The following is a 461373-nucleotide window of genomic DNA, read 5'->3' on the forward strand; positions in this document are numbered from 1 at the left end:
ACCGGAAGTTTTCGAGGTAAACATTAATTGGTAGCTGCCGCCATTATTGATAATAGAGGCGGTCACACCATAATCGCCGCTGTTAATGGTTTTTTGCAAACCTTCCAGGGTGTTATTACTGGCATCAACAACGATAGAACCGACCGCTGCGCCACCTACCGAAATATCTAAGGTTCCGCTGGTAATCGTATCCGAAGGCGAAGTATAGGCCACATTGGACACCAAGGTATGAGACTGAGCCAACTGAACGGATTCCACCTGATAAGAGCCCACGGCTGCACTATCTGTAGCAGATACACTCAATACAGAATCATTTGATGAACTGGCTAGACGACTGGCGAATAGATCAGGAGAAGCCAAGTCTGTTACGTAGGTTTGAAACGCCTGAAGATTACCCTGCAAATACTTTAAAGCATCTAATTCAGTCGTTACCTTTTCAACATTACGCTGCAAAATGGCCTTTGGCCCCGCTACTTGAGCTTCTGCAATGACCTTTGCCATATTGGTAATATCGAATGAACTGTTCGTCAGACTGGTAACCAGTCTGGAACCGATATCACTAGTGGTACTCATAATCTTTTTCTCCTGATCGAGAGTGCAGCTCTTGATACGAATCTAAATAGTATTCAATACTAGCTCACACCGTGCCAAACTTTAATAAAAGTTTTTATTTTTTTATATTTGTCACCTTATAAATCGGCGAAGATAAGTAAAACTTTAGCGTGAAAATAAAAAAACCGCCCATAAGGGCGGCTAAAACACACAAGGGAAAACGTTAGACGCCCGTCTTACGCCATTTGATCCGTCAATAATCCAACCGGTGGCAGCGTGTCTCTTGATGATTGGTTTACCATTTCCAGATAATCTGTAATATTTTTGGAAATAGTCAGTAATTCTTGTGAGGGTACTTGTCTAAGCACCTCGTCAGTTTCGGTATTTTTGATAAAAAACACCATTTTCTCTGTATCTTCATCCTTTTCAAACAATAAATAACTTTGCAATGTCTGCAACTGCTCATTGAGTGAGCTCATAACATTATCGACATCAGAATCACTTAATGGTTGTGATGAATCATTAACAGTGGAAGTCGCATCAGGCTGACGCTCTAAAACTGCCTGATTAGCAGAATAGACCTGTTCAACTTGACGCGCCTTGTCCTTGGAATCATTGACCGAAGTACTCGATCTTTCAGATGGGTTTGCCGTGTTCACAGGTTGCAATGAATTTAACGCATCCATAATAACCCCTTATCAAACTTCACTATAGCTTGTTACTATATGATTTCATTTAATAAAGAACCTGTCAAACCTTCTTTACTAGAGACTCCACGTTCATTTGCCGAATCCAGATAGTTTTGGATATTTTTAATAATCCGTAACGAATCCTCACTCGGGAACTGCTTTATTACCTCGTCGGTATCTTTATCGATCAACTTTAAGACAGAAGAATTGGTATCCTGGTCTAAACTGAACTGAACACCACGCTCCTGCTGAGCAAAACGCTTATTGAGAGCCTCAATAACTTTTTCCGCTTGCTCTGCCGGAACTTTTTCTACCGCTTTTGCTGGAGAAGAATCCACCGACTTTTGTTGTGGCTGCCTCTCAAGTGCAACCGATGACTTCTGAGCTTGCGCTGCAGCATCCGTTGACTTGAGTTCGGCAGTAGATATTTTTGTAGAAAAATTCACATCCATATCTACTCCTCCCTTATCCAGTTATTGAATAAAGCTTATCTCAATAGAGAAAGTACATTCTGAGATGTAGCATTCGCTTGAGAAAGCATACTCATACCGGCTTGCTGTAGAACCTGTGTTCGAGCTAGCTCGGCACTTTCTTTCGCAAAGTCTGCATCTTGAATCTGAGAGCGCGCACCAGATAGGTTTTCACTCACGTTCTGAAGGTTGGATACCGTTGACTCCAAACGGTTTTGCAACGCACCCCAACCGGCACGCTCAGTACTTAGTACAGATAAAGCACCATCAATGTGCTGAACCGCTACCGAAGCACCAGCCGCTGTGGCGATAGTGTTTGCCGAGAATGCCGCACTGACAACTGAACCTGTGATATTGGTATAACGACCCAATACACCACCAGCACCCGCTGCTGTACCTGCACCCGAAGCACCGATACGGAATGATTGTAGAGAAACGGTTACCTTGTTCGCACTACCTGCATAGGCACCAACGTGTAGACCAACTGCTGAAGGTGAACCTGAAACCAGTGCACCAGAAGTCGATACTTTACCCATAATGTCAGTTCCGTTGAACTGAGTAGTGTGAGCGATACGGTTAATTTCTTCTTCTAACTGAGAGTACTCTTCATCCATCTGAGCACGGTTAGAAGCACCATAGGTACCGTTCAATGACTGGATAGCCAATTCACGCATACGCTGTAACGCATTCACAACCTCTTCAGAAGCACCATCAAGTGTCTGCAGAAGAGAAATACCGTCAGAAGCGTTACGAACCGCTTGGTCAGTACCCATAATCTGAGAAGTCATACTTGTTGTGATTGCAAGACCCGCCGCGTCATCCGCCGCTGAGTTGATGCGTAGACCACTTGTTAGACGCTCCATACTTGTATTCATCTCACGTCCTGTACCATCAAGAACACGAGTCGCGTTTAGAGCAGCTGTATTTGTGTTAATTACCATTGCCATGATAAATCTCCTTTTGTTTTTAATAGAATGCCAGGCTGATTGCCTTATATCTTGGGTATGGGCATTTTTTGCCTTCTATAATTCACCCGAGAAACATTGTTAACATTCCCTCAAAACTATGTAACGACCCATTTCTGAAAATCTTTAAGCTTTTTTTTATTTTTTTTAAACTTTTTTCTCAAGTCATAAAAAAATCAATCACTTAGAAACAAAAAAAGCCGCTAAAAAGCGGCTAAACACAAGGGAATCTGTTTTAAAGTCGCTTTAATCAGGACTCTAAGTCAATAAATTAGAGTCCTAATAAAACAACCTTGCTATGAAATATTATCTTAATAAAGACATTACATTTTGCGAGGTCTGGTTAGCTTGAGCCAACATACTCATACCGGCTTGCTGTAGAACCTGTGTTCGAGCTAGCTCGGCACTTTCTTTCGCAAAGTCTGCATCCAGGATCTGAGAGCGCGCACCAGATAGGTTTTCACTCACGTTCTGAAGGTTGGATACCGTTGATTCCAAACGGTTTTGCAACGCACCCCAACCCGCACGAGAAGTACTTAGTACAGATAAAGCACCATCAATGTGCTGAACCGCTACCGAAGCACCAGCCGCCGTGGCGATAGTGTTTGCCGAGAATGCCGCACTGACAACTGAACCTGTGATATTGGTATAACGACCCAATACACCACCAGCACCAGCTGCTGTACCTGCACCCGAAGCACCGATACGGAATGATTGTAGAGAAACGGTTACCTTGTTCGCACTACCTGCATAGGCACCAACGTGTAGACCAACCGCTGAAGGTGAACCTGAAACCAGCGCACCAGAAGCCGATACTTTACCCATAATGTCAGTTCCATTGAACTGAGTAGTATGAGCGATACGGTTAATTTCTTCTTCTAACTGAGAGTACTCTTCATCCATCTGAGCACGGTTAGAATCACCATAGGTACCGTTCAATGACTGGATAGCCAATTCACGCATACGCTGTAACGCATTCACAACCTCTTCTGAAGCTCCATCAAGAGTCTGAAGAAGCGAAATACCATCTGTCGCATTTCGAACCGCTTGGTCAGTACCCATAATCTGAGCAGTCATACTTGTTGTGATTGCAAGACCTGCCGCGTCATCCGCCGCAGAGTTGATGCGTAGACCACTTGTTAGTCGCTCCATACTTGTATTCAAGTCGCGTCCTGTACCATCAAGAACACGGGTCGCGTTTAGAGCTGCTACGTTTGTATTAATTACCATTGCCATGATAAATCTCCTTTTTTGCCCTTTGTATGTTTTACGCTTTTTTAAGGAAAGCGCGAAAACCTAAATCTTTTTCATACTTCAGACAGAGCAAATACATTACTGAAGTAACTGCATGACATTCTGAGTAGACTGGTTAGCCTGAGCTAACATACTCATACCTGCCTGCTGTAGAACCTGTGTTCGAGCCAGTTCCGCACTCTCTTTCGCAAAGTCTGCATCTAAGATCGCCGAACGTGCACCGTTCATGTTTTCATTCATATTCTGCAAGTTAGACATGGTCGACTCTAAACGGTTTTGTAGAGCACCCCATGCCGCACGCTGGTTACCCACCAGTGACAGAGCACCGTCAATATGCTGGATCGCCACCGATGCACCGGCCTGGGTGGTCAGAGTGTTTGCAGAAAAAGACGCACTCACCACAGAACCGGTAATATTGGTATAACGCCCCAAAATCCCCGAGGCACCAGAAGCGGCGATTCGGAAACTGGCGGTAGATACCGTAATCTTATTCGCACTACCTGCTTGCCAACCTACATGCACATCTACCGGGGTAGGTGTACCTGAAACCAGCGGACCAGAAACACTGACATTACCCATCAAGTTGATCTGGTTGAACTTGGTTGTGTGTGCAATACGGTTAATCTCTTCTTCCAGCTGAGAGAACTCAGAATCCATCTGTGCACGGTTAGCATCGCCATAAGTACCGTTCAAAGACTGTACGGCAAGTTCACGCATACGCTGCAAGGCGTTGACAACCTCTTCCGAAGCGCCGTCCATTGTCTGTACTAAAGAAATCCCGTCACTGACGTTTTTGATCGCTTGGTCTGTACCACGAATCTGAGATGTCATGCTTGTGGTGATCGCTAGACCCGCTGCATCATCCGCTGCTGAGTTAATGCGTAGACCACTTGTTAAGCGTTCCATTGAAGTACTAAGTTCACGACTTGTCAGATCCAAGGTACGGACCGCGTTCAATGAACCCATATTTGTATTGATTACCATTGCCATGATAATGCTCCCTTGTTGTGTTTTGTGTTTGTATTTTTTTATATCTTGAGGCTGTATATTCAGCCTTCAATTACTTTATCGACCAAGATAGATTTTCTTTAGCAAAAAACTTTATTCTTTTCTTAAAAAAATCTTTTTTTTCAAAAAGTTATATAAATAATGCGCACACAAGAGATATCGACAATTTCGACTTTTTCAGGGTGCAAAAAACCGGACTCAAGCCAATCAGAGTCTTAGCCAAATTAATTACAAATCAAGTGAAAGAATTTAAAGATGTGACGATCATTTTTTAACAGCGACCGTCACATTTGATAACGAGGAATTACTGAAGTAACTGCATGACATTCTGAGTAGACTGGTTAGCCTGAGCTAACATACTCATACCTGCCTGCTGTAGAACCTGTGTTCGAGCCAGTTCCGCACTCTCTTTCGCAAAGTCTGCATCTAAGATCGCCGAACGTGCACCGTTCATGTTTTCATTCATATTCTGCAAGTTAGACATGGTCGACTCTAAACGGTTTTGTAGAGCACCCCATGCCGCACGCTGGTTACCCACCAGTGACAGAGCACCGTCAATATGCTGGATCGCCACCGATGCACCGGCCTGGGTGGTCAGAGTGTTTGCAGAAAAAGACGCACTCACCACAGAACCGGTAATATTGGTATAACGCCCCAAAATCCCCGAGGCACCAGAAGCGGCGATTCGGAAACTGGCGGTAGATACCGTAATCTTATTCGCACTACCTGCTTGCCAACCTACATGCACATCTACCGGGGTAGGTGTACCTGAAACCAGCGGACCAGAAACACTGACATTACCCATCAAGTTGATCTGGTTGAACTTGGTTGTGTGTGCAATACGGTTAATCTCTTCTTCCAGCTGAGAGAACTCAGAATCCATCTGTGCACGGTTAGCATCGCCATAAGTACCGTTCAAAGACTGTACGGCAAGTTCACGCATACGCTGCAAGGCGTTGACAACCTCTTCCGAAGCGCCGTCCATTGTCTGTACTAAAGAAATCCCGTCACTGACGTTTTTGATCGCTTGGTCTGTACCACGAATCTGAGATGTCATGCTTGTGGTGATCGCTAGACCCGCTGCATCATCCGCTGCTGAGTTAATGCGTAGACCACTTGTTAAGCGTTCCATTGAAGTACTAAGTTCACGACTTGTCAGATCCAAGGTACGGACCGCGTTCAATGAACCCATATTTGTATTGATTACCATTGCCATGATAATGCTCCCTTGTTGTGTTTTGTGTTTGTATTTTTTTTATATCTTGAGGCTGTATATTCAGCCTTCAATTACCTTATCGACAGAAATAGCTTTTCTTTAACACTGAATACGTAATTTTTTATTCCAAATACAAAAAACCCGCTATTTAAGCGGGTTTCAGTTTATAAATCACAACACAAGATTTTAGCTTTGAAGTTCATTTAAGGTCATAAGTAAGCTTTTATCATCTCGTTTTCCGGATCATATTCAATCACTTGTTCGGCAATTTGCTTGGCTCTTTGCGGATCAACTTCATGGGTAAACTGAATCAGTTTCGCCCAAGCGTCGAAGTCTTGCGATTGCGCTTGTACGTAAATTTCTAAAATTTGAATGGCAGACGGCAATTGACCGATTGTCTTTAAAAAATCGGCATAAGGAATCATGTAATTTAGCGACACACTACATAGGGCCTCTAAGGTCTGCAATGAACATTGATGATTACGAGCCTGCATACAGATAGACAAACACTTTAACAGCGCTTTCTCTTTGATAATATTATCCTCAGCCTGCTTTAAAACAGCTATTGCCTCTTCAGCATTACCATCAATATCCGCCAACAGGCCTTGAACATAAAAAATCAGCGATTTAACCGCGGCGTCTTCTTGCAAAGACTGCAAGTGTTCAAGCAGTTCTACTAGAGTTTGACGGTTATGCTGTTCTTTTGCTTGTTCAATACGACTGATCAATGACGGCAAATCACGACTTTTCTTTTCTAGACTCTCAACCAGTCTTGTCTGAGTATTACTCAACTCATCATAAAAATTCTGCTGCAATGCTTCGATTTTTTCAGCATGAACCTGAAGCGCTTCAGGGTGCCACTTAACAAAGTTGAATACCCTACCGATAGCGTCATATTTCTGCCAACGCTCAGATAGAGCGTCAAAGTCTCGGTTTTTAAGTTCGTCTTCGGTCAATTTGGCATAATGAATGGCAAGCTCCAACTGCTTTGAGAACATTTCGGCGGAACGGTTTACCCCCTTGAAAAAAGAGGTCAACTGCGACTCGATATCCTCTTGTTCCATATTCTGCTCGTCCATTGGACGGAAGTTTTCCTTGAAAGCCACCGAGTCATATCTGAATAGCATATCGCCGTCATCGCCGATAATCTGACTGATTTTACTGTGCGCTTTCATCGATTTTTTTACCGACTTATCATCTTGCTGACCATTCTTATACAGTGTCTTGACAAACTTCAGGCCATCTTTAGATAAACTGACAATCGATTTAAAACGCTTCAGTTGCGATTGCAACTCCTTAACCGAAGATTCAACTCGCTGCGTTCGTTCTGACAAGCTCATTTCAAGAGACTGCTTCAAACTCGCCACTTGCTGCTTTTTACTGACCAGATCGATTTTCTGCTCAATCTTTTCAGGCGCGACATATTCGACATTTTCCATCGCTGCAGAATATAGCCCTGTATTGATAAAGTTCAAATGCGGATATTCCTGTAAATAGATTTTCACCTGCAATTCCAGCCCCTGACGAGCATTGGCATAAGCTGGCTGTGTTTCAGCCAGCTCACCACGGTTATCCTTTACGGTACTCACGCCTTTAAAGGTAAAACGCCCACCAACTTTGGCTTCATCACTACTTGATTCGTAGGCTTTACCTAATGGAAAACACAAATCGACACCGGAAAAGATAATTTGCGAACATCCAAGCTCCACCGCGGCATTAACCGCGGTATTAATCACATTCGGCCCTGGGGCGGCAATATTTTTTTCCATTTTCCCGTCTTTTTCATGCCACGGATATTTGGTCGACATATAGCTGCTGGCACCACTCCACTGCGCCAAAATTTTAGGCGAAATATGGTTACCGTTAAGCAGGATAGAATCTTCGACAAAATGGAACATTCCTTTGGAGTTATCAAAACTGATATCGTAAGGGTCAACCGAGACAAAAAAGTCCGGTGAAATACCTTCAGCTAATAAACGTCTGGCGATGCGTCCCGCAGAAAAAATGACCAGCTTTTCTCGCACCTGTTTAATCCACGGTAATGCCTCATCCAAAGAAGGACCTCCACCGAGAATCAATGCGGTTCCACCTTGCAAAGCATCACTATGATTAATCAGCGGCTCAAGGTTATGGCTGGCATTCAACAACATCGCATCGATAAACGGGCGTGAGTCCAAGGCGTTTTTTTCAACCACCAAGAACTGCTGGAAGCTTTCCTGATAATGGTGCCAAAGCTGAGCATAGGGTTCATCTCGCTTGGCATCGAGTACGGCAATGGAACGGAACAGCTCTATTTTACCGGTAACCAAATAACTGGAATAAAGTTGCCCCAATAAAGCCAGATCAAAACTTTCCTTGAAGACATTAATCCGTTCATATTTTTTCGCATCGAACTGTTCTTTAATCTCTGTCAAAACATTGTCAAAATCGATAAAAACAAAACGTGAATTTTTCAACTCATCGTAATACTGCTGAACATACTTCAGCAACAGCCCGGAATCTGTACCGACAATGACATAAAGTGTTTCATCATTATCAAAAGCCTTGGCAAAGTGTTTGGCAAATAATTGCTTAGACAACTGACGCTGAAAAGCGCTTTTATTGACTTCTTTAAGGTAATGCTCACCAAACGGGCTTTCTTGCCAAGTTAATTGTTCTATCGTTTCCATAAATCTTTTCTGTTTTGAGTTTATTGCTGCGAGGCCATTTTCAGGTAAGCTTCCACTTGGAAAATATCAGCTAATTCATCGACATCAGTACCCTTGATGGAACTGATTTCATAGAGTTCGGTAAGCCCTTCTACAACGAAGTTACGTTTTTCGCGAAGAAAACTTGGCGTCACCACATATAGGGCGCCATTGATCGCAAAATAATCGTTTTTATAATCTTGACGGCGTGAAACATAACTTGCCGGTTTGGCTAAAAATTCCCAGCCATCGTCTTTAACCTGCATGCATTTATAAGGGTGCTCAAGCATCTTGTGAACGCTGACTAGCGAATCACAACCACTTTCTAAAAACTGTTCGATGGCACCGTCAATTTCATATTCGGTTCTAAGAGGAGAAGTTGGCTGTAACAAAATAAGCAGATCCGGCAATTCGCCGATCTCTTCGAGCCAATCTAACGCATGAAGCACAACATCGATCGTTGTGGCTGAGTCGGTAGCCAACTCATCGGGGCGCTTATAACGCGTATCAACTCCCCAGATATTGGCAAAGTTCATAATATCGCTGTCTTCGGTCGACATCATGACATCGGTGATAAAACGGCTTTTTTTCACAGCTTCAAAACTGTACTGTAATAAGGGCTTGCCCATAATTGGATAAAGATTTTTTTTAGGAATTCCCTTCGAACCACCGCGAGCCGGAATTAAGCCTAATACCTTCTTAGCTTGCAATCTAACCTACCTCATCCAAATGATTAAAATATACTTCGTAGTCCATTTGAGCCTGTTCAAAATCCGGCATCTGTCCAATGTCCATCCAATATTCGGTAATCGGGAAACCGCCTACTTTTTCTTTATCCGAAAGAATTTCAGCAATCAGCGTAGGCATATCGTAAAACTCGTTTTGCGGAACCAACTGCAAGGTTTCCGGTGATAAACAATAGATACCGGCATTAACAAAATAGCGGTAACTCGGTTTTTCCACCATCTGAGAGACGTAGCTTCCGTCCAGCTCAACCACACCATACGGCACTTGTTGTGTGTATTCTCTAACGCAGGCGGTGACTTTGTTGTCATGCTCTTTATGGAATTTGATCAACGAGCACAAATTGATTTTCGTTAGCAGATCACCGTTCATCACAATAAACGGCTCTTTCGGTAACAACGGTAGCAGGCTTAACGCGCCGGCTGTTCCCATGGCGGCATTTTCCTGAATATAGGTGATATTGATCCCCCATTTTTCACCATTGCCGAAATGCTTACGAATCTGTTCACCCAAGTAATTGATACAAAAATAGAACTCGGTGAACCCCTGCTCGGCGATATGCTTGACGATGGTTTCCAGAATCGGTTGATTGCCCACCATCAACATAGGTTTAGGAACCGTTTCCGTTAATGGACGCAAACGCATTCCTTGACCACCCAACATCAATACAATCGGGTTTTTGCGAACTTCCGTCACCTGCCCTTTTTGATAATACAGGCCAATGACTTTGTTATTCTCATCGGCAATCGGTAAATGACGTAAAGACTTACGCAACATCTTTTGATGCCAAACCACTTCGGTCTCGTTATTCAATCCGATTGTCGGCGACCGGTTCATCGCCGAAGATACTTCACTGTTCAAAGTTTCACCGCGAAGCAAGGCGCGACGCACATCACCGTCTGTGACTGTGCCGACCAGCGCCTGATTGTCATCAACAACCAAAACAATCTGTAACGACTGTTGATCCAGAACCGTTAAGGCTTCCCTTATAGAGTCCGACGGAGATATTGCAATGGAATGCCAATCAAATAGTTGCATGCTTAGACCCTAAATAGTCATTATTCTATAATCAATATTTTGACAGCTGTGAAGATGATAAGCGTGGTTCGTGCCAGTTTTGCCAGTCTTCGATAATTGTCTGTATCACTTTATGAACTGAAACACTTGGATCAGGCAGGTGCAATTTGGCATTTTGCCGCAATCTTTGCTGAATATCCTGATCTAAACCTTGCTCAAAAACTTCAAGGAGCTTTTCTTCTTTATCGACCATTAACAACAAATCTTCAGTTTTCAGTGGCATCTCAGTTAAACCACTGTAGTCCTGCCACCACTTTATCAAATCGGCGTTGAACCACAAATAAATACTGCTGTTAAAGCCATGAGGAGCCATTTCGTTCAAATAAAGGTTATCAAATCCGCAGGTAGAAAACGCACTGACCACTAAATCGCAAGCCGCGAGGCTTTTCACCAAATGATCGCTATCATCTCGCTGCACTCTGTCGGCAAACGCAGCGCTGAAAAGCTGCCAAGTTTTACTCTGCAACTCATCTGATTCCTTAGGATGTGGACGATAAATCAATTTGAACGGTTTCTGCCAAGCTTTGAGCTGCTCGACCATCGATTCGATCGTGGCAAAATAGCCTTTTACCTCAAGGATCGGCTGGCCATAAAAGCCGACCAATACCGCTCCGTCCTCTGACGAGTTCAACCAAGCCTTCCTCTGCTCAGCACGCAAAGCCAAACTATCAAATTCTTTGAAATTTTGATGTTTAATGGAACCAATCGGAATCGAACGAATACTCGGATAACGTTTGGCAGTAAGATGTGCCGCTTCATCATCCAAGACAAAGGCGGTATGCGGTAAAGCGCCCGTTGCCTGGTTGATGTCGCCCCAAAAATTCTGTAAAGCGTAACTGGGAATATTCAATTGTTCAGCGACTTTCAATAAGGCTTCATCAACGCCTATATCCGGACCGGAAATACCAGTCAGCACCGCATCAGGAGAAAAATCCGCTACCACGGTACTTACCGCTTTGATTTTTTCTTGCAGATTATTTCTCGGAGTAAAGGATTCCAAGCTGACATGGCTCGCACCTGACTGAGCAAGCGCCTCATGGATAATAGAGTAAGCCGGTTCCTGCATCAGCAATTTAACACTAAAGGCCGGGTTTTGAAGAAGAGAAGGAATCAGTAGCTGAAAAGACAGTGCTGTTGCCGGATCTCGAGCTGAGATTAGTAATTTGATCTGGTCATTTAACTGAGTCGGCGACAACGCTTTAATACCTATCTGTAGAAAACGTATTTCTAATTATGTACAAATTCAAACCAGCTTAAACAATAATTAAAGGAATTTCCACTTAAAGCGCGCTAAATTAAGCGCAATAGCAAAGCATTGACTATTAATGAAGGCATCCAAACAAAAAATAGACAAGATTTTGTTGATATTTGAGATTAGGTCAGGCAAATATTTTTTGTAACAGCGCTCTGTTTTGCAAAGGCCAATTATAAAGATATAAGAATTTTTCCATCTCAGCATCACACTCAATTGCATTCTGTTTACTCACTTCCATCAGCAGCAAAAGCGCGCGTACCGCAAGCGCTTGTAGAATATCTTCAATATGGCTCGCATCCCTTAGCTTCAGATTGGTTTGCTCTTGGTAGCTCTGCAACAAAGCTTGCGCCAACTCAACGGTTTTGCCCTGCTCTGACTCTTGCAACAAAACAAAACGTTCCAAAGCAAAAACCAAATCCATAAACGGGCTGAACCATGCGGTTAAAGCGTCCTCGAAATCAAGAAACACCAACCGTTCATCGGACGCTAACCAAATATTGCCGACATTGGTATCGCCATGAACACACTGTGCCTTCTCGATTAACACATCTAGCTTTGTTGGCGGATAATGTTGAAAAACCGCCATTAAAGCCTCTGCCAAAACACGATTTTGCAAATCAATCTGCTGAGTATCCATTAACTGCTCAAGCAAGTCCTTGAGATGCTGGTGGCGCTTTAATCCGTGACTTTTTACTTGCTGCTGAGGGTATGACTTCAATTCCGCATGCAGTTCTGCCAAAGCCTTACCTAAGCGTTGCATATCCTGCAATGTTGGCTGTAAAAAACGCCCATCGATATAGCCATAAGCCAAAACTGAAACTTCTGCCGTTACCTGCTGCGGAAAACCGGTCAATAACACACTGGTCGCAAAACTGTTTTTTAGCTGTTTTGCTCTGCGATCTGCAAGAAAAGTTACAACTTGATTGGCCTTAGCTTGCCTTTTTGCCTGGTGATGATTGACCACCTTGATAAACCAAGGCTGAGTCTCATCAGTTGCACCAAAGCTGAGACGATAAAAACCAAAAGGAAAATCGTGCTCGGTTTGCAGACGTTCAATTTGAATCGGTTCACTTGGTAATGGAATTTGTTTAAGAATTAAAGATTCAAACTGGTCGGCTTGAGCAGCCTCTAAGCAAAGCCAATTATGCGGCTTAGGTTTGAATCCTGAATAAGCGGGTGTATCAGGCAACCAAGGAGACGCTGATTGACGGCTATTGACGTGATTTTCACGACTCATTAGCAATTAACCCGCTGTATTGTCGGTACGGACATCATCCCAATTGATGACTTGGCCCGCTTTGACTGGTTTTGCGAACACTTTAGCATTCACTTCCGACCAATATTCACAACCAATACCCAGTGCCGGAAAAGCGAAACCTATATTGTTTAAATCCAGTCTATCGCCCGCTTTAATGTCGGTTTTGGCAATCAACCCCATACGAGAAATGTACTTATCTCGCTCTCGTGGCAAATGGCGCACCCCATCACCCATTGCCGTAGCAATGGCCTGGATTTTAGCGAATACGGTTTTCACCTGAGAGATTGGCAAAGCGTGACCACCATCCTGCTCATCTCCCATATTATTTGGGCAGACGCCTTTCTCAAGCACCGTCGCACCCATTGCCGTGGCGGCATAGAGCATTTCATCATCAAAATAGTGATCAGACAAACCGTAGGCCACGCCAAAACTGTTGCCCAAAGTCTGCATAAAACGCAGGTTATGAGTCTCTACCGGATTTGGCGGCCCTAAAGGACTATGCTCCAGCAACAGATTCTCACTTCGCCCACCAGCATCCAACATCCAGTTAACGGCACGAGCAATCTCTTCAAAAGAGGAGTGGCCTGTATCGATAATTATCGGCAGTGCAAGCTCGGCAACAAATTCAATCAAAGGCTGGTGGGTGATATTGGACGAAGCGATTTTAATCGCCTTAACGCCAATCTTCTGAGCGAACAAAGCACCTTCAAAATCATAGACCGAAACGATAATATCGCAACCCTGTGCCTTAGCATATTCAAACAGCTCTTGATAGGCCTCTAACGAAACCACCTTACGCTCAATTAGCTGGCGATAGTTTTCCTGTTTTTTCTGCTGGGATTGGTGCCCCCAATAGGTTTCATTTCCGCTTAACGAAGCATTCAGACAGATATCGGCATTTTGCAGGATTTCCCCCTTAATGGTTTTGACTCCGGCTTTCACCAACTCATCGACCAAAGACTTGGCCTGCGCCATATCCTGATTGAAATAGGTACCGATATCCGGCAAAAACAACGGTTGTCCAGTGTTCTGGATTTGTTGCCAATAACTTAAATTTGTTTCTGCTGATTGCATAAAAAACGCCAATTAAATCTGAAGGAATGACTCAATAATCTTGAGCCCCATTTCACCGGATTTTTCCGGATGGAACTGACAACCAATAATATTGTCTTTTTGCAATGCCGCGCTAATCGCGTGACCGCCAAAATCGAATACCGCCAATTGGTCTTTAGCATCGGCGACATCAGCATAAAACGAATGCACAAAATAAAACGCATTATTGGCATCAATATCCGCCAGTAAAGAACCTTGCCATTGCACCTGATTAGGATGAATCTGCGACCAGCCCATATGCGGAATGGTCATCGGCTGACCATCAATCGAGGTGCTTGGCAATTGTTTGACTTGCCCGGCAATCAAACCCAAACCTTGGGTCAGTTCAAATTCGTCGGATTGATCCAATAGCATCTGCATACCCAGACAAATGCCCAGAAACGGTTTATTGTTGGCTGCTTCTTTAATCGTATCGACCAGGTTTTGTTTTTGCAATTGCGCCATCGCTTGAGGAAATGCGCCAACCCCCGGGAACACCAATCTATCGGCAGTTAAAATTTGCTCCGGCGTGGTGGCGATATTGACCTCGGCACCACAATGCTCAAATGCACGCTGCACATTCAGCAGATTACCGGCGCCATAATCGATTAAGGTGATTTTACTCATGCGCTCACCTCCAAAATCGCCGACTGCGGACGTACATCCAAACCATTATCAGCACAGACCTCACGAATACCGGAAACCGTATCACGCTCATAATGCAGAATATCGGCCATGGCAATCGCACTGGCACCGGATTTAACCGCATCTACACCATGTTCAGCCTCCCCCATACCGCCAGAGGCAATAACCGGTACAGAGACTTCCTTACAAACCGCATTAATCAAATCCAGATCATAACCTTTACGACCACCTTCACGGTCAACCGAGGTCAATAAGACTTCGCCTGCTCCTAAGTCGACGGCTTTTTTCACCCATTCAACCACATCCAAACCGGTATGCTCACGACCGTTATCGGTGAAAGCCAGCCATTTGCCGTCGGCCTGTTTGATTGCTTCGACCGACAACACCACGCACTGCGAACCAAAGGCTTGCGCCATTTCAGCAATCAGTTCCGGACGTTGCACCGCTGCGGTATTGATCGCCACCTTATCGGCACCGCAACGCAAGATTTCACGCGCATCGTCCACCGAGCGGATACCGCCACCGACGGTAATCGGAATAAACACCGATTTCACCGTTTCCTTAACGATATCGGTCAGACTGTTTCGGCCATAAAGTGATGCCACTGCATCCATATACAACAGCTCATCGGCACCCTGCTCATAGTATTTACGGGCATAATCATTCGGATTGCCGATTTTACGCAACCCTTCCAGCTTCACCCCTTTAATCAGGTGGGAAGATTTAATATCAAGACGGGGAATTAAGCGAATCATACTTCTCCCATTTTTATGTTATTGAACATAAATCTCAAAAGAGCTTCGCCACGAATGTAACCTGAATAAAATTTATATATATCTGAAATTAAAAATAATGAAATTCTTAAAAGAACAAAATACAAAACAATGCCTACACTACCTTCAATGATATTAAATTTTAACTCTTCAGAACTCTGAGTTTGAGATAAGTTAATTCCTTGGTAAGCCATATATAACCCCACAATTCCGATTAAAAGCTCCCAAGAAAGCAATTTAGATAAGTTGTATTTTGTCTGATTAAACTTCTCCTCATGCTTTTCTTTATAAAAATCATAAGCAAGTTTGAAATCAATACCTTTAGTTTGACAAAAAGGCATTAATTTATCCTGTAAAGTATTATCAACCGCTTTCGAAGTTATATAAGTATTTAGAAAAAGACTTCTACCATCAGAAAACTTCACAATACCTTCAATTATTAACAATCCCAATATCGAAATAAATACAGAGCCAATCAACAATAACTGGTATTCATCACTGCTGGATAACCATTTGATGGTTATACCAACCAACGCCGGTAAATAAAGAATACCCACCCACAAATTAAAATATGCTAATGCCCCTTGCTCCACAAGTACGTCTTTATTTGGAGATAAACTAACTTTACTCTCTAATTCCGTAAAAAATTGCTTCATCTGAAAACCTTTATTACTGCCAAACCGTATAACGCTGTTTCCATTCTCCGTTTTCGTCTTTTTTCCACAAATGTGGTGAGCGGAAGGTATCGGTTAGCGTATCGAAATAGGCTCTGTCCATAATCGGCTGCTCAAACATTTTCGAGGCTATCGGGAATTCTTTTTCCGGAATACTTAGATACTCAAAAATCTCTTCGGCAAAACGCTCCGGGAATTCCATATCGAAACGTTTGACCAAGGCGACACCTTCTTCACGGTCGATATCGCCGGAACGGATTTCCTGTGCCGCATCGTAGGTGGCGCGACCGATACCGAATTTGACCCCGGTGGTGTAGTAATGGAAATCGTCGATCTTGTCATCAATCGAGTTGTATTTTGAATAGGTGCCCGGTGTACGTTCCGGCGAGGCTTCAAAACCGCCATGCTCATGCGCATAGTAATAACAGCTCTGCGGATGCCATTTCAGGTAGTAACCCAGATAATGCACTTCGACACCGGTTTCTTTCAACTTTTCCGGATCGGCCGGCATATAAGGATCAAGATCGGCCTTGGTCAAACCAAAGTCTTCTTTAAGCGATTTGATCGATACGCCACCAATATTGATTTCAGCTTCATCGGTCATAGTGAAATACTGCCAGTCACGTTGCGCCTTATCGGTATCGCCTTTAGGATTACCATATTCGGCTTCGTTCTCACCGAAGAACACCAACGGAATATTCATCATCGCCGCCATTTTCGGAGCCAAGGCTTTTTGGCCGATCATAAACGCTTGGAACGGATGGAACAGTTTTTCCACCGATAGACGAGTCAATAGACGATGCACACGACCATTTGGTGTCATCAGCTGGTTATCGAAACCGGCATGAATCCAACGTTGGAAGTTACGCCAACCCCATTCGGTATACATATGCGGCGCCCAAGTAACGGTAAACGGGTGCATACCATATTTTTCTTTGAGGATATGCGAGGCATAAAAACTGTCTTTACCGCCGGAACCCGGTAATAGGCAATCATAAGAGCCGTCTGTAGAGCGGTGTTTATCGCATAGCGCTTTTAGCTCTTCTTCACGCATGCCCCAATCGATGGTGAATTCTTTCTCTTCGGCAACACGGCAGGCATCACAAACACCCTCTTCATCAAAATTAATGGTGGCTTTTTTCGAGTCTTTGGTGTGTTTGTATTCAACCGCAGAGTTGGGACGCTGGTTGGAAATCGTACATTTTTTACAGAATGCGACGTCTTTCGGCAGGCCGTATTTGGTATCCAGTTGCTCTTCAGGTAATTCAAACTGTGTTAAATCAATCGGGGTAGGTTTTGGAATTAAAAAGCTCATTGATTCCTCTTTGCGTGTTATCTGCCAGCGATCTTGCTGAATCGTATTTTTATGTTTTTCTATAGAGTCTTAACGGCAAAACTCATAAAAAAATTAGTGTTATATCGCATTAATATCACCATCCAGGTCATAAAAGCGCTTTGTTTTAAGTTGATCAAAGTTGGTTTTCGATAAAATCTGTAGCATTTTTTTTGCCGAATCACCTTGTCCATAAAGCGAAAGCTCCGGTCTACATAAAGCCTTATGCTCGGTTGATAATGCCTTGTTGAGGGCATTGCAGATATCATGGACATTTTCATGACAATCAATGATTGACGGGGCTTTCAAACGACCCTGTTGACGGCTGCCGATATTGATTGTTGCCGCACCGCAAGCCGGCGCCTCGATAATGCCACTGGACGAGTTGCCAACGACCACATCCGCTATTTTCAGCAAACTCAAATATCGTTGCGAACCCAAAGAACAGACAAAACGAGCATTAGCTTTTTGCTCGACCCAATTCTTTACCTGCTGGTTGATTTGCTCACCGGATTCATCCGTATTCGCGGCAGTCCAGATAATGGATGCTTGGGGAAACTCATCCAAGGCATTGAATAACGCTTGTAACGCTTGCAGGCCATGGTTGTCTCCCCAGGTAACCGGGTGGTAAGTGACCATAAACACAGGCTTATTCAATGCTAACTGGAGAAAGCCCTCCAATTGTTCAAGCGCAATCGGTTGCAGTTGACTGATGACATCTAACCCCGGAGCCCCGACATTAAAAACTCGATCCGGTTGCTCTCCCATCTGTATCAGACGTTTGGCATAGGGTTTTGCCGCAGCAAAATGCAAACTGGCCATTTTAGTCACTGCATGACGTATCGCTTCATCCATGGCACCTTCAGTGGTTTCCCCGCCGTGGATATGCACAATCGGTGTATGGGTCAGCAAAGCCGCCGAAGCGATACCCATCAATTCGTAACGATCGCCCAAAAGCACGACCGCATCCGGTTGAAAGGTTTGAAACACTTTGGCGAAAGCAGACAAGGCCTTGGCGGCAACCTGGGCGATATCGACAGGTTGTTTGTCATGATCAATAATCTCGATCTCTGCACTAATCGGCACCGAGTTTTTACGAATATCGTTAACGGTCATACCTTGGGATGGGAGAAGATGTGCGCCGGTGACAAACAACTGCAGTTCAAACTCGTCAGATCCATGCAACAAACCAATGAGTCTTGATAACAAGCCATATTCAGCACGTGTTGCTGTAACCACGGCAATTTTTTTACCCTGTACCATGCCGTTACTCAATGCCCTCTCCCTCGGCAAAATTCTGGTTAGCGGTTTGACCAATGACGTTATCCCAATCGGAAGCATATGCCCCTTGACCGGAACGTTTTAAGGTGACATTTTGCTCGCTGAATTGTTCGCCTTTTTGAATTGCAGATTTGGCGACAATACGTTTTCTGGCCACCGAGATATTGGCCTTTTCAGAAACTGAGCTCTGTTTTTTGCCATCGCCTAAAGCTTGCTCAATATGACGAACCGAAATTACCATCTGCTTTAACTCTTGAGGTTCTAGACTGGCTTTATGATCCGGTCCGGGCAGAGTTCTGTCTAGGGTAAAATGCTTTTCAATGACTTGCGCACCCATTGCCACCGCGGCAATCGGCACCTCAATGCCTAAAGAGTGATCAGACAAGCCCACCGAGACATCAAACTCCGCTTCAATAGTTTGCATCGCTCTTAAATTAACATCACTGTAGGGCGTTGGATAAGCGGTATTGGCATGTAAAACAATTAAATTCTGTTTCGACAAACCGGCATCAAGCAAGGTTGTTATCGCCAGATTGACCTCACCCAAATCCCCCATACCTGTTGATAAGATTGTCGGCTGGTTAAAACGCGCGATCTGTCTTAAATATGGAATTGATAACAATTCACCGGATGGAATTTTCCAGCGTTTCATGCCTAGCTGATGTAAAAACTCAACGCTATCGCTATCAAAGGCGGTCGAGATAAATTCGATATTTTTCTGCTGACAATAGGCAAATAATTGTTGATGCGCCTCGACACTCAACTCAAGCCGTTTGAGCATGGCGAACTGACTCTCTTTTACACCGGTATTTGCTGCTTGGTAATCAGCCTGCTTGGCATCTTCGGTCACCAGATTTTCAGTATTAAAGGTTTGGAATTTGACCGCATCGGCACCGGCATCGACCGCGGCATCGATTAATGCCATCGCTTTATCTAAATCGCCATTATGGTTTACGCCGGCTTCGGCGATAATAAAGGTATGCATCAGGCATTGCCTCTTAACATAGCCGGGGAGCCGAAATAAGTTCCCGATTCTTGAGTAGATTGATGCACATAACTTGCCGCACCGATTACCGTCTCAGAACTGATCGCCACACCTTGTTTTATGGTCGCGCTGGAACCGATAAAACAGTTGTTGCCAATATCACAATCGCCGTTAATCACCGCTGCGGTGGCAATATGACAAAAATCGCCGATTTTCGTGTGATGCTCCACCAAAGCCTTTGAATTGACAATACAGTTTCTGCCAATGACAGCACCGCTGTTGACCAAAGCATGATGCATAATCACCGTGCCTTCACCAATACAAGCCGACTCGGCGATATGAGCTAATGGAGAACTGATGACAGGCAAAATCCCTCCTAGGGATTTCACTTTTGCAAATAAGTTCTGACGCACAGAATCCAATCCGACCTGACCAATGGTAACAACGCAATTCCGAGTAGTTTTAATCAGTGCCGGTAAATCTTTGTCTCGACCGATTACCGGAATACCGTTAACTTCGGCAATGTTTGAATCGTCCGACTCGACGATGCCGACAATATGGAAGTGATTGTTTTTTTTAATGACATCAATCACGGATTCACAGTGACCGCCGCCACCGATTAACAACAAAGGTATTTTCGAATCGATATGAACTGACATCTAACTATCCTACCCACAAACCCTTAAGCATTGCATACCACGCCACTTGGAATATTGACCAAACGTGCGGCGAGCCATTCGGTATTTTTCATTCCATAACAAAGCTCATCGCGATAAATGTCTTGCTGATGTAACGGTGTCCACAATGGACGAGCTTGAATGCCTTGATCATTCAACAACGCCAACAATTGGTCACGTTGTTCAGCCGGGCATAGAATCGCGTTCAACCAATGATTTGCTTCGCTGGCTCCAAGAGGTTCAACCCAACTGAAGGCATCCAAGGTTCCTATAAAGGCTTTGTATTTTTCTGCCAACTGCTTTTTCTGTTCTAAAAATGCCGGTAATTTTTGCATCTGCGCCACACCCAAAGCGGCATTGATATTCGGCATTCTCAGATTGTAACCAATTTGATCATGCTCAAATAGCCAAGCGTGAGCAACCTTGGCGGTGGTACTCAGGTGTTTTGCCTGTTTGGCCAGTTCGCTATTATTGGTAATCAGCATACCGCCACCGCCGGTGGTGATAACCTTATTGCCGTTGAAGCTGAAAACACCTAAATCGCCAAAACGACCGGTATGTTTCGATTGATAATAAGAACCCAAACTTTCCGCGGCATCTTCAACCACTTTGATATGGTATTGATGACAAAGCAGAACAATTTCTTCAATTTCGCTGCTAAAGCCCAAGGTATGCATCGGCACACATGCCGAAATTCTTTTACCTGATGCTTTATGGAAGCACTGTCCCTGTTTGACTTCGGTTTCTTTAGCAAGAAAGGTTTCCAGCTCTTTTGCACTCAAGCCCAACGAAGATTGATCAACATCCAAAAACAACGGTGACGCACCAAGCATCTTGATGGCATTGGCGGTAGCGACAAATGTCAGCGATTGGGTGATGACCAGATCATGTTCCTCTACCCCGACAACTCTTAGCGCCAAAAACAGCCCCATGGTGCCATTGACGACCGCGACCGCATGTTTGGCTCCGGTAAACTCAGCAACCTGCTGTTCAAACTCATCGACATAACGCCCCACAGATGAAACAAAAGTCGAGTCGATACAATCATTCAACAGCCGTTTTTCCTGACTATCGAAACATGGGGCATGCAGAGGAATAAATTCTTCACTGTTTTCAACTTGATAATGCTGACGTATAAAACCGGCTAGTGACTGCGCTTGTTGCTTGAACTGTTCAGCACTGTTAGACATTATAAATTCCAGCTTTATAGTGCTTAAGATTATCGCTATTGCTAAACCATGCAATGGTCTGCTCCAAGCCGGCGCGAATATCGTATTGTGGTTCAAAACCGGTTAATTCATGAATCAGACGGTTATCACACCAAAGCCTAAAGACTTCCGAATCCTTTGGTCGTAAACGCTGTTCATCCTGAATAAACTCGACATCACTGGCCATAATCTCTTTAATCAGTTCCAGTGTATCCTGTACTGAAATCTCGAAATTCGAACCGATATTAATGGTTTCACCGATGGTTTGTGCTGACTGGGCGATCAACATCATCCCTCGACAGGTATCGGCAACATAGTTGAAGTCACGTGTTGGTGAAGTATCACCCAACTTGATCTGCTCCATGCCACTGGCAATTTGCGAAATAATAGTAGGAATCACGGCTCTTGCCGATTGTCTTGGGCCATAGGTGTTAAAAGGACGCGCGATAGATACCGGCATTTCGAATGCATTGTAATAGGACATCGCCATCGCATCGGCACCGATTTTACTCGCGCTATATGGCGACTGCGGTTGCGGCGGATGATTTTCGTCGATAGGTACGTATTGCGCCGTGCCGTAGATTTCTGAAGTGGACGTATGCATAAAGCGCTCTACGCCATTTTCCAGACAGGCCTGAGCCATATTCAAAGTACCGTTAACATTGGTTTCCACATAAGAATTGGGCGCGATATAAGAATAAGGAATGGCAATTAAAGCCGCTAGATGGAAAACGGTATGACAATCCTGAGTGATTTTTTTACATAAGAAAGGGTCGCGCACATCACCACTGACAACTTCGATTTCTGACAGTAATTCTGAGCTGTCCAGCCACCCCCAGCTATTGAAGGAATTATAAAGAGTCAGGGCACGAACCTGTGCCCCAGCCTTAACCAAAGCTTCCGTTAAATGAGAACCGATAAAACCATCTGCTCCCGTTACCAGTACCTGTTTGCCCTGCCAATAATTTGTATCCATACCCTTCGCTTTATCGAATAATTTTTATAGTGCTAAATTACGCCAATCGAGCTCATCAAGCAACCTCTTAAGCGGCTGCTTGCAGTAGTTTTTGGTATTTTTTACGCTTTGCCATCACTTTTTCAATATATTGACGGGTTTCATTGGATTCATGCTTTTGTCTCAAAATCCAATAAATACGTTCCGCCGATAATCGGTTAATTCGCGCAACAGACTGTTCTGGCGTTTTACCGAATAATTTGAAGACGGTATTCAGGCCACCGTTATAAGAAGCCACAGCAAGCAACTCTTTTTTAGTTTTGTCTTTCACGTCTTTAAAATACATTTGCTTTAACAGGCTTAAATAAGCGACACCGATACGAATATTATCTTTAGGGTTGAACAGTGCCTGCTCCGATGGCTGTCCCGCTTGATTATCGACGTATTTAAAGACATCTCGTCCGGCGCTGCCAGGTTTAATCTGCATTAAACCCAGCGCTTTTGAACGGCTTACCGCTCTGGGATTAAACGCGCTCTCGACTTCCATAATGGCATATACCAAATCATTATCAACAGCATATTCACGACTAAACTGCTCAACCAAATTCTGATAGGATTTCGCCTTATCGGGTAACTCAAATGTCTTTAACGGAATGGTAACAATCTGCCATTGCTCATTATTTTCAACCACCGTTTGACTAAAGTTGGCAAGCAGGTATTCGGCATATCTATAGGCTTGTGCCGGATAGCGCACCGACTGTTGGAACTGATTTTCTATGCGCGGGTAATAATGAGGTCTTTCACGAGTGTCTATCGACTGTTTATTCAGCAAAGATTCTATTTGTTGAGGATTATGCAAAACCATCAAGCGCGATAAGGCACGCTGGACTTCATAAGAGGAATAGTGCGAGGAAAATTCGACAATCAGCTCATTATCAAGCTCTATTAAAACCGGTAAAGGCTTTCTATTGGCGGTTACAACCTCAGTAGTAGTCGTCAATGTTTGAGAGGCATGCCCTAGAGTATTTTCTGGCAAATATGGGCTTTGGTGATTTTGCTGCGCTTTAGGCTGAGCAAACTCGCTCGAGTTAGTTAGCGCAGGCGGATCAATTTGTTGCGCTATTTTTTCTGTGCCAATAATTTGACGAATACCGCCAGAGCTTTGGGAAAAACCTTGATAAGACGATGAACTCATTCTATCTTGATGATAATTAAGGCTTAACCACTGTTGAAATGACGTCAGGTAGCCTGAGATAAATATCAATATCCCCGCCATAAACAGTAGAATCATTGTGTTTTTTAAAGATTGGTTCACAAAAAAGCCTCCATATAGGAGGCTATAGCAAGTCAGAGACCAAAAATATAATGACTAACGCAAATAATTGAAAAGAGACATATCTTTCAATTGACTGAACACTTGTTGAGCCATCTGCAAAGCACTTTGATACTTGGTCAGATTCGATATTTCAGTCACCACATCGGTCTCTTCCAAATTGACACGATGCTCCTCAAGCGCAATTTTGAACGACTGACCCGCGTCATACTGAGTTTCGATACGCGTCATTCGCCCACCGATTTCAGCACGAACCAGAGTCATACCGTTAATCGAGTCATTCAATTGGTCTGCAATATCATCAAGGGTGGGTACCGCATTAACAGGATCACCGTTTTCAACAGCCATTTGAGTTAAGTCGGCTTCACCTTTCAAAACCTTACTGAAGCTGACCAAGACATTAAGAATGTTGTTATCCACCCCTGTTGTAGGATCTATATTCGCATTATCCATATTGCGGTCGGCAGCAAATACCTTGGCACCATTATCGGTAATACGCACCCGGCTCGCATCCCCTTTATCATCAGGAGACAATTCATTATCATCATCAAAACCGATCTGCACATGACGGGCACCATACAGCGCTTGAGGTTCATACTCCGGCGCGGTATTGGCATTCGGACTACCTATATAAGTGTAGTACCCTGGGTAATTCGGATCTTCAATGTAGGCTCTTTCAGCCAAGACCACGTTCCCGGCAAACAACTGCTCACCTTCAGAAGTCTCATAGTTCATCATATTACGCACCTGCAAAATAATCTGATCAATTTCTTCTGCGGTGGCGACTCTATCGTTTTGGTTGTAAGTTCCGTTCAACATCTGAATGGACAGTTCACGCGCACGTTGCAACGATTCAACGGTATTGGAAATCGATGTTTCTTCCAAAACCAGTTGAGCTTGAGCAAATTCACCATTACGAGCATTCTGCTCGATAATACTGATGGTACGTTTAATACTGTGTGCCTGGTTCATCGCTACCGGATCATCACTCGGCACATTGATTCTTTTACCTGTACTCAACTTCAACTGAGAGTCAAGAATCGCTTCTTGATGCTTCTGAATCGAGTTAATTCCCTGATTATGGAATAAGTTGGTAGAAATTCTCATATTCTTATCCTCGTGTTAAACCGATCAGGGTTTGGAATATCTGCTGATAGGTTGCAATAATTTGTGCCGAGGCTTCATAGGCTTGCTGATAGCGTACCAAATTTGAAGCCTCTTCATCCAAACTCACCCCGGAAATTGATTCTCTTTGTTGCATTACCTGAGCATGAACATTAGTCTGAGCCTGTAACTGAATATCTGTACTTCTGACAAAGGTACCCACATTGGTTGCCATTTGTGAATACCCCCCCATCAAGCTTTCCGATGGCACACCATTACTATTGGAGAACATGATTTTTTTACTTTGCAAAGACGCCATATTGGCAACGTTTACGTTATCCCCTTCTGCCGCAGCATCTGGAACTTCATCATCAAGTCCGGCAACGCCAGTATCAACAGGAGACTGTCCTCGTGTGGCAAGGCCATCCGGGTTTTCGATCACACTTTTGAACTGAGTCAAAATCTGTTGATGAGGCTTAATAATAAATGTATCGCCAGCAGTGTAAGCACCGCCATCGGCTTCAAAGTTGAGACCATCAATCGTCACCGAACCAGCCGGCGCGTTTGGCAAGGAGCCTAAAAGTGTTGTCTTGCCTCGTTCGTAAATATCAAATGATGATGTCGTCGAGTTATACTTCATCTCATACTCTCTAGGCTCCATCTCACCGATAGTCGCAAGAGCAATATCCAAGTCGGCTTTCTTATCACCATAGGTAGCCGGTTCATTGGCTGCGGTATATGGAGGCAAGTTGGCATCGGTATAGGAATACGGAGGCGCTGCAGCATCCGTACTTAGGCCTGTCGGTCTAAACGTTACGGTTATACCGTTAGAAGAACTTGGGTCGTTGTTGATACTTGCGATAGAGTTGGCAATCATGGGTTCAAACACGCTCTGCCCATGATTACCATCAGCATCATAACCCTGATAATGCTGCCAGTTAATCGCCGCAGTCATTGAGTTAAGCATAATACCCAAGTCTTTCTGTGCTTTATCGAGCATGTCGCTACGGAATTCTAATACGCCACCTAACTGACCACCGTTAATAAAATCGGAGGCTTGTATACGTTGATCACCAATCGACATATAAACTTCAGTCCGATTTTCCGAAGCAAATTCACTCTGCCCCGATTCGAGGTGATTAACGTAATTCCCATTGATCAAGGGTAAACGTCCATTACCGGCATATAAGCTTAAACGTCCTTCTTCATTGTAATAAGCTTTAACATCAATATATTGACTAATTTCCAAGACCGCTTGATCACGCTGGTCAAGCAAATCATTTGGTGGATTACTGGTATTGTTATAGGAATACTCAACCTGTTGGTTCAACTCTCTAATATGATCCAGACGCGAGTTGATCTCGGTGGTAATATCTTCAATCTGTTCATTAGTTTGTTGTTGGATGTCGCTTAAGATATTGGTCAAGTTACCGATATGACTATCAAGATTGCCGGCTTCATCCACCACCATTTGACGGCTGGTTGCAGAAGTCGGGTTATCCGCAAGGTTCTGTAAAGAGTCGAAGAAGCGCTGCAGGAATTGCTGAACCCCCTCATCGTTACTCGCGATAATGCCTTCCACTTCACTGGCCAGGCCTAATTGAGCCTCGTATTTTTCGACACCGTTATTGGTATGGTAAAGCTGCTCTTGAATATACTGAGCATAGGAGCGCTGCACACTTTCGACCATGACACCAGAACCTTGATAGCTGCCCGCTGCCACCAATGTAGGCGCCCCACTAGCAAACTCAACGCGCTGGCGGGAATAACCCTCGGTTCCAACATTAGCCACGTTATGACTGGTGACTTCCAACGCTTTTTTGTATGCGTTGGTTGATAAAGTGGCGATCGTTAACATATCAGCCATAGAAATTTCCTCATTCTGGTCAGAATAACAACTTGCGCTTCTTGAACATTACCGAATTGCTTTTAAAGCCAGTACCGATTCTGTGCTCGGTATTTTATCCTTTTCTGCCGCTAACTTAATGTCAACCGGAGCTGTCGGATTTTCCTTATGCGTCGCTTTATTATCTACAATATTTTTATTTTCTAGATTGGTAATGCTTGGCGCGAGCTGCTCAACTATCTTATCGGCAAAACCGAGAGTTCCTTTAGCCGCCAGATCTTGCGCCAACTGTTTGTCGTGCCAATCTTTATAAAAATCACCTTGATTACCGTCGAGCCAACCATCATCCAAACTGACTTTACGTGACTCTTTGAACACCTGCTCAACAAACAGGGCTTCAAATTGTTGAGCCACCGGCATCAAAGCCGATTTCTGGTCTTCTCGCGCTTGCTGCTTCAATTTGTCCAAGCCTTGGATATTGACATAGTTTTGCGCTTCCGAATTAGCTGTTTGACCAACCATCGGCGATTTAAGAGCATCCATATTCATCATTCTACTCCTAAAAACCTAGATAATCATCAAGTCTGCTTTTAAGGCGCCCGCTTGCTTCAAGGCTTCCAAAATCGCGACCAGATCCCCCGGAGCCACGCCTACTTTATTGACCGCTTGGACAATATCATTCAAAGAAACGCCTTCCGGAAATTTAAACATACGCCCATCACCTTGCTGACTGACATCAAATGCCGTCTCAGGAGTCACCGCGGTTTGCCCTCCGGCCAGGGCACCCGGCTGACTGACATTCAATGCTTCGGTGATTTTTACCGACAAGCCGCCATGAGTGACCGCCGCGGGGCTGACGCGAACATTCTGGCCAATAACCACAGTACCGGTTCTTGAATTGACAATAATTTTGGCCGCGCTTTCTCCCGGCTGGACATCAATATTTTCCAGAATTGACAAGAAAGCAACGCGCTGGTTTGGTAGACGAGGCGCCATCACCTCTACCGTCTCGGCATCCAAAGCGGTTGCCGTACCGGCACCTAACTTATCATTAATCGCATTAACCAGATTGGTCGCGGTAGTGAAGTCGGCATCTTTTAAATTCAATGAAATCGTATTGCCCAACTCAAAACCGGTCTTTACAGTTCTTTCCACCATCCCACCGTCAGGAATGCGACCAACACTCGGCACATTGATAGTAATCCTTGAGCCGTCTGCCCCACTGGCATCCAGACCACCTACGACCAAATTCCCCTGGGCCAGGGCATACACATTGCCGTCTACCGCTTTCAAAGGGGTTAACAGCAAAGTCCCACCGCGCAAGCTTTTGGCATTACCCAAGGATGAAACCGTGACATCAATTTTTTGCCCTGATTTCGAAAAAGCCGGCAATTCGGCATGAACCGCGACAGCGGCAATATTTTTTGAATTGGTTTTGACACCGGCAGGGACTTTGATACCGAACTTATTCAGCATACTCAGCAAACTTTGTTCGGCAAAAGGTGTTTTATCACCCGAACCGTTCAAACCTACGACCAAACCATAACCGACCAGCTGGTTGGAACGCACCCCTCCAACTTCGGCGATATCTTTGACACGCTCGGCTTGAGCAAATGTCGTAACGGTCAACATCACTGTCAAAACTATGGCATTTTTTAACAGATTCATAATCTTCCCCTGCCTATTAGGCTACTTCAAATCGCTAACGTCATTTTTCAATACAATATAAGCGAATGATTTATTAGCATTTTTCTGTTTCTGGTAAATATATTTTTTAATTTTATGTGTACAGCGAATTAGACAATTCAAAAGGCTAAACCACTATCATCAATAGATTAAGCATAGCTTATGCCATTTGTTAAAGTTATTGAAAAAATGGCCGATAAAATTGGGTTAACGCCATTTTAGAAATAGAGCCTTAATGAAAAAGGGCAAGGCACCAAGAAAGAAAAAAGATGTGTCATCGAAAATAAAAAACCGACCTGTAAAAAGGAGATTTAAAAACAGGTCGGTAAAACAAGTTTGTCACATCATCAATATGCACTTGCGAACATAAATGACGGACTTTTCATCAACTTGGCTATTTTATCCAAGTCTTAGAAATAAGCCAAGCAAATCAATAATATGTATCAAACACTATTACAGCGGCCAATACTTTGACAACCACTCGGTCCCGAATCCGGCACGAGCCGTATCACCGGCAATCCCTACATCTTTATAAACGAGACGCACATCCGCCACCTTAGAAGAAGCAATGGTATTATCCGGCTGAATATCTTCCGGACGAATAATGCCGGCAAACTGCACCACCTCATCACCATCATGAATGGTGATCCACTTCTCACCACGGATAACGAGATTACCATTAGGAATGACTTCGACTACTGTTACCGCAATCGCACCGCTCAAGCTGGAGTTCTGCTTAACATCACTCTTACCGGAGAAAGAGCCTTCCGAACCATAACCAAATCCGAGCCCACTCACCGGAGCGGTAACCGCCTTAACCGCATCACCAACAATATTATTCGGCGTATTTACCGAAAACGGAGTGGTAATACCGTAATCCTGACTATTGGATTTATCATATTTGGCTTCATCTTTTTTATTGGCCGACATATTCTCACTCAACTGAATGGTGATAATGTCGCCAACGCGGTGTGCTCTCACATCATTAAAAAGATTCATCGCTCCGGGTTGATACAAAGAGCCATTATTTGGCTGCTCAGTTTGTGGGATATTTAATGGATAATTCGGCGCATAACTAATATGCTGCAAGCGCTCGGGAGTTGACGAACACCCGGCTAAACCGGCGATACCAGCTAAAACAGCTAGACTGCTCAATGTTTTTATTATTTTTTTCATCTCGATTCCCCTGTTTCCAGCTTTTCACTTAAGATGAAAAGCGGCACTCAAGTCTTATATTCAACGGGTCTAAATCAGCACAGCGTTAAATTAAGTATTGTTATTCAGGTACTGCATCATACCGTCAGCGGCGGAGATGGCTTTTGAATTCATCTCATAAGTACGCTGTGCCTCAATCATACCGATGAGTTCTTCTACCGTATTCACGTTAGACGCTTCCAAAGCCCCCTGCTGAATGGCTCCGGCTTCGGCGGTTTGCGGATTATTGATATTCGGCACACCGCTGGCAGTGGTTTCGGCAAAGAAGTTATGGCCAAGGTTTTCCAAACCGGCCGGGTTAATAAAGCTAGCCAATTCAATCTGCCCTACCTGGTTTTGTTCAATAACACCGGGCTGAGATACCGATACCACACCATCACGTGAAATAGACACTTCTGTAGCATCCTGAGGAATATTAATATTCGGCTCTAATAAATAACCCGATGAAGTCACCACATCCCCGTTCTGGTTAACTTGAAAGGAACCATCACGGGTATACATCAAGTTACCGTCCTGATCTAGAACCTGGAAAAAACCTTTACCTTCAACCGCCAAGTCGAGTTGATTATCGGTAATCATCAGATTCCCTTGAGTATGAATTTTTTGCACACCAATCGCTTTAACACCGGTACCCAGTTGCAAACCTGAAGGCAAGGTATTAACTTCATCCTGCGACGCTTGAGCCCCCGGCTGGCGGACATTCTGATACAACAAATCATCAAACTCTGCACGCCCGGTCTTATAACCGTAAGTATTGGCGTTGGCCAAGTTATTGGAGATAGCGGCTAAACGAAACTGTTGAGCCTCTAAACCGGTTTTTGCTACATATAAAGCTCTATTCATCAGTCACTCCTTTAACGAATTGACAACAGTGAGTCAGATTTTTGTGCATGACTTTTGGTCGTTGCCATCATTTTGATCTGTAACTCATACTTACGGGATAATTCAATCATGTTCACCAAAGCTTCGGCGGTATTGACATTGCTGCTTTCCAAAGCACCGCTAACCACGACAACATTTTCCTGCAATGCTTCTGGTGCACCTTCTTTAAGGCGTGCATAACCATCCAAACCTTTTTCCAGGTCACCAGCCGCAGGCTTGGCCAACCGCAATCTATCGAGAATGACCAATTGGTTACTTGGTGAATCGGCCGGCACAATCGAAATGGTGCCATCATCGCCAATCGTAATCGACTTGGTTGGTGGAATATTAATTGGCGTACCCGATTCATTTAAAACCGGGTTACCTTTGACGTCGACTAGATCACCGTTTTCCAGGACCTGCATACTGGCTGTGCGCACAAAAGCTTCACTGCCATCAGGCGCTTGAATGCCGATATAGCCGTCTTCTTTAGTCACCACATCCAATTCACGACCCGTCACCTTAATGGCACCTGCACTGAAGTCTGTCGCCGGACGTTCATCCATTGAATAGGCACGAGACTCCCAGCCCGGGCCTTCAACATGCTGAGCACGAAACACGTTAAAGTCTTTTTTAAACCCATCCGTGTTTGCATTCGCCAAGTTGTTTGCATTGTTGGCCTGAGAGAGCATTACCTCTTTCGCGCCACTCATTGCAATATAGAGCATCCGATCCATTGTCTGACTCCAACGTAATTATTTAACTGGTCGTAAATTGGGGTGATCGCAAAATGCTCAACACCCCGTTTTTTATTTTGAACCCTATTATTAATTTGGGTCTACGCCCGATTAGGTTCCCTTGTGTGCCAGTATTTTGACAATACTTGCTTTTCAATAGTTAACTAGCATAGTGCGTGCCAAAAAATAAAATCTTTTGTTCTAAAGTATTTAGAAAGCAGTCGATAAGCTTATATAGAGAGGTGTAGATAGAAAAAAGCCGGCAAGATAATGCCGGCAAGACCAGAAAAAAATCGTTAAATAATTTAACTAAATTATAAATTTAGAATTGTCTGCGTCAGAGTCTGAGAGGTTGAGATTACCTGAGCCGATGCCTGATAAGTTCTCTGGGTCTGAATCATATTGACCAGCTCACCAGCAACATCGACATTGGAATATTCAAGTGAACCCGCTTGAATCGTACCAAACCCGTTATTCTGTGGTGTACCCAATTGAACAGTACCAGAAGTGAAGTTTTCCGCATACATTTGCCCACCTAACTTCTCCATACCATTTTTATCTGAGAAGTTGGCCAGACCAAGCTGAGCGACCGGGATAGAACGTCCATTTGAATAACGCGCCTCGATCACCCCGTCCAAACCGGTTGTTAAACCAACCAAGTCACCGATTTTGAAACCGTTCTGAGTCACACCACGAAGGTTGTTAGAACCTGAGAACTGAGTCATATCATCAAACGATAAATCGATTTCAAAATTACCGGCTGTTGCTGTCTCACCACCTAATGGATCTGTCGCACCGGTTAAAGGAGTATCAATAACAAAGTGTAACTTCGGCTGGTTAGCTGTCTTAGTCCAGTTCAAGTTTGACGCCGCAAGCGCAGTATCAACATCGGAACCGGCTACCCCAACGATACCCGCACCGTTATTGGTAATATCATAGTTACCCGCACCATCATCAGGCTGATAAACACCCATTAACTCACCACTGGTGTTAAAACGCATTTCATACACTTGCCCTGAGGCTCCAGCACCAGTCGCAGCATAATTTGGAATGGTTCCATCAGGCAAAGACACATGCCCACTATTTTCCCACTGCCCCGTATCATCGTTGTAATCCTGCATCGTGTACTGCACCAGCCATGAAGTATATTTCACTTGGGTACCAGCCGCTGCTGGAACAACACCGTTAGCATCGGTATTCGAAATAGCATTCCCCGCGCCATCATCAGCAGGAACAACATCACGCTTATAGAAGTTAATCGTCAAACGGTGCTCTCCACCTAAAGAGTCATACACATCTTTGGTTGTGGAGAAATCAGGAAAACCTGTATAGGCACCACTCGCGCCATCAGGCTGGAATAATTTATCCAGGTTAGTCGTCGAACCAATGGAGTCATCTGTTGCAGCGACACCGGTGTTGGTACCTTGTGGATCGACGTTAAACGGTAGCTCACCATTTAAGTTGATATCAAATGTCATCTCATCCGTAGCACGCGGCTCACGGTTCAATGCATCCAAATCAATGGAACTCAATGTCGTATCAAAGACCGGGTTTGCTTCCGTAGACAAGGTTTCATTCAAACGGTATCCCTGAACTCGGTTACCCTCTTGCGAGGTCAAATAACCATCTTTATCGAGTTTAAAAGAACCGTTACGAGTATAAACATTATCATAACGGCCGGTTTTGTCTTCTAGAATAAAGAAGCCTTCGCCATCGACCGCCATATCCAGCTCTCGACCGGTACCGTTAATCGTCCCTTGACCGAAGTCTTGAGTGATTGCAGCAACACGCACCCCACTACCAGGTGAATTTTGCGCACCTGAAAACAGGTCTGCAAACTCAGCACGAGAACCCTTAAAACCAACAGATTGCGCGTTTGCCAAGTTATTGGAAATAACGCCTAAACCGTTAGACGCTGCGTTAATACCACTAAGGGCATTTAAGTCATATGATCCACCCATAATGTGTCTCCTTGTGTTGCCCCGTTTCCGGGTTATATATAACTTTAATTTTTTTAAAATATTCTATTGATTGATTAACCGCTGATTTCTCGAACCGCATCCATACCCAGTTTTTCACCGGTTGCCAAACCTAATGTCATAGAACCATCGGCATTGATCGATACATTATTGACTCGAGAACCGACAATCGTGTCTATCCCGACCAGCTCGCCATTTTCATCCGTCCCGTAAGCGGTCAATGAATAGACTCCTGAAGCTCTGGAGACATCCGACTCATCTAAACCATTCCACGCTACCAAAGCTTCTCCAGGATTCAAGTCGTCCATAAAAATCTCTTGCACAGGCCCACTGTCATCAGTAATCACAATAGTGACATCGCTCAATGGCTGTTCAACATTCAACTTAAAGTTGGACTCCTGATCTTGAGTATGGGAAAAGTCTTCACCATTAACCTGGACATTTTTACCAATCAGAGAAGCCGCCTGTGAAGTTTGCATATTCTGGAAACTGGTCGTAAGCGCTACAATTGAACTATTCATTTGTGTTGTCGCTTCCAACTGACTCATTTGTGTCAAATCGGTAACAAAGCTGGTGGGATCCATCGGCTTCGACGGATCTTGGTTTTGCAACTGAGTGGTCAGCAATCTTAAAAAATCCGCCTGCCCCATCTGATTCTTCGGAGCACCGCTTTTAGGGTTTACCGCCTGCTGCATGGCTTCCACATAGCTGGCGCCGTTATTATTGACATCAGGAACTGTAATTGGCATAACTTACTCCTTACTTCCCTAGCTGGATGGTACGCATCAATATCTGCTTGGAAGTGTTCATTACTTCGATATTGGTCTCATAGGATCTTGAGGCCGACATCATATTCGCCATCTCTTCGACCACATTGACATTAGGTCGATAGATATAGCCCTTATCATCCGCTAGAGGATGGCCTGGGTTATATTCCATTTTTGCAGGCTTCTGATCTTCAACAATCTCTTTGACGCGCACACCCCCGGTAGGTTCCTGCAGATTACCTTCCAAAATCGTTTGAAAAACCGGCTGTTTGGAACGGTAAATTTCATCTTTATTAGAGCTGATCGAATCCACGTTAGCCATATTCGAAGCCACGGTATTCAAACGGACTGTTTGCGCATGCAACCCGGTTGCGGAAATATCCAGAATTCTAAACATTGACATGATTTAGACCTCTCATTTTCAGTGTATTACGACCAACCAGGATTATTCACCGCGCAAAGCGCCACGAATACCAGTGATACGGCTATTTAAAAATTCCAATGTTGCTTGGTGCTGCATGGCGTTTTCCATAAATTGAGATTTCTCAATATGGGTTTCTACCGTGTTACCATCAAGGGAAGGCTGTGTCGGCTGACGATACATGACATATTGCGATGTAGACATAAAGCCTTCAGATTGAATGTGACGGGAATTTGTCACTTTCATCTGAGAATCAAACGGCGATTGCTCACCGGCGGCATCCTGCATCGCTTTACGGAAATCCAAATCTTGCGCTTTGAAATTAGGCGTATCGGCATTTGCCAAATTATTGGCTAAAAGGTTGGCACGCTCATTACGTACTCTTAATGCCTGCTCATGTATGCCAAAAATTGATTCTGCCATAACTGTTCCCTTTTCTGGTGTTTGATTATTGAGTGTTTCTTTGACACTATTTCTATTTCTAACCAGGTATTAGCAACAGCAATGCCAAAAATTAGTTTTTTTGTTTTTTTTATTAAAGTTTAGCAAAAACGGGCGTTATCGGCCGCAATCGCAAAAACTTTAGCCTTTAACTGGCAAAAAGGCGGAAAAAATTGCCATCCGCAAAACCACTCAATTTTTCACTTTAAATAACAGCAGCTTACACACCCAAAAGCAAAACATTGAGACATAAAAAAACCCGCGAAAGCGGGCTTATCAAGGTTTTCTCAGACTCTTCTAACAATCAATTACCAAGCTTTGACAATATCACCGACTTGTACGACTCCTTTTTTTGCCGTCAATTCTGCTACGGCAAATCTTGACATCACTCGAGTGATTTTCAAAAATGCACCGGGCTGAGTATCCAAACCAAGGTCGGCACCGCCAAACCTGACCGGCCTGCCCGTTTTATGATAAACCGCCAAGTCATCACCGGCTTTAGCACCTGAATCGCCGGACAGTAAAATAATATATTGATCATCGCGAACATCAATCACCTCTGATTGAAACGGCTTACAATGCAGATAATCCATCGCATCATTGACTTCCTTATCAAGCAACGCATGGAAAACCTTTCCGGTATTGGTGGCAAAAAAAGCATTCGAACCGAAAGGTCGATCGCGCCCTACCCAAACATCACCCTTGACATCAAACCCACCACGACTCTGATAAACCAGTTCATTATTGAGAAGGTCGACAACATACCAGTCAGCTTCGACGTAACGACTGTCAGCCGGCACTTCTAGATTATAGTAACGCTTGATATGGGTTTTAATCCCGCGATCTTCAACATGAGAAGACATAGAACGCAAAACGGTCAACAGTACATATTGCGCAGCGGTCTGCTCTCTAACATTTCTCAAGACCTCGGGATTAATATTTGGGGTGACCTGACGATTAGGCTGAATATCGATCGAAGTCTGCAGCTTAACCAAATTTTGGTAACCTTCATTACGCAAACGACGCTCTAGCTCCAACTGATAACCACTCAATAGATTAGCAATATCGTTCGCTTGCGCCGCATGCTCAAACACCACCGGCGCAATTGCCAAACGGGTTTGATATTGATTGCCCATCAAATTGGTACAGACACCGCGCTCTTCGGTTAGACAGGCTTCAACGGTGACCTCATAATTCAAAGGTCCTTTTTTAGCTTGACCGTACAGGTCTTCTGCGTCTTCAAAACCTTCTTCAAGCACCGAAAAACTCTTCACTTTACTGTGCGAGGTGAAGCGCGTGCTATTTAATGTTAATTGATAATTTTCGACTGACTGGTCACTTTTAATGGAGACATTGTTTTTCAGACTGGCTTGCTCGAGCGCATCACGAATTGCCATTTTACGGGCAAAGGACTGATCAACATCCTTGGTAGGCGCGCTGCCTTTGACGACAACACAACTTTCCACTTGCGCCTTATTTGTCGGTACAGGATTAGGCGCTGGCGCATTATTCTGCAATGCTACCACCTGTTGTTCCTGTGGACAATTCGCCTCATCGCAAAACAGATCTTGCCAAGCCGCCTGCGCAGCAAAACCATAAAAAACAGCACACAAACCAATTGTCTGAATCAGTCTCATCATTGAGTTAGGCCTGTTTTTGTCTTTGCGCATTGACTTCTTCAATACGTTTAACGATGACCGTTGCCAATTCATCGGAATGCCATTTGGACAAGAATACATTGGCGCCAACCTTATTGGTCAGCGTCTCATTGAATCCACCGCTCAAAGACGAGTTAAGCACCACATAAAGATCTCTTAGACGCTCGTCCTTGCGAATACTTGAGGTTAAGGTATAACCGTCCATTTCAGGCATCTCGATATCGGAAATCACCATTAAAATTCGATCCGAAACAGCCGGTGCTATGCCTTTATCGGCATCGTCCGCCCACTTTCTGAGAAAATCCAACGCCAACTTACCGTTATTAACGATTTTATTGGCAATCCCCATGCGATCAAGAATGCTCTTCAGCTGCGAACGGGCAACCGTCGAGTCATCGGCACCCAAGACAAAGAAATCATGGTCTTTGGTTTTAGCGATGTGTTTGCTAATGAACTCGTCCGACATGTCATCATCTAGCCCGGAAACTTCAGCCAACACTTTTTCCACATCGACAATCTGTACAATCTGTTCTTGCGCGCGAGTGATCCCGGTCAAATAATTAACGTTCTGCAACGAATCCGGTGGTGGCAGAATATCTTCCCAACGCAGGTGAACAATGCGATCGACATCTTCCACCAAAAAGCCCTGAACCGAACTATTGAACTCGGTCACAATGGTAAGACTGTCACCATAATTTTCCGGTTGAATCGGTTGCAGATCAAGCGCTTTGGCAAGATCGATCATCGGCATGGTCTGACCACGAATATCGGCCACCCCAACAATACGCGAATCGGACTTAGGCACGCCTGAAATTTTAGGTGTACGAATTACTTCACGCACCTTAAATACGTTAATTCCAAACAGCTGCTTACCTTTAATAGTGAACAGCAACAACTCCATTCGGTTCATACCTGCCAAGGAGGTGCGTTGATCAACGCCTTTTAAGAAGCTAGACATTTTTGAGCCACCTTACTTAAGTTGAATAAACATTACACTGCCATCTTTTGCCGAATGTCCAATTATGGATTTATTATGACACCGGACTGGACCGCTTTATCTATGAATAACCATCATGTTAAACTGAGCCAATGAAAAAAACTATGCGTTTATTTATCTTTAGCTCCATTTTGACATTATTCAGCGGTCAAATTCTGGCTAATCAACACCCTGCTGCCAATGCTGATTCCAAACAGCCTCAGGAGCCGTATCAATCTATCGAAGCAATACATCAGAGTGTTCTGCAACACGTAAAGCAGAAACTAGGCCAAAAATTATTTGAGCCCAGCATAGATATCCGCAGACTGTCTCCTGAACTGAAACTCAGAAACTGCCAAAGTGACCTGCAGATTCAGGATAACAACCTGGATGATTATGCCGGGCGCATGACCATTAGCGTGCATTGCTTAGAGCCGAAATGGCGAGTATTTGTACCGGTGAATGTTGATGGCAAACTGCCGGTGGTAAAAACCACTAAAGGAATTATCAAAAAGGCCGTTATACAAGCCGACGAAATTACTATTGATTACATTCCCTATCGCCAAGTGCCGAATGGCGCCATGATCGATATAGAAAAAGCGGTTGGCATGCGCGCCAAACGATCGATTGGCGCCAATGACATTCTTAAAATACGCGACTTACAACCCCCTTACTGGGTATTCAAGGGGCATGGTGTCAATATTGTGACACGTATTTCAGGGATTGAAGTAAGAACACGTGGTACGGCTCTAAAAAACGCTGTGGAAGGCCAGCAGGTTGACGTTGAAAACAATAGTTCTAAAAAAATCGTCAAAGGCATAGTAATTGCTCCAAGTACCGTGCTAGTACCTTGAATGCAAAAAGTTATTTAAATTTTAAAATTAATACTAAAGCTTTCTCGCTACTGCCGATACAAATAGTGTAAACACTAGAATTAGTGATAGAATACCTATAACTCCATGTGAGGCTGGAAAAATGGATATTAAAAATCTAACCAATAATATCGGTGCAAATCGTGCAAACGACAGTTTGAAGTCACCGACTAAGGAAGGCGGTTCTCAAGCCAGTGGCACCCAAACCGGTGCAACCGATCGAGTAACCCTAACAGATGTTTTATCTCAGGTGCGTGAATTAGAATCACGTTCTAAAGAGGTTAGCGTTGATAACAGCGAACGCATCGCGCAAATCAAAGCCGCCATCAATAATGGCAGCTACAATGTGGATGCGGAAAAAATCGCGCAAAAGCTAATCCAAACCGAAGCACTCTTTAGCAAGGTTTAATTTTTCTTATGAGCGAAGCAGATAACACGCGTTTTGACAAAGACTTATTCGCCTCACACATCGATAAGTTAAAAACCTTTTTATCTGCATTCAGTGACACACTATCCACTGAATCGCAAGCAATCCGCAATGCCGACACCGCAGGTATTGAAAAAATCGTGGCTGAAAAACAGAGCCTTTCTGTCGAAATAGAACAACTTTCAGCGGCAATCGAAGCTCTATTAGAACCCCTTCAGGCGAATATCTTCAGCTTTACAGAACACCCTGCCTTTGAAGAACTTAGCGATAAAGATCAACAGCTACTGATCGAAACCCTACAATGGGTTCAACAGTGTCATGATCAAAACCTGGCCAATGGCATGGCAATCCAAACCTTAAGCAATATTAATCGTCACGCCTTGGACATCCTTAGCGGTAAAACCGAAAAAGACGTTAAGCTATACAGTGCGAGCGGTGAAAAGACCTCGAGCAAACCTAGAAAATCTTTAGGCAAAGCCTAAGCCCTACCCTTCTTCAAAATGATTAAGCCAACTCGATTAAATTTGGCGTAATTACTGCTTATTTAAGCTATAGAATTTTACCTTGAGCCATTGTCATTTAAAGAGTAAACATCGACATCAAGCCGGAATTTTTCTGCTTTTAGCGATAAAAAACGTCTAAAATGAACTGACTCGAACAATCAACCTTAAGCAAAAGAGAATAATCTATGCGCCAAGATAAACGCTCATTCTATCGTATTGACGTGGTTATGCCTTGCAGCTACAGAATAGTATCTGATGAAGAAGCAGAAGCGAACCCTTTACCGAGTTCTCCGGATTCAAAATTCATCGAAGAATACTTCATGAAAAATCTGAACGAGCTGGATGAGCAAATCAATGAAGTCATCTCCCAGATCAATCAAAAGAGCTCTTTATTGGCAAGCGCTTTGACCGCGATGAATAGCAAGATTAACTTTCTTATGCAAACCATCGACGAAACACAACTGACTCGAGCAATTCCACAACGTTTAGTCAACTTAAGCGGTGGCGGCTTGGCAATAGATATTGAAGATGAAGTCACGCTAACTGACAAGGTCGACCTGCTGATCAAGCCACTGGCTAATGAGTCGCCTATTCTACTGCGTTGCGATATTGTCAATATCAAACCGCTTACCGATGCAGAGGGCAGCACCATCGCTTTATCGTTCAACAATATCGATGAGGAAAGTCGTCGCAAACTGGTCTTCTTTATCCAAACCAAAGAGATTGAGTTTGCTCAAAAGCATCGCAATATCTCTTAAGCATGACAAAGCGCCAGAAGTTTCAAAGGCCAATAAAAAAGCCGCTATTGATTTTCAATAGCGGCTTTTTTATTTTGAGTAAGTTTTGAGTAAAGCCATCTTCTGCCTTAAGGAAAAGCGTAACGCTTATCCGTTTTGGGCTTTTGCTCTTTTTTCTGCTCTTCAAGCATCGCATTGAGCCTTTTCTCTAAAGCTTGCACCTTAGACAGACTCTTATCGGCTTTCGCCTCACTCTGCTTTTGCGAAGAATACGCTTCTTTGATCTTTTTATCCTGTTTGTAAACCTTGCTTTCCAGCACTCTAACACGCGAACTGATACTGGCAGCTTCAGCCACCCCCTGCAGAACAAATAAAGATACAAAACCTGTTATAAACAGTTTTTTCAACATAGTCGAGCCTCCATCAACACGAGACTATCTCCCAGGTAATATTGCCTACCAATTAATAACTGCTTACTTTATAAACCGAATCAGGGTCATTGGCGATATTTTGCGTACCCGTGTAGATAAACGCTTCTTCAAAGAATTTTTTATCGACATAGACTTCTAATACTGTCTCATAGTTATTGTCGGCCATAGGTGTAACACTAACCACTCTGGCACCACGCACCACTGCGTTTACACGAGCTCGGAAGCTATCGTTTTTAGCCGTCAGAGTGGCAACCGATGTATTACTGTCGATACGGATACCATATAGTTGCTCAGCCAAGGCACGGTAAGCATCAAGCTTAGCTGAACGAATGGCCATTAATCGGCGCTGCCCAGGCGTATAAGCGGCAAAAGTACTTTCAGCACCATAACCGATACCGGTAATCTTCATTAATTCAGGTGCTTTCTTCTCTTCCGTTGCCGCTTCGGTTTTAGCTTCTTCAGGTTGATGAAGGGTCTGATAAATCACCTGATGCACCGCATCCGCTTGTGGCTGACCGGCTTCATTAGCTGGCTTGTCACAACATGGTTTAGTTTGTATACAACCACTTAAAACCAAGGCACTCGCCAAAGTTGTCATTAGAAATGTTGTTTTTTTCATGGTTTTACTCCACTCTTTACTCAAAACTTATACTCGATAATGATTAATTAATAAACCTTGTCTGATTTTATTTAAGACAACGATTACTCTCTGATTCACAATCTAAATGCTCGATCTCATAAACCCTGCCAAGCTCATAATCGTCCTGAATCGGCCGGGTCGAATAATAGCTTGGCTTCTGCATCGTATTGGGGCGGTCTTTTATACCCATAAACTGGGTGGTTTCGTTATAAACAACCTCGACACCATGCACAAACTGTCTTTCGGTACAGCCGCTTAACAACATCAGCAAACTGAATAAGAACACGCTCTTTAGCCGGTAATCCATAAACACCCCGCAAAACACTTTAATCCGTCGCTATGGATAAGAATCCAGCACAGACTGATCATAGAAGCCACCATCCGGTGCACTATATTGATAGTTGTTGTTCTGCTGCTGCGACTTAAGCTTGGCTGCTTCTTCCGCTTTTTCTTTCTGCTCTACCAACACCTGCTTTTCAACAATCCTCACACTATGCATAATCGAAGCATATTGCGACTGCATCTTTTTAATTCGCTTATTCACTTCATTCAGACTACGCTGCGCTCTAATCAACTTAGAATTCATTAAAGCCATCTTCTTGGTCACTTCGGGATCGACTGCCATTGTCATATTCGGTTGCACAGCAACAGGAGCAACTTTTGCCACCTCGGCAGTTTTTGCAGCCTGCTCATTCATGGTCTTATCAGCAACCGGCAACTCAATCACTTCAGCAGGTTTGCTACTTTGCGCCAAACTGGTTAGATCTTCATTCAACTGGGTAATCTGGAAATTGATTGCATCCAGTTTTTTCTCAACCTCTTGAACTGTTTTACGGCTATCTCCAATCAAAGCGTTATTGCGTTCAGAGTTCACTTGAATCGCCTCAATTAAGGTTTTGGTCTCTTCATCCATTCCGGCTGCCGAGGCCGACAAAGCGCTCCAGATTCCAATCCCGATTCCGGTCAGTGCCAACACCAACAAAACCGAACCAAAAATAACGATTAACTTTTTGATTGAGTCCATATCATCCGCCGATATATTTGAATTTTGAGCCGCCTGTGCAGAGGCGCGCTTTGCTAAAAAGTCATCTGTATTATCTACAGCTGTTTTCGTTTGAGGGCTACTCTCATTACCTTGTGCAGCCAAATTATTCTGAGCCGTTGCATTATTGGCCTGAACCGCCGTATTTAAGGGGGGCGCCTCATCTTCTACCTGGGGTTCTGAAACCGCTACCACTTCTGATTCAGAATCGCTCAACTCAGGAACGACATCTGCCACGCCTTCTTCTACTTCGGGCACATCATTAAGCGTATCAAGCAATTCCTCGGAATCCGCCATATCGACTTCCGCATCGCCAATATCGAGTTCGTCCAGACTTTCCAATTCCACAGCGCTATCCACCGTGTCCTCGGCATCAGCACCGCCCAAATCGTCTGCCGCCTCTAACTCTGCTTCATCCAGCAAAGCATCAATGCTCTCCAAATCATTCGGATCAAATTTTTCGTCCGCTTCCGCCACCTAAGTATTCCTTAACCTTCTGAACCCCGCTATGAACGGTCCCAGATATTTATCAAGCTTAACGTGATAACGCTGATAATCTCTGTATTGAGGCTTGGTCAGCCCAATACACCATCGGCAATAAATGAAACTGTCCCTGAGCATTTCGCACATAACTGCCAAACTCGGTATTAACAAGGCTGTCCACCGAACTTGAGAGATCAGACTTTTTGACAATTTCTGTCGCCACCCTTCCCAAAGCATAAAACAGGCCAATTTTTAACTCCTGTTCGCTATGCTGTTGTTTAAGCACTCGGTTTTCCGCTAAATAGAAAGGCAATATCGCTAAGGTTTGTGACATGGCGTCCAAATTATTCAGCAGATAATTCAGGTTAGGCATCTGACTCGGATACCAGACATGGGTGTACATTGCTGGTATCGGTAGATAATTCAGATAAGGCGATACCTGAATGGCTTGGTGTTGATCGACAAAAGAGACCACCAGGTCAATGTCCCGACGAGCACGTTTTTCAAAACTCAGATGACGATTCAAGCTATGCTCGACCCACAAAGCCCTGTCTTTCGAAGCTTGCATGTCAAAGGCTTTATCCAGCGTCCGCCCCACATTGCCGTCAATGGTATGGCTTTCCAGATAGAAAGGCCTATTTAGGTCTTTCCAAGCCTGTGCGAAACTGTTTTTCAGCAATTGTGCCTGATCGGACTTATCGCTGATCACCATCACATGCTGGTAAGCGTTGTCATTAATGATCTGAAACAGCTGCTCCAAACCAACCAGTTTTGACGGTGCCAACGCGAATTCTTTACTGCCTAACCTTAACACCTCATTAAAATAAAACGTCGTGACACCGGTATCTAATAACTGCCAGTTTGCCACCATTTCTTTTTGCAAAGGACCAAAAATAAAGGACGGTTCATAATATTTAAGCGTATTCCAAATATCATAGACCGAATCATAAAGCTCACTATCGATTGACACCAACTTGCCAGTAAAACCGGCCTCTGTCAGCCCTTCTTGAATCGCTCTTTGTAAAGGTTCTCCTGCACTGGCATAAGCCCCGGATAAAGGTAGCACAATAGCCACCACCGCATTGCGATCATGCAAAGGCAGACTTGGCGTGTCGCTGACACCAAAAAAAGACAGGATTTTGTCGAGCGGTGACTGTTCAGGCTTAAAGTGTTTGAGTTGCTCGACCCGAGGGGCAAATTCCGGCAGGATGGGCTGTTTTTCCAGAATCGAAAGGTAGTGCTTTAACTGCGGCCACTCGCCGCGTCTTTTTGCCATTTCAGCACGCAGAATCAAAATCTCTTGATCAAGACGATTAACATGCTGGGGGCTACGATGGATTTGCCCCGCTTGTGCCAACTGCATCGGCTGCGCAAGATCAGCAAAAACCTGAGCCTTGACCGGAATGGCCATGAATACTATAGCCGAGAATATGCCGATAACAGATAACCAGGCTACAAAAGAACGATGCGCAACTTCTAATTGAGCACGTCTGGGTAAATTTTCACCTGTTACAACTCTGTTATTCACGACATACCCGGTTAGTTATCTGACTTGAGCAAAAGCCGAAATTCAACAAACCACCCTAAACTCTCAGTGATTTACTGGCGATTTCATAAACATCTTTAGAAAGCGACTCTTGTGCCAAGATCATTTCTAAAGCCTGCTTCATCATTTGTTGTCTTTGCCCATCATAGCGCTGCCAATGGGTAAAAGGTCCAACCATACGAGCCGCCACCTGAGGGTTAAGCGCATCCAATTTAATGACTTGCTCGGCGAGAAATTGATACCCTTTGCCATCCGCACGATGCAGTCCCAACAGGTTCAAGCGTCCAAACACCCCCAAAACACTTCGCACCCTATTCGGGTTGGTGTAGACGAAATCTTTGTGTTCAACCAGCTGTTTAACATGCTCCAAAGCGTGGATATGATGGGAAGCCGCCTGCAATGCAAACCATTTGTCCAATACCAAAGTGTCGTCTTGCCATTTGTCATAAAAATCACCCAGCGCACGTTTTCGTGCTGCTGTATCGGTATGACTCAGACACTGCAGCGAAGCCAGAGCATCAGTCATATTATCCGCATGATCGAATTGCGCTTCAGCCAGCTCGATATAGTCATCCAGCTGGGTGAGATATTGCAGGCATACGGTTTTTAATTTTCTCTGCGCGATATCGTCTTTATGGTATCGGTATTCTGTCGACTGATTAAGCTCGCTGTAGAGCTTTAACCATTGCTCGATATTCTGTTGCGCAAGCTGCTGCTGCAAAAATTTTCGCGCATGATAAATCGCATCCGGATTGATCACCTCATACTGCTCGCCTATATAGGTTAAATCAGGCAGGCTCAAGGCCAGTGCTTTGAGCGCCTTATCCATTTTTTCATCCTTCACCAACGCTGAAAAAGCATTGGTGAACGCTTCTGATACCATCCAGTTGGTTTTCTCGGCATAACTATCGACTAAACGCTTGATTTCTCGTAACGCCAAGGTCTGAATAGATTCCCAACAGACAAAACTGTCTGTATCGCATTGCGCCAATAAGGCCAATTCTTGATTGGATTGATCAAACTCGACAATGACCGGTGCGGAAAAACCTCTGAATAGCGAGACCAATGGCTGAGCAGAGACCTCGGTGAATGTCAGGCTCTGCTGCGGTTTATTAAACTCAAACAATCCTTCATGATTTTGGTCGGCATAAAGCTTTAATTGCGGATCCTTGCTTTTTAATACCAACGCCTGTCCTGAATGGTCAAATAAAGCCAAGCGCACCGGGATCAATAACGGTTTGAAATCTTCATTGCCGGTGTTTAGTCGTTGACGGAAATTAAGCGTCAAGGTTTGCTCGGAAGCATTGTAGTGCGATTCAACCGAAACAACCGGAGTGCCTGACTGTATATACCAGTTATGCATCTGCGACAGATCAACATGATTGGCATCGGCCATCGCATTACGGAAATCCTGTACCGTCACCGCATCGCCGTCATGGCGTTGAAAATAAAGATCCATTCCCTGTCTGAAGCCTTGCTCACCCAATAAGGTGTGATACAGCCTGACCACCTCGGCACCTTTTTCATAGACGGTCATGGTATAGAAGTTATTCATCTCAATATAGGACTGCGGCTGTATCGGATGAGACATAGGGCCGGCATCTTCCGGGAATTGGTTATTGCGTAACGCCTTTACATCTTCAATACGCTTCACCGCTGGGGACAACATATCTGCGGTAAATTCTTGATCACGAAATACCGTCAGACCTTCTTTTAAGGTTAATTGAAACCAATCACGGCAAGTGACGCGGTTACCGGTCCAGTTATGGAAATACTCATGGGCAATGACCGCTTCGATACCTTCATAGTCAACATCGGTTGCGGTATCCGGTTTGGCGAGAACAAACTTGGAGTTAAAGACATTCAAACCTTTATTTTCCATCGCCCCCATGTTGAAATCATCCACTGCGACAATCATATAGATATCCAAGTCATAAACTAGGCCAAAGCGTTGTTCATCCCATTGCATGGACCTTATCAACGATTGCATCGCATGTTCGCATTTATCGATATTTTTTGGTTCTACATAGATTCTTAAATCGATTTCTCGGCCATCGGCGGCAATAAAACGGTCCTGGTGACAAGCCAAATCACCGGCAACCAGGGCAAACAAGTAACACGGTTTTTTGAACGGGTCTTGCCAAACGGCAAAATGTCTATTGCCGTCCAAATCACCCGAGTCGATTAAATTTCCATTGGAAAGCAAGACCGCATTGGCAGATTTATCTGCGATGATTTTGGTGGTAAACAAGCTCAGGCAATCTGGGCGATCAAAGAAATAAGTGATTTTTCTAAAGCCTTCGGCCTCACACTGGGTGCAATAATTGCCACTACTGCGATACAAACCTTCCAAAGCAGTATTATCTTGCGGTGAAATCCGCGTACGAATCAATAAGACAAACTCTTTTTTCCCCGCCGTAGGCACGCTCATTCCCGCTTCGCTCACCTCACAAGAGGCGGTGATATCCTCACCATCGAGTTCCACCGATAACAACTCTAGCTGCTCGCCATCAAGCCAAAGCTGTGTTGCCGCTTGCAACGCCCGCATCTGCATTTTATTACTTACTAAAGTGGCTGTCGGTTGCAGCTCAAACGTTAGAAAAACGTCATCAATCGCAAAGCTTAAAGGCTGATAATCGGATAAAAAATGTTCTACTGGGGATTGCGTCGTCATGCTCTTCTCTATGAAATCTTGAATATAAAACTCATCACAAAACAGTCTATAAACTTTAAACCGCTTTGTGATAAAAATAAAAAAAGCCTTGCCATCTAAGATGGAAAGGCTTTTGAGAATATAGCTTTATTTGCCTAAAAGTTCAATTTCAAGCAAACCTCCAACAGGATTAATAGCTAAATTCAGCGCGACGGTTTTTAGACCATGCCTCTTCATTATGACCATCAGCTACAGGACTGTCTTCACCGAAGCTGATCACTTCGATACGGCTTGGGCTGACACCCTCAGCAATCAAAGCATTTTTAACCGCATTCGCACGACGCTCACCTAAGGCAAGGTTGTACTCACGTGTACCACGCTCATCACAGTGACCTTTGATGGTGACTTTTGCAGACGTCTCAAGAGCCATGAAATCCGCATTGGCTTTAATGATGTCATAGAACTCAGAACGAATCTCTGAACGGTCAAAGTCGAAATAAACCACTTTACCGGCAATTTTCGCTTTTAACTCAGCTTTCTTAGCCGCCAATTCTTCAGCAGCTTTCGCTTCAGCTGCTGCTTTAGCCGCTTCGATATCCGCATCCACTTGCTCAGTCGCTTGTGCTTTATTATCCACTTCATCAGTTTTTGGCGTTGAACTACAACCAACTAGAGCAAAACCTAGAAAGCCAACTAGAAAAAGTTGTGAAAGACTTTTTACAGACATTTTGATTCCTCACTTAAAATTAAAAATTACCAATCATTAAAAACTAATATAACCTATTCTACAGCAGAAATCTAAGGGGTTTGGGCGTTTTATTTGAAAAAGTATGACGGAACATTAAAGGCAAAAGTAACTACCAATAGAGGGCACGAGAAAATGCAATTCTGCAACAAAAAAACCCGACTAGAGTCGGGTAAGCGGGCTACATTATGAAAAACGCAATCTAAACAACGTTTCCACACTTTTATTAGACCATAGCCCTGCTTTTAGAAAGTTGATTGAAATCAACAAATAGATTTACCCTTACAAATTAGAGGGTTTTTGATTATCTTATGCGAACTCCTGACAAACTTCCGCTTCTGAAAAGCCTGCCAGCTGCTTTAATTTAGCCTCATCAAAAATCATCACCTGTTTCTTTTTCCAGCTGACGATATTATCGGCATTTAATTTGGATAAAATACGTGACACGGTCTCCGGGGTTAACCCCAAATAGACCGCGACATCTCTATGCAGGATATTAAGACGAAATTCCTCATAAAAGTAACCACGCTGTTTGAAACGGTCAGCCATATGCCAAATGAAGTGTGCGACACGCTGATCGGCATTGCGCTTAATCAATAGCTCAGAATGCAAACGATTAAACTGCAGCTTCTTACTCATGACCGCGATGATTTGCTGATTAAGGCTCGGGATCTGTTGCGATAAATCACTTAATTTGTCATAGGGCAGATTACACACCGAAGTACTGTCCAATGCCTGCATATTGAACTGATAACTTTCATCCAATAAACCATCAAAACCCACCACATCACCGGGTAGATAAAAACCGTGGATAATTTCTTCACCACTGTCGGAATAGGCATACATTTTCAGAACACCTGAACGTACCGCAAATATAGAAGTGAATTTTTCGCCAGCATGATAGAGGTGCTGGCCTTTTTTTATTGGCGATTTTCTTTCGACAATATTATCTAACAGATCAATGTCCGTTTTCATTAAACCCGTCGGAAAACAGACTTTTTGCAAACCGCAACTTAAGCAACTGGCATTGAAGGTAGATTTATGTGTTGTCATAGTGAGCCAAAAAAAGATGATTTTATTATTAATGTTTTCGATTGTATCGTGTTATTTTTTTTTGTCATCCATTGCGATGATTTTTATCAAAAAAAAAACCATTGGTATGATCAAAACAGCCTCTTTTACTGATTGGTAAAAAAACTTACCAACCCTCCATCTTCCTTAGTGCTTATTTTTTAAGCAATCTAACAATTTGCACCGGTTTTAAAGAACTTAAGCCACTTTTAATATTTTTTTACACAAAGTTATCCACAGCTTTTGTGGAAAAGAAATCGGTTACCTCAAGTTCAAATATTACCCTCATAAGTAATACATATATACCTTATATTTCATAAATTTAAACCATAGTGTTAATTTTTAATTTAAATATAAAAAATTAAGTTATCGAATAGGATTGTCAAGATTTTTTTATTTTTATTCACTTAAAATCGCTGCGGACAAGAGCCAACAGGTTTTTACCAACTATGTTAAAATTACAGCCTTTGATTATATTAATTTTTTAAATATATCATCATCATAAACACTAATTACCCTCATTTTTTTGGAGCCCTAAATGGCAAAAATTTTAGGTATCGGTAACGCCGTTCTGGACACAATCCTAACCGTTGAGCATCATCCTGAAGCCAATGAAGAGATGCGCGCATTAGATAAACATACCGCGACAGGCGGAAATGTAAATAATTCACTGTATGTACTCAATCAACTTGGTCATGAAACTTCGATCTGCACAACTTTCGCTGCCGACGCTGAAGCCAAGCAATTACAGACAGATTTACATAAACGCGGCATTTCCACTGAGCATACTCAAACCTTTATCAAAGGTCGCACACCAAGCTCCTATATCACGCTCAACGTTCAAAATGGCGACCGGACTATCGTTCACTATCGAGACCTACCGGAAGTCAGTTTTGATTTTTTTGCCAAAATCGAAATCGAAGACTATGACTGGTTGCATTTTGAGGGTAGAAATTTGACTCATCTACCGGGCATGCTCAATATCAGTAAAACGTTTTTAACCCATCAACCGATCTCACTGGAAGTAGAAAAACCGCGTGATGGCATTGAAGCGCTGTTTGCTCAGGCTAACCTTATTATTTTCTCTCACCACTACGCCAAAGCGAAAGGCTTTGATAATGGCGCCGACTTATTGGCCAGTCTAAACCTCGCACAAACCAATCTGGTCTGTACTTGGGGAGAGCAAGGAGTCTGGTATCAACAGGCTGGTGGTAGTACAGAACACCTTGCTGCTGTGAAAGTGAGTACAGTGATAGATACGCTTGGCGCCGGTGACACCTTTAACGCGGGGCTTATCCATGCATTACTGGAAAAACAACCTCTTGCTGATGCGGTGCGCTATGCCAATGAACTGGCGGCAAAGAAAATTCAACAACCGGGATTGGATAACCTGCTTGCCGAAAACCAAAACAAACCACTAATCAATATTAAACAACTTACCAATACTCGCACCACGGTTATCGATGATCAAAACGGTCGCTCACTGGTATTGATCAAATATGAAGAAGGGGTACGCTGCTATATCAATAACTGTCCGCATCAAGATGTGCCGCTAAACGAAGCCTATAAAATAGATGTGAACCCATTTGAAAAAACACTGAAATGTTCGGTACATGATGCCTTTTTCAACATTGATGACGGCGTTTGCATCGATGGTCCGTGTTGGGATGAAGCACTGCAAAGCGTTGCGGTGAAAATTGATGAGCAAGGTGATATCTACCTAGCCTAGGATAAGTCAGAAGCGCAAAATAAAAAACCTGGCAACGTCAGGTTTTTTATTTTAAAGAGTCCGTGAATTCAGCTCTATACCTATCGGTTACGCTGACGATAGGCCTCATAAACGGCAATACCGGTTGCCACCGAAACATTAAGGCTTTCCACCACGCCAACCATTGGAATCGCCGCAAGATGATCACAAGCCTCTTTGGTTAAACGGCGAAGCCCACTGCCTTCGGTTCCCATCACGATACCGATAGATCCGGTTAAATCGTGATCATAGATTGTCTGGTCGGTTTCACCCGCCAAACCGATCATCCACATACCCGCCTTTTGCATATCTTTAATGGTACGCACCAAGTTAGAGACAACAATCAGCTTCACATTATCGGCGGCACCTGATGCCACCTTACGTACCGTTGCATTCATGCCTACCGAGTTGTGCTTGGGAATAATCACCGCGTCGGCACCTACCGCATCGGCAGTACGCAGGATAGCACCAAGGTTATGTGGATCTTGGACTTCATCCAAAAAGATAAACAGGGGGTTAGCAGCCTGTTCAACAATTTTGTTCAGGTCGCTTTCTGTCAGATCCGCTTGCTTGGCAACATTCGCCATCACCCCCTGGTGATTGCCGTCAATCGAATTAAAAGCCGACTTGGCAACCTGCTGAACATTCAAGCCTAAAGAACGCGCTTGATCGAACAACGATTGCTGACGCTTATTCAAATGCCCTTTTAAAAAGCTGATGCTATAAACAGACTGCGGCGACTGTTTAATAAACTTTTCCACCGCATGCAGGCCGTAAATTACCTCTTGTTTCATCGCAACCTCTATTTATCGGTTTTAGAACGCGAGCGTTTCTTTTTGCGGTAATTACGTTTCTTTTTCGGTTTTTCGGCTTGCTGCTCGGCAACAGACTCTTCACCGGCAAACTCTTCCGATGAATCGCTCAAACTTTCGATAAAACGTAAGTCGACCTTGCGATCATCGAGGTTCACCTGAGCGACTTGGACCTTAATACGATCTCCTAGACGATAAACCTTTCCAGTACGCTCACCTTTCAGACAATGGCGCGCGTTATCGTAATGGAAGTAGTCTTCACCCAACTCGGTGATATGCACAAGACCTTCAACAAACAACGGCTGCAGTTCGACAAACAGACCAAAGTTGGTTGCTGCAGAAACCACTGCTTCATATTCACCACCAATGTGGTGTGATAGATATTCACATTTCAAGAAGGTAACGGCATCACGTGTCGCTTCATCGGCACGACGCTCTGTATCTGAACAGTGCTGGCCGAACTCAACCATCTGGCTGTCATTATAAGTAAAGGTTTCCGCACCGTCTTTAGTCCATGCATGACGAATCGCACGATGAATCAATAAATCAGGATAACGACGGATTGGCGATGTGAAGTGAGCATAATGCTCATAGTTCAAACCGAAGTGACCTTTGTTCTCAGGTTGGTAAACCGCCTGATTCATACTTCTTAACAACACCGTTTGCACAAGATGCTCGTATGGCTGACCTTCGATCTTCTCTGCGACTGCCGCGTAATCGTGCGCTGTCGGCTCATCCCCTCCCTCAAGTGTCAGACTGAAATCCGCCAAGAAAGTACGTAAGTTTTTCAGACGCTCTTCCATCGGCTTTTCATGGACACGATATAGCATCGGCATTTTGTGCCACTTCAGATAACGGGCTGTCGCCACGTTAGCCATCAACATACACTCTTCGATAATCTTATGGGCATCATTACGGACAACCGGCACAATCTCTTCGATCTTACGTTCAGCATCAAACACAATACGTGTTTCAGTGGTATCGAATTCCAAAGCGCCCCGTTCTTCACGCGCTTTTTGCAATACCTTATACAGGCTATAAAGCTCTTCCAGATGAGGAACCTGCTGCTTGAACTCTTTACGGTATTGCGAATCCTTATTGGTCAGAATATCGAATACCTGATTATAGGTCAGACGCGCCTTAGAGTTCATTACCGCTTGATAGAACTGGCTCTTTTCCAACTTACCGTCTTCACTGATATAAAGGTCGGCAACCATACACAGTCGGTCAACCTTAGGGTTCAATGAACAAAGTCCATCAGACAATTTTGACGGCAGCATCGGCACAACACGCTGCGGGAAATATACCGAGTTACCGCGGTTATAAGCTTCCTTGTCGAGCTCGGTTCCCGGCTTAACATAATGAGAAACATCGGCAATCGCGACCACTAGACGCCAACCGTTTTTACGACGTTTGGCAAAAACCGCATCATCGAAGTCTTTGGTGTCTGCGCCATCGATGGTCACCAACTGCATAGAACGCAAATCTTTACGTCCTTCCATATCGGCTTCGGTGACTTCATCACCGATCTGATCCAACTCGGTCTGAAGTTCGTCAGACCAGCTATTTGGAATGCCGAATGCATGAATCGCCGAATCGATCTCCATACCTGGAGCCATATAGTCACCGACAACCTCGATGATTTTACCGATCGGGCCCGAACGAGCGGATGGCTGGTGAATGATCTCGACCAACACAATCTGCTCTTCTTTGGCTCCCATCAGGCCATCTTGCGGGATAAAAACATCCTGGGTAATACGGTTATTATTGGGACGTACCCAAGCCAGACCGTCTTCAAAATTCAAACGCCCCAGCACCTGTTGAGTACAGTGCTCGCTTATCTCGATAATTACGCCTTCCTGACGACCACGACGATCTTCCCCCACTACCGAGGCAATAACGCGATCACCATGCAAAACCTTATGCATCTCTTTTTCAGATAAGAATAGGTCTTTGCCGTCCGAATCAGGAACCAAAAAACCGTAGCCGTCAGGATGCCCTAAAACGCGACCTTTAATCAGGTCCATTTTCTTTAACAAACCAAAGGCACCACGGCGGTTACGAATTAATTGACCATCGCGCACCATGGCTTTTAAACGGCGTGACAGAGCTTCAAAGCGCTCTTCATCATCTTCGGAAACATCCAATAACTGTGCGACTTGAAATTGACGTAGAGGTTTTTGAGCTTCTTCAAGCTGTTCCAGAATGAACTCACGACTAGGAATGGGGTTGTCGTACTTATCCGCCTCACGGGCTGCATGTGGGTCTGAACCCATAGAATTTTCTTTATTCACAATACCAACTAAAGATTCTGTACAAAGCGGACTGGCGAACATTTAGATTCCACCTGTTTGACCATTCCGATTTGTTATTAAAAATTGACGCTATTATAGCAAAACGTTAGTTAACAGATTACTAACCACTGTCGTAATTATTTAAATTACCTAATATTTTCCAAGTTTACGACAGCTTCACGGCATCACACTTAATCGATATAGATCAATCCCCTCAATCATGAGCTTAATAATTTTGTGCCGCAAAAATTCCATGCGCACCTTATCCAGCTTACTATGCGAACTCCAACTTTAATATCAATAAGTTAACCATATTCGCAGACAGAGCATTGAGACTTAATACAGATTAACTTCTGCATTCATCTTTTATACCAATTTTTAGATCGATTTTTTCAATCGTGGCAAACCATAACAACTTTTAGGGGTAAAAACAAATTTATTGATATACGACTACAATGCAAAACACGCTAAGCAACAAGCGCAATATTGACTAGAGACCTTAATTTATAAGCGAAATTAAGTTGTTGCAACATCGGCCAACTTTAATAGAATAGAACCAACTTAATTGATATTGAGATATCTCTTTGCTGAACTTGCACTTAAAAAGCCAAGACAAACCTTTTTCGCCCCCCTTGCAAAAAAAACTGTCTATTGGGCTCGTACTTATCGGTGGTGCCTTACTTTGTTTCAGCCACAGCTTCGCTGCCAGTATTGACAACAACAACGCTTTTCCGAAAACGGTCAGCGATCGGATCTACCAACCCTTCAAAGGTGATCTGGCCGATATTAGGGAACGCCGTATCTTGCGCGTTTTGGTCAGTTACAACAAAACCAACTTCTTCCATACCAAACGCGGCAACCGAGGGATAGAACACGACCTGATTAAAGCTTACGAAAAGTACCTCAATCGTGGCCCTCGTAAAACCCGCTATAAAACCCATATCGTGTTCTTGGCTCGACCATTTGAAAAGCTTTTACCAGACCTGCTTGCCGGTAATGGCGATATGGTCGCCTCTGGATTGACCATTACGCCTGAACGCCAGAGCTTTATTGATTTTACCGAACCTTATATCGAAAACGTTGATGAAATCCTAGTTTCCAACAATGAAAATCCGGCGCCCACGAAACTCGAAGAACTTGCCGGCAAGCAAGTCATAGTGGTTGCCAACAGCAGTTACATTATCCACTTGGAAAAGGCCAACCAATCTTTAGGCTTGCTTGGCTTGGCGCCGATTGAAATCGTCAAAGCCGATTCACTTTTGGAGGCTGAAGATTTATTGGAAATGGTCAATGCCGGCCTGTTTGACTATACCGTGGTGGACAATCATATTGCTGAAATCTATAGCAAAATCTTCAAGAACCTGCGCCTACAAAATGAGTTTGTCTTCCATCATGGCGGCAAGATTGGCTGGGCGTTAAATAAAAATCTCCCTGACTTAAAAGAATCACTTAATCATTTTATTAATGATTATGCACGACCAGGAAAACTGCTCGGCAACAGCCTGTACAAAAAATATTTTAAAAACCCGTTTTGGATCAAACAGCCTCTGAGCTTAAATGCGCTCACCGAAACGCCTTGTTTACAGTATTACTTTGAAAAATACGCTATTTTCTTTGATTTTGACTGGTATCTGATTGCTTCACAGGCCTATCAGGAGTCAGGCTTTAAACAGAACCTGAGAAGCTCTGCCAATGCCGTTGGCATTATGCAGATTAAACCCTCCACAGCCGCATCGAAAATCGTCAATATTCCCAATATCTCAAAAATGGAAAACAACATTCTCGCCGGGGTGAAATATTTGGCATTTATCCGCGACTACTATTTCGATAAACCCGAATACAGCAACGAAGACAAAATCAATTTCTCTTTAGCTGCCTATAATGCCGGACCGGGCCGCATTCGCAAGCTTCAGCGCCTAGCCGAAAGCAAAGGACTAGACCCACATAAATGGCACTACAATGTTGAAGTGATCGCCCGCCAGGAAATCGGTCACGAAACGGTGGACTATGTCACCAAAATCCAAAAAACCAAAATCGCCTTAAAGCTTGCCAAAGAACTGGCGGAGAAAAAGCATTGGTTGAAAAACCAACGCATTGAAGAATTTCAGGAGGCTGAGCAGGAAAAGTCCGAGGCCCCCACCAATCAGGAAAGCCCAGCAAAAACCTTTATGCAAGCGGTCGATAAACCTTAACGTTGATAAAACCGGCATCACGTAAATACTGAGCATGCAATTGACTCATCACTCCCTTATCACAATAAAGCAGGTAAGTTTTTTGCTGATCCAGCGCTTTGAACTTTCGATTCAACTCATGAAATGGAATATTCAAAACCTCAGCATCAGCCGTTACGCTCAACGGCCTATGGTTCACTTCCGCTTCACGGCGAATATCGATAACGACTTCATCACCAATGTGATTGACCACCTCGACCGGCGCCTGCTGATTAACATCTTCAATGATCTTATCCACCGGCAGACTCACCGCCTGATCAACCGCTTTTTCCAACACACTATAATCAAAACGTTTGGCTTCCTTTGCCATACGCTCAAATGACGCGTTAGTCACAGGGTTTTTTGAAATCACGCCACAATACTCCGGCATATTCTCGGCAAACTCGCGGGTTCCGATCTTATCGGCAATCTCGACGATTTCCGGCTTATTCATTGTTGCCAGTGGTCTTAAAACCAATTTATTACTCACCTCATCAATCACCGCGAGGTTGCGTAATGTCTGGCTACTTACCTGGGCAACACTTTCCCCCGTCACCAAGGCATCAATTCCCATCGCATCGGCAACCTTTTCCGCCGCCATCAACATCAGGCGTTTCAATGTGACGCCCATATAACTCTCATGAGTTGCATTGAAAATCTCCGCCACCACTTCTTCAAAAGGCACCGAAACGAACTGCACTCGGTGTGAGGCACCGAACTGGCTCCATAAATACAAAGCCACCTGCTTAACGCCGACTTCGTGGGCCGCACCACCTAGATTAAAAAATATAAAATGGGTTTTCAGGCCACGTTTCATCGTCAAATAACTGGCAACCGTTGAATCGAATCCTCCAGACATCAGAGAAAGCACATCACCCTGCATTCCGATTGGAAAGCCTCCCAGTCCAGCCTGACGCTTGGTAATAACATTCAAAGTATGCTGGTGCAGCTCGAATTCGACTTTAACCTGAGCATTGTGCAGATCAACACCTGCGGGCTCACCCTTTTCATAAAGGTAAGCGCCGACAAAACGCTCCAGATCAAATGAACTGACATCATGAGTTCCGCTACGTTTGGCACGGACAACAAAGGTTTTACCGCTAATGCTTTGCAAATGATGCAAAGCCACCTTCTCACCGATTAACTCCAGGTCTTCGCCTGTCTGGTATTGCACCACTTCCAGATACTGCTCAACCCCGGGGGTTTTCTGCAAAGTATTGCGCACCGCATCAATAAAGACATCCTCACATTCGACTTCAATCTTATCCCAGAAACGCTTCACCACAATCTCGCCATCGATACGGTGCAACAGGGTTCGCAGGTTTTCATAAAGCATGGTAATCATGCGCTTTTTAACCGGCCCACCCTTAATCATAATTTCTGGAAATAACTTAACAATAAATCTCATGTTCTGACTCTTTAAGGCTGCTGTAATTCGCAGCGAATTAATTTTCTGTATGGGTTTTGTAGCGACTGACCTGAATGCCAAACCTGGTTTTAGCCAGGATCTTTAAATCTGCGCGATCAAACTATTGATAATGACACTTTTGCGCACTTCGTTGATTACCGACGACTCGATCATCAACACCTCTTGCGCATTCATCATCATTTCTTTGATTTCCGTGCCGATATAAGAACCGAAACTGACTTCACTGACAATGCCGTTGGCAAGCTGAATCAAAGCGACCAATAATCGTACCTTGTCATTTTCAATACTGTGCAGATCTTTTTGGTGATGCATCATCACCAATTGACAGATATCCGCATCCAAATTCCATTTTTTTGCCACCAACAGTCCAAACACGCCGTGGTTGACACGGAAAATCAACTCTTCTTTGTGCACACCACTGTAATAATTGGTTAAGGTATTGAAAAAGATCTTTTCGTACTTGGCAAAACGACTGGCAAGCATAATCGCACCGGAGTTATGAAACAAACCGGCCAGATAGGCTTTATCGGGGCGCACCTCAACAATATAGGTCGACAATTCACAAGCCACCCGAGCGACATCAAAGCTGTGTTCGATAAGCGTTTCAAAAGCCATGTTTTTGACAACGCTCTTAAACGCCAAACCAACCACCAGGTTTTGCAACTGGGTACTACCTAAACGGTCTACCGCAGCACGAATATTTTGCACCGGCTGTGCTCTTTTACCGACAAAACGCGGATCATTCGCTAGTTTTAGCAACTCACCGCTTAAAACGGTATTGCGCCCTATAATACGCGCGACTTCGCCGAAATCTGGAAACTCAGTTGATGCAAACAAGGCTTGTAACTCAAGCACTTCCGTGGGCATAGCTGGCAACGGGGTATCAGCAAGAATCTGCTGCGCTATCTCTAATTGTTGTTTGATATCCATAAATCGAATAAATCCAAAAGTTCCCGTCATTCAGCAAAAAAACTAGCATAAGGTTCTAAACAGAGTATTTTAACACCCTCCAAAACAGATAGCCTAATGAATAAAAAGCAAAACAGGCCAAACGTCATTATCTTAAACCCATAGAACCGATATATCTGACGCGCTATTTTCTTAAAACAAGCCGCTTTCCCTCTAGAAAAGGGCGGGATACAGAGATATTTTACAATGTAAAACCATTCAAGCAGATTGAATAAAACAGGTTAAACGTGTTAGAATTGATTGGTTTAGCAACTTAAATTAATACAGAGAGATTCTCGATGAAAAGATTAGATCAAGTACTAGCTAACGATGGCGTTGGCGCTGAGTTAGAACTAGTAATCAAAGACGTAATGGTCGCTTGTAAAGATATCGCTTACAAGTTGGCTCAAGGTGAACTAGCTGGTATCTTAGGTGCAACTGAAGATGAAAACGTTCAGGGTGAAACACAGAAGAAACTAGATGTTATCTCTAACGACCTTCTTAAAGACATCCTAATCGCTAACCCATACGTTCGTGGTATCGGTTCTGAAGAAGAAGATTACACTGTTGCCGGTAATGCCGGTGGTAAGTACCTAGTTACTTTCGATCCATTAGACGGTTCTTCGAACATCGATGTTAACCTTTCAGTTGGTACTATCTTCTCTGTACTTGAAGCTCAAGACGACCAGTCTGGCGACAACCAGGAAGTTTTCCTGCAAAACGGTCGCAAGCAAGTAGCAGCCGGTTACGTTCTTTACGGACCATCAGCACTTCTAGTTATGACAACTGGTAACGGTGTTAACTTCTTTACTCTAGACCGTAACATCGGTGAATTCGTATTGACCAAGTCAAATATCCAGATTCCTGAAGATACAGCTGAATTCGCAATCAACATGTCTAACCAGCGTTTCTGGGAACCAGAAATGAAGCAGTACATCGATGACTGTCTAGCTGGTGAAGAAGGTCCTCTAGGTAAGCGTTACAACATGCGCTGGGTTGCTTCAATGGTTGCGGAAGTTCACCGTATCCTAGTTCGTGGCGGTATTTTCATGTACCCATACGACAGCCGCGACCCATCAAAAGCTGGTAAACTTCGTCTAATGTACGAAGGTAACCCTATGTCTATGATCGTTGAACAAGCCGGCGGCGCTTCTTCAACTGGTCGCATCGACATTATGGATGTTGAGCCAAAAGGTATCCACGATCGTGTACCGGTTGTTCTTGGCTCTAAGAACGAAGTCGCTAAAGTAGTGGCTTACCACTCTAAATAAGCTGCAAACGCTTTTTTAGACTGAGAACACCCGCGCTCTGCGGGTGTTTTAGTTTATTAATTTGCCTAATTGATTAAGGAAACAATCATGGGATATTCAGCAGTTCCTGCCGGTAAAGATGTACCGAACGATGTAAACGTAATTATTGAAATTCCTGCGTTTGCACCACCAATTAAATACGAAGTGGATAAAGATACCGACCTAGTATGGGTTGACCGCTTACAGGGCGCAACCATGTCCTACCCAGCTAACTATGGCTATATCAACGATACCCTATCTGATGATGGTGACCCGGTTGACGTTTTGGTTGTGACACCACACCCTCTAATGGTTGGCTCGGTGATTCGTTGTCGTCCAATCGGCATTTTCAAAATGACCGATGACGGTGGTCAAGACGCCAAGGTGATCGCCGTACCGGTTGATAAACTATCGCCAATCTACTCCAAGATTGAAAAGGTAGAAGACATCCCTCTACTTAAAGAGCAAGTAGAACATTTCTTTAGCCACTATAAAGACCTTGAGCCTGGAAAATGGGTTAAAGTTGATGGCTGGGGTGATGTGGAAGAAGCTCGTCAAGAGATTCTTAACGGGGTTGCTCAATACAACAAATAAGCCGTTATTGACCTTCTATTAAAACCCTCATTATTGAGGGTTTTTTTTCGTCTCGCAAAAACAATCACGATAAAACTCAAAAATCACACATTGTTAAAAGGAATTCATCCACTATCTGGTTAATTTTAATCACTCTTTCTGATATAATTATCTACTAATTTGTGTTTAAAAACTGAGAGTAATAATGGCAGCCGAAATTCGTGATAAGCAATTAAGAGCACGCGTCAAACTTCTGGGAAATATTCTAGGGAAAGTCATCACCAATCAAGTCGGTGAAGACATTTTCAATGCGGTTGAGAAACTGCGTACCGGTTATATCAAACTACAGAAACAAGACGACCCTGAATTGCGTCAGGAACTGAAACAGTTTATCGAGTCACGTAAACCTGATGAACTGACCATGATTATTCGCGCTTTCAACCTTTATTTCAGCCTGGTAAACCTTGCCGAAGAGGAAAACCAGTACCATGAAAGACAAGGTCAGTTGAAATCGGACGGCCCTTTATGGACAGGTTCGGTGCTAAACACCATTGGTGAATTCAAAGAGCAAGGCATGAGTGCCGAGCAGGTGCAAACATTACTGGATAAACTGAACTATATTCCGGTATTCACCGCTCACCCTACCGAATCAAAACGCCGTTCGGTGATGGACAATCTACGCCGTATTTTCTTGGATATCGGTACGCTTAACGAAGCCGACACCTACAATAACGAATACGCTAAAGAAGCGCTCTATCAACAGCTTGAATCACAGATTCAAGTGCTTTGGCAAACCGACGAAGTGCGTCGCGTTAAACCAACCGTTGAAGATGAAATTCGTAACGGCATCTACTTCTTCCGCAAATCTTTATTTGATGCGGTACCGACCGTTTATCGCTATATGGAACGCGCTTTAGCCAAGCACTACCCAGATGACAACATCACACCAAACTTTTTTGACCTTCGGTTCCTGGATTGGTGGTGACCGTGACGGTAACCCGTTTGTCACACACGATACAACGGTAGGCGCTCTTTTATTGCAAAGCCGCGCGGTGATTTACGAATATCAGAAACGTGTTTTTGACCTTAGCTCAAAACTGACCCATTCACGCTTTTTGTGCAATATCTCGCAAGAGGTGATCAACCGCTCAACGATTGTCGATGCCGACCTTGTGCAGTTTGTCTTCAAAAAACGTCCAGAGCGTTTTAAAAACGAACCATACCGTCGCTTCCTGTATTTGATGGAAGGACGCCTTAAAAAGAATTTGGAATATATCGAAAACTGGCTTGAAGGAAATAAAACCGAGAAGAGCCCGTTTGCATACCAGTGTGAAAATGAACTGCTTGAAGACCTTGAGTTAATCTATGACTCACTTTGCGCGCACGGCGATAAAAATGTTGCCAATGCCGAACTGCAAGATGTCATCCGTTTGGTGAAAACTTTCGGTTTCTACCTAATGCGTCTGGATATTCGTCAAGAATCAAATGTCCATAGTGATGCGGTCGCCGATATGCTGAGTCACCTTGGTATTGACTATAATGCGCTATCTGAAAAAGAGCGTGTTGAAGTGCTGGCTGAACATGTGTCGGCAGCAACCATCATCGATACTCAACACCTTGATTTAGACGAGATGACGGTAGAAGTACTGGAAGTCTTCAATGTTATCCGTGAAATGCGTAAAGAAATCAGTCCAAAAGCCTTCAACAACTACGTTGTTTCCATGACTCATGAAGCCAGTCATGCGATGGAAGTTCTGTTCCTAGCGCATCAAGCGGGTCTTGCCGGCTACAATGCAGGGGAACCTTATTGCGATATCAATATTTCACCGCTATTCGAAACCATTGAAGATTTGGCACACATCGTTCCGGTTACCGAAGCCCTGTTCGCCAACCCGACCTATAAAGCCTTACTGGAAGCTTCAGGCAACCAGCAAGAGATTATGCTCGGTTATTCGGACTCGGCTAAGGACGGCGGTAACCTGTCATCGGCCTGGAGTCTTTACCAGGCACAAAAAGAGATCATGAAACTGGCCGACTCTTACGGCGTCGATTGTCGTTTGTTCCACGGTCGTGGTGGTACGGTTGGCCGTGGTGGCGGTCCAACACACCATGCTATCCTATCGCAGCCAACAGGCTCGGTTCGTGGTTCAATCAAATTTACCGAACAAGGTGAAGTACTGTCTTATAAATATAGCAACTCGGAAACGGCTAATTATGAGCTGTCTCTAGGAGTTACCGGTTTAATGAAGGCGAGTACGGGTCTGGTTCAAAGCGTGACCAAGGATAAACCGGAATATCTGGAAACCATGAAGCAACTGGCAAAAGACGGTGAGTTCAACTTCCGTGAATTGACCGATAACACCGAAGGTTTCTTTAACTTCTTCTACGAAGCGACGCCGGTAACCGAGATTGGCTTATTGAATATCGGTTCTCGTCCGTCACACCGTAAAAAAGGCAATCTATCGAAATCTTCAATTCGTGCGATTCCGTGGATTTTCGGTTGGGCGCAAGCCCGTTTGACCTTCCCTGCCTGGCAAGGTACCGGTTATGCGCTGGATAAATGGATTCAAGAGCACGGTGATGACAGACTTCAGGAAATGCATGAAAACTGGCCATTCTTCCGCGCGATGTTGAGCAATATCCAGATGGCGCTATTCAAAACCGATCTGTCGATTGGTCAAGAATACAGCAAACTCGGAAGTGATCAGCAGGTAGCTCAGACAGTTTATCAATTGATTGCCGACGAGCATACCCGCTCTGTACAGCGAATTCTGGAAATTACCGGTAACAGCTATCTGATGGAAGAAACACCAGCAATCGCATTATCGCTGAAACGCCGCAACCCTTATTTGGTACCGCTGAATAATATTCAGATTGTATTGCTGGAACGCTACAAAAACGAAAGCATTCCTGAACAGGAACGCGATATCTGGCTAACCCCGCTGCTAAACAGCATCAATGCGATTGCTGCGGGAATGCGCAATACAGGTTAACCCTTTGCAAAATGGGCGACTCTGATACGCGATTAATTCAATGCCTGGGCTTTAACTAGGCATTAGAATTTTATTAAAATAGCAGTATAATAGGCAGCCTTATAAAATTTCGCTATGCTTGGATCCATAAATCAAGATCCACGATATCTGAATGGAGATCCCATTCTGCGAACCAAGAGATTACTATGCAAGTTACGTTATTAAAATCTAAACTACATCGAGTTACTACCACTCATGCCGAACTGGATTATGAAGGTTCCTGTGCTATTGACGGTCACCTTTTAGACCTTGCCGGTATTCGTGAGTATGAACAGATTCAGATCTATAACGTCAATAATGGCGAGCGCTTTACCACCTATGCCATACGTGGTGAAGACCATAGCGGTATTATCTCGGTAAACGGTGCAGCGGCGCATAAAGCTTCTGTGGGTGATTTATTGATTATTGCCACCTATATCAGCATGAGCGAAGCCGAAGCGGATAACCATAAACCTAAACTGCTCTACTTTAATGACAAAAATGAGATTACTCATACCAAAAACACCATCCCAACGCAGATGAATGGTGTGTCAAAAGCGAGTTAATCTTTAGTTAACATCTTGAGCAATAAAAAACCGGGTACAAGCCCGGTTTTTTATTGTCCGCAGTTTTTTAATAGCTATGGCATAAAGCTGTCCGGAGTAATCAATATCTCTACACGACGGTTTTTGGCATAGGCTTGCGCTGTATCGGCTTTATCAACAGGTCTGGTATCCGCCAAACCGATTGCCTGAGCCTGATCAGGGCGAATCACATGATCAGCGATTAACTGTTCAATAACGCTTGCAGCACGCGCACTGGAAAGCTCCCAATTGGAGTGAAAACGTCCACCGTAAATAGGCTGACTATCGGTATGACCCAAGACCTGTAGAGCGATCTGCTGATCTCGAAAACGATACAGTTTTTGCAATAACTCAATAAAATGACTTTTTAATTCCGCACTACCTGAATCAAAAGCGATTTGCTCGGGAAACACCAGCTGAATACGGTTCTCTTCGGCATTATAGGAGATGCGAATTTCACTATTCTGATCAGCTTGTTGATAAAGCGACTGCAACTGCTCGTATAAAGGCTTCAAGCTCTGCTGCGCAATGTTATCGGTCTTTACCTGCTCGGTCTTAGGCTGGATTTTTTCAATGATTGCGATATCCGATTTTTCCAATGACTGGAAAAACTGTCGTTGCTCAGGTGTCAACTCGCTGCCATGACCCAACGCCTCGGTAAGCGACTCAACAATAGCCTTATACTTGGGTACATCGATAGTAGACATGGCAAACAACAATACGAACAATGCCATCAGCAACGACATTAAATCGGCAAATGTCGCTAGCCAAGGAGCCCCGCCAGAACCTTTATTGCGCTTCACCATACTGCTTAACTCCCTTCACACCTTGTAGATAAGGTGCCAATAGGCCTCGCATCACTGCCGGATTATGCTCTTTACCAATACTGTCAATCGCTTCAATAATTAACATCTGACGATAGCTGGTATTTTGCACCCATGATTCGATTTTATCCGCAGTCGGCAGCGCAAATAAATTAGCAATCATGGCACCATAAAGTGTTGTTAACATCGCCACCGCCATGGCTGGACCAATTGCCGCAGGATCGCTGAGATTGGATAACATCTGAATCAAACCCACCAAAGTACCAATCATTCCGAACGCCGGAGCCGCATCCCCTATTGAACGAAAGACACCGGCACTGGTTTCGGCTTTTTCAATTAACAGCTTGTTTTTCTCCTCCAAAGTCTGCCTCACCAGCTTTGGGTCATAACCATCCACCAACATGCGAATACCGGTCTGGTAAAAGGTGTTATTGATCTCATAACCGTCCAATGCCAGCTTACCCTTGGCTCGCATCAAGCGAAGCAACTCTTCGGTTAAATCGACCAACTCAGGGAGTTTTTTTGATTTCCGAGTCCACCTTCAAGACACAGAATGACATACCGATAGCTCTATAGCTGTCCTCTACCGAATAACGAATCATGGTTGCCGCGGCAGTTCCACCGACCACGATCATAATGCCCGGGACATTGATAAAAATCTCAATCGAAGAACCTAAGGACATCGCAACCAAAATGATTGCCATACCTAAAATCAAACCGATTAATGTCGTAAAGCTCATAAAACCTCTTTTGTTAAGGAACGAGCGTCATTTATGGAAAATTCCGCTTGTTGATAAGGCCATTAAGCGCCCAGAAAATCACTGATCAGCAGATTATCGAGCAATCGGGTATCGCCCAATCTGGCAACCGCCAAAATCACCAGTTCCTCGGTTGTGTTCGTCGCCGGCAAAAGGCTGTTCGCATCGCAGACCTGAATATAATCAACGACATCGAATCCATTCGCAATGAGCTGGCTTGATGCTGCCGCAGATAAGGATTCATAGTCATGATTACCGGAGGCAATCGCCTGCGCGATATCCAATAATGCGGCATGCAGTTTCGGCGCGATAGCTCTTTGTTCAGTATCCAAATACTGGTTTCTCGAACTCAAAGCCAAGCCATCTTGGTCACGGGCAATCGGTGCACCGATAATCTCGATCGGCATCGCCAGATCGCTAACCATCTGCTTGATCACCGCAAGCTGTTGAAAATCTTTCTGGCCAAAAACCGCCACATCGGGCTGCACCATATTAAACAGCTTGCTGACGACGGTACTGACGCCATCAAAATGTCCAGGACGACTGGCACCTTCCAACAAACCGGTTATCTGCGGCGGCACAACAACTTTGGATTGTTGCAATCCACCCGGATACATCTGTTCTACAGAGGGAAAATAAAGTGCATCGGTCTGCATGGTTTGCAAAGCTTGCTGATCCGCTGCAAAGGTACGCGGATATCGGTCAAAATCCTCATTTGGCCCGAACTGCATGGGGTTAACAAAAATACTCACAACCACTTTGTCACAGTGCTGCTGAGCTATTTTCACCAAACTCAGGTGTCCCTGATGCAAATTCCCCATGGTTGGTACGAAACCGACCCTATGGCCGTTGGCTTTCCACTGTTTGACCTGTTTACGCAAACCCTCTAATTGTTCAAAAACCTGCATGCTGTTTATTCACTCCAATCACGCTAAGCAAAACCGCTAAAGGCCACTAGGCCAACACATATTCATCTGCAGGAAATTGCTTTTGTCGCACTTCGGCGACATAGGCTGCAATTGCTTTTTGTACCGTACCCTGCTCGGCCAAATAATTTTTGGCAAACTTAGGCAATTTGCCAATGGTCACACCTAAAATATCATTCAAAACCAGAACCTGTCCGCTGGTATCAGCACCGGAACCGATCCCGATGACAGGAATGTCTAAGCACTCGGTAATCTGTTTCGCCAAGGCTTGAGGAACACATTCTAAAACCAACATATCCGCTCCGGCCTGTTGCAATGCCTGAGCATCATCCAATAAACGCTTAGCGGTTTGAGAATCTTTCCCTTGTATCTTATAGCCATGCTTTTCCACCGACTGCGGCAAAAGACCCAAGTGACCACAAACAGGCACCCCTAAGGACGAAAGCGCTTCGACAATAGGTAGCACACGCTGCCCACCTTCAAGCTTGACCATATTCGCCAAGCCCTGCTTCATCAATTGCGCCGCGGTTTGCAATGCGACCTCTAAACCGGCGTCACTCATAAACGGCATATCGGCAATACACCAGGCGTTTTCATTACCGCGCTGTACCATTCGCGTATGATAAATCATCTCCTCAACCGTGACCGGTAAGGTGGTTTGCTGACCTTGCACCACCATGCCCAGAGAGTCGCCGACAAGGATAACGTCCACTCCTGCTTGGCTGACCCAATGAGCATAGCCGGCATCGTAAGCGGTCAAGCAGACTATTTTTTGCTGCTGTTGATGCATTTTTTTAAGTTGTGAAAGCGTTATTGTCATATTAAATTCCTGGCCAGTTGGCGACAAAAGCGTCCTATCAATGTTCGGATAAAACAGTGGTAATTGAACTTTTCTCTAAAACTTTAGGGGTATTAAGTTATTAAGATTTCAGCGTTTTAATCTGCGGTATTATAGAGGTTTTAGACGGCTTTGACAGGCTATCTGAATGGTATTGCTGGCTATTTGATTAAATGGTGATCAGATAAGAAGTCGTCAGCTTATCAATCAACGCCGTTAGGCCACCTTTATTAGGAATCCGCACATCCTTATCAATTTCAGCCAAGGGTATTAGGACAAAATCGCGTTCTGTCATATAAGGATGCGGAATCACTAATTGATCGGTTTGCATAACCAGATCATCATAAAGCAGAATATCCAGATCAATACAGCGCTCACCCCAGTGACGTTTTTTCACCCTGCCGTGCTGCTGCTCGATGGATTGCAAAGCTTCCAGTAGTTGCTGCGGACTCAATTCGGTGCCAATCAGGCAAACCGCATTGACAAAGTCCGGCTGATCTTGCGGGCCTTGTGGCTTGGAAGCATAAAAAGAGGAGTTCGCCAATAAATCACAGCCCGGCAATTGAGCAATCTCATCCAACGCCTGTTGCAACTGCAACTTGGGGTTGTCCAAATTACTGCCCAAGCCGATATAACTATAATGTCTGCTCATGCCGCTAAAACCAGCGTTAGGAAGTTTTCTTATCGGCCGTCTGACTGCGCTTGCGATAGAAATTGCGATTGCGACGTACACGACGTTTATTACGTTTAGGCTTATCCACCGCATTGGCAAATGCGACCTGCTCTACCGGGTCTTTTTCCTGATAGGTTGTCCACCAGTCAAAGATTTCCGCCATATCGGTTTCCCCGGCAGCGACACGTACCCCAAGGAAATCATAAGCCGCTCTGAATCTCGGGTGTTCATTGAGTTTCTGTGCCCGCTCACCATGACGTTTCGGCAAACGGTATTGAAGGTTCCAGATATCACGAATCTGTGCGGTAAAACGTTTCGGAATTGCGGTACGGTGAACCTGCTGCTCAATCACATCATTGGCCGCGGCATAAAGCGCATCCTGATGAGTGAAACCTTCATCCATAAAATACTGTTTACGTTCCAGCATCGGATACCAAAGCATGGCGGCGAACAGGAATGACGGGTTGACCGTTTTACCTTGGCGAATACGTGCATCGGTACTTTTCAGCGCTTCGATCACCATCATACGAGGAAAATCATCTTGCTGGACCGACAAGGCCTGCTCGGTAAGCGGAAACAGGTGCTCAAACAGGTGATAATGGCGCAGCTTCTCAAAAACCTGAATGGCAACACCGCTATGGAACAGTTTCAACACCTCTTCAAACATGCGCGCATTAGAGACATCTCGCAAGCTCGGGGCTAATTTCTTGATTGGTTTTTCCGTATGTTTTTCAATACTAAAACCCAACTTGGCGGCAAAGCGAATTGCACGTATCAAACGTACCGGATCTTCCTGATAACGGGTAACCGGATCACCAATCAAACGCAACTGACCTTTTTTAATATCTTTCAAACCACCGGCATAATCGATAATAGAGAAGTCTTTGATATTGTAATACAGCGCATTAACGGTAAAGTCACGACGCCAAACATCTTCATCGATACTGCCGTAAACATTATCTCGAAGTAGTCTACCGCTATCGTCTACTTGACGTGCTGGCCCACTGACACGACCCTTATGACCAAAACGATCTTTACGACCATCGCCATCACCTTGACCGCGGAAAGTAGCCACCTCGATCACCATGCGACCAAAACGCACATGCGCAAGTCTAAAACGACGACCAATCAGACGACAACGCTGTTTAAAAACAGATTTAACCTGATCGGGTTCGGCATTGGTCACCACATCGAAATCTTTCGGCTCCAGTCCTAATAACAGATCTCGCACACAGCCACCTACCAAATAACTGTCGTATTTGGCTCGCTTTAAACCATAAAGTACGTCTAATGCAGATTTATCAATTTGTTGTCGGGAAATCTTATGTTTTTTGCGGGGAACAATGACGGGTTCGGTGTTTTTCCATTTGGCCGCACCTGAAGGTGCTTTGTTACGACTAAAGAAGTCGCTAATTTTACGAATGATTCGTTGCATAGATTCGCTACAGTTGTATGTCGATACGGTAATACTCAACCTCGGTTGCGTTTACTTTTATTTCAGTAAACAATCAAAGCGTTTGATGAAGCCAACTTCAAAAAACTGCCTATGTAACAAAGGCCAAATTAAGTTAAAACATTATAATTTCTTCATTTTAGCGTCTTTTGCCAAGACTGCAATGAATTGCCATCAATTAAACATTTTTTTGCCTACTTTAGCCTCAATATGACTACTTTTGGTTTAAAGATTAAGGTTTAATAAGTTTTCAATAGAATAGATAATTGCAATTAAAAATAGTTAAAAGTTGCCAGTATCAAGCCTAGCGCTGTCAAAAGGATTACAAAGCTTATGCAAAAATCTTCTCATAACTTAAAGCACCCATGGTTTTCTTACGCCTTAGTCATCGCTCAATTCACCTTAATCGCGCTCTTGCTATTAGCCCTGCCACTGAGTTTTGCCTGGCCGGTATTGGCTATTCAAGCCGTTGCATTACTGCTCGCTTTAAGCGCTTTTTGGGCAATGAGCCTGCATAACTTCAATATTATCCCTGATCCTAAAAAAGGAGCCTTATTGGTTAAACACGGCCCCTATCGCTGGATTCGTCATCCCATGTACAGCTCGATCATTATTTTTTTCCTGCCTTTGGTGATGCTCGACTTTACCGGTATCAACCTGATTCTGTTTGCCAATTTGATGATAGTGCTGCTAATTAAATTGCACTATGAGGAGTGGCTTCTGGAGCAGGTATTTAATAACTATCCCGACTATCAATTACAGACTAAAAAGCTGTTTCCTTGGATTTATTGAAAACCAAGAACCCCGTCCCGCATAAACGCCTTAAATCGGCTGTGAAAAACTAGTTATTCACAGCAGAAAATGCGAAAATAGCCGCCATCCGACTTTTAAGGGGTTGCGCCAGTTAGCATCTTTTTGCTTGGGCACAAATAACAGCTCCCCTAATTTCACTTAATAACGACGATTCAAAACGGTTAACGCATGACAACAAACAAGCCTACGCTACTAAGCGGCATTCAGCCATCCGGAGATTTAATGATTGGAAACTATATTGGTTCCATTAAGAACTGGGTGAAAATGCAGGATGACTACAACTGTCTATTTTCTTTGGTAAACATGCACGCCATTACCGTGGAACAAGATCCTAAAGAATTACATAAACGCAGCTTGGATTTTGTTGCCCTGTATTTGGCCTCCGGTATTGATCCGGATAAAAGTACCGTATTTATCCAATCACACGTTCCAGAACATGCGGAACTGGCTTGGATTTTAAACTGTTCAACCTACATGGGTGAACTGAACCGTATGACTCAATTCAAGGACAAGTCGCAAAAGCACGCACAAAACATCAATGTCGGTTTATTCGACTATCCGGTGCTGATGGCTGCTGATATTCTGCTCTACCAGGCTGAAAGCGTTCCGGTGGGCGCCGACCAAAAACAGCACCTTGAACTGACTCGCGACTTGGCAACACGTTATAACAACCGTTTTGAACGTGAAATCTTCAAGGTGCCTGAGCCGTTTATTCCACCGACCACATCCGGCGGTCGTATCATGAGCCTACAGGATCCGACCTCGAAGATGTCCAAATCGGATGAAAACAAAGGCAACTTCATTGGCCTGTTGGACGATCCTAAGACCATTATCAAGAAGTTTAAGAAAGCGACTACGGATTCCGGTTCCGACATTATCTATGATCTGGAAAACAAACCGGGCGTGTCCAACCTGATTACAATCTATTCGGTAATCAGCGGACTGAGCATTAGTGAAGTGGAGAAACATTTTGAAGGCAAGATGTATGGCCACCTTAAAGTTGAACTGGGTGAATTGGTTGCCGAATACCTTGATCCGATTCAACAGCGTTTCTATGAAATCCGCAATGACGAGACCCTGTTGAAAGGCATTCTTGCCAAGGGTGCCTTAAACGCGAGAGAGCAAGCCCAGAAAACCTTGCGTGACGTCCATGAAGCGATCGGTTTTGTTTTACCCTAATCGATCCAAGACTTATTAAGCCCGACAAGACTTAATAAAAAACCAGCCTCAATCAAAACGGCTGGTTTTTTTATTTCTACAATAAGCCAATCCACATTATTGATCCCCCTCTTTAAATAAACGGTAAGCGTTATCGTAGGCCAGCTTATTGGCCACTTCCGGCGGTAAATCATCAAGCCAATCATTAATATCACTAACGACCTGATCAAATGTCTGCCAGCGGTTGACGCTAAAGGTATCGACCGCAATCATAAACCGATCCTGGTAATCGATAAACAATTGCTGCCACGCTTCTGAAAGTTTGCCATTGGCTAACAACTGCTTATCTCTTACCGAGGTATCTATGTAAAGATTGTTTGGGTGTCGCTGTAAAACCTCTCGCAGATAATCCGGATCGGGCTGCGTACCCAAATGCGCCCATAAAACGGTAACATTCGGAGCCAAAGCGAACACTTCATCTAGGATTTCCGCATCACCGTGAATCTGCATAAACAGGCTCTGCTCTGCGGCGATTTCAACCAAACCTTTAAGCACCGGTGATTTGCGGTCCTTGGCAAAGATATGGATTTCTCCGATGCCGCGATAAAAGCCCTTCTCTAGGTTTTGTTTAACTTCCTCAAGAACATTCAGGTTATGCATCCAGTCACGTTTATCACTTAGTGAATGGTAAACCCCTAAAAACGGGATAATTCTGTTCGGACTATAACGATAGAGTTTTTCCGTACCGGAGTTAGGCGTACTCGAAATCAGCGCATATTTGACTCGATTTCGATCAAAGATCTGCATAACCTGCTGCTCACTGAAATGCGCCACATCTTCGTGACCGTAGTGCAAATGGCTATCAAACAATTCGCGTTTATTTTCTGCCCCAGCCGAATTTAACCAGAACGCCAAAACCAGCATAGAATAAGAAACTCGCTTAAGCGACCGGCTCTTATTTGAATAATGCATTATCTTTCTCCAATTTTTCCAACTAGCATTTAGCGTTTTTTTTGCAAAAAAAAAAGCACCGCTCAACGGTGCTTTTAATAGAAGACTAAACGTCTTTTTTACCACTCATCGAGACATGATAATGAGGGTCTTCCGAGACATTCACTTCAATTAGCTGACGTGCATCCTCTAATAACAGCTGACATTCCGGACTTAGATGCTGTAATACCAATTTTTTACCGGCCGCCAAATATTTTTTGGTCAGATTATCAATCGCTTCAACCCCGGTATGGTCGTAAACCCTCGAATGCTTAAAGTCGATCTTAACGCACTCCGGATCATTTTTAGGATCAAAACTATCGATAAAATTCTTCGCCGAGGCAAAGAACAGGGGGCCTTGCACTTTATAGACCTTAACCGTTTTACCGTCAATCTCTTCAATTGATTCTTGCAACATAATACGTTGCGCATGCTGCCAGGCAAACACCAATGCCGACACGATAACCCCGGCAATCACCGCTACGGCCAAATCAAACATAACCGTCAATACTGTGACCAGAACCATAACAAAAGCATCGGCCTTGCTCATTCCACGCATAATATTCCAGCTCGACCAGTTAAAAGTGGCAATCACCACAAAGAACATCAAGCCGACTAAAGCACCGATTGGCACCATCTCAATCCAAGACGAGGCGATCAATACAATCACCAATAAACCCAACGCGGCGGTGACACCAGATAAACGACCTGTTCCACCCGAGTTAACATTGATCATTGACTGACCAATCAAGGCACAACCACCCATGGTTCCAAAAGTCCCGGCGGTACAGTTCGCCGCACCCAAGGCGATACACTCTTGATTGGCCTTGCCACGTGTTTCAGTAATATCATCAATCAAGGTCATGGTTAATAGGGATTCAACCGAGCCGATAATCGTTAAGATAATGGCATAGGGCAACACAATCCAAAGCGTCTGCAAAGACCAGAAACCTTCCGGCAAGGTGGTAAACCAACTCAAACCTTGAAAACCACCTTCTACACCGTCACCAAAGATTAGAGATTCCAAAGTACCGGATACCGCCGCTCTATCGCCCACTGTAACCGCATTGATATCAAAACCTACCACCACTAAAGACACCAATACAATTGCTGCCAGTGCCGATGGTACTGCTTTGGTTAAGCGCGGTAACAGATAGATGATCGCCAAGGTCGCCGCAATAATCATTAACATGATATTCAAGCTGTTGCCAGTCAACCAAGCACCGGAAGAGTCTTTAAACTGGGTAAACTGCGCCACCAAAATGATCAAGGCCAGACCATTAACAAAGCCGAGCATTACCGAGCTAGGCACCATGCGGATAAAACGCCCCCACTTCATAATGCCGATAAATATCTGCAAAGCCCCCATCATAATAACGGCAAGGAACAAATAAGATGCGCCGTGCTCCATAACAAGGTGCATCATAACCACCGCTAAAGAACCGGCCGCCGCGGTGATCATTCCTGGACGCCCCCCAAATATGGCTGTAATCATACCGACGATAATCGCCGCATAGAGACCAACCAATGGATGAACCCCCGCAACAAAGGCAAAAGCGACCGCTTCCGGGACGAGTGCTAAAGCTACAGTGATACCGGATAGGGTATCGTTTTTATAACTGCGCCAATCAAATGGCTGAGATGCTTGGTTCATTCCAACTCCATATTCATTCTAAACTGCTGCAAATTCTAACAAAAACAGCATTAAGATTGTGCTTATTCGTGTTTATCAACCGGGCTTGTTACAATATTATTCATCGAACCTGAGAACTGACTTATGTGGATTGATTATCTTGGCGAAATTGCCATGCTATTTTTTGTATTGCTAATCGCCTTACATCTGGGCGTGCATTTTTGGTTTAAATGGCAAAAAAAGCGTAAACAGCGTGACAATCATGACTAAGCCATTAGTTTAATAAGGTTTTTGTGGATATTTTGTAGATTTATCCGTAAAATTATCAACCAGAAAAAAAACTAATCACCCTATCAGAATTTAAATAAACGGATCAATATAGGACACACCTTGCCAGATTCCACTTTTTACACTCAAGCCACCGTTTTGGTTTACGGCCTCCTCATTGCGATGTGGCTCTATATTGTGCTTTTCTATATTCTGCAATATAAAAAACGTACTAAAACCAATAAAGCCCTTACCTTATTGCTCATCATCCTCGGTATTGATGCCTTCCGAAGCCTGTTTGAAAGCAGTTACTTCGGTGTCTGGTATCTGTCCATTGCCGGCTGGCTCGATATGGATGTCTACACCCTTTTAATGGAACCGCAAAACGTTATCATTCCAAAGTTTGTTAACCTGCTGTCTACCTCGCTGGTAATTTTCTTTTTACATAAATATCTGCAGCGCGAGCGTTATAACTACCTTAATGCAATCAGTGACCCCTTAACCAAAGTCTACAATCGCCATTATTTTCATGAGGTGTTATTCAATCAACGCAAGCCGATCAGCAAAGACAAACAACTCAGCTATATGTTGATCGATATTGACGACTTCAAAACGATCAACGATGAATGCGGTCATGATGCCGGAGACAAAACCTTGATTGCAGTGGCCCATACGATAAAGTCACAACTAAGAAGTGAAGATCTGGTCGTACGCTGGGGGGGAGAGGAATTTCTTGTCGCCTTACCCGGAATGGATGTGCTGACTGCGAACAAATACGCCGAAAATATCAGACTCGCCGTGGAAAAAATCAAAGCATGTGATTCTAAAATGCCAATAACCATCACCTCATCGGTGATTGAAGTACAAGACGCGATCGCAGATCAAGAGCTATTTGAAAAGGCATTTAAAATCTTGGATAAGACACTTTACCAAGCTAAACAGCAGGGTAAAAACACGGTAAAGATTGCGACTTTCGGTGATGCTTGAACGACCTCTGGAGAGAGGTTGTTCAAACACTGTAAAGTAATTTCTAGCTAATAGTTAATGACTCATATTAAGCCGGAATATAGCTACAGCAGTAATCTGCGATCTCTTTTACCTTAATACCAAACTTAGAATTGGCAGGCACATCGAAACTGCTCCCATTAGGAATGGCGCGCCATTCAGTTTCGCCTGGCAACAATACCTCAACATCACCGGACAGCATTTCCATATTCTCAGCCATCTCAGTACCGAACTCATAATCACCCGGCATCATAATACCCAGTGTTTTACGCGAACCATCGGCAAACAAAACCGTACGGCTGGTAACCTTTCCATCAAAATACACCGATGCTTCTTTAAGCACGGTTACATTTTCAAATTTAGACATGATATTTCCTTTCTTTCACAGTGCCTAACAGCGTAAAACCAATGTCACTGTGCCCACTGGTTTTAAATCAAAAATAAACCTAAGCGCTAATCGGAACTGATCTGCGCGCTCATTTTGCCATGGCGTTTATGCATAAAATAAGTCGCCATAAAAATCTCCCGCAAAAACAACGTTAAACCCAGCATAAAGCTGAGCATAGCACTGATAAATAAAGCCGCTATGAGATCAGCGCTATTAAAATCAAAAAACGCGCTGGCAAAAAGAGTCATAATCACCGCCGCAACCAACAACCCTGTAGTGGTGCAAAACAAAATGGCGCGATTCATATTACGCGCCCTTCTTTCCAAATAGCGGCGCTGCAGCAAAAGATCTTGAGTTTGCGTATCACTAATCGAAATCGAATGATCGCCGCTCATATCGCCGGCCAGAATCAATTTAGAATTAATCTTTTCAATACGATCGGTAATTCGAGCAAGACGCTGCGAAAACGCACCCAGAATAGCACCGACACCGGCAATCAAAAATACCGGCGCTACCGCCAATTGGATAAGCGCGGAAACACTATCAACATCTGCCGCTTGATTAATCACTCTTTATTGCTCCAAACTTAACCGCGCTGATGGTCGGCACCGATAAACTCTATCTGATAACCATCCGGATCTTCGGCAAAAGCGATAATGGTGGTACCGGCGTTCATTGGGCCGGCTTCACGAATGATCTTGCCGCCATTTTCTTTTACCGCATCGGCAGCTTTGTAGACATCGTCGACTTCAACCGCAATATGACCATACCCTTCACCTAAGTCATAACTTTGTACACCCCAGTTGTAAGTCAATTCCAACACCGTGTTTTCTTCTTCATTGCCATAACCCAAAAACGCTAAGGTAAACTCGCCTTGCGGATACTCTTTTTGGCGCAGTAGCTGCATTCCCATAACCTTGGTATAAAACTCAATTGATTTTTCCAGATTACCGACACGTAACATTGTATGTAGCAAACGCATAATGACTCCTTAGCAAATCGTCTTTTAGTCTAAAAATTTCGTTATTTTATAAAAAAATGAATAACAGATATTTTGCCAGATTAAGCCATTAATCTGCGGATTTTTTCATGCTTATCGCAGCCAGCGCCAGGCGATCAAGGCCGAGAAAAAAACCGCTATCGCACTGATACTGTAGGCAAGTTCGGCACCGCCAAAACTCCAGGCGTAACCTGCGATAAACATACCGACTGCACCGCCTAAACCATGACTGCTGGCAGCATAAAGCGCTTGACCGCGGCCATGGGTCCGGCCGGTAAAAAATTCATCTACCAGATAAATCGCCGCCGCATGCAACAAACCGAAACTGAAGGCGTGCAGCAATTGTGCCATGACCAATACCAGCAGCTCATCGGCAACAAAGCCGATTGCCAGCCAACGAATGATCGTCAAGCCAATACCTAATAGAATCAAAGATTTCACGGCAAACTTTTTAAACAACGGCGCCATCCAGAAAAAAATACCGATTTCCGCCAGAACCCCTAAAGCCCAAAGCCAGGCAATCAATTCCTTGTCATAGCCCAGCTCGGACAACTGGATGGTATAAAAGGTGTAATAGACACCATGAGAAAACTGTACCAAAAAGCTGACCGCCAAAATCCCGAGGACTTCGGGGCGTTTCAACACCTTGAAAAAGCGTTGATCGAGCTGCTCTTCATGATGCGCCTTGCGCTCTCTGAATAAAAAGCCGCTTAACCAAACCAGCAACAGCAACAGCACGATATCGAACGGCACGACATCGATATCCACGCGTTCGATTTGCCAACCGACCAAGAGCGCCGAAACAATAAAACCGACCGACCCCCAAAGACGCAACAGCCCGTAACGATGTTTATTTTCCGCCAAACACCCCAGCGTATAGGATTCAAATTGCGGCAAGGAGGCATGCCAAAAAAAACTAAAGCCAAGCACGGTCAATAACACCGCCCAATAACTTTCCACAACCAATAACAGGCTCGCAATGCTAAAACTCATAAAAGTAGCCAAGCGCACCCAGAAAATAACACGACCGCTGCGGTCCGCCAACCAGCCCCAAATATTCGGCGCAATCACCTTGGTGATCAACATGGTCGCCAGAACATGGCCGATCTGTACCGGAGTAAAATCAAGCGATCTCAAATATAAGGCAAAGTAAGGCAAGAGAATGCCCAAGACGGCGAAATAGAAAAAATAGTGAATCGACAACCGTTTATAGGCGTTTTGATAAGTACAATCTTTCACCTTGGCTCCCGTAGATGCATCGAACCGGTGGACATGGCTGTCAGCAAGACGTTTGGACTGAAACCCTTAAGGTTTCAGCCTTGTCAATCTTGAATGGCGTTATAGTCCCGCGCTGGCAAGATCCATAATCGGCGCCTCAACATCGCCGTTTTGTGCGCGGTTGCGCATAAAATGATCCAACAACACAATCGCCATCTGCGCTTCGGCAATCGGGGTGGCGCGAATGCCGACACAAGGATCGTGACGCCCCTTGGTCACCATCTCAATGGCTTCACCGGAGGTATTGATACTTTTACCCGGAGTCATAATGCTTGAGGTCGGCTTCAAGGCGATATGGGCAACAATATCCTGCCCGGTTGAAATACCCCCTAAAATGCCGCCGGCATGGTTGGACATAAACCCTTGCGGGCTCATTTCATCACGATGATCCGTGCCGCGTTGCGCCGCGACGGCAAAGCCATCACCGATCTCCACACCTTTTACCGCGTTAATGCTCATTAAAGCGTGCGCCAAATCGGCATCCAAACGATCAAAAATCGGCTCACCCAAACCTACCGGAACGTTTTTCGCAATAATGGATATCTTCGCCCCGACAGAATCTTTTTGTTTGAGCAAGTTATCCATATACTGGCGAATCTCTTCACGTTTGGCTTCATCCGGACAGAAGTATTCATTATCGTTATCAAACGGCCAACTGACATTTTCAACCGTAATCGGCCCCAATTGAGACAGATACCCTTTGATCTCGACACCCAAACGCTCTTTCAGGTATTTTTTGGCAATTGCGCCGGCAGCCACTCGCATTGCGGTTTCACGTGCCGATGAACGCCCGCCACCGCGATAATCTCTAAAACCATACTTTTGTGTATAGGTGTAATCGGCGTGCGCCGGACGGAAAGTCTCGGCAACCTTTGAATAATCTTTGGATCGCTGGTCGGTGTTATGAATAATCATACCGATAGGCGTACCGGTGGTCTTACCTTCAAACACACCCGACAGGATTTGCACCTTATCGTCTTCACGACGTGCGGTCGCATGCTTTGAGGTGCCCGGCTTACGTCGATCCAATTCAAGCTGAATATCTTCTTCGCATAACTCCAAGCCTGGAGGACAACCATCCACAATACATCCCAAGGCAATTCCGTGGCTTTCGCCAAAAGTGGTCACTCTAAAGTTTTGTCCTAAAGTATTCCCAGACATAAATATTCATCTCGATAATTCGTTTATAATCGCTGTATTCTACTAGATTCAGGCGAAATTGCCTACAAAACAAGGTCATTCCCTGAGTCGTTTTCGCTTTCAATCCAAACCGGTAAACGCTATGAACTGGCAGCATGCAAAACCTTTTATCATCGAACACAAAGTCAATGCCGATGAAATCGATCATCTCAATCATGTCAACAATAAGGTCTACCTGCAATGGATGGAACATATCTCTTGGCAACATAGTCTGGCGGTGGGAATCGACTTTGATCTGATGCAGCAGCTGGGCAAGGTTATGGTCATAGCCCAGCATGAGATGAATTTCCGCGCCGGTTGTTATTTAGATGATGAATTATTGATCGGTTCCTGGGTAGAAGCGCCCAGTAGCGCCAAAAAACGTATGCGCTACTATCAAATCATTCGTAACAGCGACCAGAAAACCGTTTTCACCGGTCATACCCTATGGGTTTGCATGGATTTGGAAACACATAAATCCTGCCCTATTCCCAAGGAATTTATCGATGCCTATCAAGAGCAGTATTAAGCCAAGCAAAGCTCCCTGTTTAGCGATCCCCCCTATCGTCACGCATATATAAGTGTTTATTAATGAATTTGGTATTTAGCTCAAACTGTAATAGCATTTACAGCGTCTTGAAGGAATTTCCAGAACCTCTTAAATCCCTTTTAATTCGGGGCTTAAAACTATTTTCTTATGGATTGAGGACAACAAATTATGCCAACACGCATCGTATTTTATTGTTTGACAAGCCTTCTTTTTCTAGGCTTCAGCAATCAAGCTTTTGCTCAGACACTAGCCAAAGACGAAAATAGCCAGCCAATGCAAAACAAAACGGTAACCCTTTATATCTCTTCAGGATTTACCGCACCCATTTCAGATTACTACCAACGCATTCTTCAAGAAATTGACCGTCGCATGCCGCATATCAATATCGAATTTGAGGTACTTACCGCGGAAAGGTCCATCGACCTTGTCAATCGAGGCATCAACGATGGCGAATGTTGCCGAATTCCAGAGGTGGTAACCAAAAGCTATCAAAACCTAATCTCGGTAGAGGAGAGCTTTTTTGAGGCTACCTTTGCCGCATTCAGTAAAAAACCGGGATTGAAAATCAATAACTTCGAGGACTTAAAACCCTACTCTGTTGCCACCGTTGTGGGTTGGAAAATTCTGGTTAATAACTTAAACCGCGTCAATCCACGTGAAAAATATATCCTATCGTCTCCCGAGCAATTGATGAAAATGCTCAAAAAAGGCCGTATTGAAGTTGCACTACTTGGTTATGAAAGCGGCATCAAAGCGTTACAAGATGTCGGACTACCGAATGCTCATGCCTATCTCACACCGCCACTGGCCGTAAAAAAACTGTCGCTGATTCTGCACAAGAAGAACCAGGCTTATAGCAAACCGCTTGCAGAGACCATTAAAGCGATGAAAGCGGATGGAACTGTTGCTAAAATCTATTACCAAGTATTCAAAGTCGAACCGACATTTTAATTTTTAGGCCGCCAGCAGGATTATCTTTCAGTGCAAAACAGCAGCAACCACAATATATCTAAACAGCTGATTATCTATTTACTGCTTTTTAGCTCCCTGATTACTTTGGTGCTGACGGCCATCCAGTTGAACTTGAATTATCGCTACGACCTGGGATTGATTGACCAACGCTTCGAGCAAATTCAGCTCACCAATGTGCAGTCGATCACCCAAAAAGCTTGGACGGTAAATGAAAAAGGCCTGACAGATGAACTGCAGTCAATTCTCAAGCTACCTGATATCACCTATATCGAGTTCATCCCAAATGAAAGCTCGCGCAAATTGATTAGCTTCGGTGAAAAGGCAGAGCACCGCATTAATCATAATGTGGACATTATCTATCACTACCGCAACCGCGATATCAAGCTGGGCAACTTGAATATTTCGGCAAGCTTGTCCAATGTGTATCATCGCCTGATTGATACCGCCTTAATCATTCTGGTCACCCAAGCGATCAAAACCTTTGCGGTATCATTTTTTATCTTCTTTCTGTTTCAGCACTTGCTGACACGTCATTTGAGCAGAATCGCAGAGTTTCTCGAAGATAAGAATCTCATTAATAAAGCCAATCTACTTAAACTCGACCGTAACGAGAACAAGTGGACTCACAATGATGAGCTCGGCACTCTGACCCAATCAATCAACCAAATGATTGTCAACAGCCGTGAAACTATTCATTCCCTTGCCTTGACCGAACAAAGATTATCTCAGGCACAGGTGCTATCCAACAGCGGCCACTGGGAATACTATATTGATAAAAAAGAGTTTCACCTCAATCCGCAAATCAACTCTTTGCTTAAGCTTAATGAAGACCTTGAATCGCTCAACCTCAATGAATTTCTGAGTTTAATTATCACGAAACACCAGAATCTCTTTATCAATCAGCTCGAACTTGCTGAAATCAGCGACAGTAGCGAGGCTTTTGAGCTTTGTTTAAACAACAAGGGATCTGACGAGAGCTTCTGCTTTTTTGTCGATATCAAATTAATGCAAAATCAGACCGACGGCTCCTGGTTACTCGGTAGCATGCAAGACATCAGCCACCTGATTGAACAACGCAATCGCCTCGACTTCATGGCCAATACCGATCCTTTGACCGGGTTGGCAAACCGTAACCGCTTCCATATCGAGCTAGAGAGTTGCCTGAATCGTTTACGCAATATGCCAAATAAATCGGCTTCGGTCATCATTATTGATATTGACCGCTTTAAAGAGGTAAACGATGCATTAGGTCATTATGCAGGTGATGAACTGCTTAAAATGCTGAGCACGCGTTTGCAACAAGCGGTATCAAACCATGACCGCATTGCCCGACTCGGTGGCGACGAATTTGCTTTTTTGATTTCTGGTGGCGAAGTCCATGCGATTGCATTTATCGATGAGCTGTTCAAACTGACCACACAGCCCTTTGAAGTAAATGGCCTGCAGATCAATGTCGGCCTCAGTGCTGGTGTCGCGATTACACCGGAACACAGCAATAACAGCCATGAACTGCTCAGACAAGCAGATATCGCCATGTACAATGCCAAGCAAAAACATAGCGGCTATGAAATATATTCTGACTATAACGATATCAACAGCGTCAGACGTCTAGAACTGATTACTCAGCTCAGCTCGGCTATCGAAGCTTCCCAGTTCGAACTCTATTATCAGCCGAAAATGACGCTTACCGGTCAGGGTACCAATTTAACGGTGTTGAAGCCTTGATTCGCTGGAATCATCCAACCTACGGGCTGATTCCGCCCGATGAATTTATCGGCTTTGCCGAAATGAGCAATACCATTACCCCTCTGACGCTCTGGGTACTGAATTCGGCAATTGAAACCCATGCACAGCTTACAGCGTATGTTCCTGACAGCGTAATGTCGATTAATGTGTCTTCGAGAAATCTCTATGACAGAGGCTTCCCGGAACAGGTGGCGCAGCTAATCAAGGACAAAAAAGCCAACCCGAAACACTTTATTCTGGAAATCACCGAAAGTGCCATTATGGAAGAACCGCAGCAAGCGGCACAGACCATTCAAGCGCTATCAGAAATGGGCTTTGATATTTCCATTGATGATTTCGGTACCGGCTACTCTTCGCTCGCTTACTTGAAGAACCTGGCCGTCAACGAACTGAAGATCGACCGCACCTTTGTCAGTGACATGACGAGTGACGATAATGATTATAAGATCGTTAAATCAACCATCGATCTGGCGCACAACTTAGGACTCAGCGTCACCGCTGAGGGGGTCGAGACAGAGGAAATCGAACAAATTCTTCTGCAATTGAATTGTGACATTACCCAAGGTTACTATTACAGCAAACCCTTACCGTTTGCGGAGCTTATCGACTGGATAAAAGCACAAAGCCCTAATAAATAGGGCTTTGAACTTAAATAGTTTTAACGCTGTATATGTCAGTAGTATTCATACATAGGTGGTTCTTGCAGTTGACTATTGTCCGCCCAAGACTTCAAAACATTTCGCGCATTGAGTGGCTGAACCGGCCGATGATTATCACCCATAATCTCATTCATCTGCTGTAACTGCTCCACCGAAGCTTCAATCGGGTGTTTAAAGACCATCCAATACACCCCTTCACTGCAAGGTGGCGTGGTCAAGGAACCGCTGTAATTATAATATTCGGTATTCGCCGGCATAAACATGACCGGATTTAAAACCACATTTTTGAAAATCTGCTGCTTATCGATCTGTTTAGGCTGATTATCCAACACGGTTTGCAACGTCTCATTGAAAGCCCCTTCACGGAAAATCACCGCCATCACCGCAAAATTTCCTTGCCCGTCTTTATGCACCATGTGCACTTCCATCGGATAATTGAAGCCTTCTTTCTGATGTTCGCTCGGCGTATGGAAATGAAACTGCATCAATTCATAACGGTGTTCACCTACCTTTATATAACTGCCTAATGGATAACCGACCTGAAGCGTGTGGCCATTATTGGTGACCCGGTAAGGCACATCCTGATAAGAAATCGACAGTTCCGGCAGATTGGTCGTTCCAACCCCTTTGGCATCATTAAGATTGATGGGAGACTGGTTTTTCCCTTCTTTACAGGTAGCGAATTGCGAAGACATTTCTCCCCAAAAATTCGGCCCGGTTTCACCTCGATAACTCCAATGCGGATTGTCTTTTTTCTCAACGGCGTGTTTATCTTCGCTGTCGGCTTCAGTGGCGCTTGATTTGGCTTCTACCTTTTCTTCCGGCTTAGGCGGTTTAGGCGTTGTTTTTTCTCGATCCTCATAAGTCACCTTAGGCACACCACCGGTTTTGGCTTTCATCTCGGCACCCAAATCCACCAATGGCGGTTCGTTCTTGGTTACCGCCAAAGCATTCGTTGCACAAATCGCCGACACCGTCAGTGCCAGGGTTTTCAAACACAAGTGTTTCATATAGGCTCCCACCTAAACTTAATGGACTTAATGAATTCAGAGACCAAACCTGACCCTAAACACCATTGATAATTCGATATACTCTAGGCTTAGCAATAAGCCTGCCAGAAAAAAATTAACAATATTTTGACATAAAAAAACCGCCTCGAGGGCGGCTTTCAATTGAATGCACTTTCAACTAGATAACCTGCTCGTCCAAAAACTCCTGAAACAACTCCAGTTCCGATTTTTGAATGGCGAATACACCTTCTCCGCCATTATCGAATGCAAACCAATAAAGTGGTAATTCAGCATAAATCTGTTCGACAAAATATTGCGACACACCGACTTCAACAATCAAAACACCGTCATCTTTCAGGTGGGCCGCGGCCTGAGCAAGAATCTTGCGTACCAAGTCCAACCCATCATCACCGGCGGCAAGCCCTAAACTGGGCTCCTGCTTGTATTCTTCCGGTAAGGCATCCATCTCGATCTGGTCGACATAAGGCGGATTGGAGACAATCAGATCATACTTTTTGCCGGCTAGGTTACTGAACAAGTCTGATTCGATCGTATTCGCGACCCCCTGCAATCCATAGTGTTCGATATTCTGCTGCGCGACCTGAAGCGCATCACCCGAGATATCGACCAGATCGACATTCGCATTCGGAAATGCCTGCAATGAAGCGATACCGATACAGCCGCTACCAGTACACATATCCAAGACATCGGTAACCTCATCGGCATCAACCCAAGGCTGAAAACGCTCGGCAATCAATTCCGCAATCGGTGAACGCGGCACCAAAGTCGATTCATTAACAATAAAACGTAGCCCGGCAAACCAGGCTTCACCGGTAATATAGGCCGAAGGTTTGCGCGTTTCAATACGAATCTGAAACAGCTCCTTGACCTTTTCACGCTCCTGTAAAGTCAAGCGAGCTTGCCAGTAATTATCTGGAATTTGTTGCGGTAGATTGAGGACATGAAACACCAATACCTTGGCATCATCAAACGCGTTATCGGTTCCGTGACCAAAATACAGCTCGGCTTTACTAAACAGGGTTCCGCCCCAGCGGACAAAATCAATAACCGTTTCCAAACCTTCATATTGGTAACTAAAATTGCTCATATATTTTTCTCACTGGCAAATATTGTCATGGTGCCTATGGGCGAAAATAGCCTATTATGCACTCGGTTTTTTAGCGTGTTTAGGACGAAAACCTTTGACGAATTCATCATTGGTTTGCAAATAAGCGCCTTCAATCAGATCAATGCAATAAGGCACCGCCGGAAAAACCGCTTCCAGACATTCGGCAATCGCCGAGGGCTTACCCGGCAAGTTGATGATCAAGCAACTGCCACGGGTGCCGGCAATCTGACGAGAAAGGATCGCTGTCGGCACATATTGCAAAGAGACCGCGCGCATTTGCTCGGCGAAACCATCAAGAATTTTATCGCAAACAGTTTCCGTCGCTTCCGGTGTCACATCGCGTTTTGCAGGACCGGTCCCCCCCGTGGTCAAAATCAGGCTGCAACCTTGATTGTCGACCATGTCTTTCAGAGTGCTTTCGATTAAAGCTTGTTCATCTTCAATCACGGTTGCAACCGCTGTCCACGGGTTGGCCAATGCCTTGCCAATCCACTCTTGCATAGCCGGACCGCCCAAATCTTCGTATTCTCCGCGGCTCGCTCGATCCGATACGGTGACAAAACCGATTTTTATTTCATTATTTTGCATCGTTCTCTCTTGAATCCATGAATTTAAGTCCACATATAATACCGTATTCTCAATACGATTAAGTTAAAACCGCTAGGCAGCAATGAATGCATAACGGTGAATCGTAAAAACAAGACAACAGACTGTAAACAAGACTATGACCGAGAAAAATCTGAACAACGACGCTGAAATGGAAAATAACGACACTTCAGCCTCCGCTGATAAAGAAAGCAATCATGCGGATGAGGTTGCTGCACAGCCACAAGAAAGTCATGCCGCTGAAAACGATGACATTGACGAGCAGAAAATTCAAATCGAGGTCAATGAAGCTTTGGCCAAAAAACTGATCGAAACCGCTCATGCGGTGCTCGAAGGTGAACATATTGCCAGTGACGATGGCGAAGAAGGTTTCTTTGGCCACCTGGCACGTGCCGACCAGAACCTGCCGAACGACATTTATCTGCTTCCGGTCAAGGAACGCCCTTTCTTTCCCGGACAGCAACTGCCTATTCTGTTAAACCGTGATAGCTGGGATGAGACCTATGAGGCAATCCGCAAATCAAACAGCCAATATATCGGTATTATTTTTGTCGAGACCGAAAATCACGACAAGGCCGAACCAAGCGACTTCACCTCAATGGGAACGCTGGTCAAAATCGAAGACCCGAAAGTAAAAGCCGATTACATTCAACTTATCGCCGAAGGCGTTTGTCGTTTTGAAATTGAACGCTGGGTGTCGGGTAATGCTCCTTACCGAGCTAGAGTCAGCTACCCTGCCGATATCAATGACGGTTCTACCGAAGAGTTCAAAGCCTACAGTCTGGCGTTAATGAATGCGTTTCGTGAATTACTGCCATTAAACCCGCTCTATAGTGAAGAACTGAAATACTTCCTTAACCGCTATAGCACCAGTGAACCGTCGAAATTAGCCGACTTTGCCGCGGCCTTGACCACTGCGGAAAATGCCAAATTGCAGGATGTGTTGGAAACACTGACTCTAAGTGAACGTATGGAAAAGGTACTGGCTTTGATCAAGCAAGAAATCGAAGTCACCAAGCTGCAATTCAATATCCGCGAGCGCGTCGAGGAGAACTTAAGCGATCATCAACGCGAGTTTTTCTTACGCCAGCAACTGAATGAGATCCAAAAAGAACTCGGTATGGTCAAAGATGACCAAACGCTGGATAGCGACCGTTTCCGTGAACGCATTGAAAAGCTCGAACTTTCCGAAGAGGCCAATAAAAAAGCCGAAGAGGAGCTTTCCAAACTTCAGATGCTTGATCCGCAATCACCTGAATACAATGTCGCCCGCAACTGGCTTGACTGGTTGACCCAACTACCTTGGGGCATTCACAGCCAAGACCTGCTTGATCTAAAACGGGCGAAAAAGGTTTTGGATAAAGGTCATGACGGCCTGGAAGACGTCAAAGACCGTATTCTCGAGTTTCTTGCTGTCGGCGCTTTGAAAGGTGAGGTCTCCGGTTCCATTATCTGCCTGGTGGGGCCACCGGGAGTAGGGAAAACCTCCATCGGTAAGTCGATTGCCGAATCTTTGGGGCGCAAGTTCTATCGTTTCTCGGTCGGAGGCATGCGTGATGAAGCCGAAATTAAAGGCCATCGCCGAACTTATATCGGTGCCATGCCAGGTAAGTTCATTCAAGCGCTTAAGGATTGTGAAACCGCCAACCCTGTGATTATGCTCGATGAAATCGATAAAATCGGTGCCTCTTATCAAGGTGACCCGGCCTCGGCGTTACTTGAGGTATTAGACCCGGAACAGAACAATGAGTTTATGGATCACTATATGGATATCCGTTTTGATCTATCCAACGCTCTGTTTGTCTGTACCGCAAATACCCTTGATAGCATTCCGGGGCCACTGTTGGATCGTATGGAAGTGATTCGTTTGTCGGGTTATATCACCGAAGAGAAAGTCGAAATCGCCAAACACCACCTATGGCCAAGCTTGCTTAAAGAAGCCGGCTTAAGCAAACAGCAGGTACAAATCACCACGCCTGCGATTCGCCATGTGATTGAGGGCTATGCACGTGAAGCCGGTGTGCGTAATTTGAAAAAACAACTTGCCAAACTGATTCGCAAATTGGCATTGAAGTTTGTCACCACCGACTTGGAGAGCTTTAAAATCCATGTCAACGAACTTGAGGAGATGCTCGGACAACCGCGCTTCCAGCCGGAGAAAATGCAGCAACAGATTGGAACCGTAACCGGTCTGGCGTGGACCTCAATGGGTGGTGCGACCTTGAGCATCGAAGCCAATCGAGTACACACCTTAAATCGGGGCTTTAAACTCTCCGGCCAACTCGGTGATGTGATGCAGGAATCTGCCGGTATCGCCTACAGTTTTATCGCCTCCAACCTGCAAAAATACAAGGCCGACCCGGAATTTTTCGATAAAGCTTTTGTCCATTTGCATGTACCGGACGGCGCTACCCCGAAAGACGGACCGAGTGCCGGCGTTACCATGGCGACGGCACTGCTGTCATTGGCTCGTGATGAAGCGATTAAAACCCCGCTTGCGATGACCGGTGAACTGAGTCTGAACGGTTTGGTTCTGCCTGTCGGCGGCATTCGTGAAAAGGTCATCGCCGCGCGTCGTTTGGGTATTAAAGAACTGATTCTGCCGGAGGATAATCGCAAGGACTATTTGGAACTGCCGGATTATTTGAAAGAGGATATGAACACTCACTTCGCCAAACATTTTGACGATGTCGCCCGCCTGACCTTCAATATTCGCAGTAAGTCACAGGCGCTAAAAACCTATTTGGCACATAAGGTCGAAAATGCCGCAGAAGATAATGCGAGCACAATTTCCACTCAGCATTAAAAATCGCACGCAACAACGCTGGTAATATCGGCACTGTTGCGCGCTCATGCCTCGCAAGCCTGTCGAATCACTCGAAAACCTGTCAAAAAACTGCAATATTGCCAATCAACAAAAGCAGTAAACCCCACCCAACCCTTTGTTTTACATTGATTTTAAAATATGAACCTGTTCGCTAAAACAATCCGCACTCTTCATGTAAACGTCACATTGCCTAAATATAATTATTTCCTGATATAAAACAGAATTAAGACCGCAATCATTCAGGAATCGTCATGCTTGGATTACACAACTTATCAGTAAAACAACGCCTTTGGGGTATGTTTGCCATTGTTATTTTCTTTTTGGCCATTATTGGCTTTTTGGCTTATCAAGCCCTTATGACCGTCGATAAAAGCGCCCAAAAACTCTATCACGAACAGCAACAGCACGCCACGGTACTGTCGGAATTCCAAAACCAGTTCCTGCTCACCCAACAAAGTATGAATCGCTACACCCTCACCGCCAGTGCAGAAGACGGCAAACGTTTCAACCAACAAATTGAGCTATTGAAAGCACTCAATGAAAAGGTCCTGCAAAAAGACACCGCAGAGAAAAATTCAGCAACACGAATCTCTGAATCCCCTACTGCAAAAGTAAACGCCCAACACGCCACACAAAACCAAGCCGAAGCTAATCAAGCAGATAGTGATGAAAACAAAAGGGTCAACCAGTTAGATAGCATTTTGATGAATATCAAAAAATCGGTTAACTCCTTGGTTTTTCTAAAAAACCAGATTGGCGAAACCATTATTTATGGCATTGAACCTGCGGCCAAAAACCTCAATCAACTATTGACCAAATTCGCGGCCGATGAAGACCTGGATACATCCACTCACGAGCTGTTGGCTGACCTGAAAAAACGCCTGCATATTTCCCAGCAAGCGATGGTAAAAATGGTTTCCAGTGCCGATATCCAATACAAAGAGCAGTTTGATCAACAAGGTCTTGGCGATTCCGCAGCGCCCATCTTTAGCAACTTGGAGGAAATATTTTCCGGCGATTTTTCCCGCCAGGATGCGTTTTCCGAACTGCAAGAGGCGCGTGATGGCTACCAGGAATCTTTTAACGATCTAAAGGACTATTTCGCCACCACCGTGCAGAATAACCAGACCATCAGTGAATTGACCACACAAGCCAATAAGATCGTACAAACCGCGATGCTTGCCAATCGAGCGGTCACCAGTGGTCTTATTCAAGAGTTGACTTCAACCAGTCAACAGATGCTACAACAGATGCCAATAATCTTATTAATCGCCTTATTGATTATCAGCCTGTTTACACCGGCTATATTGGCCTCGATTACTAATCCGCTCAATGATATGCGCCAGCAAATGCAGACAATGGCCGAAAGCGGACAGTTTAATCGATGGCATACTCCCAAAGGTCGCAATGAATTTAACGATATAGGACAAACCATTGGCAAGGTTCTGGATTCGGTACGCCAAATCACACAGGAGCTCAGCCAAGTCAGCCAAAACCTTGCAAAAGGCGAGCTTAACAGCCAAATTCAAGGAAGCTACGACGGGGATTTATTGACCTTGAAAAACAGCGTTAACGAGTCGGTCAGCCAGGTGCAAAACACGCTATTGCAAATCGATAATGCCGCATCGAAACTGGCGCAAGGCGAACTCAATCTGCAAATCGATTTTAGTCAGTTTAAGGGCGAATATGCCCATGTCATGCACAATCTGCAAAATGCGGTAGCGGTGCAAAACAGTACTATTCAATCGGTAATCGAAGTCATGAAAGCGATGAGCCAAGGAAAATTCGACAGCCGTATTGAGGCTGAATTGCCTGGCGATTTCCAACAGCTGAAACACTATCTGAATAATTCTTTGGCGGCCTTATCGCACTCGATCGAAGTGACCAACACCATCTTGAACCAGTATCAACAAGGTCACTTCGATTACCAATCTGAGGAAACCTTTAGCGGTAAGCTACACGACTTGAAACAGAGTATGGATCTAATGGCGGAGAATATCAGCCAGATGTTCAGTGACGTCCAGCGGTCCACCCTACAGGCGATTAACGGTATCAATGAAATCAGCAGCGGCAACCATAATTTGAGTCATCGAGTACAGAATCAGGCAGCACAAGTACAGAGTACTACTCAACAAATGGAACAGATGACGCAAACGCTAACCGCGTCTTTACAACAGACCCAACAAGTTGAAAAACTGAGTCAGCAGGTCAGTCAGAAAATCCATCAAGGCAGTACGGTAATCGACAATATGAATCAGGCGATGGAAGAGATTGCCCAGGCCAGCCAACGCATTGCCGACATTACCGATGTGATTGACAGCATCGCTTTCCAGACCAACTTATTGGCGTTAAACGCTGCGGTGGAAGCGGCTCGTGCCGGTGAAGCCGGACGTGGATTTGCCGTGGTCGCGGGCGAAGTCCGTGCCCTGGCCGGAAAATCGGCGGAAGCCGCCAAACAGATCAGAGATGTCTCCGAACTGAGTTTGACTAAGGTCAAAACTGGCTTAGAGCTAACCGCCGAGACCACCGAGACCTTCAAACATAACGAACAGGCGGTAGAAGATGTTGCCGCCAATATCAGTCAAATGCATGACCAACTGCAAGAGCAAGTCAATGGTGTACAACATATCAGCCAGACATTTATTGCAATTGACGATGCCACCCAGCAGAATGCCGCGCTGGTAGAAGAGATCTCGTCAACCTCAAGTTCGATTATGGAACAAATGGATTATCTACAAAGTGCAGTCGCGCAATTCAATGTATTACAGGTCCATAAACCTCGAGCCGTTTTTTCAGACAAGCATGAAGAACTGCTGTTTGAAAGCCAGCGTTAAATCTCCATCAATGGAACTTTAATCGGCTTTAAGCAATGGTTTGATAAGTTGGTAAATTCGATCGGCTATTATCGGCTGCGCTTGCCTATTCGGATGCAGAGCATCGTCTTGCATTAAATCGGGATCAAGCGCCGCATCTTCAATAAAAAACGGGTCAAATAACAGCTTATGTTGTTGTGCTAATTGTTGATAGATCAATTGCAAATACTGATCATAAGCGGGCCCATAATTGGTTGGCAAACGAATCCCCAGCAACACCACCTGACATTTTTCTTGCTGCTCTAGGCATTGATTAATCATGCTTTGCAGGTTTTGTTTGCTGGTACTCAAATCCTGACCGCGCAGCGCATCATTCGCCCCCAATTCCAAGACCAAAACCTCGGGTTGATATTGTTGCATTAAAGCGCCCAAACGCTGCTTGCCTCCCGAGGTGGTTTCTCCGCTAATACTGGCATTGACCACCGGGATATCGCCTAGACGCTCGGCCAATAAAGCCACCCAGCCCTGACTGACATCAATACCATAGGCCGCACTTAAACTATCCCCCATAACCAGCCAAGGTCTTGCTGAGGCTTGCTTATCCGCAAACATTGAAACAGTCTGCTTTGCACTGTTTTGCAGTTGTTCAGCGGCTTGGCTTAGACTAATATGAAACAATAATAGCAACGACAAAATAGCCAATAAACAAGGGCGTAAACGCTGATGATTGAATTGAAAGATGTGCACTACCAGATTCCTTCGGATAACGAGACTTTAGATATCATAAAATCCTGTAACTTGAGTGTCCAGCCTGAAGAAATCGTTGCTATTGTCGGCCGTTCAGGTTCGGGTAAATCCACCCTGCTATCGCTTATGGCCGGTTTGGAAACGCCTACACAGGGAGAAATTCATCTTCTCGGTGAAAACATCACCCATTATAGTGAAGACCAAAGAGCCATTTTGCGCGCCCAACAGGTCGGCTTTATTTTTCAGAACTTTCAGCTTATGCCGAGTATGAGCGCGCTGGAAAACATTCTGATGCCTTTAGAGTTGTTTCAGGTGGAAAACGCCCAACAAAAAGCCTGGCATGCATTGCAACGTGTCGGCCTGGAAAACCGAGCCAAACACCGCCCTGCTGAACTCTCGGGCGGAGAACAGCAACGTGTCGCGATTGCCCGCGCCTTTGTCACCGAACCAAAAATCCTGTTTGCCGATGAACCTACCGGAAACCTTGACGAACAGACCGCCCAGCAAATTCAGCAATTATTGTTTGACCTGAATCGCTCGCAAAAAACCACCTTGGTTGTGGTCACCCACGACAATGGCTTTGCCAAACTCTGTCAAAAAACCTATCGTTTGACCGACGGTCATCTGGAGATGCACACCTATGCTTAAACGCTATGCACAGGAGGCCTTAACCGCATCAAAATGGTTCTACCGCAGCCTGCTCAAGGGAGACTGGCTCTGGTTAATCATTGCCGTGGTGATTGCCAGTGCAACCGTCACCGTGGTCAAGCAACTTGGCGAAACCGTGCAACAAAGCATGCTGTTAAAAGCCGCCGAATCACTCGGAGCGGATCTGGTTTTGGAAAGCTCAAGGCCTATCGATGAAAAATGGCCGCAAAAAGCCCAACAACTGGGTTTGAAAAGCAATCAATCTATTTCGACTGTCACCATGGCAATGGTGGAGAACAATGTGCAATCGGCACCCAAGTTTCAACTGGTACGTATTAACGGTATTTCTCAAGTCTCGCCCTTGCGTGGCAACTATCAAATCAACCGAGCCTTACCCTATCGTACTCTCGACAATGGCTTGATCTGGGTAGAACCGAAACTGATTGATTTACTGCAACTTACTAGCGACAGCCAGGTCACTTTGGGCAATCAAAAATTCAGCCTTGGCGGCAGTGTGCAAAGCGCTTCGTTGGTAACCCCGTTTAACAGCTTGGCACCGAATATTTATATGACGCTGGAGAATCTGCAACAAATCGGTTTGCTTGGTGTCGGCAGTCGGGCCAAGTATCGTCTTAACATTGCCGGAGACAATGCCGCTCTTGGCGAGTTTGCCCAATTACTCGAACAAAATAAAAAACCGCACTGGGAAATATTTTCAGCCTCAGCTCCCTCCGAAGATTTAGGGCGTTCTTTAGATACCGCTTGGCTGTTTTTGGACTTATCGGCACTTTCAGCCGTGCTGGTGGCAGGGTTATCGATTCTCATTGCCAGTCGCTTTTACCTGACGCGATGGCAAAACTCTATGGCATTGATGCGAGCCTTCGGCGCAAACAATGGACAAATGTACCGCCTTTTCAGCTGGCAACTAAGCTGGATCGCCTTATTTAGCAGTCTAATCGGCATTATGCTTGGCTATCTTATCTCATTAGCACTAGAACCGATTTTAAGCGATTATTTCACCCCCTTGGCTGAGGTTAACCCTATGACCGCGTTAATCAGCGGCTTTATCAGTGGTTTTCTGGTGCTCTGGACGTTTGCTTGGCAAGCTTTTCAGCAAGCCTTGAAGGTTGCGCCGATTCAAATTCTCAAAGCGGTGCCGTCAAGCCCTCATGCGATTCACTGGTTTATCAGTTTCGCACTACTGCTATTACTTATCAGTCTGATGTTGAATAGCGATCTCATCCACTGGATTGTACTTGGCGTGATGTTTACCGGTATCGGTTTCTGGCTGGTAGCCAAGCTGTTAATCAAATGGATGCAATGGCTGCAGTTATCAAGCCGCGGTTGGTTCCGTATCGCGCTGTCAAATCTCAATAAACAGCCCGGACTGGTCACTATCCAATTGATTTCGGTCGGCATGGTACTGTTTGTCTTGATGTTAATGACCTTTGTCCGTCAGGATCTGTTACAGAACTGGCAAGCGAGCCTGCCGCAAAATACACCCAATGCCTTTGTCATCAATATCCAGCCGGAACAAAAGGCTCAAGTGGATACAATTCTGAGCTCGGTTGCCGATAAAACCGAGGCACCAATGGTGCGTGCCCGCCTAATCAAGAAAAACCAGACAATATTGCAAGCCGATCAGATGCCGAGCGATCGCGCCCAACGACTATTACAGCGTGAAGCCAATATAGCCGTTCTCGAGGATATTCCAAGCCATAATGAAATCACTGCGCAAATTGATCGCAGCCAACTGCAATACCCGGGAGTCTCGGTGGAACAGGAGATCGCCGAATTATTCGATATCAAGCTCGGTGATATCCTCTACTTTAATATTTCCGGGCAACGGCTTGCTTATCAGGTCTGGTCATTCCGCCAAGTAACCTGGCAGAGTTTTCAGCTCAATTTCTTCTTTATTATCGAACCGGTTGCCGAACGCTTGTTACCCATCTCCTATCTGAGCAATTTTCATCTGTCAGACGCAGATACCAAAGTCTCAGCCACCACTTTGACTCAACAGCTGGCCGTACAAACCCCAGGAGTACTGTTGATTGATGTGCGTCAGGTGATGAAGCAGATTCAAGATATTATGGAACAGGCCAGCTGGGCGGTAAGCGGCCTGTATGGTTTTACTTTGCTGGCAAGTATTGCGGTGCTGTTTACAGCCACCTTGGCTTCACAGCAGTCTCGCCTGCAAACTTGGCTTTTGTTAAGAACGCTTGGCGCACAAAATCACATCATTATTAAAATCGGTTTGAGTGAGTTTGCTTTTCTAGGTGCTCTGACCGGCGTATTTGCGGCCACCTTTGCGCAAATCGCCAGTTTATTGATCAGTCAATTCCTGCTTAAAACCACGCCAACACTTGATCCATTATTGTGGTTATACAGTGTCTTATTTGGTGCTCTGCTGCTGTTGCTGATAGGCTTGATTACGCAGTGGAACTACCTGCATAAAAACCCGGTTAAGCTGAAACGCTTAATGCACTAAAGTCCGATTCGGCGAAACAGCTCCTTCTCTAACTTCATCCTTGACTCAATTTCTCAATTTATGCTGAAAGCCTTTAATTTAAAGGCTTTCAGAGACTAATCCCTGTTCATTTTCATGAGGGTTCTACCATAAAATAATTTAATAGGGATAGTAAGTGATTGTTTTTTCAGAAATAAATTTGACAACACGAGCATTTAGTAATATATTATTACTGAAAATAACAAAAAGAGGGCTTTAGTTATGAAAAATTCTAAACTAGATAAGAAGATTAGCAAGACTTGGAAAAAGCTCTTAAAAGCGAACGTACACCACGATGAAAGCCAAGCCAACTCTCTTATGAAAGAGATGATTATGCTGGAAATCGAACAAAAAAGACGTCGCCACTAATCTTATGATCATTTAACTAGCCACTTTGGTGGCTAGGCTATTTACCCCCTTTCCTCCCAAGCCAAGCAATCCAAAAACTCTTTGACAGTTAATCTTTCACAGATTATTTCAGCATAGTAAAATAGCCCCGAAAGCGTCTTATGGAGACTTCAGCTTGTCAGGCACTCAATACCACACCGATCGCTCCCTTATCAACGAGCTCAATTTGAACAGTAGAGATATTGCTCTGCATATGGCTTTGCATGTGCCTTTAAAGCAATTGTTTGAATTCAAATATCGCCAGCAAGACAATTTTAATGATGAAGACTTCAGCGCATTAAAGCCGATTGAAAAGGCTCTTATCGTCAATGCCTTGATCAGTTATCGCCTAAGCTGTATCGATCATCTACATTTTTTTGATGACCATAAGATCGATTTTATGCTCAATGAATTCATTCGTGCCTATGAAGACTTCCTTAAACTCAAGCACTTAGCCGTCGTCAATTATGTCGAAGAGATAAAAAGCCACTTTCCAAAAGCGGTTGAATGGATACAATTTATCGAACAGCAAGCGCGCGTCAACAAACACCTGTATACAACTCATAGCGGCTTATTTGGATGAAACAGATCAAGGAACGTCGTCGCTATTTCCGCGTTGCAGGCAAAATGCATCTGCACTTTATGCAGAGCTATGAGAACATCAACCCGAATAAAAGTTCCTTTATCGACTTTTTCAGTGATGATATCGAATACACCGCTTTCTGTTTTGAGGAGTTCGTCAAAAACGTCAGGATACCTTTAATGATGATATTCAAACCGTATTGACCGACAGAGAAGAACACCGCCAAATTGATCAGGCATTGCGCTGCCTGAACCAGAAAATCAAGCTGCTCGAAACGGCAATGACACAAGTCTCCAAAGGGCTGTCGCCTTACAATGATGATGAGTTTTTGGTGCTCTATGATGAACTGATTCAACCGATTCGCCTTGCGGTGATTGCCGGTAACGAGAGAACCAGTAGCATTATTCGTAATTTCGATGAAAAGGTTCTGCACTTTTTTGCCGTGGTCGACCGTGTGGTACAAAATTCCGGTTATGATGAAATCTACTCGGAAGAGTTTGTCCGTGATTTTGATATTGATGACGATATGATTTCATTGCGCCGCATTTACGGTTCAAACCATTCAAAGCTGGCTCGCCTGTTCATTTCACTCTATGAATATCTGGATGAGATTATTCGCGTCTTCAACGATGTGATCAACGGACGAACCATTATCGAACAACCCGATGTCTGGGCGATGCGTGATGTCAACATCTCCGCTGGCGGTATCGGTTTCACCACGCCCTATAAACTCCATGAAGGCATGATTCTGGATCTGTTCTTTAAGCTCGACAATGCGCTTGATTACAAAAACCAAGTCAAACAAATGCATATCAAAGCCAAGGTCATGCGTATGCAAGCCACTCCGAAACACTTCTATGTTGGCACCATGTTTTTAGGGGTAAAATCCAAAGAGATCGATTTACTCAATGCCTACGTATTCCATCAAGAAGTAAGCCAAGCGCAAGATTTCATTCAAAACCTATCTTCGCCAACACCGTCCAAAAAATAACGCTGGCGACGAAGACAATACATATCCACGACTCGAAATCCAAACAAAAAAAGCCAACTTACGCAATTGACTTAAAAAGAAACTGGTCGGAGTGACAGGATTTGAATCTGCGACCAAACTCACTACCCGCCTAGACTATCCCACATTATAAGGATTAACGACGTATAATACCTAGTTACAACCTAGTTACATAGAGCGTCTAAATGCCTAAACACCTCACCAAACAGTTCAACACATGGACATACAACCGCAGAGTTCCCAAAGAACTAAAAGACCACCCCCTATTTGAGGGCAAAGCGGTCATTCGCAAGTCTTTAAAAACGGACTCTCTTACTATAGCCCTGACTCTTAGAGACCAAGAAGATGCAAACTTGAGGCATTAATTTCGGGAGGCTTCATAGCCGAACATGATGCCGCCTTCAAGAGTTTAATCGAGAACGAAGGCCAACCTATTACTATCACAGATGAAAGACTCAGTGAGCTTGAAGCTGCCTTTAGGCAAATGGCTGAGAAGTATGAGATAGGCTATCACCACGATCCAGCGTACAAGCAAGACCCTGAATTAATGGCAATGCTCGACTTCATCAACAAGGCTAAGGGGAAGACACACACGATCTCTGTGACACTCACACAAGCAAAGCAACTAGCCAAAGAGAAGGCTTTAAAAGACGGTAAAGCCCAGCGTTACATCCAAAGCTTCGATAATGTTGTCTCAAAGTTCTTAGGCTTTCTTAACGCTCAGGACATCGAGTTAAAACGCGTAGACACCCTTACTGTTGATAACTACGTGGACTACAGAATTGATCAAGGAGTCACACCTAAGACGGCTAAAAACGACGTTACAACGCTATCGACCATCTTCAAGACAGCCCATAGAAAACAGTTAGTCAAAGGTAACAATCCATTCAGAGAGCCAAACTTAACCGCCAAGCCTACGAAACGAAGAAGCGCCTATGACGTAAGTGAAGTCAAACAGGTACTAAACGCTCTACCTGAGCGATTCAGGCTTTTCTGGAAGGTTGGCTACTATGCGGGAATGAGACGAAGTGAGTTGATTAGTCTTAACTCAGGAAGCATCGTTGAGCTTGAGTCTAAACACGGAACAGTAAAGTGCTTCTCAATAGCTCCTGACGGAGACGGTAAGACCGAAAACGCTACTCGATACATTCCCATTCATCCAGACTTAGAGGCAGACTTAGCAGGGTTCGAGGGCTTTGACTTTGCGGCTAATACCTTTGGCAATCACCGTCTGAAAGTAACGAGAGAACTATTCGGCGATGAATATGCTAAGACCCATGATCTACACAGTCTTAGACATACGTTCTCAACGACTCTGCACAACCACCTAACCGAACAGCCTAACATGGTCGATTGGCTCACAGGTCACTCTCGTACGAATTACTCAGAGAGCTATCGCACGTACTTCCATGGGTATGGTCTGGATAAGCTCTATGAAGCCGTTAAGGCCATCCCAAAGCTCTAAAAGACTAAACTGATTCTGCATATTTATAATCAAACAAATAAAACGCGCTAACGTTATTCATTCTCTTAAGCACAAAACTTGTTCTTTTAACAGGGGGATTCTTGTGAAAGATCACGGAATAAGTAGCTAATATCTTGAGCGTATTGACACTGAGCTGAGCTGTTAAGACTTTCCTTAGTAAAGAACCATCGTTAGGCAGCTCTACAGTATGATCTTCTACAAAATCGACCAACGTACTTAACAAGGAAAAATATGCCCCCAACTCTTCTACAAAGTTTTCTTTCAAATACTTCTTAAACGCTATAACCAGATTATGCTTAGCTTCATCTTCCAGTAATTCAAAAGCGGCAAAATAATCAATACTATAGCTCTTCGTTGGAAGACGAATATCTGGGGATAATTCTGCAAATAGTAACTCCTGATATTTTTTTTCTATTTGGGAATAGATGATTGTTAAAGCTGTTTCACCACCAACATTTTCATCTCTACTATTGCTCCATATCGTCACGCCGTCCTTTCTTTCGTTTAAAAGGTCTACCATGTGATAAAAAGAAGATTCTAAAGCAATCACTCTTTGTTGGCGCTGACTAGCAACTAATTCATTTCGATTTAACTCAAGATCTTCTCTTGTCTCTTTAAGAATTTTATCTTGAATAATTAAGGTCTGTCTGACTTGGAAAGCTGCATAACCAGCAAACAATGCGGTTAGCATTCCAAAGCTATCGCCAAATGCCCCTGTAATAGCAACTGAATGCGCAAAATCTTCGCCTCTTCCAACCACTAATTGAAAATAGAGGATGACGAACACAAATAGAAAGGGAATTAATAAAACCCACAAATATCTCATACAAACTTCCCAACAATAACTACTTTGAAACTATTCCTCGACATGCAGGATAACGCGAACACCCCCAAAATTCATTACCTGCGTTTTGCCCTCTCTTGGCTGTACGTAATGCCATAGCACTGCCACATTTAGGACAACTAGGCGTATCACTCATAGATTTACTCTTAAGACTCTTTACGTGCTCTCTAGTGGTCTGTAAAGAGCGTTCTAGGCGACCTGATTCAATTGCACCTATTAGTCGTTTTATTTCCCACTCTGAAAGTACGGGAACATTCTTAGACTTGATGAACCTAATGTATCCAAAACCGTACGTCACGTTTTCGGGCATGTCAGTCTTAAAGTCACTATCACCGATAAAAACGACAACGGAGTGAATCTCACTGTCATCCAGCTCAAGAAGCGATTGTAGAGTTTTTACGTGCTTGTAATTCTGATGCAGAGGGTTTTGGAACTTACTGGTATGTCTGTAGATTTTCTGAGTCCACAACTTCTGATGCTGACCACCGAATATCCAGCCTTTCATGTTTTTGGTTTCGACGACAAAGACACCATACGGGGAGACGATGATATGATCTATTTGGGTCGTTCCACCGTTCTCAGTGGGTAGTGTCACGTCTTTAATGAGGTGATAGGTGCGTTGATCAAGCCATAGCTTAGCTAAGGCATTAACTAAAAACTCTCCCAGATGCCCTTTAAACCATGAGCTTTTGAATAGCCCAACAAGTAAAACAGCTACAAAAAAGTAGGCAAAAGGGACTAATAAAGGACTTAGATCAACATTGCTAAGCATCACATAACTGGCTCTATGTCACCGAATAGCTGATAAACAGGCTTTGAGTAAATCGAGTTACTTCTTGCTCCTACAATGGAAACTTTCTTGTTTACCAAGTCTAAAGTAATCAACTCCATAACCGCCCACCCTTTATCAGAATTTGACTCTACTGCTGCAAACGATGCCGAGCCTTCAGCTGGAGAAGGGAAAGCCTCGTACTCCATACTTTGATATAGCAACTTTTCATTTCCTTTTGCATCTCTGAAATATGTAGCTTTAGTATCAGCTACTTTGTCTGAATTGCACCCGACTGGAGCCGTCGAGTAACATGACATTCCCTTTAGATTTGTAAACTTAAGAGACACCTCTTTCGCGCTTATGGCTTGACTAAAGATCATAGGTAACACAGCAAGAGAAAGTAGTAGCTTTTTCATCAAACATCCTTTGTTATCAATTAAGCATAAATACTACCACGACCACCGCCAACACGACACACCCTTTAACCCACTTTTTTGAATCGCCTTTAGATTTACCCCATGGGGGTTCTATTTTGGCCTAGGAGTCCCTAAGTTAATCGCTACATAACATACACAACGAACGTAGTTATTTGTTACACTTAGCGCACAACGAAGAGGAAGCCCCATGACAGACCCAATCAAGTACGTTACTTACTACCGTGTATCAACCAAGAAGCAAGGTGACTCAGGGCTTGGTCTTGATGCCCAGAGGCGAGACATTCAGCTGTTCTTGGACAACTACTCAGGCGTTCCTTATGAGGTCTTAGCGGAGTTCGTAGAGGTTGAGTCGGGAGCGAACGCTGAGCGCAAGGAACTGAGCGAGGCTATCGCACTAGCGAAGAAGGAAGCTGCTATTCTGCTTGTCGCTAAGTTAGACCGCCTGAGCCGTAAGGTCTCCTTCGTCTCTTCCCTAATGGATGACAAAGGGCTGAATCTCAAGGTTGCCCAGATGCCCAATGCCGATAAGTTCCAGTTGCATATCTATGCGGCTTTAGCTGAACAAGAGAGAGACTTCATATCGAAGAGAACCAAGGCCGCACTCGCTGAGGCCAAGGCTAGAGGTCAGAAGCTAGGTGGATTACGTGACAAGACCAACGAACGAAACAAGGCCAAGCGTAAGGTAGCGGATGACTTTGCGGCTAAATTCAGAGGCATCCTTAGCCCTATGGTCTCTGCTCAAATGAGCCTTGAGGCTATCGCTACGGCTCTCAATGAGGCTGGGCATAAGACGGCTCAAGGGAAGACCTTTAAGGCCATGACGGTTAAACGATTGCTCGATAGACTGAACCTCAAGGAATAAGGTTGGGGCTTGCTCAACGAAAGCCTTTTGAAGACCTTTGACTTTACACGGAAATCTAACCTTAGCTGCCCAAAGGAGACCATAACAACCATCCCCAAAGGGTCAACCATGTACAACTATCCTATTGATAATTAAGACTTTACTCAGCGCAAACCATGTGTATCATATCGCCTCCAATAAGCATAACTAAGCATCCATGGAGGATACATGACCGAGCATTTCTACTGCTTCGATACCCACAGCATTAAACAAGACCTACTAACTTCCGACTTCCTCAGTGATCTAGGAGCTATAATGCTCACCCCCATAGGCAAGCCCAATGCAGAGACCCTAGAGGCTATGGCCTATCAAGACAGAACAGCGGTTGAGCTTGGAAGTCTATTCTTTGAGCTTGGCAACGCATAGCAATGGCAGACATGAACAAAAATAATAAGGAGAGTGTCGAATGACTCAAGACACCACAAAGATTGACACCAAGGACATTGTTGCAGGCTTTAGGTTTGTAACTATTGAGGGTTGTGTGGCAGAGGTATTATCCGTTAGAAACTCCCGTGAAGTGGAAATACTGTTTATCAACACAGGCAATACAAAGGTTGTCGCAAAAGACCTTATTCAGAGACAAAGCATAAAGAACCCGATGCACCCTTCTATGTGTGGAGTTGGTTATTTAGGCATTGGCGAATACTCGACTAAAGGAAATAAGGCCGCTTATGACAAATGGCGCACAATGCTCAAACGTTGCTACGGTAACAGTGCTAAAGAGGCCTATAAGAATGTAACCGTGCGCGTTGAGTGGCATAACTTTCAGAATTTCGCCCATTGGTTTTATGAAGACAGTAACCACCAAGACGGATGGGAAATCGACAAGGATATTCTCGGCGATGGCTCTATGGAGTATGCGCCTGATAACTGCCTGTTTATTCCTAAAGACGCAAACACAGCCTATCAAAACGGAATAGATAGCATAGAGCTGCCCCCTAGTGAAATCAGCAAGAAAGACCCTGAACTTGCTAAAGCTATCATCGCGAGAAAGCAGCTAGGAGAACTTCCAATAGATGAAGCCTTGAGACTCAAGAAATTCATCAAGCTTAGAGCCACGCGCTACCTGTTAATTGAGCTTGAAGCAGACCACCCTCTAATCCTAAAGGCTATCGCTAAACTTGATGAAAAGGAGTTAGAGGTCAACCCAGAGGTTGTCCGAGTCTTCACTAACTCTGATGGAGAGACCTTCGTTAAACCGACAGGCCACAATGTCTAAATCACCCAGAGTAAAGAACACTACGGCAACCTATGACCGTATTGATGGCGATATATACTCAGGTCAGAATCAGGTGAGGGACTTCTCTGTTGATGGCGTACACCGTGGTAAAGAGCAGAACCTAAGCCGTAATCATATCGACAATCTTGTAGCTGTACTCAAGGACGGTCACTCATTGGATAGAGTTGATGTCTACCCTAACCCTGAGGGAGGCGCTGATTTTATTCTGATAGACGGACACCACAGACTACAAGCCTATCGGGAAGCCCATGAGCTTGGCTACCGTAACTCTAAGAGTCTGCCCGTAAAGGTTCACCTAGACGTTACACCTAAAGAAGCCCGATTGATGGCCTTCAATGCTAACAAGAAAGATAAGCTATCAATGTCTAAGGAACAGAAACCACAGGAGGCTTGGCTTACTCTGTGGAGACACTGGGATGACCTTAAAGACCTAGGCGGTGAGCGTATATCATCTTGGATGGGTGGAGTAATCAGAAAATCCCTAGCGGCTGACATGAAGAAAGTCATTAAGCGCATGATTGCTGAGGACACCATCTATTCAAAGCAGCTCAATAGCGATAACCCAGTGGTTGAACCTTGGAAGGTTGTCCGTAAGAAATACGATAGAGGCGGTCAAGTAGGAGACCTTGAGGAGAGAAGGCTTAAGGCTTATGTTGACCTTCAATCCAAGGTCTACCGCTTACAGGATTCTCCTGAATGGCAGATACTTGAGGAAGGCCAGCGGCTTCAACTTGCCAGCCTCTTAGTAGGTGAGTCTCTTATAACGAAGCAAGAAGAACAACTCTCAAATAAAGTGCCTTGGTAAACACAACAAAGACTTTTAAATAGCTTTAAATCCGTAGAGATAAAATAAAACAACTAACTCTTTAATAACTAAAGATTTTATAGAAATTCTCATTGTATAAACATTGTCCATAGTGGACACATAAGCGGAGTTAGCTTGCAAGACTCTTTAGCTTCACTCTCGACTTTTTTCACTCTCTGGAGCAAAAGCAGGTAACAACCTCAAGGCTTGGAAGATGGCAATATATGAGTGCGAGTGGATTAAAGCAAGATACAAATGAACTAAAGCAAACCCTATCACTACAACCGAACCAAGGTAGCTAAAATCTTTTGCATTAAATTGAATAAACAGAGTGACTAAGGCAAATGTCGATACTATAGCTATAGTAGCTATTGCCGTTCGCACCATATCTGAATTAACCAGTCTAGGAGGTAAGGCAAACGCGACTAATAATCCGTAGACGACAAAAAGGCTCTTTAAAACCCCAAAGGCTGCTAGGATATAAAGCGATATTATCGAATCAGCCGAAACGCTTCCGTTTAAACTGTGATCGATTGCACTCTCCATAATAGCAATCGGGTATACCATCAGGAGTGATGCTATAAATATCAGCGTTTTTTTCATTTTAATTGACATAATAAAATATCTCCTTTTGATTTAGCTTCAACTTTCTTTCAATCAGTAAAGAACGACTATCACTTATCTGACATAACACTTTTTATAAACTGAACTTTATTGGCAGTTTTCACTTGTACTTGCGACCTCTACGCATGTATAACAATAACAAATCAGAATTTAACCACTACAAGACTATTAAAAATGAATAATGAAATCATTTATCACTATACCGATATGAATGCATGTATGAGCATTTTAGAGAATCAAGAACTTTGGTTAACTGCCCACCCCTATATGAATGATGAACATGAGTTTTTACATGGTTTCGAGCTAATAGAGTCAACTCTTTCTAATGAACTCCAAAAAACAGATAATGAAGAAGTTAAAGCGTTTGTAGCAGTTTTTATGCAGCTTGTCTCAGAATCTTTAATGTTCTCAACATCCTTCTCCAAAGAAGGTGACCTACTATCTCAATGGCGAAGCTATTGCCCAAAAGAAGGCGGAATATCAATAGGATTTGACAGAGCCATCTTGGAAAAATCCTACAGTGGGTACAGTAGCAAAAGTAACAGAGTTAAGCTTGTGGATTGTTGCTATGATGACGATCACTCCAAAGAAATAGCAAATACCTTTTCAATCGTGCTAAGCAACACTGCTCCAAACGGTTATGCAAGAGAAAACCCTATACTGGACAGAGACCAAATACCTTCTACTTACTTAGGCATTATTGGTCATCTTGCTAGGACCAAAAACCCAAGCTTTCAAGAAGAAAAAGAAGTCCGTCTATATACCTATGGCAACATGGATAATGTCCCTTTTATCATTGATGGGGTTCCAAAACCTAACGACTCAGGGTATCTTCAAATGCCTATTACCGTAGTACATCAAAATGTTGTTGAGTTTAGATCAAGAAATGGAGTTCTAGTACCCTACATAACACAGAGCTTTCCTATCGAAGCAATAAAAGAAATAAGGTTAGCCCCATCGAAATACCAAGATTTAAATGTAGATAGCTTAAAAATGTACCTAAAATCCAAAAAACTACATCGCATTAAGATAGTAGCATCCAATATCCCATATAGAACTTTTTAGCCGTATTTTATGACATTGACACCGCAACAAACCTAGTTACAACCTAGTTACACTAAATAAAACATAAATAAGTAACATATTGATTTAATAGAATTAATTTATTATGATTGGTCGGAGTGACAGGATTTGAACCTGCGACCACCACACCCCCAGTGTGGTGCGCTACCAAACTGCGCTACACCCCGTTAGACAATAGGTTTTAGAAAAAAACCGATTGGAAAATTATAGGTTTTTTAGGCTTGAAAGCAAGCCCCTAAATGAACGGCTTACTGTTATTTCAGTCCCGCTTAAAGCATTATGGGTTAGCGCTCTGAGCAGAGTTCTGCCAGATGCCGCCTAAAGCCTTATAAAGATAAACCGCCGCGGTCTGATATTGCTGTTGAACGCTTACCAAATTCAATTCGGCATCCAGCAGACCTCGTTGTGTATCCAACACTTCCAGATAACTGGCATAACCGGCATCAAAACGAGCCTGAGCTAAATCAAATGCCTGTTTCAATTGCTCGATTTGCTGTTTTTGCAGATCGATCTGCTCACTGTAGTTCTGCAGTTGGATCAAACCATCAGAGACTTCTGCAAACGCTTGGGTGACAATTTGACGGTAATTGACCAGCATCATTCCATATTGCGCTTCACTGAACTCGACATCCGCTTGACGGCTACCGCCATCAAACAGCGATTGATCAACATTGGTCTGCGCGTTCCACGCAACCGAATCATCGCGCAATAACCGGCTTAAGGCTTCACTCTGAAAACCTAACAACCCAGTTAAACTCAAGCTTGGCAACAATGCGGCCTTGGCAACGCCTATATTGGCATTAGCCGCCTTTAAACGGGCCTCTGCGGCGATAATATCCGGACGACGTTGCATCACATCAGATGACAAAAAACTCGGTAGCTTAATGGTTTTCATACTCCAACCGGCATCTTCTGGCTGAAAATCATTTTTCAACAGCGCTTGCGGGCTATAACCTAGCAGTTGTGCCAGTGCATTGATTTGCAATCTATAAGCGGCGTTTAACTGCACCTTAACCATCTTGATTGCCGACAACTCGGCCTTAGCCTGATGCAGGCTCAAGGCACTGATACTGCCGTATTGCAGTTGCGATTCACGCAATTCCACATTCTGCTGACGCAAGGCCGCCGTTTTATCGGCAATCTTCAACTGCTGTTGTAAGGCCTGTAGGGAAAGATAAATCTCAGTGACCGCGGCCTTAACACTCAACTGCACAGCCTGCTGATCGGCTTGAGTCGCTTGATACAGGTTTAAGCTCGCCTGCTGGTTGGCTTCGTTTTTGCCCCAGATATCCAGTTCATAACTGACCAATCCCGCCAAACCTAATTGACCGAACTGGGCACCTTGGCCTTGCGGATAAGAGTTGTCACTGGTTTGATTCATGCCGGCATTCAGTTGCAAGCCTAACTGAGGCAGCAACTTGGCATCTGCCTGTTTTAGGTACGCCTCTGCCATTTGCAAATTCAACTTGGCTTTGGCTAAATCAAAGTTATACTGCACAGCTTGTAGCAACAACATCTGCAAAGTTTGATCCGCCGAGAATTGTTGCCAAAAATCGGCCTCATTCTTTAACTGATCGCTAATCGCAAGTCGTTCCGTCGAGATAATGTTTTCTTGCACATCCACTTGAGGTGGCTGGTATTGCGGCATTTGCGAACAACCGCTTAACAAAACACCGACTGCGAAAACGACAGGCAATCGACGCCATTGAACCTTCTTTATTTTCTTGGCATTCATTTGTTTCACCCTTTTATTTGTCGCTATGAGCAGAACTGGAAGCTTCAGCGGCTTGCGGTTTATCAAAACGTTCCGAAAACGCGGCAATCCAGCGGAAAAACATCGGTACAAACATTGGCGCAAAAACCGTTGCGGCAATCATACCGCCTACCAAACCGGTACCGACCGCTTCGCGGGCAGCCGCCCCGGCACCGGTACTCAACATTAGCGGCACGGCAGCGATGGTAAAGGCCAAGGATGTCATAACAATCGGACGGAAGCGTAATCTGGCGGCGTGCTCGGCCGCCTCCGCCAATGGCACACCTTCTTTATGTTTCTGTTTGGCAACCTCGACAATCAAAATGGCGTTCTTCGCCGACAAACCGATTAAGGTCAATAACCCCAGTTCAAAATAGATGTCATTATCCAAACCGCTTAACATCATCGCCACAGAGGCTCCCAATACCGCAAACGGTACTGCGGTCACCACCGCTAATGGAATCGACCAGCGCTCATATTGGGCGGCCAGAATCAAAAAGACAAATAACAAACCAAACAGGAACGCCTGATTACCGGCACTGGCCGACTGCTTCTGCTGATAGGCTTCACCGACCCAACCTAAAGAGTAAGTCTCCGGCAGGATTTCTTTGGCAACCTCTTCAAATGCAGCAATCGCCTGCCCGGAACTGTAGCCCGGTGCTGGCTCCCCCATCAGTTTCGCCGCCGGGAACAGGTTGAAACGGTCGACGACATCAGCGCCGGTCAAACGTTTGAATGTCACCAAAGCACTTAATGGAATCATTTCCCCGCTCTGCGAACGGACAAATACCTGCGCTAGGTCTTCCGGCTTTTCACGAAAATTGGCTTCGGACTGCAAATTCACCTTATAGGCACGGCCATAAAGGTTGAAATCATTGACATACAGACTGCCAAAAGTGGCCTGCATCGCAGAAAACACTTCTTGCGCCGATACCTGCATGCTTTCCGCTTTTTCACGATCAAGTGTTACCTCATATTGCGGCACCTTGGTTGAGAAGGTGGTACGTACAGACTGCAGTTCAGGTCTGGCGGACGCTTTGGCCACCAATTCATCAGTGACCTTGGCCAAAGCCAAAGAACCGTCACCACCACGGCTTTGCAGATAAGCCTCGAAACCACCGGTCATGCTCATACCCATAATGGTCGGCATACCGATGGGAATACTGAATGCATCAGGCACCGCCATCAACTGACCAAACAACTGTCCGACAATCGCTTGCGAACTCATATCGGCAGTCTCTCGTTCATCCCAATGCTTAAGCTTGACAAAAGACACACCTGAATCGGTTTTTTCGGTAAAGGTCTGTAAATCGAAACCGGCAAAACTGATCGCATGTTCTACCCCCGGATGAGCAAGCAAAGTTTCGCTGACGCCATCACGCACCTCTTCCATTCTTGACAAGGACGAAGCTGGTGGCAGATAACTCAAAACAAATAACGTACCCTTATCTTCCTGAGGCAATAGGCTTTTCGGCAAGCCGTTAACCGCCTGGTAGGTAATAAACAGCAAACCGGCAAACAACAACAGGCTTATCGCGCTGTAACGCATAATCGTACGTACGCTGGCGCTAAACCCATCAGTTATCCAGGCAAAGAAACGATTGAACCCGGCAAAAAAACCACTCGGTTTCAAGTGACCGTCTTTTAAGATATTGGCACACAACGCCGGGGTCAGCGTTAAGGCGACTATACCGGAGATGGTCACCGAAATAACGATGGTAATGGCAAACTGCTTATACATCTCTCCGGTCAGACCGCCGACAAAAGCGACCGGGATAAACACCGCGCCCAATACCAATACGATGGCGATAATCGGCCCGGTGATTTCATTCATCGCCTTAATGGTGGCTTCTCGTGCCGAGAGTTTATAGGTGCTCATAATGCGCTCGACATTCTCAACCACAATAATCGCATCATCAACCACGATACCTATGGCGAGAATCATACCGAACAGCGTCAGCTGGTTAATAGAAAAACCAAGCAGATACATACCGATAAAAGTACCGATGATCGAGACCGGAATGGCCAGTACCGGAATCAAGGTGGCACGGAAATTCTGTAAGAACAGATAGACAACCAATACCACCAGAATCAACGCTTCGATTAGGGTATAGATCACCTTTTCAATGGAAATTTCGACAAACTCAGAAGTATCGTAAGGAATGGCGTAAGACAAGCCTTTTGGAAAGCGCTGCGCCAGCTCTTCCAGTTTAGCGTCAATCAACGCTGATGCTTCCAGCGCATTTGCCCCAGGTTGCAAGAACACACCCATGGGCACGGTTGGCTGACCATCATAGGTAGCATTGAAGTTATAGGCTTGCGCTCCCAACTCAACACGAGCGACATCTTTCAGATGCAGAATCGAACCGTCGTTATTGGCACGCAGGATAATGTTTTCGAACTGTTTGGCATCGGTTAGACGACCGGCGGTAGTCACCGTATAGGTAAATGCTTGACCATTTTCCATCGGCTCCTGACCGAAACGCCCGGCGGCAAATTGCGAGTTCTGAGCCTTAATCGCCTTGGCGATATCGTTCGGCGTCAATTTGAATTGTGCCAGTTTATTGGGATCCAACCAAATACGCATCGAGTAATCTTTGGCACCGAACTGACGGACTTCACCGATTCCGGGAATACGCGCCAGCTCATCAACCACATTGATCAAACCGTAATTGGCGATAAAAACCGTGTCCAAACTGGCATTATCTGAATATAACGCGACCACTTTGAGGATGCTGGAAGAGCGTTTATTGACCTTAACACCGGTTTGCTGCACCTCGCTTGGCAGACGGCTCAATGCACTTTGCACACGGTTATTGACATTGATATTGGCTTTTTCCACATCGGTACCGATATCAAAGGTCACCGTTAGCGTCAAAGTACCGGACGATGAGGTGACACTATTGATATAGAGCATATCGTCGATACCGTTAATCGCTTGCTCCAAAGGCCCAGCCACGGTTTCGGAAATCGTTTCGGCACTCGCTCCCGGATACTGGGCGATCACCTGAACCTGAGGGGGAACAATTTGCGGATATTCGGCAATCGGTACCGATTTCATTCCAAGAAAGCCGGCAATAACGATAATCAGTGAAAACACACTGGCCATGACCGGACGATCAATAAAAAATTTTGACAACATAAGAGATTCCTTGGCTAATTTGACAGCATCAGCTGTTTACGGCTTAGACTTTGCTGCACTATTTTGCGTGGCGTTTGCTGGCGGCATATTCATCACTTTTACCGGTGATTTCGGTCTCAGGCGGATTAGATTATTGATAATCACCTGCTGTCCGGCTTTTAAGCCCTTATTAACCAGCCATTGATTTTCATAGGCACCGGCAAGGCCGACTGGAACCATTTCTGCAACCCCGTCATCGACGATATAGACAAAGGCTTGAGCGCCCATCTGTAAAACCGCTTTCTGCGGAATTTTATAAACCTGCTGATAATCACCGGCAACGACACGGATACGCACGAATTCACCAGGCATCAGCGTTCCCTGAGGATTGTCAAATACTGCTCGTGCAGCCACCTTACCGTTGGCAGCATCGATCTTGCTATCGATAAAATCGACATATCCGCTAACTAAGGCTTTTTTCTGAGCATTGAGCACTTCGGCGATCAATTTGGTATTGTCGTTATTGCGGAAAAAGCTGACATCCGAATCGGCAATCGAGAAATCGACATAAACCTTATCCATCTGAGTGACGCTGTTCAGAGTTCGGTTATTGTCGTTACTGCCAACCAGACTACCGATGTCTTGCTGCTTGGCACTGATGATTCCACTAATCGGCGCTCTAACGCTGGTGTAATCCAAATCGATCTGAGCATTTTCCAGATTGGCTTGCGCCGCCAATAAAGAAGCTCTTGCCAATTCCAGATTGGATTGCGCCTTATCCACTTCCTGCTGACTGACACCTTGTTTTTTATAGAGTCCGCTTAAGCGGCGATATTCACGCTCCGCCTGCGCGATTTGAGCCTTGGCGGTAACAACCTGAGCCTTGGCCTGCTGTACCAAAGCACGGTAACGGCGCTCATCGATCTTATAAAGTTTTTGACCTTTTGTAACGGCCTGACCTTCTGTATAAAAGCGTTGTTCCAATATACCGCTGACTCGGACAAACACATCCACTTGTTGCAGCGCTTTGATACGCCCGGGAAACTCAAAGGTGACCGGCACATTGACAGCTTCAGCACTCACCACGACAACCGGCATTGGCGGTTGCTGTGAATTGGCGATAGCACTACCGGCATAACTTAATGCCAGGGCCACTAGTGAGATCAACAGGGTTTGGACAGAACGGGCGGACTTCTGCATAGACATAGGATTCCCCAAAAATTACACAGCAGACTCCTCACATTGTTGAGAAATTGTGCCGTTATGATAGATAAAATGGATTTACTGATAAAAAGTGTAGCACACATTACACTTTTTGCTCAAATGATAAATTACAGGTATCATAGAACTCTATTTTCATAAAATTAGAACGACCCGATTCAACGCCGGTTTGTTCCAGCTTGTTTTAAGCTATAAAGTATAGAAGACCATGACCACAGCCCTATCAGCACAAGAACCGCAAAGCAAAAACCGACAGAGTAAGTCTTCTACCGCTGACACAACTCGTGGCAATAAAACGGTACAACCCAGCACCAAACGCGGTGTTGCCCGACAACAAAAAATTCTCGAGATCGCTGAGCAACAGTTTTTGCAATACGGTTATTCCGGCAGCAGCGTCAATGAAATCATGCGCTTATCAGGCGGCTCTTTAGGCACTTTATATCGTCAGTTCGGTAATAAACTAGGGTTGTTTGAAGCGGTATTCAAAAAGAAATCGAAAGAACTATTTCAGCCTTTCGAGACAGAAACCCATTGGCCTGAAGAATTTGGCGAAGGGCTCTATCATTTCGGCAAAACCATGCAAGACATCGCCTTATCGGCTGATGGTATCGCGATTTATCGTTTGGTCATCACCGAAAACAATATCGATCAAAGTAAAATCCAGAAAATTTTCTACCGTTACGGGCCGACCATTGCCATAGACGTTCTCGCCAAATATCTGGATAAACACATTGCAAACACTCGCCTGCCAGAGTTTAATTCTGAACTCTATGCACAGCAGTTTCTGGAAATGATCAAAGGACCGTTTTTATTGAAGGCTTTATTGGGTGAAGAGATTACCGATAAAGAAAGAGAGCTGGCGTTAAGCCAAGCGGTTGATCTATTCTGCAACAGTTTGCAGAAGCGATAAGATAAAGACTTTAAGGAAAATTAAAAACGCTGCTTAATGTAGTCGGCGAACTGTTTCAGTTCAGACTGCATTTTTTGCATCTGTTCGACAACGGTGGCCTGCTCGGAAGTCAGACTGGAATCTTCGATATCGATATCACGTTTTGATAAACGTGTTTTCGCGCCGGGAATGGTAAAACCTTGGTCATGCAGTAAGCTTTTGATTTCCAGCACCAGTAGCACATCGTTTTTCTGATAATAACGACGACCACGACGTTTACTAGGCTCAAGTTGTGGAAAAACCTGCTCCCAGTAACGCAATACATGCGATTTTAGCTGACATAAATCTGCCACTTCACCGATGGTGAAGTATTTTTTGTCCGGCAGATCTATCTCCAGCTGTTCAATCGGTAATGATAATTTTTTAGGCTTTGCCATAGTTATCGATTTGCGCACGTAATTTTTGACCAGGCTTAAATGTTACCACTCTTCGTGCTGAGATTGGAACATCTTCACCAGTTCTTGGATTACGACCAGGACGAGGTGCCTTGTCACGCAATTCAAAATTACCGAATCCCGATAATTTAATCTGTTCACCAGAGACCAACACTTCACCGATTTCGTTGTAAAACTGTTCAACCAAATCTTTTGATTCGCGCTTGTTAAAGCCGAATGTATCCGCTAAGTTCTGAGCAATATCCGCTTTTGTCAACGTCATATGTTTTCCCTATTACATATTTAATTGTTGTTTTTATGATTTGCCAAATTGCGCTTAACGCAATTCTGCATTCACAGCCTGTTTTGCAGCAGTTAAGATCTCTGCAACCAGGGCTTCAACTTCTTCATCCTGCAAGGTGCGATCTTGATGCTGTAGTGTCAAGGTAATCGCAACACTCTTATGCTCTTCAGCAACCCCTTGACCACGGTAGATATCAAATAGATCAACCGATTTAAGGATGTCTGATGTGACCGTATTGATCGCATCAATTAAGGCCTGAACGGTAACCGACTCTTGCACAACAAAAGCCAAATCACGCTGAACTTCAGGGAACTTAGAAATCGCAGACGCCTTAGGCACCTGCTTATTTAGAATAGCATCCTGACGAATCTGGAACATAAATACATTACCGTTTACGTCAAACGTTTTCACCAACTGCGGATGCAGCTGACCGATCACACCGACTTCTTTACCATCAAGCATAATCGCGGCTGATTGACCTGGGTGTAATGCCGGATTATTAGTTGGTTCATAACGTACATGCGCCTGAAGGTGACTCATCGTCAATAGACTTTCCAAATCACCTTTCAGGTCATAGAAATCGACGTTACGTGTCGTGCTATGCCATGAAGCATCCGCTACAGGACCTACAATCGCACCGGCCAACATTGGCACCTGCTCGGCACCGGTGGCATCGCTATCGTCCTTATAGAACACCAAACCGGCTTCAAACAGACGAACTCGAGACTGTTGACGGTTCTGGTTATAGGCAACACTCTGCAGCAGACCAGGGAACAAGGTAGTTCGCATCGCTTTCATATCTTCTGAAATCGGATTTTTCAGTAACACATATGGCAATTCAGGTGCGATCGCTTTTTGCTTGTCTTCGGCCACAAAGCTATAGGTGACCACTTCATTGAAACCACGCTGAACCAAAGTATTCTTCAAGGCAATCAATGACTGCTCGTCTTCCGGCAATTCGTTCAATGACATTGGCGCCAGCACAGGTGTTTCCGGTAGATTGTTATAACCGTAAACACGACCGATCTCTTCAATCAAATCCATTTCAATCGCCATATCAAAGCGGAAACTTGGCGCGGTGACCGACCAGCCTTGATCATTCGCGGCAATCTCAAAACCTAGCTTATTGAAGATATCCACTACCTGCGCATCAGCCACTTCAATACCCAAGCGGTTCAAAATAGTGTCACGGCGTAGATTGATTGTCGCAATCTGAGGTAGGTTTTCCGCACTCACTTCACTCACAAACTGACTTACGGTTCCGCCAGCAATTGAGGTAAATAAATCTAATGCACGGTTAAGCGCACGCTCCGGCAGCATTGGGTCAACACCACGCTCGAAACGCATTGAGGAATCGGTATGAAGACCGTAATTACGCGCTTTACCCGTAATCGCCAAACGTGCGAAATGTGCCGATTCAAAGAAAATTTTGCTGGTGTCATCGGTTACAGAAGTCGCTAAACCACCCATAATACCGGCCACGGCAATCGCACCGGAATCATCGGCAATCACTAAAGTATCGCCCTTCAATTGCAGCTCTTTCTCATCCAAGGTGACAATCCTTTCGCCATCATTGGCAAAACGAACTTGAATATCGCCTTGCAGCTTGTCGGCATCGAAAGCATGCATCGGCTGACCCAGTTCCATCAACACATAGTTGGTGATATCGACAACCAAACCTAATGAACGAACACCGCAACGATGTAGCTTCTGCACCATCCATACAGGGGTTTCGGCATTGGTATCAAATCCGCTAACCATCGCGCCTAGATATTTAGGGCAAGCCTGAGCCTCTTTTACCACAACCGCTTGTGAACAAGTCTCGGTACCGGCCATCTGCTTTTCTTCAAACGGTACGCTGAATTGTGCGCCACTGATTGCGTGAACATCGCGGGCAATCCCCAACACACTGAAACAGTCTGCACGGTTTGGTGTCAGATCAACGTCGATACAGCTATCGTCTAAATCGAAGTACTCACGTACATCGGTACCGATTGGCGCATCTTCCGGCAGAACATGAAGACCATCTATACCATCATCCGGCAAGCCAAGCTCATTCGTACTACACAACATACCGTTCGACGGCTGGCCACGCAGTTTGGCTTTTTTGATTTTGAAATCACCCGGTAGCACAGCTCCCACCTTGGCACAACAGACTTTCATACCTGCGACAACATTCGGTGCACCACAGACGATCTGTACCAGTTCACCATCTCCGGTATCAACCTGAGTAATGTTCAATTTGTCAGCATCAGGATGCTTTTCAACCGAAACCACCTGAGCGACAACCACATTGCTGAATGACGGAGCCGCAGGCTCAACATCATCGACTTCCAAGCCAGCTAAACTTAAGGATTCAGATAAGGTGTTGGTATCCCATTCAGGGCTAGTCCACTCTCTTAACCAATTTTCACTAAATTTCATATTCTTTTTTCTCGTCCGCTTTACTGGCTTTTATTATTTGAATTGCTGCAAGAAACGCATATCGTTCTCGAAGAACTGGCGTAGGTCATTGACGCCGTAACGCAACATCGCCAGACGCTCAACCCCCAAACCAAACGCCAAACCGGTATATTCATCCGGATCGATACCGACATTTTTCAATACATTCGGGTGCACCATACCGCAGCCCAATACTTCGATCCAACGTCCATCACCGAATAGATCCGTGGCGATATCCACCTCTGCCGAAGGCTCGGTAAACGGGAAATAGGATGGTCTGAAACGAGTCTGCAAGTTTTCGTCTTCGAAGAACTTACGTAGGAAATCGATAATCAATGCACGCAGCTGGGCAAAACTGGCGTTCTTCTCGATAATCAAACCTTCCACCTGATGGAACATCGGCGTATGCGTCTGGTCGGAGTCACAACGATACACTCGGCCTGGTGCGATAATACGCAAAGGCGGCTGCTTGTTTTCCATAGTACGGATCTGCACACCTGAGGTATGCGTACGTAACACCGTGTTCTCATTGATATAAAAGGTATCATGCATCGCACGCGCCGGATGGGTTTCCGGAATATTCAAGGCTTCGAAATTATGCCAATCGTCTTCGATTTCCGGACCTTGCTCGACATCGAAACCGGCATTGGAAAACAGTGTTTCGATACGCTGTAAAGTGCGCGTCACCGGGTGCAAGCTACCTAAATCGGCGTCGCGCCCCGGCAGGGTCACATCGATGGATTCTTCAGCCAGTTTTTGCGCTAGCTTAGCGTCATCCAATTCTTTCTTCTTAGCATTCAATAAGCCCTGCACAGTCTGCTTGGCTTCATTGATGATCTGTCCAGCTTTTGGTCGCTCTTCTGCGGACAACTTACCTAGGGTTTTCATCATCTCGGTCAATTGACCTTTTTTACCTAGATAGTGGACACGTAGTTCATCGAGTTTGCTGAGTTCATTAACTTCGCTTACCGCCGCTTGAGCTTGCGAAATGATGTCTTGCAGTTGTTGTTGCATGGAGCTTTGTTTCCCAAAACGAATAAATAGATATTAAATATGACCGTTGCTGTGCATGTTTTTCAGACACAAAACGACTGACAGCCATGTTTAATAGCCACTTCGCTCATTACTATAATTAAATAAAAAGCTTGTTGGATTCGATGAAAAAAATAGGGGACTGAAGTCCCCTATTTTTAAACTAGGTTGCCCTAGTCAGATGTATTATGCTAAAGCCGCTTTCGCTTTTTCAGCAATCGCTGTGAACGCAGCAGCGTCATGTACAGCGATATCAGCTAGAACCTTACGGTCAACCGCAACACCAGCTTTGTTAAGTCCGTTGATAAAACGGCTATATGTCATACCGTTCATACGCGCAGCGGCGTTGATACGTGCAATCCAAAGGCGACGGAAAGTACGCTTTTTGTTACGACGATCGCGATATGCATATTGACCCGCTTTAATAACGGCTTGCTTAGCAACGCGGAATACTTTGCGACGAGCGCCGTAATAACCTTTAGCTGCTTTTAATACTTTATTGTGTCGACGACGTGCGATGACACCTCTTTTAACTCTTGCCATGATCTAATCTCCTATTAAGCGAACGGTAACATACGACGAACCATTGCCACATCGTGGTCATGGATCATGCTGCCTGAACGAAGCTGACGCTTACGCTTAGTAGACTTCTTCGTCAAAATGTGACGAAGATGAGATTGTTTACATTTGAAACGACCTGAGCCAGTTTTTTTGAAGCGCTTTTTAGCACTACTGTTAGTTTTCATCTTTGGCATTGAATGAAACTCCGCATTTAAGCGTTCTCGATAAATATCCATTTACCGATCCACTTCAGTTTTATACAAAGCCTGGAATAGTTTCCAGACCTCACTCGGAACAACGAACAGCACTGAGGGAGCTGCACCGGAAACCGAATCTGAATAAATCCAAACCCCGTCCCAGCTGTTGTGGGCAGTATCGAATAGGCTAATGCCTAATCGTTACTATTTCTTCTTATTGGTTGGTGCCACCATCATTTGCATCTGACGGCCTTCCATTTTCGGCATTTGTTCAACAGTACCAAACTCTTCAACATCTACCTTAACGCGCTCCAACACCTTAAGACCCAGTTCCTTATGGGTAATCTCACGTCCACGGAACCAGATGGTTACCTTGACGCGATCTCCCTTTTCTAAGAATTTTATCAGGTTGCGTAGTTTGACCTGATAATCCCCTTCCTCAGTTCCTGGGCGAAACTTAACTTCTTTAACCTGGACTTGCTTCTGCTTTTTCTTCGCTTCGTGCTGCTTTTTCTGCTGCTGGTAAAGGTATTTACCATAGTCCATGATTTTACAAACTGGAGGGCTTGCTTTCGTTGCAACCTCAACCAAATCCAATCCCGCTTCTTGCGCCATCTCTAGTGCACGGTCAATTGAAACCACCCCGGCCTGTTCGCCATCTGCATCGACTAATCGAACTTCTGGTACATTAATGGCCTTGTTAATTCTGTCTTTAGGGGCTTCCGGTTGTTGTGGTCGACCTCGACCACCTCTTCTAATTGCGATAGCAATATCCTCCAGTTAGTTATAAATTCTTTGCGTAACAATCGGTTAGTTAATTTACGCTTCTACTACACGACCTAAATTGGAAATATCGTTGTTCAGCAAATCAATTAGCTGATCGAACGAGAACGAACCTAGGTTCTCACCACCGCGAGCACGTACATTGAAGGTTTCATTCTCCATTTCCTGATCACCTACGACCAGAATATACGGCACACGTTGCATTGTATGTTCGCGAATTTTAAACCCAACCTTCTCATTTCTCAAGTCCGATTCGGCTCTAAACCCATGTTTTTTCAATTTTTTAGCCATTTTGTCCACATATTCGTTGTGGACATCCGCAATTGACGCAATAACTAACTGGGTTGGTGCCAACCAAGTCGGGAACTTTCCTTCGTAATGTTCCACCAAGATTCCAACAAAACGTTCCAAGGAACCAAGAATCGCTCGGTGGATCATTACCGGGTGATGTTTTTCATTATCTTGACCGACATAAGTCGCATTCAAACGCTCTGCCTGAGTCATCGAGAAATCAAGTTGGATAGTACCGCACTGCCAAACACGACCGATGCAGTCTTTTAGCTGGAATTCGATCTTAGGGCCGTAGAAGGCGCCTTCACCCGGCTGTAACTTGTATTCCAGACCGGCTTCATCCAATGTCTGCTGTAGAGCCGCCTCAGCCAAGTCCCAAACTTCATCGGAACCAACACGCTGCTCTGGACGAGTCGACAGTTTCACCGCGATGTTATCGAAACCGAAATCGGCATAAGTCTGATAAACCAAGTCGATACAACCCTGCACCTCGGACTTGATCTGCTCTTCGGTACAGAAAATATGCGCATCATCCTGCGTGAATGAACGCACACGCATCAAACCATGAAGCGTACCAGACGGCTCGTTACGGTGAACGGTACCGAATTCGGCGATACGCACCGGCAGGTCACGGTAACTGGTCAAGTGACGGTTGAATACTTGAATATGCCCCGGACAGTTCATCGGCTTAACCGCGTAATCACGGTTATCGGTTTCTGTGGTGAACATATTGTCTTTAAATTTGTCCCAGTGACCCGACTTCTCCCATAAAGAGCGGTCCATAATCAATGGGGTACGAATCTCTTCATAGTCGTTGGCAACCAACTGATCGCGCATATATTGCTCCACCACGCGATACAAAGTGGTCCCTTTCGGATGCCAGAACGCCATACCCGGTGAAATGTCTTCGACATGGAACAGGTCAAGCGTTTTACCTAGTTTACGATGGTCGCGTTTTTCCGCTTCTTCCATCATCAACTGGTAGTCTTTCAATGCCTGCTTATCGGCAAAGGCGATACCGTAGATACGCTGCAACATTTTATTGTCAGAGTTACCACGCCAATAAGCACCGGCAACATGAGTTAAGGCAAACGCTTTGGTAAAGCCCATATTCGGAACATGAGGGCCGACACACATATCGACATATTCTTCGTGGAAATAGAAACCGAATTCGCTCTCATCCGGCAGATCACGGATCAATTCCAACTTGTACTCTTCACCACGCTCTTCAAAAGTTTTAATCGCTTCATCACGCGGCAGCATCTTCTTGATGACGGGATACTTGGTTTTCGCCAGCTCTTTCATGCGCTTTTCGATTTTCTTCAAATCGTCCGGCGTAATCTTGTACTCCATATCGATGTCATAGTAAAAACCGTTATCGATAACCGGGCCGATCGCCATCTTCACATCAGGATACAACTGCTTTAACGCATGCCCCAACAAGTGGGCGCAAGAATGACGCATGATATGCACGCCATCTTCATCTTTCATAGTGACGATTTCTAACGACGCATCTTCAGAGATCAAATCGCAAGCATCCTTTAACTGGCCGTTAACACGGCCGGCAACCGTTGCCTTGGCTAGACCCGTACCAATACTTTCCGCCACTTGCATGACTGAAACTGCTTCATCGAATTGTCTGGTAGACCCGTCTGGTAAAGTAATGATTGGCATTGATTTAATCTCTTCTTTAAAAAATGCGTCGTTCAAAAAGTAAGCCCGATATTCTAGCATTTATTACGCTGCCCTAGCCAGACTTTATACGCTTTTTTTTAGGCTTTTTCGTGGCCAATACAAATCCGTTGACCCCATGTCGGTTTTATGCTCGAACCGATAAACAAAAACCCTTGGCAGCAGAACTGCACAAGGGTTCCAGATAAACATTAACCTAATGTTTTACAAATAAATAAATAAATAAAAATATCACATACCCATCTTTTCAGCTTCTTCCAAAGCGCCATGCAGAACTTCGTCGTAGGCCTCCAATTCCAAACCAAAATACTGCAAAGCATTCAACAACGCTTCAGACGGCGCTTCTCTATCGGCATCATTCAGATCGGCAATACCGTTTTCAAAACCTAAACGAAACGCTCCCTGCTCGGCCAAAAAGGTTAGATAAGCAAACGCTTTGTATTGGTCGTCCGCCTTATCTGGCGTATGATGAAAAGCCACCCCCATAATGATTTCCTTGGGAAACTTCCACTGCTGTAAAAGACGCGCACTCATCAACGCATGATAAGTACCAAACACCTTATTTTCCGCGTGTGACAAACGGGCAATATCATAATCGGTCAGTTTAATAACCTCTAAATACTTTTCCCGACTTTCCACCGCCAACAGATAGATACCGATATCGCGCATCAAACCACATAAAAACGCTTCACCCGGACTGACATGCAACGCACGCCCCAAAGCCTGCCCGACAACGGCCGCAAGCATGGCGTGCTTCATAAAATGCTTTTCACTGAACGGCGGTTTGGTTTTAAACGATGATTTATAGTTAATCGCATGGGCCATCACACGAACATCTTTAATACCGATCCGGACAATCGCTTCTGATAAATCCGAAATTGGCATGCCCGTTGTGTATTTTGCGCTATTGACGACACCAATCAAACCCGCAGCCAAACGCGGGTCTTGTGCAATCAACTGAACCAAATCACCTATTTGAACGGTTTCATCGGTTGCCAGTGTCCGCTCCAGCTTAACCAGAGCATCGGGAAAATGCGGAAGGTCATCCAATGCCTTCAAACGATCCATAATCGTTTTACTTACATTGGGTTTGGCCGCTTCACTCATTCATAAACCTCATTTAGTCATTCTCTAAACGCCCAAACGACTTGGGCTTGGCATCTCATTGAAGAGATTAAAAATTTAATGATTTCAATTTTAACCAAATTTGCGCTACAATCCGCACGAATTTAAAAAAAATGCCAAATTTCATGGCACTTTTTTCGAAACCAACACGGTTTTGTACTCTAACTTAAGTACAATATTTTGACAGCCAGGGGCGGCAATTTGCCTGAGATCTCAATGTAAAAGAGAGCACCCTTCGAACCTGATCCAGTTAATACTGGCGTAGGGACGGCGTGATACAAGTAGTCGCTTTTGCCATAACAATTAACCCTATTATGCTTGACAGCAATACCGGTTAACGACCATTCAATATGGCCTTCCACAACTAACAGAACAAAAACCTCTGTTACCGCACTACCCACGCTTTCCTATTGCAGTCCGGCTTAGCATTAAAGGAAGCGATATGAACAGCAAACTGAACCCAATTACGATTGCCTTGCTTGGCGTAGTGTATAGCGCACAAAGCTTCGCAGAAACCAGCCTAAACGATATCACCATTGGCGCAGACTTATTTGAAAGTACTCAACAAGACATGCCTGCCAGTGTCGAAGTCCTGACTCAGGATGAACTGCAAGACCAAGGTGCCAACCACTTTGACGATGTTTTACTAAAGACCCCAAATGTAAACTTTTCTGGGCAAAGCTCACGTGCTCGTCATATACAAATTCGCGGCATGGGTGAACGAGATGAATATACCGGCGCACCGAACTCAAGCGTCGGTTTCGCCGTAGATGATATCGACTTTTCCGGAATCGGCATGACTGGAAATGTATTTGACACCAAACAAGTTGAGGTTTTACGCGGCCCGCAAAACACGCGTTATGGACAAAGTGCGATTGGCGGTCTGATTAATATCCAGACTAATGACCCGACGCCATATCGTGAGAGCATGATTGAAGCCAGCGCGGGTGATGATAGCCTGCGTGAATTCGGCTTAATGACCAGCGGCCCAATTAACAATGAAAAGGATGCGGCCCAATACCGTTTTGTTATGTTTAAGCATCAAAGCGACGGCTTCCGCCACAATGAAACTTTAGGTCGCAGCGACACTAACGGTCGAGATGAACTGACATTACGCGGTAAACTGCGCTTATTCCCAAACCAGCATACAACGGTCGATATCACCGCTTTGCATGCTGATTTAAACAATGGTTATGATGCCTGGGCACGTGATAACAGCTTTACCACGCTTACTAACCAACCAGGTGAAGACGACCAACTATCCAATGCCGCCTCTGTCAAAGTGGTTTCAACAGCTAACCCAAATTTTGTGCTGACCAGCAAAACCGCTATAGCCGGTTCTACAATGCGTTATAGCTATGATGAAGACTGGACTGCAGCATTAAGCGGCACCTACCTGAACGATAAAACACGTCAAACTTACAGCCAAGAACTGCGCTTCAGCTCAACCGAAACTTCTAAGATCGGCGGAAATACTGATTGGCTGGCAGGGCTTTATGCCTCAAAACTTGATGAAAAGAACCAAACAGAATATTGGGGAAGTTCATCAACTGATTTTTCTATCACCAAACTTTCCGGTTTTGGTCAACTTGATGTGGCTATCAACGATAAAACGACTGTCAGCACCAGCTTGCGAGTTGAAAACAACAACAACGCCTTTAGCAACAGTAATGGTGAATACTACGCGCCAAATGAAACGCTTTGGGGTGCAAGCCTAAGTTACAGCCACCGTTATAATGATAAATATAGCGCTTACACTAGCGTGACTCGTGGTTTTAAAGCCGGTGGTTTCAACCCAGGTCAGCCAAGCGGTACGCCAAGCCAATACTTGAGTTATGATGCAGAAACACTGATTAACTATGAAATCGGTTTAAAATCGCACTTCGCTGCTATCGGCTTAAACAGCAATATCACTGCATTCTATATGGATCGTCATAATCCGCAGATTGACGGTTATACCTATGATCCTAACTCCGGAACTAATTGGGTGTTCTATACCGAAAACTTTGACAGCGCATCCAGCTACGGAATTGAAGCCGACTTTAACTGGCAGGTAAGCGAACGCTTCACAACTTTCGGTTCAATGGGCTTGATGCAAACCGATGTCAACGGCACCCCATTAAACAGCGGATTTAGCATCAGTAATCGAGCATTGCCACATAGCCCGAATTATCAAATCAATTTAGGTGCTAAATATCGCAGCAGCCAAGGCTTCTACGCTCAGGCCGACATCACCGCTGTAGACAAGTTCTATTTTGACACCACACACAACGATCAATCTAATGCCTATAAAGTCGTTAATGCACGCATTGGTTATGAAGCAAATGATTATGAAGTTTATCTATGGGCGAAAAACCTGACGGATGAACGTTATGCAACACGTGGTTTCTATTTTGACTTTAACGCACCTTATACCAATCCATCAGAATATGAACGTTTAGGCGACCCTCGACAAATCGGCCTGACTGCGCGAGTATATTTCTAATTGAAGGCATCGGGGCTTTGATTGAAACCCCGCTCTTATAACTTATGCCACACTTTGCATTATTAAGATGTGGCAAACGACAAGGAATACATTATGAAAGTCTCTGTTGATATCAGTATGTATCCGTTGATTGACGACTATTGTCAGCCGATTATCGACTTTATTGATCGTTTCGAACAAAACCCTGCGGTCAATGTGCAGCGCAACAGTCTTTCCACTCATATTTACGGCGATTACAGCGATGTAATGGGCGCCTTGAACAGTGAAATATTAGCGGTAATCGAACAGGTTCCACAGACGGTGTTTGTGATTAAACTGGTCGGTAAAGATCGAGAAAAGGCGGTAATCAATGCTTGCGAATGAAACAAACCTGCTAACCGCCGTTATCGATGCTTTTATGGCGCAATCCGGCTGGGAATGGATTGCCGCGGCCTTGGGGACACTTTATGTGATTCTGGCGGCTCGTCAATCTGTCTGGTGCTGGCCGGCGGCTTTTATCAGTACGCTGATTTATACCATGCTGTTTTGGGAAGGCCAACTGCCGATGCAGGCGATTCTGAATTTTTATTATATGGCGATGGCAGTATACGGCTATCTGCTCTGGAAACAGGTTATCCGCATCAATAAGCAAAAAGATAAAGAAGAGTTACCGGTAACCACCCGTTCATGGCGCTTTCACGCCAGCTACATTACCAGTGGTCTGGCAATCAGCTTGGCGATCGGTTACTACCTTGAAAGCTTAGGCACCAACCTACCTTATCTGGATGCGGTCGTCACGGTATTCTCGGTAATGACCACGGTGCTAATGGCTCGCAAAGTGCTGGAAAACTGGCTCTATTGGATTGTTATCGACTCTTTGGCGATTGCGCTCTACTGGCAGAGTGGTTTCTATGTGACGATTGCCATGTTCACGGTTTACCTGGTATTGGCGGTATACGGTTACAGAAGCTGGCTTGCCGCGAACAATATCGAAACACTGAATGGAGATAACGATAGCGACAACCGCTCAACGGCTAACGCCTAAACTCAAGCAGTAACCGCATATAAATGACGAGTTAACACAGCAAAACTAGTCAAAAAAGTGCGGTTGCTGCATCCATCTCTGGTAATCCTCTTCACCCAGCACATTCATCAAATACAACACCGTACGATAAACCTGCCTGACATTTTTCAATGCTGGAACCGCCATATCCGATTTGGCGCTATAGACACTGATAAAACGCTCCAACTCGATTTTATCGAGCAAATACTCAAGAATGACGAAATCGAATTCAACCGGTGCGGCGACAAACGCATCCAAATCGTAAATACCGCTCAAACTGCCGTTATCCACCGCCAATTGATCCCAACGCAAATCCATCATCAACGGCACGACACGCTCGATAGCAATACTATCAAGCTGCTCAATCAAAGCCTGCTGGGTATCGATATCGATTGACTCGACATCCATCACATAAAACAGCTTCATTAATCTCATGCGCCAGTTCTGCTCACTAAACAGGGCAAGCGATCCAGCCGTTTCCTGCTGCAAACGCCCTACCTGAGCAAATTCATTTTGATGCAATAAGGCCAATAATTCGGCCAACTGTTCAATCATGAAAACATTTTTATTCTCAGCCACCTGCCCACCTAACTCGGCAAACAAGGCAAAAGCGTAGGCCTCATTTTCGGCGGTTTGGTGACAATGCGGAACCTCGATAGCGCTGGTTGCGGTAAATTCTTTAAGCAATTGTGAAAGCTCATCACTGCCGACAATCGCATCCGCCAGATGCTGTTCGAACAGATGCCCCATCACCTGCCAAAAAGGAGACGGCGACTCTTGTTTGGCGACACGCTTGATAAACAGTCGCTGGTCCGTTGGCGTATGCAGCACCGGCCAGATATCACAACTGCTATCGGCAAAACGCGGCACCAACTTTGGTTCGAGCTGCAGCTCGTCCAGTAACGGCCAATGCTCTGCTGAAATACCGATTTCACTGGTAACAGACGCTATCGTGTGTCTATCCGACTTAGACAAAATCACTCCTAATCACGGTTAAGGCATTTATAAAATTCATCTATTCAGTTATAATCAATCGGTTTGAGTTTTATGTTTGCCGCAAATTTCACTATGAAATTGAGCTTGGCAGTTTGTCAAACAACACTAGAGATTTTCAAGAGGCGTGAGCACATCGAATGATATCGATCCGCCCCTTTGATTTAGGTTATCGACTCAACCTTAGTCAGACCAATGATAAGAACATAACGAAAAGGATTATAACAATGAATTTAGATCAAGCGCGCTTTTACATGGTAGAACAGCAAATTCGCCCTTGGGACGTCTTAGACCCTAAAGTGCTAGATCTATTTATGGATATTCCTCGCCACGAGTTCGTCCAGCCGGGTCAAGAATCTTTGGCCTATATGGACATTGAACTGCCAATCGGTGAAAACCAGACCATGATGGCACCGAAAATCGAAGCCAAGATTCTCCAGGCTATCGACATCGCCGAAGATGAAAGCGTCCTGGAAATCGGTACCGGTTCAGGTTATCTGACCGCATTAATGGCGGCTCAGGCGAAATCGGTAGACACCGTGGAAATCAACCCGACCCTATCCGAACAAGCGCAAGCACGTTTGAAGAACTTCACGAATATCGATTTCCAAATCGGTGATGCCAGCCAAGCCTGGAACTCGGATAAAAGCTATGACGTCATTGTTTTGACCGGCTCGGTAAGCGATGTGCCGGAAAGCTATAAAATGCAGTTGAACTTAGGTGGTCGCCTAGCCTTGATCACCGGTCACGCACCGGCAATGACCGCGCAAGTCATCACTCGTGTCAGCGATCAGGAATGGGAAACAGAAACCCTTTTTGAAACCGAATTGACACCTCTGATCGACAGCTCAAAACAGGAAAGCTTCAGCTTCTAAAAAACGGTAAGCCGCTAACAAAAAAGCGCCTTAATGGCGCTTTTTTTATAACTCGAATAAGCTTTGCTTACATTTCACTGTGTCCTAGCTCTTCTTTGGTTTCCACCAAAGACGGCTTTTCCTTAATGGCCTTTTCGAGGTCTTTTAAGTAAGAATTAATCGCAGCCTCCATCATCTGGTTTTCTTTGGCATAGGCTTCGAATCCTTCTTTATAAGGATCTCGTTCGGCAGTTTCCGCAAAAGCCTGTGAGCTGAACGCGAATAACGCCGTTAATGCCGATGCAATTAAAATCGTTGGTTTACGCATAAGACCTCCAAAAAAATCGTTTTAAGATTAATGAGATAGAAAAGTAATGCTTGTACAGGATTCAATATAGGGGGCTTGGCAAAAAAATTCAACCTTAGACATCGATTCGATTGACGCACTACTGCCATAGCCAACTTAGCAAATCATGACAAATTCGGTAAAACTCATCCACAAGCCAAGCTTTATTGCCACGAGCTCAAACAGTCCGGCTCTCAGCAAACCCGATGTAGGCATAGCCTAATAGATGGATCATGACAACCTTCGCCGAACCCCAAGCAGCCCTTAATAGAACTATTCAAAGAAAAGCCCTATAATGACACTAGCTCATCTACTGAGGTACCGTCATGCATAGACAAGCCGAACCCAATACAAACTGTCTGACCTTTAGCCTTCTCTTGGCAAGTTTTCTGTCTCTGATGCCTACTTATGTTTTTTCCGATACGCTGCGGATCGCTACCGATGAATGGTGCCCTTACGATTGCATTCCAAGTCAAAATCAAGGCAAGGTCGGATACATTGGTGACTTATTGACAGAAACCATGAAAGCAAGAGGACACGAGGTCGAGTTCGTTGAAGTTTCTTATTCTCGCGGATTGCAACTGGTAAGGGAAGGTAAACTTGACGGCACCATGGCCTGCTTTCGTGAAGAAGCCCCGGATTTCGTATTTCCTGACCTTGCCTTAGGAAAAAGCAACAGTACGTTTTTCAGCCATAAAAATTCAAACTGGCGCTACACAGGTAAGGATTCGCTTGAACAGGCTAAAATGATTGGCATCATTAAGGGCTATGACTATGTGGACCCGACAGTGATGGATTATATCAATCAAAACCCCAAAAACGTTCTTGCGATCACTGGAGAAAAACCTTTAGAAAGGCTGCTTGAAATGCTTACCAATGGTCGCCTGACCGCGATTATCGAAGACAAAAGCGTACTCGAATACAAGGCCAAGCAAATAGGCAAGTCAGAGCAGGTAAAAGTCTCCGGCACTACCAATGTAGTCATAGATGTTTACAGCAGTTTTTCACCCAAGAACCCCAAGTCTGCCGAGTACGCCAAAATTTTATCTGAAGAAACTCAAAAAATGCGAAAAGACGGTCGTCTGAAAAAATTGCTGGACCGTTATGGCATCCAAGATTGGCAACCCCATAAACAATGATCTGTTAAATGCGAGCTTTATTTAACCGTTATCATCAATCTATCGCGTTGCACCTATTGCTCGTTATCTTCGGCTTTTATTTTTTGGTGGCGGTTCTTGTCACTGTAGTTCAGCTCTACAAAGAATACGAAAACACCAAAACAGAATTTTATGAAGAAATTCAAACCCTGCCTGCCACCTTTGGCAAAGGCATTTCCGATTCGGTTTGGACCTATAATCAAGAATTACTGGAGTCCATTCTGCAAGGCATGTACAACCTTCCCATCGTGGTAGGAGTAAAAATTCAATCTTCCGATCAGAAAATGGATTTACAAATCGGGGCGGTGCTTGATGAGCAAAACCAGGTCAAATATTACGACTCAAAAGGCCAACCTACAGAACAAAAACTATTCGGCTTGGGCTCTAAATCGCTTTTCAGTCACGAATTCCCTATACATTATCAAGGACCGGCGTTTAACAATGACATTTACCTGGGCAAGGTCATCATTTACTCAAATGACCAACTGGTGTTTGAGCGAGTCAAATATGGCTTCTTTCTTATCTTGATTAACTCCTTAATCAAAACTTTCGCGCTTTGGTTCATCATCTATTTTTTTATCAAAAAATATTTAGGACGACCGCTAGAAGAGTTTACCCATAAAATTCGCCAGCAAAACACACAATCCCCCCAACCGATCGATCTATCTGTTCACTGGACAGACAAAAATGAATTGCTCATTTTGAAAGACAGTTACAACCAAATGATTCAAAGATTAAAAGATCATCAGCACGAGTTGTTAGAACTCAATCAGGCTCTGGACGAAAAGGTTAAAGCGCGAACCCATGACTTAGAACTTGCCAAAGAAAGCGCTGAAAGATTGGCTTATAGCGACCCACTCACTCAACTTAATAACCGCCGTGCCTTTTTTGATTATGGACAACGGCTACTAAGCCTGACTTTGCGGCAACAAAATTCGCTGAGTTTAATTATGCTCGATATAGATAAGTTTAAAAAACTCAATGACACTTTTGGCCATGCTTTGGGAGACCAAGCTCTAAAAGCTCTTGCAGACACACTTAAAGAAAACCTTCGCTCAACAGACATAATCGGCCGTTTGGGTGGAGAGGAGTTTGCGGTACTTTTGCCCAATACAGGAGAAGTTGATGCGATCAAGATTGCGCAAAACCTGCGTGAAAAAATCAGTCAAATAGAGCTGAAACAAGGACAGTCGTCAATTAAGTTTACCGCCAGTTTGGGAGTAGTTGAAAGAACACGAGCAGACTCAAATATAGACTCATTGCTTGCCCAAGCCGACAAAGCGCTTTATGCTTCAAAAAACCAGGGGCGCAATCGAGTCACGTCGTATTCAGAAATCGCTACGAGCCCAACACAATAAAGCCCCCCTCGACAGTCAGCAGCTGTTCAAAGCAACTCTTTTTCTGGCTGATCTTGGCTTATCTAAAACCATTCTTAATAAGATCGTAATTGATACATTACGTATGGGGCAAGCAAAGCCCAAACCAATACAATAAGCCAAACACGGCCTTCAAAGACATTGTAGTCATGGAACAGCACAGACCATGCATTCCCCATCACGTAATGACCGAAAATGAACTCAAACATGACAGTCATCACCAACCAGATGCCGCCGATTAACAAAGCCTGCTGAGAAGAGTCCAGAGGAAATACCCCTGTTAAGATATAGATGTAAATGCCCATCAGAACTACCAATATCAAAGTCGATAACTGATGAGCCGTCAGCTCAGAGGTGAACTGGGCATAACCTTTGACACGAATCGTGCCATTCAAAATAGCCAAAACGACCAAACCAAACCAACTCAAAACATAAAAAAGCATTGTCTTCATTAGCTGACGGCTCCAATCATTATGGCTATGTTAATTGCGGCATCCTAGCGGCGATTAATAGACCAACACCTGATAACCGTCAGCCATCAGATCGGCAATGCTCGGCAAACCACTCGTACCCGGAAGCTGATTGCCTGTCAGCAATTCAAAGCCCGAAGCCTTAACATCGTCTGCGGCACCAAAGGCATCCGAACAAGCGCTTGAAGCCCCCTCGATCTTATCCTTTACACCTTCAAACAAATCATGAACAGGATGATCCGCCTTGCTCAACTCGGCAAGCCAGCGTGTTCCGGTACCGATAAACAAAACACGAACTTCTTGGTTTTTCTGCTTCAGATCATGCGCCACCGCCAAAGCATTAAAGACACGACCTAAAGCTTCTTCAGTACCCGTGCTTGGATCAGAGTGAATTAAAATAGCTGCTTTCATAATGTAAATCCCCCTTTGAAATTAAGGTGTTAGATTGGACACATTTCAGATGTGTTAAATAGCAGAATAGAAAACTAACGATTAATAGTCAAATATCAGGGACAGTTTATTGATTTAGCGGTTTTAGTAGAAAAAAAGAAGACGTATGCTCTAAACCAAATGATTTAGTTGGCAGGATCGATTAGAGAAGCCATCCACTCAGCTGCATCATTAATATGGGTGAAATGTTGATAGTCAGCGCCTTCAATTTCAGATTTCGATTTATGAATAAATGATTCAATTAGTTTTATGATTTCCTCATTATCGGAGACGATTGCTAGCCTTATATTAGGGTTGATAGGATTAGCACGAACAGCAAAGTCTTTTGTTATTTCTACGGCGCTTTCATCAAGAGTCGCACCTTTTATGTGAGTAAAATCAGAAATAATATATTTAACAGTCTCAATGCGTGAATTACCAATAAGCTCACTATTTGATTTAATCAGATCTTTCGTCGATAGGATATCTGAAAAGGTGATTACCACCCCTTGATCATTCCATTCCAATTTATAAGACATTTAAAAACTCATAGACCAATAAAACTTAATTTCAATAATAAGCGATTACAGTTTGAACAAAAAGCAGTTTCATCCCCATTTGGTAATAAATTTGAGACCACAAAAACCCAACTAAATCTTCACCTATAGACTCATTCCTCAGTAACCCTATTTGTGAACCTATCATTTACTGTGATAAATCGTAGTAAAATAGTGCTCATAACTTTTATTAAAATGCTATCAAGACAGCGTCGACACAAGGATTATTTATGTCTTTTGACACGATTCGAGAATTTTTAGGCTATATGCAGGGTAACGAAGAATTAAAACAGCGAGTGGTCGGCGCACAAACCGCAGATGACGTGGCACGCATTGCCAGCGAATATGGCTATGATTTTTCTGGCGATGCATTACTGCGCTTTTCCGGACAGAAAGTAGACAAGGTCACTGTAAACAAAAACAACCTACCCGGCGGCGACTACAACTAAAAAAGACACTCAAATAAAAAACCAGCGTTATGCTGGTTTTTTATGGCAATTTAGACACACTAAATCAATCGAGTCTGACCCCATTGGTTTTCAAATCCCCTGAAGCTCAATAAACGCTCTCATATCATTAATTGATGCTTGGAGCTGCTCATCCGTATATCTAGCATTATGAGTATTTTCCGGATGGTGTATCTGATGACGAATATACTCGCTAACAATTTTTTGCTCCGTCAATAAATCACCATTATGTTTAATTCTTATATATTCAATAGTACCCTTTCCATCTTTATAGTGAGCTAGGAGCTCTTCACTTTCAATAAAACCATATAGTTCATTGTGATATTCATCATTTGCCTCACCAAAAGCCAAAAAATTAACCTCATTCAATGATGGATACGGGAGCTCACTTCTCTCGACAGAAACAACCTCTTTTGAAGGTTCACTTTTTATAAGTTTTAGATGCTCAAATTCAAGCAGTTTAACAATCGAAGGGCTATGTGTAGTTAGTAGAACCTGAGTATTATCCGCTTTGGATAACTCAATAAATGCTTCAATTAATTTTCTCTGATGACTAGGATGTTGAGATGTTTCAGGCTCTTCGATAGCATAGATTATGTCAGGAACATTATTTTCACCCTTTCTTCTTTCAGCTTCTGCACGGAAGAAATTTAAAAGCACCAGTCTCTTTACACCACTCCCTCTTTTATTAATAGGAATGTCCTCGTCTCCAGTAATTGAAACACTCTTGAAGACATCAACCCATTTCAAGCTTTCTGGACTAGGTATAACAGGTGTTAAACTGTTTGCAATCTCTGGGTTCATTTCATTTAACTTGTCAAGCGTTTGATCTGCAACTTCTTTTAACTTTGTCTCCACCTCAACAGCAACCTGATTCAAACTATCCATTAATTTCTTATCTTTCAGAATTTCTTGAACAGCTAATTTCATTGGGTTCTGGATTTCACTATCTCCATCACTATTTTTCCTATCTGATTGAAAAAGTGAATACAGTGGTAAATATGTTTTTAGCTGTTCCCATGAGTTTTTTGAATCAATTTTGGAGAGTTCTATTTCAATTTCTTTTAACTCTAGATTTTCAGAATAAAAGTTCCAAATTGCCTTTCTAATTTCAGAATTTTTAGTTTTATCCTCACAAACCATTTCCTCAGTAAGCTGTTTTTTGAGATCAGGTTGTTTTTTTAATAGAAGTTCAGAACATGCCGCATTTGTAGGATGGTAAGCTTTAACAAAAACTTTTTCTTTTCCTGCATTAGGGTATTTTTTAATAATCGTAAGCTTACCATCCTGATTTAAAAGAAACTCTTCTTCCAATCTTGTTGGGTTTGTTGAATCAATTGTTAGCTCATGAGGCAAATCCCCAAAGACTATTTCTATTTTAATCTCATAATTACCTTCTTCTTTGGCCTGTTTATTAATATCGTCTTTATCCATCTTGATAATTCCTTTTCCTTCGTTAAAGAAAATATCTAAGGCTTCAAGAATTGTTGATTTTCCAATATCATTTTTTCCAACAAATACATTCAAATCATTAAAATCGATTGAAATTTCTTCTTTATAAGATCTAAAGTTTGAGAGGATAAGTTTTTCAATTTTCATTCTTTGACACTCCTTAGCAATGTGATGAACTTAGGACTTATAGCTTTTATTGGAAATCCTGGTTTAAATAAGAAAGAGTCGAAAATTCCTCTACACAACTCCAACAAATAAGTAAAATTACCATATCAATAATCATAAAAAAAGCCAAGCTAATTCCTTAACTTGGCTTTATAGAAACTTCAGGCAATAAAAAAGCCAGCATATAGCTGGCTTCTTATTTAGAACATTTTTAGGCGGCGCTTTGTTCAAGGTCAAGGCGCTTTATGGCGACGTGTACAATTAGTACACAAGCTATAAAGCAACGCAGAGATTGGACAAATAAGTCCCTAAAAACAAAAAACCGGCATAAAGCCGGTTCTTCGATAATCCAAAAAGGAGATAGTTTGTTCGAGTTCAAGGCTTTTGTTGGGGAAGTGTATAGCTAATACACGACCCAACAAATAACACAGAAATCGAGCAAACTAGACCTTTTTAAAATTAGTTTTTCTCTTGGTCAACGATCTTGTTGCTCGCAATCCAAGGCATCATCGCACGCAGTTTCTTACCAACGACTTCAATACCGTGCTCGGCATTGTTGCGACGCGCTGCAGTCATTGATGGGTAACCCGCCTGACCTTCAAGGATAAACTGCTTAGCGTATTCACCAGACTGGATGTTTTTCAGTGCTTGACGCATCGCTTCACGAGACTCGTCGTTGATAACGCGTGGACCAGTAACGTATTCACCGTACTCAGCGTTGTTTGAGATTGAGTAGTTCATATCGGCGATACCACCTTCGAACATTAGGTCTACGATCAGCTTCAACTCGTGTAGACATTCGAAGTAGGCCATTTCAGGCTCATAACCGGCTTCAACCAGTGTGTCGAAACCAGCTTTAACCAGCTCAACCGCACCACCACAAAGAACCGCTTGCTCACCGAACAGGTCAGTTTCACACTCGTCACGGAAAGTGGTTTCGATGATACCAGTACGACCACCACCTACACCAGAAGCGTAAGATAGCGCGATTGCCTTAGCGTTACCAGAAGCGTCCTGCTCAACCGCGATTAGGTCAGGAATACCGCCACCACGAACGAATTCAGAACGTACTGTGTGACCAGGCGCCTTTGGAGCGATCATGATTACGTCTAGATCTTTACGAGGCTGGATCTGGTTGTAGATGATAGCGAAACCGTGAGCGAAGGCTAGTGTTGCACCCTGCTTGATGTTTGGCTCGATTTCTTCTTTATATAGAACCGACTGGAATTCATCCGGAGTCAGGATCATAACAACGTCAGCACCGGCAACGGCAGTCGCAACGTCAGCAGTCTTTAGGCCGTAACCTTCCGCTTTTTTGATTGAAGAAGAACCAGGACGTAGACCAACCGTTACGTCTACACCAGAATCCTGAAGGTTCGCCGCATGAGCGTGACCCTGTGAACCGAAACCGATGATAGCAACTTTCTTGCTCTTGATGATTGATAGATCGCAGTCTTTATCGTAATAAACTTGCATGGTTATATCCTTATTAAGTACCGCTGTTTTAATGACATTTAGCGGTGATTGTTATTAATTTTTTTAAATTTTGTCTGCTAAAAAACGCTGTTTAGCAAAAGGTTACAGGCATTATCAATATTGTCTTTATACCTGTAAACACTTTTCTCCGCGCAGTACTCCCAGTGTTCCTGAACGGATGGTTTCCAGAATCAGTCCAGAATCGATCGCATCGATAAACGCATCCAGCTTTTTAGATTCTCCAACAAGCTGCACCGTGTAGGTGGTTGCGGTAACATCGATGACATCGCCACGGAAGATATCCGCCAAACGTTTATACTCTTCACGCATTTCGCCGGTAGCCGAAAGCTTGATTAACATCAGTTCACGCTCAATGTGCTCACCTTCTGTCAGATCAAGCACCTTGACCACATCGATCAAACGGTTAAGGTGCTTAACGATTTGTTCGATCTGCTGTTCAGTACCGCTGGTAACCAAAGTCAAACGCGATAACGACTCGTCTTCGGTCGGCGCTACCGTCAGCGCGTGGATATTGTAGCCACGAGCCGAGAATAGCCCTGAAACACGAGATAGCGCACCTGATTCGTTTTCAATTAGCATGGAAATAATATGTCTCATCGCTAACCCCTATACCAGAATCATTTCGTTAAGCCCTGCACCGGCAGGAATCATTGGGTAAACATTCTCTTGCTTGTCGATAATGATGTCGACAAAGACAAAACGGTCTTTCAACTCGTCAGAGAACACATAATCCAACTGCTCTTGCAATTTGGCTGGGTCTTCAATACGCACACCGACATGACCATAAGCTTCAGCCAGTTTGGTAAAGTCTGGAAGTGATTCCATATAGGACATCGAATAGCGGCTTTCATAGAAAAATTCCTGCCACTGGCGAACCATCCCAAGGAAACCGTTGTTTAAACAAATTACCTTGACCGGCAGACCGTACTGCAAACAGGTAGAAAGTTCCTGAATATTCATCTGAATCGAACCTTCACCTGTGACACAGATAACCGTTGCGTCTTTATGTGCCATCTGCACACCCATAGCTGCTGGAAGACCGAAGCCCATAGTTCCCAGACCACCGGAATTGATCCAGCGACGCGGCTTGTCAAACGGATAGTACTGTGCCGCATACATCTGGTGCTGACCAACATCGGAAGTCACAAAGGCATCACCTTTACTCGCTTTCCATGCTGCTTCAATCGCTGCTTGCGGTTTGATTTTCGGTCCATTGGTGTCATAACGCAGACACTTGGTGGCACGCCACTCTTCGATCTGCTCCCACCATTCGGCCAAAGCCTGTTCGTCAGATTTCTGACCGGTTTTATCCAAAATACGGTTCATTTCGGTTAAGACCTGCTTAACCGGTCCGACGATCGGAATATCGACGATCACGTTCTTGGAAATCGACGCCGGGTCGATATCGACATGGATAATTTTCGCATCCGGACAGAATTTTTCCAGATTACCGGTAACACGGTCATCGAAGCGAGCACCGATGGCGATAATCACATCGGAGTGATGCATCGACAGGTTGGCTTCGTAAGTACCGTGCATACCCAGCATACCCAGAGACTGCTTGTCGGACGCAGGGAATGCGCCCAAGCCCATTAGGGTTTGCGTAATCGGGAAGCCCAGTTTTCGCGTAAGCTCGGTTAGTTCGGCAGAAGCTTCGCCCAAGACGACACCACCACCGGTATAAAGGATCGGTCGTTTTGCTGAAAGCATCATTTCGACCGCCTTTTTGATTTGTCCACTATGCCCTTTTGTCACAGGTACGTAGGAGCGCATCTCAACTTCTTGTGGATACACATAGGAGCTTTTGGCGTTTTGAATATCTTTTGGAATATCGACCACAACAGGGCCAGGTCGGCCAGTTGTTGCTATGTAGAACGCTTTTTTGAGCGTATCAGCAAGTTCATCGACACTCTTAACTAAGAAGTTGTGTTTTACGATAGGTCTTGTAATCCCTACGGTATCGATTTCCTGGAAGGCGTCCAAACCGATTAACCCGGTTGGTACCTGTCCAGTGATACATACCATTGGAATCGAATCCGTAAAGGCGGTGGCAATACCGGTAACGGCATTGGTCGCACCCGGACCCGAAGTTACAAGGACCACTCCTGGTTTACCTGTAGAGCGTGCATAGGCGTCTGCCGCATGCACGGCAGCCTGTTCATGGCGCACAAGGATATGATTCAGTTCCTTGGCGTCGGTTTCTAGGGCATCATAAATCGGCAAGACTGCGCCGCCAGGATAACCCCAAATGTGCTCTACTCCCTCATCCTGAAGATAATTCACCAGGATTTGGGCACCAGTCATTTCCACAACATTGGTCCTCTTAGTATGAGGTTGCAAAACAGTCGCTAAACCTTGCTGACAAAGGTGATGTCGCGCTTCGGTATCCCGCCTGTTAAGCAACCATGAAAATAAGATAAAAACTACTTACCCGGGATTACGGGTAAGGAAAGGCAAAATTATAGCGGATTTATCCCCTATTTAGAACCAAAACAGGGGTTAATTTGCGAAAAAACCAGTAGATTAGTGAGACCTTGATAAAGGCGAATTGTTTCACCTTAAAAATGGCAGATAATTTCAACCAGTCATCTCATATTGAAATTTTATATCAAGATTCTGCAACACCTTGATAATCAGATACAAACAAATGGCGGCGATAGTGCTTTAATTCATCAATAGACTCCATAATATCGGCCAACGCCAGATGTGCGCCGCTCTTTTTATGCGATTGATACACTTCAGGCGCCCAACGACGCGACAGCTCTTTCAAGGTACTGACATCGAGGTTGCGATAATGGAAAAACGCTTCCAAAAGCGGCATCTGCTCGACCATAAAACGGCGGTCCTGACAGATGCTGTTACCACACATAGGCGATTTACCGGCCGGCACATAGGCTTGCAAAAACTCGATTGTCTGCTGTTCGGCTTGCGCCATGCTCACCGTGCTGTCTTTGACTCGCTGGGTCAATCCGGAATTGCCATGATGAGTGGTGCACCAGTCATCCATCAAATCCAAATCGGCCTGTTCGGTCTGCACCGCAATCACCGGGCCTTCGGCCAACACATTCAATTCACTGTCGGTAACCACTGTGGCAATTTCGATGATCTTGTGCGTTTTCGGCTCAAGACCGGTCATTTCCAAATCAATCCAGATCAAGTTATTTGCTGATTTCATCTACTACATCTCTTATGAATTTTTGACATCATTGACGGCGTTTTTCGGCTTTTAAACTATCGAATAACGTCCGCTTAACATACAATATTGAATTATTAATGAGACGATAACATAAAAATCGCTCAAAAAAAGAGACAATAAACACAAGATGGGCCTATGAACTGGATTAGCTTAGTTTTTCTGACAACCTTAGTCGCCAACCTGATTATCGAAGTTTGGCTAAATATCAAAAACCAATTCCATATCGGTGCCAACCGCGCCGAAGTTCCCGAAGAATTTGCCGAAGTGGTCAGCCTTGAGGCGCATCAAAAAGCCGCCGATTACAGTCGCGCCAAATTACAATTGGGTCGTTTGAGTCTATTTTATGATGCCGCGATTCTTTGGTTTATGACATTGGGGGGCGGTTTCCAGAGCATTTATAACCTGTGGTCACAAAGCTCATTGGAAACGCAATGGATCGAGGTGCTGTTTATCTTATCGACCCTGTGGGTATTGTCGATTCTGCATCTGCCGTTTGCTATTATGAGTACCTTTAAGATTGAGGCCGAATTCGGTTTCAATAAAACCACGGTCAAGACGTTCATCAGCGACCTGATCAAACAATGGTTATTGATTCTGGCTTTAGGCCTGCCGCTGATCTGGGTGGTGGTGTCGATCATGAGTGCTTATATTGATCAGGCCTGGTGGCTTTATACCTGGATTGTCTGGATGGCGTTCCAACTGATTATTATGTGGGCCTACCCGAAATGGATTGCGCCGCTATTCAATAAATTCACGCCTTTAGAAGACGAGACGATGAAAGCGCGCATCAACCAACTGTTGGAGCGCACCGGCTTTGAATCGAACGGCATTTTTGTAATGGACGGCTCTTCACGCTCCGGTCACGGTAACGCCTATTTCACCGGTTTTGGTAAAAACAAGCGCATCGTGTTTTTTGACACCTTGCTGGAAACCCTATCACCGGAAGAAGTCGAAGCCGTGCTGGCGCACGAACTGGGGCATTTTAAACACGGCCATATTAAAAAACGCTTGCTTGAAGCCAGTGTATTGAGCCTGATCGGTTTAGCCTTATTAGGTTGGCTGATTCAGTTACCGGAATTTTACAGTGGCTTGGGCATGAGCGATCAATCACCGGCGATAGCGCTGCTGCTGTTTATGACGGCGGTGCCGGTCATGTTTTTCTTTATGGGGCCGATTTCGGCACTGAAAAGCCGCAAACACGAATTCGAGGCCGATGCCTTTGCCGCTCAACATGTCGGTGCCGAACACCTGATTTCAGCGCTATTGAAAATGTATCGCGACAACGCCAGCACGCTAACACCCGATCCGCAATATTCCGCGTATCACGATAGCCATCCACCGGCAAAGATTCGTATTGAGCACTTAAAAGCCCTACAGAAAAGGGCAGACTAGGCTTGAAAAACAGGCTTTCAAGCCTTAGAAATGACAATCAGATTGATTGATCAGATTATTGACAAGAACTATTAACTCGAATCATTAAGATTCGCCGTTTTGGAGAGACTAATGAGCACAGCTTCACCGATGTTAGAAGAATTACTTTCACAGAAATGCGAGGATATCGCCAAAGGCAGCAAGCCGATTATCATCCCAACTATCGAAAGTAATCTCAGCGTGCTATCGGGCTGGGACACACCGCTAAACTATGCCCATATCCACAAGACTTTTCAGTTCAAGAACTATCATCAAACGGTAGCCTTTGTGAATGCGGTAACCTGGTTGGCACATAAAGAGGACCACCATCCGAAAATCTGCTTTGACTACAACAGCTGCGAAATTTCTTTGAGCACTCACAATGTCGGCGGTCTGACCATGAACGATATGATTATGGCCGCTAAAATCAACGCCCTGCTAGAAGACTGATTGCCGGTTTATGGCTAAACGCAAACTCACCCAACAGCAAAAACGCCGTGTCAGTGGACGCCGACAAGGTGGCAATAATGGCAAACAGACAACCGAAAGTGCCAACTCCCTATTGGGTGAAGAGCAACCGGGGTTGGTTATTACCAGCTTTGGTAAACGCGTATTGGTCGAAGATATCAATGGCGCAACCCATAGCTGTGCCATTCGTCAGCATCTAGGCAAACTGGTGGCCGGTGACAAGGTCATCTGGCAGAGCGATGTTGAAGCCAATACCGGTGTAGTGGTCAGTGTGATGCCGCGTAGCCATGAACTCAGCCGCCCGGGCTTTCGTGGCCAAACCCGCATGGTGGCGGCCAATATTGATTTTATTGGTATTGTCACTCCTGTGGTTCCGGGTATCCATCCGGATATGATCGACCGTTATCTGGTTGCCGCACAGCAACTCGATATTCCAGCGGTTATTATCATCAATAAGGTTGATCTGGTCGATTCGGAAGAACACTGGGATGCAATTGGTGATTTGCTCGCCCCTTATGTCGAACTGGGCATCGAACTGATTCCGGCCTCAACCGTTTCCAACCAAGGTTTGAATACGTTACTGGATTTTATGGCCGATAAGAATTCGGTATTTGTTGGCCCGTCCGGCGCCGGTAAATCCTCATTGATCAATGCCTTGATTCCGGATATTGATATTCGCGTCGGTCAACTCTCAGAAGCCACGGGTTTGGGTAAACACACCACCACCAACAGCATTCTCTATCACCTGCCGGCTTTGGATGACAAGCAAGGCGATCATCTCAATAGCGGCAATCTGATCGACTCACCCGGCGTGCGTCAATTTAGCCCTATGCCTTGCGAGTTGTCGGAGCTGGAAACTTATTATCCTGACTTCGCGCCGTTTTTAGGCGGTTGTAAATACAATAACTGCAGCCATACCATTGAGCCGAACTGTGCCATCAAACAGGCGGTAGAAGATGGCGAGATCGCTTACAGTCGTTATCAGAGTTTCCAGCGTTTACTGCAGGAATTCAAAGACAGCAATGAGCCACACTGATTTGTTTTAATTGGAGACAAACCAGACGGAAATCAAATACAGCAGCCCCATTGAACCGAAAATTGTGGCAATCCAGAACAGAAACACCAGCCCAATATGTACCGACTTTCTGACCAGTTTTAACACAAACCAGCTGATCAGCGTCAAAACCAAACTAATAACAAATAGTCGAATCAACATCATTTAGGGCATTCCTTTTTTACATAAATATTTTTTTCTGACGAATCTGGCAAAACATCGATAATTCTCCGCACAAAGCCGACTTTTTTATTTTCGAATTGGCGCAGGTATAAAGTCTGTATAACAAGATAACGAGTTTCGCTAAAACTGTGAAGCTAGGATATGATTTTACTCCACTATTAGCGACTATTTTAAGGTTTGCTCAAGGTTTATCAACTTGACTCAGCGCCTCTTTTCGCTTGTAATAGCGCCTAGGGATAAAACCCGAAACTTTTTTAAAAGTGCTTTAGGAGAGTACACTATGAAAAATACAGTAATTGCTCTAGCTGCGGCTGGGATGGTTTCTTTTGGTGCAGCTGCTCAAGCTGGTGACGCTACTGCTGGTCAAGCGGCTTACGCTACTTGTATCGGTTGTCACGGTGGTGCAGCTGAAGGTGGTGTTGGACCAAAACTAGCTGGTCAAGCTGCTGCTGATATCGTTGCTAAGCTTCAGAAATACAAAGCTGGTGAGCAAGTTGGTCCTATGACTTCAATGATGGCTCCAATGGCTGCTGGTCTTTCTGACGCAGATATGGAAAACATCGCAGCTTACGTTGCTGGCCTATAATTTTATAGACCTTTAACGTCGCGATAAAAACCGCCTTTGACTAATGTCTCTGGCGGTTTTTTTATGTCTGGATTTGGCGCTGTTTAAAGCATTAAAAGCATGGAACAGTATGCAATAGACTTGATTTAATTAACCGATAGCTTAAAATTGTTTGCAATCAAGACCTATAAATTCATTCTACTCAGAGAGAGAACTCGTTATGAAAAAATTAATCCTAGCAGCCCTAACCAGCGGGCTTATGGTTTCAGCTAACGCACAGGCTGAAATGCCGGCAACACCGGCGAAAGCGGCGATGTGTATCGGTTGTCACGGCGAAGCCGGTAACAGCGTTGTACCTAACTTCCCTAAACTGGCGGGTCAGCACGCTGCCTACACAGAAAAGCAGTTAAAGGATTTCCGTGAAGGTTACCGTAAGGATCCGGTAATGTCCGGTTTCGCCAAGGGTCTAACCGATGAAGAGATCAAAGAGCTGGCGGCTTACTACGCAGCTCAGACTCAGAAGTAATTACTGAGCAAAGACTTAATGCCGATGTGTTTATCGATATCGGCCAATAAAAAAGGCGCTTTAAGCGCCTTTTTTATTGTCTGGAACTCATCCGCAATGATTACAGCAGAACCTTTTCCACACCGTCTTTTTCCAGTAACTTGATAAAGTCGCCTTTCCAGTTATCACCCAAACGGGTTTTCGCCAGTTCGACAACGATATAGTCGGTTTTCAGACCGGTATCGCCTTCATAACGGTTTAGACCTTGCTGACAAGCAGGACATGAGGTCAATAGCTTAACCTCGTTCTGCTTCACCTTGGTCTCACCGGTCAACTCGACAATACCTTTGGTCAACTCTTCGGTTTTTCTAAAGCGCAACTGCTCGGCGATATCTGGACGAGAGGTCGCCATGGTACCGGCCTCACTACAACAACGGTCAGAGAACAAGACTTCTTCGGTTTTCAGCAGGTTCTTAGCCACCTCGGTACCATCACGCTTTTTCATCGGATCGTGACACGGCGCATGATAAAGATATTTGACACCGGTCGCAGACTCAACCGAAATACCTTTTTCTTCCAGATATTCATGGATATCCAATAGACGGCAACCCGGGAAAATCAACTCGAATTCATATTTCAGCAGCTGATCCATACAGGTACCACAAGACACCACCACGGTTTTGATATCCAGATAATTCAAAGTATTGGCAACACGGTGGAACAAAGCACGGTTCTCCGCCGTGATCTGCGCACCCTTATCTGCTTGACCGGCCGCTGTCTGTGGATAACCACAGCATAAGTAGCCCGGTGGCAATACCGTCTGCGCTCCAGCTTCAGACAACATGGCGATGGTTGCCAAACCTATATCGCTGAAGAGTCGCTCAGAACCACAACCAGGAAAATAGAAGACCGCATCAGAGTCATCGGTAACCTTATTAGGGTCACCGATAATCGGCACATAGTTCGACTCTTCCAAACCAAGCAATGCACGCATCGTCGCCTGGTTGGGCCCGGTATTCAATGGCTTGCGCACAAAGTTAATCACCTGCTGCTGGACCACCGGTGGCTTGGTTGATTGACTTGGAATATCCTTGGCGCGTCCCAATAGACCCAGGGCTTTAAACACCTTATGACCTAGGGTAATCATTGGCGCACTCCAGCCGATCATGGTCTTACGCAGTAATTTGATGGTCAACGGATTCTTCGCATTCAAGAAATACAATGCCGCTTTCACCATAAACGATGAACGTTTCTGCCCCATATTGGTCAGGATATTGCGCATACGGATCGACACATCACCAAAGTCGATATCGACCGGACATGGCGTTTCACACTTGTGACAAGTAGTACAATGATCGGCGACATCGTTCATCGCTTCGAAGTGCTGTAAAGACACACCACGACGGGTCTGCTCTTCATACAAAAATGCCTCGATGACCTGACCGGTCGCGAGGATCTTATTACGCGGAGAATACAGCAGATTCGCGCGTGGAATATGCGTTTGGCAAACCGGCTTACACTTACCGCAACGCAGACAATCTTTGATGTCTTTGTTGAGTTCGTCAAGCTCGTTAGCTTCAAGAATAATCGCCTCTTGCTCCACCAGGCTTAACGACGGTGTATAGGCATCATGCAGACCGGAACCCGGCATCAGTTTACCGCGGTTAAAGACGCCATTCGGATCGACCTGGTTTTTGTATTTGACAAAAGCTTCGATCTTCTGTTTTTCCAGATATTCGATTTTTGTCAAACCGATACCGTGCTCACCGGAAATAACCCCTCCCAACCTGTGCGCAATGGCCATAATGCGATCGACCACCTTCTCGGCCATCTGCACCATTTCGTAGTTACCCGAATGCACCGGGATATTGGTATGGATATTACCGTCACCGGCATGCATATGCAGGGCCACAAACAGACGGGCATTACGGGTTTTTGCGTGGACTTGGTCAAGATGCTTAAGCATCTTTTCAAAGTCATTACCCATAAAGTTATCAATTAGGAACTGCTTCACTTCATCACGGAAAGAGACCACGATTTCACGGCGTAAGAACAGGTCCAGCACCGTATCATCGGCCTGCATCAGGCTTTGATCATAATCTGGATACAGGGCAAGCTGACCTTGCGCCGACTCGTCCAGACATTCCAATAAAGACGCCCAACGTTGACGCACCTGCTGCAGGTGGTTTTGCGTTGCGCTGATTTTCTTATTGAGGAAATCCACCGGACCGGAGATATTTTCAAAATCCTCAAGCTGGTCAATATCGGCAATATCCTGTGAGAAGTAGTCTTCATACTTCTGCAAAATATCCAGTTTGTTTTTGATCGACAGCTCGATATTGATACTTTCGATTTCGCGGTTATAGTCGTTCAAACGCTCCAGCGGAATCACCACGTCTTCGTTGATCTTAAAGGCATTGGTATGCGAAGAGATCGCTGCGGTGCGTGAACGGTCCAACCAGAAGCGTTTACGCGCTTCTTCACTAACGGCAATAAAACCTTCCGCATCACGCTTATTTGCCAACTCGACAATCTCGGTACAGGTCTTGGCAACTTCAAAACCGTTTTCACCGCAGATATCGGCCAATAACATCATTTTCGGCAGTTCACGGCGATCCGCCTTGGTGTTGTATTTCACCGCGCGGATATAACGCTCATCCAAATGCTCCAGACCGGCAAGCAGAATGCCTTCTTTTTTCTTCGCTTCGACATAATCGATGATCTCGACAATCGCCGGCACCGCCGCGCTCAAATCATTACCGAAGAACTCAAGACATACGGTACGGGTATGGCTAGGCATACGGTGAACGATAAAGCGTGATGAAGTAATCAGACCATCACAACCTTCTTTTTGCACACCCGGCAGACCACTCAGGAACTTATCGGTAACATCCTTACCCAAACCGGCTTGACGGAAACTTGACCCCGGAATTTCCAGACGCTCGGTTTCACCGATCTGGGTGGTACCGTCTTTCTCGAAACGTTTGATATCGAAAATAACGGTCTGCTGATCCTGCAACTTACCTAAGTTATGGTTGATACGCTCGACTTCGAGCCATTTCGCATCCGGAGTCACCATACGCCATGAAGCCAGGTTATCCAGCGTGGTTCCCCACAATACGGCTTTTTTACCACCGGCATTCATCGAAATGTTTCCACCGATGGTTGAAGCGTCTTGCGAGGTCGGGTCCACCGCAAAGGTATAACCGAAACGCTCGGCCTGTTCGGAAACGCGACGAGTCACCACGCCGGCACCGGTGCGGATGGTCGGCACCTTTCCGATCATCGGCAGCTCGACCTGCTCGACCAAGCTCATGAATTCAAGTTTTTCGGTATTGATCACCACCGTATTGGCATGCAATGGAATCGCACCACCGGTATAACCGGTACCGCCACCACGCGGGATAATCACCAAGTCCAATTCGATACAGGCTTCGACCATCTCAATGGTTTCCGCTTCGGTATCAGGTGTTAGCACCACTAATGGCAGTTCAACACGCCAGTCGGTCGCATCGGTGGCATGAGAGACTCGTGCCAGTCCGCCGAAATCGATATTGTCTTCACGGGTGACTTTTTTCAGACGTTTATTGACCTTGCGGCGCAACTCAACCTGTTCCGGGAACCAGTCCGAAAAGTCCTTAACCGCTTTCACCGTTGAATCCAACAGCTCCTTGGCGGTTTCATTACCGTTGAGACGCTTTTGCACCTCTTTTAATCGGTGCTGCAATGCATCAATCAATGCTTGACGACGCTTTGGATTTTCAATCAGGTCATCTTGAATATAAGGGTTACGAGTCACCACCCAGATATCACCCAATACCTCAAACAGCATTCTCGCAGAACGCCCGGTATTTCGTGTTTCACGCAGGGATTCAATGGTTTGCCAACACGACTCGCCCAATAGACGACACACAATTTCCCTATCTGAGAAAGAGGTATAGTTATATGGAATTTCGCGAATACGTTTGGTCGGTTTTGGACTCATGGTATTTATCAAACTCTTTAAATAATCAAAATTAAAATTTACTGCTAAATAAATTCAAGCACCATGTGCAATCACACATGATGCTTTGAACAATGCATCTACATTGTTAAATTCGTTTTAACTGCGACGTTTTTTTGTGGTGGCGCGTTTTTTCTTCAGCTTGGCTTTCATCACAGATTTTTCCGCCTTCTGGCTCAGACGTGAATTCGGCTTGCTCTTACGACCTTCAAACGGGTTTTCGCTGGCCTTGTATTCAATCGTGACCGGCGTTCCCACCCATTTAAAAGCCTTACGGAATACATTGACCAGATACTTGGTATATGCATCCGGCAATTTATCGACCTGATTACCATGCACTATGACACGCGGAGGGTTCAAACCACCAAGGTGGGCATAACGCAATTTGACGCGGCGCCCGGCGATCAACGGTGGTTGATGATCCAATACCGCCTGTTCCAGCACTCGGTTAAGATCCGATGTCGAGACCCGTTTGAAAGCGGCCTGATGCACCGCATCAACCGTTTTGAACAGGTCTCCGACACCGGTTCCGTGCAATGCGGAAATCAAATGCTGTTTGGCATAATCGGCGAAACGCAAACGGAAGCTCAATTCGTTTTTCACCCATTCTCGCTGATCCGTACTCAGGTTATCCCATTTATTGACCGCCAATACCAAACCGCGACCCGATTCGATTGCCAGCCCTAACAAGGTCAGGTCTTGATCGGTCAGACCTTCCGAACCATCGATCACCAAAATCACGACGTGCGAATCATCCATCGCCTCAATCGCTTTAACGATACTGAATTTTTCGACTTTTTCTTTAATATTCTTGCGACGACGCACCCCGGCGGTATCAATCAATGTATAAGGCTTACCGTTTCTTTCAAAGGGTACAAAAATACTATCGCGGGTGGTTCCCGGCATATCGAATGCGACCACCCGCTCTTCACCGATCATGCGGTTAATCAGGGTAGATTTACCGACATTCGGGCGACCGATAACGGCAACTCGCACCCCTGGATGATCGTCCAAATCGAAGTCTTCTTCGATATGCGATTTATCCGGCATCAGCTCAAGTACCTTGTCGATGGCCGCGGCGACATTATCCCCATGCGCCGAAGAGATCGCCATCGGTTCGCCCAAACCTAAACGGAAGAACTCGGAATTGGCGATATCGTGGTCATAACCTTCGGCTTTGTTGACCAATAACTGAACCGGCTTATCGAATTGACGCACATAATTGGCGATGACTTCATCACCCGGAATCAGACCTTGGCGACCGTCCACCAAAAACAGCACCGCATCGGCTTCGTCCAAAGCCGCGCGAACCTGCCCCGCCATTAACGGATCAACACCATCGGTCTCGCCACTCAAACCACCTGTGTCGACAACAATATAAGGTTCTTTACCGACACGCCCGGTACCATACTGGCGATCACGAGTCAGGCCGGGATAGTCGGCGACAATCGCATCACGGGTACGCGTTAAGCGGTTAAATAAAGTCGATTTTCCCACATTGGGACGCCCAACTAGGGCGATAACAGGCTTACTCATGTATTCTCTTTAATCAAAGCTTCAATGACGCCGTTTAAAACGGCCATAAATCACTGAATTTAAATCCTGAACCGTTGCTGTCATCAGCAGCCAGTTCATTGCTTTCGCCGTGCTCGTCCTTAAACAGACGCAAATTAGACGGCTTCACGTTATAGCTGGTAATCACACCTTCATCATCCAAGAGATAGGTGCGTTTGTTTTCATTCATTACGCGCAGGATACGGTTACCGTCACCATAATCATTACTGTGCTTGGCGCGCCCGATTTCGATTCCCTGCACCTTATTCATCCAGTGCAAATACCCCCAGGCATCGACCGCCAGCAGTTTATCTTCAAATAATGACAGATCACCTACCAGGCGATTCTTGAAGGCTTCTTGTTTCCAAAGCTGGGCGCCGCTGATTTTATCGAAACCGTAAAGCACATCATTTTCATCGACCACATACAGGCCTTTGTCATCGACCACGAAATCACGGTAACCGGAGACTTCTTTTAGGAAGTAAAAGTTGCCGTTATCCGGATTGATCGCTGCCAGACGGCCGTGATAACCCAATGCATACAAGTAACCGTCGTTGAAGACCAGATTGGCTTGCACATCGACCATACGTTCCAGATCGGTTCTGCCGCGAGGCACCGCAATACGGGTTTCCCAGAGGCGTTCGCCCGACTTGGCCGACAACCCTTGAATGGAACCCGATTCCCAACCGATAAACAGCTTGCCGTCGTTATAGACTACTGCCGGAGCGCCACGCAGTGACAGGCTTGGCATCTGGTGTTCAATCACCCAGATATCATCGCCAGTTTTACTGTCCAGCGCATACAGCTTTCCGTCTACGGTACGGGTGAAGATCTTGCCTTCGGCGATCACCGCCTTACTCATCACTTCACTGGAAAGCTGTTTTTGCCATAGGTATTCACCGCTTTCGGCAGACAGTGCAATCATCTGACCTTTTGAGGTACCGACCAAAAGTTGCTCACCATGTAAAGTCGGACCAGATACAATCGGTGAATCCAATTGCGACTGCCAAATCACCTGATCAACCCAACGCGACTGATTGTCTTTCTTTAACGCCGCCAAATGACCGGTTTCGGTAGCGATAAATACCGCGGTATCGGTTTCACTGAATGCAATACCGCGTACATCGCGATTGGGTAGGCTATCAAGTTTGACCTGCCAGTTCTTATCAATGCTTACATCAGACTCCATTGGCGCCATATATGGCTCAACCAGCGGTTTAGGTGTTGAGCAACCGTTAAGTAAACCGGCTGTTGAAAATACCGCAACAAAATAAATTAGGGGCTTTTTCATACTAGGTACCAATCTTGTCCTTTTATTACAAAGTGAAACTGAGTGTTTATTTAATCAACCAAGCAAACCGAATTTGCTCTGTTCTAAAACGGCTAAACCCGCTAACAATGTAGCGGGCAAAGCGACAACAAATCTAATTAAACGCTGGATATTTGAAGCTTATTGCGCCAAGTCATCCAACTGGATTTGCGCAAGACCTAACAGGCTTTTTTCCGTTTCGCTATTATCCACCACCGCTTTAAATGCCTGTTGCGCTTTAGTGATATCGCCTTGCTGCAATGCCAATAAGCCGCTGACATAATCGTAATTGGCTTGCTGTACCGCAGTTAACTGTGTCGCCGGCATAGCTTTTAACTGTTCTGCGGCTTTATCAAACTGTTGATTATCCAGATAGATACGAGCGATACGTAGCTGAGCAATGCTTTTCAAACTGTTGTCGGTAGCGTTTTGGCTTACCCAGTTCAGATTATCGATCGCTTCGTCTTTTTCGCCTTTTTCAAAACTGTATTTGGCGTGCAACATAGCCGCTGCCGCTGCGTAAGGGCTGTCAGGCTGCTCTTGCATCAACTTCAAAGCTTCACGAGAGACTTCACCAAACTGACCTTGCTGTGAACGCATCTGTAACAGCTCATACATGGCCGAGGCATTCGCCGATTCAACATATTGCGTGTTGCTCCAATAACGCCAACCGGATACCGCAATGACCACCACTAAAATTGCTGACAATAACTGAGTACCGTTTTTGTTCCACCACTGTTTAAACGCTTCAACCTGTTCTTCTTCTGTCTGGTAACGACTCATGCTCTAACCCTGGTTTATTTTAATAACTGTTTTTACTGAAATTACTGTAGCAAAGATTATAGAGTAATTTATGCGAATTACGACCATTAAAGGCACGAAAAACGCATTCAATAACCTTTTCGCGGATTAACACCCGACTAGCTTGCAAACTTGCCTGTCAGAAAAGCGGTCAAATCAGACCAAGCGATGGTTTCTTGCTCGGCATCTTCGCGCAGTGGCTTAACCTGTGCCTGCTGCTGATTGACCTCTTCTTCACCGAGAACGATGGCAAAACGCGCGCCGGATTTATCGGCTTTTTTGAACTGGCTTTTAAAGCTTCCGCCGCCACAGTTCATTTGCACATTCAACTCCGGTAAGGCATCACGCAGCATTTCACCAATCACCATTCCCGGACGACTGGTCGTCTCACCCACGGTGACGATATAAAGATCCGCCTGTTGTTGCGCGCCAACCAATTGTTTGTCCATCAATAAAGCCACCAAGCGCTCGATACCCATCGCGAAACCGACCGCCGGCGTTGATTTACCGCCAATCTGTTCGACCAAACCATCATAACGACCACCGGCACAAACCGTACCCTGTGCGCCCAACTCGGTGGTCACCCACTCAAATACGGTACGGTTATAATAATCTAAGCCTCGTACAAGATTTGGGTTGACGACATAATCGATACCGATATCTTGCAGATAAGCCTTAACCTGTTCAAAGTGCTGTTTGGATTCTTCATCAAGATGGTCAATCAGCTTAGGTGCCTGCTCGACAATGGTCTTCATCTCCGGGTTTTTGCTATCCAGAATACGCAATGGATTACTGTGTAAACGACGCTTACTGTCTTCATCCAGCTGATCTTCGAACTGTGCGAGATAAGCAACCAAAATATCACGGTATTCGGCACGTGCCTGCTGTGAACCCAAAGAGTTGATTTGCAACTCCAAGCCGTCCAAACCGAGCTGTTCCCATAGGCGGGCAGTCAAGATAATCAACTCGGCATCGATATCGGCACTGGCCAACCCGAACACCTCTACACCAAACTGGTGGAACTGACGGTAGCGACCTTTTTGCGGACGTTCATAACGAAACATCGGCCCGGTGTAATACAGCTTTTGTACCTGATTATGCACCAAACCGTTTTGCACCACGGCACGTACACAACCTGCGGTGCCCTCCGGACGCAAGGTTAAGCTATCGTCATTACGGTCGGCAAAGGTATACATCTCTTTTTCAACGATATCGGTAACCTCACCGATAGAGCGGGCAAACAATTCGGTTTTTTCGACAATCGGCAAGCGGATCGAGTTGTAACCATATTGTTGTAGTACGCGTTCCGCGCTATTAATCAAATAATCAAATGCGTTGGCCTGATCGCCGTAAATATCATTCATGCCGCGAATAGCCGAAATCTGATTTGCCATGCTCTATTGTTCTCTTTCTTAACTGTTTAAGGGTTTAAAAATTGGGTTTAAATATCGTTTTATTGCAGCAGTTTATCTATGTCGCTAGCGGTAAAATGATTGGCAAACAAAATAAACAAACCGACAATCACCACAATAATCATCAGGTAGTAAAAACGTTTGCCCCACTTACTTTTACTGACCGGTGGCGGCATCTCATAACTGAAGCGTTCCATTGACTGTAATTGCGAACTGATTTGACTGCCGTCCGGAAACTGCTCTTCAAAAACACCGATATCGACTTCAAGAAAATGGGCGTAGTTACGCAAATAGCCGCGTTCGAAATTATTCAGTTTATCCAGCGCCAGATCATCCTGTTCAAACGCTTGTAACTTCGACTCCGACAGATTGAGCTTTGCCGCGACTTCATCCAACCCAAGCTTACGTTTCTCTCTGGCTTGCCTTAGCAGCGTTGCTAGCTCGATTCTCTTCGGTTGTTCAGTCTCTGTCATACGCCATCCTACCCGGTTATTTGCGATTACAAGTCTTGTCTACAGGCGATGAGCCCGCTGTTTACTGCTCACCTTGTGCAAACTCCACTCTATGTAGAGTTCGCTTTGTTCTATCCGCCACCTTACCGGCCAACTGCCCACAAGCGGCATCGATATCGTCACCACGCGTTTTGCGCACTGTGACATTGAGACCACCTTCTTCCAATATTGCTCTAAAACGATGGATGGCGTTATTTGAAGAACGTCGATAGTCGGTATTAGGAAATGGATTGAACGGAATCAGGTTCACCTTACAAGCCAAACCTTGTAGCAAATCCACCAGCTCATGAGCATGTTCAGGACGGTCATTGACCTTATCGATCATGACATACTCGACGGTAACGTGTTTTTTACTGTGGCCGCCTTCGACAAATCGATGCAAACTCGGCATAAGCACTTCTAGCGGATACTTCTGGTTAATTGGCACCAGTTCGTCACGCAACGGATTATTCGGCGCATGCAATGAAATCGCCAAACTGACATCCACTTCGGCCTTGATTTTATCAATCGCCGGCACCACGCCAGCGGTACTGATGGTGACGCGGCGCTTAGACAAACCATAAGCGAAATCATCCATCAGAATTCGTGCCGCCGGGAAGGTATGGGTAACGTTCAACAAAGGCTCGCCCATTCCCATAAACACCACATTACTGATGCGACGCTCTTCTTTCGGCTTACAGCCCAATGCTTTGTTGGCAACCCACATCTGCGCGATGATTTCCCAGTTTTCCAGGTTTCGGTTAAAACCTTGTTTACCGGTTGAGCAGAAACTGCAATCCAGCGCACAGCCTACCTGCGATGAAATACACAAGGTGCCGCGGTTTTTCTCGGGAATAAATACGGTTTCCACCGAGTTTTTATTATCCATCTCCAGCAACCATTTAATGGTGCCGTCATCTGAGTGTTGCTCAGCAACAATTCTCGGAGTGCGTACCTGAGCAACTTTCTTAAGCTTGTCACGCAAAGCCTTACTCAGATTAGTCATCTCATCGAATTCACTGACACCAAACTGATGAATCCATTTCATCACCTGCCCGGCACGGAAGGGTTTTTCGCCAATACTGGCAAAAAACGCTTGCATCGCATCACGATCCATTCCCAACAGGTCAGTCTTTTTCTCGACTTGGGGCGCGCTTAAATCATTCATCGCGTTGGCATCGTCTGCCTTATTGGATACTTGAGAACTCATAACCGTAATCAGTCTCGACAACAGATTTCATCATCGGCAAAAAAGAAGGCGATTTCACGCGCCGCACTTTCTTCAGAGTCAGAACCATGAACGGAGTTTTCACGCACGGATAAGGCGTAATCGGCGCGAATTGTATTCGGCTCGGCTTTGGCAGGGTCGGTCACCCCGATAATCTGGCGGTTTTTGGCAATCGCATCTTCGCCTTCCAGAACCTGAACCACAATCGGAGCTGACACCATATAAGCGATTAGCGGTTCATAAAAATCACGACCTTTGTGCTCGGCATAAAACGCCTCGGCTTGCTCAGTGCTCAAACGAACCATTTTGGCAGCAATGACACGCAGGTCATTGTCTTCAAATCTCTGCACAATCTTACCTATCAGGTTTCGTTTTACCGCATCGGGCTTGATTATTGAAAAAGTTCTTTGCATCACCAGCTTATCCTGTAATTTTTAACTGTGGATATTTTAACAAGTCTTGACCATCAGTGCAGAAAAACAAAACCCCGAGAGGTCTCGGGGCTTGTTGATTAGGAGAGTCTTTCTGTTTGGTCGCTTAAACGGTAAAGGATTCTCCACACCCACAACTGTCTTTGACATTAGGGTTTTTAAAATCAAAACCTTCATTAAGCAAACTCTCTCTGACATAATCGATTTCCATGCCGTCAATATTTGCCAAACTTTTATCATCAACAATCACTTGAGTACCAAAGCTTTCAAACACATGGTCGCCCGCCTTGACTTCATCGGCATAATCGACCACATAAGCAAAGCCGGCACAGCCACTCACCTTGGTGGAAACACGCAAACCAATACCATGACCTCGTTTTTCGATCATTGTTTTGACTCTGTCTGAAGCCGATTCAGTTAAAGTAACCGCCATTTAATTCCTTCCGTACTAATAATTTAGGCAAATGCCACAATTTTATGCTCTGCATGATTTCTCGTAACGATATCATGCAAGGTAATATTCTTTAAGAACGAATCGATTGTATCACTCAATTCGCTCCATAACTGGTGTGACAAACACTGGTTGCCACCGTGACAATTGGCTTTTCCGCCGCATTTACGGGCATCCACAGATTCGTCCACCGCGCGAATAATATCACTGATCGAGATCTCATTCGCCAAACGACCCAATCGATAACCGCCACCTGGACCACGGGCACTGGAGACCAGTTCGGCCTTTTTCAGTTTAGAAAACAACTGCTCAAGGTAGGACAATGAAATTCCCTGACGCTCGGAAATCAATGCCAGCGTAATTGCTCCTTTTTCCTGATTAAGCGCTATATCAATCATTGCCGTTACCGCGTAACGTCCCTTAGAAGTCAGTTTCATCTTTTGTTTCCCAAACTATCTAGTATTAGCGTTAATACTATAATAACCCAGTAAATAACTCAAGATTTATCGACACTGACAAGCTGAAGAAAAGCTGAATATCGACACCAAATCTAACGCCGAACCTTGGCCATTTAAAAGCGCTAAACAACCCACCCGGCATTATTTAGCTTTTCTTTTTCAAATGCGACACTTGCTCAGGGTCGCCTGGATCCAATACCACATCATCCAGTTCGGGCAATTTCATATCAATCGAATCGCCACCCAGTTTCGCCAATGAATCGGCCATTTTTTCGAGCTTTTCGTCCTGCACCTGAATATGATCCAATAAACTATAAATCGCTTTTTCCACCGGATCGGTCATATCCTGACTGACGCCATAGGCGTCAAAGCCGATTTTTTCTGCGATCTTGGCGCGGCGCTGCATCTTATCATCGCTTTTGGGATTGACGACTCGCCCCGGAATACCGACCACGGTCTGCCCTTGCGGCACCGGTTTCAGCACTACGGCATTGGAACCGATTCGTGCATTATCACCAATTTCAATCGGCCCAAGCACCTTGGCACCGGCACCGACAACCACACCATTACCCAAGGTTGGGTGGCGTTTACCGGCGCGCCATGATGTACCACCCAAGGTCACACCATGATAAAGGGTGCAGTCATTACCAATCTCAGCGGTTTCACCTATCACCACGCCCATCCCGTGGTCGATAAAGAAACGCTCGCCGATTTTGGCCGCCGGATGAATCTCAATACCGGTAAACCAACGGGCAAAACCGGAAATAAAACGCGCCAGCCACTTCAAACGCCAAAGCCACAATCGATGCGCCAGACGATACCACAAAATCGCATGAACTCCGGGATAGGTCGTCAGCACCTCAAAGGTATTGCGCGCTGCCGGATCTCGGTCGAATACACAATTAATATCAGAACGTAAACGTTTAAACACTAGCTGTCCTTACTATTTTCTTTAATTTTCCAGGCCAGTCGCTTAAATCGACTCAACCAACTAATACAAACACTTTACCAAATCAGGCAAAGTTATTCCGATTTCTCGCCCGACGCCTTACGCTGAGCCGCTGTCAAAATACCACGCAAGATATCGATCTCTTTGACATCCAACTGAGTACGGTTAAACAAACGGCGCATACGACGCATAAAGCGTGCGTTTTTCGAAGGGTCTAAAAATTCGATATCCTGCAAAGCCTGATAAAGGTGATCATAAAACCCTTCCAACTGATCCGCCGATGCCAACTTATGCTTATAGCCTTTACTGTGTACGGTTTCAATCTGGGTTGCCATCAAACACTCATAGGCAAACACCTGAACCGCCTGACTGATATTTAATGAACTGTAGGTCGGGTTACTGGGAATATGCGCCAGATAATGACACTTATCCATCTCGGCATTGCTTAATCCGGAGTCTTCACGACCGAACAGCAACGCCACTTCACCATCCTCTACCGTTTGTAGAGCCAGTTGCGCGGTTTCTCGAACATCCAACTGCGGCCATGACACCTTACGCAGGCGGGCACTGGCACCAACCACCAACTTTGCACCGACAATCGCTTCATCAATGGAATTAACCACTTTTGCCGAATCCAAAATATCACACGCACTGGAAGCTCGTGCCGAGGCCACTGAACTCGGAAATTCTTTCGGGTTAACCAGCACAAGCTGACTCAACCCCATATTTTTCATCGCTCGAGCAATTGCACCGATATTGCCGGGATGCGAGGTCTCAATCAGGACAATTCTGATTTTTGCCAGGTTGGGATCCAAACGGTAGTCTTCAATCATGGTTTATTTCCGTTATAATTCATGCAAATTAACTAGCTGTCATATTCAATACGATTTTCAGCTATGATAAAAAACAGATTATTTTAACCGTTCATTAACAATTAAACAGCTTTGCGCGCAAAAAACAGCATGGAATCTTCGTAATCGCACATTACTCAAGATTACACCCCCTTCCATAGCCTTGCTTGCCACTCAACTGTCCATCGCAGACAAAGGTAATTCTCATGCACCCTCTTTTAAATATCGCCACCGAAGCCGCACGTGCCGCCGGTAACCACATTATCAACAGCCTGGAAAAAATCGATCAGCTCAATATCGAACATAAAGGCAAAAACGACTATGTCAGCGAAGTGGACAAGCAAGCCGAAAGCATTATTATCAAAACCATTCGCAAATACCATAGCAACCACCAGATCCTGGCGGAAGAAAGCGGCCAAACCAGCAATCAATCCGATGTGCGCTGGATTATTGACCCGTTAGACGGCACCACTAACTTTTTGCATCAGTTTCCACAATTTGCGGTATCGATTGCGGTAGAGGTAAAGGGCAAAATCGAACACGCCGCCATTTATGACCCAACCCGTGATGAAATGTTCCAAGCGACACGTGGTAGTGGCGCTTTTTTAAATAATTTCCGTATTCGCGTCAGCGAACAAAAAACACTGGACAACTCACTACTGGCAACCGGATTCCCCTACCACGACTTTAGCTATATTGATGCCTACCTGAGCAGCCTTAAAACATTTATGACCAGCACCGCAGGAGTTCGCCGTGCCGGTTCTGCTGCGCTTGATCTTGCCTATGTCGCAGCCGGCCGCGTGGACGGCTTCTGGGAATTCAACCTAAAGCCATGGGACATTGCCGCTGGCGCTTTGATTGTTAAAGAAGCCGGCGGTTTGGCTACCGACTTCAATGGCGGAGAGAACTTCTTAAACAGCGGCAATATCATGTGCGCCAATACCAAACTTTATAAAGAGATGGCACAAGTGATTGGCAAGACCGTTCCGGCAGAGCTTCGTCGCTAAAGAGCGCTGATTGCCAATAAAAAAAGCCGGTTGAATTTTATCAACCGGCTTTTTTATACCACCAACTTACCGAACACCGAAACAATCAGTACGACTCGGTCCAACGATAGGACATTAACACCGCATCCTCACGATCTTCGCTAATCTGCTGCTCACTCTCATCCCATAACTTACAGCGATAGTAGTTCTTTCGCATCCCATCTTCGACAAATCCAAGACTTTGATAGAGCTTACGCGCCTTATGATTGGACTCCCTGACCTCAAGCAGAACCACAGAATAGCGACTCTGCAGTCTCTCAAGGATTTTCACCAAAGCCTGGCGCCCGATACCTTTACCCTGAACCCTTGGCGAAACGCATAGGTTTAACAGATGCGCTTCATCGAGCACCGTCAAAATACAGCAATAACCGATGATCTGTTCATCAAGATCACAAAAAACAAAATTAATGCCCTGTTCAAGACAACGCTCAAAACCTGCTTCTGTCCAAGGATAATCGTAAGCTTGCTGCTCAATCGCAGCGACATGACGCAAATCCCGGTCTTCCATGGTACGCATGTATTGAAATACATCAGAATGCTCGACTGCTTCAGCCACCACATTTTTCCTAATAGCAACCGCTGCTTAGCGGATGATTAATAAGCCAGTTCGGGCATTAACCCCAAAACGGTTTGATAAAACGTCTTTTTCGCAAAGGGGTCGGCAAACATATCTTCAAAATCTGGTACCGATACCACCTGCAAACCTTCGCTCAACTGCTCACTTAGCGGATGCTCGTCATCCATCGACAAAACCCATTCGCAACCGGAATCGATAATCTCTTCAATAGTGCCAAACACCATATCTTCAGAGACCATAAGACGGGTATCATAAAATTGCACGCCCGCTTCATCCCAGCCGAATACCTGCATAATATTCTGCCAAAGCTGCCATTCGACCGCTTCCTCATTCTGCCAATAACTTTCCAGATCCTGTCCGATAAGCACCACACCTTTTTGCACACCCCCCTCGGCTTGTAGCAACGGCTCTTCAATTGACTCCACAACCGTTTCAACTTGCTGTTCAGTGAAAGACTCCGCCTCATCCGCAAACAATGACGGATTGGCGTTTTTCTCTGTCTGCGCAACAAGCGATATGGGCTCATTACCCATGCCTGGATCAGACTGAGACTCAAGCGCCTGCTGCTGCACAACCTTAGGCTGCAAGCCTTGTTCATTAACTAAAGAGTCACCAGAACCCTGCTCTGTTGCAGACGGCAAAACACCTTCTCTGACTTGCCAGTGAGTACCGCCCAACTGTTCGAAAAGATCGGCTGAAAACTTTGTCTTCGACATATTCCGTAACAGACCCGCTCTTAAACCGGAGCCTGAGGATGGGCTTTTTGGGTCGAATCCATCAACTTATTCAATGCATTGATATAGGCCTTGGCCGATGAAGTGACGATATCGGTATCCGCACCCTGACCATTGACGATGCGCCCACCTTTTTCCAGACGCACAGCCGTATCCCCCATTGAGTCGGTTCCATCGGTGACATTACTTACCGAATACAACTGCAAAGTAGCCCCTGAATTCACCATAGACTCAATCGCTTTAAACGTGGCATCGACCACACCACTACCACTTGCCAGGGCACTGACTTCATCACCGTTGACCGACATAGTCACTTCCGCCTGTGGTGATTCGCCCGTTTCACTAGAAGCTTTTAACGACACCAACTGGTAAATTTCGTTTTCGACACGCTGTGTATTGTTATCGGTAACCAGTGCTTGAAGATCTTCATCATAGATTTCATGCTTGCGATCCGCCAAATCTTTAAAACGCATAAAGGCTTCATTAAGCTCTTGTTCGGTTTCAAACTCCATGCCCAATTCCTGCAAACGGGTCTTGAATGCATTGCGTCCGGAATGTTTACCCATAACCATCTTATTGGCATTCCAGCCAACATCTTCGGCACGCATGATTTCATAGGTTTCGCGATGCTTGAGTACGCCGTCCTGATGAATTCCGGATTCATGGGCAAACGCATTGGCGCCGACAATCGCTTTGTTCGGCTGTACCGCAAAACCGGTCACACTCGAAACCAAACGCGATGCAGCAAGGATTTCGCGAGTATTGACACGAGTATCAACATCAAAAATATCCTGACGGGTCTTAACTGCCATCACCACTTCTTCCAAAGCGGTATTACCGGCTCTTTCACCTAAACCGTTAATAGTACATTCGATCTGACGAGCACCGTTGCGCACCGCTGCCAGAGAGTTCGCCACCGCCAAACCAAGATCGTTATGACAGTGGGCTGAAAAAATAGCTTTATCGGAATTAGGAATCTTTTCCAATAGATTCTTGAACAATTGACCGAACTGGTGGGGCACGTTATAACCGACCGTATCTGGAATATTGATTGTTGTTGCACCGGCATCAATCACCGCCTCAATCACTCTGCATAAGAAATCCAGATCGGAGCGCCCAGCATCTTCCGGAGAGAATTCGACATTATCGGTAAAATCTCGAGCACGCTTAACCGCCCAAACGGCACGCTCAACCACTTCATCCGGCGACATACGCAGCTTCTTTTCCATATGAATTGGAGAAGTCGCGATAAAGGTATGGATCCTTCCCGAATTGGCGGCTTTAATGGCTTCACCGGCACGAACTATATCGTTTTCGACGGCACGCGCCAAACCACAGATAGTGCTATCTTTAACTACCGAAGCCACCGCCTGAACTGATTCGAAATCACCTTGACTGGCCGCCGGAAATCCGGCTTCAATCACATCGACCTGAAGCTTTTCCAGCTGCTTGGCAATGCGAATCTTCTCTTCTTTTGTCATTGAAGCGCCCGGGCTCTGCTCACCGTCACGCAAGGTAGTGTCAAATATCACCAAATGATCTTTCATATCATTCTCTCTTCTCGGTTATGACTATCGTGTTTTGTGTTTATTTTTCAGAAACCGGAGGCGACTTTGCCTCGATCTCATCATTGTCAGCTTGTGCAGCGCCTGACTCGGCATTGCTTTGTGATACCTGCGAACTCTTGTCGCTATCAACTACGCCAACATCATCCGACTCGGCTTTATGCATTTTGCGGTCGGCGCGTTTTTTTCTTAACAGCATCAATGTCATCACCGGACCTGAGAAAGCATAGACCAGGAAAAACAGAAACAGAATCATCGCCGGTTTCAATGTCACCACAACAAATACCAGCACCACCACCAACAAAGTAACAAAAGGCACCTTGTCTTTAAGTTTTAATTCCTTAAACGAACTGAAGCGGACATTACTCACCATCATAATGCCGGCAAACAAGGTTAAGCCCAACGCAACCAACGGCATAATCGCCAATTCAATCTGATTACTTTCCACCATCCAAATCAGGCCAGCCAACAAGGCCGCTGCCGCCGGACTCGGTAAACCTTGGAAATAACGTTTATCGGCAGTAGCCACCTGAGTATTGAAACGCGCCAAACGTAAAGCCGCACCCACCGTATAAATAAAGGCCACCAACCAGCCCAGCTTACCAAAATCCATCAGCGCCCACTGAAACACCAAAATTGCCGGTGCCAAACCGAATGAAACCATATCCGCCAAGCTATCGTATTCGGCCCCAAAAGCACTGCATGAATTGGTCATGCGGGCAATACGCCCATCCAAACCATCAAACACCATAGCGATAAAAATGGCGATTGCGCCCATCTCAAAATTGCCTTGAATACCGGCAATTACCGCGTAAAAACCGGCAAACAATGCTGCGGTGGTCATCAGATTTGGCAGCAGATAAATTCCTCGATCAAATGGTTTCATAAAGCTTTGTAGCCTCTATATTTATTATCCTAAGTCAATCAACAAAGCCGTTCAGACTCTAGGCTTGCTAATTATTCAATTCACATATTATGACACTAGTCAGTTCAGAAAGATTGAAATAGATACTGTTAAACAAATAAACTTTGCGTCTGTGGTGTCTGAGCAAAATAACTGGCTGCACCGGCAAAATCAACACCCGACATGAAATCCGCTTGCTGATAGCCCATCAATTCCATTGTCATTTGACAGACCGTCATTTTCACCCCCATCTCGACACAAACTTCACGAAGTTCATCTAGAGGCACCTGGCCTTGCTGCAGCATCTGCTTTTTAAAGCCCCAGGTTGCCAATTGCGCCATTCCCGGTAAGGTCCATAGCAATCCCGGCAACACTCTATTCAAGTCAACTTTACGCAACCAATCGGGTCCGACCGGGCTATGCATTACCATACCGGGATTACCCAATGGCGATACCTTTAACCCATCGGTCGACTTCAGTGCCGCCTTTAAACCGTAAAAGGTAAAAAACAGCTCGACATCCTTATCCATTGCCGCCGCAGTACTAGCCAAAATAAAAGTGGGGTAGGCCCAATCAAGCGAGCCCTTACTATGAATAATGCTTAATTGTGGTTGCTCGTTATCTGTCATACGCCCTCCTCAGAAACCTTTCTTGCCGATAACAACTAGATCAAGTCTCCACTTATCTTAAACTGCAATACATCGGCATCGGCCAGCAGCTCACAATGCAGACCTTTTTGTCGACAAAATGCCGGTAGATCTTTAATTGCACCACGATCAGAGAGCGAAACCGTCCAATCGATATGCTGCCCTTTATTTTCAGCAAACAACTTTTTCAAACGAATTACCGGCATTGGGCAAGCTAACCCGGTCAAGTCTATATTCATACTTGATTCCAAACTTTGAAAAAACAGATAGCTATAATAACAATTCAATTTCGCCTAAGGTAGCTAAAAGGCCTGGATTATCTATGAATTTTTCTCGCATTTTGCGATTTTCAGCAACCGCCGCAGTACAGAACACAAAAACCGTTCTGGCTAAAGCGCTTTCTATTCATGCTTTCGCCATCAGCACACTGATGCTGAGCACAGCCAGCCATGCGACCAACCTGCCGGATTTAGGCTCACCTGATCTGGTTGAATATGACCGCATCACCGAAAAAAAGCTTGGTCAGGCCTTCACCTATGCGCTGCACACCGAATATAAACTTTATCAAGACCCTGCAATCACCCAGTACATCAGAGATATTGGCCACCAGATAGCCGGTTTTAGCGGCACCAATCGTCATTACTCTTTTTATATTATTGACAACCCAGCGATCAACGCTTTTGCCGGACCGGACGGGGTTATCGGCATCCATACAGGACTGATTAAAGCGGTGCGCAATGAAGACGAATTGGCCGGTGTCATCGCCCATGAAATCTCTCATGTCACCCAAAATCATTTATCGCGTCGTTATGAATACTCCACCACCCAAGGCACGATTAACAGCTTGGCATCGTTTATTGCTGCAGTGTTAATTGGTTCGCAGGACCCTAATGCCGGAATGGCTGTCTTTATGGGAGGGATGGGGCTTAATATGCAAGAACAGCTGAAGAACTCACGACAACATGAATCTGAGGCAGACTCACTCGGTATAGACCTTTTATACAAGGCCGGCTACGACCCAAAAGCGATGGCGAGTTTTTTTGGGCACCTTAATGACCAATCACGCAGCAATAGCCAACAGGTACCGGAAATCCTGCGCACTCACCCAACCAGTGCTCACCGCCTAGCTGAAGCAAGCAACAGAGCCCAACAACTTGAATTTCAGCCAGATCCGCACAAGCAAAGCCGCTTAGATATTATTAAACTGAAGCTACAACAAACAATAGAATCAAACCCGCAACACAATGTATTGAGAACAGCATTCGATAACTGCTACAAACAAGCCCTAACAGGCAAAACCATTACCGACAAAACCTATGACTGCCTAACCGATAAAACACAAAACAGCGGGCTATTACGCCAAGCCAACTACCTGCTTTTACAACAGGCAGACAAACTGGACGACAAACAGAGAAAAGCGCTGCAACACTACAGCGAATATATGCTCGCGCTCTACCCAACAGACATTGCGCTGCATAATCTATACAGCAACTATCTGTCAGAAAACAACCAGATGTTGCAAGCAACACAATTGCTAGAAAACCTTGATAGCAAAACCTACCAATATGAAATCCAACAACACATAGCTAAGCTCTATAATCGTCAGAACAAGACTGCAAAGGCCTACTTAAACTTGGCAAAAGCATACATAGCCGTAGGGGATAAAGAGCGTGCAAAACACTATATAGAGCAGGCAAACACATTAGCAAAAGGCAATATAAATTTACAAAATGCCATTAAAAACTTTATTGAAGATCACGCTATAACACTGATAGAAAAGAATAATTCCTGATTTCATAAAACCGTCATAAAAAAATATTTACCCTCTATTAAATAATACTATCGAAATACAACATCAAAAACCTTGCGTTTAAAAAGTATCTGAGTAAGCTAACCGTCTAAAGAGCAATCTCTTTTGTTCAAAATAAGAAAATCCCAACATATAATGGGAACGTCGCAAGACACTTTAGGAGGAGAAGAATGATGAATTCTAAGATGAAGCAACTGTTGACTGCTTTAGCAATTTCAACAGCGGTAGTAGCTGCCCCTGTATCTTCGGTACAGGCAGCAGAAAAAGCAGCATCTACAGTTGAACAGGGCAAAAAATTGGCAACTAGCCGTTCGAAAGGGAACTGTCTAGCGTGTCACATGATGGGCGATGGCGCTATGCCAGGTAACATCGGTCCTGCTTTGATTGCGATGAAACTTCGCTACCCTGATAAGCAAAAGCTTTTTGACAAAGTATGGGGTACGCCTGAATCACAGACTGTGCCAAACAGCATGATGCCTCCATTTGGAGAACACGGCATCTTATCAGACGATGAAATCAGCAAAATTGTTGATTACATTTATACTCTATAATTTTTTATAAACCTTAACCGGGAGTTTAAAACCTTATGAAACGTAGATCTTTCCTTAAAGGTACTCTAGCAACTGGCGCAGCTGCTGTAGCTGTTAACGCTGGTCTATTAACACCAAGCACAGTATTGGCTGAGTGGAATGCAAAAGCATTCGCAGCTAAGACTACTGATGATGCGCTATCTAGCGTTTACGGTTCAGCAGCTACTGCTGATTCTGGCGACGTTCAACTTAAAGCACCTGCTATCGCTGAAAACGGTGCGGTAACTCCTGTTACTGTTGATGCTTCAGGAATCGATGGTGTTGAATCTATCTCTATCCTAGCTTCTAAAAACCCAATGCCTATGGTTTGTGAATACACATTCTCAGCGGGTGCTGTTGGTTACGTTTCTACACGTATCAAAATGGGTCAGACAATGAACGTTATTGCTATTGTTAAAGCTGGCGGTAAGCTACTTAAAGCTGAACAAGAAGTTAAAGTAACAATCGGTGGTTGTGGTGGTTAATCCCCACTGAAATTACTTAATTTCGATTAGCAAATAATTTATAGAAAGGAAATAACATGTCTATCAAAATCAGAATGCGTGGTAAGTCTGCTGGTGGTGTTGCTGAAGTTAAAGCACTAATCAAGCACGAAATGGAATCAGGTGCTCGTATGAACAAGAAAACTGGTAAGCCATATCCAGCTAAGTTCATCGACATGGTTGAAGTTTCAGTTAACGGTACTAAAGCTGTTGACGCTCAATGGTCTGGTGCAGTTTCTGCTAACCCATACATGGCTGTTAAAGTTAAAGCCAACAAGGGTGACGAAGTTACTGTATCTCTAAAAGACAATACTGGTGCTACTGGTACTGAGTCTATCAAGCTTAAGTAATTAAGTTTGCACTGACGTCGGCATCGCTGGCGTCAGTATAATCCCAAAAATATAATAACTAGAAATATACAGAGCTCTCGGACGGAGGATTGGAATGAAAAAGTCACTACTAATCGCCTTATCATTAGGTGTAGCAGTTAGTGCCGGTAGTCAATCGGCTTATGCTGTAGATCCAGAGACGGATCGTCAACAAATTGTTGATTTCTTCAAGGCAAAAAACCCTAAACTTGCCCCTGAAGAATATGTAAACGGTGCTTATATTTATAGCGCTGACAAGATGGCTCAATGGGAAGCCGCAGAAGAATTCCCTCCATATTTAGATGCAATCGATGCTGGTGAAGCAGCATGGAATAAAGACAAAGCAGTTTATGAAAAATGCTTTGGTTCGGATGTTTCAAAAATCCGCGCTCAGTACCCATACTTTGATGATAACGCTGGTCAAGTTGTAACACTTGAAGGTGCTATCAACAAATGTCGTACTGATGCTGGCCTGAAAGCGCTTAAGTGGAAAAAAGGTACTCTAGCTCAGATTAGTGGTTACCTAGCTTACAATGCGCGTGGTCAGAAAATCGACGTTAAAATCGAAAGCGAAGGTGCTAAAAAAGCATATAACGAAGGTCGTGCAATGTACCTAGCGGAAAAAGGTCAACTAAACCTTTCTTGTGCTAAGTGTCACACTTACAATGCTGGACGTAAAGCACGTTCTAACACACTTTCACCTGCTCTAGGTCACGTAACTCACTTCCCTGTGTTCCGTGCTAAGTGGCAGAACCTTGGTACACTTCACCGTCGTTATGGTGGTTGTCACAAGAATATGCGTGCTAAGCCATTCAAGGCTCAGAGCGCTGAATACCGTAACCTAGAATTCTTCCAGGCTTATATGTCTAACGGTTTGGAAATCAATGGTCCAGGTTACCGCGAGTAATTAAAACGACTCAAAAAAAAGCCCAGGCAACTGGGCTTTTTTTTGCTCTAATAAAAAACATTAATAAAAACTTATATTAGTTAATAACGATTCGATGTAGAGCTTAATAAATTCCTCCGATTGGTCTTTTTCTAAAGACAAAAAAACCGGCTATTATAGCCGGCCTTTTTTAAGTAAATGTCCTCGCGGAATTTAATCCAACTCGAGCATCTGTTCCCCTTCATAGACCCAGTCAAAACCTTGACGAACCCACTTCTCGATACGCATAATCAGACTGGCATCATTTAAGCCCATTTTCTGAGCAATTAAGAACACCTTATCCTGCTCTTCCTTACCGAAGTGACCATCTTTATAAGAAAGCTTGATCAACTCCTGTAAAGTGATAATACGAGACGCTTTAGTATCCAATACGGTCAACAGATCATCGTAGTTGATATCAACCTTATCCAGGTTGTATTCGATACCGTAGGCCTCACTAAAAGACTGTAAATAACCAATCTCCTCTTCGGAGACATCATTATCGGCCGCGGCCAAATTTGCCGCCAAGTCAAAAACAACCTGACGCTGCTCAGGGGTTAGTTTATTTGCAAACATCCGCACTCCGTCCTTTAATTACGTTCAACCTGTTCAATATTACGTACCGCACCAAACGCCGCACTCGTTGTCATCGCCGCATAAGCTCTTAAGGCGACACTGACGCGTCGCTCTCTAGGCTGCTCTGGCTTCCAAGCGTGTGCAGCGCCTTTTGATTCCATCGCATGACGACGCTCTTCAAACTCTTCATCACTTACTTTAGCATTGATGGTACGGTTTGGAATATCGATTTCAATAATATCACCATCCTCAACCAGACCGATATTACCGCCTTCGGCAGCTTCTGGAGAACAGTGACCGATTGACAGCCCTGAAGTACCACCCGAGAAACGTCCATCCGTTAACAAGGCACATTCCTTACCAAGCCCTTTTGACTTCAAATAACTGGTCGGATATAACATTTCCTGCATACCCGGACCACCTTTGGGGCCTTCATAACGAATCAACACCACATCACCGGCTTTGACTTCATCACCCAAAATTCCGGCTACCGCATCATCCTGACTTTCATAGATTTTCGCCTTTCCGGTAAACTTAAAGATCGACTCGTCAACACCGGCTGTTTTTACAATACAGCCATCCAGCGCGATATTACCTTTCAATACCGCTAAACCACCGTCTTGAGTATAGGCGTGTTCCATAGAACGGATACAGCCATTTTCATCATCAACATCAACGTCTTTCCAACGTTTGGACTGACTGAAGGCTTCGGTGGTACGAATATTACCCGGCGCCGCTCTAAAGAAGGTATGCACCTGTTCGTCTTCGGTACGCGAGATATCCCATAGATCAATCGCCGCGCCCATTGTTGAGGCATGCACCGTATGCACATCGGTATTGATCAAACCGCCGCGCTCCAACTCACCTAGGATTCGCATAATACCACCGGCTCTATGCACATCTTCCATATGATAGGTTTTCGAGTTCGGTGCCACTTTTACCAAACAAGGCACTTTACGAGAAATATCGTCCATATCCTGCATATTGAATTCAACCTTGGCTTCATGAGCGATAGCCAAGAGGTGCAGTACGGTATTGGTTGACCCCCCCATTGCCACATCCAACGCCATCGCATTCTGGAAAGCTTCATAAGTGGCGATACTACGTGGCAATACACGCTCGTCATCCTGTTCATAATACTGCTTGGTGATTTCAACAATACGACGTCCTGCTTCTATAAACAGGTTTTTACGATCCGCGTGAGTCGCCAAGGTAGTCCCGTTACCCGGTAAAGCCATACCCAGCGCTTCTGCCAAACAGTTCATCGAGTTAGCGGTGAACATCCCAGAACAGGAACCACAGGTCGGGCAAGCGGAACGTTCAACTTCTTCAACATCACTGTCTGAACAAGAGTCATCCGCTGCCATAACCATCGCATCAACCAGGTCAAGCTTAATGCCTTCACCACCTAAAACGGTTTTACCGGACTCCATCGGTCCACCGGTCACGAAAATCGTCGGGATATTCAAGCGCATCGCCGCCATCATCATTCCCGGAGTGATTTTGTCACAGTTAGAGATACAGACCAAGGCATCGGCACAGTGCGCATTACACATATACTCGACAGAGTCGGCGATCAAATCACGAGAAGGCAATGAATACAACATACCGTCGTGACCCATGGCAATACCATCATCAACCGCAATGGTATTAAACTCTTTGGCAACACCGCCAGATTCTTCAATCACCTTGGCAACCAGCTGCCCCATATCTTTCAAATGAACGTGACCGGGTACAAACTGGGTAAATGAATTGGCAACCGCAATAATAGGTTTACCAAAATCTCCGGTTTGCATTCCAGTGGCTCGCCATAAAGCACGGGCCCCTGCCATATTGCGACCATGCGTACTGGTTTTAGAACGATACTGCGGCATGAAAAACTCCTTTTGGGCACTCAATCGTAAAAGCCTTGTCGACTTTGCTAAAGAGGCTGTTATACTTACAAAAATTATTACTGTTATTTTCGCACATTCATGCAGCAATCTGAATTAGATTTTATTAATACACTACGACAATCGACTCGTTATATTGAACAACACAGGGGTAAAACCTGCGTTATCTATATTCCAGGCGAATTTATGGCTGAAAAACAGTCGGTTGCTCAACTGTGTCAGGATATCGGCCTGCTGCATAATCTCGGCCTCAAACTGGTATTGGCCATGGGTGCCAATCAGCAGTTGAATGAAGCCTTTGCGGCGGAGAATTTTGCTGAAATCTATCATCAGCAATTTCGCATTACCACCACCGAGATGATTCCTTGTTTCCAAAAGACCATTGGTCTGTTGCGCAGTCAATTCGAAGCCAGTTTCAGTCAAGCCAACTCTCATCAGCCAAACCCGCCTACTTTGGTGTCTGGCAACTGGGTGGTGGCACAACCTAAAGGGGTTGTTGAAGGCATCGATTTCCAACATACCGGCAAACTGCGCAAAATCCAACACAAGGCGATCAGCGACTGTTTGGAATCCGGTCAAGTTGCCCTGCTAACGCCTATTGCCTACTCTTTGACCGGTGAAGTCTTCAACCTAAATACGCTGGAGCAAGCTTGTCAGATTGCCGCCACCATCGAAGCGGATAAGTTAATGATTTACGGCTCTGAGTCGCAATTAAAAGGGCTTGCCAAACAGATGAGCCTGCCACAGCTAAAGCAGTTAAAAGCGGACAATATCGAGCAGCAGCAACTGATCGAACAGATCAGCGTGCTGCAGAACAAGGTCAAACGCATCCATTTGATTGCGCAAATCGATCCGAGCGCTTTACTGCTTGAGCTATTCACCAGAGACGGTGTCGGCAGCATGATATTCAGTGACCGTTATCATCAATTGCGTGCGGCGCAAATCGATGATGTCTGCGGCATTCTCAGCCTCATTGAGCCACTTGAACAATCAGGCGTTCTGGTAAAACGCTCGCGTGAACGTTTGGAACTGGAAATTGAAAACTTCTCCGTTATTCAACGCGACGATTTGATTATCGGCTGCGCCGCACTCTATGCATCCGGCAATGATATGGCGGAACTGGCTTGCTTAGCGGTCAGCAAAGAATACCAAGGCCAGGAACTGGGCTTTGAACTGCTCAAACACCTTGAACAGCAAGCCAAACAATTAGGCTATAAAACGCTGTTTCTATTAACGACTCACACTCATCACTGGTTCATCGAACATGGATTTGTCCTAGGTGATATCAGCATGCTTCCCGATGAAAAACAGAGTCTCTATAATTACCAAAGACAATCCAAAGTACTCGTCAAACCGCTGTCCTAACAGCTAAAGCTTGTTTTAATGAACTATGTAAATAAGATCAAAGACCGATTTCGTGGTTTTCTTCCTGTCGTTGTTGATGTGGAAACAGCCGGATTCAATGCCAAAACCGATGCGCTACTGGAAATGGCGGTAGTCACCTTGAAAATGGATGAATACGGTCAGCTTAAACGCGATAAGACCTTTGATCGCAATATCCTGCCGTTTCCAGGCGCCAATATCGAACAAAGCGCTCTTAAATTTATCGGCATGGAAGACCCCTTTCACCCTTTCCGCCAAGCGATTAACGAAAAACAGGCTTTAAAAGAACTGTTCGAACCAATCAAGCAACAGCTTAAAGAAACCGGCTGCAGCCGTGCAGTATTGGTCGGACATAACGCTTTTTTTGATTTGAATTTTGTTCTCGCCGCTGCCGAGCGCTGTCACCTGAAAGCACCGTTTCACCAGTTCAGCACTTTTGATACGGTCTCTTTATCAGGATTGGCCTACGGTCAGACCGTACTCGCTAAAGCGGCTATCTGTGCCGGGCTTGAATGGGATAATCAGCAAGCTCATTCAGCGGTTTACGATACCGAAAAGACAGCGGATTTATTCTGCAAAATCGTCAATCAATGGCCGCTAAGCATGCCGGATGATAACGACGACTAAACGCCTAACACTCAATCACCAGCTTGCCACACATATCCCCCTTGGCGATGCGTGCTAAAGCAATTTTCAAATTATTGGCATTAAGCCCTGTTAGCTGCTGGGAATCTATCGGCTGAAATTCCTGCTGATCAATAATGGTGGCGATTTTGGTTAAGATCTGCCCTTGTAAAAACCGATCCTTGGTCTGATACAGGCTTCGGCTGAACATAAACTCCCAATGAATCGAGACGCTTTTGTTTTTAAAGACGTTCAGATCGGTTTCCTTGCCCGTCGACACCAATAAACAAATTTCACCAAATGGCTTGATCGATTCGGCCATATTCTGCATATGTGTATCACTGTCGGCGGCACAAAGAATATAGTCCACTTCAGCTTGTATCGCTTTTTCCAACTGTGCTTTTAGAGGCTGATAATGATCAATCACCTTATCCGCCCCCATCGCCAAGCACCATTTTTTGGAGCTTTCACGGGAGGCCGTGGCAATCACTTGTAAACCGACACGCTTGGCCAATTGAATCGCTATGGAGCCGACACCACCGGCACCACCAATAATCAAAAGCGACTTATTACGGTTATCGACCCTATTTTCGCTAATCGACAACTTATCAAATAAGGCCTCGTAGGCAGTAATAGACACCAGAGGAAATGCGGCGGACTGAGTTAGGGATAATTTCGATGGCGCCTTACCGACCAATTGCCAATCAATTAACTGTTGATCGGCAAAGCTGCCGGAACGAGTCATATCACCAGCATAGAACACCTTGTCGCCGACCTGAAAACCATTGACCTGATCACCCATTGCAACCACTTCAGCAACGGCATCATAGCCGAGCACTTTGTTTTGCTGCGCTTGGTTGAGCGCGTTTTGATATAGCTTGGTGTCTACCGGATTAACCGCTACCGCCAAAGGCCTGACCAGTAAGTCATTGGCCGTCATGACATCTAATGCCAATGGCTCTACCTTAAAGTTAAAATCTTTATTTTCAATATCAACAACAAATTGCTGCATACAGCTTTCCTTTTGCGGTTTAACGAGGTTATTTCTTCATCAATGTCAGTCTTTGCTCGGTTCTAAACGCAAAAAGGCATCTGAAGAAACTCTACAGATGCCTTTTCAAACCGATTCATAACAATGAATTATGCTTCTGCGGCCGCCTCATGCTTGGCATTTGCGTCAGCCATCATTTTTTTCAATTCACCAGATTCAGCCAATTCAATAGTGATATCGCAACCACCTTGTAGTTCACCACCGATATAAAGCTGCGGGAAAGTCGGCCAATCCTGATACTTTGGCAAATGCTCAAAAATAGTCGCGTCCGCTAACACATTAACGAAGGCAAACTTTTCACCGGTATCCGCCAACGCCTGCGCAGCGCGACTTGAAAAACCGCAAGAAGGCATTTGTGGAGAACCTTTCATATAGATAACCACTGGATTATTTGTTACCTGGCTATGAATACGTTCTAAAGTTTCTTGAACGACTGGATCTTCGTGTTGCATATTTAATTCCTTAGTTTTAATTACCCGAGTATTTTACTAGGTTATTCATCAAAAAAACAGTGACCAATCTCAGTGGTTTATTACTTAACTGTTTAAATGGCGACAAAAAATGATTTTTCAAGTCAAGCCGTCGCATAATTCTTGATAAGAGCTATAGAACTTTATCGACATGTTTTTGTAACCAGAACTCAAGCAGCGCAGCATGCCAGAGCTTACTGCCCTGAATTGCGGTAAAAGCTTGCGGTGCTTCCGGGTCATCGAGTAACTGCTGAAGCTTTTCGGCATTAAAAATACCACGCTTTTGTGCCGCTTCTGAGGTTAACAACGCTTTCATAAATTCAAAGAACTCACCACGTACGTATTTCAACGCCGGCATAGGAAATGCCACTTTCGGACGATCAATAATCGCATCCGGCACCAAGCCGCGACCTATCGCTTTTAAAATCTGCTTACCATTTTGTTTTAATTCGGCCGGAGCGGCCATCGCCACTTCCACCAGTTTATGATCCAAAAACGGCACTCGCGCTTCCAATCCCCAAGCCATCGTCATATTGTCGACTCGCTTGACCGGATCATCGACAATCAAAGTGGTCACATCAAAACGCAATACCTGATCTAAAAACTCATCCGCCCCGACTTCGGTCAAATGGTCGCCGACATACTGCGCAGTGACATTTTCCAAATGGTATTTCTCATTAACCACCTCAAGCCATTCCTGATGTGATCTGTCGAAGTAATAAGGTGCAAAAGCTTGCAAGGCAACTTGCGGATCCGACAAATCCGCACCGGCGTCAACTAATTGTGCGGCCGCCTCGGCCATTTTGTCGTACCAGAAATAACCGCCGAAGACTTCATCGGCGCCCTGTCCGGACATGACAACTTTGACATCCTTTGATACCTGTTCGGAAAGCAGGTAAAAAGCGATCGCATCTTGGCCCACCATCGGCTCGGCCATTGCTTCAACCGCTTCATGCAAACGTGGCAATACCTCACTATTGGAAATCAAATATTGCTTATGGTCTGTCTGATAGCGCTTCACCACCATATCGGAAAAATCAAACTCATGCCCGCGCTCTTCCGGAGCGTCCTCAAAACCGATAGAGAAGGTTTTGATATCTTTCACCCCGGCTTCAGCCAACATGGCCACCAATAAACTCGAATCCAAACCGCCTGACAACAAGACACCCACCGGTACATCGGCGGCGGTTAACCGTTTATGCACAGCCCGCTTAAGCTCTTCATGGATTGCATCGACCCATTGTTGCTGAGTTTGTGGAGCCGGGTTGCCATTCAAGGTTGTCGGGCGCTTGGCTTCTAAATGCCAGAAGCGCTTTTTATACATTTGCCCGTCCGGATTAACGATTAACCAGTGACCCGGTTCCAGTTTTTTAATGCCTTTTAAAATGGTATGAGGGGCCGGAATCACCGCATGCAAGGTCAACTGAAAATGCAAACCTACCGGATCGATTTCGCTGTTGATATCGTCTTCGACCAATAAAGCTTGGGTATTTGAGGCAAAACGCACGCCGCCATCAACCGGTGCATAATAAAGTGGCTTGATACCCAAACGGTCACGTGCCAACAGCAACTGTTGCTGTTCATCGTCCCAAATAGAAAAAGCAAACATCCCCTCAAAACGTTGCACACATTCCATCCCCCACTGGCGATAGGCCTTGAGAATCACCTCGGTATCGGTATGAGATTGAAATCCATATCCCAGATCAATCAATTCAGCTCTCAGTGCTTGATAGTTATAGATACAGCCGTTGAATACCAGAGTTAAACTGCCATCAATCATCGGTTGGTGACCTGCGGAAGAAAGATCGATAATGGATAAACGTTTATGCCCCAGGCCAACATGCTGATCGACCCATACGCCTTCATCGTCCGGCCCGCGATTCTGCATCGCCGCTAACATCGGTTTTAAGCGTTGTTCACTGGCCTTTTTTCCATTCCAGTAAATTTCTCCACAAATACCGCACATAAATCTTTTCCTACCGCTTGTTTGTTTTCTATTGTTTATTTAAGTTGAGGTCTGTTGCTCGCTGTTAGAGCCCCCTGCAGCTAAATAAGTGCCCATTGTATAATTTTCAGGCCTTGCAGTCTGTTAAATAGCGTAAAAACAGAGTTTGGAACTGAACATTATCGGCAAATACTGTGTCCAATAAAAGCCAACAACAGGCAAGTACAACGCCACGATACACACATCAACAATTACTTATATATATGTTTTTTAATTTACCCTTCTGGTAATCTTTGCTACCCTTGAGCTATTAACTCATAATTGCTTGCTCCCTACCGACAGGGATTGAGCTATAAATCACCGATGAGAAGAGTTTATAAAACCTATGAGCATTTCTAGAGCCCGCAATATATTATTTGCTTTTGCATTGCTGTCCATAGGCATGAATTCGGCATGGTGCAAGACCGTCACTCAGCCTATAGAAGTACTTGGTGTTCCTGCCGATGCCGAATACATTAAAGGCAACACAGACAAGCCTGCGGTGATGATTGTCCACGGCTTTCTCACCACCAATAAATTTCACACCATCACCTCCATCAGCAAAGCTTTAAGCGATGAAGGTTATACGGTACTGGCCCCGACGCTGACTCTAGGCATCGCCAGTCGGCAGAGTCCACTGAAATGCAACTCGATTCATTCACATACCTTAGAAAATGATGTCGCCGAGATTGCCGACTGGCGTCAATGGTTGAAAGACCAAGGACATGAAGAAGTAGTGGTGGTAGGGCATTCCAGCGGCAGCCCTCTATTGCTGGAATACCTGACCCGGAACAGTCAGGCGAATATCAAAGCCGCCATTTTCACCAGTCTGTTCTTTTTGAATGCCAAAGAGTTAGGCAGCATAGAAACCGAAATTGAACATGCGCAACAGCAGCTCGCTGCAAATAGCAATAAACCCCACAAATACAGTTTCTTGTTTTGTCGCAATAATTATTTTGCCACCCCAGAAAGCTTTTTATCCTATATGAAGCTAACCCGTAAATATGTATTTGACCTATTGGCACAACTCAATATCCCGCACTACACTGTTATGGGTGGTGCCGATAAACGCCATATGCAAGTCGGCGGTGATTGGTACCAACAACTGAATGACAGTGAAACAAAGCTTGTGGTAATAGATGGCGCCAACCACTTCTTTTCAAGTGAGTATGAGTTTGACCTGCAAGATGAGATGATCAAAATTCTCAACCAGGTCAGTCAGCATTAAACGGAATTCTTATGCAAACACCTAAATTCCTGATCCGCTCGATTCGCTTTTATTATCTGGCTTTCTCCCTGATTGGCTTGTTTATTCTGCTGTTTGTTGACTACACGCTCTACTCACGTGGCCAGGACATTCAAAAAACCGTTGCCGAACAAACCCAGTTGGAAGCTCAAAAAGAGCTTGCTTTTGCGCTCGATAAAGCGATTCGTCTTTTGCAGATAGAAGCGCAGAATTTCGCCTTATGGGATGAGGTTCATCAACAGTTCAGCGACCCGACCTACTATTTTTTCTGGCGTGATGAGCGTTTGAAAGAGACCGATTACTATCAGTCCCACTATGATGGCGTCGAACTTTATGGCGCCGATAAGAAACTGTTGCAGAATGCCTATGTCAATCAACCCAACCACTTCTACTTGCCTGAACAGATCGATAAGACGGAAGCGCAGGTAATCTTTACCAAAAACACGGAAACACATTTGAACTACTTTTATCCGGTTCAAAAACGCAACAGCAAAGAGATTGTCGGTTATATCGGCATCACCATCGATTTTTTGCCTTACCTACTAAAAACCGTTAATTTTTATACCATTAACCCGACCAGCCTACGCCTTGACAACACCAATAACCTCAGCATTCCCTATACTAAATTGAGTGAACACATTCAATATCAGATAGCCAGAAATCCGGTTAACGATTACCTCTGGCAACTGATTCAAGAATTCATTATTGAACTGATTATTCTCATGCTTGCGGTAGGCCTGCTGGTGTTCCTTATTTTCAACTGGACCATCTATCGCCCCTTGAATGTGATTTCACAGTTTCTCGAGACCCTGCAAGCCAGCCCAAATAAAGTGCAGCCACTGCCAAATGAGAAGTTCTTTTTGCAAGAGTTTGAACAACTCAAGCACTCCATTCATGATTACCACAGTAATTTGCAGCAAGCTCAAAATGAGCTCGACCTGCAAAACCAAACCGTTTGGGAACAGGCGCGTCGTGATGTATTAACCAACATTTATAATCGCCGCGCCTTTGATGAAGCTTGGACGGAAACGGTGAAAAGCTTCCAGCAGAACCCTCATACCGTCTGTTTTATGCTGATCGACTGTGATTTTTTCAAAGCCCTCAACGATACCTACGGTCATGAAAGTGGAGATGAAGTCATTAAACTGACCGCAAGCGGCCTGCAGAAACACCTGCCAATCGATTGCCCTCCCTATCGAATCGGTGGCGATGAATTTGCCGTGATTTTACAAAACCGCTCCTTACAACAGGCAAAAGAGATTGCGCAAAAATGCCTGCATGAACTACTCAACCTCGAATTCAGTGAGCTTGGCATTCGTGAGAAAATGGCATTCAGTGTCGGCATGAGCCATACCGATGACGGCTTGGAAATCGATATTCAACACCTGCCTAAACAAGCCGACATTGCCATGTATAAAGCCAAGCAGTCACTTAAGGATAAAATTCAGGTTTATCATCAGACCATGGAAAAAGAGTCGCGTTCCTTGGTATCGAGCAATATTGCCAACACCATCGTCAATGCCATCGATAGCGGCGACAATATGGAACTCCACTTTCAGCCGATTGTCTCATTGAAAAATGACTCGGTCTATTACGAATCACTGGTGCGTATCCAAGGCGAAGATGGACTGATTTACCCGAACGATATCTTTCATGTGGTGGAACGCAGGCGTCTGGAAATGGAACTGGATTATCAGATTGTTCAACAAGTTAGAAAAAAGCTCGCCGATAAAACCATTCCGCGCGGTAGCGGTGTATCCATCAATATCTCGGCAAAAACTTTACTTGATAGCGGTTTCACCGAACTGTTCAAGGATATCAAGCCGTTTTTAACCGACTATAAAATCGTTATCGAAATCACGGAAACCAGCTTGATTGACCATATCTATTACGCCAATAAGGTGCTCAATATTATGCGTAATGACGGTTTTTTGATTGCACTGGATGACTTTGGCAGCGGTTACTCATCAATTCGCTACTTGGCGCACATGCCGGTTGATATTATCAAATTCGATATGACCATGACACAGGCTCTATTGAGCAAGGACAGCAAAACCCAGCAGATTATCCGAACCACAGCAGAGATGGTGTTACATACTGGCTACGATCTGGTCTTTGAAGGAATTGAAGACGCGCATATGCTTGATGTGGTTAAACAGCTCGGCGCCACCCACGTTCAGGGTTATCTACTAGGACGTCCGGCGGCGATACCGCCCCAAATCAGTTTCGATAAAGCGCTCAGTAGCGAGAGAGCAGTAATAAATGGCTAAGGTTATTGCGATTACCGGCGGCATTGGTTCAGGCAAAAGCACCCTGACCGATTTCTGCGAACAGCTCGGTTATCCAGTCATCGACAGTGACCAATTGGCTCGCCAGGCCGTTGCCCCCAATTCGACGGGGCTTTTACAGATTATCGAGCATTTCGGTGAAGAGTTAAGGCTTAGCAATGGCGAACTGGATCGTGCCAAGCTGCGTCAACAAATATTCAATAATCCGCAAGCCAAAAACTGGCTGGAAGAATTACTCCACCCGATTATCCGCGAACTGACACTGGAACAGATTGGTCATTTTCGCAAGCAACAATGTCACTGTATTTTTGTTGCCATCCCATTACTGATCGAAGGCATTGATAAAACGGGCAGCAAGCCTGATTTTATTGATGAAATTTGGGTAGTTGACTGTCCCGAATCATTGCAACTGGAACGCGCCAGTCAGCGTGACCAATACAGCAAAGCGGAAATCAAAAAAATTCTTGATCAACAAGTAGACCGTCAGCACCGTATCGCTTTTGCCGATCAGGTGCTAGATAACTCTGCCGACCCGGCACTGCTTAAACAGCAATTGATTACTTTATTGGCGGAATACTGTTAATAAGAGCTTAACTAAAGCCCTAATGCCGTTAAGATTTTTTGATTCGCTGCGGGAAATTGGTAATCAACCAAGCGCTCCATATCGACCCATTTGACCTGCTGACCTTCATTGCCGACCGGCTCTCCGCTAAACTCGTCACTTTGGTACACATGCAGATAAACCGAAACCTTTTGATAATGCCAAGGTATCTCGATCAAGGGTTGCCAATTATGCGTTACGATTGCCAACTCTTCGCTAAACTCTCTTTGCAAGGCCTGTTGTACGGTTTCACCGGCTTCGATTTTGCCTCCGGGAAACTCCCAGCAATCGGCGTGACTCTGATGTTTTTGTCGTAAACTTAAACAGACTTGATTAGCTTGTTTTAATACACCAACGGCAATATGGATAAATTCGTTCTTTGTTTGATTGTCTGTCATGCAAAACCCAAAGTTAATTTCGTAATTTTTAGCGATCCATCACTGTCATCTGATAACTGTGATGTGGATTTAAGGTAAAATACAGCATATATTTTTTTATGGTGCCTTGCACGTTTTAGCAAAAGAGTTTTTCTATGAGTCAGTTTTGGAGTGAGCTAGTTCACAATTTGGATCCTTATGTACCGGGTGAACAGCCTAAAGTTAATAACTTAATTAAACTTAACACGAATGAAAACCCCTATCCACCTGCTGATTCGGTGTTAGAGGCAATCCGCAATGCGACAGATGATAAATTGAAACTTTATCCTGATCCGAATGCCGACCTGTTAAAACAGCGTATTGCCGATTATTTTTCGGTTCAGCGTAATCAGGTATTTGTTGGCAATGGTTCGGATGAAGTGCTCGCCCATGCGTTTCAAGCGTTGCTGAAAAAGGATAAGCCGCTACTTTTTCCGGATATCACCTACAGTTTTTATCCGGTTTATTGCGGTCTTTACGGTATCGACTTTCAAACCATCCCACTGGATGAAGATTTTGCTATCAATGTCAATGACTATGGCGATCAGGGTGGAGCGATTATTTTTCCGAATCCTAATGCGCCAACCGGCCGATTGTTGACCTTGAAAGAAATTGAAAAGTTGTTAATCAACAACCAAGACAAGGTGGTTGTGGTGGATGAAGCCTATATCGATTTTGGTGGTCAGAGCGCGATCAGCCTGGTCAATCAATATCATAACCTACTGGTCATTCAAACCTTGTCTAAATCTCGCTCTCTGGCCGGGTTAAGAGTGGGTTATGCGATTGGTCATGCCGATTTGATTGATGGCCTTGAGCGCGTTAAGAACAGCTTTAACTCCTATCCTATGGACCGTTTGGCGATCTATGGTGCCGTCGCTTCTTTTGATAATGAAGAAGCCTTCCAGCAATCTTGTCGGGCGATCATCAATACCCGTGAAACCTTAACCGATAAGCTGCAATCTCTTGGCTTCAAGGTGATTCCTTCTACGGCCAACTTTGTTTTTGCCAGTCACCCTGATTTTAGCGCCGAACAAATTGCACAAAAACTTCGTGAGAAGGCGATTATTGTACGTTATTTCAATAAACCACGTATTAACGAGTTTCTGCGTATCACCATTGGTAACAACGACGAAAATGCAGCCTTATGCACGGCGCTTTCTGAAATTATCACGTCATAAAAAATACATATTTCAGTGAGCCCTGCAATCAAAAAAGCCCGCAATAGCGGGCTTTTTTATATCAATCGGATAACCGTTAAATCAGGTACGGTATTCGGCATTGATCTTAACATAGTCATAAGAGAAATCCGTTGTCCAGACAGTCTCTTCGGCATCACCACGATTCAGCTGAATGGTAATATCGATATCCGATTTCTGCATAACCGCACTTCCGGCTTCTTCGGTATAGCTTGCCGCACGCCCGCCGTTTTCGACAATACACACATCACCTAAATAGATTTTCAAGGCATCAATATCGAGACTATCGACTCCGGCACGCCCCACCGCCGCCAAAATACGACCCCAGTTGGCATCGGAAGCGAACAGCGCGGTTTTAACCAATGGAGATAAGGCCACAGTATTGGCAACCTGCAAACACTCTTGAGCATCCTTACCGCCTTCAACCTTGATGGCAACGAATTTGGTGGCACCTTCACCGTCACGAATAATCATCTGCGCCAGCTCAACCATCACCATTTCAATTTCTGCGGCGAATTGCTGGTAAGCAGTAGAGTTAATATCATCAATAGTCGCCATATCGGCTTGCTGGGTTGCCGTTAGGGTACAAGCATCGTTGGTTGAGGTATCGCCATCTACGGTAATTCTATTGAACGATTTATTCACCGCATCCAATAGAGCCTTATCCAGACACGGCTGCGAAATTTTCGCATCGGTCGCCACAAAACCTAGCATAGTCGCCATATTCGGATGAATCATCCCCGAGCCTTTCGCCATACCGGTGATGGTAATATCCGTACCTGCAATATTGATGATACGACTGACCGTTTTCGGTACCAAATCAGTGGTCATAATGCCGCGACTCGCCTTTTCCCAACCGGTTACCGTCAAATCGGACAGCGCTTGCGGAATACCGTTATGGATTTTTTCCATCGGCAGGTTTTGACCGATCACACCGGTCGAAAACGGCAGCACTTGATGCGCTTCACAACCCAACTCCTGAGCGACCCATGCACAACTCTGTACAGCATCAGCCATTCCTTGCTCACCGGTACCGGCATTGGCATTACCACTATTGATCAATAACGCTCTGGCCGGAGTCGCTTGCAGGTTTTTACGTGCTAAGGTAACCGGCGCGGCGCAAAACGCATTCTGGGTAAACGTTGCCGCGGTCAAAGCCTGCTCGCAGAACTTGATAACCACTAAATCAATTTTATCCGCCTTGCTGGTTGCTTTGATTCCTGCATGGCAACCACCTAAATAAACGCCTGCCACAGGATGCAGTTCGGCAGTTTGCTGACTCATATTTAATCCTCATAGACAAAAAACCCACCCTAGTCATACTAGGGCGGGCTTTCAAATTATTATGTTTTAAGAATACTGCGGATTACGTTAATTTTCCACAACATTGTTTGTATTTTTTACCTGAACCGCAAGGGCAAGGATCATTACGCCCCACCTTTGGCCGTGAACGAACGAAAGTGCTTTCCTGCTCTTCGTCATCGGCAGACTCATTGTGAATGCCTTGTGCACTTGGGTGCTCGGCATCCAGATGCTGTTGTTCACGTTCTTGCTGAGCTTGCTGCTCGAATTCAGAAACATCCTTGGCGCCTTCAATCTGAACCAAAGACAATACCTTAACGGTTTCAAACATGACTTCATTCAAGAAGCTTTTGAACATCTCGGCCGATTCACGACGATACTCCTGGAACGGATCCTTCTGTGCATAACCACGTAAATGGATACCACGGCGTAGATAATCCATTTCAGAAAGATGTTCACGCCATTGACGGTCGATAGTACGCAACAACACTTCTTTTTCAAAATGGTGTTTGGTTTTTGGATCAACCACCGATAGTTTTTCGTCATACAAGGCTTTCAGTTCAGCAACGATTTTTTCAATCAGCTTCTCTTCATATAAAGACTTATCTTCGGCCAACCAAGTCTGTAGCGGGAAATCCGCTCCCAACTCTTCCTGAATCGCTTTTTCGGCGCCCTGCACATCCCACTGCTCATCCAAAGAGCCTGGCGGAATATAGGTCGCAACAAGCTGCTCAACCACCTGCTCGCGCAGCCCATCAACCACATCGGTAACATCGTCGGCTTCCATCAACTCATTACGTTGCTGATAGACCACCTTGCGCTGTTCATTGGAGATATCATCAAATTTCAATAGGTTGGCACGTTCGTCCTGATGCATACGCTCAACCTGTTTCTGCGCGCGCTCAATTGATTTGGTGACCATACCATGTTCGATCGCTTCATCAGATGTCATACCTAAACGCTTCATCATCGACTTGACCTTTTCCGAAGCAAATCGGCGCATCAGATCGTCATCCAATGATAAATAGAAACGGGTTGTCCCGACATCACCCTGACGGCCGGAACGACCACGTAACTGGTTATCGATACGTCGAGATTCATGACGTTCGGAACCGATCACTTTTAAACCACCTAAAGCCAGTACTTCGCGATGGCGCTCACTCCATTCATGCTTAAGTTTTTCAATTTTTTCCGGCGTCGGATTTTTCAACCCTTCGATTTCCATTTCTAGGTTACCACCCAAAACGATATCGGTACCACGACCTGCCATATTGGTGGCGATAGTCACCGCACCAGGTATACCGGCATTGGCGATAATTTGTGCTTCTTTTTCATGCTGCTTGGCATTCAAGACATTGTGTGGAATTTTCGCCTGCTTTAAGAAGTGTGCCAGCGTTTCCGACATTTCAATCGAAGCAGTCCCCACCAAAACCGGTTGACCTGTCTTGTAAGTCTCAGCGATATCTTTAACGATCGCCTTGAATTTGCCCTGCATATCCAGATAAACCAAATCCGGTAAATCGATACGTTGCGGTTCTTTATTCGGCGGAATGACCACGACTTCCAAGCTATAGGTCGACAAGAACTCACCCGCTTCGGTGTCCGCAGTACCGGTCATACCGGACAACTTTTCATACTGACGGAAATAGTTCTGGAATGTAATCGATGCGAAAGTCTGGCTTTCCATCTGAATTTTGACATTCTCTTTTGCTTCCACCGCCTGGTGAAGCCCTTCACTCCAGCGACGTCCTGCCATTTTGCGACCGGTGAACTCATCGATAATGACAACTTCACCATCTTCGACAATGTAGTCTTTGTCTTTTTCAAACAAAAGGTTGGCACGTAACGCCGCATTGACATGAATCATCAAACCGATATGCGCAGCATCGTAAAGACTATCGCCTTCTTCCAACAAACCGGCTTCGGTCATCAACTCTTCAACCTTGGCATGACCGTCATCGGTCAGATAGATCTGACGTGCTTTTTCATCAATAATGAAATCACCGGATTGCTCTTTGGTTTCAGGGTCTTCTTCACCGCGCTCTAAATGCGCCACCATCGGGTTGATCTTTTTATACAGCTCGGCTTTATCTTCCGCCGGACCGGAAATGATTAACGGCGTACGCGCTTCATCGATTAAAATCGAATCGACCTCATCGATTACCGCAAAGTGCTGACCACGCATCACTTTCTCTTCAGCGAAAATCGCCATATTGTCGCGCAGATAATCAAAACCGAATTCATTGTTGGTGCCGTAGGTAATATCGCACGCATAGGCTTGCTGCTTCTCGGTTTGCGACTGTCCACTTAAAATAACGCCGGTTGTCAAACCAAGGAAACCATACAGCTGTCCCATCCATTCCGCATCACGCTTAGCCAGATAGTCGTTAACGGTAATAACGTGCACCCCCTGACCTTGCAACGCATTCAAATAGGTTGCCAGGGTGGCTACCAGAGTTTTACCTTCACCGGTACGCATCTCGGAAATACGGCCGTCATTCAATGCCATACCACCGATTAACTGAACATCATAATGGCGCATCCCAAATACGCGCTTACCGGCTTCACGAACTGTTGCGAATGCCTGAGGCAAAATATCGTCCAGCGTTTTGCCTTCAGCTAACTGCTGTTTTAGCTCGGCTGTTTTCTGCTGAATTTGTTCATCTGTTAAAGCCTCGAATTCAGGCTCTAAAGCGTTAATGACGTCAACCACTTTGCGATACTGCTTAAGCATGCGTTCATTGCGGCTACCAAAGATTTTTTTGAAGATATTAAAGGCCATCAAGTATGATTCCAATTTCGAATTTTGTCTGTAAACAGTGCTCTTTTATACACTAAAAAAGGTCGATTTTCAGGGTTAATTTCAGATTTTTTCTAGGCCTGAAGACATTCGTCAAACTGACGATTTTTTCACCCAGTGCAAGTCTCTTAAATCAACGTGTCAATCGACCTATCGATTAAGGTAAAATATCCAAGCATTTTAGCACAAAAGCCTACCAATTAGCGGAACAAAGCTGAAGATGAAACCCTTTTTAAATCAGGCACAAGGCGCTCTCAAACATTTATTGGAAGACGCCCAACTTTATCAAGCGCTACTTGAAGTGGGTCGTGATGTTTTGCCACGCAAGCTGCAACCGCATGTGTTGGGTATCAGCTTTGAAGAACAAAATTTATTGGTTCAAATCGATGAAGCGGTCTGGGCGACTCAGTTGCGTTTTCACGAGCCAGACCTACTGGGCATTTACCAACAGCATTTTCCCCACCTGATGTTGAATAGAGTCAAGGTTAAGGTTCTGCCGCAACCGCCAGCACCGAAACGTAAACCGAAAATCATGGTGCCGCCGACCAAGGAAGATGCCAAATCCATGCAGGAATTAAGTGAAGCGGTCGAATCCGAAGGTTTGAGAAATGCCTTGCAACGTTTGAGTCAACGTGCGAAAGACAGTTCCGGCAATTAAAACCGCACAAAGGTTTGGGCAAAAAAAACGCCTCAAAAGAGGCGTTTTTTATCAACTGGTTACAAAGATTTACAACAATACCTTACTGCTGCCATATTGAACAGGCGGACGTGTTTCACCGTAAGTGACCACCTCGTAGGCATCCGGTTGTGACATCAAGGCACGCAGTAACTGGTTGTTTAGGGCATGACCAGATTTATGCGCGGTAAACTCACCGATAATCGGATGGCCCAGCATATACAGATCACCAACCGCATCCAGAATCTTGTGACGCACAAACTCGTCTTTATTACGCAAACCTTCATCGTTCATCACGCCTTCGTCATCCAGACCGATAGCGTTTTTCAAGCTCGCACCCAAACCTAGGTTACGCGCTCTTAGGGTTTCCATATCCTTCATAAAACCGAAAGTACGGGCACGGCTAACCTCTTTGAAATAGGAGGTTGCGGAAAAATCCAAGGTCATTTTCTCAGCGGTCTGCTGGAATGCAGGATGCTCGAAATCGATCGAGAAGTTCAGACGGTAACCTTCATGCGGCGCGAACTCAGCCCAACCGCCCTTATCGTTTTCAACACGCACCTTATGCAGAATGCGCACAAACTTCTTAGGCGCGCCTTGAATCTTGACTCCGGCAGACTGCAATAAAAAGATAAAGTGTGACGAGCTGCCATCCATAATCGGCACCTCATCAGAAGAAATATCGATAAAGACATTATCGATACCGATTCCAGCCAAAGCCGACATCAAATGCTCAATGGTCGCGATTTTCACCGGCTTATCCGCCAATTTCTGCACAATCGTGGTACATAGGGTAGTTTCACCGACGATCTCTGGAGACACCTTGAATTCGATCTGCGGATCGCAATCAACGCGACGGAAAACAATGCCGGTATTCTCAGGAGCCGGACGCAAAGTCATAACAGATTCATGGCCGGTATGCAGCCCGATACCTTTGGCTTTGATTGGGTTGGATAAGGTTCTTTGGTTCAAGGGAAAACTCTTTTCTACTGAGCTCTGAGGCGAAATCTACAGGGAGGCTGGCCAACAAATGAGCGTTAAAATTTTATTGCCGATATTTTAACACTTTTTTGCCAGTCTATGTGACTGACAAAATCAACTAAAAACAACGATTAAAAGCTTTTATTAAACCAGGTTTTCATTCGTCCTAGCAAGCTACCAGCGCTGACACCGGGACCTTGTGGTTGAGAAAGTTCGCTAATCGCATCACCCAAGTGTTCACGAGCATGCATCAACAAGCCGACCGTTGTCGCATAAGATGGGCTGTTAACCTCATCCTTAAGCCCTTCAACTCCTTGCGGGTAACCTAAACGTACCGGCATATGGAAGACTTCTTCGGCTAATTCCACCGCACCTTCGACCAAAGAACTGCCACCGGTCAAGACAATACCGGCCGCCAATGACTCTTCAAAACCGGCACTACGCAGCTCGGCTTGGATCAACTGGAACAGCTCTTCATAACGCGGCTCAATCACTTCAACCAGAGTACGGCGAGACAGACAACGCGCCGGGCGATCACCGACACTCGGCACTTCAATTTCTTCATCTTTGTCAATCAACTGCGGCAAAGCACAGGCGTGATTACGCTTAATCGCTTCGGCGGCCTGTGTTGGTGTACGCAAAGCCACGGCGATATCATTAGTGACTTGATCTCCAGCCACCGAAATCACCGCAGTATGGCGAATCGCACCGTTATGGAAAACCGCGATATCGGTAGTACCGCCCCCGATATCGACAAGACAGACACCAAGCTCTTTTTCATCTTCGGACAATACCGATTCGCTCGATGCCAACTGCTCAAGAATAATATCGGCAACACCTAAACCGCAACGCTCGACACATTTAGTAATGTTTTGCGCCGCACTCACCGAACCGGTGACCATATGCACTTTGGCTTCTAGACGCACACCGGACATACCGATCGGCTCACGAATACCGCCTTGATTGTCGATAATGTATTCCTGAGACAGGATATGCAAGACACGCTGATCGCCGGGAATGGCGATGGTTTGCGCCGCATCCATAACGCGTTCGATATCTTCATGCTGAACGTCCTGGTTACGGATAGCCACCATTCCCATCGAATTGAAACTTTTGATATGACTGCCGGCAATACCGACATAAACTGACTGGGCTTCGAAACCGGCCATACGCTCGGCTTCGTCTATGGCGCGCTGAATAGATTCAACGGTAGAGTCGATATTAACAACCACCCCTTTCTTTAAGCCTCTTGAAGGATGAGTTCCCATCCCTACTACCTCAATGCTGCCATCCGCTTTGATCTTACCGATAATAGCCGCAATTTTTGAAGTTCCAATATCCAGTCCGACGACCATATTAGAAGAGTGCTGTTTTCGCGCCATATTGTGCTTTACCTTTTCCCAATTGAAATTTCCAAGTCCGCCTGTAGGCGTAGCGGCAGACCGGTTTCGCTAGTGTATAACCCATGCCTTTTGAGCGTGATTTAATTTTGCGCCACTATAAAACCATTACTATAGCGTAAATCGTAAGTCTGTGCTGAGTTTCTCATTTCAGCACTGAGCTGTGGATAAGCCTTGATAAAACGTTCGATTTTATTGGCGTAATTCAGCTCGTCGACTTTAATGACTGCACCGCCAAGCAACTGGATTTGCCAAACATTATCTACTGAAAAACGCATTTCAGCAATCACCAAATCTAGACCGGCAAACCACTGCCGTGTCTGCATAAATTCAGTTAACACTTTTTCCGACTGATCAAGGCGCCCCTGTAGACGCACCAGATTTTCAAAACCTGCAATGCTACGCGGGAAAAACACTTCGCCATGGCGGTTGATCAATCCGGATTCACCCCAACGTGCTACCGGTTGCTGTTCACTAATGGAGATATAGAGCAGATCGGGCCACTTGCGGCGTATTTGTGCCGAATGCACCCAATCCAGACGAACGATACTGGCTTGAATTTTCTGCAACGGCAACTGCCAGAACGACTCCCCCAGATAGGGAGAAACGGCATCGGACAACTCGACATCACTCACCTGATGTAAAGGCGTCAGTAGCTCATAATGTGACACCGGTTTATAAAATGGTGATTGTTTGGCAAGCAACAGCCACACCGCCGCCACTATAAAAAATAGCAGCGCAAACAATAAGGAAAATTGCCCAATGCGTCTCATTGCCAGTCTGATTAATCCAAAGTAGTTTTTAAGATTTCGACCACAAGTTGCTCGAAACTCAAACCTTTCGCCCTGGCCGCCATCGGCACCAAACTATGGTCGGTCATCCCCGGTACGGAGTTCAGTTCGATCAACCAAGGCTGTTCGTCTTCATCCAACATCACATCAACTCGTCCCCAGGCTTTGGCACCAACGACATCGAATGCTTCCAATACCAGGTTCTGAATATCGGCAGTCAGTTCATCGTCCAGCGCACATGGGCAAATATATTGTGTGTCATTGGCCTTATACTTTGCATCAAAATCATAAAAATCGTGCGTTGTCTTTAACTCGATCAACGGCAACGCCTCATCATTCAATACTGCCGCGGTGAATTCACGACCGGTAATCCACTGTTCGATCAGAATTTCACTGTCATACTGTTGGGCGAATGAAACGGCTTCAACCAGTTGCGGCTTATCATAGACTTTGCGCATGCCGATACTGGAACCTTCATGACAAGGTTTAACAATGACAGGAAACGGCAGATCAAAACTATCCATATCAAGCGGCATGTTTTTGGAAACCCAGACAAAACCTGGAGTCGGCAGCCCGGCTCCCATCCAAAGCCATTTGGTGCGCAGCTTATCCATGGCAATAGCCGAAGCGGCCATATCACTGCCGGTATAAGGCAGGCCCAAATCGCTCAATACCGATTGCACACCACCGTCTTCACCCCAGCGACCGTGCAGAGCGATAAAGGCACGATCATAATCTTGCGCAATACGGCACAGATCGGCAACACTATCGACATCTTCGGATACGGCATCAATCCCTTGATCCAATAAGGCTTGAGTGACCGCCTGTCCGCTTCTTAGAGAGACTTCTCGTTCGGCGGCTTTACCGCCCATTAATACTGCAACCTTGCCAAAATCCATCAATCTCTCCAATCCTAATTTGTCTCGGTCAAAGCCTTGGATTCACTCCATTGTCTGGCCAATTGACCGACATCACCAGCCCCCATAACCAAGACAACATCATCATCCTGTAAAACATCCGTCGCCAATTGTTCTAATTGCGCGAAATCTTCGGCAAAGAAACCATGCCCACCACGGACACGCAACGCCTGTAACAGGGCTTTCGAATCAAAGCTCGGCAGATGTGGCTCCCCCGCGGCATAGACTTCCAATAACACCACCATGTCCGGCCCGGTCAAGGACTGAACAAACTCATCGAACAGATCGCGGGTACGCGTGTAACGGTGCGGCTGGAAGACTAAAATCAGGCGCTTGTTCGGGAACGCTTCCTTAGCGGTTGCAATCGTTGCCTGTAATTCGGTTGGGTGATGACCGTAATCATCTACCATGGTGACATTATGACCGGCTATTTGCCTGTTGTCATAAACCTCGAAACGACGGCCAACACCGCCAAACTCTTTCAATGCCTGCTGAATCGCGGCAATCGGCACATCCAATTGCAAGCCGACCGCAATCGCTGCCAAGGCATTTTGCACATTATGCTTACCTGGCAAGTTTAACTCTACGGCAAAACTCTTATCGCGCCCGACTAAAACCTGAAACTGCATTTTCAAGCCTTTTGCCTGAACATCAATGGCACGGATATCGGCGTTTTCAGAGAAACCGTAAGTCGTGGTTTTACGTGTCAATTTAGGCAAAATGTGACACACATTGTCATCGTCTATACACATAATCGCCATACCGTAAAACGGCAAACGGTTAATAAATTCAATAAAGGTGTTTTCCAATATCTGATAATCGCCTTGATAAGTATCCATATGATCTTCATCAATATTGGTTACTACCGACATCATTGGCGACAAATGCAGGAAGGAAGCATCCGATTCATCGGCTTCGGCCACCAGATAGTTACTGGATCCCAAACGGGCGTTGGTGCCCACTTGATTGAGCTTTCCGCCAATCACAAACGTCGGATCAAGCTCACCATGAGTCAATACCGCCGCGGTTAGACTGGTAGTCGTAGTTTTACCGTGAGTACCGGCGATGGCGATACCAAAACGCATACGCATCAATTCGGCCAACATTTCCGCTCTTGGAATGACCGGAACCCGCGCTTCGCGTGCCCAGTTGACCTCGGGATTGTCTTTACCGATTGCGGTGGAAACCACCACCACATCGGTATTTTTCACATGTTCGGCATTATGACCTAGCTGAATCAAAGCACCAAGCGATTCAAGGCGGGCAACCGTAGGGTTATGCTTGATATCCGAACCGCTTACGGTATACCCCAAGTTCAGACAGACTTCAGCGATACCGGCCATACCTACACCACCGATACCGACAAAATGGATTTGTTTTACCTGTTCTTTCATTAAATTCTAGCTTTCTGCTATTAAGACATGACAACTGAAGGGATCAGTTGATTTGATTAATTGGTTTCAATACGTTTTGCTACTTTCAGCATCGATTATGATTAACCATATCATACAACGAAACCTGTTTTAGGTTAGCGCCAATTATCGACTCTATGTAACAAATTCATTGCTTACTAGGCTAGCATCGATTCGGCTCAGCTAAGTTGAGAAACCCTTGCAGATTACTGCAGTGAAACGGGCTCTTGCTTATGCTCTTCATTTTCTTCAATTTTTTCAAAAGGTTCCTTGACCGGTCTTGGCACCACCCAGAAAAACTGCGCCAGAATTGCCGCCAGTTCCGTGGTCTTTTTCAAGGGTTCGGTAATTTCAATACTTGAACCCAACTGGCTTTCAACATGTCCGGTTTGCTTGGCCTGCTCAATCATCTGCCAAATCACCTCATCCGCTCCTTCCAGCAAGCCTTCATCCGGATTCCACCAGGCCATCATCGTGTCAAAGCGATCTTCAAAGTTAGCCAATGGAATCAATTCCAACTGAATCCAGTGCAAAGGTGTTTTCTCTTCACTCATTACCCTATCCTTTTTCTCTGCATTTAAACTATCTCATACAGCCCGGGGCAACTCAATGCGATTGGCGATTAATTTTTTATGCTGATACACAAAACCGCTTAAATAAAAAAAGCGACCGAAGTCGCTTTTATCCAATTTACCGCGGCTGGCTTTAGCGCAATTAAAGCAGCATATCTTTCGCTTCTTCAATCGCACTGACTAAACGGTCAATGTCCGCTTTATTATTGTAAACCCCTAAAGAGGCTCGCACCGTGGCAGGCACATTGAAATGCTGCATGACCGGCATCGCGCAGTGATGACTGGCGCGCACCGCAATGCCGTCCTGATCCATCAAAGTCGCCATATCATGCGGATGAACGCCTTCAATAATAAAGGAGATGACCCCGCCTTTATTTTTAGCCTGGCCGATAATCTGCAAACCGTCGATCCGACTCAAGCTCTCCGTTGCATAAGCTAACAGCTCATGTTCGAAACCAGCAACCTGCTCCATACCAATAGCCGTTAAAAAATCGATTGCGGCCCCAAGCCCGATGGCTCCGGAAATATTTGGCGTACCTGCCTCAAACTTATAAGGCAAGACATTATATTCGGTCTTTTCAAAGGTCACCGAATAGATCATGTCTCCACCGCCTTGATAAGGCGGCATTGCTTCCAATAAGGTTTCTTTGGCATAAAGCACACCAATACCGGTTGGACCATACATCTTATGCCCGGAAAGTGCATAAAAATCACAACCAATATCGGCAACATCTATCGCCATGTGGGCACACGCTTGTGCACCGTCAACCAACATTTTCGCACCTACCGAATGGGCGATTTCCGTCATTTCCTTGACCGGGTTAATGGTTCCCAGTGCATTCGACATATGGGTTGCGGCAACCAGTTTGGTTTTTTCCGAAACCATACCTTGCAGAGCACCTAAACAGATCTCGCCCTGATTGTTCATGCGCAACACATTCAAACGAATACCGAGCTGATCACGCAACAACTGCCAAGGCACAATATTGGAATGATGTTCCATTTCGGTGACAATAATTTCATCACCTTCTTTTAGATTTTCACGCGCCCAACTCTGTGCCACTAAGTTAATCGCCTCGGTGGTGCCGCGAACAAACACCACCTCTTTGGTCGAGGCGGCATTTATGAATTGACGCACCTTTTCACGAGCACCTTCATATTTCTCGGTGGCGCGTTCACTCAGACCATAAACACCGCGATGTACATTGGCGTTTTCTTGACGGTAATAACGTGCTAAAGCATCAATCACCATCTGCGGTTTTTGCGAAGTCGCACCATTATCCAAATAGACTAATGGGTGCCCATTTTCCTGCTGGTTGAGAATCGGGAATTGTGCTCGGATATCAGCAAAATTTTGCGTTGCAGCCATGTTTATATCAGTCCAATTAAAACGCTATTAAGCTTGTTGCACGGAATTTAATGCTTTTGACAGACACTCGGTCGCCCAAAAACGAATCGCATCATTGGCAATGGTTTCACATGGTTCCAATAAGAACGCATGGGTAATCATATTGATCGCATCTTGGCGACGAATACCACGTGCCTGCAGATAGAAAATCTGATTTTCATCAATCTGACCGGAAGCCGAACCATGAGAACACTTCACATCATCAGCGTAGATTTCCAACTGAGGCTTGGTATCCATTTTTGCACTATCAGACAATAACAAGTTTTTGTTATCCATCTGACCATCGGTCTTCTGTGCTTTTTGGTCAACACGGATCATACCGTTAAAGACACCTGTTGCCTTGCCCGACAACACATATTTATGCAACTGGCGGCTAATGCCATTTGTATCGTTATGTTCGGTATTGGTACGTGAGTCAACAGTTTGACTGGCCGTTGCCAGACAAGCACTGTTCTGATTGTTTTCGATGTGATCGCCATTCATAGTCAAATAGTTCTGCTGACGAGAAATCGCAGATCCCACTGAGGCAAAGAAACTATTGAACTGGCTACCTGCCTGCTGATCGATGAACTGGTTATTGAAGTAATAACTGGCTTCACTTTGATCCTGCAAAATCACTTGATGCACTCTGGCATACTTGGCAACGAAAATTTCTGTCAACACATTGGTACAGGCACTGTCATCGACGTTGTCTAATAGGCTTACAAAGCGCTCAACCACAGTCACTTCGGCATTTTCACCGACTTCTATTCGATTACGGATATTGCCCAGATTATTGTTCGCCGTCTGCACATTCATAATGTAAAACGGCATGGTAATCTGGGTATTGGCATCAACATTGAGCGCAAAACCATCGGCCAGCAATGCGCTATTCAACAGACCAAACGGCTCTTTATTGATTTTTTCCTGATTGGTAAACAACTTATCCGCATTGCTGTTTAACTCTTCCCCGTCTCTAAACAGCTCAAATTGAACCCCATCAGGTAAAGCTTGCAGATTATCCGACAAGGCCTCATTGAACCAGCCATCAACAAACACCAAGACAATCGCCGCAAAGCTAGGCATAAACGGACGAATATCATCGCTAGTCAAAGGTTGAGCCGGCTTTAATTCAAAGTGCTTCTGAACAAAACCGGTCAAACGTGTATATTGCCAGTCTTCATCACGCTGCGTCGGGAAACCTTGCTTTGCAAACAGTTGACTCGCTTGCTCTCGAATTTGTACAACTTGTGGATTACTGCAACTGGCGTTCAATTGTTTCGCTTGATTCAAATAATGATCAACGGCTTTCTGTGCGACAGGTGAAATTTTTCTTTGCATCTAATAGTTCGCTTCTATCGATTAGGATGAATTTGTTTCTTAGTCAAACACGTCTATGATTAAGAGTGTGCTTGAATAATCTCGTCATAGCCGTTTTCTTCCAGCTCATGAACCAGTTCAAAACCACCTGATTTGACGATTTTTCCGTTGTACAACACATGCACATGATCAGGCTTGATGTAATCCAATAAACGCTGGTAGTGAGTGACCACTATAAAGCTACGCTTATCGTCACGTAAGGCATTAACCCCATTGGCGACGACTTTAAGTGCATCGATATCCAAACCGGAATCGGTCTCATCCAAAATGCATAGTTTCGGTTCAAGTAGAGCCATCTGGAAAATATCATTACGTTTTTTCTCACCACCGGAGAAGCCGACATTAACCGAACGCTCAAGAAGGTCGGCACGCATATTTAGCAGTTCGATCTTGCTTTGTGCAAACTCATCAAAATCAAACATATCCAAGGCCGGTTCGCCACGTTCTTCACGAATCGCATTGACCGCAGTCTGCATAAACAGTTTGTTGCTCACACCTGGAATCTCAACCGGATATTGAAATGCCAAGAACAGACCTTTACGGGCACGATCCTCAGGATCCATATCCAGCAGATCTTCACCATCAAAGGTGACAGTTCCCTCGGTTACTTCATAGTCATCTCGTCCAGACAAAACATTCGCCAAGGTACTTTTACCCGCTCCGTTTGGTCCCATAATGGCGTGAACTTCGCCAGGATTGACTTCGATATTCAATCCTTTGAGGATCTGTTTATCATCAATTTCTGCTTGTAGATTATCGACTTTAAGTAACATGGTTTTCTTTCACTAATAAGGTTGCAATATTTAATTTGGACTCTGGTTGATTCGGTTTTAACCTACCGAACCTTCCAGACTGATGGCTAACAGCTCTTCGGCTTCTTGAGCAAATTCAAGAGGCAGCTCACTGAACACCTCTTTACAGAAACCATTTACAATCATTGAAATGGCGTCCTGCTCACTGATTCCGCGTTGCTGACAGTAGAACAACTGATCTTCACCGATACGGGAAGTGGTCGCCTCATGCTCAACTTGAGCAGTTGGATTCTCCACTTCGATATATGGGAATGTATGGGCTCCGCACTGATCGCCAATCAACATGGAGTCACACTGGGTAAAGTTTCGTGCACCTTCGGCGGTTGGCAGGATTTTTACCAGACCGCGATAGGTGTTATCACTTTTACCTGCCGAAAGACCTTTGGAGATAATGGTACTGCGCGTGTTTTTACCGATATGAATCATTTTGGTACCCGTATCGGCCTGCTGACGACGATTAGTCAAAGCAACCGAATAGAATTCACCAATCGAGTTATCACCCTTTAACACACAACTTGGGTATTTCCAGGTGATCGCTGATCCGGTTTCGGCCTGAGTCCATGACAATTTCGAATTACGCCCTTCGCAGACACCACGTTTGGTAACGAAGTTTAAGATACCGCCTTCACAGTCATCATCACCCGGGTACCAGTTTTGTACGGTTGAGTATTTTACCTCGGCATCATCCAAAACGATGACCTCAACTACCGCTGCATGCAACTGGTAACTGTCACGAACCGGTGCAGAACAGCCTTCGATATAACTGACATAGCTGTTTTTATCGGCAATCAGAATGGTACGCTCGAACTGGCCGGTCTTCGCTTCATTAATACGGAAGTAAGTAGATAGGTCAATCGGGCAACGCACGCCTTCGGGGATATAAACAAAGGTACCGTCCGATGCCACTGCCGAGTTCAATGCGGCAAAGTAGTTGTCATGGTAAGGCACAACAGTACCCAGATATTTTTGCACCAATTCAGGATAATCCTGAACGGCTTCCGAGAACGAACAGAAAATAATACCTAGCTTAGACAGGTCTTCACGTTTAGTGGTTGAGATAGAAACCGAGTCAAAGATGGCATCGACCGCGATATTCGCTTCATCTCCTGCAATCGGTACCCCCAGACTGGCAAAAGCCTTGGCTACTTCTGGATCGATTTGCTCTTCAACACCTGAGTCTGTTTCACAACTTCCGGCGCAAGAACCGCACTCAGGTGCGGAATAATAACTATAGTCCTGATAGTCCAGAGGCGTATATTCGGCTTTGGCCCAATGGGGCTCTTCCATGGTCTGCCAATGCTTGAATGCTTTTAAACGAAACTCAAGCATCCATTCAGGTTCGTTCTTTTTCGCCGAAATGGCGCGCACGACATCCTCGTTCAATCCACGTTCAAATGTCTCAACCGAGGTAGTGGTAACAAAACCTTCTTTATAGTGTTTGTTTTTCGCCAGAAGGCTGTCAATTTCTTCGTATTGACTTGTCTGCATCGCGCCTTCAGGAACCAATTCTGTAATTTTTGCTGCTTCAGCCATCTTGATAAAATTGCCTAATATTAATATCTGAGTATTTTAGTTGGTTATTCAAAAAAAGTCCATGCGGATCACATAAAAATCCTAATGCCGACCACGACAAAAAATTACATTAAGTAGAATTATCACCTCAATAACGCGCGGCCTTAATCAATTGCTCGAACCACTCATCATTAAGCTCAAACCCATAGATTTTTAGATAATTCTCTGGTTCCGTTTGATCCGCCGCAAAACTATCCAAGCGACAAGCACTGCCTTCTAAACGTACACGATTGGCGTACTCCAAAGTATTAAGATTCGCAGTGACACGCAATATCGGCATGGTCAAACTATGGCGTGAATTATCCAAAGCCATCAGCAAGTGGTCGAACACCATCTGAGAAACATCAAACCGCAAACACTGCAGTTGCTGCCCAACCCAAGGGTGGCTTAACTGCTTTTGAGCGTTTTGCTTTTTACTAAAAGTCGTCAAGATATCCTGCGGCCACTGCTGGTTCATCACCCTAACAATCGGTAGAGCATTCAGGCCATGTTTTTTTAGCCATGAGCTCCACTCTGCCTGCAATGTCAGATCGCTTTGTTCTGTGAAGTTGAAGACGATACTATCGGCTCCCTGCAGCTGGGCAAGCAGCAAGCTTTCCAAACCTGGCAACCAGCATAACGCCTGCGGCGAGCTGCGCACATCGATCACACAGGCATGGTGCACATCGTCCTGTACAACAGGGAAATCGACGATACCATTGTCAACAAAAGACCAGCTATAAAGCCCCGGCTTATCTACTGATTCCGCGAGCTGCAAAGAAGCCGTTGGCATATCGACAAACTGTAGCTGCCAGGTCGATAATAACCTCGATATTCCGCAACCGGGCAAACCGGTCAATACCACTTTTAAATTACCTGCGTTTTGCATAGCTTTCTTTCAGACTCTACTTCTAGGCCATCCTGCAATTTCTATGGCTGCAAACACTTGAACACTTCATGCGCCAAGCTGTGATAAAGCTTCTCATAGCCAACAAACCCCTTATCACTGCTCTGTCGTGAAGTCGACTGCCCCGCTGATCCGACACCTAAAGGATCGGCAACGCCGATTTTGACATCGGTACCACGAGTGACCGCTTGAATACGTCTTTCGGGAAACTGTGGCTCTTTAAAGACACATACCACCTCTTTGGCAAGCACCTTATTGCGCAATTCATAAACACGACGAATACTTGGCGCAATGCTTGGGTTTAACTGGATCGAACCGACCGCATTTAAACCATAATGCTTTTCAAAATATTGAAACGCATCATGCAGAACCAGATAAGGCCGTGACTTAACCGCCGACAACATTTCCTGAACCTGTTTATCCAAGGCTTGCAAAGCTTGCACAAACTTGGCTTCACGAGTGGCAATCTGTTGTTTTTTGTATGGCGCCAACCGCTGCAGTTCCCGACTGACAACCTTGACCAATTGCACCGCATTATCAAGCTCCAGCCAAAGATGACCGTCGACTACCAAATCCTTGTGCTCCGCATGACTACCTTGGCCATGCTCATGATCGTGCCCTGCCTGCCAGGCGCCGCCCTCTCGAACCGGCAGACGCTTAATGTCCTTCAAGTTGGCAAACTGGACAACAGGCGCATAAATACTGAATAAAGATTTATTTAACCAAGCATCGATACCGGCACCGTTCATCACCACCAATTCAGATTGATGCAATGCTTTGAGGTGAGAAGGTTTGAGCTGAAAACCGTGCGGGCTGCTACTGGCATTGAGCAATAACTGCAAACTGTCGTTTTCATCCAACAAAGGTTCAATCAAACCTGCCAAAGGCGCAATACTTACCGTGACGATAACGCCTTTCTTGGTTGGCGATTGTGCATAAGCGCTCTGGCTTACCGCCAAGGCCAACATTGCCCATAGAAAAACTCTAGCGAATTTGCTCGCTTTTGATGCGAAGCGGTAATTAAATTTTAGTAAATTTGTTATTATCATCTTTATTTCATGTTCCACTAAGGCTTAGCGTGCAAAACCACAGCTCAATGACTCCTGTCGATAACCTATCCACAGCAGATTCAATCCTGATTGAAGCGCAAAACATTAACCACCGTTTTGCCGACAATCTGGTACTGCAAAACATCTCTTTGCAGATCCTACCCAAACAGATTGTCACCCTAATCGGCCCAAACGGTGCCGGTAAATCAACACTGTTAAAGATTCTACTCGGCTTGATCAAGCCTAGCGAAGGCAAGATTCGCCGTGCTGAAAATCTTCGCATCGGTTTTATGCCGCAAAAAATCCAGGTCGATCCGACTCTACCAATGAGTGTTAAACGCTTTTTGCAACTTGGTTTAAACCGTCATCACCCAACCAATCACAAAGCCGCATTGGCAAAAGGCAGAAAACCTTTATTCAAACGCTTAGTTGAGCGCCTGTTTTTCAGGGCTCGCTATGATAACACATTGATTAATAAAACCATTGAAGAACTGGATATTGGCCATCTGCTAAACCAACCGATCCAAAAAGTGTCCGGCGGGGAAATGCAACGTATTTTGTTGGCGCGCGCGCTAATCAGACAACCGGACCTATTGGTATTGGATGAACCGGTTCAAGGGGTTGATTTGCAGGGGCAGACCGAAATCTATCAATACATCAATAAAATTCGTCATGAATATGGCTGCGGCATCTTGATGGTCAGCCACGATTTGCATATCGTCATGAGCCATACCGACCAAGTCTTGTGCTTAAACCAGCATCTCTGCTGTACCGGCCACCCGCAAAGCGTCAGCCAAAGCCCTGAGTTCCAGGCGTTATTCGGCGAAATGGCCGATGAAATCGCCATCTACGAACACCATCACGACCACTCTCAATGCCAGCACACTCATGGTGAACATCATCAAGAAAGCGCCAATGAAGAAAAACTGACCCTCAATAACCACAAGGAGGTTAAATAATGTTATTTGATCTTCCACAATTTATTTGGCTGGCACTGTTAGGCGGTCTCGGCTTAGCTTTAATTTCGGCACCTTTGGGCGTTTTTATGGTGTGGCAACGTCAATCCTACTTCGGTGCGACTCTGGCGCATTCCGCACTGCTGGGCATTAGCCTTGGCCTGTTTTTCAGCATCGATTTAACCCTAAGTGTGATTATCACCTCAATACTGGTGGCCACGCTGATTTTTGCTCTAGGCCAATATCGCCAGCTTTCCACCGACACGCTACTGGGAATTATGGCACACAGCAGCTTGGCGCTAGGCTTGGTGTTTATCAGCCTGCAAAGTAGTGTGCAAATTGATTTAATGAGTTACCTGTTCGGCGACATCCTGGCGGTGACACCACTGGATTTATGGTTGATTCTGCTCACCAGTGTATTGATTCTGTTTTTCCATATCCGCCATTGGGACAATCTATTAAACATTACTCTTAACCCGGAATTGGCCAGAGCTGAAGGTATCAAGGTCAAGCGGGTACAATTCGAATTCGCACTGTTGCTCGCGTTTATGATTGCCCTTTCAATGAAAATTGTCGGCGTCCTGCTGGTAACGTCTTTATTGATTATTCCTGCCGCGGCGGCAAGAAAACTGGCGCAATCACCGGAAACCATGCTGTTTACCAGCATGCTGTTCGGTAGCTTGTCGATTCTTGCAGGCTTGGCTTTATCTTTTCAATTTGACCTCCCCACCGGTCCGGCGATCGTGCTGATGGCAACACTCATCTTTCTTGCTCTGCAATTAAAACCTAACACAGAAAAATAGTGCTGAGCGGTTTATAGACTGAATGCCTAATATGGAAACAAAAAAGCCTTAGGCCATTTAACCTAAGGCTTTTTTGATGATCTGGGCAAAGAAACCTGAAGCGATCAAGCCGCCCTTTCAAGGGTGATAAAATCGAAGGCATATTGATGACGTGCATCAATTGGATGATGCTCTCTGGAAACTTCGAACCACTCCCCCTCTTGCTGCCAATCCGGGAAAAAGGTATCACCGTCAATATCAGCGTCAATCAAGGTCAGGTATAGGCGTTCAGCCTGCTCCATCATTTGAGAATATAATTGACCGCCCCCCATAATAACCACTTCATCCGGATTGTCGGCCTTAACAGCTTGTAACGCCTTTTCTACCGAATCGAAGACCGGTACGGAATAATTCAGGTCGGTCTGTCTGGAAATCACATAATTGGGTCTTCCCGGCAGTGGACGACAGCCCAGAGATTCAAAGGTTTTTCGTCCCATAATCACTGGCTTGCCTAAGGTGTTTTTCTTAAAAAACTGCAAATCATCAGGCAGATGCCAAGGCATATCGTTATCTTTGCCGATGACACGATTGGTCGTCATCGCAGCAATCATTGATATTCTCATTTGACTTTCATTCATACCGACACCTGCGCTTTGATATGCGGGTGTGATTCATAGTCCACTATTTCAAAATCTTCAAACTTATAATCAAAAATCGATTCCGGCTTGCGCTTAATGACCAACTTCGGCAAAGGATAAGGCTCGCGGCTGATCTGCTCTTTGGCCTGCTCGATAGTATTGTTATACAGATGCACATCACCGCCGGTCCAGACAAACTCGCCCACTTCATAGCCGGTTTGCTGAGCAATCATGTGCAATAGCAATGCATAGCTGGCAATATTGAACGGCACCCCTAGAAAAGTATCGGCGCTACGCTGGTATAGCTGACAAGAAACACGATTATTGGCCACATAGAACTGGAAAAACGCATGACAGGTCGCTAACGCCATCTGCCCATTTTCAACATTCTGTTGCGGACTGATCGACTCATCCGGCAGGTCAGACGGGTTCCATGCGGTGACGATCATGCGACGACTGTTCGGGTTGTTCTTCAGAGTTTCGACCACTTCGGCAATCTGATTGATGGTACTACCGTCCGGGTTCTGCCAAGCGACCCATTGCTTACCGTATAGAGGCCCTAAATCACCGGACTCGGTCGCCCATTCATCCCAGATACGCACGCCATTGTCTTTTAGGTATTTGATATTGGTATCACCACTCAAAAACCACAATAGCTCATGCACAATAGAGCGGATATGCAATTTTTTGGTGGTGACTAACGGAAAACCTTGTTGCAAGTCAAAACGCATCTGGTAACCAAATACTGAACGGGTACCGGTACCGGTTCTATCACCTTTATCGGTACCATTCTGCAAAATATGCTGCAAAAGATCTAGATACTGTCTCATATGCTGTTTTGTCTCATGTTAATTTTAAAATCGATCTTGTTTTGCCTAGGCGCCATAGCGCTGATAGTTCAAGGTTTAACGGCACTGCATTTTTTGCCGTACCACCATAAAAGCACACCGGCAATTATCATCGGCATTGAGAGAATCTGCCCCATAGTCAGCCAATTCCAAGCCAGATAACCTAGCTGCGGATCAGGCACCCGCCAGAACTCTACGATAAATCGGAAGACGCCATAGCCGATTAAAAATAGCGCCGCCACAGCACCCGGCGTTCTTGGCTTGGCACTGAACCACGCCAATACAAGCAGTAATACCATTCCTTCCAAAAAAGCTTCCAATAACTGCGTTGGATATTTCTGCACTGTTTGCATTAACAGCGGATCGTATACCCACATACCTAAAGGCGAATCGGTCAGCTTGCCCCACAATTCCCCATTAATGAAATTACCAATACGACCGGTCAACAAACCTAGCGGCACAATCGGCGCGACAAAGTCGGCTACTGATAACAGGCTTTGCTGGGTTTTACGTGCAAATAGCCACATTGCCAAGGACACGCCAAGCAGTCCGCCATGGAAGGACATGCCACCCTGCCAAACTTTGAATACATCCAACGGATTCTGTAGGTAGTGTGCAAAATCATAGAACAGGATATAACCGATACGGCCACCGAGAATGACTCCCATTGCCACATAAAACAACAGGTCACCAACCATTTCGCTATTCCAAGGCTGACGCGTGCGGGCACGTAATAAGGCATACCCCCAACCACCGACAAAAGCGATCAGGTACATTAAGCCGTACCAATGAATTTGAAAAAAACCGAGATCGAGAGCAACTGGATCAAGTTGCGGATATGTCCACATAGATTGAATTCTTTATGTTTTGTTTTTTATATTTTTCTGAATTATTTCAGCTTGAATTGGCATTATAGGACAGCACCCAACAAACTTAAACAAAACACGCCAAGAAATCATTGATAACTAAATAAAGGGCAATAAAAAAGCGGCAACAAATCGCTTTGAAGCCGCTTTTTACCAGTTTTAACAAAAACGAATTAAATCTTAAACTGGTGTACCAGCTGCTCTAAGCGGTCAGCCAGCAACTGCAAGTCATGACCTGCCGACTCGGTGCTTTGCGCACCTTCAGCGGCCTTTTCAGAAACATCGAAGATTTGCGAGATATTCTGATTGATTTGCTGTGCCAACTCACTCTGAGTATGCGCCGCAGAAGCCATTTGTCCGCTCATATTGTTGATGTCTTCCATTAAGATCACCACAGGCTGCAAGGTCTCTTTGGTTTTGGCAATCGCCTCACAACTTGCCTTGGTAGCGTCTTGTCCCGACTCGACGACTTTTACCGTAGACATGGTCGCCTGACGGATTTTGTCGATAATCTTTTCAATTTCCAAGGTCGATTCCTGAGTACGCTGTGCCAGCCCCCGCACCTCGTCTGCCACCACAGCAAACCCACGTCCATGCTCACCAGCACGCGCCGCTTCAATCGCTGCGTTAAGCGATAGTAAATTGGTCTGCTCGGCGATTTCACGGATAACATTGACCACGGTACCGATTGACTCACTGTCTTCGCGCAGATTATTGACCGATAGAGTCATCTGCTTCATACCTTCTGACAAGCGATTGATCTGCTCAGCGGTACCCAACACCATGTCACCACCTTCCTTAACACGAATCACCGCTTGCTCGGTCGCCTTGGATGTGTTGTGCGAATGGTCTTCAACACTCTTAGATTTCTGTGTCATATCAATCATTGAATTTGACAGGCCTCCGCTTGCCGCCAACTGCTGTTCGGCGCCTTCTTTAGCTTGCTGAGTAATACTCAATAGGCTTTTTGAAGAAACTTCCAGTTGTTCGATGGTTGAAGACACCTGCGAGAGCATGACATGAATCTTTTCAACGAATTTATTGAAGTGCTCTGCCATCTGACCGATTTCATCGCGACTCTTCACCGGTAGGCGACGTGTCAAGTCGCCTTCACCTTCGGAGATGTCTTTCATCGCTTCGGAGATCTCATTGATTGGCTCAGCTACCGATTTGGTCACACGAGATGAGACGAACATCCCCATTAACTGTCCGGCAATAGAAATCGTCAGCAGGATGATAATGCTGTTCAAGCTCAAATCAAGCACACCGTCACTGACCTCTTCCACGGTGCTGACCGCATAATCGGAAATTGAAATCAGCTCACTATCCAGCTGTTCAAATAATGGCAGAATCTCTGTTTTCATCAACCAGACATCCATACGCCATTTGTCACCACCATGAATCCCTTTAACCACCATATAGTGTTCACGGTATTGCTGATAGATGGTCTGCAGAACCTCAATACCATCTTCTTCTTCAATCGTCAGCTCCACAGAGTCCTGATTGGCAACTTTATTCATCAGTGTTTCAAATCTATCCAGATAAGCATCGGTCGCTTCTGCCATCGACTTATTTCTAAAGCCGATGTAACCTCGCAAACTACTGGTCACGTTAAGCCAAGTCTTTTGCATTTCCAATAAATCGGACAACAAAGCCTTACGTTCATAATCCAATTCATTCAACTCGGAATCCAACATGGTACGCAGGATCTGCTGAGTTCGCTGGGCAAGTCCCAATACATTCATATTCATATAATTGAATGCCGGAAACTTTTTCGAACGGTCGTTTTGGAAAACCTTGATCTCTTCAATCAATGGCGGCAATTTTTTAATACGCTGTTGCAAGTTCTGATAACTTTCAAGCAAAGTCTGGCTTTCGTCACCGTAACCTTTTAACGACTCGATTGATGTGGCTATACGCTGCTCAACTTCGGCAATCCCATTATTGTAGTGCTCAAGGATTTGCGGATCATTCGTCAATACATACATACTCAAGGCATTCATGCTTTTTTCTAGCAGGAACGCGGATTCATTGGCATTCAGAGCGATTGGCTGATGTTTCTCAACCACATCGGACATATTGCTGCGCACGAAACTTAGATTGACTGCCGCTTGGATGGTAATAATTGCCAGTACAGCCCAAATCACACCAAAACCGAAACGCATTTTTTGTCTAATTGTGAGTTTTGTTAACCAGTTTTTCATATATCTTCTGCTATTAAATTGACACCTAACCAAGCCTAGCAAACTAAATGCCAGTTGTATTTTTTACTTATTTTAAAGCTAGCTTGAACATCGTTGAAACGACCTGAAAACTAGGCGCGATAAGTTACGTACAAAACTCAAGAAATCTTTTTATATTGCGGCCATTTTGGACTTAACGTTGCGGATAATTACCACGAGCGATTAATCCGCCATCTACCGTGAGAATGGAACCGGTCATCCAGCCACTTGCATCGGATAACAGGTAAGCGGTGGCCTCGCCCATCTCATCGGTTTTACCATAACGGCCTAACGGCATTCGCTCGCACCACTTCTGCTGCATTGCAGGCTCATTCAATATGTGCTCGGTTCTTTCCACCGGCACGACACCCGGCGCCAACCCGTTGACACGAATACCATACTGTCCCCATTCAACCGCATGAACCTTGGTAATGGCATCCAAGCCCATCTTCGATGCGGCATAGGCGGAAAACCATTCGCAAGAGGCCTGCCCATGGATACTGCTGTTATTGACAATGGCACCACCTTGCTCAGAATCGATACAGGCCTGTGCAAAAGCCGCACTCAAGCGATACGGCGCCTGCAGGTTGACTGCCAACGTATCATCAAACTGACTGCCGTCAGCATCCTTCAAGGCGGTTGATTTGGTGACGATTCCGGCATTGTTGACCAGGCCGTCCAAGCCGTCAAAAATTTGCCAGGCCTGGTTAAAAAATAACGATAATTGATTTAACTGGCGAAAGTCCGCCTTAAGAATCTGTGCTTCGGCGCCAAGTTCTTGAACCTGTTTCAGCGTTTGATAAACACCGGCTTCATTGCGGTTGTAATGCAATACCAGACGACAACCTTCTCGCGCCAATACTCTTGCCATACCCGCACCGATACCACTGGATGCACCGGTAATTAAAATACGCTTAGTTTTCAGCCCCTGCATGCTTCTCGCCTCCTTGCCTTTAATCAAGCACTAGAATCCAGCTCTAGCTTTGTGAATCAACGCCTAAGATAGCCAATAGCCGTTGTGTTATTTTCTCAGTTGCCTGTTGTGGTGCCTGAGAACGGATCTGCTGTGAGGCTTCGGCACGTTTCTGGCCCTGGCCACACCAAATAGACAAAGCACGAGCTAAAGTTTCCGCACTCAACTCGCTTTGCTGAATCACTTCACCGCCTTGCAATTCGACCAGAGCCTGAGCATTGGCGGTTTGATGATCATCCACGGCATGGGGATAAGGCACCATAATTGCCGGTCTTGCCGCCGCCATCAATTCACTGACAGTCAAGGCTCCAGAGCGCGACAACACCATATCCGACCAAGCATAAGCCATATTCATATTGTCGATAAAGCTCACCACTTCGGCTTTCACATCCGCCGCCGCATAGGCATCTACCGCTTGCTGATAGGTTTTCTCGCCGGTCTGATGCTTGACCACCGGGCGTTGTTCGGGAGCCATTAACGCTAAGGCCTTAGGCAAGGTTTCGTTCAGAGCCAAGGCACCGCGACTGCCGCCTAAAACCAAAAGATGGCATGGCTGGGTGTTTTCCACACAATCAATCTGCTCCAGACCTTGCCTAACCGGGTTTCCCAAGGTGAAAACATTGTCGCCATGCAATGTATTTTGTTTGAATGCGCAAATGATCTCTTTCGCCAAAGGAGCCAATAACTTATTCGTCATGCCAGGAATCGCGTTCTGCTCATGAATGACCAGATCGATCCGCAAAGATTTGGCCGCCAAACCACCCGGCCCACAGACAAAACCACCCATACCTAAAACCAGATCAGGCTTTCTTCGCTGCATAATGGCTCTTGCTTGACGCCAAGCACACCAGACATTAAATGGCGCTTTCAACCATCCAATCAAACCATTGCCGCGTAAACCACGAATGGCGATATTATCAATCTCGATGCCGGCATTTTTTACCCAGGTCTGCTCCATGCCTCCAGCGGTTCCGAGCCAGCTGATTTGCACACCTTTTTCACTCAGGGCTTTTGCCAAAGCAATACCTGGAAACACATGACCACCGGTTCCTCCGGCCATAATCATCACTTTTTTGCTATTTGTCGATTGCACAGAAACTCTCTTGGTTTGTTAAACAATGCTGTCAGCTTCCCGTTACACCATTCTTGGCTCTGGATTTATAATCTTTGGCGCTAAGGCTCTTGCTCCCTCTACGGCGGCGTGGCGGTACGGGAGGGGTTAATTCAAAATCGTCTTTATCCTCCGGTTCATCAAAGTTTGGCGCCTTAGGTTCGGCAGGATAGAAACGGCTTTCATAATCCACACGAAATACCACCGCCAAAGCGGCGCTGAATAGCAACACACTACTTCCGCCATAACTCATAAAAGGCAAGGTCAAGCCTTTGGTAGGAAAGGCTCCGAGGTTAACCCCCATATTGATGGCTGCTTGTAATATCACCCAGATACCAACCCCATAGGCGATCATCGCGCCAAAGAAATGATTTGCCAATTCCGCCTTGCGCCCCACACGAAACAAGCGATAAGTGATCACCAGATATAAAGTGATCAAAAATAACACTCCAAAGAAGCCGAATTCTTCAGCGTAAATTGAAAACAGAAAATCGGTATGGGCATCCGGCAAATAGAGCAGCTTTTGCACACTGGCACCGAGCCCGGCACCGAACCATTCGCCACTGCCGGAGGCGATTAATGCCTGCGTTAGCTGATAGCCTTTACCGAAAGGGTCTTGCCAGGGATCTAAAAAACTGGTGACACGTGCCATGCGGTATTCCGAGGTGACCACAAGAAAAACCAGAATGGCAATAATCGGTACTACCGAAAACGCAAAATAACGCCAAGGCGCTCCGGCTATTAACAGCATCCCGGTAATCATAACGGCAATCACGAAGGTACTACCGTAATCAGGCTCCAACAACAGTAAAAACGCCATTAAGCCAAAGGGCAATGCGAGACGAAATACCGCGCCCATACTCTCTTTCACCGCATCGGCGTGGCGATCAAGATAACCGGCCATAAAAATGACCACCGCCATCTTCATAAACTCGGATGGCTGGAAATTCATTACCACCAGTGGTAGCCAACGCTTTGAACCATTGATTTCACGACCAAAAATCAGCACCGCGACCAACAAAGCGATGGCAAATAAAAACAGTTTGCCGCGATGTTTCTGCCAGGTTGCCAGCGGAATCTGAAATAAACCGTAGGCGATGATTGCCCCCAGCCCCATCGCCATCGCTTGGCGCATAAAGTAATGATTAGGGTGATCGAAACGCTCCTGACTGATGGCAATTGAACTGGAGGCAACCATCGTTAAACCAATCCCTGCCAACACCAAAATACAACCTAGCAACCAAAAATCCATTGGCCAGCTTCGATCTTGCTGTTTAACTTTTTGACAGAACTCTAGCAGCATCAAATCACTCTCAACCTACTTGCATCACTCAACACAACACTGCTTAACAAGGCTTTCAAAAACTTCACCGCGCTGGACATAGTTGCTAAATTGATCAAAGCTGGCACATGCCGGAGAAAACAGGACGCAATCGCCACTGGTAGCAATTTGCTTGGCTCGATTAACCGCTTCATTTAAATCTTCGACCAATAAAACATCGACTTCGCGTTCATTTTGCAGGTCGGTTGCTTGAATCGCATGATAGATATCTTCGCGATCTCTACCAAACAACACCACCGTTTTACAGAACTGCTCAACGGGAATTTTCAAACCGGAAAAATCGGCATCCTTGCCCACTCCTCCGGCAATCAGCACCAACTCTCCTGAGCACGCAGCCCCCAAGCTTTCAATCGCGGTGATGGTCGCGCCGACATTGGTCCCTTTGGAATCGTTGACCCACGATATCTGGTTATGGTTAGCGATCAATTGCGTGCGGTGCGGCAAGCCGTTAAAACGTTTCAAGACCTCAATAAAATGAGTATTTTCCACTTGGAACGGTCGACAAAGAGCCAGCATTGCCAAAGCATTCAACTGATGGTGACCGCCCTGCAACAGCATATCCTCTATGGCGACTTGCGCGGTCTGGCCATGCCCCAGATAAAGCTTGCCATCCAGTTCGACGATACCGTAATCCATATCGGTTAGCTCGTTCACCTGCTTTAAGCCAAAATGCAGTAACTGGCCGTGATGAACCATTGCGAATTCACTAAAACCAAATGGAATCACGGCAAACTCGGTATCGGCAAACACCTTGGTTTTGGCCTGAATATAATCCTCAATACCGTTATAGCGATCCATATGGTCTTCGCTGATATTCAACACAGTGGAAGATTCGGTCTGTAACGAATAGGTCGTTTCGAGTTGAAAACTGGATAGCTCCAGCACATAAACATCGTATTCGTTATCATCAATCAAGAGGTCAAGCGCCGGCTCACCAATATTGCCGCCGACACCGACCTGATAACCGGCCTGCTGCAAAGCCATACCGGTCAAAGTGGTGACCGTACTTTTACCGTTGGAACCGGTAATGGCGATAACCGGAGCGCCGACCGCGCGGGCAAAGAGTTCAATATCGCCGATGACCTGTTTACCGGAACGACGGAGTGCCTCAACCCAAGGTTCGGCTTTAGAGATACCGGGACTAAGCACCACCGTATCAAAGCGAGGCAACCAACCACTGGGCAACTCTTGCAAAGCGAATTCCACTTCGCTAAATTCTTGTTGTAATGAACTGATATCAAAATCAGCACGGGTATCAAATGCTAGGCAGTTTTCGCCTTGGCTGTGGAAGTAGCGCAATACAGACTGTCCTGTAACGCCTAAACCAGCAACTAAATACATCTATGTCACTCTCTTTAGCACAACTCTGTGCAACGCAAACCGGCTTGTTAACGAATCTTCAAGCTGGCTAAACCGATCAATACCAAAATAATGGTGATAATCCAAAAACGAACAATTACCTGAGATTCATGCCAACCTTTTTGCTCATAATGATGATGCAAAGGCGCCATTAAGAAAATACGTTTTCCACGTAATTTGAAAGAACCTACCTGGAGGATGACCGATAAGGTCTCGGCAACAAAAATACCGCCCATAATAAACAGTACCAACTCTTGTTTAACCGCTACCGCCATACCACCTAAGGCAGCACCGATCGCCAAGGACCCGACATCGCCCATAAACACCTGCGCTGGATGAGCGTTGAACCAGAGAAACCCTAAGCCGGCACCAACCAACGCCGCTGACAGGATTGTCATCTCACCGACACCGGGAATATATGGAATATTTAAATAGTCGGCAAAATAGACATGGCCGGATACATAGGCAAACACACCCAATGCGGCAGAAATCATGACCGTCGGCATAATGGCCAAGCCATCCAAACCATCGGTCAGATTGACGGCGTTTGAAGTCCCGACAATGACAAAATAACTCAATACCACGGTCCAAGCGCCAAGGTGAATGACCGTATCTTTCATATACGGAATCAGCAGTTCGGTTTCAGCAGGAACCGTTGCCATCGCAAATAAAGCATAGGCGGTGGCGAAACCGATAATGGATTGCCATAGATACTTGGTACGTGCTCTCATGCCATTCGGATCTTTGTAGACCACTTTTTTATAATCATCGACAAAACCGACCACCCCAAAACCGAGCATCGACAAGGTGACAGTCAATAGATAATGATTACTTAAATCCCCCCAAAGCAATACCGCCATGGCAACCGAGAACAAAATCATGGTACCGCCCATTGTCGGGGTGCCGGCTTTGATCAGATGGGTTTGCGGGCCATCACTGCGAATCGCCTGACCGACTTTTAGACGAGTTAACCAACGAATCATCGCCGGACCAATAACGAATGATAAAACCAACGCAGTCAATACGCTCATAATGGCTCTCATGGTGATATAACTGAAAACCGCAAATCCCGAAATATATTGCTGAAGATATTCGGTTAAATAAATGAGCATATGAAATGTGTCCTATCAATATAAAGTATAGAGCCCGTAAAATATTACGCTCTAAAGTTATTCAAAGAGTTTACTAAGTAAACGCAGATTATCAAAAATTTTCTTATTATTTTATCAAGCGAGCCTTCAAGGCTTGCCCAACTGCTCGCATCAGTAACGATGATGTAACGGTTGCCGTGTTACCTACAGCACACCTCAATTCTGTAACACCGCTTGACTGACCTGTTCCATTCGAGCGCTACGCGAGCCTTTCACCAAGACATTAAGCTTGTTATTTTGCTCAGCGGCTTGCCTTATCTTCGCTGCCAATACAACAGCCATCGCCTGATGATCGTCAAAAAACATCGCCTCACCCTGAAAAGCCCCGGTCATCACCCTGGCTTTTTCACCCAATACATATAAGGTGCTCACACCTTGCCGATAAGCAAACTGTGCCACCTCTATATGAGCCGAATCGCTCTGCTCACCAATTTCGGCCATGGCTCCAAGACAAAGTACCGACTCGCCCTGCAAACTAGTCAAGGCTTTGATGCCTGCCTTAACCGATTCTGGATTGGCGTTATAGCTGTCATCCAATAACCAGCCGCTCGCAATCCGGTTCTGCTGCAAACGCCCGCCCACTCCACTAAAGGTTTCTAAAGCCGGTTTGATTTGAGCCCAGTTCAACCCAGCCGCTAGCGCTACTGCACAGCAGGCAGCCGCATTCATGGCATTATGCTCACCCAAAACCGGCATAATCACCTGGTGGTTTTGTCTTTGCCCTTGTTCTTCAAATTGCAGAACCAGCTCTAAACCAAGTTTTGTATCGGATCGAGTCTGACAATTGATCAAACGAATATCTGCTCGCTCATTGCTACCAAAAGTCAAATTATGAGCAATGCCGCTGTTGCGGATTTTATTCTGCCAATAATCAAAACCTGCCGAATCGGTATTGCTGATGGCAACACCATTATTGGCGCCATTGGCATTCAGACCATCAAAGATTTCACCTTTGGTCTCGATAACCCCTTCAAGACTACCGAAACCCTCCAAGTGTGCGCCGGAAGCATTATTTAACAATGCGATATCAGGCAATGCCAAAGCGGTCAGATAACCGATTTCATGCAAATGATTGGCGCCCATTTCAATGACCGCATAATCATGCTCGGGGCGAATATTCAATAAGGTGCGCGGCACGCCAAAATCATTATTGAGATTGCCTTCGGTCGCTAAAACATTGCCATTGAGAGCAAAAATATCGGCCAATAAGGTTTTTACTGTGGTTTTGCCGTTACTGCCCGTCACCGCAATCAATTTTTTCAACGGCATCTGCTGACGGTGCCAGCGTGCAAACTGCCCCAAAGCAATTCTCGTGTCATCGACCTGCACTCCGGGAACAATCGTCTCGACATCTTCACTGACCAAAATCGCAACCGCACCTTGCTTAATGGCTTCATCGATAAAGGCATGGCCATCAAAATTGGCGCCTTTAATGGCAATGTATAAGGCACCGGCCTGTAGCGTTCGCGTATCGGTACTGACCGAAGTGAACCGTATTTTTTGCTGATCAAATAAAGGGCCGATAAAATCGCCATCGGTGGCTTGCTGCAGTTGCTCCAAATACCAATAAAACTCCGAATCGGTTTTTGCGCTGACAATTTGTTGTTGCATCATCTCTAAGGTCTTCTCAATATGGCTATCTGTATTGTTCATCTGCATCACCTTTTGCTGTGCAGCCACTGCTGCACCGCATCAAAGTCGCTATATGGCTGGCGCTCGCCTTTAATTTCCTGATAATCCTCATGACCTTTGCCGGCAATTACCACCAAATCGTGTTCTGCAGCCAGGCTTAAGACCTGCTGAATCGCCTCGGTTCGATCGACCTGCTGCATCACTGAAGTTTTCTGGGCTGTGTCAAACCCGGTCATAATTTCATCAATAATCCATTGCGGCTCTTCACTGCGCGGATTATCGGAAGTCACCATAACCTTGTCCGCATACTCGGCCGCAACTTCGGCCATCAAAGGTCTTTTACCACGATCTCTATCGCCGCCACAACCAAACACCACCCAAAGCTTAGCCTCTTTTTCTAGGTGATGTCGCGATGCGATCAATACCTGCTGCAATGCATCCGGAGTATGGGCAAAATCCAAAATCACACTTGGCTGCTGACTGACAATCTGCATTCGCCCCATAACCGCTTGCAATTGCCCACAGGAAGCCAACAAATCCGCTAACGCAAAACCTTGCGATAACAAAATCGCCAAGCTGCAACTGACATTCTCGATATTAAAGCGGCCAATCAATGGAATATTAACCGTTAAATTACTATCATCAATCGATTTTCGGGTACTGAAGCGCGCCTGCATACCTTGTTCATTCAAGGCCAACAGCTGATAGCTGCATAAGTGCATATTATCCAACCACAAATCAGGCAAACCACTGATTAAACAGTGCTCGCCATAAGCCCAAACAGACCATTGATCCTGCTGCTCATCTTTTTGCAAATCAAGCAATTCAGTCAACAATTCGCGACCGATTTCGTCTTCGCTGTTAATAATTTTCGCATCACTATGATAGTCGCGAAACAGCTGCATCTTAGTCTGCTGATAGTGCTTCAAGGTTGGGTGAAAATCCATATGATCACGCGTCACCTGAGTTAAGGCCGTAGCACAAAAGTGCACCCCTTGAATACGTCCCAAACAAATCGCATGAGAGGAAACCTCCATCACGCACCATTCAACGCCCAGCGCCACAAACTCGGCCAACAATTGCTGTAATGCGACTGCATTCGGTGTGGTATTACGGGTTTTCTGCAGTGCATGCAGCAGCATTTCGCCATTAAACACACCATTGCCCAGTGTGCCGATAATGGCGACTTTTTGCTGTTGCGCATGCAATAACTGGGCACAATAAAAGGCACAAGAGGTCTTGCCGTTGGTACCGGTAATGCCAATCACTTTTAACGACTGACTTGGGTAACCGTAAAACCACGCCGCTAAATCCCCCTGCATGGTTTGGATATTTTGTAGTGCCAGCACCATAACATCATGATCAATTTGCTCAAGCAGCGCTTTTTCACTGGCTCGCAAAGGTCTATCGGCAATAATGACGGCAGCGCCCTGCTGCAAGACATCAGCCAAAAACCTCAAACCATGTACCTGCTCTCCCTGCAAGGCAATAAACACATCACCCGAGGAAACATCACGTGAATCCTGCGTCATCTGGTTCAGCTTAACTTGCCCAGATAAGCTGCCCGACTTTTGCATGATTTGCAGATTCGCGTGCCGCTCAATAAATGTTAAGAGCTCGTTCAGAGTTCTGTTAGCCATCTAGCTTCCCTCCACCAACTGGTCCGGTGACACATTGCGCAAACGCAAAGCTTCCGACATGACTTCACGGAATGCCGGCGCGGCAACGGAGCCGCCGTAATAAACGCCACGACTTGGTTCATTGATCAACACGATCATTACCATATCCGGATCCGACACCGGCACAATCCCCGCGAACAAGGATAAGTAGGTGTTTTCTTTGTAACCACCACGGCTTTTGGTTTTGTGCACGGTTCCAGTCTTACCCGCGACGCGGTATCCCGGAATTTGTGCTTTTGGTGCGGTACCACCTTGTGCCACAACGGATTCCATCATGGTCAATACCGAATCGGCAATTTCAGACTCAATTACCTGATGACCTTGTGGAGCTTCATTTAATTTAAGGATACTTAAAGGCAACATCTCACCGTGATTGGCAAACAACAGATAAGAGTGTGCTAAATCCAATAGATTGGTGTTAAAACCATAGCCAAACGAAGCGGAAGCTTGATCAATCGGTTGCCATTCCTGTCCGGGTTTTAGGTAACCGTGGTTCTCACCTGGCAAAAACAAACCGCTTTCCTGGCCGATACCAATATCGGCCCAAAACTCTCTTTGCTGTTCCGGTTTCATCATCAAGGCGATTTTGGACACCCCGACATTACTTGATTTTTGAATAATCTCCAAAGGGGTCAACTCACCATGCCTACTGGTATCACTAATACGGTTTCCCTGAATGCGAATCGATCCTGGTGAAGTATCAATTACCGTATTTTCATCAATCACACCTTCATGCAAAGCCTTGGCGATAATAAAGGGTTTCATCGGTGATCCCGGTTCAATCAGATCGGTTATGACACGATTTTTAATTCCCGGACCACGTCTTTGCGCCGAATCGTTGGGATTAAAACTCGGCAAACTGACCATTGACAGGATTTCACCGGTTTTGGCATCGAGAATCACACTGCTGGCAGACAGTGCTTGGTGTTCAATCATCACCTTTTTCAGACTGCGGTAGGTAAAATACTGCAGATTCTGGTCAATACTTAAATTCAATTGATTTCCCGGCTTGGCATCCTTGATGTCTTTGACAAAATCGATGACATGACCAGCGCGGTCTTTTAACACCTGCTTTTTACCCGGCGTACCTTTCAACCAACTGTCATAGGCAAGCTCAATACCTTCAATACCCTTATCGTCGATATTGGTAAAGCCGATCAGGTTCGCACTGCTTTCCCCAGCCGGATAATAACGTCGATACTCACCCTGAGTATAAACCCCGTTCAAGTGTAGACTTTCTATTTTTTCCGCTAAATCCGGTACCAGTCCACGCCTTACATAAAGGAATCGTTTTTTAGATAGACGATATACCTTTTTCATCAAGGCCGTTCTATCCAAGTCTAGGTGTTTCGCCAACTTATCGAAAGTGTAACGATAACGATTCAATAAATTGGTATTCACCCAAACCGAAGGCAGGCTTTTATTGACGTTTATCACATTGCCGTTATGGCTATAATTCAATTCAATCTGCTTGATATAGACACCGGGCAAATCCAATTTGCTCAGCTTATCAATCAAATCACTGTCATTGATCTGGCGAATAAAACTAAGCCGTTTGTAACGGTTTCTTTCCGCCAACTTATTTAACTGGGGATCGGTCAAGTTGATCAGCTTGAGGAATGTTAGATAATCGCTTTCCAGTTGCGTAATGACTTTAGGATCAAGCCAAACAGAAGCCATAGGAGTACTTAAGGCAAGCAGACTGCCGTGGCGGTCATAAATAGCTCCACGTGGAGCGGGAATCGCAATATCACGGATTTGACGTTTTTCGGCCTCTTCCTGCAGAAAATCCGTTTTTACCACCTGAACGTAGTAAGCGCGCACCGCAATACCGATAAAGCCAATCACAATGAGGGCAAAAACAACTAAATCACGCCTAATTTTCGGCATTGCCCGTCTCCGTTAACGGCTCAGCATCCGGTTGGATATAGATATACTGGTAATGGGTTTTATCTAGTGTCATATTCAATTGCTTCGCCTGTTGCTCAACACGCGCAGGCGAGGTTAAATGCTGTTTTTCCAACATTAAGCGCCCCCATTCCTCGCGTGCTTCCAGTGCATGCTGCAAGGTCTGATAATAAGTCGATTCCACACTGCGAATTTCATGCTGGGTTTTGACAATCGCCAACAATGTCACTAAACAGATAAACAGAAGTAGCAAAAGAAAAAACCCACGCCACTTAAACGCTTTTAAGTGAGTGGGTTCTGGGGATGTGTTTTGCATATTAACCTATCGATGCATGCATCAAACCAATGGTTTAGCCTATGGACACCAGGCCAAACCGATCAGTCTGCCTGACGACGTAAGAAAGCTGGAATATCCAGGTAACTTGCGCCTTCGGCACCAGTCGATGCCGCACCGTTGACGACCATTTTTGGTCGAACGACTTCTGGCTCAGGCTGCAACAATTCAGGCTGCTTTTCTTCGGCTTTCGGAGCCGTTTCGGCCTGAACGGTTTCGTTAACGGCCTTAACCGCTTGCATGTTCGGCTTAACCACTTCCGGTTTCGCAGCCACTTCAGCAACCGTAGAAAGACCAGTGGCAACAACGGTAACACGAATCTCATCAGTCATGGTTTCATCAAAAGAAGTACCGATGATGACACGCGCATCTTCCGCAGCAACCGTATCGATCACATCACCGACCTCGTTGAATTCACCGATAGTGAAATCGATACCAGAGGTAATATTAACCAACAAACCACGAGCACCGGATACAGAAATATCTTCCAACAATGGGTTGGCAATCGCCTTTTCAGCGGCTTTGATAGCACGGTCTTCGCCTGTAGCGGTACCGACACCCATCATGGCGACACCACGCTCACCCATTACGGTACGCAAATCTTCAAAGTCGACGTTGATTAGACCCGGCTTGGTAACCAGCTCGGAAATGCCCTGAACCGCACCATGCAATACTTCATTCGCATAATCAAATGCTTTCGCCAGGACGAAATCACGACCTAGCACTTTCAATAACTTGTCATTCGGAACCGTGATCAATGAATCGACATGCTCAGCCAGCTCTTCAATACCCGCTTCCGCAGCTTTCGTACGACGCTCGAAACCAAACGGCTTACTGACCACACCAACTGTCAGAATACCTAGTTCGCGTGCTGCTTGAGCAACAACCGGCGCGGAACCTGTACCGGTTCCGCCCCCCATGCCTGCGGTGATGAAAACCATATCCGCATCTTTGATTTTCTCTTTAACGGTATCAATATCGTCTTTTGCCGCTTGACGCCCGCGTTCTGGATCGGCACCGGCACCAAGACCGTTCGCCCCCAATTGAATACGAGTCTCTACAGAAGAATTTTCTAGTGCCTGCGCATCGGTATTCGCGCAGATAAAATCAACACCCTGTACATTGGAACGCAACATGTAATCCACTGCGTTGCCACCGCCGCCGCCAAGGCCTACAACCTTAATGACAGGCATACCAGGTGTCCGAACTGGTGTGACTTCTTTTCCGACAAAATTCATGACGATATATCCCCTTAAATCAGCATGACTAATTAATAATGTAAATAATGTATTTTGGTTAATTTCAGAGCTTTTCAGCAATCCTCAACACCGAACTTCTCGACCTTGGGTTTTGCTGACACTCTTCCTTGCTCGGAAAAATTGGCTTTCCGACTTTCTTCATCACCGGCTCAACCACTTCGATTTGAATCGGTGAATCTGGAAACAAGTCTTTTATACGTGACTGGTCACGGATAAATACTTTTGCGATTCGATCTTCAAGGGAGTGGAAACTGATCACCGCCAGTCTGCCCTCCGGAGCCAAGACTTCAATCGCTGACTCTAAAACATTTTTTAATACATCCAACTCCCTATTTACGGCAATTCTGATTGCCTGGAATGTTCTGGTCGCAGGATGCTTGTTTTTTTCTGTTTTTGGCGAAACCCGCTTTACCAGTTCGGCCAAATCGGTCGTTGTATGCAACTCGTCTCTGTCGGAAGCCGCTTTAATCTCTCGTGCCAAACGTCCGGAAAAACGTTCTTCACCATAGTTTTGCAGCACCAGTTTAAGTGTTTTTTCATCAACACTTTTTAACCAATCTTTTGCGCTCAATCCCTCATTCGGGTTCATACGCATATCCAAAGGACCTTCGCGCATAAAGCTAAAACCACGTTCCGCTTCATCCAACTGCGGCGAAGACACACCCAAGTCTAATAATAAACCATTTATTTTACCAACCAAACCCCTGCTTTCACAGTACGATTTGATATTTTCGAAACTGCCGTATTGAATTTCGAATCTGGCATCATCAATGGTTTGCTTGGCATATTCGATGGCTTGAGGATCCTGGTCTATCGCAATAAGGCGCCCCCCCTCCCCAAGCTGCTGCAAAATAGCTCTACTATGACCACCTCGACCGAAGGTGCCGTCAATGTAAATACCATTCGGCTGAATATTCAGCGCGTCGACCGACTCTTGTAAAAGAACTGAAAAATGTATTTGTTGTGAGTCCACTGTATTTCCTTTGTAGCTCCCGGTATTTCGCGAGGACAACAATTTGGGTTACAAACTTAGGCTCGCCAGAGATTCTGAAATCTCATTCGACATAGCGGTATCGAGCATTTCAGGACGACTTGCATCCCAAGCCTCTTGCGACCACAACTCAAACTTATTGCCTTGCCCCAATAAAATTGCCGGCTTACCGATATTGGCATGCTCACGCAAAAGGCTTGGCAACAGAACACGCCCTTGAGAATCAATTTCCATCTCTGAGGCATGTCCAAGCAATAAACGCTGATACAATCTAGCTTGTGGATCAACGTTTGGTAATGACATTAACTTACGCTCGATAACTTCCCATTCATCGAGTGTATATATAAGTAGGCAAGGGCTATGCAAATCAATGGTAGCAACCAACTGATTGTCGCTTGCGTCCGCAATCGACTCTCGATACTTCTTCGGAATCGCCATGCGACCCTTGGTATCGATATTAACCGAATTGATTCCTCTGAAAAAAAGCATTTTTACCACTTTTCACCACTTTCCCCCACTTGACGCCACTATATTGATATTTAACGCCACTGTCAACACCGTCAAACATGGATTTTCATTAACTGACAACAACTTAGCGAAACTTACACAATAAAAACGTGCTTACTGCTATTTTCAAATAGCATTATTTTTCAATACCTTACAAAACACTCCATTTACCATTTCTAACTATTGGCCGGTAAAAAAAGTAAATAAAACCCGCCACCAGCGACCTTTTCCGCCTCTCGCACGCCTACAATATATTGACAAATACAGCCTGCAAAACACTATAAATAGTGGTCTATTTTTTATTTAAAAAAAAGGTGGCGAATTTTTCCTAAAAATTAAAAAAAATTAAAAAAAGTGGTTTTTTTGCCCTGCTTTTGATTTTTCGGGCAAAAATTACAACCTGCCAACAGGACAACGGAATTGAACTCACAGAAACCATGCGCACAAGTGAAATACTCAATAACGCACACTGGATAACCAAAAAAACTACGAAAACAGGCAAAAAAACCAGAACGGATCGACAACAAACGATAATCGCCAGAAAGAATTGCTTTAACAGCCGACAAACTCAACCACTCGGAGCAAAAAGATCAAGCGGGAGCAAGAAAACGGACTAAAAACGAATACAAAGAAAAAAGGGGAAAAAGAAAAAGTGGGTCTATAAGCCGGGTTCTGTACTCTCGCGAGCGACAACCATTCATCTGGTAAAGACATCACTGCCTTACTCAAGCAACCTACCCGAAAACTCCTGCGAGCAGCAGGTTGAATAACAAAGTTATCTGCGTTTTCCTATTTGGTCTTGCACCGGATGGGGTTTTCACTGCCACTTTTGTTACCAAAAGCGCGGTGCGCTCTTACCGCACCATTTCAACCTTACCTGTGCCACAAGGGCCATCGGCGGTATATTTTCTGCTGCACTGTCCGTCGGCTCTCACCGCCCAGCAGTTAGCTGGCATCCTGCTCTATGGTGCCCGGACTTTCCTCCAAAGTAATCCTTTCGCGGTTGTCCGACCCACTTTAGGGCGCCTATCCTAACCTATTTACCCATAAAAGGCGATAATAAAACGTCTAATACAAAACAATATTATCGGCGATAAAACTCAGCCAATTCTCTGGCTAAGCGATTACGTAACCGATAAGGCCCTTGCTCATTAATCATAATGACAAAGGGTAACGATGTATTTTTATATTGATAAAACCCTGCCAAGGTACTCACGCCGATAAGTGAACCCGATTTGGCCACCACATGATTTTCGACCTGCGGCAATAAATACCGCCAGGGTTTAAAGGCCTGCAGCACTTCAAGCAACTGATCCGGCGACAAGCGGTTTTGCCGTGAAAGACCCGCACCGTCCTCAACCAGAAAATCCTGCCAACCGAACAGCTGCTGTAAAGCCTGTTGATACAATTTAGCCACCTTTTTGGGATTGGCCGGTGCGCCGAATTGATCCGCGGCCAGATTAAGCGCCAGTTGATTGGCAATAAAGTTGGTCGAATACTTCATCATCGGTTCAATGACATCCGCCAGAGTACGACTGTTGTCATGGCTATAAAGAGGCTGAAAAGTATTATCAACAACACCATTTGCTACAGTTTGGCCAACCGTTAGCGACTCTTGCTGTAAAAACGCGGCTAGTAATTCGGCGAAATGACGTTGATTAACCGATAAATCCTGACCCAGGTTGATACGCAAAGCTTTTGATGATTTGAGCTTATGCGTCAAGGCAAACTGCTGTGCGGTTTGAGTTATCGGCGTCTGTGCTTCGGCACTGATGATTTCTATACTTCCTTGGCGGCTGACGCGTTTGACATTGATGGTATTGAAGTTTGCTGCGATCGCAGAAGGAATTGCATCATACGGATTATCCGACCATAAGGTACCCGGCATAATTAAATCGGACTGATAAAAACTGTCATCCAAATAAATCGCATCAATATGACTTATCTGCAACTGCATCAAATTCTGCTTTAACTGCTGGGCTATCAGAGCCAACTCTTCTGAAACCAAAAACGGGTCGCCAAAACCTTTTACCAATAAGATGTTCTGCGTGGCAGTGCGTTTAATATAAAACTCGGTCTTGAAACGGTATGCATCTCCCCAGTGTCGCAGTGCCAGCAAGGCAGTTATCAATTTGGTGGTCGAGGCCGGCACAAATGCCTGACCGGCGTTAAAGCGTTTAATTCCTTGAGGCGTGTCAATCACAAAACCGGCTTCGGCAAAACTCTGAAAATGCTGCCAAGCGGGCTGCTGAGCCAAACGCCCTAACACGCTCTGCACGTTTTGCTCAGCATTTGCCTTCTCGTTTTGCTGTGCCGCTGTATTGACAGGCGCATTTTGTGCGCCGCTAGCCGGAGCAATAGAAGCCGCAAAAAACAGCGCCGCCATTAACAAAAATTTTCTTAACAAATGCATTCCTCAACAAGGTATCACTGCCCTAAAAATCAGCCTCAACACCTCTTTTCAACATAAATCTTAGAGAGTATAAATCATCGGAGTTTTCGTTTAAGATAGCCGATAAAATAAATGCGCCGAGCCTACACGGGGTAATCGCCGACGATATTGAGCATGATAAATCAGCCCGCTTAATAAAAAAACCGTGATCATGGCAAAGTTTTAGCGCCCCCTATAATAAAAGTAACCCTTATGCCTGAAAACCAATCCGCGCCAGCAGTACAAAACCTTAATAAAATCAATATCGCCTTATTCAAAAGCCTGTTTTACGGAACCATCTGGGCTTTTGCTTTTGCTTGGTTATTGCCTGAAGACACCCTGGATGGCGTACAATATTTACTGTTTGTCAGTTCTCTGCCCGCAACCTTTATTTGGCAAATCTCCGTTGAGCAACCTCTATGGTTGATTGCAGTCGCCCTTGTCAATCTACTGGTATTGCTTATCCCTTATTTTTATTATCTTAAGACCGGCCTGCAGCTTTGGTGGCTCTATTGGAGTCTATCGCTATACGGTTTTATGAATGCAGCCATGGCATTTATTCTAAGCATCAATTTACTTGGCCCGCTGGCAAACTAAGGTAATGCGTTCTATGTCCTCTGCCGAAAATACAACGCTTTTTATTAAGGCCAATGCCTGCACCAAGGCGCAACAGCTTAAAGAGACCCTCGAGCTTAAAGAACTGCCGGATGATCTTTTGCACGACAACCTGTTTTGGCTTGATTGTATCACCCCGAAAAAAACCGATCTTAACTGCCTAGCGATTTGCAGCCTGCAACAAGGTCCGGTTTTTATTGATTTTCTTGCTGGCAAAAAAGCCCATCGCAGGCAGTTTGGCGGCGGCATGGGACAACCGCTGGTTCGCGCCATGGGAAAAATCGATAATCGTCTGCCCCGTATAGTGGATGCAACCGCCGGGATGGGATCGGATAGCTTTGTTCTCGCATCACTCGGCTTTGATGTCACCCTGTTGGAGCGCTCTCCCTATGTCAGCGCCTTATTGGCAGATGCCTTACAACGTGCCTTAGAGACAGCCGGACTGGATAGTCAAACCCTTGCCATTTTCCAACGTATGCACCTGCACAATACCGACAGCGCAGACTTTATCGCCAACTGTCCAGATAAGATTGAAGTTGTCTATATGGACCCGATGTATCCGGAAAAGAAGAAAAAAGCGGCGGCAAAAAAAGAGATGCAATTACTGCAACACATAATAGGCCCGGATATGGACAGCGAACGGTTGCTTAACGAGGCACTGAAAAAAGCCTCTTATAGAGTGGTGGTAAAACGCCCTAAAGGAGCGCCCGTTATTGCAAACCAGTTCAATATAGCACCGACCTCGGCGGTAAGTAGTCCGAACACACGTTATGACATCTATTCAATAGATGCCCTCAAACAAAAACTGAGCATTTGCAACAAAAGGCAAGCCATTAAAAGTTTCAATTTAGCTTGCCTGCACAGCCGCTCTATAATAGTAAGTATAAATAACCTAGATAAGCATCCTTACTGGAAATAGGTTAGAATATTGTTAGCAAGTCTGGTTTTTTCAATCCCTCTAGGCAAATTTCAAGGCAGGTTTTATGGTAAAGGTATTGGTGTTAGATGACGCAAAAGTCATTCAATCCCTTCTAAAAATGACACTGGAAAGTGATGGCATGCATGTCGATGTCGCCTCTACCGTTGAACAGGCCAAGTCACTCTTTAACAGCAATGAATACAACTTAATGATTGTCGATTACATGCTCGAAGATGGGCGCAACGGGTTTGAATTTATCCAGTCAATTCCAGAAAACCATCGCAATGCTGGACTACCAGCCATCTTGCTGACGGCAGACGATAGCCATCAACCGAAAACCACCGCGCAAACTCTTGGCGTCAATGTATGGATGAAAAAACCCTTTACACCGATCAGCCTGCTCAAAGTAATCTACAACCTGCTTGAACAGCGCGGCAATTTCAATGGCAATAAAGTCTCGATTCATCACCTGCATAACAATTAAAAACGCTTAACAACCTTCTTCTTTCATCTGTAAGACGCGCTGGTAAAGCGGCTTTTTCTTTTCGCCACTCAACTGCGATGCAATCTCGGCAATCTGCTTTACCGGTAAATTCTGCGCCAGCAACACCTCAAGCAACTGATCCACTTCAAGTCGAGTCTGCCCTTTATCTGCTACCAGCTCAGCGCCTTTAAGCATAAGCACAAACTCACCACGTAGCTTATCGCTATTATCACTGAAATAGCCCATAACCTGCTGCAATTCACCCTCGACAAACTGCTCAAATTTTTTCGTCAACTCACGTGCCACCACCAATTCTCGCTGAGCACCAAAAGCCTCTTGCATATCATGCAGACAATCCATCAAGCGATGTGGCGATTCATAAAACACCAAGGTGCGCGGCTCATTCGCCAAGGCTTGTAATGCAAGCAAACGCTTCGATTTTCTTGCCGGTAAAAAACCCTCATAGCAAAAACGGTCGGTCGGCAGCCCTGCGGCACTTAAAGCGGTGATTACCGCACTGGGGCCTGGAACAGGAACCACTTCAAGGTTGGCCTGACGTAATGTCTTTACCAAAAAATAACCCGGATCGTTAATAAGCGGGGTTCCGGCATCCGAGACCAAGGCACCGTTTTGACCCGACTGCAAATGCTCTAGCAATTGCTCACTGCGTTGCTGTTCATTATGTTCATGCAAACTGATCAACTTCTGGTTAATCGCCAAAGCGTTCAACAATTGCTTGGTATGACGGGTATCCTCAGCCGCAATCCAATCAACCTGTTGCAGCACCTCAATGGCTCTTCTTGAAATATCAGATAAATTGCCGATTGGCGTGGCCACCACATAAAGTTTGCCTTGACCCGAAACGGCTTTAACAGAGTTGATTGAAGAAGACATAAATTTCCTTAAAGTGAATGAGACATCAAGCCATTTAAAACATCTGGAATGAATGGTTTAGATAAGATGCCCAAGCTTGCAGCGTTAGCTTATTTCAAAGATTGACCTCATAGATTAAGCACGATAACGGGCAAAATTACTATATAATCATTGACTGAATTGAGAGATGTTCAATAGACAGATTACGCACACTTAAGCTGGACCTAAACCGTTGCTAAAGCCGCTAAACCCTGTCGTTACCTCATAAACAGCGTCAATCGATGACAGAGTCATACGATAAAACAGAGTTATTCTAAACAAATGATGTCACTGAAGCCATTTAACTTGACGAAAAAAAACGCCATGCCAAAGATTCGCAATGCATTGCTATTAGCCAGTTCCGCACTGATGTTAAATGCGTGTACCAGCACCGCGCCGATTGAGCAGAAACAAGCAGAAGCGCAAACCGAAGTGATTGCTCAGCCAAAAGCTGCTAGCGCTCTGCCGTCAGAAACTTTGCAGGCGATGGATCAGCAACAATTGAAACGGTTGCTGAGTAACGCTGCCGCCAACCAGGATTGGCAAGCCTATTTGATTTATAACCAACAGTTATGGGTTCTGTCCAATGACAAGCAGCAAGCCGATCTCGAAGAACAAGCCTGGTCGATCATCAGCTCATTGAATAGCGCGCAAATTATGCAATTACAGAACAGCCGTTCTGAAACCGTACAAGCCTGGTTGGACTTGAAAACCACCCTTAACCAACAAAACTCCGCCTTTGATTTAGGTATTATCAACCTGCAAAGCTTCAGTGCCGATGCCAGTTTCCATAAACATCTGCTGCCTCGCCTTCTCGAACAACGCCAACAACTGTCTGGAGCCGAGCAGATTGCGGTATTGCTGCCATTCGACGGCAAATACAAGATTGTCAGCAATCAGATTCGCAACGGTATTGTTAAGGCCTATTTAGCCTCTAATCAACAAGCCACTATCCGTTTTTATGACAGTACCGATTTGGCAAATATTCAAAACCTTTACAGTCAGGCCAAACTGGATGGTGCCACCCGTATTATCGGCCCTTTGCGAAAACAGGCGATTAAAGAGCTGGCAGGCTACCAGGATGCGAGCCTTGTGGCACTGAATGAAGTTGAAAACTCCCAGTTTGTTCAATTCAGCTTCTTATCCGCCAATCCAAGCCAACAGATGCTTGATAAGCTGCAAGCCGCCAATTATGAACGTATCGGCATTATGACCACCGATAATAAAAAGTCGCTTGCCGATGCCCAACAACTGCAATACCTTTGGCAGCAGCTGGGTCACAAAGCACAGATTCATATCTACCCGGATAGCAACCCAAGACTGCGTAAAGCGCTTGGTGCCTTGATCAATGAAGACGCCAGTATCGAACGCAAAAACAACCTGCGCTGGATGCTCGGCCAAAACCTGGATTACTTCCCGCGCACCCGTCAGGATTTGGATGCATTGGTGGTATTTGACAATGAACAGCGTATGGCCGTATTCAGACCACAACTCGATTTTTTCACTATCGACATGCCGATTCTCGGCAGCTCGGCATTGACGCCATCGGATTTCCAGCACAAAAAAATCAATGCCGATATGAAAGACGTGCGCTTTTTAACCTACCCTGCGGTCTTGCAGCCGGTCGACCTAAGCAATAAGTTTGAAGCCTTCGGCTGGGATAGTTTTCTTGTCAGTCGTCACCTAAACAACTTACGCGATGGTGCTTGTTTAACCGATGGCAAAACCGGTATTCTGTCGTTAGACGACAATCGCATCCGTCAAAAATATGTCTGGGCGCAATACAGCAAACGTGGTGAATTAAACGCTTCACAACCTTTACCGATTAAACAGCGACTCAGCACGGAAGCGGAAACGGCGAACGCTACCAACACAGAACAGCTTGAGGCTGTCACTCCAGACAACAACGCTATTGAAGTGCTGCCTGCCAACTAAATCAACTTTTCGTTTTGAAGGGTCGTTGCAGACAGCTGGTTAATTAACTAACGAGGCTGCTGCAATGAGTTGGTTTTCTATCCACAATAAACGAGATATCGGTCAACAAAAAGAGGCTCAAGCCAAACAGTGGCTCAGTCAACAAGGGCTGAAGATAATTGCTGAAAATTACCACTGCAAAGGTGGTGAGATTGACTTGATAGCGATCGAGTCGAACGGCAGCTTTGAAGACACTCTGGTGTTTATCGAAGTTAAATACCGTAAGCAAAACGACTTTGGTCACCCCAGCGAATTTGTCAATGCCAATAAACAGCGCCACCTTATTCATTGCGCGCAATGTTATCTGCAACAACATCCCCAATACGGACACTACGCCATGCGTTTCGATGTCATCGGTTATCTTGCCGATGCCGAACAACCGGAATGGATTCAAAATGCTTTCGGGATTTAACCCCCTTATTTCAACTTAGCTTTACAAAACAAATCAGCAAACATTAACGATAGTGAATTGCGAAGCCTTTTGAATTCCATCGCTTTGTCTTTACTTTTATCTATAGGTTTCACCTTACTTTATTTCTTGCACAACAAACGACACCCCTAACTCAGTGTTAACTCAATCTTGTTTAGCGCCTACCTATTTACCAAATAATTCAAAATAGGCAATTGCGAAGCCTTTTCAACTTCAATGCTTTGTCTCTAATTTTATCTATGGGCTTCACCTTACCTTTTGCTGTTCGGCAAAAGGTAAGCGAAAAACGAACCCTGCTCCATAAATAGGCAGGTTCTACAACTTATTCACTGAAAATCCTGAACTCGCTGCGCTCGGACAGCAGGATTTTTTCATCGTTCACTTCGTTAAGAACTCTGCACTATTTATTCCAAAGGGAATTAGCCCAATATCAAAAATCATCAAACCCAATACTTAATTAATTTACTGCTCAGCAATGGCGTGCGCGGAACGGGTTCCCTTTTGTAAGCAATCGTCATTTCACTTAACGCAGGGCGCGTTTAAGAAATCCTGCTGTTTGAGGTGAACTTGTTCACCGAGTTCAGGGTTTTCAGCGAACAAGTTTAGGGAAATAGATTGTGTCAGCAGGGTGCCTTTTGTTTGGTTACTTTATTTGCTTGCCCAAATCAAAGTAACGAGAAATCTAATAATAGAGTTAAGAATTTACAAAATCTGAAAAGATCACCCCTCAAAGAAAACTTTATTTTACTTACCCTCTATTCATCAGAATCTAAGAAAAATTGATTTTGCAGCCTCTGCAATTAAATCAGGAGCCTTGATTTTAGCTGCATCCATCAGAGCCTCTCCAACTGATTTCTTTTGATTTAGGCTCTCTGGAGTAACCTTCAATATAGTCAAACCTTTCAGTGTAGCTCTAACGTTATTCATACTCCCATCAGAAACAAGATTTCCTTCGATTAAACCGTTTTCTTTAAGCCAACGGAAACTATGCATACGAAACTTATATTCTTCAGGGTTATCAAATTCTTCAATATCGGCAGTTTTTATTGGAACGGGAAAGTTCTCATATAGCTTGGCAAACAAAACACCACAAATATAATCAAACTTGTCTGGATTGTTCATATATTTATCCTGAAATAATTAATCGCATTCAATTAAAAAATCATCACGTGCAAAACTGAAAAATTTTATCTATCAACTAAATAGAACAACTTACTTCTCCACTACAATTCTCACAAACCGCCCATCACGCTGTGGTGTGACTTCGATTACTTTAAAACCGACACCTTTGAGCATATAAACAATATCATCGGCGTGATAACGGTTATGCTCTAAAAAGTGTTCGAACACGTCCTCCAACTCTTCACGTGAAACCTGCTCGTTGAAAATTTCGGCCTGTGGATATTTATGGGATAAGTAATCCGCCAAAGGTTGACGAACCAAATCGATAATGCAAAAACGCCCACCCGGTTTAAGCCATTGATACACCGCCTTGAACATATTGATCGGCTGAGGCAACTCATGAACCAACATATTGGCCATCACCGTGGCCACACTGTGGTTATGGATATTCGCCTGCGGTTGATTCAGGTCGTCTTTTAACATACGTGCGTTTTTCGGCAGCGCCAGCTGCGCCACCAGCATATACTCGGCCGCATCGATACCGATCACCGTATTGTGTTCGTAACGCAAAGCCAAGTCATCGACAAACTGACCTATTCCTGCACCTAAATCGAGTAACACCTCATTTCTGTCGATAACCGGAGCCATCTGCTCGTTCCAAAACTCCCAAAAATCGGTATCGTGCCGTCTCTGATAACTTTGTGTGATCATTTCACGTGCATGTTCGGCATCACCGCCGTGATGGCGAAGAATCTGCGCTTGAGTCTTTTCTAAATTCTGTGTCATTTGCTGTTATCCGCTTTAATGATTAATAATCAATTCAATTCATGCCAAATATCGGCATCACTGAAATAGAGCACCCATTTTTGATCTCGCTGTTCGAGCTGATCGAACAACTCTCCATAGCGTTGCAACTGGCTAAGATATTTTTCACTGTGATATTCGACAAACTGTTGTTTATCTTCACCCTTATAGACACTGGTCTTGTAATCGATAATCCAGCGCACACCGGTTGCATCGATAAAGGTGCGGTCGATAATATGATTGCTGACCTGATTGTCGGTCATTGAGGTCAACGCATATTCCTCCGCGGCCTGTTGATGCTCGCCTGATAGCGCCCACTGCATTTTGGCATTAGTGCTGGCGTTCAATAGCGATCGTTTGACCCTTTGCAAGGCCTGGTTGAGTTCTGCAGCGGATAAACCGGCTTGGCTTAACCAGAACTCATAGGCGGGTTTTTGTCGGTTAAACTGTGTCTCATCAAAGCCGCTAAAGCCGGTTTGCGCCCACTGCTCAAATATGGCATGCACCAGATTCCCCACAGAGGTATTCAACAAGGCATTCTGTACTGAAAATTTCATTTCTGCCCCCTGTGCTGAAGTTGAGTGGCCTTCATCATCAATTTCGGTAAGCGTCATTTCTTTTAAAGCACTCTTCAACGGAGTTAGCTCCGTGGCTGTATAAGCCTGTTGTTTTGCTAGCGCAGACAAGGCTTCGAAACCATTACGTTGCAACCTCAAACGCGGCACCTTAGGCCAAGGCAAAAGCATATCACTGGCTTGTTGAGGGTCTTCGTCACAGGCTTGCGCCAGGTCGATAAAATCGTTTTCCACTACCGGCCAAAGGCTTTCCAGCAGGCTGTCTTTCGCCGGCTTGGGTAAACTGTCGGCCTTATCGATCTTAAAACTGACTTGGCCGAACAGGTGAAGCTGCTGTTTGGCACGAGTCGCGGCAACATATAACACTCGGCCCAATTCATAACGCTGTTTTTCCGTTTCAAAACCTTTTAATAAGGTACGTAAAGGGGATTCATTGGTGCCTTTTTGGTCAATCGGCGCGATGACCAAATGCTCTTCGGCCGCATCGTCCATAAACTGGAACCACGACACCAGCGCGGCATCATCACCACGCGGTGCTCGTCCAAGCCCCGGCAGAATTACCGTATCAAATTCCAAGCCTTTCGATTTATGCATGGTCATCAGTTCAACCTGCTCACTTTCTGGAGAGCTGTCCGGGCGTGCATAGAGTTTTGCCAGATAAAGCTCCAGTTTCTGCCAATCCAAACTACCGCCTTGACTGTCTTCAATAGCCTGTTGCAGAGTCTGACAGAATACATCGATATTCTGCAACGCCATTTCACTGTCCACCGTCTGGGGGCCGTCCAGCATTAACCAAACCTCTTTGACCAATTGCGCCAAACCAGTTCGGCCAATTGCATTAATCGCTCGCTGCAACAGCGGCCATGCCGTTTGCAAACGCTGATTGGCCTCTGTCGATAAGACCGATTCATTCTGTTCGGGGTGTTTTTGCCAATTATTTAACGCATGTACGGCGGTTTTATAAGGCGCCAAATCGAGAAGACGATGCAAATCGGGCAGGTTCAAACCGACTAGAGGCGAGCGCAATAAGGCCACCCAGGCACCGCGATCGGCACTGTGCAACAGAGCACGGGTCAATGCCAGAATATCCTGCACTTCCTGACGTTCGTGCAGACTTTGTAAATCGACCGCGCGAAACGGCACCGCTTGCTGTTTGAGTTCATTGGCAATGCTGATCAAGCTACTGCGCGAACGTCCCAGAATGGCTATTTGGCGTTTTTTGCCTGTCGGCTGCTGGGCAAACTCCTGCAAACGCGCCTTGACCAGCTCAACAACCTTTTCGGCCTCCTGCTGAGCGCTTTGGTTGAGCTGCCAATCGGTAAAAATGGCAGGTTCACGGTTATCCGATGCGGCAATCGAATCACTATAAGAAACTGCGCCTTTTTCAATGGCGTTTTCTTTCGGCAGGACTTTTTTGAAGGCAAAATTGACCCAATCGATCACCGCCGCACTGGATCGGAAATTAACCGCCAGACTTAACGGCTTTAACGCCACTTCCCCAATTCGGCCTTGCCAAGCGGTCAAGAAATTACCCACTTCTGCTTCACGGAAACGGTAAATCGACTGCATAGGATCTCCCACCAAAAACAAGGTGCGTCCATCATCAGGTTGCCAACCGGCAACCAACTGTGTCAATAAACGGTACTGCTCACTACTGGTATCCTGAAACTCGTCAACTAAAAGATGCTGTATTTGATAGTCCAGCTGCTGCGCCAATTCGGTCGGTTCAAGCTCCGAACCTAACGCCAGAGAAGCGGCTTGAGCGACTTCGATGTGATCCACCTGCTGCACTTGCTGGAACGCCAGTTGCAGATAACCGAGACAGCGTACTAGTATCTGAATCAACCATTGCAGATCCTGCCATTGCTGATCGCTGTAATGCGGTTGCGGCAAATTCTTCAGCAGCTGCAAAGCCGCTAAGACTTTAGCATCTGTACTTACCGCCGCCTGAATCGTTTCCAGCACTTCGGCAAAAGCCGATTTTTGTTCGGCCGCTTCGCCTTTGCCGCTAGGAAAACCTTCGTTTTTGGTTAGACGTTTACGGATCGATTTGCCGTCTTTGGTCAACACCCATTGTGCCAGCACTTGCCATTTGGACGCATCTTCTATGCTCTTTTGCAAAGGCCAGGCATTGCTCAAAACAGCCAATTGCGGCTGATCGTTGTTTTGTGCATAGTCGGCAATCTGACAGGCTTTGTCAAAAGCACCACTTAAATAATAGATCGCATCCAGGCTCTGCGCTAAACTTTGCTCGACAATTTCAGCCAGCGAGCCTTCCAGCTGGAAACGCGCTTCATCACCTTGAAACTGCAACAGAGTGCGCATCCACTGGTCACGTTTTGCCAGCATCGAGGTCAATAGGTTTTCCGCGCGATTGAAGCGGCCATTCACCAGACGTAGCAGTCGCCCTACCGCTTCGGTTAATGCCTTATCCTTTAAGGTGGCACGCACCGCTTGCAGGTAAATGTCATTGGCGTCATCGACAATGCGACTTTGTCCGCCCATTTTTGATAACAGCGGCATCTGCGTGACCAGATAACTATTCAAGCCATCAATGGTCTTGATACGCAAACGGTTCGGATTTTTCAACAGCGACCAGCCTTGCTCGGCATCTCGTCTTAATGCCTGCTGGGCGAGCTTCCAGGTATTGGCATCGACCAGACTGGCATCATCGCTTAAAGGCTCAACCCCCGATTGCAACGCCTTTAAAATACGTTCGCGCATCTCCGCTGCGGCTTTTTTGGTAAAGGTCATGGCCAGAATCTGTTCGGGCGCTTCCACCTGCGACAATAAAGCCAAAAAGCGTTGCGCCAATAACGAGGTCTTTCCCGAACCCGCCGGTGCCTGGACAATATAGGAATGCAAAGGATTGATTGCCTGAAAACGCTGCGGACCATCGGCTAAAGCATTATCGCATTGCAAACCGTATTGGCTTAAAAGGTCGGTTGAATGGTTGTTCATCACTTCGGGTTGCGCTGCCTGTTCGGCAAAAAGATCGTGTTGCGTATCATGTTTCATATTACGCCTCTCCACTGTCGTTTACGGCATTTTTCAGAGCCTGATTCCATTGCACTTGCGCTTCCGGCAAACGCAATGCCAAATCGCCTTTGGCATAGGCGATGTCAGCGTCTTTATCGAATTGTAATGGCGCATAACCTTGTTGGATCTGTTCTGCCAAAGCGAGCACTTCCTGTTTTAAGGAACTGATAAAATCCTGCCAACTGCATTGATAGAAGTCGCCGCCCTCTTTTTCCGCCAGTTTGGAAAACACTTGGATACTACGCGGATTTTTCGCATCATTCATCAAGCTATCGTTATCGGCAATCAGCGCGCTTAATTTGGCGGCTTCATCCGAATGCAGCAGTCCATAACCCAAACCGGCCATGGTGTTTTCGGCATCCTCTACCGCAAACAGATATACCGCCAGCTGCGGTGCTTTAAGCGGTGTATCGAGCAGAGCATTAATCGAGGCTTTACCGGTTTTATAGTCGACAATGAACTTTTGTCCCATCACATCGTCGATGCGGTCGATAATGATTTTGAACTCGATCCCGGCCAACTCCAACGTCAAGCTTTTTTCGGTACTTTCGACACTAAACGCATCACGCTGTTTCTCAAGCTCGAGCCATTGCAGACAGAGCTCAAGAATGCGCTGTTTTTCCACCGTCATCAAACCTTCATCCAGTCCTAATTGCAGCTCATCGAAAGCTTTGCCGATATGATTATTCAAGATCGCGGTCAACTCCTCATCGGTTTTCGACAGCAAGGCGACCTGCGTTTTCAACTCCAGCCAGAAATGCTCTAAAACAGCATGTATCAATGTCCCCTGATTGGTATTGGCCAAGCTGTCTTCCACCGTTTTCAGACCATATTTAACCCCTAAACGATAATCGATATAAGCCATTAACGGACACTGACTCTGCGCCTGCAAGATCCCAGCTCCACCGGGAGCCTTTTCACCGGCAACAATCGGTAAGCCTTGGCTGTCATCCTGCCAATCCAAAGCGTTTGAGCTTTGTTGGGCAAAAACATTTTGCGCCAAACTGCTATAGGCTTGCGGTTGATATTCAAAGACTGCCGCCTGCTGCGACGCACCGGGTAAAACCGGAGTCGGGAGCAATTCGGCTTCACCCGATTTAGCAGGGTAACTCCAGATCAGTAATTCGCAGGAATCGGCCAAGCGCTGACTGATTTGCTGGGCATAATAGAGCTCGCGCTGCGCATCACTTCTGGGTAATCCATACTGGCGCTGTAATTGATGCGGTAAAAACGCATTCGGTTTGGCAACTCGCGGCCAAGCTTCGTTGGTTAAACCCATCAACCAGATAGCAGTAAACTGCTGACCACCGGCCTCAAGCATCCCGACAATCTGGATCGGCTGCCAAGCGGTGCTTTGTACCTGATGCACTTTTTCGGCAATAAAACGGTTCAGTAGACTTAACCAGTAAGCGCAAGGTTGTTTACCGCCAAGCTCGCCCAATCCTGCAAATTCCTGCAAAGCGTTCTCTAACGCCTGACGTTGCTGTTGCTCAATCGAGCTCAGATTTTTGGAACCCGGCCAACCGATTACATCCAAGACTTGCCAAATGTAATCGGCAAACTCGTTTAGACTGAATTTATTGGCTTGGGATTGATGAAGCTCGACTAACCTATTGAGCGCTTTGAACAAAGATTTCGGTAACGATTTCGCGCGTTCATGCGCCAATAATTTCGGCCAGACAATATTCGCCCATTGCAACTGACGCAGTTCGCTGTCGGCTTGCTGGCGATCAATCATATCACCCAGAGTATAAGGCGAAATCAGCCAATCACTGAACTGTTGATAAGCCATCGATTTATGGGGTTGCATAGCCAAATTCAAGCTCAACAGCACGTTATGCACCAACGGCATCTGCACCAACGGTTCACCCAGCGAGAAGTTATAAATGGTGTTACCGCCACGGGCTTGCAACGTCTGCAACTCGTCCCAGCCGTATTGCGCCAAAGTTTCATCCAGTAATTGGCGCAATAAGGCTTTGTATTCATTTAAATCCGGCGCAATCAACGCGATTCTAATGCTTTGCAACGCCTGCTGTTTGGCTAAGCTCAATTCATCGCCATAGGTTTGCTGCACCTGTTGCAGCTGCGCTTTTAAATGCCCAACCGCCCAAAGCACGGCTTGCTGGGCTTCATCATAAATATCCTGCGCTTGATAAAAACCCAGTTGCTGATATTGCAGCTCAAAGTCATTGCCCAAGGCCACGGGTTTACCAAGGATTTCCACGACAATACCGGCTTGTTCGAGCTGATATTGCCAAGCACGAATATTGGGCGTCAAATCATCAAACCCATGCAAAACAAACTTGGCCGGCAACAAGGCCTTTCCCTGCTGGCTTGCTAAACTCTCTGCTAACCAAAGCAAACGCTGCTTGGAAAACAGAGCCTTATCGAGCCAATTCTGGGCAGCCAGCTTGCTTTGATAGCGCTTGGCACAGCGCACAAAAAGCAGGCTTTCGGCACTAAGGTAATGATTGTCACTCCAGTTTTCCGGCAACCATTCCTGACTTAGAGTCCAGGCTTGATAAAGCTGTTTGGCAGTGGCACCAATATTTAGCAAAGCCAATTTATGCAAATGCTGTGGCTGCAGCTGCTCATCGAATCCGTTTTGCTCTTCAGCGCTATCTTGCTGATCCAACAACTCTTGTAAGCTCTGTTCAAATAACCACTGCGCTTCAAAATTATTGAGAATTTTGCCGGGCAGGCTCTGGCCGGCAAAAACGCCTTGCAATAAAGCCCGGTTTTGCCAGTATTGCCACCACTGTTCCAATGTCATGACCAATGGCGTATTGACAACCTCTGTATTGGCTTGCAATACCGCATTTTGTTTAATGCTCGCGGTCAAACGGCTATTGGCGGTGATATGAACGATTTGATTGGAATCCATAATGAAGACAATATTTCCTGTTGAGTGTTTCAAGCTAAACCGTGGAATACCACCACTATTGATAAGCCTGTAAAAAATTGATCCAGCCGGCACCTTGCTGTTTTAAAGATAATTTGGCGTCTTTAGTGAGCGGATAAAACTGCTCGACAAGTTGCCAAAAGTCTTTTGAATGATTGGGGTGACGCCTATGTGCAAGCTCATGAACCACTACGTAGTTTACCACCCATTTAGGCGCTTGCAGTAGACGCCAATTAAATTGAATACGTCCATCGCGATAACAACTTCCCCAACGACCCTTATAGGTTTTCACCTGCAGTGTTTTGTAATCCAAACTCATCTGTTCGGCATAGCGTTCGAGCTGTTCCAACAGGTAGCTGTTCGCCTGCTCGATAAACCACTGTTTTAGGCAATCCGCAGCTTGTTGTTCTTGCTTAAGCGGACAACTATCAGCATCAACCGCGACCTGTAATTGAAATTGCACCGGGTTCCGATTTGGCGAAGGCGTTAACGGCTGCAACCGTGCCGCTTGATCAGCGTGATCTTTACTGACATAAACCAGTTCACACAACTGGCCAAGAAAATGGAAACGACTATTCTCGACAGCGCGAAACTCCTGTTCAATACTGTTTTGCAGACGCTGTGCATGTTTGAGCAACCAGGCTTGATGTGAATCAAGCAGGCCACTGACTTGGCGAGCATTAAGCTGTTTGGGGATATGTAAAATCAGCGCATCACGCTCCGACTTCAAGGCGATGGATTTACGTTTTTGCCGCTTTAGATAAAAGCGATAATCGCCCAACTCAACCACCTCTGGTTTTGCTGGCAAGCGAGATCGCTTCGGTGCTTTGCTTTTAAAAATCATAAATCGGGCTTTATCAATTCAATCCGTTAGCAATAAAAACCATTAGACTGACAAATACGCGCTTGATAGCGAACTAATTCATCAGTTCAATTATTAGCCTTTATAATAACGTTAAAGCTATTGTCTGTGCCAAAATCCACAGGCTTTTGTCTGAAACAGGAACCATCATAAACCTTAACTAAACTTGCTCTCTTAAGCCGACTCGATGACAAACTTTATCGCCAATAACGCCCAGCATTACCAGCTTGTCGCCACTCGGCCGATTGCCGCGCTTGAACTGCTGGCGCAACAGACCGGGCTAAGCAAGCAACAGCTCAAAGACGCCGCACAAAAAGGCGCTTTATGGATTACCCGTCATAAAAAAGCCGAACGTCTGCGACGAGTCAAAACCGAACTCAAAGCCGAGCAACAACTCGATTTGTACTATAACCCCGCGGTATTGCAGCAGAGCTGCCCGGCGGCTACGTTGATTAGCGACCAGCACGACTATAGCCTTTGGTGCAAACCGCGTGGCATGCTTTCGCAAGGTTCCAAATGGGGCGATTTCAGCGCCCTTTACCGCTGGGTGGAAATGCACTACCAGCCTGATGGCAACAACCGTCAATGCTGGTTAGTGCATCGTTTGGACAGAGCCACTTGCGGCCTGCAATTGCTGGCACACAATAAAAAAACCGCACAGAAACTCACCGCATTATTTGAACATAATCAAGTCAAAAAGCAGTACCAGGCTTGGGTACACGGTAAATTGCAAAAACCGCATCAAAGCATTGCAACCCCAATCGATAATAAAAAGGCCGTGACACATATTCAAAGCCTGCAATATCTCGATGATTTGAATATCAGCCTGCTCGACATCACCATTGAACAAGGGCGCAAACACCAGATTCGAAAACACCTGGCTTCAATCCATCACCCTATTGTCGGAGATAGACTCCACGGCTCGGCAGATTTAGATAAAAAGCTCAATGCTCAACTTATAGATCGGGATCAGTTAAAAGATCCGAATTTCGCCGTTGATTTACAGCTAACCGCTTACAAAATAAGCTTTATTTGCCCGATTGAAAAAAAGGGCGTAACCTATCAGTTAGAACAAAACTCAATGGATTTTTACCCATTCTCAATGACCGACTAGTGCTTTGCTAAAAGGTTTAATGCGGTCAAAGGAGTTGCGTAATGCTAACTTTGCCGGCTTATATCGAACCGAAGCTGATTTTTCCGCTTAAAGGCTGTTTCTATTATGATGCCTGGCTGGCACTGGAATACGACTTGCTGGGAAAAAACGCCAGGCTGACCTTAAGACCAGAACCCACCAATAAATATGATCTTTACGCTATTCAAGTCTGGTTGCAATTAACCGATGATAACAATGACAACGAAGATCAGGCCAGAGAAATGCTGATCGGCTATGTACCACGGATTTTGAGCCGCTATATGAGCCAACGAATAATAGAGCTGGGCAAACGCCATATTGAAATAGAACCTCTACAGATTATCCATTTAGCCCATCACGGCCGCTCCATTGAAATCGACTGCCTTTGGCCGCAAATCAATCTCGACTTGATTGCCGATGAAGACGATTTTGTCCATCGCATGTTCGTCATTGCCAAACTGTATTGGTTACACCGCATCACTCAGCTGAAACGCTGGTGGCGCAAAAAACAGAGCCAATACCACCATAAACCGCAAAACTGAGTTATCAACCCTGCTAATTGAATCACCACCTTTTCTGGAAAAGATCGCCATCGTTGATTGATCAACTAAGCAAAAATGACACATAATTGCTAGAATCACCTGCAATCAATAAAAACGAATCGCGATCTATGAATACCACTAACGACAATTTACAAAGCTGCCTGAAAACTCTGCAACAATCAAACGACTACCAAGTTCTGCGGCGTTTACAGGCAAAAACCGTGTTCCATTCACCATCCCCGGAAGCCGTGCATAAGGTTTGCATTATCGATACCGAAACCACCGGTTTGGATACCGATGTCTGCGAGATTATCGAGCTCGGTTATCAGATTGTCGAATTCGATTCCAACGGCCTGTTCTATCAGGTGGTCAAAGCGAAAAACTTCTTACAAGAACCGGACGGCATTATCAGCGAGGAAGTCATCCAAGTGACGGGCCTTACCATGGACGATGTCAAAGGTCACAGCATTCCTTGGGATGAAGTCGAAGCCGACTTGGCCGATGTCAAACTCTGTGTGGCACACAATGCCGGTTTTGACCGTCCGGTGGTGGAGCGTTATAACGAAATTTTTGTCGATATGATCTGGGGTTGCTCGGTCGCGCAAATCGACTGGTTGGCCTTGACTCATGTCGGCTCTCGTTCTCAGGAGTTTTTAAGTTGGAAAGTCGGCCAATTCTTCTACGATGCGCACCGTGCCTTGGATGATGTTCAGGCTTTGACCGAATTGTTGTCCTGTCCTATCGGAGAGCAACAACGCACACCGTTTAGTTACCTTTTGGAGGCTGTACGCCAGAGCAAATGTTTGGTAAAAGCCACCGGTGCGCCGTTTGATGTCAAAGACAACCTGCGCAGTCGAGGTTACCGTTGGAATGTGTCCGAACGTGTTTGGCAGAAGGTTTTGGATGAGTCTAAAGTCAAAGACGAGTTGGCTTGGTTGATTGAGCAGAATACGCCGAATCCTAATATTATTAAGCTTAAGGCGACGGATAGTTTTTCGGTTAGAGCGCGCTAATAAACCTAAGCAGAGATAACCAATGAATGAATGGCTTAAACATATCAACGTCGATGAACTGCAATACATTGCTTCGCCACTATCTCTTTTAAACTCTGGTAATGAAAAAGATACCGAACAAGCAGCAAGCTTTCTTTACGCAGAAGGCCCACAACCGCCAATGGCTTCAGTACGAAGACAATTAAGCCATAAAAGCTCACTCCACAGTAAAAAAGAAAAACGTCTACCTAAAAAATATTGGGAGGCAGTCAAACAAGAGATTGCTATTCTTATTTGTACAAATGATCCAAAATATAGAGAGCTTAGAAAAGCTTTAAACTCAGCCAAAGAAAAAGGAACAAATGCTTTAGTCGCACTAATTGCATCAACTATTGCAATCGAATTTGGACTTACGGCAGGTGCCATTGCTGGATTTTGCGCTATAGCACTTAACTCTGTACTTAAAATTGGTAAGGAAGCATACTGTAGCCTACGCAAAATTTGAATTACACCAATTGCGAAGCCTTTTTAAATTTAATCGCTTTGCCTTTAGTTTTCTCTATAGGCTTCACCTTACCTTTTGTTGTTCGACAAAAGGTAAGCGAAAAACGAACCCTGCTCCATAAATAGGCAGGTTCTAAAACTCATTCACTGAAAACGCAGAACTCGCGCCGCAAGCGTCGCTCAAACAGCAGCGTTTTTTAACCGCTCATTTCGTTAAGAACTCTGCACTATTTATTCCAAAGGGATTTTTTGTGTCAAAGTCACCTTTCTTAGACGGGAAAACATCACCCTCCAAACTCAAAACCTACGAGAAAAAGAAAGAGGTTAAACCAAAATAGCGTGCGCGGAACGGGTCCCCTTTTGTAAGCAATCGTGATTTCACTTGGCGAAGAGAGCGATTAAAGGTTTGAGCGTGCAAAGCGAAGCGAACTCTCAAACCTCAGCTCACGAGCTTAGTGAAATAGATTGTGTCAGCAGGGTGCCTTTTGTTTGGTTACTTTATTTGGGCAAGCAAATAAAGTAACGAGAAGCCTGATAGAAAGATTCTAGGAGTTACCAAATAATCAAAAAGGCTTCTCCCCCCTTATTTAAAATTAAGAGAGATCCACTGTTTTCAAAACAGTCTAAACAATTTAATAATCCAATCTGTCATTTATGGCAATTTAGGCGCAACTTCCAAACGATAAGCACGGTGACAGGCAATACAATTTTTCATGTTTTTATTAAGCTGCTCCAGCGTTAAAGCAGGATCACCCAAATCACGCGCATCATCGGCAATCATCTGAAAGTTACGATGTGTTTGCGGTCCCATCGATAAAAATGGATCAGGCAGTTTTTTCTGCAATTCCTGAGACATGCCCTGCATTGCCGCCAAGCCAACCGGACGAGCCGCATTTTCGACCTGTTGCATATCTTCGGTTATAGCGCCCTGCATAATTTGCTGTACCACTTCCAGGAAGTTTCGCATTTCCGCAAGGACAACCGCTCTTTCTTGCTCTGTTAAATAAATAGGCTGGCGCTCATCCTGTTCTGCCAAGGCCTGAGAAGTTGGCACCAGCAGTAAAAAACACAGTACGACATAAATAGATTGTTTCACATTCACTCCTTTGTAGAACGTAACGATTAAAATTTGGCTGATTTAGAGAATTAACTTATATTAAGAGAGTTACCGAAAAATACCAGTCATAACGAATAAATTATTGAATGGACTATGCAATTACAACCAACACCCACGCTAATTGAAAACCTCTATTGGATAACCATTGTGGCATTGGTAGTGTCCTCCGCATCCGGTGTTTTACAGGCGGGATTTCGTCGGTTTGATTTGTTCGGCATGATTATTATCGGCATTACCACCGGTATTGGCGGCGGCTCGGTGCGCGATATGCTGTTGGGCAAACAGGCGTTTTGGATCGTTAATCAGGAATATTTTATTGTCGCGGTACTCAGCTCGGTGCTGATGTTCATCATCGCCCGACGCTGGGCGGTGAATCCTAGCTTCTTTTTGATTCCCGATGCCGCCGGGCTGGCCGCATACAGCATAGCCGGAACCTTGGCGGCACTAATGTTTGGCGCCCCTTGGTTTGTCGCCAGCTTCATGGGCGTGCTGACCGGCATTATGGGAGGTGTTTTACGAGACATTCTCTGCAATGAGCCGCCGGTAGTGTTCCAAAGCTCCCTTTACGGCACCATTGCTTGGGTAGGCTCTTTGCTGTTTATCGGTCTGTTGTATCTTGATTGGGACATTACTTGGGCAACCTTAGCGGCCGGTCTGTTAATGTTTTGCACCCGAGTGGTTGCGATGAAATACGATATCGGCCTACCCAAGTTTCGTTTTAAAACCGAATAAGGCACCACTCTAGAACAAAAGACTACTGCGCCGTCCAGATACCGGCAACCCCTTCACCGCGCACATCCGAGGCGGCTTGGTAGCCTTCGGTTGTATGCAAAATCATCTGCACATCGCCCATATAGTTATTCTTTTTCAGGTTATAGCCCAGCATAAGCAGGTCGTCTTTGACCTTATCCGGTAATTCAGGGTTATAGGCGATCTGATTGATAGGCAATAGTTGATGATGCACACGTGGCGCATCGACCGCCTGCTGTACACTCATGCCTTTTTTATAGACATTCATAATCGTCTGAAATACCGAAGTGATAATGGTAGAACCGCCCGGCGTACCGACCACCATATCGACCCGATTGTCTTTTAAGACAATGGTTGGCGACATAGAGGACAACATGCGTTTTTGCGGCGCAATGGCATTGGCTTTACCACCTACGACACCAAATACATTGGCGACTCCCGGCTTGGTGGAAAAGTCGTCCATTTCATCGTTCATTAAAAAACCGGCTCCTTCGATAACCACGCCATTACCAAATGGCATATTCAAGGTATAGGTATTGGATACCGCATTACCATAGGGGTCGACAATGGAGAAATGCGTGGTTTCCGGAGTTTCGATTTTACCGTGGCTGATTTGCGCCGAATCGGAAATACGCTCAAGATTGACCTCGCTGGCACGCTCGAAAAGGTAATCGTCACTAATCAGCTCAGTGATCGGCACATAAACAAAGTCGCTATCACCCAGATAATAGGCTCGATCGGCATAGACCCGCTTTGCCATCTCGGCATAAAAATGCGCTTCAATCGCCTGCTCGCTCAAACCTGAATTCTGCTGATCGGCTAAATACTGTTGATAAAGCGGTTCCAACTGTTTTTGCATTTTCAGAAGCTGGATAATGGCGACACCGCCGGAACTAGGTGGTGGTGCCGAAACGATCTGCATACCATTCCATTCACCGATTACCGGCTGACGCCAAACCGCTTGATAGCTCGCCAAATCCTTATGGGTGATCAGACCGCCGCCTTGCTGCATCTGTTTGACCAATAAATCGGCCGTTTTACCGCGATAGAACTCTGCAACACCTTTTTCGGCAATTCGACTTAGGGTTTGTGCCAGCTCCGGCTGTTTGAGCAGCTGATTGATCTTCAACCCGGAAAAGTAATCGTTGAAGTTCAACGGCTGTGTCGATTTATCGGCAATCCAACCGCTATACCAAGCCGAACGAGACTCCAGTTGTGGTGATACCTGAAAACCGTTTTGCGCTAAATCGATGGCCGGTTGCAACAACTCAGACCACGGCAAAGTGCCGAATTTTTGATGCGCTTGCCACATTCCCATTACCGTTCCCGGTACACCGGAAGCACGATAACCGACCAAAGACCGATAAGGAATCACCTCACCGTTTTCATCCAGATACATGGTTTCGGTGGCGGCAATCGGTGCTTTTTCGCGGTAATCGAGAAAATAGCTGTGTTGCTGATTATCGGGTTTGGCATTGAAAATGGTCATAAAACCACCGCCGCCAAGATTACCCGCTTCAGGATAGGTCACCGCTAACGAAAATCCTGCCGCAATCGCCGCATCAACGGCATTACCGCCTTTGGCGAATATCTGCTTTACCGTTTGCGCACTGTATTTGTCCGGCATGGCGAATGCGGCTTGATGCGGGGTGTGAGAATTGGATTGTTGCGCCAAAGCGCTAGTGGCAGCAAACGCCAAAAGCATAACAGGCAATAGAATCTTTTTTTTGCTTGGGCGGTTAAACATAACGAGCTCCCTGTTTTACAAAACCTATAACAATCCATGTCAATCGATAACAATTTAATTAAATCGTTGATTATTGTAGGGCAAAGATTGAGAGTTTATGAAATTTTGCTCAATCGGATTTCACAGCGTACGTATTTAGGATTAAAATGAAGCCCATATAAAACAATTCATACTTGAGGATACCGAGGATTATGTCGCCATTTTCACTACAAAAAGTTTTCAGACAAGCCACTTTAGCTTCACTAATCAGTGCATCTTTCATGGTTTATGCCACGCCTTCGTTCGCGCAAGAGTTTAATGATTCGGCACCTGGTATGGAAGAACACACTCCTGAATCGGAACCGCAGATGACTCAAGACATGACCGATGAAGAGTTTGAAGACACTATCCGCGCTTTTCGAAAAGCCCCGCAAAGCCGTGCCTTTTTCGAACACGCTTACGGTTATGCTGTTTTCCCGACTATCGGTAAGGCCGGTTTCTTTATTGGTGGAGCCTACGGGCAAGGTCGTGTATTTGAACAAGGTCGTTACTCGGGCAATGTAGAAATGACTCAAGCGACTATCGGTTTCCAGTTCGGTGGTCAGGCTTTCAGTCAGATCATTTTCTTCCAAGATCAGCGCGCTTATGATGAATTCACTTCCGGCAACTTCGAGTTCGGTGCTCAGGCCTCGGCGATTGTCATTACCGCCGGCGCCAATGCCGAAGCCTCAACCAAAGGGACTTCGGCAACCGGTAATATCGGTAACCAGTATGTTAAGGCGGAAGGTCAGTACTACAAAGGTATGGCGGTATTCAGTATTGCCAAGGGTGGTTTGATGTATGAAGCCACTTTAGGCGGACAGAAATTCAACTTCCATCCCAACTAATCTGGCTGATGACAATTACTGACAGACATTACTGATATAAAGGAAATCGGATACCGATGGATATTCTTGGAATTTTAAACGACTTATTACTTGATGTTTCTGACTGGATGCGCGGTTATTTAGCCCAGATTGTTCTCGCTATGATCACCACTTTATTGGTGATTTACGGTGACAATATCCTGCAAATCGTTAAACAACAGATCGGTGCTTTGAAGATGCCTTTGCGCATCACCCTGTTTGTTGTGTTCTGTGCTTTCGGCTTTAGCTTTATCACCTCGGTGATGTCACCGTTCTTAAGCGGCTGGCTAGCACAAGCCAATGCGGCGTTTTTACCGTTTATTGTCATTGCCATCTTCTATTTTCTGGGTTATCTGGCACAACGCAAAAACATGCTTTAAAACCAACCATTAAATAGCAAAAAGCCCGACAAACGGCATGGCTTGTCGGGCTTTTTATTAGCTGGATAAAACCGCTAACTCGCCGTATTAAGTGCGGCTAGTGACTTCCAACAGGTGGTAACCAAACATGGTTTTTACCGGCCCTTGAACGGTACCGACATCAGCGGAAAAAACCACCTTATCAAATTCAGGCACCATCATTCCCGGACCGAACTGACCCAAATCACCACCGGCAGAACCTGATGGACAGGTTGAATGCTGTTTAGCCAACTCGGCAAAATCCGCACCGTTTTCAATTTGCGTTTTTAGGTCGTTACATTTTTCTTCACTATCGACCAGAATATGTCGAGCTGTCGCAATAGTCATTTTTATTCCTTTTAAGTTTATAAACGAGAAACTGATTTCATCATCAAATTAATGGTGATGGATTATCAAAATTCAAGTGTTGGCTCTGCTACAATCTAGCCTAAAAGAATTTTAATATATTTAATCAACCTGCAAAAATTGCATTTTGCACAGGTTTGCTTAAATAGCTTGATGATTTTTCTGCCGATAAACCGGCCTGCCACTTATAATAGCGACTATGAAAGAGATATCAGAGACAAACGTACAGCCATTTGCCCAAATTCCGATGCAGGCCGTGGGCCCGTTTAAACTCATCGGTGATGTCGAAACCGATGATTTAATGGTGCCGATGGCAACCTATGAAACACCGCTTTGGCCCTCTGTGGCTCGCGGTGCTCGAGTGGCCGCCAGAGCCGGCGGCATTCGCGTCACCTTGATTGATGAGCGTATGACCCGCTCCATTTTGCTGCAAGCCAAACACGCCGGCATTGCTGCCCAACGCCTTGCCGAAATCAAAAGCCGTCAGGAAGATATTCAAGAGGTCGTCAGTCAAAGCAGTCGTTTCGCCAAACTTTTGGAAATGAACTCCCAAGTGGTCGGTAATCTGATTTATCTGCGCTTTGAGTTTCATACCGGTGATGCCTCGGGCCACAATATGGCCACCAATGCAGCGGATAAAATTATTCCTTGGTTATTGGCCGAATACCCGGATTTGGATTATGTATCGATTTCGGCCAACTACTGCACCGATAAAAAAGTCTCGGCGGTTAACGGTATCTTAGGCCGAGGTAAATACGTGGTTTGTGAGACCACTATTCCTGCCAAGCTCTGTCAGCGATACTTAAAAACCACACCGCAAGCGCTGGTGGATCTGCATATCAAAAAAGACCTGATCGGCAGCATTGTTTCCGGTGGTCTGCGAACCGCCAATGCCCATGTCGCCAATATGCTGTTAGGTTTTTATCTCGCCACCGGACAAGATGCCGCCAATATCGTTGAAGGCTCTCAGGCCATCAACCATGCCGAAGTCACCCCGGAAGGCGATTTGTATTTTTCAACCACCCTCCCTAACTTGATTGTCGGCTCGGTCGGCAACGGTAAAGGCTTGGATTTCGTTTTGGAAAACCTGCGTTTATTGGGCTGTGCTGACGACTCTCTGCCTGCCGGAGGCAATGCTCGTCGCTTGGCCTGCATTGCCGGTGCGACCGCATTTTGTGGTGAACTGTCCTTACTTGCGGCGCAGACCAATCCGGGTGAGCTGATGCAAGCGCATATTAAACTGGAACGCCAGCACAAGGCCTAAAACGGCATAGCCGCAAAGAGAACCGATGAGCACAGAATTTCAGGCACAACAGGTTAATCGTCGCAAGCAAGATCATATCGATGCCGTGCTCAATGACCCGCTAGTCGAGCGAGGCAATAGCGGTTTCGAAAGCATTCGCCTGCAACATCGCGCCTTGCCCGAATTGGATTTCGCCCGCCTCGACAGCTCAGTACGTTTTTTACATAAACAGCTCGACCTGCCTCTTCTGATCGCATCAATGACCGGAGGCAGTGGCGAAAACCTGCAGCATATCAACCGCCATTTAGCCGAAGCCGCGCAACAAGCAGGCATCGCCATGGCGGTGGGTTCACAACGAGCGATGATCCTCGATAAGGCCGCACAAGCCAGTTTCGATATCCGTCGCTACGCCCCCGACATTCCGTTAATTGCCAACTTGGGAGCGGTGCAACTGAATTACGGTTTCGGAGAAGATGAAGCGCGCCGTGTTATCGATATTCTTGAAGCCGATGCGCTTTATCTGCACCTCAATCCGTTACAAGAATTGATTCAGCCCGAAGGCGATACCAATTTTGCCCATTTGCTGGAAAAAATCGCCCAATTGCAAAACAAAATCGATGTGCCGATTATCCTAAAAGAAGTCGGTTGTGGTTTAAGCGATAAAGACATTGAATTGGGCTTATCCGCCGGTATCCGTTATTTTGATATAGCCGGTCAAGGCGGTACTTCATGGAGCCGCATCGAATCGCATCGATCCGACAACAGTCTTGGCGAACTGTTCCAGGATTGGGGACTGACCACTTTGCAGAGCTTAGAGCAAGCTAGAGCCTACCAAAAACAAGGCTATTTTATTGCCAGCGGCGGCATACGAAACGGTATTGATATGATAAAAGCTGTTATAATGGGCGGCCGAATTTGTGGTATTGCGGCGCCATTTTTGGCTCCGGCACAAGACTCAACAGAAGCCGTATTAAAAACGATCGGGCAATTTAAGCAGGAATTCCAGACCGCTCAGTTTTTGCTGGGTGTAGATAAGGCGCCTAAATTGCATTTAAACAAACAGCTGGTTGTTGCCGACTGACTCACAGAAGAGACTGCGCAACAGGCTTAAGCCAAACAGCGATAATAAAAAGATATACACTCCGTTAATGATGAAAGTTGGTATTGATCTTATTCACTTTGCAACCGCCGATTACTACCTCGGTCTAGATACTTTTGCCGAGGAAAAACAGACTGAGCTCGACAAGTATATCGTTGGTATCGGCCAGGAAAAAATGTCGATCGCCCCGCCGGATGAAGACATTGTCAGCCTGGCCGCCAAAGCCGCAGCGCCGATCCTAGAAAAAATCGATGCCAGCCAGATCAGCGCGGTGTTGTTTGCTACCGAAACATCGGTTGACCAATCCAAATCGGCCGGTGTGTTTTTGCATGGTCTGCTGGAACTGCCGAGCCGTTGCCGAGTGGTCGAATTCAAACACGCCTGTTATGCCGGCGCGGCCGCCTTGCAGATGGCAACCACCATGGTCAAGGCCAACCATAAAGAAAAAATTCTTGTTATCGCAGCAGACATCGCCAAATACGATGTTGATACCTCAGGCGAAGCGACCCAAGGCTGTGGCGCCGTTGCCATGCTGGTAAGTGCTAATCCACGTATTATCGAAATCGAATCCGGCTCCGGTTACTACACCGATGATGTTATGGATTTCTGGCGTCCTAACAACAGAACCACCGCCTTGGTGGACGGTAAATATTCCACCAAAGTGTACTTGAATAGCCTGAAACACGCTTGGCAGCATTTTGTTGAAGAGACCGGACGCAAGTTTGAAGACATCGATTACTTCTGCTACCACATTCCATTTACCAAAATGGCGGAAAAAGCGCATAAGACTCTGGTTAAAAAAGTCGCGGCCAGCGTGACTCAGGAACAATTTGATAAGCAAACATTGCCGAGCCAAGTCTATAACCGCATTGTCGGTAACAGTTACAGCGCTTCACTATTTGTCGGCTTTATTTCATTGCTGGATAATGTCAAAGACAACTTGGCCGGTAAAAGGGTCAGTTTTTTCAGCTACGGTTCCGGCTGTGTCGCAGAGTTTTTCAGTGGTATTATCCAGCCCGGCTATGAAAAAGTCTTAATGACCGGTGATCACCTACGCCAGATTGAACAACGTCAACCGTTAAGTTACCAGCAGTATCTGGACTATTATCACAATCAAGAAACTCTGCCGGAAAACATTATTTTTCCGCAAACCAATAAAGGCCCATACCGTTTAGCGGGTATTGATGACCATAAACGCTATTACGAAAAAACCACTGATTCACAATAGGCGCTTGACTGTTTCGTATATGTCGAGCACGCGCTAATTGTTCAACCGGAAGGCGACCATGCAAACACTTTGTTCAGCACCTGCCAAACTGATTATTTCCGGTGAGCACTCGGTGGTTTATGGCGCTCCTGCCCTAAGCATGGCTATAGAACGCTATGCGCAATGCCGCTGCGAGCTCGATGAACGGCAAACCAGTGGTCTGAGCATAATTCTCGATGACCTTAACCAAAGCCAGCGCTTTGCGCTCGCCGAATGGCATCAAATCGCCGTTGAACTGGAAACCCGTTTTGTCCTCTTTCAACAAAATGCGATTGCCATCCAAAACGTTCTCAATACCCCGTTCGAACTCATTATTTGCGCTTTCCACCTGTTTGAACAGGAGTTCGGTTTGAACCGTGGCCACTGGCAGGTCCAATTATCCTCAGAAATTCCTATCGGACGAGGCTTGGGCAGCTCGGCGGCGATTATCGTCAGCGTGTTAAAGTCGCTTGTGGTCCAACACCAACTGCACTGTAGCGATATGCAATTACTCGCTCTTGCCAAACAGGTCGAATCACGCCAGCATGGCCGATCTAGCGGTCTTGACCCGGCCACTTCAATACTTGGCGGCCTGATACGTTTTGAGCAACAGTGCCCGACTAAATTCAGCGAAACAAATCCCCCTTCAATCAATGCTTGGCTGATCGATAGCGGCAAACCCCAAAGCACGACCGGGCAAGCGGTGTCTCAGGTGCGCAATCAATTTGCCGACAATCAACCGCTTTGGCAGCAGTTCAGCCACACCACCCAATCCCTGAGTCAGGCTTGGCAAAATAGAGATATCAAGGCCGTTAAAGCTGCCATTGAAAAGAACCAACAACTATTAAACAGCATCGGCGTGGTGCCCAGAACGATTGAGAATTTTATCGGTTTATTGAGCAAACACTATCAAGCAAGTGCAAAAATATGTGGTTCCGGTGCCATTAAAGGCGATAATGCAGGAATCATTCTCTGTGTAGCGGACGAGCCACCTGTGGATTTATGCCGTCAATACGGCTTTGATATCAACCCAATCGCAATGGATTTGAGGGGCGCCCTGTGTCAGCAAAACTAAAAAAATGGCAAAGCCAAGCGCCGGCAAACACCATGATTCTTGGTGAGCATAGCGTGGTCTATGGCCATCCGGCAATAGCCTGCGCAGTGGATCAATATGTCACGATTGAATGGCAGCAACGCTCTGATAAAGGTCTGCATATTGTTTCCGCGTTGGGAGAACACCATACCCAAATCAACCAGATCAGCAAACATCCGAAATTAAACTTTGTCATTGCCGTACTTCAAGCGTTTCAAAGTCGTCTCAATTTTGGTTTGGATATCACCATTCACAGTGAATTCTCATCAACCATTGGATTGGGTAGTTCGGCGGCGGTATTAGCGGCGATGATTTCCGGCTTGAACCACATTTGCCAAGCACAGCTTACCCTTATCGAACAATTCAGTCTCGGCCATAAAATCATCATTGATATTCAAGGGCGCGGTTCCGGTACCGACTTGGCCGCCAGTCTGGCTGGTGGAATGATTTTTTTCCAACCGGTTAATGAAAACCAAGCCAAGCCGATTATCAAAAAACTGCCGATCAACCTACCGTTGGTATTGATCTATAGTGGCTATAAGACGCCTACCGCCGAGGTCTTGAAACAGGTTGCCATTGACTGGCAGGACAAACCGAATAAACTGAAAATGCTGTATCGCTCTATGGCCAAAATCACTCGTGGTGCGCTTTATGCGCTGGAACACCATCAATTTGAGAACTTTTACCAAGCCTGCAAAGACTATCAAAAACAGATGGAAAACCTTGGCGTCAGCGACAGTGTTTTGGATGAGATCATTATGGCGCTAAATGGTTGTGCCGATATTCATTGTGCGAAAATATCCGGTTCGGGTCTTGGCGATTGTGTATTAGGCATAGGCGAACTTAACCTATGCTCGAATCAAGCGCAGAAAATCCTCAGCCATTACCAAAGCATCCAAATTCAAATTAGCCAACAAGGCGCCTATAGCGAAGCGCTATAATTTAACTTTTTTCATTACTCTGCCGTTTAACTGGAACAAAGCTTTATGCCAACCTCAACAACACTTTCCCGCCAACAACTTTTTGTTAATCAGGTTTTAACGCAATCTGCACAAACAGAACCCTTTGAGGCAAAAAAAACTCAAGGTACGGGTAAGGCTCCGGTCAATATCGCTTTGAGTAAATACTGGGGAAAACGTGATATCGAGTTGAACCTGCCGCTAAACGGCAGTGTTTCCATTAGTCTGCCGGGGTTGGGAACAGAGACCGAGATTAGCCTGATTGAAGCCGCAGAGGATAAGGTGTTGTTAAACAACGAGCCACTGCCAGCGGAGCATGCTTTTGCCAAACGGGTGAGCAAGTTTCTTGACCTGTTCCGCGGTGGCGACAATCAACACTTCGCCATCAACACCTATAACAGCGTACCTACCGCCGCCGGATTGGCATCATCCGCTTCCGGTTATGCGGCCTTGGTACTGGCATTAAATGACCTGTTTGACTGGCAACTCAATGGTCAACAATTATCTCTATTGGCACGCTTAGGCAGTGGCAGCGCGAGCCGCTCGCTATTTAACGGTTTTGCTTTATGGCATAAAGGCGAGAACGAAAACGGCCTGGACAGTTTTGCCGAAGCCATCGACACTAAATGGCCGGAATTTTGCATCGGCCTAGTTGAGGTCGACATCAAAGAAAAACCGCTAAGCTCGACCCAAGGCATGCAGAATACGGTCAATACTTGCGATCTTTATCAGGCTTGGCCGGAACAGGCCAACCGAGATATGCAGAGCATTATTGAAGCAATTCAAACAAAAGACTTTGCCGCACTCGGAAAAACCGCTGAACACAACGCCCTTTCCATGCATGCCACCATGATTGCCACCTGGCCGCCGATTGTCTACTGGCAGGCCGAAAGTGTCACCGCTATGCATAAGGTCTGGCAACTTAGAGAACAAGGCATTGAAATCTTTTTCACGATGGATGCCGGCCCTAATTTGAAACTGCTGTTTCTGGAAAAACAAAAGCCTGCAATTAAGCAGGCTTTCGGTGATATTCGAATTATCGAACCTTTTAAAGACTGATTCAGCAAGAACTGTAGTGATTTCTGCAAGACCAAGTCTGCAAATAACGCCTTAATACTCTATTTGACCACGGTCAAAGTCGGTTTCTTTTTGGCTTTTTTCGATTTCGATTCAGCCCCCGATTCCGACTTATCTTTTTTGACATTGCCCTTAACCGAGGTTAAGGTTGGCTTTTTCGCGTCATCCAAAGCTTGCTGCTCGGCATCGCCTGCCTCTTCAGGATAAGGCTCTGCCGGGAAAGGCATCCCCTGTCCATTCTCACGGGCAAAAACCGCCAAAACCGCTTCCGGTGCAAACCATAACTGATGTTCAACACCTTGAAAACGCGCCTTAAAGCTAAACATCTGATTATTAAAATCAGATGCCATAATCGCATCCGGGTGCACATTCAAGACAATCATGCCTTCCTGAACAAATTGACGCGGCACTTGCGTACCAGGATAGCCCGCATCAATTTGCATGTGCGGCGTCCAACCATTGTCAACAATCCAATCATAGATTGCACGGATCAAATAAGGTCGATTAGAGATCATGGTTTCACCTGACATATCTAAAGCCAATTAGATTACGTCACGCATATCGATTTCATCATCAGACATACTTTCAACGAACATCTCACGACTTAGCACTTTCTCAGCGTAATCCATAATCGGCTTGGCCCCTTTTGGCAACTCAATACCCAGCGAAGGCAAACGCCATAGCAATACCGCCATACTGATATCAACCAAAGAGTAATCGTCACTCATAAAGAATTCTTTATGTTCAAATACCGGAATCAACTGGATCAAACGCTCTTGCAGATCACGTCGCGCCGTTTTCACAGCGGCTTCATCATCACTATTCGCAATGGTATCAATCAATGGGTACCACTCGGTTTCAATCTGACGTAGCAACTGACGCGCACGCGCTTTCGAAATCGGATCCACCGACATTAGTGGTGGATGCGGAAAACGCTCATCCAAATACTCGATAATAACCTGTGGATCATACAAAACCAAATCGCGGTCAACTAAAGTCGGTAGAGTGGCGTAAGGGTTCAATTCCAACAAGTCTTCCGGCAAATTATCCGGTTCAACTTCAATGATATCCATTGGAATATCTTTTTCCTTAGCAACCAGACGTACACGGTGACAACTTGGGCTTTTTGAATCGGAAAACAACACCATAACCGAACGTTTGGTGACAGGTACATCTGACATGGACTTCTCCTAAATAAGGGTGCGAAATTTGTTACACACCACAAAAAAACTCTAAAAACGGCTATAGCATCAGACTATAGGGGTAATTCTTTTTTTGTGCCCAATACGGATTTCCCAACGCATTTCTACAAAGACACAACCAATTCATTAATTATACACCCTCTGTCAAGAGGCTAGGCATTCGGCCAACACCTTGAATGGTATTCTCAAGCCTTATCTAGGGAATAGGCGATGACCTCTTCAAGTCGACTCGCCCCCTGCTGTAGCAGCAATAAACGATCGAACCCCAAGGCGACCCCACTGCAAGCCGGCAAACCATAGTGTTCCAGAGCCTCTAGCAGCCTATTGTCCAATGGCACCTGCTCCAGCCCCGCTTGCTGGCGTTGCTGTAAAGATTCATCAAAGCGCTGACGATAAAGTTCGGCATCCTGCAATTCCTGATAACCGTTTGCCAACTCCATACCATTGACAAACACTTCAAAACGCAAGGCCTGCGCTGTATTCTCACTATCCAACTGTGCCAAGGCGGCATCCCTAGCGGGAAAATGGGTGATGATGCTGACCGCCGATTTACCAAGTTGAGGTTCGATTACTTCGGTTAACACCAGCTGTTCCCATAAGGCGGTATCCTCATCTTGCAAACCGATAATTTCCGGCACCCCGTTTTGTGCCAAACAATGCTGAAACTGCTCGCTGCCAGCCCCAAAGACATCTTCTATCTGGGCATATTTGGCGAACATCTGCCGATAAGTCAACTGCTCGACCTGTGCACATTGCGCTAAAACCGGCAATAAAACCGTTTGCAACAGGCCTACCACCTCATCAATCAAATCTTGCATGCTAAAGTCGAGACGATACCACTCCAACATAGTAAATTCGACCTGATGACGCGGACTCAAATCTCCGTCACGAAACACCTTGCCGAGATAAAAAATATCGCCGCTGCCTTCAGACAACAAGCGCTTCATCGGGTATTCAGGCGAAGTATGCAGATAATAACGCTGCTTATCCTTAAAGCCGGGCACCTTGACTTGAGTCGTCAGCGAGGCCAAATGCAGGTCAGGCGTTGCAGCTTGCGATAATATCGGCGTATCAACCTCCAAGACATCTCGCGCATAAAAAAACGCCCTAACCTGAGCAAGCAGATTAGAGCGTTTTTGCAAGCGTTGGCGTGCAGACGCCATCAACTTATTTGGCACGAGAGACGTATTCGCCTTTTTCGGTGTTGACGATAATCTGCTCACCTATCTGTACAAATAGCGGGACTTGAACCACGGCACCGGTAGAAAGCGTTGCTGGCTTGCCGCCTGTTCCGGCTGTATCGCCCTTGAGACCCGGATCAGTTTCAACGACTTCTAAAGTTACCTGCTTAGGAGGGATTACCGAAATCGGCTGACCGTTAAATAGCGTTACCGTACAGATATCCTGTTCGATCAACCATTTAGTAACATCCGCCACGGCTGACTCGGCTGCCTGATACTGCTCAAAAGAGGTTTCATCCATAAAATGCCAGAACTCACCATCGTTATAAAGATACTGAAGATCGGTATCCACAACATCGGCTGCATCGACTTTTTCACCCGACTTGAAAGTTTTTTCCAAAACACGGCCAGTCATTAGATTACGATATTTAACACGGTTAAAGGCTTGTCCTTTACCCGGTTGGACAATCGTGTTATCAATAATCGTACACGGCTGCCCATCCATTAGGAATTTCAAACCGTTTTTAAATTCGTTAGTGCTATATGTTGCCATTCTTTTATCCTGTATCTTTAAAACAGTACTTAACTTAAAATAGAAAAATAATCCGCGTATTTTAGCGCAAATTGAAGCAACATAAAATTATCGCGATAATTCAAAGGCGATTTTATTTCCCTGCTGAAGAAAACCCGCGGCTATAAACGCCTATATAAAACCATTACAACCATCTATGCAAACAGCAGAAAACAATAAAATTTATCTAAAACAACCCATTTAGCCCCAAACTATGAACTCAGCACTCAAACAAAGCGCGCAAAAAGAGCAGCCAGCCAAAACCATGCAAGCGGTTAATAAGATGTTAGCCCGAGTAGAGATTAGCAGCGAACAAATTCCTCTATTGGCCGAAACCGCGTTTGCCTTTAAAGCTCCTCAACATTTTATTGAGCAAATTAAAAAACAACCGACCGCTGATAACCCGCTACTGAAGCAGATTTTACCGGTTGCCGCTGAATTAGACAGCGTTCCCGGGTATAGCGAAGACCCGGTTGCCGATTTAACCTTTAACCCCCAACCGAGTCTGATTCATAAGTACCACGGTCGCGCTTTGATGATCGCCAGCCCTAAATGCGATATCCACTGCCGCTACTGTTTTCGCCGTCATTTTCCTTATGAAGAGCAGGTCAATCAACGTCATTGGCAGAGTGCGCTGGATGCGGTCAAAGCCGATAGCAGCATTCATGAATTGATACTTAGCGGCGGTGACCCGATGAGTCTGTCGGAAAATGCGTTGATGAAACTGATCAGATTAATTGATGATATTGAACAGATTAAAACCCTGAGGATTCATTCACGCACTCCGGTTGCCGCTCCCGATCAGGCACCACGGCAGCAGTTCTTGTCGTGGCTGAAAAACACCCGTTTGAAGGTGGTCCTGGTGGTGCACTGCAATCATGCCGATGAGCTCTCAACACAGACCGAAGCCTTATTCAACCTATACCGTCAGGCCGGTGTGACATTACTCAATCAAAGCGTATTGCTTAAAGGGGTAAATGATAATGTCGAAACCTTACAACAGCTAAGCCATAAGCTTTTTGAGCAAGGCGTTCTGCCCTACTATTTGAATCAACTGGATAAGGTCGCCGGATCGGCGCATTTTGAAGTCAACGATGAACAAGCCATCGCCCTGCATAAGGAGCTGCGCGGTTTACTGCCGGGCTATCTGTTACCTAAACTGGTAAAAGACATTGTCGGACGCAGTTCAAAGACACCGCTCGCCTAATTCGGTTAGGGCAAGTCATAGCGCTGTTTAAATGGGCAAGGCCCGGCAAATGGACTTAAGTTCTGCAACCAGTCCGGTGCCGTATAAAACTTCTCATTAACCGGCTTTATGACCTGCTCACGGTATAGAGAATAATTAAACTCGTGCCCTTCTAGCCAGTAATATTGCGTCATTGCATTGATCTGCAAGCTCTGCACGTCCAACTTGGTAAAATAGGGCTCGACCTTTGCCAAATCCTTCTGATGGGTAATCAAAAGCTTAAGGGTACTGCCATCCAAGCCTTTATAGTCAATCAATTTGTCATCTTCACGGCCGTATTTGGACTGGCTGGCAAAGACATGAATCTGATCATTCTGACAATGATAGGCCAACGCCGACTGGCTGCTGTAATCCAGCGTGAAAAATGACGTTTGTTGATCAATCGGTAAAGCCGAACACACCTTGGCCGGTGTTTTATAAAGAGCGACCTGATGTCTTTGCGATTCACCGATCAATTGTTCGGCCCAATTCAGTGCTAATAAAATCGCCACACCGGCAATTAATGAAAGCCAAGCGTTAAAACTCAATAAACGACTTAATTGTCGGTCATTTAAGCGCGCATAGAAAACATATAGCAAGCTCACCGCAATCAAAGGCCAATGCAAGCCGACACTGTTTTTAAAACTGACTACCAGCAACACCAGCAATAACGGCAAGGTCGCAAACAAGATCAGCGCGGGCAGTTTATTGGCATAATTGATATTAATCAAAGGTGCTAACTTCAGCGCTTTCAAGCCATACCAAACGCCTAAGGGCGATAACAGCACCAGCAGCATTAACAGATAGCTGAGGACATTCATCATGTCGAAATGGCTTTCCGCGGTACGCGAAAAGAAGTTGAACAGAATATTGTTCCAACAATGTGCGGCGTTGAATAACCAGTTTTCAAGCAGTGCGATAACAACCAGTGCGATCATTACGGCGAGTTGCTTCCAATTGAATTGACGCCACTGCCAAAGGCTGAAAAGCAAAAGACCAAACAGCATAAAGGCGGCAAAGTATTTGGCCAAAAACGCCAAACCTAAAAACAATCCCGCCAAAATCGCATCGAGCCACTTCCGGTAGAGGTAGGCACGGCTAAAGAAAAACACTCCCAACACTGCCACAACCACCAGCACCGTATCATTCGCGGTGACCACAAACATCAATGAAATGGGCGAAACAAAAAACACCAACGCAGTATAAAACGCGACCGGCTTTTTATCCGGCATCTGCATGATGACAAACTGATAGATCAACACGCTGATCAGCACGGCGCCAAAAAACGCAAACGCACGGTACCAATAAAGATTGTCGGCAACTTGCGACATGGCGGCCAAAAGCCAGCCGACTGCCGGCGGATGGTCATAATATCCCCAAGACAGATTTTGACCCCAGCCGATAAAATAGGCTTCATCACCGGTTAAGGGCAACAAAGCGATCAGTAGGATTTTGATAACAATAAAAGCGGCCAGCAAGATTTGCTGTGCGCGGGACAATTGCGAAATAAAAGAGGTGAATGCCGTGAACATAGATTATTGATTACCTTAAAAGTCCATCGTGCCGACTAAACTGAAAGCGCGACTAAAATATAGGCAACCAAGACACCGACCAGAATACCGGCGCCGATTTCAATTCGACTATGACCGATACGCTCTCTTAATTGAACTGAGTTCTGAGCCTTATTCAGCTGATTGATGAGCGTGGCGTGTTTGCCGACTTGTCGCCTTAAGCTATTGGCATCGAGCATGACGATAAATGCCAAGGTCAAGGCAACGCCAAATGCGGCACTATCAATACCGTGTAATAACGCGATCAACATCGCCATACTGCTGACAATGGCGCTGTGGTTACTTGGCAAACCACCATAACCGATCAAGCCGAACGCCAACTGCTTGGCACGAATCGAATTGATAATAAACTTGGAGACACCGGCAACCAGCCAGGCGATAAACGGAGTGATCAAATAAAGATAATCGGCCAGATAAGGCATTAAAGGAGCGCTCATTAAGCTCCTCCTTGCGGCCATAACGCCCATAGACAAGTACCAATCCAGGCAATGACGGTCAGCAACAACTGTTTATCGGCAATCAACGCTTCGGTCGGCGATTCACCTTTACCTAAAGCCTCACTGATATACCAGTAACGGAACAAGCCAAATAAAACGAAAGGAATCGTCATGACCATTTCCGGGCGCGCGTTCATTACAAACAGACTATAGAACAATAAGGCACCGGTGGCTGACATCTCAGCGTAGCGGTCAATCAAGGCAACCGAATATTTCGCCAAAACTTCACGCCCCTGCTGGGTAGTCTGCATAAGTTCCTGACGGCGTTTGATCGCGGCAAGATAAAGCGCCAGACACAAGGTGGTGACAAACATCCAGCTCGATACCGGTACCGAAATCGCCATGGCTCCGGCATAGACGCGCAATACAAACCCGCTGGCGATGGTAAAGATATCCAAAACAGGCTGATGCTTGAGATAAAAGCTATAGGCGACATTCAACAATAAATAGGCGATGATAACCGCCATGACCATCGGCTGGACCACAAACCCTATTAGCAAAACAGCATACAACACCGCCAGTAACATTTTGGCCTGCGCCGGCAAAACCTGTCCGGAAGCCAGCGGGCGTTTTTTTGATTTGACCGGGTGCAGGCGATCGCTCTCTATATCCTGCAAATCATTGACGATATAAGTGGCCGAAGCGGCGATTGAGAACAGGACAAAGGCAATCAGCGCTTCGGAGATGGCGACAACATCTAGAAACAGTCCGGTAAACATCAATGGCGCAAACACAAAGGTATTTTTCAGCCATTGATGTGGACGCATCAATTTTATTAAACCAAGTAAAGCGGAAGACTTTTGCGGATTAGCTGCGTCAAGCTTATCGGAAGTGTTAGAATTCATGTAATTATTTCTGCCTACGTTAATTGGCTAGCTTATTAAGCTAAACAGAGTCAAATCCACTCATAAAATTAGCAGGGCATAGAACTGCGTAAATAACCTATAATTCTTTACAATATCAGCCCGGAAAATAGACCCAAAAGCCTACTGAATGAAGATTGCATTAATGTACACGATTTTCGCCGTTCTCGCCACTGCGGCTAATATCGTCAGTCAAGATATCACCCACCGAATCTATCAAGGCCAATTTGAGCTATGGCTTTCTATTTTTGTCGGCACCGCCGTCGGCTTGGTAGTGAAATATTTTCTCGACAAACGTTATATCTTCCAATACCAGACCACCTCGATTGGCCACGGCAGCAAAACTTTCTATCTTTATACCTTGATGGGGGTAGCCACCACCGTTATCTTCTGGGGATTCGAAGCCGCTTTCGACGCCATTTATCAGACCCAGCAGATGCGTTATATCGGCGGTATCATCGGCCTGGCAATCGGCTATTTTGTTAAATACCAGCTCGATAAACGTTTTGTGTTTCGTTAATGATTAATATTTCACAACAGGCTTTTTAGCATGAATCATGTCAGCAAAATCTCCGGTTGGGGACGTTACCCGCAAATCGATAGCCAGGCACTACCGGCAAATAGCATGCAACAGGTTCAGCTGCATATTGCGCAAAGCGGCTCGCTGCTTGCCCGAGGATTGGGGCGCAGTTATGGCGACAGCAGCCTGAGTGAACGCCACATCCCCATGCAACGTTTGGATTATTTTATCGATTTTGACGATAACACAGGCGACCTGCTCTGTTCCGCAGGCGTCAGTTTGGCCGAAATCCTCGAGCATTTTGTTCCGCTCGGCTGGTTCTTACCTGTCACCCCCGGCACTCAGTTTGTCACCATCGGTGGCGCCATCGCCAGTGATGTGCATGGCAAGAACCATCACTTGCACGGCAGTTTCTGCGAACATATCAATTTTCTGAAAATCTGTCTCGCCAATGGTGAAATGGTGCGCTGCTCGGCAAACGAAAACAGTGCGCTGTTTCATGCCACCTGTGGCGGCATGGGCTTGACCGGCATTATTGTCGAAGCCAGCCTGCGTTTGATTCCTATTAACAACCGTTTTATTGCCGAGACCACCTTAAAAACCGCAAATCTAAGCGAAACCTTGCAAAGCTTTGAGCAGACGCAGGATTTCACCTATTCGGTAGCCTGGATCGATTGCCTTGCCAAAGGCGCCAACCTTGGGCGCTCACTGATAATGTTGGGCGAGCATGCCGGAGACGAAGCCGATCAACTATATGCCCGAGACCTATCCAAGCAAATCAACAAAGGCCAGCTGAGCATGCCTTTTAATTTGCCGCAATTCACCCTTAACCGCTATAGCATCAAGGCATTCAACAGCCTTTATTACCATCGCGTCACGAGCCCGAAAAGCGAACGTATTGTCGACTATCAGCCGTATTTTTATCCATTGGATAAGATCGCCCACTGGAATCGTATGTACGGTAAGTCGGGCTTTGTACAATACCAGTTCGTCATTCCTAAAGAGGCGGGACAAGAAGGCTTACATAAGATTTTGCACGAAATAGCGCAAAGCCAACGCGGCTCTTTTCTAGCGGTTCTCAAGCTATTCGGTAAAGGCAATGACAATCTGCTCAGCTTTCCGCAACAGGGTTATACCTTGGCCTTGGACTTTAAACTGGACAATAATCTTTTTGCTTTTCTGCAACGACTCGATGCCATTGTGCTCGACTACGGCGGGCGCATTTATCTGACTAAAGATGCGCGTATGTCGGAACAGACATTCAAACAGAGTTACCCACGCTGGCAAGAGTTTCAAGAGGTTCGCGAGCACTATGGCGCCCTGGAGAAATTCAACTCTTTGCAGTCACAACGCCTCGGCCTTTAGCGCTTGAAAACAGACGAATTCATCGGCTTTTTGCTATAGTAGGCAACTACTCGGTTGAGATGCTTCAACCCATTAACTTTATGTTTATACTGATGCGAGACGCTTTATGACCAACGCTGCTGCCAATCAAACTAAAAATATCGTCATTATCGGCGCCACCTCGGCGATTGCTCAGGCCACTATCCGCGAATATGCCAAACAAAACCACCGTCTGTTTCTAGTGGCTCGCAATAAAGAACAGCTCAACTTGATTAGCGATGATGCCAAATTACGCGGCGCACATGAGGTGGATAAGTTCTATTTGGATACCACCGATTATGAGGCCCATAGCGAGTTAATGAACTGTATCAATGAAACACTGCCTAGCATAGATATCGTTTTGATCGCTCATGGCACTCTGCCGGATCAAACAGCGTGTCAAAACAATGTCGCACTGATGATGCAAGAAGTCGAAATCAATGCGCTCAGCACCATTGCCTTATTAAGCCATCTTGCCAATCAGATGGAAACTCAGCAAACCGGCGATATCGCAGTGATCACCAGTGTTGCCGGTGATAGAGGTCGTCAGTCGAATTATATCTACGGTGCGGCAAAATCGATGGTGAGCACCTTTTTACAAGGGCTGCGTAACAGACTTTATAGCAAGAACATTAATGTGCTGGATATCAAACCGGGCTTTGTCGACACACCGATGACGGCGAGTTTTAAAAAAGGCTTGCTTTGGGCACAGCCTGAACAGGTTGCCAAATCGATTGTCAAAGCCATCGATAAACGTAAATCGACTCTGTACACACCATGGTTCTGGCGTTTTATTATGCTGATTATCCGCAATATCCCAGAAACCATTTTCAAACGCCTGAAGCTCTAATCAGCAAACTCAGATTAAGACGTTGTTAACAGACCAATCACAAAACCAGAATGATTCAATGAAAAACGCAGCCATGACATCTCTAATTAACACACCACAAAAAGCCAGTGTCGCACTGGTCGCCTTTATGACTTTGATTCACCTGATTATGGCGTTTCATGTCGAGCTGGGCGGAGATGAAGCGCATTATGCGTTATATGGATTAATGCCGGATTGGAGTTATTTTGACCATCCCCCATTAATTGGTTGGCTGCAGATGTTACCGATGGCACTGCTACCTTTTGACTGGGCGGCACGTTTGGTGCCGATTACCCTCTATGCCCTGCTCAATTACCTGCTGTATCGAGTCACCATCGAATTGTTTGGTGATCAAAGCGCCGCTGATAACAACGCCGGATGGCTCGGCTTTTTCAGTCTGGTCTTGCTTAACAGTAGTCTGATTCTTTCCCTGATGGGGATGGCGATGTTGCCTGATAACCCTTTGATGGTGATTGTTTTGGCGCTGCTACTGGTGATCAAAAGAATGATGGATAGCGGCAAGCGAATCCGCTTATCTTTATGGCTATGGCTCGGCGTACTGGTTGGATTGGCCGCTTTAGCCAAATATACCGCCATCACCATCGTGGTTTCTCTAGTGGCGATAATGCTGATGGAAAAACGTTTTTACTGGCTTAAACAGCCCGGTCTTTACCTAGCCGTTGCGATCAGCGCCCTGATGCTTCTGCCGGTGCTCTATTGGAATGCCAGTCACGACTGGGCATCGTTTATTTACCAGATTAACCACGGCACCCATAGCGACAGCTGGCAAATTGAACGCTTATTGCAAACCCAAGCCATTCAGTTGATTGTTTACAGCCCGCTCATTTTCGTTGCCGGCTGGTTAATGATGTTGAAAGCTAGCAACTATATCAACCCAGCCAATCACTCACGCCGTTTATTGTTGGCGTTTGCGCTACCTGTCACCTTACTGTTTGGTTGGGGATCCGGTTTTGAACCGAGCTTGCCGCACTGGACATCCTTGGCTTGGCTATTGTTGATTCCGATCGTTGCTGACAGCCTATGGCAACAACGTCAAAAGCGCTGGGTCAAGAACGTAATAGCGGCTCACCTATTGATTATGGTGCCTCTGGTCTTACTGTTGCATAGTTTTATCTATCAGCCGTGGATTGCATTTGCCGATTACAAACACCCATTACAAGGTGATTATGGCTGGCCTGAAGCGGCGGCCAAAGCCGAACAGTTACAACAGCAAATCCAGCAACAAAGTGATGCAAAAAAACCGGCACTGTTCGTTTCCAACTGGAGTTATGCCAGCCACCTGGCTTGGTATGCCAGACCACAACCGGTATTTATCACCAGCTCCATGCAGACCCAGTTTGAGTTTTGGTATGGCCGTCCACAAGCGGGAATGGATGGATTGTTGGTAGCACCTCATTACGAGCCGAACCCACCGCTGACCAATGAAGCCAACCACTTCGAGTCATGTCAGCGAATTGACCAGTTAGATATGCACGGTGATGACAATATTATTGTCAGCTACTATTTCTATCACTGCCGCAATTACTTGCCTTAGGCCGCCCATGCAAGCTATCGATTCCAGCGCGAATAAAAGCATTTTCATCTTGCCGTTTCTGTGGTTCTTCAAAGCCCTGATTTTGCCGTGGACACACGCCAAAGAGATCATCGCCCAGCCCAATAAAGCCTTTATCGAGGTCGATTTTCTTAAGGGGCTAAGTGTACTGATGGTAATCACCTTTCATGTCTTTTTTGCCGTCTTTGTGGTGTTTAAAAAACAGCCTGAAGCGCTGCAACTTTTCATTGATTCGATTCCGCCCGCAATGAGCTTTGTCTTGGGCTTTGACAAGGCGGTGGATATCTTTTTTATGCTCAGCAGTTTTTTATTGACCTACTCGCTGCTCAATATCCATGAGAAAAAACAGGATATCTCTGTCTCGCGTTTTTATCTGCACCGTTTCTTTCGAATTTATCCACTGTTTGTTGTTGCCTTGCTGCTCTACGGCTTGGCCGATATCGACAAACTTTTGCGTGATGGCTGGTACAGTTTGCTCTTTATTGAAAATATTTTCAGTAAAGGCATTATCCCCGTACAGTGGAGTTTATCGATTGAAATGCAGTTTTATCTGATTATGCCTTGGCTGATTTTATTGCTGCTAAGAAGCTGTCACGGTATTTTCTGGCTCGTGGTGCTGATAGTGCTTTCCGCCGGGGCCCGTTATTGGGTGGCCTTATCGGATGCGTTGATTTATCAGACGCCTTGGTATCAGATGTTCCAGTCAGAGCATATCAGCCTCTATATGGACAGCATGTATTATGTCATTGAAACACGCCTTACTCCGCTACTACTGGGAATGCTCTGGGCATGGCTGATCTTTTTTAAGCCTAATGCCCGCTTACAAAGCTCCGCTGTGGTCAAAGCCTTGGTGTGGATTAGCATGTTAAGTCTGATTTATATCAGCATGCGCTTTCCAGTCTATGCGGAAAGCTCTCATTACTATCAGGTATTTGACAGTCAAATCAATCTTGCCGCGATCAGCCTGCATCGCATTGTTTTCAGTGTCGCCATATTAGTACTGATCTTATTCGGTTTTTATCAACTAAAACCCACAGCAAGTTCGGTCCGGCAAAACCTGAAACAGCGCCTATTAGAAAATAAAACCTGGCGCCTGCTATCCGAAGTCGCCTACCCGATGTACTTTTTCCACTTTCCGTTTGTCGCCATTGCCTGGGTGCTCGTTTTGGGTACCACTGAGATCCATTCAATTGAACAGATTCGACTATGGATGCTGGCGCCGGTGATTGCCTTGGCGATAGCCATGACGCTGTATTTTTCTTTGTGGATGAACTTTCTGATCGAAGCGCGCTTTATCAAAATCGGAAAACAGATTGAAACCAAATGGTTTGCCGGGCATAATGCCCCTGCAAACCGAAAAAACTAATCAAAAACATCTAAATACCCTGAACTGACTATGATTTCTATTATTGTGCCTACCTATAAAGAGGTGGAAAACCTTGAACCTTTAAGCCAGATGATTGCAGAGGCAATGGTGGGTCTCGATTATGAAACCATTATTATGGATGACAACTCGCAAGACGGTTCTATTGAAAAAGCGCAAGCACTGTCGGCGCATTATCCGATTCGTTTAGTCAACCGCACAGAAAATCGTGGCCTATCACCTGCGGTAATCGATGGTTTTGATGAGGCCAAAGGCGAAATTGTCGTGGTCATGGATGCAGACCTGTCGCACCCGGCAAGCGCCATTCCGAAAATGGTCGAGCAACTACAAAGCCGAAGCAGCGATTTTGTTTTGGGCTCACGTTATGTGGAAGGCGGCAGTATCGATGACAGCTGGACACTATGGCGTTATATAAACTCTGTAGTCGCGACCATTCCTGCTCTGCCATTGACCAAGGTTAAAGATCCAATGTCCGGTTTTTTTGCGGTACGCAAGGCTGACATCCCAGAAAAACAGCAACTCTCACCTATCGGCTATAAAATCGCTTTGGAAGTGATGGTGAAGGGAAACTTTGCCAAGGTCTCGGAAGTACCAATCCACTTTGTCGATCGCGTACACGGTGAATCGAAACTGACCCTGAGTGAACAGCTTAAATACCTGCGTCACCTGCGCCGCCTCTATCAATACAAATTCAAAACCAAAGCCGAATTCATTCAATTTGCCATGGTCGGCAGCAGCGGTTTTATTGTCGATTTAGCAGTCTATCTGCTATTACAGATGTTTGGTGCAACGCATACGGTAGCGCGAGCCATCTCTTTCTGGCCTGCGGTTACCTGGAATTGGTTGTTAAACCGCACCATCACCTTTAACCATCGCGAAAAAACCAAAAAATCGACCCAATGGAGCGCATTTGCATCGAGTTCATTGCTCGGTTTTGGGGTCAACTTCGGAACCTATTACACCCTGACCGAATATGTACCGTTCTTTGCCGAACATACTATTTTGGCGTTGATTATCGGGGTATTGATGGGAATGGGATTCAACTTCTCGATTTCCAACCTGTTTATTTTCAAAAAACTGCGCGAAGAAGTCGATCACGAAACCCCATTGCGTAAGTAACTCAATAGTATTCACTCTTTACGAAAACTGAGCTGCTGCTGTTGCATGGCCTCAAAAGCGTCCAACAGCGGCTGATATTTAGTCTCGTTATTTTCCAGTTCCGCCAAAAGCTCATAAACCGCCTCAACGGTAGATAAGGAATCGACGTTTTTCTGCTTGCGAATTCGATAATTCGATGGGGATTTAGGCTCTAATAGAATTCTTGGCAAGGACTGCAGTACCTTATTGAGCTGTAATATCTTAAAACTCTTACGCCAACTGGCATCTATCACCAAGAGTCGAAATGGCTGGTTCATACCAATCAATTTTTCTGTACTGACCAACTCCACTTCTGGCAAATCAGCTTCGGTCGGCGGATAGAGAAGATAAACCGGTTCAGGCAAAGCTAACCAATTGAGAAACGCCTTAGCATTCTTTAGCCCTTCTTGTTTTTCCTGCTCTAGATTTTCACCAACCCAATAACGATAATTTTTAAGCGATAGACGCGCAATAACCGCAGTACCCTTGGCATTGAAGGTTTCATCCGGATGCTGAAGGATACCGACTTCAATGTCGTTATCAATCAGTGAGACAAATCCACAAAGACAGGTTTTTTCAGGTCTTTGACAATTTTGACAAACTTGTCGAGCCATATCTATCCACACCGTTAAAACTAGCTTAAGGGAAAAGCGATTGATAATAAATCTGCGGTCATTGTAGCAGACGTTTTACAATAGCTTCATGAGTCAATCTAAAAGCCCAGAAAACCGTTTATCAGCAACGCATAGCTTTGCACTTGCCGAGCCTGACGAGTTTTATCAAATCAGACATTTTCTCAAACGCCATAAAACACATGGCGCCAACCGAGACGATTGGATATTTACCGTTAAGCTCATTCATAGTGATAATAACGCGAGCGAAAACAAACCTTTAATTGGCATCGCACGTTTATTGCCGGTGGAGGATTCGATAACGACACTGTGGTTACGCGGTTTGTTTATCGCCCCTGAGCATCGCAATCAAGGCATAGCAACGGCGTTGCTTGAGTTTATTCACCAGCAATTGGTTGAGGACAAACATTTCGAGAGCATTACTAACATTGCGGCGTTTTCTGAAACACATTTGCAATTGTTTTATCAACAAAACCATTATCAACAACTGCTAGCAGAACAAATTGAAAAGGAACTCCCACCAAGCTTGTGGCAGAAATTCGATAACGCGAGTCGCAATAATAAAAGCTGGCTATGTTGGCAATTAACTATCTAAAATAGATAGCCTATCAACAACCCTGAGAGATGCTAAAGATTGCCCTCACCATCTTCTATTACGTTGACCTTAGCCTCTTCCAAGAGGTGATCGGGAATCTCTTTTTTGGTACGCCCGGCCAGCTCTTTTAGCATCTCGGCCTGACGTACCAGATTACCACTGCCCGATAGCATCTGCTTACGCGCTTTTTCATAGGTGGTTTGCGCTGTATTTAATTGGTTGCCAACCTTTTCAAACGATTCGACAAAACCAACAAACTTATCATGAACTTCCGCCGCGCGTTTGATCAGCTTAACGGTATTCTCAGACTGACGCTCATAACGCCAAAGCTGCTCGATGGTTTTTAAGGTGGTGAATAAAGTGGTTGGCGTGACCACTGCGACTCTTTGTTCAAAGGCGCTTTCAAACACAGAGCTATCGGCTTCAATCGCCATAAGATAAGCCCCCTCCACCGGAACGAACATCAATATGAAATCCGGTGCATTGAGCTTATCCAAATGTTCATAACGTTTATCCGCCAAGGTACTAATATGCTTCTTCAGACTGCTTAAATGTGCTTTAACAGCGCGCTGACGTGGATTTTCCGAATCACTGTTTAATGCTTGTTCATAATCGGTCAAAGAGACTTTTGAGTCGATAATAATGTGTTTATTGTCCGGCAGGTTAATAATGACATCAGGGCGAAGGCGACTGCCATCATTATTGGTAAAACTTTTTTCACGATCAAATTCAATGCCTTCGGTCAGACCGGAGCGCTCCAACAAACGCTCCAGTACCAGCTCGCCCCAATTTCCTTGCGTCTTGCTATCACCTTTGAGCGCTTGAGTCAGGTTATGCGCCTCTGTGGTCATTTGCGCATTCAAGGCCTGGAGCTGCTTGAGTTGCTCGGTTAGGCCGGCACGCCCTTCCAAATCTTCTTTATGCACCAGCTCAACACGTTCTTTAAAAGCATTCAAGCTTTGTTGCATCGGTTTGAGTACCGCTTCCATAGAGACCTGACTGCTTTGCTGAAACTGTTGCTGTTTCTGTTCGAAAATCTGATTGGCAAGGTTTTGGAACTCACTGCTCATCTGCTGTTTGGCATTTTCCAATAAGGCTATTTTCTCCGCCGCATTGGCTTTTTCATTGTCCAATTGGGTGGTTAACTCCGCCAGACGATTATCACTTTGTGCCAGTTTGTCACGCAATTCTTGGAGCTGCCCTTCTTTAGATAATTGAGTTGCTTTGAAGTCTTGCACTTGCTGCTGCAAAGCTTGATTTTCCGCGCCTAGAGCAGCGACTTTTTGTTGCGCCAACTCAAAGGATTGTTGTTGCTGTTGCCAAATCTGCTGCTCTTTAAGCAAGGTTTCAAGCTGATGTTGCAGTAACGCAATTTGCGTGTTTTCTTGCTGTAATTGACTCAGTTGATTTTTTTGTTTGCGCAATTCATTGAAGAACCAGAAACTGGTGGCGGCGGCCAGCCCTAATGCTGACGCCAGTAAAGTAAGAAGATCCATAAAATTAGAAAGACACTAGATTTGAAATAGGTTGATGTGAAGGCCGGGGGACTTTACTCATCACCGGCATCATTATTTTTTGGCTTTAGCGGTTCAGGCTTGGCATTTAGAATTTGAACCTGCTCTAAACGTTGTTTGACCGCCTTTTGTTCTGTTTTTGGCAATTGACGTTTACGTGCTTGGGCATCCAGCTTATGAGTATCAACCAACTTGCCTTGACGGGTTAACAGAGTTTGTCCGACCGGGACAATTTGCGTTTTACCCTTAACGGTAATGGGAACACCATTGGTGTTGGCAGCCTGCTCATTGATATCAATATACTTCGAAGGCGACTGGTTATACTTATTGTTTATGCGCACCAAGGTTGTGCCATCCGGCTTGACGATAATCGCCGAGATAGCCACTTTGGGTGGAATATAAATACGTTTTTTCTTCGGTTTGCTTTTCGTTTTCGGAAGAATTTTTTCTTCTTTCTGCTCTTCGACAAGCTTAGGGTTAAGATAACTTAAACGCTGTTCATCGATTTTCTGACGCTCTGCTACCGATAAAAACAAAGTTTTGAAGCCTTTAGAATGACGCTGCTGTATTTGTTGTAAATCATCGGCTTGCTCATCCATTACCTTAACAGCATCTTCTTTTGCCTCAGCCTTTTGATTGCTGTTATCAGTGTTATTTTGTGTTTCTTGAGCCTTGGCAACGGTAACAGCCATCATCAAGCTTAGCAATAACATATGCGTGATTCGTGTTCTCATATTAAAGCCTCATCACTTTTTCTTGCTTTCATGGGTATGGAAAACAATTAAATTACAACTGACCGTAACATTACCGTTGGTCAAATCAAAATTAGCCGAGACTTCATGTCCATCTGATTTAAGCCCCAAATCACAACTTTTTACCAAATATAACGGCGAAATTTTCTGGCTAATGGTTTCGAAAAGACGCAATAAATCCTCTTCATGCTGCAATGCCATTTTCATTGTCACATCGCTATAGAAAAACATGCCATTAGGAATTTTAATATTGGCAAACTGCCCTGAACTCAATGGTTTTTCCGGAGAAAAGCTGAAGGATAAGTCGGGGATAATGTACTGCTCTGTCATTTTAATTAACGAATCGGTCCAGAAAACACGATCCTGCTTCTTAACCAACCCCTTTTTTACCAGTTCCTGATATTTCTCACCGTATTCCTGATAGAGCCTAACCTGCTGCTGTAAAAAGCTTACTTGGCTACGTAGGGAGTTCAGTTTTTGCACCTTGGGCTTTTCTTGTGCGGCAAGTTCCTTGGTGATTTCTTCATACGCATACCAAGCTCCTGCGGCAAGCGCAGAAAGTAAAATCAACAACAAAAACGGCTTTAAAAAAAATCGTTTTGTTAAAGGGTCTTGAATAATGCTAGTTAGACTTGCCATCTTTCACCCTCACTACTACGCTAAATGCCAAGGCTCTGGTATCCCCTGGATTTGCTCTGATATTCAGTGCTTGGTTCAATCGTCGATTTAACGGTTCTTTTTGTAAATCAACCACTTCAGCACCATTCATATTTTGTAAATCGGCAACGAACTCATCGACCCATTGCACCGGTTTTTTATAAGTCTCATAAAACGGAAACACCCAACCTGAAATCTTGATCTCATTTCGATTACTGTCGAAGCGATCCAATGTTTTCCAGTCAATATCTGTTAATTGAATATTGCGATGCCGGGCAAAAACCTGACTTAAGGAGTCGATATCGAAATTGATCAAACGGTTTACTTTCAATTTCAAAATCGCTTCGGAAAACTCTACCGAGGCCTTGATGCGTTGTGCATCGTCCTGCAGTTTTACCATTTTTTCCAAGCGTTTGGCCTCGACTTGATGTTCGACAATGCTTTGATCGAGCATTTCCTGGCGTTGCCAACTGACCAAGGTATCCACGCCGGAGATCAATATGTAATACAAACCACCCAAAAACACCAGCATATTCAAGGCAATCAAAGTCTTACGACCTTGCAGAATATAACCGACTTTATTGACATAATCCGTATGATAGAAGCCTTTAGGGTTTGCAGCTATAACAAAATCCACAATGGCTTGAGGAGAGTAACAACCGAGCTGTTGATGCTGGCATACACAGACTTGTTGAGCGATTTCTGCATAACTGCCCGTAGCAACGAAATACTCATTTTCTTGCCAGGACTCTCTAATCAACCCTAGTGTTTTGCAGACGTCGATCAAGCCTTCCAACATCGTTGTGTCGTTATCAAGGAACAGATAACCAATTGGGCTGTTGTAAGGCACTATTTTCTGATTATAAACGTAGGTGACTGCAAGCTTGGTCTCATCGACCAATGCCTTTCTTATCTCATCTACATTAGACAACTGCTTATCTAATTCAATGAGACGACTTAACCTTACCTGACCATCATAAAGAAACGTCTGTCGATAGGTATTTTCAGACTGTCTGGTCACCAATAGGATCGGACGAGCGGCATCGGCTCGACTTAATTTAAAATGAGGCTTAATCCATTTTTGGAAATAACTTTCTAGAAGAAATGGCTTAGAGTGAATCGCGGTGACAATGATCTGTGCCTGTTCCAGGCCAGCAAGGAAACTGCTGACATTGAAAGAATCCGTAATGGTTGCAGCCAAAAGCAATTCTTCTTTACGGCCTTCGTCACTGGTGTGAGAAGCCCCCGTCCACTTGACTTCGGTAAGAGTGACGCTTTCCGATTGCAAACGCTGGTTTCGGCGTTTGATAATGGCACCTTTTTCCCAAGGCATAACCTTAGGAGACCATTCAAAGTAGAGATCCTCCTCAACGAGATCAAGGACAACTTCCGCCTCGGCTTTTTCTGGAATCGCCGATAAAAAGGAATCTAGATTAGCAATGTCGTCCCAAGTGACAAATTCAAAGATCTCGCCAGGCTCAGACCGACTATCATATGCCGTCACCCCTTCATCTGTAAGATAGAAAACAATTTTCATTACTGCACCTGCGCAATGGTGTCATAAATTGGACCTAACACCGCTATCATAACCCAACCGACAATAAAGCCCATAATTACGGTTAATAAAGGCTCAATCGTCGGTTCGATTTTTTCAATCATTTCTTTTGCTTCACGGTCATAGAAGTAACTGACATTTTTCAAGGCGGTGTCCATTCCACCACTGAGTTCACCGACCTTGATCATTCTAACTGCCATATTCGGAAATACATTCGCTTCTTGAAAGGATGAAAAAATCGGCTTCCCCTCTTCGATCAAACGCACCGCGGCATTAATATTCTCTTCAAGGTATTTATTACCGGCAATAACACTCGCCATCTTTAATGCTTCAGGAAAACTTACCCCAGCGCCATACATAACCGCAAGAGAGTTAGCGATACGAGCCAGTTTTAGCTTATACAACACTGGCCCGATAATATAGATGTTCAATGACATCTCATCTGTCTTAATCCTGAATTCGGGAGATTTTTTGCGCCAAAATTTGAGGATAAATATAAGAATGATTGGCACAATAAACAGTTCGAGTATGTAATTCTGAATAAATTCGGAAGTCGCAATCAACGCGATGGTCGCAAAACCAAGCTCCCCTCCCATTGAAGTGATAAAGCCAAGAAGTTCAGGTACTACGAACAACATCATTAAAATCACAACCGCGACCACCACGGTAGCAACGATAGCCGGGTAGATCATGACTTTTTTGGCTTTGGAAACCAATTCATCTTCCCATTTAAGCATATTCGCCAAATCAGCAAGAATATCTTCAAGTTGCCCGGTTTTCTCACCGACCGAAACCAACGAGATATAAACTTCACCAAAGGTGTCTTCAAAGCCGCTTAAGGCCTCTGAAAAAGTAGATCCCCCTTCCATGGACTCATAAATATTCGCCAACATTTCTTTGACGGCATTGCTTTCAAAAGAGTCTTTCAGGTCATCAATAATTTCCAATAACGGCACACCAGCACGCATTAACTGCTCCAACTGGAAAGTTAAACTGATAACATCTTTTCGGGTAACCTTTTCTTTGGGCAGAATTGAAAAACTGTCGGATTGTTTTTTATAACTTAGTAAACTGATTTCGGTCTTTAATAGCTTCTGCTCCAGCTCAAATTCATTATTAGCAGGCAAAACGCCATTCACCCGCTTGCCGAATTTATTAATGCCAGTATATTGATAATTTTGCATATAAGAAGCTCTTTACCTGAAATTAAAGTAGTTCAGTTAAGTTAACAACACGACTAATTTCTTCCAATGTGGTTTTCCCCTGTTTGACCCAACGAATACCGCTCTGCGACATGGTTGAGAACCCGTTCTCAATCGCTTTTTCCAACAGTGCGTGTTGCGATGCACCTTCAAGAAACAGGTCATCCATTTCCGAAGTGAATCGCAGGGTTTCCAAAACCGCCAATCGGCCTTTATAGCCTACACCATTGCATTTGCTACAGCCCTTAGCTTTGAACAACTGGTAATTTTCTTCCTTATCGATACTCAATAAATGGCGTTCAAATTCTTCGGGCTCATAAGGTGTTTTACAATGCTCGCACAGTTTTCGAGCCAAACGCTGAGCAACAATACCAATCAAATTACCGGCCATAATCGAGCGCGACACACCAATATCCAATAATCGAGGTATGGCGCCAATCGCAGAGTTGGTGTGCAATGTCGCAAATACCTGGTGACCGGTCATGGCTGCACGTATCGCCATTTCGGCAGTTTCCGCATCACGAATCTCACCGATCAGAATAACGTCAGGATCCTGTCGCAATAACGCTTTGATCCCTGCGGCAAAGCCCATACCGATTTCTTCATTTACCGGTGTTTGACGAATCAATGACATCGGATACTCAACCGGGTCCTCCAAAGTCATGATATTTACACCTATATCGTTGAGCTCATTGAGAATCGAATACAGTGTGGTAGTCTTACCTGAACCGGTAGGACCTGTCACCAACATAATTCCGGTTGGTCGAGCCATCATTAACTTCAACTCATCATAAGAGTCTTTGTCCAAGCCCAGTTTATCAAGCGGAACGATGCCTTTTTCTCGGTCAAGGATACGTAAAACAAAGTTTTCGCCGTGCGTACAAGGCAAAGATGAAACACGAAAATCGATACGACGTCCATGTACGATCAAAGTCATGCGCCCATCTTGGGGAATACGCTGCTCCGTCAAATCCAAATCCGACATAACTTTCAAACGCACAACCAAACCTGACCAGAACATCTTGTGCAATAAACGTATCTCTTGTAATACCCCATCAATACGATAGCGAATACGGATATAGTCTTCTTCGGGTTCAAAGTGGATATCCGATGCATTACGCTTGACCGCATCGGTTAATAGATTATCCACCAGTCGCACCATTGGCTGAGAATACTCATTATCAACCGAGATGGATGCTAAATCCGCTTTACCTGTTTCAAGCTCTTTTAATATACCTTCAATCGATAATTCATAACCATAATAACTATCAATAGCATTTTGAATTTCCGATTCGACAACCAACACCGGTTGTACTTGAATATTCGGGTTTTGCAGGTGACGTCGAAGCTTATCCAGCACCATAATGTCGCCAGGATTAGACATAGCGACTTTTAGCACCTGGTCTTTCACACTAATCGGCATGAGTTGGTAATTATGAGCAAAGGTTTCTGAAACTAAAGATATCGCTTTAGGATCGGGAACAACCTCTTTTAAACTCATTGAAGCATAGCCAACATAGCTACCGACCACTTCACGGACGACTTCAACCGAAACAAATCCTAAAGAAACCAGGATTTCTCCCAGTTTCTGTCCCGTTCTTTTATTTTCCGTTAAGGCTATATTCAACTGATCACGGGAAATATAACCTTCTTCTACTAAGCGCTCGCCAAGACGTAGCGGTGTTTGCATCTACTGTCCTTTAAGCATCAATTGACGTATGGAAATTAATCGATTACGAACTGCCTGCTCATCGAAGTTTGCCGTCCTGGTTTCAGTCAAGCCTAAAGCATCAATATAATGTCGGTTGGCTAAATCATATTTGCCCAAGCGATCAAAACTCACCGCCAAATTCATGACATAATCTGGATTTTTTGGTTCAGCTGCATAGGCATTGAAATAATGGCTCTGCGCTTTTAACCAATCTTGTTGCTGCGCATAAGCGTTGCCCAGTGCGAATTGAATCACGGCAGAGCTTGGATACTTATCAGCCATCAGTTTCAAATCGCTTAGCCAACTGGAATCGATAACGACCGAACTTGATAAGGTTGCCAAAGCTTCGTAGGCATATTGATTATTAGGGTCTTTTTCCAACACTTGCTGGTATTTTTCAATCGCACTGGCAGAGTTACCTTTAGTTACCTCTATCGCCGCAATACCTAGCATTGCATTAATGTTATTTGGGTTTTCCGCTAAAACCTGATTGAAGCCCCAGCGAGCCATTTCGAACTTGCCTTGATCATAAGCGGAATAAGCCATTGCAAGATTCTGTTGTTGCATGGAAGGCTTACGGTCTTGTGCAGCGATCACCCTGTTTTTTTCAGCTACACGCTTAACCGTTGGAACTTTTTTGGCCACCGGCGTTTTACTGGTTGCTCTTGTTTCAACTTGTTTTTCTTCGATTGCGTTTGATTTATTCTCATCACTGGCTGATGAGATTTGATTATCTGACGACACGTCATTCAATTTTGAACCCGCCTGCTGATTCTCATCAACACTGGCATTTTCATTACTGGCAGCCCCTGAAGCCGGATCGCTAGCGACTTTATTTGATGCGACCTGCTCAGCTTGAGCTGGATTATCTGCCGTATTGGCTTCGGTCAACGTTTTTTTGTCCGCCACAGGTTGATTGGCATCCTCGCTAGTTTGCTTATCCTTGAACTCCATTGTAGTAAGCTCATACTTTTTCATACTGCGCTCTAAATCGGAATTTTTTTCTTGATAATAAATCAATGCATAAAGCCCAATCACTAAAAACGCCAAAATAACAAACATGGACATCATCATTACAAATGAGGCTCTGGTCTTTTTTTTCTTGGCGCCGTGATTGGCGGAATTCAGCAGAATTGTATTGGATTCCAAAGGAGGGGTTTCATCAATTGTTTTTTGAGTAGTGCTCTCCGGCTCTTGATAACCTGGCAACTCATCCATGCGCCAATCAGAAGCTGCTACCTCATGAGCAGATTCCAATGGATCTTTAGCATTCACTTCTTCATTGATTGCATTATCTAACGCAGATGATTCAGATGGAACGGATGAATCATTTTCCTGCTCCAAGTTAAGACTGGTTGGTTTGGTAGCCTCGACTGGCGGTGCACTGACTTGTTCTGTTTGTGGTGTTACTTCTTGAGATTCATTGACATTAAAAACAGGTAATTCCTGGTCTGAATCCAACGCGGACATTAAAGAGGAAGTACGATCTTTACTGGAAGATTCCTGATTGGGCTTTAAACTTAACTTTAATCCGGTACCTGAATTAACATCATTTTCGTCCTGTGCTGTAACGGTTTCAGCTTCATCACTGGCAGTTAAACCCGCACGCTCATTGCTGTCGGAGTCTTCAACCGTTTTTGGCTCAGTATCAGTTTCATCGACTGGCATAGCGTTCTCGTCAGAATTCAAACTTAACTTTAAACCTAAATCCGCTTTTTGCTCACTGTCAGCTTTTACTTCCTCACTCGAAGCAGAGCTACTTTTTTCATCCTTATTCGCTGAAGAGCTATCTTCAGCAGATGGATTTTCAACGTCAGCTTGACCAGCTTTGCGCTTTTCTTCAGCGGCTTTTTTTAAAGCATCTAACAGTACACTCATAACCAGCCTACCTATTGATTTTTAGTAGTCAAGAAACGACGAATCGATGTCAGATCGCCATTGTCGATATCAGGGTTTTTAATCACCGTCGGGCGAATAAAAATAACCAATTCACTTTTTGTAGTGGTATCAGATCGCTGCGAAAATAAGTCGCCAATAATTGGCGCGTCACCCAACCATGGCAATCCGACTCTGTTATTGCCATTAGAATCCTCAATCAGTCCACCAATAATCGCGATTTGACGATCTCTGAGCTTCAATACAGAAGACATCTCTTTTTCTTGAATAATCGGAATTAGACTTTGAACATCCCCCAAACTAGGGTTTGGATCGGCAACTTCATCAATTTTTCTCGAAATCGTCGGTCTCACATTCAATGTTATATCGTCGTTATCACCAATAAATGGTGTAACACTCATAGTAAAGCCGACCGGAACCGTTTGAATCTCGGTAGTGTATGTGGTTTCACCAACCCCTTGTGTGGTACTGGTTGTACTCGCCTCAACTTTAAAATAGACAAGATTGTTCACCACTTTTAACAATGCCGTCTGGTTATTGATCGCCATAATCTTTGGGCTTGATAACACCTTGGTATCACCAAAAACCTTTAGAAATTTCAAATTATCAAGTATATTTTCTCCAGCTCCGGTCAAGGCTGCACTATAACTACTTGATGAGAATCGTGCATCCGAAGTAAAGAACACACTACTCTTAACATTATTTACCGTACCAAATTTTGTCCAATCTATACCTGCTTGATAATCATCATTAAGGCTCACTTCTACGACTGTCGCTTCAATCAACACCTGTCTTTTGGCACGGTGGGTAACTTCATCGATATATTTTGCGATCGCCTTATGTTTTTGTTTGGTAGTATAAACAGAAATCACACCCGCTTCTGGATTCACCACCGTATTTTGTGATAACCCAGATAAAGCAGGGCTCGGCGCTGCGGCTTGGCCATCAACCGCTGTTGCAGGAGACATCACCATATTGGCATTAGGATCTATTTGTGCAAGTAGCTTGATGTTCTCATCAAGATTTTTCCAAAAATCTGATTTTGATGTAACCTTCACCGAAGATGAACTGGCAGGACTACCGCCACTTGATCCCCCGGTTCCCGAAGCAACCGTCATTTTCATATCAATAGACTCGGTACTGTCCCGAGAAATATTCACATAATCGATTTTGTAATTACGCCATTCAGGAAAATCCGGTCTAATTGATACAACACTACTGCTGAGTTCGAAAACAAACCCCACCTGCTCAGCAATTCGCTCAAGGATATTATCAAGTGGCTGATTAATTGCATTAATTGTGACGTTGCCGCTGATACCGGCATATAAATCAAGTTCGCGGTTAGCGTCTTTGGCTAACTTAAATAACAAATCCGCAACAGGAACATTCACAGCGGAAACGGAATACAGCTTTGTGCTGACTGCGCCAGACAATGGGGGCAGTAGTGGCTTTTGATTGTTGACAATGGAAGGAATCGCCGACGGGTCGTTTATACTGTCCTCGACTTTTGTCTGCTTTTGCAAGTGACCTTTAGGGACAAATTGCTCTGCAACCGGTGGCGCCAAGGGATCACGCTTGACGGCACTTTGCTGACACGCTGTTAATGATAAGGTCAGAACCCCAAAGAAAATATTGAAAAGAAATAGGCGACTAATCATAAGGGAACTCCAACCTCGATAAGTTTCTGTTCAGTATAGCTCAGTTTACGCTTAAGTGCTGAAATAGGCGTAATAAAAGGTTTAGAACGCGCTACGGATTGTGGTAATTGCTCAATATTATTAGATATACCACTTACACTTAAAGCATCCAAATAAAAAAACTTTATACGAAACGATTGACTTGGTTCATGAAAGTCAATTAACGCTTTAACCGGTTCATCTGATGTTAAAACTCTTTTGTAAAAGCGTAAAGCATTATTTAAGCTATCCACGCGCCTTGTCGACAACTGAATCATGTAATTAGACTCTGTAGCATTCAACCAGGCCGCAGTTTTTTTGTGCTCTGCGATCAATTTGGTTATGTATTCATTTGAAAGGCTAGTGATTTGATAAGCAGGGGTTTTTAACGTCTTAGTTTCATCAATAGCCACATTCTCTTTGACATTATTTGCTGATAGTGGCGCACCATTGGAAACCGTGTCGACCGAACTGGAATCTGTTTTGACTTCACCTTCCTTTACAACAGGCTTTGCAGCCAAATTGGCCTCTTGCAAAGTATCAATATTTATAACTGACTTATTATCAGATTTTTCGATGGCAGATGGTAAAGTCTGCAAATCAGGGTTTGTCGAACTGGACACATTATCCATCCCCTGGTTTGTGATTACATTGTGATAGGTGTAATAACCTGCTCCAATCAATAACATAAACAAGAGCGCCGCTATCAAAAGAGAGTTTACTCTGCTATTTTCAGCAGTATTGAAATCATCAGTTGGTTGTATATGCTTTGGGTGAATGGTTTTAGCATCGGTGCTAAATGCTGCCATCAGTGCCTTATCTGCTAAAACATTAATACTGCGCGGCAAACCGTCGCTTAATCTACAGATTTTCTTAGCAACACGGTTATCAAACAGATCAAGTCCTTGGTAACCAACTTTTCTTAAACGATAATTCAGATAGGCTTTAACTTCTTGGTAATTAAAAGGTCTGACATAGATACTGTAAGTAATACGACTCTTTAACTGCCTAATATTGGGATGTTCAATCGCTTTATCAAGTTCTGGCTGGCCAAAAAGAACAATTTGCAACAACTTATCATCAGCCGTTTCTATATTACTGAGAAGCCTAATTTCCTCTAGTGTCTCAAGTGACATGGATTGTGCTTCATCAACAAGCATCACCACTTTCTTATTTTGGGCATGTAATTCAAGCAGACGCTGTTTCAAGGCGTTCACGATATCAAATTTAGGCGCACTGGAATCAATTTGAATATGCAATTCAGAGCATATATATAGCAATAGATCTTTCGATGACAAATTTGGCGAATTGATATAGACCAACTCGTAGGTATCATCAAGCTTGCTGGCAAGTAAACGCAATAACATTGTTTTACCACTACCGACTTCACCGGTCACCTTAATGATTCCATCACCACGTTCGATGGTATAAAGCAAGGCATCAAGAATTTCTTGTCTTGTTCCATGCTTATAAAACATCTGTAAATCAGGTGTCGTTTTGAAAGGTAAGTCATTTAAACCAAAATAAGGTCTATACATAGGTGAATCCGCTAATCATTAGCCTTCGATATAATACACATATAAAAAAATATCTAATTTTGAACGATAGCAAACTATCTACTAAAACAAAAGCAATAAGATCAAAAATATGAATAAATCAACAGTCCAATTGACATCAAACAAGTTATATCAAAGAGAGAATATACAAAGGTATTGATCATCAATAATGTAAAAAACTCCAAATAGTCAGTAAAAATCCTGGAACGAATTTGTTTTGTAAAATTCAGACAATAAAGAACCCGTTAGGACTATATATCAATATAGGTATAAAAGCATGGCAATGCCCAGCTGCGGGCAGAAGCCTTGCGTTTGTACCTTTTGGTTGCTCATTCGCTAAGAAGCTACCATTAGACGGCTTTTCACGACACATTCGTCCTACTCTACGTAGGCCATTTTCTCAAGACAAAAAAAAACCGCGAACCCTCAATTGGGAACGCGGTTTTTTAGGATATAAGCTTGGCAATGACCTACTCTCACATGGGACCTCCCACACTACCATCGGCGCTGAGACGTTTCACTACTGAGTTCGGTAAGGGATCAGGTGGTTCCATCTCGCTATTGTCACCAAGCAATTTGGTGTTATGTGCAGAGCGATCTACACATAAAATTCTTGGAATAGAGTTGTTTAGGTTTGTATCCGAGTTTTACTCAAGGTATACCACAACATCGTCTTGTTCAATTAACAAGTCACTTTTGAGTTGTATAGTTAAGCCTCACGGGTAATTAGTACAAGTTAGCTTCATACATTACTGCACTTCCACATCTTGCCTATCAACGTCATAGTCTCTAACGGCCCTTCAGAAGACTTAAAGTCTAGGGAAAACTTATCTTGAGGCAGGTTTCCCGCTTAGATGCTTTCAGCGGTTATCCTTTCCGAACATAGCTACCCGGCAATGCAATTGGCATCACAACCGGAACACCAGGGGTTCGTCCACTCCGGTCCTCTCGTACTAGGAGCAGCCCCTCTCAATTTTCCAACGCCCACGGCAGATAGGGACCGAACTGTCTCACGACGTTCTAAACCCAGCTCGCGTACCACTTTAAATGGCGAACAGCCATACCCTTGGGACCGACTTCAGCCCCAGGATGTGATGAGCCGACATCGAGGTGCCAAACACCGCCGTCGATATGAACTCTTGGGCGGTATCAGCCTGTTATCCCCGGAGTACCTTTTATCCGTTGAGCGATGGCCCTTCCACACAGAACCACCGGATCACTAGAACCTGCTTTCGCACCTGCTCGACGTGTCTGTCTCGCAGTCAAGCACCCTTTTACTCTTGCGCTCATTGCACGATGTCCGACCGTGCTGAGGGTACCTTCGCGCTCCTCCGTTACTCTTTAGGAGGAGACCGCCCCAGTCAAACTACCCACCATACACTGTCCCTGAGCAGGATTCACTGCCCGAGGTTAGAACCTCAATAATATCAGGGTGGTATTTCAAGGATGGCTCCACTGCAACTGGCGTCACAGTTTCAAAGCCTCCCACCTATCCTACACAGATAGTATCAAAGTCCAGTGCAAAGCTGTAGTAAAGGTTCACGGGGTCTTTCCGTCTAGCCGCGGGTACGCAGCATCTTAACTGCGATTTCAATTTCGCTGAGTCTCGGCTGGAGACAGTGTGGCCATCATTACGCCATTCGTGCAGGTCGGAACTTACCCGACAAGGAATTTCGCTACCTTAGGACCGTTATAGTTACGGCCGCCGTTTACCGGGGCTTCGATCAAGAGCTTCGCTAATGCTAACCCCATCAATTAACCTTCCGGCACCGGGCAGGCGTCACACCCTATACTTCATCTTTCGATTTTGCAGAGTGCTATGTTTTTTAGTAAACAGTTGCAGCCACCAGTTTATTGCAACCTCCAGACGCTTACGGAGCAAGTCCTTCACGTTAGGAGGCGTACCTTCTCCCGAAGTTACGGTACCATTTTGCCTAGTTCCTTCAGCCGAGTTCTCTCAAGCGCCTTAGAATTCTCATCCTGACCACCTGTGTTGGTTTGGGGTACGATTATTTATTACCTGAAGCTTAGAAGCTTTTCTTGGAAGCATGGCATCAATCACTTCGTCCAAAAGAGGACTCGTCATCAATTCTCAGCATAAAGTATCCCGGATTTGCCTAAGATACATGCCTACAATCTTAAACTTGGACAACCATCGCCAAGCTGATCTAGCCTACTCCGTCCCTCCATCGCAGTAATAAATAGTGCAGGAATATTAACCTGCTTCCCATCGACTACGCTTCTCAGCCTCGCCTTAGGGGTCGACTAACCCTACGTCGATTAACGTTGCGTAGGAAACCTTGGTCTTTCGGCGAGGGAGCTTTTCACTCCCTTTATCGCTACTCATGTCAGCATTCGCACTTCTGATACCTCCAGGACACTTTACAATGCCCCTTCGCAGGCTTACAGAACGCTCCTCTACCATGCGTGTAAACACGCATCCGCATCTTCGGTATATTACTTAGCCCCGTTAAATCTTCGGCGCAGGCCGACTCGATCAGTGAGCTATTACGCTTTCTTTAAAGGGTGGCTGCTTCTAAGCCAACCTCCTGACTGTCTAAGCCTTCCCACATCCTTTCCCACTTAGTAATATTTAGGGACCTTAGATGGCGGTCTGGGTTGTTTCCCTCTTGACTACGGACGTTAGCACCCGCAGTCTGTCTCCCATGATTGCACTTGCTGGTATTCGGAGTTTGCAATGGGCTGCTAACCCTTGACGGGCCGCTAGACCATAACAGTGCTCTACCCCCAGCAGTGAGACATGAGGCTCTACCTAAATAGATTTCGAGGAGAACCAGCTATCTCCGGGCTTGATTAGCCTTTCACTCCGATCCACAACTCATCCCCGCATTTTTCAACATACGTGGGTTCGGTCCTCCAGTACCTGTTACGGCACCTTCAACCTGGCCATGGATAGATCGCCCGGTTTCGGGTCTACACCATGCAACTAGACGCCCATTTAAGACTCGGTTTCCCTACGGCTCCCCTATTCGGTTAACCTCGCTACATAATGTAAGTCGCTGACCCATTATACAAAAGGTACGCAGTCACATAACAAGTATGCTCCTACTGCTTGTACGTACACGGTTTCAGGTTCTATTTCACTCCCCTTCAGGGGTTCTTTTCGCCTTTCCCTCACGGTACTGGTTCACTATCGGTCGGTAGAGAGTATTTAGCCTTGGAGGGTGGTCCCCCCATGTTCAGACAGAATTTCACGTGTTCCGTCCTACTCGATTTCACCAATAAAAGATTTTCGTATACGGGACTATCACCCTGTATCGTTAGACTTTCCAGACTATTCTACTAATCCAATATCAGCTTAAGGGCTGGTCCCCGTTCGCTCGCCGCTACTTAGGGAATCTCGGTTGATTTCTTTTCCTCCGGGTACTTAGATGTTTCAGTTCTCCGGGTTAGCCACCTCATAAGAGGTTATCCATAAAGGATGGGTTTTCCCATTCGGAAATCTCTGGGTCAAAGGTTATTTGCCACCTCACCAGAGCTTATCGCAGGCTATCACGTCCTTCATCGCCTTCTACCGCCTAGGCATCCACCGTGTACGCTTAGTCACTTAACTATACAACTCAAAAATAACCTTGACCTTTTGTGTTGTTCATAAGAACAATCAAAGCCTATTGAACTGTGTTTGAAGTTTGCAGTCGCAAGCTTCACGCAACTAAAAGTTTCGCTGTCATGATATACGCTTGAGTAAATCTCAAATATATATACTTACCTAAACTTTCTAACTCATTCGAGTTAGAAAGCTTTGTGTAATGAGAGTCTTGGAAGGGATCTCTCATTACTGTCTATGTCACAAAGTCGGCTGTGACATAAACCTCTATTCCAAATTTTTAAAGAACTTTTCAGTTAAATCGTTACCAATGTAACTGTTAATAAACTCTGTTTTACAGAACTCATTAAGAGTTAAATTGGTGGAGCTATGCGGGATCGAACCGCAGACCTCCTGCGTGCAAGGCAGGCGCTCTCCCAGCTGAGCTATAGCCCCATTATTGGTGGGTCTGGGTGGATTTGAACCACCGACCTCACCCTTATCAGGGGTGCGCTCTAACCAACTGAGCTACAGACCCAGGTCGTTCACTATCTTTCATGTAATTCAGAGACAATTTATGTGAAAACTCACTTAAGCTCGCAGATGCTTTTTCTTAAAGGAGGTGATCCAGCCCCAGCTTCCGCTAGGGCTACCTTGTTACGACTTCACCCCAGTCATGAACCACAAAGTGGTAAGCGCCCTCCCGAAGGTTAAGCTACCTACTTCTTTTGCAATCCACTCCCATGGTGTGACGGGCGGTGTGTACAAGGCCCGGGAACGTATTCACCGCAACATTCTGATTTGCGATTACTAGCGATTCCGACTTCATGGAGTCGAGTTGCAGACTCCAATCCGGACTACGAGAGGTTTTTTGAGATTCGCGCACTGTCGCCAGTTGGCTGCTCTTTGTACCTCCCATTGTAGCACGTGTGTAGCCCATCCCATAAGGGCCATGATGACTTGACGTCGTCCCCGCCTTCCTCCGGTTTATCACCGGCAGTCTCTTTAGAGTTCTCAACTGAATGGTAGCAACTAAAGATAAGGGTTGCGCTCGTTGCGGGACTTAACCCAACATCTCACGACACGAGCTGACGACAGCCATGCAGCACCTGTCACAGAGTTCCCGAAGGCACGAATCCATCTCTGGAAACTTCTCTGGATGTCAAGGGATGGTAAGGTTCTTCGCGTTGCATCGAATTAAACCACATGCTCCACCGCTTGTGCGGGCCCCCGTCAATTCCTTTGAGTTTTAATCTTGCGACCGTACTCCCCAGGCGGTCAACTTATCGCGTTAGCTGCGTTACTAACCTTTTTAATAAGGCCAACAACTAGTTGACATCGTTTACGGCGTGGACTACCGGGGTATCTAATCCCGTTCGCTACCCACGCTTTCGCACCTCAGCGTCAGTTTTAAGCCAGGAAGTCGCCTTCGCCACTGATGTTCCTCCAGATATCTACGCATTTCACTGCTACACCTGGAATTCCACCTCCCTCTCTTAAACTCTAGAGTGCCAGTATCAGATGCAATTCCAAGGTTGAGCCCTGGGCTTTCACAACTGACTTAACATTCCGCCTACGCGCGCTTTACGCCCAGTAATTCCGAATAACGCTTGCACCCTCTGTATTACCGCGGCTGCTGGCACAGAGTTAGCCGGTGCTTCTTCTAAAGTTAACGTCAAATAATGCAGGTATTAACTACACTACCTTCCTCACAATTGAAAGTGCTTTACAACCCTCGGGCCTTCTTCACACACGCGGTATGGCTGCATCAAGGTTTCCCTCATTGTGCAATATTCCCCACTGCTGCCTCCCGTAGGAGTCTGGGCCGTGTCTCAGTCCCAGTGTGGCTGATCATCCTCTCAAACCAGCTAGAGATCGCGGGCTTGGTGAGCCATTACCTCACCAACTACCTAATCTCACCTGGGCTCATCCTATAGCGAAACCTTTCAAGAAGAGGGCTCCTTTACTCCGTAGAGCATATTCGGTATTAGCATACGTTTCCATATGTTGTCCCCAACTATAGGGTAGATTCCCAGGCATTACTCACCCGTCCGCCACTCGACGCCTAGAGAGCAAGCTCTCTATCGTTTCCGTCCGACTTGCATGTGTTAAGCCTACCGCCAGCGTTCATTCTGAGCCAGGATCAAACTCTTCAGTTTAATCTTGCTGATATATTTAAACTCCATCTCTGGATAATAAACACTCAAAATTGACTAGGTACATGTTTTACCATTGTACATAGTTGTCGAGATATTTTAGTGCGTCCACTCACTTAAGGAGTTTCCACATAAATTATCTCTGAATTACCTGATTTTTAAAGAACTTAGGTCTCTTCGACAACACTGAAAAGTAAATCGCTTTTCGTTGTCGGTAAGCCGCTCATTATAAGTAATTAGAAGCTTTAGTGTCAACAATTATTTTCAACTTTTTTTTAATTTATTTTCAAATCTGAAAACACCCAAAAAAGCATCAACCCAATTCGTTAACCACTTCTAAATCTTTTAAAGAGCTTATCCGCTCGGTACCGCATTGAATCTTTATCCAACGCCCCGTTCGGAACAGGTGCGTATTCTAGGGATTTCTCAAATTAACGCAACCCTTTTTTGCATCTTTTTTTACTTTTTTTTGCTTTTCCTGTTTTAGCCACGCTAAGTTATTGAAATTACAATTTCGCTCTACTAAATACTATGGATACAATTATCTGCTTAAGCGTTTCTCTTCTACCGGGTTTGGCGCCTCTTTCAATTCCTTACCATTTATTAAAGGTTTTGCCCAAGGACCGGTTATTCTGTATTCATAAGTCACCAAATTTTCATTCACGCCTGGAATGACTTTCATCAGTGTATAAATCGCCAATGCCGTAATCGGGTTGGCGGCTCCGGCAATAGCTGCGATAGTCGGAACCGTTGCGCCTATCTTAGGCGTTACTTTTGCTTTTAGGTCAAACTGCTCTTTAATCAAATCGACATTGCCCTGCATTGTTACACTTGCTGATGGGGCTTTAATGTCAAACTCATTAAACACGACTTGGCCTCTATCTATCTTCGCCTTACCGGAGATTTCGTCATACACCATCCCCTTATGGGTCACATCTTTTAAATCCAGACTTAGACGCCTAACCAGCGACTCAACACTCAATAAACCAATCAATCTAGCAATACCCGGTTCGACATCTTCAATAGCACCGTCTTTCATCATAAACCCTAGACTGCCATTAGCCGTATCGGCTGTTAGACACTCAACCCCACCGTACCAATTCAACTCCATTGTCATATCCGCTTTTTTACCGGTGAACCCTTTATTGAGCTTTAGAAACTCAACCAGTCCTTCGACATTATTAGAGTTCATCCCTAGTGCCAGCGTTGAGAATTGATTATATTTATCGAATTGGTAACTTCCACTCAACACACCTGCACCCGATGCAAAGCCGCCTTTTAGCGTTTTGACGGTAAAGGCCTGCTTTTCATCGACCAATTCAAAACTCAATTGATCTATTTTTCGGCCATTGAAGATAATATTACGGCCACTGAACACTATATTAGGAATAGCGCTATCGTCTGCATCGATATTTACTTCGCACTGTGCGGCTTGCTTTTGCGCTACAACCTCTTCTGACCCAGATAATTGATTCGATTGGGTTTGCAATACTAATTTATCTACATTTACTTTAATCGGCTTTGATTTATCACCATGAACTAAAGCCTGAGCTTGCAAATACGCACCAATAGTGTCGATACTCAATCCACCTAGACCGTCTGCTTGCCAACTAAAGCGCTGATTTTCATATTTCTGCCCTAAAAAATCGAGTTGCTTGACAGTGATATCGGTACCTCGCCAATCAAGGTCATTTATTAAAGAGGCGTCACCGCCATTAAATATTTGCTTAGACAGAATTGGCAGCCACCGATCCAGGTCCAACTCATCAATCCCTCCCTTTATCTGAGAATGCCTTGTGTTATCTTTTAAACCTACACCCCCTAAAGCAGCTATAACTTGCTCCAAGCGGAAATTCTTCTCTGCACCATCCTGCCTTTTCCATAACAGCTTCGCTTCAAGTAATTCGGGCAAAGAAACACGATTATCGAAATCATCGTTACGCAAAACGCTATTGATGGTTAAAACCTTATCTTGCAACAGCTCTTTATTTAAAGGCTTGGGCATTAAACTACCCGCCCTGCCTAGATAAAACGTTGTTTTTGCCTTAAGGTCACCACGCCCTGTTCGCATCGGAATTTGCCAATCAGAACGCCAATTCAAAGGCTCTGCAAACCACGTATTTTCTTTTGCCAACATATGCCCATTTAAATTCAATAACGCCTTGTTAGAGCTCGCGCTGGTTTTTAGACTGCCTTTCACCTTGCCATCCATAAACACAAAGCGAATCTTTTCAGCACTCACCGCACTCTCGGTAAACTGAAGCTTGGAGTGCAATTGGCTAACGGGCAAATCGTTTAGTACATCAAAGCCGGCATCGGTAAAGTGCACATCACCACTTACCCGGGTTTCCAATTTGTCATAACCTGAAACCGGTATCCATAACTTATGTAACGCCACCCGAGTGTTACCATGAAAATTTCTGTGTGATGACAAAAACTCGGTAAGACCCAACTTTGCGGCTAAAGGTGAACTCGTTAAATAGTTAACCGCATCCTTCATGTCGGCACTAGCATTCGCCTGAATAACGACAGCAATATCGTCTTTATTTAAATCTGGAATTTGGACACGAACATCCTTGGCCTGTACCCCGTCCAAAACCTCGACAAAAGGGGCTTCAATCATTAATTGATAAGGCGTAAAATGTAAAATCGCGTCAATTTTTTTCAATGAAGGCCATTTATCATCGAACAGCAGTTCGGCATTATCAACCTTTGCATCAAGGGTAAACACGCCTGACTTATCAAGATAGGGAAACTGTTCATAACCACCTTTTACCCGACCTTTAAAGCGGATATTCTCACCTGCCAACAAACCTTCTTTCAAAAAGGCCTGCAATGTTTCTGACATGAACGGATATGGCAGGTAACTTTTCAATGAAGACATATTGTTAAACACCGCATTGAAATCGATATCAATATCTTTACTGGCGATCTTTCTGGCTTCAACTTCTAACGCGGCATCATCAACTTGAAAAGCAAGCCTAGGCAGTTGCCAAGATTTATTATCTTGCTCATAATTCATTCTAACCATTGCCGGCAGCTTCACCTGCATCGGTCTGTTATGCACCTCTGGTGCCATAACCCAAATAGGTTTTTCAGTTCTCAAGGTCAAACCGGCAGGATCCTTATCCAACCTCAGCTGACGGATACTGACTCCAGGATAGTTAGTAACCGGAACATCAATACGCTCAAAATTCACTGACAATAATGGGACATCGATTTTATCGACATGAACTCGACCACTAACATCGGAAACCTTTAAGAAAGCGGCTTGATCAAAGAAAGCGGCTATATGCGGATTCTTGATCAGAGATTTAACCAATACTTTGAATGGCTCAAGCTCGAAAAACTGGGCCTTGAAAGATACGGTATCGCCACCGTCGTAATACAGCTCAACCGGAGACACAGTTTCGATGAAGCGATTATCGATTTGCACCTTTGAAAGCCAGATTTTCCAATCGTCTTCATCCGATAAGGCCAGCTGATTCTGATAACTCCAGTCAAATTGCAGCCCTAGACTATCAGGAAGCTTGACCGTTTGCTGCGGCCACTCCAGCATCTGCGAATTAAGTGCCAAACGCACATTGGTGACTTGCGAATCCTCAATGGCACCGTCCACATCAACAATCAGCTCACCTCTAGGCAAAACGGACTGCCAATTTTTCGATAAGGCCTTACTCAGATTTCTTACCCTTAAAGGAGAAAAGGATGAAAGACTAAACTTCCCCTGACTGACTCGCCCCCAGATATCGTTATCCAAGGATGCGGTAAAATTAAAGCGCTCATAGTTAAGCAGTGATTTATAGGCGAGACTGAATTCAGACACCACCGAGAATCTTGCCGCATTAATCGATTGAAAATCATGCAGATGGAGAACAAAACCGGGGCGGGCAAATTCGCTTAAGACAAAGCTTTTCAACTCGATTCGTTTCCAAAGGTGGGCGGTAACGGCTTTGATTTGAAGGTATTCTTGCAGATTAAAGGGTTGAGGTTCGTTACCTTCGGACTGCTGTCGGTTTTGATAAGCGCCATACTCAATCTTAATGGCATCACCATAACCTAATGACGGAATGAAAAGCGCAAACAGGTTAATATCTGTCTGCAAGTGAGCCGCCTGCAAAACAAAGCGTTTATCGACAATGGAAAAGTTGTTTAGTGTTAACTCGAAGCCGTCCCAGCTTTGTTCAACCAAAATCTGCTCTGCTATGATTTTAGTGTCGCTAATCGCTTCAACGGTCTGAATAAATTGTTGCGGAAAGAATTGAACCCAGGAGACAAATAGACGTGTTAACAGTACATACAGCACTAAAATGGCCAACAACCACTGCAAAATGCTATGTGTTTTTCTCAACATATCCGCTATCCAATACTTGATGCAACCGCTTATGAGTGATTACATCATGACTACATCAAACTGCTCTTGTGCGTAACTGCTCTCAGCCTGAAAACGTATGCTCTTTTTCAAAAAGGCTTCTAATTCAGCCACACTACTGGATTCTTCATCCATAATACGCGAGACCACCGCTTCAGCAGCGATAACACGGTATTTACTGGCATTAAAAGAGCGCGCCATACGGGTAATCTCGCGAAAAATCTCATAAGCGATGGTTTCCGGGGTTTTAACCGTACCGCTGCCGTTACAGATAGGGCAAGGTTCGCACAAGGTTCTTTCCAGACTCTCTCGAGTTCGCTTACGAGTCATCTCCACCAACCCCAAGCTGGAAATATTGCTAATGGAAGTCTTTACTCGATCTTTACTCAACTCTTTGGTTAGCGCATTCAATACATGGCTTTGATGCTCAGCATCATCCATATCGATAAAATCGAGAATGATAATTCCGCCCAGGTTACGCAAACGAAGCTGGCGAGCAATGGCTTGAGTGGCCTCGAGATTGGTTCGATAAATGGTCTCTTCCAGGTTACGATGACCGACAAAAGCACCGGTATTGACATCAATCGTAGTCATGGCTTCTGTCTGATCGATTATCAAATAGCCGCCAGACTTCAAATTGACACGTTTATGCAAAGCGGTTTGAATCTCTTCTTCGATATTGTAGAGATCGAAAATCGGGCGCTCACCTTGATACAAGCCAACACGATCTTTCAGTTCGATAACATACATTTCGACAAAATCACGCATTTTATTTAAGGTTTCGGTCGAATCGACACGAATGTTTTCAATTCTATCGATCGGGATATCTCGTAAAATTCGTAAGTAGAGCGGCAAATCCTCATAAATCAAAGCCGGTTTGCGGGCCGCTTTGGCACGCTCTTGCACACCATTCCAGAGACGTTGCAAATAAATCATATCGGCGCGCATTTCGTGAAAATCAACGCCCTCGGCAACCGTACGGACAATCACCCCACCCTCTGAATCGGTAAATTCAGGAATGGTTTTGACCATCTCTCGCAAACGCTCGCGCTCTTCCGAGTCATCAATTTTTTGCGAAACACCCAAAGTATTCTCCACCGGCATATACACCAACATACGTGACGGGATGGTCACCTGCATGGTAATGCGAGCGCCTTTAGTACCTAAAGGATCCTTGAGCACCTGCACCATAATCTTTTGCCCTTGGCGCAGCAATTTGGTGATGTCTTCACAATCTTCATCTTCGCTGCCAATAGCTTTATGACACACATCGGAAACATGCAAAAACGCCGCTCTTTCGAGGCCGATATTAATAAAAGCCGCCTGCATCCCCGGTAATACACGCTCGACCTTACCCATGTAGATATTGCCGACTAAACCGCGTTTGTTAGCACGTTCGACCCATACTTCTTGTAAAACACCGTTTTCCACCCAAGCAACACGTGTTTCATTTGGCGTGACATTGACTAATATCTTTTCTTCGTTATGCATAAATATTCTTTTTTTTATTTGTAACCCGAGGCTTTTAATAATTCATTTAACTCAAATAGCGGCAAGCCCATTACCGCAGAATAACTACCCTTAATATTTTCGATATATTGAGCGGCTTTGCCCTGAATGGCATAACTGCCCGCCTTACCTTGCGGCTCGCCACTGGCAATATAGCCACGGATTTCCGTATCAGATAACTCTCTAAAAGAAACCTCAGTCTTATTTAGCACTGAAAACACTTCACCATCATAGACAATAGCGACAGCCGATAACACTTGATGAACCTTACCGGAAAGTTTTTTCAACATGCGCTCAGCATCAAAATCATTTTTTGACTTACCCAGTACTTTCCCGTCTACAAGCACCGCAGTATCACCGCCGATGACCCAGACTTGTTTACCGGCCACCTTATTAAATCCAGCCATGGCTTTTTCTATGGCGATACGCAACACATAAGATTCCGGCGATTCATGAGGTAAAGCCACTTCTTCCACTGGTGCATTGACCACCTCGAAATCCAATCCAACCTGTGCAAGCAACTCTTGTCTACGAGGTGAATTAGAGGCTAAAAATAGAGGCTTTTGCATTAAATATCCTGTCCTGTGTAAAACTCTGCTTTAACTTAAAACACGTTTTTTAATTTATGCGCTACGCCAAAGACAAATCTTTAAAAATTAGGATTCCATTCTACCGATTAAATCAGTATATTTGCACTTTTAAAACTTGATGAATCAATCAGCATATTTAGGGCAAATCATGAATATCATTCTAAATGATCACTCAGCACAAAATCTTGAAAATACTTTTGACGCTATTTATCTGAACTCTTGCCCGCTATTCTCGCTAATGGCCGAAAAAACAGAGCTGCCTTGGTTACTTGTCATCCCAAAACAAGCGTTGGATAGTTCAACCAACTTAAACTACATCCAACAATTGTATGGCGACATTTACCGTCTAACCGATTTTTTATTGGACAAAGGTTATGGTCCAAAATTCAATCTCGCCAAAATCGGCAACAAGAACCCTTTGCAACATATCCATTTGGTATTCAGAAACGAAGAAGATGAATGCTGGCCCGATGCCATCTGGTGCCACGAACCGCTTAAGGCTAGTGAAAATACGGCCAATGAACTGAAAGCGGCATTAGCAGATTTCTTTCAATAAAATCAGCCATACCGAATTGAGAGATTAAACCTCAAGCTGCCACGCTTGGGCAAAGACTTGCGCCATATGCAAACCTTGATAACCACCTAGGTCTTTAATCTGATGGCGACAACTGGTGCCAGTCGCGACAATCAAATCCTCAGCTTTACTTTGCCTTAAGCTCGGTAATAACGATTGTTCGGCAATTTTGACCGATACATCATAATGTTTATAGCCAAAATCGCCGGACATACCACAACAGCCGGACGGGATCATCTCTACCTGGCAACCATTTAGTAATTGCAACGCTTTTTTACTGTCCAAAGGACTTGCCAAAGACTTCTGGTGACAATGCACATGCAACCAAACTTTTTTTGTCAATGATGGCCAAGCGATATCGTCTTGATACACTAGCGCTAACTCTTCAAAACTTTTGGTCGCAAATAAAGCCCGCGCGAGTTCTGGCTCTAACTGTTGAGACGGCAACCTTTCACTATTCAATAACGCTTTTGCTTCATCTCGCCAAACTAATAATTCTGAAGGTTCAATACCGATAATTTCATCATCTGCCTGCCAACCATCAAACTGCTTGATTACTTCTAGCAGCGCCTGATTTGCCTGTTTTAACAAACCTTGACTGATAAGCAATCGTGGGGACTTTGACAACCAGACAGGATTAACATCAAACCCCATCTTCAGTAGCGACAACAAGGTCGCTTTAGCCGCTTTAGGCTCTTGAAACTGAGCATAAACATCAACAAGCAACCAGACTTTTTTGTTAAGGATGACATCTTGTTCTAAAAAAGCGGAAGCTTCCACCCCCTGCCACCACTGCTTGAGGTTTTCAGTCGAAGCTTGCGGCAACGAGCGTTGTTTGGCAACGCCTATTAACCGTTTAACTAGTGGCAAGGATTGCAAACCGTTAAATACATACGGCAGCTTTTGACCAAAACTCAACCAATAATGATAATTTTGATAGGCAATATCTTTAAAACGAGGCAGCCAACGCCGTTGATGGTTTTGATATAACACCTCGGATTTCAGCCTGGCCATATCAACACTCGCCGGGCACTCGGATTTACAAGCCTTACAGCCTAAACACATATCCAAAGCATCTTGCAGCTCACCTCCACTTAAGGCTGCTGCTGGATTGGCTTCGGTTAAAGCAAAGCGCAATAGATTGCTACGCCCTCGGGTGGAATAATTTTCTTCACGCGTAGCCTGATAAGACGGACACATCACACCTCGCCCTGCCGATTTTCGACAGGCGGCGGCACCGTTACATTTTTCTACCGCATCCATCAAAGAGATATCGGCCTGCCAGTCAAACCCCGTATTCAATTGCTTAATCGGCTGACGATCGGCACGCAAGTTTTGCGTAATCGGCATATCACCAATAATAACGCCCGGATTTAAAAGGTTATGCGGGTCAAAAGCATACTTCAATTCTTTCAACCAAGCATAAACCTGCTCACCAACCTGTTCTTTGAGAAACGGGGCACGAATGCGTCCATCACCATGCTCACCGGATAAGGCGCCACGATATTTTTTCACCAGCTTGGAATTGCGCTCGGCAATGGTCTGCATCAACTGTCGACCTTCGGTTGTCGCCAAATCCAACTCTGGGCGAATATGTATTAATCCAACCGAAGCATGGCCATAGTAGACACAGTTGACCTTCAACTCTGCCATTAGAGCCTGAATATCTTTGAAATAGTCATACATCGAATGTACCGGCACAGCCGCATCTTCAATCACGGCAACCGCTTTTTTACGAGTCACCTTGCCCATTAGCAGGCCTAAACCGGCCTTGCGAACCTGCCAGACCTTACCCGCATCTTCTGGATCAATAATCGGTGCCGCATAAGCCTCTTGTTCCAATAGCCATTGCTGAATAGACTTTAAGCGCTGGGCGAGTAACTCGCGACTCTCATCAAATAGCTCAATTACCAGCACCGCAGCCGGATCTTCATTGATCCAAAAACGATTTTTCTGCTGTTGCAGATTGTTTTTGGTGCCCTCCAAAGTGGCCTTATCAATTAGCTCAATCGCTGCAGGCTCAAAATCCAATAAACGAGGAACCTGCCTCATCGCCGTTTCGATAGAATCGAAATGCGCGCAAATCAATTGTTGTTGCTTGGGTCGCTCGACTAATTTGAGCGTTGCCAGCTTAATGACCGCAAGCGTACCTTCACTACCACAAATCAATGGCGCGAGATTGAACGGCTTTCCTTGAGGATTAAACGGTTGGTGATGACGATAGAGTTCATCCAACGCATAGCCGGTATTGCGACGCTTTATGGATGGGTGCGGATAGTTTTCTAGAATGGTTTTGCCGTGGCGCTCCAAAAGGTTAAATACGGTACGATAGATATTGCCTTCGAAATCTTGATGCGCCAATTTTTCCCTCAGCATCGCTTCCGATAAGGGGCCAAAAGTGGTTTCAGAGCCATCGGCCAGAATCACTTCAACCGATTTCACATGCTCTCGGGTCGTTCCATAATAAAACGAATAAGAACCGCAAGAGTTATTACCAATCATGCCTCCTATCATGGCACGATTTGAGGTAGAAGTATCCGGAGCAAACTTTAAATTATCACCCTTAGCAAAATCATTTAAATCATCTTGAATGACACCCGGTTCGACATCAATTTCCTGCTCATTAGGACGATAAGAAATAATATTGGTCAAATGCTGAGAGACATCAATCACCACACCCGAACCAATCGCCTGTCCACCTAAAGATGTACCTCCAGCGCGCATTGAAATCCTTTGTTGTGCTTTAAAACATTTACGCACAAGCTCAACGAACTCTGAAGAACTCTCGGGGTAGACAACTTGCTGTGCTTCAAGCTCAAATATCGATGCGTCAGTAACTAATGACATAGAGACATTAATTCCTAAACAGACTGGCTTTCATAATTGGCAATCACTTGATACACCTCATCAGCGGTCAATTGCTTCATACATTCAACACCATTAGGGCAAACATCCTTGAACTTATACAAATAACAAGGAGCGCAAGCGACTGAAGTTTTAATCATTGCTGTATGAAAAGAATTATCAACAGGAAATGTTGATACTGGTGGAAGAACATTATAAAAAGCGATGACATGAGGTTTATTAACGGCCAATCCCAGATGCACAAAACCTGACTCAGGACCAATCACATAGTGCGTTTTTTGCACTATAGCCGCGGTTTTGGTCACTGCATGGCTTTCAACAGGAACATCGACAATGCCCCATTTTTTTAACAAATCCTCACCAACATCAACTTCATTTGGTGCGACCAGCATAACTGGCTGAATATTGTCTTTTTGCACAATGTGGAGCAATGACTGCCAACCTTCATCAGTCCAACGTCGCTTAATATCAGTCGAAAATGGATTAAAGGACAGAATAGTTTTCTCCGACCATCCTTTTTGCGATAGCCAGCCATCTGCATAATCTAAATCCGATTGTGATAACCAAATTTCTCTTTCATACACGCCTGATGGTGTAACACCAACCGCACGAAGCATATCGAAAAGATTTTCAACACGATAACGTGAGTGCAGTTCTTGATGCAAGCGCACAGTCAATAGAAAACCATTGCCATCATCGTCATAAGCGACTCTATGGGGAATTTTAGCCAAGTAAGCCATTAAACTTGTGCGCAAGGTGCCCGAAGGCAAAAATGCCAAATCAAAACTCTGCCTTTTTAATTGTTTGATTAATGCCCAACTTTGTTTTTTATCGAACTTCCAGGCCTCATCGATATAAGGGCAATTTTGCATTACCCCATAAGTTAAAGGTCCGACAAGATTGATGATTTTGGCATTAGGAAAAGCTTTACGCAGCTCACGAAAAAACGGGGTGCTCATCATCAAACCACCAAGCTGATCAATGCCGATCACAAGTATTGTCTGAATATTGTCCAACGGCACGGCTTTAACCACAGACAATCTATGCCTTGGTTCAAAGAACTCTTTGCCAATATGAGTTACTGAAAAATTCATATTTGCCAATATTCCTTAACCCAAGGGGAATATCGATATTTATCATAACTACTACCCATGACATCCTCTGGATCCGGCTTACCATGAAAAAGAACAATTGAAGTTCCATCCGGAACAACTGATTGTTTCTTAGGCTTAAATAGCCCTTTTTTTCTTAACCAACGACCCACTCCGCCGCCGCCAAATTTGGCTCGCGATTGGCAATCATATTTAAAAGACACAACAAAAGGTTTAGGGAAAATTTCCGCATCCAAACAAATATGCTGAACCCAGTCCTGGTCACCATGCATTTGATTAACGATAGCTTCTCGCTGACCCCAGAAAGATTGCCAAACATAAGGACGGCTTCCCAACTTAAAACGCATTACAGAGCTATTGTAATCGCCAGGCTTTTCATCTGGTGAAATACAAAACTTATCGCGCTGATAGTTAACCAAGTTATCCAAACTTCCCGTTATAACGACATCCAAATCTAAAAAAAGCACATCGCCACTCAAACCATAAAAATTTTCATTAAACAGATACAGTTTGTACCACCACCCTTTTAATCCTAAATCGGGTAAAGGCAAAATATTTACTTCGGAACGAATCCCTTCTGCACATTCTGTCATGCAGTAGAATTTAAAATCTTCTTTAAGATTACGTTTAACCATGCCATAAAGTCTATTCACATAATCTACAGAATATTTAGTACCCCACTTTAAACAAACAACATTAATCACTGCAAACTCTCTTGCTTTTTACTCAAAAAACTAATCAATGACCCCATAGCCATTACATAAAATATTGTCGTGTATGTATAAGTGAAATTAGCGCCAAATAATTGAATAAAGCCTATCGCAACGCTTAGACCAAGAGCTGCCCTCAAGGCCAAACTCTGTTGATTACGTTTAAGTAAACATAAAAAAATAACCGCGGGCAAAAAGATAAAACCTAACACCGACAATAAACCAAACCAACCACTCAATATCATATCCATCAGATATTGATTATGAATTTGCATAAACCCTTGTATAGAATCTTTAACTTGAGTGGAATAGTTTGAGTTCTCTGACTCGGCCTTAAGACTCTCCTTATATTCACTCGGCCCGACGCCCACAAGAGAGTTATTCTGAAACACACTTAACCCAATATCATTCATAGCATAGCGTAATCCCAATGAGCTATAAAACTCACCTTGTTGCGCTATTTGATAGTCGGAAACAGTTTCAACAAGCTTATCTTTAGCAAACCAAGCCGCTAATGAAATAAAAATAATTGATAACATCAATAAAATCGTCTTCTGTTGCTTCGTAAACAGCGAACTGAAAAACAATACATAATAAAGAACAAATACAATAGGAATTACAACCAAACTCATTGAAGTCCGCCCACCGCTTAGCGAAGCTAAAATAAAACCTACAATAAATAACCACAAGTATTTATTGCTGCGATCAGATAGCCAAAGCACCGCCAGCATGATAGCAGTAATAGGCACAATAAAGCCTGTCGCTCCCAAGTCTGAATATACCAACCCTAATCTATAGCCTAGCGGCCAATGAATCACAAGAACTTCTATCACAAATAAGGCCGTCGCAGTAACTACTGAAGCTATAGCAACAAACTTTATTAACTTCGCCTGAACATCATATCGAATTGCCAAAAAATACCAAACAGACAATAAGAGAATAAATATCGGTGCCGCAATGCGCCATGAACCATCATCTGTATAAGGTGGACGCAATAGAAAACTCAAAATAAAAACGACCGCATAAATCACCGCACTCCAAAGCCACCATTTTTCATAGCGGTGAAAACTATAAGTCTTGGGCTTATCCTTCCTAAAAAACAGATACGACATGATAGCAATAAAAATCAGCCCCAGTACCTGCCTTGTATCCTCAAAATACAACGGAACAACGGCGCATAAAGACATGACTGAAAATAGCCTTTCTACTGGTTTCATGGTCTTAATAGCTTCAAACACTCTCTTACCTTTCTAACTCTATTGCTTCATGAAAAGAATCGATCAACGAAATACCTAATTTATTCATTACCGGCCTAAACTGACTGGCATATGCGTCATTACCATTTAACACCGCCATTGTTCGCAAATCAGGTCTTAGCCATTTGGCGGTCATTACGACCGTACCAACATCGCCTAAAACAATCATGTTTGATTTTAAAAATGGCAATAAGAATTCAAACGCCAAATTACTCGGCAACACAGCTATATTGAATCTTTGTTGTAAAGACCATTCATCGGCCTGAGCCATACGCGGATGATATTTGACAGCAACATTTAAACCTTTATCGTTTGCCCGCTCAAGAAACTGTTCAACCCTATTTCGATAACCCTGCATCAGGTCAATATCATTAGGGTGCGGAAAGGTCAGCAGCAGATCAATTTTAGACAAATCTTCAATAGCGCTATCAGAAAAATCAAACTGTTCCAAAATCAAGTATGTCATTGCTTTGATATCAGGTAACAAAAACCATTCGGGCTGCAATTTCCTGCATTCTTTCTGTTTAAGTTCATCAACCACTGTCGTCGGTTGAAAAACATAGGCGGTCTGTATCCATGATGATGCACCGACTGTGACAGGTTCTTTCCACCACCAACCATAGGCGATCTTTTTTATCAGACTGTTAAGTGGATCTTTATACCAAGCCCGTGGTTTTCCAGCGTAGGTATATAATCCATCGTCCAAATAAGCCCCTGTACTCCCCCATTGCTGAGAAACGCTCATCGCATATTGAAATTCCACGCGTCGGTCACTGCCTACCAAGATTTCTGCTGGGCGCCAGCGCTCACACCATTGCTTGATTTGTTGAAAATTTCGTGACCGCTCAGCGAGCTTTTCTTTACCGTGCGCCATTCCCGGCAAAATATGTACCTCGGTGAACAATTCACTCTGTTTTAAACAGTTATAGTAGGGATTGTTATCAACATTTTTCTGATCAATTAAAACCAGATAGGCATTTTGTAGCTCTTTATGCGCTGTAGCATGTGCTAGGCTAACCATCACATTAAGCGGCGTAGAAGGCATATAGATGACATTGTTTTTCATTATACGTTTCCTAAGCAGACAGCCATGCTGGAAAGTACGTCATCTACCGTCAAGCCTTGCAAAGATTCCTGCTCCTGTTGACGCGAAGCAAACTTTTTCACATAAAACGAGGAAACTGGTGATACCAGTCGCGTTACATTTTGTCCATCCGCACCGATTAATTTAGGATCCGTCACTCGATAAAGCACTGTCATCGGCACATCTAATGCTGCTGCCACATGAGAAAGCCCTGTATCCACAGAGACAACAGACTGAGAAAATTTAAGTGTTTTGGCCATATCATTGAGACTTAACATTTGCTCCGGCACCCAAACATCTTTTGGCTCTACCGCATTTGCAGCAATACGCTGAGCACGATAAAACTCCTCGTCATTACCCCACGGTAAAACCACTTTAAAACCTTGCTGATTGACTCGTTGCAACAATTTAATCCAATATTCCTCTGGCCAATATTTTGTTGTCCAAGTCGTGCCATGCAAAAAAACCATATACGGATTATCTGCAAAATTTTGCACTAAAACTGATGGTTTTTGCCAATTTTCTGTATCTAAACCATACACAATCGGCTGTGCTGGAGTGATCTCATAACCTAGTGCCTTGGCAAACAACTCTCGTAAACGCCAAATGGCGTGCTGCTCTTTTGCAACGCTCACTTTTTCCTGGTAAAACAGTGACGCCAATGGCTCTCGCACCGACAACCAATCCATTCCCGCTACAGGCGCTTTGATTTTTCTCGCCACCCAAATGCTTTTCAATAAACCTTGCGCATCCAGCACTAAATCATAATTTTCCGCATTAATACTTTCGAAAAACGATTTAATTTCACTTCGCGTTTGCTTACTGAATGGGGATGTTCTCCATTTACGCAATTCAATAGGGTAGACTTTATCAACAACAGGATGCCAACAAGGAATTTCCATAAATGACCTTTCTACCACCCAGTCTACCGTCAAATCAGGAATAGCTGCTTGGGCATCGGATAAGGCAGGAAAAGTGTGAAAGACATCCCCCATCGAGGACATCTTAATCAGCAAGACACGCATAATTAGTTTTTAAAATCCAGTACATGAGGGTTTTCGGTAAGCCATTGTAAATACTTACGCACACCTTCGGCAACGGTATGGAAAGAATCACGGTAACCGGCTGCTCTCAAAGCACCGTTATCTGCTTGGGTGAAGCTTTGGTATGCACCTTTCAGGTGTTCTGGAAATGGAATATATTCAATTTCACCCTTGCCGTGAAAATCGATAACCGCTTCAGCAATGTGCTTGAAAGGTTCGGCAGCAGCCGGCCCCAAATTAAAGATACCGGATTTATCAGGATTGGCTAGAAACCACAAGTTGACCTTAACCACGTCTTCGATATAGACAAAGTCTCGCGTCTGCATGCCGTCGCCATAGCCGTCATAAGCACCGAATAACTTTAGCTTTTCGCCAGCCAGAATCTGGTTATGCAGTTTGAAAGCCACACTCGCCATATCGCCCTTATGCTGTTCACGAGGTCCATACACATTGAAATAACGGAAACCGACAATTTGGCTTTGCGCCTTAGGTAAAATCTGACGGACATACTGATCGAACTGAAATTTCGAATAACCATAAACATTCAGCGGTTTTTCATAAGTGCGGTCTTCGATAAAAGTTGGGCCGTCACCGTAAACTGAAGCGGATGATGCATAGAAAAATGGGATTTTCCAGTTCAGGCAATAATTCAGCACATCTTTCGAGTACTCATAATTATTGTCCAGCATGAATTTTCCGTCCCATTCGGTGGTCGCAGAACAAGCTCCTTGATGGAATATCGCTTCAATTTCAGGTAAACCCTGCTCAGCAAAGATACGCTGCTGAAAATCCTCTTTATCAAGGTAGTCTGCGATATCGCAATCGGCGATATTGATAAACTTTTTACCGTTTTTAAGATTATCAACCACAATAATATCTTTGCGCCCCATGTTATTTAGAGCCTTGACAATATTACTGCCGATAAAACCTGCACCACCCGTTACTACAATCATTACTACCTATCTCTTGTCAACCTATTACTTAACTACCCCTATCCAACGATTAGCAGATGACATGGTGAATGAACAATGCCTCTCTATCTTGGACGGATATCATATGCCTTGGATTTTATCACTTTATAAGCATATTTGACCTAAAAAAGGTAGAATACCGATTCAATTAAAGCAGAATAAAACTTACCTTATGTTTGAAATAAAAACTCCTTGGCAGCGCATAAAAGCCTATTTTGAATTCTGGGTGATTGATCACGAATTCGTACGCGCCATCTACCGCAATTTTCACCAGATTTCCGACCAAGCCTTTCGTAGCGCTCACCCGTCACCACGTTTTATCAAACGCATGCAGCAGCAGCACGGCTTAAAAACCATTATCAATTTGCGAGGTGAAAACAAAACTGGCCAATACATGCTGGAACTCGAAGCCTGTAAAAAACTTGGCGTCAAACTTATCAGCACCCCTCTGTCTTCGCGTGACGCCCCTAGCAAGGAACGCATCATTAACTTATTCAAAGCCTTTGACGAAGCGGAAGCGCCTCTGTTGCTGCACTGCAAATCCGGCGCCGACAGAGCCGGGCTCGGTAGCGCCTTATATCAACTTTATAAAAATGAGATCCCGCTTGATGAAAGCCGCCAACTAAGGCCTTCCTATGGACACTTTAAAAGTTCCGAAACGGGTGTTTTGGACCACTTTATTGCCACCTGGAACACCTATCACCAGCATAATCCTGATGTGAGCTTTCTGGACTGGGTTAAAAACGACTATAACCCCGAAGAAGTGGACAAAACCTTTAAAGCCTCCCGATTAGGCAATCTTCTAGTCAATAAAATCTTAAGAAGAGAGTAATGAACGAATCACCCAAGGTCTATTCGATCAAAGAACTATATCCTCGACTTTTCCATTATGTAAAACCATACTGGAAAGCGATCATCCTATTGCTTTTGGCACTGATTTTGACAGCCGCAATGGAGCCGCTAATGCCTGCGCTACTCAAACCACTAATTGATGACAGTATGATCAAAAAAGACATGGATGCCATCGTTATGGTGCCGTTATTACTGGCCTTGGTATTTATCGGAAAAGGTATCGGTGAATACTTCAGCAAAGTCGTCGGCCAATGGATCGCCCACAAGGCCATTCTTGATATTCGTTATCAAATGTTTAAAAAACTCAATGCCTTACCGTTAGAAACATTTCAACGTTATAGTTCTGGAAGATTAATGTCGAAACTGACCTATGACGTGCTGCAACTTGGCAACACACTGAGTGAGGCCTGGATAGTGGTGATTCGTGACAGTTTAATTATTCTCGGTCTACTTGGCTTTTTACTTTATACCTCATGGCAGCTAACTCTGATGATTCTGCTGATTGCACCAGTAGTGGCATGGATTATTCAATGGGCCAGCAAATTGATGCGCAATTCCAGCTCCGATATGCAAAACAGCATGGGAGAGCTCACACACAGTCTAGAAGAGAGCATCTCAGCGCATAAAGACATCAAGATTTATGGCGCAGAAAGTTACGAAGAAAACAAACATTTGAACATCACTGAAAATCTGCGTCAACACACCATGGAAGTTATCAAAGTATCCGCGCTCAATGTTCCTTTGGTGCAAGTTATCGCGGCTGTTGCCATGTCATCAGTCATCTATGCGGTATCACTAATGTCGGCGGAAGACCTGTTTACACCCGGAGAGCTAATCGCCTTTATAGTCGCCGCCGCAATGATTTTCGAGCCGATTCGCCGGCTGACCAATATCAATGAAACTATTCAAAAAGGGATGGCTGCCGCAGAAAGTATTTTTGAATTGCTTGATCAACCAGAAGAGCAGGATGCAGGTAAGCAATCCATGAACATAGCCAGCGGCGGAATCGTTTTCGACAAGGTCGGTTTCAAATACAGCAGCAGCGAACACAACCTATTGACCGACCTAAGCTTTAACTTAAATGCCGGCACCACCACGGCTTTGGTGGGTGAATCCGGTAGCGGCAAGACTACCATCGCCAATCTGATTTCACGTTTTTACAATATTCAGTCCGGTAGCATCTTGCTTGATGGTATCGATATTAAAGATATCAAGCTTAAAGACCTGCGCGAACAGATCGCGTTTGTCAGCCAAGATGTCGTACTATTCAATGACAGCATTCGCGCCAATATTGCATACGGCCATAATGGGTTTGATGAACAAGCCATTATTGCTGCGGCAAAATCCGCTCACGCTTGGGAATTCATTGAAAAACTACCTGATGGACTAGATACCCAGATCGGCGACAACGGATCAAAACTCTCAGGTGGTCAGCGCCAACGTATCGCCATTGCCCGCGCTTTCTTGAAAAACGCACCTATCCTAATCTTAGATGAAGCGACATCCGCACTCGATAACCAAAGCGAGGCGCAAGTTCAGCAAGCCCTGGAGGAGTTACGCAAAAACCGTACGGTTTTGATTATTGCCCATCGTCTCTCCACAGTGGAGAGCGCCGACAACATTATCGTACTGGACAAGGGCAGATTAGTTGAACAGGGCTCTCACCAACAGCTGATGCAGCTTGATAACGAATATGCACGTTTACAGAAAAAAGGAATGTTAAATGCATAATAAAGCCAAAGTTTCTGAATTCAGTTATGGCTTTTTACACCCCAAATACTGGGGCATCTGGTTAATGGTCGGCTTTTTGCGCCTTTTGCACTGTCTACCCTGGACAGCCAAGCTTTGGCTGGGTAAAAAAATCGGCCGACTTTTTATGAATTTATCAAAATCGCGTCGAGAAACCGCCAAAAACAATATTCGCCACGCTTTTCCCGAACTTGATGAATCATCGATTCATGACCTAACCCAAAAACATTTCGAATCTTTAGGTATCAGCCTATTTGAATCGATGCTGGTCTGGTGGGGTGATCATCGCCGCAATAAAGACAATCCTTTTGAAAAAAGTCTCGTAAGTTATGAGAATATCGAGGTTCTGCGCCAAGCTGAAGCCAGTAAAAAAGGCGTGATTATTCTGGTACCGCACTTTACCACCACGGATATTATTGGACTGTTTCTATCATTTAAAACCAGTCTGAAACCGGTTTACCGTCCACACGACAACCTCTTAATGGATTACTTAATCGCCAAAGGACGTACTTTGGACAACATGACACCATTGTCCAAATTCAATACCCGCGCCATGATTAAAACGCTGAAGTCCGGTGAAAACCTTGGCTTTTTACCTGATCAACGGTTTCGCGCCAAAGGCCGTATTGATGTGCCCTTCTTTGGCGAAAACGCGCCGAGCAACCCTGCCACCTCCAAACTGGCACAATTAACCGGCTGCATTGTATTACCCACTTTTTTAACGCGCCTGGATAACGGTCACTATGTGGTACGTTTTGAAGAACCGGTCGAAAACTTTCCCAGCGGGGATGATTACGAAGATACGCTAAAACTTCACCATATCTATGAACAGGCTATCAGAGCGAATCCAGCGCAATACCTATGGGTACATAATCGCTGGGACAGATAAAAAAAGAAAATCAAATCATAAAGACAAGACAATAAAAAAGCCGCTTTAAAGCGGCTTTTTTATTGGTTTTCACTTAGTGACCGGAACGATGCGGATCAAAATCCTTCAAGACATATTCTGCACCGCAGTATGGGCACTTGGCTTTACCGGTTGCCTCAATTGGCAAGAACACTCTAGGATGAGAGTTCCACTTACTCATATCCGGAGTAGGACAGTGAAGCGGCAAATCATCATAAGTCACTTCATAATGGGATTTGGCATTGGTTGAATTGTTCGACATAAATCTTCCTTTGTTTAATCCTTACTTAGCAACCGTAGTCAGCCACTCCATATGCTCCGCAGAGCGGCCGTGGACAATATCAAAATACAGCGACTGCAACTTCTCTGTGATTGGCCCACGTGAACCTTGACCGATCGGACGATTATCCAATTCACGAATCGGCGTTACCTCTGCCGCAGTACCGGTAAAGAACGCTTCATCGGCGATGTAAACCTCATCACGGGTGATACGTTTTTCTTTAACCTCAATGCCCATATCACGTGCCAACTTCATAATCGTTTTACGCGTAATACCATCTAAACAACAGGTCAGTTCCGGGGTATACAACACGCCATCTTTAACCATAAAGAAGTTCTCGCCGGAACCTTCGGCAACATAACCATCCACATCAAGCAACAAGGCCTCATCACAACCGTGGCTTACCGCTTCTTGCAGCGCCAGCATCGAGTTCATGTACTGACCATTTGACTTGGCTTTGGTCATGGTAACGTTTACGTGGTGACGAGTATAAGAAGACGTCGCAATCTTGATCCCACGAGTCAAGTTCTCTTCACCCATGTAAGCGCCCCATTCCCATGCCGCAACCATGACATGAACCTTTAGGTTGTCAGCACGTAAACCCATACCTTCTGAACCATAAAAAGCCATTGGACGAATATAGGCAGATTTTAGATTGTTTTCACGAACGGCGGCACACTGCGCTTCATCCAACGTTGCCTTATCAAACGGCATTGGCATATTCATGATTTTGGCGGAGTTAATCAAACGGTCTGTATGAGCATCCAAACGGAAAATCGATGTGCCCTGCTCGGCATCATAGGCGCGGACACCTTCAAACACTCCCATACCGTAATGCAATGTATGTGTTAACACATGTACCTTTGCATCACGCCACGGAACCATTTCACCATCTAACCAGATCAGCCCATCTCTATCAGCCATTGTTTGCATCGATTTTCCCCACCCAAAAAGCGTTGATTAAAATTAATAAATAAGCCGTGTATTTTAGCCTAATTTAAGTAAATCTGAATGGAAAGATTGGTTTTTTTCGACAAAAAAAGCCTAATTTGTGCCGTGAAAACAGCCATTTAATGTTTTTAGCTGCCGCAAAAACTTGAATTATTCACCATTTTGGATAAAATCATTCTTTTGATTTTGCTGGTTCGTGTCGAAATCGACGCGAGCCACATCAAAAAAGCAACCTTGCAGTGAGCTTCTAAAAGTACAACGATGTACCTTTCCACTGAAGCTACTCGGGTTGCTTTTTTGTTTCAAGGGCCAAAGCGGCAAGACTGTCCAGCGCTCAAATAGACTTTCTAGGCTTTGAAAACAACTTTGTATTTCAGTATTTAGCTTTTTAGGTAGAAAAACACTAATGTCAGATCATTTAATGAACACTTATGCCCGTTTACCGGTGAGTTTTGAAAAAGGTAACGGAGCAACTTTAATCGATAGCGATGGCAAAACCTATTTGGATGCCATCAGTGGTATTGCGGTATGCAGCCTTGGCCACGCTCACCCAGCAGTCAGTGACGCCATTTGCGAGCAAAGCCACAAATTGATTCATACCTCAAATCTATATCAGATTGGCAATCAACAGAAACTGGCTGATAAATTGATTGAACTGTCCGGCATGGATCGCGTGTTTTTCTGTAACTCGGGTGCCGAGGCCAACGAGACTGCACTGAAAATTGCCCGTAAGCATGCCAATGATAACGGCATTGAAAACCCTGCCGTTATTGTTATGAACAACAGCTTTCACGGTCGTACCTATGCGACTTTATCGGCAACCGGAAACGATAAGGTACATGCCGGATTCACTCCACTTATGGAAGGTTTTATCCGTGTACCTTTTGATGATGTCGACGCCGTTAAAGCGCATAGTGCTAACCAGAATATCGTCGCCATCTTGGTGGAACCGGTTCAGGGTGAAGGTGGTGTACATGTACCAAAGCCAGGCTACCTGAAAGCACTGCGTGAGATCTGCGATACCAACGGCTGGCTGTTAATGCTGGATGAAATCCAAACCGGTATCGGCAGAACCGGGGCTTGGTTCGCTTTCCAACATGAAGACATTAAACCCGATGTTGTCACCTTGGCTAAAGCACTGGGTAATGGTATGCCGATTGGTGCTTGCATGGCGACAAGTCAGGCTGCACAGACCTTGGTTCCCGGTAACCACGGCACCACTTTTGGTGGCAACCCATTGGCGTGTGCCGCTGGCCTTGCGGTATTAAACACCATGCAGGTCCACAACCACATTAAATCGGTGGTTAGAAAAGGCGCCGATTTACTTGCAGCTTTTACAGCTGAATTAAGCGGCCAAACCGGCATTGTCGATATTCGTGGTAAAGGCTATATGATCGGAATCCAGCTTAATAAACCATGTGGTGAACTGGTGACTCGAGCACTTGAGAAAGGTTTACTGATCAATGTCACCCGCGGTGACACTGTGCGTTTATTGCCGACATTTGTCATGTCTGATGAACAGAGCAAACATTTGGTATCGACTTTAAGCCAGCTCATTAAAGAATTTTTAAACGAATAACGTATTTCGTTATCCCTAACTAAAAGACTATTAACTATGACCGTTAGACATTTTTTAACCCTACATGATTTAAGCTCAGCAGAACTAATGCAGGTTCTAAAGCGTGGTATCGAGTTAAAAAACATGCAAAAGTCAGGTGAAATTTATGAACCTCTCAAAAACCAGACACTTGCCATGATTTTTGAGAAGCAGTCCACTCGCACCCGTATCTCCTTCGAAACCGGGATGACACAACTCGGTGGTCACGCGATGTTCCTGTCTTCAGAACACACCCAGCTAGGACGTGGTGAACCCATTGAAGACAGCGCACGCGTTATCTCCAGCATGGTGGACGGCATCATGATCCGCACCTTCGGTCATGATATAGTCGAAACCTTTGCCCAATACTCTAATGTGCCGGTAATCAACGCCCTAACCGATGATTACCATCCATGCCAGCTATTGGCGGACATGCAGACATTCTATGAACACCGCGGGGATATTCGCGGCAAGACCGTGACTTGGGTCGGTGATGGTAACAATATGTGCCACTCTTATATCAATGCCGCGGCTCAATACGGCTTTAAACTTCGAGTAGCCTGCCCGGAAGGTTACGACCCAATGCCGGAACTGATGGAAAAATATGCCGATAGCGTTGAAATCGTACGCGATGTAATGGAAGCCGCAACCGATTCTCACCTCATCGTTACCGATGTTTGGGCAAGCATGGGACAGGAAGAAGAGCAAAAACAGCGTCACCGCGATATGTCCGGCTACCAAGTCAACAAAGCGGTCATGCAACAAGCGGCGGACGACGCCTTATTCATGCACTGCCTACCGGCACACCGCGGTGAAGAAGTCACCAGCGATGTGATTGATGCACCGGATGCCGTCGTTTGGGATGAAGCAGAAAATCGTTTACATGCCCAAAAAGCGCTACTGGAATTCCTCATGGCAAAATCTCATTAAAGGTTTCGTAGCCACGCACCAATAAAAAAGCCAGCTTATGCTGGCTTTTTTTATTGTGTGTATGCTAATCGATAAGCTGTTTACGCGCCAAAAAGGCTTGCGACAAGGTTCCACTATCGAGATACTCGAGCTCTCCCCCCATGGGAATCCCCTGAGCCAAACGTGAGACGACTACCGAGTTTTGTGCCGCCAATTGCTGAATATAGTGCGCCGTCGCTTCAGATTCAACACTCGCATTCATAGCAACAATCAACTCTTTAATATCACCTTGTTGCAGCCTTAGCTCAAGCAGATCCAAACCGATCTGCTGCGGGCCAATACCGTCAATCGGCGATAAATGGCCCATCAACACAAAATACTGTCCGGCAAAAATACCCGATTGCTCAATGACCTGGACATCTGACGGAGACTCGACGATACATAATTCGCCAATCGCGCGCCGCTCAGAAGCACAGATATGGCAGGTCGGCTCTTCGGTCAAAGTACGGCATAACGAACAGTGACCGATTTTCTCGATTGCATCCGACAACACCGAGGCTAACTTGGCGCCTCCGGATTTATTGCGCTGCAATAAATGATAGGCCATGCGCTGGGCAGATTTTGGCCCAACTCCAGGCAATACACGGAAGGCTTCTATCAAAGATTCGATTAACGGACTTTGCAACAGACAAACCCTATATTAAAACGGCATTTTCATGCCAGGAGGCATATCCATACCTGCAGTCAAACCACCCATTTTTTCTTGGGTCACCTCTTCAACACGACGAGCCGCACTATTTACGGCTGCGGCAAACAGGTCTTCCAGCATCTCTTTATCATCCATTAAAGAGTCATCAATCTCGACCTTTACCAGTTCGTGCTTACCGGTCATAACCACTTTGATCAATCCGCCGCCGGCTTCACCATTGACTTCCATATTGGCAATTTCTTCTTGCGCAGCCTGCATGTTCTTCTGCATCTCTTGCGCTTGCTTCATTAAATTGCCTAGTCCGCCTTTTCCACCAAACATAAAACTATTCCCTTTATAAATGCTTATTTAATAATGAGTTGCTATCAGTGCAACCTATTTAGTCGTGCCAGATATTATAAATCATCAGCCACTTAGAATGACCTAAATGGGTTTAAATTAGGTTTAAACAGGCTTAATCGAACCGTTGATCACCTCTAAATTCAGCGCTTGTTTAAGCTGCTGAACAATCGGATCACTTGAAATGGACTGCTCTGCTTGAGATTGCAGGTTTTGCGCCTGCTGCTGCGCGTATTTAGCCGGGGTAAAGTGTTCATTGGCGTCCACCAACTGTAATTTGAACCCTTTACCGAATGCCTGTTGTGCCGCCTGCTCAATTTGCTGCAGCGGCGCGTCAGCCATTGCGTATTGTTGTTGCGGATCAATACTGATTTGCATGGATTGCTGATCAATCGCAACCAAAACACTGTTTCGTGCGATTTCTGCTGCCATACCATTAATTTGCAGATGTTCAATCAACTGCAACCAATCCTGCAATTTATCACCCGTCATGATTGGCGCCGCCGGCTTGGAAGCAGACTCCTCTATCGGCTTAATTTGGCTATTTTGAGCCGCCTCTGCAACCATATTTGGTGAGATAGATTCAGACTGTGTCACTGGGGAAACCGGGCTCTCCTGGATCGGTTCTGCAACACCATGCCCAGACTCCAACCATGGTGGAATATCCGCCGCCGGGTTTGCGCTCATACTTTCTGCCTGCCCGGTTTGGTTTGGTTGCGCCGGCCCCGCTGCATTGTCACTAAAAGGCAACTGCGCATAACCGTCCATAAAGGATGCCGGCTCGGAATTATGATCATCAACATACTCATCAACCTGCGCGTCAATTTGAGGATTAGACTGCAGATATGGTGACTTTTGCTCGGCAACGAGCTGCTGATTGACAGCCATTGGCTCGGAATAAACTTCCTCCACAACAGGAGAATCATTAAACGGAGCCTTAGCCTGATTTAATTGTTCGGCTGGATTTACTGGTTGCGATGCCGTCACCTCAGCAGCAATACCGCTGTCTGCCTGCTGTGATAAAGAGCTCTGCTTGAGGCGCTGGCGAATCATCGACAAATGATCACTATGCATGGAAGCTGCTGCTTGCTCTTCAACAACAGGTTGTTCGGCAGATGCCTGAACAGCAGTATTTTGCTCAACCGACATCTCGACAGCAGTTGCTTCAAGCGCTTCTGCAAAAGAGCCTGAGTTATCAGTAGAGTGATTTTGTCGCGACTCTACCGCTCCAGTAACGGCATCTTGCTGTTGACAAAAGGTTTGCTGAGGAGCCAGAGCATTGTCTTGCATGGCTACGATTTCGGCTGATTGAACCTTTTGCTCTGCCACTTGTGAAAGGTTTGAATTCTGCACAGCCTCCGGCTTAATGGCAGCCTCTAGAGTCGTGTTTTGACTATCCGTTAGAGTTTTTTTTTGAGCGCTTTTGCCTACCAAAGAGCGCGCCGAGGCCAAGTTAGCCATCGCCTCTTCTGCAGACATATTACCCAACATCTGTTCGCCATCATCTGCAGTTGCTGAGGATAAACCTGAAGCGCCGGAGGACAATGAAGTTGCACCACTATTAGCTGCTTGTGCTCCGCTGGCTTGCATTGTGGAGCCTACCGCCTGAGAGGCTTGCACCGGCTGGAAGGCAAGCATACGCATCAAGGACATCTCAAAACCGATGCGAATATCCGGCGCCAGTGCCATATCCTGTTTTGCCAATAAGGCGATTTGGTAAAGTATCTGTACCTTTTCCGCGCTGAACTGCTCGGCCAGACCGATAATAATATCTTTTGGCAAGACCGTTGTGGTCTCGGCTTCAGCAAATACTTGGCAGTAGGTAATGGCATGCAAACTTTCAATTAATTGTGAAAGCAAGGCTTGATAATCCACCCCCATCGTCGCCAACTGCTGAATAAGTTGCTTAATGGCTTCATTATCATCATTAGCCAAGGCTTGCAAAATACCAACGCTGAATTGCTGATCAACCAAGCCTAACATGGTTTGCACGGCATCAAACATGACCTGACCTGCGCCATAGGCGATGGCCTGATCCAACAAACTCAAACTGTCTCGTGCCGAACCATCACCACTTTTGGCGAGCAATGCCAAGGCAGCGTCTTCATAAACAATGTTTTCTTGTTGCAGAATATTCGCTAAATGCGTCTGGATCTGAGTTTGCGTCAAACGCATCAGGTTAAACTGCAAGCAGCGCGATAATACAGTGATAGGCAACTTATGCGGATCGGTGGTCGCTAACAGAAACTTAACGTGCTCAGGTGGCTCTTCCAAGGTTTTCAATAAAGCATTAAAACTACTTTTAGAGAGCATGTGCACTTCATCGATCAGGTAGACTTTGTAGCGCCCCTGAGTCGGTGCGAACTGGACATTATCAAGAATCTCACGGGTATCATCGACTTTGGTTTTAGATGCCGCATCAACTTCAATCAAGTCAATAAAACGGCCTTCGTCAATCGAACGACAAGTTTCGCACTGACCGCATGGGTTTGAAGAAATACCGTGCTGACAATTCAACGCCTTGGCGAAAATTCTCGCGATGGTGGTTTTGCCCACCCCACGGGTACCGGTAAACAGGTAAGCATGGTGTAAACGCTGCTGATCCAGTGCGTTTGCCAAGGCCTGCATAACATGGGTTTGGCCCACTAATTCTGCAAAATTTTTAGGTCGCCACTTGCGGGCAAGAACGGTATAACTCATGGCAAATAGTTTACCTAAATTTTGCGATGACTGTTGGAGTTTTACAGAGAATTATTCAATCAAATTCAGACAAGATTTTATGGACTCAAATAAACCCATCAATAAACGGTTGAACCACTTAAAGGCAATCAAGCAAAGAGATAGAAAACAGCAAATAAATTGGAGGCAACCCTACCCGCCTTACCTCGGCGCACGCATCAGAAGGTACCGTTGCTTCCTTCCGGACCTGGCGGAGTTCCCAACTTAGCGTCGCGAGGGGACGAATAGAGTTACCATAATGGAGCGGGTAGGCGGAATCGAACCCCCGTCATCGGCTTGGAAGGCCGAGGTAATAACCACTATACGATACCCGCAACTAGTAACGACTGCTGGAGTCTAACTAGGTGAGCATTTAACTCGGTGGTGGATTATACACAGTTTGCCAGGCAGTTGCCACTTTATGGCCGAGCATAATCAAACGGAATTGCAAATAATGAACACTGCTAGATTAAAGGCTTCATCTTTAATTTGATATAGCCGTTGCTGGCCCCCTTTGCCAATAGGCAAGCATCGGCACTGGCAACGTTTTCAGCGTTCAATGGTTCCAAATCCACAGCCAGCTCTAATGGAAACTCAAACACGCCATCATAGTGATCGCGCGCATTGAATAGACTATAGCCGACCCCCAAACTTCTTACTAAATGAATGGTGGAACCGGCCTCTCTTGGCTGGCTGGTTTCCGCCAATGCCGCTATCTGCATTAGGGAGTCAAAATTGCTGTACAACCTTAACCAGCCTAGACTTTCGGCATCATATAAAAACCGCTCCAGATAAGCCGCTTCTTCGGCAACAAACAACTCCACCTTCAAAACCGATTGACCGATAGCGCGTACCTTTAACAATTGTGAATTGGCAAGGTTACTGGCATCGTAATGCTGATGATGGTCAAAATAGGTTTTAACGCTATCCCGATTTAACTGAAAACTTTTCAGCACCCCATAATCCAATACCTGAGACTCATTCGGCCTTAGCCAACTGGCAACCATCAAGGCGTTCATTGCTTTGTTTTGTTGCGAACCGGCATGTTCATGCACACAGACTTCACTGGGATAAACCTCTAGGTTTCTTATTGACATGACTACCTCCGCCAAATAAACCAAAATATATTTGTTTTAATTTTTAAGAGACCCAATCACGCTGGAAAACATTTCATCTGGCTCATTAGATTTTCGTTTCGAACCTATTTGATGCGAACGGAAAATACTTGGCGTTAACCCGGTGACGTTTTTAAACGCCCTAGTAAAATGACTATTGGTTGAATACCCTAAGCTCATAGAAATCTCTGATAAGGAAAGATTGGTGTCTTTAAGCATTTTTTTAGCTTGTTCAACCTTCAGACCATTGATTATCTCTCGATAGCTCAAGCCTTTTTCCGAAAGATCACGACTCAACTGTCGACTGCTAATGCATGGGCTAAAGCTTCACCGCTTATACGCTTTGCCGCAAAATGACTCGGTGCCATTTCGTGAATAAAACGTCTCAACTCCCAGCTACAAGGCTGATTTGGCGATAATTTAGCAAAGAAATGCTGCGATAAATTCAAATCCTGATTTCGATAATACAACGCAATTTTATTTTGCTTTAGCGACACAGGACACCCCGAAAAAAGCACATTGATATCATCAGTAAAATACTGATCACCAATAAAGCTGATACAAGCCGGCTTGGCGTCACTGTATAGCTCAATAACACGCATCAATAGTGAAAAAACCAACCACTGACCGACTGCAAAGCTGGCAAATGGCGTCTCTATCTGCGGATTGCGATAAAACTCAAACTCAACAACACTATTCGAACTGTAATTTATATCCAGCGCGGCTTCAGACCCTACGATATTTAGCATGTTGCGAAAGCTATGCAACGCATTTTCCAAACAGGAGCACTCGGCTTGCAACAAATCGACAGGATGAATCTTTGGCTGTGCTAGCCAAGTCTCCGCCGAGATAGAAAAATCATGTTTTTCCAATAGATCTTGCAGCCAAAACAAAACAATTTCCGAAGGCAAACGTGCCGTTTCATCAATGTAGGCGGTATCGAACATTGGCGAATAAAACTCAGAATCTCGATAATCGATCGCCTTGGACTTCAATTGTGCAAAAATCGGCTTTAAGTACTCTGCCCTAAAATGACCTGTAATTTCATAACAAAAACAATCCCAAAAAATCTTGATATTTTTCATTATGTTGCAAAATCAAATTATTCGACAACTATGAAAACCGTTCAGGTTTACATCCATTATCAGACACCGTATCTAAGCAACTGTATAAAAAGGATTTTTTTATAAAAAAACCATTTTCAGACACCTATTCTATTTTTCACAACTCTCCTATACAGGACTAAATAAATGTAAGAATCTTCAATTGAGCCACACTTGTTCGAAAACAAGGACATAAAGTCATGGAGGTTTTTCGCAAAGACCGCCAGACCGCCGCTTCTACCTTATTCTTCTGCCACATCACTATCATATAGCCTCACTTCCACCGAAGTGGATCAACCATTAATTAAGCTGAGCTAGACATAGCTTTGCAAGCTAAACACGACTCGTTGAATGCACCAAGCTTTACTTGAATGGATTTTTACAACAATCAATGATTAGATGCTGAAAGCAAATAAACACAGAGCTTAGAAACAAAAAAAGCCGAACATTTCTGTTCAGCTTTTATATATATGGCGGAGAGCGGGGGATTTCAAAGCTATCTATGCACAATGGTTTCAGCCCACTTTCATATGCTTATACCCGCATTTGTACCCGCTCTTTGAAACTCATCTTAAACATGCTCGTTTAAGCCACAAATTACAAAAAGCTTACTTGTTTAGGTATAAAGACTTTTTTGCCAATAGAATGAATAACAAAACCTTAAAACATAACTTAATTAGAGTTCTTATCTCTCAACTAAGTCCCTCAAATCCAGAAACATAATCGGACACTCTCTCATCATATTTTCATGTGTACCCACTAGTTCAAAACCAAAACTCTGATACCAATCAATCTTATCCTTTCTTGCATCAAGAACAAGGAATCGACAACCAACTGTCTCTCGAATCGTGTCAACAACCAAACTAAAACTTTGAGCCAATAAAATTTGGCCAATACCTTGTCGTTGATATCTTTGATCTACAGCTAGGCGTGTAATTTTTACGGCTGGCTTTGATTGAAAATTATTTACTGGATGTCCAGAATCATCAGCAACATCATCTTCAAATTTTATTTCTGTACATGTAAGAGAAATAAAACCAATGACTTTGCGACCAATTTCAGCTACATAAGTTTTAGATATGAGCAGGCGGTCAAACTCGAATGCCTGCTCTTTAATGAAATGCGTTAATGAATCTTCTGGATCGCTGAGCTCAAACTCATGGACAATGTGTCTTGGATACTCAAGAATATTAAACTGAATGCCACTATCTTGCGGCAACTGCTCGCTGTTTGTCTGCAACTTCACGGCCTTCTTTTAGAAGTTTAATAGCCAACATGTTTTTTTTTGGTTCTTGGGCAATTCGCTGTCTAAACCAATCTGCATCTTTACCACTTAGCTCAACACCACCAAATCTAGTAGTCTTAACTCCCATAACATCCTCTCCAAGATGAATAATTAATGTGCTTATATCTATAAGCACGATATCGGCCAATAATTATAAACCTTAATAGTTTATAAAAATCGAAACCGAACAAAGGGTTCGCATTGTATTATAAATAACGCTCATGGTCAAAATACCTTGTATTACATTGTGTTATACATGTAAGACACTTATGAATGTATAACACGTCTTACACTAATGCAAGAGTTATTTCCCCCTTCCCCTCTTTAAATGCGGCAAAAGCCAGCTGCCTAAAATGTGATTTGACTATAAAAAGGTGCATGACACATAAAAATTCAACATTCTTAAAGAATCATTATTAATGTATTATTTACGTATCATTGCTTAACACTAAAGAAATATATGGAATATCAAGACTCAAACTCAGAAAGGCGTAACCTTGTTGCTATATCTATGGCATTTATCATTTATCACTTAGCTGGCGGAGAAATCACAAATGGAGGACAACTCAAACTACAAGCAATAAACGTCACATTCCATAATCCGGAGTACCTAACACTCATAGCATGGATAATATTATTTTGGTTTTTACTAAGATACTGGCAGACAAGCAGAGAAATAATCTCAAACAGCTTTGCACATGAACGAGGTCAACTTGTAAAAAATAAATTTATGCAAAATTTTTTATTACACCAAGCAGCCACAGAAATACGAAAAAAATTTGATTTACCTAAAACAAGAACAATTAAAACCATTCCAATGGCTAACCAGCACTATGTTAATTTTCGCTGTATAGTTGAGTTTAACGACAACAAAGGAATAAAAAACAGCGCACAACATACCTTGAACATCGAAACAAATAAATATGCTAGAACAATGATAAATACACATATAGCGCTTACGCGCCCCGCATTCACAAGCACTGTCATGCCTTACATTCTGTTTTTTCTTGCTGTAGCTTTAAATTCCCCATGGGAAAAACTTGTTTAAATCGCAAAATATTAAGTAGAAAGCCGGCTTTTTAGTAGCGAAGCTAAAATTGTCTTATTAGACCTATGATTTGAAGTTTTTTTTAGAACTTTTATTGGGCTCAGAATCAGTCTAGAAGAGTAATTCTAGAATCTAAAATTTCATTTTTGAGTGAATTCAAGCGATCTCTTACTGAAATTCCATTATTTAATTCAGGATCATATGGGGCTCTAATAACTTCATATGGAAAATTATTCCCCCTCATCTGTTCATCAAACCACTCGTCTATCAATTTACATTCATCAGGCCAAATAATTACATCACATTCATAATTGAATGAATTTATACTTCCGAAAGCTGTTCTAGTAATGTTTGAACTGCCAATAATTCCGAAGACAGGATCATCATCTTGAGAAAGAATAAATACTTTTGCGTGCCACTTTAAGCCATTTTTATAATAACAATTTATATTAGCTCCTAGCCTAGTCATGTTGTCCCTAAAGTCTCTATAAGACTGCTTCCAAACCCCATTATGAATACCTACTGTATCGAGTTGAATTTTTGATTTCGCAACCTCTCTTCCAAAATTAATTTCTTGAGATGCCTGATACGAAGAACCTCGATAGTTCTCTTGAAAAAAACCTGAACAAAGCAATGCTTTATTTCCAGCGCCTGTCTTTATAGAACCAACCAATAAATCTCTAAAACGGTTAACCGGAAGTTGATTTCTTAAAATTATTGCTATTGCCAAATTTCTTTCCTTATTGGATATGTTTTACAGCTGGACAACTTAATGACTATTTATATAAAAATATTATTTTTTAATAATCATACGCAATAAATCTACTTAATTACTATTAATTTGTATCATATCGGTGGTTCGAATCCCTAAAGAGGATTCGAATAAAAAATTCAAAAAAACTTTCTAAAAAGCAAAGTTAACAATGAAAAATCAATAGGTTAGAAATCAAAAACCGACTTTGTACTCACACAAATAAAAAATTGAAATTTGTACTCGCTTTTGTACTCGCTTTTGTAAAAAATAAGCGTAAAAAACAGCAAAAAGTAGAAAAATTCAGGCTGTCACAAGAAGTAACACATTGAAAATAAAGGAATAAATATTTTATAGAGATATAAAGGAAAGTAATGGCGGAGAGCGGGGGATTCGAACCCCCGATAGGCGATTAACCTATACTCACTTTCCAGGCGAGCTCCTTCAACCACTCAGACAGCTCTCCGAAGGATGTGCGGATTATACTTGCTCGGAATTACTTTGTCTATGCGCGACACTTGAGAATCCATCAACTTTCATTAGGCATAAAAAATGCCGCATAAGCGGCATTTTTAGATTTGATTTAAAAATAAATTACATCATTTCCAAATCGTCTGCTACAGACTTAAAGCCTTCAATGGCACAAGCTTCGTCATCCATTCCGTCCGGGGCACCGGAAACACCGACCGCACCATAGAGTTTGCCGCCAGCTGTAATCGGCGTTGAACCAGCCATAAACGCAAGACCTTCACCAATAGAGGTTAAAGGCCCTTTTGCACGACCTTCCAAACCTGACCCTTTAACATTGAACATTACCGAAGTATAAGCTTTTTTCTGGCTGATACTTAGAGACACAGGCGGAGCGATGGTATCACGCATCTGCACCTGTACAATACCGTTTCTATCGACAACGGTAACACTGACCGGAATACCCTTTTCACGACAGGCTTTAATGGTATTGACAGCAATAGTGTTGGCAACATCAGCCGACAATCGAGATACGTTAACTACCATCGGATCTTCGGCATGAGCAGGCATCGCTGTTGCCGCCGCCAGACCAAGAACCGTTAATGCTTTTGCTAAAGTTTTCATGCATAACCTCCTAAGTGAATGCATTTAGTATAAGAGCCTTAACTGTTCCTCATTTTACAAACTTGGGGTTGCAAATCAATAGACTAATTAAGGCTTCATCTTCTCTCAATCATTCGCTTTTACAGCGAGTTCTGGCGCTCTAAAGCTTCTTGCTGTTTGACACCACCATGCCACTGCCAGATATAGTAAAGCAGAGGGATAACCAGCAATGTCAGCACCGTTGAAGACAGGGTTCCGAAAATCAACGATACTGCCAGACCACCGAATACCGGATCGGTAATCATGATCATGGAACCGAACATAATCGCTAGCGCCGTTAACAGGATAGGACGGAAACGAACTTTACCTGCTTCGATTACCGCGTCTCTTAGCGACTTACCTTCGGCACGGTACTCAAGAATAAAGTCTATCAACAAGAGCGAATTACGCACCACGATACCGGCCAATGCAATCACCCCGATCATAGAGGTTGCAGTAAACGCCTGCCCGGTCAGCCAGTGCCCCGGGAATACTCCGATCATCGTCAAAGGAATCGCACCCATTACGATTAACGGCATCATAAACGAGCGGTAATAACCGACCAGAATCAGGTAGATAAAGACAATCGCGACAATAAACGCACTACCCATATCACGAAACACATCCAATGTTAGACGCATTTCACCGCCCCATAACAAGCTATAGTTCATGACATCATCCGGCTGGGCGGAAACAAAACCAAGGTTTGCGGTATGGAAAGTCACGCCAGATTCAGGTAATTTAACGCCGTCTAGCATCTTATCCAGAGAAAGCACTGCATAAACCGGACTGGAACGCAGTAGCTCTCCACCCAACATCACCATCTGATGTTGGTCACGACCGATAATCGGCTTAGCGTAGACCACCTCTTCCACCTTGGCCACCGCTGATAACGGAACCGAAGCGCCCGAGCGAGATTGAACCTGCAGGGTCATTAATTGATCAACTACAGTACGCTCACTTCGTGGTAGTCGAACAATGATATTGACCGGCTCACGAACATCATCCAGGTGCATATAACCCAGCTCGAAACCATTGATATAGTCACGCAGCATCTTACTAACTTGTGCAGGCGCTACGCCCAACAAGTTAGACTGCTCACGATCGATATTGATTTCGTAACTCAAATTATCGGCGGTTACCGAATCATCAATATTGGTTAGCCCGTAGATTTGATGGAATGCCTTACTTACCTCTACAGAAGCTTCTCTAAGCTTTTCATAGTCTGGGCCGTAAAGCTCCGCCATAATCTGCATGGTCACCGGTGGCCCTGGTGGCGTTTCATATAACTTGATATTCGCTTCCGGGAAAATCTTGCGGATTTCACCAAGAGCCACATCAAAGTCCTGTACGATTTGGTGAGACGATGACGAACGCGAGTGTTTATCCACCAGATTCACGCGAATTTGGGCAAAGTTATTACCTTGCTTAATCAAATCACCACGAACCAAGGCGGCAAAGTCGATTGGCGCATGATCACCAAGATATACGCTGTAGTCGGTGACATGTTTTGTATTCGACAAGATACTACCAACATGACGTACCACGCGGTCAGTCGCCTCTAAGGCACTGCCTTCAGGCATATCGACCTGTACCAAGAAAGTACTGGTGTTGTCATAAGGCAACATCTTCACTTCAACACCGGCCGGATGCAATGGATTATTCATACCATCATCACGCAAGAACTGTAACGCCGGCTGCAACATAGCGCCCATAAGGGTGATCAACACCACCCCTAAAAACACATTACGCTTGGTGCGGCTCTCAATCATAGGCACAATCAGCTTCACATAAAGCTTTTGCATCCAATCCTCTTTTTCCAAATGGTGAGATTCGGTGCTTTCGCGCTTTTGCATCTCTTTAATGGCTTTTTTACCCAATAGGCGATAAGCCGCATAAGGTACAAGAATATACGCCACAACCAATGAGGCAATCATCGCCACCGGCACATTGAATGGAATCGGTGCCATAAACGGCCCCATCATTCCGGTTACAAATAGCATCGGAATAAAGGCCAAAATCACCGCAATGGTTGCCACATTGGTCGGGTTACCGATTTCATTGGTGGCTTTGATCATCAATTCATCGAACTTTTCCGGGTCAAAGCCTTCATGAATATGGCGGTGAATATTCTCAATAACGACAATCGCGGCATCCACCAGCAGCCCCAATGACAGTATCAAGGCAAACAAGGTGATACGGTTCATGGTCTGTTCGGCAATCAAGCCGACAAACAGCACCACAAACAGAATCAACGGCACTGTCAGGGTGACAATTCCTGCTTCACGCCATCCCAAGAACAACACTAGAATGACAACAACCGAGGCGATCGCAATGACTAGGTGCTCCATTAACAAATTAACCGCAGCATTGGCTTTTTCACCGTCATTACGGGTCACAACCACATCAACATTGGCAGGAATCACCGAGGCTTTTAGCTTGTCCAGTTGTTCTAAAACGGCATTGGCGACATTAACCGCATTGGTACCCGGTTTTTTGGCCAACGAAATCGTTACCGCCGCTTGTTCACCCATCGTGCTGACGGCCGCTGCCGGGCCGAAACCTAGGCGCGTATAACTATCAGACTCTTTCGGGCCATCTTCAATGGTGGCAATGTCTTTCAGATAAATCGGACGACCGTTATTGGCACCAATAACAATTTCGCCGACTTCTTTGGCATCACCCAAATAGCCGTTGACACGAATCATCTGGCTGCGGTTGTTATTGACAACCGTACCAACCGGTAAAGAGACATTACTGCCCTTGAGCATCTCGCTAATGCTTTCCAGCGTCAAACCGGTCAAAGTGATTTTCTGGGCATCCAACCAAACATTCACCGCACGTTGCTTACCACCAACCACTTCGGTGAAAGAGACACCCGGAATATTGCGCAGGTTTTCTACCAATTTTAAGGAAATATCACGCAGGTCATAACCGGACAGCTCCTTGGAAGTCACCGCCAGGGTCATAATCGGTACGTCATCGACATTGATAGGTTTGACCAATGGCTGCTGAGTATCCGGCGGCATACGATCCAAGTTTTGCATGATCTGGTTATAAACCTTGACCAGACTGTCTACCTGGTTCTCGCCTACTTCGAACTGCACCGTCACCACACCGAAGTCATTACCGGCATACCCAAAAGTATGGTCAACACCCGGTAAAGCACTGAGAATATTTTCCAGAGGCTTGACCACCATATTATTGACTTCTTCCGGTGTCGCACCGGCTTTAGGGACAATAATATTCGCCGCCGGAACGACAATCTGCGGGTTATATTCACGCGGAGTGATCATGTATGCCAGAATACCGGCCAACGTCACAGCCAAAACCATCATCATGGTAATTTTAGAGTGAATAAACGACTTGGCGAGCTTACCGGCGATATTTAGATTGTCAGTTTCCTGATCCGATTTTTTCACTTGATTTTCAGCCATTACTAAGCTCCCTTAGCACCATCAACCACAGTTACTTGATCACCATTCAACAACGCCTGATTATTGGAAATAACGACCTTGTCACCTAAAGAAACGCCTGACTGAATTTCGACTAAATCCCCTAAACTCTGCCCGGTACGAACCATATAGAAAAATGCCTTGCCGTCTTTAACGACAAATACACCGTCGATACCGGCACGATTAACAATCGCTGATTTTGGCAGCAATACCGTTTGACGTTCACCATGCTTAAAGCTCACCTTGGCAAAGGTCCCACTGTTGATATCGTTTAGATTCGGTAGGCTTAGCTTAACTGTATGGGTGCGAGTGCGCGGGTCTGCCGCACTAACTAAAGTATAAATCGTACCTTCGAGCGAGCTTTGCACGCCATCAATTTGAATGGTCGCATTATCGCCCAAACGCAACTTGGCATATAAATCGGATGACACCTGAGTTTGCACGCTTAGCGAGGTTAAGTTCTCCACCACGACAACAGGGTTGCCAGGCGCCGCCAAAGAACCGGCGACCGCCATCTTCTCAACCACTACACCGTCAAACGGAGCTTTTACATTGGCATAATTCAATTGCGCCTGGGCTTGCTCTAAACCAGACTTCGCCGCTGCCAGAGATTCCTGAGCGACGCGATACTGCAACTTGATTTTATCGAACTGCTGCTTAGAGACCGAGTCTTCCTTATACAATTTAGAGAAACGCTCATAATCCAGCTCGGCATCTTTTAAAGCGGCTAACGCCTGCTGATAGCCTGAACGCGCTTGTGAGATTTGCGAGTTAATGTCACCGGAATCGATAGAGAACAACAAGTCGCCCTGCTTAACCTGTTGACCAACCTTCACATTCAGGTTCTTGATATAGCCCATTAAACGCGAGGCAATTTGTGCCTTTTGATCTGGAACCACTGCACCCGGCACCACAGATACCATTGGCATAGTGCCTAGACTCACCGTTGTCACTTGCGCCTCTACGGTTTTTGCGCTGTCTTCTTTAGGTGTTGCTGCCTCTTGCTCACAACCGCTTAGCGTCATCACACTAGCCAGCACCGATACTGCTAAAATTTTTGAGATTTGCTGCATCTTTTAACCTCTCAACCCTTATTAATCTTTGTATTAAGTCTTTATAAAACTGTTCAAAATTCTGTATTTGCTAGCCCGCTTATTACAAACGGCGAATATCCATTTCACCGGCTGTCAGCATTAATTTGGCTTTATGCACATTGACATCAAATTCCGCCGCGACCAAATCGGCACGTGCCTTATCCAATTGCGTTTCACTGGCTAGGACTTCAGTAATGGTAGCCACGCCGCTTTTATAACGCTTCATGACCAACTGCTGCGCTTCACTGGCTTGCTTCACCGCCAACTGATTGGATTTAACTTGCTGCTTGGCAATCTGTAATTTTCTCCATGATGACATCACATCCAAACGCAGCTTATTTTCTTCAGAAGCAACCGCCGCTCTTTTTTCCGCTACCGCTGATGTCGCCATCGCTACCGAACTGTCGGTAACACCGAAATCGGTGATTTTCCACGAAAACACCCCGGCTACGGTATAAGAATCCGAGTCAAAGCCTAAGGAGTCATCGTGCCAATCTTTGCGCATCATGACATTAAAACTTGGTTTGTAGTCAGTTTTAGCCACATCGATTGCCATGGCAGACGAATCGGCCTCTTTACGCTTAGCCGCTAGCTGCAGGTTGTTTTGTAAAGCTTTTTTGACCAGCTCATTGGCGTCCTGTTCAACCAGCGTCAAGTCGACACGCTCTCCAATCGAAAGCTCAGCTGTCGCATCAATATTCATCAGCATTTTCAATGTATCCAACGCGATCTGTTCTTGGCCTTGTGCTTTAAGCAGCTCGACTTCTGCGGTAGATTGATGAACTTCGGCACTTAATAATTCCGAGCGCACGACAATTCCCTGCTCGACCAAGTTTTTTGTCGTTTTAACAAAAGACTGTGCCGTTTCAACGGCTTGCTTGGCAACCAAAACATAGGCGCGCGCGGCATGAACCGCCTCATAAGCTTGATAGACATTAAAGGTTAGATACTGCTGAACAGCCTGATCGCCTTTTTGAGCCGCTTCGATCATCGCTTGCGCTTGATCTTCATAGGCGCTGATTTTGCCGCCATTCCACACCGGTAATAACAACTCGATACGGGTATTGAAATTGCTCTGGGCATCCGGAGCATTTAAAGCTGAAGAACTAAAGTCGGTTGCAGGATTAACCTGACGCTGCTGCAATTTCATCCCAAAGGCATTCAATGCATCGTCGGAACGACTTCCGGTCATAGACAGAGTGATTTGTGGCAAACGGCTCGATTGAGCCTTCTCCAAAGCCGCTTGAGCCTGGTTGATGCGAGCGGAACTGGCTTGCATTTCCGGGTTTTGATTCAGGGCTGTTTCAACACAGGCTTTAAAATCCAATGTTTGTGCAAAAGCCGAAACATTAAATGTCATGGCTACACAAACCGCGCCAAACAATCCCAGCTTTCGGGTAAAACGTTTGTTATGCGTTTGATTGTCCATTGTCATCACTCTATCCATTTGTAGACTCACTTATTAACCCTTGTTTTCGATAATCTCGTAACGCACGAAATGCACTGTTTTTCTTTATTGGCTCTATTGCTTAAGTTTCCCGTTAAAAGCCTAACCATAGCGACAAAACTGCCATAACACAAGCTTATTAACATATAAGAAAACTCTTATATTATAAAAGACTAATATATATTAGCAACTCCTAATATTCTTTTTTATACCAATCAATATACGTAACTTTATCTGAAGTGGGTTGCTATCACATCTCTAAGCCAAATCAACTCGCCATGAAAAAAGTGACTCGCTTTATTACGCCAATAAATATCCGGGCCGTTTTGTTGCTTTGCTATCCAGCCTTTGACCTCTTGCACATCAACCACTTCATCAGCTCCACCCTGAATCACCAACCAGTCAGTAGTTATATGATTAAAATCCGAAAAATCATAAAGACCAACCGGAGGCGCCACCAGACAAAGACTATCCAGTGACGACTTTTTGGAAGCTTTTAACGAAACATAACTCCCGAAAGAAAACCCGGCAAACAGGGTTTGTGCATAATTTTTGTTTGCTTTCTGCCACTGAGATACCGCCAACAAATCATCTACTTCGCCAATACCTTCATCATATTCACCCTGACTGCTACCGACGCCACGAAAGTTATAAGCAAGCGTATCGAAGCCAAGCTGGAAAAAAGCCTTTTCCATCGTGGTCACCACTTTATTATTCATGGTGCCACCAAATAATGGATGTGGGTGACTGATTACAACCAAACCTTTCTCGGTTGATGACTCATGAGAATGCAAACGAACCTCGATATCTCCTGCTGGCCCATTAATTAAATGCAACTGTCTATTTTTTTGCAAAACTTAAAATACTCCACTTACTAAAGTAACTGTTCTCCACAAAGAGATTATGGCATTATCATCAATAACCATTAATTCTAAACTATAGATATTACCCAACAATAAAAGCACACCTTTATATATATGACTAAAAAAACGCTTGTAATCGATGACGCCGTGCCTTACGCCAAAGAGATATTTTCCCATCTGGGTGAAGTTATCACACTACCCGGCAGAGATATCTGCAACCATCATTTATTAAATGCCGATGCATTGATTGTACGCTCGCGCACCCAAGTGAATGAATCGCTATTAAAAAACACCGCTGTCAAATATGTGGGCAGCACCGTCGTGGGATTGGATCATATCGACCAACACTATCTATCCACCGAGGGAATTACGTTTTATTCTGCACAGGGGTGCAATGCCAATTCGGTAGCTGAATACGTTATTACCATTCTTTTTCAGTTAGCCGAACATTTTGGTTTTGATCTATCCCGCAAAACACTCGCTATCATTGGCGTAGGCAATGTTGGCAGCCGTGTTTACAGTAAAGCCAAAATTTTAGGCATTGAATGCCTATTAAACGACCCACCAAAAATCGAGGCAAATCCTGATCTACTTTTAAATGAGCCCTATACCGATTTAGACACTTGTTTGAAAGCGGACATCATTACAGTACACACACCGCTCACTTCAAACGGAAAACACCCAACACTGGATTTGATTTCAGCTGAAAAACTCAAGCGGGTTGAGCCACATCAAATTATTATCAATGCCGCCCGAGGCGGCATTATTAATGAAGCCGCCTGGAGCAAAACAAAGACGCTTGCCAATATTATCGATTGCTGGGAAAACGAGCCCTATATTGATAAAGCACTTTATGACACCGCCTTTATTGCCACGCCCCATATCGCAGGACACTCATTGGATGCCAAAGTTGCCGGCAGCAGCATGGTCTATGGCAATCTATGCAAACATTGGCAAATAACACCAGATAAATCTTGGCAAAAAGCCTTACCTAAATCACCAGAGCCCATAGAGATTCAAAATTTAGCAAATAAACAAGCGACACTGTGTCAGATTTTCAGCAAAACTCACAATCCACAGGCGGATGATTTAGCAATTCGCAGCGAAAATCATGACGAAGTAGAAAAAAAATACGAAAAATTTCGCAGAAACTTCCCCGTTTATCGCGAATGGCAACAGCAAAAAGTGTTACTACCAAGCGACAAAAACCTATGCAACACCCTGTTATCATTAGGCTTTAGGTGTCATTAATTTTATTCATATTAGAGTATTAGGAAATTTTAATAAAAGAAAATAATGTAGCCCATAAAAAAATTAGTTTTCCAAGCATATTAATAGTCGTTAATCTACTCCCTGAAAAAATTAAGCGGGGCTACAAACACTCTGCTGAAAAATAGACAATAGCAACGGAGACATTCCATGAAACTAGTTAATTTATTCAAAGCAGCAGTATTAGCTGCTTCTGTAGCTGCACTTTCTGGTTGTGGCACAATGAATGCGATCAGCAACCTAGAAGATGGTGCTGGCGGTACATTCATGCAAGTATGGGACAAGTGGGTTGAAGCGGAAGGTGATATCGCTGATGCGACTATGTGGGAAATGAAAGTAGAAGACGGTGTTGAATTGGCTGACGTAATCGACGCTATCAATAACGTAGGTATCAACCGCAACATCAAGAACGTTGGTGAGCTACCACTATCTGAAGAGCTAAAAGCTCGCGGCATCGAGTCTAAGACCATTCACGTAATGTCTTTCTGTAATCCAGAAACTGCTCGTAAAATGGTTGACTTCTCTCCTGCTATGGGTGGCTTCCTTCCTTGTCGTGTAAACATCATTGAAGAAGAAGATGGTCTACATATCTACTCTATGAATATGGACATGGCTATCAAAATGGGTAAAAAGATGCCACCAGAACTTTACGAAGCAACAATGCAAGTTCGTAACACTATCTGGGAAATGATGGAAAAAGGCTCTAAAGGCGAATTCTAATCGTTATTTAGAAACTTATTCATCAAATAAAAAACCGCCTCTATGGCGGTTTTTTATTGTTGCAAAACAGACAGACAAAGTGTCACACCCCACCTCTCGGACTTAACAACAGCTCTAAATATTGTTTATACCTACGCTATAAAATAGCGCCTCACTTCATGCAAAAAAACAATGAGTACAACCACAAAACTCATCACCATCAAAGCTAACACATTGCATAAAAACACAACACCTATTAGTTATATGCAAAATTTCCACTATCAACACCTTGGTCTTAGAACATCGGCCTGAGAACAATAAAACCATAAAAATTATGCAGTTATAGCCTTTTTTATTTTCCCGTTTCTGAAATCAAACAACTCATCGCCAAAACATGTAGCTTTTTTGCAACAGTTTAAACTTTTGACCAACTTAATAAGTTACGTATTTTTTCAGGCCAAGAACAAGCTCAGTTAATTTACGCATAAAACAATATTTTCACCTTTATTATCAATAGGTTAATAGACAAAGAAAAACTTATAAGGCCATATATAAGAATATTAGAAAGTCTTAATCATTTATTTAATCTTCAGCAAAATTTTTTTTATTACCTTTTGCTTATTTGTTATTGCATAGTAGCTGACGTAAACAAAAACGGCGTCTGAAAAATCACAAAACAGACAAAGTTCTTTAACCTAAACAACGAAATAAAAAGAGAAGAAACATGAGAAAAACAAAATTAGCTCTAGCAGTTACTTCAGCCATCTTTGCATCATCTGCAATGGCAACTAACGGAACAAATATGACTGGTGTAGGTGCCCAAGCTAACGCTATGGGTGGAACAGGTGTTGCAGCTTATTACGGTGCTGAAAATACTATTGTTAACCCCGCTATGGTTGCAAAATCGCAAGGAACAGAATTTGCATTCGGTGGCACTGTATTTATGCCAAATGTACAAAGTACAACTGATAATTTATCAAATGCCATGCAAAGTAGTGATGCAGATTTAAACTTAATTCCATCAGTATCAATGTCCACGCGCATTAATGACAATTGGTCATTTGGTATTGGTATGTATGGCACATCTGGAATGGGTGTGGACTATGGAACTCAATCAGCGCTTGCTCTAGCACAGACAACTATGCAAATTATGCGTTTTGTGCCTACGATTGCATATAATAACGAAAACTATGGTTTTGGTTTATCACCAGTTATCCAATACGGTGCATTAGACATAAGCTTCAACGCTGGTAGTGCATTTGGGCCAGGCATGGCACAAGATATTGGATATGGTCTTGATCTAGGTGCCTATATTGACATTAGCAAAGACACAACCCTAGCATTAGCATATCAGTCTGAAATTGAAATGACATATAAAGGCCAATTAAATAGTACTTCTGGTGCTGCATCCAAATTTGGCCTAACAGGATTTACTGACAAGATTGCGCAACCTTCAGAAATTAAAGTTGGTATTGCCCATAAAATGGGGAACTACACTTTAACAGCTGATGCGAAACAGGTTCGCTGGGGGCAAGCAGCAGGTTATAAGGACTTTGGATGGGAAGATCAAAACGTATTCGGTCTAGGTGTTAAATATAACGGAAATGGCTACTGGATGGGCGCAGGTTATAACAAAGGTGACAATCCAATTGCCGTTAAAGCTGACACTCGTCTGAATATGCTAAATAACTTATTCTTCCCAGCCACCACTGACACACATCTTTCTGTTGGCGGTGGATATAACATCAGCAAAAATGCAGTTTTAGAAGGTGCTGTAGTATATGCTCCTGAAATTGAAACAACAGTGAGTATCGCCGGTACAGGTTTGGGGAACACATCAACAACTAAGCATTCCCAGCTTGGATACACAGTATCAGTACGTTATAACTTCTAATTTAATTTTTAAATTAGCTAGTTAAAGCTAAACCGCAGCAAGAGCAATCTTCTGCGGTTTTTTATATCTAAATGTTTTCAATTCAGCATTAATTATTTTCAATATTCACCAAAAATACTCATTGTATTTTTAATACTTTGCCCCTACCATACGCTTAAAAGTTGTTTGCTATTTTGAAAGGAAATCTATGGCAAATGTTTTAATTGTAGGTTGTGGCGATCTTGGCTGCCGATTAGGCACCAAACTCGCTGAATCAGGCCATTCTGTATACGGTTTACGCCGTCAGGCGGACCTTATTCCTGAGCCTATTCAGGCGATTCAGGCAAATCTTTCTGTACCTATTACCAACCTCCCCGACAAGCTTGATTATGTTTATTACATAGTCTCAGCAGGTAAATATAAAGACCCTGCCTACTACCAAGCCTATGTCCTTGGAGTAAAGAATACTTTGCAGGCGCTGAAAAGCCAAAAAATAAAGCGCTTTTTCTTTGTCTCCAGCACTTCGGTTTTTGGCCAAGAGGATGGCGAATTTGTTAATGAGTTAAGCCCCACTATAGAAAACGGGGGCTTTTCAACCAAACGACTTTTAGAAGGTGAAACACTGGTCAATGAAAGCCGCTTTCCTTCTACCATTATTCGTTTTGGTGGAATCTACGGCCCTGGCCGCACCCATTTAATCGATTTAGTCATGGAAGGCAAGGTTCATTGCATGGAAGGTGTTTGGAGCAATAGGATTCATACTGAAGACTGTGTGGGCATTCTGAACCATTTATTTGAATTAAATGAAGCTGATGCCAATCAAGTGGATGATTTATATATTGGCGTTGATGACACCCCAACATTAAGTTGTGAGGTTTATGACTGGTTGGCGGAGCAATTGAGCGTTCCCGATGTAGAACACATCGAGCCAAAAGAATCCTCGAGACAGATGCGCAGCAATAAACGCTTATCCAATGCTCGCGTACGCGCCAGCGGCTATGACTTTATCTACCCAAGTTATGAAGACGGCTATCGTGAATTGATCTAGTTTCGAGAAAGACCTTCTACATAAAGCAAAACAGGCCGCAAATGCGGCCTGTTTTTATTTGAACGCCTTATCGTTCATATTCCCTAGTATTCATCCTAGGTATCAGTGCTATCGCCATTTAACTGATCATCAATGATCTGCTGCATGGTTTCATCTGGCACTTGAGTTTCAGGAACATCCAAGGCAGCAACATCCGAACCTTCAGACAACACTTGCTCACCTTCAGCATCATCAACTACCTCTGCCAACTCGACCGGCTCAATATCAGCTGATTCAGCACCAGAATCTGATTCACTCTCAGCGGCAGCGACTTCATAGTCAAGACCATCATCACTAAAGTCGATAAGCGAATCTTCAGCAGCGTCAATAGCCCCATGCTCAATCAACATGTCTTCAACATGAGCCATGGCATCTTCAACCGATACTGGTGTTAGACCATTAGACTCTAAAATTCCAGCCAGCTCTTCGCCTGAAATATTTGCCAAATCAAACTGCTCATCTGAGAACAGTTCATGCATAGCCTCACTGATATGGATTCCGTCGTAAGCATCGGCATTATTGTCCAAGGACTGTAACAACACTGCCATATTTTCGACATACTGATTATCCATCACATTCAAGTCAATATCGGCAATTTCTTGCAGGAAGAGTTTTCCGTCAGACATAACATCGGCGATTCTCGATGAATCCACTGTACCTAACAACACATTACCAATCGAGAAGCTCACACTATCACCTAAATGATAATTAAAGCCACCGTTCTCTGCGGTAAAGCCACTCAGACCAGATGAGGTCGTATAGGCCAATCCCGCGACAAACCCATCGATGAGCTGACCCCCAATTGTCACTCCGGCAACGTCGTCTTGGTCGATACCAACCGTGATAGTGCCTGCAGCTGAATCTCCATCTTGATCAATAGCTGTAGCATCTACACTGAGCACTACATCATGCTCAGAAATATTACTGACACCATCGATTTTCACTGAAAAGTTTTTACCTGTATCAGCACCGGTTAAACCTGTAATAACAACCTGTTGATATAAATCCGTACCAACAACTTGATAGAAAGCCCCTTCCACAGCGGTAACCACCGTATCACCACCAACAACTGTACTGACTTGAGTTCCATTATCATCATATACAATGACTGATACAGGGTCTCCATTCTGATCAAAAGCCTCCACAGTAAAGGTCGGCGTACTTTTCACACTAACAGTATTGAATACGAAATTATTAATTTCGCTATCCGTCAATCCAGACGTATCGTAACTAGCGGCACCACCATTCAAGGTAGAGTCGTCATAAAAATCAAATGTCAAAGTTTGACCATTATTTACATAGACATTCCCGGTACCAAACACCAGTGAATTGGAGTTCACATCACCAGCACTACCTGTTACAACAATATCCGTTTCTGTACCTGCCAAATCCACAATACCGTAGACAGGATCGTTACCCGCTTGGATATCAGTATTAGACGGAGTAATCGTAATATCGTTTTGAACATAGAAAGTACCATCTACAGCAGAAAAGGTATAGCTGCCAGTATTACCATCGACAGTCAAGGTGAAGACTGCACCGACACCGCTGACAGTACCTTGGACTTGAGTCGGACTAACTTGAGACCACATAATAGGTTCAAAATCTGAACCATAGAACAATAGCTGCCCGTCACTGGTAGTAACTTGACCGCCATCGCTATAATTACTGAAATCCAATACGTAACCATTTGGATTTGCGCTATCGGCACCAGCTTCAAAATTCAAGGCAATGCCAACATCCGTCTCACCAGGAGCAACTACTGTAGAGGTAGCCGTAAAGTCAACAGGAGTATCATCGTTGATAGTTAAATCAAACGATCCTGACGTACTTAGACCTCCGTCTCCACTGATAACTGCGCTGATAACAACGCTTAGAGACCCTTCTACATCATCCGCGGCGACTAGCTCATGATGTTTAATTGGCTGATAAAGGGTCGCATCATAACTCGCTCCAGAGTCAGTAATAGACGAAACTGCAACAGTGAATACCAGATAATCTGCATCGCTTTCCGAACCCAATGGTGCATTGGATTTATAACCAATTAAGGTGTTGGTAGCAGCATCCCAAACAGTGATGATAGAGGTACCATCCAAGGCACTTAAACCTGTACCATTTGCGCCGCCAACACTTGTTGACAGAACAATACTGTCAACAGACTCTCCGTTTAAGTCATAAGTAATGGTGCCGGAAGTTACAGGTGTAATATCTCCAGTACCTCCTGCATTACCAGATGCACCAGAAATATCATCCTCATCTACAGAAACTGCAGTTGTTAAAGCATCGTTATCGACAATCGTACCCAGACCTTGCGCATCACTGATGGTCGCATTGCTTGGGTTGGTAAGGTTCACATCGAAGGTTTCATTGCCTTCATAGATCAGGTCTTCACTGATCGGTACCGTAATCGTTTCGGTGGTGTCTCCGGCGGCGAAGTTCAAGGTACCGCTTTGTGCCGTATAGTCCAGACCCGCGGTCGCACTGCCGTCCGCCGTCGCATAGTCCACACTGACCGGGAACGCACTTGGGTTCGACAAGCTCACCGTGAAGGTCGCGGTTCCCGCGTCTTCATTTACCGTCACATCATCAATCGTGATAGTTGGTTCCGCATCGTTATCGACAATCGTACCCAGACCTTGCGCATCACTGATGGTCGCATTGCTTGGGTTGGTAAGGTTCACATCGAAGGTTTCATTGCCTTCATAGATCAGGTCTTCACTGATCGGTACCGTAATCGTTTCGGTGGTGTCTCCGGCGGCGAAGTTCAAGGTACCGCTTTGTGCCGTATAGTCCAGACCCGCGGTCGCACTGCCGTCCGCCGTCGCATAGTCCACACTGACCGGGAACGCACTTGGGTTCGACAAGCTCACCGTGAAGGTCGCGGTTCCCGCGTCTTCATTTACCGTCACATCATCGATTGTGATGGTCGGTTCCGCATCGTTATCGACAATCGTACCCAGACCTTGCGCATCACTGATGGTCGCATTGCTTGGGTTGGTAAGGTTCACATCAAAGGTTTCATTGCCTTCATAGATCAGGTCTTCACTGATCGGTACCGTAATCGTTTCGGTGGTGTCTCCGGCGGCGAAGTTCAAGGTACCGCTTTGTGCCGTATAGTCCAGACCCGCGGTCGCACTACCGTCCGCCGTCGCATAGTCCACACTGACCGGGAACGCACTTGGGTTCGACAAGCTCACCGTGAAGGTCGCGGTTCCCGCGTCTTCATTTACCGTCACATCATCAATCGTGATAGTTGGTTCCGCATCGTTATCGACAATCGTACCCAGACCTTGCGCATCACTGATGGTCGCATTGCTTGGGTTGGTAAGGTTCACATCGAAGGTTTCATTGCCTTCATAGATCAGGTCTTCACTGATCGGTACCGTAATCGTTTCGGTGGTGTCTCCGGCGGCGAAGTTCAAGGTACCGCTTTGTGCCGTATAGTCCAGACCCGCGGTCGCACTGCCGTCCGCCGTCGCATAGTCCACACTGACCGGGAACGCACTTGGGTTCGACAAGCTCACCGTGAAGGTCGCGGTTCCCGCGTCTTCATTTACCGTCACATCATCAATCGTGATAGTTGGTTCCGCATCGTTATCGACAATCGTACCCAGACCTTGCGCATCACTGATGGTCGCATTGCTTGGGTTGGTAAGGTTCACATCGAAGGTTTCATTGCCTTCATAGATCAGGTCTTCACTGATCGGTACCGTAATCGTTTCGGTGGTGTCTCCGGCGGCGAAGTTCAAGGTACCGCTTTGTGCCGTATAGTCCAGACCCGCGGTCGCACTACCGTCCGCCGTCGCATAGTCCACACTGACCGGGAACGCACTTGGGTTCGACAAGCTCACCGTGAAGGTCGCGGTTCCCGCGTCTTCATTTACCGTCACATCATCGATTGTGATGGTCGGTTCCGCATCGTTATCGACAATCGTACCCAGACCTTGCGCATCACTGATGGTCGCATTGCTTGGGTTGGTAAGGTTCACATCGAAGGTTTCATTGCCTTCATAGATCAGGTCTTCACTGATCGGTACCGTAATCGTTTCGGTGGTGTCTCCGGCGGCGAAGTTCAAGGTACCGCTTTGTGCCGTATAGTCCAGACCCGCGGTCGCACTACCGTCCGCCGTCGCATAGTCCACACTGACCGGGAACGCACTTGGGTTCGACAAGCTCACCGTGAAGGTCGCGGTTCCCGCGTCTTCATTTACCGTCACATCATCGATTGTGATGGTCGGTTCCGCATCGTTATCGACAATCGTACCCAGACCTTGCGGATCACTGATGGTCGCATTACTGGCATTGGTAAGGTTCACATCAAAGGTTTCATTGCCTTCATAGATCAGGTCTTCACTGATCGGTACCGTAATTGTTTCGGTGGTGTCTCCGGCGGCGAAGTTCAAGGTACCGCTTTGTGCCGTATAGTCCAGACCCGCGGTCGCACTACCGTCCGCCGTCGCATAGTCCACACTGACCGGGAACGCACTTGGGTTCGACAAGCTCACCGTGAAGGTCGCGGTTCCCGCGTCTTCATTTACCGTCACATCATCAATCGTGATAGTTGGTTCCGCATCGTTATCGACAATCGTACCCAGACCTTGCGCATCACTGATGGTCGCATTGCTTGGGTTGGTAAGGTTCACATCGAAGGTTTCATTGCCTTCATAGATCAGGTCTTCACTGATCGGTACCGTAATCGTTTCGGTGGTGTCTCCGGCGGCGAAGTTCAAGGTACCGCTTTGTGCCGTATAGTCCAGACCCGCGGTCGCACTACCGTCCGCCGTCGCATAGTCCACACTGACCGGGAACGCACTTGGGTTCGACAAGCTCACCGTGAAGGTCGCGGTTCCCGCGTCTTCATTTACCGTCACATCATCGATTGTGATGGTCGGTTCCGCATCGTTATCGACAATCGTACCCAGACCTTGCGCATCACTGATGGTCGCATTGCTTGGGTTGGTAAGGTTCACATCGAAGGTTTCATTGCCTTCATAAATGGTGTCGGGACTGATTGGTACAGCAATTTGTTTTACCGTTTCACCAGGGGCAAAAGTAAGAACACCGCTTACAGCAGTGTAATCAAGGCCAGCTGTCGCTGTTCCATCTGCAGTTGTGTAACTGACGGTAACGGTAGAAGTCGCTGCCTCACTCAAACTAACCGTAAATATCGCTGTCGCAGGTTGCTCTTCATTACCTTCTATTACTGTCACATCATCAATCGCAATACTTGGTATCACTTCATTAGCTACAGAAGCGTCTGTAGTAACCTGAATACTCTCTGTTGACAGAGGATCTGTTTGATATGAAATAGGCGTGACCGTTTCGACAACACGTGCAACTTCAGGCACACCACCTTCTTCTTGATATTGAGCGCCTTCTTGCTCGGCAATACTCAATAGACGCAAGCTCATGGAACCGCCATCTCCACCCGCACCCGCACCCGCTGCGGTAGCTTCAAGATCTTCGGTTAAGTCACCACCGGCTTCCAATACCGCTAACACATCTGCAATGGATTGATCTTGAATCGTGTTATCATCAACAGAAGCCACTTTTTCAGCGAGAATATTTTCTGTTAATAGAATGGATTGCTCTCCAGCGATGGTAACACTCTGTTGATCAGGAAGCTGCAATACAACTCGTCCCGTCACGCCGGTTATCAGGGTTTCGCCTTCATACAATTCCGCGCCAACATCCAGTAAACGGGTATTCCCCGACTCATCTCTGGCCAACACTTCACCTTGTATTTCCAGAATCATTGCAACTACTGCTTTCATGACAACCTCCATCACATTTGGCTTTGTTATCTACAGCTTAAATCCCCCCCAAATTTGCCGCATCGTACCAAAGTATGAATATGCATAAATTTATTTGATAACAGCTATTTATAATTCCTTATTGCAAACTGCATTTTTTGGAGTATTCTGAAATTACGAACCCTTATCTAGCAACTCCTTAAGGAGAATAGTATGATTTACCCTACAGTCATTAAAACTACTAGAACCATATTATTCAGCTCGCTATTCCTACCTCTTGGCTTCATAAATGCCCATGCAGAAAGCACCACTTTACAACAAGCAATTACCGAAGCAATCGAAACCAATCCTGAGGTTCAAGCGGCTTGGCATAATTTTCTATCTTCGCAAGCAAACACCGAGCAAGCATCGGCAGAATACGGCCCTAGCGTAGATTTGTTCGCCGATTACAGTGTCCAGTTCCGAAGCAACTACACCAATAAACATTTTGATGGCGCCAGTGGGCGCATCAGCCTGACACAGATGTTATATGACGGAAACCGAACCGAATACAACACTGAGGCCTTCAAAAACAATGAACTGGTCCGCTATTTTGAACTGCTTTCCGCAGTAGAGAAAACCGGGTTGGATGCCTATATTGCTTATCAGGATGTTCTGCGTTATCGCGAATTGGCGATTCTGGCGCAAAAGAACTACAACAGCCACAAAGATGTTCAAGAAAAAATTCTTGCCGGGGTTGAAACCGGCTTCACACGAGGTGCGGATTTAGAACAGATAAATGGTCGTTTAGCGCTTGCCGAGTCTAATTTACTCACCGAAAAAGCCAACTTACATGATGTCAGTGCCCGATACCTAAGAATCATTGGCAAAGTACCAACCGTAGAGATGAGTAATGCGGATTTGGAATCTTCGCTTCTTCCGGGCAGCTTTGCGGATGTCATGGGAGTGGCCTATGAACACAATGCCAACTTCCATGCTGCACTGCGCAATACTCAGGCCAAGCGCTCCACCGTTCAGGTTGAACGTGCCGCGAATAAACCTCGTCTAGACTTAACCGCACAATACGGTGCCCGCACTTATAACGACAACGGATTTGATGAAGATGTACAAGACGGCAAAATCGCTTTGGAATTCCGTTATAACCTCTATGACCACGGCAGAACCAGCTCGGCGATTACCGGTGCAAAAGAAAATGTTTCCCGTGCACAATACTTGCGAGAGAAGGCTTGCGTCGATATGCGCCAAACACTACAAATTGCCTACAATGATGTCCAGAAAATCAGTGATCAATTGCCAATCCTGACGCAACATAGAGACGCTTCGGATATGGTCAGAACCGCGTTTGCCGACCAATTTGCCATCAACCGTCGAACATTATTGGATTTATTGGATACCGAGATTGAGTACTTCCAAGCCGGTAGAGCTTACACCAACTCGTTCTACGATCGTAATATCTCCGTTGCCAAGACTTTGGCGGAGATGGGAACCCTGCTGAGCAAACTGGAAATCACTCGTAATGGTCTACCAAACCTTGCCGATTTAGGTGCCGAGAAAATGGAAATCGTACCTGAAATGATGTGTCCACTGGTTGATGTTCCTAATATGGATATCGCCGCCCTTATCCCTAAAGAACCAAGCAAATTCGCCGCGCCTGAAGCGGATAATACCGAAGGTAACACCTACCGCTTGGAAATCCAGTTCCAATACAACTCATCAGCAATTGATCCCAAATACAGTAACGATATTGCTGAGTTAGCACGTTTTATGGAGGATCATCCAGATACCGTTGTTGAAATTCGCGGACACGCTTCTTTAGAAGGCTCTGAAGTATACAACCAATGGTTGTCCGAACGTCGTGCGCAAGCCGTCGTAGATGAACTGATCAATACTCACAATATTGATCCGAACCGTCTATCAAGTGTCGGTTTTGGTGAAACACAACCATTGATTGACGCCATGACGGCAGAAGCCCACAAAGCCAACCGCCGTATTGAAAGCAATATCAAAAACAAAGAGTAATCATCAATACTCAAGGCAGGTAACCGAGATCATCGCTAGACTCGGTTACTTGCCACTTACCCATAATACTGATGAGTAGAAACTGTAGACGCTGTGACTGAAAAAATCATCAACGATCCTCTAACAGAATGTCTGTTAATCCTTTGTCGTTTTCATGACAGAAACACGACTCGCGATAACCTTGTATCCGGATTACCCTTAAATAACGGTCAACTCAGTCCCTCACATTTTGAGCGCGCTGCTAAACGTGCCGATTTAGCGAGCAAGTTCGCCAAACGCAAATTAACCCAAATCAATAGCTCTTTGATGCCGGCGATACTGATTCTCAAGGATGACGATAACGCACAAAGCGCTTGTGTATTACTTGCCGTCACAGACGGCAATGCCCAACTGATTTATCCCGACTTGCCCGACACCGTAGTGGAAAAGCCACTTTACCAGCTGGAAAGCGACTACAGCGGTCAAGTGATTTACGTTCGTCCCGAATTCCACTTCGATAGCCGTGCTACCCAGTTTACCCAAAACACTATGCACTGGTTTTGGGGGGTTATTAAAGAAAATCACGGCTTATATCGAGATATCTTAATTGCCTCGATTTTTATCAATCTGTTTGCCATTGCCATGCCTTTATTTGTCATGAATGTCTATGACAGGGTTGTGCCTAACCATACCACTGAAACTCTGTGGATGCTGGCCATAGGTATCGGCTTGGTGATGTGCGCCGAACTCGCTTTACGGCTGGCAAGAAACTGGTTTATTGATTTAGGCGCCAACCGTGCCGACATCAAAATATCGGCTGAACTGCTTGAGCATGTCATGGGGCTGAAATTAAAAAATCGCCCAATCTCATCGGGCTCTTTTGTTTCCAATATCCAGTCATTTGAATCGATTCGCAACTTTATCGGCTCCTTGACCGTAGTAGCGCTGGTAGACCTGCCATTCGTACTGTTGTTTGCCACCATCGTTGCCTTGATCAATATCTATCTGGTTATCCCCATACTGCTTGGCGCTTTGTTTTTACTGGTTTATGCCATGCTCGCACAACGCAAAATGCATAGCCTGTCGCTAGATGCCATGCAAGCCGGTTCGATGCGTAATGCCACTCTATATGATGGGATCGCCAATCTAGAAACCATAAAAAGCCTCAATATCGAAAGTAAAACTCAAACCGATTGGGAAAAAACCAATCTGTTTTTGACGCATAACGCAGCGAAAATGCGCTTAATTGCAGCCTCCATAACCCAAGGCGCTCACTGGACACAGCAGATTGTCGGCGTTAGCGTGATTATCATCGGGGTTTATTTAATAATTGAAGGCCAAATCAGCCAAGGGGCGTTGATTGCTTCCTATATGTTAAGTGTCAGGGCCATGTCGCCAATCAGCCAGACAGCCGGACTATTGTCTCAATATCACTATGCCGCGACCGCTTATGATTCTCTGGATAACCTAATGGCTTTGGAAACCGAGCGCGCCACCGATAAAGACTGGATATCACCGAATTTCGTCCGCGGTGAAATCGAATTCAAAAACGTCAATTTCCGTTATAGCGAAGAAGATGAATATGTCCTAAAAGATGTCAGCTTCAAAATTCAACCGGGGGAAAGCATCGCTCTATTAGGACGCAACGGTTCCGGCAAATCCACTATCGAGAAATTGATTCTGGGCCTTTACGAACCGGAATCCGGTAGCGTCATGGTGGATGGCATCAATTTAAAGCACTTTGATCCAGCCGTATTACGTCGTCATATAGGTTATATGCCGCAAGAAAACACCTTGTTTTTCGGCACCCTAAAGGAAAACATCACTATCACCAACCCTTTTGTCAGCGATGAACAGATATTAAAGGTAACCAAGTTCTGTGGACTTAACAGCTTATTGCAAACACATTCGGCCGGTTTGGAATTACCCGTTGGTGAGCAGGGGCGCTTGCTTTCCGGAGGACAAAAGCAAGCGGTCGCCTTGGCACGCGCTTTAGTCGGTGAACCTCCGATTTTATTATTTGACGAGCCTACCGGTTCGTTTGACTATGCTTGTCGCAAAGACTTTGTGCAACGCGTGCCTGAGATCGCCAAAGGCAAAACCTTATTAATGATTACTCACAATATCAATTTGATTCAAAAAGCCAGTAGAGTTATGGTCATGGATAGCGGCAAGGTAATCGCCGACGGACCGACTGAAACCGTACTTGAAGCTTTACGCCAAGGTCGTGTAGGGAGTTTGAAGGTATGACTCAACAGCACACACCTGAAGAACGCTTGTTCAAACAGATCAATAAAATGGCGGTTGCTCCGGGTCAGCAACGTCATCGTATGATCAAAAACGCCATTATCAATAATGAACTACAGCATAAAGACTGGGTAATCGATGCCGAATGGGCAAAAATCCAGCAACAGCCGATTCGGGCAAAAAGCCTACTCTATTTAGTGGCACTGATTATTGTCGGTTTGATTACTTGGGCGGCTTTCGCGCCGTTGGACGAAATTGTGCGAGGCCAAGGCAAGGTCATTCCATCCAACAAGTTGCAAGTCATTCAATCGCTTGATGGAGGTAGTATCAAAAAAATCCTCGTCACTGAAGGGCAAAAAGTTAAAGCCGGGGATTTACTTGTGCAAATCGACGCTACCCGTTCGGAGTCTTCACTCTATGAAAACGAAGCCCAGGTGTTGGCCTTACGAGCGGAAATTATCCGTCTGCAAGCCTTAACCAACGAAACCGCGTTAATTTTCCCGCAAAAACTGATCAATATCGCGCCAGATGTTGTCGAGCGTGAACAACGTCTTTATAGAGCAAATATGAATGAGTTGCAGGAAAACCGCAAAGTATTACATTCGCAGTTGCAACAAAAAGAACAGATGCTACGCGAAGCGCGCGCATCGCGAAACCAATACGCACTCAATATAGAATTGCTCAGCAAGGAGCTTGACGCCGTCAGACCCTTATTGAAATCGGGCGCGGTTTCCGAGGTGGAAATTTTTAAAATGACCCGCGAGCTCAACTCTTTGCAGGGTGAGCTGGATGTCACTCGAGCAACCATCAACCGTAATAAAGCCGCTATTGACGAGGCCATGAACAAAATCAGCGAACTTAAAGCTCGCAGCATAGCCAAATGGCGTGAACAGCTTTCCGAATCGTCTGCCAAATTGGCGTCTTTGCAGCAAACTGCCGTCGGCCTTGAACATATGGTGCAGCAAACCGACATTCGCTCCCCTATTAACGGTACCGTGCAGCGACTTTTGGCAAATACCGTTTCCGGAGTGGTCACTCCCGGTCAGACTTTAATGGAAATTTTACCAACAGATGATATCCTAATTATCGAAGCCAAAATAAATCCAAGAGATATTGCATTTTTGCTTCCAGGGCAACCGGCGACCATCAAATTCAGTGCTTATGACTTTACCATTTATGGTGGCGTCGAGGCCGAGGTAACGCAAATCAGCCCAGATTCGATTACCGATGAAAAGGGTAATACCTACTATATTGTAAAACTCAAAACCCGCGTTGCCGATGTTCATGAGGCGATTAAGGTTATTCCGGGAATGATTGCCGAAGCTGACATCATTACCGGTAAAAAAACTGTGCTTGAATACCTATTCAAACCTATTCTAAGAGCTTCTTCGCAAGCCATGACAGAGAGGTAACGCCATGCAGCTATTCACCTTACCCGGCTTTGTTGCCACCACCTGGCAACAGGCTTTTCCGCAATTAGAGGTTGTCACCGATTCAAACCCCGTGACCACCCGAAACGATATTGTTTGGATTATCAGTCAGACTGAAAACTGGCAACAACGTATACAAGAATCCATTAAGCAACACAACCAGGTCATTGTGCTTAGCCGCAATCCTAACACTGAAGAGTTCAAGAGCGTTTTTGCACTTGGTGCAAGAGGCTATTTGGATGCTTTATCTAATAAGCAGATTCTGCAAACCGCTTATCAAGGCGTAAAAGCCGGAGGCTTATGGATCCCTGAAGACATCGTCAACTCGATGATCGGCAACCTTCAGCCGAAATTGCCTGCTACCCCAAAGGCCAATTTATCAGTGCTCAGCGGCGCCGAACTCAAGGTCGCACAAAAGGTCGCGCTCGGTGAATCCAATAAAGAGGTTGCCGAAGACTTGAATATTTGCGAACGCACAGTCAAGTCGCACCTGACTTCGATTTATCAAAAACTGAATTTACGTGATCGCATGCATTTGATGTTGCATATGCAAGACGCAGGACTTTAAAAACCTTATGTATGTTCGACGCAACGAAAACGGCCAAATACAAGCGATAAGCCAACAACAGAGCGAAGAATTCAGTGAATGGCAACCCCTTTATTGCAATGAGGTGCAACAGTTTCTTGCTGAAGGCGGCGAAACATTGGAAGACGCCAAAAGTCTGCTGCAACATTCAGATGAAGGTTTTATTCGTGTTCTGGAAGATTTGATTGAGTTATTGACCTTAAAAGGAATTATTCAATTTACCGAGCTTCCTAGCGAAGTGCAGAAAAAACTCATTACTCGTAAATCGGTACGTGCCCAAGCCAACAAACTGGTGCTTTTTGAAGAAGACCATCAATCCGGTGAAATCAAACTTCCCGAATAGTTCTGATCTAGCTTTTAACGCTTATCCTTATCTTCAAAATCTGCATCAATGACCGGTTTATCGTCATGCTGCAAGTTTTTCGGAGCTTGTGGCTCTTTCTCGTGCCACTGACCTTCATAAATATTATCATCCTGCTGGTAGCGATAATAACCTTGTGTCTTCATTCCCTTGGCACTCACTTTAATCAACAGGTTTCGTACCAAAGGTATTAATAGCAACAAGCCGATAGTGTCGGAAATCAAGCCAGGAAAAAACAACATAACGCCACCCAGAAAAATCAGCACGCCATGCATTAGAGTAGCTTGCGGAGATTCTCCCTGCGCCATTTGCGTTTGCGCTGTCTGCAGAGTAGCCAAGCCTTGACTTCTCATCAAGAAAACCCCGATAACCGCCGTTGCGATGGTCAACAACACAGTCGGTAAAGCGCCTATCCAGCTACCAACCTGAATCAAAAAATAAAGCTCAATCAATGGAACAACAAACAATAATAAAAATAAAATTCGCATTTACACGGTCTCATAACAAAAATCTTTGCCAATAGCCTAACATCGGCGGCAATCGGAGGACAGACTAACGTTAGATTTTTCGCTAAAAAATGGAGAAACCATGAAACTTATCACTTCGCTACGCAACATGCTTTATTAAACAATCGAAAAGATTATAATTGTCCGTTAATTTAAATAGAGTTAACTGTCTCAGGTAAGCAAAGAGACCTTAAAAGAGATTCTTATGAAAACAGCCAGCACTCATTCACTATCCACCCAAGCATTAATTTGGTTCAGCGCCATTTTATTAAGTTTCAGCGTATTAGCGCCCCAGCAAGCTTTGGCGAGTGATGAGCTATTAGAAGTCGATCAAGCATTTCAATTACAGCAACCGACATTTGCCGATGGCAAGCTCATTGTTGAATGGAAAATCGCCGATGGTTATAAACTCTATAAAGATAAGATGTCTGTAAAAGCCAGCAATATTGTTTTACAGACACCACAATACTCAGCCTATAAAACCATTGACGATCCTTTATTCGGTAAAAGCGATGTGTTTGCCGATAAGGCCGTCATAACCATACCTTACAGCGGAAACGGTGACAGTGACATCAGCGTAAGTTATCAAGGGTGCTCTGAAAAACTGGGCGTTTGCTATCCGCCACAGACCCGGTCCTTCAAGCTAAACGCTGCAGCGGTTCAAGCTGGACAGAATCCAGCCCCTGCAAGCTTTGGCAGTCTTAATGAACTCAATAAATACCTAAGCGCTGATACAGGTCAAGACGAATTATTGGATGCCGATGATGCCTTCGCATTTTCAGCTAAGCAAGACGGCAATCAATTAATCATCAATTGGTCGATTGCTCCAAACTATCACCTTTATCGTGACAAAATCAAAGTTAAAACACTGCAAGGCGATATCCAGCACGGCAAATTGCAACTGCCTGAGGCGACTTTGATCGATGATGAACTTTTCGGTAAAACCCATGTCTTCCACGGTGATATCGAAGCGGTTCTCGCGCTTAAGCAAGCCGCCGCCGGCAGCATTATCGAGATTGAATACCAGGGTTGTTCTGCGAGCAACGGCGTCTGTTATCCTCCGGCTAAAAAGCAGATCGATTTGAACGCGGTTTCTGCAAGCAGCGGAGCCCAAGTTGCGAGTGCCGTCGTCATGGATTCAACATCCGGCGACCAGTCGGAAAGCGACATGATTGCCGACACCTTGAAAAACAGCAGCGTTTGGATTGTGATCGCAACCTTTTTGGTATTCGGTTTATTACTGTCTTTAACACCTTGCGTATTCCCGATGATTCCCATCTTATCGAGTATTATTGTAGGCCAAGGCGATCAACTAACCACTAAACGCGCCTTTATTATGTCGCTCGTTTACGTATTGGCCATGTCGGTGACCTATACCGTTGCCGGCGTACTGGCAGGCGTGTTTGGCGAAAACCTCCAGGCAGCCTTCCAGAACCCTTGGATTATCGGTAGCTTCAGTATTATCTTCTTGCTGCTTGCGCTATCCATGTTCGGTTTCTATGAATTGCAGCTGCCAAGTTCTCTGCAATCGAAGTTAACCAATATTTCAAATAAACAGCAAGGTGGCACCCTGACCGGCGTTGCAATAATGGGCTTTTTATCGGCATTGATTGTCGGCCCCTGCGTTGCCCCGCCTCTAGCCGGTGCTTTGATTTATATCGGCCAGACCGGTGATGCCTTATTAGGTGGTCTGGCTCTGTTTGCCATGAGTATGGGGATGGGGCTGCCTCTACTTCTGCTGGGAACTTCAGCCGGTAAACTGTTACCTCGTGCCGGTGTATGGATGGATAATGTCAAAGCCGTATTCGGTGTTATGCTTATCGCCATTGCCATCTGGATGGCGGAAAGAATCATTCCGGTAGAAGCGGCGATGCTAAGCTGGGCGATGTTACTGATGATCTCTGCGGTATATATGGGCGCTTTCAGTTCCACTCAGGACACCTCCGGCTGGTTCAGACTTTCAAAAGGCCTGGGATTGGTTTTATTCTTCTACGGTGCCGCGATCCTGATTGGTTTATTAGGTGGTTCTAAACAGATGTTCCAACCGCTACAGGTATTCCAAGGTGGCGGCAAAGTGATGCAACAGCAGGCCGACAAACTGGACTTTAACAAGATCAAATCGATAGAAGATCTAAACGCTGAGCTGGCAAAAGGCAAACCGGTGATGCTCGACTTCTACGCGGATTGGTGCATAAGCTGTAAAGAGATGGAGGCACTGACCTTCTCCAAGGCTAAAGTACACCAGGCACTTGAAGGTGTCGCCCTATTAAAGGCCGATGTCACCGCGAATGATGATATTGATAAGGCACTAATGAAACAATTCGGTATTATCGGACCTCCAGCCATTTTGTTCTTTAATACTGAAGGGGTCGAACAAAAAGCGCAACGTGTGGTAGGCTTTAAAAATGCCGATGACTTCACCGCAGTTATCAACCAAGCATTCAATAAATAACACCTTGGCCATCTCACTATCTGCTATAGTGAGCAAACACAATCGAACTCCACCTGCCTTTTCGGTAGCGTGGAGTTTTTTATAGACTGACAACCTAACACCCAACCAACAAAGCAAAACTTAACTTTTGCGCGCTTTTAGTGATTTTCAGAGCAGTACGCGGCAGTTCATGCCAAAAAACTTCCAAATTAGCTTGTAACATCATAGTGTTCACCAACCAGATACGTTATAATCCAGACACACACATTTTTTGGATAGTGAGCGATATGGCAAGTATTCTGGTAATTAATGGCCCAAACCTAAACATGTTGGGACGTCGCGAACCTGAAATCTACGGGCATGAAACCCTAGAAGACATTATTTCCGGCTTAATTGATTTAGCCGATGAATACAATATTCGCCTGTTCGACTTCCAAAGCAATGCAGAACATGAAATCGTCGAGCGCATCCATAAAGCGATGGATGACGATACCGACTATATCATTATCAATCCGGCCGCTTTCACTCACACCAGTGTTGCGATTCGTGACGCCTTGGCAACCGTGGATATTCCATTTATCGAGGTCCACCTATCCAATATCCATAAACGTGAGTCGTTCCGTCATCACTCTTATTTTTCTGATTTGGCTGAAGGCGTTATAGCCGGGTTAGGCACCAAAGGTTATCGCTTAGCTTTTGAAGCCGCCGCAGAAAAGCTGGAAGAAAGCTGAATCGCCAAATCCAAATCATCAAAATGTTAATCAGTTAGAAAATACAAAAAAATCCAAAGGAAAAAGGATACATCATGGATATTCGTTCAATCCGCAAACTTATTGAGATTGTAGAACAGTCAGATATCGCCGAAATCGAAATCAAAGAAGGCGAGCACAACATTCGTATTTCACGCAGCAAAGAACAACAAGTCATCGTTTCTGGCGCCCCGGCACCCATGGCGGCGGCACCAGCCCCGGTGGCAACGGCGGCGCCAGCTCCGGCCGCTGCCGAAGCTCCTGCCACAAGCACCGAGGTCAGCGGCCACAAAGTCACTTCGCCAATGGTTGGAACTTTCTATTCAGCACCATCTCCAGATGCCGCACCTTTTGTTAAGGTTGGCGACAAGGTCTCTGAAGGTGACACGCTATGCATTATCGAAGCGATGAAAATCATGAACCCTATCGAGGCGGATAAATCAGGTACCATCAAGCAAATTCTAGGTAACAATGGTGAGCCGGTTGAATTTGGTCAAGCACTATTCGTGATCGAATAAGGGATTATCGATGATTGAAAAACTTCTCATTGCCAACCGCGGTGAAATCGCGCTTCGCGTATTGCGAGCTTGTAAAGAGCTTGGCATTAAAACCGTCGCCGTTCACTCAACTGCGGATGCTGATCTTAAACACGTTTTAATGGCTGACGAGACCGTTTGTATCGGTCCTGCGCCGTCAAGCGAAAGCTACCTAAATGTCCCAGCACTGATTTCGGCGGCAGAGGTGACCGATGCCGAAGCGATCCACCCGGGTTATGGCTTTCTCTCTGAAAACGCCGACTTTGCCGAACGCGTTGAAGAAAGCGGTTTCAAATTTATCGGTCCTAAAGCCGAAACGATCCGTTTAATGGGCGATAAGGTTTCTGCCATCAAAGCGATGAAAGCGGCAGGCGTACCTACTGTGCCTGGTTCTGGCGGCCCATTGGGCAGCAACGATAAAGAGAACTTGGAAATCGCACAACGTATTGGTTACCCGGTCATTATCAAAGCCTCCGGCGGCGGTGGCGGTCGTGGTATGCGTGTAGTCCATACCGAAGCCAACCTATTGAAATCTATCCAGCTAACCAAATCGGAAGCCGGTAGCTTCTTCGGTAACCCGGAAGTCTATATGGAAAAGTTCCTCGAGAACCCTCGCCATGTAGAAATTCAGGTATTGGCCGATGGGCAAGGCAATGCCGTTCATCTAGGTGAACGTGACTGTTCTATGCAGCGCCGCCACCAGAAAGTGGTTGAAGAAGCCCCTGCACCGGGCATTACCATTGAACAGCGCAACAAAATCGGTGGCGCCTGTGCCAATGCCTGTATTGAAATTGGTTACCGTGGCGCCGGAACCTTCGAGTTCCTATATGAGAACGGTGAGTTCTATTTTATTGAAATGAATACCCGTCTTCAGGTGGAACACTCGGTCACCGAAATGGTTACCGGTATCGACTTGGTTAAGGCACAGATTGAAGTCGCGATGGGCATGCCTTTATCGATTACCCAGGAAGACATCAAGCTTTCCGGCCACGCCATCGAGTGTCGAATCAATGCGGAGAACCCGGCGCGCAACTTTATGCCGTCACCGGGTAAAATCGAGCGTCTGCATCTGCCTGGAGGCTTAGGAGTGCGTTGGGATTCGCATATCTATACAGGCTATAGTGTACCGCCGCATTATGATTCAATGATCGGTAAGCTGATCTGCTTCGGCAGCGACCGTCAGACCGCCATCGCACGTATGAATTGTGCGCTGAGCGAAATGGTCATTACCGGCATTGATAGCAATATCCATCTGCAGCGTGAAATCATGAATGACGGTGGTTTCCAAGACGGTGGCCGTAATATCCACTATCTGGAAGAGCGTTTAGAGCACCTGCTTTAAAAACGGCACCAGACAGAAAGCAAAGCTGTTAAACGCACGGCTAGGTTTCCTGTTATAATCTGCACAAAAAACGGAAAACCTCTAATACTTTGCGGTATTAGAGGTTTTTTGCTTTCTATATATCCGGGGTTTGCTGGCGAATAGATGAGCTAATCCCCAATTTCATTCTAAAAGTGACTAGGAATTTTTATGGCTTGGATTCAAATCAATGCGATCGTCAATGAAACACTGGCGGAACCACTGTCTGATGCATTTATGGAAGCCAATGCCGCATCGGTCACCTTTGAAGACGCCCTTGACCAACCTATTTTTGAACCGGATTTGGGGACCACACCGGTCTGGTCTCAAACCAAGGTCATCGGCTTATTTGATGCCGAAGTCGACAGCCAACAAGTCATTGACTTCCTCAGCCAACAGATGCCGGAGATTTCCGCAGACAGCTATAAAACCGAAGTCTTGGAAGACAAAGACTGGATTCGCGCCTGGATGGATCAATTCAAACCTATGCAGTTTGGTGAACGTCTGTGGGTTGTACCAAGCTGGACTGAAGTACCGGATGCCGATGCGGTAAATCTTTTGTTAGATCCCGGGCTGGCTTTTGGCACCGGCACCCACCCAACCACATCGTTGTGTTTAAGCTGGCTGGACAAAAATTCGCCTGACAATCTAACCGTCATTGATTATGGCTGCGGCTCGGGGATTTTGGCTTTGGCAGCGCAAAAACTGGGTGCCAAAACAGTTACCGGAACCGATATCGACCCTCAAGCGATTAGCGCCAGCATCGAGAATGCAAACCGCAATAACGAACAGATTCCGTTTGCCTTGGTAAAAGACTTTGATAGCGAACCGGTCGATTTATTGATCGCCAATATTCTCGCCGGACCATTAAAAGAACTCGCCCCGGAGTTCCAACGCCTGCTTAAATCCGGTGGCCGCCTGGTATTATCCGGCCTACTTGCGGTACAGTCGGCAGAACTGATTGAGCATTACCGCCAGTTCGATATAGAACTCGATGAACAGCAGTCTCTCGATGAATGGGGTCTGTTGTCCGGCTATAAAAAATAAATTGATGCAGCAGCTGTCGTTATGAGCTTGCAGATAGGCCCTTACCAGTTTAAACACAATTTAGTGCTGGCACCAATGGCGGGCATTACCGATGCGGTGTATCGCCAGCTTTGTCGCGATAAGGGTGCCGATTACACTCTGGCTGAAATGGTGGCATCGAAAAAGCAGCTGTGGGATTCAAAAAAATCCTCCACCCGCCATGCCAGCTTGACCGATCCCGAACCACGAGCCGTACAGTTAATTGGAACCGATGCGACTGAATTGGCCGAAGCTGCCGCATGGCAAGTCTCTCAAGGTGCGCAAATTATTGATTTGAACATGGGCTGCCCGGCGAAAAAAGTCTGCAATGTCGCTGCCGGTTCTGCCTTGATGGCGATGCCGGACAAGGTCGAAGAGATTTTTCAAACAGTAGTCGCCGCGGTCAATGTACCGGTGACGGTGAAAATCCGCACCGGAAGTGACGACAGTACAAAAAACGCTTTGCAAATCGCCCTACTGGCAGAACAGTGCGGATTGCAAGCGGTGACTATTCATGGCAGAACCCGAGCTGCAAAGTTCTCCGGCGAAGCCGAATATCAGACGATAAAAGAGGTCAAACAGGCGCTCTCGATTCCGGTGATTGCAAATGGTGATATTTGCACCCCCGAACAGGCTGATTTTGTATTAGAATACACGCTTGCCGATGGCATAATGCTCGGCAGAGCTACACAAGGTTATCCTTGGATATTTCGTGAAATAAATCATTACCTTAACTCAGGCAACCATCTCGAAAAGCCGAGCTTAGAAGAGTTCGCCGCGACAGTTAAGCAACATATTTCAGGATTACACCGCCTATATGGTGAGGACTTAGGGCTTAAGATAGCCCGCAAACATCTAGGTTGGTACGCGCAACACCTGCCTGATGGCAAGCAACTCAGAAGACAGTTCAACCAACTACAGCAGGCTGATTTACAGTTAGATATAGTTTATGATTTCTTTGCCGAACTGGGCTACAGCAAAATAGGCATAGCACAGCAAAAACAAAAATAATAGATACGACACATGGATACTTATGACTGATCGCCAAATGAGTGATGACAAGCAGCCGGCCTGTTTAAGCCATCACGTGACATTGATGCTACAAGGCTACTTTGCCACCCTGGACGATGAATCGGTGACGGATGTTTATGACATGGTCATCCAACAGGTAGAGAAACCGCTGATTGAGTTTGTCTTACAGCAAACCGCATTTAACCAAAGCCAAGCGGCTAATATTTTAGGGATGAACCGCAATACCCTAAAAAAGAAAATGCAGAGATACCAAATTGAAAACGCTTAGTTAACACTCAATAGAGTCATAACTGAGTTTATTTTTCCACAACTTTATATTTTTATCGATTTTCGACTTTTGGAGATTAACAATGAAACCTGTTCGTCGTGCTTTAATTAGCGTTTCAGACAAAAACGGCATTCTTGAATTTGCTCAAGAATTGAGCAATCTTGGCGTTGCCATTCTTTCTACTGGTGGAACCTACAAAGTTCTTTCTGAAGCCGGTCTGGCTGTGACTGAAGTTTCTGAGTATACCGGTTTTCCTGAAATGATGGACGGGCGTGTAAAAACCCTACACCCAAAAATCCATGGTGGTCTACTGGGTCGTCGCGGCACCGATGATGCGATTATGTCAGAACACGGTATCGACCCGATCGATATGGTTGTTGTTAACCTTTACCCGTTTGAAGCAACCGTCGCTAAAGCCGACTGTTCTCTAGAAGACGCTATTGAAAACATCGATATCGGTGGCCCAACCATGTTGCGTTCTGCGGCGAAAAACCACAAAGACGTAGCAGTAGTGACTGACCCTGCCGATTACAGTCGTATTCTTGCCGAACTAAAAGCGAACGACGGCCAATTGGCTCATGCCACGCGTTTTGATTTGGCGATCAAAACCTTTGAACAGACAGCACGTTACGATGGCGCTATCTCAAACTACTTCGGTACTATGTTCGGCTCGGATGATGCCGATAACTTCCCACGTACCTATAACACTCAGTTCGTCAAAAAACAGTCTATGCGTTACGGTGAAAACCCGCATCAGAATGCGGCCTTCTATACCGAACGCAATCCTGCGGAAGCGTCAATTTCGACTGCGACCCAAATTCAGGGTAAAGAGCTGTCTTTCAACAATATCGCCGACACCGATGCCGCTTTGGAACTGGTTAAGACATTCGATGACACCGCTTGCGTGATCGTAAAACACGCCAACCCTTGTGGTGTTGCCGTCGGCTCAAGCCTGTTTGAAGCTTATGACCGCGCTTATAAGACGGATCCGACTTCGGCTTTCGGTGGCATTATCGCCTTTAACCGTGAGTTGGATGTCGAAACCGCTCAGGCGATTATCGACCGTCAGTTTGTTGAAGTCATTATCGCACCAAGCGTATCTGAAGACGCTAAGGCAGCGGTTGCCGCAAAACAAAACGTACGTCTTCTAGAGTGTGGTGCACTGGGTGAGCAACTAGCGGCTTATGATTATAAGCGTGTTACTGGTGGCCTATTGGTTCAAGACCGCGATTTAGGCATGGTTGATATGGCTGATCTGAAAGTTGTGACCAAAAAAGCGCCAACCGATGAGCAGATGAAAGACCTGATGTTTGCATGGAAAGTGGCCAAGTTTGTTAAATCAAACGCGATTGTTTACGTTAAAGACGGTATGACTATTGGTGTGGGTGCTGGTCAGATGAGCCGTGTTTACTCAGCGAAGATCGCCGGTATCAAAGCGGCCGATGAAGGCTTGGAGGTCCCTGGTTCTGTAATGGCATCGGATGCGTTCTTCCCATTCCGCGACGGCATTGATGCAGCAGCAGCGGCAGGTATTACTGCGGTAATCCACCCAGGCGGATCAATGCGTGACCAGGAAGTGATCGATGCGGCAGACGAGCACGGCATCGCGATGGTGTTCACAGGGATGCGCCACTTCAAACATTAAAAAGGCTTGTTTACCTGACTTCTGCGTTATGTAACAAACTTCGGGTGCTCATGTACAAGACGTACACTCCGCTCCGGTTTTGTTACAAGCCTTGAATTCAGGCAACACGCTCTTTTTAAGAGTTGAAGAAGGAATCGTAACGGCTTGTTTACTCAATTTCTGTGTTGGATAAACAGCTTCCGCTGCTCACGTATCTTAATACGCTGCGCTGCGGTTCTGTTATCCACCTTGAACTTGAGCAAAACGCTCATTACTTTTTTCAGTAAACTTAAAAAAATTAACTCAAAAATTGAAAAATAACAGCTTTAATGTTTTTTAGCGCCATTCAAATCAAGGCAAAAAATGTGAGCTTACAAGTGTAAGTGACCATTTTTGAACGCGGATTTGGATGGTGATAAAAATTATTAAAGCTGTTAGCCCCTTGATAGGTGAAAGAATGAATGTATTAATTATTGGTAGTGGCGGTCGCGAACATGCTCTGGCGTGGAAAACGGCGCAATCAACAAAAGTAAGTCAGGTATTTGTTGCACCAGGTAATGCCGGTACGGCTTTGGAAGAAAACCTGACCAATGTGGATATCGCCGTTGATGACATTCAAGGCTTGGTTGATTTTGCCAAAAGCAATGCCATTGATTTAGCCATTGTCGGCCCGGAAGTTCCACTGGTTTTAGGTGTTGTGGATGCCTTCACCGAAGCCGGCCTTAAATGTTTTGGCCCAACGGCTGGAGCTGCCCAACTGGAGGGTTCAAAAGCGTTCTCCAAAGACTTCCTAGCCAAGCACAATATTCCAACGGCGGCTTATGAAGTCTTTACCGAAATCGCACCGGCACACGCATATTTGGAAAAAATGGGTGTACCGATTGTGATTAAGGCTGACGGTCTAGCGGCAGGTAAAGGGGTTATCCTTGCAGACACTATGGAACAAGCAAAAGAAGCGGTTTCCGATATGCTTGCCGGCAATAAATTCGGTGACGCCGGTTCTCGTGTTGTTATTGAAGAATTCCTAGTTGGTGAAGAAGCCAGCTTTATTGTTATGGCCGATGGCAAAAACGTGGTGCCAATGGCAACTTCTCAGGATCATAAGGCTCGCGATAATGGTGATACAGGGCCCAACACTGGCGGTATGGGAGCCTACACACCTGCCCCGGTGGTAACACCGGATATCCATGACCGTATTATGAACGAAGTCATCTATCCGACTATCGAAGGCATGGCAAAAGATGGCCTACCCTATACCGGTTTCTTGTATGCCGGAGTGATGATTGATGCTTCAGGAGCACCAAAGGTATTGGAATTCAATTGCCGTTTCGGTGACCCAGAAACTCAACCAATCATGATGCGTTTGCAGTCGGATTTGGCTGAACTTTGCTTGGCGGCAATCGATGGCAAACTGGAAGGTATGACGACCGACTGGGATGAGCGTGCAGCTCTAGGTGTGGTCATGGCGGCTGGCGGCTATCCGGATGAATACCGTAAAGGTGATGTCATCACCGGTATTGAAAATGCCGATTCAGCCGACATCAAGGTCTTCCATGCCGGTACGGCAAGTAAAGACGGCCAGGTGGTTACCGCTGGCGGGCGTGTATTGTGTGTCACCGCTTTGGGTGCCAATGTGACCGCGGCCCAGCAACGCGCCTATGAAGGTGTTGCCGAAATCAACTGGGATGAGACTTATTATCGTACCGATATCGGTCATCGTGCGGTAGCGCGTGAAAAATAATCGATCTTAATCAAGTTTGATAAATAAAAAAGCACCTTCGGGTGCTTTTTTATTGCCTACCGGAACATACCGAATAAACAATATGTCTGTCATAACATGAATTTATTGGCGAGCCTTATGGATAAATAGTATATTGAAAGCAGATTTCAATGGATGATTTGAGGAGGGGCGATGTACCTACGCAAGTCAGTAGATGAGGAGGAGTTCGATTTGGATTCTGTACATAACTATTATGAACGTCTAGTATTTAATGAAATTAACGATAAATATGCTCATGAATTTGATGATAGTGAGCACCTGGCCGACATGGCCTGTATCGCACTCAATGAAATCCCACCTCGCTATATCCGTTATGATATCGACATGTCATTTTATATGTCTCCGCAGGAATATCTGGATACTCAAGTACGTGTCCAGGATGCGGTTCGCCATGCTTATAAAAGGATCAAAAAACACCAGCAGCACCGTAACGGGCAGCTCCTCCAAGAACAAAACGACGACAAACAGCCATAAAAAATGCCGGTTGAAGCGAACTCCAACCGGCATAACATTGTGTTAACCCTTGTCACTTGAGTTAGTCAAAACTCAACTTTTCATTTTGATAATCAATATGCACAGTACCACCCGGAGAAAAATCACCTTGCAATATTTTCTGCGCAAGAGGGTTTTCCACCTGTTGTTGAATGACACGTTTTAATGGACGTGCACCAAATACCGGATCGAAACCAACTTCACCAATCATATCCAAAGCCGCATCGCTGATTTCCAGCTGCATGTCATTGGCCGCCAGACGCTGGCGCAAGCTATCCAATTGAATGTTGGCAATCGCTCGGATTTGCTCTTGCGCCAATGGATGAAACACTACGATATCGTCAATTCGGTTAATGAATTCAGGTCTGAAATAGTTACCAACCACTTCCATTACATCCGATTTCATTTCCGCATAACTGGCCTTACCGGCTTTTTCCTGAATGACCTGTGAACCCAGATTCGAAGTCATGACAATCACCGTGTTTTTAAAGTCCACAGTACGTCCTTGACCATCGGTTAAACGTCCATCGTCCAAGACCTGCAAGAGGATATTGAAAACATCAGGGTGAGCCTTTTCGACCTCATCCAATAGAATCACCGAATAAGGTTTACGGCGAACCGCTTCGGTCAGATAGCCGCCCTGTTCGTAACCGACATAACCCGGAGGCGCTCCCACCAAACGGGCAACCGAATGTTTTTCCATAAACTCCGACATATCGATACGTACAATCGCATCGGTGGTATCAAACAGAAAATCCGCCAAGGCTTTGGTCAATTCGGTTTTACCAACCCCAGTAGGTCCCAAGAACAAGAAGGAACCATTGGGACGATTCGGGTCGGATAGCCCAGCTCGCGAACGACGAATCGCATCCGATACCGCTTTGACCGCTTCACGCTGCCCAACCACCTGCTCTTCAAGCACCTGTTCCATTTCAAGCAGCTTTTCACGCTCACCCTGCATCATCTTCGCTACCGGAATGCCTGTCCAGCGGGCGACCACTTCAGCAATCTCCTCTTCGGTCACCTTATTACGTAACAGATGCTGCTCGCTCTCCTCACTAGCGGCTGATTCGGCCATCTCCGCTTCGCGGATTTTCGTCTCCAGTTCAGGAATTTTGCCGTACTGAATCTCGGACATTTTGGCAAGATTACCTTCGCGACGAGCCGATTCTAAATCGATACGCGCCTGCTCAAGCTTCTCTTTAAACTGTTGGGCTCCCTGCAAAGCGGCCTTGTCTTTTTTCCAAATCTCTTCCAGATCCGAATACTCTTTTTCCATTTCGGCAATTTGCTCTTGTAGGCTAGCCAAACGCTTTTTAGAGGCTTCGTCTTTCTCTTTTTTAAGCGCAACCTGTTCCATTTTCAATTGGATCAGACGACGATCCAATCGATCCATCACCTCCGGTTTGGAATCAATCTCCATACGAATACGCGAGGCCGCTTCGTCAATCAAGTCAATCGCCTTATCCGGTAATTGACGGTCGGTGATATAACGCTGCGACAGGCTCGCCGCGGCAACGATCGCAGGATCGGTAATATCAACCCCATGATGCACCTCATAACGTTCTTTCAGACCACGCAAAATCGCAATAGTATCTTCTTCGCTTGGCTCATCAACAATCACCTTCTGGAAACGACGTTCAAGCGCCGCGTCTTTTTCAATGTTTTCACGATATTCGTTGAGCGTCGTTGCACCGATACAATGAAGTTCACCGCGAGCTAAGGCTGGCTTGAGCATATTACCCGCATCCATCGAGCCTTCGGTTTTCCCGGCGCCGACCATGGTATGGATTTCATCGATAAACAGAATCACCTGCCCTGCCTGCTTTTCCAAGTCTTTCAACAGTCCCTTCAAACGCTCTTCGAATTCACCACGGTATTTGGCGCCAGCCAAAAGCCCGGCCAAATCCAATGATAGTAGACGTTTGTTCTTCAGGCCTTCCGGCACTTCGCCATTAACGATTCGTTGCGCCAAACCTTCCACAATGGCGGTTTTACCTACACCAGGTTCACCGATGAGTACCGGGTTGTTTTTGGTACGGCGCTGTAAGACCTGCACCGCACGGCGAATTTCGTCATCACGCCCGATAACCGGGTCCAATTTACCGGATTCGGCACGTTCTGTTAAATCAATCGTATATTTTTCCAAAGCCTGACGGTTTTGTTCTGCATTCTGGTCTTGCACACTTTCACCTCCACGCACTTGTTGAATCGCTTGTTCAATTTTATTCTTATCGGCACCGGCCTGCTTTAACAAAGTCGCCGCTGTATCATTAGTTTCCAATAGCGCTAGATAAAACAGTTCGCTGGCGATAAACGCATCGGCATTCTGCTGTGCCTGCTTGTCCATTAAATTCAGCACCTGTGCCGATTTCTGCGATAACTGCACATTGCCGGCACTACCACTTACCTTAGGTAAAGAATTAAGCTTCTCTTGCACGGATTGTTTTAATAAGGCGGTATTGACCTGAGCCAACTGCAATAAATGACTCGACTCATCAATCAACGCCGAGAGAATATGCAATGGTTCAATAAACTGATTATCTTGCCCGACCGCAATAGATTGCGCCTGCGCCAAAGCGTTTTGAAACTGAGTGGTAAATTTGTCCATCATTGCTGGCAAACTCCTTGATAAATATCCTATAACTACATAAAAGATAGGGATATTTTTTTATCATTCAAGCCAATTAAATTAATTTTTTTGAAAAAAATTGACGCCGACTGCTTAACTGTTTGATTAGATTAATAATATTTTCAGTGCATTGCTATTAACAATAACGCAGAGAAAATCCTTATAAGCATTGCTGTTTAGCGTTTTTCATGCTTAAAATTAGGACACCCCCTTTTCATTTGCCACAGGACAAGCTATGGATAATCTATTTTTTATGCTATCAAAACTCGTATGGGCATTTTTGAGCCCTGGAAATCTGATTATCATTGCTTTATTTGTAGGCATGGTTTTTCTGATTTTCAATAGCTTCGGCAAAGCAAAAAAAATATTGGTGCCGACCGCTCTTATCAGCTTCTTGATTATGGCTTACCCTGTAAGCGACTATTTAATGCAACCGCTAGAAAACCGTTTTAGCAAACCTGAAGTTCTTCCGGATCAGATTGATGGCATTATCGTTTTAGGTGGCGGCGAAGATCTAAAACGTTCGCTAAGCTGGCAAGTAGCCGAATTAGGTTTAGGCGGTGATCGTTATGTCGGTGCGGCAAGCTTGGCCAGTTATTATCCTGATGCACCGGTGATTTTTAGTGGCGGCAGCGGTTTAATGAGCCTGCAAAACACTGAAGGTGAAGGAGCCATAGCCCGACAACTGCTGACAACCATCGGTATTGATGAACAGCGCCTGATTATCGAATCACTATCACGTAACACCTATGAGAATTTCAAATACATAAAGCCTTTATTACCAAAAGACAAGGGCACCTATGTATTGGTCACCTCCGCCTTCCATATGCCACGTTCGGTAGGCATTGCCAGAATGCAAGGCATCAAGGTGGTTCCTTTTCCGGTCGACTACCGCACAGATAGCGAAAACTATCGCACGGTTGGTTTTGATTTCAACCGTAATCTAACAACCTTAGAAGCTGGCTGGCGCGAATGGATCGGCCTTACCGCCTATTACTTCACTGGCAAAACCGCCGACTGGTTTCCGAAACCAAACGGCGAAACAAAATCGGGCGGTAAAATCATCAAGGGATTCTACGACGACCAAGCGAAGCCTTTTATCAATGAATCCACACCGCAAACAACACCGGTGGAATAAGATAAGTCATCAATAAAGAAATCCAAAACTGCCGTTATAAACGGCAGTAGACTGATCAAATCACTTTAGAGAAACGGTTTGCGCTACTCTGTTTCAGATATGCGTCAAACACCATACAGATATTACGGATCAATAAGCGCCCTTTGGCGGTGACACGTAAATCATCTTTATCCAATTCAATCAAACCGTCGGCAACCATTGGGTCTAGGCTAACCAACTCCGTTGAGAAATATTCAGCAAAACGAATATTCCATAGCTGCTCAAGCTGTGCGAAGTTCAAATGAAAATGACTAATCAATCGTGTAATGACATCTCGGCGTAATTCATCATCCTCTGATAGTTTCACGCCACGAAATACCGCTAAATCACCGGAATCGATCGCTTCATAATATTCATTCAAACCTTTGCGGTTCTGGGCATAGGTATTATCTATCAATGAAATAGACGTCGCCCCCATACCAATCAAATCGCACTCAGCATGTGTCGAATAACCTTGAAAGTTTCGGTATAGCGTCTCATTACGTTGCGCTATTGCCAACTCATCATCCGGTTTAGCAAAATGATCCATACCGATATAGACATAACCGGCCTCTAGCAGACGTTCTGTTGTTGATTGCAATATTGCCAACTTTTCATCCGCGTTCGGCATATCCGCTTCATTCATTTTTTTCTGCGTCGGAAACATTGATGGCATATGCGCATAGTTGAAAATAGAGAATCGATCCGGTTCGGCTTCGAGCACCTGATCCAACGTTTTCAAAAAGCCCTGTTCGGTCTGATGCGGCAAACCATAAATCAAATCGACATTAACCGATAAAAAACCCGCCTCACGCGCGCCATACAGTACTTCAAAGGTCTGCTCTTTGGACTGGATACGATTCACCGCTTTTTGAACCTGAGGATCAAAATCCTGCACCCCCAAGCTCATGCGATTAAACCCTAATTCTCGCAGCGCCTTGACCGATTCTCGACTTGCTTCACGTGGATCAATTTCAATCGAATATTCACCGCTATCATCATCATACAGATTGAAGTGCTGACGCGTTTTCTGCATTAAAGCCGTCATCTCTTCAACATTCAAGAATGTCGGTGTGCCGCCGCCCCAATGGAGTTGTTCCACTTTTCGATTAGGGTCAAAAAGCGCTGATTGCAATTCGATTTCCTTAAACAATCGCTCTAGATAGGGTTGAGACTTTGAACGATCTCGTGTCCACACCTTATTACAGGCACAGAAAAAACAGACGGTATCGCAGAAAGGAATATGAAAATACAGCGATAAACCCCGCTCTGAAGAATTACTGCGTTGGGCAGCCGCTTTGTAATCGGCCAAACCAAAATCTTCTTCAAACTGGATCGCGGTCGGATAGGAAGTGTAACGTGGACCGGACTGGTTATAACGCTTGATTAATTGCTCATCGAATTGGATAGATTGTTCCATAATCATTGCCCTTAAGTATGCGTCTTTTCATTAAGACGGCTTCTATTTAGACTTATGATAACCAATCAAATAACAACAAAAAGTGCTTCCAATTGAAAACTTATTCTGCCTCAAGAACTTTATGGAAAGTACGATTTCGACCCGACTTTTTTGCCTTATAAAGCAAGTCATCGAGCTGACCGAACACTTCTTCAAACTGAAACATCGCAAACGACATGGTACTGATGGCACCACAACTGACTGTGATTTTTAATTCGCCGTCTTTAACCACACCAAATCTTGTCTTGGCAATGGTGTCACGCATACGTTCTGCAAGAACATAACAATCATCAGCCCTTTCACTCAATGTCAGAGCAAGAAACTCTTCGCCACCCCAACGAAATACCGATTCCTCTTCACGCATACACTCTCTGAGAATGTCGGCAAGTTGCTCCAATACCTGGTCACCGACCAGATGGCCATAGTTGTCGTTGACCGGTTTAAAATAATCGATATCAATCAGAACCAAGCCAACAAACAGGTTTCTGCGTTTGGCAAAAGCCAACTGTTTTTCCAAAATATCATCAAACAATTTTCGGTTAGGCAGCCCTGTCAAACTGTCCAAAGTACAAAAACGAATCAATTCCGTTTCCATTACCTGCATCAAGACCTCGGTAACGCGGTCTGAAGCTTCTTCCATGGAATTCAAAATTTTAACGATTTGATCAGGCTGACTGTTGCGGTTACATTCAATGGCCTGAACGGCAAGCTCGTGAACCTCATGATGAGCCTGGTCAAAACTTTGCTGGGCTGTTTGCGGAATTCTTTGCCAACCGCCAGCCTGCAACCATTTACCTAAACGACACTCTTGGGTGCTCAAAGGTAATTTTTCTTCAGACATTTCACCCAATGCCATGGAAAACGCGAGGATTTTCCATTTGACATGATCTTCATAAACTTGCATCAACTCTGCGGGAAAGGCCGCCGAAACCAATTCATAAGAGCGTTTGACATGGTTGACGTCCATAGCAAATTTTTGTGTGATTCGGCTCTTCATTTCGACCAAATGGAAGACATGATTATTAAGCAGACTTAAGGCATCAACCATTAAGCCGACTATATACAGCAGCTGATGCGGCTGAACTTCATCCAGACAAGAATAGACGGCATGACGGCATTGATTGATTAATAAGGTGATATGGTTTTGTCTCAGCCCCAACTGCTTCCAATGCAATACCTGCATATAAAGTTCATGGTAGAGGCTCTGATCAAATTTAGTGCTGACCAAAGTGGTAAAAAAATTGGGTAAGAACAGCGTTGTTGAACCCTGCTCATATTGCAAACCTGTATTAGCCAACCCCGCAAAGACTTTTTCATAGAAGAGCGGTTCACAATTCAGCAGACGTGCCTGATGTTGGCCGAGTAAATCAAGATGATCTTGGCTAATTCCAATCATCTCATTGAGATTATCAATTTTTATAACATCATCTTCTTGAACCATTCAATTCAATTCTCATTTGCTAACTTATTGGCTCAATATATCAACAGTAGACGTACAACACAAAAACATTAGAATTCAATTGTTTTATGATCTGAATTTGAATAAATTGCTGAACTATTTTTTACGGATTACCCATACTTGATGAATCTTGCTGTTGCGCTGAAAATCCTTCGGCATAGTCTGCTGGGTAATGTTATCCACCAGCAAATCCGCCAGAGCTTCATTATCCAATTTAAACTTGCGCAAGTTATTGGAAAAAATCAGCTCGCCTCCGGGGTTGAGCAGTTTCATTGCCTGCTCAATCAAAGCAACATGATCTCGCTGGATATCCAATACACCTTCCATACGTTTCGAAGTCGAAAACGATGGCGGATCAAGAAAAACCACATCGAATGTTTGCTGCGGCTGCTCACTTTGCGTCCGCAACCATTCCAGGACATCGGCTTGAATCAATTCATGCTGAGCATCCTGAAAACCGTTCAACATCAGGTTTTTTCGTCCCCAAGCCAGATAGGTTTTGGATAGATCGACGCTGATAGAGGATTTGGCACCGTGAACCGCCGCTTCAACCGTGGCGGTGGCGGTATAACAAAACAGGTTCAACAAGGACTTACGGCGCGACTTCTGCGCAACCAAAGCGCGCACATCACGATGGTCCAAAAACAAGCCGGTATCCAAATAATCGGTGAAATTGACACGTAATTTGGCACCGTTTTCCACTAGCGTATGAAACTGACGGTTCTCGTCCAATTTTTCATACTGCGACGTGCCTTTTTGTTTTTCACGAACCTTAAAGACAATCTGCTCAACCGGAACCTCTGCAAACACCCCTGGCAAGCCTGCCAAACCTTCATGCAGACGTTTTTTTGCCTTAGCACGATCCACCGTTTTCGGCGGCGCATATTCATTGACAATCAACCAGTTACCACTATCTTCGGTTTGGTAATAGTCAATCGCCAAGGCATATTCGGGAATATCGGCATCATAAACACGGTAAGCATTAATGGCGTTGTTTTTCGCCCATTTTTTCAAACTCTTCAAGTTTTTCTTAATACGGTTAGCCACCATTACCGCGCCTTCCGAATCAGCCAATTCCGGTTTGATTTTGGTGACTTCTTCGGCCAGGTTGCTACCGCCTTTTAAAGCCGGCTCGCGATAAAACTCTTCATTAACCTCAAAACGCAACAGCTTACATTCCATTGGTCCATTCAAAAAGTTATGACTGCGCTTGGCTTTTAATCCCAGATACATTCCCAGTTCCGGATTACAGGTCAACAGCGCGGCCTGCCAACCGTCGAATTCATTCTTGAGATATTTACCTAACGCCAGATAAACCTCTTTGACGGTTTCCACCTCACCGAGACGCTCACCGTAAGGTGGGTTGCAAATCACCAATCCTGGTTGCCAGTCTCCCCAGCGATGCGCCTGTTCAACAGTCATCTGTTTGATTTCAATCGAATCGTCATAACCGGCATTGCTGATCGATTTTTCTGCCACCTTTAAAGACTTGTGCGACGCATCCGAACCATAAATATCCGGTAAAGCTCTTAAACCTTGCGCTTCACGCCCCTCCGCTTCATCAAGCAATTGGTTCCATAACTTAGCATCATGCTGCTTCCAGAAGTTCAACTGCATGCGCTCGGCTTTTTCCAAGCCCGGTGCCAAATCCGATGCCATCATCGCCGCTTCCACCAAAAAGGTACCGGAACCGCACATAGGATCATATAAAACACCCCCTTGTTTGGCGATTTCCGGCCAACCGGCGCGCATCAATAATGCCGCGGCAACGTTTTCCTTAAGCGGCGCCTTGACCTGCTCCCCTTCGCGATAACCACGCTGGTGCAGACTGTAACCGACCAAATCGATACTCAAGGTCAATTGATTACGATTTAAATGTCCATGAACTCTGAGCTCAGGGTTTTGCGTATCGACCTTAGGTCGGCTATTACTGACTTCACGAAAATAATCGACAATACCGTCTTTGATTTTCAAGGCACCGAAATGGGTATGATCGATTCCCATCCCCTTACCGGAAAAAGACACCGCAAAGGTACCAAAAGCATCCATATGCGATTGCCAATCTATTGTGGCCACCTGTCTGGTCAGGTCCTCCTGATTATCCAGTTCGACTTCCAGAACGGTGATATAGATTCTGTTTGCCAAACGTGACCACAGACAGCTACGGTAGACCACCTCCAAATCACCTTCAAAACTGACACCACGAGGCTGAGCCTTGACGTTCTGCGCGCCAAAAGCGATTAATTCTTCTCGCAACAATTCACTTAAGCCACCTGGAGCCGAGGCAAAATATTTCATTCAACATTCCTAAATAATAGAGACGGATTTGCTTCATTTGCCAAGCAAAAATCTGTGCCGTCGGTAAAGTTTGACAATAGTGTTAATTTTAACGGTTTTCTTTTCAGGTTTGGTTTTGTTTCGGTAGAATAACGCTCTAGTTAGCAATTTTTTAGCTATCGTCGAGCATTAATCAGGCGTTAAAACAATAATCAACCAGCCAAGCCAGAGCGAGAAAAAATGAAGTTAATCATGCAAACCGTTAAATTAAGCTATTCCGCTAAATTTTCAGGCGTGCTGACCAGTTTATTTTTAAGCTTCTTGTTTAGCTCCAGTGCCGCTTTTGCCGAAACCAGTCAGGCCGACTTCAAAATTTGGCTCAACGAATTCAAACAAGAGGCGGTGACAGCAGGCATTAAAACCGCAACCGTCAACCAAGCCTTTGCCAATGTCAGCCTTAACGAAGACGTTCTGTTATCCGACAAGTCGCAACCGGAATTCACCCAGACGTTTTTCCAATATTTTGACCGCGCCGTCAGCGACTATCGTATCCGCACCGGCCAAAGACGTTACAAACAGCATCGTAGACTGCTCGATCAGGTTACCCGTAAATACGGTGTTCCCGGACGTTTTTTAGTTGCCTTTTGGGGATTGGAAACCAATTTTGGTAGCTATACCGGTAATATCCCGATTTTTGAATCGCTTGCCACGCTGGCTTACGACCCTCGTCGTAGCGGTTTTTTCCGCGGCCAGTTAATGGATGCTTTGAAAATTCTCGACAAAGGTCATGTCAGCCTCAGGCAGATGAAAGGTTCATGGGCAGGCGCGATGGGGCAATGCCAGTTTATGCCATCAAACTATATTCACTATGCGGTAGACGGTGACGGCGACGGCAAAATCGATCTATGGAATAGCCTGCCGGATGTGTTTTATTCAGCCGGAAACTTTCTTTCCCAATTAGGCTGGCAAAGAGTCGAAAACTGGGGACGTGAAGTCGCGCTACCGAAAGATTTCGACTACGCATTGGCCGATAATAAAACCCAACGCAGTTTAGCGGAATGGCAAAAACTCGGCTTAAAATTAGCCGATGGCCGCCCCTTGCCGATTGAAGAGATGCAAGCCAAATTGCTACTGGCCACCGATTACCAAGGCCCGGCCTTTTTAGTCTTTGACAATTTCCGCGTCATAAAACGCTGGAATAATGCCGATAAATACGCGCTTGCGGTCGGCCATTTGGCTGACCGGATCATTGGCAGAGCGCCGCTCACCAAGCAGCGTCCGGCGGATGATGAACCGCTAAGTACTAAACTGGTCAAAGAAGTGCAGATTCGCCTTAATAATCTGGGCTATCAAACCGGTAAGCCGGACGGCGTAATCGGCAAGAGAACCCGTCAGGCCTTGCGCGAATTTCAGGTGAAGAATAAGATTCCGGCAGATGGTTATGTGAATGAGGCCATGCTAAAAATATTGCGTCAAGCCGACAAGTCGGCCGTTAATCTAGAAGAAGCTTGATTAAAATCCGGTAAAAAGTTGCTTAAGGTACTTTTATGACTGACTCCATCACACATGATTGCCCTCAAAATGCGCCTGATAAGGCGTTGCAATCTATGCTGCATGCAATAAATCCCAAGCAACAACATCAACCGTTTTCCGAAATCGAGCTTTCCGCCTATCAATTCTGGAAAACCCAAAGCCGTTTGGCCAAATTAACCATGCAACTGCAACATTCTTTGCATCAACAGCGCCTTGATTCCAAAAACTCTTAATAGTCTAAGCTTCCTCTTAGCGATTATTTGCTGAAACAAATCCGCTAAAAATCTATCTCCTAAAGACTTTCAAACAGAATTTCCTGTCAACTGATTGGCCAAACATGGCTTATCAAAGGAGTTATCGATGCATGCAATGAACGTCCGTGTCCACATTGAAAATGGCAAGATTGAAGACGCCGCTGCAGTTCTAAAAGAACAAATCATGCCGGTAGCGGCGAACTATCCCGGTTTTATCGAAAACTTTTTACTTGTCGATGCGGCCAACAGTCGTATAGCGACCCTAAGTGTTTGGCAAACTGAGGCAGATGCCAAAGCCATTTACGAAGATGAAGGCGGCCTTTATCAAATCGCCTTGGGTAAACTCAAACCTTTTTTAGCCGCCCCACCGGATGCCTGGCTAGGTCCGGTTAGCCAAGTCAAAAAATAAGCACCAGGATTGATTTTCGCATCAAGATTTCGATTTTCTATTTTGCAAAAAGAAATTTAATCGTTATACTGACGCCTCTTAATTTTAATTGTCGGAGTGCCTAAGACTAGGCTGAGATCGCATTAAGCGGGATCCGTAGAACCTGATCTGGTTAGTACCAGCGAAGGGAACAATCTGAAACGCCATCGATATTCCTACCCGGAGTGTTCGACTCTTCCGAGACACAATCATTCGTCTCCGGACTTGGGCTAATACAGAGTTGATGCCATATTATTTCGCTCAGCATCTGTTTATGTTCTGTTCTACTTAATAGTCTAAAGCGCTTCGCCTTCATCTAAATGAAAAGGCAAAGCGATGAATCAAACCACACAAATCATTCAACCCAATACAACTAAAAGTCGTCGTCAGCGTCGAGCGGAAGCCGAAGCATTTATTCAAAATGTCTCCGGACAATCTTTCCCCAATTCTAAAAAAGTCTACGTTGAAGGCAAAATTCACCCAATCAAAGTTGGGATGCGTGAAATCAGCTTAAGCGACACCTACGTTTCCGGCCCCGAAGATAATCCGGTTACCGAAACAAACGAGCCTGTCTGCGTTTACGATACCTCCGGCCCTTATACCGATAACAATATTGACATCGATATTTATCAAGGTTTGCCTAAGCTGCGCGCTGACTGGATTATTGATCGTGATGATACCGAGACACTGGATTCTGCCAGTTCTGAATTCACCCAACAACGTCTATCCAATGAAAAACTGGATACCATCCGTTTTGATGCCCTACCGACGGTACGCCGCGCTAAAGCCGGTAAAAACGTCACTCAAATGCACTACGCTCGCCAAGGTATTATCACGCCGGAAATGGAATATATTGCGATTCGTGAGAATATGAAACGTGCTGAGGTGCGTGATGAGATGATTAGCCAGCAACATCAAGGCGAATCATTTGGAGCCAGCATTCCACAGGATATTACACCTGAGTTTGTCCGCGATGAAGTCGCACGTGGTCGAGCGGTGATTCCTTGTAATATCAACCACCCCGAATCGGAACCGATGATTATCGGACGCAACTTCTTGATTAAGGTCAATGCCAATATCGGTAACTCTTCGGTCGGTTCTTCAATTGCCGAAGAAGTAGAAAAGCTGGTTTGGGCGACCAAATGGGGTGCCGATACGGTAATGGACCTGTCCACCGGACGTCACATTCATGAAACTCGTGAATGGATCATGCGCAACTCACCAGTGCCGATTGGCACGGTACCCATCTACCAGGCACTGGAAAAGGTTAACGGAATCGCTGAAGACCTGACTTGGGAAATCTTCCGCGATACGCTGATCGAACAGGCTGAACAAGGTGTCGATTATTTCACTATCCATGCCGGCGTATTGTTGCGTTATGTTCCTATGACGGCCAAACGTGTCACCGGTATTGTTTCGCGTGGTGGCTCGATTATGGCGAAATGGTGTCTGGCACATCATCAAGAAAACTTCCTCTACACTCATTTCGAAGACATCTGCGAGATTATGAAAGCCTATGATGTCAGCTTTTCTCTAGGTGATGGTCTGCGACCTGGTTCAATTGCCGATGCCAATGACGAAGCGCAATTTGCCGAATTGGAAACCCTTGGCGAACTGACTAAAATCGCTTGGAAACATGATGTTCAAGTAATTATCGAAGGCCCGGGACATATTCCTCTGCATATGATTAAGGAAAACGTCGATAAGCAATTAAAAGAGTGTGACGAAGCGCCGTTTTATACCTTAGGACCTTTGACCACGGATATCGCACCGGGTTATGACCATATCACTTCCGGTATCGGTGCCGCCAATATCGGTTGGTACGGCTGTGCCATGCTTTGCTATGTGACGCCGAAAGAGCATCTGGGCTTACCAAATAAGGACGATGTGAAAGAAGGTCTGATGGCATACAAGATTGCCGCCCATGCCGGTGATTTAGCAAAAGGCCATCCTGGTGCGCAGATTCGTGATAATGCCCTATCCAAAGCGCGTTTTGAATTCCGTTGGGTTGATCAGTTTAATCTAGGTTTAGATCCGGAGCGTGCGCGTGAGTATCATGATGACACCATCCCGCAAGAATCCGGTAAGGTCGCACACTTCTGCTCCATGTGCGGACCTAAATTCTGCTCGATGAAAATCTCCCAAGAGGTACGCGACTATGCTGCGGCACAGGAGAACAACGCACAAATCAGCGAAATCACTTTGGATGAAATCAAACAGGGCATGAAAGAGAAGTCCAAAGAGTTCATTCAAGCCGGTAGTGAAATCTACCAGAAAGAGGCTTGAGGAAACCACTATGCGCATAGCGATTTTAGGCGCCGGTTTACTCGGCCGTTTGCTCGCTTTACAACTCAGCCAGGATCATGACATCACCCTGTATGATAAGGATGATGGCACTGCCCAGCAAAGCGCCGCTTATCAAGCGGCGGCAATGTTGGCTCCGATTGCGGAATCCGCCGAAGCTTCAAACGCCATTATGCAAATGGGACAGCGCAGCTTAGAGCTCTGGCCCGATTTGCTTAAACAACTCAATGAACCGATTTTTTTCCAAAAATCGGGTTCATTGGTATTGGCTTTTGCCCAGGATGGGGCTAGTTTTGCAAATTTCCAACAACAGTTAAAAGGCCAAATAAACCAAGATTACAGCCTGATCGATAAAACTCGTTTGAGTGAGTTGGAACCCGAATTGGCCCAACAACCCAGAGCCTTTCAACACATGATGTATCTACCCGATGAAGGCCAGCTGGATAACCGTCAATTATTGCATGCGTTACGAGACACCTTAATCTCAAGAGACATCAAATGGCATACCGATACCCAAGTCAGCCTGCAAAATAACCAGATATGGATTAACGACAAATATTTTGGTTTTGAAAAGATCGGTCTGATGTTCGATAAGATCATCGATTGCCGTGGCTTGGGCGCCAAAACGCAAATAGCACCTTCCAGTCAATTGCGAGGTGTTCGCGGCGAAGTGTTACGCCTGTATGCGCCCCAGGTCAATCTGCAACGGCCAATACGGCTGATGCATCCGCGCTATCCGATTTATATCGCCCCGAAACAGAACCATCATTTTGTTGTCGGCGCGACGCAAATCGAATCGGAAGACAATCGTCAACCCACGGTGCGTTCTGCATTGGAACTGCTCTCGGCATGCTTTAGTGTGCATAGCGGATTTGGCGAAGCGGAAATCGTCGAAATATCCTCAGGTTTACGCCCTGCATTACAGGACAATGAACCGCAAATTTGGATTAACGACCATGTCATCCAGCTCAACGGCTTATTTCGTCACGGTTACCTGCTTTCTCCTGCCATGGTGGAACAGTGCTGCGCTCTGATCAATGACAATATCGACAAGGTGCCCTCTTATCCCGGATTAATAACAAAGTTATGACTATACAAATATTGATTAACGAGCAAGAATTTGAACTTGCCGAACAAAGTTCCTTAGCGGATGCCGCCCAGGCTTTCGGCGCAACCATGCCGTTTGCGCTGCTACTGAATAATAAGTTTATTCCCGCATCTGAACATCAAACCACTGCTATCGACAACCATGATCGCATTGAAATCATTAGCGCGATTCAGGGAGGTTGAGGTGACAGATTGCAAACTCAATATCTACGGGACGGAACTTGATAGCCGTCTGCTTATCGGCAGTGCTTTATATCCATCTCCGCAAATCATGCGCGATTCGATTCAAGCCTCCAACTCGCAAGTGGTGACCTTATCCCTTAGCCGACAGAACCCTCAAGCCAATGGCGGCAGCGATTTCTGGCAGATGATCCAATCTCTCGGCCTTCATTTGCTGCCCAATACCGCCGGTTGTCACTCCTCTCAGGAAGCGATCAATATGGCACAAATGAGTCGAGAACTGTTTCAGACAGACTGGATTAAACTTGAGCTCGTCGGTGATGACTACAACCTGCAACCTGACCCTATCGAGTTGGTCAAAACCACTGAAGCCTTGCTTAAGGATGGCTTTAAGGTATTGCCTTACTGTACCGATGACTTGGTCATTGCACGTCATCTGGTTGAGCTGGGATGTAAAGTGATTATGCCTTGGGGCTCGCCCATCGGCACAGGCAAAGGGTTATTAAACCCTTATGCCTTACAAGCCATTCGCGATCGTTTTCCGGAGGTTACCCTGATTGTTGATTCCGGCATAGGCAAACCTTCCCACGCTCTTCAGGCAATGGAAATGGGTGTGGATGCCATTTTATTAAATACCGCGGTGGCCAAGTCACATAACCCGGTAATGATGGCTCAGGCATTTGCGCAAAGCATTCAAGCCGGACGCCTCGCATATCAAGCAGGGCTGATGACAGAACAACATCAAGCCAATCCCAGTACACCAACACTCGATCAGCCTTTTTGGCATCAAGTGAATTATTAAAAGAATTGCACATTATGAATCCGTTTTCTCCTCGTCCGGTGTTATGGACGATTGCCGGCTCCGACTGTAGTGGTGGCGCAGGTATTCAAGCCGATATCAAAACAGCACATATACTGGGTATGGAGGTTTGCAGCCTGATCACCGCCAATACCGTGCAAAACTCTATGCAGCTATTCAGCATTAACCCTGTAGAGGTCGATACTTTAGAGCAACAGTTCGATGCTTTGCTCAGCGATAAAACACCGGCCGCAATCAAAATCGGAATGCTTGCCGATAACCGACAGTTACGATGGCTGATTGGTCGCCTGCGACAATTTGCTCCATCGAATAAACCGATTATTGTCTTGGACCCGGTTATCAAAGCCTCGGTTGGCGGCGATCTAAGTCAGGAAGCGCTGGATATTTCTTTGCTGCAGCAGCTTATGACGCTGGTTGATTTAATCACCCCTAACTGGTCTGAAGCTCAATATCTCAGCGAAACTCACCAGAAAGACCCAGAGCGCTGCTGGCAATCTTTACAACAGTTTGGTGCTCAAGCCCTAATCATAAGCGGCGGCCATGGTGACGATACAGATGTGGTTATCGACCACTGTTTTTTTGCCGAGCAGCATCTGCAACTGCAATCGACAAAGGCACAAACCGCTTATGGTCATGGTAGCGGTTGCACGTTGTCCACCGCTCTGGCCTGTTTTCTGGCGCAAGGCTATCTGCTAAGGGATGCCTTTATTCACGCACAAGCATTTATCAACAAAGCGTTTAGTTTGTGTCCAGACAATAGCGACTATTATGGTTCGCTGATCCAACCGAGTTGGCCGGTGGAAAAAACCTTTTATCCCAGGGTAATAAACCCCAAAGCCGAGAACCTGCCCGCATTTGCCAGATTAGAGCATCAATATCTTGGGCTTTATCCGGTTGTCGATTCAGTTGCATGGTTGGAAAAACTCATGCCTTTGGGTATTAAAATCATTCAATTGAGGCTGAAAAATAAAACTACCGCTGAACTGAAACAGGCTATAAAACAAGCGGTGCAACTATCCAAGGCATACCCGCAATGTCAGTTGTTTATTAATGATTATTGGCAGTTGGCCATTGAATATGGCGCTTTTGGAGTGCATTTAGGCCAAGAAGACCTGCAAGCATTGAGTAGAGATGAATTGCATAAAATACAACAATCGATTCGTTTGGGTATCAGTACTCATGGAGCCTATGAGTTTATTTTAGCGCAGCAGATCCAACCGAGTTATCTTGCCATAGGTGCGATTTTTCCGACCCAAACCAAAGATATGACTGGACAGATTCAAGGCATAGAGAATTTGCGCCATTTAATGACTTTAAGGGATCAAAAGCGAGATCAACAGCAATTGCCGGTGGTCGCCATTGGTGGTATCTCATTGCAAAGAGCGGCAAGTGTAAAGCAAACCGGCGTGGACAGTATTGCGGTGGTTACCGCGATTACCAAAGCGGATGACTTTAAAAAAGCCGTTACAGACTTTCAGCAGTTATTAACTGTTAAATAAAAAACCTTTGAGGCCGGTGCAAAGGTTTAAGCCGTTTCATTGGCTTTTTTCAACTTTTTCAGCTTCTCCGCTTGCACTGCGTTTTTCGCCGCTCTTGGTTTTAACACCAACTCGCTTAGGAGCAATAAACCGGCGCCAATACTGATGGCAATATCGGCAACATTGAAGGTCGCATAATGCCAAGAACCGATATAGAAATCGACAAAATCGGTCACTCGCCCGGCTAATACACGATCGATTACATTTCCGATCGCTCCACCCAATACCAAGTTCACTCCCCATACTTCTGTGGTGAATTTATTGGGCAGACGATATAACCAGAACACGAGAATCACACTGACCACAGCGGCAAGCCCGGTAAAGAACCAACGCTGCCATCCTCCCATATCCGCCAAAAAGCTGAAGGCCGCACCGTAGTTATAGGCCAACATCCAATTAAGGTTTGGCATTACCGCTACCGGCTCGGCAAACACCAAATAGCTTTCCGCCAGATATTTGGTGTATTGATCGAAAACAATCACCAAGATTGCCAGCCAGAGGGTTTTTAAAGCCGTGGAATTTGTTGAATTCATAGATAGGTTTCTTTTAGGTTTAAATTAACTCTTAAAGAATTCGAGTATGAGAGTTTAAAAAGCAAAATTAAATTTCGATTTAAAACCGTCGAGGATATTCTTTTGTATTCGCTATTTAGATGGGTTGCTAAACGCCGCCAATTCAAGGAGGGAAATGTGAGCTTACAAATTGTAAGTGACCATTTCCCAACACAGAAGTGGTGATGTTTAGTGCCGAGCTAAATCTGCGAATTATGCAAAGTGACGGGTTTCGCCCGAGCCTGAAACGTTATCTACACAACGCTGACAAAGCTCTGGGTGTTCTTCAATCTGCCCGACTTCTTCACGATGATGCCAACAACGAGCACATTTAGGTTTTTCTGTCGCACCGGCATCAATCCATAGGCCATCAAATTCACTGGCAACCGCGCTGTCCGATTTCTCGGCCATTGGCTTGACAACCGCTTCAGAAGTAATCAATACAAAACGCAATTCATCGCCCAGCTTGTTTAGCTCTGCATATAGACTATCATCGCAGTACAGGGTGATTTCAGCGGTTAGCGATCCTTTAATGACCTTATCATTACGCAATTGCTCAAGTTGTTTGGAAACGGCGGAACGGATTTCCAGCATCTGATTCCAGTAGGCCGAGTTCATTTCCGTGCTTTCATCCAGCTCGGTCAGACCTTCATACCAAGTCGCGACAAATACCGTTTTTTCACGCTCACCCGGTAAGGTCTGCCAGATTTCTTCTGCGGTGAAACTCAGAATCGGAGCCATCCAGCGAGTGAGTGCTTCAACAATATGATACAGCGCTGTCTGGGCAGAACGACGAGCCAAACCATCTGTTTTACAAGTATATTGGCGGTCTTTGATCACATCCAAATAGAACGCACCCAACTCGATTGAGCAGAAATGAGTCATTGCCTGATAGATGCTATGGAAATTATAGCTATCGTAAGCTTCGATAATTTCTTTTTGCACCTTGGCGGCATGGCCGATTGCCCACTTATCTAACGGTAACAAGTCATCATAAGCAACCATATCGGTTGCCGGATTAAAGCCGTTGATATTGGCCAATAAGAAACGGGCGGTATTACGAATACGGCGATATGCATCGGCGGTACGGCTGATGATTTCATCGGAAACGGTCATTTCATAACGGTAGTCAGCGGCCGAAATCCATAGACGCAGGATATCCGCTCCCAGTTTATTGGCGATCTGCTGCGGCGCAACCACATTACCTTTTGACTTAGACATTTTCTTACCGTCTTTATCAACGGTAAAGCCATGGGTTAACACCTGCTTGTATGGCGCTTTGCCTTCGGTCGCCAAGGCAGTCAATAGCGAAGATTGGAACCAACCACGGTGCTGATCGGAACCTTCCAGATATAGATCCGCAGGCGCTTGTAGCTCATCACGCTGATTCAAAACCGTATAGTGAGAGATACCTGAATCGAACCATACATCAAGAATGTCGGTTACCTGCTCATAGTCTTCCGCTTCGGCACCCAAGAAGGCGTTAACGTCTAGTTCATACCATGCATCAATGGATTTTTCTTCAACCATCAACGCGACCTTTTCCATGAGTTCGGTGGTCTGCGGGTGCATTTCACCTGTCACCTTATGTACAAAAATGGTAATCGGCACACCCCAATGGCGCTGACGCGAAATACACCAGTCCGGACGACCTTCGATCATCCCTTCAATACGGTTTTGACCCCATTCAGGAATCCACTGAACCTGCTTGATCTCAGTCATAGCGGCATCACGCAGTCCAGCCTGCTCCATGGATATGAACCATTGCGGCGTGGCGCGGAAAATCAATGGGGTTTTGGTGCGCCAGCAATGCGGATAGCTGTGTTCAATGATTTCGATATGCACCAGCGCTTTATGCTCTTTTAGCACCTCGATAACATGATCATCGACCTTAAGGACGTTCTCGCCTTCAAACAGCTCGGTACCGGCTACATAGTTACCGTTACCGTCAACTGGGCAATCCACTTCCAGATCGTATTTCAGACCTACCTGGAAATCTTCCATACCGTGTGCAGGCGCCGTATGTACACAACCTGTACCGGCATCGGTAGTAACGTGGTCACCTAGGATAATCGGTACGATACGATTATAGAAAGGGTGTTGCAGACGAATCAGGTCAAACTGCTCGCCACGACCATAGGCGATAACCTGGTATTTATCGAAGCCCCAACGATCCATGGCATCCTTGATCATCGCTTCGGCAATGAACAGACGCTCTGGACCGTGTTCACCTTCCACCTGAACGACGGCATATTCCAGTTCAGGATTGATTGAAACCGCTTGGTTAGCCGGTAAGGTCCAAGGCGTAGTTGTCCAGATGACCACTGACAAAGGTCCTTCTCCGGTGTGCTCTTCAACATGGTGGCAACGCTTGAAAAAGGCCTCTTCATCAACCACTTTGAAACGTACATCAATTGACTTGGAACGCTTCATTTCGTATTCCACTTCGGCTTCGGCCAAGGCAGAGCGACCGCCTACCGACCAATAAACCGGCTTGGTACCTTTCATTAGATGACCGTTTTCAATGATACGCGCCAAAGCACGGATTTCATCGGCTTCAAATTTAAAGTCTTTGGTCAGATAAGGTTTATCCCAGTCAGCCATAACCCCCAAACGCTGGAAGTCTGCCATCTGCCCTTCAACCTGTTTCTGCGCGTAATCACGACAAGCTTGACGGAAATCTGTCGCATTGATCTTGGCGCCAACCTTACCTTTTTTCTTTTCCACATTCAGCTCAATCGGTAAACCGTGGCAGTCCCAACCCGGAACAAAAGGCGCATCAAAGCCGCTTAAGCCTTTTGACTTAACGATCATGTCTTTAAGCACCTTGTTCACAGCGTGACCGATATGGATATCACCATTCGCATATGGAGGACCATCATGCAAAATAAACTTAGGACGACCAGCCATGTGCTCACGCACGGTATTGTAAAGTCCCTCATCTAACCATTTCTCTACCTGTTGAGGTTCACGGTTAGGCAAATTTCCACGCATTGGGAAATCCGTTTCAGGAAGGTTCAAGGTCGGTTTATAGTCTGTCATATCACACTTCGCTATGGTTACACTGGCTAAGCCAGAGGTTGCAATTCAAAATTTTCTTTTTTTGTTTGATAACGCCACTGGCATTACCTGAATATTCTTGTTCTTTAGGATGATTCCAAAGTCATCAGTCGCCGGCATTTTGCAGCAATTGGCGAGCGGCTTGGGCATCGATCTGAATCTGTTTTTGCAATTCATCCAAACCGTTAAACTTCATCTCAGGACGGATAAATTGCTGCAAAACCACCTCAATATGGCGGCCGTAAACATCTTCTTGCCAATCAAACAGATGCACTTCTATCGAAGGCCTTAAGCCCTCAATGGTTGGACGGATACCGATATTCGCCACGCCCGGCCAAGGCTTATCACTCAGACCGTTTACGCGAACGGCAAACACGCCCATTACCGGCATCTGCTTGCGCTTTGGGTTGATGTTCAGGGTTGGGAAACCTATGGTTCTCCCCAACTTCTGGCCATGAATCACACGGCCATTAAAAGTAAATTCACGCCCCAGCAGTTTTTTTACCTGAGCTAAATCCGGCCGCTGTTCATCATTGTCGATTAATGCCTGACGGATACGTGTACTACTGACACGTTCACCTTCGATATCGAAGGTCGGCATATCGACCACCTCAAAACCATTCGTCTGACCGCAAGACTGCAATAGCGCAAAATCGCCTTGGCGGCTTTTGCCGAAACGGAAGTCATCACCCACCACCAAATGGCGGACGCGACATTGTTTGACCAGCACCTGATCGATAAACTGTGCCGCACTCAATTCAGCAAAAAGCTGGTTAAAGTGTACGCAGATAACATAATCGATGCCCGTATCCGTCAAGGCTTTCAGTTTTTCGCGCAGGTTCATTAAACGAACCGGCGCTTTTTGCGGGGAAAAAAACTCAATCGGCAAAGGCTCAAAAATCATCACCACACTCGGTATAGCCAATTGCTCGGCTTTTTTGCGCAGTGCTTTCAAGACTTGCAGATGACCACTATGTACGCCATCGAAATTGCCGATGGTCATGGCGCAGCCGTTTTCTAACGCGGCGGAAAATCTTGGCAAATTGTGAAGTCCGCGTATCAACTGCATGGGCTTTTTCACCGTAAAAAATCTAACCGCAAATTATAGCTTATTAATCGTCATTTCTTGACGTAAATCGTTTAAAAATGATGATTTTTTTAAGTTTAAACGGATACAAATTAGTGAAATTTCACTTAATGATCCCGTAACAACCTAATTAACCGACATTTCATAACCGTCAATGTCACTTAAGCCTTACTCAACAGACGTTTTGGATTCAATCCGGTTGCCATCAAGGTAGCCGCATAAAGCGCCATGGCTCCCCCCACCAAAACCGACAACCACCACAAACGCTGCCAGACATCAAAGTCATGCCACTGTTGCGTTTCCGGCACCAACCACAATAAGAACAGCACCAGAACGATATTAGCCAACAACGCCTGTAACCACCATTTAGGCCAACCGGCCAACGGCTGATAAACCTGCTGTTTACGCAAATAAAAATACAATAAACCGGCATTGATAAACGCCGAAATAGTGGTGGCGGCGGCCAGCCCGACATGAGCGAATGGACCGATTAACAACAGGTTCAAAACGATATTGCTCAATAACGCCACCACCGCGACCTTAACAGGCGTTTTCATATCCTTACGCGCATAAAATGCCGGCGCCAGAATCTTCACCAGAATAAAGCCCAGTAAGCCAAATGAATAGGCCATCAGACTCATACTCGACATATGCACATCATGCGCGGTAAAAGCGCCATAAAAAAACAAGGTTGCGATTAATGGCTCGGCCAAAATCAGCAACCCCAAGGTCGCCGGAATACCGATTACCACGACTAAACGCAACGCGCTATCAATATCCTGCTGAAAGCCCTGCCAGTTTTCATTGGCGGCTTTCTTCGACAAGCCCGGCAACACCACTGTTGCCAAAGCGACACCGAATACCCCTAATGGGAATTCCATTAAGCGGTCTGAATAATACAACCATGACACCGAGCCTGTGACCAGAAATGAAGCCAGAATCGTATCCACCAGCAAGTTAATCTGCGCCACCGAAACCCCAAACAGTGCAGGCAACATCAAACGCTTGATTTCCGAGACACCCGGATCGGATTTTCGCGACGGGTGCGGCAATAAATCGAGTCGATATAAAAACGGCAGATGGAACATCAACTGGACAAAACCGGCAACCAGCACCGCCCAAGCCAGCGCCATAACAGGGACATCCAATAAAGGCGCCAGCCAAATCGCAAAACTGATAATCACCAGATTCAATAATACCGGTGTGAATGCCGGTACCGCAAACTGGTTATAGGTGTTCATAATCGCCGATGAAAACGCCACCAACGAAATCAATAACAGGTAAGGAAAGGTAATCGCCAGCATATCCGAGGCGAGGGCGAACTTTTCAGGCTGGTCCAAAAATCCCGGGGCAAACACCATCATCCACAAAGACGAACCAAATACCCCGAAGGCGGTGAGCAACAATAAAATACCGCCAAGACGGAAACTGACCGCATTGACTAGGTGTTTAACCGCTTCATGACCGCGTTTTTCCTTGGCCTCGGCCAGTACCGGAACAAATGCTTGCGAAAATGCGCCTTCGGCAAACAGACGACGAAAGAAGTTAGGTATCTTAAAGGCGACAAAAAACGCATCAGCGCCCATTGAAGCCCCGAAATAGCGCGCGATAACAACATCGCGAACAAATCCCAGCACCCGGGAAATCATGGTCATGCCGCCAACCGTTGCGGTGGCTTTAATAATGCGTTTCAATGCAAAGTCCGTTATTGAATCGACAAGCCGCTAAAACACGTTTTTGAACAGGTTCTGCCGATGAAAAATTAGCTGTTGAATGATTTGGCAAACTCTACGGTTTGACTCAATTAAAGCCGATTGTATCAAAGCCTAGGGCGATGACATAGCAATCTGGCCATCAATATAAACTCTTCCGGAAAAACTTATATATAGTCTCTTTATAGATTAGTAAAAAAGCTTTTGCTTTAGAGTTAATGACAATTATGTAATCATAGAACAGTATGACGTCCAATAGAGCTATGAAAACTTACTAACATTTACTGATATTAAGGTAAAGGAGACAGCCATGAAAGCTGCAGAGTTGTTTGTTAAGTGCTTGGAAAACGAAGATGTGCAATATATCTTTGGTATTCCAGGGGAAGAAAACCTTGATCTGATGGACGCCCTGCATGATAGCGATATTGAGTTTATTCTCACCCGTCACGAACAGGGTGCTGCCTTTATGGCCGATGTATACGGCCGCCTGACCGGCCAAGCCGGCGTCTGCTTATCCACCCTAGGCCCCGGAGCCACCAATTTAGTGACCGGTGTGGCCGATGCCAATATGGACCATGCCCCGGTGGTCGCTATTGCCGGACAAGCCAGCACCAACCGACTCCACAAAGAAAGCCATCAGGTTTTGGATCTTGTCAATCTATTTGAACCCATCACGAAGTATAGTACGCAGATACTGACCCCGGATGTCATTCCCGAAGTCGTGCGTAAAGCCTTTAAGGTCGCCGAAGCGGAAAAACCTGGTTGTAGCTTTATCGATTTTCCGGAAAACCTGGCCGAAAAACCGGTAGATAAAACACCATTAAAAAAACAGAGCCCGATGCCACCTATCGCCAACCCTTTTAAAGTGGAACAGGCGGCAGAGATTATTTCCAATGCGCAATTTCCAATTATTCTCGCCGGTAACGGTGCGGTTCGCGCCCATGCCGATGAAGCCCTACAAGAATTTGCCAGCAAATTGAATATCCCTGTAGCCACAACTTTTATGGCCAAAGGGGTTCTGCCTTGCAATAACGAATTGTCGCTGGGAACCATCGGCCTGCAAGCGCATGACTATATCTCCTGCGGAATTGACCGCGCCGATGTGGTGATTTGTGTGGGCTATGACATAGTCGAATACCACCCTCATTTGTGGAACCGTAATCCAGCTACCCAAATTATCCATATTGACACCAAACCGGCGGAAGTCGATGAACACTATATTGTCGCTACCGGTTTAATCGGTGACATAGGCTATGCACTCAACAGCATTGCCGCGATAAGTAAACGCCATACCGGAACACCTTATCAAGGCCTTAAAACCAGAATTCAGGAGACCTTTCATAAACTCGATCAAGATTTAGACTTCCCGGTCAAACCCCAACGTATCCTTAGTGATTTACGTAAGGCCTTAGCTCCTGAAGATATTATTGTCAGTGATGTCGGCGCCCATAAGATGTGGATCGCCAGAATGTATGAGGCACAAGCGCCTAACAGCTGCATTATCTCGAATGGTTTTGCCGCCATGGGTATCGCTCTTCCAGGAGCCATTGCCGCCAAATTGGCCAAACCTGACCAGGTTGCGGTAGCGGTCACCGGTGATGCCGGCTTTCTGATGAATGTACAAGAACTGGAAACCGCCGTGCGCAGAAAAATTCCGGTTATCGTGCTGATTTGGAATGACGAACACTATGGATTGATTAAATGGAAACAGGAAAACCAATTTGGCCGAGAAAGCTATGTCGATTTCACCAACCCGGACTTTCTCAAACTGGCGGAAGCGTTTGGCGCGAAAGGTTACCGCATTGAAAGCACCGACCAGCTGCTACCGACTCTGCAACAAGCCATAGAGGACAACTGCGTGGTATTGATCGATTGTCCGGTGGACTATTCTGAAAACCTAAAATTGACCGAAGAGCTCGGCCATATGATTTGCCCGACTTAATCCGTCAGACTATCTTCTACTTTCAGGTATTTAGCCTTAAACCAAAAAGTACCAAAAGGCACAAAAGAACAGAGCAACCCCAAAAACGCTCTGCTGTCGCTTAAATGGCCACGACTGACATGGTAAAACAGCGCGGCATTAAACAGTAGAAACAAAATACCGTGCGTCTGCCCGACGATCTTAACCGCTTCCGGCATGCCGTAAGAATACTTCAATGGCATGGCGATAAAAAGTAATGCAATTAAGGATAAACCTTCCAATAATGCCAATACACGCAATGCTTGCATGCTTTCTCCTAACAAAAAGACTTTTTTCAGCTATAAAAAAACCGGGCTAGACCCGGTTTTTCCAATCATTCGATTATATCGAAAGATTATGCCATCGCTTTAATACGAGCATTGATACGGCTCTTAGAACGAGCTGCTTTGTTCTTGTTGATAATACCCTTACGAGCCATACCATCAAGTTTTGACTGAGCTACACGGAAAGCCGCGTTTGCAGCTGCCTGATCACCAGCATCGATTGCAGCAAGAACTTTTTTAACTGCTGTACGCATATCAGAGCGTAGAGCTACGTTATGCTGACGACGTGATTCGGCTTGACGAGCGCGCTTAGCTGCCTGTGCTGAGTTTGCCATATTATTTCTCCAGAAATATTTTTACGTGTTAACGATCCGTAGACCTATCATTAACCATTTGATTAACACAACATTGCCCTATGCGTACACAAAACAATGACTACGATGTTTAAGGGAACGAATTATGCCGATTTTTTATTTTCGAGTCAAGTATTTAGTAAACATTTGATTCAAACAGGTACCGTATTAATTGATAGAACCAAGTCCGAAATTGATTTTTAATTGCCATCTTTTGAAAAGAATTCTAAAACGAGCACTTTGCTTAAGATCTAGGCGCGGATTGGCGACGTTTACGACTAGTACACGAGCTAAAGCGCAACGCAGAGATTAAGTAAATAAGCCGTTTTCACTCTCTATGATAGGGATGATTATTTATAACTGACCACGCTCGATAAACCTGTTCGGCCACCAGCACTCTCACCATCGGATGCGGCAAAGTCAGTTTTGACAATCCCCATTTCCACTGCGCCTGTTGGATCAGACTTTGCTCCAACCCATCCGGCCCACCGACGATCAGCGCTATATCCTGGCCACTGGCAAGCCAGGCTTCCATCTTATCGGCCAGCCCTTTGGTGGTGACTTGTTGGCCATGCTCATCCAATACAATGAGCATCGCTCCTTTGGGTATGGCAGCGAGAATGCGCTTGGCTTCTTCGGCTTTATATTTATCCACCGAGCCCGATTTGCCGCGTGTTGCCATCGGCAACTCATGCAGTTTCAGTTCACAGGCTTTAGGCAGACGTTTGGCGTATTCGTTATATCCGTCCTGTACCCACTTGGGCATTTTCTGGCCAACGGTAATAAAGTGGATAATCATAAAAACGTGATGGGTTACTCAGCCGCTTGTTCTGGCTTATTCTTGATATCCCAAAGTTTTTCCAATGCATAATGCGCACGGGCACCTTCGGTCATCACATGGACAATCACATCACCCAAATCGATGAGCACCCAGTCAGGCTGCGGACCTGTCTCGACCCCCATTGGCGGCTCACCGGCATCCTTAAACGCTTGTTCTACAAACGAACCACAAGAACGCACATGGGTGGTCGATGTACCGGTTGCCACAATCATCAAATCGGCAAAACTGCTCACACCAGCAACATCAATTACTTGGATATCACGCGCTTTGGCATCTTCTAGCGTGGTAACCACCAGGTTTTCCACTTCTTTTAAATTCATACTCATCGAGTTCTTTGACCCCTTTGCCTGTTTTGGCGAATCAATCGCATTTGCATAATCTACCGCCCGCTATTGCGCGCGATATAATTTGTTGTTTTCAATATATTGTAAGACCTTAAACGGCAGTAAATATTGCACACTTAAATTCTGGCCTAAATAATCGCGAATTTGGGTGGAGCTAATATCCAACTGTGTCACCGCCAGATCACTAATCTGTCCGTAGGCAGCCGTAAATTCATCGACCTGATGTTGCTGGTAAATTTCACCTACTTTACCTTGTTGCGGTACCGGTTCTCCCGGACGATGCAAGATAACAATATTGGCCAATTCCAAAATGCGCTGCCACTGATACCACCCGTCGAATTTGGCAAACGCATCGGTTCCCATCATTAAAACCAAAGAATCCTCGGCAAACTCTTTTCTAAGAATCTCCAAGGTTTCCACCATATAAGATGGTCCACCTTTGAGCAGTTCGGTTTTATCGAGAACAAAGTTCGGCTGCCCCTGCAGAGCCAACTCAATCATCTCACAACGCTGTTCGGCCGACACTTGTGGCTTACCGCGATGCACCGGTTGAAAACAAGGAATAAAGCGCACCTGGTGTAACCCCAACAGCTGCATTGCTTCCAAAGCCGGACGCAAATGACCGTAATGAATCGGATCAAAGGTACCGCCATTTATTCCGATAAAACGCATCATTTACTGACGGATGGTTCCGTCACCCAAAACGATATACTTCTGTGACGTCAACCCTTCCAGACCGACCGGACCACGCGCATGAAATTTATCGGTACTGATGCCGATTTCCGCACCCAAGCCATATTCAAAGCCATCGGCAAAACGCGTTGATGCATTAACCATTACCGAGCTTGAATCGACTTCAGCCAAGAATCGACGTGCCGTAGTAAAGTTCTCGGTAATAATCGATTCGGTATGCCCTGAGCTAAAGCTGGCGATATGATCCATTGCCGCGTCCACATCGGCGACAACCTTAATCGACAATACCGGCGCCAGATATTCGCTCGCCCAATCCTCTTCGCTCGCCGCTTTGGCATCGATAATCGCACAAGTTTTTTCACAACCGCGCAACTCGACCTGTTTTTCGGCATAAAGCTTGGCCAGCTCAGGTAATACCTTCTCAGCCTGAGATTCGGCCACTAATAAGGTTTCCATCGCATTACAAACGCCATAGCGATGAGTTTTCGCGTTAAGCGCTACCTTCACCGCTTTTTCAAAGTCGGCATCGTCATCGATATAAACGTGACAGATTCCATCCAGATGTTTTATCACCGGAACTCGTGCGCCCTGGCTAATACGCTCGATAAGCCCTTTACCGCCTCGAGGGATAATGACATCAACAAACTCAGGCATGGCAATCAAATGACCAACCACTTCACGATCGGTGGTTTCGATTACCTGCACGGTATCCGCAGCCAAACCGGCATCAGACAAACCTTGCCTAATGCACCCGGCCAAAGCCTGGTTTGAATGCAAGGCTTCGGAGCCGCCGCGTAAAATGGCTGCATTGCCGGATTTCAAACACAACGCCGCGGCATCAATGGTTACATTGGGACGGGATTCATAAATAATACCTACCACCCCTAAAGGTACACGCATCTTGCCAACCTGTATCCCCGACGGCCTAAAACTCATATCGCTGATTTCGCCGACAGGGTCTTGCAAAGCGGCAATTTGACGCAGACCTTCCGCCATAGAGGCAATGGTGACATCGGTAATCGCCAAACGGTCGAGCATCGCTGCATCAAGACCGTTAGCCTCCCCCTTAACCAAATCCTTAGCGTTTTCGGCTTGTAAAGTCGCCTTATTGGCTTCAAGCGCATTGGCCATCGCCAATAAGGCACGGTTTTTCTGCTCGGTTGTGGCACGCAATAAAGCACGCGAAGCTTGTCTTGCTTGAGTGCCGACTTGTGTCATATAGGCTTGAATATCCATAAATACTGTCCAGTTCCCTATTCGGTTTTTTCTTTATATTTGTGTTTAATCAATACGTCACAAAACGCTTTAAGCTATTGGGCGATCTTCGCAATCAACGCCGACATTGCCGACCAAACCTCACGATCATTCAGAATCGGTTGAATGCCCTTAATCATCAGATCGATCTCCAGCGCTTGTTTCAACAACGCCTGCCAACTATGCTGCGACTGTCGTTTTAAAGCCTGGGCATACTCTGTCTGCCGGGATGACCAGATCCTGCATTGCTTAAACGCCTGATTCAAATTGACCTGCTCGGTCAATTTGGCCAGTTCAATTAACTGGCGTAACTCTTTAGCGATCAGCCAGAGAATAACCGGTGCCTCAATACCCTCTTGCTGCAAACGGGTTAACATCTGCAAACTGTGCTGTCGATTACCCATCAGCATCTCGGTCGCTAAGGCAAACAGTTGATAATGCGCTTGATCAACCACATGTTGCTTGACCTGCTCGGCGCTGATCGTCGAACCGGGAGGTAAAATCAATGACAGTTTCACCAGCTCCTGGTCGGCAGCCAATAAGTTGCCTTCAACCCGTTCGGCCAATAGGCTGGCGGCTTCGTTTTCCAAACTTAACCCGTAGACCTGCGCCTGATTCAAACACCACTGTGGTAAGGCATTGCTCGGTACCGGCTTGGCTTGTACCACAAGGCCGGCAGACTCAATCGCCGAAACCCACTTGGCTTTAACCTGGCGACTGTCCAAACGTTCGCATAACACCACCAACACCACCTCTGGCGGCAAGTTGCCATTAGCGTGGTTTAATGCACACCAATCCTGAAAAAATTTAGTGCCGTCTTTACCCGGTGACCCCTTCGGCAAGTTGACTAGAATCATGCGTGTTTCGGCAAATAGCGAGCCTGCTTGGGTGTCCATCTGCAGACTCTGCCAATCGGCATTGGCATCTACATCATAAACATCACCGGCAAGATAACCTTGCTCGGTTAAGCGGTTACGCAAGCCATCCAGACAGTCGCGTAAAAACAGTGGTTCTTCGCCATAAAGCAGATAGATGGGTTTGATATCCAACTGCGATGTTTGTAACTGTTTTAAAAACGCACTGGCTAAAATCACATAGATTCCGTTCTAGTTATCCTAAATAATCAACTCTAGCGTAAACCGCTGTTATTCCGGCTCGGCAAAACTTCGGCTCAAGCGATAAACCAGCTTTTGCGCCAGTTCATCTGCCATATCGAGTTTGATTTGCTGTAATTCGGCATCACCGGCCAACATGGCATTCTGATCAATTCGGCGGTCGCGTGAAGCGCTCACCGCTGCTTGCTTAATGGCTGGCGGCTGATCGGTACTGCCCGTTTTTTGAGTGACTCGGTAACCCTGTGTCATTTTAATCAGCTCGGAAGCGGCATCACCCAAACCATTGGTCGAGGTTTGCGATACCTGTACTTGGGTGGCCGTTAAGGTAATCACCCATGCAGATTCCTGCACCAATTCAACACCTGCCTGCTCCAGTTGAGAAGCGGTTGCATCGGCAATCAAGGCATTCACCCCCGGAGCCAATTCAAGCTGTGCTTGGGCAAAAGGCATGGCACCAATCGCCTGGGAACCTCTTAACTGGAAACCGCAAGCGCTGATTTGAGTCAACAATAATGCAGCCAATGCCGCTGACAACCAACGATTGCTGAACCCATATTTGATTGTCTTTAAGCCTGAAATGATCACGATTAACCTTTTACTACCAAGTTGACCAAACGTCCCGGCACGACAATCTCTTTAACGATCTCTTTGCCATCAATAAACTTCTGTACCGCTTCATCAGCTTTCGCTGCGGCCAAAATAGAGTCCTTGTCGGCATTGGCAGCCACTTCAATCTTACCGCGCAATTTACCGTTTACCTGAACCATCAGCTCGATCTCCGATTTAACCAAGGCCGACTCATCGACTTCTGGCCAATTGACATCGACCACCAAACCTTGATGACCTAAGGCTTCCCATAAACGTTGAGCAATATGCGGAGTCATCGGTGACAGCATCAATACCAAGACTTGCAAAGCTTCTTGCATGACCGCTTTGTCGGCATCGCTATTGACTTCAAACTTAGAAATCTCATTCATCAATTCCATACAAGCGGCAATTGCGGTATTGAATGTTTGACGGCGCCCCATGTCGTCACCGACCTTCTGCAAGGTTTCATGCAGTTTCAGACGCATCGCTTTAGCGGCCTTGTCCAAACCTTCCGAAGAGGTTGCCATCGCGACTGTGCCGTTTTCAATATGCGCATACACTTGGCGCCAAACGCGGTTCAGGAAGCGGAACGCCCCTTCAACACCTTTATCCGACCATTCCAAACTCTGCTCTGGAGGCGCCGCAAACATAATGAATAGACGTACCGTATCGGCACCGAACTTTTCAATCAGACCTTGCGGATCGACGGTATTACCTTTGGACTTCGACATTTTCGAACCATCCAGCAATACCATACCTTGCGTCAGCAGATTCTTGAAGGGTTCATCGGATTTCACCAATCCTTGATCGCGCATCAACTTATGGAAGAAACGCGCATACAGCAAGTGAAGAATGGCATGTTCGATACCACCGATATACTGATCGACCGGAGCCCAATAATCGGCACGTTCATCCAGCATCGCCTCAGAATTATCCTTAGAGGTATAGCGAGCGTGATACCAAGACGATTCGAAGAAAGTATCGAAAGTGTCTGTTTCACGCGTTGCGCGACCGCCACACTGCGGGCAGTCACAATTTTTGAAACTGTCCATTTTTGCCAACGGCGAACCGGAACCATCCGGTACCACATCCTCCGGTAATTTAACCGGTAGCTGCTCTTCAGGCACAGGTAAAGCTCCACACGCCGGGCAATAGATGACCGGGATCGGGCAACCCCAATAACGCTGACGAGAAATACCCCAGTCACGCAGACGATAGTTGGTCTGCTTTTCACCCAGGTTTTTCTCACCCAACACCTTAGCCATTTCATGTAAAGCTTGCTTTGATTTCAAGCCGTCAAATTGTGCGGAATTTACCAGAATACCTTTTTCGGTAAAGGCTTGTTCCGAAACATCAGCGGGCACACCAGCTTCGGTACCGATGACCACCTTAATAGGCAAGTCATAAGCCTTGGCAAATTCATAGTCGCGTTGATCATGTGCCGGAACCGACATCACCGCACCGGTACCATAGCCCATCAAGACAAAGTTGGCGGCCCAGACCGGAACGGTTTCACCGGTAATCGGGTGCTCGACACGAATACCGGTATCGACACCTTTTTTGTCCATGGTTTCCATATCGGCTTCAGCTGTGGAGATGTGTGAACACTCTTCGATAAACGCCGCTAGCGGCTCATTATTGACCGCGGCTTTTTTCGCCAATGGATGATCCGCAGCAATCGCTACATAGGTCACACCCATTAAAGTATCGGGGCGCGTGGTATACACATCCAAAGTGGTGTCTTGGTCTTTGATTGGAAAAGAAATCTGTAAACCGGTAGATTTACCGATCCAGTTTTTCTGCATGGTCTTAACCTGTTCTGGCCAACCATCCAGCTTATCCAAATCTTGTAGAAGTTCTTCGGCATAGTCGGTGATACGCAGGAACCACTGAGCGATTTCCTTACGCTCAACTGGTGCACCAGAACGCCAGCCCTTACCATCGATAACCTGCTCATTCGCCAGAACCGTCATATCCACCGGATCCCAGTTAACCACTGAAAGCTTGCGATAAACCAAACCTTTTTCCATTAGTTTGGTAAATAACCACTGTTCCCAACGGTAGTATTCCGGATGACAGGTAGCGACTTCACGAGTCCAGTCATAAGCCAAGCCCATCGACTTCAGCTGGTTACGCATATAGTCGATGTTTTCATAAGTCCATTTAGCCGGAGCCACCTGATTGGCCATCGCCGCATTTTCCGCCGGCAGACCGAAGGCATCCCATCCCATAGGCTGCAATACATTTTTCCCCTGCATACGCTGAAAACGAGAGATTACATCACCGATGGTGTAGTTACGAACGTGCCCCATATGGAGCTTACCGCTTGGGTAAGGGAACATCGACAAACAGTAGTATTTCTCTTTATCGCTGTCTTCGTTGACAACAAAGGTCTGGTTTTCATCCCAGGTTTTCTGGATTTCAGTTTCAAGTTGCTGTGGATTGTATTGAACTTCTGCCATGGTCTATTTTTCTACTTTAAACTCGTTACCAGCAAGTTTTACCGGTATTAACGCTCTCTCAAATCAGGTGATTTTTTCAGTCTCTGAACGATAAAACCAATAGCTCAAATTGATTGTAAATTTTGAACTTGCTTATTAAATTAAATAAGTTCAATATTATAGTAGAAACTCAGTGCTAACAGGAGAAAATAATGAGTCAAAATAAAATGCTCCATGCATATCGAACTCTGCTTAATCACGCTAAAGACTGGGCGTTTAAAACGGAAAACGCGACATGGGATACCTTAGGTCATGCGATTGAAAAAGCAGAACAGGCTGATCACGCACTGGCCGAGTTGAGCGCAAAGGAATTCGCACAAGTTCAACAGGATTTACAGGCCGATATTGAAAAAACGGCCGAGTATTTGTCCGAAGTCGAACAAGGCATTGATGAGTTTTTAGAAATGGATTTGCCTTTATTGGAAAAAATTCTTACCGACAAGGCATTGAGTCTGGCCGACCCAACCGAAATTACCGTATTGCGCTTTAGACTTGCCGCAGCCATGGATGAAAACCACCCGGTGTTCAGCAAACAATAAATCCTATCCCAAGCAGCTAGATGGCGCTTATCGACTAGCGGCTGATTCGGCCGCGCAAAAAGTAGCGTTTTGCCGTCAAAAAACCAAAGATTACGAACAATAAGAACAGTACCGGCAAGAACTTCCATTGCGCATAGAAAGTCATGCCTTGATAGGGCTGCACCTGACCTCTCAAGACACCGGTCTCATAAGCCGGAATTTGCGCTTTAATCAAACCTTTAACATCTACGATAGCGGTATGCCCCGTATTGGTTGCGCGCGCAATTTCACGCCCCAACTCCAAGGCACGCATCTGCACTTCTTGCAACTGCTGCGCCGGTTCAAAAGTATTGGCAAACCAGGCATCGTTACTCACGGTAATAAAATACTTGGCGCGCGGTAAATCTTGCGCCAACTCTTCACCAAACGCCATTTCATAACAGATTGATAAACCGACTTCCTGACCACCGAGTTTGATTGGCTTTTGCTCTTGCGGCCCCTTGCTAAAGGTCGCGAAAGGAATATCGAATAGCTTGCTCAAAAATTTGAACACATCATGAAACGGGAAGTATTCACTGAAAGGCACCAAATGCTTTTTATAATAGCGGTCTTGCGGATTATGAATATTCACCAAAGCGTTGTAGTAATCCTCGGAACCCTTATCACCCGCAATCACCCCCACCAGAATATCGGTATTAAGCAACTTGGCATCTTGGATAAAACTTTTCAAGGCGCCTCGTTCAATCACATCGTAATAGGCAGGAATCGCAGTTTCCGGCCAGACAATCACATCACTATCCATATTCTGCTTGGTCAAGCTGGTATAGGTTTTCAAGGTTGGATAAAACTGATCGGTACGCCACTTTTGATCTTGCGCGACATTACCTTGAATCAGACTGACCGTCAGCGGCTTATCAATCGGCTCGACCCACTCAACTTCTTTTAAAAGTCCACCCGTCGTCCACAGCAGACTTAATACAACGCTGGGGAAAACCCAACTTTTATACTGCCAAAACCAAACAATCAAACCGGCACTGATCGCCAACACCCAACTGACACCCCATACCCCAAACACCGGAGCATAGCCATCAATCCAGGTATCAATATGACTGGTACCACTCAGCAAAAACGGATAGCCGCCAAAAATGGTGGCACGAAACAGCTCTGCAACAACCCAAACCGCCGGAAACAGCACAATCAAATTGGCCGCTGGACGTTGAGGATTTTTGAAATAGCCTGCCAGCCAACCGGCCAAAGCCAAAGATAGAGATAAAAACAGGACAAAACCGAAGGTCAACAATGCCGCCAAAGGCATAATGACACCGGAATAGAAATACATACTGGAAAACAGCCAGCTGACGCCAAAACCGAACATTCCCAAACCGAACCAGAGACCGGTTTTGGCAAGCTGAGCAGGCTGTTCGGCTTTCAGCCAAAGAATAAACAAACCGGCAATAGAAACGAGAATAACCGGGGCAAAAGCAAACGGGGCAAACGCAAATACCGCGAGAACACCCAATGACAACGCCAACAACTCATTTTTACCTGGGTGAAAACTGAATTTAATCAGACGCCATATTGATTTGAATACTTTTGTCAAAACCCTTAATCCTTACAAAAACTCAAATCAACGTAAAAAGATAACATAAAGCAACACAAGACTAGGCAATCCAGACATTATTGGGCATTACTGTGAGTTGGCCGGCTGACCGGTTAAATCGGCAACCATCGGCTCTCCGGCTTCAGAACCATCGGCCTCTTCATCTACGACCGGCTTGACCTCGAACAACTCCGCACGACGGTCGGTCGCCCTTAACACCGAGAACAGCAAACCGTAGGCTTCGATTTGCTCACCGATAACAGGCACATGACCGAGCTGCTCACCGACATAACCACCCAGCGTTTCTGCATTCGGGCTTTCGATTTCAACATTGAAAAAGGAATTAAATTCTTCAATTGGCGTCAGCGCCTGAACAGAATAGGCGCTACCGGCGCGTTTATTGATATTCTCGCCTTCTTCAACATCATGTTCGTCTTCGATATCACCGACAATCTGCTCAAGAACGTCCTCGATCGTTACCAGACCAGCCAGTTCCGCATACTCATCCACCACTAAAGCCAAATGGTTACGGCTTGATTTAAACTCTCGTAACAACACATTGAGACGCTTACTTTCCGGGACAAAGTTTGGCTCACGGTAAATCTTTTGCAAATCGTCTTTGCTATTCAATTCGCCTTTGACCACCGCTCTTAAAACATCTTTTGCCAGCAGAACGCCGACAATCTGATTGTCTTGCATGACAGGATATCTTGAATGGGAGCTTTCCAGCATCCCTTCTAAAATCGCTTCTAAAGGTTCATCCGCATCAATCACTTCAATCTGTGGACGAGGAATCATAATATCACGCACACGCGCTTCCGAAACCTCCAGCACACCATCAATCATCAACATGGCATCCGCATCGATAATGCCTTGTGATTGCGCTTCCTTCAACACATTTAATAGTTCTTCCCGACTCTCCGGTTCGTCAGAAAACATCTTTGTCAGACGCTCTAACCACGAAGAGCCGCTACTACTGTCACTCATACTGGGTGTTTTTCCTTTAGATTAACTAGAATAGTTTTTAATTTTATTGAATTCGTTTCGCGTAGAGTAAAACAAATCATGGCAAATGCCAATGCAACAAGTGTTACTCTTCATCCGCTTCCAAATAAGGATTGTCAAAACCGAGATTTTCCATAATCGCGATCTCCAATGCCTCCATCTCTTCGGCTTCGTCATCATCTATATGGTCATAGCCCTGTAAATGCAAGGTGCCGTGAACAATCATATGCGCCCAATGCGCCTCCAGGGTTTTATGCTGTTCGGCCGCTTCTTTTTCGACCACATCGGCACAAATCACCAAATCGCCCAGATAAGGCAACTCTTCACCCAGTTCAACCAAACCAGGGGGTTGCTCAAATTCAAACGAAAGCACATTGGTCGGCTTGTCGATATTACGGTATTCGTAATTCAGCTCTTGACTCTCTTCAGCATCGACAATTCGCACCAGCACTTCTACCGGCTCAAAACTGCGAGGCTCCATTATGCTGGCATGAATCCACTTTTGACACTGTTCTAGAGTTGGTATCGGACGCTCATCAATCGCCCACTGAAGCTCAACATCCAACATAACGCCCCCTATTCTGACCGTATTAAAACCTGATCATTGCTTTATGAATCTTGTTTGCCATCTTGCTTGGACGCTTGCTTGCGATCAAAGCGATCATAGGCATGGACGATTTTCTGCACCAGCGCATGACGCACAACGTCTTTGGCTTGATAAAACGAAAAGCCGATGCCTTCAACACCATCCAACACTTCAATCACATGGCGCAAACCGGATTTCTGGTGTCTTGGCAAATCACACTGAGTAATGTCACCGGTAATGACCGCCGTCGATCCGAAACCAATACGAGTAAGGAACATTTTCATCTGCTCCGTCGTCGTGTTTTGCGCTTCATCAAGAATGATAAAAGATTCATTCAGGGTGCGCCCACGCATAAACGCTAGAGGCGCCACCTCAATCACATTTTTTTCAATCAGTCGTTCAACCGTTTCAAAGCCCATCATTTCGAATAAGGCATCAAATAACGGTCGTAAATAAGGGTCTACTTTCTGATTTAGATCACCCGGCAAAAAACCCAATTTTTCACCAGCTTCGACCGCTGGACGGGTCAGCACGATACGTCGCACACGCTCACTTTCCAGCGCTTCAACTGCACAGGCTACCGCCAAATAGGTTTTTCCGGTTCCCGCCGGCCCAATACCGAAATTAATATCGTTCTGCTGAATCGCTTCAATATAGCTGGCTTGATTCGGATTACGCGTTTTAATGGTTTTGCGTCGGGTTTTAATTAAAACCTGCTCATTATCCAGCGCCTTATCCTGATCTAAACCTAATTGATGCAGTTCGAGATGAACCTTTTCAGGCGTTAGCGTTTCCTTGGCGGTTTCTTCATAGAGATTACGCAATATCTGTTCCGCTTTGACCAAACGCTCAGCTAACCCAGTAACGGAAATATTGAAACCGCGTGAATTAATCTCAACGCCCAAACGGATTTCAATTTGATCAAAGTGCTCATTATGCCAGCCGCACAAATTTTGCAAACGCGTGTTGTCTTCCGGGAATAAAGAAAATTGAATGGTATGTAAAGCTGGCAAATTTCGCCTCGAAATTGAATCACTTAGCTATGCTATAACTTTATCATAATTAAAGTGCCAAGCGATTGATAACTGAATTTAAAAAAGCCGACTATTTTTGCTTCGCTCTATCACTTTAAGGCTTTGCAACCTTTAAGCAATAAAAAACGTTTGCAATATCCAGCCTGATTCAACTTACAGTGAATAATACTGTGATGCCTTGAACTTTTCCGCTTCCGGTGTCGCTACGACCTCACCCTTTAAGGAGTTGGTATAGGCCTCGAGAATTTTCACATCCACAAACTGTCCGATTAAATCCGGCGAACCTTCAAAGTTGACGACACGGTTATTTTCGGTACGCCCAGCGACTTCGTTAAAAGAGTTACGTGACAGACGCTCAACCAGTACACTTTGAATTGTACCAACCATAGACTCACTAATCTCTTGAGTCTGCTTATTTAGCTGCTCTTGCAAGAAATAAAGACGACGTTTTTTCTTCTCCATCGGTTCTTCATCCGGAAAGGCTGCTGCTGGCGTACCTGGGCGAGCGCTATAGATAAAGCTGAACGAGCGGTCATAGTTCAGCTCTTCGACCAAAGCCAATGTCTCTTTGAAATCATCACAGGTTTCACCAGGGAAACCGATAATAAAATCACCGGAAAGACTTAGATTTGGACGTAAAGCGCGAATCTTGCGGATAATGGACTTATACTCAATCACCATATGGTTACGCTTCATCATCGCCAAAACGCGGTCTGAACCGGATTGAATAGGCAGGTGCAAATGCGACACCAACTCAGGAATTTCGCCATAACAGTCGATAATGCTTTGCGTCATTTCATTCGGATGAGAAGTGGTAAAACGAATACGATCAATACCCTCGATTTCACGAATAGCGTGCATCAATACCGCTAAATCGGCAATTTCGCCATCCGCCATTTCACCACGATAGGCATTCACGTTTTGACCTAAAAGGTTAACTTCACGCACGCCCTGTTCAGCTAGGGTTTGAATCTCACGCAGAACGTCTTCAAATGGACGGCTGACCTCTTCACCACGTGTGTAAGGTACTACACAGAAAGTACAGTATTTCGAACAGCCTTCCATAATCGAAACCATGGCTGACACGCCATTCACTTCCGGTTCTGGCAAATTATCAAACTTTTCGATTTCAGGGAAGGTGATATCGATGACCGCTTTTTTCTTTTTAATCGAGTCATCGCCACGCATTCTGAGTGCATCATCAATCATCGCCGGCAGACGATGCAACGTTTGTGGACCGAAAATCACATCGACACTTGGTGCGCGTTGGCGAATCACTTGCCCCTCTTGTGAGGCAACACAACCACCAACACCAATCACACGATTCGGCTTTTGCGCTTTCCATTTCGCCCAACGACCGAGCTCGGAAAACACCTTTTCTTGTGCTTTCTCACGCACAGAACAGGTGTTCATCAACACCACATCAGCCTCTTCTGGAGTCTCCACCAATTTTAAACCATGAGTTTTCTCCAACAGGCTCGCCATCTTATCGGAGTCATATTCATTCATCTGACAACCGTAAGTAATGACATAAAGCCCGCCTTCAAACGGCGAAGTATTTAAAGCAGTGTTTTCCGACATGTTTTCTAACCTGATAAACCCGTACAACAATTATTTAGAGAGCATGACCCCAAAATCACGCTATCTTACTGAATCTATTTATGTTTCTATAGATTTTAAAGGGAGCGTATTCTAACACATCAGAAACAAAAAAATGCAATTTTACAAGCCACTACTTTGCATCATTGGATTGCAGCATAGCTCGAGATTGAGCAGCATAATCATTAAACTTATCAGGCAATTCAGTCTGGTTGTTATACCAAAGCAAATACTGCTTTAAATCATACAAATTATTATCACGCCTGGCATTTAAAAACATATTTTCCATATTTGCTTGTACCAAATCATCATAAAGCCCCCATTTAGAAGCATTATAGAAATAACCAACCTGCTCTTGCTGCGGGTAATCCTTATAAATAAAAATTCGGTTTTTGAAATAATAGGTTTCAAATGCACTCATTAAGCCAATATAAAAACCGTACGCCGCAACAGCAACAAAACTAAGCAAAGCCACTTTAAACGTTAAAGAAGCAGACTCGGATAATGAAATATTAATAGTACGCTGCGATACTATCACACTATAGAACACCACAAGCAAAACCAAAAACCAATGCGTCGCAGACAAAATAAATGGATAAGACACCATCGACTGAATCACTAAAGGCGAAATAATAGCCGAATAACCCCAAAAAGCTTTCTGGCCTTGTTGCCACCAGTTTTTAAGGATTAAAAAAATAACGATCAGTATAGAAAAGCAGCCAGCCAAACCAACTTGAATCAACCAAAACAAAAATTCATTATGAGGATGTGAAAAACTACCGATCTCAAGCCCTGCTATGCGAGCATCACCTGGTAACTGATGAGCGAGTACAAAATCTTGCAGAGAGTGATTATAGTTGCCAATACCAACCCCAAACCATAAGTTTTCTAAAAACAGCTTCCAGCCTGTCTCATATAAAAATAGACGCACATCCAAGCCATAAACAACCCGCTCAAACTTGCTTGCTGCTGAGCCAATATCGACTCCAATAAACTTTACCAGTAATGCTGATGTCACCAGCAAACTAAACCACAATAACAGGTTGCCTAAATGTGACTTTAATTCAAATCTATAAGTCCATAACAATAACAAGATACCTACTGCTAAAGCCAATAAACCGGCTCGAGAACCGGAAGCGAATACTACAAAACCACCTAAAGCAGCCAATAAAAATAGTGGTAATTTTATTTTTATCGGAGATTGCTTAAATTGAGCACTAAACAATAACCACAGCGATAGAACCAAACCAAAAGCAATAAAGCTCGACAACATATTACGCTGTTGTAATGACCCTAAAAAGCCTGAGTGAATTTTAAACGGAAAATATCCCGTCCACCAATAGGCCACTGAGAAAGTGTCAAAATACTGAATCAATGCAATCAAACTTTGTAATAGCGCCAATATTGATAAAGCATAAAACAACCAATGCCAAGCATTTTCGCTCAAACTAACTTGCTCTAAAGCCAAAACAAACAATACGGCAACCACTAAAGCCAAAATTACATAATGTAAGAAATTGAGATGTATTGCCTGCCAATAACCGACAGCAATGAGATTAATGGCTGCAATTAGCGTCCAAAGCAGACGAGATGAAATTTGAAACTGCTGAAATGAAATGACTTGATAAAATGAATAGATAATAAAAACAACTACAGCAAAATAAACCGATAAATTATAAGGTGTAATAATGCCGACTTGACCACCGACATTATCAACACTAATCAAACTAAAATAAAAAACCGCTATTATCAAAAAGACTGAAAGTACGGATTTTGTTTTTATCCATTGCATTTATTTCACCTATAAAAAAGCCCGCAGAAGCGGGCTTAAATTAAATTCATTGACAGAATTAATTAAAGTTCACGACAAAGAGCATATGAAGTACCCTCTGAAGGCTCGCCATTAGTCAAAGTACCCGCTGTAGCAACAGCTGTACTTTCATCGGCCAAGTCTGCAATGATTCTCCATGTCCCCGATGTATGAACACCATCATCGTATTTGGTGTCTAAATTATTGGCAACTTCGCCATCAATATTGTTAGCACAAATATATGTCTTTGCATCCAACGCATTCGCTACAGCTGTAGTCAAGTTTTTCATGATATACTCACCATCATAAGAATGGGTAGGGCCATCAGAATCTGTTGAAGTACCTAAATCACCTGCAATAAAGCCTTCATCCTTTAATTGAAACCAGAAGGCATCATCATCACTTGTATCTGGATACTGTCCCTTACGGTCTTGATATGAATAATAACCGGCAGCCATATTTTCCATATCTTTGGCAATACTTTTAACCTTAGCGTTTTCAATCAATTCTTGACCTTTCAATACACCACCTAGCAATAGACCGATAATAACCAATACGATGGCGATTTCGACCAGAGTAAAACCTTTTTGGTTTTCTAATTTAGTTTGTAATTCTGTAGTTTGCATAGCAACACTCCTCAGTTTTTCAATGAAACACATGTTTGTGTAGGCTCTATATTACAAGTGAAAAGAAATAAAAAAAGAGTAAAAGTTTTTTACTCCGGTTTTTAACTAGGGATCTGACTTGCTAATCGCATGCATCATTTTGACATCTTCACTGCTGGGCAGCTCGACAACAAAACCAAAAGAACCCTGATTTTGAAAAAAACTCACCGAGCCTTCCATTTGCTTTAATAATTCACGCGCTAAGAACAACCCCAATCCCATACCGCTTTCACTGGTCGTCCAAAAGGGTTCAAACATTCTTTCGGCCAAGAATTCATTACCCTGTTCGTTCTTGGCCATTATTATGATACTAATCGTTGCGCCATCGTCGGTTTGGGCAATCGCAATATCTAAAGGCTGTTCAGCATTTTCATGATCTCTAAAATTACCGAGAATATTTTTAAACACTTCGCTCAACAATTGTCTCGGCAAATGACTGGTGGTATCACCACTGACATAAGCATCCAAACCATACATTCGAACCACATCAGATATCAAATCCTGCAAACGTACCATCTGCCCTTCATAAAACTCTGATAACGGCTGTTGCATATGCTCTATGGTTTTGCGTGCCCGCTGAGCCATTGTTGGAATGGTCTTTGCCAGACGATCTACCAACTTAACCTTGGCTTCAGCTGTTTGAATACTATTAACTTGATCCGCAAGCAATTGAATAAATTGAGAAATATTCTTAATTTCGTGCTGCACGAACAATTGATAGCGTTCCAAACGCTTTTGGGAAGTCAGAATTTCTGCCTGCTTGAGAACCAAATCCTGCTCTAAGATATTCAGAAAGGTTTTTAAAACCACCGAAGACACACTTTCTAACTGCCCTGCTTCCCGGTGCATATAAACCATGATTTCAAAACGCATATCATCGCGCTGAATCACATGTGTTTGCTTGATAAGGCGTATTCCTTTAATCGTTCCTTTGATAACAGGAATGCTTTCTCCGAACCAATCAATATTGGCTTGCATTTTGATACATCCACTACGATGCAGTACCGGCCATGCCTGGTTAAAAAAATCCAACGCATCTTGATTGCACGACTGGTTGAGTTCATGCAAACGGCTAATCGCTCGGCTTAATTTTTTTGATTTTCTATGGAAATAATAGGCCGTAAATAGCAAAAATGTACCCATCGCGATTAATGCCAACCAAAGCCAATGGGCAATACCTTGAGGAATCCCTAAAAAAAAGAGATCATTCATAAACAACCTCTAAACAAACTAACAATATCAAGCATCACGCTGCAGGCCGTACTTTTTTATTAGGTAATAGACATTTTCCCGCTTCAGGCCTAAACGACGTGCGGTTTCATGGACATTAAATCCGGTTTCACCCAAAACTTGACGCACCAGCTTTTCTTCTGCCAAATTACGAATTTGCTTTACCCCTTCGCCCAGAGTGGCGTCTATTTGGACTTTCTGTACGCCTTCCTGTTCGCGAAGTTTTTCTTGCTGCTCGTGAAACAGCAGTGCGCGTTTGAGCGCCTGCTGCAACAACTCTGTGGAGATTGGCTTTTGCAGGAAGTCAAAAGCACCATGCTTTAGAGCCAAATAAGATGTGGAATCGGCATTTTGACCGGTTAACACCAGCACCTTAACCTGAGGTTGATTTAGACTCAACCATTCCAAGACGGCAATACCTTCATCCGCACTATGCTCATGCGGAGGCATTCCCATATCCAAGACAACAACTTTAAAGTCCATCTGCTGCAGAGTATCAATAGCAGACAAACGAGATTCCGCTTCAATGGGTTCATAGCCCGCCAACTCGAGTGAAAGCGCAACCATGCCTCTTAAAGCCGGATCATCATCAACTATCAGTACTTTCACTATAAGCGACCAACCAAATTTGGTAACTCGCATACTCCAGACGATACCGATGTATCACTTATTGAATATTCGGTCGTACCAATACACAAATATTCAAAATTGATGAACTTATCACTGATCGCATTCCAGGCCGCAACACTGGATGATGAATCTAGGAATACATAATCATCACCAGAATCTCCGCCATCAACCGACGCCGACGCGCCAAAACTGTAGTTACTACCCCACAAGTAGAAATGGTCTTGTTTTGTTCCCATTTCGATAGTCCCCTCTATATTAACGACAGCTGAAGAGTCCTTGGTATTGGTTGTTTCGGTAATAATATATAAGTGGTCATTATCCGAAGCCGGGTTACCGTTATCCGTCATGTCTATAGTGCCAGTAAGAGAGCCATATACATAAACCTTATCTGTTCCCTTACCCGCATCAAGCGTCCCGGATATATTACCCCACACGACAGCTTGATCATCTTCGTCTCCGAGAAGAACGGTTTGTGCAATATTACCTTCAATCTCAAAAGTATCGTCACCACCGCCTAAATCCACATTGAAACTGGATGGCCCGTCTCCACTTGGATCGGCTTTAATATCACCTTCTACATAAAGCACGTCTTCTCCAAGCCCTAAATTGAAACCAACATAGACATCACCGTCTTCACCACCAGAGTCTTCATTGACCACATTCCCTTGTGCGTCTCGAGTCGCACCGATATACCATTTTTCAACGGAATCTTGTCCTGGAGTAGGTGAATTGACCTGAGTGGTTCCGTCTACGTTTTGCAAATAAATCGTGTCATATCCAGACCAAAAAGGATCGTCTGAATCGGGATATAACGTGAAATCATCCAAGTCGCCTAACGCATATTTTTTGATTTCATAAGCGGAGATCACCGCAATCTGGTCATCAAACGTCGTATCGTCAAAAAAGCCTTTGATAAAAGTAGGATTGGTATCGGTGGACAGGTCACAGTTCTCACTTTCTCGCGCACCACGTGAACCCGTACAGTTATTCAAACCAGTAGTATCTCCATTTTCATTATAGGCAATAATCACCGCCGGAATATAAGCCGTTTCGACATCATCGGTTGGGGCACTGGCACTGTCTGTTCCACCACAGTTATCCGCCGCTTCACGGCTACATATTTGATAGCTGTCTGTCAACGAATCCGCAACCGATACGGTTGGTGGCGTGTCAAAATCAAAGGCCGGCGCGTTGACACTGTAAAAATAGGAGCCTGGATACAGGGTGCTGTCGGTTGCAAAATTTGCTTGGCTCGCAACATTGACTGACTGCTTATGAACGGCATAAGCAAATACGTTATTAAAATCATCGGAAGCGATGCCTTTGGCTAAACCAATTTCATTATAAGGAATTCGACCTGTCGAGCTGTCACACATACCAGCAGTTCTGTCACCCTCCCCATCGCTTCCCGTATCAGGGCAAGGCATATGCTTATTGACACGAACATAATTGAGCAAGGCTTGTTTAGTAACTTGCAAATTACCACTGGTATGAGACTGATGCGCATTATCCAAATACGCACTAACAGAAGTAAAGCCAATGCCGACTAAAGCACCCAAAATAGCCAACACAATGACAATCTCTACTAAGGTAAACCCCAGTTGTTTTCTTTTATAATTTTTCATCTCAGCTTCCTCTGGCTAATTAAAGCCATCTTTGCTTGATTCACCGTAACCCAATCGATGAAATCACGATTCTCACCAGTTTTGGTATAGATAAACTCTCGATCGCCATCACAGTTTTCTTCATTTTCCACTCCTACTGAACAACTACCGTCGTTAACCTCATGGCCGTCCGCTCCCCAAGACAAGACGATGGCAACAACAGTGTCATCCATCAAGATGCCAGCTTCGTCACTCAATTCAATATTGTAATCGCCTTTTGTTTCACCAAACGGAGGCGTCACCAAATGAAAATATGGTGCACCAGACAAATCGGTTTCATTACCATTAACGGTGGAATCCTCAACAGCACCGAATCGTGGGTCAGGAGATGTCACACAAGCACTAGTGCAGCCGTCGCTACATTTATTATTACAATAATATAAATTGGTGTCTGGACACATTTCCAAACTCCCCAGACTTCGAGAACCACTATATCCCAATACGCTAGCCGGCTCACAAATATCATTGATATAAACCGGGTCAAGTGCGCGCTGATGTACCTGATAATAATAAGGGTTATCCCATGCATCGACAGATGTCACCCCCAAGTCTCGATAAGGCAAGCCTCCGCTCTTTTCGTCACACACAGAGCGGTTGGCATCCACCACTCTATTTTCACGCCCATCGTTATCCGTATCAGGACAAGGCAAAAAGCGATTGGCTTTCAAAAAAGTCGTCAGCGAATCATGGATAGTGGCCATGTTTTGGCGTTGCTCCTTAATTTTCATTGTATGGAAGTAACGCTCGAAAACACCTGTCAAACTGGCAATGATAAGCCCCACAATCAAAACCGCAATCGCCGCTTCAAGTAATGAAAACCCCTTTATTGTGGATACGCATCTTCTGGACATTGACTCACCCACCCTCTCCAATCAGCACCGTACCTATCGGTTGCTAAATCATAATCATTAAACCAATGGCCGATGGTTTCATCAATTCCGGTATAGATTTCATCGGCAGCATCAGTATTGCCATCATTGTTTTCATCACCATTACCCCCATCAAAACGCTGATGCTCAGAGCAAACCCGTCGAGCCACCCAATTCAACCATTCATCATAATGAATACCAATAACGACATCTGTATTATCCGCATCATTCATTAGAGAATTAAGTGGATTGTATTGAAAATCACCGTCTCCATCTGCATTTTCACCATTTAATTGACCATCAAGACCCGGATCTATTAGAACCACTACATAGCCGGTTTTACCATTAATACTCAAAACAGGAGAAGAGCCTGCCACATTAAATTCTGAAGGATTCATAGGAATATACTGAATGGCTGCACCGGTTGGCGCTTTGGCGGCATGGTCACCGTTTCTAAACGCAAACCGCTCATCTAAGAAATAGTAATACTTTGCCTGCTCAGCAAAATACAGATGTCTTTCGGAAATACCTCTAGGCAAATACCCCAAACACAAATCCGTACCATTACAGCTGCCAAGCCCTGCGGCAAGATCCGGGTCAGGCACAAAACCATCGCCACCAAAATCCACAGAGTTCTGGCATTGAGTTTCATAGTTTAGGGAGTTGATATCACCGTCACCGTCCAGGTCAGGACACGGGAAATAACCTGGTGCAGGTATCGATTCAGCCGACTGACCTGCGTTACTGCTATCCGTTAAATAGACTTCGGGGTGCAGTACAGCGTATTGCAAAAGACGATCTTTCGCCCAGGTAAGCTCTGTCTCACGTTCTTCAAGCTCGTAAGACTTAAAAAAACTAATAATGTATTCAAACCGCGTAGAAATCCACAAACTGGTTACAATCGCAATCACGACAATAATCAATAGAAAAGCAAACCCTTTCTGTTTTGAGTGTTTATCTTTATGCATCACGCCACCTGATAGGGAAATCTTAAAACGCGCTGAGGGTCTCAACAAAGAGATTCACAACTCTTAAATATCAGAGTTTTATATTATCACTATGACAAGTGCTTAATAACAAAAAATATTCAATATCGCTCCACCATAAAATAATTCAGCACAGATAAAGACCAAATACTTACGTGTAAAATTTCATTACTTAGCGATATTTTTACAAATACAAAGCCCATCATAAAAGAATTACAATTCGCCACACTGTGCACAGTGATAGCTCAATAGAAGCCATCAAATGACCTAAAAAAAAAGTCAATATAGATAAGGGGCTTTGCAAAGAGGCAAGCTAATTACAAAGTTTTCCCGCAGATTTTTAGTTAAGACTTGAAAGCCAAAAAATCTATACCTTAGCAAAAAAAACGGAGGACGTTTTTAATAACAGCTTGGAGAAGAACCATCCAAAAAACAGTAGGCGCGACCGCTACCGCCATCACTACCCGTTTTAAAGATCGCTAATTCAAAGTTTTGTAGATTACTTTGTTCGCTGGCGCTCAAATCCGACCAGCTCGCTTGATTTTCAAACACCACGATATCATAGCCATCACCACCTTGAAGCGTGGTGAAAATCTGACCACTATCAGCATTATCGGATTTCCCCAACCAAAGCACATCATCGTTTTTGCCCAAGTCCAAACTGGAACCCGAAAGAACACTTCCTTGAATCCAAACACGGTCATTACCGGCTTGCGCGCTAAGATTATTAGTTAAATCACCACCGAGCACCATGGTGTCGTCACCTAGACCAAGGTTAACATTCGAATAGGACGAGCCGACGATATAAAGTGAATCATTCCCTTTATTTAGAGCTAAATTAGCATTAGCGTTAAGGTCATTGCCAATCACCATATAATCATCGCCGTTACCAAGTCTTACCGCTTGGTCAACATCATGATTGATCATCACAACATCTGAGTCACTGCTGTATAGAGATGATACGTCATCTCCTGCGGCAATATCGAAAGCCTCATAGGTTGGTGTTAAATCGGCAGCTGAGGATGCCGAATCAAACGCATTCCACGTCATCACCGTGCCCATCGCCAACGCTTTGATTTCATAACCGTTAATCGTCTGTATCTGATCGTCGTCAATCACACCGCCACTGGAATAACTTTGCTTCTGGTAGTAAAGATCGGCATCACAGTTTTCTTGCTGACTGGTCGACAATTCACTGCAATCGTCCCATGCCTGCTGCCCAGTTTGGTTGAATGCCACCAACACAACAGTCGCATCCTGCAGAACATTATTCGAATCCAAAACAAATGTCGCATCACACTGAGCTACACCGAGCTTACAAATATAGTAATTACCATCACCTCGATTTATTGCCAAAGGCGGAGTGTCCGCCAAACTAAACCATAGAACACCTGGCACCAAGTTACAGAACATACTGGCCGCTTCAGTTTTATCGCAAATTTTCTGCGCATCTGTCGTTTGTGTATTTACCGCATAGGCGATAGCATTATTCCACGCATCCACCGCTTGGCTTTCTTTCAGCCCCAAGTCGCGATATGGAACCGTACCATAACTCACAGTACAAGCCTGCACATTACCTAAGGTGCCTATAACCACGGCACTCGGAGTGCGGTTTTCGTAACCATCACCATCACTATCCGGACAAAGCAAATATTTTTCGGCCTGCACAAACTTGAGTAACTGTTGTTTGACCAAGTCCAATTTTTCGTTATTACTTTTACCCAGCTCGGTTTCTTGAAAACTTTTCATTCCCTCGGTAACACCAACAAATAAAATACCGAGAATGGCTAAGACCACCATCATCTCCACCAGAGAAAAACCGCCTTGCTTCGACCTATTAATCATTACTGCAACCCTTGGGTTTGACTAATTCCACTAATCGGGTCTACCGACGGCATAGACGGCAATAATGGAGGTGAGTTATAGAGTTTTAATTCAATATCGGTAAAATCAATGACTTCATAGTTTGCGGTAGTGGCAACAGTGAAATTAATTTCGACTTTACCGTTTTCATCGGCAGTCACAATAAAGTTTTCCGAAGTATTCCAGTAATCGACATAGGTCGTCACCGTATCTCCGCTAGAGACATATTGCCAGGACTCATTACCACTGGCGTCCATCACCGGAACCCACCCCGACTTCGGTGACACATAACTGGTCTGCTCATAGCCTTGTTGAGAATTATCGGTATAGTCATAAGCGTACTGAACCTTTTCTGTACCGTTAATCGCCACAGAAGCCTGATCACTGGTAACTGAATCTCTGGGCGAAGACGGCTGATCCCAAGAACCTTTCGCATGAGTTTTAAACGACACCACAATCTCTTTATTGGCGGCATCGGCACCGAAATCGAACACCTGGCTGATACTGTCGGATTGCGCGGCGTCGGTTCCCACATTGGTCCCGATACCACCAACGGTATTGTCTCCCATATTCTTTAAGTCATTACCGGTCAATACAGTATTACTGTCACCGGTTACTGAGACATAGGTGACCGAGGCTTCAAAGCGCTGCGGCTTCTTCAATTCTTGACCAGAAATCGTTACTACAGAGTCATCAAAAAACGGACTTTTGGAATAGTTTTTTTCTACAAAAACCGCATCATTATCTGCATTCTCCGCCTCATCGGCGATTAAACCTAAATGACTGTTACCATTTTCGTTTTGCGACAACAACACGACAACAAGACCTTCGGCAACAATATCAGCGCAGTCACTAGCTGCGCACAACATTAAATTATTTGCGCCCAACTGCCCTTTGACCGGCAAAGTAGAGTTATCAAATGCCGGTAACGCCTTACCGGGATATACCTTACTCGGAGGAAGGTCAGGAATCGGATCTCGATTGAAAAAACACGCCGAATCGGTTGGACAATCCAACAAATCATCGGCTTGCGTTGCACCGGCATCGATTGCATAAACAAACGGATTGCCCCAAGCATCTTCAACATCTGCCGCCGACAAACCAAGCATTTCATATGGCACAGTACCCGAAGCCGTGGTACACACGGAAACATCAATATTGGGAATGGCTGGTTGCGCAGGTGTCGCGGGCACTGCCGGAATGGTTGGCGCGGTATCGGTTTTAGGAATCGCAGGTGTCGCTGGAATCGCTGGAATCGCTGGAATCTTACCTTTTTCGGTCTGACGCGATTCATAGCCTAGACCATTCACATCAGGACAAGGTAAAAATTTATTTTCATCTGCAAAATCCAGTAAAGCCGTTTTCACCAAATTGAGCTTGGCTTTACTGCCTAACCACTCGGCATTGACTTTCTGCTCGGAAAAACTCAATAAAGAACCGATGGCAATTAGGCCGACAATGCCCAAAACAATGGTCAGCTCCAGCAATGAAAACCCATACTGCGCCGAGTGATGTGGGGATATTTTGGTCTGTTTCACTCTGCTAATCCATTCTCTGTTTTAAGTAATGCAAATTTAAGCTCATAAGCACCTATCCACGCCAACTGGTCATCGAATTCAGCACCGTAAGCCTGACTGCGGCGCGCTTGCCAAAAAAATTGATCGTCATCTGCATTTTCGACTTCGATACTACTGTTGCTGGCATTCGTCGCCCATGTTTGAGCACCGTTGGCGCCAAAACTCATTATCACCGCGATAGCACTGGAAACAAGATGATTACCTACTGGCGTACTAGCATTACACTCTGTTGCCGCCTCGTCACACACGGTGTAATTGCCAGTACCGGCGTCACTACCGAGCGGAACTGTTTGCAAAGTAAACCGCGGCGCACTGACATCGCTAAAATAACTCGCCGACATTGCTCCGTCGCTGATATTGACAGTTACGGCATCGGCATTTACCGCGTAAAAAATCGAGTTGCCAAACACATCGGTTTCAGGCAACCCAAGCATCAGGAACGGCAAGCGCCCGAACTGTACATCACAAACACCTGAACTGCGGTCTTCCAAACCATTACCATCGCTATCCGGACAAGGCAGATAACCATTCGATTGTGCAAAAACCAATAATGCTTGTTTGGTTTGAGTTATCTGCAAACGGTTATTATTAAAATCCTCATAATCCTGATTAAGCTTTAGTACATTCACCAAACCGAATGACAAAACACTCAATACCACTAAAGCCACGCTGATTTCGAGCAAGCTGAAACCAGCTTGATACACTGCAAGGCCAAATTTATTTTGTGGTACTACGTGGTGTCTGTACCAGTTTCTTATTCGCACAACAAACTTCTCCAGCCCTGACCTGCCAAATTATCAATCGCCACACCATCACAACTATATATTGGACGGCTTGTTGAATTATAACTACAGTCGTTAAACCAATGCTGACCGGCCGCCCCAACAGAAACACACATATCTGGAATTTGGTCAGCCGGTGAGTTATCTCGACTTAATCGCATCAACATCGCTGCCTGCCATTCGCTGCGAGTAATCGCAATCACATAGTCATTAAAATCCTGCATTGCCGTCCCAGTACTATTAAAGCCTATATTCTCACCGACAATTTCTACTGGTTGTTCCAAATAATCGGCAGCATCAACACTTGGACGAGCTTGACTGGCTAGCGTATCACCGGCATAAAACAGCACCATAACAATTTCATCATCCCCATCAAGCAATATAGGAGCGACCTGTTTGTGATGAATATCTGTGACATGGGTATCTAATTGATCATTGAGCGGAGCAAAACGGCTGGATGTGGCAAAAGAATAGAGCGCACTATTTTCGACAAAACGACTATCAACGGCGAACCAGTACAACCGGCTATCAAGTTGCTTGTCTAAAAAATTGAAATTCTGCAAGGTATTTTGATATGGCACATTACCGAAAACATACAGCTGATCGGTTCCAGACTTGATCCCGCAGGGATTATCGGGCAGTCCATCGCCATCCACATCCGGACAAGGAAAATAGCCCACACCCGGCTTCGGAGTCACATTGGCGAAAACTTCAGGGTGCATCACCGCATAAGCCAGCATTTTCTGCTTAATCTGCTCAAGCTGAGTCACTTCTTCATTATTGGATTGCAGCATCATGCGATTGACCATGACATTACCGCTGGCACCAAACCACACCATGGCACCAATCATTAAGACCAGCATCCCCATCAAGACAATATAGCCGGATTGTTTGTGTAAATCGCGCAAAAGCATTACTCATAGAGAGTGAAAAAGAATCAATATAAGAACAATAGCTTATCAAAGCCGTTCATTATAATCATTTAAAACATAAATGCTAATCGCCCCCCCTAAAAACAAAAAAACCCCGCATAAGCGGGGTTTTTATCAAGTTATTTAATAACTGGCTAATTTTAAAATTAGGCCAGAATTAAATTAGAACTTGTGCAATAGACCTACGAATGTAGCATCTGTAGAAGAAGCAGCATTGTTCTTGTCTGCATCAACCATCTCGATGTAAGCAGTTGTTTTCTTACCTAGAGAGTAGTTTAGACCGTAAGCTACGTTAGTAACAGAAGACGCTGTTTTAGAGTCAGCTGTAGAAACTTTAACCTTAGGCATGAATTTACCCATTTTGTAACCTAGGTTGAACTGAGTAACAGTACCTTCAGAAGCTGTGTTACCTGCAGTAGAATCTTTAGAGTCGATGTAGATAACGTTAGCTGTTAGGCCAGCAGCTTTATACTGAGCAGACAAACGAGTTGTGTCGTTTGAACCAGCTTGTTTGAAGTCTGTCATTGCAGCTGCAAGGTATAGACCTTTCTTCTTAGAACCATAAGAAATCGATGCAGAAACTGCGTCGTTAGCTGAGTTACCAGTAGCGATTTGAGCAGCTACAATTTTAACACCTGAGAAAGAAGGTGACATATAAGCGATAACGTTACCAGAACGAGTTTCGTTTACCTGGATACCACCGTCCATTTTACCGTTACCTAAGTCAGCGTTACCATCGTTGAAAAGGTCAGAAGCTTGAGACATTTTCTCTGGAGTATCGTGACGACCTAGAACAACAGTACCGAACCCACCAGCTAGACCAGCGTACATGTTACGTGAAGTTAGTGTCTGTCCAGTTGTCGAGCCTGTTGATGTTACTGTCTCAGGGTTTGTAGAACCAGTATCTGTAACAGTTCCATTAACTGAAACTGACTGAGAAGCATTGTCAGCAACAGTCGCTAGACCAAATTCAACTTTATAAACAGCCTTAAGACCGTTACCTAGGTCTTCAGAACCTTTAATACCTAGACGTGAAGCGATAGACTTAACATTCATATCTGAACCAGTAGCGAATTCAGCACCAACGTTTAGTTGACCATAAACTGTAGGAGCGTCAGCCATAGCAGCTGGAGCAGAGATAGCCGCAGCAACGGCTAGAGCAACGATATTCTTCTTCATGCGAAAAATCCTTTTATATTTAGTTAAAACTGCCAGCACGTGGCGTGGCTTGAACGTGACTATATGCAAATAATTTTGGGCGTGCAAGCTTTTTTAGAAAAAAAACCACAGAGTTTATTTGTGTTGTTTTTTTACAACACAGCAATTCATCGACATTTCGTCAAGGCATAAAAAACCCGCACAAGGCGGGTTTTCCATAAAACGAATAATAGTAATATTAACGTTTTGAGAACTGTGGACGACGACGAGCTTTGCGTAGACCAACTTTTTTACGCTCAACCTGACGCGCATCACGAGTCAATAGACCACGTGCACGTAGTGCCGGACGGTTACCTTCTTCATACGCTACTAGCGCACGAGAAATACCGTGACGAATTGCACCCGCCTGACCAGTCGTACCACCACCAACAACAGTGATAACCGCATCAAACTTATCAACGCTTTCTGTTGCTTCTAATGGCTGGTTAATAACCATCAAATCTGTTTTACGAGCGAAAAACTCATTAATGTCACGACCATTTACTGTCATCTTACCTGAACCCGCGCGTAGGAATACACGAGCTACTGAGCTTTTACGACGACCTGTTCCGTAGTATTGTTCTGTTGCCATTTTAATATTCCTTCTTACACATCTAGAGTTTTAGGCTGCTGAGCAGTATGAGGGTGTTCTGTACCAGCATACACTTTTAGCTTTTTGAACATTGCGCGTCCCAAAGGACCTTTTGGCAACATACCTTTAACAGCAAACTCGATTGGACGCTGTGGCGCTTTTGCAACTAACTTTTCAAAATTAGTTGATTTTAAGTGACCAACATAACCAGTGTGGTGGTGGTACATTTTATCTGTACGCTTCTTACCAGTTACAGCGACTTTCTCTGCATTGATAACAACAATGTAATCACCACAGTCTGTGTGCGGAGTATACTCAGGCTTGTGCTTACCACGTAAACGAGCAGCGATTTCAGACGCCAGGCGACCAAGAGTCTTGCCATCAGCATCCACTACGTACCAGTCGCGTTTTACTTCAGCTGGTTTTGCAACAAATGTTTTCATAATTTGTTCCTAATATAAATAAATAATCCAAATCCAAAATGATATTTTCAATACCTATCGCATTGAACCTATCGACTTACTGTTTAACGGGCAATAAGAAGGGGAAGGATTAATAAGGCAAAGAATTTTAAACAATTTCCCTGTACAAAACAAGAATATAATCCAATTTATTGCAAATAAATCGTTTAAAACGCCTCGATAAATTATAAAAAGCCACAAGACCTTACTGACCCTATGACTTTCGGTAAAAGCTATATTAAATACAACTTAAAGCAGTTACATCAAATCAAATGACTTTGAAAGTGTGACGACGACCGCACCAGCCTCTTTTGTAGAGTTGATGAAATCAACCTCGAAACCAACCCCCTTGTCGATTTCAGTAGCATATGTTGCTTCAAAATAACGAACATCCTGACTATCTGCATAATCAACAAGACCATAAGTCAGAGATACACCATTCGCCCATTCAGACACATCTACAGAGGCTTTGTAATGTGTATAGTCTTCAACAAAAGTATCTTTAGCTGTTGCTTTATCAGAATCAACATTGATATCAACACCTGCAGAGAAAATACCGTAACCAGCGCGAACTAAAATTTCTTCAGTAATCGCATCAGTACCAATACCCCAAGCATCATCTGTCAGGTAGATTGTCATATAAGATATATCTAGGTTTAACTTACCGAAACTACCCGCCCAACCAGCGAACAAATCAAACTCGTAACCTTTATCCAAAGAGCCAGCCCAAACACCAGCATAAAGACCATTGTCGAGTGAATAGCTGATATCACCTTTTAGTAGACCGGCTGTACTTGTCTGATCCACACCTTTTGAATAGTAGTCAGACGCAATAGCAACATTAGCGCCCAAAGAACCAGCTTGAGAAGCAACAGGCATTGTTGCTAAACCAGCTACCGCCATTGATAGCAATAATTTTTTCATTTTTATCTCCACAATCGAAAGCGATCTTTAAAATCACTTCCATAATTAGGCATAATGCCTTCAATACTTTACTGCTTGATTGCGGAAAATCGTTCCAATCAACACACAACCAAGCTCTTACAAGGCCGCGCATTCTAACCACCTGTTCTTTTTTATCAATGACAATATTAGTAAAAATTAGGTACAAATTAATTATTTTTATAACTTTACCTGATTTACCCTATTTTTACCCCCCCTACCCTCAACAACAAAAAAGCCGGCTTAAAGCCAGCTTTTAAGGTTTTAACTAAATTTTCTGGATTACATCAGATCAAAAGACTTAGAGAGACCAATAACAAGCTCATTAGTACCACTATTATTATTATTATCATTCATGAAGTAATCAACCATTAAATCAACACCCATATCAATAGTTGTTGAATAATTTACATTTAAATAACCAGCGTTCGCAGATGTACCTTTCGTATCAGTTACACCATATGTCAGAGAAACACCCTCAGCGAAAGCTGAAGCATCATAACTGATAGAATAGTGAGTATAGTCAACCTGATCCTTATCAACATCAATATCCGCTCCGATTGAAACAGGCCCCATACCAGCAGAAAGACTTACTTCTTCAAACTCATTTGTTCCACCTACTGCTGAATCAGTGTAGTTAAAACTGGTGTAAGCAATACCTAGGTCAATACCGTTAACCTCTCCACCCCAACCAGCATAAAGGTCGTACTCATAACCTTTCAGAACCGTTGAACCCCAAATACCAACAAACAAACCATTGTCTGCTTCATAGTCTAAACCACCCTGAACAGCCATAGTGTCTGAACCATTCTGTTGAACACCTCGCCACACATAGTCAGAAAAAATCCCAGCGTTTGCAGACACGCCAGCTTGAGCTGCAGCAGGAACAAGTGAAACAGAGGTAGCGCCAGCTACAGCTAATGAAAGTGCTAATGTTTTTAATTTCATGTTTTTCTCCAACAAGATAAGTAAAAAAGAATTAATTTTCACACAAGCTATAACCAAAGAGATGCCAAACACAATAAAAAACTTTAATTTCAATCACATAAAAGATTTGTTGCAACTTTACAACGCTTGTTGCCTTTTTACATCGCACCAAAAAAGGGTAATCAGCGCACCACATTATTCTAAAAACAACTGCTCACTCTTCCCAACCAAAAAATCTTTTAATTCGCGCTCAATCGCTCGGTAATTTTTCACCACCTTTAAACCTTGCTCAGTTAAAACACTTCCACCACCTGATTTGCCCCCAGTGACTTTGACTAAAAGCGGCTCATCAAACATTGAATTCATCTCTTCGATAATCTTCCAAGCTTTTTTGTAAGACATCGACATACTTTGGGCAGCTTTATTAATCGACCCCAACTCATGAACCTTCTCAAGCAATTCAACCCGGCCAATACCCACATAACTATTAACACCATCCGTTAACCAGAATCTTGCTCTTATAAAATCAGAATATGCCTCACCCGGAATCTTCTTATCCATTTTTATCATTTACTCCATCAAAACTCTTACATCAGCTTTTTGTATGTCACTAATAAAATTATCTATGGCATAATATACACTTGTTTTTTATAGGTCTTTTGACTCTATATAATTTATGCACTTATTGCAAAATCCCTGACAAGCTATACTCTGCATACTATAGATATACTACCTAGGGTTAATAACCTTAACTATCGAACTTATACAGAACAACAGATTAATTTGCTTGCATTCACTGTCAGAAAAATTAAAATCGGATAAAAGATGACAACAAACAATACTTATCAGAGTCGGCAAGTTATGCAGAATAAATGTATTAAAAACTTCGTTAAACGATACGAAACCGAGCACAGCCGCCCTAGCCCTGAAAGTATTAAAGCCGCAAAAAAAGCCCTCAAACAAATTGAAGCCTTAGGGGTTACCCCCAGCCCAATCCATTACACCTTAATTTATGAAATATTTAACGAGATTGACCCTTACTTGGCAAACAAGGTTCAACATGCGCTCGATACCAATAGTTATGATAATGAAACGGCGGAAGATATCTATATTGAATTAGTTTCACATTTTTTCCACAACCCAATCCCTACAGAAGAAGTCAAATCTTTATTGAGCGGCTTATTACTTGAAGTGGAGCGCTGGATTGCTTCGTCTAAAGACAATAACAACAAATTGAATGATGATGTTATCACCCTGCAGCAGTTTGAGCTTTCGCCGGAGGTAAATAACCATATTCAAAAACGCATATTGCCACGTATTAATAACATTCTTTCAGAAACCAACGATTTGCATGCGCAACTGCTTCAGTCCGCCGATGAGATTCAACAACTGAAGAACGACCTTGAACATGCTCAAAACATTGCCAAAACCGATGATCTGACAAAAATCCCTAATCGCCGTGGGTTTAATGAAATTATTTTGCAAATTGCCAAGGTGGCGCAAAGCGAACAATCCTCTTTTGCCTTAATCCTTCTAGATATCGATTACTTCAAAAAAATTAACGATGAATTCGGTCATTTGATAGGAGATAGTGTTTTACGCTTTCTAGCGCAGCAACTTGATTCCGAAACAAAGGGGAAAGACCGTATTGCTCGTTTTGGCGGTGAGGAATTTGTTGTCTTACTCCCCAACACCTCTTATACCGATGCTTATAATGTTGCCAACTATCTGCGCAAGAAAATCGAAGGCAATACGCTAAAAGTCAAAACTCATGACAAGCCCCTTAAACTGACTATTTCAGCGGGGGTTGCCACCTACCAATTAGGGGAAAATGTCGACAAACTCATCGAAAGGGCTGACAAAGCGCTATATCAAGCCAAGAATACCGGCAGAAATAAAGTCTGCGGTGAATTCGACAAGCAAGGTTAAAGCTTTTTATGGCAGGCTTTGAGCGCTTTCAATCGAGCCTACCTATCAATCTTATCCTTGGCGGCTTAGGCGCTGGAAAAAGCTCACTACTACAGAACTTACTCAGCCAAAAACCGGCAGATCATAACTGGGGCATATTAATTAATGAGTTTGGCAATGTGGACATTGACTCTAAAATCCTTACCAACACAGCTAAGACCTTTATAAAAACAATTCCCGCCGGCTGCATTTGCTGCAGTGCCGTAGAAAATTTTTCCGCCGCCTTGGATTCGATACTACAAATGCCTTTAGACAGAATTTTTATTGAGCCCTCAGGTATCAGCGACCCTGCAATACTCGTCAACCTACTCGAACGACTCGCAAACCAGCACAACCTTCATATTGACAATATTATTTATATAATCGACGCCACTTCAGACATTGACTCCGACCAGTCGCTCATAGCTAAACATGCCCGGCAAACTGCGGATGTCGTCGTCATCAATAAATCGGATTTAACCAACAGACAACACCTTAAACAACTCAAACAGTGTTTTAGCGATAGCTACCCAGCCAAGCAGGCTATTATTACGACAACATACAGTCAAATTGACCTTGCCCTGCTATATCGGCAATCAAAGCCAGTTATACACAAATTTACGGGCCTTAAGCGCCTAAGCAGCCCTCATCTTTCCACTATAGACAGCACGCCCTTTGATTCAGAACTTGACACCATCGGTAGTGAAATAATTATTACGGAACAGTTTTATGCCATTGGCTGGATATTCAACAAAAACATACTTTTTGACTGGAAACCATTAGAACGCCTTTTCGATGACTTTAAACAACGCCCAGAAATCATTCGAGCAAAAGGACTATTTTGCACAGGCAAACTGAGCATGCTGTTTCAATATAGCAACGGACACCACTCCAGAGAAAATTCCGCCTACCAACAAGATTCAAGACTTGAAATCATCTTCAATAATAGTCAACATTTTTCCGCACAATATCCACCCAACGCCACTTTGATTTTATTAGAAGAACACCTAAAAAAATCGATAATATAACGACAGGATCACATTCTGCACCCACGCATCAGCAAAGTGCAAAACACATCCCATTTTGATACAAAACACCCGCTTGAATGCACTTTGGCGACCACTGCTCGAAAGCAAATAAAAATCAAGCTTTTTTACGCTTTTCTTGTTTAGTTTTTTTTGTGCTCAAATAGAAATTTTTTTTCGACTCTTTTTAAAATTTACCACAGAGTTATCCACAGGCTTAGAGACAAGAATTCACGGGCGTTTTAGGTATTTTTCCACAGAACAACCTTAATAACAGAGGTAAAAATAGGCCTTATTTGATGGTTGCACCCTAATTTAAAATCTACTATATTTTGGTTAACGCGGAATTTTTCTATCTACATATAGTATTTTCACCGCAACAAGACACAAGGCGTTTGTCGTCACTTTTCACAGTCGACTTTGCATAGTGCCGCTAACCTGATGAATTTTCTAAAAATTCGATTTTTTAAACATTTTTCATTACAACTTTTTTATACACAGGTTGAAAAACGAGCCCATGACTAATCAAAATATCCAAGTAACCAAACGTAATGGAACACAGGAACCAATCGATTTAGAAAAGATTCACCGAGTCATAACATGGGCTGCAGAAGGCTTGGAAAATGTTTCCGTCTCAGAGGTCGAATTACGTTCTCATATTCAATTTTATGATGGTATTACCACCTCCGACATTCATGAAACCATCATCAAATCAGCGGCAGATTTAATCTCAGAACGCACACCGGACTATCAACACCTTGCAGCGCGTTTGGCGATTTTCCATTTACGCAAAAAGGCGTTTGACCGCTTTACCCCGCCCACCTTATTTGAGCATGTGAATAAGATGGTGCGCAGCGGCATGTATGACAGCCAGATTATTGATGATTACAGCAAAGCCGAAATCGATGAGCTTGATGCCTATATCGACCATACACGCGATTTGAATTTCAGTTATGCGGCGGTTAAGCAGCTAGAAGGTAAATACCTGGTACAGAACCGTGTAACCGGAAAAATCTTCGAGAGCCCACAGTTTATCTATATGCTGATTCCTATGTGCTTGTTCTCACATTATCCAAGCGAAACACGTTTGCAGTACGTAAAAGACTTTTACGATGCCTGTTCTGAATTCAAGCTGTCTTTACCTACTCCAATCATGTCAGGCGTGCGTACCCCAACGCGCCAATTCAGTTCATGCGTATTGATCGAGTGTGGCGACTCATTAGATTCGATTAACGCCACCTCTTCATCCATTGTGAAATATGTTTCTCAACGTGCAGGCATCGGTGTCAATGTCGGACGCATTCGTGCTTTAGGTAGTGAAATCCGCGGCGGTGAAGCCTACCACACAGGTATGATCCCATTTATCAAACACTTCCAGACCGCGGTTAAATCCTGCTCTCAAGGTGGTGTTCGAGGTGGTGCTGCCACTCTGTTCTACCCGATCTGGCACTTGGAAGTCGAATCGTTAATCGTATTGAAAAATAACCGAGGTGTTGAAGAAAACCGTGCCCGTCATTTGGATTACGGCGTACAGATCAACAAACTGATGTATCAACGCATGATTGAAGGCGGCGACATCACGCTATTCAGCCCGTCAGATGTACCGGGCTTGTATGATGCTTTCTTTGAAGATCAGGATGAGTTTGAGCGCTTATACAAAATATATGAAGCCGATGACGGCATTCGTAAAAAGAGAGTCAAAGCAATTGAACTGTTTACTCAGGTTGCCCAGGAGCGCGCACAAACCGGTCGAATCTATATTCAGAACGTTGACCACTGCAATACTCACAGTCCGTTTGATCCTGCAAAAGCACCGGTACACCAATCTAACTTGTGCTTGGAAATCGCTCTACCAACCAAGGCGTTAAATTCGGTTGAAGACCCAGACGGTGAAATCGCCTTATGTACTTTATCGGCATTTAACCTTGGTGCCATCGAGAACCTTGATGAATTGGAAAACCTATCAGAGCTGATTGTACGTGCTCTGGATAGCCTATTAGATTATCAAGACTACCCAGTTGAAGCGGCTCGTCGTGCCAGTATGGGGCGCCGCACCTTAGGTGTTGGTGTCACCAATATGGCTTACTACCTAGCTAAAAACCGTGTGCGTTACTCAGACGGTTCGGCAAACGGCTTAATGCACCGCACCTTCGAGGCTATCCAGTACTACCTACTTAAGGCATCGAATAAGCTATCTAAAGAATATGGTGCTTGTACCTACTTTGCAGATACCACCTATGCTCAAGGAATCCTACCGATTGATACCTATAAGAGAGAGTTGGATGAAATCTGTAATGAACCGCTACATCTGGACTGGGAAAGCTTACGTGAACAAATCAAAACCGATGGTTTGCGTAATTCAACCCTAACAGCATTAATGCCTTGTGAAACCTCTTCACAGATTACTAACTCAACCAACGGTATTGAACCACCTCGTGGTTACGTATCGGTTAAGGCATCAAAGGACGGTATTCTTAAACAGGTCGTGCCTGGATTCAAAGACCACCGTAACGACTATGAACTGTTATGGCATATTCCTGATAATAAAGGCTATCTGCAATTGGTCGGCATTATGCAGAAGTTTGTCGATCAGGCGATCTCGGCTAACACCAACTATGACCCGGCGCGCTTTGATGAAGACAAGGTTCCGATCAAGCTGGTTCTGCAAGACCTGCTTTACGCATACAAAATGGGCTTGAAGACGCTTTACTATCACAACACACGTGATGGCGCGGATGACAGCCAAGAGGATGATGGCTGCGCAGGCGGCGCCTGTAAACTTTAAATGGCCTTTTGAGCTAAACTCAAAAGCTCTATAGCCAGGTACAAAAAAGCGACCGATGTTATAAAACTTCGGTCGCTTTTTTTATGTAGATGATTTATTTAGATGTTGAGTTACATCACCTCAGGGAATTTCGGCCATTGATAGTCAGCGTGACTGACGACAATAAAGAACGGGTTCAATAACGACGGGGTTTGAACATATTGCAGAGGATGACCGGCTGCATTGAGAATTGCACCGCCTGCGGCTTCGACAATCGCTTGCGACGCGGCGGTATCCCATAATGATGTCGGACCAAAGCGTGGATAAACATCGACCGCACCTTCGGCCACCAAACAGGCCTTCAAGGCCGAGCCCATTTTCATGGCCTGAGCCATACCAAGATCATTCATAAAACTCTGTACCTGTGATCCGTGGCGGCGACTTACCGCAACCTTAAAACTTCTCTGCCGCTTGAGCTGTTGAGGATGCTCGGCCACCCCAATAGCTGCCGCTTGTTTCAATAGATAATCCCAATTTAAAGAAGCACTATCAGCGGTATCCTGGGCTTGTTGCTGGGGCCACAAACCTTTTAATTTACCGCATGGCATTTGCATCGCATCATTTAACTGATGCGATGCAAAATACAAATTGCCTAACTCTGGTCCATAGACCACACCCAAAACAGGCTTATGGTCGACGACCAAAGCGATATTCACCGAATACTCGCCGGTTTGATCAATGAACTCTTTGGTGCCATCCAATGGATCCACCAGCCAGAATGTCGCCCAATGCTGACGTTTTTCAAAATCAATTTGTGCCAAGGTCTCTTCGGTAATAATCGGAATATCCGGTGTTAGCGCACGCAGCGCCTTGGAGATGACTTTATCCGCGGCCAAATCCGCTTCGGTTACCGGCGTGCCGTCCGACTTTTTCTCTATATTGACACTGTTTTGACGATAATATCGGCCAATAAGCTGCCCTGCTTGATAAGCAATATGGCAAATCTCCGGCAACCACTGATTAAGCGGTAACTGCGCAACTGCGGTATTAATAGACATAAATGAAATTTCTTATTTTTAAATTTTTGATATTCGAGACCAAACAAGAGGAGATTAGATCCACTCTTTCTCTTTTAATAGCAACATTAAGGCAGCATAAGCACGCCCTTCACTAAAATCAGGGTGGCTTAATAGTTCGGCCCAGTTCTTGAGCGGCCACTTCACTACTTCCAACGGTTCCGGTTCATCGCCTTCGGCGTCACTAGGCTCCAACTCGGTTGCCAAGACAATATGGGTTTGATGGGTCATATAACCGGCTGCCAAGCTGACCGAATCGAGCAATTTCACCTGATTAGGCAGATAACCGATTTCTTCCTGACTTTCTCTAATGCAAGCTTGTTGCCAACCTTCACCTGGATCGATTTTTCCTTTTGGAAAACCGAGTTCATAGCGCCCTACACCGGCACCATATTCACGAATCAACAATAGATGATCATCATCCAAAAGCGGCACAATTAATACTGCGCCATTCGGGTTGCCAACTAGCCTTTCGTAGACAACTTGTGTACCATTAGCAAAAGCAATCTGCTGAGACTGAACGGTAAAAATACGCGATTTCAGTTCTATATTTTCAGCCAAAATAGTAGGCGATTTTTTTTCAGACATGTCATTCTCAATCAATTCAAAGCCTTGCTAGAAGTTTGCTTTAGCAAGCTGTCTGTTAATCATACGCCAAGGGATAGATTTTTCCAATGAAGCAACACATTATCGACTGGTCACAAATCCAAACCGTTTTACTGGATATGGACGGCACTTTACTCGATCTTCACTTTGACTGGCATTTCTGGATGGAGTTTGTACCGCAATCCTACGCAAAGGAAAAACAGATTCCGGTTTCTCGTGCCAAACAGATCATTCACAAAAAAATTAACGCGCAAGCCGGCACTTTAAACTGGTACTGCCTTGATTACTGGACTGACGCCTTACAACTGCCGATAGCACAGTTAAAACGTCAATTACGCCATAATATTAAGGTCCATCCGGAAGTTATCAACTTTTTAAAAGCCTTACGCGAGCAGGGCAAGGATGTGATTATGGTCACCAATGCTCATCAGGATAGCTTGGCGGTTAAACTGGAAATGACCGAAATCGGTCGCTATTTCGATCACTTAATTTCGGCACACGATTTTGGCATGCCCAAAGAAGATATCGCCATTTGGGATGCCATTCATAGCGTCCACCCTTATGATCCGGCGCGTACCGTTTTGATCGATGATAACCTGCACGCATTGCAAACCGCTAAAGACTATGGCATTAGAGAACAACTTTGCGCAACGTTTGTCAGCCCGCACCTTGATCCCATCGACCCTAAAGGCTTCAAACACTTCAGCAATTTTCTCGAGATCATGCCTTAAGCCTGGCAAAGCTTAATCAAGTTAAAAGGCATCGGCCATTAACTTTTGTCTGCTAGCTTTTATTCAACAAATAGACTTTTTCTGTCGTGGTAACGCCTTTACGCGCCCCCGTTTCAGTATGCAGCAACTCAATTTGGCAAAATTCACCAAATAAATGCTGCACTTCTGCCTCGGTCACCGAAAAAGGCGGCCCGGCTAATTGTCCCTGGTCATATTCCATCGTCACCAACAGTATTTTTACACCCGTTGGCAAAATGTTTTTTAGATGCTGAGCATAATCTTGTCGCATCGCTGGCGGCAAGGCCACCAATGCAGCGCGATCATAAACAGCTTGTATTGACTCGCAATCAGCAGCACTGACAGCAAAGAAGTCACCGCATAATAGGGTCATATCGGCCAACTGATAACCGCAATGAGATTCTGTTTGCACAGGCTTTGCCTCTGGCAGTGTATTTTCTTGCAAAAACTCATCGAGCGCCTGCAAGCTCAACTCCACACCCAAAACTTTATGGCCTTGCTGGGCCAACCAAAGCATATCCAACGATTTGCCACACAAAGGCACCAGTACCGCCTCACTGCCAGTTAGATTCAGTTGGCGCCAATAGTTTTTTAAAAAGCCGTTAATCTCGGTCTGATGAAAACCGGTTTCGCTATTTGCCCATTTTTTATGCCAAAAATCCGCTTGCATCACTCTCTCTACTTGTTTGTACGCTGTATCCAGTCCGAATCGATATGCTTCAAGATTAACGTCAGTGTCTAATGAGTCCCTCACCAGAGCATTCCGTTATAATGGTGGCGATTTTAACATAGGCCTTTGAAATTAATGGCTCACATAGAAAACTAACGATATGACCAATTCGAATCAATCTAATGCTCCATCGGATGAGAGTAAAACCGGTTTCTGGCAAAAAAACTGGGTAAAAAACAGCCTGACTGTAGCGGTGTTTATTGTGCTTTATTTGGCCATGCGCCCTTTTATGCAAGGCGATGTCATTGAGGGCAAGGCACCAATTATGCAATTGACCAGCATTAATGGTGAACCGATCGATTTACAGCAACTCTCAATGCAAGGCCAACCGGTACTGGTTCACTTTTGGGCAACCTGGTGTCCTATTTGCAGTGTCGCTCATGATGATATCGAATCCATTGCCGAAGATTATGCGGTAATCAATATTGCCAGCCAATCCGCCGATGATGAACAGTTAATGGCTTATGCCGCCGAGAACAATATGAACCCGGCTTTGATCGTCAATGATCTGGATGGTCAATGGATGTCGACTTTTGGAGCCAAAGCGGTACCTGCGGACTTCATTATTGATGGTCAAGGCAATATTCGTTTTGTCGAAGTCGGTTTCACCACCGAAATCGGACTTCGCCTGCGTCTTTGGCTCGCCGGTTTTTAGGCTTAGAGACCAATGAAGCAACATGGTGATATCATCTATAGCGAACGCGATGAATTCGGTCTAATTCAGGTGGTTGAAGACAGCGCCACGCGTAAGCTGTTTTTTGACTCCAATGTCGAACAAAGCTGTCAGTACCTCAATGCTCCGCTGAGTTTGAACTTTGAATATCAACAGAAAACCGTTGCTCAAATTCTTGATTTTGCCGCCCGCAATAAACGTTCGCCGCGCATCTTGATGCTCGGATTGGGTGGAGGCTCTATTGCCGCTCAACTGAACCACTGCCTGCCAAAATCGATGATCACCGTTATCGAGCTCAGACAAGCCGTAATCGATTGCGCCTATCGTTTTTTTCAGCTGCCCCATGTACCGGAAATTGAAGTTCTGCAAGATGACGCGCTTCAGTTTGTCGCTCAACAGAGTGCACAAGCAGCCTCAGATTCCAATTGCCACTATGATGTGATTATTGTCGATATTTTTGATGCCTCAGGCTTGGCTAGTGAACTCAGCTCGACAGAATTCAATGCACAACTTTGGCAATTGGTAAATCAGCAACAAGGCATGTTACTGTTCAACCTTTGGCATCAATGGCAAAACCAGCCCAATGCCGACAGCAAAAAAGCCAAACCGACCCAAGACAGCCAGCAAATCATCGATTATTGGCAAAAGCTTATCAATCAACAATCTAGCTGGCAGTTAAACCGTTATAATATCCAATCCAGCCAAAACCTGATTGTTGAACTCTGTAAAAAGCCTTAAACGACTAATGGGTTCAGCTCAGAAAACGGCTGCTGCTAGCGATTAGCCAGCAGAACTAATAAAAACCCTCAATGCAGTGATTTTATATGGCTCTACTTTTTTTACGCGATGTCAGCCTCAGTTTTGGTGCCGCGCCCCTACTTGATAAAGTGAATTTTCAACTGGAAACGCAAGAACGCGTGTGTATTGTCGGTCGTAACGGCGAGGGAAAATCGACACTACTTAAAGTCATTGAAGGTTTGATACAGCCGGATGACGGCAACCGTATTGTTCAAGACGGCGTTAAAATTGCCAAACTGCAGCAAGAAGTACCTCATGACACAACCGGCTCGGTTTTTCATGTGATTGCTCAAGGCATGGGCGAAATCGGCGCATTACTCGAGCAGTTCCACCAACTTAGCCATAGCATGGAACACGATTACAGTGAGCAGACACTGGCTAAATTCACCCAAGTGCAACAAAAGATCGAAGCGCAGAACGGCTGGGAACTGAAACAAAATGTCGATACCATTATCTCTAAACTCGGTCTACCCGCTGAAAGTGAGTTCTCCAATCTATCCGGTGGAATGAAGCGCCGCGTTTTGCTTGCTCAGGCGCTGGTACAGAATCCGGATGTATTGCTACTGGATGAGCCGACCAACCACTTGGATATTCCATCAATTCAGTGGCTGGAAAACTTCCTCAAAAACATTCGCTGTTCTTTGATTTTCATTACTCACGACCGTGCTTTTTTACAGGCGCTGGCGACCCGTATCATTGATTTAGACCGTGGCCAACTGAGCAATTGGGAGTGTGACTATCACACCTATCTTGAGCGTAAAGCCGAATGGCTTGATGCCGAAGCCAAACAAAATGCACTGTTTGATAAAAAACTGGCGCAGGAAGAAGCCTGGATACGCCAAGGCATCAAGGCGCGTCGTACCCGTAATGAAGGCCGTGTTCGCGCCCTGCAAAAACTGCGTTCAGAACACAAAGAACGTCGTCATCAACAAGGCACCGCCAACCTTCAGGTCAACCGTGCGGAAATCTCCGGTAAGGTGGTATTTGAAATTGACAATCTCAGTTTCAACTGGCCAGATAAACCGATTGTCAGCAATCTTTCCTGTGTCATTATCCGTGGCGATAAGGTCGGGATCATCGGTGAAAACGGCTGTGGTAAATCCACCCTGCTATCTCTTCTACTCGACAAGCAACAGCCTCAGCAAGGTTCGGTCAAGCACGGTACCAATCTGGAAATCGCTTATTTCGATCAGCATCGCGCACAACTGGATGAAAACAAACCGGTTGTCGAAAGCGTACTCGAAGAGAGCGACCATGTTGAAATCAATGGTCAGCGCAAACACGTGATCAGTTATCTGGGCGATTTTTTGTTTTCACCTGACCGCGCCCGCCAACCGGTCAAATCGCTTTCAGGTGGCGAACGTAACCGCCTGCTATTGGCGCGAGTATTTGCCAAGCCGTCAAACCTTTTGATTCTCGATGAACCCACCAATGATCTGGATGTCGAAACGCTGGAATTACTCGAAGAGCTGCTGATGAACTATCAGGGCACGGTACTGATTGTCAGCCACGACCGAGCTTTCCTAAATAATGTCTGCACCAGCTCATTGGTATTTGATGCGCCGGGCGAGGTCAATGAGTATGTAGGTGGCTATGATGACTGGTTAAGACAACGCCCGGAACACTATAATCAAGCTCCAAGCCTTAGCAAAAACACCGCAACACCAGCAAGCGACAACAAAGCCAATGAAGCTAAGCCGGCAACTGCTGGCAACAAAAGCAACAAGCCCGCTGCCAAGGCGAAAAAACTCAGCTATAAGGATCAGCGCGAATACGATGCGTTACCCGAATTGCTAGAAAACTTGGAAGCCGAGTTGGAAGCTCTGGGCGAACAGGTCGCCGACCCGGAGTTTTATCAACAAGACAATGAACAGGTGCAGCAAGTGTTAAAACAACTCAGTGATAAAGAGGCGCAACTGGAACAAGCCTTTGAACGCTGGGAAGCGCTTGAATCAATGTTGAACTAATGGATCAAGGCGTCAAAAAACCGTTGAATTTCGTCGCTTGCTAAGCCGTAAAAAAGACTCTTAAACGCCGCTTATCCATTAATAAAAAGCTCTCTCTATCTAAACCGGGAAAACTGTACTAGAATAGTGCCAATTATCTTTTTAATAGCGCTAAATTATTGCGAGAAAATTACCAGCTAACCGCTTAATTTACGGGGTTATTTTGAATTTCAAAAAACCTTAAAAAGCGGTCAGTTTTATAGGAAGCTGTATTTTATGAGTTGCCAAGAAAAACATACCTACTCTACTTTCTGTCGTTCTAATAACGACTCGCTTAAAGAACCGATGTTCTTTGGCCAAAACGTCAATGTGGCGCGTTACGACCAGCAAAAATATCCTTTTTTCGAAAAGCTGATAGAAAAACAGCTGAGCTTTTTCTGGCGTCCTGAAGAAGTAGATTTGTCGAATGACCGTAGCGACTATTCTAAGCTACCGGATAATGAACAGCATATTTTTATCAGTAACCTAAAATATCAAACGCTACTCGATTCGGTTCAAGGCCGTTCACCAAACGTCGCTTTATTACCATTGGTATCGATTCCTGAACTGGAAACATGGATTGAGACTTGGGCATTCTCGGAAACCATCCACAGCCGTTCCTACACCCATATTATTCGTAATATCGTCTCGAACCCATCTTTGGTGTTTGATGATATCGTCACCAATGAAGAGATTACCAAACGCGCTGAAAGCGTTACCCTTTATTATGATGAATTGATTGCCTTAACCAACGAAATGTACGCCAATGCGATTGATATCGCAAAAGATGATGCCTTCCGTAAAAAGATTAAAAAATCGCTTTATCTGACGATCGTTTCGGTCAATGTACTTGAAGCGATTCGTTTCTATGTCTCGTTTGCATGCAGTTTTTCATTCGCCGAGCGCTCATTAATGGAAGGAAATGCCAAGGTTATCAAACTGATTGCCCGTGATGAAGCTCTGCACTTGTCCGGCACCCAGAATATGATCAATATTCTACGTGAAGGAAAAGACGACCCTGAAATGGCGGTAATTGCCAAAGAAGAAGAAGAGACGGTCTATCAGATTTTCCGTGAAGCGGCAGAGCAGGAAAAAGAGTGGGCGGATTATCTGTTTAAAGACGGTTCCATGATTGGTCTAAATGCCAATATCCTTAAGGACTACGTTGAGTACATCACCAATATCCGTCTGAAAGCGGTTCACTTCGAGCCGATTTTTGAAACTAAAAGCAATCCTTTACCTTGGATGAATAACTGGCTGGTGAGTGACAATGTTCAAGTCGCACCGCAAGAATCGGAAATCAGCTCCTATCTTGTCGGTCAGGTGGATTCGAAAGTGGATCGTGATGACTTCAGTGATTTCTCGCTGTAAATATCCCATCAAAGCCTATTAAAAAAGCCCGGAATCAACCGGGCTTTTTTTATCAGAGCTAACACCATCAATAGATTTTAAAGCCCTGCTCATCGACTTCTGTTTCGGGCACAAAACCAAGCTCTTTGCTTACTGGCTCTTCACTCAAATCTTCTAAAGCAATAGAAGTCTCTTTATCCTGCTCGACAACAATGTTTTGCGGAAGCTCGGCAGGCTTATTTTCAATTGAGAAAAAACGCATTTCTCCATTAAGTGCTACAGCCTGATCGGTCAAGCTCGCCGCTGCCGCAGAGGTTTGCTCAACCAGTGCAGAATTTTGCTGGGTAACACTATCAATCTCACTAATGGAGTTAAATACCTGACCGATACCTTCTGATTGTTCCAAAGAAGCTTGGGCAATTTGCGCCACCATCTGAGTAACCAGATTTACCGAATCGGTAATCTGTTGCAAACGTGCTCCAGAATCGCTTGCCAAACCGGAACCATGTTCAACACGATCTACCGTTTCATCGATAAGGGTTTTGATATCCTTGGCAGCATCCGCAGATTTTTGCGCCAAAGCTCGCACTTCACCAGCGACCACAGCAAAACCGCGACCATGTTCTCCGGCTCGAGCCGCTTCCACGGCGGCATTCAATGCCAATAAATTGGTCTGAAAGGCGATACTGTCGATAAGGCTGACAATATCGGAAATCTTATTACTTGATTCCTCAATTTGCGACATGGCATCAATCGTCTGTTGCATAACACCCACACCACTATTGGCATCTTCTTGCATCTTCTCGGTCAGCAAAGCAACCTCTTTGGCGTTTTGACTAGTGCTTTGCACTTGGCTATTCATTTCATGCATGGTCGCCGAGGTTTCTTCAATGGCCGCGGCCTGACGCTGCATCGCAGCGCTCAAATCGTTCGCCCCTAAAGCCACTTCATTCGCGGCATTGGAAACAATATCACTGGCACCACTGGCATTGCCGACCACTTGTGAAAGTTTTGCTGCGGTATTCTCTATCGCCTGTTGCAAAGCGGCAAGCTTGCCTTGATAGTTGTTAGTTAATCGTTCCGCCAGATTACCTTGAGATTGCGCTTCGATCACGGTGAGTAAGTCATCGACCGCTAAATCCAAGCTGGACATAGAATGGTTAATCCCCTGTTTGAGTTCTAGCAGCGCACCTTTGGCCTCAATTTCAACGCGGGTATCGAACTCGCCTTTTTGCATACTCTCCATCACCGATAAGATATTGTTGATAATTTTATCGATCGATGACAAAGCGCCTTCCACCTGATCCCTGAATCCTTGGGCGACCGCACTATCCATTTTGACATCAAAATCCCCCTGCTCCAAAGCGCTCATCACCTTGGCTAACTCGGACATCATAAACGCGACACTCTGCGCACTGTTATTAACGCCCTCTTTCAAGGTCTGTAAATCACCATTGGCATCAATCTGCATGCGTTTATCAAACTCGCCCTGTGCGATGGCCCCCACCACTTCATTGGCAGATTGAATCGCGCTCTGCAAATTCTCCAGCAGATGATTGACGGCAGCTCCCATCTCTCCGATTTCATCTTCTCGTGTACTGTCGGCACGTAGTGAAAAATCACCGCTATCGCTAATCTGTGCCAAGCTATGCTGAATGGACTTCAAACCCTTGATAATGCTGCGTGGAATGGTCAAAGCAATGGTGAGCGCAAGCAAAACCACCAATAGCGAAACGACTATCAGAGTGGTGATCAACTGTTCATTGCTTTGTTTAACTTCTGGGCCGACTGTGGCTTGATCGGCTTGAATGGAATCCTTGATGGCATCGCCCAATTCGACAATTTGCGGCCCTAGTGAGTTCATGGTGATGACATGACCATTCAGACTATTGGTGACTTTATACAGTTGAGAAACCGCCTGAGTATATTGTTTCACCAACGTCTCTGCCTCGGCCAAACGTTGCTGGTTGGCGGTATCGATAATGAGCGACCGTAACTTGGCTAATTTTCGGTTAAAGCTCCTAAAATCACGTAAAGCACGGTTCATGGTGGCGCGAGAATTCGAACTAATGAATTTATTGGTATAAAGCTGTCCGGTTAACATGCTATTTAAGCTATCGGAGACCTCTACAAACAACTCTTGATTGCCACTGCGTTGCGCCGAAACTTTAATATCCGATAACAAGCGGTTGATTTTGGGTTCCTTGGCGCCAATTTCTTGACTGATCAAGCTATCTGATTCGGCAATCAGCCGCTGAACCGCTTCAAACTCTTTATGGTAATCCTGCAATTTTAAATCGGCTTGAGCAACCATTTCCGCACGTTGCGGATGTTTCATTTTCTGTCGTGCCGTCTTAATATCGCCCAGCACATTTTGATAAAACGCATTGAAAGCCTGCGCTTCCTTCTCGCCCGGATTATTTAAGTAATCCTGCACACTGAGCTGTGCCATTTGGATATTGGATTGAAAATGACCCGCCAAAAGACTGTCTTGAGTCATGCTTTGATAGCTATCAAAACCTTTCGATGAGATATCTAAATTATAGATGCTGTAACCGGATAAAGCGGAAATCAGCGCAATCAGAAAAATAAAACTGGCAAGAAGTCTGGCACGAATACTCTTTAGCATAACTATTCCTAGAATTAGTTTCGAATCAGTTGAAAACTGATCCAGCCGAAAAGAATCTTCGTTGACTCTGCGGAGATGAAATTGAATTACTAAAAATAGTATCTGATTGCTCTTCAGAACTCAATATTTTTATTACCTTTACAAAAAAAAGTAATAAAAAGCCATGCAGAAAACTCTACATGGCTAAGGACCTCCTGGACATAATCATCAAACGAATTGAACCGCTTTAAAAAAGGCCATCTGCGCCATGGCAACCTGCTGTAGGTTATTTCCCACTATAGCAACCAAACCGCCTTTAATCGGTATCAACTCACCATGCATTCCACTAGACTCGAAAGCCTGTAATGACTCCATCACCGCACCAGGCAACACAATAATGGTGACCGGTTCATCGAACTGCTGAACCACAAGATGTAAACCTTTTCTGCCTTCAACATCACAAATGCCGGCATAGCTCATTCCATCTAAAGGCTGATGCAAAGAAGCGTTCACTGAAGCGAACAACTGCTGTAATTCAGCCTCACTTTGCGGTAAACGTTTATTAGCCATCAGGCTAGGGTCTTCTTTAATATGCGCCAATATATGATGCACGACCTGACTACCCTGTAGATTGGCGGGGGTCATAGGGTTAAAAATCAGCAACACACTAACCAGAAACAGCGATGCCACCATAGCCATAGCCGTCCAATTGAGTCTCTTATCGGCGATTTCAATAGCCGTATCACTCTGTTCGTTTGTCAGCGAAGTTGGCGAATGTTTTGCGGCTAAGGGAGTTAAGTCCGGTTCATGATCGGTCGGAATAAACTGCTGATAACTCTGGTTAAGCAGGATTCTGGCGTGCAAACCCTCGGGCACCTCAATATCCAAAGCCTGACTGATATCTTGATCCAATTCACGCGCTTTTTTGAGCACCGCTTTTTTTTCAGGATTTGCCTGCAAATAACACAATAGCTCTTCATCAAGCTGATATGGATTAATCATTATCTGAGTTTGAAAACGAATATCATTCATAATCACCCCCAGTTTTGCGCTGTGGCTGCTCACTGTGCATCATCTGTTTCAATTGTTGGCGTGCTCGGAATAATCGGGTGTTCACCGTCGCCAATTTAAGGTTTAATTCTTTAGCAATCTCTTCCCCGCTAAAGCCCCACATCACTTGTAGGATTAACGGCTCTTTATACTCGGTGGGCAATTGCAACATCATTTGCTGCACTTGTTCTTTGGCCAATCTTTCGCTTGGCTCATTAGCGCTGTCATCGGCCACCAAGCCTTCTTCAATCTCTAAAATCTGCGGTTGGTATTTCTCATACAGACGAGCGTTTTCACGGCGTAGGATAGTGACCAACCAAGCTTTGGCGGCTTTTTCATCCTTGAGACTTTCAATCGATTTCCAGGCACGTGAGAAGGTTTCCTGCACCAAATCCTCAGCCACTGTAGGTTGCTTACACAACCAAAAGGCATATCGATACAAGTCATTGGCATAGGCCGATACCAGCTGTTCAAAAAAACGATGTTTATGTGGCATAAGACAATCGCCTCGATTAACGTTTAAAATGTTTTATAAGAAAATGATTGATAAAATTAAAGACCGCCAATCAAGGTAAAAGTTTCACCTGTGCCGGGACTTAACCGCAAAAAAACAGTTTTCCCTTTTCAGTGTCTACTTCGTTCAACTCGATAGCAAATAACTGTTGTAGATTAGGTTTACTCATCACCTCAGTTTTTTCACCACTTGCCACTAGGGCACCATTATCTAAAAGATAGGCAAAATCGGCCAACTGCCAAGCAAGGTTGATATCATGCACACTCATAATAATGCCCAAGCCTTGGGCGGCAAGCTGCTTGAACAAGGTCACAAAATGCACCTGATGTTGTAAATCCAACCCGGTGGTCCATTCATCCAGCAGCAGCCAACGTCCGTCGAAATGCAAAGGCTGCAAGATTTTTTGCGCGGTTTTCTTAAAGTCAACCGATGCCGGTACCGGCCAGATTTGCGCCAAGACACGGGCAATCTGCGCTCTCTGTTGCTCTCCACCAGACAAACTCAACATATCACGATCTGCCAATTCATCCAGATCACAGAGCATTAACAACTGATGAATAATTAACCGCTTCTGTTCATTATTTCGGAAATGCTGCCCCGCTTCGACACCCAAAGCAATCAACTGCTGAACAGAAATGGAAAACGCCAATACCTGCCTTTGTGGCAGCACTGCCCGCTGTGTTGCTAAATCGGTAAAGGAATATTCAGCCAATAACTTTTCTCGCCAAAACACTTCACCACGGCTCGGCTTGATCTCCTTGGCCAGCAGATGCAATAAAGTGGTTTTTCCGGCACCGTTTTTTCCCAGTAAAACATGAATCGCGCCTGCGCTGAAAGCACAATCAACGTCATTCAATAATGGCTGATTATTGATGCTATAACAGAGTTTTCTGCATTCAATGGCGATCTGCTTTGTTTGCGGCAAGGTCATTGTCTTACCCCTTACCATAGCGTTTCATGCGCTGGTTAAACAGCATCAGTAAAAAGAAAGGGCCTCCGAGCAAAGCCATAAAAAGCCCAACCGGCAGCTCACCCGGAGCAAGCAGGGTTTTGGCTAGCAAATCGGCCAGCAACAACAATAAGGCACCGCCCAAAGCGCTGAATGGCAACAACCATTGATGTTGCGAACCAACCAGTAAACGCATGATATGCGGCACGATTAAACCGACAAAACCGATCACCCCGACCAACGCCACGGCGACACCGGTTATCAAAGCGGTGGCGAGCATAACCTGCCACTTCAAAGCCGCACTATTAAAGCCCATATGCAAGCAAATATTTTCACCTAAGGCGAAAGCGTTCAAGGCACGCGATAATCGTACATAAAAAATCAATAACCCCAAAAACAGCAGCGCCATCAACAGCACTTCCGTCCAACTGACATTGGCAAAGGAGCCCATCAGCCAAAACGTCACACTGCGCAACTGTGCATCATCCGAAACACTCACCAAAAGTTGAATCAAAGCACCGGCCACCGCATTCAAAGCCACACCAGCCAACAACATCAATGCAACATCGGTTTGCCCATAACGGGTGGCCAGTGCATAGATAATCGCTGTGGCAATCGCAGCACTGATAAAAGCACCCACCCCTATCTGCAAAAAACCGACCTGCTGCCAAAGTTCCGCTCCCAGGACAATCACAAACACCGATCCCAAAGCGGCACTACTGGAAACACCTATAAGCGCGGGTTCTGCCAAGGGATTACGAAACAACGCCTGCAACCCCACACCGCAGAGCGCCAAAGCGGCACCAACCAAAGCCACCAATAGCATTCTCGGCAAACGCAGCTCCGTCAACAGAAACTGTTGCGTCTGATTAGGGCTGATGAACTCCTGCCAAGAAAAACCAGCCGTTAAATGAAATAACGCTGCGCATAGCGTTATCACAACCAACCATATCGACTTTTGTGACAAGGACACTAGGTTTTCTCCATTTTCGGATGACTGGAGATTGTTTTCTTTGTTTGCCTGACCTGGGCATCGGCGCTCTCTTTTGTAGGATGTGCCGGTGTTTCATCATCAATACGCGGAGCTTTTTTGGTTAACGTCGCTACCAAGGAGCCGTTCCAGATTAATAGGAACCATAACAGATAGAGCCATAATAGAAACAGGGGAACCGCGGCCATAGCACCATAAACTACCGCGTAGGTGGGAAACGCTTTGACATAGGCGGCAAATCCGCTTTTCAGCAGTTCAAGTTCAACCATCGCCATAAAACCTGCCAGCAACGCGACGCGAATCGGTACTCTGACACGAGGAACAAATTTATAAAGTGCGGTAAAACCAAGCCAGGCAAGAATCAAGGGGACAATTTTCAGCCCTGCGGTGAGTTTTTCAATCCAAGGCGTAGTGTCGGCAATTAACGGCAAAGCCATTAAGGATGAACTCAATACCAGACTCATCCCTAATAACAAAGGCCCCAATAAACTGATGCCAAGATAATTGAGGACACTTCGCCACCATTTGCGTTCATTACGCTCCGGCCATAGGCCGTTTAGTTTTTGATCTATTTTCCAAAGCAACATTAAGGTGGTCAATAGCATCACCGCCAAACCCGGCCCTTTTAAAGCTGCCGCCTGCTGCGAAAAACGAACGATATACTCTTCAATGACCGGCTGAGAATCGGGCATAAAATTACGCACCACTTGGTCCATAACCAGCGTTTCAAACGAAGCGAAATAGTGCGACACCGAAAACAGGCTCAACATCACCGCAATGGTCGGCACAATTCCGACCAAGGTGGTATAGGCCAAAATCGCTACCGCATCACTACCCTGATGTTGTTTGAAATGGATAAACACCCTTTGCCAAAATCGCCAATGCAGCACTTGCTTTAACAGCAAAGGCCAGCTTTGATTAATCTGTTCCGATGATGGCATTAAAATGTTTCTCCTTAAAACAAAATTTTTACAGCCGTTTGGCGTAACGGCACTTAAATAGATTTAACAACAACTAGGCTTTGTCAGCATTATCGCACAGTTGAATTTAGCAGTCAGGATACTGTAAAAACAGATTCCTGCTAAAATTAGCCAATTATCATTCAACTACCCACCATTCTGCTACAAGGCTTCTGATTAAACTGTTATGACTGAAAAACAATGGCAATTCTGGATCGACCGCGGCGGCACCTTTACCGATATTATCGCTTTGGACCCCAAAGGCGAACTGCACACCCACAAACTGCTTTCGGAAAACCCGGAACAATATACCGATGCGGCCATTGCCGGTATCCGCCATTTTTTAAAACTAGACAAAACAACAAAAATTCCTGCCGCAAAGATTGCCAGCGTAAAGATGGGCACCACTGTTGCCACCAACGCTTTACTGGAACGCAAAGGCGATGTTACCGCTCTTCTGACCAATCAAGGTTTTGCCGATGCATTGCAAATCGGCTACCAGCATCGCCCGGATATTTTTGCACTTAAAATCGAACGCCCTTTACCGCTGTACCGTGAAGTTATCGAAGTTCCAGGAAGACTTGATGCCACCGGTCATGAAATCGAAAAGCTCGATAAAGCGAAAACATTGCAAGCGTTACAAAACCTGTTTGATCAAGGCTATCGCAGCTTGGCGATTGTTTTTTTACACAGCTATCTGAATGACCGACATGAACAGCAAGTCGCTGCCTGGGCCAAACAAATAGGCTTTCAACAGGTTTCCACCTCGGCGGCCACTTCATCTTTGATTAAATATGTTTCACGTGGAAGAACTACCGTAGTCGATGCCTATTTAAGCCCTATTTTAAGGCGCTATGTTGAGCAGGTTGCAGCCGAACTACCCGGGGTTGATTTACAGTTTATGCAATCGTTTGGCGGTTTAACGTCAGCCGAACAATTTCAAGGAAAAGATGCCATTCTTTCCGGGCCGGCAGGCGGTATTGTCGCCGCGGCCAAAACCGCAGAGCAGGCAGGACTTAACAACATCATCGGTTTTGACATGGGCGGCACCTCAACCGATGTATCGCATTACGCCGGTCAATTCGAACGCAGCTTCGAAACCCAAGTCGCAGGTGTGGAAATGCGGGTACCAATGCTTGACATCCATACGGTGGCGGCCGGTGGCGGGTCAATTATTAGCCGCTTGCATAATGAGTTACGTGTCGGCCCGGAATCCGCCGGGGCCAACCCTGGACCTGCCGCCTACAGACGAGGCGGCCCTTTAACCGTTACCGATGCCAATGTTTTCTTAGGCCGTATCCAAGCTCAACATTTTCCTAAGGTGTTTGGTGAGAAAGCCGATCAAGCGCTTGATACCGCTACGGTTGCCGAGCAATTTACCGATTTAGCCAAACAGCTTCAGATGAGCCCTGAAAAACTTGCCGAAGGCGCTTTAAGTATAGCGGTTGAGCATATGGCTAATGCCGTACAGAAAATTTCCGGCGAACGCGGTTATGATGTCGCCGATTATACCTTGGTCAGTTTTGGTGGCGCAGGCGGCCAACATGCCTGCGCCGTTGCCGATAAACTCGGCATGACCTCGATCCTGCTGCATCCTTATTCGGGAGTCTTATCGGCTTATGGCATGGGCTTGGCACAAAAGCGGATCATTGAAACCGAATCTTATAACCTGCCTTTGACACAGATCTCAGCCAACAGCTTTACACAGCAGCTCCACCAGCAAATCCGTAAAGCGACAATCCAACTTGAAGCACAAAACGACTCCTTACAGACGCAGAACATCCAGCTCCACCTGCAATACCAAGGTAGTGATACCTTGTTGGATATAAGCTATGCCGATGATTTAAGCGTTGCGGATTACCTGCGCCAATTTGCTCAACAACACCAACAAGAATTCGGTTTTATACAAGGCGACACGCCGGTAATGATCAATAGCGTCAGTGTTGAAGCGATAGGCCAGTCACATCAGCAGCAACTATCGCTAACCCATAGAAACAGCCGACAAGCTGAACCGATCGATAACTGCCGCTGTTATTTAGATGGCAAATGGCAGCAGATACCGCTTTATCAACGAGGTGACTTAGGCTCTGCTCAAACGATTAATGGCCCGGCATTGATCTTGGAACCCACCGGCACCCTTCTTGTCAGCCCAAACTGGCAAGCCCAGCTGCAGGCCGATGGTCAACTGCTGATGACCAAGGAATCAATTGCCGAACAATTACCGTTGAATAGGCAGGCCGCCAGATCAGACGCTGATCCGGTGCAACTGGCACTGTTTAATAGTCGCTTTATGGCGGTTGCCGAGCAAATGGGAGTGACTCTGGCAAAAACCGCGCACTCGGTGAATATCAAAGAACGACTCGATTTTTCCTGCGCTTTATTTGATAAAAACGGCCAACTAATCGCCAATGCGCCGCATGTGCCGGTACATCTTGGATCCATGGGCGAATCGGTGAAAACGGTTATTCAAAAAGCGTCTAACAATGCGATTGGAGCCCTAAAACCGGGCGACGCCTATGTGCTCAATAATCCCTATGCAGGCGGCACTCACTTGCCTGACGTCACCTTGATTTCTCCGGTATTTGTCGATGATAAGCTAGCGTTTTTTGTCGCCTCACGGGGTCATCATGCCGATATAGGCGGTAAAACACCCGGCTCAATGCCCGCAGACAGCCGCCATATCAAAGAAGAAGGCGTATTGCTCGACTGTGTTTTAGCGGTTAAACAAGGTCAGTTACAGCGATCCGAATTAGAAAAAATCCTATTAGAAAGCAAGTATCCGGTCCGCAATCTCAAACAAAACCTGAATGATTTACAGGCACAAATTGCGGCCAACCAGCAAGGTATCAACGGCCTCAACACGCTATGCAAACAATTCGGTCTGCAGACGGTGAGTCGTTATATGGACCATGTTTTGGATCATGCCGAAAACGCGGTGAAAAACCTAATCAATGAACTATCCGATGGTGAGTTCTGTTACCAGACAGATCAAAACACGGAGGTCTGCGTAAAGATCACGGTCAATCACCACCGGCAAACAGCCAGGATTGATTTCAGCGGTACCAGCTTACAGCAATACAATAATTTCAATGCGCCCTATGCCATTACCCGAGCGGCCACTCTTTATGTCTTGCGCACGCTGGTCAACCAACCGATCCCACTCAATGACGGTTTTCTACGGCCGATAGATTTACAGGTGCCTGCAGGCAGTATGCTCAACCCTGACTATCCTGCCGCGGTGGTAGCCGGCAATGTGGAAACCTCACAAGTGGTCACCGATACTCTTTATGGTGCCTTACAAATTCAAGCCGCTTCACAAGGCACGATGAACAACCTTACTTTTGGCGATGACACTTGGCAATATTATGAAACCATTTGCGGAGGCACGGGCGGCGGTATTGATTACAACGGTTGTGATGCCATTCATAGTCATATGACCAATTCACGCTTGACCGACCCAGAAGTGTTGGAATTACGCTATCCGGTTCGCTTGGAAACTTTTGCCATTCGCAAAAATAGTGGAGGAAACGGCCTGTTTAAAGGCGGAAACGGCTGCGAAAGGCACTTTAGGTTTTTAAAACCCATGACCGTTTCGATTCTTAGCAATCATCGCAAAGTTGCGCCTTATGGCATGGCCGGCGGAGCAGACGGTAGCTTAGGTAGACAGTATGTGATCAAGGCTGATAACAGCATGAGCGTGGATCTTGCCAGCACCATCACTCTAGAAATGAAAGCTAATGATACCTTGGTTATGCAAACGCCCGGGGGCGGTGGCTATGGTTCGGCCACAGCTAAAGACAAATAATGAGTTAAACTTGGCTGACAATGCCTTTGGCCATTAATTGCTGCAGGGTTTGTTTGGCGAACTCTTGCAAAGCCTTTTGATCAAGCTCTAGGCCCTGACTGATTGCCTCCAACGCCGACTCGGCCGATTGATGATCATTTAAAGCGACCAACCATTGATACAGCAAAGGTGTTAATTCAATAAATTCAATGCTGTCTTTTTGAATATTGCTTACCGGTTGACCGGCATCCATCTGTGCGCATTGACGATAAACCAACAAGGTCGTAGCCTGTTCCGGCTCCTCGGGTTGATAATCTGCTGCCAATTGATGTACCGGCCATTGATAGGCCAAAGGCAACGCCAGTGGCGACAACTCGAATTTGGCCGTCAAATCGATGTTTTGCCAAGGTATCTGACAGGCAATCAAATCCTCCTCTTCGGAGACCGACAACACCAATTCAACCCATTCATAATGCGCCAATTCCAAAAAAAATTCGGGGTCTGTCGGTTGTGGTGAAAATTCATTGTCCAAAAAATCAAGAAACTCCCCGGCTAGCTCATGAAAAAGCGGTGTTTGCGCATTATGTTTAACAAGGAATTCTCGACAAATTTGCTGCCAACGATGCTCACCAATAATCGCTTTACAAACAGGAAACACCTGACTGAAAAGACCATAAAGATTATTGAAAAACAGTTCGGCGTAGATATCCAAACGACGCTGTTCAATCTCTAAGCCATGCTCAGGCTTGTAAGCCCGGTTTTCGGGGTCTCGAATATAGTTTGAAAGCTGCTGTTGCAGCTGCTGAAAAGGCAAAAGTTCAGGTTTTTCTGAGAATTGTTCTGACATAAGATTGCTCTTTAAGCGTTACTCTTTAGGCGGCTTGTTGCTTAGCGGCTTTCTGGTATCGGCGAATCTGCTCCACTTCCAGCATCAACTCGTCAAGTGGAGGAATATTGAAATCCCTTTCCAATAGAGTCGGCACAACACCATGAGTTGCGTAGGTCTTTTCCAGTAACTGCCAGACTTCTTGCTTAACCGGTTGTCCGTGGGTATCGACTTTCAGGTCATCGGCTTCATCAAAGTGTCCTGCCATATGCAAATAGACAATGCGCTCGCTTGGCATGGACTGCATATAGTTTTCAGCATCGTATTTATGGTTGATGGAATTGACATAGGTGTTATTGACATCGAAAAGCAAATCGCAATCGGCTTCGTCCAAGACCGCGTTGATAAATTCCAGCTCAGTCATTTCACTGCTGGGCATGGCATAAAAGGAAACGTTTTCGATTCCGATTTTGCGTTCGAGCACATCCTGAACTGTTCGAATTCTTTCCGCGACATAATGCACTGCATCCTCGGTGAAAGGGATCGGCATCAAATCATATAAATGACCGCTATCGCCGCAATAACTCAAATGCTCTGTAAAGGCACGGATATCATGCCGCTGAAAAAAAACCTTCAGCTTTTTGATATAGTCGATATCCAGTGGTTTAATCCCCCCCAGATCAAGTGACAAGCCGTGACAAACAAACGGATAGCGCTCCGTCAAAGTTCTCAGTTGACGGCCCTGGCGGCCTCCGAAATTAAGCCAGTTTTCCGGTGCAATTTCCATAAAATCGATATCAAAGTCTGGCTGACGCAACACCTCATCGAAAAAATCACGTCTCAATCCCAAGCCGACGCCATGCACCGGATAACTTCTAACGGGATTCTTGGCAAGTTTACTCATGATTGCAACCCTGTTGACTCTGTTTAATGAAAAAGGAATCTGCTTTCAGAAACACTGAAAAATAAAATGGTTGGGTTTGCTCTCTATCAAACGCTGATGGAAATCAAACCGAACCTTTTTATAAATTGGCAAGACACCAAAGATGCTTGCCATAAGTTGGTACTGAGGCCGTAAAACTTAAGACATATTACCGCCGCACTTACCTTCACCGCATTTCATTTCCGGCTGTTTAGGCGCTGGCTGGCCACCACAACGCCCTTCCGGTTGTTTAGGTGCTGACTGGCCACCACAACGCCCTTCCGGTTGTTTAGGTGCCGGTTGACCACCACACTTACCTTCAGCGGGTTTCGGTGCGGGCTGCCCCCCACACTTCATTTCTGCCACTTGCGTATAACCGGCATCCATTTTCTTAAAACCAAACGGGTTTTCAGCCGCCGATGCCACTCCGGTCGAACCAACCATTGCCGCACCCGCTAACTTTAAAAAGTCTCTACGTGTCTTCATTACTCTCTCCATAATGTATTTTATGTTATCAAACAGGCCATCAACGGTTTGATAAACCCACTTAACAAGACCTATTATGTAATCTTTTATTTCAAAAAATTCTTACAAAATAATGAATTTAGCGAACAGTGCTAACTAGAGATTGCAAAAATAGGATTGTCTACAGGCTATGCTCTGACCAAAGAGCGTTCTACCTTTTGTCGCATCTCATCACCTCGTAATTTCACAATCAACAATAAAGCAAAATCCATCGCTGTCCCAGGCCCTCTAGAGGTAATAATGGCGCCGTCTTCGACCACCGCCTGGTCAACCCAGTCATACTTAGCGTTTTGATCTAACTGCAAGGCGCCGGGATAACTGGTGACCTGTTTGTTATCCAGTAAACCCGCTGTTTGCAAAACCTTAGGAGCGGCACAAATCGCTGCGGCGAAGCCTCCTTTTTCGACCGTTTGTTGTAGCTTTTGTTGCACTCTGGTATCTGCATTCAGATAATCGGCTCCCGGCAACCCGCCTGGTAAAACCACCATGTCGTAATCTTGTTGTAACGCCTGATCCAAAGTCATCTGTGCAACCAACTGCACGCCACGGCTTGCGGTAATCACTCTTTCATTGTCAAGGCTCGCGGTGACCACTTCGATATCAGCCCGAACCAGCAAGTCAATAATCGTTACCGCTTCAAGTTCTTCACAACCTTGCGCCAGTGGCACCAAAACTGTTTTTTTCATTTTGCCTCCTCCAGCCGACTTTCACACCGGCAATAAAAAACCACCTATCCAACATACATCAGATAAGTGGTTTCAATCAATAGCAGTGCGCCGGAGCGCAAATCCTATTTTTGCATTTTTTGCGCGATCGCCATCGCCTTAACCAAACGTAAGGCTTCATTCAATTCGAAATCTCGCTCCAATGCCTTATCGACATCAGAAACTTTGGACTTCTTGTCAACTCCATCGGTTTTTTCAGAATCACCGTTTTCTAGGTGTCCGGCCAAATCCTTCTCTTTGACATTGATCAAATCGTCTTTGTTAAGTTTTTCCACCTTAACCAGATCGATCTCCACATCAGGCTTAATACCTTCAGCCTGAATCGAGCGTCCGGAAGGCGTGTAGTAACGAGCGGTGGTGACTTTGATTGCCGCGCCGTTATTGAGTTGTAATAGCGTCTGTACGGAGCCTTTACCGAAACTGGTGCGTCCCGCGATGACCGCACGTTGCTGATCCTGTAAAGCACCGGCGACAATCTCAGAAGCCGAAGCCGAACCCTCATTAATCAAGACAACAATCGGCTTACCATTCAACATATCGCCATTAGCCGCCTCAAAACGCATTTGTGAATTTTGAATACGGCCTTCCGTATAAACAATCAGCCCGTCATCCAAAAAGACATCGGAAACCTGAACCGCAGCATTCAAAACCCCACCCGGGTTATTACGCAAATCAAGAACCAGCCCCTGAAGTGGCTCATTATTTTCTTTTTCAAGTTTCAATAAAGCACTGACCAAATCATTTCCGGTACGCACTTGGAATTGACTGATACGCACATAACCGACACCGTCTTTGAGCATTTTCTGCTTAATGCTTTTAACCTTGATCACGGCACGGGTGATCTCAATTTGCAACGGCTTATCTTCGCCCTTACGCACGATAGTCAGCTTTAATTTGGTGCCCGGCTTGCCACGCATGATTTTAACCGCTTCACCCAGGGTTTTGCCTTTGACCGGCTCCGATCCCAACTTAATGATTAGATCACCTGCTTGAACGCCCGCTTTTTGCGCCGGGGTGTCATCAATAGGCGAAATGACCTTTACAAAGCCGTCTTCCATACCGACTTCCATACCAAGACCGCCAAATTCACCTCGAGTATGCTCTTCCATCTCTTTGTAATCGGTTGGCGGTAAATATGCAGAATGAGGATCCAAACTGGAAAGCATGCCGCTAATCGCGCCTTCCAATAATTTTTTATCGTCGATTTCATCAACATAATCGTGAGAGACGCGTTCGAACACTTCGACAAAAGCGCGCAGTTCCTGTAAAGGAATCGCCTTTTCAGTGTCTTGCGCTTGAGGTTCCTTATCAGCCCATACGGTAGTCCCAACCGCAATGAAAATCCCCATAACTGTACCCGATAGCACGAGCATGAACTTGGTTAACCTTGATGAATGCACATCTCACTCCACTGTCTTTTTTGTTTTATACCCAATTAATTCAGTAACCTAGGTAAAATAACTCAATCGTCGACTAAAAAATATTTGTTCATTATATGAGAACTTTAGGTGACAGATTAAAAGGATTTCTTTAGAATTTAAAGTAAAATAATTATATCCTTATATTTTACAAATGATTACAGAGCGTTATGACTGATATTACTGATCCAAACTTTATTATGAAAGAAGAGAACATCAACAAGGCGTCGAAGGCGCTTAAGGCGATGGGACATCCTCTACGTCTAAAAATTCTCTGTGTTATTGGCGAAAAGGAATTACCGGTGATGGATATTGTTAACAAGGTTGGAACAACCCAAAGCAATATCTCTCAACACATCGATATTCTGCGTGAGAAGGAGATCATCACTTCACGTCGTGATGGCAGTCGCATTCTATGCAAGGTACGAGATCACAATATCCTGCAATTAATGGAAGCGATGCAACAGACTTTCTGTACGATTGAACAATAAGATAACCAATGCGAATGCCGAACAGTGAGGCTGAAAATTAACAGTCTAACCCACCAATAAAGATTGGATTGGCATTTGCATTCTTAGATTGAATTGCTGACGGTCAAGGGATTCCATAGAGCCGGAATCCTGATTATCGCCACGAGCTACAATCTGATCGGGCTGTCTTTGTGAAGGTGAAGACGGTTCAGTTTGGTTTTCATTTAAGTTTTCAGCCGGCTCGTTCTTTTCGTTTCTGTCTTGCTCTGCCAACTCGGCTCTGGCTTCAGTCATCATCACCGATGCTTGCCTTGCCACTTTATAATCTTGTGAAGACGGCTCAGCCGGAGCCATAGCCGCTCGTTGAATAACCATCGCTTTTTGAATGGTCGCTTCCGGGTTACCGGCTACCTTTGATGTATCGATACCCACTTCACCGCCAACGGCATATTTCTTACCGTCAGGCCCGGTCTGATAACTGAAGCTCATACCGGTAGCATAACCACCGGCCGCCGCCATATGTGCCTGTTCATGCGCACGTACTTCTCTATCGCGGGCTTTTAATTGATCCACCACTTGCTGAACCTGTTCCAGCTTATCCTGCTCTGCGGAATTTTCTTCTTGCCCTGCCGTCGGTTGCTGCTTATCTGCATCTACAGAAGCCTGTTCAGCTTGAGCCTTACCCCGATTAGAAAAGTTCGCTGCAGAAGAATCGGTCGGATTAACTGTATTCGCGGTACTTTGATTGGCATTCCCTTTATTTTGCGCAAAGCCACTACTACCTACCATTTGAGGTATATAGCCACTTTCGACACTGTGCGCAGGGGTAATCATCTCGATACAACTCTTAAAAAACCAATTTATACATAAATATTAAACATAAAATCAACTAGTTACAATAGGTATTTTTTCATGGATTTCAATCGTGCCTCTATCTAAAGTGAATAGACAAGGCTTGAGCACAATTGAAAAATAACTGCACCAAGATGGCAATTTTCATAAATTCAGACTCTAGCTCTTGCTGACTTAATCGCAGCAGAATATTTAAAAACCCATTCTTTATGTGACTAAGCCATCCCAGCTGTAACCCAGCGTTAATAAAAGCTTAACGGCAGCTTAAAGTGTTTTAGAGATAATCCTTAGCAAGACAAAAGTGCTACACAGAATTACATTTGGCATAAGCAATGCTACTCAGCATAGGTAAACCACAGTACAACTATAATGTTAAAAGGGGTTAACAATGGAAAATCAAACTTTCTCAAAATTCTTTATCAGCGTCATGGCAGTGTTTGCCATTAGTTTCACAATCGGTCTTTTCGGCACTTTCAACGCCTTATCAAGCCTTTATTAAACGCATCTATTCAAACTTGACTGAATATCGCATGCAATGTGAGAGGAATAAATGGTGGGCCCTCACGGACTTGAACCGTGGACCTATCGATTATGAGTCGAGTGCTCTAACCAACTGAGCTAAGGGCCCCAAGATTGGGAATTACCCGCAAGGGTAAGATAGGATGGCGCTATTATAGCGATTGAAAAACGCTTTGTGAATCAATTCTAGCCGCTCTATTCGCCTTTATTACAAAAGCTTTTCTAAAGTTAAAAAAATAGCCGCAATAGCGGCTATTTTTTTGGTTTTTTTGGAATTAATCCAAGAAACTCTTCAAACGTTCAGCACGACTTGGATGACGTAGCTTACGTAAGGCTTTGGCTTCAATCTGACGAATACGTTCACGTGTTACATCAAACTGTTTACCGACTTCTTCAAGCGTATGGTCTGTGTTCATGCTTAGACCGAAACGCATACGCAAAACTTTTGCTTCTCGTGGAGTCAGAGTGCTTAGCATTTCACGAACGGTTTCGCTCATACCTTCTGAATCCGCCGCATCCTGTGGAGACAGGATATTAGAGTCTTCAATAAAGTCACCCAATGACGAATCTTCATCATCACCGATCGGCGTTTCCATCGAGATCGGCTCTTTGGCAATTTTCATCACCTTGCGAATCTTGTCTTCCGGCATTTCCATCTCTTCAGCTAACTCTTCTGGTGTCGGTTCACGCCCCATTTTTTGTAGCAGCTGACGCTGAATACGATTCAGCTTATTGATGGTTTCGATCATATGCACCGGAATACGGATAGTACGCGCCTGATCGGCAATCGAACGGGTGATGGCCTGACGAATCCACCAGGTCGCATAGGTCGAGAACTTATAACCACGACGGTATTCGAACTTGTCTACCGCTTTCATCAAACCGATATTACCTTCCTGAATCAAATCGAGGAACTGTAGACCACGGTTGGTGTATTTTTTCGCAATCGAGATAACCAGACGCAAGTTGGCTTCGATCATTTCACGTTTTGCTAAACGGGCATTGTTTTCCGCTTTACTCAGTTTCTTGTAAACCGATTTATAAACAGAAACCGGCATTTTTTCCGATTTCTTGATCATCGCTAAACGTTTCTGAGCACGAACCACATCAGAGCGAGCCGCTTCCAGTTGTTCGGCTTTTTCTGGAACCGCTTCAATAATGCGGTCGATCATATTCATATCGGTTTCTGAACCGACAAAAATTTCCAGGAATGTCTTACGAGGAACGCCGATACCACGTAATACGGTATCCACCACAATACGCTCTTGCTCACGAATCGCTTTAATGCGGTTTTTGATATCACGGATAGTGCCGTTAGAGAACAGTGGTGTGATCTTAATACCGCGCAGATGCTCTACAACGGCCAGACGCTTTTTCGCCGCGGTTTTAGACTCATAGCCATCAGCCGCTTCGGCTGCCAATGCGGCATCGCTTAATTTCTTAAGCTTAGCAAGGAACGCATTCAATTCTTCTTCATTGATACCGTCTTCTTTTGGCTCGTTGTTGTCATTATCTGGCGACAACTCTTCAACCGGTACATCAACGAGGTCTTCTGGACGGATGAAACCTTGCACAACATCGGCAATCTTACCTTCGCCCTCTTCCATTCTCTCGAAAGATTTTAGAATCGAAATTGAGAAATTAGGATAAGCCGCCAAGGCATCAAGCATATCGCGGATACCCCATTCGATACGCTTGGCAATTTCGATCTCACCATGGCGAGTAAGCAGTTCAACCGACCCCATCTCACGCATATACATACGTACCGGATCGGTAGTACGACCAAATTCGCCATCAACTTCAGCCAATGCCGACATCGCCGCTTCAGCAGCCGCATCATCAAAAGCGCCACCTTCCTGTGTTAACAGTTCATCTTCATCAGGCGGTGAATCGAATAATTTGATTCCAAAATCTTTAAGAATGGTCAGAACCTGACCTAACTGATCTTCTTCGATATCATCTGGCAAAACATCGTTTACATCGGCAAACGTTAGATAACCTAACTCTTTCGCTCGCTCGATCAAATCAATTAACTGTTGTTTTCTTTCGACTTTTGTCATGCTTTGCCTCAAATTCTTTTAACAAGTATTTTTGTTAATGAAGGGTTTCGGCCTCTTAAATTAGGCCAAAACGGAAAACCAAACCGCAAATTATACAAAAACCCGACTTAAATATCACTAAATATCGGTTTTTATTTCTGGGTTTTATTGTTATATATTATTAAGTTAGCTAAAGCCGATAATTAGGCTTCAGGCAACCTTAAATGGTTAGCCAATTGCTATTCAGCGATTTTTCGCCAAGGCAATCAAACGCTTTAATTCAGCATCCCCCCAGCCCGACCGGCCAAGGTTTTGTTCATCCAACTGAGTCAATATCGCGGCAATCGCCATTTCAAACTCTGCCAGCAGAAAGGCTTCATCATTTGGCAGCTCGGATTGTTCAACCAAAGCAATCTCTTCACCGTAGCCATTTTGAGCAACGGCATTCAACGCAAATTGCGCATCATATTGGTTCGTTTGCAACTGCTTAACAAATACGCCCAATACTACATAGTCACGATTGACCGAGTTTACAAGGTCCTTAAGAATTTCTTCGCTAAAAAATTCCGCCCAATGTGGTCTTCTAAGCAATAATCTCACCATTTTCAAGGCAATGGTAACGACTTTAATGGCATTTTGCGCCTCAGTACCGGCCTGCTGTTTTTGGTTTTTATAACCACTATTGCTCTGCGCAAACCCCGAACGCACATTCATCTGCTTTTCAACACGCCAAGTAGGCAGCCCGACAATATGAGCAACACCTTCGGCCAATAAGAACTGATACAAGCCTTGCGCTGATTGCACATAAGGCTCGGCTAAAGCGACCAACTGTTGGCGCCCTTCTATGCTATTGACCGGAAAAGACAATTTTCCTTGCAAGCCTTGTAATAAAAACTCGGAAAGTGACAAGGCATTAAGTACGCGTTGATTAAAGCCTGCCACGCCTTCTTTGCGCACCGTACTGTCAGGGTCCTCGCCTTCAGCCAAAAACAAAAACTTGACCGAGCGTTCTTTTTCCATCAATGGCAAAGCTAAATCCAATGCCTTCCATGCCGCTTTCAATCCAGCCTGGTCACCATCAAAGCAGAACACCACTTCATTTACCTGTCTAAACAGAATATCCAGATGTTCCGCAGTGGTCGCGGTACCCAAGGTGGCAACCGCATTACGAATGCCATATTGGGCTAAGGCAACCACATCCATATAGCCTTCAACCACCAGAATATGATCGAATTTCTGGCGACTCTGGCGCATTTCATAAAGCCCATACAAGGTATAACTTTTATGAAAAATAGGCGTTTCCGGCGAGTTAAGGTATTTAGGTTGCTCTTCCGAGGTCAAAACACGCCCACCGAAAGCAATCACACGACCACGTCCATCACGAATCGGAAACATTATGCGGTTGCGAAAACGATCGTAACTGCGATTAGCATCCTTTTCCACCAGCATACCAACTTCGATCAATTGCTGTTTCAGCTTGGCATCGGCTTTCAGTCCGGTCTGCAGACTATCCCAACCCGGTGGCGCGAAACCTATGACAAACTCTTTGGCAATTTCTGGACTCAGTCCGCGTTGACGTAGATAAGCCTTGGCCTGTTCCGAATCGGGGTGATCCCTTAATTGCATACGATAGTATTTGGCCGCCAAATGCATCACATCATAAAGGTCGCGTTGCTTTTGTTGCTTTTGCTGCTGACTTTTTTGCTGCGCCGGAGACAATTGCTCTCGCGGCACCGGCATACCGTATTGCGCAGCCAGTGATTCGACCGCCTCAACAAAACTGAGGCCGTCATAATCCATTAGAAACTTCAGCGCATCGCCGCTGGCACCACAACCAAAGCAGTGATAGAACTGTTTAGTGGAACTGACATTGAAGGAAGGGGTTTTCTCATCGTGAAATGGGCAACAAGCCTTATAACTAGTGCCGGCCTTTTTCAGTGGTACACGCTGGTTAATAACCTGAACGACATCGGCGCGAGCCAAAAGACTCTCGATAAACGAACGTGGAATACTTCCACTTTGTTCTACCATACTCACACCTTATCCACAGAAAAATACACAGACCCTAAAACGCAAAAAACCCGCAAGTGGTCACTTGCGGGTTTTCTTGTTAGCTCAATTCAACAATGAAAAATTAGCCGAGTTTCGCCTTAATCAACTTACTCACTTCACCCATATCCGCACGACCCTGCATCTTAGGTTTAAGCAGCCCCATTACTTTACCCATGTCCTGCATGGTGCTGGCGTCGGTATCTGCCATAGCTTCTTCAATTAATGAGTTGATTTCATCTTCGCTTAAGGCTTGTGGCATGAAATCCTGAATCACAGACATTTCATAGGCTTCTTGCTCAGCAAGGTCTGGACGATCAGCGTCCACATATTGCTGATGAGAATCACGACGCTGTTTCATCGCCTTGTCTAAAATAGCAAGGACGCCAGCATCGTCTACTGTCGTTTGATTGTCGATCTCAACCTGTTTAATGGCTGCTAAAAGCGAGCGAACTACTTGAAGGCGCTCTTTATCTTTAGCTTTCATGCAGGCTTTCATTTCTGCCGTTAGCTGATCTTTCATTGAAGTTGACACTAACTGACCGCCTTAGTACATACGTGTTGTACGACGGTTCTCACGAGCTAGACGCTTAGCTAGACGCTTAGCCGCCGCCGCTTTCATACGCTTTCTAGCCCAAGTAGGCTTTTCATAGAACTCGCGCTTACGAGTTTCTGTTAGAACGCCTGCTTTTTCACAAGCACGCTTGAAACGACGTAAAGCTACGTCAAATGGTTCAGTATCTCTGATTTTTACGCTTGGCATAATATTACCTATAAACTTTTTCTTTAAGAAATTCATGGCCGCTTCACTACCTACGCAAGAAATAGGCAGGAGCAGAAAAGGCGAATTATAAAATTGTAGCCAACTATTTGCAAACTTTTTCAAATGATTTTTATGAGTTTTTGTTAAAATTCAGCCACTTTGAACGCAAACCCATAAGAGTAGAGCATGATTGTATTAGGAATTGAGAGTTCTTGTGACGAAACCGGTGTCGCTATTTATGACACAGATAAAGGCTTGGTAACCCATACTCTTTATACCCAAATGGCTCTGCATGCCGAATACGGTGGCGTCGTCCCGGAACTCGCTTCACGTGATCATATTCGCAAACTGACACCATTGATTCAGCAAACCTTAAAACAAGCCAATCTAGACCAATCCAATCTGAATGGCATCGCCTACACCGCTGGGCCGGGCTTAATCGGTGCCTTATTAGCCGGTGCTTCGGTCGCGCGCAGTATGGCATTCGCCCTAAACATTCCTGCCGTCGGCGTACACCATATGGAAGGCCACCTGCTGGCACCGATGCTGGAACAACAACAACCGCAGTTTCCTTTTATCTGCTTACTGGTTTCCGGTGGACACAGCATGATTATCCGTGTTGATGGCATTGGTCGATACAAGCTGCTTGGCGACACTCTAGACGATGCGGCAGGAGAAGCCTTCGATAAAACCGCCAAATTGCTCGGATTGGGTTACCCGGGTGGCCCGAAAGTTTCCAATCTTGCCCTACAAGGCAACCCCGATCGCTATAAGTTTCCACGCCCGATGATTGACCGTCCTGGATTGGATATGAGTTTTAGCGGCTTGAAAACCTACACGCTTAATACCTGGAATCAGGCGAAAAAGGACAATGATGCCACCGAGCAGACCAAGGCCGATATCTGCCGCGCGTTTGAAATGGCGGTAGCCGACACTTTACGCATTAAATGTAAGCGCGCGCTGGAACAAGAAAACCTCAATCGTTTAGTGGTTTCAGGCGGTGTAAGCGCCAACCGTGAAATTCGCTATCAACTCGACAAACTGATGCAACAACGTAAAGGCGAAGCCTTCTACCCTCGCCTGGAGTTCTGTACTGACAATGGCGCCATGATTGCCTATGCCGGTGCACAACGCCTATTAGCCGGACAAAGCCAAGATCTGAATTTCGCCACCACACCACGCTGGTCACTGGAAGAGCTGCCCGCGGTTTAAAGTGAAATTCATCCCCAATAAAAAGCCGGCAGATGCCGGCTTTTTTAATTTCTAATAATTGATTAGTCGGCTTTATCTTTTGCCGCTTTAATCAAACTCTCTTCACCGCGCAGCAAACGCTGAATATTACTTCTGTGTCGCCAAAAGAGAATCAAGGTCATCACAGCCGTCACGGTAATCCAAGCCTGCTGTTGATCCGGCTCCGCCAGATAGTAAATATAAACAGGGGCAAGGATGGTAGCCACCAAAGCTGACAAGGATGAAATCTTCAACACCTTGGCAACAAACAACCAGGTTCCGGCAACCGCCAGACCGATCGGCAACGATAATCCAAACATCACCCCCAGCATGGTCGCCACGCCTTTACCGCCTTTAAAGCCAAAAAACAACGGATAAAGGTGACCGATAAAAGCGGCAAAACCGACTAAAACAATCGCCAACGGCGCCAGCTCAAGCAGGTGCGCCACTACGACAGGCAACAAACCTTTAAGCATATCGCCAAATAAAGTGATAGCCGCGGCCTTTTTGCCTTTTTCGCCACCGATACGCAAGACATTGGTTGCCCCGGGGTTACCCGAACCATCCAATCTAGGGTCAGGCAGGTTCATCAGCTTGCAGACGATAATTGCCGTGGAAATCGACCCCAATAAATAGGCAACTACAATAAATACGAGTGTTAAAACATCCATTTAACTTCCTTAACCGTCGGATATTTGCATTAAAGAGTGCATGATTTTACTTCAATCAAGGCCAACTCTGCACAGATTCAGACAGGTTTTTTAGCTAAAAGCCGATATAATTGGTTGTTAACTGATCCAAAGGAGACGGCTCATGAACCTCACCTCTCTACTTTATTCACAGCTCGATACCATCTATATCGAAGCCTTGAAGACCCAAGCGATTATCGGCATCTATGATTGGGAACGCGCCAATCGCCAACCGTTGATTTTCGATATCGAAATGGATTTACCGCTGAAATCGGCCGCCATGACCGACGATATTACGCAAACGGTCGATTACAAGACCGTTTGTGACCAAGTGATTGAATTTGTTGAAAACAGCGAGTTTGAACTATTGGAAACACTGGTTGAACAGATCTGTGAGCAGATATTCAGCAAACATCCAACGGTGATGGTGATTCGACTTAAAGTCAGTAAGCCGATGGCGGTTGAACAGACCGATACGGTCGGCTTGAAAGTTACCCGGTGTCGTTAATCTCTTGTAAGGCTTTTTGCTCTTGGGCGGTTTTTTTGATCAGCGGAACGATCTGCTCCATATGCAGGCATGCCGCATGTTCGGTGATTTTATTTAAACCGTTGAAATCATCTTCAAATTGACGACGATTCTGTTTGGATAGATTGCGCGCCACTTTGTTGTATAAGGAGTCGCCATCTGCCAGACGTACCAGCGTAATCAACTGTTCCGGCGCAAGCTGGGTAGAAAACTTCTGAATAATCGCATCATCCGCATAAGCCAGCTTATTGGCCACCGCGCGATAGGCTTTCAATTTTCGGTGTAAATTTTCAGCATCCAAACCGCTTTGACTTAAACGTTGTGAAATCACCTTGCTTAAAGCGGCCGTGGCATCCGCAGTCAATTCAAAGGTCACTGGCCCTATTTCCAACTGATACTCACCACTTTTTGTTTTATGTGCTGAAACTTCCATGATCAACTCTTTGCTTTAATATCGTTGTTAACTGTCGCCATTGCCCAATAAATTTTCAAATGTACTGCGTATTCTCATTGATAAACTCGATTTGACCTTTACCCTCCAGCTCGAACATCTTCATCACTATACGGCGAATGGCATCTTTGGCCTGCTCCTCATCCAACTGGCGTTTGGCTTGCAAATCCATCTCAAGCTGTTTTGCCAAAATGGCACCGGAATTATTAATAATCAAGCTATTTAAATCGTTGTCTTCGGCCACCTGCATCATGACCACCAAATCGGCATTATCCAATTCGTGCAATAATTTCTGTACATCGAGTGCTTTTAATTCCTTAATGCGCAAACCCAATTCAATATAACTGTTTGAGCTAGAGTGTTCCGCACCATCTTCAAGCGCCAACATATTCTGTAAAGTAATATTCAGTAGAGCCACCGAGAAATGATCCAATTTAATGGATGCCGGCCCGATATGCACCAACCACTCATTCTCTTGAACTTTTTTAATACCTACTCGCATAAGCCATCTCTTTCTGTTTGGCGATTGCCTGACTAACTCGGGCCGTTTAGCCGGATTATAAGCTATCCGACAACAACTAATAAGACCGGCTGACATATTTAAGCGCCCGATCAATAATAATTGATTCATTTTTAACATAAAAGCTTAAGCAATATCTTCGCCAATTATTAAATGCCCTAGCCGCCTTGTCGTGTTTATTGCATAATAGGAGCGATAAAAACATGATCATCTTGCTAAGCAAAGAACTCAAAGCAAGATTAAATTAAAACCCCATTTATTTTGCCAAACGCTTGGACAATTTCATGCCTCAAACCCGTAATCGTGTCAAAAGCCTTCCCGAACCCAGTAGCGAAGCCAAAGCCCACAGTCAGCTATTAACCGACAAAATAGTCAAATACCTCAATCGACATAAACAACTGAGCTTTGCTCAATTTATGGAAATGGCCCTTTATACTCCGCAACTAGGCTATTATGCAGGGGGCTTGCCTAAGATTGGCCAACAGGGTGACTTTATTACCGCACCGGAAATTTCCCCGATGTTTTCACGCTGTCTAGCCAGACAAGCCAGCCAAATACTCGAACAACTGGAAACCCCCAATATTATTGAGTTCGGCGCCGGCCAAGGCACCATGGCAAAAGACATTCTGCTAGAACTTAAAGCATTACAGCAACCTCTAGAGCGCTATTACATCGTCGAATTGAGCGCCGATTTACGTCAACGCCAACAAGAGAACCTGAAACAACACCTGACAGAGGACTGGTTTGACAAGGTCGTCTGGCTTGATAACTTACCCAGCAAACCGATTACAGCGGTAATTCTTGCCAACGAAGTGCTTGATGCCATGCCATTTGAGCGCTTACGCATTGAATCCGACCGTGCCTTGCAAGGTTATGTCGGCTGGGATGAAAACAATCAAAAATTAGTCTGGGACTACCAACCGATTACCGAAAAAAACCTGCAGCGTTTCGCCAACCAGCTCATCAAACACATTGGTGAGCCTTCAGAACTTGGCTACGAAACGGAAATCAACCTGAATATCGGTCCTTGGTTGCAGAGCTTGAGCGATATTATCGCCCAAGGCGCCGTTATTCTGATCGATTACGGTTATAGCCGCGATGAGTATTATCAGCCGGCACGCGTTATGGGTACGCTGCGTTGCCACTATCAGCATCGCGCCCATCAAGACCCGTTTTTCTATCCAGGCTTACAAGACATCACTGCGCACGTTGACTTCACCGCAGTAGCTGAAAGCGCTTATGACAGCGGCTTTAAAGTAGCCGGTTATACGACCCAGGCGCATTTTTTGATGGCCAGCGGTTTACTCGACATGGCTCATGACCAAGATGACGATATCACGCTGCAATTAAAAACCGCGCAGCAAATCAAGACCTTGACTCTACCCGATGAAATGGGAGAAACCTTTAAGGTCATTGCCTTAACAAAGAACTTTGATGACAGCTTAAGCGGCTTTAGTATTCGCGACCTGCGCCACCAACTATAATCTTAGGAGATATTATGGACATTTTTCAGGCCGCGATTCTCGGCATTATTGAAGGCTTGACCGAGTTTCTACCGATCTCTTCGACGGGCCACCTGATCGTCGTCAGCCAATGGCTGGGACTGGAGCAAACCAAACAGAACATGGCTTTTGAAGTCATAATCCAAGTAGCGGCGATTATGGCGATCTTCTCGCACTATCGCGAGAAATTCACACCACAACATCTCAACCTGTGGATTAATGTCACGATCGCTTTCCTGCCAATCGCGGCTATCGGATTTTTATTCCACGATGTTATCAAGAGCTTGTTTACTCTGGAGATTGTAGCCTGGTTTTTTATTATCGGCGGTATCATTTTTTTGGTCATGGAATATTTCTATCAGCGCTCAACATCTGTGCGCACCACCGATATAGAAAACCTAAGCCGTAAACAGGCTGTCGGGATCGGGATCGCGCAAATGTTCGCACTGATTCCAGGTACCAGTCGCGCCGGCGCCTCAATTGTTGGCGGCATGCTAGCAGGCCTTGACCGTAAAGCCTCTGCCGAGTTCTCATTCCTGCTCGCCCTGCCGGTTTTAGCTGCAGCCGCCGGTTTGGATTTATTGAAGAACTATCAAGAATTTGTCGATACCAGCTGGACCCCTTTGATTGTCGGTTTTATCATCGCCTATATCACCGCGTATCTGACCATGACCCTATTTATTAAGTTTCTGGAAAATTTCACCTTTAATGCGTTCGGCATCTACCGGATTGCATTCGGTCTGGCATTATTAATCTGGTTTGTCTAAAACAACCGACAACGCTACCGCTCGGCTTTCTCATACCGAGCGGTCAACCCAATCATCCCCCTTAATGCAACACTGTCACAAACTAACCATTTGCAGTAGTATGTGCTAAAGACCCGATATTATCGAGCTGCACAGCCTTAAGGAAAAAGCCGCCAATGATGCAATTCTACAATGCCGAACAAAGCCGTTTAATAGATCGCTTTGCCATTGAAAAACAACATATTCCCGGCTTACTTTTAATGAAACGCGCCGGTTTGTTTAGCTTTCAGACTCTGGAAAAGTTCTGGCCCGACAGCAAGCATTTAACCGTTTTTTGCGGCACAGGCAACAATGGCGGCGACGGTTTCGTTATTGCCCAATTAGCCATGATTGCCGGCTATGATTTGGATGTATTTATTGTCGGTGAGCGTGCAAAAATCAGCAACGAAGCCAAACAAGCGCTGATCGAACTCGAGCAACTCGGCTTGACAATAAAGCCTTTTGATCAAATCCAGGCACAGCAAAGCCTTGCCCAGACCGACCTTGTTATCGATGCTTTGCTCGGTACAGGTTTACGGCAGGCACCTAAGGCCGATTATGCAGACGCGATTGAAATCATCAATCAACATAACAAGCCCGTGCTGGCGATTGATATCCCCAGCGGTCTTTCTGCCGACACTGGCACGGTGTTAGGCCATGCGGTCAAAGCTACCCGAACCTGCACCTTTATCAGCCAAAAAATCGGCCTATATACCCATCAAGGCCAGGAGTTCAGTGGCAAGGTTCATTTTAGTCCGCTGTTTCTCAAACAGAGCAGTTACGAAAATTTCCCGCCACTGGCGCAAAATCACAGTCTGAAACACTGGTTAAAAAAGACACCTAAACGTTTACCCTCACAACACAAGGGCATGTCCGGCAGCGTCTGTCTGGTTGGTGGCAATCACAATATGATGGGAGCCATTCAATTAGCGGGCCTGGCAAGTCTGAGAAGCGGTGCAGGGCTGGTAAAAATCATCACCAGAAAATCACACCTCACCGCAATTACCCAGAATCAGCCGGAGTTGATGTGTTATGACAAAACCGCTATGGCAAGCCAGGCGGCGTTAAGCAACGCTATCGCCATAGGCCCGGGATTAGGCACGGATTTATGGGCACAGCAGCGTTTTAACGAAACCTTGGATTTGCCACAAGCCAAGGTCATTGATGCCGATGCTCTCAAATTATTAGCAGATAACAGCATCTGCCAACAACAAAGTAATTGGGTGCTCACCCCACATCCCGGCGAAGCCGCTTATTTGCTCGGTTGTTCCAATCAGGAAATACAAAATGATCGAGTCAAGGCCGTTAAGGCCTTGCATGAGCGTTATGGCGGCATTATTGTTTTAAAAGGCAATGGCACACTGATTTATGATGGTGAACACTTGGAAATATGCTTGGCAGGCAATCCAGGTATGGCGATTGGCGGCATGGGAGATGTTCTCACCGGATGTATCGCGACTTTTTTAGCGCAAGGCGTAAGCCCTTTCGCGGCCGCTTGCTTAGGCGTCACCCTTCATGCTCATGCAGGCGACATTGTTGCCAAACAGCAAGGGCAAATCAGTGTTTTGCCGTCCGAATTAGCGCAAACCATCAGTCAGTTGCTAGTCTATAGATAGGGAAAACTAAAAGGCCCCTGCAAAGAAAGGGCTTATTTCGGCAGAAAATCGTTTAGCGCTTTAATCTGCTCATAAAGCTTATCTTCGTTCTCAGCAGTAATGGTGATGTGACCCAACTTACGTCCCGCTCTTTCGCTTTTATCGTAAAGATGCAGGTGAGCATTCGGCATTTGCAAGACCTTTTCCACCGGGCCGGTTTCACCAATGATATTAATCATCGCGGCAATTGGCTGACGTGTCGATGTATCACCCAACGGCAAACCGCTAATAGCTCGAATATGGTTCTCGAACTGACAAGTATTGGCGCCTTCAATGGTCCAATGCCCGGAATTATGGACTCTTGGCGCCATTTCATTAGCCACCAAACCATCCAGCGTTTCAAATAATTCCAGCGTTAGAACGCCAACATGATCTAACTCATCAAGCAATTTCTGCATATAGCTTTCGGCTTGTTTCTGCACCTCATCGGAAACATCTCTAGCCGGTGCAACCGTATAACGTAAGATGCCATCATGATGTACGTTCTGTACCAAAGGGTAATAGACATGCTCGTTATTGGCATTACGTACCGCGACAATCGACAACTCTCGCTGGAAAGAGACGAAACCTTCCAGAATCAACTCTCTCCCTCCCAGAGCTTGCCAAGCTTGCTCAGTCTGCTCTGTCTGTTTCAGAACAAACTGCCCTTTACCGTCATAACCTTCGGTCGTGGTTTTTAGCACCGCCGGCAACCCAAGCTCATCAACCGCTGACTTTAAAGCCGCCAGCGAATTAATCACTCTATAGGGCGCACAAGGAATCTCCAACTGATCAAACATGCCCTTTTCACGGCCGCGATGCTGGGAAACAAATAGCGATTTTTCCGCGGGATAAACAGGGGTGGTTTTGGCGATTTCACGCACCTGTTCGACCGAAGTATTTTCACTCTCATAGGTGACCACATCGGCAAACTCGGTTAAACGCGCAATCGAGTCGACATCATCAGCCTGAGTAAAACAGTGCCCCAACAACGCCGATGGCTCATCTGCGCTCATCGCATAGAAACCAAACTTTTGGCCTAGCGGATAACCGGCGATCGCCATCATTCGACCTAACTGGCCGGCACCCAAAACACCAATGCGTTTTGTAATTGGGGTCATAACTGAATTCTCCAAAAACTATTAAAAGCGACTTATTTAAAACTTAACTTCTCAAAAGCCATTAAAAGCTGTGTCGATAAACACTTTTTCGGTTAACAAAATAAAGCGCTAAAAAAACAAAACCGTAATGACGGGCATTTTAACAAACTCCCTATCATTACGGTTCTAAACTTTAGGATCGATCCATAGCTCAACAATCAGAGCCTGGAATTTTCGCGACTAGATACGCGGATCTGGGCTTTCCAATACCGTATTAGTCTGTGTATTGCGGAAATCATGCAGCGCCTTGCGAATATCCGCATTTTGATTGGCCACGATTTGTGCCGCAAGAATCCCAGCATTTTTGGCTCCGGCTTCACCGATTGCCAAAGTACCTACCGGCACACCACCGGGCATCTGCACAATGGACAATAAAGAATCTTGACCACTTAAGGCTCTTGATTGAACCGGCACACCTAAAACAGGCACTAGCGTTTTTGCCGCCACCATTCCCGGCAGATGCGCAGCACCGCCAGCACCGGCAATAATCACTTGCAGACCACGCTGCTCAGCTGTTTCTGCATATTCAAACATCAAATCAGGAGTTCGGTGCGCAGAGACCACTTTGACTTCATGTGGAACATTGAAGGCACTAAGCATTTCTACAGCATGTTGCATAGTCGGCCAATCCGACTTGGATCCCATAATAACACCAACTAAAGGCTGATTTGAGTCACTCATGTTTGTCTACCATAATTCTGGAAAAGCGGTCAATCTTACAAGTAATGATCAAAAAGTCAAGTAATTAGATACGCGCACAAGTCAAAATAAGTCATTGAGAATAAAGCAATAAGATATTTTTATTACGATTCATATCAAACAGGCTTATCTATTGCTAGAATGACTCAAAGTACCACACAAGGCTTTCAACACATGAGAATTCTAGCCCTACTGTTCAGCATCACTTTTCTGCTTAGCGCATGTTCCGACCAAAATGACAATGTCGCAACGCCCAAACTCTCCACAGACAAAAAGCTAGAAAACATTGAATACCGGTTCGCTATCCACCCTTTGCATAACCCGACAAGACTGTTTGATGTATTTAATCCGTTGATGGATTACCTGAATGCGCGAATGCCTGGTGTCACCTTTAAGGTTGAAGCCTCCAGAAACTATGCCGCCTTTGATGACAAACTGGTCAATGCAGAAGTGCCTTTTGCCCTGCCGAACCCATACCAGACATTATTGGCCATAGATAGCGGCTATCATGTTATCGCCAAAATGGGTGATGACGAAAATTTTAAAGGTATTATCCTGGTGCGCAAAGACAGTAATATTGAATCGCCGCTCGATCTCAAAGGCAAGACGGTCAGCTACCCTGCTCCAACGGCATTAGCGGCAACCATCCTGCCCCAGTATTATCTGCAAAAGCACGGCCTGGATATCAACAAAGACATCTCCAATAAATATGTCGGCTCTCAAGAATCATCGATTATGAATGTATTCTTGGGTACGACCGCTGCCGGGGCTACCTGGCCACCTCCTTGGAAAGCGCTCTCAGAAGAACGCCCGGAACTGAAAAAACAGCTCAAAGTCATTTGGCAAACCCAATCATTACCGAATAACAGTGTCGTTGTCAGAAATGACGTCAATCCCGAGCATGCCGAACAGGTACGTCAATTATTGAGCACATTACACACGACCGTGGAAGGCAAACAAATTTTGGCAGGCATGTACTTATCTAAATATGAACTGGCGGACAATGCCACCTACAGTATAGTGCGTAACTTTACCGAAGAGTTTTCCAGAACCATACGGCCCTTACAATAGAGACCTAGGAAAATAATTACCTTTTTTTTCATAGAACTATTGTGGTAAATAGTTAATAATTGAATCCTTAAGAGACGGCACTCCGTATAGACTAGGCCAGAAATTTACTTCAGATTCAAATCGATAGGCATACAAATACGCATGAAACCCCGCAAATGGCATCATTCAATTAAATCACGGTTAATTCTCGCGGTTGCCCTATTGCATGCGATTTTGATGACGATCTTTGTCACCGATCTGGTACATAGACAGCAAAGCTTTCTTGTCGAAGAGTCTACCCAGTCAACCATGGGGATTGCCAAAACACTTGCCACCAACAGCATTCCCTGGGTGTTGTCGAGTGACTTAGCGGGTCTTGAAGAGATCATGCGCTCCCAAAGCCAACAACCGAATCTGGTTTTTGCGATGATCACCGATAAACACGGCAAAATCATTGCCTATCACCACAAAGAAGTGGAAACCAGCCAGCACATCGGTAAATACATCAATAGCGACATACTTGATAAGGCCTCACAGAATCTCGAGTTGGCCATTTTTCAGGACTCTCCCAGAGAAATCGATATCGCCGCCCCCATTACCGTGAATAATGCATTGATCGGCTGGGCACGTATCCACATCAGCCGCAAACACATTTTCGATAGCATTCAATTTATCACCATTGAAGGGTTGCTCTATACACTGGCCGCTATTCTAATCGGAACCTTTTTTGCCTGGCGTCTCGGAAACGGCTTAACAAAAGGGATATACAGTTTAATCTCAACCACCCAGAAAGTGCGTGCCGGCGAACGCGACATCAAGGTATCAATGGACCGTAAAGACGAGCTGCAAACCTTGTCGAATAACTTTCAGGCCATGCTCAACAACCTAAACAACAAAGAAAAAGAGCTTTTTTCCGAGAAAGAACGTTTGGAGATCACCTTAAAATCCATTGGTGACGGTGTCATCACCACCAACAAAGATGGCTTGATCACCTATATGAACCCGGTCTCAGAAGTACTGACCGGCTGGAGCAATTTTGCCGCAGAAGGCATCCATATCGAAAAAGTCTTCAAAATCTACAACGAAACGACGATGGAACCGGCCTTCAATCCCGCGCTTCGCAGCATGCAACAGCAAAAGATTATCAGCCTCACCAACCACACCGTATTGATTAATCATGCCGGAGAGAAAATCTCGATTGAAGATTCCGGCGCACCGATTGTCGATAATAAAGGCGAGATCGTCGGGGCCGTATTGGTATTCCATGATGCCACCGAAGCGCGTCAGCTTCGCAGCAAACTGACTTGGCAGGCGATGCATGACACCTTGACCGACCTCTATAATCGTCAAGCGTTTGAAAACCGTTTGGAGCAATTGATTGAACGCAATCTTGAAGACGACACCTTACAGCATTGTTTGATCTATATCGATCTGGATCAGTTTAAGGTGGTAAATGATACGGTTGGCCATTCCGCCGGTGACGAACTGCTTAAGCAAATCGCCACCATCATGGAAAAACAAGTGCGCGAAAGTGACTTATTAGCGCGTATCGGTGGCGACGAGTTCGCCATTTTATTGGAAAATTGCAATGTCGAGCATGCTGAACGCATCGCTGAAAAAATCCGCGTTGCGGTATTCGCCCACCGGTTTATCTGGGAAGATCGTGTTTTCGATATCGGCACCAGTATCGGAATCACCCTGTTCCAAGGCGCAATGAGCAAAGCCAATATTATGAGTCAGGCGGATGTCGCTTGTTATATCGCTAAGGAACAAGGTCGTAATCGAATCCATATCTTTAGAGAGGACGACCAGACGCTTAACCAAGAATTCTCCACTTTGGACTGGGTTAACCGCATTAAGCGCGCAATTGAAAACGAACACTTTATGCTGTTTGCCCAACAAGTCATTCCGTTACAGAAAGAATCCGACAAGAAGAGTCTGGAGATTTTGGTGCGTCTGGAAGACGAAGACGGTCAGATTATTACGCCAAACCAATTCCTGCCCGCCGCCGAACGGTTTAATCTGATGTGGCGTTTGGATATGTACATTGTCGAAAAATCCTTCCAATGGCTGAAAATCCATGCCGATAAGATCGAACGCCTAAATATCAATATATCGGGTCAGTCATTGAACAATGACGCCTTTATCGAAAGCTTATTGGAAATTCTCGCTAAGGACCCGAAAATCAACAGCAAGGTCTGTTTCGAAATTACCGAAACCATCGCCATCACCCATATGTCGGCCTGTATTTCGTTTTTGAACCGCATCAAACATCAAGGTTGTATGCTTGCATTGGATGACTTCGGTGCCGGCTTTTCATCGTTCAGCTGGCTGAAATCACTACCGGTTGATTTCGTCAAAATCGATGGCAGCTTTATTCTCGATGTTATGCAGGATAAGGTGGATGCCGCGATGGTTCGTGCAATCCATCAAATCAGCGATGAAATGAACATTCAAACCGTGGCCGAATTTGTCGAGAACAAAGAGGTAAGCGACTGGCTTGCCGCAACCGGTATCGACTATGCCCAAGGCTATTACTATCACAAGCCAAGCCCACTGGAAAACATTGACTTCTAAGCCAGCTGCTCATCAATGTTCTCAGAGTTCGCCACACTCCCTTCCTCCTGAAACAGATAAACGCTGTTACCCTGCAGGCGCTTAGCGAATTTCTTCGCTTTGGTCGCCATAGAAGCGACTTGCTGAGCATGCTGCACCTGTCCGGCAGACAATTCGACAACGCCAATAGATAAGGTCATCACCGGAAAAAATTGTGTCACACCATCACGGCCGCGACCTTCAATGCCGCCTCGCTGCTGATCTTGCAAGCGATAGAAATCCTTAATTCGTTGCTCGAAACAGCGAAGAATCCTACTCGCCCAATGCTGATAATGCTCAATATCGAGCCCCATCACGACAAAATCGTCACCACCGATATGACCCACAAAACTCTGCGCGCTACTGATTTGATGCTGCGGCACGGTTTTATTGATGATATCGGCAATCAACGAAATGACGTTATCGCCCTCTTCAAAGCTGTAATAGTCATTAAAGGGCTTGAAATTATCCACATCGATATACATGACAAAGAATGCCTGCTGAAGCGCTATCCAACGCTTAAGCTGTTTTTGTATCGGCACATTGCCAGGCAGGCCGGATAAAGGGTTGGCATGCTGAGCACTTTGGACTTTTAAGTCGGTGATCTGTCTCAACAGGTCTCGAAAATTACCACAGCCGAGATATTGGCCGTTTTTTTCGATAATAAAAGCATCTTTAGTGAAATGATGTTGTCCGTCGGTGACCAAACGGCTCAATTCCACCAGGGATGAACCGGCATCAACAACTATCGGTTTTTTATCCATAATCTTGGCAACAGTCTTTCGTCCATGCAACTCCTGACCAAATTTCCTTGCCAGTAAATCCATTAAATCGCGACGCCAAATCATGCCCTGCACAATCCCTTTATCAACCACCGGGAAACAGTCGGTATCAGGACGCTGCAAAAATTGCTCGGAAACACTATGCAACAATTGCTCACTGCTGACGGAAGGATACTCGATCGCCAATCCCTCCACCGTCTCATTCTGCTGCAAGACCACTTTGTTGAGCGGTGTTTGCGGCCACTGGTAAAGCAATTGATGATTGATTTCCATTTCCGGCTTTTTAAACAGATAACCTTGCACCAAATCGACACCGAGTTCGGTTAATACTTCCAATTCGGATTCCGACTCGACCCCTTCGGCAACCACGCGGGTACCCATGCTTTTAGCCAGTGTCAGAAGCGTTTGCATAAAAATGCGCTTATCATTATCGAGATGAATATCATTGACAAAATGGCGGTCAATTTTGACAAAATCAGGACGCACTTCCGACCAAACCCGCAAGCCGTTATAACCGCTGCCCAAATCATCAATCGCCACTTTAAAACCGATCGAGCGATAATAATTAATCGCTTCAATGAACAGTTCAAAATCCTCTATCGGCTGCAACTCGGTAATTTCAATGACCACGCGCTCCGGCGACAAGCCGAAATACTTCAAGGCCTCCAATGTCACTCCCTTTTGGTGAGCGGAGTTCAATACGGCATTTACCGAAATATTTAAAAACAGATGCAATGGTTCATCTTCCAGCGCCTGTCTGGCAAATTCGGCAATGGTTGAAACCCGGGCAAAGTTGTCCAGCTCATAAAGCACATTATGCTCTTCGGCAACGCCAAAAAGGTTTAGCGGATGATACAAAGGTGAAGCCAAAGGCCCTCTCACCAACCCCTCAAAGGCACAGATTTTTTTACGCTGTAAATCAATAATCGGCTGAAAAACACACTGCAACTTCTGCTGGGAGAATATCTCCAATAACTCACGCCCCAATTGGCTCTGCTGCAACAACAAGTTCTGCGAGGCATTGAGATTGATGGTTTGTTCAATTAAAACCGATAAATTAGGCATTGATCTGAGATCCATCACTTATTCCAAATCCAGTGAAAATATTGCCGCCATGATAAAAAACCGCGATGACAAGCAGATGACACTGAATTGACAGTGTCGTGACAAGAACCAGCAAAAAGCTATTTTCAGCCTCGGCTTGAACCCCATAAGCAAATATTGGATAATAGCGCCATGCGCCGATTTGATATCAGCTTGCGGGCGCTATATAAAAGTACGGCTAAAGCGAGGAACCCTCCTTTATTATTTGTTCCCAGCAGCATTCCGTACCTCGTTTTTTATTTCCATTTCGAGGAATCCGTTATGACAAAAACTACAGTATTTACTTCTGAATCGGTTTCAGAAGGCCACCCAGATAAAATCGCCGACCAAATTTCCGATGCGATGCTTGACGCCATCCTGAAACAGGACCCTAAGGCTCGTGTTGCCTGTGAGACCTTTGTCAAAACCGGCATGGTTATTCTAGGTGGAGAGATCACTACCGATGCATGGGTTGACCAGGAGGAATTGGTCCGTAAAGTGGTGACCGATATCGGTTATAACCATGGTGATCTCGGCTTTGACGGTGCGACCTGTGCGGTATTGTCCTCCATCGGTAAACAGTCGCCTGAGATCGCCATGGGGGTTGATGACACCGAAGACCATGAACAAGGCGCCGGTGACCAAGGCTTGATGTTCGGTTATGCCACCAATGAAACCGAAGTACTGATGCCGGCACCGATTTATTATTCGCATCGTTTGATGGAACGTCAGGCGTTTGTGCGTAAATCCGGTCGTCTCGACTGGTTGCGCCCGGATGCGAAAAGCCAGATCAGTTTACGTTATGAAAACGGCCAGCCGGTCGGTATCGATGCTGTGGTATTATCAACCCAGCACGGCCCGGAAGTTGACAATAAAACACTGCGTGAAGCGGTGATGGAAGAGATCATCAAACCGGTATTACCGGCAGAATGGTTACATAAAGAAACCCAATTCCATATCAACCCTACCGGCCGTTTCGTTATCGGCGGCCCTGTCGGTGACGCCGGTTTGACAGGACGTAAAATCATTGTTGATACCTACGGTGGTATGGCTCGTCACGGTGGTGGCGCTTTCTCCGGCAAGGATCCGTCAAAAGTGGATCGTTCAGCCGCTTATGCGGGACGTTA

At 45.1% G+C, this 461373-nt stretch carries 406 protein-coding genes, 6 tRNA genes, 3 rRNA genes, 2 other RNA genes, 2 pseudogenes and 2 riboswitches (2 of these 421 running past the window's edge); of the genes and pseudogenes, 141 read left to right on the forward strand and 278 right to left on the reverse strand.

What is annotated here, in order from left to right:
• The 36 genes from fliD to FE785_RS07535 form a co-directional block, all read right to left on the reverse strand.
• Positions 1-573 carry the 5' end (the start) of a flagellar filament capping protein FliD gene (gene fliD / locus FE785_RS07360; protein ID WP_138565135.1) on the reverse strand. 1767 nt of this gene lie to the left of the window's left edge, so 573 of the gene's 2340 nt are visible here — the first part of the coding sequence; the start codon lies at positions 571-573; the stop codon falls past the left edge of the window.
• 215 nt (positions 574-788) lie between these two features.
• Complete coding sequence (locus FE785_RS07365) at positions 789-1238, reverse strand: flagellar protein FlaG (RefSeq protein ID WP_138565136.1); 450 nt, start codon at positions 1236-1238, stop codon at positions 789-791.
• A gap of 35 nt (positions 1239-1273) precedes the next feature.
• Positions 1274-1693 (reverse strand): flagellar protein FlaG, encoded by a 420-nt coding sequence (locus FE785_RS07370; protein ID WP_138565137.1) that lies wholly within the window; start codon positions 1691-1693, stop codon positions 1274-1276.
• Between the two features lie 35 nt (positions 1694-1728).
• The gene (locus tag FE785_RS07375) at positions 1729-2658 is read right to left on the reverse strand and encodes a flagellin N-terminal helical domain-containing protein (protein WP_138565138.1); all 930 of its coding nucleotides are present in this window, start codon (positions 2656-2658) and stop codon (positions 1729-1731) included.
• A 324-nt stretch (positions 2659-2982) separates the two neighbouring features.
• Entirely contained in the window at positions 2983-3912 is a 930-nt protein-coding gene (locus FE785_RS07380) for a flagellin N-terminal helical domain-containing protein (RefSeq protein ID WP_138565139.1), read from the reverse strand.
• Positions 3913-4008: 96 nt separating this feature from the next.
• Positions 4009-4920 carry a flagellin N-terminal helical domain-containing protein gene (locus FE785_RS07385; RefSeq protein ID WP_138565140.1) on the reverse strand — a complete coding sequence of 304 codons (912 nt, stop codon included), beginning with the start codon at positions 4918-4920 and terminating at the stop codon, positions 4009-4011.
• Positions 4921-5242: 322 nt separating this feature from the next.
• Positions 5243-6154, reverse strand: a complete 912-nt coding sequence (locus FE785_RS07390; RefSeq protein ID WP_138565140.1) for a flagellin N-terminal helical domain-containing protein — start codon at positions 6152-6154, stop codon at positions 5243-5245.
• A 209-nt stretch (positions 6155-6363) separates the two neighbouring features.
• A complete protein-coding gene (locus FE785_RS07395; RefSeq protein ID WP_138565141.1) occupies positions 6364-8823 on the reverse strand; it encodes a 6-hydroxymethylpterin diphosphokinase MptE-like protein in 2460 nt (819 codons plus the stop codon).
• A 20-nt stretch (positions 8824-8843) separates the two neighbouring features.
• On the reverse strand, positions 8844-9551 hold the full coding sequence (locus FE785_RS07400) for an acylneuraminate cytidylyltransferase family protein (RefSeq protein ID WP_138565142.1): 708 nt from the start codon (positions 9549-9551) through the stop codon (positions 8844-8846).
• 1 nt (position 9552) lies between these two features.
• Complete coding sequence (locus tag FE785_RS07405; protein WP_138565143.1) at positions 9553-10623, reverse strand: nucleotidyltransferase family protein; 1071 nt, start codon at positions 10621-10623, stop codon at positions 9553-9555.
• A 31-nt stretch (positions 10624-10654) separates the two neighbouring features.
• The gene (locus tag FE785_RS07410; RefSeq protein WP_138565144.1) at positions 10655-11857 is read right to left on the reverse strand and encodes a hypothetical protein; all 1203 of its coding nucleotides are present in this window, start codon (positions 11855-11857) and stop codon (positions 10655-10657) included.
• A 184-nt stretch (positions 11858-12041) separates the two neighbouring features.
• Positions 12042-13154, reverse strand: a complete 1113-nt coding sequence (locus FE785_RS07415) for a phosphotransferase (RefSeq protein ID WP_138565145.1) — start codon at positions 13152-13154, stop codon at positions 12042-12044.
• A gap of 6 nt (positions 13155-13160) precedes the next feature.
• Positions 13161-14249: an N-acetylneuraminate synthase family protein gene (locus tag FE785_RS07420; protein ID WP_138565146.1), complete on the reverse strand. Its 1089-nt coding sequence runs from the start codon at positions 14247-14249 to the stop codon at positions 13161-13163.
• A gap of 12 nt (positions 14250-14261) precedes the next feature.
• The gene (gene hisH / locus FE785_RS07425) at positions 14262-14894 is read right to left on the reverse strand and encodes an imidazole glycerol phosphate synthase subunit HisH (RefSeq protein ID WP_138565147.1); all 633 of its coding nucleotides are present in this window, start codon (positions 14892-14894) and stop codon (positions 14262-14264) included.
• Positions 14891-15667: an imidazole glycerol phosphate synthase subunit HisF gene (gene hisF / locus FE785_RS07430; protein ID WP_138565148.1), complete on the reverse strand. Its 777-nt coding sequence runs from the start codon at positions 15665-15667 to the stop codon at positions 14891-14893. The genes hisH and hisF overlap by 4 nt, the downstream gene beginning before the upstream one ends.
• Positions 15664-16341, reverse strand: a complete 678-nt coding sequence (locus FE785_RS07435; protein ID WP_138565149.1) for a hypothetical protein — start codon at positions 16339-16341, stop codon at positions 15664-15666. Before FE785_RS07435 ends, hisF begins: the two co-directional genes overlap by 4 nt.
• Before the next feature lie 13 nt (positions 16342-16354).
• A complete protein-coding gene (locus FE785_RS07440; protein WP_138565150.1) occupies positions 16355-17674 on the reverse strand; it encodes an N-acetyl sugar amidotransferase in 1320 nt (439 codons plus the stop codon).
• Positions 17675-17773: 99 nt separating this feature from the next.
• Positions 17774-18967 carry a UDP-N-acetylglucosamine 2-epimerase gene (neuC, locus tag FE785_RS07445; RefSeq protein ID WP_168188933.1) on the reverse strand — a complete coding sequence of 398 codons (1194 nt, stop codon included), beginning with the start codon at positions 18965-18967 and terminating at the stop codon, positions 17774-17776.
• Positions 18960-19958: an N-acetylneuraminate synthase gene (gene neuB, locus FE785_RS07450; RefSeq protein ID WP_138565152.1), complete on the reverse strand. Its 999-nt coding sequence runs from the start codon at positions 19956-19958 to the stop codon at positions 18960-18962. The genes neuC and neuB overlap by 8 nt, the downstream gene beginning before the upstream one ends.
• Positions 19958-20617, reverse strand: coding sequence for an acetyltransferase (locus FE785_RS07455; protein WP_138565153.1), 660 nt, complete (start codon positions 20615-20617; stop codon positions 19958-19960). Before FE785_RS07455 ends, neuB begins: the two co-directional genes overlap by 1 nt.
• 23 nt (positions 20618-20640) lie before the next feature.
• On the reverse strand, positions 20641-21825 hold the full coding sequence (locus tag FE785_RS07460) for a LegC family aminotransferase (protein ID WP_138565154.1): 1185 nt from the start codon (positions 21823-21825) through the stop codon (positions 20641-20643).
• Positions 21818-22819 (reverse strand): NAD-dependent 4,6-dehydratase LegB, encoded by a 1002-nt coding sequence (locus tag FE785_RS07465; protein WP_138565155.1) that lies wholly within the window; start codon positions 22817-22819, stop codon positions 21818-21820. Before FE785_RS07465 ends, FE785_RS07460 begins: the two co-directional genes overlap by 8 nt.
• A 67-nt stretch (positions 22820-22886) precedes the next feature.
• Positions 22887-24113, reverse strand: coding sequence for a murein transglycosylase domain-containing protein (locus tag FE785_RS07470; protein WP_138565156.1), 1227 nt, complete (start codon positions 24111-24113; stop codon positions 22887-22889).
• A 54-nt stretch (positions 24114-24167) separates the two neighbouring features.
• Complete coding sequence (locus FE785_RS07475; RefSeq protein WP_138565157.1) at positions 24168-25238, reverse strand: flagellin N-terminal helical domain-containing protein; 1071 nt, start codon at positions 25236-25238, stop codon at positions 24168-24170.
• 4 nt (positions 25239-25242) lie between these two features.
• Positions 25243-27102: a flagellar hook-associated protein FlgK gene (flgK, locus tag FE785_RS07480; protein WP_138565158.1), complete on the reverse strand. Its 1860-nt coding sequence runs from the start codon at positions 27100-27102 to the stop codon at positions 25243-25245.
• A gap of 48 nt (positions 27103-27150) precedes the next feature.
• Positions 27151-27633 (reverse strand): rod-binding protein, encoded by a 483-nt coding sequence (locus tag FE785_RS07485; protein WP_238696237.1) that lies wholly within the window; start codon positions 27631-27633, stop codon positions 27151-27153.
• Positions 27634-27648: 15 nt separating this feature from the next.
• Positions 27649-28749 carry a flagellar basal body P-ring protein FlgI gene (locus FE785_RS07490; protein ID WP_138565159.1) on the reverse strand — a complete coding sequence of 367 codons (1101 nt, stop codon included), beginning with the start codon at positions 28747-28749 and terminating at the stop codon, positions 27649-27651.
• A 471-nt stretch (positions 28750-29220) separates the two neighbouring features.
• Positions 29221-29943, reverse strand: a complete 723-nt coding sequence (locus tag FE785_RS07495) for a flagellar basal body L-ring protein FlgH (protein ID WP_138565160.1) — start codon at positions 29941-29943, stop codon at positions 29221-29223.
• A 90-nt stretch (positions 29944-30033) separates the two neighbouring features.
• Entirely contained in the window at positions 30034-30825 is a 792-nt protein-coding gene (gene flgG, locus FE785_RS07500) for a flagellar basal-body rod protein FlgG (RefSeq protein ID WP_138565161.1), read from the reverse strand.
• An 11-nt stretch (positions 30826-30836) separates the two neighbouring features.
• The gene (locus tag FE785_RS07505; RefSeq protein ID WP_138565162.1) at positions 30837-31580 is read right to left on the reverse strand and encodes a flagellar basal body rod protein FlgF; all 744 of its coding nucleotides are present in this window, start codon (positions 31578-31580) and stop codon (positions 30837-30839) included.
• Between the two features lie 314 nt (positions 31581-31894).
• Positions 31895-33541: a flagellar hook protein FlgE gene (locus tag FE785_RS07510; RefSeq protein WP_138565163.1), complete on the reverse strand. Its 1647-nt coding sequence runs from the start codon at positions 33539-33541 to the stop codon at positions 31895-31897.
• A gap of 74 nt (positions 33542-33615) precedes the next feature.
• Positions 33616-34308, reverse strand: coding sequence for a flagellar hook assembly protein FlgD (locus tag FE785_RS07515; protein WP_138565164.1), 693 nt, complete (start codon positions 34306-34308; stop codon positions 33616-33618).
• 10 nt (positions 34309-34318) lie between these two features.
• A complete protein-coding gene (gene flgC, locus FE785_RS07520; RefSeq protein WP_138565165.1) occupies positions 34319-34729 on the reverse strand; it encodes a flagellar basal body rod protein FlgC in 411 nt (136 codons plus the stop codon).
• 42 nt (positions 34730-34771) lie between these two features.
• A complete protein-coding gene (gene flgB / locus FE785_RS07525; protein WP_138565166.1) occupies positions 34772-35170 on the reverse strand; it encodes a flagellar basal body rod protein FlgB in 399 nt (132 codons plus the stop codon).
• 326 nt (positions 35171-35496) lie between these two features.
• Positions 35497-36828, reverse strand: a complete 1332-nt coding sequence (locus tag FE785_RS07530; protein WP_168188934.1) for a hypothetical protein — start codon at positions 36826-36828, stop codon at positions 35497-35499.
• 4 nt (positions 36829-36832) lie between these two features.
• Positions 36833-37804, reverse strand: a complete 972-nt coding sequence (locus tag FE785_RS07535; RefSeq protein WP_138565168.1) for a chemotaxis protein — start codon at positions 37802-37804, stop codon at positions 36833-36835.
• Between the two features lie 143 nt (positions 37805-37947).
• Between FE785_RS07535 and flgA the strand changes: the two genes are divergently transcribed.
• From flgA to FE785_RS07555, 4 genes are all read left to right on the forward strand, one after another.
• Positions 37948-38676, forward strand: a complete 729-nt coding sequence (flgA, locus tag FE785_RS07540) for a flagellar basal body P-ring formation chaperone FlgA (protein ID WP_138565169.1) — start codon at positions 37948-37950, stop codon at positions 38674-38676.
• Positions 38677-38797: 121 nt separating this feature from the next.
• Positions 38798-39103: a flagellar biosynthesis anti-sigma factor FlgM gene (gene flgM / locus FE785_RS07545; RefSeq protein WP_138565170.1), complete on the forward strand. Its 306-nt coding sequence runs from the start codon at positions 38798-38800 to the stop codon at positions 39101-39103.
• Positions 39104-39111: 8 nt separating this feature from the next.
• Complete coding sequence (locus FE785_RS07550; RefSeq protein ID WP_138565171.1) at positions 39112-39603, forward strand: flagella synthesis protein FlgN; 492 nt, start codon at positions 39112-39114, stop codon at positions 39601-39603.
• 206 nt (positions 39604-39809) lie between these two features.
• Positions 39810-40382 (forward strand): PilZ domain-containing protein, encoded by a 573-nt coding sequence (locus tag FE785_RS07555; RefSeq protein WP_138565172.1) that lies wholly within the window; start codon positions 39810-39812, stop codon positions 40380-40382.
• Positions 40383-40489: 107 nt separating this feature from the next.
• Here the strand turns inward: FE785_RS07555 and FE785_RS07560 are convergent, their stop codons facing one another.
• The 8 genes from FE785_RS07560 to fnr form a co-directional block, all read right to left on the reverse strand.
• Positions 40490-40771 (reverse strand): hypothetical protein, encoded by a 282-nt coding sequence (locus FE785_RS07560; RefSeq protein WP_138565173.1) that lies wholly within the window; start codon positions 40769-40771, stop codon positions 40490-40492.
• Between the two features lie 52 nt (positions 40772-40823).
• Positions 40824-41411 (reverse strand): LPP20 family lipoprotein, encoded by a 588-nt coding sequence (locus FE785_RS07565; protein WP_138565174.1) that lies wholly within the window; start codon positions 41409-41411, stop codon positions 40824-40826.
• Between the two features lie 67 nt (positions 41412-41478).
• On the reverse strand, positions 41479-41739 hold the full coding sequence (locus FE785_RS07570; protein WP_138565175.1) for a hypothetical protein: 261 nt from the start codon (positions 41737-41739) through the stop codon (positions 41479-41481).
• Between the two features lie 30 nt (positions 41740-41769).
• A complete protein-coding gene (locus tag FE785_RS07575; protein ID WP_138565176.1) occupies positions 41770-42951 on the reverse strand; it encodes a prolipoprotein diacylglyceryl transferase in 1182 nt (393 codons plus the stop codon).
• Between the two features lie 58 nt (positions 42952-43009).
• Positions 43010-44485: a penicillin-binding protein activator gene (locus FE785_RS07580; RefSeq protein WP_138565177.1), complete on the reverse strand. Its 1476-nt coding sequence runs from the start codon at positions 44483-44485 to the stop codon at positions 43010-43012.
• Between the two features lie 55 nt (positions 44486-44540).
• A complete protein-coding gene (gene pepN, locus FE785_RS07585) occupies positions 44541-47177 on the reverse strand; it encodes an aminopeptidase N (RefSeq protein ID WP_138565178.1) in 2637 nt (878 codons plus the stop codon).
• Positions 47178-47346: 169 nt separating this feature from the next.
• Positions 47347-47883, reverse strand: a complete 537-nt coding sequence (gene pal / locus FE785_RS07590; protein WP_138565179.1) for a peptidoglycan-associated lipoprotein Pal — start codon at positions 47881-47883, stop codon at positions 47347-47349.
• Positions 47884-48210: 327 nt separating this feature from the next.
• Positions 48211-48954: a fumarate/nitrate reduction transcriptional regulator Fnr gene (gene fnr / locus FE785_RS07595; RefSeq protein ID WP_138565180.1), complete on the reverse strand. Its 744-nt coding sequence runs from the start codon at positions 48952-48954 to the stop codon at positions 48211-48213.
• A 556-nt stretch (positions 48955-49510) separates the two neighbouring features.
• Here fnr and FE785_RS07600 point away from each other — a divergent pair.
• Positions 49511-50701 carry a PfkB family carbohydrate kinase gene (locus tag FE785_RS07600; RefSeq protein WP_138565181.1) on the forward strand — a complete coding sequence of 397 codons (1191 nt, stop codon included), beginning with the start codon at positions 49511-49513 and terminating at the stop codon, positions 50699-50701.
• 80 nt (positions 50702-50781) lie between these two features.
• On the opposite strand, the gene rlmB is transcribed toward FE785_RS07600, so the two are convergent.
• Together rlmB and rnr are read right to left on the reverse strand one after the other, a co-directional pair.
• Positions 50782-51513 (reverse strand): 23S rRNA (guanosine(2251)-2'-O)-methyltransferase RlmB, encoded by a 732-nt coding sequence (gene rlmB, locus FE785_RS07605; RefSeq protein ID WP_138565182.1) that lies wholly within the window; start codon positions 51511-51513, stop codon positions 50782-50784.
• Between the two features lie 8 nt (positions 51514-51521).
• Positions 51522-53807 carry a ribonuclease R gene (gene rnr, locus FE785_RS07610; protein ID WP_168188935.1) on the reverse strand — a complete coding sequence of 762 codons (2286 nt, stop codon included), beginning with the start codon at positions 53805-53807 and terminating at the stop codon, positions 51522-51524.
• Positions 53808-54409: 602 nt separating this feature from the next.
• Here rnr and FE785_RS07615 point away from each other — a divergent pair.
• Entirely contained in the window at positions 54410-56017 is a 1608-nt protein-coding gene (locus FE785_RS07615; protein WP_238696238.1) for an MltF family protein, read from the forward strand.
• Here FE785_RS07615 and thiI read toward each other — a convergent pair.
• A complete protein-coding gene (thiI, locus tag FE785_RS07620; RefSeq protein ID WP_138565184.1) occupies positions 55992-57443 on the reverse strand; it encodes a tRNA uracil 4-sulfurtransferase ThiI in 1452 nt (483 codons plus the stop codon). The genes FE785_RS07615 and thiI overlap by 26 nt on opposite strands.
• 102 nt (positions 57444-57545) lie before the next feature.
• Positions 57546-58394 (reverse strand): HDOD domain-containing protein, encoded by an 849-nt coding sequence (locus FE785_RS07625; RefSeq protein ID WP_168188936.1) that lies wholly within the window; start codon positions 58392-58394, stop codon positions 57546-57548.
• 317 nt (positions 58395-58711) lie between these two features.
• On the opposite strand from FE785_RS07625, the gene FE785_RS07630 reads away from it, so the two are divergent.
• The 4 genes and pseudogenes from FE785_RS07630 to panD all read left to right on the forward strand — a co-directional run bounded on the left by FE785_RS07630 (position 58712) and on the right by panD (position 63851).
• Entirely contained in the window at positions 58712-59683 is a 972-nt protein-coding gene (locus tag FE785_RS07630; RefSeq protein ID WP_138565186.1) for a class 1 fructose-bisphosphatase, read from the forward strand.
• A gap of 87 nt (positions 59684-59770) precedes the next feature.
• Positions 59771-60295, forward strand: coding sequence for an inorganic diphosphatase (gene ppa / locus FE785_RS07635; RefSeq protein ID WP_138565187.1), 525 nt, complete (start codon positions 59771-59773; stop codon positions 60293-60295).
• Between the two features lie 184 nt (positions 60296-60479).
• A pseudogene (ppc, locus tag FE785_RS07640) lies at positions 60480-63267 on the forward strand (phosphoenolpyruvate carboxylase).
• 185 nt (positions 63268-63452) lie between these two features.
• Positions 63453-63851 carry an aspartate 1-decarboxylase gene (gene panD / locus FE785_RS07645; protein ID WP_138565188.1) on the forward strand — a complete coding sequence of 133 codons (399 nt, stop codon included), beginning with the start codon at positions 63453-63455 and terminating at the stop codon, positions 63849-63851.
• A gap of 74 nt (positions 63852-63925) precedes the next feature.
• Here the strand turns inward: panD and FE785_RS07650 are convergent, their stop codons facing one another.
• The 7 genes from FE785_RS07650 to pcnB form a co-directional block, all read right to left on the reverse strand.
• Positions 63926-64675, reverse strand: coding sequence for an OmpA/MotB family protein (locus FE785_RS07650; protein ID WP_138565189.1), 750 nt, complete (start codon positions 64673-64675; stop codon positions 63926-63928).
• Positions 64659-65168 (reverse strand): MotA/TolQ/ExbB proton channel family protein, encoded by a 510-nt coding sequence (locus FE785_RS07655; RefSeq protein ID WP_238696411.1) that lies wholly within the window; start codon positions 65166-65168, stop codon positions 64659-64661. The genes FE785_RS07650 and FE785_RS07655 overlap by 17 nt, the downstream gene beginning before the upstream one ends.
• Before the next feature lie 34 nt (positions 65169-65202).
• Positions 65203-65433, reverse strand: a complete 231-nt coding sequence (locus FE785_RS10885) for a MotA/TolQ/ExbB proton channel family protein (protein ID WP_238696239.1) — start codon at positions 65431-65433, stop codon at positions 65203-65205.
• Positions 65434-65495: 62 nt separating this feature from the next.
• Positions 65496-66359 carry a pantoate--beta-alanine ligase gene (gene panC, locus FE785_RS07660; RefSeq protein WP_138565190.1) on the reverse strand — a complete coding sequence of 288 codons (864 nt, stop codon included), beginning with the start codon at positions 66357-66359 and terminating at the stop codon, positions 65496-65498.
• 46 nt (positions 66360-66405) lie between these two features.
• The gene (panB, locus tag FE785_RS07665; RefSeq protein ID WP_138565191.1) at positions 66406-67197 is read right to left on the reverse strand and encodes a 3-methyl-2-oxobutanoate hydroxymethyltransferase; all 792 of its coding nucleotides are present in this window, start codon (positions 67195-67197) and stop codon (positions 66406-66408) included.
• Positions 67198-67384: 187 nt separating this feature from the next.
• Positions 67385-67867: a 2-amino-4-hydroxy-6-hydroxymethyldihydropteridine diphosphokinase gene (gene folK / locus FE785_RS07670; protein ID WP_138565192.1), complete on the reverse strand. Its 483-nt coding sequence runs from the start codon at positions 67865-67867 to the stop codon at positions 67385-67387.
• A 16-nt stretch (positions 67868-67883) separates the two neighbouring features.
• Positions 67884-69323 (reverse strand): polynucleotide adenylyltransferase PcnB, encoded by a 1440-nt coding sequence (gene pcnB / locus FE785_RS07675; RefSeq protein WP_138565193.1) that lies wholly within the window; start codon positions 69321-69323, stop codon positions 67884-67886.
• A 351-nt stretch (positions 69324-69674) separates the two neighbouring features.
• Between pcnB and FE785_RS07680 the strand changes: the two genes are divergently transcribed.
• Together FE785_RS07680 and trpS are read left to right on the forward strand one after the other, a co-directional pair.
• Entirely contained in the window at positions 69675-70133 is a 459-nt protein-coding gene (locus FE785_RS07680; protein ID WP_138565194.1) for a methyltransferase family protein, read from the forward strand.
• A gap of 189 nt (positions 70134-70322) precedes the next feature.
• Positions 70323-71333, forward strand: coding sequence for a tryptophan--tRNA ligase (gene trpS, locus FE785_RS07685; protein ID WP_138565195.1), 1011 nt, complete (start codon positions 70323-70325; stop codon positions 71331-71333).
• Positions 71334-71429: 96 nt separating this feature from the next.
• Here trpS and FE785_RS07690 read toward each other — a convergent pair whose 3' ends face one another.
• Both FE785_RS07690 and FE785_RS07695 read right to left on the reverse strand, forming a co-directional pair.
• Positions 71430-72284, reverse strand: coding sequence for an amidohydrolase family protein (locus tag FE785_RS07690; protein WP_138565196.1), 855 nt, complete (start codon positions 72282-72284; stop codon positions 71430-71432).
• Between the two features lie 85 nt (positions 72285-72369).
• Entirely contained in the window at positions 72370-73956 is a 1587-nt protein-coding gene (locus FE785_RS07695) for a SulP family inorganic anion transporter (RefSeq protein ID WP_138565197.1), read from the reverse strand.
• 123 nt (positions 73957-74079) lie between these two features.
• Here FE785_RS07695 and FE785_RS10955 point away from each other — a divergent pair, with 123 nt between their 5' ends.
• Complete coding sequence (locus FE785_RS10955) at positions 74080-74205, forward strand: hypothetical protein (RefSeq protein WP_275115341.1); 126 nt, start codon at positions 74080-74082, stop codon at positions 74203-74205.
• A gap of 120 nt (positions 74206-74325) precedes the next feature.
• A complete protein-coding gene (locus FE785_RS07700) occupies positions 74326-75189 on the forward strand; it encodes a GGDEF domain-containing protein (protein ID WP_138565198.1) in 864 nt (287 codons plus the stop codon).
• A gap of 67 nt (positions 75190-75256) precedes the next feature.
• Here the strand turns inward: FE785_RS07700 and ppnP are convergent, their stop codons facing one another.
• From ppnP to aroC, 5 genes are all read right to left on the reverse strand, one after another.
• A complete protein-coding gene (gene ppnP / locus FE785_RS07705) occupies positions 75257-75574 on the reverse strand; it encodes a pyrimidine/purine nucleoside phosphorylase (RefSeq protein ID WP_138565199.1) in 318 nt (105 codons plus the stop codon).
• An 86-nt stretch (positions 75575-75660) separates the two neighbouring features.
• Positions 75661-76164 carry a DUF2721 domain-containing protein gene (locus FE785_RS07710; protein ID WP_138565200.1) on the reverse strand — a complete coding sequence of 168 codons (504 nt, stop codon included), beginning with the start codon at positions 76162-76164 and terminating at the stop codon, positions 75661-75663.
• A 17-nt stretch (positions 76165-76181) separates the two neighbouring features.
• The gene (gene gloA, locus FE785_RS07715) at positions 76182-76577 is read right to left on the reverse strand and encodes a lactoylglutathione lyase (protein ID WP_138565201.1); all 396 of its coding nucleotides are present in this window, start codon (positions 76575-76577) and stop codon (positions 76182-76184) included.
• Between the two features lie 111 nt (positions 76578-76688).
• A complete protein-coding gene (locus FE785_RS07720; RefSeq protein ID WP_138565202.1) occupies positions 76689-77834 on the reverse strand; it encodes an MFS transporter in 1146 nt (381 codons plus the stop codon).
• Between the two features lie 99 nt (positions 77835-77933).
• On the reverse strand, positions 77934-79034 hold the full coding sequence (gene aroC, locus FE785_RS07725) for a chorismate synthase (RefSeq protein WP_138565203.1): 1101 nt from the start codon (positions 79032-79034) through the stop codon (positions 77934-77936).
• A gap of 121 nt (positions 79035-79155) precedes the next feature.
• Between aroC and FE785_RS07730 the strand changes: the two genes are divergently transcribed.
• From FE785_RS07730 to FE785_RS07745, 4 genes are all read left to right on the forward strand, one after another.
• The gene (locus tag FE785_RS07730) at positions 79156-79581 is read left to right on the forward strand and encodes an acyl-CoA thioesterase (protein WP_138565204.1); all 426 of its coding nucleotides are present in this window, start codon (positions 79156-79158) and stop codon (positions 79579-79581) included.
• Positions 79582-79770: 189 nt separating this feature from the next.
• Positions 79771-80553, forward strand: coding sequence for a substrate-binding periplasmic protein (locus FE785_RS07735; protein ID WP_138565205.1), 783 nt, complete (start codon positions 79771-79773; stop codon positions 80551-80553).
• 30 nt (positions 80554-80583) lie between these two features.
• Positions 80584-82299 carry a GGDEF domain-containing protein gene (locus FE785_RS07740; RefSeq protein WP_138565206.1) on the forward strand — a complete coding sequence of 572 codons (1716 nt, stop codon included), beginning with the start codon at positions 80584-80586 and terminating at the stop codon, positions 82297-82299.
• Positions 82296-82958, forward strand: a complete 663-nt coding sequence (locus FE785_RS07745; RefSeq protein ID WP_138565207.1) for a putative bifunctional diguanylate cyclase/phosphodiesterase — start codon at positions 82296-82298, stop codon at positions 82956-82958. Before FE785_RS07740 ends, FE785_RS07745 begins: the two co-directional genes overlap by 4 nt.
• A gap of 35 nt (positions 82959-82993) precedes the next feature.
• Here FE785_RS07745 and FE785_RS07750 read toward each other — a convergent pair whose 3' ends face one another.
• From FE785_RS07750 to mog, 3 genes are all read right to left on the reverse strand, one after another.
• Positions 82994-83989, reverse strand: a complete 996-nt coding sequence (locus tag FE785_RS07750; protein WP_138565208.1) for a carbonic anhydrase — start codon at positions 83987-83989, stop codon at positions 82994-82996.
• A gap of 178 nt (positions 83990-84167) precedes the next feature.
• Positions 84168-85097, reverse strand: a complete 930-nt coding sequence (prmB, locus tag FE785_RS07755; protein WP_138565209.1) for a 50S ribosomal protein L3 N(5)-glutamine methyltransferase — start codon at positions 85095-85097, stop codon at positions 84168-84170.
• 54 nt (positions 85098-85151) lie between these two features.
• Complete coding sequence (mog, locus tag FE785_RS07760; RefSeq protein WP_138565210.1) at positions 85152-85706, reverse strand: molybdopterin adenylyltransferase; 555 nt, start codon at positions 85704-85706, stop codon at positions 85152-85154.
• Between the two features lie 136 nt (positions 85707-85842).
• Here mog and lon point away from each other — a divergent pair, with 136 nt between their 5' ends.
• Together lon and FE785_RS07770 are read left to right on the forward strand one after the other, a co-directional pair.
• Positions 85843-88530 (forward strand): endopeptidase La, encoded by a 2688-nt coding sequence (gene lon, locus FE785_RS07765; protein ID WP_238696240.1) that lies wholly within the window; start codon positions 85843-85845, stop codon positions 88528-88530.
• A gap of 272 nt (positions 88531-88802) precedes the next feature.
• Positions 88803-91385, forward strand: a complete 2583-nt coding sequence (locus FE785_RS07770; RefSeq protein ID WP_138565211.1) for a HAMP domain-containing methyl-accepting chemotaxis protein — start codon at positions 88803-88805, stop codon at positions 91383-91385.
• Between the two features lie 18 nt (positions 91386-91403).
• Here FE785_RS07770 and FE785_RS07775 read toward each other — a convergent pair whose 3' ends face one another.
• Positions 91404-92111, reverse strand: a complete 708-nt coding sequence (locus FE785_RS07775) for an arylesterase (RefSeq protein WP_238696241.1) — start codon at positions 92109-92111, stop codon at positions 91404-91406.
• On the opposite strand from FE785_RS07775, the gene FE785_RS07780 reads away from it, so the two are divergent.
• From FE785_RS07780 to FE785_RS07805, 8 genes are all read left to right on the forward strand, one after another.
• A complete protein-coding gene (locus tag FE785_RS07780; protein ID WP_138565212.1) occupies positions 92088-92759 on the forward strand; it encodes an ABC transporter ATP-binding protein in 672 nt (223 codons plus the stop codon). The two genes, FE785_RS07775 and FE785_RS07780, sit on opposite strands and share 24 nt — an antisense overlap.
• Positions 92752-95247 carry an ABC transporter permease gene (locus tag FE785_RS07785; protein WP_138565213.1) on the forward strand — a complete coding sequence of 832 codons (2496 nt, stop codon included), beginning with the start codon at positions 92752-92754 and terminating at the stop codon, positions 95245-95247. Before FE785_RS07780 ends, FE785_RS07785 begins: the two co-directional genes overlap by 8 nt.
• A 240-nt stretch (positions 95248-95487) precedes the next feature.
• Positions 95488-95634 carry a hypothetical protein gene (locus FE785_RS10820; RefSeq protein WP_168188937.1) on the forward strand — a complete coding sequence of 49 codons (147 nt, stop codon included), beginning with the start codon at positions 95488-95490 and terminating at the stop codon, positions 95632-95634.
• A 205-nt stretch (positions 95635-95839) separates the two neighbouring features.
• On the forward strand, positions 95840-96235 hold the full coding sequence (locus FE785_RS07790) for a hypothetical protein (RefSeq protein WP_168188938.1): 396 nt from the start codon (positions 95840-95842) through the stop codon (positions 96233-96235).
• Positions 96232-96438 carry a hypothetical protein gene (locus FE785_RS07795; protein WP_138565215.1) on the forward strand — a complete coding sequence of 69 codons (207 nt, stop codon included), beginning with the start codon at positions 96232-96234 and terminating at the stop codon, positions 96436-96438. The genes FE785_RS07790 and FE785_RS07795 overlap by 4 nt, the downstream gene beginning before the upstream one ends.
• Positions 96435-97226 (forward strand): PilZ domain-containing protein, encoded by a 792-nt coding sequence (locus tag FE785_RS07800; RefSeq protein ID WP_138565216.1) that lies wholly within the window; start codon positions 96435-96437, stop codon positions 97224-97226. The genes FE785_RS07795 and FE785_RS07800 overlap by 4 nt, the downstream gene beginning before the upstream one ends.
• Positions 97227-97429: 203 nt before the next feature.
• Positions 97430-97609: a DUF6538 domain-containing protein gene (locus tag FE785_RS11025; RefSeq protein ID WP_420856742.1), complete on the forward strand. Its 180-nt coding sequence runs from the start codon at positions 97430-97432 to the stop codon at positions 97607-97609.
• A gap of 119 nt (positions 97610-97728) precedes the next feature.
• Positions 97729-98709: a tyrosine-type recombinase/integrase gene (locus FE785_RS07805; protein WP_138565217.1), complete on the forward strand. Its 981-nt coding sequence runs from the start codon at positions 97729-97731 to the stop codon at positions 98707-98709.
• A 4-nt stretch (positions 98710-98713) separates the two neighbouring features.
• Here the strand turns inward: FE785_RS07805 and FE785_RS07810 are convergent, their stop codons facing one another.
• From FE785_RS07810 to FE785_RS07820, 3 genes are read right to left on the reverse strand one after another with little or no spacing between them, the layout of a single operon-like run.
• The gene (locus FE785_RS07810) at positions 98714-99556 is read right to left on the reverse strand and encodes a hypothetical protein (RefSeq protein ID WP_138565218.1); all 843 of its coding nucleotides are present in this window, start codon (positions 99554-99556) and stop codon (positions 98714-98716) included.
• Between the two features lie 19 nt (positions 99557-99575).
• Positions 99576-100346 carry a nuclease-related domain-containing protein gene (locus FE785_RS07815; protein WP_138565219.1) on the reverse strand — a complete coding sequence of 257 codons (771 nt, stop codon included), beginning with the start codon at positions 100344-100346 and terminating at the stop codon, positions 99576-99578.
• Positions 100346-100762 carry a hypothetical protein gene (locus FE785_RS07820; RefSeq protein WP_138565220.1) on the reverse strand — a complete coding sequence of 139 codons (417 nt, stop codon included), beginning with the start codon at positions 100760-100762 and terminating at the stop codon, positions 100346-100348. The genes FE785_RS07815 and FE785_RS07820 overlap by 1 nt, the downstream gene beginning before the upstream one ends.
• Positions 100763-100970: 208 nt before the next feature.
• On the opposite strand from FE785_RS07820, the gene FE785_RS07825 reads away from it, so the two are divergent.
• From FE785_RS07825 to FE785_RS07835, 3 genes are all read left to right on the forward strand, one after another.
• Positions 100971-101645 carry a recombinase family protein gene (locus FE785_RS07825; RefSeq protein ID WP_138565221.1) on the forward strand — a complete coding sequence of 225 codons (675 nt, stop codon included), beginning with the start codon at positions 100971-100973 and terminating at the stop codon, positions 101643-101645.
• Positions 101646-102090: 445 nt separating this feature from the next.
• Positions 102091-102903: a hypothetical protein gene (locus FE785_RS07830; RefSeq protein WP_138565222.1), complete on the forward strand. Its 813-nt coding sequence runs from the start codon at positions 102091-102093 to the stop codon at positions 102901-102903.
• Positions 102896-103729, forward strand: coding sequence for a ParB N-terminal domain-containing protein (locus FE785_RS07835; RefSeq protein WP_138565223.1), 834 nt, complete (start codon positions 102896-102898; stop codon positions 103727-103729). The genes FE785_RS07830 and FE785_RS07835 overlap by 8 nt, the downstream gene beginning before the upstream one ends.
• Before the next feature lie 153 nt (positions 103730-103882).
• Here FE785_RS07835 and FE785_RS07840 read toward each other — a convergent pair whose 3' ends face one another.
• The gene (locus FE785_RS07840; RefSeq protein WP_138565224.1) at positions 103883-104344 is read right to left on the reverse strand and encodes a hypothetical protein; all 462 of its coding nucleotides are present in this window, start codon (positions 104342-104344) and stop codon (positions 103883-103885) included.
• Positions 104345-104527: 183 nt separating this feature from the next.
• On the opposite strand from FE785_RS07840, the gene FE785_RS07845 reads away from it, so the two are divergent.
• A complete protein-coding gene (locus tag FE785_RS07845) occupies positions 104528-105418 on the forward strand; it encodes a DUF2971 domain-containing protein (RefSeq protein WP_138565225.1) in 891 nt (296 codons plus the stop codon).
• Positions 105419-105526: 108 nt separating this feature from the next.
• Here FE785_RS07845 and FE785_RS07850 read toward each other — a convergent pair.
• From FE785_RS07850 to FE785_RS07865, 4 genes are all read right to left on the reverse strand, one after another.
• Positions 105527-105603 (reverse strand) — tRNA-Pro (locus FE785_RS07850).
• Between the two features lie 110 nt (positions 105604-105713).
• Complete coding sequence (locus FE785_RS07855) at positions 105714-107171, reverse strand: efflux transporter outer membrane subunit (protein ID WP_138565226.1); 1458 nt, start codon at positions 107169-107171, stop codon at positions 105714-105716.
• A gap of 13 nt (positions 107172-107184) precedes the next feature.
• Positions 107185-110331 carry an efflux RND transporter permease subunit gene (locus tag FE785_RS07860; protein WP_138565227.1) on the reverse strand — a complete coding sequence of 1049 codons (3147 nt, stop codon included), beginning with the start codon at positions 110329-110331 and terminating at the stop codon, positions 107185-107187.
• A gap of 36 nt (positions 110332-110367) precedes the next feature.
• Positions 110368-111516 carry an efflux RND transporter periplasmic adaptor subunit gene (locus FE785_RS07865; RefSeq protein WP_138565228.1) on the reverse strand — a complete coding sequence of 383 codons (1149 nt, stop codon included), beginning with the start codon at positions 111514-111516 and terminating at the stop codon, positions 110368-110370.
• 223 nt (positions 111517-111739) lie between these two features.
• On the opposite strand from FE785_RS07865, the gene FE785_RS07870 reads away from it, so the two are divergent.
• Positions 111740-112441 carry a TetR/AcrR family transcriptional regulator gene (locus FE785_RS07870; protein WP_138565229.1) on the forward strand — a complete coding sequence of 234 codons (702 nt, stop codon included), beginning with the start codon at positions 111740-111742 and terminating at the stop codon, positions 112439-112441.
• 20 nt (positions 112442-112461) lie between these two features.
• Here FE785_RS07870 and FE785_RS07875 read toward each other — a convergent pair whose 3' ends face one another.
• From FE785_RS07875 to FE785_RS07915, 9 genes are all read right to left on the reverse strand, one after another.
• Positions 112462-112857, reverse strand: coding sequence for a MerR family transcriptional regulator (locus FE785_RS07875; protein ID WP_138565230.1), 396 nt, complete (start codon positions 112855-112857; stop codon positions 112462-112464).
• On the reverse strand, positions 112844-113137 hold the full coding sequence (locus tag FE785_RS07880; protein ID WP_138565231.1) for an integration host factor subunit alpha: 294 nt from the start codon (positions 113135-113137) through the stop codon (positions 112844-112846). Before FE785_RS07880 ends, FE785_RS07875 begins: the two co-directional genes overlap by 14 nt.
• A 54-nt stretch (positions 113138-113191) precedes the next feature.
• Positions 113192-115582, reverse strand: coding sequence for a phenylalanine--tRNA ligase subunit beta (gene pheT, locus FE785_RS07885; RefSeq protein WP_138565232.1), 2391 nt, complete (start codon positions 115580-115582; stop codon positions 113192-113194).
• 33 nt (positions 115583-115615) lie between these two features.
• Positions 115616-116614, reverse strand: a complete 999-nt coding sequence (gene pheS / locus FE785_RS07890; RefSeq protein WP_138565233.1) for a phenylalanine--tRNA ligase subunit alpha — start codon at positions 116612-116614, stop codon at positions 115616-115618.
• Between the two features lie 204 nt (positions 116615-116818).
• Positions 116819-117175, reverse strand: coding sequence for a 50S ribosomal protein L20 (rplT, locus tag FE785_RS07895; RefSeq protein ID WP_138565234.1), 357 nt, complete (start codon positions 117173-117175; stop codon positions 116819-116821).
• A gap of 14 nt (positions 117176-117189) precedes the next feature.
• Entirely contained in the window at positions 117190-117387 is a 198-nt protein-coding gene (gene rpmI, locus FE785_RS07900) for a 50S ribosomal protein L35 (RefSeq protein WP_138565842.1), read from the reverse strand.
• A 207-nt stretch (positions 117388-117594) separates the two neighbouring features.
• Positions 117595-118149 carry a translation initiation factor IF-3 gene (gene infC, locus FE785_RS07905; RefSeq protein ID WP_138565235.1) on the reverse strand — a complete coding sequence of 185 codons (555 nt, stop codon included), beginning with the start codon at positions 118147-118149 and terminating at the stop codon, positions 117595-117597.
• A 60-nt stretch (positions 118150-118209) separates the two neighbouring features.
• On the reverse strand, positions 118210-120138 hold the full coding sequence (thrS, locus tag FE785_RS07910) for a threonine--tRNA ligase (protein ID WP_138565236.1): 1929 nt from the start codon (positions 120136-120138) through the stop codon (positions 118210-118212).
• A gap of 249 nt (positions 120139-120387) precedes the next feature.
• Positions 120388-121263: an HDOD domain-containing protein gene (locus FE785_RS07915; protein WP_138565237.1), complete on the reverse strand. Its 876-nt coding sequence runs from the start codon at positions 121261-121263 to the stop codon at positions 120388-120390.
• Positions 121264-121460: 197 nt separating this feature from the next.
• Positions 121461-121567: riboswitch (TPP riboswitch) on the forward strand.
• 156 nt (positions 121568-121723) lie between these two features.
• Between FE785_RS07915 and FE785_RS07920 the strand changes: the two genes are divergently transcribed.
• The 3 genes from FE785_RS07920 to pnuC all read left to right on the forward strand — a co-directional run bounded on the left by FE785_RS07920 (position 121724) and on the right by pnuC (position 124790).
• A complete protein-coding gene (locus FE785_RS07920) occupies positions 121724-123766 on the forward strand; it encodes a TonB-dependent receptor (protein WP_138565238.1) in 2043 nt (680 codons plus the stop codon).
• 93 nt (positions 123767-123859) lie between these two features.
• On the forward strand, positions 123860-124129 hold the full coding sequence (locus FE785_RS07925) for a YkoF family thiamine/hydroxymethylpyrimidine-binding protein (protein WP_138565239.1): 270 nt from the start codon (positions 123860-123862) through the stop codon (positions 124127-124129).
• The gene (pnuC, locus tag FE785_RS07930; protein ID WP_138565240.1) at positions 124116-124790 is read left to right on the forward strand and encodes a nicotinamide riboside transporter PnuC; all 675 of its coding nucleotides are present in this window, start codon (positions 124116-124118) and stop codon (positions 124788-124790) included. The genes FE785_RS07925 and pnuC overlap by 14 nt, the downstream gene beginning before the upstream one ends.
• Positions 124791-124835: 45 nt before the next feature.
• On the opposite strand, the gene FE785_RS07935 is transcribed toward pnuC, so the two are convergent.
• Positions 124836-125783 (reverse strand): phosphotransferase, encoded by a 948-nt coding sequence (locus FE785_RS07935; RefSeq protein WP_138565241.1) that lies wholly within the window; start codon positions 125781-125783, stop codon positions 124836-124838.
• A gap of 245 nt (positions 125784-126028) precedes the next feature.
• Here FE785_RS07935 and FE785_RS07940 point away from each other — a divergent pair, with 245 nt between their 5' ends.
• Positions 126029-126676: a protein-L-isoaspartate O-methyltransferase family protein gene (locus tag FE785_RS07940; RefSeq protein ID WP_138565242.1), complete on the forward strand. Its 648-nt coding sequence runs from the start codon at positions 126029-126031 to the stop codon at positions 126674-126676.
• A 67-nt stretch (positions 126677-126743) separates the two neighbouring features.
• Here FE785_RS07940 and FE785_RS07945 read toward each other — a convergent pair whose 3' ends face one another.
• Positions 126744-126983 (reverse strand): hypothetical protein, encoded by a 240-nt coding sequence (locus FE785_RS07945; RefSeq protein ID WP_138565243.1) that lies wholly within the window; start codon positions 126981-126983, stop codon positions 126744-126746.
• Between the two features lie 344 nt (positions 126984-127327).
• Between FE785_RS07945 and FE785_RS07950 the strand changes: the two genes are divergently transcribed.
• Both FE785_RS07950 and FE785_RS07955 read left to right on the forward strand, forming a co-directional pair.
• The gene (locus FE785_RS07950; protein ID WP_138565244.1) at positions 127328-128140 is read left to right on the forward strand and encodes a substrate-binding periplasmic protein; all 813 of its coding nucleotides are present in this window, start codon (positions 127328-127330) and stop codon (positions 128138-128140) included.
• A gap of 8 nt (positions 128141-128148) precedes the next feature.
• Positions 128149-129516, forward strand: coding sequence for a GGDEF domain-containing protein (locus FE785_RS07955; RefSeq protein WP_138565245.1), 1368 nt, complete (start codon positions 128149-128151; stop codon positions 129514-129516).
• Positions 129517-129590: 74 nt separating this feature from the next.
• Here the strand turns inward: FE785_RS07955 and FE785_RS07960 are convergent, their stop codons facing one another.
• The 3 genes from FE785_RS07960 to FE785_RS07970 all read right to left on the reverse strand — a co-directional run bounded on the left by FE785_RS07960 (position 129591) and on the right by FE785_RS07970 (position 130972).
• Positions 129591-129986: a hypothetical protein gene (locus tag FE785_RS07960; RefSeq protein ID WP_202978290.1), complete on the reverse strand. Its 396-nt coding sequence runs from the start codon at positions 129984-129986 to the stop codon at positions 129591-129593.
• A gap of 54 nt (positions 129987-130040) precedes the next feature.
• The gene (locus FE785_RS07965; protein WP_138565246.1) at positions 130041-130415 is read right to left on the reverse strand and encodes a DsrE family protein; all 375 of its coding nucleotides are present in this window, start codon (positions 130413-130415) and stop codon (positions 130041-130043) included.
• 164 nt (positions 130416-130579) lie between these two features.
• Positions 130580-130972, reverse strand: coding sequence for a hypothetical protein (locus FE785_RS07970; RefSeq protein WP_138565247.1), 393 nt, complete (start codon positions 130970-130972; stop codon positions 130580-130582).
• A gap of 248 nt (positions 130973-131220) precedes the next feature.
• On the opposite strand from FE785_RS07970, the gene FE785_RS07975 reads away from it, so the two are divergent.
• The gene (locus tag FE785_RS07975; RefSeq protein WP_138565248.1) at positions 131221-131439 is read left to right on the forward strand and encodes a Nif11-like leader peptide family natural product precursor; all 219 of its coding nucleotides are present in this window, start codon (positions 131221-131223) and stop codon (positions 131437-131439) included.
• Positions 131440-131529: 90 nt separating this feature from the next.
• On the opposite strand, the gene FE785_RS07980 is transcribed toward FE785_RS07975, so the two are convergent.
• The 5 genes from FE785_RS07980 to orn all read right to left on the reverse strand — a co-directional run bounded on the left by FE785_RS07980 (position 131530) and on the right by orn (position 137746).
• Positions 131530-133056 carry an ATP-binding protein gene (locus FE785_RS07980; protein ID WP_138565249.1) on the reverse strand — a complete coding sequence of 509 codons (1527 nt, stop codon included), beginning with the start codon at positions 133054-133056 and terminating at the stop codon, positions 131530-131532.
• A gap of 477 nt (positions 133057-133533) precedes the next feature.
• Positions 133534-134550 (reverse strand): ketol-acid reductoisomerase, encoded by a 1017-nt coding sequence (gene ilvC / locus FE785_RS07985; protein WP_138565250.1) that lies wholly within the window; start codon positions 134548-134550, stop codon positions 133534-133536.
• A 126-nt stretch (positions 134551-134676) separates the two neighbouring features.
• A complete protein-coding gene (gene ilvN, locus FE785_RS07990) occupies positions 134677-135168 on the reverse strand; it encodes an acetolactate synthase small subunit (RefSeq protein WP_138565251.1) in 492 nt (163 codons plus the stop codon).
• 9 nt (positions 135169-135177) lie between these two features.
• Positions 135178-136881 (reverse strand): acetolactate synthase 3 large subunit, encoded by a 1704-nt coding sequence (locus FE785_RS07995; RefSeq protein ID WP_202978291.1) that lies wholly within the window; start codon positions 136879-136881, stop codon positions 135178-135180.
• Between the two features lie 298 nt (positions 136882-137179).
• The gene (gene orn / locus FE785_RS08000) at positions 137180-137746 is read right to left on the reverse strand and encodes an oligoribonuclease (RefSeq protein WP_138565253.1); all 567 of its coding nucleotides are present in this window, start codon (positions 137744-137746) and stop codon (positions 137180-137182) included.
• Positions 137747-137902: 156 nt separating this feature from the next.
• On the opposite strand from orn, the gene FE785_RS08005 reads away from it, so the two are divergent.
• The 3 genes from FE785_RS08005 to rsgA all read left to right on the forward strand — a co-directional run bounded on the left by FE785_RS08005 (position 137903) and on the right by rsgA (position 140681).
• Positions 137903-139159: a M48 family metallopeptidase gene (locus FE785_RS08005; RefSeq protein WP_138565254.1), complete on the forward strand. Its 1257-nt coding sequence runs from the start codon at positions 137903-137905 to the stop codon at positions 139157-139159.
• Positions 139160-139270: 111 nt separating this feature from the next.
• Positions 139271-139627 carry a 4a-hydroxytetrahydrobiopterin dehydratase gene (locus FE785_RS08010; protein WP_138565255.1) on the forward strand — a complete coding sequence of 119 codons (357 nt, stop codon included), beginning with the start codon at positions 139271-139273 and terminating at the stop codon, positions 139625-139627.
• A 10-nt stretch (positions 139628-139637) separates the two neighbouring features.
• Entirely contained in the window at positions 139638-140681 is a 1044-nt protein-coding gene (gene rsgA / locus FE785_RS08015; RefSeq protein ID WP_138565256.1) for a ribosome small subunit-dependent GTPase A, read from the forward strand.
• Between the two features lie 6 nt (positions 140682-140687).
• Here the strand turns inward: rsgA and FE785_RS10825 are convergent, their stop codons facing one another.
• Positions 140688-140864, reverse strand: coding sequence for a hypothetical protein (locus FE785_RS10825; RefSeq protein WP_168188939.1), 177 nt, complete (start codon positions 140862-140864; stop codon positions 140688-140690).
• Positions 140865-141162: 298 nt separating this feature from the next.
• Between FE785_RS10825 and FE785_RS08020 the strand changes: the two genes are divergently transcribed.
• Positions 141163-141468: a c-type cytochrome gene (locus tag FE785_RS08020; protein WP_138565257.1), complete on the forward strand. Its 306-nt coding sequence runs from the start codon at positions 141163-141165 to the stop codon at positions 141466-141468.
• A 199-nt stretch (positions 141469-141667) separates the two neighbouring features.
• A complete protein-coding gene (locus FE785_RS08025; protein ID WP_138565258.1) occupies positions 141668-141973 on the forward strand; it encodes a c-type cytochrome in 306 nt (101 codons plus the stop codon).
• A gap of 100 nt (positions 141974-142073) precedes the next feature.
• On the opposite strand, the gene FE785_RS08030 is transcribed toward FE785_RS08025, so the two are convergent.
• From FE785_RS08030 to FE785_RS08085, 12 genes are all read right to left on the reverse strand, one after another.
• Entirely contained in the window at positions 142074-145937 is a 3864-nt protein-coding gene (locus FE785_RS08030; protein ID WP_138565259.1) for a DUF3683 domain-containing protein, read from the reverse strand.
• 117 nt (positions 145938-146054) lie between these two features.
• Positions 146055-147491, reverse strand: coding sequence for a ribosome biogenesis GTPase Der (gene der, locus FE785_RS08035; RefSeq protein WP_138565260.1), 1437 nt, complete (start codon positions 147489-147491; stop codon positions 146055-146057).
• A 34-nt stretch (positions 147492-147525) separates the two neighbouring features.
• Positions 147526-148800 carry an outer membrane protein assembly factor BamB gene (gene bamB / locus FE785_RS08040; RefSeq protein WP_138565261.1) on the reverse strand — a complete coding sequence of 425 codons (1275 nt, stop codon included), beginning with the start codon at positions 148798-148800 and terminating at the stop codon, positions 147526-147528.
• 159 nt (positions 148801-148959) lie between these two features.
• Positions 148960-149601: a YfgM family protein gene (locus tag FE785_RS08045; RefSeq protein WP_138565262.1), complete on the reverse strand. Its 642-nt coding sequence runs from the start codon at positions 149599-149601 to the stop codon at positions 148960-148962.
• 137 nt (positions 149602-149738) lie between these two features.
• Positions 149739-151013: a histidine--tRNA ligase gene (hisS, locus tag FE785_RS08050; RefSeq protein ID WP_138565263.1), complete on the reverse strand. Its 1275-nt coding sequence runs from the start codon at positions 151011-151013 to the stop codon at positions 149739-149741.
• A 59-nt stretch (positions 151014-151072) separates the two neighbouring features.
• Complete coding sequence (locus FE785_RS08055; protein WP_138565264.1) at positions 151073-151504, reverse strand: helix-turn-helix domain-containing protein; 432 nt, start codon at positions 151502-151504, stop codon at positions 151073-151075.
• A 61-nt stretch (positions 151505-151565) separates the two neighbouring features.
• On the reverse strand, positions 151566-152690 hold the full coding sequence (rlmN, locus tag FE785_RS08060; RefSeq protein ID WP_138565846.1) for a dual-specificity RNA methyltransferase RlmN: 1125 nt from the start codon (positions 152688-152690) through the stop codon (positions 151566-151568).
• Between the two features lie 50 nt (positions 152691-152740).
• The gene (gene ndk, locus FE785_RS08065) at positions 152741-153169 is read right to left on the reverse strand and encodes a nucleoside-diphosphate kinase (RefSeq protein ID WP_138565265.1); all 429 of its coding nucleotides are present in this window, start codon (positions 153167-153169) and stop codon (positions 152741-152743) included.
• 118 nt (positions 153170-153287) lie between these two features.
• Positions 153288-153614, reverse strand: coding sequence for a HesB/IscA family protein (locus tag FE785_RS08070; protein WP_138565266.1), 327 nt, complete (start codon positions 153612-153614; stop codon positions 153288-153290).
• Between the two features lie 23 nt (positions 153615-153637).
• A complete protein-coding gene (locus tag FE785_RS08075; protein ID WP_138565267.1) occupies positions 153638-154069 on the reverse strand; it encodes an Rrf2 family transcriptional regulator in 432 nt (143 codons plus the stop codon).
• Positions 154070-154235: 166 nt separating this feature from the next.
• Positions 154236-155021 (reverse strand): serine O-acetyltransferase, encoded by a 786-nt coding sequence (gene cysE / locus FE785_RS08080; RefSeq protein WP_138565268.1) that lies wholly within the window; start codon positions 155019-155021, stop codon positions 154236-154238.
• 92 nt (positions 155022-155113) lie between these two features.
• The gene (locus FE785_RS08085; RefSeq protein ID WP_138565269.1) at positions 155114-155872 is read right to left on the reverse strand and encodes an RNA methyltransferase; all 759 of its coding nucleotides are present in this window, start codon (positions 155870-155872) and stop codon (positions 155114-155116) included.
• Between the two features lie 224 nt (positions 155873-156096).
• Between FE785_RS08085 and FE785_RS08090 the strand changes: the two genes are divergently transcribed.
• Positions 156097-156897 carry an inositol monophosphatase family protein gene (locus tag FE785_RS08090; RefSeq protein ID WP_138565270.1) on the forward strand — a complete coding sequence of 267 codons (801 nt, stop codon included), beginning with the start codon at positions 156097-156099 and terminating at the stop codon, positions 156895-156897.
• Between the two features lie 85 nt (positions 156898-156982).
• On the opposite strand, the gene rimI is transcribed toward FE785_RS08090, so the two are convergent.
• The 6 genes from rimI to FE785_RS08120 all read right to left on the reverse strand — a co-directional run bounded on the left by rimI (position 156983) and on the right by FE785_RS08120 (position 161602).
• The gene (gene rimI / locus FE785_RS08095; RefSeq protein ID WP_138565271.1) at positions 156983-157492 is read right to left on the reverse strand and encodes a ribosomal protein S18-alanine N-acetyltransferase; all 510 of its coding nucleotides are present in this window, start codon (positions 157490-157492) and stop codon (positions 156983-156985) included.
• Positions 157493-157530: 38 nt separating this feature from the next.
• Entirely contained in the window at positions 157531-158229 is a 699-nt protein-coding gene (locus FE785_RS08100) for a hypothetical protein (RefSeq protein WP_138565272.1), read from the reverse strand.
• A 20-nt stretch (positions 158230-158249) separates the two neighbouring features.
• A complete protein-coding gene (locus tag FE785_RS08105) occupies positions 158250-159794 on the reverse strand; it encodes a 2-isopropylmalate synthase (RefSeq protein ID WP_138565273.1) in 1545 nt (514 codons plus the stop codon).
• A gap of 40 nt (positions 159795-159834) precedes the next feature.
• On the reverse strand, positions 159835-160698 hold the full coding sequence (gene pssA / locus FE785_RS08110) for a CDP-diacylglycerol--serine O-phosphatidyltransferase (protein ID WP_138565274.1): 864 nt from the start codon (positions 160696-160698) through the stop codon (positions 159835-159837).
• A 128-nt stretch (positions 160699-160826) separates the two neighbouring features.
• Complete coding sequence (locus FE785_RS08115; protein ID WP_138565275.1) at positions 160827-161345, reverse strand: DsrE/DsrF/DrsH-like family protein; 519 nt, start codon at positions 161343-161345, stop codon at positions 160827-160829.
• 35 nt (positions 161346-161380) lie between these two features.
• Entirely contained in the window at positions 161381-161602 is a 222-nt protein-coding gene (locus FE785_RS08120) for a sulfurtransferase TusA family protein (RefSeq protein WP_202978293.1), read from the reverse strand.
• A gap of 83 nt (positions 161603-161685) precedes the next feature.
• On the opposite strand from FE785_RS08120, the gene FE785_RS08125 reads away from it, so the two are divergent.
• The 5 genes from FE785_RS08125 (at position 161686) to soxA (ending at position 165520) form a co-directional block, all read left to right on the forward strand.
• A complete protein-coding gene (locus FE785_RS08125) occupies positions 161686-163155 on the forward strand; it encodes a M48 family metalloprotease (protein ID WP_138565276.1) in 1470 nt (489 codons plus the stop codon).
• A gap of 188 nt (positions 163156-163343) precedes the next feature.
• Positions 163344-163724: a sulfur oxidation c-type cytochrome SoxX gene (soxX, locus tag FE785_RS08130; protein ID WP_138565277.1), complete on the forward strand. Its 381-nt coding sequence runs from the start codon at positions 163344-163346 to the stop codon at positions 163722-163724.
• Between the two features lie 35 nt (positions 163725-163759).
• Positions 163760-164227, forward strand: coding sequence for a thiosulfate oxidation carrier protein SoxY (gene soxY, locus FE785_RS08135; protein ID WP_138565278.1), 468 nt, complete (start codon positions 163760-163762; stop codon positions 164225-164227).
• Between the two features lie 56 nt (positions 164228-164283).
• Positions 164284-164595, forward strand: coding sequence for a thiosulfate oxidation carrier complex protein SoxZ (soxZ, locus tag FE785_RS08140; RefSeq protein ID WP_138565279.1), 312 nt, complete (start codon positions 164284-164286; stop codon positions 164593-164595).
• 94 nt (positions 164596-164689) lie between these two features.
• Entirely contained in the window at positions 164690-165520 is an 831-nt protein-coding gene (soxA, locus tag FE785_RS08145) for a sulfur oxidation c-type cytochrome SoxA (RefSeq protein WP_138565280.1), read from the forward strand.
• 192 nt (positions 165521-165712) lie between these two features.
• Here the strand turns inward: soxA and FE785_RS08150 are convergent, their stop codons facing one another.
• Together FE785_RS08150 and ilvD are read right to left on the reverse strand one after the other, a co-directional pair.
• The gene (locus tag FE785_RS08150; RefSeq protein ID WP_138565281.1) at positions 165713-166114 is read right to left on the reverse strand and encodes a TerB family tellurite resistance protein; all 402 of its coding nucleotides are present in this window, start codon (positions 166112-166114) and stop codon (positions 165713-165715) included.
• Positions 166115-166128: 14 nt separating this feature from the next.
• A complete protein-coding gene (gene ilvD / locus FE785_RS08155; RefSeq protein ID WP_138565282.1) occupies positions 166129-167988 on the reverse strand; it encodes a dihydroxy-acid dehydratase in 1860 nt (619 codons plus the stop codon).
• A gap of 99 nt (positions 167989-168087) precedes the next feature.
• Between ilvD and argA the strand changes: the two genes are divergently transcribed.
• Complete coding sequence (argA, locus tag FE785_RS08160; protein WP_138565283.1) at positions 168088-169371, forward strand: amino-acid N-acetyltransferase; 1284 nt, start codon at positions 168088-168090, stop codon at positions 169369-169371.
• 18 nt (positions 169372-169389) lie between these two features.
• Positions 169390-170016: a ribonuclease T gene (gene rnt, locus FE785_RS08165; RefSeq protein ID WP_138565284.1), complete on the forward strand. Its 627-nt coding sequence runs from the start codon at positions 169390-169392 to the stop codon at positions 170014-170016.
• Between the two features lie 4 nt (positions 170017-170020).
• Here rnt and FE785_RS08170 read toward each other — a convergent pair whose 3' ends face one another.
• From FE785_RS08170 to FE785_RS08180, 3 genes are all read right to left on the reverse strand, one after another.
• The gene (locus tag FE785_RS08170; protein ID WP_138565285.1) at positions 170021-171025 is read right to left on the reverse strand and encodes a zinc-binding alcohol dehydrogenase family protein; all 1005 of its coding nucleotides are present in this window, start codon (positions 171023-171025) and stop codon (positions 170021-170023) included.
• A gap of 128 nt (positions 171026-171153) precedes the next feature.
• Positions 171154-171516 (reverse strand): Grx4 family monothiol glutaredoxin, encoded by a 363-nt coding sequence (gene grxD / locus FE785_RS08175; RefSeq protein WP_138565286.1) that lies wholly within the window; start codon positions 171514-171516, stop codon positions 171154-171156.
• A 151-nt stretch (positions 171517-171667) separates the two neighbouring features.
• Positions 171668-173500, reverse strand: coding sequence for an N-acetylglutaminylglutamine amidotransferase (locus FE785_RS08180; protein WP_138565287.1), 1833 nt, complete (start codon positions 173498-173500; stop codon positions 171668-171670).
• 364 nt (positions 173501-173864) lie between these two features.
• Here FE785_RS08180 and FE785_RS08185 point away from each other — a divergent pair, with 364 nt between their 5' ends.
• The 3 genes from FE785_RS08185 to coaE are packed head-to-tail and all read left to right on the forward strand — an operon-like array spanning position 173865 to position 177635.
• Positions 173865-174746: an alpha/beta hydrolase gene (locus tag FE785_RS08185; protein ID WP_138565288.1), complete on the forward strand. Its 882-nt coding sequence runs from the start codon at positions 173865-173867 to the stop codon at positions 174744-174746.
• Between the two features lie 11 nt (positions 174747-174757).
• A complete protein-coding gene (locus tag FE785_RS08190; RefSeq protein WP_138565289.1) occupies positions 174758-177034 on the forward strand; it encodes a bifunctional diguanylate cyclase/phosphodiesterase in 2277 nt (758 codons plus the stop codon).
• A complete protein-coding gene (coaE, locus tag FE785_RS08195; RefSeq protein WP_138565290.1) occupies positions 177027-177635 on the forward strand; it encodes a dephospho-CoA kinase in 609 nt (202 codons plus the stop codon). Before FE785_RS08190 ends, coaE begins: the two co-directional genes overlap by 8 nt.
• Before the next feature lie 11 nt (positions 177636-177646).
• On the opposite strand, the gene mutT is transcribed toward coaE, so the two are convergent.
• The gene (gene mutT, locus FE785_RS08200) at positions 177647-178051 is read right to left on the reverse strand and encodes an 8-oxo-dGTP diphosphatase MutT (RefSeq protein ID WP_138565291.1); all 405 of its coding nucleotides are present in this window, start codon (positions 178049-178051) and stop codon (positions 177647-177649) included.
• A 134-nt stretch (positions 178052-178185) separates the two neighbouring features.
• Between mutT and hisC the strand changes: the two genes are divergently transcribed.
• Positions 178186-179247 (forward strand): histidinol-phosphate transaminase, encoded by a 1062-nt coding sequence (hisC, locus tag FE785_RS08205; RefSeq protein WP_138565292.1) that lies wholly within the window; start codon positions 178186-178188, stop codon positions 179245-179247.
• 81 nt (positions 179248-179328) lie between these two features.
• On the opposite strand, the gene argJ is transcribed toward hisC, so the two are convergent.
• Positions 179329-180549 (reverse strand): bifunctional glutamate N-acetyltransferase/amino-acid acetyltransferase ArgJ, encoded by a 1221-nt coding sequence (argJ, locus tag FE785_RS08210; protein ID WP_138565293.1) that lies wholly within the window; start codon positions 180547-180549, stop codon positions 179329-179331.
• Between the two features lie 82 nt (positions 180550-180631).
• Complete coding sequence (gene secA, locus FE785_RS08215; RefSeq protein WP_138565294.1) at positions 180632-183349, reverse strand: preprotein translocase subunit SecA; 2718 nt, start codon at positions 183347-183349, stop codon at positions 180632-180634.
• Between the two features lie 238 nt (positions 183350-183587).
• Between secA and FE785_RS08220 the strand changes: the two genes are divergently transcribed.
• Positions 183588-184025, forward strand: a complete 438-nt coding sequence (locus tag FE785_RS08220; protein WP_138565295.1) for a DciA family protein — start codon at positions 183588-183590, stop codon at positions 184023-184025.
• A gap of 69 nt (positions 184026-184094) precedes the next feature.
• Here FE785_RS08220 and lpxC read toward each other — a convergent pair whose 3' ends face one another.
• From lpxC to FE785_RS08280, 12 genes are all read right to left on the reverse strand, one after another.
• Complete coding sequence (lpxC, locus tag FE785_RS08225; RefSeq protein ID WP_138565296.1) at positions 184095-185015, reverse strand: UDP-3-O-acyl-N-acetylglucosamine deacetylase; 921 nt, start codon at positions 185013-185015, stop codon at positions 184095-184097.
• A gap of 140 nt (positions 185016-185155) precedes the next feature.
• A complete protein-coding gene (ftsA, locus tag FE785_RS08230; RefSeq protein ID WP_138565297.1) occupies positions 185156-186406 on the reverse strand; it encodes a cell division protein FtsA in 1251 nt (416 codons plus the stop codon).
• Between the two features lie 101 nt (positions 186407-186507).
• Positions 186508-187197, reverse strand: coding sequence for a cell division protein FtsQ/DivIB (locus FE785_RS08235; protein ID WP_138565298.1), 690 nt, complete (start codon positions 187195-187197; stop codon positions 186508-186510).
• Between the two features lie 11 nt (positions 187198-187208).
• The gene (locus tag FE785_RS08240; RefSeq protein WP_138565299.1) at positions 187209-188114 is read right to left on the reverse strand and encodes a D-alanine--D-alanine ligase; all 906 of its coding nucleotides are present in this window, start codon (positions 188112-188114) and stop codon (positions 187209-187211) included.
• Positions 188115-188128: 14 nt separating this feature from the next.
• Complete coding sequence (gene murC, locus FE785_RS08245; RefSeq protein WP_138565300.1) at positions 188129-189526, reverse strand: UDP-N-acetylmuramate--L-alanine ligase; 1398 nt, start codon at positions 189524-189526, stop codon at positions 188129-188131.
• A gap of 224 nt (positions 189527-189750) precedes the next feature.
• Positions 189751-190098 (reverse strand): hypothetical protein, encoded by a 348-nt coding sequence (locus tag FE785_RS08250; RefSeq protein ID WP_138565301.1) that lies wholly within the window; start codon positions 190096-190098, stop codon positions 189751-189753.
• Positions 190099-190258: 160 nt separating this feature from the next.
• Positions 190259-191485, reverse strand: a complete 1227-nt coding sequence (locus FE785_RS08255) for a cysteine desulfurase (protein ID WP_138565302.1) — start codon at positions 191483-191485, stop codon at positions 190259-190261.
• 27 nt (positions 191486-191512) lie between these two features.
• The gene (sufD, locus tag FE785_RS08260) at positions 191513-192844 is read right to left on the reverse strand and encodes a Fe-S cluster assembly protein SufD (protein WP_138565303.1); all 1332 of its coding nucleotides are present in this window, start codon (positions 192842-192844) and stop codon (positions 191513-191515) included.
• 59 nt (positions 192845-192903) lie between these two features.
• A complete protein-coding gene (sufC, locus tag FE785_RS08265) occupies positions 192904-193656 on the reverse strand; it encodes a Fe-S cluster assembly ATPase SufC (protein ID WP_138565304.1) in 753 nt (250 codons plus the stop codon).
• Between the two features lie 57 nt (positions 193657-193713).
• On the reverse strand, positions 193714-195183 hold the full coding sequence (sufB, locus tag FE785_RS08270) for a Fe-S cluster assembly protein SufB (RefSeq protein WP_138565850.1): 1470 nt from the start codon (positions 195181-195183) through the stop codon (positions 193714-193716).
• A gap of 172 nt (positions 195184-195355) precedes the next feature.
• Positions 195356-196135, reverse strand: coding sequence for a hypothetical protein (locus FE785_RS08275; RefSeq protein WP_138565305.1), 780 nt, complete (start codon positions 196133-196135; stop codon positions 195356-195358).
• Between the two features lie 41 nt (positions 196136-196176).
• The gene (locus FE785_RS08280) at positions 196177-197121 is read right to left on the reverse strand and encodes a zinc ABC transporter substrate-binding protein (RefSeq protein WP_168188940.1); all 945 of its coding nucleotides are present in this window, start codon (positions 197119-197121) and stop codon (positions 196177-196179) included.
• Positions 197122-197231: 110 nt separating this feature from the next.
• Between FE785_RS08280 and FE785_RS08285 the strand changes: the two genes are divergently transcribed.
• Complete coding sequence (locus FE785_RS08285; RefSeq protein ID WP_238696242.1) at positions 197232-198161, forward strand: ATP-binding cassette domain-containing protein; 930 nt, start codon at positions 197232-197234, stop codon at positions 198159-198161.
• Complete coding sequence (locus FE785_RS08290; protein WP_138565307.1) at positions 198161-198961, forward strand: metal ABC transporter permease; 801 nt, start codon at positions 198161-198163, stop codon at positions 198959-198961. Before FE785_RS08285 ends, FE785_RS08290 begins: the two co-directional genes overlap by 1 nt.
• A 104-nt stretch (positions 198962-199065) precedes the next feature.
• Here the strand turns inward: FE785_RS08290 and folA are convergent, their stop codons facing one another.
• The 18 genes from folA to FE785_RS08380 all read right to left on the reverse strand — a co-directional run bounded on the left by folA (position 199066) and on the right by FE785_RS08380 (position 220167).
• On the reverse strand, positions 199066-199578 hold the full coding sequence (gene folA / locus FE785_RS08295) for a type 3 dihydrofolate reductase (protein ID WP_202978294.1): 513 nt from the start codon (positions 199576-199578) through the stop codon (positions 199066-199068).
• A complete protein-coding gene (locus tag FE785_RS08300) occupies positions 199575-200408 on the reverse strand; it encodes a thymidylate synthase (protein ID WP_138565308.1) in 834 nt (277 codons plus the stop codon). Before FE785_RS08300 ends, folA begins: the two co-directional genes overlap by 4 nt.
• A 68-nt stretch (positions 200409-200476) precedes the next feature.
• Positions 200477-201274: a prolipoprotein diacylglyceryl transferase gene (gene lgt / locus FE785_RS08305; protein WP_138565309.1), complete on the reverse strand. Its 798-nt coding sequence runs from the start codon at positions 201272-201274 to the stop codon at positions 200477-200479.
• Between the two features lie 191 nt (positions 201275-201465).
• Complete coding sequence (locus FE785_RS08310; RefSeq protein WP_138565310.1) at positions 201466-203496, reverse strand: methyl-accepting chemotaxis protein; 2031 nt, start codon at positions 203494-203496, stop codon at positions 201466-201468.
• Between the two features lie 172 nt (positions 203497-203668).
• A complete protein-coding gene (locus FE785_RS08315; protein WP_138565311.1) occupies positions 203669-204448 on the reverse strand; it encodes an SDR family NAD(P)-dependent oxidoreductase in 780 nt (259 codons plus the stop codon).
• 43 nt (positions 204449-204491) lie between these two features.
• Positions 204492-205580 (reverse strand): undecaprenyldiphospho-muramoylpentapeptide beta-N-acetylglucosaminyltransferase, encoded by a 1089-nt coding sequence (gene murG / locus FE785_RS08320; protein ID WP_238696243.1) that lies wholly within the window; start codon positions 205578-205580, stop codon positions 204492-204494.
• Positions 205581-205611: 31 nt separating this feature from the next.
• Positions 205612-206850 carry a putative lipid II flippase FtsW gene (gene ftsW / locus FE785_RS08325; RefSeq protein WP_238696244.1) on the reverse strand — a complete coding sequence of 413 codons (1239 nt, stop codon included), beginning with the start codon at positions 206848-206850 and terminating at the stop codon, positions 205612-205614.
• Positions 206851-206925: 75 nt separating this feature from the next.
• Positions 206926-208281 carry a UDP-N-acetylmuramoyl-L-alanine--D-glutamate ligase gene (murD, locus tag FE785_RS08330; RefSeq protein ID WP_138565313.1) on the reverse strand — a complete coding sequence of 452 codons (1356 nt, stop codon included), beginning with the start codon at positions 208279-208281 and terminating at the stop codon, positions 206926-206928.
• Between the two features lie 47 nt (positions 208282-208328).
• Positions 208329-209411 carry a phospho-N-acetylmuramoyl-pentapeptide-transferase gene (gene mraY / locus FE785_RS08335; RefSeq protein ID WP_138565314.1) on the reverse strand — a complete coding sequence of 361 codons (1083 nt, stop codon included), beginning with the start codon at positions 209409-209411 and terminating at the stop codon, positions 208329-208331.
• Between the two features lie 195 nt (positions 209412-209606).
• Positions 209607-211103, reverse strand: a complete 1497-nt coding sequence (locus FE785_RS08340; protein WP_168188941.1) for a UDP-N-acetylmuramoyl-tripeptide--D-alanyl-D-alanine ligase — start codon at positions 211101-211103, stop codon at positions 209607-209609.
• A 5-nt stretch (positions 211104-211108) separates the two neighbouring features.
• Positions 211109-212722, reverse strand: coding sequence for a UDP-N-acetylmuramoyl-L-alanyl-D-glutamate--2,6-diaminopimelate ligase (locus FE785_RS08345; RefSeq protein WP_138565316.1), 1614 nt, complete (start codon positions 212720-212722; stop codon positions 211109-211111).
• A complete protein-coding gene (locus FE785_RS08350) occupies positions 212723-214651 on the reverse strand; it encodes a peptidoglycan D,D-transpeptidase FtsI family protein (protein WP_138565317.1) in 1929 nt (642 codons plus the stop codon). It abuts the gene before it with no gap.
• The gene (gene ftsL, locus FE785_RS08355; RefSeq protein ID WP_138565318.1) at positions 214638-214985 is read right to left on the reverse strand and encodes a cell division protein FtsL; all 348 of its coding nucleotides are present in this window, start codon (positions 214983-214985) and stop codon (positions 214638-214640) included. Before ftsL ends, FE785_RS08350 begins: the two co-directional genes overlap by 14 nt.
• 62 nt (positions 214986-215047) lie before the next feature.
• Positions 215048-216241, reverse strand: coding sequence for a cell division protein FtsZ (gene ftsZ / locus FE785_RS08360; protein WP_138565319.1), 1194 nt, complete (start codon positions 216239-216241; stop codon positions 215048-215050).
• Between the two features lie 64 nt (positions 216242-216305).
• Positions 216306-217235 (reverse strand): 16S rRNA (cytosine(1402)-N(4))-methyltransferase RsmH, encoded by a 930-nt coding sequence (gene rsmH, locus FE785_RS08365; protein WP_138565320.1) that lies wholly within the window; start codon positions 217233-217235, stop codon positions 216306-216308.
• 48 nt (positions 217236-217283) lie between these two features.
• The gene (mraZ, locus tag FE785_RS08370) at positions 217284-217742 is read right to left on the reverse strand and encodes a division/cell wall cluster transcriptional repressor MraZ (RefSeq protein ID WP_138565321.1); all 459 of its coding nucleotides are present in this window, start codon (positions 217740-217742) and stop codon (positions 217284-217286) included.
• 663 nt (positions 217743-218405) lie between these two features.
• Positions 218406-218779: RNase P RNA component class A (gene rnpB / locus FE785_RS08375), an RNA gene on the reverse strand.
• Between the two features lie 65 nt (positions 218780-218844).
• Entirely contained in the window at positions 218845-220167 is a 1323-nt protein-coding gene (locus tag FE785_RS08380) for a D-alanyl-D-alanine carboxypeptidase/D-alanyl-D-alanine-endopeptidase (protein ID WP_168188942.1), read from the reverse strand.
• A gap of 237 nt (positions 220168-220404) precedes the next feature.
• Between FE785_RS08380 and FE785_RS08385 the strand changes: the two genes are divergently transcribed.
• From FE785_RS08385 to FE785_RS08395, 3 genes are all read left to right on the forward strand, one after another.
• Positions 220405-220788 carry a hypothetical protein gene (locus FE785_RS08385; protein ID WP_138565323.1) on the forward strand — a complete coding sequence of 128 codons (384 nt, stop codon included), beginning with the start codon at positions 220405-220407 and terminating at the stop codon, positions 220786-220788.
• Between the two features lie 13 nt (positions 220789-220801).
• Positions 220802-221725 carry a class I SAM-dependent methyltransferase gene (locus FE785_RS08390; protein ID WP_168188943.1) on the forward strand — a complete coding sequence of 308 codons (924 nt, stop codon included), beginning with the start codon at positions 220802-220804 and terminating at the stop codon, positions 221723-221725.
• 64 nt (positions 221726-221789) lie between these two features.
• Complete coding sequence (locus FE785_RS08395; protein WP_138565325.1) at positions 221790-222209, forward strand: response regulator transcription factor; 420 nt, start codon at positions 221790-221792, stop codon at positions 222207-222209.
• 6 nt (positions 222210-222215) lie between these two features.
• Here the strand turns inward: FE785_RS08395 and rsmI are convergent, their stop codons facing one another.
• Positions 222216-223103 (reverse strand): 16S rRNA (cytidine(1402)-2'-O)-methyltransferase, encoded by an 888-nt coding sequence (rsmI, locus tag FE785_RS08400; protein ID WP_138565326.1) that lies wholly within the window; start codon positions 223101-223103, stop codon positions 222216-222218.
• A 342-nt stretch (positions 223104-223445) separates the two neighbouring features.
• Between rsmI and FE785_RS08405 the strand changes: the two genes are divergently transcribed.
• Both FE785_RS08405 and FE785_RS08410 read left to right on the forward strand, forming a co-directional pair.
• Complete coding sequence (locus FE785_RS08405) at positions 223446-225056, forward strand: penicillin-binding protein activator (RefSeq protein ID WP_168188944.1); 1611 nt, start codon at positions 223446-223448, stop codon at positions 225054-225056.
• 64 nt (positions 225057-225120) lie between these two features.
• Positions 225121-225507, forward strand: coding sequence for a YraN family protein (locus FE785_RS08410; protein WP_138565328.1), 387 nt, complete (start codon positions 225121-225123; stop codon positions 225505-225507).
• Between the two features lie 780 nt (positions 225508-226287).
• Here FE785_RS08410 and FE785_RS08415 read toward each other — a convergent pair.
• The 5 genes from FE785_RS08415 to FE785_RS08435 form a co-directional block, all read right to left on the reverse strand.
• Positions 226288-226647: a hypothetical protein gene (locus tag FE785_RS08415; protein WP_138565329.1), complete on the reverse strand. Its 360-nt coding sequence runs from the start codon at positions 226645-226647 to the stop codon at positions 226288-226290.
• A 90-nt stretch (positions 226648-226737) separates the two neighbouring features.
• Positions 226738-227433 carry a class I SAM-dependent methyltransferase gene (locus tag FE785_RS08420; RefSeq protein ID WP_138565330.1) on the reverse strand — a complete coding sequence of 232 codons (696 nt, stop codon included), beginning with the start codon at positions 227431-227433 and terminating at the stop codon, positions 226738-226740.
• 29 nt (positions 227434-227462) lie between these two features.
• A complete protein-coding gene (locus FE785_RS08425; RefSeq protein WP_138565331.1) occupies positions 227463-231044 on the reverse strand; it encodes a UvrD-helicase domain-containing protein in 3582 nt (1193 codons plus the stop codon).
• Between the two features lies 1 nt (position 231045).
• The gene (locus FE785_RS08430) at positions 231046-233949 is read right to left on the reverse strand and encodes a PD-(D/E)XK nuclease family protein (RefSeq protein ID WP_138565332.1); all 2904 of its coding nucleotides are present in this window, start codon (positions 233947-233949) and stop codon (positions 231046-231048) included.
• A 55-nt stretch (positions 233950-234004) separates the two neighbouring features.
• Positions 234005-234775, reverse strand: coding sequence for a M48 family metallopeptidase (locus FE785_RS08435; protein ID WP_168188945.1), 771 nt, complete (start codon positions 234773-234775; stop codon positions 234005-234007).
• A gap of 241 nt (positions 234776-235016) precedes the next feature.
• Here FE785_RS08435 and FE785_RS08440 point away from each other — a divergent pair, with 241 nt between their 5' ends.
• The 4 genes from FE785_RS08440 (at position 235017) to FE785_RS08455 (ending at position 238000) form a co-directional block, all read left to right on the forward strand.
• On the forward strand, positions 235017-235943 hold the full coding sequence (locus tag FE785_RS08440; protein WP_138565334.1) for an RluA family pseudouridine synthase: 927 nt from the start codon (positions 235017-235019) through the stop codon (positions 235941-235943).
• A gap of 41 nt (positions 235944-235984) precedes the next feature.
• Positions 235985-236503, forward strand: a complete 519-nt coding sequence (locus FE785_RS08445; protein ID WP_138565335.1) for an HIRAN domain-containing protein — start codon at positions 235985-235987, stop codon at positions 236501-236503.
• A 128-nt stretch (positions 236504-236631) separates the two neighbouring features.
• Complete coding sequence (locus FE785_RS08450; RefSeq protein WP_138565336.1) at positions 236632-237516, forward strand: 3'-5' exonuclease; 885 nt, start codon at positions 236632-236634, stop codon at positions 237514-237516.
• Positions 237517-237538: 22 nt separating this feature from the next.
• Positions 237539-238000, forward strand: coding sequence for a hypothetical protein (locus FE785_RS08455; protein WP_138565337.1), 462 nt, complete (start codon positions 237539-237541; stop codon positions 237998-238000).
• 651 nt (positions 238001-238651) lie between these two features.
• Here FE785_RS08455 and FE785_RS08460 read toward each other — a convergent pair.
• Positions 238652-239095 carry a hypothetical protein gene (locus FE785_RS08460; RefSeq protein WP_138565338.1) on the reverse strand — a complete coding sequence of 148 codons (444 nt, stop codon included), beginning with the start codon at positions 239093-239095 and terminating at the stop codon, positions 238652-238654.
• Positions 239096-239209: 114 nt separating this feature from the next.
• Here FE785_RS08460 and FE785_RS08465 point away from each other — a divergent pair, with 114 nt between their 5' ends.
• Complete coding sequence (locus tag FE785_RS08465) at positions 239210-239848, forward strand: trimeric intracellular cation channel family protein (protein ID WP_138565339.1); 639 nt, start codon at positions 239210-239212, stop codon at positions 239846-239848.
• Between the two features lie 22 nt (positions 239849-239870).
• On the opposite strand, the gene ggt is transcribed toward FE785_RS08465, so the two are convergent.
• Positions 239871-241613, reverse strand: a complete 1743-nt coding sequence (gene ggt, locus FE785_RS08470) for a gamma-glutamyltransferase (RefSeq protein WP_238696245.1) — start codon at positions 241611-241613, stop codon at positions 239871-239873.
• Positions 241614-241804: 191 nt separating this feature from the next.
• On the opposite strand from ggt, the gene FE785_RS08475 reads away from it, so the two are divergent.
• Positions 241805-242479 carry a lipid-binding SYLF domain-containing protein gene (locus tag FE785_RS08475; RefSeq protein ID WP_238696246.1) on the forward strand — a complete coding sequence of 225 codons (675 nt, stop codon included), beginning with the start codon at positions 241805-241807 and terminating at the stop codon, positions 242477-242479.
• 56 nt (positions 242480-242535) lie between these two features.
• Complete coding sequence (locus FE785_RS08480) at positions 242536-242877, forward strand: DUF3392 family protein (RefSeq protein ID WP_138565340.1); 342 nt, start codon at positions 242536-242538, stop codon at positions 242875-242877.
• An 87-nt stretch (positions 242878-242964) separates the two neighbouring features.
• On the opposite strand, the gene FE785_RS08485 is transcribed toward FE785_RS08480, so the two are convergent.
• Positions 242965-243243: a peptidylprolyl isomerase gene (locus FE785_RS08485; RefSeq protein WP_138565341.1), complete on the reverse strand. Its 279-nt coding sequence runs from the start codon at positions 243241-243243 to the stop codon at positions 242965-242967.
• A 217-nt stretch (positions 243244-243460) separates the two neighbouring features.
• On the opposite strand from FE785_RS08485, the gene FE785_RS08490 reads away from it, so the two are divergent.
• The 6 genes from FE785_RS08490 to mvaD all read left to right on the forward strand — a co-directional run bounded on the left by FE785_RS08490 (position 243461) and on the right by mvaD (position 249960).
• Positions 243461-244525, forward strand: coding sequence for a hydroxymethylglutaryl-CoA reductase (locus FE785_RS08490; RefSeq protein ID WP_202978295.1), 1065 nt, complete (start codon positions 243461-243463; stop codon positions 244523-244525).
• 25 nt (positions 244526-244550) lie between these two features.
• Entirely contained in the window at positions 244551-245585 is a 1035-nt protein-coding gene (gene fni / locus FE785_RS08495) for a type 2 isopentenyl-diphosphate Delta-isomerase (protein WP_138565343.1), read from the forward strand.
• 67 nt (positions 245586-245652) lie between these two features.
• Positions 245653-246831: a hydroxymethylglutaryl-CoA synthase gene (locus FE785_RS08500; protein ID WP_238696247.1), complete on the forward strand. Its 1179-nt coding sequence runs from the start codon at positions 245653-245655 to the stop codon at positions 246829-246831.
• Between the two features lie 58 nt (positions 246832-246889).
• A complete protein-coding gene (mvk, locus tag FE785_RS08505; protein WP_138565344.1) occupies positions 246890-247924 on the forward strand; it encodes a mevalonate kinase in 1035 nt (344 codons plus the stop codon).
• A complete protein-coding gene (mvk, locus tag FE785_RS08510) occupies positions 247909-248883 on the forward strand; it encodes a mevalonate kinase (RefSeq protein ID WP_138565345.1) in 975 nt (324 codons plus the stop codon). Before mvk (FE785_RS08505) ends, mvk (FE785_RS08510) begins: the two co-directional genes overlap by 16 nt.
• A 45-nt stretch (positions 248884-248928) precedes the next feature.
• A complete protein-coding gene (gene mvaD, locus FE785_RS08515) occupies positions 248929-249960 on the forward strand; it encodes a diphosphomevalonate decarboxylase (RefSeq protein WP_138565346.1) in 1032 nt (343 codons plus the stop codon).
• Positions 249961-250019: 59 nt separating this feature from the next.
• Here the strand turns inward: mvaD and FE785_RS08520 are convergent, their stop codons facing one another.
• The 4 genes from FE785_RS08520 to efp form a co-directional block, all read right to left on the reverse strand.
• On the reverse strand, positions 250020-250508 hold the full coding sequence (locus FE785_RS08520) for a ClpXP protease specificity-enhancing factor (RefSeq protein WP_238696248.1): 489 nt from the start codon (positions 250506-250508) through the stop codon (positions 250020-250022).
• Positions 250509-250520: 12 nt separating this feature from the next.
• Entirely contained in the window at positions 250521-251159 is a 639-nt protein-coding gene (locus FE785_RS08525) for a glutathione S-transferase N-terminal domain-containing protein (RefSeq protein ID WP_138565347.1), read from the reverse strand.
• A 206-nt stretch (positions 251160-251365) separates the two neighbouring features.
• On the reverse strand, positions 251366-252358 hold the full coding sequence (gene epmA, locus FE785_RS08530) for an EF-P lysine aminoacylase EpmA (protein WP_238696249.1): 993 nt from the start codon (positions 252356-252358) through the stop codon (positions 251366-251368).
• Entirely contained in the window at positions 252348-252914 is a 567-nt protein-coding gene (efp, locus tag FE785_RS08535) for an elongation factor P (protein WP_138565348.1), read from the reverse strand. Before efp ends, epmA begins: the two co-directional genes overlap by 11 nt.
• Positions 252915-253146: 232 nt before the next feature.
• Here efp and epmB point away from each other — a divergent pair, with 232 nt between their 5' ends.
• Positions 253147-254139: an EF-P beta-lysylation protein EpmB gene (gene epmB / locus FE785_RS08540; RefSeq protein ID WP_138565349.1), complete on the forward strand. Its 993-nt coding sequence runs from the start codon at positions 253147-253149 to the stop codon at positions 254137-254139.
• A gap of 5 nt (positions 254140-254144) precedes the next feature.
• Here epmB and FE785_RS08545 read toward each other — a convergent pair whose 3' ends face one another.
• From FE785_RS08545 to FE785_RS08555, 3 genes are read right to left on the reverse strand one after another with little or no spacing between them, the layout of a single operon-like run.
• Entirely contained in the window at positions 254145-255689 is a 1545-nt protein-coding gene (locus FE785_RS08545) for an ArnT family glycosyltransferase (protein ID WP_138565350.1), read from the reverse strand.
• Between the two features lie 35 nt (positions 255690-255724).
• Positions 255725-256165 carry a divergent PAP2 family protein gene (locus FE785_RS08550; RefSeq protein ID WP_238696250.1) on the reverse strand — a complete coding sequence of 147 codons (441 nt, stop codon included), beginning with the start codon at positions 256163-256165 and terminating at the stop codon, positions 255725-255727.
• Entirely contained in the window at positions 256165-257070 is a 906-nt protein-coding gene (locus FE785_RS08555) for a decaprenyl-phosphate phosphoribosyltransferase (protein ID WP_138565351.1), read from the reverse strand. The genes FE785_RS08550 and FE785_RS08555 overlap by 1 nt, the downstream gene beginning before the upstream one ends.
• Before the next feature lie 148 nt (positions 257071-257218).
• Between FE785_RS08555 and FE785_RS08560 the strand changes: the two genes are divergently transcribed.
• The 6 genes from FE785_RS08560 (at position 257219) to FE785_RS08585 (ending at position 263935) form a co-directional block, all read left to right on the forward strand.
• Positions 257219-257608, forward strand: coding sequence for a GtrA family protein (locus FE785_RS08560; RefSeq protein ID WP_138565352.1), 390 nt, complete (start codon positions 257219-257221; stop codon positions 257606-257608).
• Positions 257609-257638: 30 nt separating this feature from the next.
• Positions 257639-258973: an FAD-binding oxidoreductase gene (locus FE785_RS08565; protein WP_138565353.1), complete on the forward strand. Its 1335-nt coding sequence runs from the start codon at positions 257639-257641 to the stop codon at positions 258971-258973.
• A 106-nt stretch (positions 258974-259079) separates the two neighbouring features.
• A complete protein-coding gene (locus FE785_RS08570; protein ID WP_138565354.1) occupies positions 259080-259841 on the forward strand; it encodes an SDR family oxidoreductase in 762 nt (253 codons plus the stop codon).
• Between the two features lie 73 nt (positions 259842-259914).
• Positions 259915-261414, forward strand: coding sequence for a glycosyltransferase family 39 protein (locus FE785_RS08575; protein ID WP_168188946.1), 1500 nt, complete (start codon positions 259915-259917; stop codon positions 261412-261414).
• Positions 261415-261421: 7 nt separating this feature from the next.
• Entirely contained in the window at positions 261422-262798 is a 1377-nt protein-coding gene (locus FE785_RS08580; RefSeq protein ID WP_168188947.1) for an acyltransferase family protein, read from the forward strand.
• A 30-nt stretch (positions 262799-262828) separates the two neighbouring features.
• A complete protein-coding gene (locus FE785_RS08585; protein ID WP_138565357.1) occupies positions 262829-263935 on the forward strand; it encodes a glycosyltransferase in 1107 nt (368 codons plus the stop codon).
• Positions 263936-263946: 11 nt separating this feature from the next.
• Here FE785_RS08585 and FE785_RS08590 read toward each other — a convergent pair whose 3' ends face one another.
• Positions 263947-264567: a tRNA-uridine aminocarboxypropyltransferase gene (locus tag FE785_RS08590; RefSeq protein ID WP_138565358.1), complete on the reverse strand. Its 621-nt coding sequence runs from the start codon at positions 264565-264567 to the stop codon at positions 263947-263949.
• 88 nt (positions 264568-264655) lie between these two features.
• On the opposite strand from FE785_RS08590, the gene FE785_RS08595 reads away from it, so the two are divergent.
• Complete coding sequence (locus tag FE785_RS08595) at positions 264656-265180, forward strand: GNAT family N-acetyltransferase (RefSeq protein WP_138565359.1); 525 nt, start codon at positions 264656-264658, stop codon at positions 265178-265180.
• Between the two features lie 32 nt (positions 265181-265212).
• Here the strand turns inward: FE785_RS08595 and FE785_RS08600 are convergent, their stop codons facing one another.
• From FE785_RS08600 to FE785_RS08680, 17 genes are all read right to left on the reverse strand, one after another.
• The gene (locus tag FE785_RS08600) at positions 265213-266676 is read right to left on the reverse strand and encodes a DNA recombination protein RmuC (RefSeq protein WP_138565360.1); all 1464 of its coding nucleotides are present in this window, start codon (positions 266674-266676) and stop codon (positions 265213-265215) included.
• A gap of 53 nt (positions 266677-266729) precedes the next feature.
• The gene (locus tag FE785_RS08605; RefSeq protein ID WP_138565361.1) at positions 266730-267428 is read right to left on the reverse strand and encodes a hypothetical protein; all 699 of its coding nucleotides are present in this window, start codon (positions 267426-267428) and stop codon (positions 266730-266732) included.
• A gap of 12 nt (positions 267429-267440) precedes the next feature.
• Positions 267441-268085, reverse strand: a complete 645-nt coding sequence (locus FE785_RS08610; RefSeq protein ID WP_138565362.1) for a hypothetical protein — start codon at positions 268083-268085, stop codon at positions 267441-267443.
• The gene (locus FE785_RS08615; protein WP_138565363.1) at positions 268069-269640 is read right to left on the reverse strand and encodes a hypothetical protein; all 1572 of its coding nucleotides are present in this window, start codon (positions 269638-269640) and stop codon (positions 268069-268071) included. The genes FE785_RS08610 and FE785_RS08615 overlap by 17 nt, the downstream gene beginning before the upstream one ends.
• The gene (locus FE785_RS08620) at positions 269640-270842 is read right to left on the reverse strand and encodes a type II secretion system F family protein (RefSeq protein ID WP_138565364.1); all 1203 of its coding nucleotides are present in this window, start codon (positions 270840-270842) and stop codon (positions 269640-269642) included. Before FE785_RS08620 ends, FE785_RS08615 begins: the two co-directional genes overlap by 1 nt.
• A gap of 22 nt (positions 270843-270864) precedes the next feature.
• Positions 270865-272550, reverse strand: coding sequence for a GspE/PulE family protein (locus tag FE785_RS08625; protein ID WP_138565365.1), 1686 nt, complete (start codon positions 272548-272550; stop codon positions 270865-270867).
• A complete protein-coding gene (locus tag FE785_RS08630) occupies positions 272551-274449 on the reverse strand; it encodes a tetratricopeptide repeat protein (RefSeq protein ID WP_138565366.1) in 1899 nt (632 codons plus the stop codon).
• 11 nt (positions 274450-274460) lie between these two features.
• On the reverse strand, positions 274461-276125 hold the full coding sequence (gene mshL, locus FE785_RS08635) for a pilus (MSHA type) biogenesis protein MshL (RefSeq protein WP_138565367.1): 1665 nt from the start codon (positions 276123-276125) through the stop codon (positions 274461-274463).
• Positions 276122-277681, reverse strand: a complete 1560-nt coding sequence (locus tag FE785_RS08640; protein WP_138565368.1) for an ExeA family protein — start codon at positions 277679-277681, stop codon at positions 276122-276124. The genes mshL and FE785_RS08640 overlap by 4 nt, the downstream gene beginning before the upstream one ends.
• A gap of 475 nt (positions 277682-278156) precedes the next feature.
• Positions 278157-278271, reverse strand: a 5S ribosomal RNA gene (gene rrf / locus FE785_RS08645).
• A gap of 133 nt (positions 278272-278404) precedes the next feature.
• A 23S ribosomal RNA gene (locus FE785_RS08650) occupies positions 278405-281273 on the reverse strand.
• A gap of 353 nt (positions 281274-281626) precedes the next feature.
• A tRNA-Ala gene (locus tag FE785_RS08655) sits at positions 281627-281702 on the reverse strand.
• A gap of 5 nt (positions 281703-281707) precedes the next feature.
• A tRNA-Ile gene (locus tag FE785_RS08660) sits at positions 281708-281784 on the reverse strand.
• 77 nt (positions 281785-281861) lie between these two features.
• Positions 281862-283405, reverse strand: a 16S ribosomal RNA gene (locus FE785_RS08665).
• The 16S, 23S and 5S rRNA genes sit together here with 2 tRNA genes alongside, the layout of an rRNA operon.
• Before the next feature lie 538 nt (positions 283406-283943).
• A complete protein-coding gene (locus tag FE785_RS08670; protein ID WP_138565369.1) occupies positions 283944-287756 on the reverse strand; it encodes a YhdP family phospholipid transporter in 3813 nt (1270 codons plus the stop codon).
• 39 nt (positions 287757-287795) lie between these two features.
• Positions 287796-289265, reverse strand: a complete 1470-nt coding sequence (gene rng / locus FE785_RS08675; protein ID WP_138565370.1) for a ribonuclease G — start codon at positions 289263-289265, stop codon at positions 287796-287798.
• Positions 289266-289279: 14 nt separating this feature from the next.
• Positions 289280-289852 carry a Maf family protein gene (locus FE785_RS08680; RefSeq protein WP_138565371.1) on the reverse strand — a complete coding sequence of 191 codons (573 nt, stop codon included), beginning with the start codon at positions 289850-289852 and terminating at the stop codon, positions 289280-289282.
• A gap of 169 nt (positions 289853-290021) precedes the next feature.
• Between FE785_RS08680 and FE785_RS08685 the strand changes: the two genes are divergently transcribed.
• A complete protein-coding gene (locus tag FE785_RS08685; RefSeq protein ID WP_138565372.1) occupies positions 290022-290429 on the forward strand; it encodes a hypothetical protein in 408 nt (135 codons plus the stop codon).
• 24 nt (positions 290430-290453) lie between these two features.
• Here the strand turns inward: FE785_RS08685 and FE785_RS08690 are convergent, their stop codons facing one another.
• Genes FE785_RS08690 through rfaD form a run of 7 tightly spaced genes read right to left on the reverse strand, consistent with a single transcriptional unit; the run spans position 290454 to position 299470 of the window.
• The gene (locus tag FE785_RS08690; protein ID WP_138565373.1) at positions 290454-293294 is read right to left on the reverse strand and encodes an FAD-binding and (Fe-S)-binding domain-containing protein; all 2841 of its coding nucleotides are present in this window, start codon (positions 293292-293294) and stop codon (positions 290454-290456) included.
• Positions 293295-293308: 14 nt separating this feature from the next.
• Complete coding sequence (locus tag FE785_RS08695; protein WP_138565374.1) at positions 293309-294406, reverse strand: glycosyltransferase family 9 protein; 1098 nt, start codon at positions 294404-294406, stop codon at positions 293309-293311.
• Complete coding sequence (locus FE785_RS08700; RefSeq protein WP_138565375.1) at positions 294403-295128, reverse strand: glycosyltransferase; 726 nt, start codon at positions 295126-295128, stop codon at positions 294403-294405. Before FE785_RS08700 ends, FE785_RS08695 begins: the two co-directional genes overlap by 4 nt.
• Positions 295125-296372, reverse strand: a complete 1248-nt coding sequence (locus tag FE785_RS08705; RefSeq protein ID WP_138565376.1) for an O-antigen ligase family protein — start codon at positions 296370-296372, stop codon at positions 295125-295127. Before FE785_RS08705 ends, FE785_RS08700 begins: the two co-directional genes overlap by 4 nt.
• Before the next feature lie 4 nt (positions 296373-296376).
• On the reverse strand, positions 296377-297456 hold the full coding sequence (locus FE785_RS08710; RefSeq protein ID WP_138565377.1) for a polysialyltransferase family glycosyltransferase: 1080 nt from the start codon (positions 297454-297456) through the stop codon (positions 296377-296379).
• On the reverse strand, positions 297456-298499 hold the full coding sequence (gene waaC / locus FE785_RS08715) for a lipopolysaccharide heptosyltransferase I (RefSeq protein WP_138565378.1): 1044 nt from the start codon (positions 298497-298499) through the stop codon (positions 297456-297458). The genes FE785_RS08710 and waaC overlap by 1 nt, the downstream gene beginning before the upstream one ends.
• Positions 298500-298501: 2 nt before the next feature.
• Positions 298502-299470, reverse strand: a complete 969-nt coding sequence (rfaD, locus tag FE785_RS08720; RefSeq protein WP_138565379.1) for an ADP-glyceromanno-heptose 6-epimerase — start codon at positions 299468-299470, stop codon at positions 298502-298504.
• Positions 299471-299660: 190 nt separating this feature from the next.
• On the opposite strand from rfaD, the gene FE785_RS08725 reads away from it, so the two are divergent.
• The 3 genes from FE785_RS08725 to FE785_RS08735 are packed head-to-tail and all read left to right on the forward strand — an operon-like array spanning position 299661 to position 302978.
• The gene (locus tag FE785_RS08725; RefSeq protein ID WP_138565380.1) at positions 299661-300320 is read left to right on the forward strand and encodes a fused DSP-PTPase phosphatase/NAD kinase-like protein; all 660 of its coding nucleotides are present in this window, start codon (positions 299661-299663) and stop codon (positions 300318-300320) included.
• Entirely contained in the window at positions 300320-302071 is a 1752-nt protein-coding gene (gene msbA / locus FE785_RS08730; RefSeq protein ID WP_138565381.1) for a lipid A export permease/ATP-binding protein MsbA, read from the forward strand. The genes FE785_RS08725 and msbA overlap by 1 nt, the downstream gene beginning before the upstream one ends.
• Complete coding sequence (locus FE785_RS08735) at positions 302064-302978, forward strand: lysophospholipid acyltransferase family protein (protein WP_138565382.1); 915 nt, start codon at positions 302064-302066, stop codon at positions 302976-302978. Before msbA ends, FE785_RS08735 begins: the two co-directional genes overlap by 8 nt.
• Positions 302979-303051: 73 nt before the next feature.
• Here the strand turns inward: FE785_RS08735 and FE785_RS08740 are convergent, their stop codons facing one another.
• Together FE785_RS08740 and FE785_RS08745 are read right to left on the reverse strand one after the other, a co-directional pair.
• Positions 303052-303258 carry a zinc-finger domain-containing protein gene (locus FE785_RS08740; RefSeq protein ID WP_138565383.1) on the reverse strand — a complete coding sequence of 69 codons (207 nt, stop codon included), beginning with the start codon at positions 303256-303258 and terminating at the stop codon, positions 303052-303054.
• A gap of 21 nt (positions 303259-303279) precedes the next feature.
• Positions 303280-304209 carry a branched-chain amino acid transaminase gene (locus FE785_RS08745; RefSeq protein ID WP_138565384.1) on the reverse strand — a complete coding sequence of 310 codons (930 nt, stop codon included), beginning with the start codon at positions 304207-304209 and terminating at the stop codon, positions 303280-303282.
• Positions 304210-304633: 424 nt separating this feature from the next.
• On the opposite strand from FE785_RS08745, the gene FE785_RS08750 reads away from it, so the two are divergent.
• Positions 304634-305806, forward strand: a complete 1173-nt coding sequence (locus tag FE785_RS08750) for an aspartate aminotransferase family protein (protein WP_138565385.1) — start codon at positions 304634-304636, stop codon at positions 305804-305806.
• A 36-nt stretch (positions 305807-305842) separates the two neighbouring features.
• Positions 305843-306754 carry an ornithine carbamoyltransferase gene (gene argF, locus FE785_RS08755; protein ID WP_138565386.1) on the forward strand — a complete coding sequence of 304 codons (912 nt, stop codon included), beginning with the start codon at positions 305843-305845 and terminating at the stop codon, positions 306752-306754.
• A gap of 64 nt (positions 306755-306818) precedes the next feature.
• On the opposite strand, the gene recR is transcribed toward argF, so the two are convergent.
• From recR to FE785_RS08805, 10 genes are all read right to left on the reverse strand, one after another.
• The gene (recR, locus tag FE785_RS08760) at positions 306819-307418 is read right to left on the reverse strand and encodes a recombination mediator RecR (protein WP_202978296.1); all 600 of its coding nucleotides are present in this window, start codon (positions 307416-307418) and stop codon (positions 306819-306821) included.
• Between the two features lie 15 nt (positions 307419-307433).
• Entirely contained in the window at positions 307434-307763 is a 330-nt protein-coding gene (locus tag FE785_RS08765) for a YbaB/EbfC family nucleoid-associated protein (RefSeq protein ID WP_138565388.1), read from the reverse strand.
• Between the two features lie 123 nt (positions 307764-307886).
• Positions 307887-310481 carry a DNA polymerase III subunit gamma/tau gene (gene dnaX, locus FE785_RS08770; RefSeq protein ID WP_138565389.1) on the reverse strand — a complete coding sequence of 865 codons (2595 nt, stop codon included), beginning with the start codon at positions 310479-310481 and terminating at the stop codon, positions 307887-307889.
• A 169-nt stretch (positions 310482-310650) separates the two neighbouring features.
• An RNA gene (gene ffs, locus FE785_RS08775) (signal recognition particle sRNA small type) lies at positions 310651-310747 on the reverse strand.
• A 12-nt stretch (positions 310748-310759) separates the two neighbouring features.
• Positions 310760-310834 (reverse strand) — tRNA-Gly (locus tag FE785_RS08780).
• Positions 310835-310963: 129 nt separating this feature from the next.
• Entirely contained in the window at positions 310964-311596 is a 633-nt protein-coding gene (locus FE785_RS08785; protein WP_138565390.1) for a hypothetical protein, read from the reverse strand.
• A 36-nt stretch (positions 311597-311632) separates the two neighbouring features.
• Entirely contained in the window at positions 311633-311911 is a 279-nt protein-coding gene (locus FE785_RS08790; protein WP_168188948.1) for a helix-turn-helix domain-containing protein, read from the reverse strand.
• Entirely contained in the window at positions 311908-312609 is a 702-nt protein-coding gene (locus FE785_RS08795) for a hypothetical protein (protein ID WP_138565392.1), read from the reverse strand. The genes FE785_RS08790 and FE785_RS08795 overlap by 4 nt, the downstream gene beginning before the upstream one ends.
• A gap of 793 nt (positions 312610-313402) precedes the next feature.
• Positions 313403-313957 carry a GNAT family N-acetyltransferase gene (locus FE785_RS08800; protein WP_168188949.1) on the reverse strand — a complete coding sequence of 185 codons (555 nt, stop codon included), beginning with the start codon at positions 313955-313957 and terminating at the stop codon, positions 313403-313405.
• On the reverse strand, positions 313923-314150 hold the full coding sequence (locus tag FE785_RS08805) for a hypothetical protein (protein WP_138565394.1): 228 nt from the start codon (positions 314148-314150) through the stop codon (positions 313923-313925). The genes FE785_RS08800 and FE785_RS08805 overlap by 35 nt, the downstream gene beginning before the upstream one ends.
• A 312-nt stretch (positions 314151-314462) precedes the next feature.
• On the opposite strand from FE785_RS08805, the gene FE785_RS08810 reads away from it, so the two are divergent.
• The gene (locus tag FE785_RS08810) at positions 314463-315050 is read left to right on the forward strand and encodes a hypothetical protein (RefSeq protein WP_138565395.1); all 588 of its coding nucleotides are present in this window, start codon (positions 314463-314465) and stop codon (positions 315048-315050) included.
• 106 nt (positions 315051-315156) lie between these two features.
• Here the strand turns inward: FE785_RS08810 and FE785_RS08815 are convergent, their stop codons facing one another.
• The 7 genes from FE785_RS08815 to FE785_RS08845 form a co-directional block, all read right to left on the reverse strand.
• On the reverse strand, positions 315157-315780 hold the full coding sequence (locus tag FE785_RS08815) for a phospholipase D family protein (RefSeq protein ID WP_168188950.1): 624 nt from the start codon (positions 315778-315780) through the stop codon (positions 315157-315159).
• 396 nt (positions 315781-316176) lie between these two features.
• A tRNA-Ser gene (locus FE785_RS08820) sits at positions 316177-316267 on the reverse strand.
• A gap of 128 nt (positions 316268-316395) precedes the next feature.
• On the reverse strand, positions 316396-316893 hold the full coding sequence (locus FE785_RS08825) for a GlcG/HbpS family heme-binding protein (RefSeq protein WP_238696251.1): 498 nt from the start codon (positions 316891-316893) through the stop codon (positions 316396-316398).
• A gap of 119 nt (positions 316894-317012) precedes the next feature.
• Positions 317013-320348: an efflux RND transporter permease subunit gene (locus FE785_RS08830; protein WP_138565398.1), complete on the reverse strand. Its 3336-nt coding sequence runs from the start codon at positions 320346-320348 to the stop codon at positions 317013-317015.
• A gap of 2 nt (positions 320349-320350) precedes the next feature.
• Positions 320351-321439: an efflux RND transporter periplasmic adaptor subunit gene (locus tag FE785_RS08835; protein ID WP_138565399.1), complete on the reverse strand. Its 1089-nt coding sequence runs from the start codon at positions 321437-321439 to the stop codon at positions 320351-320353.
• Between the two features lie 82 nt (positions 321440-321521).
• Positions 321522-322919: a TolC family protein gene (locus tag FE785_RS08840; protein ID WP_238696252.1), complete on the reverse strand. Its 1398-nt coding sequence runs from the start codon at positions 322917-322919 to the stop codon at positions 321522-321524.
• 218 nt (positions 322920-323137) lie between these two features.
• The gene (locus FE785_RS08845) at positions 323138-323761 is read right to left on the reverse strand and encodes an alpha/beta hydrolase (RefSeq protein WP_138565400.1); all 624 of its coding nucleotides are present in this window, start codon (positions 323759-323761) and stop codon (positions 323138-323140) included.
• A gap of 123 nt (positions 323762-323884) precedes the next feature.
• On the opposite strand from FE785_RS08845, the gene FE785_RS08850 reads away from it, so the two are divergent.
• From FE785_RS08850 to FE785_RS08865, 4 genes are all read left to right on the forward strand, one after another.
• A complete protein-coding gene (locus FE785_RS08850; protein WP_138565401.1) occupies positions 323885-325021 on the forward strand; it encodes a 4-phosphoerythronate dehydrogenase in 1137 nt (378 codons plus the stop codon).
• Between the two features lie 168 nt (positions 325022-325189).
• Positions 325190-325759, forward strand: a complete 570-nt coding sequence (locus FE785_RS08855) for a DUF302 domain-containing protein (protein WP_138565402.1) — start codon at positions 325190-325192, stop codon at positions 325757-325759.
• Between the two features lie 703 nt (positions 325760-326462).
• On the forward strand, positions 326463-327632 hold the full coding sequence (locus FE785_RS08860; protein ID WP_138565403.1) for an OmpP1/FadL family transporter: 1170 nt from the start codon (positions 326463-326465) through the stop codon (positions 327630-327632).
• Positions 327633-327819: 187 nt separating this feature from the next.
• The gene (locus FE785_RS08865) at positions 327820-328659 is read left to right on the forward strand and encodes an NAD-dependent epimerase/dehydratase family protein (protein ID WP_138565404.1); all 840 of its coding nucleotides are present in this window, start codon (positions 327820-327822) and stop codon (positions 328657-328659) included.
• Between the two features lie 95 nt (positions 328660-328754).
• Here FE785_RS08865 and FE785_RS08870 read toward each other — a convergent pair whose 3' ends face one another.
• On the reverse strand, positions 328755-334472 hold the full coding sequence (locus tag FE785_RS08870; protein ID WP_168188951.1) for a retention module-containing protein: 5718 nt from the start codon (positions 334470-334472) through the stop codon (positions 328755-328757).
• Between the two features lie 192 nt (positions 334473-334664).
• On the opposite strand from FE785_RS08870, the gene FE785_RS08875 reads away from it, so the two are divergent.
• From FE785_RS08875 to FE785_RS08895, 5 genes are all read left to right on the forward strand, one after another.
• Positions 334665-336470 (forward strand): TolC family protein, encoded by a 1806-nt coding sequence (locus FE785_RS08875; protein WP_138565406.1) that lies wholly within the window; start codon positions 334665-334667, stop codon positions 336468-336470.
• Between the two features lie 93 nt (positions 336471-336563).
• The gene (locus FE785_RS08880; protein ID WP_138565407.1) at positions 336564-338699 is read left to right on the forward strand and encodes a type I secretion system permease/ATPase; all 2136 of its coding nucleotides are present in this window, start codon (positions 336564-336566) and stop codon (positions 338697-338699) included.
• Positions 338696-340108 carry an HlyD family type I secretion periplasmic adaptor subunit gene (locus FE785_RS08885; RefSeq protein ID WP_202978297.1) on the forward strand — a complete coding sequence of 471 codons (1413 nt, stop codon included), beginning with the start codon at positions 338696-338698 and terminating at the stop codon, positions 340106-340108. The genes FE785_RS08880 and FE785_RS08885 overlap by 4 nt, the downstream gene beginning before the upstream one ends.
• A gap of 4 nt (positions 340109-340112) precedes the next feature.
• Positions 340113-340694, forward strand: a complete 582-nt coding sequence (locus tag FE785_RS08890; RefSeq protein WP_138565408.1) for a response regulator transcription factor — start codon at positions 340113-340115, stop codon at positions 340692-340694.
• Positions 340695-340701: 7 nt separating this feature from the next.
• Positions 340702-341055 carry a tryptophan synthase subunit beta like protein gene (locus FE785_RS08895; RefSeq protein WP_138565409.1) on the forward strand — a complete coding sequence of 118 codons (354 nt, stop codon included), beginning with the start codon at positions 340702-340704 and terminating at the stop codon, positions 341053-341055.
• Positions 341056-341069: 14 nt separating this feature from the next.
• Here the strand turns inward: FE785_RS08895 and FE785_RS08900 are convergent, their stop codons facing one another.
• Positions 341070-341561, reverse strand: coding sequence for an FxsA family protein (locus FE785_RS08900; protein ID WP_138565410.1), 492 nt, complete (start codon positions 341559-341561; stop codon positions 341070-341072).
• A gap of 223 nt (positions 341562-341784) precedes the next feature.
• Between FE785_RS08900 and dsbD the strand changes: the two genes are divergently transcribed.
• The 10 genes from dsbD (at position 341785) to FE785_RS08950 (ending at position 352898) form a co-directional block, all read left to right on the forward strand.
• Positions 341785-344031 (forward strand): protein-disulfide reductase DsbD, encoded by a 2247-nt coding sequence (gene dsbD / locus FE785_RS08905; protein WP_138565411.1) that lies wholly within the window; start codon positions 341785-341787, stop codon positions 344029-344031.
• 266 nt (positions 344032-344297) lie between these two features.
• Positions 344298-344741, forward strand: a complete 444-nt coding sequence (aroQ, locus tag FE785_RS08910; RefSeq protein ID WP_138565412.1) for a type II 3-dehydroquinate dehydratase — start codon at positions 344298-344300, stop codon at positions 344739-344741.
• A 74-nt stretch (positions 344742-344815) separates the two neighbouring features.
• A complete protein-coding gene (gene accB / locus FE785_RS08915) occupies positions 344816-345277 on the forward strand; it encodes an acetyl-CoA carboxylase biotin carboxyl carrier protein (protein ID WP_138565413.1) in 462 nt (153 codons plus the stop codon).
• A gap of 10 nt (positions 345278-345287) precedes the next feature.
• Positions 345288-346637, forward strand: coding sequence for an acetyl-CoA carboxylase biotin carboxylase subunit (gene accC / locus FE785_RS08920; protein ID WP_138565414.1), 1350 nt, complete (start codon positions 345288-345290; stop codon positions 346635-346637).
• Between the two features lie 189 nt (positions 346638-346826).
• A complete protein-coding gene (prmA, locus tag FE785_RS08925; protein WP_138565415.1) occupies positions 346827-347702 on the forward strand; it encodes a 50S ribosomal protein L11 methyltransferase in 876 nt (291 codons plus the stop codon).
• 21 nt (positions 347703-347723) lie between these two features.
• Positions 347724-348731 (forward strand): tRNA dihydrouridine synthase DusB, encoded by a 1008-nt coding sequence (dusB, locus tag FE785_RS08930; RefSeq protein WP_138565416.1) that lies wholly within the window; start codon positions 347724-347726, stop codon positions 348729-348731.
• Between the two features lie 22 nt (positions 348732-348753).
• Positions 348754-349020, forward strand: a complete 267-nt coding sequence (locus FE785_RS08935; protein ID WP_238696253.1) for a helix-turn-helix domain-containing protein — start codon at positions 348754-348756, stop codon at positions 349018-349020.
• A gap of 82 nt (positions 349021-349102) precedes the next feature.
• A complete protein-coding gene (gene purH / locus FE785_RS08940; protein WP_138565417.1) occupies positions 349103-350665 on the forward strand; it encodes a bifunctional phosphoribosylaminoimidazolecarboxamide formyltransferase/IMP cyclohydrolase in 1563 nt (520 codons plus the stop codon).
• Positions 350666-351101: 436 nt separating this feature from the next.
• On the forward strand, positions 351102-352385 hold the full coding sequence (gene purD, locus FE785_RS08945) for a phosphoribosylamine--glycine ligase (protein WP_138565418.1): 1284 nt from the start codon (positions 351102-351104) through the stop codon (positions 352383-352385).
• Between the two features lie 171 nt (positions 352386-352556).
• Positions 352557-352898, forward strand: a complete 342-nt coding sequence (locus tag FE785_RS08950) for a late competence development ComFB family protein (protein WP_138565419.1) — start codon at positions 352557-352559, stop codon at positions 352896-352898.
• Positions 352899-352959: 61 nt separating this feature from the next.
• Here FE785_RS08950 and clpB read toward each other — a convergent pair whose 3' ends face one another.
• Complete coding sequence (gene clpB, locus FE785_RS08955; protein ID WP_138565420.1) at positions 352960-355530, reverse strand: ATP-dependent chaperone ClpB; 2571 nt, start codon at positions 355528-355530, stop codon at positions 352960-352962.
• Positions 355531-355783: 253 nt separating this feature from the next.
• Between clpB and FE785_RS08960 the strand changes: the two genes are divergently transcribed.
• Positions 355784-356686 carry a YdcF family protein gene (locus tag FE785_RS08960; RefSeq protein WP_138565421.1) on the forward strand — a complete coding sequence of 301 codons (903 nt, stop codon included), beginning with the start codon at positions 355784-355786 and terminating at the stop codon, positions 356684-356686.
• Between the two features lie 55 nt (positions 356687-356741).
• Here FE785_RS08960 and hemN read toward each other — a convergent pair whose 3' ends face one another.
• The 3 genes from hemN to rlmKL form a co-directional block, all read right to left on the reverse strand.
• Complete coding sequence (hemN, locus tag FE785_RS08965; RefSeq protein WP_138565422.1) at positions 356742-358124, reverse strand: oxygen-independent coproporphyrinogen III oxidase; 1383 nt, start codon at positions 358122-358124, stop codon at positions 356742-356744.
• A 100-nt stretch (positions 358125-358224) separates the two neighbouring features.
• Entirely contained in the window at positions 358225-359604 is a 1380-nt protein-coding gene (locus tag FE785_RS08970) for a GGDEF domain-containing protein (RefSeq protein WP_138565423.1), read from the reverse strand.
• 114 nt (positions 359605-359718) lie between these two features.
• Complete coding sequence (rlmKL, locus tag FE785_RS08975) at positions 359719-361920, reverse strand: bifunctional 23S rRNA (guanine(2069)-N(7))-methyltransferase RlmK/23S rRNA (guanine(2445)-N(2))-methyltransferase RlmL (protein WP_138565424.1); 2202 nt, start codon at positions 361918-361920, stop codon at positions 359719-359721.
• 219 nt (positions 361921-362139) lie between these two features.
• Between rlmKL and FE785_RS08980 the strand changes: the two genes are divergently transcribed.
• From FE785_RS08980 to thiE, 8 genes are all read left to right on the forward strand, one after another.
• Positions 362140-363411, forward strand: coding sequence for a lytic murein transglycosylase (locus FE785_RS08980; RefSeq protein WP_238696254.1), 1272 nt, complete (start codon positions 362140-362142; stop codon positions 363409-363411).
• A gap of 35 nt (positions 363412-363446) precedes the next feature.
• The gene (locus FE785_RS08985; protein ID WP_138565425.1) at positions 363447-363665 is read left to right on the forward strand and encodes a hypothetical protein; all 219 of its coding nucleotides are present in this window, start codon (positions 363447-363449) and stop codon (positions 363663-363665) included.
• Positions 363666-363792: 127 nt separating this feature from the next.
• Positions 363793-364095, forward strand: coding sequence for an antibiotic biosynthesis monooxygenase family protein (locus FE785_RS08990; RefSeq protein WP_138565426.1), 303 nt, complete (start codon positions 363793-363795; stop codon positions 364093-364095).
• Between the two features lie 82 nt (positions 364096-364177).
• Positions 364178-364281: riboswitch (TPP riboswitch) on the forward strand.
• Positions 364282-364449: 168 nt separating this feature from the next.
• Positions 364450-366399, forward strand: coding sequence for a phosphomethylpyrimidine synthase ThiC (gene thiC / locus FE785_RS08995; RefSeq protein ID WP_138565427.1), 1950 nt, complete (start codon positions 364450-364452; stop codon positions 366397-366399).
• A 10-nt stretch (positions 366400-366409) separates the two neighbouring features.
• Positions 366410-367507, forward strand: coding sequence for a glycine oxidase ThiO (thiO, locus tag FE785_RS09000; protein ID WP_138565428.1), 1098 nt, complete (start codon positions 366410-366412; stop codon positions 367505-367507).
• Positions 367504-367707 (forward strand): sulfur carrier protein ThiS, encoded by a 204-nt coding sequence (gene thiS / locus FE785_RS09005; RefSeq protein WP_138565429.1) that lies wholly within the window; start codon positions 367504-367506, stop codon positions 367705-367707. The genes thiO and thiS overlap by 4 nt, the downstream gene beginning before the upstream one ends.
• Before the next feature lies 1 nt (position 367708).
• Positions 367709-368506 carry a thiazole synthase gene (locus FE785_RS09010; protein ID WP_238696255.1) on the forward strand — a complete coding sequence of 266 codons (798 nt, stop codon included), beginning with the start codon at positions 367709-367711 and terminating at the stop codon, positions 368504-368506.
• 14 nt (positions 368507-368520) lie between these two features.
• Entirely contained in the window at positions 368521-370023 is a 1503-nt protein-coding gene (thiE, locus tag FE785_RS09015; RefSeq protein ID WP_138565431.1) for a thiamine phosphate synthase, read from the forward strand.
• Between the two features lie 26 nt (positions 370024-370049).
• On the opposite strand, the gene lspA is transcribed toward thiE, so the two are convergent.
• The 4 genes from lspA to murJ form a co-directional block, all read right to left on the reverse strand.
• A complete protein-coding gene (lspA, locus tag FE785_RS09020) occupies positions 370050-370595 on the reverse strand; it encodes a signal peptidase II (RefSeq protein WP_138565432.1) in 546 nt (181 codons plus the stop codon).
• A 231-nt stretch (positions 370596-370826) separates the two neighbouring features.
• Positions 370827-373655 carry an isoleucine--tRNA ligase gene (gene ileS, locus FE785_RS09025; RefSeq protein ID WP_138565433.1) on the reverse strand — a complete coding sequence of 943 codons (2829 nt, stop codon included), beginning with the start codon at positions 373653-373655 and terminating at the stop codon, positions 370827-370829.
• A gap of 124 nt (positions 373656-373779) precedes the next feature.
• A complete protein-coding gene (gene ribF, locus FE785_RS09030) occupies positions 373780-374742 on the reverse strand; it encodes a bifunctional riboflavin kinase/FAD synthetase (RefSeq protein ID WP_138565434.1) in 963 nt (320 codons plus the stop codon).
• 179 nt (positions 374743-374921) lie between these two features.
• Positions 374922-376454 carry a murein biosynthesis integral membrane protein MurJ gene (gene murJ, locus FE785_RS09035; protein WP_138565435.1) on the reverse strand — a complete coding sequence of 511 codons (1533 nt, stop codon included), beginning with the start codon at positions 376452-376454 and terminating at the stop codon, positions 374922-374924.
• Between the two features lie 328 nt (positions 376455-376782).
• Between murJ and FE785_RS09040 the strand changes: the two genes are divergently transcribed.
• The gene (locus FE785_RS09040; protein WP_138565436.1) at positions 376783-378414 is read left to right on the forward strand and encodes an acetolactate synthase large subunit; all 1632 of its coding nucleotides are present in this window, start codon (positions 376783-376785) and stop codon (positions 378412-378414) included.
• Here the strand turns inward: FE785_RS09040 and FE785_RS09045 are convergent.
• The 9 genes from FE785_RS09045 to leuS form a co-directional block, all read right to left on the reverse strand.
• On the reverse strand, positions 378411-378701 hold the full coding sequence (locus FE785_RS09045; RefSeq protein ID WP_138565437.1) for a DUF3817 domain-containing protein: 291 nt from the start codon (positions 378699-378701) through the stop codon (positions 378411-378413). The two genes, FE785_RS09040 and FE785_RS09045, sit on opposite strands and share 4 nt — an antisense overlap.
• Positions 378702-378787: 86 nt before the next feature.
• Positions 378788-379051 carry a 30S ribosomal protein S20 gene (rpsT, locus tag FE785_RS09050; RefSeq protein WP_138565438.1) on the reverse strand — a complete coding sequence of 88 codons (264 nt, stop codon included), beginning with the start codon at positions 379049-379051 and terminating at the stop codon, positions 378788-378790.
• 346 nt (positions 379052-379397) lie between these two features.
• Positions 379398-379868, reverse strand: coding sequence for a 23S rRNA (pseudouridine(1915)-N(3))-methyltransferase RlmH (rlmH, locus tag FE785_RS09055; protein WP_138565439.1), 471 nt, complete (start codon positions 379866-379868; stop codon positions 379398-379400).
• Positions 379869-379882: 14 nt separating this feature from the next.
• On the reverse strand, positions 379883-380236 hold the full coding sequence (gene rsfS, locus FE785_RS09060) for a ribosome silencing factor (protein ID WP_338065092.1): 354 nt from the start codon (positions 380234-380236) through the stop codon (positions 379883-379885).
• A 63-nt stretch (positions 380237-380299) separates the two neighbouring features.
• Complete coding sequence (gene nadD, locus FE785_RS09065) at positions 380300-380929, reverse strand: nicotinate-nucleotide adenylyltransferase (RefSeq protein WP_238696256.1); 630 nt, start codon at positions 380927-380929, stop codon at positions 380300-380302.
• Complete coding sequence (locus tag FE785_RS09070; RefSeq protein WP_138565440.1) at positions 380930-382183, reverse strand: glutamate-5-semialdehyde dehydrogenase; 1254 nt, start codon at positions 382181-382183, stop codon at positions 380930-380932. It lies immediately after the preceding gene.
• A gap of 74 nt (positions 382184-382257) precedes the next feature.
• A complete protein-coding gene (gene holA, locus FE785_RS09075; RefSeq protein WP_138565441.1) occupies positions 382258-383295 on the reverse strand; it encodes a DNA polymerase III subunit delta in 1038 nt (345 codons plus the stop codon).
• 51 nt (positions 383296-383346) lie between these two features.
• Positions 383347-383901 carry an LPS-assembly lipoprotein LptE gene (locus FE785_RS09080; RefSeq protein ID WP_168188952.1) on the reverse strand — a complete coding sequence of 185 codons (555 nt, stop codon included), beginning with the start codon at positions 383899-383901 and terminating at the stop codon, positions 383347-383349.
• 2 nt (positions 383902-383903) lie between these two features.
• Positions 383904-386366, reverse strand: coding sequence for a leucine--tRNA ligase (gene leuS, locus FE785_RS09085; RefSeq protein ID WP_138565443.1), 2463 nt, complete (start codon positions 386364-386366; stop codon positions 383904-383906).
• Positions 386367-386557: 191 nt separating this feature from the next.
• On the opposite strand from leuS, the gene FE785_RS09090 reads away from it, so the two are divergent.
• Positions 386558-386944: a zinc ribbon-containing protein gene (locus FE785_RS09090; RefSeq protein ID WP_138565444.1), complete on the forward strand. Its 387-nt coding sequence runs from the start codon at positions 386558-386560 to the stop codon at positions 386942-386944.
• Between the two features lie 34 nt (positions 386945-386978).
• On the opposite strand, the gene lnt is transcribed toward FE785_RS09090, so the two are convergent.
• The 23 genes and pseudogenes from lnt to FE785_RS09200 all read right to left on the reverse strand — a co-directional run bounded on the left by lnt (position 386979) and on the right by FE785_RS09200 (position 410435).
• Positions 386979-388523 (reverse strand): apolipoprotein N-acyltransferase, encoded by a 1545-nt coding sequence (lnt, locus tag FE785_RS09095; RefSeq protein WP_138565445.1) that lies wholly within the window; start codon positions 388521-388523, stop codon positions 386979-386981.
• An 87-nt stretch (positions 388524-388610) separates the two neighbouring features.
• A complete protein-coding gene (locus FE785_RS09100) occupies positions 388611-389510 on the reverse strand; it encodes an HlyC/CorC family transporter (protein ID WP_138565446.1) in 900 nt (299 codons plus the stop codon).
• A 103-nt stretch (positions 389511-389613) separates the two neighbouring features.
• Complete coding sequence (ybeY, locus tag FE785_RS09105) at positions 389614-390096, reverse strand: rRNA maturation RNase YbeY (protein ID WP_138565447.1); 483 nt, start codon at positions 390094-390096, stop codon at positions 389614-389616.
• A gap of 41 nt (positions 390097-390137) precedes the next feature.
• A complete protein-coding gene (locus FE785_RS09110; protein WP_138565448.1) occupies positions 390138-391127 on the reverse strand; it encodes a PhoH family protein in 990 nt (329 codons plus the stop codon).
• Positions 391128-391301: 174 nt separating this feature from the next.
• Entirely contained in the window at positions 391302-392729 is a 1428-nt protein-coding gene (gene miaB / locus FE785_RS09115; protein WP_138565449.1) for a tRNA (N6-isopentenyl adenosine(37)-C2)-methylthiotransferase MiaB, read from the reverse strand.
• A 151-nt stretch (positions 392730-392880) separates the two neighbouring features.
• Positions 392881-394539, reverse strand: a complete 1659-nt coding sequence (locus FE785_RS09120; RefSeq protein ID WP_138565450.1) for an O-antigen ligase family protein — start codon at positions 394537-394539, stop codon at positions 392881-392883.
• A gap of 62 nt (positions 394540-394601) precedes the next feature.
• Positions 394602-395183 carry a prepilin-type N-terminal cleavage/methylation domain-containing protein gene (locus FE785_RS09125; protein ID WP_138565451.1) on the reverse strand — a complete coding sequence of 194 codons (582 nt, stop codon included), beginning with the start codon at positions 395181-395183 and terminating at the stop codon, positions 394602-394604.
• 105 nt (positions 395184-395288) lie between these two features.
• A complete protein-coding gene (locus tag FE785_RS09130; RefSeq protein WP_138565452.1) occupies positions 395289-396434 on the reverse strand; it encodes a sensor histidine kinase in 1146 nt (381 codons plus the stop codon).
• Positions 396435-396461: 27 nt separating this feature from the next.
• Entirely contained in the window at positions 396462-397061 is a 600-nt protein-coding gene (locus tag FE785_RS09135; protein ID WP_238696257.1) for a response regulator, read from the reverse strand.
• A complete protein-coding gene (locus tag FE785_RS09140) occupies positions 397061-398596 on the reverse strand; it encodes a hypothetical protein (protein WP_238696258.1) in 1536 nt (511 codons plus the stop codon). Before FE785_RS09140 ends, FE785_RS09135 begins: the two co-directional genes overlap by 1 nt.
• Before the next feature lie 27 nt (positions 398597-398623).
• A pseudogene (locus FE785_RS11030) lies at positions 398624-398707 on the reverse strand (pilus assembly FimT family protein); the annotation flags it as partial.
• Positions 398704-399597: a type II secretion system protein gene (locus tag FE785_RS09145; protein ID WP_138565455.1), complete on the reverse strand. Its 894-nt coding sequence runs from the start codon at positions 399595-399597 to the stop codon at positions 398704-398706. The pseudogene FE785_RS11030 and the gene FE785_RS09145, both read right to left, overlap by 4 nt.
• Positions 399570-400583, reverse strand: a complete 1014-nt coding sequence (locus FE785_RS09150) for a hypothetical protein (protein ID WP_138565456.1) — start codon at positions 400581-400583, stop codon at positions 399570-399572. The genes FE785_RS09145 and FE785_RS09150 overlap by 28 nt, the downstream gene beginning before the upstream one ends.
• A 417-nt stretch (positions 400584-401000) precedes the next feature.
• Positions 401001-402446, reverse strand: coding sequence for a type II secretion system protein (locus FE785_RS09155; RefSeq protein WP_138565457.1), 1446 nt, complete (start codon positions 402444-402446; stop codon positions 401001-401003).
• The gene (locus tag FE785_RS09160) at positions 402446-404002 is read right to left on the reverse strand and encodes a type II secretion system protein (RefSeq protein WP_138565458.1); all 1557 of its coding nucleotides are present in this window, start codon (positions 404000-404002) and stop codon (positions 402446-402448) included. Before FE785_RS09160 ends, FE785_RS09155 begins: the two co-directional genes overlap by 1 nt.
• Positions 403999-404745, reverse strand: coding sequence for a type II secretion system protein (locus tag FE785_RS09165; protein WP_168188953.1), 747 nt, complete (start codon positions 404743-404745; stop codon positions 403999-404001). The genes FE785_RS09160 and FE785_RS09165 overlap by 4 nt, the downstream gene beginning before the upstream one ends.
• Positions 404746-404795: 50 nt before the next feature.
• Complete coding sequence (locus FE785_RS09170) at positions 404796-405731, reverse strand: hypothetical protein (RefSeq protein ID WP_138565460.1); 936 nt, start codon at positions 405729-405731, stop codon at positions 404796-404798.
• Positions 405732-405917: 186 nt separating this feature from the next.
• Positions 405918-406934 carry a porin gene (locus tag FE785_RS09175; protein WP_138565461.1) on the reverse strand — a complete coding sequence of 339 codons (1017 nt, stop codon included), beginning with the start codon at positions 406932-406934 and terminating at the stop codon, positions 405918-405920.
• A 217-nt stretch (positions 406935-407151) separates the two neighbouring features.
• Positions 407152-407544, reverse strand: coding sequence for a 30S ribosomal protein S9 (gene rpsI, locus FE785_RS09180; RefSeq protein WP_138565462.1), 393 nt, complete (start codon positions 407542-407544; stop codon positions 407152-407154).
• A 14-nt stretch (positions 407545-407558) separates the two neighbouring features.
• On the reverse strand, positions 407559-407987 hold the full coding sequence (rplM, locus tag FE785_RS09185) for a 50S ribosomal protein L13 (protein ID WP_138565463.1): 429 nt from the start codon (positions 407985-407987) through the stop codon (positions 407559-407561).
• Positions 407988-408263: 276 nt separating this feature from the next.
• Positions 408264-408929, reverse strand: a complete 666-nt coding sequence (locus FE785_RS09190; protein ID WP_138565464.1) for a TorF family putative porin — start codon at positions 408927-408929, stop codon at positions 408264-408266.
• 300 nt (positions 408930-409229) lie between these two features.
• Complete coding sequence (locus FE785_RS09195; protein ID WP_138565465.1) at positions 409230-409895, reverse strand: TorF family putative porin; 666 nt, start codon at positions 409893-409895, stop codon at positions 409230-409232.
• Positions 409896-410069: 174 nt separating this feature from the next.
• Complete coding sequence (locus FE785_RS09200) at positions 410070-410435, reverse strand: winged helix-turn-helix domain-containing protein (protein WP_238696259.1); 366 nt, start codon at positions 410433-410435, stop codon at positions 410070-410072.
• Between the two features lie 264 nt (positions 410436-410699).
• Here FE785_RS09200 and FE785_RS09205 point away from each other — a divergent pair, with 264 nt between their 5' ends.
• The 3 genes from FE785_RS09205 to nrdA all read left to right on the forward strand — a co-directional run bounded on the left by FE785_RS09205 (position 410700) and on the right by nrdA (position 415631).
• Complete coding sequence (locus FE785_RS09205; RefSeq protein ID WP_138565467.1) at positions 410700-411803, forward strand: GGDEF domain-containing protein; 1104 nt, start codon at positions 410700-410702, stop codon at positions 411801-411803.
• A gap of 8 nt (positions 411804-411811) precedes the next feature.
• Entirely contained in the window at positions 411812-412849 is a 1038-nt protein-coding gene (locus FE785_RS09210; protein ID WP_138565468.1) for a GTP-binding protein, read from the forward strand.
• Positions 412850-413363: 514 nt separating this feature from the next.
• Positions 413364-415631 carry a class 1a ribonucleoside-diphosphate reductase subunit alpha gene (gene nrdA, locus FE785_RS09215; RefSeq protein ID WP_138565469.1) on the forward strand — a complete coding sequence of 756 codons (2268 nt, stop codon included), beginning with the start codon at positions 413364-413366 and terminating at the stop codon, positions 415629-415631.
• Between the two features lie 110 nt (positions 415632-415741).
• On the opposite strand, the gene FE785_RS09220 is transcribed toward nrdA, so the two are convergent.
• Together FE785_RS09220 and nudE are read right to left on the reverse strand one after the other, a co-directional pair.
• A complete protein-coding gene (locus FE785_RS09220) occupies positions 415742-416668 on the reverse strand; it encodes a 3'(2'),5'-bisphosphate nucleotidase CysQ family protein (RefSeq protein WP_138565470.1) in 927 nt (308 codons plus the stop codon).
• Between the two features lie 54 nt (positions 416669-416722).
• Positions 416723-417274, reverse strand: a complete 552-nt coding sequence (gene nudE / locus FE785_RS09225) for an ADP compounds hydrolase NudE (protein WP_138565471.1) — start codon at positions 417272-417274, stop codon at positions 416723-416725.
• An 86-nt stretch (positions 417275-417360) separates the two neighbouring features.
• Between nudE and yrfG the strand changes: the two genes are divergently transcribed.
• Positions 417361-418023 (forward strand): GMP/IMP nucleotidase, encoded by a 663-nt coding sequence (gene yrfG / locus FE785_RS09230; RefSeq protein ID WP_138565472.1) that lies wholly within the window; start codon positions 417361-417363, stop codon positions 418021-418023.
• A gap of 52 nt (positions 418024-418075) precedes the next feature.
• On the opposite strand, the gene FE785_RS09235 is transcribed toward yrfG, so the two are convergent.
• Positions 418076-418711 (reverse strand): thiopurine S-methyltransferase, encoded by a 636-nt coding sequence (locus FE785_RS09235; RefSeq protein WP_138565473.1) that lies wholly within the window; start codon positions 418709-418711, stop codon positions 418076-418078.
• A 160-nt stretch (positions 418712-418871) separates the two neighbouring features.
• Here FE785_RS09235 and FE785_RS09240 point away from each other — a divergent pair, with 160 nt between their 5' ends.
• The 4 genes from FE785_RS09240 (at position 418872) to nrdB (ending at position 423598) form a co-directional block, all read left to right on the forward strand.
• Positions 418872-419426: a redoxin domain-containing protein gene (locus FE785_RS09240; RefSeq protein ID WP_138565474.1), complete on the forward strand. Its 555-nt coding sequence runs from the start codon at positions 418872-418874 to the stop codon at positions 419424-419426.
• A gap of 12 nt (positions 419427-419438) precedes the next feature.
• Positions 419439-420182 carry a spermidine synthase gene (locus FE785_RS09245; RefSeq protein WP_138565475.1) on the forward strand — a complete coding sequence of 248 codons (744 nt, stop codon included), beginning with the start codon at positions 419439-419441 and terminating at the stop codon, positions 420180-420182.
• Between the two features lie 86 nt (positions 420183-420268).
• The gene (uup, locus tag FE785_RS09250; protein ID WP_138565476.1) at positions 420269-422209 is read left to right on the forward strand and encodes an ATP-binding cassette ATPase Uup; all 1941 of its coding nucleotides are present in this window, start codon (positions 420269-420271) and stop codon (positions 422207-422209) included.
• 255 nt (positions 422210-422464) lie between these two features.
• A complete protein-coding gene (gene nrdB / locus FE785_RS09255) occupies positions 422465-423598 on the forward strand; it encodes a class Ia ribonucleoside-diphosphate reductase subunit beta (RefSeq protein ID WP_138565477.1) in 1134 nt (377 codons plus the stop codon).
• Between the two features lie 67 nt (positions 423599-423665).
• On the opposite strand, the gene FE785_RS09260 is transcribed toward nrdB, so the two are convergent.
• The 6 genes from FE785_RS09260 to FE785_RS09285 all read right to left on the reverse strand — a co-directional run bounded on the left by FE785_RS09260 (position 423666) and on the right by FE785_RS09285 (position 430630).
• Entirely contained in the window at positions 423666-426206 is a 2541-nt protein-coding gene (locus FE785_RS09260; protein WP_138565478.1) for a methyl-accepting chemotaxis protein, read from the reverse strand.
• Between the two features lie 207 nt (positions 426207-426413).
• Positions 426414-427217 (reverse strand): DUF3379 family protein, encoded by an 804-nt coding sequence (locus FE785_RS09265; protein WP_138565479.1) that lies wholly within the window; start codon positions 427215-427217, stop codon positions 426414-426416.
• On the reverse strand, positions 427210-427731 hold the full coding sequence (locus tag FE785_RS09270; RefSeq protein ID WP_138565480.1) for a sigma-70 family RNA polymerase sigma factor: 522 nt from the start codon (positions 427729-427731) through the stop codon (positions 427210-427212). The genes FE785_RS09265 and FE785_RS09270 overlap by 8 nt, the downstream gene beginning before the upstream one ends.
• 100 nt (positions 427732-427831) lie before the next feature.
• Entirely contained in the window at positions 427832-428680 is an 849-nt protein-coding gene (locus FE785_RS09275; protein WP_168188954.1) for an ATP-binding cassette domain-containing protein, read from the reverse strand.
• Positions 428681-428684: 4 nt separating this feature from the next.
• Positions 428685-429671, reverse strand: a complete 987-nt coding sequence (locus FE785_RS09280; protein ID WP_238696260.1) for a FecCD family ABC transporter permease — start codon at positions 429669-429671, stop codon at positions 428685-428687.
• Positions 429671-430630 (reverse strand): YihY family inner membrane protein, encoded by a 960-nt coding sequence (locus FE785_RS09285; RefSeq protein WP_138565482.1) that lies wholly within the window; start codon positions 430628-430630, stop codon positions 429671-429673. The genes FE785_RS09280 and FE785_RS09285 overlap by 1 nt, the downstream gene beginning before the upstream one ends.
• A 205-nt stretch (positions 430631-430835) precedes the next feature.
• On the opposite strand from FE785_RS09285, the gene FE785_RS09290 reads away from it, so the two are divergent.
• Positions 430836-434453, forward strand: coding sequence for a hydantoinase B/oxoprolinase family protein (locus FE785_RS09290; protein ID WP_138565483.1), 3618 nt, complete (start codon positions 430836-430838; stop codon positions 434451-434453).
• 4 nt (positions 434454-434457) lie between these two features.
• On the opposite strand, the gene FE785_RS09295 is transcribed toward FE785_RS09290, so the two are convergent.
• From FE785_RS09295 to FE785_RS09315, 5 genes are all read right to left on the reverse strand, one after another.
• Positions 434458-435279: an HvfC family RiPP maturation protein gene (locus tag FE785_RS09295; RefSeq protein ID WP_138565484.1), complete on the reverse strand. Its 822-nt coding sequence runs from the start codon at positions 435277-435279 to the stop codon at positions 434458-434460.
• A 25-nt stretch (positions 435280-435304) separates the two neighbouring features.
• Positions 435305-436162 (reverse strand): HvfB family MNIO-type RiPP peptide maturase, encoded by an 858-nt coding sequence (locus FE785_RS09300; protein WP_138565485.1) that lies wholly within the window; start codon positions 436160-436162, stop codon positions 435305-435307.
• A gap of 177 nt (positions 436163-436339) precedes the next feature.
• The gene (locus FE785_RS09305) at positions 436340-436666 is read right to left on the reverse strand and encodes an HvfA family oxazolone/thioamide-modified RiPP metallophore (RefSeq protein ID WP_168188955.1); all 327 of its coding nucleotides are present in this window, start codon (positions 436664-436666) and stop codon (positions 436340-436342) included.
• 167 nt (positions 436667-436833) lie between these two features.
• Positions 436834-437391 (reverse strand): DJ-1 family glyoxalase III, encoded by a 558-nt coding sequence (locus FE785_RS09310; protein ID WP_138565487.1) that lies wholly within the window; start codon positions 437389-437391, stop codon positions 436834-436836.
• A 104-nt stretch (positions 437392-437495) separates the two neighbouring features.
• Positions 437496-438803: a S41 family peptidase gene (locus tag FE785_RS09315; RefSeq protein ID WP_138565882.1), complete on the reverse strand. Its 1308-nt coding sequence runs from the start codon at positions 438801-438803 to the stop codon at positions 437496-437498.
• Positions 438804-439018: 215 nt separating this feature from the next.
• On the opposite strand from FE785_RS09315, the gene FE785_RS09320 reads away from it, so the two are divergent.
• Positions 439019-439339 (forward strand): ArsR/SmtB family transcription factor, encoded by a 321-nt coding sequence (locus FE785_RS09320; protein WP_138565488.1) that lies wholly within the window; start codon positions 439019-439021, stop codon positions 439337-439339.
• A gap of 45 nt (positions 439340-439384) precedes the next feature.
• Here the strand turns inward: FE785_RS09320 and FE785_RS09325 are convergent, their stop codons facing one another.
• From FE785_RS09325 to rpsU, 6 genes are all read right to left on the reverse strand, one after another.
• On the reverse strand, positions 439385-440152 hold the full coding sequence (locus tag FE785_RS09325; RefSeq protein ID WP_202978299.1) for a putative metalloprotease CJM1_0395 family protein: 768 nt from the start codon (positions 440150-440152) through the stop codon (positions 439385-439387).
• A gap of 569 nt (positions 440153-440721) precedes the next feature.
• A tRNA-Ile gene (locus FE785_RS09330) sits at positions 440722-440798 on the reverse strand.
• A 166-nt stretch (positions 440799-440964) separates the two neighbouring features.
• Positions 440965-442749, reverse strand: a complete 1785-nt coding sequence (gene rpoD / locus FE785_RS09335) for an RNA polymerase sigma factor RpoD (RefSeq protein ID WP_138565489.1) — start codon at positions 442747-442749, stop codon at positions 440965-440967.
• 222 nt (positions 442750-442971) lie between these two features.
• Positions 442972-444759: a DNA primase gene (gene dnaG / locus FE785_RS09340; RefSeq protein WP_138565490.1), complete on the reverse strand. Its 1788-nt coding sequence runs from the start codon at positions 444757-444759 to the stop codon at positions 442972-442974.
• Positions 444760-444862: 103 nt separating this feature from the next.
• Positions 444863-445300, reverse strand: coding sequence for a GatB/YqeY domain-containing protein (locus FE785_RS09345; protein ID WP_138565886.1), 438 nt, complete (start codon positions 445298-445300; stop codon positions 444863-444865).
• A gap of 24 nt (positions 445301-445324) precedes the next feature.
• Positions 445325-445540 (reverse strand): 30S ribosomal protein S21, encoded by a 216-nt coding sequence (gene rpsU, locus FE785_RS09350; RefSeq protein WP_138565491.1) that lies wholly within the window; start codon positions 445538-445540, stop codon positions 445325-445327.
• Positions 445541-445726: 186 nt separating this feature from the next.
• On the opposite strand from rpsU, the gene tsaD reads away from it, so the two are divergent.
• The gene (tsaD, locus tag FE785_RS09355) at positions 445727-446752 is read left to right on the forward strand and encodes a tRNA (adenosine(37)-N6)-threonylcarbamoyltransferase complex transferase subunit TsaD (protein WP_138565492.1); all 1026 of its coding nucleotides are present in this window, start codon (positions 445727-445729) and stop codon (positions 446750-446752) included.
• 62 nt (positions 446753-446814) lie between these two features.
• Here the strand turns inward: tsaD and plsY are convergent, their stop codons facing one another.
• A complete protein-coding gene (plsY, locus tag FE785_RS09360) occupies positions 446815-447441 on the reverse strand; it encodes a glycerol-3-phosphate 1-O-acyltransferase PlsY (protein ID WP_138565493.1) in 627 nt (208 codons plus the stop codon).
• Positions 447442-447583: 142 nt separating this feature from the next.
• Here plsY and folB point away from each other — a divergent pair, with 142 nt between their 5' ends.
• On the forward strand, positions 447584-447967 hold the full coding sequence (gene folB, locus FE785_RS09365; RefSeq protein WP_138565494.1) for a dihydroneopterin aldolase: 384 nt from the start codon (positions 447584-447586) through the stop codon (positions 447965-447967).
• Here folB and FE785_RS09370 read toward each other — a convergent pair.
• Together FE785_RS09370 and FE785_RS09375 are read right to left on the reverse strand one after the other, a co-directional pair.
• Positions 447951-448418, reverse strand: coding sequence for a FliG C-terminal domain-containing protein (locus FE785_RS09370; protein WP_138565495.1), 468 nt, complete (start codon positions 448416-448418; stop codon positions 447951-447953). The genes folB and FE785_RS09370 overlap by 17 nt on opposite strands.
• 55 nt (positions 448419-448473) lie before the next feature.
• Positions 448474-448938 carry a FliG C-terminal domain-containing protein gene (locus FE785_RS09375; protein ID WP_138565496.1) on the reverse strand — a complete coding sequence of 155 codons (465 nt, stop codon included), beginning with the start codon at positions 448936-448938 and terminating at the stop codon, positions 448474-448476.
• 302 nt (positions 448939-449240) lie between these two features.
• Here FE785_RS09375 and FE785_RS09380 point away from each other — a divergent pair, with 302 nt between their 5' ends.
• The 3 genes from FE785_RS09380 (at position 449241) to FE785_RS09390 (ending at position 452859) form a co-directional block, all read left to right on the forward strand.
• The gene (locus FE785_RS09380) at positions 449241-450440 is read left to right on the forward strand and encodes a class I SAM-dependent methyltransferase (RefSeq protein ID WP_138565497.1); all 1200 of its coding nucleotides are present in this window, start codon (positions 449241-449243) and stop codon (positions 450438-450440) included.
• Positions 450441-450454: 14 nt separating this feature from the next.
• Positions 450455-451225 (forward strand): undecaprenyl-diphosphate phosphatase, encoded by a 771-nt coding sequence (locus FE785_RS09385; RefSeq protein ID WP_138565498.1) that lies wholly within the window; start codon positions 450455-450457, stop codon positions 451223-451225.
• Positions 451226-451380: 155 nt separating this feature from the next.
• Positions 451381-452859: an NAD(P)H-hydrate dehydratase gene (locus FE785_RS09390; RefSeq protein ID WP_138565499.1), complete on the forward strand. Its 1479-nt coding sequence runs from the start codon at positions 451381-451383 to the stop codon at positions 452857-452859.
• Positions 452860-452891: 32 nt separating this feature from the next.
• Here FE785_RS09390 and FE785_RS09395 read toward each other — a convergent pair whose 3' ends face one another.
• Positions 452892-453998, reverse strand: coding sequence for a 5-(carboxyamino)imidazole ribonucleotide synthase (locus tag FE785_RS09395; protein WP_138565500.1), 1107 nt, complete (start codon positions 453996-453998; stop codon positions 452892-452894).
• Between the two features lie 219 nt (positions 453999-454217).
• Positions 454218-454718, reverse strand: a complete 501-nt coding sequence (gene purE, locus FE785_RS09400) for a 5-(carboxyamino)imidazole ribonucleotide mutase (protein WP_138565501.1) — start codon at positions 454716-454718, stop codon at positions 454218-454220.
• 192 nt (positions 454719-454910) lie between these two features.
• Between purE and FE785_RS09405 the strand changes: the two genes are divergently transcribed.
• Together FE785_RS09405 and FE785_RS09410 are read left to right on the forward strand one after the other, a co-directional pair.
• On the forward strand, positions 454911-455807 hold the full coding sequence (locus FE785_RS09405) for a phosphate/phosphite/phosphonate ABC transporter substrate-binding protein (protein WP_138565502.1): 897 nt from the start codon (positions 454911-454913) through the stop codon (positions 455805-455807).
• A gap of 141 nt (positions 455808-455948) precedes the next feature.
• A complete protein-coding gene (locus FE785_RS09410; RefSeq protein WP_138565503.1) occupies positions 455949-458363 on the forward strand; it encodes an EAL domain-containing protein in 2415 nt (804 codons plus the stop codon).
• Here FE785_RS09410 and FE785_RS09415 read toward each other — a convergent pair.
• The gene (locus FE785_RS09415) at positions 458360-460243 is read right to left on the reverse strand and encodes a GGDEF domain-containing protein (RefSeq protein ID WP_238696261.1); all 1884 of its coding nucleotides are present in this window, start codon (positions 460241-460243) and stop codon (positions 458360-458362) included. The two genes, FE785_RS09410 and FE785_RS09415, sit on opposite strands and share 4 nt — an antisense overlap.
• A gap of 285 nt (positions 460244-460528) precedes the next feature.
• On the opposite strand from FE785_RS09415, the gene metK reads away from it, so the two are divergent.
• Positions 460529-461373: the 5' portion of a methionine adenosyltransferase gene (metK, locus tag FE785_RS09420; protein WP_138565504.1), read on the forward strand. It continues 316 nt past the right edge of the window; only the first 845 of its 1161 coding nucleotides appear in the window; the start codon lies at positions 460529-460531; its stop codon lies off the right edge, out of view.

It is taken from the genome of Thiomicrorhabdus sediminis (genome assembly GCF_005885815.1).
In the GTDB taxonomy this organism is placed as follows: domain Bacteria; phylum Pseudomonadota; class Gammaproteobacteria; order Thiomicrospirales; family Thiomicrospiraceae; genus Thiomicrorhabdus; species Thiomicrorhabdus sediminis.

Excerpts from the sequence above, each read along its gene's own strand:
- FE785_RS08885 (WP_202978297.1), top strand. The coding sequence starts at position 338,696 with ATGACTCAACAGCACACACCTGAAGAACGCTTGTTCAAACAGATCAAT.
- pheT (WP_138565232.1), bottom strand. The coding sequence starts at position 115,582 with ATGAAATTTAGTGAAAATTGGTTAAGAGAGTGGACTAGCCCTGAATGG.
- FE785_RS08410 (WP_138565328.1), top strand. The coding sequence starts at position 225,121 with ATGAGTTGGTTTTCTATCCACAATAAACGAGATATCGGTCAACAAAAA.
- FE785_RS07555 (WP_138565172.1), top strand. The coding sequence starts at position 39,810 with ATGCGCCAAGATAAACGCTCATTCTATCGTATTGACGTGGTTATGCCT.
- FE785_RS07955 (WP_138565245.1), top strand. The coding sequence starts at position 128,149 with ATGCGAGCTTTATTTAACCGTTATCATCAATCTATCGCGTTGCACCTA.
- FE785_RS07945 (WP_138565243.1), bottom strand. The coding sequence starts at position 126,983 with ATGCGTAAACCAACGATTTTAATTGCATCGGCATTAACGGCGTTATTC.
- FE785_RS09040 (WP_138565436.1), top strand. The coding sequence starts at position 376,783 with ATGAAAGCTGCAGAGTTGTTTGTTAAGTGCTTGGAAAACGAAGATGTG.
- FE785_RS07570 (WP_138565175.1), bottom strand. The coding sequence starts at position 41,739 with ATGGATTACCGGCTAAAGAGCGTGTTCTTATTCAGTTTGCTGATGTTG.
- mutT (WP_138565291.1), bottom strand. The coding sequence starts at position 178,051 with ATGACAGACAATCAAACAAAGAACGAATTTATCCATATTGCCGTTGGT.
- FE785_RS08830 (WP_138565398.1), bottom strand. The coding sequence starts at position 320,348 with ATGGCTGAAAATCAAGTGAAAAAATCGGATCAGGAAACTGACAATCTA.
- soxA (WP_138565280.1), top strand. The coding sequence starts at position 164,690 with ATGAAAAAGTCACTACTAATCGCCTTATCATTAGGTGTAGCAGTTAGT.
- FE785_RS08185 (WP_138565288.1), top strand. The coding sequence starts at position 173,865 with ATGAGCATTTCTAGAGCCCGCAATATATTATTTGCTTTTGCATTGCTG.
- soxY (WP_138565278.1), top strand. The coding sequence starts at position 163,760 with ATGAAACGTAGATCTTTCCTTAAAGGTACTCTAGCAACTGGCGCAGCT.
- FE785_RS09175 (WP_138565461.1), bottom strand. The coding sequence starts at position 406,934 with ATGAAGAAGAATATCGTTGCTCTAGCCGTTGCTGCGGCTATCTCTGCT.
- orn (WP_138565253.1), bottom strand. The coding sequence starts at position 137,746 with ATGAAATCAGCAAATAACTTGATCTGGATTGATTTGGAAATGACCGGT.
- FE785_RS09155 (WP_138565457.1), bottom strand. The coding sequence starts at position 402,446 with ATGATTAATAGGTCGAAGCAAGGCGGTTTTTCTCTGGTGGAGATGATG.
- yrfG (WP_138565472.1), top strand. The coding sequence starts at position 417,361 with ATGAAGCAACACATTATCGACTGGTCACAAATCCAAACCGTTTTACTG.
- FE785_RS07625 (WP_168188936.1), bottom strand. The coding sequence starts at position 58,394 with ATGGATATCAAACAACAATTAGAGATAGCGCAGCAGATTCTTGCTGAT.
- FE785_RS07560 (WP_138565173.1), bottom strand. The coding sequence starts at position 40,771 with ATGTTGAAAAAACTGTTTATAACAGGTTTTGTATCTTTATTTGTTCTG.
- bamB (WP_138565261.1), bottom strand. The coding sequence starts at position 148,800 with ATGAAAAAGCCCCTAATTTATTTTGTTGCGGTATTTTCAACAGCCGGT.
- FE785_RS09300 (WP_138565485.1), bottom strand. The coding sequence starts at position 436,162 with ATGAGTAAACTTGCCAAGAATCCCGTTAGAAGTTATCCGGTGCATGGC.
- FE785_RS08610 (WP_138565362.1), bottom strand. The coding sequence starts at position 268,085 with ATGGCAAGTCTAACTAGCATTATTCAAGACCCTTTAACAAAACGATTT.
- FE785_RS09090 (WP_138565444.1), top strand. The coding sequence starts at position 386,558 with ATGAGTCAAAATAAAATGCTCCATGCATATCGAACTCTGCTTAATCAC.
- FE785_RS09385 (WP_138565498.1), top strand. The coding sequence starts at position 450,455 with ATGGACATTTTTCAGGCCGCGATTCTCGGCATTATTGAAGGCTTGACC.
- FE785_RS08055 (WP_138565264.1), bottom strand. The coding sequence starts at position 151,504 with ATGACAGAGACTGAACAACCGAAGAGAATCGAGCTAGCAACGCTGCTA.
- rplT (WP_138565234.1), bottom strand. The coding sequence starts at position 117,175 with ATGGCAAGAGTTAAAAGAGGTGTCATCGCACGTCGTCGACACAATAAA.
- FE785_RS07950 (WP_138565244.1), top strand. The coding sequence starts at position 127,328 with ATGCATAGACAAGCCGAACCCAATACAAACTGTCTGACCTTTAGCCTT.
- nrdA (WP_138565469.1), top strand. The coding sequence starts at position 413,364 with ATGACTAATCAAAATATCCAAGTAACCAAACGTAATGGAACACAGGAA.
- rlmN (WP_138565846.1), bottom strand. The coding sequence starts at position 152,690 with ATGAATGATTTAAGCGCGCCCCAAGTCGAGAAAAAGACTGACCTGTTG.
- FE785_RS07405 (WP_138565143.1), bottom strand. The coding sequence starts at position 10,623 with ATGCAACTATTTGATTGGCATTCCATTGCAATATCTCCGTCGGACTCT.
- FE785_RS08990 (WP_138565426.1), top strand. The coding sequence starts at position 363,793 with ATGCATGCAATGAACGTCCGTGTCCACATTGAAAATGGCAAGATTGAA.
- FE785_RS08855 (WP_138565402.1), top strand. The coding sequence starts at position 325,190 with ATGAAACTAGTTAATTTATTCAAAGCAGCAGTATTAGCTGCTTCTGTA.
- FE785_RS09240 (WP_138565474.1), top strand. The coding sequence starts at position 418,872 with ATGACCAATTCGAATCAATCTAATGCTCCATCGGATGAGAGTAAAACC.
- FE785_RS07375 (WP_138565138.1), bottom strand. The coding sequence starts at position 2,658 with ATGGCAATGGTAATTAACACAAATACAGCTGCTCTAAACGCGACTCGT.
- fni (WP_138565343.1), top strand. The coding sequence starts at position 244,551 with ATGAGCACAGAATTTCAGGCACAACAGGTTAATCGTCGCAAGCAAGAT.
- FE785_RS07465 (WP_138565155.1), bottom strand. The coding sequence starts at position 22,819 with ATGGATACAAATTATTGGCAGGGCAAACAGGTACTGGTAACGGGAGCA.
- FE785_RS08005 (WP_138565254.1), top strand. The coding sequence starts at position 137,903 with ATGAACTGGATTAGCTTAGTTTTTCTGACAACCTTAGTCGCCAACCTG.
- FE785_RS08520 (WP_238696248.1), bottom strand. The coding sequence starts at position 250,508 with ATGTCAGGTGAAACCATGATCTCTAATCGACCTTATTTGATCCGTGCA.
- FE785_RS08255 (WP_138565302.1), bottom strand. The coding sequence starts at position 191,485 with ATGGCTGCAACGCAAAATTTTGCTGATATCCGAGCACAATTCCCGATT.
- rpsI (WP_138565462.1), bottom strand. The coding sequence starts at position 407,544 with ATGGCAACAGAACAATACTACGGAACAGGTCGTCGTAAAAGCTCAGTA.
- FE785_RS09260 (WP_138565478.1), bottom strand. The coding sequence starts at position 426,206 with ATGCTAAAGAGTATTCGTGCCAGACTTCTTGCCAGTTTTATTTTTCTG.
- efp (WP_138565348.1), bottom strand. The coding sequence starts at position 252,914 with ATGGCAACATATAGCACTAACGAATTTAAAAACGGTTTGAAATTCCTA.
- trpS (WP_138565195.1), top strand. The coding sequence starts at position 70,323 with ATGACAACAAACAAGCCTACGCTACTAAGCGGCATTCAGCCATCCGGA.
- FE785_RS08935 (WP_238696253.1), top strand. The coding sequence starts at position 348,754 with ATGACTGATCGCCAAATGAGTGATGACAAGCAGCCGGCCTGTTTAAGC.
- rsmI (WP_138565326.1), bottom strand. The coding sequence starts at position 223,103 with ATGTCTTCTTCAATCAACTCTGTTAAAGCCGTTTCGGGTCAAGGCAAA.
- thiE (WP_138565431.1), top strand. The coding sequence starts at position 368,521 with ATGAATCCGTTTTCTCCTCGTCCGGTGTTATGGACGATTGCCGGCTCC.
- folK (WP_138565192.1), bottom strand. The coding sequence starts at position 67,867 with ATGAGCAGACATTATAGTTATATCGGCTTGGGCAGTAATTTGGACAAC.
- FE785_RS08560 (WP_138565352.1), top strand. The coding sequence starts at position 257,219 with ATGAAGATTGCATTAATGTACACGATTTTCGCCGTTCTCGCCACTGCG.
- FE785_RS08415 (WP_138565329.1), bottom strand. The coding sequence starts at position 226,647 with ATGAACAATCCAGACAAGTTTGATTATATTTGTGGTGTTTTGTTTGCC.
- FE785_RS08870 (WP_168188951.1), bottom strand. The coding sequence starts at position 334,472 with ATGAAAGCAGTAGTTGCAATGATTCTGGAAATACAAGGTGAAGTGTTG.
- FE785_RS08425 (WP_138565331.1), bottom strand. The coding sequence starts at position 231,044 with ATGAAACATGATACGCAACACGATCTTTTTGCCGAACAGGCAGCGCAA.
- ftsZ (WP_138565319.1), bottom strand. The coding sequence starts at position 216,241 with ATGAATTTTGTCGGAAAAGAAGTCACACCAGTTCGGACACCTGGTATG.
- FE785_RS08045 (WP_138565262.1), bottom strand. The coding sequence starts at position 149,601 with ATGAGTCGTTACCAGACAGAAGAAGAACAGGTTGAAGCGTTTAAACAG.
- FE785_RS07390 (WP_138565140.1), bottom strand. The coding sequence starts at position 6,154 with ATGGCAATGGTAATCAATACAAATATGGGTTCATTGAACGCGGTCCGT.
- FE785_RS07835 (WP_138565223.1), top strand. The coding sequence starts at position 102,896 with ATGTCTAAATCACCCAGAGTAAAGAACACTACGGCAACCTATGACCGT.
- FE785_RS08580 (WP_168188947.1), top strand. The coding sequence starts at position 261,422 with ATGCAAGCTATCGATTCCAGCGCGAATAAAAGCATTTTCATCTTGCCG.
- FE785_RS08950 (WP_138565419.1), top strand. The coding sequence starts at position 352,557 with ATGTACCTACGCAAGTCAGTAGATGAGGAGGAGTTCGATTTGGATTCT.
- rlmKL (WP_138565424.1), bottom strand. The coding sequence starts at position 361,920 with ATGAAATATTTTGCCTCGGCTCCAGGTGGCTTAAGTGAATTGTTGCGA.
- FE785_RS07510 (WP_138565163.1), bottom strand. The coding sequence starts at position 33,541 with ATGGGTGGATCATATGACTTAAATGCCCTTAGTGGTATTAACGCAGCG.
- FE785_RS09295 (WP_138565484.1), bottom strand. The coding sequence starts at position 435,279 with ATGTCAGAACAATTCTCAGAAAAACCTGAACTTTTGCCTTTTCAGCAG.
- FE785_RS08670 (WP_138565369.1), bottom strand. The coding sequence starts at position 287,756 with ATGTTGAGAAAAACACATAGCATTTTGCAGTGGTTGTTGGCCATTTTA.
- FE785_RS08545 (WP_138565350.1), bottom strand. The coding sequence starts at position 255,689 with ATGTTCACGGCATTCACCTCTTTTATTTCGCAATTGTCCCGCGCACAG.
- FE785_RS08735 (WP_138565382.1), top strand. The coding sequence starts at position 302,064 with ATGCATAATAAAGCCAAAGTTTCTGAATTCAGTTATGGCTTTTTACAC.
- ribF (WP_138565434.1), bottom strand. The coding sequence starts at position 374,742 with ATGCAGTTGATACGCGGACTTCACAATTTGCCAAGATTTTCCGCCGCG.
- FE785_RS07865 (WP_138565228.1), bottom strand. The coding sequence starts at position 111,516 with ATGTCTATGCAGAAGTCCGCCCGTTCTGTCCAAACCCTGTTGATCTCA.
- FE785_RS08315 (WP_138565311.1), bottom strand. The coding sequence starts at position 204,448 with ATGCAGGGGCTGAAAACTAAGCGTATTTTAATTACCGGTGCATCCAGT.
- FE785_RS09245 (WP_138565475.1), top strand. The coding sequence starts at position 419,439 with ATGAAGCAACATGGTGATATCATCTATAGCGAACGCGATGAATTCGGT.
- ilvD (WP_138565282.1), bottom strand. The coding sequence starts at position 167,988 with ATGCCGCAGTATCGTTCTAAAACCAGTACGCATGGTCGCAATATGGCA.
- purE (WP_138565501.1), bottom strand. The coding sequence starts at position 454,718 with ATGAGTGACTCAAATCAGCCTTTAGTTGGTGTTATTATGGGATCCAAG.
- purH (WP_138565417.1), top strand. The coding sequence starts at position 349,103 with ATGAAACCTGTTCGTCGTGCTTTAATTAGCGTTTCAGACAAAAACGGC.
- FE785_RS08390 (WP_168188943.1), top strand. The coding sequence starts at position 220,802 with ATGTCCTCTGCCGAAAATACAACGCTTTTTATTAAGGCCAATGCCTGC.
- FE785_RS09070 (WP_138565440.1), bottom strand. The coding sequence starts at position 382,183 with ATGGATATTCAAGCCTATATGACACAAGTCGGCACTCAAGCAAGACAA.
- FE785_RS08280 (WP_168188940.1), bottom strand. The coding sequence starts at position 197,121 with ATGTTGGCCTTGGCGGTAAGCCAGAGCGCTTATGCACAATCGCCAACC.
- soxZ (WP_138565279.1), top strand. The coding sequence starts at position 164,284 with ATGTCTATCAAAATCAGAATGCGTGGTAAGTCTGCTGGTGGTGTTGCT.
- FE785_RS07975 (WP_138565248.1), top strand. The coding sequence starts at position 131,221 with ATGTCTTTTGACACGATTCGAGAATTTTTAGGCTATATGCAGGGTAAC.
- FE785_RS07435 (WP_138565149.1), bottom strand. The coding sequence starts at position 16,341 with ATGAAGCAATTTTTTACGGAATTAGAGAGTAAAGTTAGTTTATCTCCA.
- FE785_RS10955 (WP_275115341.1), top strand. The coding sequence starts at position 74,080 with ATGTGGATTGATTATCTTGGCGAAATTGCCATGCTATTTTTTGTATTG.
- FE785_RS08555 (WP_138565351.1), bottom strand. The coding sequence starts at position 257,070 with ATGAATTCTAACACTTCCGATAAGCTTGACGCAGCTAATCCGCAAAAG.
- FE785_RS08550 (WP_238696250.1), bottom strand. The coding sequence starts at position 256,165 with ATGAGCGCTCCTTTAATGCCTTATCTGGCCGATTATCTTTATTTGATC.
- FE785_RS08125 (WP_138565276.1), top strand. The coding sequence starts at position 161,686 with ATGAATTTTTCTCGCATTTTGCGATTTTCAGCAACCGCCGCAGTACAG.
- FE785_RS07475 (WP_138565157.1), bottom strand. The coding sequence starts at position 25,238 with ATGAGAATTTCTACCAACTTATTCCATAATCAGGGAATTAACTCGATT.
- waaC (WP_138565378.1), bottom strand. The coding sequence starts at position 298,499 with ATGCGTGTCTTGCTGATTAAGATGTCCTCGATGGGGGATGTCTTTCAC.
- FE785_RS07785 (WP_138565213.1), top strand. The coding sequence starts at position 92,752 with ATGCTTAAACGCTATGCACAGGAGGCCTTAACCGCATCAAAATGGTTC.
- FE785_RS09320 (WP_138565488.1), top strand. The coding sequence starts at position 439,019 with ATGACTGATATTACTGATCCAAACTTTATTATGAAAGAAGAGAACATC.
- FE785_RS08525 (WP_138565347.1), bottom strand. The coding sequence starts at position 251,159 with ATGTCAGATGTACCTGTCACCAAACGTTCGGTTATGGTGTTGTTTTCC.
- FE785_RS09200 (WP_238696259.1), bottom strand. The coding sequence starts at position 410,435 with ATGGATAAGAAGATTCCGGGTGAGGCATATTCTGATTTTATAAGAGCA.
- FE785_RS08025 (WP_138565258.1), top strand. The coding sequence starts at position 141,668 with ATGAAAAAATTAATCCTAGCAGCCCTAACCAGCGGGCTTATGGTTTCA.
- FE785_RS08740 (WP_138565383.1), bottom strand. The coding sequence starts at position 303,258 with ATGTCGAACAATTCAACCAATGCCAAATCCCATTATGAAGTGACTTAT.
- thiC (WP_138565427.1), top strand. The coding sequence starts at position 364,450 with ATGAATCAAACCACACAAATCATTCAACCCAATACAACTAAAAGTCGT.
- FE785_RS08490 (WP_202978295.1), top strand. The coding sequence starts at position 243,461 with ATGAAAGAGATATCAGAGACAAACGTACAGCCATTTGCCCAAATTCCG.
- FE785_RS08120 (WP_202978293.1), bottom strand. The coding sequence starts at position 161,602 with ATGAATATAGACTTGACCGGGTTAGCTTGCCCAATGCCGGTAATTCGT.
- FE785_RS09100 (WP_138565446.1), bottom strand. The coding sequence starts at position 389,510 with ATGAGTGACAGTAGTAGCGGCTCTTCGTGGTTAGAGCGTCTGACAAAG.
- pnuC (WP_138565240.1), top strand. The coding sequence starts at position 124,116 with ATGCTTGCGAATGAAACAAACCTGCTAACCGCCGTTATCGATGCTTTT.
- leuS (WP_138565443.1), bottom strand. The coding sequence starts at position 386,366 with ATGGCAGAAGTTCAATACAATCCACAGCAACTTGAAACTGAAATCCAG.
- FE785_RS08745 (WP_138565384.1), bottom strand. The coding sequence starts at position 304,209 with ATGCAAACAATGGCTGATAGAGATGGGCTGATCTGGTTAGATGGTGAA.
- rpmI (WP_138565842.1), bottom strand. The coding sequence starts at position 117,387 with ATGCCAAAGATGAAAACTAACAGTAGTGCTAAAAAGCGCTTCAAAAAA.
- FE785_RS08070 (WP_138565266.1), bottom strand. The coding sequence starts at position 153,614 with ATGGCGGTTACTTTAACTGAATCGGCTTCAGACAGAGTCAAAACAATG.
- FE785_RS07455 (WP_138565153.1), bottom strand. The coding sequence starts at position 20,617 with ATGTCAGTTCATATCGATTCGAAAATACCTTTGTTGTTAATCGGTGGC.
- dusB (WP_138565416.1), top strand. The coding sequence starts at position 347,724 with ATGAGCTTGCAGATAGGCCCTTACCAGTTTAAACACAATTTAGTGCTG.
- FE785_RS08695 (WP_138565374.1), bottom strand. The coding sequence starts at position 294,406 with ATGAATTTTTCAGTAACTCATATTGGCAAAGAGTTCTTTGAACCAAGG.
- FE785_RS07815 (WP_138565219.1), bottom strand. The coding sequence starts at position 100,346 with ATGCTTAGCAATGTTGATCTAAGTCCTTTATTAGTCCCTTTTGCCTAC.
- sufC (WP_138565304.1), bottom strand. The coding sequence starts at position 193,656 with ATGTTACTTAAAGTCGATAATCTACAAGCAGAAATTGATGATAAACAG.
- FE785_RS08605 (WP_138565361.1), bottom strand. The coding sequence starts at position 267,428 with ATGAGAACACGAATCACGCATATGTTATTGCTAAGCTTGATGATGGCT.
- FE785_RS09370 (WP_138565495.1), bottom strand. The coding sequence starts at position 448,418 with ATGGAAGTTTCAGCACATAAAACAAAAAGTGGTGAGTATCAGTTGGAA.
- FE785_RS08085 (WP_138565269.1), bottom strand. The coding sequence starts at position 155,872 with ATGATTGAAGACTACCGTTTGGATCCCAACCTGGCAAAAATCAGAATT.
- pssA (WP_138565274.1), bottom strand. The coding sequence starts at position 160,698 with ATGAAACCATTTGATCGAGGAATTTATCTGCTGCCAAATCTGATGACC.
- FE785_RS07370 (WP_138565137.1), bottom strand. The coding sequence starts at position 1,693 with ATGGATGTGAATTTTTCTACAAAAATATCTACTGCCGAACTCAAGTCA.
- FE785_RS08340 (WP_168188941.1), bottom strand. The coding sequence starts at position 211,103 with ATGAACAATACAGATAGCCATATTGAGAAGACCTTAGAGATGATGCAA.
- FE785_RS10825 (WP_168188939.1), bottom strand. The coding sequence starts at position 140,864 with ATGATGTTGATTCGACTATTTGTTATTAGTTTGGTTTTGACGCTGATC.
- FE785_RS07830 (WP_138565222.1), top strand. The coding sequence starts at position 102,091 with ATGACTCAAGACACCACAAAGATTGACACCAAGGACATTGTTGCAGGC.
- FE785_RS08860 (WP_138565403.1), top strand. The coding sequence starts at position 326,463 with ATGAGAAAAACAAAATTAGCTCTAGCAGTTACTTCAGCCATCTTTGCA.
- FE785_RS07770 (WP_138565211.1), top strand. The coding sequence starts at position 88,803 with ATGCTTGGATTACACAACTTATCAGTAAAACAACGCCTTTGGGGTATG.
- FE785_RS07960 (WP_202978290.1), bottom strand. The coding sequence starts at position 129,986 with ATGAAGACAATGCTTTTTTATGTTTTGAGTTGGTTTGGTTTGGTCGTT.
- nrdB (WP_138565477.1), top strand. The coding sequence starts at position 422,465 with ATGAGTTGCCAAGAAAAACATACCTACTCTACTTTCTGTCGTTCTAAT.
- FE785_RS07780 (WP_138565212.1), top strand. The coding sequence starts at position 92,088 with ATGATTGAATTGAAAGATGTGCACTACCAGATTCCTTCGGATAACGAG.
- thiI (WP_138565184.1), bottom strand. The coding sequence starts at position 57,443 with ATGAGATTTATTGTTAAGTTATTTCCAGAAATTATGATTAAGGGTGGG.
- FE785_RS09275 (WP_168188954.1), bottom strand. The coding sequence starts at position 428,680 with ATGACCTTGCCGCAAACAAAGCAGATCGCCATTGAATGCAGAAAACTC.
- FE785_RS09265 (WP_138565479.1), bottom strand. The coding sequence starts at position 427,217 with ATGAATGATATTCGTTTTCAAACTCAGATAATGATTAATCCATATCAG.
- FE785_RS09310 (WP_138565487.1), bottom strand. The coding sequence starts at position 437,391 with ATGAAAAAAACAGTTTTGGTGCCACTGGCGCAAGGTTGTGAAGAACTT.
- nudE (WP_138565471.1), bottom strand. The coding sequence starts at position 417,274 with ATGTCTGAAAAAAAATCGCCTACTATTTTGGCTGAAAATATAGAACTG.
- flgM (WP_138565170.1), top strand. The coding sequence starts at position 38,798 with ATGGATATTAAAAATCTAACCAATAATATCGGTGCAAATCGTGCAAAC.
- FE785_RS07550 (WP_138565171.1), top strand. The coding sequence starts at position 39,112 with ATGAGCGAAGCAGATAACACGCGTTTTGACAAAGACTTATTCGCCTCA.
- accC (WP_138565414.1), top strand. The coding sequence starts at position 345,288 with ATGATTGAAAAACTTCTCATTGCCAACCGCGGTGAAATCGCGCTTCGC.
- der (WP_138565260.1), bottom strand. The coding sequence starts at position 147,491 with ATGAGTAAGCCTGTTATCGCCCTAGTTGGGCGTCCCAATGTGGGAAAA.
- FE785_RS08900 (WP_138565410.1), bottom strand. The coding sequence starts at position 341,561 with ATGCGAATTTTATTTTTATTATTGTTTGTTGTTCCATTGATTGAGCTT.
- FE785_RS07365 (WP_138565136.1), bottom strand. The coding sequence starts at position 1,238 with ATGGATGCGTTAAATTCATTGCAACCTGTGAACACGGCAAACCCATCT.
- FE785_RS08980 (WP_238696254.1), top strand. The coding sequence starts at position 362,140 with ATGAAGTTAATCATGCAAACCGTTAAATTAAGCTATTCCGCTAAATTT.
- murD (WP_138565313.1), bottom strand. The coding sequence starts at position 208,281 with ATGTATTTAGTTGCTGGTTTAGGCGTTACAGGACAGTCTGTATTGCGC.
- FE785_RS08585 (WP_138565357.1), top strand. The coding sequence starts at position 262,829 with ATGATTTCTATTATTGTGCCTACCTATAAAGAGGTGGAAAACCTTGAA.
- rlmH (WP_138565439.1), bottom strand. The coding sequence starts at position 379,868 with ATGATTATCCACTTTATTACCGTTGGCCAGAAAATGCCCAAGTGGGTA.
- FE785_RS09380 (WP_138565497.1), top strand. The coding sequence starts at position 449,241 with ATGCCTCAAACCCGTAATCGTGTCAAAAGCCTTCCCGAACCCAGTAGC.
- FE785_RS08985 (WP_138565425.1), top strand. The coding sequence starts at position 363,447 with ATGACTGACTCCATCACACATGATTGCCCTCAAAATGCGCCTGATAAG.
- FE785_RS09405 (WP_138565502.1), top strand. The coding sequence starts at position 454,911 with ATGAGAATTCTAGCCCTACTGTTCAGCATCACTTTTCTGCTTAGCGCA.
- folB (WP_138565494.1), top strand. The coding sequence starts at position 447,584 with ATGAACCTCACCTCTCTACTTTATTCACAGCTCGATACCATCTATATC.
- FE785_RS07965 (WP_138565246.1), bottom strand. The coding sequence starts at position 130,415 with ATGAAAGCAGCTATTTTAATTCACTCTGATCCAAGCACGGGTACTGAA.
- rsfS (WP_338065092.1), bottom strand. The coding sequence starts at position 380,236 with ATGAGTATGAATTTAAAAGAAGTGGAAAACCTGGTGGTTACCACGCTA.
- FE785_RS07810 (WP_138565218.1), bottom strand. The coding sequence starts at position 99,556 with ATGAGATATTTGTGGGTTTTATTAATTCCCTTTCTATTTGTGTTCGTC.
- flgC (WP_138565165.1), bottom strand. The coding sequence starts at position 34,729 with ATGTCAATGTTTAGAATTCTGGATATTTCCGCAACCGGGTTGCATGCG.
- mvk (WP_138565344.1), top strand. The coding sequence starts at position 246,890 with ATGCAAACACTTTGTTCAGCACCTGCCAAACTGATTATTTCCGGTGAG.
- folA (WP_202978294.1), bottom strand. The coding sequence starts at position 199,578 with ATGAATGAAAGTCAAATGAGAATATCAATGATTGCTGCGATGACGACC.
- mraY (WP_138565314.1), bottom strand. The coding sequence starts at position 209,411 with ATGCTCATTTATTTAACCGAATATCTTCAGCAATATATTTCGGGATTT.
- FE785_RS07970 (WP_138565247.1), bottom strand. The coding sequence starts at position 130,972 with ATGTCTTATAAATTGGAATGGAATGATCAAGGGGTGGTAATCACCTTT.
- FE785_RS07860 (WP_138565227.1), bottom strand. The coding sequence starts at position 110,331 with ATGTTGTCAAAATTTTTTATTGATCGTCCGGTCATGGCCAGTGTGTTT.
- FE785_RS08970 (WP_138565423.1), bottom strand. The coding sequence starts at position 359,604 with ATGGTTCAAGAAGATGATGTTATAAAAATTGATAATCTCAATGAGATG.
- pal (WP_138565179.1), bottom strand. The coding sequence starts at position 47,883 with ATGTCTGTAAAAAGTCTTTCACAACTTTTTCTAGTTGGCTTTCTAGGT.
- FE785_RS08455 (WP_138565337.1), top strand. The coding sequence starts at position 237,539 with ATGAATGAATGGCTTAAACATATCAACGTCGATGAACTGCAATACATT.
- rpsT (WP_138565438.1), bottom strand. The coding sequence starts at position 379,051 with ATGGCAAACTCAGCACAGGCAGCTAAGCGCGCTCGTCAAGCCGAATCA.
- FE785_RS08290 (WP_138565307.1), top strand. The coding sequence starts at position 198,161 with ATGTTATTTGATCTTCCACAATTTATTTGGCTGGCACTGTTAGGCGGT.
- FE785_RS09045 (WP_138565437.1), bottom strand. The coding sequence starts at position 378,701 with ATGCAAGCATTGCGTGTATTGGCATTATTGGAAGGTTTATCCTTAATT.
- FE785_RS08765 (WP_138565388.1), bottom strand. The coding sequence starts at position 307,763 with ATGTTTGGTGGAAAAGGCGGACTAGGCAATTTAATGAAGCAAGCGCAA.
- FE785_RS09290 (WP_138565483.1), top strand. The coding sequence starts at position 430,836 with ATGACTGAAAAACAATGGCAATTCTGGATCGACCGCGGCGGCACCTTT.
- FE785_RS09415 (WP_238696261.1), bottom strand. The coding sequence starts at position 460,243 with ATGGATCTCAGATCAATGCCTAATTTATCGGTTTTAATTGAACAAACC.
- neuB (WP_138565152.1), bottom strand. The coding sequence starts at position 19,958 with ATGCATACCTTTATTATCGCCGAAGCCGGCGTAAACCATAATGGCGAT.
- pheS (WP_138565233.1), bottom strand. The coding sequence starts at position 116,614 with ATGCAACAACAACTGCAAGACATCATTTCGCAAGCTCAAGCGGCGGTA.
- FE785_RS08445 (WP_138565335.1), top strand. The coding sequence starts at position 235,985 with ATGCTAACTTTGCCGGCTTATATCGAACCGAAGCTGATTTTTCCGCTT.
- prmB (WP_138565209.1), bottom strand. The coding sequence starts at position 85,097 with ATGAGCAATTTTAGTTACCAATATGAAGGTTTGGAAACGGTTATTGAT.
- FE785_RS07855 (WP_138565226.1), bottom strand. The coding sequence starts at position 107,171 with ATGAATGCCAAGAAAATAAAGAAGGTTCAATGGCGTCGATTGCCTGTC.
- FE785_RS08405 (WP_168188944.1), top strand. The coding sequence starts at position 223,446 with ATGCCAAAGATTCGCAATGCATTGCTATTAGCCAGTTCCGCACTGATG.
- FE785_RS08865 (WP_138565404.1), top strand. The coding sequence starts at position 327,820 with ATGGCAAATGTTTTAATTGTAGGTTGTGGCGATCTTGGCTGCCGATTA.
- rplM (WP_138565463.1), bottom strand. The coding sequence starts at position 407,987 with ATGAAAACATTTGTTGCAAAACCAGCTGAAGTAAAACGCGACTGGTAC.
- FE785_RS10820 (WP_168188937.1), top strand. The coding sequence starts at position 95,488 with ATGAAAAATTCTAAACTAGATAAGAAGATTAGCAAGACTTGGAAAAAG.
- uup (WP_138565476.1), top strand. The coding sequence starts at position 420,269 with ATGGCTCTACTTTTTTTACGCGATGTCAGCCTCAGTTTTGGTGCCGCG.
- ybeY (WP_138565447.1), bottom strand. The coding sequence starts at position 390,096 with ATGTTGGATGTTGAGCTTCAGTGGGCGATTGATGAGCGTCCGATACCA.
- FE785_RS09345 (WP_138565886.1), bottom strand. The coding sequence starts at position 445,300 with ATGAAAGATCAGCTAACGGCAGAAATGAAAGCCTGCATGAAAGCTAAA.
- rsgA (WP_138565256.1), top strand. The coding sequence starts at position 139,638 with ATGGCTAAACGCAAACTCACCCAACAGCAAAAACGCCGTGTCAGTGGA.
- tsaD (WP_138565492.1), top strand. The coding sequence starts at position 445,727 with ATGATTGTATTAGGAATTGAGAGTTCTTGTGACGAAACCGGTGTCGCT.
- dnaX (WP_138565389.1), bottom strand. The coding sequence starts at position 310,481 with ATGAGTTATACCGTTCTTGCCCGCAAGTGGCGACCTAAAAATTTTGCA.
- rnt (WP_138565284.1), top strand. The coding sequence starts at position 169,390 with ATGAACTATGTAAATAAGATCAAAGACCGATTTCGTGGTTTTCTTCCT.
- FE785_RS08385 (WP_138565323.1), top strand. The coding sequence starts at position 220,405 with ATGCCTGAAAACCAATCCGCGCCAGCAGTACAAAACCTTAATAAAATC.
- FE785_RS08750 (WP_138565385.1), top strand. The coding sequence starts at position 304,634 with ATGTCAGATCATTTAATGAACACTTATGCCCGTTTACCGGTGAGTTTT.
- FE785_RS08420 (WP_138565330.1), bottom strand. The coding sequence starts at position 227,433 with ATGACACAGAATTTAGAAAAGACTCAAGCGCAGATTCTTCGCCATCAC.
- FE785_RS08725 (WP_138565380.1), top strand. The coding sequence starts at position 299,661 with ATGTTTGAAATAAAAACTCCTTGGCAGCGCATAAAAGCCTATTTTGAA.
- FE785_RS07420 (WP_138565146.1), bottom strand. The coding sequence starts at position 14,249 with ATGCAATCAGCAGAAACAAATTTAAGTTATTGGCAACAAATCCAGAAC.
- FE785_RS08890 (WP_138565408.1), top strand. The coding sequence starts at position 340,113 with ATGCAGCTATTCACCTTACCCGGCTTTGTTGCCACCACCTGGCAACAG.
- FE785_RS07485 (WP_238696237.1), bottom strand. The coding sequence starts at position 27,633 with ATGATGAATATGGATGCTCTTAAATCGCCGATGGTTGGTCAAACAGCT.
- FE785_RS08310 (WP_138565310.1), bottom strand. The coding sequence starts at position 203,496 with ATGAAAAACTGGTTAACAAAACTCACAATTAGACAAAAAATGCGTTTC.
- FE785_RS07730 (WP_138565204.1), top strand. The coding sequence starts at position 79,156 with ATGAACTGGCAGCATGCAAAACCTTTTATCATCGAACACAAAGTCAAT.
- FE785_RS09375 (WP_138565496.1), bottom strand. The coding sequence starts at position 448,938 with ATGCGAGTAGGTATTAAAAAAGTTCAAGAGAATGAGTGGTTGGTGCAT.
- nadD (WP_238696256.1), bottom strand. The coding sequence starts at position 380,929 with ATGATGCGTTTTATCGGAATAAATGGCGGTACCTTTGATCCGATTCAT.
- FE785_RS07495 (WP_138565160.1), bottom strand. The coding sequence starts at position 29,943 with ATGAAAAAAATAATAAAAACATTGAGCAGTCTAGCTGTTTTAGCTGGT.
- FE785_RS08300 (WP_138565308.1), bottom strand. The coding sequence starts at position 200,408 with ATGAGACAGTATCTAGATCTTTTGCAGCATATTTTGCAGAATGGTACC.
- mraZ (WP_138565321.1), bottom strand. The coding sequence starts at position 217,742 with ATGCTTTTTTTCAGAGGAATCAATTCGGTTAATATCGATACCAAGGGT.
- FE785_RS08690 (WP_138565373.1), bottom strand. The coding sequence starts at position 293,294 with ATGTCATTAGTTACTGACGCATCGATATTTGAGCTTGAAGCACAGCAA.
- FE785_RS07460 (WP_138565154.1), bottom strand. The coding sequence starts at position 21,825 with ATGTCTAACAGTGCTGAACAGTTCAAGCAACAAGCGCAGTCACTAGCC.
- FE785_RS08835 (WP_138565399.1), bottom strand. The coding sequence starts at position 321,439 with ATGCAGCAAATCTCAAAAATTTTAGCAGTATCGGTGCTGGCTAGTGTG.
- FE785_RS07680 (WP_138565194.1), top strand. The coding sequence starts at position 69,675 with ATGCAAAAATCTTCTCATAACTTAAAGCACCCATGGTTTTCTTACGCC.
- FE785_RS07805 (WP_138565217.1), top strand. The coding sequence starts at position 97,729 with ATGGCTGAGAAGTATGAGATAGGCTATCACCACGATCCAGCGTACAAG.
- FE785_RS09130 (WP_138565452.1), bottom strand. The coding sequence starts at position 396,434 with ATGAATGATCTCTTTTTTTTAGGGATTCCTCAAGGTATTGCCCATTGG.
- FE785_RS08630 (WP_138565366.1), bottom strand. The coding sequence starts at position 274,449 with ATGAGTGTACTGTTAGATGCTTTAAAAAAAGCCGCTGAAGAAAAGCGC.
- FE785_RS08680 (WP_138565371.1), bottom strand. The coding sequence starts at position 289,852 with ATGCAAAAGCCTCTATTTTTAGCCTCTAATTCACCTCGTAGACAAGAG.
- FE785_RS07565 (WP_138565174.1), bottom strand. The coding sequence starts at position 41,411 with ATGAAAAAAACAACATTTCTAATGACAACTTTGGCGAGTGCCTTGGTT.
- FE785_RS08825 (WP_238696251.1), bottom strand. The coding sequence starts at position 316,893 with ATGAAAACTTTAGCAAAAGCATTAACGGTTCTTGGTCTGGCGGCGGCA.
- FE785_RS07600 (WP_138565181.1), top strand. The coding sequence starts at position 49,511 with ATGGCAAAAATTTTAGGTATCGGTAACGCCGTTCTGGACACAATCCTA.
- FE785_RS08785 (WP_138565390.1), bottom strand. The coding sequence starts at position 311,596 with ATGTCAATAAGAAACCTAGAGGTTTATCCCAGTGAAGTCTGTGTGCAT.
- FE785_RS08150 (WP_138565281.1), bottom strand. The coding sequence starts at position 166,114 with ATGTTTGCAAATAAACTAACCCCTGAGCAGCGTCAGGTTGTTTTTGAC.
- FE785_RS08105 (WP_138565273.1), bottom strand. The coding sequence starts at position 159,794 with ATGAAAGATCATTTGGTGATATTTGACACTACCTTGCGTGACGGTGAG.
- FE785_RS07385 (WP_138565140.1), bottom strand. The coding sequence starts at position 4,920 with ATGGCAATGGTAATCAATACAAATATGGGTTCATTGAACGCGGTCCGT.
- FE785_RS10885 (WP_238696239.1), bottom strand. The coding sequence starts at position 65,433 with ATGAGCTTTACGACATTAATCGGTTTGATTTTAGGTATGGCAATCATT.
- FE785_RS08395 (WP_138565325.1), top strand. The coding sequence starts at position 221,790 with ATGGTAAAGGTATTGGTGTTAGATGACGCAAAAGTCATTCAATCCCTT.
- lon (WP_238696240.1), top strand. The coding sequence starts at position 85,843 with ATGACCGAGAAAAATCTGAACAACGACGCTGAAATGGAAAATAACGAC.
- FE785_RS08010 (WP_138565255.1), top strand. The coding sequence starts at position 139,271 with ATGAGCACAGCTTCACCGATGTTAGAAGAATTACTTTCACAGAAATGC.
- ftsL (WP_138565318.1), bottom strand. The coding sequence starts at position 214,985 with ATGCAAAACACATCCCCAGAACCCACTCACTTAAAAGCGTTTAAGTGG.
- sufD (WP_138565303.1), bottom strand. The coding sequence starts at position 192,844 with ATGCAAAGAAAAATTTCACCTGTCGCACAGAAAGCCGTTGATCATTAT.
- FE785_RS08570 (WP_138565354.1), top strand. The coding sequence starts at position 259,080 with ATGACCAACGCTGCTGCCAATCAAACTAAAAATATCGTCATTATCGGC.
- FE785_RS07820 (WP_138565220.1), bottom strand. The coding sequence starts at position 100,762 with ATGAAAAAGCTACTACTTTCTCTTGCTGTGTTACCTATGATCTTTAGT.
- FE785_RS08450 (WP_138565336.1), top strand. The coding sequence starts at position 236,632 with ATGAATACCACTAACGACAATTTACAAAGCTGCCTGAAAACTCTGCAA.
- mvaD (WP_138565346.1), top strand. The coding sequence starts at position 248,929 with ATGCCAACCTCAACAACACTTTCCCGCCAACAACTTTTTGTTAATCAG.
- FE785_RS09150 (WP_138565456.1), bottom strand. The coding sequence starts at position 400,583 with ATGCATAAAGATAAACACTCAAAACAGAAAGGGTTTGCTTTTCTATTG.
- ftsA (WP_138565297.1), bottom strand. The coding sequence starts at position 186,406 with ATGGCGCGAAAACAGCACTCTTCTAATATGGTCGTCGGACTGGATATT.
- lspA (WP_138565432.1), bottom strand. The coding sequence starts at position 370,595 with ATGAATTCAACAAATTCCACGGCTTTAAAAACCCTCTGGCTGGCAATC.
- ppnP (WP_138565199.1), bottom strand. The coding sequence starts at position 75,574 with ATGTCTAAATTTGAAAATGTAACCGTGCTTAAAGAAGCATCGGTGTAT.
- FE785_RS08895 (WP_138565409.1), top strand. The coding sequence starts at position 340,702 with ATGTATGTTCGACGCAACGAAAACGGCCAAATACAAGCGATAAGCCAA.
- FE785_RS07490 (WP_138565159.1), bottom strand. The coding sequence starts at position 28,749 with ATGAATCTGTTAAAAAATGCCATAGTTTTGACAGTGATGTTGACCGTT.
- sufB (WP_138565850.1), bottom strand. The coding sequence starts at position 195,183 with ATGCAGACAAGTCAATACGAAGAAATTGACAGCCTTCTGGCGAAAAAC.
- fnr (WP_138565180.1), bottom strand. The coding sequence starts at position 48,954 with ATGACAACACATAAATCTACCTTCAATGCCAGTTGCTTAAGTTGCGGT.
- FE785_RS08590 (WP_138565358.1), bottom strand. The coding sequence starts at position 264,567 with ATGGCTCGACAAGTTTGTCAAAATTGTCAAAGACCTGAAAAAACCTGT.
- murC (WP_138565300.1), bottom strand. The coding sequence starts at position 189,526 with ATGAAAGAACAGGTAAAACAAATCCATTTTGTCGGTATCGGTGGTGTA.
- FE785_RS09190 (WP_138565464.1), bottom strand. The coding sequence starts at position 408,929 with ATGAAAAAATTATTGCTATCAATGGCGGTAGCTGGTTTAGCAACAATG.
- FE785_RS08625 (WP_138565365.1), bottom strand. The coding sequence starts at position 272,550 with ATGCAAACACCGCTACGTCTTGGCGAGCGCTTAGTAGAAGAAGGTTAT.
- soxX (WP_138565277.1), top strand. The coding sequence starts at position 163,344 with ATGATGAATTCTAAGATGAAGCAACTGTTGACTGCTTTAGCAATTTCA.
- panD (WP_138565188.1), top strand. The coding sequence starts at position 63,453 with ATGCAAGTTACGTTATTAAAATCTAAACTACATCGAGTTACTACCACT.
- FE785_RS08440 (WP_138565334.1), top strand. The coding sequence starts at position 235,017 with ATGACAAACTTTATCGCCAATAACGCCCAGCATTACCAGCTTGTCGCC.
- FE785_RS08575 (WP_168188946.1), top strand. The coding sequence starts at position 259,915 with ATGACATCTCTAATTAACACACCACAAAAAGCCAGTGTCGCACTGGTC.
- rnr (WP_168188935.1), bottom strand. The coding sequence starts at position 53,807 with ATGGGTTCAGACCCACATGCAGCCCGTGAGGCGGATAAGTACGACAAC.
- FE785_RS09195 (WP_138565465.1), bottom strand. The coding sequence starts at position 409,895 with ATGAAATTAAAAACATTAGCACTTTCATTAGCTGTAGCTGGCGCTACC.
- FE785_RS08960 (WP_138565421.1), top strand. The coding sequence starts at position 355,784 with ATGGATAATCTATTTTTTATGCTATCAAAACTCGTATGGGCATTTTTG.
- FE785_RS09210 (WP_138565468.1), top strand. The coding sequence starts at position 411,812 with ATGGCAGGCTTTGAGCGCTTTCAATCGAGCCTACCTATCAATCTTATC.
- FE785_RS07880 (WP_138565231.1), bottom strand. The coding sequence starts at position 113,137 with ATGACGTTGACAAAAGCGGATATTGCTCAGAACTTAGCGGATACATTC.
- FE785_RS08485 (WP_138565341.1), bottom strand. The coding sequence starts at position 243,243 with ATGACTATTGCGACAGCTCGACATATTCTGGTCGATAGTGAAGAAAAA.
- hisS (WP_138565263.1), bottom strand. The coding sequence starts at position 151,013 with ATGGCAAATCAGATTTCGGCTATTCGCGGCATGAATGATATTTACGGC.
- hisH (WP_138565147.1), bottom strand. The coding sequence starts at position 14,894 with ATGAGTAAAATCACCTTAATCGATTATGGCGCCGGTAATCTGCTGAAT.
- FE785_RS07695 (WP_138565197.1), bottom strand. The coding sequence starts at position 73,956 with ATGAACCAAGCATCTCAGCCATTTGATTGGCGCAGTTATAAAAACGAT.
- FE785_RS07795 (WP_138565215.1), top strand. The coding sequence starts at position 96,232 with ATGAAACAGATCAAGGAACGTCGTCGCTATTTCCGCGTTGCAGGCAAA.
- FE785_RS09315 (WP_138565882.1), bottom strand. The coding sequence starts at position 438,803 with ATGCTCGTGCTATCGGGTACAGTTATGGGGATTTTCATTGCGGTTGGG.
- FE785_RS07980 (WP_138565249.1), bottom strand. The coding sequence starts at position 133,056 with ATGAAAATTGAAAAACTTATCCTCTCAAACTTTAGATCTTATAAAGAA.
- thrS (WP_138565236.1), bottom strand. The coding sequence starts at position 120,138 with ATGCCAATCATTACTTTACCAGACGGGTCTACCAGACAATTCGATGAA.
- FE785_RS07415 (WP_138565145.1), bottom strand. The coding sequence starts at position 13,154 with ATGAGTCGTGAAAATCACGTCAATAGCCGTCAATCAGCGTCTCCTTGG.
- mog (WP_138565210.1), bottom strand. The coding sequence starts at position 85,706 with ATGCAAAATAATGAAATAAAAATCGGTTTTGTCACCGTATCGGATCGA.
- FE785_RS08220 (WP_138565295.1), top strand. The coding sequence starts at position 183,588 with ATGAAACCCTTTTTAAATCAGGCACAAGGCGCTCTCAAACATTTATTG.
- FE785_RS08075 (WP_138565267.1), bottom strand. The coding sequence starts at position 154,069 with ATGAAACTGACTTCTAAGGGACGTTACGCGGTAACGGCAATGATTGAT.
- FE785_RS08600 (WP_138565360.1), bottom strand. The coding sequence starts at position 266,676 with ATGGATCTTCTTACTTTACTGGCGTCAGCATTAGGGCTGGCCGCCGCC.
- FE785_RS07940 (WP_138565242.1), top strand. The coding sequence starts at position 126,029 with ATGAATTTAGATCAAGCGCGCTTTTACATGGTAGAACAGCAAATTCGC.
- FE785_RS08850 (WP_138565401.1), top strand. The coding sequence starts at position 323,885 with ATGACTAAAAAAACGCTTGTAATCGATGACGCCGTGCCTTACGCCAAA.
- FE785_RS07690 (WP_138565196.1), bottom strand. The coding sequence starts at position 72,284 with ATGCATTATTCAAATAAGAGCCGGTCGCTTAAGCGAGTTTCTTATTCT.
- FE785_RS07380 (WP_138565139.1), bottom strand. The coding sequence starts at position 3,912 with ATGGCAATGGTAATTAATACAAACGTAGCAGCTCTAAACGCGACCCGT.
- FE785_RS09395 (WP_138565500.1), bottom strand. The coding sequence starts at position 453,998 with ATGACCCCAATTACAAAACGCATTGGTGTTTTGGGTGCCGGCCAGTTA.
- FE785_RS09325 (WP_202978299.1), bottom strand. The coding sequence starts at position 440,152 with ATGATTACCCCTGCGCACAGTGTCGAAAGTGGCTATATACCTCAAATG.
- rfaD (WP_138565379.1), bottom strand. The coding sequence starts at position 299,470 with ATGATTGTAGTAACGGGTGGTGCAGGTTTTATCGGCAGTAATATTGTC.
- flgB (WP_138565166.1), bottom strand. The coding sequence starts at position 35,170 with ATGGCAGAATCAATTTTTGGCATACATGAGCAGGCATTAAGAGTACGT.
- clpB (WP_138565420.1), bottom strand. The coding sequence starts at position 355,530 with ATGATGGACAAATTTACCACTCAGTTTCAAAACGCTTTGGCGCAGGCG.
- FE785_RS07505 (WP_138565162.1), bottom strand. The coding sequence starts at position 31,580 with ATGGATCGGATGCTCTATATTGCAATGAGTGGCGCGAAAGAGGTAATG.
- grxD (WP_138565286.1), bottom strand. The coding sequence starts at position 171,516 with ATGCAACACGAAGATCCAGTCGTTCAAGAAACTTTAGAACGTATTCAT.
- FE785_RS08615 (WP_138565363.1), bottom strand. The coding sequence starts at position 269,640 with ATGAAAATTGTTTTCTATCTTACAGATGAAGGGGTGACGGCATATGAT.
- ileS (WP_138565433.1), bottom strand. The coding sequence starts at position 373,655 with ATGACAGACTATAAACCGACCTTGAACCTTCCTGAAACGGATTTCCCA.
- ftsW (WP_238696244.1), bottom strand. The coding sequence starts at position 206,850 with ATGGATTTTTGGTTGCTAGGTTGTATTTTGGTGTTGGCAGGGATTGGT.
- miaB (WP_138565449.1), bottom strand. The coding sequence starts at position 392,729 with ATGTCGGAAAACACTGCTTTAAATACTTCGCCGTTTGAAGGCGGGCTT.
- FE785_RS08190 (WP_138565289.1), top strand. The coding sequence starts at position 174,758 with ATGCAAACACCTAAATTCCTGATCCGCTCGATTCGCTTTTATTATCTG.
- FE785_RS08475 (WP_238696246.1), top strand. The coding sequence starts at position 241,805 with ATGTCGCCATTTTCACTACAAAAAGTTTTCAGACAAGCCACTTTAGCT.
- FE785_RS08640 (WP_138565368.1), bottom strand. The coding sequence starts at position 277,681 with ATGTATAGACCTTATTTTGGTTTAAATGACTTACCTTTCAAAACGACA.
- ppa (WP_138565187.1), top strand. The coding sequence starts at position 59,771 with ATGGGATATTCAGCAGTTCCTGCCGGTAAAGATGTACCGAACGATGTA.
- dnaG (WP_138565490.1), bottom strand. The coding sequence starts at position 444,759 with ATGGTAGAACAAAGTGGAAGTATTCCACGTTCGTTTATCGAGAGTCTT.
- FE785_RS07395 (WP_138565141.1), bottom strand. The coding sequence starts at position 8,823 with ATGGAAACGATAGAACAATTAACTTGGCAAGAAAGCCCGTTTGGTGAG.
- FE785_RS08565 (WP_138565353.1), top strand. The coding sequence starts at position 257,639 with ATGAATCATGTCAGCAAAATCTCCGGTTGGGGACGTTACCCGCAAATC.
- FE785_RS08275 (WP_138565305.1), bottom strand. The coding sequence starts at position 196,135 with ATGCAAAACGCAGGTAATTTAAAAGTGGTATTGACCGGTTTGCCCGGT.
- FE785_RS08350 (WP_138565317.1), bottom strand. The coding sequence starts at position 214,651 with ATGCCGAAAATTAGGCGTGATTTAGTTGTTTTTGCCCTCATTGTGATT.
- FE785_RS07925 (WP_138565239.1), top strand. The coding sequence starts at position 123,860 with ATGAAAGTCTCTGTTGATATCAGTATGTATCCGTTGATTGACGACTAT.
- FE785_RS09235 (WP_138565473.1), bottom strand. The coding sequence starts at position 418,711 with ATGCAAGCGGATTTTTGGCATAAAAAATGGGCAAATAGCGAAACCGGT.
- panB (WP_138565191.1), bottom strand. The coding sequence starts at position 67,197 with ATGACAATAACGCTTTCACAACTTAAAAAAATGCATCAACAGCAGCAA.
- FE785_RS08595 (WP_138565359.1), top strand. The coding sequence starts at position 264,656 with ATGAGTCAATCTAAAAGCCCAGAAAACCGTTTATCAGCAACGCATAGC.
- FE785_RS09205 (WP_138565467.1), top strand. The coding sequence starts at position 410,700 with ATGACAACAAACAATACTTATCAGAGTCGGCAAGTTATGCAGAATAAA.
- flgK (WP_138565158.1), bottom strand. The coding sequence starts at position 27,102 with ATGGCTGATATGTTAACGATCGCCACTTTATCAACCAACGCATACAAA.
- hemN (WP_138565422.1), bottom strand. The coding sequence starts at position 358,124 with ATGGAACAATCTATCCAATTCGATGAGCAATTAATCAAGCGTTATAAC.
- FE785_RS07630 (WP_138565186.1), top strand. The coding sequence starts at position 58,712 with ATGAAAAGATTAGATCAAGTACTAGCTAACGATGGCGTTGGCGCTGAG.
- ilvC (WP_138565250.1), bottom strand. The coding sequence starts at position 134,550 with ATGCAAGTTTATTACGATAAAGACTGCGATCTATCAATCATCAAGAGC.
- msbA (WP_138565381.1), top strand. The coding sequence starts at position 300,320 with ATGAACGAATCACCCAAGGTCTATTCGATCAAAGAACTATATCCTCGA.
- FE785_RS07655 (WP_238696411.1), bottom strand. The coding sequence starts at position 65,168 with ATGCGAGCCAAGGGTAAGCTGGCATTGGACGGTTATGAGATCAATAAC.
- rpoD (WP_138565489.1), bottom strand. The coding sequence starts at position 442,749 with ATGACAAAAGTCGAAAGAAAACAACAGTTAATTGATTTGATCGAGCGA.
- FE785_RS07750 (WP_138565208.1), bottom strand. The coding sequence starts at position 83,989 with ATGAAACACTTGTGTTTGAAAACCCTGGCACTGACGGTGTCGGCGATT.
- FE785_RS08180 (WP_138565287.1), bottom strand. The coding sequence starts at position 173,500 with ATGTGCGGTATTTGTGGAGAAATTTACTGGAATGGAAAAAAGGCCAGT.
- rng (WP_138565370.1), bottom strand. The coding sequence starts at position 289,265 with ATGCATAACGAAGAAAAGATATTAGTCAATGTCACGCCAAATGAAACA.
- FE785_RS09285 (WP_138565482.1), bottom strand. The coding sequence starts at position 430,630 with ATGCCATCATCGGAACAGATTAATCAAAGCTGGCCTTTGCTGTTAAAG.
- FE785_RS08235 (WP_138565298.1), bottom strand. The coding sequence starts at position 187,197 with ATGAGACGCATTGGGCAATTTTCCTTATTGTTTGCGCTGCTATTTTTT.
- FE785_RS09145 (WP_138565455.1), bottom strand. The coding sequence starts at position 399,597 with ATGTCCAGAAGATGCGTATCCACAATAAAGGGGTTTTCATTACTTGAA.
- secA (WP_138565294.1), bottom strand. The coding sequence starts at position 183,349 with ATGGCCTTTAATATCTTCAAAAAAATCTTTGGTAGCCGCAATGAACGC.
- purD (WP_138565418.1), top strand. The coding sequence starts at position 351,102 with ATGAATGTATTAATTATTGGTAGTGGCGGTCGCGAACATGCTCTGGCG.
- FE785_RS07920 (WP_138565238.1), top strand. The coding sequence starts at position 121,724 with ATGAACAGCAAACTGAACCCAATTACGATTGCCTTGCTTGGCGTAGTG.
- prmA (WP_138565415.1), top strand. The coding sequence starts at position 346,827 with ATGGCTTGGATTCAAATCAATGCGATCGTCAATGAAACACTGGCGGAA.
- FE785_RS09410 (WP_138565503.1), top strand. The coding sequence starts at position 455,949 with ATGAAACCCCGCAAATGGCATCATTCAATTAAATCACGGTTAATTCTC.
- pcnB (WP_138565193.1), bottom strand. The coding sequence starts at position 69,323 with ATGCAACGAATCATTCGTAAAATTAGCGACTTCTTTAGTCGTAACAAA.
- FE785_RS07440 (WP_138565150.1), bottom strand. The coding sequence starts at position 17,674 with ATGAGCTTTTTAATTCCAAAACCTACCCCGATTGATTTAACACAGTTT.
- FE785_RS08100 (WP_138565272.1), bottom strand. The coding sequence starts at position 158,229 with ATGTCGAAGACAAAGTTTTCAGCCGATCTTTTCGAACAGTTGGGCGGT.
- FE785_RS07735 (WP_138565205.1), top strand. The coding sequence starts at position 79,771 with ATGCCAACACGCATCGTATTTTATTGTTTGACAAGCCTTCTTTTTCTA.
- FE785_RS08170 (WP_138565285.1), bottom strand. The coding sequence starts at position 171,025 with ATGCAGCAATTTGTTGTTGATATTGAAAATAAAGATTTTAACTTTAAG.
- plsY (WP_138565493.1), bottom strand. The coding sequence starts at position 447,441 with ATGGATGTTTTAACACTCGTATTTATTGTAGTTGCCTATTTATTGGGG.
- FE785_RS08430 (WP_138565332.1), bottom strand. The coding sequence starts at position 233,949 with ATGGATTCCAATCAAATCGTTCATATCACCGCCAATAGCCGTTTGACC.
- gloA (WP_138565201.1), bottom strand. The coding sequence starts at position 76,577 with ATGCGTTTGCTACATACAATGTTACGTGTCGGTAATCTGGAAAAATCA.
- FE785_RS08250 (WP_138565301.1), bottom strand. The coding sequence starts at position 190,098 with ATGAGTGAAGAGAAAACACCTTTGCACTGGATTCAGTTGGAATTGATT.
- flgG (WP_138565161.1), bottom strand. The coding sequence starts at position 30,825 with ATGAATAGAGCTTTATATGTAGCAAAAACCGGTTTAGAGGCTCAACAG.
- epmB (WP_138565349.1), top strand. The coding sequence starts at position 253,147 with ATGAACTCAGCACTCAAACAAAGCGCGCAAAAAGAGCAGCCAGCCAAA.
- mshL (WP_138565367.1), bottom strand. The coding sequence starts at position 276,125 with ATGATTAGTCGCCTATTTCTTTTCAATATTTTCTTTGGGGTTCTGACC.
- ilvN (WP_138565251.1), bottom strand. The coding sequence starts at position 135,168 with ATGAGACATATTATTTCCATGCTAATTGAAAACGAATCAGGTGCGCTA.
- FE785_RS07845 (WP_138565225.1), top strand. The coding sequence starts at position 104,528 with ATGAATAATGAAATCATTTATCACTATACCGATATGAATGCATGTATG.
- flgA (WP_138565169.1), top strand. The coding sequence starts at position 37,948 with ATGCGTTTATTTATCTTTAGCTCCATTTTGACATTATTCAGCGGTCAA.
- FE785_RS09125 (WP_138565451.1), bottom strand. The coding sequence starts at position 395,183 with ATGCAAACTACAGAATTACAAACTAAATTAGAAAACCAAAAAGGTTTT.
- FE785_RS08345 (WP_138565316.1), bottom strand. The coding sequence starts at position 212,722 with ATGGCTAACAGAACTCTGAACGAGCTCTTAACATTTATTGAGCGGCAC.
- argF (WP_138565386.1), top strand. The coding sequence starts at position 305,843 with ATGACCGTTAGACATTTTTTAACCCTACATGATTTAAGCTCAGCAGAA.
- FE785_RS09270 (WP_138565480.1), bottom strand. The coding sequence starts at position 427,731 with ATGCCACATAAACATCGTTTTTTTGAACAGCTGGTATCGGCCTATGCC.
- accB (WP_138565413.1), top strand. The coding sequence starts at position 344,816 with ATGGATATTCGTTCAATCCGCAAACTTATTGAGATTGTAGAACAGTCA.
- argA (WP_138565283.1), top strand. The coding sequence starts at position 168,088 with ATGCAGCAATCTGAATTAGATTTTATTAATACACTACGACAATCGACT.
- rlmB (WP_138565182.1), bottom strand. The coding sequence starts at position 51,513 with ATGAAACAAGAGGTAATTTACGGCCTGCATGCGGTGGAAAAGTTTATT.
- FE785_RS08240 (WP_138565299.1), bottom strand. The coding sequence starts at position 188,114 with ATGGATTTTGGCAAGGTTGCAGTATTAATGGGCGGTAAAGCCGCCGAA.
- FE785_RS07875 (WP_138565230.1), bottom strand. The coding sequence starts at position 112,857 with ATGGCAAAGCCTAAAAAATTATCATTACCGATTGAACAGCTGGAGATA.
- FE785_RS07515 (WP_138565164.1), bottom strand. The coding sequence starts at position 34,308 with ATGCCAATTACAGTTCCTGATGTCAATAATAACGGCGCCAGCTATGTG.
- FE785_RS08500 (WP_238696247.1), top strand. The coding sequence starts at position 245,653 with ATGATGAAAGTTGGTATTGATCTTATTCACTTTGCAACCGCCGATTAC.
- rpsU (WP_138565491.1), bottom strand. The coding sequence starts at position 445,540 with ATGCCAAGCGTAAAAATCAGAGATACTGAACCATTTGACGTAGCTTTA.
- FE785_RS08685 (WP_138565372.1), top strand. The coding sequence starts at position 290,022 with ATGAATATCATTCTAAATGATCACTCAGCACAAAATCTTGAAAATACT.
- FE785_RS08875 (WP_138565406.1), top strand. The coding sequence starts at position 334,665 with ATGATTTACCCTACAGTCATTAAAACTACTAGAACCATATTATTCAGC.
- FE785_RS07650 (WP_138565189.1), bottom strand. The coding sequence starts at position 64,675 with ATGGTGAAGCGCAATAAAGGTTCTGGCGGGGCTCCTTGGCTAGCGACA.
- ggt (WP_238696245.1), bottom strand. The coding sequence starts at position 241,613 with ATGTTTAACCGCCCAAGCAAAAAAAAGATTCTATTGCCTGTTATGCTT.
- argJ (WP_138565293.1), bottom strand. The coding sequence starts at position 180,549 with ATGAGTCAGCAAACTGCCGAACTGCATCCTGTGGCAGGCGTTTATTTA.
- FE785_RS08465 (WP_138565339.1), top strand. The coding sequence starts at position 239,210 with ATGCAATTACAACCAACACCCACGCTAATTGAAAACCTCTATTGGATA.
- hisF (WP_138565148.1), bottom strand. The coding sequence starts at position 15,667 with ATGATTCGCTTAATTCCCCGTCTTGATATTAAATCTTCCCACCTGATT.
- FE785_RS07530 (WP_168188934.1), bottom strand. The coding sequence starts at position 36,828 with ATGATGAGACTGATTCAGACAATTGGTTTGTGTGCTGTTTTTTATGGT.
- FE785_RS07870 (WP_138565229.1), top strand. The coding sequence starts at position 111,740 with ATGACCACAGCCCTATCAGCACAAGAACCGCAAAGCAAAAACCGACAG.
- FE785_RS08810 (WP_138565395.1), top strand. The coding sequence starts at position 314,463 with ATGGAATATCAAGACTCAAACTCAGAAAGGCGTAACCTTGTTGCTATA.
- hisC (WP_138565292.1), top strand. The coding sequence starts at position 178,186 with ATGAGTCAGTTTTGGAGTGAGCTAGTTCACAATTTGGATCCTTATGTA.
- pepN (WP_138565178.1), bottom strand. The coding sequence starts at position 47,177 with ATGACGACGCAATCCCCAGTAGAACATTTTTTATCCGATTATCAGCCT.
- dsbD (WP_138565411.1), top strand. The coding sequence starts at position 341,785 with ATGAAAACAGCCAGCACTCATTCACTATCCACCCAAGCATTAATTTGG.
- FE785_RS07915 (WP_138565237.1), bottom strand. The coding sequence starts at position 121,263 with ATGAGTGAAGCGGCCAAACCCAATGTAAGTAAAACGATTATGGATCGT.
- FE785_RS09305 (WP_168188955.1), bottom strand. The coding sequence starts at position 436,666 with ATGAAGACACGTAGAGACTTTTTAAAGTTAGCGGGTGCGGCAATGGTT.
- FE785_RS08710 (WP_138565377.1), bottom strand. The coding sequence starts at position 297,456 with ATGAAAAACAATGTCATCTATATGCCTTCTACGCCGCTTAATGTGATG.
- panC (WP_138565190.1), bottom strand. The coding sequence starts at position 66,359 with ATGCAGGTTTTTGAACAATTAGAGGGTTTGCGTAAACAGGTCAAACAG.
- FE785_RS07535 (WP_138565168.1), bottom strand. The coding sequence starts at position 37,804 with ATGTCTAGCTTCTTAAAAGGCGTTGATCAACGCACCTCCTTGGCAGGT.
- FE785_RS08020 (WP_138565257.1), top strand. The coding sequence starts at position 141,163 with ATGAAAAATACAGTAATTGCTCTAGCTGCGGCTGGGATGGTTTCTTTT.
- coaE (WP_138565290.1), top strand. The coding sequence starts at position 177,027 with ATGGCTAAGGTTATTGCGATTACCGGCGGCATTGGTTCAGGCAAAAGC.
- FE785_RS07840 (WP_138565224.1), bottom strand. The coding sequence starts at position 104,344 with ATGTCAATTAAAATGAAAAAAACGCTGATATTTATAGCATCACTCCTG.
- FE785_RS08620 (WP_138565364.1), bottom strand. The coding sequence starts at position 270,842 with ATGCAAAATTATCAATATACTGGCATTAATAAATTCGGCAAGCGGGTG.
- FE785_RS07825 (WP_138565221.1), top strand. The coding sequence starts at position 100,971 with ATGACAGACCCAATCAAGTACGTTACTTACTACCGTGTATCAACCAAG.
- FE785_RS09220 (WP_138565470.1), bottom strand. The coding sequence starts at position 416,668 with ATGTCTATTAATACCGCAGTTGCGCAGTTACCGCTTAATCAGTGGTTG.
- FE785_RS08480 (WP_138565340.1), top strand. The coding sequence starts at position 242,536 with ATGGATATTCTTGGAATTTTAAACGACTTATTACTTGATGTTTCTGAC.
- FE785_RS09390 (WP_138565499.1), top strand. The coding sequence starts at position 451,381 with ATGATGCAATTCTACAATGCCGAACAAAGCCGTTTAATAGATCGCTTT.
- FE785_RS08030 (WP_138565259.1), bottom strand. The coding sequence starts at position 145,937 with ATGAGTCCAAAACCGACCAAACGTATTCGCGAAATTCCATATAACTAT.
- aroQ (WP_138565412.1), top strand. The coding sequence starts at position 344,298 with ATGGCAAGTATTCTGGTAATTAATGGCCCAAACCTAAACATGTTGGGA.
- thiS (WP_138565429.1), top strand. The coding sequence starts at position 367,504 with ATGACTATACAAATATTGATTAACGAGCAAGAATTTGAACTTGCCGAA.
- FE785_RS09120 (WP_138565450.1), bottom strand. The coding sequence starts at position 394,539 with ATGCAATGGATAAAAACAAAATCCGTACTTTCAGTCTTTTTGATAATA.
- thiO (WP_138565428.1), top strand. The coding sequence starts at position 366,410 with ATGCGCATAGCGATTTTAGGCGCCGGTTTACTCGGCCGTTTGCTCGCT.
- FE785_RS08115 (WP_138565275.1), bottom strand. The coding sequence starts at position 161,345 with ATGACAGATAACGAGCAACCACAATTAAGCATTATTCATAGTAAGGGC.
- FE785_RS08090 (WP_138565270.1), top strand. The coding sequence starts at position 156,097 with ATGCACCCTCTTTTAAATATCGCCACCGAAGCCGCACGTGCCGCCGGT.
- aroC (WP_138565203.1), bottom strand. The coding sequence starts at position 79,034 with ATGTCTGGGAATACTTTAGGACAAAACTTTAGAGTGACCACTTTTGGC.
- lgt (WP_138565309.1), bottom strand. The coding sequence starts at position 201,274 with ATGTGGACATATCCGCAACTTGATCCAGTTGCTCTCGATCTCGGTTTT.
- FE785_RS11025 (WP_420856742.1), top strand. The coding sequence starts at position 97,430 with ATGCCTAAACACCTCACCAAACAGTTCAACACATGGACATACAACCGC.